Below are 434712 nucleotides of genomic sequence, written 5' to 3' on the forward strand. Positions count from 1 at the left end.
TCGTGGCAATGCCAAAGATGGCAATGATCCACATCCAGAACACCGCCCCAGGTCCGCCAACGGCAATGGCTCCAGCCACACCTGCAATGTTGCCGGTTCCGATGGTGGCTGAAAGCGAGGTCATCAACGCTTGAAAAGGAGTGATCTCTCCTTCGCTGCCATCCTTTGATGGGAGCAGAACCATCCGCACGCCGTAAACAAGGCGCTGCAGTGGCATGAACCGCAGACCGACCATCAAAAAGATGCCGGTTACGGCGATTAATCCAACCGTTGGCCAACCCCACACCAGACTGTTGACCGGAGCGTTGAAGGCTTCCAACGACGCATTGAAGTTCTCCATACCACCAAGCAATCTTGCGTGGATGGTGTCATAGCCGGCGGTTGCCGGCAATGAGATTAAAGAGCCTCGAGACCTTCAAAGCGAAAGGTTTGGCATCCGGCGGGTGTGTCGCCATGCGCTTCGGTTTCGATCACCCGCTCTTGCAGGACCCAAGGACCGCCATCGTTGAGGGGGGTGAAGGTGTCTTTAAAACTGCTTTTCCCGCCACGCAAGGCACCAGTAGCTGGATCGGAATATTGGCTTGTGTAGGTGTGGCTCAGATAGCCGGCACCGGTGTGGGTGACCTCGGTGGTGAAGATGGTGACAACGGTTCCATGGATGTGGCGATGAACCATCGTCACAACGTCGTCTTTGAGTCGGTAACGGTCTCCTTCACCTTTACCGCCCACGATCACTTCAGTGCCGACGGCGTCCGTTTCTCCAGCGGTAAATGTGTTGTCGCTGTGGGTTTGTTCGAAGCTTCTGCGGACGCGATGAATGGCGACTTCCCAGAGCTGTGAATGAACAGCTTTCAAAATCTCCTCGTTGTCGATGCCCTCCACCTTGGCCTTGAGGTCGGCACCAATTTCAAACGTGCCAGTCACGGTTTGATCGCCTTGAGTCCAAAGGCAGCGCCCGCGATATCCGGAAAAACCGGGTGTCCAGGTGTAGCGATTTTCGTAGGCTTTCCGGAAGGTGTCGCGTAGATCGGATCCTGGCTTGACGGAGGTAGAGCTGGCTGTCACATCTGTATTCCTGATTTCTTCACCCTACTGAGATCAGCTCAATTTGATCGAGCTAATGCCCCAACCTTCATGCGTTCAGCACGTCGCGTGAACGTCTTGCAGGGCATAGATGCTGAGAGTGGGTTCGCTTTGCATGGCAGCGATCGCTTCCACAGCGGCGCGGGCGCCAGCGAGGGTTGTCACGGTTGGTACGGCGTAATCAAGGGCTGCACGACGTAAGTATTTGTCGTCGTGAGCAGCTTGGCGACCGATCGGTGTGTTGATGACGAGCTGAACCTGATTGGAACGAATCAAATCTTCGATGTTTGGACGGCCTTCATGCACTTTGAGAACCGTTTGCACCCTTAGGGAGGCTTGTCCGAGGGTATGGGCTGTTCCAGCGGTTGCCATCAGTTCAAAACCCAGCTCGATCAAACGAGCGGCCACGGGTACAAGAGACGATTTGTCCCGGTCATGGGTCGACAGGAAGACTGTTCCTTGGGTGGGGAGGGCTTCGCCAGCCCCCAGCTCGGCTTTGGCATACGCCATTCCAAAACTTGTGGCTGAACCCATCACTTCACCGGTGGATCGCATTTCCGGTCCAAGCACCGTGTCGGCTCCAGGGAAGCGTCGGAAGGGAAGTACTGCTTCTTTTATGGCTTGCAGAGGCGGTTGGGGTTCCTCTGTTAGCCCCACATCCACAAGGGATTCGCCCGCCATTAACCGTGTAGCTAAACGAGCCAGGGGCTTCCCAGTGGCTTTCGCGACGAAAGGCACCGTGCGAGAGGCGCGGGGATTTGCTTCGATGATGAAGACAACTTCCTCACCGTCGCTGTCGCGCTGCACAGCGAATTGGAGGTTGATTAATCCCTTCACCTTGAGGGAGATAGCTAACGCTTTGCTCCATTCCCGAATCGTGTGCAGTGCGGATTCACCGAGCGAGACGGTTGGCAGGCAGCAGGCGGAGTCTCCGGAATGAATTCCCGCAGGCTCGATATGCTCCATCAAACCTCCAATCACGACGTTGCCGTCCTGATCCGATAACGCATCCACATCCACTTCAACAGCATTCTCGAGGTACTGGTCAATCAACACCGGATGATCCGGTTCGACCTGTACCGCTTCGCGCATGTAGCGATTGAGTTCTTGTTCGTCGAACACCACTTCCATGGCTCGTCCGCCGAGCACATAGGAGGGCCTCACCACAACGGGGTAACCCACAACAGTGGCAATCGATCGTGCTTCCTCTTCACTGCGGGCCAAACCATTGCGCGGTTGACGGATGTCCAGTTCTCGAAGGATTGCTTCAAATTGCTCACGATCTTCAGCGCGATCGATCGATTCAGGGGATGTACCCCAAATTTCTGTTCCGGTGACTTGTCCGTCCGGGCTGTTGAGCCAGCGCAGCAATGGAATGGCGAGTTTCAGCGGCGTTTGCCCGCCAAATTGCACAACAACGCCGTTCGGACGTTCCGCTTCAATTACGTTCAGCACGTCTTCAAGCGTGAGTGGCTCGAAATAAAGACTGTCGCTTGTGTCGTAATCGGTGGAAACCGTCTCGGGGTTGCTGTTCACCATCACGGTGGTGATGCCTTGTTCTTGGGCTGAGAAGGAGGCATGGCAGCAGCAGTAATCAAATTCAATGCCCTGACCGATGCGATTCGGACCCCCGCCCAGGATCATCATTTTTCGCTGGTCGCTATTGCGGCTAACTTCCGTCGCACTTGGCAGGGTGATCAGAGTTCCATCGGCTTGCAGTTTTTGGAGCGGCCGTTCGTACGTGGAGTAGTGATAGGGCGTGGTGGATGCAAATTCCGCTGCACAGGTATCCACGGTTTTAAACACGGCTCGCACATCAAGCTTGTGTCGATGAGAGCGCACGCTGAGTTCGTCGGTTCCCGTGCACCAGGCAATCTGACGATCGGAAAAACCAAGTTGCTTGATTTCTAAAAGGGTCGAGGCATCGAGCTCATCCAGCTGACGCCCCCGCATCAATGTTGATTCCGCGTCAACGATGCGACGGAGCTTCGCCAAGAACCAAGGGTCGATATTGCTGATCCGATGGATGTCGGCATCGCTTCGGCCGTTCACCATCGCTGTGCGAACCGTGAGGATGCGCTCCGGTGATGGTGTTCGTAGAAGGCGATCAATTTCGCTGTCGCTGAGATTTGGCTCGTCCCTGTCCCCTCCCCATCCTGAAAAGCCGGTTTCCAGCGATCGCATTGCTTTTTGGAACGATTCTTCGAAGCAGCGACCGATGGCCATGGCTTCACCGACCGATTTCATCGATGTGGTGAGAACCGCCGGACTGCCTTTGAACTTTTCAAAGGCAAAGCGAGGAATCTTTGTGACGACGTAATCGATCGTGGGTTCAAAGCAAGCCGGTGTTTGGCCTGTGATGTCGTTGAGAATTTCGTCGAGGGTGTATCCAACGGCAAGGCGAGCAGCAATTTTCGCGATGGGGAACCCTGTTGCTTTGCTGGCAAGTGCAGACGATCGACTCACCCTCGGGTTCATTTCGATCACCACCACATCGCCGTTGTCGGGGTTGATGGCGAACTGAATGTTGCTGCCTCCCGTAGCAACGCCGATTTCACGAATGATGGCGATGGATTGATCGCGAAGTCGCTGGTATTCCCGATCGGTGAGGGTTTGCGCTGGAGCAACAGTGATCGAATCCCCGGTATGTACCCCCATCGGGTCGAGGTTTTCGATGCTGCAGACGATCACGACGTTGTCCGCCAGATCACGCATCACCTCGAGTTCAAATTCTTTCCATCCGAGCAGTGATTGCTCAATCAATATTTGGGAAACAGGACTCGCTTCCAGCCCGCTTTTGCAAATGGCGGCAAATTCCTCCGGGTTGTAAGCAATGCCACCACCACTTCCCCCAAGGGTGAATGCCGGTCGAATGATGCGAGGAAAGCTGCTGATCTCTGCGCCAACGGCATCTGCTTCCTCCAGGGTGGAAGCGATGCCCGATGGGCACACACTTACCCCAATTCGTTCCATCGCTTGCTTAAACAGCAGCCGATCCTCGGCCTTCTGAATTGCCTGTAAGTCGGCACCGATGAGCTCCACCCCGAAACGATCCAACGTTCCGTTTTCGGCCAGGGTGACTGCGAGGTTGAGAGCTGTTTGCCCCCCCATCGTGGGCAAGAGGGCATCAGGACGTTCTTTCTCAATGACCTGCGTCACCACTTCAGGGGTGAGTGGTTCGATGTAGGTCCGATCCGCCATGCCGGGGTCGGTCATGATCGATGCGGGGTTGGAATTCACCAACACCACCTCAAAGCCTTCTGCCCTAAGGGCTTTGCAGGCCTGGGTTCCGGAGTAATCAAACTCACAGGCCTGGCCGATCACGATCGGACCAGATCCCACCAGGAGGATGCGACGCAGATCGGTCCGCCGTGGCATGAGCTGTCGCGTTCAGTCAAACCCAGTCAGCCTCTCACGCAGCAGAAACCTCGCCCCGAAATCCTGCTCTTGGCACTGGCCTCGCTACGGTATGGGGATGAGGGATTCACTGTGCAATGAGTGAGCTTCAGCGCCTCAAGGGGCTGCTGCCACCTGAAATGCAGAACTGGGTGTTCGTGGAATCGGCGGCGTCCGTCGATCCCCCGTTGATCACGCTTGAAGAAATTGGACGCGATGAGGTGGAAATCCAAGTGGATCTCGACCAATGGGATGGCTTGGCCTTAGACCATCGCAACCTTCTGTTCTGGCACGAGGTTGGTCGGATTCAAAACGACACAATCCCTCGGGATGGCTGGGAAATGGCGGCCCTAGCGATTGGCCTTGGTGGCGCCATCGGTGAGCTTTGGGTGCAGGACGGCCTTCTTTTAATGATGGCGTTAGGCCTATCCGGTTTTGCCGGCTATCGCCTGTACTTAAAGAACAACTCCGAAAAGCGTCTCCAGGACGCGATCACCGCGGATGAGCGTGCGATCGACCTGGCTTGTCGGTTTGGGTACAGCGTTCCAAATGCTTACCGCAGCCTTGGCGGTGCCCTGAAGGATCTTGTGGACAAAACCCGTAAAAAGCGTCGCCGTAGCTTTTACGAAGATCGCTTAGAGGCCTTGCGGAAAAGTGCCAGCAAAGCCCGCGCCGAGATGGCGCAGCAGGAAGGATCCCGTACATCAGTCACCAGTGAGAATGTTTATGGATAGTGAGCAGTTGGCAGAACTCGCAGCCGATGCATGCGATGACCGGAAAGCTGTTGATATTCGTTTAATCCGGGTGGATGAAGTGTCGAGCTTGGCCGATTGGATGGTGATTGCTGGTGGTCAATCAGACGTTCAGGTGCGAGCCATCGCGCAATCGGTCGAAGACCGCTTGGAAATCGATGCAGCTCGTTTGCCCCTCCGCAAGGAAGGCTTAAACGAGGGGTGTTGGGCGCTCTTGGATTACGGCGAACTGATTGTTCATGTGTTGATGCCAGAGCAGCGTCGCTACTACGACCTAGAGGCGTTTTGGAGTCACGGTGAAAGCCGTTCATTCCTAGCTTCGACGCCTGCAGAAAGCTGACGATATGGCTGAGGCAGTGTCATGCCCCGTTCCTCCTGAGCAGCGACCCCTCGAGGAATTTCAGCAGTTATCGACGTCTTGGTTTTTCTCTTGGCCGGTGGGCGACGAGCCTTTTCTGGCAAAGAGTCTGGCGATTAGCTGGATCATGGTTCTTCCGGTTTGTTTGTTGGTGGCCAGCGGAAGTTGGGCGTTAAAGCAGGACCCACCTCGATTAGTTGTTGCTGGCGCCGTGTCGGCTCTTGTTCTCCCTTTGTTTTTGCTGATGCGGCAATGGCTGGGTTGGACCTATGTGATGAAACGTTTGCTGAGCGAATCAGTTGATTACGAAGAATCGGGTTGGTACGACGGCCAAACTTGGGAAAAGCCCCTGTCTTGGCGTGAACAGGATCTTTTGGTGGCTCGCCATGAAGTGCGTCCGATTCTCGGGCGTTTGGGGCGTGCCATGGCAACCGCGGCAGCCTTGATGCTTGGCGGTGCCAGCCTCTGTCAGGCTCTTTGAACTGAACCGAACCACCCTTCAAGATGACCCTCTCATCGGGTTTCAGCTCTGCAGCGCGGTCCGGACAGGCCCCACTTCAGGTCACCCTTCGTCGGGGAACGATCAGTGAGTCAGTGCATCGGGTTCATGCCGTTGTTTGCGATGGTCAGGGACGCGTGCTCCTGTCGGCTGGAGACGCGGGCTTTGAAACGTTTATTCGCTCCGCACTCAAGCCATTTCAGGCTCTGCCGTTTTTGAGCAGCGGCGCAGCCGATCAGATGGATGTTGGTGAGCGGGGGATCGCGATTAGTTGTGCCTCCCACGCCGGCACCAATCTCCATGCGCGTGAAGCGTTCAAGCTGCTTTGGAAAGCTGAACTGGACCCCAGTCAGCTGCAGTGTCCTGTTCCCACCCATGGGGATAGCCCCTTGCAGCACAACTGTTCGGGAAAGCACGCTGCATTTCTGGCCACGAGCCGAAAGATGGCCTGGCCTTTGGATGACTATCTGCAGAGCGACCATCCAGTTCAGGTGGAGGTCAACCGTCGGGTGGCAGAGCTTTTGGGATTACCGGCGGATGAGCTTTTGGCAGCTCGCGATGATTGCGGAGCGCCGACGCTGCGCTTGCAACTCGCTCAAATGGCCCTGCTCTATGCCCACCTTGGGGCATCCCGACATGCCGAATTGGAACAGATCAGCAGAGCCATGCTGGCCCACCCTGATCTTGTTGCAGGGGAGGGACGTTTCGATACCGAATTGATGCGTCGCAGCCATGGTCAAGTGTTGAGCAAGGGGGGCGCCGAAGGGATTCAATGCCTCAGTCGGATCGGGGAAGGGTTAGGGGTCGCCATCAAAGTGGAAGATGGCTCGCGACGCGCCAAACAAGCAGTCGCCCTGTATTTACTCCGTGAGCTGGAATGGTTGACTCCCGTGAGGTTGCAGGAGTTGGAGGACGAGATGTTGGAGATCAGTCCGGGGGTCAAACTTGAGGTGAGCGGTGCGCTTCAGTTCAGGAACAGCTGAAGCAGCATCTCGGCTGAAATCAATGCTGGGAACACGCACCTGTATGATTATTTGGCTGCCGCGGGGTAGAGCAGTCTGGTAGCTCGTCGGGCTCATAACCCGAAGGTCGGGAGTTCAAATCTCCCCCCCGCCACCAAATCTGATTGAATTTGAGGTCCTCCAACGGAGGATCTTTTTTTTTGGCACTGAGTCTTGATGAGTAGCTCCAGCCAGATGGTCGAAGGTGTTTGGGACGCCATCGTTGTTGGCTCTGGAGCGAGTGGCGGCGTCGCCGCCATGACCTTGGCGGAAGGGGGGGCCAGGGTGTTGGTCATTGATGCGGGGCCGAACCTCAGCAGCAGCGAAGCACTGACCTCAGAGCCCGGCAATTTGATGCGTCGTTTGGCTGGTCTGATGAGTGGACAGCATCGACGTCAGGCCCAACACCCTGGGTACTGGAAAGCCAACCCCCGGTTATATGCCGATGAGCGGTTGCATCCCTACCACCATCCGCCCGATCGTCCGTTTCTCTGGACTCGTGGTTTGCAAGTGGGCGGTCGCAGCCTCACCTGGGGCGGCATCACCCTTCGACTGTCCGATGAGGATTTCACGGGTGTTCAACTCGAGGGTGAAGAGGTGTCGTGGCCGATCAGGAGCCAAGACCTAACAGCGCATTACTCCGCTCTAGAACAATTTCTGAAGGTGCATGGTGGATCCAACCACCTAACCCATCTTCCGGACGGAGCCACCGAGCCTGCTCTCCCCTCCACTGCCGCAGAACAACGCTTTATGGAAGCGGTAGCGGATCAGCTCGGCATCGATGTGATTCCATCGCGGGGATTTGGCCCCCACGACCCCAGCCGTGATGGCCCTTGGCCGCGTTCCAGCAGTTGTGGCAGCACCCTGCCCCGCGCAATGGCCACGGGAAGGGTCCAGCTGCTTTCCAATCACCTCGTCGAGCGCCTTGAGCTGACGTCTTCGGGTTCAAAAGCCACCGGAGTTGTCGCCGTTAACCAAGCCAATGGCAATCGCTATCTCATCCCTGGTGATCTGGTCGTGCTGGCCGCGTCCACCATTCAGTCGGTGTCGATCTTGTTGCGCTCGAGTGAGCAAGTTCAGCGGGGCGGTGTGGTCGATCCATCCGGGCGCCTTGGAACACGATTGATGGACCATGTGTCCACGAGTCAGTTTTTTGCGTTTCCAGGATCGAGCTCTGGGCCCCAGCCACCCCTCACTGGAGCCGGTAGCTTTTTTATTCCTTTTGGACGTCATCTCCATCAGCCTTCCGACCAGCCGACATTCCAGGGCGGTTATGGATTGTGGGGGGGGATCGGACGTTTTGACCCGCCGGCTGTCCTGAAGCGTCGGGCTAACACCACGACAGGATTTTTGATTGGTCATGGAGAAGTTCTTCCCCGGGCTGACAACAGGGTGACCCTGCAGGGACAAGTGGATCGTTGGGATGTGGCTGTTCCCCATATCAACTGCCAATGGAGCGCCAACGAATTGGCAATGGTGGATCACATGCGTGGACGGATTCAGGCTTGCATCTCTGCTGCAGGGGGGGAATCCTTGCCAATCAAAGACCTGTTTTACCTGCCTTTGGTCGAGCCCTTTTTAAAAGGCGCAGTGGCCCTAACCGAGGGGGCAGCTCCTCCTGGCTATTACATCCACGAAGTCGGAGGAGCGGCATTTGGTTGTGATGAACGCAGCAGCGTTCTCAACTCGAGCAATCAACTGTGGAGAGCACCAAATGTGCTTGTTGTGGATGGCGCTTGTTGGCCAACCTCCGCTTGGCAGTCTCCAACCCTCACGATGATGGCGATCAGTCGACGCGCTTGCCTCCTTGCCCTTAGGGATCGGACTGCATAAACAAATCGTCGAGATAGCGCTCGCTCACGGCCCGATTGTCGCTGCCGTTTTGGAAAAGAAAGTGGGCGAGCGCCGAACTCATCACCCGGTATTGATCCCAGCTGGGGTGATCTCCAATGAAATCCTTCATGCCGCGATACAGCACTTCAGGAATTTCTGCTTCGAGGCTGACGTAGGCATGGGTTTGCGCAGACGCACTCCTGATGAGGTGAGGCGTGCTTGTGGAAACAACAGCATCTGTTGCTCCCAAACCATGACATTTTTCCAAGTGGTTTCGATCCATTGAGTCTCGCTCTGACTCGTTGACGTCCATAAGAAAGCCACACAAACCCCGAATCCGTCAAAAGCACTGTTTTTTGCAAAATGCGTGGATGAGACCAGTCAAGAAATCAGTGTTTGCAACCGATATCAGCATTTCAGTTGGGCTGCTTATCCAGCCCGATGTCCGATCGAAGTGCCTGTCAAGACAGAATTTGGTTTTGATGCCGTCTTCACAGGCTCCAGGGGGGATGGGCGACTTGAGGAACTGCTTGTGGAAATCGGAACCAATGCTGTGGAAAAAGTGAGCAAGACAACCCCGATTTTTAAATGATTAACAAATCTGATATTTGGAAAATCTCGCCAGTCCTTGCTGAGATTGATGGCACCGCTGCTCTGAATTGCCTGGTTTTTCTTAAGACTTCTGAAGGGAATCCTTGGATGCTTTCAAGGTTTGGCTCAGCGTGACTGGACCCAGCGGATGTTCAGCGTGGGGATAGGGGGGGTGGTGATGCTCGTGATCCGGCTCGCCATGTTGATGGCTGTGTCCATGGCTATGAGCCCCAGGCGGGACTCCATCCGGTTGGCAGGCGCCTGTGCATTCGAGCTCGCAGAGCGTGCAGCTCTCAGCCAATCCCTCGACGTGATGGTGGTGACTTTCTTGGGCCCGTCCTACATCCTGTTCAAAGCCCAGCACCTGAGCTCTGTACTTGCAGAGGGAGCAATTCATTGCGGTATCTCCACGGAGCACCTCCTCCACCCGCTCTCTGAATGTGTCCACCACCATCGGGTGTTGGCCTAGGTAGCCGGCGGAGAGGAACTCCACATCGGGATAGTCGGCCGCCACTAGGTCGGTGTGCTGACGGATTCGACTCACGAGCACCCCAGAAAATAAAAAATAAGGAACCACAACGATGCGGCGGAACCCCAGTCGCACCACGTGTCGAAGGCCGGGATCCACGAGGGGGAACGTCACGCCGGAATAGACGGTTTCACCCCAGCCAAAGCCAAAACCCTCCACCAACATCCGCGTCACTTTCGCCACGTTTGAGTTGGCGTCGGGATCGGAGGATCCGCGCCCGACGACGACCAGCAATGTTTCGGAGACGGAGATGTCGTTGGATGCGCGCTCCAAAGCTTCTTGGACCCTGGACCCTGCTGCAGCCACCATCAATCGATCGACGCCCAACTCGCGGCCGTAGTCGATGGGCAGGCCCGTTTCCGCCGTGTAGGTATTCAGAACGGAGGGAATGTCGTTCTTGGCATGTCCTGCTGCAAACAACATGGCGGGGATGGCCAACACTTTGGTGACGCCCTGTTGGCGGAGTGATTCCAATCCTTCCCTCAGAATCGGTTGGGCAAACTCCAAGTAGCCGTGCTCTACAGGCATGGGAGCAAGCTTGGGTCGAAGTTTTTCGACCATTTGCGCAAATTCTTCAACGGCAAGCCTGTTGCGGCTGCCGTGGCCACAGATCAGAACCCCAAGGCGTTCAACGGATGGTTCTGCTTGGAAGTCGGCCAAGGCGTTCGTTTCGCTATACGAATGGCTAGACCCTATTCGGCGTGCAGCAATGGATCAGGCTCCCCTCGATCTATTCAATCCGCAGGCTCAAGATGCTGGCTCTCTGGAAGTCTTGTGCCCGTCTCAGGCTGAGTTGCCCGATTTGCTTCAAGGCTGGTCCGGGCCGCGGCCCTTGCGGGTCTGCAGTGGTGGGACAAGTTCAATGGCAGCAGCCCACAACCAATGCACGCTTGATCTACGACCGCAACTGAATCGGATCGCTTGGCAGAGCTCCGATCATTCCGTCTGGATTGGTGGTGGTTGTCGGATGGGGGATGTGCTTCAAGCCCTGCTTCCCCATGGTCAATCCATCGCAACCGGTTTGTCTGGTTTGCCCGGACTTGGCTATGTCTTGACAGGCGGAATGGGTCCCCGAAGCCGTGCGCTGGGTTTGGCCATTGATCACCTCCTTGAAATCCGTGGGGTGTGGGGAAATGGGGAGGAATTTTGGCTTCAGCGCCATCACGATGGCGATACACCTGAGTGGAGAGCTCTTTGTGGTGCTGCGCCGTTTCTGGCTGTCGTCACGGAGGTGCGTTTGCTCACCCATCCCCTGATTCCGCTTTGGGTTCAGCAGTGCCATGGTCCATCCGATGCACTCCCCGATTGGATCAAAGAGGCTGAAGCGTCGGATGCATCCATCAGCCTCCAGTGGCATTGGGGGGATGCCGATCGGGTGGACATCTTGCGGGTATACGACCAAGACCCTGGCCTTCCAGGACTTGAGCGCATCGACGGTTTGCATCAATTGCCCGCCTTGGTGGTTCCCCGTCCGGGAGCGGATCGTGTGCACTCTGAGGTGGTGGGTTTGTTGGGGCCTGCACGAGCCGCTGATTGGAACGATTGCATGCCTCTTCTTCTGGATTACATGCGTCGCCGTCCCCACCCTTCATGCAGCCTGTCGGGCCAGCAATTGGGCGGTGCTACCTCCCTGGTGCCCAGTGATCTCAGCTCGTTCCACCACCGTGACGCTGTTTGGAAGCCTTGGATGACGGCGGGTTGGGTCGCTGGTGATCTAGCGATGCGTCAACGCAGCCTGCAGTGGCTCGAGGAGCTTTGGCGTGTGTTGCAACCGCTCTGCCCAGGTGTTCATCTGGCGCAACTCCACGACCATCTTCCGTTTCATCAACGTGAACTTGAGCAAGCTTTTGGCGGTTGGCTGCCTGGCTTGAAAAGTCTTAAGCAGAAGTACGACCCCGCTGGCAACCTGCCGACGCTCTGATCTACGGTCGCGGCAGCCTACGGCGTTGGTCATGGCCAATCGATCCAGTTCAACTCTGGTGAATCAGTGGTTCTCTAATCCCAGTAAGGACCTGCTTTCAGGCCTGGTCGTCGCCTTCGCGATGATTCCAGAAGCGATTGCGTTCTCTGGAATTGCTGGGGTTGATCCCAAGGTCGGACTTTTTGGTGCCTTTTGTCTGTCCCTAACGATTGCGGTCGTCGGCGGACGGATGGCCATGATTACGTCCGCGACCGGATCAACAGCCTTGTTAATGACTGGCCTTGTGGCCAGTGGTGAAGGTATTGGCCCAGGTTTGGGGGTGAAATATTTGTTGGTGGCTGGTCTCGTAACCGGGGTCCTCCAGATTCTCTGGGGTTACATGCGATTGGCCGATCAGATGCGCTTTGTTCCCCAGGGGGTCCTCAGCGGATTTGTGAATGCCTTGGCTCTGCTGATTTTTCAAGCGCAGCTTCCCCAACTTGGTTTTGGCGGTGGGCATGGTGAGGGAGGTGACCATGCGGCGGGTTTGTTGTTGCCCCATGGCGGCCAGGTGCCGGTGGTGTGGGCTTTGGTGATGTTGGGGCTCGTGATCATTTATGGATTGCCACGGCTGACGCGGGCTGTTCCCTCTCAGCTGGTGGCGATCGTTGTTCTCACGGCCATCAGCATTGGGTTCCACTTCGACATCCCCACGGTCAGCAGCCTCGGCAACCTTCCAGATGGCTTGCCCAGCTTTGGCATTCCCTTCGGACAAGGCAGTGGAGGTGTGCCCTTCAACCTTGAAACCCTCGGTTTGGTCTTGCCCACTGCTTTGGCCATCTCCCTAGTGGGCTTGATGGAAAGCTTTCTCACACAAGACATTCTTGACGATAAAACCGATTCACCCTCCAACAAAAATGTTGAAGCCCGCGGTCAAGGCATCGCCAACATCGTGTCTTCGCTTTTTGGCGGTATGGCTGGCTGCGCCTTGGTTGGTCAATCGGTGATGAACATCGACAACGGCGGCAGAACCCGCCTTTCGACATTGTTCTCGGGCGTCAGTCTGTTGGCCATGATCCTTTTGGCAGGCTCCTGGCTGAAGCAGATTCCAATGGCTGCTTTGGTAGCCGTGATGATCAGCATCGCGGTGAGTACTGCCGACATCAATGGCCTGCGCAATGTGCGTCGGATTCCAAAGAGCGACACCTCCGTGATGCTGATGACGTTTGCCGTCACCATGCTCACGACGCCGCACAACTTGGCGCTTGGAGTGTTGGCCGGTGTTGCCTTGGCCGGCATTTTGTTCAGCCGCAAAGTTGCCAAGGTGATCCGGGTGGAATCGGATCAGATCAGTGCTCAAGAACGCCACTACCGGGTGATTGGTCAGTTGTTTTTTGTCAGCACGATCTATTTCGTCCAAGGATTTGATCTGCACGATCATCCCGAGCGGATCAGCATCGACCTCTCGCAGGCCCATATCTGGGATCAAAGTGGTGTAGCAGCCCTGGATCAAGTGATCCGCAAGTTACGCCTCGGTGGCTCAGAGGTCACCGTTGTGGGATTGAATCAAGAATCCCTTGATTTATTTGAACGGATTGGAGGGCAAGAGTCATCCCATGCTTAAGGTTTTAAGGCTGTTTTCTGCAGCATGGTGATGCACATGTTGAGGTCGTTATTCATCGCGACCAAGCGTTGATTGATTTGTTGACTATTCGGTGCTGTGTTCACATAATTCGCGGTGACGTCCGCACCAATACCGAGAAGTAAGCAAAGGGTTTCGATATCACCGTGATCCTGAGCGCGTTCCTTTGCTCCCTCCAGCAAGACGCCTAGAAGGGCCATTTTGTTGTTGTAATTGCTTCGATCTTCCTGTCCCCATGCATGGACTGGTGTTGTCAAGCCCAGTCCGATGAACCCAGCTAGCAGCCAGCAGCGCAGTTTCATGTGGGGGGCTGTCAGCCCCCAGAAGGTACCGGTGTTTTGGGTTGTTGCTTGAAGATCTGGGACAATCCGATCCGATCCGTCCCATCAACGATGTCCCGACCCATCTCTAGACGTCTGATTGGTGCCGTCGGCGGTTTAGTTGGTTTGATCAGTGGATGCGCCACCCTGAGTGATGGCACTAGTTCCAGGTTGGACTTAGTGCAGTCGAGGGGTGAGTTGTTGTGCGGCGTGAGTGGCAAGATCCCTGGCTTCAGTTTTTTAAGTCCTGAAGGGCGCTACGCCGGCTTCGATGTAGACATTTGCAAGGCGATGGCCGCGGCTTTTGTTGGCGATAGCGCCAAGGTTCAATACCGCCCCCTGACCGCGCCGGAGCGATTCACAGCATTGCGGTCTGGGGAGATCGATCTTCTCTCACGCAACACGACCCATACCCTCAGCCGTGACGCAGCCGGGGGGAATGGACTCAGCTTTGCCCCCACGGTGTTTCACGATGGGCAGGGATTGATGGTGTCGGTGGGGAGTGGCGTCCGTTCGATCGCTGATTTGAGTGGCAAAGCCATTTGCGTCGGATCGGGAACGACCACTGAACAGAACTTGAATGATGCGTTTGCAGCGCAGGGTCTTCCCTACACCCCGATCAAATACCAAGACTTAAACCAAGTGGTGGGAGGTTATTTGCAAGGTCGTTGTGCCGCGATGACCTCCGATCGTTCACAGCTGGCTTCCGCTCGTTCTGGATTTAAAGACCCTCAACAACACGTGATTTTGGAGGACCGGTTGAGTAAAGAACCCCTCGCTCCAGCCGTCGTTGGGGGTGATCAGCGGATGGCCGATGCGACCAATTGGGTGGTGTATGCCCTCATCGAAGCGGAGGAGCGTGGCATTACTCAAGCCAACCTTGACGATGTTTTGGAACGGGCAGTTGCGGATCCATCGCAGGCCGCGTTGCGTCGTTTCTTGGGGGTGGATGGAGGCCTCGGAGCGAAGCTCGGTTTGCCGGACGACTTCGTGGTGCAGGTGATTCGGGCGACTGGTAACTATGGCGAGATCTACAACCGTCATCTCGGCCCCGGAAGTGCCGTCACCATCCCCAGGGGTCCCAATCGTCTGGGTGTTGAAGGTGGTTTGATGATTGCTCCGCCGTTCACTTGATGCCCCAGATGTTTCGTCAAGGACGCTTCTGGGTTCAGCTTTGCGTTGTTGTTGCCTTGATCGCGTTTGCCGGTCTGTTGATTAACAACATCACCGTGAATTTGATTCGCACAGGTCTGGGACTTGATTTCGGTTGGCTATGGCGTCCGGCGGGTTTCGCCCTTGCAGAGACTGCGCTGCCCTATGCCCCAACCGACAGCTATGCCTGGGCCCTGACCATTGGTTGGTTGAACAGCCTCAAGGTGATTTTGGTGGGGTTGTTGCTGGCCACCACGCTTGGGGTGGCAGCTGGAGCTGCCCGGAGCAGTCGCAATCGCTTGTTGCGCAGTCTTTCTGGTGGCTATGTGGCGTTGATTCGCCAAGTGCCGCTGTTGCTGCAGTTGCTCTTTTGGTATTTCGTGGCCTTTTTGGGGTTGCCAGACACTCCCGTGGGTGGATTGATCCACTTCTCCAACCAGGGCATACGCCTTTTGGGGCTGAATCTCAGCGTGGAGTTTTGCTCGGTGCTTACGGGGTTGGTGGTGTTCACAGGAGCCTCGATCGCCGAAATCGTTCGAGGCGGAATTAATGCGGTGTCGCGTGGCCAGTGGGAAGCCTTTCGAAGTCTTGGTTTGTCGGAGGGTTTGGGTCTACGCCGGATCGTCTTGCCCCAGGCCTTGCCGGCGATTCTTCCGGCGCTCACCAGTCAATATCTCAACCTTGCGAAGAACAGCACGCTTGCCATTGCGGTGGGTTATGCCGATCTCTACGCCGTGAGTGATACAACCATCACTCAAACGGGCCGTGCCATTGAAGGTTTTCTGTTGTTGTTGCTCAGTTTCTTGTTGCTGAATTTGCTCCTCAGTGGCGGTATGGCCTTGATGAATCGGGTGGTGCTGGGTCGTCTGCAGAGGAGTCGCTGATGAACCGATGGTTGGATCGTTGGCTCACTTTGCTTCTGTTGGCGTTGATCGGTTGGGCGGGTTGGTCTTGCCTGCACTGGTTATGGAATGGGGCCGACTGGACGGTTGTGATGACCAACTTGCCGCTCTATGCGGTGGGCAGTTATCCGGAGGATGAACGTTGGCGGCCCTTGCTTTGCATCGTGGCTGTTGTTGTTCTGATCGTGATCACCTTGGTGGGTCCGCGTCAGGCCGGTTGGCGCCGAGCCATCCCACTGCTTTGGAGTGGGATGGCTCCCCTTGGCCTCTGGCTTCTCGCCGGGGGGCTTGGCCTTGCGCCTGTGGGAACGCAGAGTTGGGGTGGATTCAGCCTCACGCTGCTGCTCACGGCTGGAAGCGGCATGTTGGCGTTGCCGCTCGGGGTTTTATTAGCGCTGGGGCGTCGCAGTGATCTTCCTGTGCTGAGAGGGAGCAGCACGGCTTACATCGAGTTGATGCGGGCCGTACCTCTCATTGCGGTGTTGTTTTTTGGACAGCTATTGATTCCCCTGTTCCTGCCACCTGGGGTGGAGATCAACCGTGTGCTGCGGGCTGTGGTGGCCTTTGCCTTGTTTGCAGCGGCTTACATCGCTGAAGATGTGCGCGGCGGTCTTCAAGCGATTCCACCCACCCAGCGGGAGGCGGCGATGGTGCTCGGGCTTTCACCGCGACAAACCCTGCAGCTGGTGGTGTTGCCCCAAGCCTTTCGCGTTGCCTTGCCTTCTCTGACCAATCAAGCGGTGGGCTTACTTCAAAACACAAGCCTGATGGCGATTTTGGGATTGGTGGAACTGTTGGGGATCAGCCGCAGCCTGTTGGCGAATCCAGCCTTCATTGGTCGTTATCTCGAGGTGTACATCTGGCTTGCTGCGGTTTACTGGCTGGCGTGCACGGCGATGGCTCTGCTGGCCCGTCACCTTGAAATCCAGCTCGACCCAGTCCGTTCTGCCCGATGACGATCGCTATTCGTGCCACTGATCTGGTGAAGAGCTATTCCCCAGGGCTGCGGGCTCTTGATGGGGTTTCGCTGGACGTGACCAGTGGCGAGGTGTTGGTGGTGATGGGGCCTTCGGGCTCGGGTAAGAGCACCTTGATTCGCACCTTCAATGGATTGGAAACGCTGGATAGCGGCGAACTGGATGTGCTCGGTGTGCGGTTGGATGCCGCCCATGAGGAACGCCAAGTGCGGGCGATTCGCGAGCGGGTGGGGATGGTGTTTCAGCAGTTCAACCTGTTCCCCCACCTCTCGATTCTCGACAACATCACCTTGGCGCCAATCAAGGTGCAAAAGCGTGCCAAAGCCGCGGCGGAGCAGCGCGCGATTGAGCTGCTCGATCAGATGGGAATCCGCGAGCAAGCGCGCAAATATCCGGCCCAGCTCAGTGGTGGCCAGCAGCAGCGCGTTGCAATTGCGCGGGCCTTGGCGTTGGATCCAGAGGTGATGCTTTTTGATGAGCCCACCAGTGCGTTGGATCCAGAGCGGGTGAAGGAGGTGCTGGATGCGATGCGTCAGTTGGCGCAGGGCGGGATGACGATGGTTGTGGTGACCCATGAGCTTGGCTTTGCCCGCGAGGTGGCCGACCGGGTGATGTTCATGGATCAGGGCCAAGTGGTGGAAACGTCAGACCCGCAAACCTTTTTCAGCAATGCCCGGGAAGAACGCAGTCGACGTTTTCTCAGCCAGATGATGTGATCGTGTACTCGATTTTCTCGTCGTCCGAGCAGCAAAAATCTCTGTAATAACGCTCCAGTTCGTCGTAAGCCGCGTCGTAGCTCGCGAACGTGAGTGCCGTCAGCTTGTCGGAACGCCCATCACTTCGCACCAGTACGTAGGAGTTGTTGGGCCTTCGGGCCTCAGGCATCACACAGGGGAAGTTGTTGTAGTGCCCGTTCGACCGCGGTGATTTCGCGTTCTGTTTCCAGCCAGCTTTCGTTCTCGACGGGTAGCGATTCCACCTGCTCGGCGAGCACCGTCATCAGGTGTTCGAATCGTCGTTGGAGAGTTTTGCGAAGCATGCGTCTCTTGTGGACGATCGCCACCCTGGCACATCGCGGGGCGCCTCCTAAGTTTTTGAAGTGTTCCTGCGGCGGGCGTTCTGCGGTTCCTGCTTGAGCTGCTTCCGTGCTTGCTGATCGGTTTTTGGATCGGTGGGCAGCATCCGAATTTGGCTGGTCGCTTCGCTGTGCCGCTGGTGCGCTTCGGCGTTCCGATCAGCGTGATGGGGTTGCTGTTGAAAAGCGGCCTCCATGGTGATGTGTTGCAAGCCGCGGGCCTTGCCGTATTGGCGGTGTCCACGGTGTTGCTGGTGGGTGGGTGGCGATCCAAGGCGCTAGGGCTCGTCACCCCTTCGCTGTTGCTGGGGAGCTGTATTGGTAATACGGCCTACTTCGGTGTTCCATTGGCGTTGGCTTTTTTGCCGCCCGAAGCCCTCACGATCACCATTGGCTACGACCTGGGTGCAACATTGCTCACCTGGAGTGTTGGTCCCCAACTGCTTGGTGCCGCTGCCGCCAGTCGATGGCTCGCCCTGCGTCAGCTGCTCATCAGCATGGGCCGTAGTCCGGCGACGCGTGGCCTTATGGGGGCCTTGCTGATCCAGCTGACGCCCTGGAGAGCTGCCATCACGGAGGGCCTCTGGTGGCCATCCCGGATCGTGATTGTGCTGGCGTTAATGGTGGTCGGGATGCGTCTTGGCAGCCTGACGCGGCAAGGAAACCCCCCTTCCTTAATCGGGGCGGGCCTTGGCCCAGCTTTGGTGGTCAAGCTCTTGCTCTATCCCTTGCTGCTTTTGATGTTGGGTGTGTTGTTTGGCTTGGATCCCTTGATGGTTCAGGCACTCGCGCTTCAAGGGGCGGCACCAACAGCTATTTCAATTTTGCTGATTGCAGAGTCCGTTGGACGCGATCAGGAGCGGGCGGCTGCGCTGGTGTTTTGGAGCACCGTTCTTGCGGTTCTCACAGCCCCTGTTTGGGGCTTCATGTTGCAGGTTCTGGTTTGAGCTTTTTTGTTTGCAATTACCCCTATAGGAAATGGCGAAAGGTGAGGTTGATTCGCATCGTTTTCACTTTGCGGCGTTGGGGCACGCTGTGCATCCAATGCCCTTGGCAGCCGGGATGCATGATCAGCAAATCGCCGTCAGCCAGTGGGATCGCTGCTCGCTTGGGTTGATCACCGCGATGTCTGAACAGAAAGTCTCGCGTTGATCCCAGCGAGAGGGACGCAATTGGTTGTGTCTGGTCGATTTCCGGCTCGTCGTCGGCATGCCAGCCCATGCGGTCGTCGCCATCGCGGTAAAGATTGAGAAGGCAGCCGTTGAACTGAGCTTGAGCAATGTGGTTCACCTGCTCGACTAACGGATGGAACCATTCCGGCCATCCCTCCCCGACATGGATGGCACCGCTGTAGCGGTACTGCAGTCCCTGCTCGGCTAAAAAAACGGTCTTACGCGGCACGCGGTGGTACTTGCCAAACACCTGCACGAGCGGCTGCTCCCAGGAGATGTTGTGCTCCAGCAGCAGCTGCCATCGTTGGGCATCGTCTGTAGACAGCCAGCCGGGGAGGAGCGACCAATCGGTTGGTTCATCGGTGCTGATGATTGGGTCCATTCGTGACGTCGGATGACAAGCCCATTTTTTGACGGGAACCTTCCCATACATTCGTATCTATGGGAGCACGCATTAGCCAGGACGAATTTCTTAAACGAGCCGAGCAGCGTTTTGGCGATCAGTACAACTACGAAGGGATGAATTGGCGGAGTTATAAAAGCCCCGTCAAAATTCGCTGCACGCACCACCCTGTGCAGGACATCAACATCACCCCTGAGAAGCATTTGCAAACCCTGGGGGGATGCCGTCACTGTCTGAGAGAACGGCGGGTGGCGTCGTTGGAACGGGAGCTGAATCGCAAATCGGCGGAACGCCCCACTGACAATCAGATGGTCAAGCCGGTTGCCAAGATCTCATCGAAAACCGTGTCTAAAACCATTGGCAAAAACGCTTTGGTTGATTTGTCTTCATCCAGGTTGAGCACCCCGAAGCACTAGCCGCTTCTAAGGCGCCATCGACACGCGCTGATAGCAGAACCACAGCCACTGTTGAAACAGGAGATTGCGATGCGAACGCCAGAGTGTTTGCCTGTGGTCTGGATCAAAATTTTCTGGAGGAGGAACGTCGCCGCGCGCTTTGTCCCGTTCCATCTCGCCCATCATTCGGCCAACGTTGTATTCGGGGTGGCCGAGGTGCATCAGTTGCCGTTGATCGGGCGTTTCGAAAATTGTGTAGCCCACCTTTTCTCCATGGGCCAACAGGCGAAGACGGCCTTGGCGCTGCGCTGATTCCATCGCTGAATCCAGCAGACCTGCATGCCGGCTCTGCGGGCAAAGAAACTTGTCATCTTGGGTACCCATCAGTGGGTGTCCTGGAACCAGGCTGCGCATCGGATAAACCCCAAAGAGTTTCCTCTCGAACGAGATCTTGTCGACACCTGCCATATAGGCCAGGGCAAATCCCGCCCAGCACAATCCCAGGGTGCTTGCACAACTTTGACGAGCTTCTTCGATGAGTTTGGTGAGTTCTTTCCAGTAGCGCACGTGTTCAAACGGCAGATGCTCAACGGGGGCTCCGGTAATGATCAATCCATCCAAAGGCCCTTTGGATCGAGCTTCATCCCAAGAGACATACAGCTGATTGAGGTGATCCTGGTCCCAGCTTTTATAGGCATGGGAGTTCAAGCGAATCCAGATTGGTTCGATTTGGAGTACAGATAACCCCAAGGGATGTAGCAAATTAAATTCATACTGCTTCCCCAGGGGCATGATGTTGAGGATGCCAATGCGCAGCGGTCGGATGTCCTGAAGTTCCGCCTGTTTGGCTTCAATCCAGGAAATCCGGTTGCGTTCAATCGCCGATATTTTGTGATAACTCCGAGGAAGAATGAGCGCCATAGATCCTTAATCGACGCTCAATTCAGGCTCGCCAAGGCCTGTTCAAAATCGGCCTTGATGTCATCAATGTGCTCAATGCCAACCGACACCCGCACCATGGTGGGAGTCACACCCGCGGATGCTTGCTCGTCTTCGCTCAGTTGTTGGTGGGTGGTGGAGGCTGGATGGATGACGAGGGTTTTGGCATCCCCAACGTTGGCTAGATGGCTTGCGAGTTTGAGGCTGTTGATGAATCGCACCGCATCGTCGAAGCCCCCCTTCAGCGAGAACATCAACATGCAGCCCATGCCGCGACCGGTGAGGTATTTCTTCGCTGCTGCGTGATACGGGTCGCCGGGGAGACCGGGGTAACTCACATGGGCCACGTTGGGGTGACCATCGAGCCAGGTGGCCATTTCCATGGCGTTCTCTGTATGGCGCTCAACGCGCAGGCTCAGGGTTTCGAGACCTTGCAGCAGCATGAAACTGTTGAAAGGGCTGATCGCTGGACCCCAGTCACGAAGACACTCCACTCGGGCCCTCAAGGCAAAGGCGATGTTGCGCTCGTCTGGTAACCCCAGCATCTTGCAAATATCACTGCCGAAACCGAAGGCATCCCAGTGCACCAAGCCGTGATAGGCCGCGCTCGGCTCACTCATCAGTGGGAATTTTCCGTTGCCCCAGTTGAAGGTACCGGCATCAACGATGACTCCACCCAGGCTGGTGCCATGGCCACCAATCCACTTCGTGGCGCTTTCCACAACAACGTCGGCCCCATGTTCAATCGGCCGTAGCAAGGCACCTGCGGCGCCCAGGGTGTTGTCCACAATTAGTGGAATCCCCCGCTCTTTAGCGAGTGCCGACAAACCCTCGAAATCAGGGATGTTGAAACGGGGGTTACCCATCGCTTCGACATACAGCGCCTTGGTGTTGTCATCAATTTGCGCAGCGAAACTGGCCACGTCGTCACCGTCGGCAAAACGAACGTTGATGCCTAAACGGGGAAATTGAACTTTGAACTGGTTGTAGGTGCCGCCATACAAATAGGACGTGGAAACAAAGTTGTCTCCCGCTTGCATGCAGTTGGTAATGGCCAGGAATTGCGCCGATTGGCCTGATGCTGTGGCGACTGCCGCGACACCGCCTTCGAGGGCAGCCACTCGCTTCTCGAAGACATCCGTCGTGGGATTCATCAAACGGGTGTAGATATTCCCGAATTCCTTGAGCCCAAACAGGTTGGCTCCGTGTTCTGCGTCGTTGAAAACGTAAGAACTGGTTTGATAAATGGGCACTGCCCTGGAGTTGGTCGCACTATCAGGCGACTGGCCGGCGTGGAGCTGAAGGGTCTCAAAACGCTGGGACATCAGACCAGATCAATCAAGCTTTGATTTAGTTCTAGTCGTCTCTACGCATCTGGCAGCTCTGGTTTGTCCGTTTCTGCCAAAGAGGGGAATGTGGTTCGAATCAGGGTGTGGATTTCACGGTGCGCCTCGCGTCGGAATCCTTCGATTCCATCGGCGCTCAAGATTGGGTAAGTGCGATCGCTGGCGTCAACGTCGCGCAGATGTTTCCAGCGATTGCTTTCTTTTTCCTTCAGTGCCGTCAGCGCAGCTTGGAAGTCGTAGGCCTTTGTGGTTCCAAGGGCAGCTGCTTGAGAGGCCAGGGTTTCACGGACGGGACCAAGCGCTTTGGCCTTGAGGGTGTCCGGTAAACCAAGCACCGGCTCGTAGTGATCGAGGATGCGCAGCTCGGTCTCCAACAGCACAGGCCAGGCACCTTTGTCTCCATCGCTGAGTCCCATCTCCGCTTCAGCAGCAGCCATGGCATCGCATTGGAATCGGAGCCAGCTGTAATAGCTCTTGTCCTTCAAGGACTTTTTGGCTGCAGCCCGTCCAGACAAAATTTTAGGGAGTGCGTTTTCCGCTTTCCGGAGAAACAAGCGATCTTCCCGCTCGAGATTCATGGCTCCCCAGCGCTGGCGATATTCCCAGAGCTCGACATATCTGACAACCTCGGCCTCTGACCAGCCGAGGCCCTTCAGTTCATCGCCACGGTGAGAAGTTTCCTTGGGCACCCGTTGCACGCATCACGCCTTCAATCAGGGTAGGTGTTGATGCTCAATTTGCTGGAGGCCGACTGATCGGATGGGTTTTGAGGTAGTCCTTCACAGTGATCGGTTCGGCTTGGTTGTAGCCCACGGGCAGCCATAGGTCGCCATCGGCGGCGTTGAAGTGGATTTCCCAGTGATAGAGGCCGTTGTAGGCCTGTGGATCCTCCCGTATTAATGAGGCATACAGCAGAACAGCACGTCCGTAGTAGTCGCTGTTGTTGTACCCCCACAACCCTTGGCGGATATCCCTGAGCCCACCGCGTCTCACCAAATAACGGGCTGCAGCTTGAATTGCATCGTGCGGATCGCGAATGTTGCCTTGTCCGATCCCTGCTTCCGCCCAGGTGGTGGGTAAGAACTGCATGGGGCCTTGCGCATTGGCCACTGAAATGCCATCGATGCGCCCCATGCCGGTTTCAACCAAATTCACTGCGGCCAGAACCTCCCACTCAATGCCTGTGGCGGCCTCGGCTTTGCGGTAGTAGGAGAGCAGGTTTTCCGCCGGTTCTGGAGCAATGATTCGCCAGGCGGGTAAAACCGTTGGGCGGCGAGTCCGACCCATCCGTAAAAATTCCCCCCGAGCGGCCAAATGCCGCTCAGCCACACTGCGCCATTGAGCGGGGAGTGCCGCAACCACTTCTGAAGACAGGGTTGGGTTGGCGGAGAGAACCCGATAGATCACTTGTTGTTGATGCCCCAGATCGGGGAGGGATCCTTCAGGGGTTGTTGGGTCCCTTAAGGCGGTCTCAACCGTGTTGAGCAGTGCAGCAATCTTTTGGGGATGGGAGGGCACCTTCGGGTAGCTGCGAACCTTCGCGATCGTGGGTTGCTTGCCGATTGCGGCTGGACTCTCTGGCGAGCCGCCCAGCGAGGGAAGCGCAACTGTTTTGGGTTGTTTTATCCCCAACAATGCCAGCGTCGTGGCGGCAGCCACAAAGGCAATCAGAGCAGAACGTCTCCGCATCTCGTTGTCTATGGGCAGTGGCGTGACCCTACGGCCCACTCAGCCCTTAAGGAAGGTGCTTCGGTCGTGAAAATCAGCTTTTGCCTGGTGGCGATGGGCCCAGTGACTTAACCCTGCATCTCCATGGTCGATCACGGCAGAGAGGTTCACCTCGGGACACACCCCAGCAGACCACCATGGCGCTAAGGGAAGACGAACGTCCACGCGAAGGTGATGGTGCAAGCGTTGGATCCCAATCTCTGGGTCTTGCTTCAGCATCTGCGGTTGCTGGCCACTGCGATAGCTCTCGAAGCTGTAGACCGCCCAATCGCCATTGGGGGAAAGATTGATCTCCCAATAACGGCTTTGATTCGGCAAGGCCAAAAATGCTTCAAAACAGGTGGCTTTCCAGAGACCATCTCGACGGTTCCCCTCCTGGGGGCCGTCATCTAGGGGGGAGGGAAGCACCAGCGTCGAGAGACCGGGAGGCGCTAACGCAAGCAGTCCATAGCTGAGCTCTAGCCAACCATTGCTGTTCCAAACGAGCGATGCACTGACTTGAATATCACTGGGAATGGAACGCTCGAAGGGGGTCAAGCGCGCCACCTGACGCAGCATGACGGCGGGGCGAGGCATCTCTTTTAGTTCACGGGTCGATCGCTGAGGCGTTGGATGAGGCGTTGAAGCGCCGGCATCTGATTCTCGATGTCTTGCACAAGCTTGAACTGAACAGCGGCGCGTTGAAGATTGTGGCTTGGTCGATTTGTTTTGAAATAAACGTTCCCTTCAAGATGATCCGTAAGGAAGCGCAGTCCGAGTTCCAGGGGGATCAAACGAATGCAGTCTGGGAGGTAATGAAGATCCCATTCACTCAGAAAGCCGCGCGCAACCTTGATATACCCCTCCAGCATCGCTTCACAGAGGTTTAAGTCAAAACCAACGCTCTCTAGATCGGTGGTTTCCTCGCCCGCTGCGTTGCAACAGGAACGAATGCAATCGCCGATGTCGTAATGGATTAATCCTGGTTTAACCGTGTCGAGGTCAATCAGGCCGACGGCCTTGCCGCTGGTCTCATCGATCATCACGTTGTTGATTTTGGGATCTCCATGGATTGGCCGATGCTGCAACTCGCCGCGGGCCAGAGCAGCTTCGAGCACATCAACCCCTTCTCGACGCTTGTCGATGAAGGTGCAGGCCGCTTGTTCGGCGGGATCCAGCACAGAACAAGAATTGAGCACGGTATCGAAACGATTGAGATACTCTGGCGTTACGTGGAAGTTTTCAAGGGTGTCAGCCAGTTGGTGAATGGCTAGGTCGTGAATCAAGTTGTGGAACATGCCAAGCCCATACCCCAGCTCGTTCGCTTGGTTGCAATCCTGAATCTCGTTGCTGGTAGTTGCAGCGCTGATGTAAGTAATTGAGCGCCAAAACTCCCCGTTGTGCTCAACCCATGCGGAGTCTTCGTTTCGGCAGGGCACAATTCTCGGAAGTTCCCAGCGTCGCCCTTGAAGCTCCGGTGGTGGCGTGGCCATCCGCCGGTCCATGTGTGCACCCAGTGCTTGCAAGTTGCGCATCACTAAATCTGGACGTTCAAACACGGCTGTGTTCAGCCGCTGCATCACAAAACTCCCCCTCTTGTTTGCCCCTTCGTGGGTGACAAGAAAGGTTTCGTTCACGTTTCCCGAGCCGAGGGTCCGGATCGCCGTGATCTGTTCACGGGGATGGAAGCGATCGGCGATGGCTTCCAGGGCCTCGGTCATCGATAGTCGCACTGGTCTTATGCCAAAACCTTGCCGTTAACCGTTGGGAAGTCCTTCTCTCGGTGTGCGGAACAACAGGCGACTACGACTCAAGTGTCCATTTGCGATTCAATCAAGTCCATGAGCTGTAGGTGGGCGGCTACACCTGCTTCATTGGCTTCATCCAGGGTTACTTCGCCGCGCATGGCCTGCCGCGCGTTATCGGCGATCACAGCATTCACCAGGAGGTCGAGGGCCTCTGGAATTTCAAGGTTTTGCAGGGCCTCGCCATAGCGACGGCTATGGCTAGGTCGTACCGATTCCTGGCAGTAGCTGGATAGTTCCCGACTTTCCGTCATCACTTGATAGGCGGTTTCCTTCACACCAGGGCGTCCATAGATCGCCATGTACAACAAATTCACCATGGAGGCGTCATGCACTGGGATTGCATATTTGCGGGCAATTTGTGGCCAGTAGCGCAACGATTTCAGCCCTTCCAGCCCCCCTTTTCGCATCCCGGCTGCTTCACACCACTCTTCGAGTTCCTCCATGGAATGCGGGCAACGACCTTGTTCCTGCATGCGCATCGCGAGCACCTGGCCGGCTTGGAAATTCCGCGTAGGACTGCCAGAAACCGGCAACATCATGCTGCCGCGGACATCCGCCACCATGGCGGTGAGCTGGCTGAACGTGTGGTCGCGCACCTTTTCGAAATCCCCGTCTCGAACAAGCGTTGCCTCAATTCTGGGCACCGCATACCCCAGCTCTGTGAGGGGAATCGGTTGCCGGTGATAAAGCTTCTGGCGGTCTGGACGCGCCATCGACACCGTGGCGGCCTGGTCCATGCACTGATCAAGAAGCAGTGTCAGCAACGTGGGCAGCACCCCAGGGTTGTCTTGGTGAAAGGTGTACCCAAAACCAGCAAACACGGAGGCCATGTTTTTGGCCGCTTTGATGTATTGCCCTTCAACGTTATGAACTCCAGCTGCTACTTGAATGTTGGGGGAAAGTTGATCGAGTAATTGCGCTCCCAGCATTGCCGTAAGGGCGTTGGGATGGCAGAAATTGGCGGTGAAACTATCAAAAGGATTGCGAAGGGCCCCATGGCGATGAAACCCTGAGAAAAAGGCCAAGTTGGGCTCCTTTTCGCAGAGCACATAGGCGCTGTTACTGATTGGATCGTGGTTAAAGGAACCGGCTAGACAAGCCAAAACCACTTGATCACGTCCCAGCTCTTCTCGCAGGCGCGTGGCTTCCAGCAAATCCTCTTCAATGTGATTGCTGTTGGCGCTGAGCACCACGAGCTCACAGCGTCGAATTAGGTCTTCAAGGGTGTTGGGAGTTCGCTCAGTGCCCGTGCGGTGGGTTCCCATATCGAGCACGGTTTCCACGTGCCCGGGATCCATGTTTTTGATGGATTCCGCCGGGAAGGCTCCAAGCAGCTCACGACCAAGTCGAGGGGCAAGCAACAACCGTCCTGCCTCGTTCTGCATCGCGCAGTTGTAGGCCAGTGATGCGGGATAAAGCCCGACGCTGTAGAAGCCAACTTTTCCGGCCACAACTTCATGAATCCTGCGTCGGATCGACACGGCATCCAGGCTTTGGTCGAAAAAAGAATTGCGCATGGCTTCTAGCCTAAGCAGGGCCGTTCGAGAGCCTGAAAGCTCCGGGGTAATTCGATGACACTCACTCTGTATGGCGGTCCAAAAACGCGGGCCTCGATGCCGCGTTGGTACCTCGAAGAGCAGGGGATTGTTTACGACTTAGTGGAATTGGACTTGCGGGGGAACCAGCACCGACAAGCCGACTATCTCCAGGTCAACCCCTTCGGAAAATTGCCGGCCCTCGTTGATAGCAGTGTTCAAGCCATGGATGGAACACCGCTCAAGTTGTTTGAATCTGGAGCCATCCTTCTCCACTTGGCAGAACACCATGCTGGACAGATCAAGTCAGCTGCTGAACGCTCGTTAAGGGTTCAGTGGTTGCTCTTTGCGAATGCAACCTTGGCGATTGCACTGTTTGTACCCAGCAATCGGGAGCGAGAATTTCCGCGTCTCATGCAGGCGCTGAATCACCATTTGACCCCTGGCCGTCCCCTGGTCGGTGATCAGTGGGGTGCAGCCGATTGCGCTGTAACTGCTTATCTCGCCTACTTACCCATCTTTTTCCCCCAAGAGGATTTGTCGCCGTATCCAGCAATTCAGGCGTTGATCACGGCCACCCAGCAGCGTCCTGCTTATCGCAAAGTGATGGGCATGGATTGATTGGAGGCGGTGTAATGCACTGAAAGCCTGATTCCGATGTCGCCAACGTCCCGAGAATTGTTGTTGGCATATCGCTGGCCGGCTGCCGTGGTCGTATCGAGTTTTGTGTTGGCCACCACGGCGATTCAAATCCTCAGCAAGCCAATACCGATTCGGATTGAGGGTGGTTTGCAGGTCGACAAGCTCGTCTTACCCGCGAGTGTGACCATTCGATCGAATGAACCTTTGCCGGTTGCGGTTCGTGAGGATGTCGTGATTACAGGAACAACTCCCTTGGCGGTTCAAGGCCAAGTTCAGGTGGGTGGAGAGGTGAAGGCCAATGTTCGATCCATCGAGACTCCTGTTCAGGTGAATGCGGCTGTCACGGTGAACGAAACGGTGAACGTGAACGGAAAAGTCAACGTGGGAGGGAAAGTGATGGTTGAAGGAAATGTTGGAGCGAAAGTGAAACCCACCCTGCTGCCGTTGCCGTTGCCTTGATTAGGCCCGTCGGTTGCGGGGGGCTGCACCGTCTCCCCGAAGCAACCCTTTTTCCCATCGAGAAACTTGACGAAGGGTAAGTCCCGCCAGGGCTGCAACGACGACACCAACGGCACTCCATACCCCGCCTTGGCCTAACCCCACCAGAGCAGCAGCACCCCACAACACCGCCCATGCCCAAGGCCGGGCAGTGCGGATTCGTCTCAGAGCTGTGGAGCAACTGCGACACGATTGGGTATGGCTGTAAAAACGATCCATCAAGTCTGTGGTTCGCCGACGTTCGGGTAGGGATTCCCCCGCAAATGGCTCACCGCCGTTGTTGTTCAGCCAGCGATGGAGTGCGGCCACATAGACGTCGGCTCTATTAGGCATAAAGAAGGCTCGATCCGCAGCTGGACTGCCACCAGCTCGCTCCAAAACTCGTTCCTGCCAATGCAGAAAAACTTGATCGTCCTCCAGCACTTTGTGGTTGCCGATGTGCTGGAGCCATCGCGGTCGTAGGCCGATGAGGAGTTTTGGGGCGGCCGACTGAAATTGGAAGGGAAAACGGGCAAATAAGCGACATTCACCGCGTCGAATTGGTACGGCATAAACCACCGTGAGGATTCGGGCGAAGCCCTTCGCTGTGAGGTCATGCCACATCAACTGGGGGGCCTGAAAACGAGTGGTTTGGGAACCGAGCTTTCCCCGACGGGGACCCTCCTCCCAAAAAGCATCAAAGCCGTCCTCAGCCTCTCGGGTAATCGTGGCCAGCACTGGCGATGCATTGTTTCGATTGCCGACGGTCTTGTGGTGGGTGAAAGGCACATGGCTCACGTCGAGCACGTTCTCCAGCAGGGTCACGGCATCCATGGGGAGGTCGCGAAAGGTGTCCTGCAGCGTCCAGCTGGTGGGGTCCTCCTCCAGGGCTGGTACGAGGGGTAAGGGATGCTGATTGGCCGAATCCGGCTCTCCCGTCCAAACGAACAGAAGGCCCTGCCCTGTTGCTGTTGGGAGGCTGGAGCAGCGTGATCGGCGTGCCTCCGGTTTGGTGTTGTCGGTTGCTTGCGGAATTGAACGGCAATGGCCTTCCCCATCGAAACTCCAGCCGTGATATGGACATTCCAGGAGTCCCTCGTCATTGATCCGGCCCTCGCTGAGGGGCACAAGCCTGTGGGGGCAAACATCAGGGAACACGCGCCAGGAGTGTTGTTCAGCCTGTGCGTCCCACCAGATCACCAGGTCTCGCTCGAGCAGTGTGAAGCGGTTGGGTTGGCGGCGATCCAGGTCCTGGAGGTAAGCGATTGGCCACCACTGTTCTGTCCAAGTGGAATGCATCACAACGTCCTTCCAGGACCGACATGATCGCGCTCGCCTCGGCTTGTTGCGACTTGGCCTGGTGCGACAACCGTGGGAAGGTGACGGCTCGATGCCGCGAGTGCCGTGCAGCGCCTCAGCCCCGATCAACTGTTGCAGGAGCTCTGTGGTGTTGAGGATCTTTTGATCGTTCAAGACCTTGATGGGGTCTGTATGCAGCTGGTGAATGATCCACTCACACGGCAGATGGATGGGGCCTATGTGATGGCAGCGGGTCAGCTGGGGGATACCTTTGCAGTGCTCACCAATGGTGAGCACGAGGGGCGCCGGGGCGTGAATCGACTCGTGGAACAGGCCCTCAGTGCAGACCATGATCCGGCTCAAGCCGGGTTGTACTTGCGCGGACTCGCGGCCGGTGGTGTCCAATTTCAGGACCGTTATGGCCAGCTCAGTCATCCGGGGGTGAGTGAGGCCGAGATCGCGTTTTTGGCCGCGGCTCCCTTACGGATGGAAGCGTTGCTGAAAGACGGCTTGCCGGAGATCTTTCCCCTGCACTCGTTGGAGCAAATCGCTCAGCTTGCCCATGCAGCCGTCTTGGATACCCAGGTGTCTCCGACGGTGAATCTCAATGGAATCTTTGCTGCGATTCCAGAGGATGTCGAGAAGCAGCGGATGATGCAGACCCTGCTCCAGCGCTTGATGGAAACGCTGCTGGCCGATGCGGAGAAGCAGGGCCTTGAGGGTTCATTTTTTCTGCACGTAGCTCCCAACCTTGGACGCAATGCCGATGGTATGGAACGTCTTAAGCCTGCGGTGAAGGGTGATGTGGGCACCACTGATATTCAGTTCATGCTGAGTGGTTCGATCAAAGAGGCCGGCTTGTTGGTGCTGCTGAATCAATACATGGCCCGACGTTATGGGGAGGTGCCCTTTGGTGATGATTTCAATGTTCGCGTTGCTCCACAGACCCATGACGCGTTGTTGAAGCTTGTGCAGGATCGAATACCCGCGGAGCGGATGCCATTGCTTGTGGGGGTGGGTGACACGGTTACCTCCAATCCTTCTACCGACGGCGCCACCTGGTTGCGGGGTGGAAGCGATCGTGGGTTTTTAACCCTGCTCCAAGCGTTGGGATCCTGGAGCGGGAGAGAAAACCGCGTGGTTGTCGTTGACAGCAGTCATGGTGAAGTCGATCGCCCAAGCCTCTCTGACCCTGCCCTTAGGGGTATTTCAGATCCTGAAGACCCGCTAAGGCTCGATGTGTTGATGACGGCAGGGCCAAAGCAATACATCAACTGGTTCTGCCAATTGGCTGCTCAACGCTCGTCAAGTCCTGCCACGATCTAGATGACCAAGTCCATTGGAGTCGAACACCATTGACCGTCAGCCCTGCACTGTTTCCTCCACTGCAACGGGTTGCTTTGACCACACTCCAGGTCAACTTGGGCTATCGCTGCAATCAAAGCTGTGCCCATTGCCACGTCAATGCGGGGCCTACCCGCACCGAAATGATGGAGGCGGAGCTGTTAGAGCTCATCCCTTTGGTGCTTCGTCGGCATCGCATTGGCTGTTTAGACCTCACCGGCGGGGCTCCGGAATTACACCCTGGCTTTCGGAAGCTGGTGGCCGAGGTGCGCTCGGCTGGGATAGCGGTGATCGACCGCTGCAATCTCACGATCCTGAATGAACCCGGCCACGGAGACCTTGCTGAATTTTTGGCGGAGCAGGGTGTTGCCGTGACGGCATCTTTGCCCTGCTACACCGCAGACAACGTTGATCGTCAACGCGGTGATGGTGTCTTCGATCGGAGTCTTCAGGGCCTCCATCAACTCAATGCTCTGGGCTACGGCAGTGGCGATCCAGAACGGCAACTTGATTTGGTGTACAACCCGCTTGGCGCGGCACTCCCTCCACCCCAAGCCACTTTGGAAGCCGATTACAAGCGAGAGCTAGCCCGACTCGGCATTCGATTTGATCGACTACTCACGTTGGCCAACATGCCGATCCAGCGCTTTGCCCGACAACTGGAACTGAAGGGTGAATTGGATGACTATTGGCAAGTGCTCGAGCAGGCGCACAATCCCACCAACCTTGAGACGGTGATGTGTCGCCAGCTTGTGAGTGTTGATTGGGAGGGTTCGCTTTATGACTGCGACTTCAACCAACAGCTGTCATTGCCTCGCCCAGGCGTGATCCGTCACTTGCGTGACCTTCTTGAAGTTGAGGTTGACCTCAGTGGCGATTCAATTCACACCGGACGCCATTGTTTCGGCTGTACGGCTGGTGCCGGATCAAGCTGTGGCGGTGCTCTTCAAGCCTGACCAACGCAGCTGGGCATGATGGTTGATTGAAGAAGTCGTTCAACGCATGGTGTCTCTCCGACTGATGATCAGTGCCTGCGCTTTGGTGCTCCTCGGTGCAGCCGTGAATGCCCAGAACGATCAGCCCAAGCAGGCAATGTTTAAAACCGAAGCTGAGGCTCAAGCTGCCGCCCCAGGGTTTGGTTGTGAGGGTTCCCATCGCATGGGTGAGATGTGGATGGTTTGCGCGAATCACACCGATGCCAATTCACATCACGGACATTGATTCAATGAAAGGAGATGGTGATTGCGCTAGCAATCGAAAGCGCATTGCCATCGGTGTTGCACCGATGGGAACCATTGCCATTGGGATTGTGCCGATGGGCGTGATCTCGATCGGCGTGGTGCCGATGGGGGTGGTGTCGATTGGTGTGGTCGCCATGGGTGTGTTCAATGCCGCAATCGTGGGCATGGGGTTGATCGCGGTGGGGTTCAACACCATGGGCGTCTTAACCGCTGGACCCATGAGCATGGGCTTGATTCAAATCCGTTCCACTACAAATCCTCGCTATCTCGCTTACCCCTCACGGGAGCAGGCTGAAGAACAGGCCGCAAAACTCGGTTGCCACGGTGTTCATCGCATGGGTGACCGTTACTGGATGCCCTGCAACGAGCATCCTCAGTAATGAGTTGTTGTCAGGTCTGACAGTCAGTGCAGATGGCTCTGACATTCAGGCTTGATTCAATCAATTTGAAGTTCAATTTTTCTGCTGCTTCTGCCCCAGCGGCAAGAATTGACTCACTCTCAAATTCTTCGGTGCGTCCACAGCGGATACAAACCACGTGGTGGTGGTCTCTGTGGTCATCGTCGGCTAATTCAAATCGGCGTCCCCCCTCACTGAGTTCCAGCTCTTGCAGAAACCCCATGTCTGCGAGCAGACGGAGGGTTCGATACACCGTGGCTAGGGACACTTTGAGTTTGAGATTCACCAGTTGCTGATGCACCTCCTCAGCGCTGAGGTGGCAGCCGGCACCGCGCAGTTCAAAAAGTTCCAGCACCCTTTTGCGCTGGGGGGTGAGGCGCCGTCCGCCTTGATGCAAACCATCTTCGAGGGATCCGTCCTCAGGATTTTGTGCTGAAGACGGCGACACCCGGAGTTGAACAGTTGTTCTCAATAGTAACGACTAATGAGAGTTCTCACCATGAGCTAATCAACTCGTGTTGATGACGCCATGACTTCTGTGATCCGGATTTCAGGGGTAATTGATGCCCCCTTGAAACCGGTGATACGGTCCAGATGTTCGTTTGTTTTGGGCTGAATGGAAACCCATGTGCTCACATTCACCATCACGAAACCATTCAGCGAATGGGTGAAGACCTACGACGCATCAAGTCCGCTCCAAAAAATGGCTGGCATTTCATCGCTATATCGCGGGGTGAGTCCGGATGACCCCACCAAAATTTGTGCTGTGATGCAGGCCAAACCCGGTGTCATGGCCCAATTTATGGAAGATCACAAAGACACGATTGCCGCCTCGGGGCACGTCCTGGAGAGCACGGTTGATCAGGTTTTTGTGGATGCCTAATGGCGTGGGTTGCAGCGAAGGCTTGGACGAGCCAACGGGCCGTTGGGGGATATCGCCATTTTCAGCTCGTGACCCAAGGCGGCAAGGGGGATCAGCGCTGGGTCGAGCTATCGGCTGTTCTTGACCCTGCCCATCGGGAACGTGTTCTGTGGCGTGACCTCAACGATGCCAAGCACTGGTGCAGTGGTTGGCAGCAGATTGTTGAAAACGACGATGACGTTGTTAACCATCAACACGACGTTAAATCTGCTGAGGCTGTGGAGTGACGATGTTCAGTTCATGCGCTGTTGCGACTCTCGAAATGCTTCAAGTTTGTCGATATCTTTTTCCTCATCGATGGTGTAATCAGTGAGAATTAAGGCCTTCCCGATGGTGCCAAGCGCGTATTCGATTCGATCTAAATAAAGCCTTCCGTCTTTGTTTTGTCGTGCTGCTCGGATCACTTCAGGTTTTAGTTGAGTCGAGAGATGTTCGATGGTGTCAGCAATCTCGCGAGCTTCGATCAGGGGACTATTTGGATCCATTGATTCGACATTTTCACGCATTCATCTTGACAGAGTCCTTTAAAAACCCTGCACCATGGGTCGTTGATTGGACAAGGAGATATTTCCCGTGGCTTGTGGTCTTGGTGGACCAGGAATGGCTGTTGCATTGAAGGCCAAGGACCACCGTTCACCGTCTCCACGAAAAGGCATCACGGAATGAGGTTGCCAAGCAGGAAAGATATAAAACTCTCCAGGTACAGGGAGGACGTAATGGGCCATACCTGTACGGAACGACTGCAAATGCCACTCTTCAGGACCGTGAAAACACAGTTGTCCGTCAAAACTGTTGGCAGTGATCTGGGGGGGAGTTTTTAAGAAAATCACCCCCGAGAAGCTGCCGCCGTGGGTATGGGTGGGGTTGTAGTCCCCAGCAATTTGGCAATTCAACCAAAGATCAATGAGCTTTAGCTGGTAGTTCCCAGCACCCCATGGTCCACGACCTTGGGGTGGCTGACGGTCGATGACATGGCGGATCCAGCGCTCGCATCCGGGTAAAAGGTGATCTCCGATCAAGCTCCGCACACCTGGTTGCCCAGGTTTCAGCTCCCGCTGTTGCGTGAGCTGACCGGCCAGTTTCAAGGACGCATCAGGATTGCCCTCCGGGTTTTTCAACACCTGGGCCCCCAATGCCAAAAGCTCCTTCAGCAGGGGAGTTGGCAACTCACCCTTGAGAATGGAACGTGGGAAAAGATCAACAACTTCCATGGGTCCTTCTCGTGTTCTCAACGCATCGTGCCAGCGTTAGACGCGTCTTGATGTCCATGTTGATGGTCTCGATCCGTTCGGCATTCTTGCTGGCCGTTCTGTGTGTTGTTGGTTGCACGCCTTCAGCGGAAACGCGATCTCCGCAATTGGTCAAAGTTCCACAAGAGCAGAGCCTGAACGCAGTTGTTCTTCCTGGTCAAGCGGGGCCCACATCAGATCGGCCTAAGGGAGAAACCCTTCGCCTCACCATGCGGAGAACCAACGACGTCTTCCCTGATGGCAACAGTGTTTGGCTTGTGGAGTTGCATGGGGAGGGATCCCTATTGGCCCGTTGGAAAGCGGCAAGTGGGATTGCGCAACGTCAAACCGCTGATCGGTTGTGGAGTCCAGGAAATGCTTCACCGTTACCGGCTGGAACGTATCAACTTGGTACCCCTGAACCTTGGGGGGATGATATTTGGTTTGATCTTCAGCCTCATTTTGAAACCACGCGTAGCGCCTTAGGGGTTCACCGTTGCTATCCAGGTACCGGGTGTATCTGTATCCCCAATCGCACTGATATTGAGGCATTGGCGGCTTGGGTGAGGGCCTCAGGCTTGCGTGAAATTACGGTCAGCAATTGATACTCTGAGTTAATTGATAACCCTGGCTAGGACAAAAATATTTAGGTTATTTATAACTGGTGCTTAAATCTTGCCGGTTCTTGACGCATCTCTATCGTTTTGCTGAGATTTTTGATAATTAGAATTCCCTTGGATTTGATGGTGTATTGTCAAATTATATTTTGAATTTCAATCATCGTTATTTGTTGCAGCCTTAGCAATTTCCTGTCTTTATTGACAGGTTGAGGTATTCAATTAATCTTCGGGTATGCCCTTGGTGTTGCAAAAAGGTCTGCTTGCCATATGAGAAAAGCTTTGTTGACATCATCTGAGCTCAGATTTGCGCTTAAAAGCTTTGCGGTGAAAATATGTCTATTTTTTGTAATCGAGTTTTTGATATGTCAGTTTGATGATTCACGTTATGCCTGTCGGCTTGTTGCGCGTGGATTTCTCCCTTCACTTTTCGTGTTTGCGTTGATGGATCTGCTGGTGATTCCTCGGTTACGACGCCGTATTAGAGCCCACTGATCAAGCCAAGATGATGGCGGGTTTTCCCCCATACTTAAGACCTCATAAAGAAATCATGTTCCTGTAAAATAATTCTTTTAATGCGCTGTGAAAAAAATAATAGGTCCCATTCGTCGAGCTTCTATTTATGGATCTGTGAGTTATCTCGGTCTGGTATTAATTAATAACAGTAACCTTGATCTTCCAAGTTTGTGGATCGCTTATCTCCCAATGTTTATCGCTGTCTATGCCCTAACTCAATGGCTTGACCGTCGTTTTGGTTGATTGACACTTCAAGGACAATTCGCCCTGAATCAACCACTACTGCTGTGTTTGTTTGCTATTTTAAACTGAAGAGTTCTTATCCATGAAGAGAATACGCATTCGCCACTCCCCAAACAGCAAGTGCGGTAATCGTTGCAAAAACAACAGCTGTCCACGCCGCGAGCTCAGCCTGTTGCCCTTGGTTTTGCGAAGCCTGAAGACGACGTGCCATGGAGATTGATTTCAACTCTCCAGGTTTGGCTCAGGATGATGTCTCAATTCAAGGAATGTGATCAAATCAGAACGCTGTTGGAAGGTTGATCTTGATGGAATCGCTGTTTGCGCGGAGCACTTCCATCCTTTCATCCACGAACGAGAGAGATGATGGAGAGGGCATGCCAAAGCGTGGAATGGCTGATGACTTCAGTCGTGAGTCAGGCTTCCCGTCGGATGGGTATTGGCGCTATCGAGCTTCATAGGTCGTCGATAGATCCCATCTAAACAAGATGACGGCAGTGAAGACATTGCATACATGCCTAATGGATCGACTTGACGTTAGATAAGGGAGCTCAAAAAACTTGTTGATACTCAATATTAGGTTTAATACTGTTACAGTAAATCCAATGATTTTTGCAAATGTTATTTAATGAAAATCTTGAGTTATTTGCCAAGTCTTGTGCCTAATTGATCTTTTTAGTGCGATCTATGATTGATCTGTCTGTTCAGATTTTAATTTAGCAACAGCATCATTTTCGGCTCGCTCTTTCAATATTCTTTTGGAAATGCTCGCCACAGTGATGCCTTGTTCATTTCGTAAAATCACGGAATCAATGCCTGTCGTACTTTTTGATAAATCAATATCTGAGGCCGATTGAATTTTGCCAGTGCTTATGGCGAATTGAATGGCAGTGCTGAAAGGATTTGTGTCTGCCATAGCGGAGATTGACCTGTGGTGAATAACTCTAATTGATCAAAGCCGAGAGCGTCATTTTCGGTGCCGTTGTGTCTTGCCACTTCTATTGGTGCTGAACGTTTAATGCTGACGTTGGCTGGTGTGGTTTGAAGTTGAATGCTCTGCTAGATCAGCGGCAGCATTTGTAAATTCTCTGCCGATCTGGTGTTCGTGCAACTTCTTTGCATTCTTCTCGATTTGGATTGGTTGGAGAGATGACCGTGAAGCATTCTGCCGCTAAAGAGCCAGTTCCAGTGATTGCTAGCCCGGCTATGGCATAACTGATTAATTTGATCATTTTGTTTGAAAAATTGATTTCATATTAACAGCTATAGCCTGCGAGATTAGTTTCTTGTTGTGAGTTTGGTCCAAGTTTTTTGATTTGAATCACCCGCCCACTGCCCTTGGCTATTCGGTACTTTTTCAAGGGTAATCACTGCGCCTGCAAAAATAATAATGAGTGGAGCCAGCTTCCAGCCTTGATGACGATTTGTTTTTCGAAAAATGCAGCGTGACATTACCCGCTAGGACTTGTTTCCATAGCTTTAGGTAAAGATGCCAGGGCTGGACTATGCAGCAGCTGTGTAAATGCTTTGAATCGGCTGAGACTTAACGGGACGATTCAGGTTTTTCAATATCGCGGCGAATCAGTGCCAGTAGGTATGAGGGGGATTTGTAACGGGTCGGTAGGCAGCGATTCAGGGTTTCGAGATGACCCCAACACACTGTGCGTTCAATTTCTTTGGCTGATTTTCCCTGTTGTAGCAAGCGCCTTAATGCCTTGCAGTACATGGGATAGCCCGCCTCGAGTTCGCCGATGGTGAGTTTTGCCTGAGGCATCGGACCGTCTCATCCACCAAAACAACTTATGCGTTCGTCGTTCCAAGAAAGTGAAGCTGTTTTGCTTCTTGACGAGGGGGTGCAGGTCGTTGTTTGTCTATCTGCACCCCCACTGATTTGGTGTTTCAGTGGTCAACGTCGAGTGTCATCCCATCCATGCGACGCAATCGATTTCGACCCGTGCACCTTTCGGAAGCGCTGCAACTTGAACACAGGCTCGGGCTGGGCTAACTCCGTCACCAAACATCTCCGCATAGATGGCGTTGACCGTTCCAAAATCGGCGAGATCAGCCAGAAAGACGGTGGTGCGCACCACCTGTTCCGCAGACGCTCCAGCTTCGCTTAGTACGGCTTTTAAATTTTTTAAAACCTGATGGGTCTCGGCCGCAACATCGCCATCTCCCACCATGACCCCTGTGGCTGGGTCAAGAGGGATCTGTCCTGAGCAGTACAACCATCCTCCAGCTAAGACAGCTTGGTTGTAGGGGCCAACGGGCGCTGGAGCCGCTGTGGTGGTGATGGCTTGATTCGGCATGGCGGGACAGCAGAGCAGAATGGGGTTAAATCATCGCGTTCCACTGTTGGAAAGGGTCTCAGGACCGGTTGAAATCCGAGGCCTCTGGCATCGCTACAAGGAGTCGTCGAACGACTGGACCCTCCGTGGCATCAATCTCGAGCTCCAAGCAGGGGAGCTTGTGGGTTTGTTGGGACCCTCAGGTTGTGGAAAGACGACCCTTTTGCGATTAATCGCAGGCTTTGAACGGCCTGAGCAGGGATCCGTTCATCTTCAGCACCGCATCGTGGCGGGGGGACAGCACTGGGTTCCGCCTGAGCGCCGAGGCGTTGGCATGGTGTTTCAGGACTATGCCCTGTTCCCCCACCTCACGGCGTGGCAAAACGCTTGCTTTGGCTTGCGTCCAGGTCAAGACAACAGTCGCGCAATTTGGTTGCTTGATCTCTTGGGCCTCCAGGGGCTGGAGCAGCGCTATCCCCATCAATTATCGGGTGGGCAGCGTCAACGCTTGGCGTTGGCGCGTGCTTTGGCTCCAGCCCCTCAGGTCGTTCTTCTTGATGAGCCTTTTTCCAATCTCGATGTTGAAGTGCGCCTTCTTCTTCGCAGTGAATTGGCTTCGGTGTTACGAGTGTGTGGAGCCAGTGGACTTCTGGTGACCCATGACCCTGGTGAGGCCCTCGCGATTTGTGATCGTGTCGCTGTGATGCGGGATGGGGTGTTGCACCAGTGCGCCACTCCAAGGGATTTGGTTGATGATCCCGCGACCCCTTTTGTGGGGCGTTTTGTTCTCCAGGCGAATTTGATTCCTGTTTGGCCAGAGGCAGATAACCGTTTGCACTGTTGCCTTGGCAGCCTTCCTGTGCCGTCGAAGTTGTCGTTGAAGTCTTGGCCCGACGATGCAAGTCTGTTGGTGGATCCAGCAGCGATCGCCTTGGAGCCTGAGCCGGAGGCTGAAGCCTGTGTGATGGGCCGTGAATTTCAAGGCCATGCATGGCAACTCCGGGTTCAAGCGGCTGAACAACAGCTGCGTGTCACCCAGCCCCTTGAGCACGACTACAACCGCGGTACACGCTGTCGTCTTGGTTTTCGAAAGGGCGCCAAGGCCATGCTGTTCCCCCAGCGCATCAGCTTGAACGCCAATGATCCTTATGACTCCTGAGCTCGGCGAGTTGTTCGGCCGTTTCAGCCTGCATAAATAAGTTGGTGCGTTTTTCAGCACCAATGCTTGAGGGAAGACTGAGATCTCCGCGAGAACGCAGTGCCTTCACTGTCTGGTGGCGTGTTGTGATTTGAACGTCGTTAGGACGTTGCTCCGTAGCCCAGCGCAAATTGGCTTCGGTGTACTCATGGGCGCAGCACACAAGGGTTTCATCCGGCAATGCCGCGAAGCGTTGGAGTGCTCGATACATGTCCTGAGCGGAGCCTTCAAACAACCGCCCGCAGCCGCCTGCAAAAAGAGTGTCACCACAAAACGCCAGCGGTCCAAAGCTGGGGTCTTGGTCGTCGTCGTTCCGAATGATGAACGCGATATGGGCGGAGGTGTGGGCCGCCACATCGATCACCTCAAGGCGCCGTCCCAGAAGGTTGATCACATCGCCATCGGCAACGCCCCTGGTTTGCAACGGAATTCTGAGCCGATCGGCAGTGGCTGCGACGACCTCCGCCTGCGGCCATTCGCGCAACAGGTCTGGGGTCCCGCCGATGTGATCAGCGTGATGGTGGGTTTGCAGGATCGCCCTCAAGCACATCCCGTGAGCGTTCAACCACTGATTCACTGGCTCCGCTACTGCTGGATCCACGACGACGGCGTTCTTGCCTCTGGCCCAGATCCAAATCACGTTGTCTTGTAGGACTGGCAAGGCATGAAGTGTGGAGTGCATCGTTAAAGTCCTGCCTGGTTTCCTGGTCAACGCTGGACCCATGATTACTGTCGCGTTGGCTAAGGGTGCGCTTCTCAAGGACTCCGTGGCGCGTTTCGCTGCAGCGGGTCTCGACTTCTCAGCCGTGCTGGACAAAGACAACCGGCAGTTAATGGTTCCGACCCCGTGTGGTCGCGCGCGAGCACTGTTGGTTCGAAATGGAGATGTGCCCACCTATGTGTCTTATGGACAGGCTCAGCTCGGGGTTGTCGGATACGACGTCTTGAAGGAGCACCAGTTGCCAGTGGCACAGTTGGTGGACCTTGGTTTTGGCGGATGTCGGATGTCCGTTGCCGTGAAAGCCAGTAGCGGATATCAACGAGCCTTGGATTTGCCAGCCCACTGCCGCGTTGCCAGCAAATTCACGCACTGCGCCAGGGAATACTTCGATTCACTCGACCTTCCGGTCGAATTGGTTCATTTGAACGGCTCCGTTGAACTCGGTCCGATTACAGGAATGTCTGAAGCGATTGTTGATCTCGTTGCAACGGGCCGCACCTTGCGGGATAACGGCCTGGTTGAAATTGAGGAGTTGTTTCGCTCGTCGGCTCGATTGGTGGGACACCCCCTGTCCATGCGCCTCGATGACGGTGCGTTGACCGAAATCGTGACGGCGATTCGCGCCGTTGAACCATCGAAGGGAGAGGCTTGATGGGAGCCGGAGCTGATTGGAAACGGGTTCGGCGTCTTGGTCGCTATTTGGCTCGAGATCGCCGTCGTCTCTTCGTCACCCTTGCCTTGCTCGTGCCCGTTGCACTGGCTGGGTCGATCCAGCCATTGCTGGTTGGTCAGGCGATCAGCGTTCTGCGCCGCGAACCAAGCCTTCCATGGCTTTCGGGATTGTCGGTTCCTCAGGCGATTCAAACGATCGTGGGTCTCCTGTTGATCTCCGTGTTGTTGCGCCTAGCCCTTCAGGGAATTCAGTCGTTCAACATTCAGGCCGTTGGTCAACGGCTTACGGCTCGGATTCGAGACGATCTATTTCGCCACGCCCTTTCGCTGTCCCTTCGTTTTCACGACAGCATGCCGGTGGGCAAGTTGCTCACCAGGTTGACCAACGATGTTGATGCCTTAGCTGAGGTTTTTGGGAGCGGGGCTGTTGGGGTCCTCGGCGATTTGGTGAGCCTGACCGTGATTGCCACCACCATGCTGCTGATTGAGTGGCGCCTTGGTTTGTTGCTCCTTGTCACCCAAGTCCCTGTCACTTTGTTTGTTCTGTGGCTGCAGGGGCGTTACCGGAAAGCGAATTACATGGTGCGCGAAGAGCTGTCCCAGCTCAATGCTGATTTCCAGGAGAATCTTCAGGGGCTTGAGGTGGTTCAGATGTATCGCCGGGAGCAGGTCAATAGCCGCCGTTTCTCCCGCACCGGAGCCGCCTATCGCAGTGCGGTGAATGGAACGATTTTCTTTGACAGCAGCATCTCTGCGTTTCTCGAATGGGTGGGCCTCGGAGCCGTTGCTTTGGTGCTGGCCCTGGGCGGCTGGATGGTGACCAACGGGTCGATGGGGTTAGGCACACTCACCACATTCATTATTTATGCCCAGCGGTTGTTTGATCCCTTGCGACAGTTGGCGGAACGATTCACCCAGATTCAGGGGGGATTGACCGCGGTGGAACGGATTGGGGAGTTGATGGAAAAGCCCCTCGAGATTGTTGAAGCCCGTGACCCTCAGCCCTTAAACACCCTGGGTGCTGGTGAATTGATTTTTGAAAATGTCAGTTTTTCGTATCGCCCCGACGATCCGATTCTGCGGAACTTGTCCTTTCGGATTGCTCCTGGGGAGCACGTAGCCCTCGTGGGCCCCACAGGATCGGGAAAATCCACCGTGATTCGATTGCTGTGTCGCTTGTACGAACCCCAGGAGGGGCGAATCCTGCTCGATGGTCGCGATATCCGTTCGATTTCAACGGCGGATCTCCGTCGCCAGTTGGGAGTCGTGCTTCAGGACACCTTTTTGTTCAGTGGCAATGTTGCTGACAATCTGCGTCTTGATGCTGAGGTGAGTGATGAACAGCTTCAAAGAATCTGTTCAGACTTGGGACTGGATGAGCTGCTTCGACGGCTTCCTCAGGGGCTTGCAACAGAGCTGCGTGAACGGGGAGGCAACCTCTCCTCCGGAGAACGGCAGCTGTTGGCTGTGGCCAGGGTGGCGATTCGTAATCCAACGGTGTTGGTGATGGATGAAGCCACGGCCTTTATGGATCCCTCGACCGAAGCAACGTTGCAGCGTGATCTCGATCGGTTGCTGCAAAAGCGGACTGCTGTGGTGATTGCGCATCGCCTCGCCACCGTCGAGGCCTCAGATCGCATCCTTGTTTTAAAAGCTGGAGAGTTGATTGAGCAGGGCACCCACGTGGAGTTGCGAGCCAACGGTGGGTTGTATGCCCAGTTGGCTGACCTTCAAGAACGGGGGCTCGCCAAGCTGTGATGCCCTCGTTGCAAGTGCCTGCAGAGCCACTCCTGCAGCAATACGGCGAGGACGCAAGGTTGTGTACTTGTGCGAATGATCAGCTCACCCTGGTGTTTAGTCAGTCGCAACCCTTTGATCTCATCGAGCTTGAGCAGTTGCTCGAAGCTGTGGGATGGAGTCGCCGCCCTGCCCGTCGTGTGCGGAAAGCGTTGTCAAACAGCCTTCTCAAGGTGGGCTTATGGCGCCATGACCCCAGGGTTCCTCGGCTTGTTGGTTTCGCACGGTGCACGGGAGATGGCGTTTTTGAGGCCACCGTTTGGGATGTGGCTGTCCACCCCCTCTATCAAGGCAACGGCTTGGGCAAACAGATGATGATCTATATCCTCGAGACCCTGCATCAGATGGGCACGGAACGGGTGAGCCTGTTTGCTGATCCAGATGTAGTCAATTTCTATCAGCGTCAGGGGTGGGATCTTGAGCCTCAAGCTCATCGTTGTGCTTTCTGGTACTCCAATTAGGGATGGATCAACGTCGATAAATTTGAATTAATTGTTCGGCGTCCTCGCCGTTTTTCCAGCGTCGTCTTAGCTGAGCATTGCTCCAGGCTTGGTTCAAAACGCCGCGACGGGTCCAGCGTCGTGCGCTTGTGGTGAGGGCGCACCCCAGGGCACCAATTCGACTGATCTGTTGCAGCCTTTGGATGAGGTCGACATCTTCCATGAGAGCTAAGGATCGATAGCCCCCAACGCGTTCGTACAGGCTGCGGTGGATTAAGAGACCTTGGTCTCCATAGGGCATCTGGCCCCAGTGGCTGCGAATCGCCACACACCATTCCAGCAGCTTCAACAATGGCCGGCGTTGATCGACGCGGAAGTCAAAGGCCCAAGCCTGTTGATGTCCCCGCGCCATGCTGAGCACCCTTTGGACGTGATCCACCCAGTGCTGGCTCAGCCGACTATCGGCGTGCAACACCATCAACCAGCTGTGCTGAGACAACTGCAGACCCCGTTGGAGTTGTTGTCCTCGACCCTGCACAGGGCTTTGCACAACCTGGGCGCCTCCTTGGTGGGCCACCTGAATGGTTTTGTCCGTACTGCCTCCATCCACAACAATGATTTGGAGGGCATCGGGCCACCGCTGGAGATCTGCCAGGAGGAAGGGGAGGTGCCGCGCTTCATTGAGGGCGGGAACCACCACGGTTAACCCTGCCAAGGCCTGAGATCTGCCAGGTGATCGAGATCATTCCGCCGAGCGATCAGGGCAGTGGTGAGTTGGTTTTGTGCCGCTTGAGCTTTTGTTTGTTCGAGCACATTCGCCTTCCCCCAGGGAATTCCCCCTAGAGGCCAGTGTTGTGGGCGTGCAAGAAGTTTCCGACCGAAACCAATCAGCCAGTAGCCGCCATCCTCTGCGGGACCGAGCACAAGATCGTTGCCTTGAAGGCTGGTGATTGCCGCTTGCAGGTCGTTGCTGTTTAGGTCCGGAAGATCCGTGCCGATGAACAGGGTGCTGCGGTCCGTGCGTTGGCCCAAAAGGAGTTGGCGTTTCATCCTGCAGCCCAAGTTTCCGCCCCCTTGTAATTCCACGTGGGTTAGGCCGAGTTGCTCTCCCCAGCGCCGGGCGGCGCTGGGGCCAAGGCCGTCGATGGCCAACGTGGCTGTGATGGTTCGGGACGCTGCCATCGACGTCACCACGGAGGCCGTGTGACGCGTGAGTTGACGTTGGATACGCATGGCGCTTTCCCCCGCATTGAGCACCCCAGCGCAACCGCTCAGGTCGTGGTTGAGGCGTTGCTTGCACCGGTTGGCTGCCGGCCAGCGAGCCATCACCACGATCCGTGGCATCTCAATTTTGACGGGGTAATTCTTTGGGCAGCACTTCAACTGAGATTTCATCGCCATCGCGTCTCAGTTTGAGCTGCATGGGTTGCCCCACCTCGCCGCGGTCAACGGCAAGCTGAACTTCCGTGGGGTTTTGTACTGATTCGCCGTCCACATAAAGAATCAGATCGCATTGGCGAATGTCTGCCTCCGCAGCAGGTGTATTGGGTACAACCTCCACGACCAGAACCCCGTTGAGTTCTGGCACGTTGCAGCTGCTGCCGGTGGCATTGATCTCTCGGGCGAGTTGGGGGGTCAGGCTCCGCAGCTGAACTCCAATAAAGGGATGTGATGCCTCCCCCGTGCTCACAATCTGCTGGGCGATTCGCTTCGCCAGATTGACGGGAACGGCAAAGCTGAGTCCTCCCCCTGGGGCTGTTCTGATCGCCGTGTTGATGCCGATTACCTGGCCAGCAGCATTGATAAGCGGCCCACCGCTGTTGCCAGGATTCACGGCTGCATCCGTTTGGATATATGGAACGCGTTGGCCTTCTCCCACGGCGTTGGTTCGGTCGACGGCGCTGATAATCCCGGCCGTGACGGTGTTGTTCAGGCCAAAAGGATTACCGATGGCGATGGCCCATTCACCGGGCTTCAAGTCATCGGAGTTGCCGAGGGATGCCACTGGCAGGTTTTCGGCGACGACCTTCACCACTGCAACGTCGGTGAGGGGATCGCCCCCAAGCACCTTGCCTTTGAAGCTTCGCCCATCGGGAAGGGTGACGGCCACTTGGTCGGCCCCTCGAACGACATGTTCATTGGTGAAAATCAACCCATTGCTTCGCGTGATGAAGCCTGAGCCCTGTCCTTGCTGTCGCTGGGTCGAAGGGCCGATTCCAAAAATCCCGCCCAAAGGATTATTGACTTTTTTGACCACATCAATTCGCACCACGGCGGGCCCCACCCTGTCCACCGCTTTCACAATCACATTCTCGCGAGCCTGGAGTGGGGCACTGCGAGGTTGGTCATTGACAACGGGTGGAGCCAATTGAGGGGGTTTGGGACCCAACCCCAGTTGGGACTTGATCAAACCGCATGAGGACAGGCTTGTCCCGATCAGGGCCAGTCCGATCCAACGAATGAAAGTTGGCATCACGGTTTTTTCGATGCTGATGAACCTAAGAATGCCGCAGCCTCACAACATGCGTAGATTCAACCTCCAGGAGCGCGGCGATTTCGTGGAAACGGGAGACGAGCTCTGGACCAAGGTTCGAAAGGGGTTACAGGACAAGCTCTCCAAGCCCACCTTTGAGACGTTCATTCGGCCAACGGGCTGCAGCAGCTTCAGCAATGGTGAGTTGAAGTTGTTGGCTCCCAACCCCTTCACCAGCATTCGATTGCGGGAGCAGTTGCTGCCCACCATCGCTGAAATGGCAACCAGCATCAGCGGTCGATCGGTTCAAGTCACCGTTCTGGCTGAAACTGCATTGCCCAAGTCGGAGTTCGTTGCCGATGCGGCGGCAGTGGAACTTACAGATGTGTCTGAACCTCGTCGGGAGTCAGCCCCAGCCCGCCCTAGTGGACAGCGCCGCTATCTGCCAGCGCTGAATCCCCGCTACGTATTCGGCCGTTTTGTGGTGGGTCAAAACAGCCGCATGGCCCATGCGGCTGCGTTGGCTGTGGCAGAGGCCCCTGGACGGGAATTCAATCCACTGTTCATTTGTGGTGGCGTTGGCCTCGGCAAAACCCACCTGATGCAGGCCATTGGCCATTACCGCCTCGAGATCGACCCCGGGGCTCGGGTGGCATACGTCTCGACCGAAACGTTCACCAACGATTTGATTCAAGCGATTCGTAAGGACGGCATGCAGGCCTTCCGTGATCGTTATCGCGCGGCTGATTTGATCCTGGTTGACGACATCCAGTTCATTGAGGGGAAGGAATACACCCAAGAGGAGTTCTTCCATACGTTTAACGCTCTGCATGAAGCAGGACGTCAGGTGGTGATTGCCAGTGATCGTCCTCCCAGCCAGATCCCGCGTTTGCAGCAGCGGCTGATTTCTCGGTTTCAGATGGGTTTGATTGCGGATATCCAGTCCCCCGACCTGGAGACGCGAATGGCGATTCTTCAAAAGAAGGCGGAGCAAGAACGGATGGCCCTGCCTCGGGATTTGATCCAATACATCGCTGGTCGATTTACCTCCAATATTCGTGAGCTGGAAGGAGCTCTCACCCGAGCAGTGGCGTTTGCCTCGATTACAGGCCTGCCGATGACGGTGGAGTCGGTCGCCCCAATGCTTGATCCCACCGGACAAGGCGTGGCGGTGTCTCCTCAGCAGGTGATTGAAAAAGTGTCCGAGGTCTTTGATGTCACCGCGGAGGAGATGTGCAGCAGTACTCGCCGTCGAGCCGTGAGCCAGGCGCGTCAGGTGGGGATGTACTTAATGCGTCAGGGCACCGACCTAAGCCTTCCTCGCATTGGCGACACCTTTGGGGGGAAAGACCACACCACGGTGATGTACGCGATTGAACAAATCGAGAAAAAATTGGCGTCCGATCCGAAGCTGGCCGGTCAGGTTCAGAAGGTTCGCGACTTGCTGCAAATTGATTCACGAAGCAAGCGTTGACTCACGAGTCAGGCTGTTTTTCACCTTTCCATCCGGCCATATTGCGGGCGCTTTCTGAGCACACCAAGCGTCTGGCGGGGGCGAGTGCAGGCTCCAATTGACGCGAACTAAATGGCGGTAGTGGCCGTTGGCGGAGCCAGGCAGCCCAGCGAAATTCGTGATACGGAATATGGGCTTGAGGTTTGATCAACCCCTCTTGCTTGAGCTTCCAGACCAAGCTGCGATAAGGGTCGTCTTCCAACGTCAGCAGTGAACGTGGCAACTCACTGGGATGACGTGGACCCTGTCCACGACTGTCGTAGAGGTAAAGCCATCCTTGCGTCTGCAAATAAGTGATCGCCGCCGTTGGATTTTGATCATCAACCTCAGCAATCACATATCCCCATGTGGTGGCTTCAGGATCGATGCCGAGCAGAGATCTCAGCCTGTGATGCCGATCCACCATCCAGAGCGAGCCGGCTGCATTGCGCACCATTGGCACAGGCTTTTTGCGGAGATAGTCCAGGCGTGTTTGGCGACTGTCACTGGAAAAATCAACTTGCCGTGCCCAAACCTCGGCATAGCCAACGCACCACTGCGTGGGGCGTAAAGCTGCCACAGAAACTTCCACCAGCGGCGTGTCTGGCGTTGGCTTTGGAATGTTCTGGTAAACCGACAGTCGAAGCGACACGCCTCTGTTGCGACCCTTCTGACCACTATGGCCGAATCAAAAAAGCCCTGGGGTCTTGATCAAAACGATTTCGCAGCCCCAGCGGTTCCCCCTGTTGTGGGCCATCCATGGCTGCTGTTGCTTCTAGGGCTTGGCGGAGAAGACGCCCTGCGGGTAAGGGCATATCACGTGGAATTGAGATGCGGTCGCGTAGATAGCGCAGTGATGCGGCAGAACCTTTCGGTGGTTGGCACGCTGCTCCGGTAATGAGTCGGGTGAGTGCGCAACGCAATGGCAGGTCGAATCTTTGGCTGCCGGATGGATTGCGTTTTAGCAGCTGGTCGCGATGGCGTATCACTCGAGATAAGGCAAGGGCCGCTTGACCATGGAGTGTGTCGTCGGGCCAAATCGCTTCGTCGTCACCGAGTCCATCGCCACGGTCGATCTTGGCTGCAAGCTCGGTGGAAAGTTCCGAATTGTCCGACCAACAACCTCCCATTTGGGGTGGTAGATCATGGACATGGGTGTGCATATCGCTCTGGGTTCCGCGGTAGGTCTCCAGGGATTCAAGAGCACGAAACCAGCGATCGATGTTGGGGTGTTCCCGCCGCAATCGATAGCCCTTGTAGTACGCCAACGAGGCGTTCATTCGTTCCACGTACGGGACAAATAACAAATCAACGGTTTCGGGTTGATCGCTGCGCAGCCAGGGGCCAGGTGTCGTATTGAGCTCTTGTTCAAAGCGCTGGGCCACCGCTCTGAATTGCTCTTGGGCTTGGTGTTGCTGGCGAGACGTGAGCCCTGGACTACAGAGCCAGATGCACCAAGCACGAAACAAGAGCCGCTCTAAATGTCTAAGTTCCAAAGAATCTGAGTCGGTCATCGCACCGCCCAGGGGCCCAAACTGTTGCTCAAGAGCAAGCAAGATCACATCACTTTCTGTGATCAATTCTCCGTTGAGCTCCAAGGCAGGGAGCATTCCTGAGGGAATTTTTTTTAGAAACCAAGGCTCCTTCGGTCCATAGCAACGCATGGTCACCTTTTGGATTTTGTAGGGAATTCGCTTGAACTCCAACCAAAGCCAAATCTTTTGGCAGTAGGGACACCAGGCGTGATGATCCCTGAACAGCGTGACTTGCACACTGTTTGGGTCATTGCCGAATAAACGAAGGTCGGCTTGGGCGTTGGTGGGTCCTTGCACACGTTCCTGTTCGGCCATTGCGTGCAACGTCAGCTCGTCCCAGCTCAGGGGGGTTGTAGGGACTGATGTAGCTGTGGCTGATGAAACGGACATCACAAAAGTGCAAACAGCGCGTTGAATCCCTTGGTCCGTTGGTTCTCAGCCAATCGGCATGGAGGGCGTCACTCTGACGGGTTGTCTGCGCCGATGGCTGTCGATCGCATTGCGAGCGCGCCCACCAACGATTGACGAGAATGGCAGGAGTGTTCTTGCCCCATGGAATTGTCGTTTGATTTGGTTGTGCTCGGGGCTGGTTCAGGCGGGTTGGCAGCGGCTAAGCGGGCGGCAAGTTATGGCGCGCGTGTGGCGATTGTGGAGGGTGATCGCGTTGGTGGCACATGCGTGATCCGCGGTTGCGTGCCGAAGAAACTGCTTGTTTATGGCGCTCAAGCACGGCATCAACTGGCCGATGCACCTGCTTATGGCCTCAAGCTCGACTCCATCCAGTCCGATGTGCCGGAGCTGCTGCGTCGTGTGCGCGCTGAGGTGGACCGCCTCAACACGCTTCATTTGGGTTTTCTAGAGAAAGCTGGTGTGACGCTGATCTCTGGGTGGGGTCGGTTCACAGGACCAAACCGCATTGGTGTCTCTAAACAGCGCGGCGGAGCACTGGTCAGTGAGGTGTCTGGATCCCGCTTGCTTGTCGCCGTGGGTGGTCGGCCGGTGCGTCCGCAAATTCCGGGGATTGAGAAGACCTGGGTCAGTGATGACATGTTTGAGCTTGAAGATGTTCCCTCCTCGGTCGTGGTGGTAGGTGCCGGTTTCATTGCTTGCGAATTTGCTTGCATCTTGAGAGGACTTGGTGTTTCGGTAACGCAGGTGGTGCGTGGGCCAAGGCTGCTGAGGGGATTTGATGCCGAACTGTCCACTTCTGTGCTGGAAGGGATGCGGGATAGCGGGATTAATGTGGTGTTTGGTCAAACGGTCACCGCGGTCGAGGGCGAAACCGGTTCTCTCCTTGCCCAGTTGTCCGATGGAACCTCGAGAGCCTGTGGTGGTGTTCTCATGGCAACGGGGCGTCGCCCTTGGCTTCAAGATTTGGCCCTTGAAGAAGCAGGAATCAGCACTGAGGCTGGACGCATCAAAGTGGATTCCGATTCCTGCACATCGGTTCCTCATATCTATGCCGTTGGAGATGTCACAGATCGGGTGAATCTCACTCCGGTTGCGATCGACGAGGGACGGGCATTTGCCGATAGTGCCTTTGGTACGCGCCATCGTTGTGTAGACCATGATCTGGTCGCCAGTGCCGTTTTCAGTGACCCGGAGCTGGCGACGGTCGGTTTATCCGAAGAGGTCGCGGTTGAGCGGTTTGGCGCTGAGGGTGTTGTTGTGCACCGAGCCCGCTTTCGTTCAATGTCGCGTGCTTTGCCTGCTACGGGCCCTCGCTGTTTACTCAAACTTGTGCTGGAGAAGGAGAGTGATCGGGTGCTGGGATGTCACATGGTGGGTGAGCATGCGGCGGAAATTATTCAGATGGCGGCCATCGCTGTGGGAATGGGGGCAACCAAGGCCGACTTTGATCGCACCATGGCGTTGCATCCATCGGTGTCTGAGGAATTTGTGACGATGTAGGTGCGCAATGACGTACTTAAAAAGGTTTTATTGAATTCTTAAGTTGGAATCAAAGACGATTTGTTTTCATGCAGGAAGAGCTCAACGGCTCGTCCGCCAATACACGACGGCTTGCGTGATGATCGTGATCATCACGACCGGTAGAACCAAACAAAGCATCACCAATCTGAATTCATCAGACCAACTTGAGAGGTTTGTCCGGGGAAGAACGTTGTCAACGATGTAGAGGACATAAAGACTCAGCAACAAACCACCTTCCAATCGACTGATCCGCCCTCGAGTCCAGAAGATCGGGAGGCAAGCAAGGCTGGTGAGAAGCATCACTGGTAGGTCGTCATGAATCAGGTCGGGGGAGACGTTCAGTCCCTGACTTCCTGTGACCAATGCGGTGCCTCCTAGGACAAGCATCAGGTTGAGAAGACAGCTGCCAACAACGTTGCCGATGGCCAAATCGGTTCGACCGCGGAGGGCTGCAACGAGCGACGTAATCAGTTCCGGCATGGAGGTACCAGCCGACACGATCGTCAATCCGATGACGGCTTCACTGACGCCGAGGAGCGTTGCAGCGCTGGTGGCGCCACTCACCAAAACTTTGGATCCAACCGTGAGCACTGCGATGCCACCAATCAGCCGTAGAACAGCCAGGTGCCATCCACCTTCTGCGGCGTTTTCTTCGATTTCTGGTTCTGCACTTTCGCTGTCATCCGGCTGTTCCCGTGCGGTTCGGATCTCCCAGATGGTGTTGATGATCAGGCCCAGGAGAAGGGCAAGGCCTGCTTGCCAGGTCACGCGTCCTGCGGACGCCATCCCCCATACGGCGGCCGAAACGGCAATCATCAAAGGCACATCTCGGCGGACCAGCCGACTTTCAACGCGCAGGGGCAGCACCAACGCACTGCTCCCCAGCACCACCATCACATTGAAGATGTTGCTGCCCACCACGTTGCTTAGGGCAAGTGCATCGGACCCCTGAAATACGGAATTAAGGCTGACAAACAGCTCTGGTGCACTGGTTCCCAGCGACACCACGGTGAGTCCAATCACCAGCTGAGGAATCCCGAAAATCACAGCCAGGGCGATAGACCCCTGAACAAAAAGTTCACCACCGCCAAACAGCAGAGCGATGCCAAGGAGAACTTCGATCGTGGCCTGGAGAAATTCAGGCATGGGCAACCGAGAAGTTGGAGGGATTCTGCTTTGTCGAGAACCGATCTAAGGTCGTTAGCCACGGGGCAGAGTCACGATTTGTTGAATCGCATCAACGCCACGAACCTCCAAGGCGATGCCTTCGGCGGAGTTACCGCCGCTGTGATTGCTTTGCCGATGGCATTGGCTTTCGGTGTGGCTGCCACCGGTGACCCGGCTCCGGGGCTTTGGGGAGCCGTGATTATTGGGCTTGTGGCCGCGGTGTTCGGCGGCACGCCCACATTGATCTCGGAACCCACGGGTCCGATGACGGTGGTTTTTACCTCAGTGATCCTGAGTTTTACGGCCACTGCGCCGGATAAAGAAACGGCGATGGCGATGGCCTTCACCGTGGTGATCCTCGCTGGGATCTTCCAAATTCTTTTTGGTGTTTTCCGCCTTGGGCGTTACGTCACCCAGATGCCATACACGGTGATATCCGGCTTCATGTCGGGCATCGGCGCCATCTTGGTGATCCTTCAGCTGCCGGCATTTTTGGGTCAGAAAGCGGTGGGTGGGGTGATGGGAACCCTCTCCAATCTTCCTGGTTTGATCATGGGTGTGCAGCCCATGGAGCTAGCGCTTGCGGTGATCACTGTCGCGCTTTTGTGGTTTACCCCTGCCAGCGTCAAACGCTTTTGTCCGCCTCAGCTTCTCGCCCTAGTCCTCGGCACCCTGCTGTCGATGACGCTTTTTCAAAACGCAGGCTTAAAAACAATTCCGCCGTTTGAAGCAGCGTTGCCCACGCTGCATATGCCTACCTTCTCCGGTGGTCAGCTGCGCTTGATGTTTGTAGATGCTGCTGTTTTGGGCATGCTCGGCTGTATTGATGCGTTGCTCACCTCGGTGGTGGCAGACAGCCTCACCCGCACGGAGCACGATTCCAATAAGGAGCTTGTCGGTCAGGGCCTGGCCAATATTGCCTCCGGTGTATTCGGTGGTCTTCCTGGAGCTGGAGCCACGATGGGCACCGTTGTGAACATCCAAGCGGGGGGACGTACGGCGCTCTCTGGAATTATCCGAGCGTTGATTTTGATGGTGGTAGTGCTGGCGTTTGCCCCACTGGCCTCGACGATTCCGTTGGCAGTTTTGGCCGGAATCGCGCTGAAGGTGGGGATCGACATCATCGATTGGGACTTCCTGCAAAGGGCTCACCATCTCTCGGTGAAGGCGGCTGTGATCACCTATGGGGTGATTGCCCTGACGGTGCTCGTGGATTTGATCACGGCCGTTGGCATCGGAGTGTTCGTTGCCAACGTGCTCACGATTGATCGCATGAGTGCGCTTCAGTCGAGAAAAGTGAAGACCATCAGTACTGCCGACGACGACGTGGAGCTCACGCCCGAAGAGCAGGCTCTTTTAGATCAGGCTTCCGGCAAGGTGCTGTTGTTCCAGCTCGCTGGACCGATGATTTTCGGGGTCGCAAAGGCGATTTCCCGTGAGCACAATGCCATTGGTGCTTGTCAGGCCGTCGTGTTCGACCTTTCTGAGGTGTCTCACCTCGGCGTAACAGCTGCGATCGCCCTTGAAAATGCTGTGAAGGAGGCGATTGAGGTGGGGCGCCAAGTGTTCCTTGTGGGCGCTTCAGGCAGCACTGAAAATCGTCTTCAAAAACTCAAACTCACCGACCGTTTGCCGACTGAGAACATCACCTCGGATCGGATCACGGCATTGCGCCTGGCGGTGGCAGCGATTCCTGCTGATGTCTGATCAAATTCAACTCATTGCGCCGGATGATTGGCATGTCCATCTGCGTGATGGAGAGATGCTGAAGCAAGTGGTGCCATACACCGCTCAGATGTTTCGTCGGGCAATTGTGATGCCGAATCTCCGACCGCCTGTGGTGACGGTGGAAGCGGCCAAGGCCTATCGAGACCAGATTGTCGCGGCCTGTCATCCGAACTGGGGATTTACTCCGTTAATGACGGCTTATCTCACCGACGACATCGCCCCAGAAGAGATTGAACGGGGATTTCATGAGGGTGTTTTCACCGCAGCCAAGCTTTATCCCGCCAATGCCACCACAAATTCCGCAGCAGGAGTGACGGAGCTCAGACACATCCATGGTGTTCTGCTTGTGATGGAACGCATCGGTATGCCCCTGCTGATCCATGGGGAAGTCACCGATGTTGACGTGGATGTGTTTGATCGGGAGGCGGTTTTCATCGAGCGTTCTCTGAAGCCGATCCGCGACCGTTATCCCGGCCTCAAAGTGGTGTTGGAGCACATCACTACAGAACAGGCGGTGGATTTTGTGGGCTCTGCAGATCAAAACTTGGCGGCAACGATTACGCCCCACCATCTCCACATCAACCGCAATGCCATGTTTGCGGGCGGCCTTCGCAGTGATTTTTATTGCCTACCGGTGGCAAAACGCGAACGCCATCGCTTGGCCCTTCGACGGGCAGCAATGAGCGGTGATCGGCGCTTCTTTCTTGGCACTGACTCGGCTCCGCATGCCAGACCCGGCAAAGAGAGTTCCTGTGGTTGTGCTGGCATTTTCAATGCTCCCCATGCCTTGGAGAGCTATGCCATGGCGTTTGCCCAGGACGACAAGTTGGACAAACTTGAAGCCTTTGCGTCGTTGCATGGACCGGCGTTTTATGGCTTGCCGGTGAATGAAGGCATCGTCACATTGCAACGGGACGACAAATTGGTGCCAAATGTGGTGAATGGGCTCGTTCCCTTTCATGCTGGGGAGACGCTCCCTTGGAGGCTTCAACCATGCACGTGATCAAGTTCAGCTCTGAGGACTGCGGTACTTGCCATCGGATGAGTCATTACGACGCCAAGGTGGCCGAAGAACTTGGCTGCACCTTTGTGTCTGTAATGCTTCAAGACACTGAGGCGTATCGCAAATATCGCAAAATTCTCCTGAAGCAATACCCGAACAAGGAGGGAATGGGCTGGCCCACCTACCTATTGGTGACCGATCCTGAGGGCGATTTCACCATCCATGCTGAGCTGAAGGGCGGAATGCAGAAAGGCGAATTTCGCACCAAGCTTGCGGATTTACTTCCGTCTTGATCACTGGGATGGGGGCAGGGGGACTTGAACCCCCACAGCACTTGCGTGCCGACAGATTTTAAGTCTGGTGCGTCTACCGATTCCGCCATGCCCCCTCGCCAGACATCCTAGATTTAGGACACCTGTCCTTGCATCTTGGACTTTCAGGCCCTCCTAAGCCAACTCCCCCAGGAAACGCTGTTCGTGCTGCTGGCCTATGGGGCAGTGCTTGGCACCTATCTCATTGCCGTTCCTCTCGCGCTTTACGCCTGGATCAATCTGCGCTGGTACCGCATGAGCAAGTTTGAACGTTTAGGGGTTTACGGACTCGTGTTCCTGTTCTTCCCGGGAATGATCGTGTTTGCTCCTTTCATCAACCTCCGTCTGAGCGGCCAGGGAGAGGTTTGAGTTGACGCGAGGAAAAGTTCTGCTGATTGGCCTGGCTGTTCTGCTGATTGGTGGCATCGGCCAGGTGGGTTTTCAAGCCGCTGGTTTTGAAGGCTTCTCCGCCGGCATCGCCGCTCAGACCCTGCTGGTGCTGATCGTTGTGATTTGGACTGGGTCCTATCTCTTCCGAGTTGTCACCGGCAAGATGACCTACATGGAGCAGCGTCGTCGCTACCGCGGGGTGTACGACGAGATTGCCGCTGATGACATCCAAGCGCGCTTTGATGCCCTTCCTGTAGAGGAGCAGCAGGCCTTGCTGCGTCGGATTGGTGTTGAGGGAGACGACCCCACCTCTGCCGACCCATAGGCTTGGCAAGTGTTGTGCAGGTTGAGCCTTCCAGATGTCGAGTCAGCAGTCATCGTCCATAGCGCTGCGTTTTGAACAACTGAAGCGAGAAGGTCGCATGGCCCTCATGCCATTTCTGATGGCCGGTGATCCTGATTTATCCGTCACCGCGGAGGTGTTGCTCAGCCTCCAAGCCGCAGGTGCCGACATGGTGGAGCTTGGGATGCCCTACAGCGATCCGCTGGCGGATGGACCTGTGATCCAAGCTGCTGCTGCACGAGCATTAGCGGCTGGTACGACACCGAAAAAAGTTTTGGAGATGTTGTCGTCCCTCCGAGGTCAGCTGTCGATCCCCGTGATTTTGTTCACTTATTCCAATCCCCTTCTCAACGTGGGGATGGAGCGTTTTTGCGAGCAAGCAGCAGAAGCCGGCGCCTCCGGGTTAGTGGTTCCGGATCTTCCTTTGGAGGAAGCTGAACGGTTGTCTCCGATTGCGGAGCGGGAAGGGCTGGACCTTGTCCTTTTGGTGGCACCGACCACCCCAACAGAGCGGATGGGGCGGATCGCTCAAAGCAGTCGGGGATTCACCTATTTAGTCAGTGTGACTGGGGTGACTGGGGAACGCAGCACGATGGAGACTCGTGTCGAGGGGTTGGTTCAAGCTCTGAAGCAATCATCCCCTGTACCCGTTGCCGTCGGATTTGGGATTTCTGGAGTCGATCAGGTACGACAGGTGCGCAGTTGGGGTGCTGATGGAGCGATTGTGGGAAGTGCTTTGGTGAAACGAATGGCGTCCGCATCATTGGGTTCTGTGGCGGCGGAAGCAGGATTGTTTTGCTCTGAACTCCGCAAGGCGGCAGATTAAAAGCGATTGAACGACATTCGCTTGGGATCAATCGTCATCGTCTTCACTTCCACCAACCGGAACCAAACGAATTTGTTGGCGTCCAAGCTTGATTTCGAATTCGTCACCAACTTTCAGGTCGAGCAGGGCTGAATAGGCTTTGCCGATTAATAAGTTGCCATTGCCTTGAACCGTGGCGACATAGCTCAATTTGCGACCTGACTTACCATCCCCAGCGAAGCCATTCGTGCCAAGATTGACACCTTTAGCTTCTAAAAGCGCTTCATAGAACGAGGTGAAATTCAGCCTCTCTTCGCCGTTCTTTTTGATGCTTACATAGCCACAAGATCGGACAAGATCAGCCTTGCTGATGTCACCCAATTCTTTGACTTTGTTAAGCAGGTCACTCCCGGTGAGCATGGGTTGTCAATGAGTGCTTCTGTTCAAGATAGCGATGACATTGCTCCATATGCCATTCTTATTTCAGAAGATCTTGGGATCATCAATTTGTTATGGCACGTTTTGTTCTTTGGGGTACATATTGTTCAAATGCCCTTGAAAAGCGCACCCCATATCGTGAAGAGCACTTATCACGTTTGAAATCCCTTAAGCAGGATGGAATCCTGATCACTTTGGGGCCAACAGAAGGGAGCACCCATGTGTTCGGGATTTTTGAAGCCGAAACTCTCAGCGTTGTGCAGCAGCTTGTGGCTGAAGATGTGTACTGGAGGGAAGGGATCTGGACGGCTGTAAACGTTTACCCCTGGATCCAAGCATTTTGAGCCTGCTCCCAAATCCATTCCGCAACGAGTTGATCCCCACCAGGACCAAGAACATCGCCGTAGCCGCTCATCTGGCCGACGCCTTCCCTAGCAATTTGAGCGATTGCGTCCATTGACGCAATCCCTTGACGCTCTAATGCCTTCAGCTTGAGTGTTTTGCCTCGACGAATGATGTTGCCGCCATTGATATGGCAAGCAGCACAATGCTGCTGAAAAAGTGCTGCTCCTTCGCTCGATGCTGCAGCCTGTCCGAGCCCTGGCGCCATCAGCAGCATCAATAGAGCGGTCAACACTCCTTGGATCAACCTTTTCACGCCGTTTCACTCCGCTAAAAGACAGTTTGCTTTGGTGCTTGGTCGGTTGTCAGGATGAGAACAACAAGCGATGGGATCAGAAATGGCAGAGCATGATCTGATCCGTTTTCTGGACAAGGTTGGACAGTTGCAGGCGCTGGTGAAAAGCCTTGATGCCGATCCAGAGCGACGTGATCAGTTGGCAGCCTGTTCCTCCCACAATCAAGTTGTGGCTATTGCCAAAGGCTGGGGTTTTGATATTGGTCGACGTTGGGGAGAGTCGGCCTCAGGGACTAATCAGGCCGATAATTTATTTCATATAAAATGCCCCCCACCGGGGGAAGAAACCTCACGCGAGTTGGCGTCAGGTCAGGGATGGCACCTCAAAGTGATCTGCTCCAACGCATTTGGTTCACCCGAGCAGTCGTGGATGGATCAATCAGAGATGGAATGGGGCCTGGTGTTACGGGGTAGTGCTCAGCTGCGGTTTCAGGGAGATGAGGGAATGATGGACCTAAGCCCAGGCGACCATTTCTTCATTCCGCCGCATCGGCTCCATCGGGTTGAACGAAGCGATCCGGATCCTGGAACGCTTTGGCTGGCGTTGTATTGGCACGCTTAACCAGCCAATACGCGGCCGCCAATGCTGCGACAGCGATTCCCAGGCCAACCAGTAACTGCGGCTTGTCTTCTGCCCCCGAGGGCAGCACGATCACTTTTCGAGCAACTGCAGTGAGAGCTGTGACGAGAACGAGCTCAATTTGAACGACGTGTCGTCGTAAGTAGCTCGTGATGTTTTGAAGAACTTCAAGGGCGATGAGAACGGTGAGTAAGTCCCCAAGCACCTTGATTAAGTCGTCACCGAGCCAAGTCGCTTCCGAACCCGTTAGCAACTTGGAGCCAAGTGATAGCACCAGTTTCAGCAACGCTGAAATAATCACAACCCCGGTGATCAGGGCGAGAATCCTGGCCACGAGTCGTTCGCCGGTGTCGACCCAGCTCAAAAAAGACTGTCGTCCGCCGCGAGTGGGCTTTTGAAAAGAGCTCAATCGTTGAAGGGGTTGTAGTAAGGACGCGCCGGCGTGTTGCTGGCTGGATTGATGATTTTGGTGTCACAGCTGATGGATCCATCGCTGCCTTCCACGCAATTGGTCGGAACAACGGTGCTTGCCTTGCCAGCATTGACACCTGGGCCTTTCAACCAGCCTTCCGTTTGGGCAAGAACCGAAGTGGTTCCACCAAAGAGAGAGGCCAGTAGGAGCAAGCCAGCGCTAGCAACGTTGATCGGATTCATTGAATCAATGTCGAGGCCTCCAGTGTGCCGTTGATGGTGGTTACTCGGAACAATCTTCGCGAATTTCCTGCAAAAGCAGATCTAATTGACCAAATGGATCAGAAACACTCTTTGCTGCATTGGCATCGAGCGGACGCTCTTCACCGTGCCACTCGTTTTCCACTTGGCAAAGCCGAGTCGCAAGCCCTTGGATCCCTTGGGCTTTGTAGTCCCGCTCCAGCACCTCCAAGATTGAAGGCAGGCGTGTGGAGGCAGCACGAAGACTGCGTCGCAGGTCTGCTTGTGTTCTGCCCTGGCTTTTCAACCAATCCTTCAGCAGCTGCGTGAGGTCGTTTTCAAAATCAGGAGACCATCCAGACATCGATTAACAGGCTGATTAGCGCGAGGGAGGGAACCAGTGGTCGAGTCTGCGTTGAGCGCGACTGCGAATCTCTGGATTTACATGATGACTCCAAAGGCCAAGCAAGGCCGTGAGAGCCGCTAAATCATCGCTGAGTCCTGCTACGGGTAGAAAATCTGGGATGAGATCAGCGGGAAATAAGAGGTAAGTCAGTGCCGCAAGCATTGTGAGCCGCACTTGGACGGGGGTTTGATGGTCCAGCAGGAGTTCAAGGCCTTCCACGGCGGGGATCGCCAGTTGTCGACCACCGCGGCGCAGAAGATTCTTGAAGACCCCTTCATCAATCACTTCTCGTTCGAGCACGTCGGCTTCAATCACCGGCTCATCGAAGGGTCCGCTTGTATTTGTGGGAAAAAATGGCACTTGAAGCATGCACCGCCCAACGTTTCATCAGAGTGTGGATTCGACTAAGCCGCTCTGAATCCCTGTCTTGCGCAGTTTACGAAGTGCCCTCTGCACAACTTGACGGCAGTATTCCCGCGAGCAGTTCATGTGGCGAGCGACCTCTGCCAACGTCCGCCATTCATTGGTGCCGTCGAGTCCGAAGCGGAGTGTCACCACTTTGTGCTCCTTCGGTGTGAGGTTGGCTTTGCTGAGGAGGGCCCAAACGGATGCCGAACGCTCAGCAATTTCGGCCCGCTCCATGGGGGGGATCTCGTCGCTGGGCAAGATATCCACGAGTTCTGAGGGGTCCGACTTTGACTTCACGATTCCTTGAAGACTGACGGTGACACTGCGTAATTCACAGGCCAGTAGATCTTCCACTTCGGTTAGGGGAACATTCATAAATTCAGCCAACTGTTCCCCCGTCGCGGTAAGCCCATTGCGTTGCATGATCCGTGCCTTCGCTGCCCTGAGCTTTGTCAATTTTTCGTTCACATTGACGGGGATTCGGATTGTTCGACTTTGTGTCGATAGGGCACGATTAAGCCCTTGCCGTATCCACCAATAGGCGTACGTCGAAAAACGGTGTCCTCGAGTGGGGTCATACTTTTCTACGGCCCGTGTGAGTCCAAGTGTGCCTTCCTGAATGAGATCTAGAAGGTCAAGACCCTTGCCCTGGTAACGCTTTGCTAAATTCACCACCAATCGAAGATTGGCAGTAATCATTTGATTTTTTGCTCGTTCTCCACGACGAATAACAAATCGTTGATTGTCGTTATATTCGCAGGATGGTCCCGTCCCCCCCGCAATAAGACAGGGTTCGGTTATTGCAACCATTGCTTGTACTTTTCTCCCTAACATCAGTTCTTGCTCGGGAGTTAGCAGCTGATGCCGACCAATTTCACCGAGGAAGGCACTGAGGGAGCTCGACATCATGACTTCATCGCTTTAATGAAGCTAGAACCAAAGTGTATTGATTTAACGGGTGTAATAAAGAGTACCGAATTAATGTTTTGCGTAATATTCAATGGTTTCTTCCTATTGATAAAGCCAATCTTTTGATCCACAAGTTTTGCGGGCAGCTATCGTCGCGCTTCCTTTCGGTTTCGTGTGATGCACCTGGCGGTCGCCCTCACCACCGACGTCGCCAAGAGCGCCGGCGTTGCGTACGTTCACTACCTCAGCTTCATGTTGTGCTTCGCCGCGTTGGTGGTGGAGCGTCGCTTGATCAAAGCCAATCCAGATCGTCGAGAAGCCACCGCGATGGTGATTACCGACATTGTTTATGGCATCGCTGCTTTGGCCCTGCTGGTGAGCGGCATTCTCCGGGTCATTCACTTCGGCCAAGGAACTGAGTTTTATACCCAAAACCCCTTGTTCTGGTGGAAGGTTGGCCTGTACCTCTCAGTCGGAGGGTTGTCTCTCTACCCAACGGTGACCTACATCCTGTGGGCAATTCCCTTGAGGAAGGGGGAGCTGCCCAAGGTGAGCGAAGCATTAGCCACTCGCCTCGGCTGGATCATCAATATTGAGTTGGTCGGTTTTGCCAGCATTCCCTTCCTGGCAACCTTGATGGCCCGTGGAGTGGGCTTGCCAGCGGGTTGATGCCGCTTGATCCATGCCCGCCCGTTGAAGCGATGCAAGTGTTGGAGGTGAGCTTGGACCGCTCATCTGCGACATCGGCTCCTGGATACGGCTCTGTCCTGGCCACAACTTCCTTGGGTCCACCAGTGCTTCAGCGCTGGTGTGTGTGGCTCGAGCCCGCTGATCATCAGCCACCCGATCGATGGGAACAGCGTTGGACCCTTGCCCTTGAATCGGCCCTTTCTGTTTGGGAGGAGGTGTTGCCAATCACTCGGGTGAAGTCGCCGGCCCAAGCTCATATTCAAATCTTCCAGCAACGCCCTCCGCGCCGGCGCATTGGCTCCAAATGGCGAGCCAGTAATGGCCGGAGTCGTCTTCAGGTCGTAGAGGTTCAGCGTCGGGGTCAGTGGCGACTCGAACCTCACGTGGATGTGTTGGTCTCTCCAGAGTTGAGAGCCTCAGGGATAGAAGCCACCGCTGTTCATGAACTTGGTCACGCCTTTGGGATATGGGGTCATAGCCCGCAACCTGATGATGTGATGGCAGTTCACCAGAATCAAACACCTGTGTTGAATCTCAGCGAGCGCGATCAAGTTACGTTGAATTGGTTGTATCAAAAGGAAACTAATTTCGGCCAATTAATTCAAACAAGCCCGAAATAAGTGTTTTAAAAACACTACTGCATTTTCTATCTTCAAAACAGTTTGCTTCTGCAGGATTCCGTTGGAGTCGGCATCCTTTATTGAGATGGTTTTAAGTGATGGCTGCTGGTCGTGCTCTGGCTATGACGGCTTTGGTCGTGGGCCTATCTGGCTGTGGCCTGCTCTCAGGGGACGATGGAACGAGCAAGGCGATGGATCAAACCGATGCAATTCGGATTGTTCTCAATGCTGACCAACCTGATTTGAGTAAAGGTGTGCTCTACGACGCCCAGGCCCCCCTCCATTTCAACGTCGGCTTTGGTCGCCATGGCATCGCATGTGCCGGGAGCACATTTCAGGAAGGAATCACGCCGCTGGGGACGTTCAAGGTGAATGCGATTCTCAGCTCCACCAAGTTTGAGATGGATCCATCGCTGGTGACGAAGTCTGGAAAAAGTGAGGTCGAGTTACGCCAAAACTTGTTCCGCGATATGAATGCCATTGATTTCAAAGGTGATGGTGAAACCGGTGAGTACGGCGCGGGCTACATCAGCCTTGCGCCCGTAGAGAACACCGACCAACCGTTTCGTTTCAACACTTACGACGGAAAGTTTCGCTGGTACAGCTTTGCTATCCATGGCACCAACGACGACAGTCGTGTTGGGAAGGCGGTGACCGGTGGCTGTATCAATGTGAATCAAGCCGCTCTGAAAACGCTTCTGAATACGGTGGAGCTTGGCGACGAGGTGGTGATTAGCTCGGATTCTCCTTGCCTGAGTTAAGGGCGCCGAGGCGCACCGCGACGTGCAGCCAACACTTTCTGCACGTCGCGCCACGGCACACCGTGATGGGCCATGGCGACCTGCAAATGAAAAATGATGTCAGCGGCTTCGCCAGCAATCTCTTCGGCGTTGTCGTCTTTGCAGGCCATGACGAACTCGGCGCTTTCTTCGCCGACTTTTTTGAGAATTCGGTTGTCACCGCCTTCAAGCAGTTTGTTGGTGTAACTGCCTGCTTCCGGATGGTGTTGGCGATCCTCAATCGTCCTGAACAATTCGGTGCAGGCATCGCCCGGCGGGGGTAAGGCCTGCGTCCCACCGTTGCTGCGTTGATCCGTTTCCTCATAGAAACAGCTGCGAGCACCGGTATGGCAAGCAATGTCTCCGGTCTGCTCAATCGTGAGCAGCAAAACGTCGGCATCGCAGTCGTAGCGCAGACCCCGCAAGGTTTGGGTATGGCCGCTGGTGGCACCCTTGTGCCAAAGCTCCTGGCGGGATCGGCTCCAGTAATGCACTTCACCGGTCTGGAGAGTGTGTTCGATCGCGTCTTGATTCATCCACGCCACCATCAGTACCGCTCCATCGAGCCAATCCTGAGCAATGGCTGGAATTAACCCGGCTTCGTTAAAACGGAGTTGATTGATGAATGCTGGACTGAGGGGCTGCATCAGATTTCAGACTTGCAAGCGAAGCCCTGATCCTCCCGCAGCGTTCATCCCATTGCCTCCCCCCTCCGTGTTGTGACCATTCCCCCCACTCCCTTCAGCTGCAGCAAGTTGTTCGAGGGTTACTCCTGTTGCCATCGCCAGTGGTCCCACGAGGGGCATTGCCGTTTTGTGCACGGCTACAGCCGTAGCTTCACGCTTTGGTTTGGAGCCCAAGAGCTTGATCGTTGCGGATTTGTTGTGGATTTTTCCAGTCTTCGGCCGTTTGAACAACGCTTGCGGGGGCAATTTGATCACACGTTTCTTGCCAATGCCGATGATCCGTTGCTCACTGAATGGCGTCGTTTGGATGAACTTGGTGCCCTCGATCTGCGGGTGATGGAGAACGTAGGGATGGAGAACACCGCTGTGTTGGTGTGGGAGTGGGCTAATGAACTGCTCCAGCAGAGGGATCGCGGGCGCACCTGTTGTTGGGCTGTTGAGGCGCGTGAAAACCGTCGCAACGCTGCCACCTATACCAAGGTGCCCGACTGGTTCTGAGCCCTGTTTCTGCAAGGGCGTTGATGTTTCATCGGAACGCCAACGAGTTGGAGGCAACTTCCAAGGAGATGACATCTCCTTCGCTGTATTGACCCGCCAAAATTGCCTTGGCAATTGGTGTTTCAAGTTCGCGCTGAATCGCTCGCTTCAAAGGACGGGCGCCATAAACCGGATCGTATCCGGCATTGGCGAGCCAGTCGGAGGCCTCTGGACTGAGTTGCAGATCCAACTTGCGTGCTTCAAGCCTTTGTTGAAGCCTTGCGACTTGCAGGGTCACGATCTGCTTGAGCTCGTCCTTTCTGAGGCTATGGAAGATGATCTGATCGTCGAGTCGATTGAGGAATTCCGGTCGGAAGTGGGCTTTTAACGCCTCATTGACCCGGGCTTCCATGGCTTGGTGTTGATCCGGATCACCCGCCAATTCAAGGATGGATTGGCTGCCGATGTTGCTGGTCAGGATCAGCACGGTGTTGGTGAAATCCACCGTTCGCCCCTGGCCGTCGGTGACGCGTCCGTCATCGAGGATCTGCAGCATCACATTGAAAACATCGGGATGGGCTTTCTCCACCTCGTCGAACAGGATGACGGCATAGGGCCGACGACGAACAGCTTCCGTGAGCTGGCCACCGGCCTCGTAGCCCACGTAGCCAGGGGGTGCGCCAATCAAGCGGCTCACCGTGTGCTTCTCCATGTATTCCGACATGTCGATGCGCACCATGGCGTCATCGCTATCGAATAAACGGTTGGCGAGGGCCTTCGAGAGCTCGGTCTTGCCGACGCCCGTGGGGCCAAGAAATAGAAAGCTGGCAATTGGCCTGTTGGGATCGCTTAGCCCAGCCCTGGATCGCTGAATGGCGTCGGCAACAGCTGTAACAGCTTGGTCTTGGCCAATGACCCGTCGATGCAGGTCGGTTTCGAGTTGGAGCAGTTTCTCCATTTCACTTTGAACGAGTCGTGCCACGGGAATGCCGGTCCATTTGGCAATCACCTCGGCGATGTCGTCTTCGGTGACTTCTTCTCGCAGCAAGGTTTTATCGGACCCGTCTTCGGCGGCCAGTTCGACTTCTTTCTCCTGCAACTTGCTTTGCAGCGTGGCCAATGTGCCGTACTCCAACTCAGCTGCTTTGTTGAGGTCGTAACTGCGTTTGGCTTGGTCCACTTGAAGTTGGACACGTTCCATCTCCTCCTTCAGTGAAGAGATCTCGTCAATCGCTCCTTTTTCCTGTTGCCACTGGGCGTTCAGGTTGCTTTGCTGTTCACTCAGTTCCGACAACTCCCGTTCAATGCGTTGCAGCCGTTCTTGGCTGGCACTGTCTGACTCGCGGCCAAGTGAGAGTTTCTCCATCTCAAGCTGAAGAATTTTGCGATCGATTTCGTCGATCTGCTCCGGTTTGGAGGTGATTTCCATCTTGAGGCGAGCGGCTGATTCGTCCACTAAGTCGATGGCCTTGTCGGGGAGGAATCGATCGGCGATATAGCGACTGCTCAGCACTGCAGCTGCGACTAGTGCGCTGTCGGCAATGCGCACACCATGGTGCACTTCGTATCGCTCTTTTAAACCTCGCAAAATTGAAATGCTGTCTTCCACCGTCGGTTGATCAACCAGCACCTGCTGAAAGCGGCGTTCGAGGGCAGGATCCTTTTCGATGTGTTGGCGATGTTCATCCAGGGTTGTGGCACCGATGCAACGCAATTCACCTCGGGCCAGCATTGGCTTGAGCAAATTGCTCGCGTCCATGGCACCACCAGTGGCACCCGCACCAACCACGGTGTGGATTTCGTCGATAAACAGCACGATTTGACCATCCGACGCCGTCACCTCTTTCAAGACGGCTTTCAGGCGCTCTTCAAATTCCCCGCGGTACTTGGCCCCTGCAATAAGGGAGCCCATATCGAGGGCAATTAGCTGTCGGTTCTGGAGTGCTTGGGGTACATCACCATTAACGATGCGCTGGGCTAACCCTTCAACGATGGCCGTTTTGCCGACGCCGGGCTCGCCAATTAAGACAGGATTGTTTTTCGTCCGGCGACTAAGAATTTGAATGGTGCGACGAATTTCTTCGTCGCGCCCGATGACGGGATCGAGCTGACCTTCTTTGGCTGCGGCGGTGAGATCGCGTCCATATTTTTCCAGTGATTCATAGGTTCCTTCTGGGTTTTGATCACTCACCGTTTGATTTCCGCGCACCGCTGTGATGGCCTCTCGTAATTGGTTGATCGTGATGCCGGCTTGGCTAATCAGCTGCCGACCGCAGCGATCATCGCTAGCCAGGGCCAGCATGAGGTGCTCGATCGAGATGTAGCTGTCGCCAAAGCTGTTGCGTTCGTCTTCAGCCCGATCCAGCGTTGCATTAAATCCCCGCCCGAGAAACACCGATTCTGGCGGTGAGCCCATGTTGGGTTGACGCTTTAGGTGCGCTTCAACGGCGGTTTGGATGGTGGCTGGATCAACGCCGCATTTCTTCAAAATCCTTGCAGCTAGACCATTTTGCTGAAGCAATGCCAACAAAAGGTGTTCGGTTTCTAATTGCTGGTGTCGGGATGTCTGTGCGATCTGTTGAGCAGACACAATCGCCGACCAGCCCTTTTCGGTGAATTGTTCAGCAGTGGGTTGCATATCAAGGTCTCAAAGCTGGATCAACCGTATGGGGGGTGTTCAGAACAGGAGGGCGGCAAACCGAAGCGTGCTGTTGGGGGTCTACGACGAAGGCCGTGAAACCCGATCTTCTTTTTAGAGTTCCCCGACCAGTGGTGTTGTTATGCCAGAACAAGAGCTCGTTGATGCCTTGGTTCGTCAAGGGTTAGCGCTTTCCACGACTGCCGGGGGCGAGCTTGAGCGCAGTTGCTGGATGGTGGTTCATGAGCATCACCACGGCGTACGACCCTCTGAATACGACATCCGGGAGATTGATGAGGAGCTCTACTTAGCGGTGCTGGATGCAGCGCGTCAGCACAGCTAGCTGAAGCCCTGGGCTTTCGCCTGGGGTCTTAAGTCACGCAGCTGACCGTCGAGGAGGGCCATGCGTTCAGCTTCTGCCCCCACATGAGGAGCGATTGAGACACCTGCCTTTGTCATGGCTAAATACGCTGTTGTCTCGTCTTGCGACCCCGTTGCACTCTGCAAGTACCGCTCCACTGCAACGCTCGCCGTCTCGTCTGGTGCGAAGTAAATGGTTCCCGGTCCCCGGCGAATCGTTGTCAGGCCTTGTTTGCGTCTGCGCTGCTGAACTCCTGCCCAAAGTTTCCCCTGGCTTTGGGTCATGTAATCGTTCAAGTTGCCAAGATCCGTGTCCTCCACCAGGGCCATGCTGGTGCCGTCTACAAAATCACTCAACAGGGTGATCACAGCCATTAAGTCTTTGGCGGCTGAAAGGATGAGTTGATACGACTCACTTCAAACCATTGGGTCATCGCGCTATCGCGACTGTCTTGGTTGAGATCCCGTTGATTCACCGAAAAGCCCAGTTGGTTCGCAAGGGCGATGAGTTCATCATCACTGCGACAGGACGATGCAGCGTTCCTCACCTTCTGGCTGTGCTCGACGGCATGGAGGAAATCAGATACAGCTTCTCGGCTCATCGACTTACCAACCCATTTCTGCCTGCTGTTCGACGTAGGTCGCTACAGCAACGATTTCTGATTCGCTTAGTTTTCCGGCGTAGGAAGGCATGGCATTTTTGCCATCCTCAATTTGATGCTCAATCGCTTCGAGAGGATCCTGGGGATACTCAGTTAGGTGCGCATTGAGATCACGAATATTGAGGGTGCGGCTCGCTCGAATCACATTGCCACCTCCCATGTGGCATGCCGCACAATTTTGACTAAAAATCTGCTCACCCTGCTCAAGGGGACTATCAAAGGCCAGCACAGATTTCGGTGTAGTCATTGGACCGATGAGGGTCAATAACAACAGGATTAATCCGGCGATGCGAGCCATTGAAGAGCCATCGGTACCCAAGCCTATTCAGCTCCAAGCTCAAAAGAAAGATCCCCGAACCGTGAATGAAACAAACACGATTCGGGGATTGTTATTTGTTGATTTCAACAGGTGAGCGTTAGCTCATCACTCAACGATCACCTTGCCAACCATGCCGGCACCACGGTGGGGCTCGCAGTAGTAGTCGTATGTTCCGGCTTCGGAGAAGGTTTCCTCCCAGGATTCGCCGGGATTGAAGGCGAGATCAGAGTGGCTGAGCTCGTCATGGCCTTCGAAAACGGCGTTGTGAGGAGCCAATTTGTTGTTCACAAACTTGACGGTGTCGCCAGCGCTAATCGTGACGGAACTGGGCTCGAAAGCAAGCATTCCGGCATCGGTACCGAGCTTCACTTCGACGGTTGCTGCCTGAGCAGAACCGACGTTGAGGCCGATCAACATCAGGAGTGCACAGCATGCTGCTGCAAAGGAACGAATCACAGACCGCATTGGATTTATTTGAATCCACCGACTTTACGACTCCTTCTCGGTTTCCCGTGATTCGGAAGCCCTGAATCGATAAGAACTGTTTCCAGGTTTGGAGCATGACTCGTGCCACCGAATCGCTCCGGAGTGCTCGCTGGGGAGTGAATGAAGTGTCGTTGACGGATGCTGAACCGATCCCAATCGTTGATTTCAATCGGAAGGATTCGAATTAGGGCTTGGATGAGCCATGGCCACATCGGAACACCAGGGGTGCGACGCACTCCGCGCCAGCGGCAGAGAGTGTCCACGGTTTGATCCACCGAAATCGCTCGCTGACCCATGACGATGCGCCGAAGACGTCCTTGCCCAGGCTCCTTGTTGGGTTCATGGGGACCTAGTGCAAATTGCCCACAGATCCGTGCGATGTCCTCGGCATGGATGAAGTGGAAACTTGCGTCGGCCCGAAGCCATCGAGCTAACCACAGCCACCGACTGGCTTCTGCTAAGCCTTCCGTGAGGTAGCTGGTCGGGAACACACTGGTTCCATCGACTCTGCCGCCGAAGACCAACGTCGGAAAAACAGCGATGATCCGGTCAGCCAATTGATGCGTCTCAAGATCTTGGAGGCAGCGGGCCTTGGTTTGGATGTATTCAGTGCCATAGGCCAAGGCCTCTGGGAGCGGGTTGAGGTCGCGATCGAGAATGCTGGCCGTGGAGAAATAAATGATCTGTTCCACAACCTGCGGATTGAGTAACGCGAGCAATCGCTTCACCGCAACAACATTCACCTGTTCGGCTCGGACTGGATCCCCCCAAGCTGTCGCGGTGTGAATGACTCGGTTGACCGATGCCAAGTCGTCTGCAAAGCGATCCGTATCGCGTAGATCTCCGATGAGCAAACGAACGCGGGGGTGATCTGCTGAAACAGCTGTGAGTTTCGTTGGATCGCGCAGCCACAGCAAAAGGTCGGCATCGGAATTCTCGAGGAGCCAGTGGGAAACGTATTGACCAACGCATCCGCTAGCGCCAGTAATCAGGATCCGGTTCAAGCGAGGGTCCCAATCCGGTCCATCACGCTTTTGCCAGAACGGAAGAACGCCGCCCCATTCTCCTCAGGGGTGCCAGGAAGAATGCCGTGGCCGAGATTCAAAATGTGGCGGCGACCGCGGGCTTTTCGAACGGTGTCATCGATGCGGGCTTGGATCGCATCGGGTGTTCCAAATAACAATCCTGGATCCACATTTCCCTGCACACCGATGTGCTCAGGAAGGCGGGCGCAGGCCTCCGCCATATCCACCGTCCAGTCGAGCGAAATAATGTCAACTCCAGTGCGTGCCATGCGTTCAAGTACTCCGGCACTTCCAGAGATGTACAAAACAAAGGGGGTGTCTGGGTGGGTTTGCTTCACCAGATCAACCACCTTTTTCTGGTAGGGAGCGGCAAAGGTGTCGTAATCCGCGGGGCTGAGTTGACCCGCCCATGAATCGAACATCTGAACCACTTGTGCACCGGAATCGATTTGATATCGCAGGTAGTTGGCGATGGATTCAGCGAAATGATTCAGCAGCGTGTGCAGCAGTTCCGGCTCACGGAACGCCATGGCCTTAATCACGGCGTAATTTTTGCTGCTTTTCCCTTCCACCACATAGGCGGCCAGGGTCCATGGAGCACCAACAAAACCCAACACAGCTGCCTGATTGCCGACGGTTTTGCGAAGGCGACCCAACACTTCACCGACAAAAGGCATCGATTCGGCGGGGTTCAGGGGACGCAAGGCTTTCACCTGCTCCATCGACCGAATTGGATCGCCAATTTGCGGTCCTTTGCTCTCAATGATGTCGAAGTCGATTCCCATTCCTGGGAGCGGGGTCAGGATGTCGGAGAACAGGATGACTCCGTCGGGCTGGAATGCCTCGAACGGCTGCATCGAGATCTCGTAGGAGAGATCTGGGTTCTCTGAACGCTCACGGAAACTGGGGTATTTATCGCGGAGATCTCGATAGATCTTCATGTAACGACCGGCTTGTCGCATCATCCACACGGGGGGACGCTCTACCGATTCACCGCGTGCAGCGCGCAGTAGGAGTGGCAGGGTGTCGCTCATCTAGCCGGTTCAATTAAGCCGGAAACCTACCTGAAGCAATGCGATTGCTAGGGGGTTTCCGGCTAACTGTCACCGGCTTCGTCACATGGCAGTTGTGTTTGAGCCCGAGGCCCGGCGAATGCCTTAGTCGGATGGCGCGGAGGATTCGATCAGCGTGCGCTTTGGATCGTGCTGAAACACCACCAAGCTCAGTGGTGGCAGGCAGAGATCCAAGGAGTGCTCATAGCCGTGAATGCCGCAAGCGTCTGTGGGCTTGCCACCCATGTTCCCGAGGTTGCTGCCGCCGTATTTGGCAGCATCGGTATTGAAGATCTCTTCGTAGAAGCCCTCAAGCGGAACGCCGACGCGGTAGTTGGCATGGCTCTGTGGTGTGAAGTTGGCCACCACAACAAGCCAGGTTCCACTGGCGCTATCGCGTCTCATGAAGCTGATAACGGAGTGGCGATTGTCGTTGCAATCAATCCACTGGAAACCAAACTGATCAAAATCATCGCGCCATAGGGCTGGTTGGGCCTTGTACAGCACATTCAGATCATCAACCAGGCGTTGAATTCCCTTGTGCGGCTCGTAATTGAGCAGATCCCATTCGAGATCTCCCCAAACATTCCATTCAGCCCTTTGGCCAAATTCCATCCCCATGAAGATGGTTTTCTTGCCTGGATGTGTCCACATGTAGGCCAAAAGAGCCCTTGTGTTGGCGTACTTCTGCCAATCATCACCGGGCATCTTGTGAAGAAGATGACTCTTCCCATGGACAACTTCATCGTGACTCAGGGCCAACATGAAGTTCTCCGTATAGGTGTACCAAATAGAGAAGGTGATGTTGTTTTGGTGGAACTGACGGAACCAAGGGTCCAGCTCGAAATAGTCGAGCATGTCGTGCATCCAACCCATGTTCCATTTGAGGTTGAATCCAAGTCCGCCCATGTCAGTGGGTTGGGTCACCATCGGCCAGGTGGTCGATTCTTCTGCAATCGAAAGGGCACCTGGGTAGTGCTGGAACAGCACATGATTGGCTTGTTGGAGGAAACGAACAGCCTCAGTATTTTCGCGACCACCATTTTCATTTGGTAGCCATTCCCCATCGGGCCTCAAATAATCCCGGTAAAGCATGGAGGCAACAGCATCGACTCGAATTCCATCGATGTGAAACTGTTCAAACCAAAAAACGAGGTTGGCAACAAGAAAGTTGCGAACTTCATTTCGGCTGTAGTTGAAAATCAGTGTTCCCCACTCTTTGTGTTCACCGATGCGTGGATCACCATGCTCATAGAGATGGGTTCCATCAAAGAAGGCCAATCCATGGGCATCTTTGGGGAAGTGTCCAGGGACCCAATCGATGATCACGCCGATTCCTTCAGCGTGACAGCGATCGACAAAGGCACGGAATTCGTCAGGGGTGCCGTAACGGCTGGTGGGGGCATACCACCCGGTTACTTGGTAGCCCCAAGATCCATCAAAGGGATGCTCGGTGATCGGCATCAATTCGATGTGGGTGAAGCCTCGTTCTTTCACATAAGGGATAAGGCGATCCGATAACTCGGCGTAGGTCAGGAGTCGAGCGCCTGGCTTCATATCCGCCGCGGGAACGGGTGCCCGCGGTTGGCCATCCGGTTGGATCCAAGGCTCGTCAGCAGAAGCATGAATCCAGCTTCCGATGTGCATCTCATACACAGAGATCGGTTGGTCGAGAGCATTCCGACTGTCTCGATCCTGCATCCAGCTGGAGTCGGACCAGCTGTATCCCTCAAGCCGTGCCACAACGGAACTGTTGTCGGGACGAACCTCGTGTTGAAAACCGTAGGGATCAGCTTTTTGGTAGCAGTGCCCTTCCTGGGAGCGAATTTCGTATTTGTAGAGAGTTCCTGCGTCTAGTCCGGGGACGAACAATTCCCAGATTCCTCCGAGCCGTTTTTGCATCGGATGATGGCGACCATCCCAAGAGTTGAGATCGCCAAGGACGGAAGCAGTTAGAGCGTTCGGAGCCCAAAGGCAGAACATCACCCCACTAATGCCATCGATCTGGGTGAGATGTGCACCCATCCGCTGCCAGATGTGGTGATGATTCCCTTCTGCAAAAAGATGGCGATCCATCTCTCCCATCCATTCGTGGCGGAAGGCCCAAGGATCATGTTGTTCGGTGGTGATCCCTCCACGCTCAACCCTCAGCTTGTAGTTGCTGCCCGGGTCTGAGGGTGTCGAAGCCTCAAAAATCCATGGATGGTTTGGTGTGGATGTAACGATCTCCTGACTGCCCAGCAGGAGGGTTACCTTTTGAGCCTCGGGCATCCAAACCCGCACGGTCCATCCTTGGTCATCGGGCTGAGGTCCCAGCACCGCAAGGGGGTGGTCGTGACGGCAATTTTCTAGCCGTACGCCGTCCTGAACCATCCAGTCGAGGACCGCAGCGCCACCCATGTGTGAGATATGAAGTGGCGCGATGTTAAGCCGCTTTTCGTGATCGGTTCGTTGGGACTCAGACGAAATCTCTCGAGATGTCGACGTTGATGATTCGACCCTGATCATCGAAGATCACAAAAAGGTTGGAGGTCGCCTTCCCGAAAGCCACAGCCACCAGCACTAACTGCTGGTCTCCGCCTTGGCTAGCGATCACGGCATCCTTCACGCTGCGGAAGCCCCCGGAGACGCGATTGAGCTTGGACCATTTGCGTTCCAGATCTGCTGGAGAGAGCTCTTCTTGCAATTGAAGTGAGAGTTTGGTCCTGGCCAAGACCCAACGTTCCGCTGCCAGGTGTCGGACGAATTCAAGAGCTGTGGATTCAATTGGTTGAACCTGTTGGCTCCATTTCCAGGCCAATAATTTCCCGTCTTCATCAAGCACCATTAACAGTGGTTGATCGCCTTCGGCCGTGACCACAACGGCGTCAACCGTTGTGGTGTTGTACCCAGGAGCAACCCCCACGACGCGGGTGCGGCGAATGCTGGTGAGCTTGTTGAGACGCTCTTGAACCTTGTCTTTGCTCACGCTTGTGCGAACCGCTTCGGCTAGGGCCCCATGCAGTTCGTCACCGTCGCGTTCTTTTAAGGCTCCTAACGCCAGCTCGGCGGCGGCGGTGGCCTGGGCTGTAGAAAGTTCAGTCTTTGTGAGCTGCTCTCCATCCTGTGGAGCGGCCATACCCATTGGGGCTGAAAGAACGAGAGCCAGCAGGGCGGCGGACAGCTTCACGGAAGGACGGATTATGCGTTTTCTAGTTTGCCGGAGTTCATCGGGATGAGCTGCAGCTTGGAGTCAGTGAGATGCAATGTCAGTGTCACAACACGGTGTTCAGGGGAGGGTGAGCCCGATGGCGTGGTGTTGTCTCCAGGATTGACGCCAATGGCAGGCCATGCAGCCGCGGCGATGGAGAGCCGCAGTTGATCTCCTTCCTCCAGGGTGGCCAATAGGGGCTGTAGTTGAACGACATGCTCCAAAACCGTCTGTGCTCTGTCCCCCAGAACCCTCAGAACACCGGTGCTGAGTTGCTCGGCCGAATTGTCCCCTTTGGCGCAGCGGGAAAGACTGACGCAAAGATCAAAGCCGGGATGATCGGCTTGAGCCCTGAGCCTGAGTTGAGGGTGGCCGAAAAGCTCGTGTTCTCTTGTAAACGGCAGGGTGTTGAACGTTGCTACGTCAGTACGACGGTCGAGTGTGGCCCTATTCGCAGGGCCAGGGTTCGGGCTGAGATGTCCGCCGATGGCGGGCATGGGGCGCCAGGGATCGTGCACGATCCACTCCATTCCCATCCCAGAACCATCTGGTTGGAGTAATCCGTGGGTGGGATCGGTGCAGGCGAGCCCCGAACTTTGCAGTGACCACGTTTTGGTCGAAGAGGTGCATGCCTCTTGCCAGCGTGATTGTGTGATGTTCCAAAATTGCGACCCTCGAGTGGAGCCCGAGGTGTCCGCTGCCTTTAGGTGTTGGTTGAAGAAGCGCAGGAGTTGGGTTTGAACCCCTGGCCACCATTCCAAGTGTGTCGCTGGCCCCACCATGAGTTCCGGGGAACCACCAGCAGCGTTGCTGTGTTCCCAAAGCTTCAGGACCCCTGAAAGATGGGGATCCCACCATCCACCCAGCAACAACATGGGTTGCTTTAACCAGCTGGTTTGGACGGGATGGATTGGCCATTGGTCACGATCCCTGGGGTCGCGTTGGAGCCATGTCCACGCCATACCTTCCGGATCATGCTCCTTCAGCAGTTCCGGGCCGTCTCTGAGATAAGACCCGTCTTCAAGACTGCGTCGAATGTTGTACCAGGCTTGATCATCACCGCGTCGTTTGGCCTGAAGGGCGGCTAGCTGTAGGCCCCAGCCCAGCCCGAGATGCCACCAATGGGCTCCTCCTGTACAGCTCCAGTCGTCACGTTCATCGAGTCCTGCCATCGCTGGTGCGAAGCACTCCGGTGGCAGGGAATTGGCTGGAGCGAGAAGTTGTGTAAGGCCTTGATAGGAGAAGCCGTAGCAACCCAGCTTTCCATTGCATTCGGGGAGGGCACGCACCCACGCATGGGTTGCTGCAGTGTCGTTTGCTTCTTGGGAAAACCCACGAAAGACGCCAGTGGAATCGCCTTGACCGCGCACGTCCTGAACGACAACAAGAAATCCCTGCTGGGCCCACCAGGCGGGATGGGCATAGGTCACGGTTGACGCGATGTCTCTCCCGTAGGGCTGTCGCATCAACAACGCAGGCCAAGGCCCTCCACTTTCAGGAAACCAAAGCTTGGAGATCAGGCGAACGCCATCGGCAAGGATCAGCGCACCATCCCTCGATCGAACAGTTGGAGAATCAGCGAACATTCGGACAATGCATGCCCACGACGTAAGTCACTAAAACTTCAGCATCGTCCTCACTCAAATTGCGACTCTTGGCAATAGAGCGGATCGATTTTTTTGAATAAGCCGATTGGCCGTTCTCATTGAGCGTTATGAAATCCCTGCACATTGCTTTGGCTTGCTGCGGATTTCTCTTGACGTCTTTCAGCAGATCAGAGCCGGCGGAAACAGCGGTGGTTTGCAGGCCAATAAGGGCCAATCCAATCAAAACGTTGCGCATCAGACCCCTAAACGCTCTCCCTCAATAAACAGTTCTTTCTGTGGGTGGGGATGGCCTGGGGTCAGTTCATAAGTTGTTTGGCTCGTTGAATCCAGTCTCGAGCGACGTTCAGATCGACAACGGCTTGGCGACGTGTTCCCAGGCTTCGCTCAAGCCGTCCTGTTTGTCGCATTAAGCGTTCCGGAGTGCAACTGGCCAAGGCAGAAATCGAAGCGATCCCAGCGTGCATCAGAAGAGCTGCATCCTGGGGGGGAAGGTCGAGCGCACAAACCAACGTTGCGATGCCCCGCAATCGCTTGAGGTTGCGCGCTGATGCCAACCCACTCCGGGCAAGACGACTGAGTTGCAGCTCATCAATGGCTTGAACCTCAGGCCATGTTGTGATTCCTGCTCGCACGAGTTCTTGCTGTTCCCGTCGGAAGGACTGGGGCAGATCGTTGAAGGGCTGCGCTCTGGGCGATGTCATTCCGCTGAAGCGGTTTGGAAATCACGAATGGTTTCACCAAGAATCACAGGGCGTCCCAAGCCTTCTTCGACAGATTCGATTCCCCTTAATCGCACAACAACGGTGCGGCTACCTCGTCCAGATCCACGCAAATTGCCTGCGATTTGTTCAAGCGTTGGGGTGATTGTCGAAGGATCGATGTCGATTGGGATTTGCGCGACGACAAGGTCGCTGCCGTTATCAAAAACAATCGGAGCCCGCACAGCTCCCTCAATCACAACCGGCGGGGTGTAACTAACACCGAAGGCCCAGCTGCTGATGGCCAACAAAAAAGTAAAGCTGCTAATCCCCACAAGTCGGAAGCGAATGCCCCAACGAGCGAGAAATCCCACCACGGTGAGACCAGCGAGCCCGAGGCCTGTCCAGGCCAGCCATGGCGCTGCGGTGAGGAGCAGCTGATCAAGGGCCATCAAGTCTGGTGTCTTTTCGACAGTCTCCTTATATTGCGCCTGCTTTGGTGCCACTCGTCGCGTTTGATGCGGATAACGCGGCGAAACGTCCTACCGATAGCTGGTGGATTCCTCCTAATCGGTTCAGGGGTCGTGGCGCTGCATGCCATGGATCGATGGGCTGCAGCAGAAGTTGATCGATGGCGGCCAACCCTGGAGCGCTCCCTCGCTGGCCCCATCGGCCATCCGATCCGAATTGGTGAGTACCAAGGTCTTCGTCCATGGGGACTGGCTTTCGGTTCCAGCCGTATCTCCGCCTCCAAGCTTGATCGCTCGCAGATTCGCTTGGCTGGCTTCACGGTGAGGTTGGATCCCCTGGCCAGCTTGCGACGCTGGAAACCCGTTGTTGCTTTGCGATTTCGTGGATTAGAGGCACAGCTTCAACGCAACGAGGCTGGGCGCTATTGGACCTTTGGCGGCTCGAAAAGCAACGATCCACCCCCCAATGTTGAGCTTCGTTATTCCTTTGATGAGCCGGCGCGCTTCACCTTCCAGTCCGGTGGTGAACAACTAGCGCTTCAAAGTCGCGGAGCGATTCGACTCGATGACTCCAGTTTTCAGACGTCATCCAGCTTGAGTTGGCTTGGACAAGCGGGGACGTTGCGTTTGGACGGAAGCGGTCGTTGGGATCGGCCCCAGTTCAACGTTCGCAGTCGTGCCAAGTCAATCCAACTCAACAGGCTTGCGGCCTTCCTGCCTTTGGCGGCAGATGTTGCTGTTGGTGGGCAGCTGGATGGAGATCTGCGGTTGCGTTGGTCTGGGAACAAGCTGGGATGCCAAGGGGAGATGCATCTCAATGCTTTTCGGGTTCAGACGGCGGTCCTCCCCACCGAGCTTCGCTCGGGTCGGATTCGTTTGGACTGTCGACAGAATCGCGTTCAACTCACACCTGTGCAGATGTGGAGTGGCGATTTAACAGCCACGGCATCAGGGTTTGTTGAATTCCAAAGGCGGCTGCAGTTCAAGTTGGCCGTGCGTCGCCGATCCAATGATGATGCTCTGAACGTTCAGATCGCGGGGCCATGGGCGGCTCCCACCTGGCGTGTGGGGGGTCGATTCGTACCCAACGCCACATCAACGTTGCAGGGCCCGGTTTCTCTTCAAGGGGATGGCAGGGCCGTTCTTGATCCATCCGAGCAGCGTCGATTGGTGATTCGAAATCTGGGGTTTCAGGCACCAGGGTTGCGTTTGGCTGTCGCCGGCGAGTTGGGGCAACGCACGGAGCTTCGAAGCACTGAGTTTTTGATGCTCCCTGCGTTTTGGAAACAGGTTCCTTCCCTCCAGGCCGCGTTGGGGTCGGCGGCTCCGGTTGAAGGAGAGCTTGCGATCAACGGGTCTGTCAGCTCCCCCGCGCTGCAACTCAACCTTGCCCAAGCCAAGAATCCGTTACTGGACCGTTGGTCGTTGAAAGCTCAATGGTCTAAGGCGCGTTCGGTGCTGGGCCTTGATCAGTTCAGCAGTCCCTTGATGCGTGCCTCCGCGGCCCTGCCTCTTGCCTGGTCTGACGGAACGCTTCAGACCGGTGACTTGCAGGCCGGGATTGAGCTCCAATCCTTCGATCTTCAACGTCTCTCCGCTTTGGTTGGGACGCCGCTGGGGGGCACCTTGTCCGTGCGCGGTCGTTTGGCCGGACCGCTGGAGGCTTTGCAGCCGAACCTCGCCATCAGCCTCGATCAACCGCGGATGAGTTCGATTGCTTTATCGGAACTCTGGAGTGGACGTCTTGAGGGGGGTGTTGGTGAAGGAGCCCAATTGGAGATGGCCTCGGCGAGTTCCTTTGCTGATGGAGCACTCACTGCCGATTTTGCTGCCAATGGCTGGCCCTCTTCCCTCCGGCTCAAGCGCGGTGTGGGCTTTCTCCGCCTGAAGGGTGATCAGCGGGGATACCGCTGGGACGCTGCCGGATTAACGCTCGATGGAATCCAGGTTGCGATCCCAACCCAACAACGCTTTGAGTCCGTTGGGGGTGAGCTCAACGGTTCTGGTCAACTGGCTTTCGCGCCGTTGAGCTTGAACGGCAGGCTCACGGTCGAGGCACCACGCATCGGGGCTCTTGCAATGCAAAAAGCCGTATTGGAGGGGGGGCTTCAGAACAGCCGGTTTGAAGCAGATGCCGTCCTCTCGCCTCTTCTTGGATCGCTCACGATCAATGCCAAGGGGGTGGTGAATGGGGCGTTGAACAGTCGGGTGGATGCCAATGGACTCGACGTGAATTGGCTTCTGGGTTTATCCCGTCAACTGCGCGCTCCAGACCGTGTTGATGGAGTGCCTTTGGGTCGTGCTGATGATCTAGGAACTTTGGTGATTAATACGTTCGGTGGTTCGTTAGACGGCCAATTGAAGGCCCTCATCAAGGCACGTCAGGCGTTGAGGGTTTACGCCTCAGCTCACCCGGATCAAGGGCCGCAGTTGGAACGTCTTGAAGGACGGCTCGATGCAGTTGCCACCTTGAAAGGTCCGCACTTGAAGGAGCTTGTGGCTGATGTTCAAGCCAAAGCACATCTCTGGACAGATGGTGACGATCAAGCCCAAGCTCTGCAGCTGGAACCGGTTGTAGCAACCGTGAAGGGTCCTCTCTTTGGGGGGGTGGGGAATTTCAGCTTCTTGCATCTGCCCTTTTCCTTGCTGGCGCTGATTGCCCCTGTCCCACCAATGATGAAGGGGGCCTTGGGGGCCAAGGGGAGTTATGACCTCAGGGGTGAATCGCCGCTGATTCGTTCTTCCCTCACCTTGGAGTCAGCGACCCTTGGCGATCAGCCGCTTCGTTTTGAGCGTGATTCGCTGGTCGTCAAAGACCAAGCCCTTCGGCTGGATTTGGCCCTGAAGTGTGGTGAGAGCGATGAAGTGGTGGCGATCTATGGCGCTGTCCCGTTTGATCCTTCGTCTGAGCTCAATCTTCAGGTGGAAAGCCACGGAGATGCCTTGAACCACCTGGCGGCTTTATCGGGAGGCAGCATCAAAATTCAGGCAGGCAGTACAGATCTACGTCTGATTTTGCGGGGTTCGCTGACCCAGCCTGTGGCCAATGGCTTCGTGGTGGTGTCGGACGGCAACATCACGCTGGGACAGCAGAGCGTGAGCCGAATTAATGCCTCGATGCTCTTTGATTTTGATCGTGTTGAACTTCAGCGGCTCGAGGCTCGTGTGGGTTCCGACGGCACCCTGAGCGGAGCTGGATCCATTGGCTTATTGGAAGAGAAAGTGGTGGAAAGTCCACTCACCTTTGCGCTTACGACGGCCAAGATCCGTCAGGAAATTGCGCGCTATCAGGTCGATGGAACCCTGATTGTCAAAGGGGCCTTGGCACGGCCATCGATTGGCGGTGAGCTCACCTTGTCGGATGGATTGATCACGCCGCGATCGGGGGTGTTGGCTAAATCCCGACAAGGGAGCTTGAGACCAGGCCTCTTGCCGGCTAATCAGTTCGGTGCGTCGGACGACACACCCTCCGACGTGTCCATGATCAATCTTGTGGAGGAAAAGTGGGATTTCAAGGATCCCTTGGTGTTGATGGGTCCTGGTACACCGTTGCCTGCCTCGCAAGAGCGGCTGAAGAACTTGATGCCAAACCTGTCCGCCGTGCGCCTTGAAAATCTCAGGCTGGCCTTGGGTCCGAACTTAGAGGTGAAGATGCCCCCCTTCATCAGCTTTCGTGGCGGTGGACAACTCGTACTCAATGGACCGTTGGATCCGTCACTGCAAGCGCGTGGCTTGATTCGACTGGAATCAGGTCGCGTCAGCCTGTTCACAACGACGTTCATTTTGGATTCAAAGGCGTTGAATGTGGCGGTTTTTACCCCCTCACTGGGTCTCGTTCCCTACGTCGATGTCGCGATGAAAGCGCGTGTATCGGATGGCGTCAGCATCGGTGAGTCCGACCGAGCTACCACCTCCAATGTGTTTGAGACCAATGGACTTGGAGCACTATCAATCGGTGGTGGGCAATTGAATCTCGTTCGCATCACCGTGGAGGCAACTGGGCGGGCCGATCGCTTGTTGGGAGATCTCCAGCTGCGTAGTGCTCCCCCCATGGGTGAAGCTGAGCTCTTGGGTTTAATCGGTGGCAACTCCTTAACCGGTTTGGCAGGAGGAGGGGGCGCGGCCTTGGCCACGGTTGTGGGGCAGTCTTTGCTGTCGCCAGTGATTGGAACGCTCACCGATGCCTTTGGGCAACGCATGCAAATCGCTCTTTTCCCCACCTATGTCACCCCTGATGTGAAATCAGAAGAGGAACGCACCTCTGGCCGAGTCCCACCCACTTTCACCGTGGTGACTGAAATTGGTTTGGATGTCAGCGACCGTGTTGACCTGTCTGTGATCGCGGCACCGAACAACTCCGATGTCCCTCCTCAGGCAACGGTGAGCTACCAACTCACCCCAAATACGAATGTGACGGGTTCGATGGATACCAATGGCACCTGGCAAAGCCAATTCCAGGTGTTCTTCCGGTTCTAACGATGTCTTCTGATCAGGTGATCGGTATCGATCTGGGTGGTACGGCGATCAAGTTGGCGCGTTTCAATCGCGCTGGAGACGTCCTGGCAGAACTGCAGATTCCGACGCCCCAACCCCCAGTGCCTGGGGCGGTAACGATGGCCTTGTGCGAAGCGATCGAACAGCTGGATCCAGATCATCTCGCCGCTCTTGTCGGTGTTGGTTTGCCGGGTCCAATGGACGCGAAGGCACGGGTCGCGCGCGTTTGCATCAACCTTTCTGGCTGGGACGACGTCCCCCTAGCGGATTGGTTGGAACCTCGCTTGCAACGTCAAGTCACCCTCGCGAATGACGGAAACTGTGCCGTGGTTGGAGAAGCCTGGCTGGGGGCCGCTAAAGGGTTCGAGGATGTGGTGTTGCTCACCCTTGGTACGGGCGTTGGGGGAGGCGTGCTTTTGGGTGGTGCGTTATTCACGGGCCATAACGGTGCTGCGGCTGAGCCCGGTTTGATAGGTGTTCAGCCGGATGGCCCGCCTTGCAACAGTGGCAATCGGGGATCCTTGGAGCAGTTCGCCAGCATTGCCGCGTTGCGACGTCTTTGTGATGTCGATCCCGAGGTGTTGAGCACGAGAGCTGACGCGGGTGATCTTGAAGCAAAGGCCATCTGGCAGCAGTACGGAACCACCCTTGGCATTGGGATCGCGTCGTTGGTTTATGTGTTCACCCCTCAGCGCGTGCTTCTCGGCGGTGGTTTGGCAGCTGCGGCAACTCACTTCCTTCCTGCCGTTCGTCATGAGGTGGAGGCCCGTGTTCAGGCCGTGTCACGGGAAGGGCTATCCATTGAGCCCTGTGCTCTTGGCAATGGTGCTGGGCGTCTTGGCGCTGCTCGTTTGGCGTTGCAGCGTCTTGGTGGCTGAACTCAGTACGTGAGATGACTCAATCGCGCTCAATCTCCGCAGACGATGATGGGGAACGTGACGCATGAACGCGGCGATGAACACCGTTCCAGAGCCTTCAGCTGAATTGCTTGCTCGGGCGGGAGCTGTGCGATTGGCCGCTGTCGAGCTTGGCCAAACCAACAACGGGCAGAGATCTCGCGCCCTTCATGCGATGGCCGATGCTTTGCAGGAGCGATCGTCATTGATCGTGGCCGCCAATGTCCAGGATTTGGAGCGCTCAGAAGCAGAAGGGCTCGCTTCAGCTCTGATGGCTCGTTTGAAGCTGGATGCCACCAAACTGCAGGCAGCGATTGATGGCGTCCGCAAAGTCGCATCGCTGCCTGATCCCCTCGGCCTTCGCCAACTCCACCGGGAGCTCGATACTGATTTGGTGTTAGAGCGCATCACGGTGCCCCTTGGCGTTGTGGGTGTGATCTTTGAAGCACGGCCCGATGCGGTGGTTCAAATTGCATCTTTGGCCATCCGCTCTGGTAACGGTGCTCTGCTGAAAGGGGGGAGTGAGGCCCGTTGCACGAACGAGGCGGTGATGGATGCGCTTAGAGCAGGCTTAGCTCGAGAAGAGAGCGATGTTTCGCCCGACGCCCTCGCTCTGCTCACGACTCGAGAGGAAAGTTTGGGACTGTTGCGTCTCGATGGGCTTGTGGACCTAATTATTCCTCGGGGAAGCAATGAGCTGGTGCGCTTCATTCAAGACAACACCCGCATTCCCGTGCTGGGTCATGCCGATGGGGTTTGTCATTTGTATGTCGATGCTGCTGCTGATGTGATGAAGGCCACCCGCGTGGCAGTGGACAGCAAAACCCAATATCCAGCGGCGTGCAATGCCATCGAAACGCTGTTGGTGCATCGCAGCATCGCCACTGCTTTTCTGGCGGCAGCTGTCCCCGCATTTCAGGCTGCAGGGGTCACGCTCCGGGGAGATGCGGAGAGCCAATCCTTGGGGGTGAATGAGTCAGCACAGGAGGAGGACTGGTCAACGGAGTATCTCGACCTCACCCTGTCGGTGCGGGTGGTCGACGACCTGGCCTGTGCGACTGAACACATTCGCCGCTACGGCTCTCGCCATACCGAAGTCATCCTCACAGAGGACCTCGCCACGGCTGACCGATTCTTGGCTGCAGTGGATAGTGCTGGGGTATATCACAACTGTTCCAGCCGTTTTGCCGATGGTTTTCGCTATGGGTTTGGAGCTGAAGTTGGGATCAGCACGCAAACATTGCCGCCGCGGGGCCCTGTGGGGCTCGAGGGTTTGGTGACCTATCGCTACCGACTCCGAGGGAATGGTCACATTGCGGCTGATTATGCGGCTGGACGTCGGTCGTTTACCCATCAGGATCTGCCGCTCTGATGGATGCCATCCAAATCCGTGATTTAGAACTGTGGGCGCATGTGGGTGTGCTTGAGCAGGAACGTCGAGATGGCCAGTGGTTTCGCTTGGACATCCAATTTCAACTGGATCTCAGTGCAGCGGCAGTGGCAGATGATTTGAGCACAAGCTTGGATTACAGCTTGGCAATTCAGGCCTTGCAAAGGCTGGCGCGGGAGATTTGTTGTCTCACGATTGAGCATTTCAGTGAACAGGTGCTCGATCGGTTGCAGGAGCTCTATGGCCCCGTCCCGATTGGGTTGCGCCTCACAAAGTGTTCGGCGCCAGTGCCTGGATTTCATGGCCTCGTAGCCGTTGAACGCTCCCGCGCTGGTGGGATACCACCAGCGCCATGATTCCCCTCGTTTTGGTGCATGGTCTTTGGGACCGGCCGAGGGTGTTTCATCGATTGATTCAGGCCCTGGATCAACCGCAACGAGACTTGCTGGCGCCCCATCTGCCCCACGGTCTTGGTGATGTGCCCCTGCGTGAGTTAGCGCAGCGTTTGGACGAGCAGATCCGCCATCGATTTGGTGCCGTCACCAACGTGGATCTCTTGGGCTTTTCGATGGGCGGAATCATCGGCCGGATCTGGCTGCAGGACTTCGGAGGAGCGGCTCGAACCCGCCGATTTTTCAGTGTGGGAAGTCCCCATCAAGGCACGATGACCGCCCAAGCCATTCCGCGAGCTCTATTAGCAGGCGCCGCTGATATGAAAATTGGGAGTCAACTCCTGCATCATTTGCATCGCCGTTCAAATCAGTTGTCGCCTGTGGAGTGTCACAGTTTTTTTTGCCGGTGGGATTTGATGGTGTGTCCCGGATGGAAGGCTGTTCTTCCGCAAGGATCGATTCAAGACATCCCTGTGTGGATGCACCATCAATTGATGTCGCATCCGAATGCCTTGAAAATCATTAGCAAAGCGCTGAAACAGCCCTGATGAACGGTTGCTTTTAGGCGTTCACCAGGCCGGAATGTCGGATTAATGCATCGGTGCTTGCAGGGCGCCCGCGGAAGGCTTCGAACACCTCGGACGGTGAGCGGCTTCCACCCAGGCTGAGAACAGTGTCTCGGAAGAGAGCTCCAGTGGACTGAACCTTCTGTTCATCGTCGAGGCCAGCATCCTCAAAGGCCGCGAATGCATCGGCGCTTAAGACCTCAGCCCATTTGTAGGAGTAATACCCAGCGGAGTATCCACCGGCAAAAATGTGGCCAAAGGCGCAGAGAAATTGATCTTCCGGGATGGGTTCCATCACCGTTGTGGTGGTTGCAACGTCCCTGCGTAACGCATCAGGAGTGATGCCAAGTTCCGGAGTCCAGCGGCTGTGAAGGCGAAGATCGCTCAGGGCGAAATGCACTTGGCGAAGGGTTGCCAGCCCAGCGTTAAATGTGCGGCTTCTGCGCAGTTTTTGGAATTCTTCCTCCGGTAACGGTTCGTTGGTTTGCCAATGGCGTGCCATACCCATCAAGGTGGCGCGATCAAGGCACCAATTCTCCATGAACTGGCTTGGGAGCTCAACGGCATCCCATTCCACATTGCTGATGCCAGCTGCTTCAGGTTCATCAACCGTGGTGAGCATGTGCTGCAAACCATGGCCAAATTCATGGAAGAGCGTTTCCACTTCCTCGAAGCTCATCAAGCTCGGAGTGTCTCCAACTGGAGGGGTTTGATTGCAAATCAGGTAGGCAACCGGGAGCACTCGGCTGCCGTCGGGGTTCGTTCTCCGTCCAAGGCATTCATCCATCCAGGCCCCACCGCGTTTGCTGGCTGGTCGGCTGTAGGGATCGAGATAAAACGAGGCGAGTGGGGTGCCGTCTTGCCGTTGAACGCGGAAGTAACGAACGTCTTCATGCCAGATCGGAGCTTCCCCATCGGCGGCTTCGATCACCACATCAAACAGGCGGTTGCAGAGGCCAAAGAGGCCATCAAGAACCTGCGGCAATGGGAACCAGGGACGAAGCGCCTCTTGATCCAAATCAAAACGCTCTTGGCGTAATTTTTCGCTCCAGTACGGGAGATCCCAAGGGGCAAGTTCTTCTGCTTCGGCCGCACCGTGGCGTTGCGCTAAGGCCTTGAGATCGTCGAGCTCTCGTTCGGCAGCAGGAAAAGCAGCAACCCGCAATTCCTCAAGCAACCCCTCTACGGCATCAACATCCTTCGCCATTTTGCTGGCAAGACTCACGTCTGCCCAATGGGCATAGCCCAATCGAGTGGCTTGTTGCCCTCTTAGGGAGAGGATTTCCTCGATCAGTGCGCGGTTGTCGTGCTCGCCACTGCTGGCACGCCCCACATGCGCCCGATACGCCGTTTCGCGCACCGATCGGTTGTTGGCATGGGTCAGAAACGGAAGGTATCGGGGCATGTCGAGGCCAAGTAACCAGGGGCCTGCCTCGGCCGTAGCAGCGCTGTCGCCTGCTTCTTTTGCCGCGGATGCAAGGGCCTCAAGGGCCCGTTGAGGAAGCCCGGCGACCTCCTCTCTTGAGGTCAACTTCAGTGTCCATTGCTGGGTGGCATCCAACACATGATTCCCAAATTGTGTGGAGAGCGCTGCCAGTCGTTCACTGGCTTCGTTGAATTTGGCTTTGTCATCGCCGCAGAGTCCAACCCCACGGTGTTGCATCGACAGCAATTCAGAGCGAAGAATTCGTGATTGGGTGGGGGTTAGTGCAACGACGGGTGACTCTTGGAGACGGGTCAGGGCCGAATGCAGCACCTGGCTTTGTCCAAGGCGATTCCCAAGCCGCACCACCTCGGGTTGTTGTTCCGCATGGGCGGTGCGGAGTTCGGAAGAGTTGCAAACTCCATTCAGATGAGAAACCACACCCCAGCTCCAACGAAGACGCTCACCAAACTCCTGCAAGGGCCCCATCACGGTGGCCCAATCCAAGGCGGTTTGGCTGTTGAGGATGGCTTCAAGGCGACTCTCATAGGCCGTGAAGGCTTCATCCACTTGCCTCAGAATTACCGGAATGTCTTGCTTTACCTGGTCAGAGGTGATGGCGCCGAATTCGGGGAGACCTTGTCCTTGGAGAAGGGGTGAGGAGGTGTGTGCCATATCAATCAGCCAATGAGGAGGGGTAGGGCGATGGCATCGGTTGATGCTTCGTAGAGGTCCATAGCGATTCGGGGCCAAATACCAATCACGAGGGTGGGCACAAGCAGGCTCAATCCGATCACCAATTCCCGGGGACGCATGTCTTCAACACTCGCGAGAGCTGGAATTCGTGGGCCAAAGAAGATGCGACGGCACATGGAGAGCAGGTACATCGGTGTGAGGACCAAGCCAATCGCAGCGAGGAGGACTGTGATCGAGCGGAAGGTGGAGGTGAATGCTTCTTGGCTCGTAATTCCTAGGAAGACGGTGATTTCGCTGATGAATCCGCTCATGCCTGGAAGGGCAAGGGATGCCAAGGAGCTAGCCAGGAAAAAAGCAAAGGTGATGGGGAGGGCTTTGGCCAGGCCTCCCATGTTTGGAATGGAGAGGGTTTTGGTGCGTTCGTAGAACACCCCAGTGACGAAGAACATGGCGGCTGCAATAAGCCCATGACTCACCATTTGAAGCATCGCTCCACTGATGCCAAGCGCATCAACGGCGCCAATTCCCACCAAAACAAAGCCCATGTGGCTAACGGAGCTGCAGGCAATGCGCCGTTTCACGTTGTCTTGGGCAAAAGCGTTGAGTGCGCCGTAAACGATGTTCACGATCCCCAAAATCACCAGGGCTGGCGCAAGGGTTTGGTGCGCTTCGGGCAGCATTTGAACGTTGAAACGCAGAAGTGCATACCCCCCCATTTTCAGGAGTACACCAGCCAAGAGCATCGATACGGGAGCATTGGCTTCTCCGTGGGCATCCGGAAGCCAGGTATGAAGAGGGAACATCGGCAACTTCACGCCGAATCCCACCAAGAACCCGAGATAACAAAGCAACCCAAAACTGCCACCGGCAGAACGCGAAATCAGTTCACTCAGATTCAGGGTGAACACATCTCCAGAAAGCGCCAGTGCGAGGCCACTGATCAGGATCAGTAGGGAAGCAACGGCGGTGTAAAGGATGAATTTGGTCGCAGCGTATTGACGGTTCTGACCTCCCCAGATCGCAATTAATAGATAAACGGGCACCAGTTCCAGTTCCCAAGCCAAGAAAAATAGAAGGAAGTCTTGGGAGAGAAAAACAAGGCCTTGGGCTGAGGCTTGAACAAGGAGTAAGGCGAAATACAGCCGTGATTTGCGCTCAATCGTCCAGCTCGCCCACACCGAAAGCAGCGTGACAAGGCCACTCAGGACAACCAACGGCGCAGAGAGACCATCCACACCAAGGGACCATTCGAGCCCGATTGATGGCACCCAGCTAACCCGTTCAACCAGTTGAAGGCCGGACTGAGTCGGGTCAAATTGAGTGGCCAGGACTCCCATCATTAGGAGTAGGTCAGCAAGCAGAACGCCAAAAGCGACATTCCGAGGCCATGGGGAAGGTTTGTCGTCTTCCGCGGGTAGCAAGGGCAGGAGAAGAGCTGACGCAGCTGGCAACAGCACAATCAAAGACAGCCATGGAAAAGCTGTTCCCGTTTCGGCCATTGCAGCTATCCCATCACCCATGCCGTGTCCGCAATCTTTAACAAATCTAACAGGGGCGGGATTGTTTTCTGGGTAGTTCTACTCATCATCTGCTGGTTGCCAGTGGCTGCCCGTGGTCTGCACGTTCAGCACCGGTGCCCGACTGGCGACGCCTGCCGCTTCCCAGGCTCTCACCATCGCTCGACTGACTGCCATCCCCTTGTCTTCGGCGCAGAGGGCTAAGACGCTCGGACCGGCTCCGCTGATCGCACATCCCCAAGCTCCAGCATCCATGGCGGCTTGTTTCACCTGATCTCCACCCTTGATTAAGCGCCATCGGTAGGGCTCGTGGAGGCGATCGTGCATGCCATCGGATATCAGATCCCCATTGCCAGTGCGGAGTCCCTGCAGCAAAAGGGTGAGGGCGCCGAGATTCACCACCGCATCACTCACGGGGATGGCTTTCGGCATCGCGCGTCTTGCTTCGCTCGTGCTTAAGCGGATGGAGGGGATTGCCACCACAGCCTTCACGGTGCTGGTCCATTCGCACCGCACGACACGCCAGCGTTGGGAGGCTGCTTTTGCTGTCATGCAAAGCCCTCCCAGCAGGGACGGCACCACATTGTCGGGATGCCCTTCGATATCGATTGCCAGTTCTAGAAGTTTTTCCTTGCTGAGGGGTTCTCCCACCAGAGCATTGGCACCCATGAGTCCCGCAACGATTGCCGTCGCACTACTCCCTAATCCTCGAGCTGGCGGTACGGCGAGCCGGACGCGAGCTTCGAGGGCAACTGGTTCTAGGCCCGCCGCTTTCCAAACCCTCTGAGCGGCTCGATACACCAAGTTTTCGGGCCCGCCGCGGAGATGACTGCCTTCACTTCCTTCAATGATGAGCTCAAATCGTTCGCCGCCACCTTCAATTCTCCGCATGGCAAAGCGGTTGTTCAGATCAAGGGCAGCGCCAAGGCAGTCGAAGCCCGGACCCAGGTTTGCGGTCGTTGCTGGCACGTCCACAATTACTCTCTGGCCGATGCGCGGCTGCGCCATCGCTGATCCTCCACTCAGGACAGTGTCCCACTTGACTCAGCCAAGATTCTTGCCCGACACGCTGCACTGAAGAGACCTGCTTCAGGGTCGATGACCGCGGTGACCCTTAAACCTGCCAAGAACTCTTTAAAGCGACCCTTTTGACGCATGGCCTCGAGGAAGGTTGCTGACTGCAATCCTGCGATTTGTTTGGTCGCCGTTCCTCCACCGATCCAAAGCCCTCCTGTGCAGAGTTCCTGGAGTGCAAGGTCCCCCGCCGCTGACCCATAGGCAGACAACCAAATCGTTTGGGCCCGTTGCATTAATGGGTCACCTTGTTCTGCTGCCATGCCCACTTTGGCCGGCAAATCACAGGACTTATTGGTTCTCCATTCCTGGGCGACTGGTTGCAGGGGGTGTTGTTGGGTGTCGGGCTTCTGGAGCAACCACGTCGCGATATGTCCTAGTCCAGTTCCGCTAACGATGCGTTCCACCGACAAACGATCAATGGCTAGATCGTGTTTCAACCAGCAGGCCAATTGCCATTCCTCTTCGGTTCGTGGGGCGAATTCTCGATGCCCCCCTTCACTTGAAAGGGCGACCACTCCACCTTCAGTCCGGATTCCCCGAGCCATGCCTAAGCCCGTTCCAGCGCCAAGAATGGCAACCGGACCTGCCTGTGCTTCCCCGATTTGGAGGACAACTTGCTGGGTTTCGTCGAAGTGCGCTAGTCCATAAATCAAGACGCCGAAATCGTTAACGAGTTCGAGTTGGCGTATCGATGCTGCAACGGCCAGTTGGTCTTCGTTTAATTGCCAAGGAAGGTTTGTAATGCGAGCACTGCCGTTGTTCACCGGTCCGGCGACAGCAATACATCCGTGTTCAGGCGCTTCGATGTCGCTAGGTCGCTTGTTTAAAAAGAATTTCAGCATCGGTTCCAGCGACGTCCATTCGCTGGACATAAATCGCTGCTGGTAAAGCTGCGTGAGCCGACCGTCCTGGATTCCGTAAAGGGCCAGGAGAGTTTTGGTTCCTCCCATATCACCGGCCAACAGTGTTGAGAAGGCCATGCAAGAGGTCTGGAGGAATTCACTCCAGCCTGAATACATCTCTCAAGGGAGGCAACCAATCGCTTTGCGCGAAGCAATTAGCTGAAGAAATCCAGGGGTAATGGCCCCCATGTTGTGGCTGGCTGAGCGTCATCGTCCCCATGCCCACTGATCAAAATCCCTGAACCCAGACCCTGTTCGATCCTCACCCGAACAGTGCCGCCACGTTGATTCGCCTTCAGAAAGACAGGCCCTTCATCGGATGTGGTCTCAACAACCTCGAGTGATGTCCACCGTTGACTCGCCTCCAGGGATCGAAGACTTGATAACGCCTGATCGGCGGAGGGCGCCATCACGCCAATCGTGAACCAACTTGATTGGGCTAGTGCCAGCTGAAGCTCCTTGCGAAGTTGATCAGTAGTGCTTTGGTCGAGGGTTGGCGCCTCCCGCAGTCGACTCAAATCATTGAGGCACTGGATGCTTAGGGAGCTCATGGGTTGAGTCCGAGGCCTGGTTGACGTTCCGCGTTAGCGCGCTGTGCGGCTTTGAGTAATGCATCCACGGACGTGACGCCAAGATCTCCATCACGGCGGCTGCGCAGGCTGATGGCGTTTTGTTCGGCTTCTTTGGCACCGATCACTGCCAAAACGGGAATCTTCATCTGTTCCCCTGTGCGGATAATCTTGCCAAGGCGATCTCCGCTTTGATCGATTGTGGCGCGGATTCCAGCTGTTTTGAGCTGGTTGAGAACCTGCTCGGCATAGGGCTGAACGTCATCGGTGACGGGTAAAAGTCGGATCTGCTCGGGGGCAAGCCAGAAGGGAAAATCACCGGCATAGTTTTCGGTCATGATTCCGAAAAACCGTTCCAGCGATCCAAAGATCGCCCTGTGAATCATGATCGGCTGCTGTTTTGAGCCATCAGCGGCCACGTAATCCAAGCCGAAACGCTCGGGCAGGTTGAAGTCCAATTGGATGGTGGAGCACTGCCACATGCGGCCGATGGCATCCTCGATTTTTAAATCAATCTTGGGGCCATAAAAAGCACCGCCACCTTCATCAATTTTGAAGTTCCAACCTTTGCGCTCGAGTGCTTCGGTGAGCCCCTTCGTGGCTAGTTCCCAAACGGCTTCGCTACCAATTGATTTTTCTGGTCGGGTGGACAAGTTGATTTCGTAGTGATTGAAATCAAAAGTGGAGAGGATGCGTTCGGTGAGATCAAGGATTCGCAGAATCTCATCGCTGATTTGATCGGGCAAACAAAACACGTGGGCATCGTCTTGCGTAAACCCTCGAACCCGCATCAGGCCATGCATCACCCCAGGACGTTCGTAGCGGTAGACCGTCCCCAACTCAGCCCAACGAATCGGCAGTTCGCGGTAGCTCCTTAATTTGCTGGCATAGGTGAGCACATGAAACGGACAGTTCATCGGCTTCAGCTGATATTCCCGTTCATCCACCTGCATCGGCCCGAACATGCTTTCGGCATAAAAGTCGAGGTGGCCTGATGTTTTCCAGAGGCTGATGTCTGCCACATGTGGTGTGTACAGCAATTCATAGCCGCCCTCGAAATGGGCCTGCCGCCAAAAATCTTCGATGAGTAGGCGCATGCGTGCACCCCTTGGATGCCAGAACACCAGCCCTGCTCCAGCTTCGTCTTCGATGGAGAACAACTCGAGGTCTTTGCCGAGCCGCCGATGATCACGGCGAAGCGCTTCTACTTTGCGGCGCTTGTGTTCTGCAAGTTGTTCGGGCGTCTCCCAGGCTGTGCCGTAGATGCGCTGAAGCTGCGCTTTTGTTTCATCGCCACGCCAGTAAGCACCGGCGACACTTTCGAGTTCGAACGCCTTGGGGTGAAGTTCTTTGGTGTTTTCAACATGGGGGCCCGCACAAAGATCCCACCATTGATCCCCAAGTGTGTAGAGGGTGATCGGCTCTTGGAGCCGCTCCAAAATTTCGAGTTTGTAAGGCTCGTTTTGGGCTTTGATCCGTGTCTCTGCCTCATCTCTGCTCACCTCGATCCGCTCGAGGGGCAGCTTGCGGCCGATGATTTTGCCCATCTCCTTCTTGATGGCCTTCAGATCGTCTTCCGTAAAGGGTTCGGGGTTATCGAAGTCGTAATAGAAGCCAGTCTCCGTCCAAGGACCAATGGTGACCTGAGCATTGGGAAAGAGCTTCTGCACTGCCATCGCCATCACATGGCTCATGGAGTGACGAATTTTGAGAAGCTGCTCGCTCTCGCTGGTCTTCGGCAGAACCACGGGCGCGAGTGGGGCGGATGTGGTTGCTGCAGCGCTGCTCACCGGAACCGGAACAAGGCCCGCCATCCTATGGGCGTGGCTACAAGTTTCTTGCATGGATCCGTCGAATCAATCCGAGGCGGGCGTCCTTCTCGACCAACTCCTGGAATCACTGTTGGCTGATTTCGACCACTGGTTTCAGCGCGGTGATGAACTCCTGCGCTGCTGCCCAGATGACGTGATGGGGAAAACGGAGAGGGATCGTTTAGCGGCACGTCTTACGGAGGGCCAGAAGGCGATTGTGGCCACTCGATCTTTAGTGAAGGCCTCATCTCAGCCGATGGCCATTTCGATGGACGCCATGAGCCCTTGGCATGGACTGGTGACGGAGGTCTGGGGATTGGCGGCCAAAATTGCTGTTTATCGACGCGATCAGACGTTGACCTGACGTTTCAAGTTGCTCAAGTTTTTGCTGTAAAAGCTTGCGAGTTCTTGGTGGCTCTTCGCGGGTTGTCCGTAAGCCGACCGGCCCGTGTAGGTGGGGAAAGAGGCCCATTCAGGCGCCAGTTTTGCCATGGCGGCCTTTGTAAGACCCCGTTGATCAATCTCCTTGAGCGCTCCACGACGTTTGGCGAGATGTAGCGCTGCTTGGTCTTGATGTTGAGGTTCGAAACTTGCGAGTTTCAGTTCTCGGGCAACGCCTTTCCAGGTGCCAGGCAAAAATTGGTAGGCACCGGCAGCGGCGCTGGAATAGCTCTTCACCACAACCCGCTCTGGATGGCGTGAGAGGTCATCAAACATTCCACCGCCGTACATAACGGTGTATCCGTGGTCTTGTCCGTCTTTCCAGGTGCCTTCGGCGTAACGGATCGTGTTCAGCAGTGCTCGGCGTTCAGGAGTGAGTTCGTAAGGGCCCTGTTCAAATCCAGCAACCAATGAGGCCCGCGTGAGGCCATGGGTAGAAGCGTTGGATGTTTCCGTCGTTGCAGTTTGGACTGAAAAAGAGGAGCCACTGGCGCAGAGCAGCAAACCACTGAAGAGGGTGGATGCCACGAAAGTGCGAGTGGATTGGACTGCAACAGTTGGAAACAGCTGAAACACGCAGAGCGTTCAAAGTTTGTCCACCTTGAAGGGATGTTGCGTTCTGTAGAGCGTTCGGTCGATGTGGGGTTGACTTTCTGCCTGCAATATGTGTAGGCAGACAAAGAAACGTTAAGAGTCTCGCGAGACTCTCTGGCCTCACTGGATTTGTCTGCTGCTGATGTTGATAGTTGTCGGTAGTGCTCGAGATCGATCCGATTGATTAGCCCCGTTAATCAATCAAGTGGCAACCAATTAAGTCCTGCTGGCAAACCCTAGGGCTTGTCTGACGCGATTCAGCGTTGCGTTGGCCACGGCTTCAGCCTTTTGGCGACCTTGCTCGAGAACAAGATCCAACTCTTCGGGGTGATCGATTAGTTCCTTGTAGCGGCCTTGAATCGGCTCCAATGCAGCAACAGCGGCTTCTGCTAGTAGGGGTTTGAATTGTCCCCAGCCCATGTCAGCGCACTGAGCCGCAACGGAGTCGCGCCCTTGTCCACTCAGGATCGCGTAGAGGCCGAGGAGATTATCGGTTTCAGGACGGTCGGGGTTGCCGAATTCAAGGCCTCGCTCGGGGTCTGTCTTTGCTCTCTTGATCTTTTTGGTGATCAGCTCGGGAGGGTCTAACAACGTGATGCGACTGCCTTCATTCGGGTCGCTTTTGCTCATCTTGCTTCGGCCATCGGTCAGGCTCATCACCCGGGCTCCTTCTTTAAGAATGAGCGGCTTAGGAACATTCAGAACGGGATTTTCTTTGGAGCCGAACCGTGCATTGATGCGCTGCTGGGCAATATCTCGAGCTAATTCGAGGTGTTGCTTTTGGTCTTCTCCCACCGGCACCAAATCGGCGTCATATAGAAGGATGTCTGCCGCCATCAGTACGGGGTAATCCAGCAGGCCAACAGACACGTTGTCGCCCTGCTTCACCGACTTCTCTTTGAACTGGATCATCCGTTCCAGCCAATTCAGCGGTGTAACGCAGTTCAGGAGCCAACAAAGCTCACTGTGGGCTGCAACCTGACTTTGGATAAAAATTGAACAGCGTTTTGGATCCATTCCGCACGCCAGATACAGAGCGGCGGTCGAGCGGGTGTCCGCGGCAAGTTGGCTTGGATCATGGGGAACCGTGATCGCGTGCAAGTCCACGACGCAGACATACGTGTCGTGGGTTTCTTGCAGCTCAACCCAGTTGCGGATGGCCCCAAGCCAATTACCGAGATGCAGCGCTCCCGTCGGTTGAACACCGGAGAGGACCCTTGGCCGCGGCATCAATCAGGCCTCTGGGTCCGTTGTCGGCTTGCTCGTCTCCTCGGAGGACGAATCCGCTGAGGTGTTCTCTGTCGGAGCGGCGTCCTGCTCAGAAGTCGGATCAGACTGCGGCTCAGATTCTGGTGCTGTTTCTGGAGTTATTTCTGGCGCTGCTTCAGGCTCTGCCTTGGGTTTGCTGGGACGAGCGAACGGATCAGGCTTGGAACTACGGCTGCCTCGGTCGTCGTCGGAGCGACGGTTGCGGGAGTCGCGTCGTCCGCCACTAGGAGCTTGGCTCCGTTGTTGCTCGATGAGTTCTGTGAGTTTTCCGTCCGCGAGCATTTGACCCAACGTGCGGACGGCAAAGCCGAGGACGGCCACTGGGGAACGAAGGTTGAAGGCGTCTTGGAGAGCCTTGGCGGCACTCATTTCGTTATCACTTAAGCGAATGCGGAACCCGCCAGCGTCCCGGTTGCCTCCACGGGTACCGCGACCGCGCTGTCCCTCGCGGCGACCCTCGCCCTGTTGTCCACCCTGCTGCTGGGGATCGCTGTAGGAATCAGTCATGGCCCATGGCCTGTCGTTAGGCGCAAGTGTGACGCATCACCGGTGGGCTGCCAGTTAGCCAATGCAGTTGATGGGGTTCTGGACTGCCTTTGCGGGCCAACACCAGCATGGGAATTGTGTTGATGCCACGTTCAATGCAGTCCCGATAGAGGCTCACGAGGGTTCGATATCGCTGGGCAGTCCAGCCGTGGTTTGGACGTTCTTGGCTCGTCCAAAAGGTTTGAAGTGCCCGCTGACAATCATCAATTCCGAATTCATCCCAACACGTTTGTTGCGCCATTAAGGGGTCAACGCCCTCACGCAAAAGTGTTTGATAGTGCACAAGTTCAGGAGCCTCGGCGTGACCATCTGGGGGGAGTAATCGGTGCAGTTGATCAAGTTGGATTCGATTGAGTTGCATCCAACAGCGATTACGAAGCAGCACTGGGCGTTGCCATGACCATCCATCCCCTGCATTCACCTCCTGGAGAGCGGCCTCTAGCCCGAATCTCTGCATGTCGGTTAATCCCGATAGTGGATCTTGTCCCCACTTGGACTCATCCATGGGCTCCCGTGTAGGTGATGCCGTCTTCTACATAGTCCCTCGGTTCGAGGTGGATTGTGCAACGCACAGGGCCAAATTTTTGATCGAGCCTGGCTTCAACGCGTTCGGTGATCGTGTGGGCGGTGATCAGATCCTCCGCATCCACGATGAGATGCATATCGATAAACACTTGCTGACCGAGGACTCCACGGCTGGCGATGTCATGGCAGTTAAGGACTCCAGGCACTGCCATTGATTCAGCATGAATGGATTCAGGAGCAATGGCGATGTGATCGACCAACCATGGGAGCGTTTGGCGCAAGACTTGCCAGCAAACTTTGATCAGCAGCAAAGCCAACGGGATAGCGAGGGCAATGTCGAGCCAATTCACCTTGAAAATCATTGCTCCAGCCATCCCCACCAGAACAACAACAGTGGTCCAAACGTCACTTGCCGCATGTTGTGCATCGGCTTTTAGCAAACTGTTATTAAGACGTCGCCCCTCGCTATATTCATAACCGGCGAGTAAAAGATTGAAGCCTAAAACCAAGCCCAAGATCACTAATTCCTGAGTTGTTACTCGAATTTGTGGAAATCCTTCCAGCATTCGTTCACTCGATCGGAGCAGAATTTCAAGTGCTGTGAACAGAATGAAACCTGCAATTCCTAGGGCTCCAACGGCTTCATATTTATGGTGTCCGTAGGGATGGTCGCGATCTGGCCGTGGATCGGAAAGGCTGTTGGTGATCAGTCCTGTGAGACTCGACAATGCATCAGTCGCGCTATGCATTGCATCGGCAATGACAGCTAACGAGCCACTCAACACCCCTACTGACAGTTTCAGCAGGGACATGGCGATGTTCATGACCAAAGCAACGGCCAGAACCCGACGGACTTCTTGACGACGGTCAACGGTGGTCTTGCCCTGCAAGGCGCTCATGCATCACGTCAATGGATCTCCCCACGGTATGGAGAAGTCCGCCGTCTGACCGTTTTTCCTGGTCTGGAACCTTGAGTTGAGCTAGGAGAGGTTCTGCTTTCTTTTGCGTTGCGTTGAAACTTCCGGCTGCGCTACCGCAGATCCTCTCGGTTCCCAAGCCCTTCATCAGGCCTTTGGTACTGGCGGCTGGAGGTGTTATGGCCGGGCAATGGTTGTTGAGTGATGTGATGCATATCCCCGGCGGTGGGTTGGGTTTCTTGGTGGCTGGTGGGGTTGTGATGTGGCTTGGGCGCTCCTCTAAACCCCGCTTTATGTCCCCTACATCTGTGAATGGGTGGCTGGAACGGTGCAACACAGTTCTCGATCAGTTTGAGTCGTTCGAAGCTGATCAAAATGCCAACGCGAAACGGCGGGAATCGCTGCGGGATGTTGTTGAGCGTTCGGGGCCACAACGGATGGCTTTGGTGACTGTTGAACCATCAAGTGCACCGGATTCGTTGTTACTCCAAGAGGGTCTTTCGGGGGCAACGTCATTTCAACTTTCCTTTTGTCGGCCACTGGTTTGTACCGACGGCCATCGGCAGTGGCCTGATGCTTTGCAAAATCACGATGGAATCTTGTTCAGCTTGTCCAATCCAGTGATGGCTGCTGAGTTGTTGTGGCTTGAGCAAGTTCCATCCACTCAGCCCACGTGGTTGCTGGTGCACCCATCTCAGAACGAATCAGACGACACGACCATCGCCAACATCGCCACAGTTTTGCCGGAGCGTTGGCGCGACCGAGTGGTTCCGATCGGGGATTCAGGAGCTCTTCGAGCCTCTCTTACTCCGTTGAGAAGGTGTCTCTCGCAGGGGCTCCCAGATGCTCGGCAACGGCTGCTTGAAGCTTTGCATCGTGATTGGCAAGCGGATTTAGAACGTTTGCGGCGCAATCGTTTTCAGCAACTGCAGCAACGCACCCAATGGATCGTGGCCGGTTCTGTTTTGGTATCGCCTATCCCCAGCTTGGATCTTCTTGCCGTTGCTGTAGCAAACGGTTTGATGCTGAAGGAAATGGGAGATATTTGGGGTGCGGACGTGAAGTCGGATGTGCTTCGAGAGGCTGCATCTCACCTGGCTCGAGCTGCGTTGGCCCAAGGCGTTGTGGAGTGGACAAGCCAAACACTTTTGGGTTTGGCGAAGCTCGAGGCTGGCAGCTGGTTGGCTGCTGGAGTGATGCAATCCCTCAGCGCGGCCTATCTCACCCGGGTCGTTGGCCGTTCGATGGCCGACTGGTTAGCTGTGAATGCAGGCGTTTCAGAGCTTGATTTGGCATCCCTGAAGCGTGAGGCGCCGCTGCTGATTGCCCGTGCTGCTGAAGAAGAACGACTGGACTGGTCCAGCTTCCTACAGCAATCCCGACAATGGGCACTAAAGACAACTTCATGAAGGGTTCATGAAGTACTTAATGAACTTTTATTGAGAGCTAATTCGTAGTGTTGAGAATTGAAGACATCGGAGGCCCTGTTTATAAGATTTAAACGCCATTCTCCGATTTGGGGAACGGTCTTTCCGTCTTTATTTCTCCCATGTCCACCGCAATTCGCAGCGGACGCCAGAGCAACTGGGGATCCTTTTGTGATTGGGTCACCAACACCAACAACCGCATTTATGTGGGTTGGTTTGGAGTCTTGATGATTCCTTGCCTGCTGGCTGCCACCATTTGCTTCATCATCGCGTTTGTTGCCGCTCCTCCGGTTGACATCGATGGCATTCGCGAGCCTGTCGCTGGCTCCTTGATCTACGGCAACAACATCATTTCTGGTGCTGTTGTTCCTTCCAGCAACGCCATCGGCTTGCACTTCTATCCCATCTGGGAAGCAGCTTCACTCGACGAGTGGCTGTACAACGGCGGTCCTTTCCAGCTCGTCGTCTTCCACTTCCTCATCGGCATTTCCGCCTACATGGGTCGTCAGTGGGAACTCTCTTACCGCTTGGGCATGCGCCCTTGGATCTGTGTTGCCTACAGCGCCCCGCTGTCTGCAGCGTTTGCAGTCTTCCTCGTCTACCCCTTCGGTCAGGGTTCGTTCTCTGATGCAATGCCCCTGGGCATCTCTGGAACCTTCAACTACATGTTGGTGTTCCAGGCTGAGCACAACATCCTGATGCACCCCTTCCACATGCTGGGTGTTGCAGGCGTCTTCGGCGGCAGCTTGTTCTCCGCCATGCACGGCTCACTGGTGACCTCCTCCTTGGTGCGTGAAACCACCGAAAGCGAGTCCCAGAACTACGGCTACAAATTCGGTCAAGAAGAAGAGACGTACAACATCGTGGCTGCTCACGGCTACTTCGGTCGCCTGATCTTCCAATACGCCTCCTTCAACAACAGCCGTAGCCTCCACTTCTTCCTGGGTGCCTGGCCCGTTATCGGCATCTGGTTTACGTCCATGGGCATTTCAACCATGGCCTTCAACCTGAACGGCTTCAACTTCAACCAGTCCATCCTTGATGGTCAGGGCCGTGTCGTTAGTACTTGGGCCGACGTGTTGAACCGTGCAGGCCTCGGCATGGAAGTCATGCACGAGCGCAACGCTCACAACTTCCCCCTCGACCTGGCAGCTGCTGAGTCCACACCTGTGGCACTGCAAGCACCTGCAATCGGTTGATCTGGAATCAACCTGTTCCTTCTGGAACAGCAAAAACGATTCAGATCAACTGAATCGCAAAGCCCCCGCCTCACCGCGGGGGCTTTTTGTTGGCTCTTTGTGGAAGTCAGCCTTGAGCATCAAGGTTTTTAGAATCGGTTGAGGTCTCATTCATGCGATTTTATTGAAGTCGTTTCGTACTTAACAGGAAGACAAAATATTAATTAAATGCTGATTTTAGATCGTCAAATTTAGAGCAACATCAAAAATATGATTGAGCTCGAGAAATTATGTTTGATGAAGTTCTGCTCAGAAAGGCCTCGATGGTTCCGGATCGATCGAAGCGCGTCTTTTTCACAGCTGTCATCTCTCGAATGCTTGCCACCCACGTAGTCTGTGGTGTGGCTAGCGAAGCTAGCTGCATCTTCTCTGAAGGAGCATGGAGTGACGACAGACCCTGTACCAGCCCTTCAGTTTGAGTTGGACGTTGAGGCGATTCGCCTACTACATCGCTCCGTAAGTTTTCACTTGGAAAAATGGCCAGGTGGGCCTGATCCACGGGAGCAGCAGGCGCTCGTACGCATGAAGACTTTGCTTACGGCAGCACTATTGGAATGTTCCTTTGATCAAGACGGACAGCGTTAATACGTGCTGATTCTTTACGCCTCTTCATGCTTATGCAGACAATTGCAGCCCTTGGACTTAAAAAATTAGAGAGCAGACTTAATTAAGTCCATGGAGCACCAACAAGATCACGGCGACTGGGATTCTGTTGAAGCATTCATGGAGTGCGTCACGACTTGCTCAATCGATGATGGTGAATGTGTCACAACATGCGTTCGGACTCATCTAGGACCGGATCAGGAGCTTTGGCAGAGCAGTCTCTGCCTTTAGTAAGTCGATATGGGTTGGTTTGTTTTTCTCCTGATCTTGGTTGCGCTGTCTTGGTTGGGTTGGCGTTTGAATCAATTCGAAGTTGTATGGGCTGATTCGGGTCGTCTCCCATACGTCAAACGTCTTCGTCAGCGCAGTAAACGCCGCAAGCACCATCACTAGGAACCATGTTGGCGGTAGATGTGTCCATCTCTCCAACTCCAGATCCACGGCTCACAAGCGTAAGCATCCTGTAAATCGGTTCGATCCCGCAGGCTGACGGGATTGAACTCTGTTCGAAAATTGAAATCTTGGTCCCGAATGGATTGGTTTAGCACCATGCTTCCTTCATCGCCCGATACAGAGCGATGAAATGTGCCTGTCGGGATTTGAAGAGCACCCATCGCCCGAACGAGATAAACAACATGGTGCGGTTTATCCCAGAGGAGATTCAACAAGGTGAAGACACGTTGTCCTTCGAGCACCAGGTTGTGATCCACCTGGTGCTGGTGCACGTAAAACCGCTCAAACTCCTCGTCGTCAGGTGGTGATGTAGCTGCTCCGTGGTGAGCCACAACATCGGTGCCGTTGCTACCAGGTATTCCGGCATCAAAGAATGTGACGGAAGGTGTTTCCCTGAATACATGAATGGGCATGAAATGGAGTCTCATGCGCCGCCTCATCGGTTGTTGGGTTCTGATCTAACCCCTTTTCTCCCGAAAAAAACGTTCTCAGCTCCAGACCAGATCAATCGTTATCGATGGGTCCAGATTCCTCTTTACAGGACAGTCGTTGACGACATGTTTGAGCACTCTGCGTTGTGCGTCTGTGAGGCTCATTGGAAGGCTGATCACCACTTTTAAGTTTTGGATTTGTCGTGGTGCTTTGCTCGTCATTGTTTTTTCAACAACGGCATTGGCCTCGCCAATCTCCCAGCCTTGACGCTTAGCCGCAATTCCCATGATGGTGAGAACACATGTTCCGAGCGCTGTCGCAATCAGATCGGTGGGTGAAAAACTTTGACCTAAACCGTCATGGTCGGTGGGTGCATCCGTATGAAGTTGGGTCCCAGAGAGAACATGTGTTGCATTGCAATGGAGCTGCCCTGTGTAAGAACATTCAATCACTGTCAAAGGATGACCTCTTGATTTACAACGAGTCTGGACGCCTTGAGGGATCTAGATCGTTAAGTTTGTTGGTATTGTCGATTGACTGATTGTCTTGAGCAGTAATCCCTCATCTCTCGATCATCTTTGCTGAGAAGACCTATTGTTGAATGATCGAATTAAATTTAACGTCTAAGCCTGTTTAATCTTGTGCTCTTGATTCATACTCTTCTCTAGAGTCGTCACGATGGGGAAAACGACCATGGGTGGCGATAATTTGTCGATAATGCTTTGCAAGCGCAAATGTACGCGCGTCTGTCCAGCGCTCAAAAAGAGTTAGGGCATGGTTATGAACATCGAGCTGCTCGCTATGAAGCCGTGGCATTAACCAAAATTGACGTTTCACTTGTTCTGGTTCGTTCTGGATCCAGCCTTGCCTTTCACCCTCGAGACTAAGGCTGAGGGCTTGCGTGTCGCCTGAAAAGGCTTTGGCGTGCCCACGCCATAGATGTCTTGGAAATTGATCCAAGAGCAGAACCAGTGCAAGCGCTGATGGTGGCTTGTTTGACCAATTGATTAATCTCCCGTCCAAGGCTTGATCGACTAAACCTTGAAATTGATTGGTGATTTGTTGGTCGAGTTTTTGATTAACACGGAACCACTGTGCTGGCCTTAATTCGTGAAACCAGAAATTCACAACATCTTGGTGGGAAGGATGATCTGCCATGTTGATGTTGCGTATGCAATTCGTCGTAAAAATGGCAGGTCTATCCGCGCACCCGGCGACCCAATTGAATGCAGCCTTGATCGATTAATCGGCCCAGGCGTTGTGCTGCCGCCTCCTCAGTTCGGTTAAAAGTATTTTGCTTGGCTACAACCCAATTCATTTCGCTTCTGGTGATCACGCCCGTGGACAGGGCCTCAAGAAAGAGTGTTCCTAGGCCCATATTGGTTTAAAAGTTTCATCTACATTGATTAGATGCTTTCGTTGGTGCAGATTCTCTTACCTTTCTTCATGTGTTGCCCTTGCTAACTCAGGTGATGATCTGTCCTCTGGATCGTTTTTTGTAATCACTGGAACCTCATGGTTGACATCCCGCAAACCGTCTGGGGTATGACCTGGATTTGACCTTTGTCTTGCTTAGTCTTGGGAGACGTTGAGCTTGGCATGCTGAGCTGCAGTTTGAATTCATCCAGGCAACGGGGGATGGGTCACTGCTGATTGATGAATGTCATCATTTGTTTTTGCGCGACACGCCGCGCAATGTGAGATGGGAAATGGGTTGTTAATCCAATTTCCCGTTGTTAAGGCCTTGCCTACGCATAATCACGGTCTGAAGTCTTTATCTCACAAGAGCCTTTGTGCAAAAGATTTCTTTGAGTTGTTCAAAGATAACTGGCATTGATTTACCCTTCGCAGCACTCTATTTTAGCATTTAGGCTGACTAAAGAGTTTTAAATTTTTGGTATAATCTTATAAATGTGTTCTATAATTCTTCGTTCTGGTAGTAATTTAACTTCTTGGTTTTTGTGCTTGTGGAACTGGATCAGGCTACAAAGCGTTTGTAGAGCCAGCGAGTAAAATTCCCAAGGATTGGTACGGGTCCGAATGTTGGCCCTACGAAGTCAAAGTAATCACGATGTTCGATGATTTTCCTGTCGGTTCCGAAGGTCATTCTGGTTGCTCCTGGATAAATAAATTCAATGCCTTGAATTTTTAACCCCATCGTCCATTCGATGAAAGCCACGTTTTTGTTTAATGCTATGGAATGGGGTTCTAGGAAAACATCATCACATCGCTGGAGTAAGTTATTTTGAGCCAAAATATAGGCATCTATACCTCTGCGTTCCTGAGTTGGATCAATAAAATGAACATCGTTGGCGTAAATTGCCTTCCATTGATCAGGCGTAGGACCAGGTTGTCCATAGGCTTTGGTGAAGAGTTGTTTGATCTGCGCTTCGTTGGTTGACTCTTGCATGCTTTGGCTCATCAGAAATCAGCTCCTAATTGGATAGATGTTGAATTATTCAGTTCTGGAGTGCTCATGCTTTGGTAGGTTGATGTGTATTGAAAAGAGGTGAATAACTTCGAGTAGATTGATGGATAAAATTTAATTTTTGCAATCAAAGAATTTCCAGGCTTTAATTTAGGGGTTACGGCCGTTGAAAGAAGATTATTGAGTTCTAGCTTAAATCTTGGAGTTGGTTTCCAGGATAGATCGGTTGCAAATGCAGCCCCTGCATATGTATTTCCACAGTAAATGTCTTGCCCACATTGGCTCCCGCCATTGGTCCATTGCATGGAGGGCCCAATGGAGAGTGTAAATTCTGTGGTTTTGTTTTGAATGATGGATGTGCTAACTCCGAGACCAGTGAGAAGGCTATTCACTCCAGCATCATTTTTCCCGTCATAATTGTAATCCGTTAATGAATAAAAACTAAAGTCATCATTCAATCGGTAATCGTATCTAAATCCTGCTGATCCTTTTTGAGTTTTGATGTCCAATGGCTCACCCTTGTCTTGGCTTTGGTTGGTATTGAGTCCGGCCTTGAATACAAGAATATTCTTGTCGTTCTTATATTTGCTTTCGGCATTTAGGCTTGTCGATAATGAAGAATCACCATCTTTTTCATTGCCAATTAACCCAGCGGTAATGGATGTGCTCCATGCCGGTGGGTCTGATGTTGGTTTCAGTGAGCTTGCACGAATGGTGAGTCGTCCAAGCTGTGGATGATCCAAGATCTTTTCTTGATCATCGCTAAGCTCTTCGACAATTGTTCCTGTGATGCTGTCGCCATTTAGCAGTTCAAGGGTGACAGTTTCAGCTTGAGAGATTCCTGCTGTGAAAAACAGTGAAAATAGTAAGAGATGCTGTTTCACGACAACTATTAATTAAAGAAACCCTTTGATTGCAGCCAAATTCCAACTGCGAGCAGTGGACCTACTCCAGCGACTAGCAGCGTAATTTTTAATCGAAGTGGTGAAACCTGTTGACGGTTTTCGCGAAGGGACATAGAGGAAACGACCAGAGCTGGCTGACCTTAAGGGACCGGGTCAACAGTTTCGAAGGTCATTGCTGCGTTTAAAGCTCGTAGTCCTCCTCAAAATTTTTGATGAGCCCTTGGTAGAGGGCTAGAAGACCCTCGGTTTCTTCGCAAAATCCATCGGTCGTGTATTTGGCGATCAGGCTCACCACGGCTGATCGAATTTGTGTGAAGGCTCCGAGGTACTCGCCTTGGATGTCCTCATCGCGGATGTCATTGATGAGGGCACCGATCAACTCGATTTTTCGTTTTGCTGCGGCCATATCCGCTTCCATCTCCTTGCTGAGCTTGCGGCGCTTTTTCGGCATCATCCGTCCCTTGCATCCGTGAGATTACGGGAGCCGCCCCCCCTAGCCTTAGACCCGGCGCATCCTTCGGTATGAATTCAACAGTTCGAGGCATTGTTTACGTCTCTGTCTGTGTGGTGATCTGGGGAACGGTGGCCTCACTCATGGATTGGATGCTGTTGGTGGAAGAGGTTTACACCGAGGGAACGTCTGGCCAGCTGTTTACATTCATCGCCTATGGCGCCGCCACGGTTGTGTTGGCAACGCGCTTCTCGAGCCGGTTCTTGGGAGACATCAATGCAGAATCAGATCAGAAGGCCTCGGGCGAGGAGTGAAAAGCCCATGATGAGGGCCAAGATTTCGAAGGCTTGTTTCACGACCTTGTCGCCCTGTTTGATCGACCAATGCGCTCCGATATAGCCGCCGATCAGTGACCCAACGATGAGGGCGGGGAGCCACTGCCAGTGGATGTCACCCTTTAGGCCAAGGGTGAGGGCGCCTATACCGTTCCAACCCAGTCCGACGAGAATCAACGTGTGGGCAACAGCTCGGGTGTAACTCAACCCGAACCATCGCACCAACCAAAGCGTCACGAATAGGCCCGTTCCGGACGTCAGAGATCCGTTGATAATCCCAATGGTGAAAAGTCCAAAGGCACCTACCCAGAGTGTTGTGCCAGTGACCGCTCGACGATGTTCATCGTTGCCAAGCCGTGGTCGACGCGAGGAATACAGGCCCAAGCCCAGGGTGAGAAAAGCGAGGCAAATCGTCGCTGTGTTGTCGGGTATCGCCAGAACCAGGTTGGCTCCGATGACAACCCCTGGAAGCCCTGCGCAAAGCACGAGAGCCGATAAGCGTCGATCCAAGCTGCTGGCTCGCCAGTGGCGACCAGCGGCCCCGACGCCGAGGGCCACACTCGCCACTTTATGGGTGGCCAAAGCCGTCGAAAAGTCCAGTCCCAGCAGAATTAATGCTGGGAGCTGAACCAAGCCAGCACCACCACCAGCAAACGCCGATAGACCGTTGGAGATCAACGCCACCACAGCGAGGGCGAGTTGCACCGGCAGGTCTTCCGTGATCATTCGCTTGGATTGGTCAGGAAGGCGATTGGTACCGAAAACGTGACGATTCGATGGGGTTCCCCTGGAAGAATCGCGACGCAGGCCACTTCCCGATCAGCGTGGGCTTCCTTTGATTTCAAGACGAATGCCGTTGCATCTTCGACACTCCACATCGGTGCCTCGCCATTGCGTCGTTCCTCCCGATAAGCCTCCCAAACCTCGTTGAATGCATCGGCTTGCGCCCCTTGCTTCATCTCGGTGAGGGCTTCCTCGACGCCCACGTCTTCAAAACGAGCGAAGAACTGCAGCATCAACGGATGGCCGATCGTGGCTGATGCTCGCAATGTTGAGTTAATTGTCCCCACAGACGTCACCACCAGCTTTGGAGCATCACGTCTTGCATCGATGACTCCAATGGGCAAACTCAAGTCCCAACTCGATTTTCCACTCACAGCACAGGCCAGATCAAACAGACCTAATGCGCACTTCTTGATCAGAGCCTGAATAAGTTGTTTCTCCATCACGGTTCTATTGAGGACGGTGCCGAACGTCGATTGTGGAAAATTCTTGCCAGAGTTGCCGGGCTCTTCTGCTTTGGCGATGTCGCTCGTAAAAATTTATCTGGATGCTGTGACCCACCAAGTGATCACGAGCGAAGAATTAGCTTATTTGGTTGGGAACCAAGATTGTTTCGATGGATCTGAGCTCAAATTGTCTGCTCGACTTGAGAGTTTGATCAGTTCAGGGACCATCAGCGTTGGTTCACGCTGAACTGCGACTCGTACCAAACAACAATTTTTGAACGTTTTTAATAACCCAACGCATTGATTTTGACCTCAGGGTTTGACGACGAAAAATATCTCGCTCCATCATCATTTCCACCCTTAGATAGCCACCTGATAGTCAGGTTTTTAATATTCGTCAACCTTTTATGGCAGTGCTACAACACCAGACCAGCTTTGTAGGACGTCTGGCCCCCCCTGGATAAGCGACGCCATTGTGGTGAAGGAACCAATTCCCACACCCAAGACGAGGCCCATCGCGAAGAGGATGGCGCCCGTGAGTGCGATTCGATCAGTAAAGGGCATTGTTTAAAAGCTCGCCATCGAACTCTCCATGGGTTTCATCGTTTTGGCGATGAATGTGTCACAGCTCGTGATCTATTCCGATTGACCTTCGAAGTGATGTGTTCCTTTGGCCATAAAGGTAGAAATACTTGGTGAGTATTGGATTGCACTGCCGCTAAGAAATAGTCGACTTAAAGGTGAAGCTTGACCGATAAAAACAATGGATAAAATATCCAAAAGGTTGATAACGAATTACCGCAGGCTGTGTCCGAACACAATGATGGGAAGGTTCGGCTATCGAAAAAAAGAGACGCAGTGGCTTCACGCTCAACTCAATAAATGATCCAGCAACTCTCGCGACCTCCCTGTTTCGAGCTGTTTTGTCAGCAAAACCTCGATGAGCCTTTGTGGCTCGTTGACGACGACTGAATCAGAAAGTGATCTTCTAACTTTTGAGGAGTTGGGGTTGGGACATGGCACGGGTTGTCGCCGTTAGCGGTGCTTCAGGAAAAACCGGTTATCGAATTGCAGAAGAGTTGTTGGCCGCAGGGGTTCAACCGCGTCTATTGCTTCGTCGCGAATCTGCTGTTCCAGCATCTTTGTCGAATTGCGAGCAGGTGCGCCTGAGTATCGAGAATGATTGTGCGCTCGATCAAGCGTTGCTTGGGGCCGAGGCGCTGATCATTGCCACCGGTGCACGACCATCGATTGATCTCAGCGGCCCTATGCGTGTGGATGCATGGGGGGTTAAGCGCCAAATTGCAAGTTGCCAACGGGTCAACGTCAACCGCGTGGTGTTGGTGAGTTCGCTCTGTGCAGGACGTTGGCGGCATCCACTCAATCTTTTCGGACTGATTCTTGTGTGGAAAAGGATCGGTGAACGAGCGTTAGAGCGAAGTGGGTTGAATTGGACTGTTGTTCGTCCTGGAGGTTTGTCTGAAAGGGAGTCTGGTCTCGAGCAAGAGGGTATTCGTCTGACAGGCCCGGATCAGCAGGACAAGAATTCCATTCCACGGCGCCTTGTTGCTCAATGCTGTGTCGATGCACTTGAGACCCCCGGCTCGATCGGACGGATCTTGGAAATCACCAGTGATGAGAACGTTCCCCGGGTTGCCTTGGCCGAAGCTCTGCCCTCAGCAGCCCTCTGAGTAAAAATACTTATTTCGCGTCAATTATCCCGGGTTGCTCGCACAGCTTCACGAAAGTTTTTTAAGTTATGTTGATGTTGCCTTGGGTCATGATCCGCGCTGTTCTCACCCGTCCTCTGTTTGCCGACCTGGGCTTGCTCGTCCTTCGGGTTTTGACTGGTGCGCTACTCATCCATCACGGATATGAAAAATTAGCCAATATCGAAAATTTTGCTGACGCATTTGTTCGTCCGCTGCACCTTCCGTTTCCGATCGTTCTTTCGTACGTTGCCGCGTTTTCTGAGGTGATTGGCAGCTGGTTGTTGATCACCGGCTTGCTAACCCGAGTTGGCGCCGCAGCAATTGCAGGAACAATCACAGTGGCGATTTATCACGCCATCGTTACTGCTGGTTTCAATATCTACCTGCTCGAATTGCTTGGCCTTTATTTGGCGGCGGCAGGAACAGTTTTGGCTTGTGGTCCAGGCCTTTTCTCGATTGACGAATTGATCTCTCGTCTTGTCGAGCCGAATATTGAAATTGATTCAACCTCAGAATCTCTCGACGAACCCTCAGTCGTCTTAAGTGAGGCATCAGCAACTCGCTGATTTTTTCCACTCAGACTTAGGTGGTTTCTCCAACCCTTTTGATTTCCAAACCGGTTGAAGCAAAAGCCACCCTTGTACTCGCCCATGGAGCAGGTAGTGGCATAAGGGAATCAATGTTGGATTTCCTCTCAGATGGTTTAACTCATCAAGGCTGGAGAGTTGTCCGCTTTGAATTCCCGTACATGGCTCGGCAGTCATCAACAGGCCGCAGGACGTTCCCAGACAAGTTGTCAGTTCTACTGGACGCCTATCGATCTGTTGTTGAAGTTTTGAATAAGGACATTCAGCAACCACTCCTCATTGGTGGAAAATCAATGGGTGGACGAATTGCTTCGTTACTTGCCAATTCCTTGTACAACGATGATTTGATCCAAGGAGTTGTCTGCCTTGGTTATCCTTTCCATCCCTTAAAAAAGCCCGATCAATTAAGAACCGAACACCTCGGATCCTTCTCAGCTCCAATGTTGATCGTTCAAGGGGAGCGTGACCCGATGGGTGGACGAGAAGAAGTTGATAACTATGTGCTGTCCGATCAAATTCAGATTCGTTGGATCTCCGATGGAGATCACAGCTTTTCGCCAAGAAAGCGCTCTGGTTTCACTGTTAAGCAAAATCTCGACCAAGCCATTCGCTGCGTTGACGTGTTCATGAACGATGTTTGCAATCGTTGATACACGAACTGAACCGCATGACGCCAATGCTTGCGTCCACACGGCACAATTAGGGGGCACGTCCTATTCGCATGAAAGAAGTCAGTCTGCTGGAAATGATCGGCCGATCTTTTGCCAAGGTGGCGGCCGGCGCTGGAGTTGCAGCGCTCTTGATTTGGCTCACGTACGTGATGCTCGATATCGGAAATATGCAATCCGGCTTCACGTTGCCTCAGTCCACCTACTAACCAGTCATGGACTGGAGTTCTCCAACGCCCAGCTTGCTCATCACGGCGGGATTGTGTTGTCTCGTGCAGATTTTATGGATCGGTTTCTTGTTACGCCGTAATCGACGTCAAAGAGGAGCTTTCCCACTTAGTCGTGATGAGTTTCGTCGAGACCTCGACCGAATCCTTAGCCAAGATCTTTGACTGTTGGAGAGAAATGTTTTCTGAGCATCGACCAAGGCCAAACTTTCAAAGTCTCTGCCAGGTCTGACTGATGCGTCAGCTCCCAGGACGGATGAAGCCGCAATGGTTGCGAACGCTTGCGACGGTTGCCATCAGTGCGGTGGCAACCATTTGGTTTTTGGCTCTGCTCCCATGGCTGTTGCTCATGGCCTTACTGCTCGGTCTTGCCCTGATACCTGTATTGAGGCGTCTACGAAAGGAGGTGGATGCCACCACTGCATTTGATCTTGAGAAGCCCGTGGTTGACGTCACGCCTTGGCATCAGCAGGTGCGTAATGCTTGGCAACAACCTTTAGGCCGTCCTTGGGGCTCGGGCTGGGGATCAGCTGGAGATCGAGATCCTGATCGCCGGCAAGGCTGAGTTGAACCCGTTTCAGAAGTCCCACCACCATGAGGCGGATTTCAAGTTCAGCAAGGGCTTTCCCCAAGCAAACACGCTCACCGCCTCCAAAAGGCAACAGTGTTGGTTTGTTGGATCCATCAAGATGGCGTTGAGGACGAAATTCGTTTAGTTCGCTGCTTCCAGCACGATTGGAGGAAGCCAAAGCGACTTGCACCACATGACCTTTTGGAATGAGAATATTGGCGAGCTCAATCGGGCGGCAGGTGCGGCGAAAAAATCCCCCGACAGGTGGCGTCATGCGCATCACTTCAGTCACGACGGCTTGAAGTCTGGGAGCGCGGTTACCATCAAATGCAGTGGTTGCATCACCCTGAGGTGGCCACTCCAGGCCATCCAGTTCCTCACGCAGCCATGGCTCAACATGAGGCTCGATTAGACAAGCCCGCATCAAACAGCTCAATGACGACGCAGTTGTTTCATAACCAGCGAAGAGCAATAGAAGTAGTTGTTCGACGATGTCGTCTGCTGTGAGTGGTTGTCCTGCCTCATCGAGACCACCAGCGAGTAAATCCAGTCCGCCACGGTTTTGATCCGCTTGCTCAAGAACGTCTCTAAGCCTGTCGAGTAGGCGACGTCTTGCCGCTAACGCATTCGCAAAGGGCGTTCCTGGAATGGCGATGGGCACAGAGAACAAAGCTTGTGTCCAAATCTCAAAGTCATGAAAGAGGGCATCACGGTCTGAACCCTCTAAACCCAGAACTGTCGTTGCAATCACGCGAAAGGCAAATCGCCGCATGCGATCAGCAAGCCGTATTGGCTTTGTTTCTTCAAGCAACTCTTGGCTGAGCTCATCCACCAAGCCAATCATTCCAGGGGTGTAGCGCTTCAGTGCTGCACTGGAAAACAATTGACCCACGACTCTCCGACGCGCTTTGTGGTCGGAGCCATTTCGGTTCGCAAGGGATTGGCTGCCAAGGAGTTGGCGAACACTCTCGGGCCACCAACCTTCAACGGCGTCGCCTTGCGCCAGAAGATCGGCAATGGCTTTGTCGCCTCGGATGAAGACGAGTCGTTGACCGATGAGCGATGTTTCGAAAATATCGCCGAACTCGGTAAAGCGTCTGGTCGCGAAATCCGGGTCCCGAAAAAAATTAATGGCTTCAACAATGCCGGTAACTGCTCCTGTGCTGGGCAGAGGACGAGACATAAACCGATGGCTATGGGCTGATATGGGGGGAAACGAGGCCTAGTGAATCCATCCCTTTAGGTGGATTTGTTTTGCATGGCGGCATAGGTCACTGCTCCCCCAGCTACCACGGTGAGGATTCCTGTGCTGATCAGAAAGCTCACGAGTAAAAGGAAACCGATCAATGAGCCCAGAAGCGACATTTTGAAGCGGAGAAGCTGAGACTTCATCAGCATCACCAGCAAGAGCAGAACCGTTGCTTTCAGTCCAGCGATTTTTGCTGCACTGATTGGGCAAAGCGGGTTGATGAGGAACACGGACAACCACCAGAGTTATTCGAGTCTGGCGAAGCAAGGCCATTAAACGCGACATCGATCAACGCCTCCACGAGGTTCGTGACATTAAAAAACCCCCGATGGAGGGGGTAGGAAGCATCGCCTCAGCAGCAGATTAACGGCGGCGATTGCGTGAACGTTGCTTCAGTTTGCGCTTGTATTTTTCAACCGGAGTTTCGTGGTGACGGATGCGACGCAGGTCGGAAAAGATGCCGGCCTTGGCGACAGAGCGCTTGAAACGTCGTAGTGCGGATTCAATACCCTCATTTTCGCCGACTGTGACCTGGCTCATCCGTTCTCCGAAACAGAGCAAAAAAGGACTTTACCAGCCTCCGTATCCCCATTGACGTGAATGATCAGGAATGTCCTGACAAACCTCCAAACATTCGACTCAACAACGTGGAATCCCACCTCGGATGACATGGCCGCCCCGCATCAGGTAAAGGTCAAGAAATTCAACGCAGTTGTGCAGCAAGACCCAACTCCTGTGAATCTTGTGGCATGGGAATCACTCATTGCCCCATCTGCATCGGCTTGGCTGTGCTCTCAGCATGCCGTTTTATGGCCCATTGCGTGATGGCTTTTCAACTCGAGCGTGGCCACGCCGGACGCACAATGCATCCTGCAACGCTGCTAGGGGTTGTATTTGAGCTCTAGGCGTCAGTCCTTTGCTTTAAGGATCCTTCCGATTGATGAGGGCGAGGTAGCCCTCATCAATACAACGCATGGCTTCATCGTCTTCAGGGAAAGCGCAGCAATACAAAAGGTTGATGATGCGACCAAGGTCCATTTCACGACTGGCAACGTCTTGCCAAAGACGAGTCGTTAACTCCAAATCCCTCAGGACGAACTGGGCTTGCACCAGTTGCCGACTTAAGGCCACATAGCTCTGTCGGTCGTTGCGGAGACGACATTCATCGAAGCTCTGCACCCCAGAAGTCCGGAGTAGATCTCGAATCGACTGCGATGCAGCTTGAAGAATGGGGGGCATCGAAATCGCGCATCTAGGGTCAGTCTGTTCTGTCCGAAAGCCCTGACAACGGTGCTTAATGCCTAGAACTTCACGCCCTGCCACTGCACTGGCACGGCGATCATGATTTAGGAATTCAAGATGAGTATGTTTGCTCATCGAATGCAAGGCGTATCACCAACAACTGTTTGTAACGTCGTATGAACTAACTTTGCGCAACATTGCGATGGATTTATGGAAATTCTTGTAATTGCAGCTGTTGTCATCCCGTTCTCGGCTTTGGTTATGAACGCATTTGCAGGTGAAGACGACTTTGATTTTCTCTAAATGGAAACGAAATTGTTAGCGCTGATGGCTTTTGGAGCTGCAGTTACGACTCTGTGGGCTTGGTTGATTGCCAATCTCCCGCAGACGGAGTCTGCCCAGCGCAAGTAAGACAGCCACCATTAATCCTGTAAGGCGCCAGGTGACCTCTCAAACACTTTCGCCCTCTGAAAAATTGGGTTTGTCCTAGCTCTCGTGCATGGGCATCGGTCAATGGAAGTTTGAGCCATCGATCGGGCACCATGCCTACCAATTGTTTTCGATCGTGTTTGGCCTGCTTGCGACGCTCACGCTCTTCTCGATCGTGTTTGAAACAGACGGCTTCAATTTGATGCTCTCTTGAACACTCTTCGCAAGCTGTCACGGTCGGTTTCCTTCGAGCGACGTTGAGAGAGAGTTTGTCTCCAGCGACTTCTCGTTCTCTCCCACAGCTACATCTGCACCACCAATAGGCATTGCCCGACTTAGTGCGACGGTCAGACGGTGCAATAACTGTGAGCTGACCGTACACGTCTCCGACACGGTTGCGAGGAGTCGAAGGCATCGAGCAAGGTGTTGTATTTCATCATTATTTTGCCCGGACATCCACGAATAGATCGCTACGCGTACTCAAAATCAAAATGTTGCTAAGAAAGGGTGTTCGTCTGCTGTTCTCATGTCTCTTTCTTGGAAATCAAAGAGAGGTTTCGGATTTGTGATCGGGCTTGCCTTGTGGAGTCTTGGATCTGCTGCAGTAGCTCATACCAGTTCAGGTGAGGCTGCTACTGAGCAGATGGCAAGGGCGCAGGCCGTACGTCTTGCTCCGAAGGGAGCCACTATTACATCTGTGGATTGTAAGGAGAAAGATGTTGGTTTCTCATCACGATTTCGCTGCACCGCCCACTGGACTCAAGGAAGCTAATTATTCACAAGAAGTTATTGATCAGCGTCACTTTTATTTTTTAGCTCCATAAATTTGTCGCTCATCGTTGGATTGTTTCTTGTGAGTTTTTTTACGGTTACATCTTGTGCTTTGTCGTTTGCAAGGCGCAAATTACGGTCGGCTCCCATAAGAGCATCTTTCGTTTTTTGTAGGTGATCAATTGACTTGTCGATTTCATCAATTGCCGTTTGGAAACGCCGTGAAGCTAAATCATAGTTTCTACCAAAAGCACTTTTGAACGATTCAAGATCCTCCTCAAAATGAGTCACATCAATATTTTGTGCTTTGATTAAGGCGAGTTCGGCCTTGTACTCAATCGACTTAAGAGCAGCGTTTCGGAGGAGAGTGATAAACGGGATAAAAAATTGAGGCCTGATAACGTAGCTTTTTGCGAAACGATGAGATACATCTACGATCCCAGAGTTGTAAAGTTCACTCTCTGGTTCTAAAAGTGACACTAGCACTGAGTATTCGCAGTCTTTCTCGACCCGATCTTTGTTGAGTTCCTTAAAAAAGTCCTCATTTTTCTTCTTAGTTATTGTTGTATCAGTTTCGTTTTTCATTTCAAACATGATTGAAATAATTTCGTTACCGGATTCATCAAAGTCGCGGAAAATATAATCACCTTTGCTGCCAGAACTTGCATCGTTGTCTTTTTCGAAATATGCCCTTGGAAATGCCGCCGCTCGAAGACGATTGAATTCGGTCTCGCAATGTTGCTCTAATGTCTCTCCAACCATTTTCGTGGAGAGCCTTGCTTTCATGTCACGAAGTCGGACAATTGCCTCATCTCGATCATAAATTTGGGCTTCGTACCGATCTTTGAGTGATTTTGATTCTAATTGATGCTTCAGTTCAGATTCACTGAGCTGATTCCTGAGTGCATCCCTCTCCTTTTCAATGGTATTAACTGCTTCATTGATCGCGAGCTTTTTTTGAATACTGCTCGCGTCTAATTTGGACTGTAGATCGCGCAATTCTGCTTGCTTTTGCAATGTAAGAGTTTGAAATTCTTGGGCAAATTTTGATTCTGTAAATCGACGCTCTTGCTGTTGATTCTCTTGAATTTGTTGAAGTTCTTTGGCAATTAAATCACGTTGCTTTTCTGCCGACAGAACAGCATCTTTTATGGCAAGCTGCTGTTTTAAATCTCGATCTCTTAATTCACTCTCCAGCCTTTGGAGCTCGGAGGCTTTTTTAGCCATGGCAAGCTCAATGGCATTTTGCTTGTCCTTTTCAGCTAGATCTAAACGTTGCTTCAACTGCTGTTCAAAATCACGATCCCTGACTTGCTTCAAAATATCCGCGTATCCTGTTCCATCCACTTTGAATGCGGTATTGCAGTGTGGACAGATAATGTCGTTCATTTTGTAGTCGTGACAGTGTGATTTGGCGCGTTGTTTAGCTGTTATCTATTGAAAGTACTTTCAAATAGGTTAATGCCTAATTCTAATCCGTCCCATTGATCAGAGTTTTGAGTCTGTCTAGTCGCGCTGAATTCACACCAAGATCAGAATCGCCAAGACGTGAAATGGATCGTGCCTGAATCATGCCTGTATCTTGTTTGGCGAGCAACTCAAGGTCGTCTACAAAGCCAAACAAAGCACTGCTTGCTTCCGCATGGATGTAGCCATCTCTTTCTTCAACAATGATGGTACGAGGTGTTTCACGTACTGCAGCAATGATGGTTTCTAGATCTGATTGAAGATTGGCAGTTGACCAGTTCTGCCGTGAACAGTGTGCTGAACTTAAACACGGACTGAGCTCACCTCCGTGAGTTCCCAAATCAACTGGGATTGGTCCAACGAAATGGAACAACATGAAAAGTGGGACCAAGAGAGTTGAAACGATGAACATGGTGATGAGCTGAATTGAGTGCTTTGACTTCTATCGTCTCTTAACGTCGGACGATCGCCATGATTGCAGCGACCACGGTGATCAAAATGATCCCCGCGTTCCAAATCGTTGTTGAGCTTGGTCGCTGGGGGTGATTCATTGGCAAGATTCGAATTGTATCTTTAAGCGATGCATGAGCTATGGATTTCCACGTCTGATCGGAAAGATCGTCATTATGGAGTTCAGCGTTGTTTGGTGGATGGGAAATCCTGGCTGGTTTCTTCTTGCCTGGCTGGTTGTCGCCGCTGCAAGTGCATGGAAATTTTGGCGTTTAACCGGTTCATACCGTACAAAAATGCGATCATCCCAAAGCAGCTCTTTGCAGTTTCGGCTCAAGCTTGAAAAATCCTGGCAACAAGATGGTGGAAATAAAAATGATCTAAAGATGCGATGATCACCATTCAACCTTTCATTCTGATTTCCATACATAGTTACTAGCTATTAATCCGCGTTCTTTAAAAATGAACACTATTGTGAAGTCAGGGATTTTCACATGATGGACGGCTCTGGCCAATCTCTTGAACGTCGGTATCAACTCAATATCTGGGTTGAAACAGAATATTGGGTTCAAGACCGTTATTCAGCTCTTTTAGAAATGGATCGCAAAGTCGATGCTAATTGTGTCTTCTCAGAATTCAGGTTGAGTGCTCAACACTGAGCAGGTAAACCGTTAACTGATTTCTTCTCGTGCTGGTAGCGATACGGCAAGTAACAGTGCCAGAACGATATCTGCAGCCGCGATTATTAGTTCAACTTCGATTCCCATAACATTGCCAAAAGAGCATGACCGGCCACCGGTTGTCGATGACAGAATTGAAGACAGCTGAATCTCAACTGTCTTTGGATCTATCTTGGCACAAATGTAACGCTTTGTAAACCACGCTTAGTCTGAGCCGCCGCGGCGCTGGTCATGCAAAAGTTCGAGCTGTCCATGGACTTCGCGGAGCTGCTGAAGGATGTCTGTTGTTCCCTCGAGCTTGCCAAGACTTAAAAGCATCGTTTCGATTTGCTCTTTGCTAGTAATTAAAACTCGACATTCGCCCGAACCTGGTTCGTAAGACATCCAGTTGATACCAAGAAGATCCTTATGAAAGGTGGTATTGAGTTGTTTGACGAGCGAATGCCATGAGTTGCAACAAATTAAATCGCTGTTGAAGGCTCATCGAGGAGAAATTCACCCCTGCGATGGATTTCGCGTGCATAGTCTGTCCATGTTCCTTGGCCCCAGTAGCGGAAGCAACTGGTTTCACTGAGTAGTAAATGAACTAAGGCCTGTTGGTAATGCTCTGTTTGTGTTATCTCAGGGCTGTTAGAAACTTGCTCATCAAAGCGTTTATGGAATTGCGCACTTAATTGATTAATCGGCTCGAGAATATTTTCATAACCTTCTACCCAGCTTAAATTGTTCGTCCATGATGCTCCTTCAATATTGAACCCAGTATCGGAACTTTTGAGGGAGGCAATGGCTGAAGACAGTGCCTGACGTCCTAAATCATCGCCCATTGCATTCCAAATTCTGTGTTGATGTACACCTTGAATGGTTGGGAAATTTGATTCATGAATGCCAGCTGCGGCAATCATTTCGAGATATTCAGATCCATTCACGGCCATAACAGATTCACCATTGTCTCTATTTCGTCGATTCGCTTGTAAATAAGCTTCCGGAAATTCATTCATCATGACTCCGCCATTTTCACCATCTGCAATTTGAGATACGAGCGATGGGATCTTTATGTTATTAATTTCCTGCCGACCAAGACCCTGTGCCTCGTAAAAAGGTTGCATCTGCCCAACTAACTTTGTGTCTGATCCTTGGGTTTTTATTAAAGCGGTGATTTTTATAGTGTCTCCAAGTGAATTTTTAGCAATTAATTGATTTGGTATGTACTTTTGCTCATGATTTAGTGGTGTGCCATTTAGATTCTCGACACTATGTTCCTGAACTAATACCCATTTATATCCACACTCCTTTAAGGCTTTTATGAATTCGTACAGAGTATCGGGATGATTTGGAAGATGCATTTCCGGAGGGGAGAACCCTTTCACCCTCTGCAGTGCTTCAGTGCCGAATAAATGTGCAAATTGATGTTGCCATGCACTGATCTGTAGTTTCAGATCTGGAATAGGAGTGGATGGTGCCACTGCATGACTCCAGAAAGTACCAAGCCATTCAACATGATTCTGCATTTGAGAATCACAAGCAAGAAATTTAAGGGATTCAGTTATATCAGTCCTTCCCATTTGATTAACACCCCAGAGTAAGTTCCCGGAGTAATCAAGCATGATACGAGGATTACAACCTTCTTTAATTAAACCGGGAATTATGTCAGCAAGACGTTTATAACATTGTGCGAATGGCTCTGCATTGTGATTATCTCCCTCCTCTGAATGATTAAACATATGCTGAAGATGCGAAATTAACTCGCCTTCATTCCCGGCAGGTATTGTTGGTTGGTGCATATGTAATGCACATGCATAGCCAGATTTGAGTTGATCAAAATTGATATTGGTTGACTCTTTCCAATGGTCTGTGACCTGATTAACCTTTTTCAGTAATTCTGATTCCCGACCGCTGATCGCAGGACAACCATTGAGGATCGGTAAAGGTGCGGCGAAACCCAAATTGGTTAGAACATTGACATTGCTTTAATTTTGGCAAGCTTTTTCGGATCTAGTCCATTCAGCTCATCCAATGTGATCAATTGCTGTTTTAATAACTCCGCCAGTGTAAAGAGGATATTGCCGTAGTCGAATTCTGATCTTCCTTCAAATAGATGCCGTTCTGTGCTGAGGTAGTCATGCATGTTCCATACCGACTCATCAGTGTTCAACTCCTGGCATTTTGCCTGAAGCGTTGAAATTAATGACTCAATAGAACGATTCCTGCCATTATCAAATGCGTGGCGTGCCACTTGTTCTTCTTGGGATGACCAGTCAGCGGGCGTCATAAAAAGCTCTTGGGATTAGTGGGAATGTTTAATCTTGGCTTGTTCACGTTGTAGTGAAGCGACGCGCAGATTAGGCAGCTTGAACCAGGGTGTGCTTGGATTCAAATGATGTTCCAAATGGTAGCCAAAGTGATAGCAAGCTGCGAACGAAAGGAGCGGATGTAATGAAAGACTTCTAGGTCTTTGACGTCCTGCTTCCTTTCGCGTTATTTGGTGAGGGAGGCATGTGCCAACAAAAAAAAGTTGAATTGAACTGATGATTAATGGTATTGGGCAAAAAATGATAATATTCTCAGCAGCATTAGGATTTACACTGCTTGTGATTTGAAGCAGTAGCAACCAAACAATAGTCAAAATGCAAAACTGTTTGGCATCAAGATAGTTACTTAGAAATCTAAAGTACCAATTGATTGGCTTTGAATTTTGAATTGAATGGAAGTCTGGATCAGCTGCAGACTCAGGATAACGATGATGGAGACTATGGTTTTTGGAACAAGACTTGTAGGAAAGTCCCGCATACAAAAATAGGCATAGTCTTCCAATATTGTTATTCAGGTTCTCGTTGAGTGGAGCCAAGCTGTGATGCATGGCATCGTGAGCAACGATGAACAATCCAGTGTGTAGGAATGATCTCAGAAGAATAAAACCAAGAATCGCGGAGCTAGACCATACATTCACATTAATCAGCATGGATATCACGAATGTGATGATCCATGCTGAACCAATCAATGCCGCCAATATGAGACTTTGACGTTGGTGTCTAGCTTGCGCGGCTTTAGTTGCCACCAAGCTTGAGTAGTTCAGCGGGCGAAGCGAGTAAGTCGATCGCGACAAAATAGATTTTGTCGTTCTCATCCAACAGGAAACGCCAAGCGACGTTCATTCCCACTTCTTGACCAAACCAAGGAGTTTGAACTTTTCCCGTTACTTTAATTTGGTTGAAACCACTATCTGCTGGTTCTCCAAAACCACCCTGAGGCATCAATCTAAGATTTTGACAATCGCGTCGGAAGAATTTCAAGATGGCTTCGCGACCAACAATTGGACGTTGAAATGGTGGTTGCAAAGCACCGTCTTCAAGGAATAATTCGATTAATTGGTCAAAATCATTGGAGTTCAAAAGCTCCATGTAGCTCAAAATTGTCTGGTTGAGAACTCCGGGGATAAAGATCTTTTCCCGTTGCTCTACTGGTGTAGGGGCAACAATTGGCTCTGCAACCAGCTGATCATCAACAACGTCTGGATCGAATCCCATATCGGATACGAAATTGCGCAACAAACTGATTTGTTGACCCTGCTCTACTTTTTTAACCGCATCCAGCACAGATGACGCGTTGGCTGAGAGTTTGTAGCCAGGTGGGATGGGTGCCACTTTTCCTGCACGCATGAGCTCACCAAGCTCGTACCAAAAACCAAGCTTCACGTTGATCGACCAGAAGGCGTAGCGCGTCGAAATGGGTGCGTTGATTTTGCTTGCAAGGTCGCACATCACCTTTGTCTGCTCGTCGAAGTTCAAGGCGACGATTTCGTCGAGCGTTGGTTTGGCCAAAGCCATCCTCGCCGCTCCAGGGGCGGCAACAGTGATGGTTTGCCCCATTTCGAGATAGGCAAACCAGATCAGTGCCAACTGGTCCTCGGCGCTAAGCAGCTTGAAACGGGCTGTGATGGCGGGTACAGCGTCTGCCGTTTGCGTATCAGGGAAAATTTGTCGTGCTTTATCGATCGTGTACATCGCGTCCCGGTACGTGGTGTGATGAGACTATCACCATGTAAAAGCTTGTGTCTTATTTGGTGGAATTTCTGGCGTTTCTGCAGGAATTATGCTAAGGCGGCATTTTTCGGCTTTGGACCTTTTCGGGTTGCGGCCAGCGCGCCATCACCGTTGTAGACGTCCGATATTGATAGTGTTGTTCCGACGTAAAAATATGGCTGTCAAGGTTCTAATTTTAATCAATATCTATATCGTCTACTAATTTTTTTGACCCTCCAAATCTTAAGTTGTTACCAGCTCATTAATAAATAATTTGTTCTTGAATTCGAAGTGTTTCGTAGGCTTGCCAAAGTCCAACGACTTCGGCGCATTGCGATTGTTTGTTGCACACTCGATACCGACCATTACCCACGGCATCAATGGTTGAACCCTTAGAGGTGGCGCAGATTCGGCTGATGAAAGACATGAGACGTTGTGCTCTGTCTTTTGGTTTACTCCCAATGGGCGGTCACTTGCTAGAAAATGTTTTAGTTCGATATGACTACCATGAATAAATAAAAATTTTTATCGACTTTCCTGTTTTTGCTTGGGGTTGATTGGCTCAAGCCATCATTCGAGTTCTCGCCAAAACCAAAATGAGATTCTTTCCTGACTATCGCCTGTTCTCGTGTTTGAGTCATTGTCATGACTGATGCCTCTGGTCAGGAGCTCGGACGGTTTCTTCAGCTTTTGGGGCGTGATTCACGACTCCAGGTTCAAGTTCGTGCTTGCATCACAGCCGATGAGGTTGCTCTTATTGCGCAGGGCTATGGCTTTGCAGTCACGGGTGATCAACTCTTGTTGGCGTCGGGTCGACATGAGTATGGCGTCACTATCGAGCGAGTTGACCATCCAGGTGAATATCCTGGCCGTTATTACTAATTACCGAAAGCTTTTCTTGGGGTGCGTTTGATGTTGTATTCATTGGACCTCTAAATATCCTGTTTAGTTCACATCTCTGCAGCTATTTTTGTGTTTAATAGCTGAACATTGCTTCATTCTAACATGATGTAATGTGGATAAAAGTAAGCAAAGGCGATCAAAGCCTTGCAGTCGCCTTCGTGGCTGGTCTCGATGAAATTTATGTCTATAACAGTAACTATACTGACTAACCAATCCATATTTTTCGGCTAATAACTGGCAAGATTTTAAGGCTGCTATTTCCTTTTGTCTGCATATTGATTGTTCAATCGAACGGTTGTCTCAATTTGTTGGTGGTTGATTGGAAAGCGTTTCTGCAAATTCTCGTAGGGCTGTCGCAGCTATATCCGGAGTTGTTTTGTACTTGGTCGACCAATTGTCAATGAGCTGGTGAAGGTCTTGCCACATGTCAATCATCGAAAGCGGCTCAAATCCTCTCTCTGTTCCTGCTTCATCCTCTGATCTGGCCATGAATTCATTCCGATCTCTCCGTCCATGATCGCAAGACGTCGCCAGGAGAGGATATGGCGAGTTCGATCGATCAGTCATGGCAACGGTTCTCGTAACGGGTGCAAATCGCGGCATTGGATTGGAATACTGTCGACAACTCGCTGCTCGTGGCGATTATGTCATTGCTGTCTGCCGTAAAGCTGGTCGAGAACTCGACTCGTTAGGGGTACAAATCGAAGCCGGAATTGAACTTACTGATGCGTCAGCGATCGATGAACTGATGTCTCGTCTCAATCATCAGTCTCTGGATGGCGTCATCCTCAATGCCGGTATTTTGCACTTCAATGGTTTGCATGATTTGGATGTTGAGGCCATCCGTCAGCAGTTTGAGGTCAATGCTCTTGCACCTTTACGTCTTGCGAGCATCTTGACCTCCAATCTTTCTAGGGGGTCTTGGATTGCACTCACGACCAGTCGTATGGGATCCATTGCTGATAACACTTCCGGTGGATCCTATGGATATCGGATGTCTAAAGCTGCCTTAAATATTGCCGGTAAGTCATTGGCGATCGATCTCAAGCCGAAGGGCATTGCTGTCGCCATTCTTCACCCAGGCTTGGTGGCGACCCGGATGATCAATTTCAATCCCAATGGAACCAGCCCTCAACAGTCGGTTGAAGGTTTGCTGCAACGGATTGATGCTTTAACGCTTGAAACGTCTGGCTCGTTTTGGCATGCAAACGGCGATGCACTGCCTTGGTAGTTCATCTCAGCCTTAGATTCAGCGTTGTGGTGATTAAGGCAGCCCATGGGCTTTGATCCCCGGCAATGGTCGTCCGCTCCCCATCCCAGCCAACGCCAACGCGTCACCAGCAATGTTGAGTCTTTGCTGGTTGAAAACGATGCTCTCCGTCAAGAAGTGCGTCGGCTTCGGGCAGAGCTTGATCGCCTCCGTACACGTCAAGATCGACAACATCGCTATCAGTCATCACAAACGGTTGATGACACGACCGAAGTTTCAAGACTTACGGCCTCTCAAATTGCTGATTGGGGCCAAGTTCTGACTCAACAGGTTGGGTGGGGGGATCTTCGTCTTCGTTGCTTAACCGCCTTGATCGAGCGATTGAACCGCAGTAGTTTTCATCCCCAACTGAATCTCTATCAGCGTTTAGATCGTCTAATGCCAGGTTTTGGCACCGAGCTACTAGCCGCCACAACCGGTTCATTGTCCAAGAAACGTGCAGCGGTTTTGGCTGCTTTTGCTTTCTATGGTGTCCGTGCGAGTGAATGGCTGGATGAAGACCCACAACGCGTTGTCCACGAACTTTTAAGCCGTCAGGAGACCACGCGAGCGAGTCGAAGGACGAGGAGTGATCGACGTTCCTCCGATCGCAAGCGACCAGGATCATTGGATGCGCGATCGATTGCCTATGAAACTTTGGGGCTTGAGCCCGGTGCCTCGCTGCATGAGATCAAGCAGGCCCACCGTCGTCTTGTAAAGCAGCATCACCCGGATTTAGGGGGCTCCGCAGAATCCTTTTGTCAGATCAATGAGGCTTACCAGCTGTTAATGCGCTAGGACAAAGTGACTTATGAATATCCCGCGATATATACAAATCTGAATGCAATCCTGCTGTCATTTTATTGTTGAAAGCTAAATAGTTTTTGCGTTGTCAAAACTTTTAAAAGTGATCTCTAGATTAATTTTTGGTGTTATTTGTCTTTGTTTTGGGAGGGTAAGTCGGATGGTTGAATCAAGACGTAGACGACTGCGACGGTAAAGACGATTCCAACAACGACTAGGGCGATAATGGCTGAAGAATAATCTGTCATTGTTGTTTGATCTCAATTTAACTATTTTACCACCTTAAAAAAGCGACAATCAAGATGGTGATCAGTTGAAATCGTTCAATTCATCATGTTGAATAGAGATTAGCCTCTGACGCTCAAAAATGAGTTGACGTAATTTTTCAGCATTTTGCTTGTTTTCTCCTTCCGTCCAGTGATGCGGATGAGCTAACCGCGATTCGAGCTCAGCTATGTGGTTTTTAAGATTGCGCGCTTGGCCCTCGGAGCCTGAGACCATGCACAGTATGACTCTTTTTTGAATGGGATGGTGTTGCGAATCGTGTGAGAGGCAAAGGTGCTCAGTTCATAATGTGTTTGTCACAGAGTTGGGGAGCTTCGTCTGAGCAAAATCACAACTCAATAATCGTTGACTGCATGTTCCAGTCAGGGCGAATCAGTTTTGATGTTGTTTTGTGATCCAAATCAGCTGCAATAACGAAGTTGAAGCTTAGGCGTCTGGAAAGAAGGCCATGGTTGAGTCATGAGCATGAGCCTTGAACGAGTCGTCGCGCGCGGTACAGCACGCAGCCTGATTAATGGTTCGTCCGCACCGAGCTACGAGATGGTGATCAGTCTCTACAAACTGTTGATGCTTGAAGGTGATGCCGTTTTGGCTGCAGGTTTGTTGGACTTGGTCGCTTCCATGGATCTTTCTGAGGTTGAAAACAGCACCCACGTCTAGTTTCAATGGTTTCCACTGGTCGACTGAGGCTTTCATACGCCTGTTCAGAGATACAGTTCGCCCACGCTTATCTCACCTGCTACCGACTGAGTCTTATTGTGAGATCAATGCTTTTGTGAGGTGCTGCAATGGTCGTTCTTGCATGGGCTACCGCGATGTCGGTGATCCCCTCACTTCCAGGTGCGGATCTTGGATTGTTTCGGCAGTTGAACCAGGAGCTTGGGGCGTTATGTCAGGCTCCGCCTTCGCAGGCTGTGAAGGTTTGTCGTTTGCATGCTCGACTCGTTCGTCGTTAGCAAAATGTTTTTTAAGAATTCTTCCCATCGTCTTTTATTGTCTGCCACTCGGTATTTCAGTGAGACGTACGAGAGATAAACGACGGATCCGAGTTGCTGTTAAAGGGTTACGTTAGAAATTATTGTTAATTTGTGGGTCGAGCAACCATTCTCGCCATTCCTGCGTAAGCGCGTAGCTTTCCTCGAATTGCTCCAGATCATCGAGCTTAAGTATTTGCTTCCAGACGTCTCTTGTGAGTTGTTGTCTAAGCGCTATCTGCGAGGTTGTTCTTTTCATGTTGCGTGAAGCAAAGTGTAAAAATTAAATTCATTTTTATACGATTGAAAGAGATGCCTTTCATCTTTCCTGCTGGGTTGGATTTTTATGGGTTAACTTTTTTGGAATTAATTTCGCTTTGCATGATCTGCATGAGGCGTTCCGGCGATTTGTATTGTCTAGGAAGTGAGTGATGTAATTTTTCTAGCCGTTCCCAGCACACTGTCCTTCTAAGTCGCTCTGGCTTTTGACCATCTCGAAGTAGAAGCTTCATCGCTTTGCAATACAAAGGATACTTCGCTTCAAGTTCCCCGATTGTCAGTGTTGCTGATTGCATGCTTTAAACCTTTCATTTGTGTACTGTCTCCCAAACCTTGGATTGTCTCTCCTCCCAAAAGGGGACAGTTGACTTTCCCCTTCAGGGGATGAACGTATTTATCCTACATTGCTGTGATACCCACTGGTTTCTGGCTGGGGTTATTACAACTATCGTGCCCCTTTTTTTGAGGCCCTCATCGCTGTTTGAGCCACCTCATTGATCTAGGCACTTTTCAATCCCCTTAAATATGCCCTGCTTGTACGGACCAAAATCCTGCCGGAGGGACGAGTTTTTCAAGTATATATACTCAACATTTTTGGTCGCTTGATGTTTTGTTGTTCCTGCTGTTCCATCCTGTTTTCTCTATGACAACTAACAACGTCATCTCCATAACAGTCACAGTTGTTGTAAGGATGGTTGCTCGGCGTATTGAGACCCCATGGACCTCACGCCATACCTTCATGATCCACCGTCATCAGGTTTTGATGATGCACTGCTGTCTGTAGCTGTCAACGGCAAAATTGCATTGGCGATGCGAGGTCGTTTTTTTCTACGTTGCTTTTGTAAGAGTTTTAGTGAAAAATCTCATATTGGCTGCGCGGTAACGGATCAAGATCGATGTTTGGAGTACTTGCGTTCTGATGAGTTTGAATTGTTGATTTGTACAGATCAACTTGAGCGTGGAAATGGTTATGAACTTGTGAGGAGAGCCAAGGAACAACATTCAAATCTCAAGGTTGTTGTTCTTGCTTTGAACGATGAGATCCCAGTTGAATACGACAACGCTCCATGGCTCGAAGCTGTTGTTGCTGAAGCAGACATTGTTGAAGACCAAAAACCCCTCGAAGCCGCTGTCTTGGCTGTGATGGGGCACCATTCCTATCGCAGTCCATCGTTGCGTGGCAGGGAATTGCCCTATCTCAGTTGCCCGCGTCTTACCCCACGTGAGTATGAAGTTTTGGATCGCCTCGCCCGTGGCATGACTGATAAGGAAATTGCAGAGGCTTTGGTGGTTAGTGAGCAAACATCAAGGACTTACACCAAGCGTTTGCTCAAAACTCTTGAGGTGAATAACCGTGTGCAGGCTGTTTTGAAGGGAATGCGATGCGGCATGGTTCAGCTGTAATCGTTCATCGATGGATGAATGACAAACTGAATTCTTCAGGCTTTCCTTTGTGATCCCAGTTCCCGATGGGATTTGTCGTGTCAATTTTGGATGAAACGTGCGTTCGTTCTCTTCCATTGTTGTCTCATTCTTAGCCGCAAGCGAAGACGTCGCCTCCCTTTGGGCTCATCGATCTGCTCTCGACTTGACGTCTCCATCGCAGCCCCCAAAGCTGGTTTTGCTCTCTGCATTGCTTTGTTGATGTCCGCTCACCCTCACCAGAACATGTGCTTACTGCCAAAGCTTGTGGCGATGTGTGAAAATGGTGGTATCCCTTTTGGATTAATTTTTTGACGATTTTCATTGGTAATCTCTCCTGGGACGCAGAGAGAGAAGACCTCATCCACTTGTTCAGCCAGTACGGAGAAGTCAGCAAGTGCTCGATGCCCCTCGACCGTGAGACCGGTCGTAAGCGTGGTTTTGCCTTCGTTGACCTTGGTAATGCTGAGGAAGAAAAAAAAGCCATCGACGATCTCCAGGATGTCGAATTGATGGGACGCGCCATCTCCGTGCGTGTAGCTGAGCCGCGTCGCTGATCAGCGCAGGCCAAAGAACTGCGTTTGGGTTCTTGACTCTGAAATCTGTTCTTGCTTTTCAGAGCATTTCCCATACGCAGCTTCTGCGAAATTCATGTCATCGATTGATGGCGCCATTTATTTTGTGTAATCTCGGCTGCTCCTGAGCACGGTCGATGGATCTTGCAAAATAAAATTTTTCCATGCAGCTCGTACCTTCGTTTTGCGTTGAAGAAATACCCCATAAGGGGGTATTGGGATGATGTTTTGTTTGTCTTAATGGTTGTTGCCCGCCAGTTCGGCGATGTCAAGCATCACCTTCACCAACCAACCGTCTCTTGCTGAGTTGCAGCAGACACACGACGTTTACGTCAAAGCTCTCCGATTGCTTGTCGCTGATGGTGTCAAGGAGTCTGAAGCTCGCAAAAGTGTCTGTTGGAAAAGACTGTCGAGTTTGCACAACGCCCTGCCTAACGTCTATGGCACTCCCCAGTCAATGTTTTTAGCGCTACAAAGGCGTTGAAGTGACGTGTACCGAAGCCGTTCAGCCAAAAATTTTTAAATTGGTTGATTGATTATCGAAAAAGTTGTTCATAGTGGTGTTGTATAAATCATATGCTGCTTGTAAGAACAACTCGAGTATTTTGCTGGTTATTTAGCCTGTATTGATGCCTATCGATTACCTGATTCGTTGATAACTCAAATTTTATGCAGTTATTAATTGACGACACCGCAGGCCACACGCGCTCCTCCGCCTCCTAATGCTGGTGTATCGCTGTAGGTGTCACCCCCTGCATGAACGATTAAGGCGTGGCCCTTGAGATCGTTGGTTATCAGGCGAGGTGCAACGACGCTTGTTTTCGTTGATGCATCGGCATCAACGATTAATTTGCTGAGATCGCCTCGATGTCCGCTTGCAAAGGGACCAAGGTGCGTTCCGCTGTTGTCTGGATCCCAATGACCCCCTGCTGCTAGCCCGGCCACTGATTCTCCCTCTGAGTTGAGAGCTGCTTCACAACTTGGATTGCTGTGAAGATGAAAGCCATGGTCTCCAGTGGTCAGGTTGACTAAGTCAGGAAAAATAACAAGTCCTTGGTCGCTATCTTTCGCCGTGACTGATCCGATCACGTCCCCAACGCCCTCGGCACTGATGCTCCGCATCGTGATTTGAATTGGTTCCGCGTTGGCCATCGGTGCAGCGATGAGCCAACAGATCAAACATAAAATGGTGAGGAATGGCTGCATGGGGGGTTGGGCCAGGCGAATTCATTGTGGCGTCATCATCCAGATTCTGTTGTGTTGCCTCGACTATCGAAATGCCCACTGCATGGGAGAAAGCCTGATCCTGTTGATTTTTCTCACCTTGGCGGGCGCTCGGCAGCTGATTGAGTTGATGATCTGGGAGGATGCAGCTCAGATTGGCGTCCTTGATGCCCCCTTGTGCCATTCATGATGTGGGAATACACCCAATTGCGCTTTGTTCCAAGGGGTAAGTCTTGGACGGGTGAAATTGAGGAGCTATGGCTTGATGATCAACAACTGATTTCTAGAAGCCAACCTCAACGAGATGTCAGTTTGATTGGTCTCATGAATGAACTTGGGCAGCAGGGTTGGGAACTCGTGGCTTATGCCCAGCCATTTACGGGCTATCACGGTGGGTGCTACACATTTAAACGACAGAAGTAAACGTGTTTCTTCTTGTATTTGTCCTTTCTAAACCAACGTTATTGATCTATTAAACGCCGTTTTCTAGAAATTATCGACGGTTATGAGTGTTTTTGGCTTTTGCAGACCAACGGATGTCCAATCACCATTTCAATAAAAAGCTCGAGCGTGAGTTTGAAATGGCCAAAGACCAGGGCCGTTGGCTTAGCGATGATGAACAGAAAGTTCTTGATCAACGTAAGGAGATTCGCTCCAAATTAATTGTCCTTACTGGGGTTTGTTGTCTGTTGCCCCCTCTTTGGCCTTTCGCCTTTGGTTTAACACTTTACCTCCTTTTCCCGAAAACAATCTCCCGAGTTGGAGTTGTTGCAACTGTTTTTTTTCTCCTAAGTTCTTTGGTTGCAATGGGAATTCTTATCTTCTTGCTCTTGGGGCTGTTTAATACTTTCTTTTAGAGCGGTTTCGTTTTAACCAAGCTTTCGTGGATCGGATGAGATTGAAGTCGCCTCGCTTGAAATGCCCGATAGTAAACCGTTATCCATCGATGGGGAGCCAGACCGTTTGGCCAAGCAGTGTTCAAGCCCCTGTTTCGAACGGATAAAGCGCACATGACCCAACTCACATCACCGGTTGATGCGCAGTGTCTGGATCCTCTTCAATAGGCGTCCCTCAACGGGGCATCAATTTCGTTAAGTTGTGTGAAAGGCGGTTGCTTTCCTATGGCTGGTTCCTTCGGAGTTGTTGGCTGTGGTTACGTAGGAGCGGCTGCAGCTCAACATTTCGCCCAAATTGGCTTTGAAGTAACAGGGACAACAACATCGCCCTCGCGACTGCAAGAGCTCTGTTCGATCGTTGATCACCCTCGGATCTATCGGGCAGGAGCTCCTCACTCGGACACGAGCTTTTTGGATTCGCTCGATGGTCTCTTGGTTGCCATTGCACCCACGTCCGTGAGCATGGAAGAAGACCAATACCGCTCTGTTTATGGAGCTGGCGTTTCTGCGTTGGTTGAGGCCATTAAATCAAGGCAATCGTCCCGCCCTCTTCATGTGTCCTACTTGAGTAGTGCTGGTGTGTATGGCAATCAAGGGGGAGAGGTTTGTGATGAGTCAACCCCTGTGGACCGTTCCAATAGTGCCAACGCACTATTGGCTGATGCTGAAAGTGCTGTCCTCAGCTTGAACGACTTCGGCACGTCTTCCTGCGTGTTGCGATTGGGTGGTATCTATGGTCCCAATAAAGACATTGCGTCTTTCATCCGAAGCGCTTCTGGACAAATGGTTCCCAAAAATGGGAGTCATATCAACGCATGGGTTCATCTTCATGACATCGTTCATGGCATTAATTTTGCGTTCGATCAACGGCTGCAAGGTCTTTACAACTTGGTTGATGATCTACAGGTCTCCCGTAGAGATCTCTCGAACATGCTTTGTGATGAACATGGCTTAGCTCCGGTGATTTGGGACAATCACGACAGACCCGATTCGCGTATTTTTAATGCTCGCGTTAGCAATGGGAAGTTGAAGGGTTTGGGTTTCAATCCCTCTGTTTGCTCCATGCTGGACCCAGTTGCCGCTGTTTAGACCATTGAACCGGCCCAATTTTTGACGCAACGATTGACCTGTTGGTTCATTGTCGTTGGCTTGGCGGTTTTAACGCACTGCATGTCGACGACGCGAATTCGCGTTCGTTACCGGTTGGTGCCGTTCACCAACCCGCCTTCAGCACCAGATGTGCTCCCACCCAACAGAGATCAAACAGACGTTTTTTTAATTTGAGCCCCGTACAGCCGGGGGCATTTTCTTGCTTTGTATCATTACAAACATTTTACTTGCGTCAGTTGAGGCCTAATGGACTCAATCGGAATTCGGCGGCTGTGGATTTGGTGACCACCCCTGGTGATGTTTTAGGTCTTTACCGACTTCAAGCCCAGACAATTCATGGAGTGCTTTGGTTGCAAACGCACTTTCCTGCCTCTGAATGGGATGCGTTGTTGCATGATCAAGCTTGTTTTAGTGGTGATTGCCTCGACAACTTGTTGGCCGATGCTCTGAAAGCTGGTTTGTTGGTGAACCAGCCCGTCGCCGCATAGTCAGATCAAGAGCTAATTGTTCGTGATTTAACACTTCTTATATTGTGTTTTGAACACCAAGATTTTGCAGTTATAGACATGGATTTCGGCTTATTTCCTTTGAATCCTTCCCTTAATTCTTTTGGTTTGTAAACCCACGTTGCTGAAAGCCACGTTCATCGGGTTTGGTTGATTAGAACGAATGAGTTCCGCTGTGGAATTCTATGACGGAAGATTTTTGTATCGAGTTCGCCTCTTCATTGGCGATCATGTTGATTGAGTTGAATGCGGAATTAGAAGATTTTGCTGAGCAGATCGATCAATCCCCCTTGATTGAGCTTGAAGGTGTTGTCTAATCGGTTTCCATCTTGACCGGATTATTTGAGTCTCTGCGCCTTTGAGAGAGGTCTGTTTGGTGAGCTACTGATCTTAGTTTTTAGCGTTCTGCATATTTAAGTGCTTTCAAACCCATCGCCATATGGGTTCGAAAACTTCCAAGGGCCATCAGTTGCTTGGGTGACCTTGTGGTCCCTAGGGAATCACCCCTTTTTTCGATCCAATGAATCAATTCCTTGGTCTGGTCTGCCCAGGCACTCAACGCTGCACGGATTAACTCGTCTTCATCGATTCCAGGCCAGGCCAATGATTGATCGTCAATGGCAGCCTGCAGAAGGTCCTTGAGCTGGTCGTAGCTCAGGGCATCTGGAAAAGAGGGGTCGGTTTCGATAATTAAGGAAATCTGAAGACCTTCTTAGACCGTAGTCCTGGGCCTGGCCTTTTTGCCACCCCCTATTCGTCAGGGTCGACGTTGAGGCCGCGAATGTTCAGGGCAACACGTCGGGCCAAAAGCAAGGCTGGGTAAAGAATTTTTGATCTGGCGTCATCGCGGAACACCCCTTGGAGGAGTCCTAAAAGTTGATCACTTGGCTCCATACGGCGACACAATTCGGCAATCGCTTCACTGCCGTGCCATATCTTCTTGCCTTCAATTAGGACAGCTCCCTTGGCCAGGGGAAAACCCTGTTCTCTGAGTTGTTGCCTTTGGATGTGGTCGGCTCGACCATCAACGATTAGAAGTCCATGCACTCCACTACTTAATTCGCTCCGTGCCGCGAAATTGCTGCAAAACGGACAGCCGCCGTCGTAGAGGAGGGTGAGGGTCATTAATGAATTCTGCCGTGCGTTTACTTGTGGTGGTGGGCTTACTTCTTTTGATCAACCTTGCTGGGGCCACAACGGCCATGGCGTCTTGGCAGTGTGAGGGGGATTTGCTCACAGTTGAACGAATTTCAGGAGCTGTGGATCCCCGTGGCTTGGTTCAGGAGATGCCCAATCAACTGGAAGGAACCCTCCCTGGGGATGGGATTCTGCTCCGTTGGCGAGCGTTAACTCTGCAGCTGCCTCGCACCAATAACGCCGGAACGCCGAGCTATACAGATGGACGATGGTGGTGGCGTGAAGAGGATTCCCAGCATCCGGAATTTTTTGAACGGCGAGGTGAAATCAAGCGTTATGCCTGCGATCCTGCCTGACGCACCTTTTTGACCGTTTGTCCTGCTTCGATCGCGGTGACAATGCCAAGGATGCTTAAGCCGAGCAGACCGATCAGTTGTGTTTTTGGATCCATCTCGATGGTGTTCCCCTGGCTGAACAGGGCGCCTGCGGTCAGCCAAGCCCCGTTTGCGACCGCTGTGATCCAGTAAGCACGCCAGCGCCGTTGGTACAGGTAGCCAGTGCCAAGACCAGGCACAAAATTCAGCGCAACGGCCACCCACGCCGATGAAGCCGCCAAAATCTGTTCACGCGTCGGCGTTTTTGGATTCAACGAAGTCACTTACAACACCATGACGAATTGGATCGTATCGCTAATTTGCTTAGTCCTTACGGCGTCATCGTGCCTCGGACTGCTCATCCTTTGGGTTGGTTTAAAGCGCGTGTTTCAGGAGGCCCCACAGCTCAATCCATCTATTCCGTCCCTTCCAGTCGATGCTGAGGTTGTTGATGGTGAGGGCATCAGCCTCACCGTTGTGATTCCTGCGTTCAATGAATCGCTGAATATCAAACGCAGCCTTGGGAGTGTTTTTCAGTCGTTGCCTCCCTGTGGGAATTGGCACGTGGTGGTTGTCGACGACATGTCGACAGATTCAACGGTGGATATGGCTCAGGAGTGCGCCAAACAAATGGATCAGCTGAACCGATTCACCTTGATTCAGGCCGGTCCTCGTCCTGCTGATGAACGGTGGGTTGGTAAAAATTGGGCCTGCTCAAAAGCGATGGAACAGTTGAAGAGCTCTTGGGTTCTCTTCATCGATGCCGATGTGGAGTTACGGCCCACAGCCCTGCGTCGTGCCCTTGTTCAAGCCATTCATGAACGTGCTGATTTATTCAGCGTGGCTCCCCGCCTCGTCTGCACATGTCTTGCTGAATGGATGGTGCAGCCGATCATGGCCAGTTTGTTGGGTCTTGGATTCCCGATTGTTGAAGCCAACGATCCCAGCTCGGATGTTGCGTTTGCGGCTGGTCCGTTCATGTTGTTTCGCCGTTCTGCCTACGACGCCATTGGTGGTCATGCAGCCTTGGCAGGGGAGGTCGTGGAAGATCTTGCGTTAGCCCGAACGATCAAAACGTCAGGTTTTCGTCTTCGTTATGTCTTGGGGCTGGATGCTGTTGATCTTCAGATGTACCCAAATCTCTCTGCTCTTTGGGAGGGATGGACAAAAAATTGGTTTCTTGGCCTGGATCGCAACATCCCAAAGGCTTTAGCGGCTGGCGGAGTGGTGATGCTGATGTTTGCTTCTCCATGGATTCTGTTGCCCACCTGCGCTGTTTTAGCGGTGGTGTTATTGGGGCCAACGGTGATGATCGTTGCGTCGGCTCTGCTGGCAGCGATGGCTCTCGTTCTTCAAATCGTTCTTCGTTTTTGGATTCAAGATCGTTTTGGAGTGCCGATGAGGTTCTGGTGGCTGATGGGAGCTGGCGGGCTTTTGGTCGGTGCGATAGCTCCTGTTTCTGTGTGGAGAAGCATCACCGGACGTGGCTGGACTTGGAAGGGCAGATCGCTTGCCTGAACTAGCGCTTGTTCGGTTTTTTGCGTTGTCGTCGATTTGACTTTCGCGTTCCTCCGTAGCGATATCCAAGGTCTTGAGCCACTGAGGACCAGCAACTGGGGCAGACAAACAACCAACCTTTTTGTTTGTCACTCGTCACGCGGAAGTGAGTCTCGCCAGAGCAACGACAAACATCGCACTGGTGTCCTTGGTTTTCCACAGTTTTATGCCGATCTCCTCCGGCTGTTGGACCAGGATTGATGATCAAAGATAAGGCTCATGGGTCCCAAAAAAACACAACATGAGGCAAACGGCGCTGCACAGACTTGGCATTGTCCAGCTTTTAGAGATCACCCAATCCTGTTGCTGTCACTCAACTGTGACCAAAGATACAGACTTTGAATCTGGCTCGAGATGCTGATTTTTTTGATGTGTCACCGTGCCTCTTTTATCGGCTGCGGAGATCCCCGATGCCCCTGCGGGAGGCGAATGTTTTGCTTTGTGGAAAACCTGTGCAAAAGCACTGCCGTAATAGGGATTTAGTGATTTTTACTCACCACTCTCGTCGTTCTTTCGGTGCCTGGTGGAGGCCATAGCTTTTACCCAATCCACCAAAGCCAGGGGACCCCTTGTGGCTGCCTGTTCACCTATTCATCGGGTTGTGCACACATCTGACGAATCGGTTGTTCGAATAAGACCAAAGCCTGCATCACTCTGCATTCTGTGATTCAGACGAAAGCGATGGCTCCAAATTTGTAGGAGCCAAAACCCTGTTGCGAAAGCCACCGACGACGCCCACCGTCGATGGCCCCCTAACTCATTGCGTCTCCAATGCTCTGAGCTAAATCCACTCTGAGCAGCCCTCCGACCCGCTTCAGATCACAAACAACAGGCCGACGCATCGAATGAGACCAGAACCTCGATCACCAGCCATGAACGAATGGTTCGATGGCTCAAGCCAAGTCGTACGCCTGGAGAACTTGGAGGCGGATACCACCGAGTTTTACCCAAGCATTCACTGCTTCCTGCTTGGTTTTGTAAGGAGCCCAATCGTCTTCTCGGATTCGCCTCTCAATGTGGGAAGCAACTCTTTTGGCTACCGCCACATCGCTTTTAACGCTGATTTGAACTGACTTTCCATTGATCTGAAGATCCATCAACTAACCACCAACTGATCGATGGCTCCGAAAAAGAAGTCGTCCACTTGCAACTCGAGCATCTTCTGGTGGATGGCCACCACAATTAAACCCTGCACGCATTCTTTCTCCAAGTTTTTTCGGATCGACAGCTATTCGCTCATTTCAGCCGATGCAGCATCCATGGCGTGGGTCTGAGCGAAAGTTGTGACTGACAAGCGCACGCGTCGAGCATTTGTTTTTTAACAACAGCCCCAAACCCAACGGGGAAAACGAGCAAACGTTGTTCACACCTAAAAAGAAACCGAGTCCGAGGCGGCTACTCTCCCGTTATTGAGCTCTGAATATTCATAGCGATAAAACCTGGCGCTAGATCCAATGCCAAATACTTCTGCAGCGATCAGTAGATCCTCTCTATTGCAGGGCTTTTGAGGCTGCAAGAGCGGCCATCTCATGGGCGGTACGTCCGGGCTCAATGGAGTCTGGTTGATTCTCGAAATGGGCAAGCCAGCTCCGGTAGGCCTCTTGTTGGGATTGCTGTACCGAATGGTCTGCATCAGTAAAAAAGATCCCAACGTCCTCTTGGACGCCTTGGCTTGTTGCTAGCGCGCTCTCGACCTTGCTCAAACGCTGTTCAATTGCGGACAAGCGTTTGAGCAGATCTCCCTTTTGATTCGTGCTGTTGAGTGCCCGTCGTAGCGATTTGGACGGCTTGAGTTTGATGTGGTGCTTTTTTCCCATGATGAAAGTTGTTCCTCTGCCATGGTGGATTGGCTTAGCGGAGGTTTGCCATGGAAGGATTCCCCCCAGTGACTCCCATGACGGCCTTAATCGTGGATGACGATGGTCGTTTGACCTATGTGGGTGCCGATGGCTGTCGACGCGTGATCGTTGGGGACTCTGATCTGCTCCAACGCCTGCAACAGCTCCGCAAACTGCGGGGCGATGAGATGGAGGGGGGGTGCGGAATTTGAACTTGACGGACTAGTACAAGTGCACTAGAACAAGTGTATTAGTCGCTCCAGTGACATGTCGACCAGTTCTCCCTATGCGCCCTTTCAAGCTGATGCTTGGATGCGGCAGTCTCTGATTCGTCCTCGGAAGGTTTTTGCTGCTTCGGTCGCCTCGCAAAGTGTGCGCTCAAGAGGTGTGCCCCGCCATCGCCCTTCGCAAGTCGTGCAAGGAGAACTTTTTCTGTTTCCTGTTGTGCTTCCTTGCTGAAGAGTCTGCAACGAACGTTTGCAGACTGGTGCGAATGCCCTTGGATCTGCCAATGTGATCCATGGTTTTTCGCTGTCCCTCCATGCTGCTCTTCGCATCCCAGACGGCTCAGGGTGGTCCTTCTGTCATCCTCCCTGCTCTGTTAATCACAGGATTACTAATTGGCGCATCTCAACTGTTTGTTCCCAAAGGTGGTGATCAGGATTGATTTCTAAGGAGTCTTGTTTGGTTGAAGCTCCTTCTGAGGAGTGAGCGTTGACAAAATCGAGGCTCCAAATTTATTGGGATTGAAGCTGCTTCGTTTCGGAGTTTGTCCTAACCGGACAATCACTGTTTTGAAGCTGGGTACGACAAGGATGAGCTGTCCTTCATATCCTTCCGCTGAGTAACTGTTTCTTGGTAAGTCCGGCCTGCGGCGTTTAGAGCTCAGCCACCAATGAGCTCCGTATCTTTTTTTTGATCCTTTGGATGCAGTTACAGCATGCTGAACCCAGCTTTTAGGAATTATTTGTTGATCATTCCATGCCCCTTGATTAAGATATAGCAAGCCAAATCGAGCCCAGTCTCTGGCGCTAGCCCATCCAAGAGATGACGCTACGAAATTTCCTGACGCGTCTGTTTCTAGGTAAGCCGATTTCATTCCTATCGGTTTAAATAGTTCTTCGTAGGGATAGCTCCAGTAAATGGGATCATTGTTAATCGCTAAACGTAATCCTCGGCTAATAATGTTAGTTGTTCCTGATGAATACGACCAATCTCGCCCCATTCTTCCAGTTATTGGTTGTCCAGTCGCGAATGTTGCTGTGTTGGCTTCTTGAGTGAGCATTTGCACTACGTCTGAATCCAAGCTTCGTGTGCGTTCGTCAAAGTTCAAGCCGCTATTCATCCTTAAGAGATGATCCAATGTGATTTTTTGGCGCGCATCGTAGTCGTTGCTCCATTCCGGCAACGACAAGGGTGCATTAAGCCGCAATTGACCATTTTTAACGGCAATTCCAATCAGCGCATGGGTGATGCTTTTGGTCATCGACCAACCGATTAATGGCATAACCGGTGTGATGCCAGGCGCATAGCGCTCAGCAATGACCCAACCGTCTTGCACCACAACAATCGCGCGGGTTCGTTTTGGTGCCGAAGGTTGCGAGTCGTGGAAGGCCTCGCTGATGGCTGCTTCTAATTCTTTTCGGTTAATCCTGGGAGGTGTGTCTGATGCGTCGGGTGAAATTTTCCAGGGTGTTGGTATTGCTTTTGCTTTTGAAACTTGACTTCTTGTTTGATTGGGTAGTTTGACAACTTCGCTGTTGGTAATCGCTTGACTACAACCAAGATTTCCCTGCCGAACAGCTTTGCCTCGCACAAGTCCAAGGAAAGCCCAAGCGTGAACGACTCCACGAGTTGCATCGATTTGGGTTTGGATCAGGCCTTGCGCAAGGGCTAGTTCTTCTCTTTTGAGCCTGTTTTCATCCATTCCGGCCATCAAAACGCCAGAGCAGAGCATCTTTGCGCTGTAAGCCGTACCTGCCCGGGCCAAGTTGAACGTTTTGTGGGCGTAAGGCAGGGTCAAGCCCGCAGCAGCCAAAACAACGAAGAAGCCTCCAAGAGTTCTCCCGTGCATCGTTTGACCAAACAACCGTGGCAACATCGCCTCCGCACAAAAAAGGCGGGAGTTACCTCCCGCCTTCATCATCGTCTTGATCTAGATCTAGTAGACGCCGTAGCTCACTCCGCGGTAACGAAGATTGCGTCCGCCAGTGGCTTCTTGTTGTTGCCCAATTGCTTCGTAGGCAATGCCCCGATACCGCAATTGTGATTTGTTGGATCGGACTAATGGTGTGTGCTGGTTGTCGGTGTAATCAGCATTCCGAAAAGCACGGACCATTGCGGAACGTGCAAGGTCAACGGCCCGACTTTTCACGGCGCGGGCTTTGATCAGTTGAAGCGTGTTCATAAAACACTCCTTCATTGCCCACGCCCCCGTTGCTTGGCATGGGTCTGACTGCAGCTTCGATTGGAAGCTCAACGTGGACCAAGAATACCACTTCTGTATCAACTGCTACTGAACTTAATCTTTCATGACGTGCTCCGTTGGTCAGGCCTTCAGGTGGCTTTGAGAGGAGATCGGTTGCATGAAACCACGTTGTTGCGTTGTCCAGCTTCAGGGATCCGTCTGATCGATCACATCGCAGACCATCGACCGCTGTTAAAACGATCTCATCCGAAGTCTCAGCCCCATGCAGCACTACCTCATTGTCTGGAACTTCCCAACAGTGAAGGGGTCTTGGGAAGCCTGCCCTTCATTTGCTGGATACATCAATTCGGGAGGGCCCGGCGATCACTTCGAAGGTTTTGAACTGAAATACCGCGTTTGTGATCCAATCGGTGGAAAAGGAATGGCGATTGCGGTGGCTGCAGACATCGGCAAAGTGTGGGCCCATCTCGCACCTTGGATCGAAGGCTTTGGTATCCATTTCGATGTCACCCCGGTTGTGTCCGATGCAGAGTTCGCTGCCATGTGGCCTGGCGTGCAGGCATCTGCAGCGTCTGCCTGATCGTCTGAATAACATCCATTGGTTCACTGTTGAAGTCTGATGGCAACGATTGGAGACCAATCATGATTTTGAAGACAGTTGGAATTGCTTTTTCTGTGCTGTTGTGTTCAAGCCATGCTTTGGCAACACCACAGCCCATGATTGAGGAGCTTTTTACCGCAAGTCGAACTCCTGGCGGCCAGGTTGTTTCGTATCCAGAAGGCACCCCCGAAATGCGGGTGTATCGGATCACGATTCCTGTTGGTGCCAAAATTCCCTTGCACATTCATCCATCACCCGTGGTGGTTGTCGTTGAGAAGGGGCGTCTCAGCAACGTTCGCATCATTGATGGTGTTGAAGTCTCTGAAACCCTTGAGTCAGGTGAGGGTTTTCTGGAGGGCCATCCAGCAGAACCGCACTACGTCATCAATAGAGGTAAGAGGCCGGTTGTGAGCTTGGTCACCTTTGCGAGTGTCGAAGGCATGCCGAATCAAATTCAATTGAGGCCTTAGCCTTGGAGGAATCAGGGTTGTCTGGATAAGTTGTCGGATTATTCGCAGTTGATTAAAAGACAAGTACTGAACGTACTTGACTCGTTATTTCGATAATGATTAACATGGCGCTTCTCATTCACCAGTGCTCATCTAGCTTCTTATTGATAAAAGATTACTAAACCAAGTATGCAATAGTCTTTGGTGATCTGGATTGTATTAAAGTTAGAAATGATCAATACTGTGGTTTAATGATTCCTCCGGAGTTCTGTATATTTGAACTGATAGATCGATGTTTGCATGAATTAGCAATGTTAAATCGTTGTGAGATTCATAATGTCTGCTTATTTATGAATTCCCCGTCGTTACGCCGATTGGTAGCGAATGAGCCTGTTGCATTTTCTTGAGCTGTATATAACCAAGGAATGGAGACACCAACCTGGCTTTTTACAGTCGAGCTTGTCTATTCGGTTGTTGCCGTGATGGGCTTTGTCCAGCTTGCTGGTGTGTTATCTCGTCGCTCTAGGCGTGCCAAGTTTCGTAGGCGTAAGTCCTAATCGTTGACGCTAAGACGTTTGAATCCGTTTCTTTGGCGACGCTACAGAAAGATCTAATTCTCAATCATCAACTTTTAATTTCAACTTTTTTCTAAACACTCTTCTGATCAGGCGAGTATCCGGTATGCAGAAGCAGTAGCGATGCTAGAAATTGCCTGAAGAATTTGTAGATCTCTTGTTCTATTAAATGACCATTTGCCAAAGTATGGGTGATTATACTAAATCAACTTTATTGATTCATACTTACCATAATTCTTCTTCGCACTCTGTTTTTATCGTCAGATTTGAGGTTGCGTAAGCTACGCAGAGTAATGAATAGCCTTGCTCGATTTGATCATCATCCAAAAAGCTTTGATCGGATTGATCGACTGTACCTTCTAATATTTTTCCAACACATGAGCTACAAGCCCCAGCCCTGCATGAATATGCCATATCGAATCCCGCTTGTTCTGCAGCATCAAGGATATATTCATCATCCTGACATTCAAATATTTGCAATCCCTTTGGTGTGTGCATTGTGATCTTAAAAGCAGACATCATTAACTACAATCCACGTAATTATTGTTGCGCAATAATGATCTTGTGATAAGTATGCTACTCATTGCACGGTATTTTTATACGACTCTGAGTCGTATTCTTAATATTTAGCCGCCAAGACTAAGTGTATCGTTTGATGTATTATCTTGCTCTTTATTGGCGCTAGCTTGTATGAATTGGCCAGGCTTTCGGCTGGATCAAATTAATGTGTAAATAGATTAGAATTAGTTTTGACCATTTCAAATCCCATTTCGCATCACTTAGGTCCAATAAAGGGCTGGAGATACAAAAGACTGCACATAGCAGTCGCCTTGAGAAAGCAAGGCTGGTCATATACGAAAATAGCAGATTATTTATTTATGACACCCAAAACAATTATGCGAGATATAAAATGTCTTGCTATCCAGGCGCATTGCAGTAAAAAATACAAGTTTCACTCAAGGCTTGAGGCATGACTGAAACTCTGCCAAACACTTTTTAACTACAAAGAGTGATTCTCAAGTAATTGGGCGGTCAATCCGATCAATTCATATCCGTTATCTCACACGGTAATGACGTTGCACAAAGGAGGATGTAAAGAAATTCATCTGCAATTAAATGTATTTCTCAAGTCGACGCAATACAAACTAACTATTACTATTGGGAGTGCAGTGTTAATAGCTAAATGCAGTGACTTCCTAAAAAAAAGCGACCCAATTGATTGGGTCGCATACGATGAAAGATTGCAGATTGATTAGCTTGTTAAGCTTTCTTCAAATCAAAACCTAAATCAGGTTACTTCGAAGAGTGCGCTTTGAGTATCAGCCAGTGCTTTTCAGAGGAAACGCCTAGAAGTAGTTGTTCATGGCCTGAATCGATGCCCAAAGATAGTGACCAACCGTGTTGGCTCCCACCCCAAGTGCTGCGATGAAAGATCCAAAGAAAAAGAGTCGGTAATAGCCAGCACTGTTATCTGGTGCCCAAACGTCGGGATCCTGCATGTATTTACCCAAGTCCGATCTGATGCAGGATGCTTTGGCCAGTCAGCAGCTCAGTACCGAGGCCAATGATGAAACCCATCATTGCCAGACGGCCATTCCATTGTTCGGCAAAAGAGGAGAAACCAAATTTTGCGTCATCCATGATTTAGAAGCATTTTCAACAATGTAACGGATTATGTCGTATGCCTGCGATCTGCTGTGATATCCGATACCAAGAGGTTGAAAAATCTAATATTCACGGCACATGCTTTAGATCGCTAAAAATCATTGATCAGCTGGCATGAGACGTTAGATGCTTTTGTTCTACTCGGGTGTCCACAGCAACGAATACCAGGCAATCATCTCCCACCTGTATTTAATCTGTATCCGCGAGCTTTAAGCACATATGTAACGCTTGTTGCGAGCGTTTATCACTCTTACTAAGCCTGTGATCGACCATTGTTAAATGGTCGTTCTTAGACGGGATCGACAGGTCGCGAACACATCTCCCCCTGCTGGTGAATGTAGGGGTGGATGGGCCTGCAACGATGCAGATAGCTTTACAACAAACTTGATAACTCATTAATTTATAGGACAAATAGTTAATGATTTTGTGCTTTGGCTTGTATCTAAGTAAATTATAAATTTAATTTCTAATTCTAGGAAGCTGCTCCTTGTAAAGCAAACCTCAATTTTTATTTCTGCTGAATTCTGTGTGTTCTGATCTGTTGATACATTTGTAATGCTTAGGTTCAATAAATACCAATACTAGAAAAGAACCCCTTGCTGATAATAATTAGAACACAGATCGCCGTAAAGGCAATCAAATTTGCATTTACTAATCTGAAAACAATCGGACTTCGTTTGGCTTTGCGTCGATCTTCAATGCTTTGCTCTAGATTTTCCCAATATCCATAGACAACTACTTTTTGTGGGCTGAGATTCTTGTCAAATGAAATCGAATTATATCCATTTTTATCAATTTGACATTGTTGAAAATTGATCTTTTCTATCTCATTTAAAAATGTACCTGCAATCCAGGATGCATGCATTCTAATTCCTATCAAAACCCATATTGCAGCCGAGAATCCGATAATGACGTTTAGAAAGTCCATAAATTAAATATTTTTAAAATACTAGTTCCTTTGTCATTCAAAATCAGAATCTATGCTATTTATTTATTTGTCAAATGACACACTATTTCGCTCAATATCTACATCAAGTGCAATCAGAAGATACGCGTTTTTTGCTATCAAAACCGAGGCTGGAAAAGCGATATTTTGCAAGTGGTTTATTTATTCATTGAATAATCTCAAAGTAGGAATCAAGTAATTAATAAAACCAATTGCAAAAAGCAATGTAATTAGCCTAACCGCATCAGTATTGATCAGTAATTCTCAAACTGAACTCAAATCTAATTGGTTCTTTTTTTAAGGCTTAGATTCCGGTAAAGCTGTTATTTCATCTTTAGTATTTATCTTTGACTCAGCAGTCACTGGAGTATCTAAAGACTTCTTATTGTTAATGATCTTTTTCATAGTTGTGTTTTTTCTATAGTTGCAGATTGTGACTTTGCTCCGCCCTTTTTAGACTCTGATTCCTTTTCTGAATCGATACTATATTTAGATTTAGAAGTTTCTATTGTAGGATCAGCTTTTTTAGGCTGTGCAGCTTTTTTAGGTTTGAACTTCGAAGCGTCTAAATTCTTTTCTCCAAAAGTTTTGAAGCCTAGAAATATAAGACCTGCTGTAACAGGAATAGATGTGATTCCGCCTATAGCGATTTCGAAGCCGGTAAGTGCCATTGTTCTTTGTTGGATCATGGCAATTTACCATCTAGTATCGTTTCCAATGACAGAATTATATCGTCAAACATTTTGTATAAAATAACCAGTCTAACTGTATATATAGGCATTGTATCTTCTCGATCCTTCCTAAAAATTTTCCCACTTTGCCAGTTGTTTTAGTATAAAATAAGACTTTTCTATGTTCGCAACAGAAAGTGTAAGTGATATATATTCGCCTTTTATGATAAATATTGTCAGTCTCTCTCGCCTGGATGCGTAATCATAGGATATAGGTTGATGTGTAATTGTATGAAAAATCTTTCATCAAGTAAAAGATTAGATTTCGACTATTTAACTCAGAATTCTCGCGTAGAAACAATCTATCCTTTCAGTATTGATTCTCGAAGAGAGATATCTGAGAATTCATCTGCTGAACTAATTGAAAAATGTTATCGACAAATATTTTTTCATTCAATGAATTCCGACCGTGATCTCTTCCTTGAGTCGCAGTTTAAAAGCGGCAGTATTGAAATAAGAGATTTCATTAGAGGATTACTGCTATCAGATCGTTTTTATCGAGGTTATGTTGCCTGCAATAATAACGAACGACTTGTTGAACAGGTGATCGGTCGGGTTTTGGGGAGACCTATTTATAGCATTCGTGAAAGACTGTCTTGGTCTATTTTAATTGCAGATCGGGGATTTACTTATTTCGTAGATACCATTTTAGAGAGCAATGAGTACATGCAGAGATTTGGATACGATGAAGTGCCGAGACAAGTCAATAGAATTCTGCCTGGCAAAGAAATAGGAGAGATGCCTATCTATCAGAGATTACCAAGGTATGGCGAGAGTTGGAGAAATCGTTTAATTAAAGATAACATGATGATGTCTATTGATTCTTTTAATGTTGCTAATAGGCCACGTACCAAAATTGATGATTTGATTTATAAAGAGCCAAAGGGACGAGCATTACTAATCTGGCGAATATCACTAACCGTTGGCATTGTTTCAAGCGTCATAATTGTACTGTCCATCTTTAATGCTATGTTTAATTCTTAACGAGGAAACTATAGCAATTAAAATCTTGATTTCCCAAGATAACCGCCAAGACAAAATTGGAATTAAAAAAAATTAATCATCTAATCAAGATCCTACGCCAAGCAACACTAAAGCTACAGAGGATAAACTTGAAGACCATTGAATTGATTATTATTCATTTTCTAAAATAAGTAATAATCAATTATGTACGAAAATATGCATAGTGGGTATTATTTATCTTGGCGGGATAGCATGGTGATTAGCGATAAAAATCCTCCCTTTTTAGTGGAGTTTTCCTGTCATTATTGCGGATATAGAAGAATATTGTGCCAGCCACAACAGCGAGTGGTATTGCTGTCAGCAACATCAGTAAAATTGCCGTGTAATCTTGGTACATGATGATCCTAATTTGTTAAAGTTTAATCCTTGGAAATTTTTATTCGTAGCCATTGATTCATTTGAGCAGCCGAAAAGACTCGCTCTTTTAATTTTATTGTCTCAAGGTAGATAGCATTTGACGATTGGTTAGGTTTCATTATGAATGTAAGGCCATGAATGAGTGCATACATTTACGTTGTGATCTTTAATGAATAGTTCACATAATGATTCCTTGGATTGATTTATGTTCGAAAGTCATGTGTTATGGATTTATCTTAGGTATCATATTCTCCTTAATTGTTGATTATGAAATTGAGTAGCAGTTGAGGCTGTCCTTCACAGACTCGCTTTAGCTCTAGCAACACGACGGCCATCGAGAAAGGCTTCTAGGTCATGTTTCGCATTTCTCCAAGTTTTGAGACGTTCTAACGTTTGCTGTTCCATCCAATTTGCCTCTCCAGCAATCACACGAGCATAAAGTGCCCGCTCTGTTTTTGTTTCGAATCGAATCGTTCCACTGTCAAGTGGCTCATTAATGAAGTAATCCCAGTTCGGTTCAACCATCATGTTGAAAAGCTTCCTTCTCCATTTAACAAACTCTGGTGATTGGAGACTGTTGTATTACAAATGAGTCAGTGTTTTATATTTTACTGCTCAGCAGAAATTATTTTGCTGTACTGAATGCTGTCTAAATTTGAATCATATCTTCCCCATGAAGGAACCTCAAAATTGCTCTATCTGTAGCTACGGATAAGGTTTATCACTTTCGATTGGTGATACTGGTAAATCATCTCGGAGTCGTTGTTGGACTTTAGAATTCTTCTGGTTTTTGCTCCCATTTTTTTAGCCCTGGGCTGGGCTGGGTACAACATTGGCCGAGCCGCTCTAGGCCAAATTCAGCTAGCCATTCGCCAGTACAAGCAAAATACTTCAGACTGAAAAGAATACAATGAATTGGAAAGCATTTCTATTTTCGACTGCATACATTGTCATGTGTGTTGGTGTGTTGATTCTCGCTCGGCATGAATCTACGATTCAACCCGTTGGGCTCCTCATCGTAGCAATGGTCTTTACACCGCTCATCATTTCAATTGTTGGAGGACTTCGTCTAGACTCTTTGCCACTGATCAAGGCAAAAGAATCAAAGCTGGATTAGTGGTCATATTAGTCATTGTTCATTTTTAATCATATTGTCGAGCGTTTCTTCATCGACAAGTCTTGGTCTTAGCATTCGGTTTTTTTCTACAATAAAAAGCTCCTCTAGGTAACTAGAGGAGCTTTTGTCTTGCGAAAGCGCACACTAAATCTTGTATGGATTTTAGCTTACTTTGGCAGTATCCATTGTTTCTAATGCTTGAGATACACTTTTAAAGTTGAATCCCATACTGCGTAGTGCATGCCAAAAATGGCCTTGAAGGAAGAAGAATGCCAGATAGAAATGCGTATTGGCCAACCAGGCTCTTGCGGTGTGTCCATCGTTTAAGACTGCAGAAGTATCACTGAAGTATGGGGAGAATGCGAAATTGAGTTTCAAAGCCTCTCCATAAAACTCAACCGGATAGATCAGAGTGTTCTGTGCACACCAGATACTGGTCACAAATCCCATCAGTGCTATCCCTGCCAGTGAATAAGACAGGATTGCTTCACCGGAATAAATCAAAATCTTTTTGAATGGCCCAAATGGGCTTGAAATAATATGCCAAACCCCACCAATAGTGAGGATGAAAGCCAGAACGGCATGTCCTCCCATCACGTCCTCAAGGCTACTAATCGAGAGAAAATTCGTCTGATAGCCCCAGACCATGCCTAGATCAATGTTGGGCTCAACTTGGCGAACGGCACCGATTGCAGTGTCATAGATGCCATGGTGTTTGGCCCATTCAACAAATGCAATAACACCCAATCCAAGAAAGATCAGATGATGGCCAAGGATAAATGTGAGTTTCTTGGCGTCGTCCCATTCAAAGTGAAAGTTTTGTGCTCGTCCCTCTGCGACGGATAAGTCTTTCGGGGCTCTGAGCGTATGCCAAATACCTGCTGCTCCCAACACCGCGGAAGAGACCAAATGAAAGGCTGCAATTGCAATGTATGGCTCTGTATTGGCAATTGTTGCACTCGCGTCGAGGCCTAATCCTAAAGACGCCATATGAGGTAAAAGGATTAATCCTTGGTCTCCCATAGGCAATGCACTGTTGTAACGAGCCAACTCAAAGAGAGTGAATGCACCGGCCCAAAACATGATGAGGCCAGCATGGGCGGCATGCGCCGCAATAAACGAGCCAGATCGTTTGGCTACTCCTGAATTTCCTGCCCACCAGTCATAGCTGACTGATGAATTCCCATAGGATTGCATGTAAACAAACCATTGTGCTTCCACAGAGTACGAATTAGTAACCATTTAATTGACGGCTGTTTACACTACTTTTCCTCCCTGAATCATTGGTTCAGCATTTTTCGACAATTGATACATGTCGTGGCATCGAGTTTCACATTGGTTTTTTATCCTTTCTTTCGCTCTTTATCTGTAGGTGCTTTTTGGTACGTCTTGATATATCTATTCTTACAATTAACTTTGTTTTTTTATGCTGGTGAAGTCTTAGTTGTTTTCTTCATTGTTCCGTCCTTGCAGCTTGTTCGAGGTATTTCCTTGTTCCATTCACCACCAATCTCTTTTATGCTTCATGGTTTGCTGCTGGTATTCCTTTTATGCACTCATTTCGAGGTAGGTTGATTTTTAATTAACTATTAAATCCCGTCTCCCATTCCTTGAACAAAGCCCGTGCTTCTTTGGTCTTTGAGATGGAGGATAGGTGAGCAATTCGACAGCGCCACCATACTCCGTAGTTATCATATGCAAATTCTAAAAATGTAGGTTCATTCCATTTCTCGGGAAACGACTGCATGATTTTTAGTTTTTTCATTTCTACATTAGTTATCCATCTGCTCTTCGTTGCTGGCATTTGGTACTATTTATTTGCCATATATCACTATCTTGGTATCCAAATAACTCTTTTGCTTGTGATTTAATATTTTGCGTGATGTTTCTGGTTGCATCGCTTTCTTGCGACAATGATTCTTGTCGAGTTGTCAATGTCTTTATAATCTGGATTTCTATTGTTTCGGAGTTCTGCCCAAAACTGTGTGAAAAAGGCTCAAGCTTGAGTGGCTTCATTGCGGCTGAGGTTATTAATTGTTTTAGTCGTCAACAGTGATGTACCTCTTATTTCATGATCCTTAATGAGTCGATCAAATTGTCTGTTCAATCTTTGATACCCCCAGTTTAATCTCCGTTAAGAATGCCTTTCTGCGTCGCGGGCTTCCCTTGAGTTGCTGGCCCACTTTTTGGCGTTTTTTGGTCGTGATTTCTGCTTTAACCCGCTTGGCTGAGTAGAACGGAAAGAGGGCGGCAACTTTTGTTCGACTATTCCGCAATGAATGGCCTGATTGTTCGGGGGAACGCTGATAATTTGCCACCGCTCGTTTGTATTTGTGGCGGTTCGGCAACCGGTAAGACTCATTTTGCGAATGGTCTGGTGCGTCATCTTGAATCTCTTGGGCTTACGGCCCTTCCCTTGCACTGCGACAACTACTACCGAAGTCGGTACAAGCCTGATCCGATCGCTGGGTTTGACACCATCAATGCGATTGATACAGAGGCTCTTCTGGCCGATCTTCAAGCGGCAAGGAAGCGAACGCTCACCCGCTTACGTCGTTACGACATGGCCTCGCGCGTGGTCGATTACAAGCCCATTGATGAAAGTTTCCTCTCCGCTGGTTATGACCTGATTGTTGTGGAGGGTGCCTACGGACCTCAAGCCATCCTTCCTCGAATTTTGATCGATGTAGTGGTGTATCTCGAAACACCACTTTGGCGTCGTATTTGGCGACGACTTCGCCGTGATGTTCGTGAGCGTGGGCGTTCTCCGATCTCTGTGCTCCACCAAACGTTTTGGCAAATGCTTCCTGGGGAACGCCGCTTCATCGTTCCACTACGACAGCAGGCCCATGTTGTGGTGCGTGATCCTGTTAAAGGTTGCCGTGCGGTTTTGGCGCGGATCACCGGTCACGGCTAACAACGAGTCAGGTGGTTTTGATTATGGCCTCGTACACGATCAGCATCGAAGGTGGTAGTAGCTTCGATTGCGAAGACGACGTCTACATTCTCGATGCCGCTGATGCGGCGGGTGTCGACTTGCCATCCTCCTGTCGAGCCGGTGCCTGTTCAACGTGCGCTGGAAAAATTCTCACCGGGTCTGTCGACCAATCCGATCAAAGTTTTTTGGATGACGATCAGATGGGTCAGGGCTATGCCCTGTTGTGCGTGAGTTATCCAACGGCAAATTGCACCATTCAGTCGGATAGCCAAAACGACTTCAACTAATCACGCTTTCTGCGTGATTACTGCTTTTCGTCGCTTGGGGAAGAGTTCTTTGCAGAGAGGGCAAATCGTTCCATTACATCCCCGTGCTGAGCAGTACTCCCTGCCGTAAAAAATGATTTGCAGGTGAAGTCGATTCCAGTGGCTTTTGGGAAAGAGTCGTTTGAGGTCTTGTTCTGTGGTGGAAACGGACGAACCATTGCTCAACCCCCAGCGTTGGGCAAGGCGGTGGATGTGAGTATCGACGGGAAAGGCAGGGACACCAAAGGCCTGGGACATCACAACGCTCGCCGTTTTGTGCCCCACTCCTGGGAGTGCTTCGAGGGCCCTGAAGCTGTTGGGAACAGCCCCGTCATGCTCACTGATTAACAGTTCAGAGAGCCGGCGAACGTGTTTGGCCTTCGTTTTTGCCAAACCGAGTTGACGGATGAAGCTCAAAATTTCTGTTTCATCGAGAGCTGCCATCGCCTGTGGCGTTGGCCCTGCAGCAAAGAGTGCTGGTGTGACTTCATTCACCTTTTTGTCTGTGCACTGAGCACTCAGGAGAACTGCGATCAGAAGGGTGAACGGATCGGAGTGGTCTAGGGGGATGGGTGTTTCGGGGTAGTGCTGATTAAGTCGCTCCAAAACAAGCTGAGCCCGCTCTGCTTTGCGCAAGACAGTCCTGCATCACAAATGGCAACTTAGGCAGCCTGTGGCGTGGTGTGTTGGCACGATATCAACACAATATAGTATTAATTTTGAAACAATATTGTGTTTGCATGTGTTCGCTCCTGGTTGCGATGCCTCCGTTGCAGCCATGTGGCAGACATAGTGGGTCGTATGGCGATTCGTCTGATCTCAAGGGCTGCAGCTGTTGTGCTGGGTGTGGGTGTCATCGTTGCGGGTTGTGCTGATCGTTCCCGTGTATCTCGGGAAGATTCACGGCCACGGGTTCTCACCACATTCACCGTGCTCGCTGATTTGGCGCGCAATGTGGCTGGCGATCGCCTTCAGGTGCATTCGATTGTTAAGGAGGGAGCGGAAATTCATGGATATCAGCCCACGCCCAGTGATATCGAGCGGTCTGTTGGTGCAGATCTTTTAGTTGAGAATGGGTTGGGCCTCGAACTTTGGGCACGTCGTTTTACGGCTGCAGCAGGAGACATCCCCACCGTCACCTTGTCGGAAGGGATGGAGCCTCTTCTGATCCGCGAAGACGCTTATGCCGGAAAGCCCAACCCCCATGCCTGGATGTCGCCGAAGCGGGCTATGGACTATGTCGATCGTCTTCGGGAGGCCTTCACCAATTTGGACCCGGATGGTGCGGAGGACTACGCCAATAACGCTGACGCCTACAACAAAAAACTTCAAGCCTTAGATGGTGAATTGCGTGAAGTTCTTGCCACCATCCCACCACAACATCGAGTGTTGGTGAGCTGTGAAGGTGCTTTCACTTATCTCGCGACGGATTACGGACTCGAGGAAGCATTCCTATGGCCTGTTAATGCCGAAAGTGAGATCACTCCGAAACGAATGGCTCGATTGATCAATACCGTGCGTGAGCGTGCAGTCCCTGCGGTGTTCTGCGAAAGCACCGTTAGTGATAAGGCTCAACGAGAAGTCGCGGCCGCAGCTAATTCTCGGTTTGGGGGGACGTTTTTTGTGGATTCACTTTCGAAGCCTGATGGCCCGGCGCCCACCCTCTTGGAATTGCAGCGTCACAATGTGAAACTGATCCTTGATGGTTTAACAGACAGGGGGGAAGACGGTTGATGCGCATCGACGCCGATCAACTCTGTGTTGACTACAACGGCACGGTGGCGCTGTATGACGCCAGTCTCCATTTGCCCGCTGGTTGTATATGTGGTCTTGTCGGGATGAATGGGGCTGGTAAGTCCACCTTGTTTAAGGCCCTAACAGGCTTCGTCCGACCTTCTCGGGGCTTGATTCGCATCAATGGCCGCAGTGTCAAAGAAGCCCAGCGTGAGCAAGCCGTTGCCTACGTCCCACAGAGCGAGGGAATCGATTGTCAGTTTCCTGTCTCGGTTTGGGATGTGGTGATGATGGGTCGCTATGGCGCGATGAATTTCCTCAGGATTCCACGTGGGTCCGATCGTGTAGCCGTTCGACATGCCCTGGAACGAGTTGAGTTGTTGGAACTGCGCAACCGACCGATCGGCACCCTTTCCGGTGGTCAACGCAAGCGTGCATTTTTGGCTCGTGCCATTGCGCAGAGAGCAGATGTTCTTTTGTTGGATGAGCCTTTTAATGGAGTAGATGTAAGAACTGAGAAATTAATGGCCCAGTTATTTATTCAGTTTCGTGAAGAAGGTCGTACGATTTTGATTTCCACCCACGACCTCAGTCATGTGCGTGATTTCTGTGATTCAGTTGTCTTGATTAATAAAACTGTTCTTGCCTATGGTGAAACGTCTGAAGTCTTTACTCCTGAGAATCTTGCTATGACCTTCGGAGGATTTCCTCCCAATTTGTTAACGGGTCATAGTTCTCCGGGTGATTCTGTCGAACCCTTGAATTAACCGTCAAGCCGATCATTTCCTTGTTGATTCATATTCGTTAATCAAAGATTCTGTTCGGACTTGCTTTGGGAAGCGATGCTCAATCACCATTCATCAAGTGGTTGAGCGATTGTTGTAGGTCAGCCATGAATTGTTGTACGGCTTGGCGACGGTTGTGGCGATAGGACGGCAACCGCGGCAGGACTGCCATGGGTTCCCCCAAGCTCAATTCCACCCGTTGAGGCCCTAAGGACGGAGCGCTCTTCCATGGGCGATCCTCAATCCAACCAATCGTTTCTTCCACCAACAGAAGCATTTCTGCTAATCGGTCGAAATTAGCTTCATCGCTAATGGATTGGCCGGTCACGCAAATGAAGTGCTCCACCAGCCGCATGCGACTGAGTTGGAGGTCTGCTTCTCTGGCCTCCCAGTCGGCAATGCTGCGTTCAAGGGGGGGCAGTTGCTCAAGACCCTCGCGATAGATCCGATCCCAAGCCGCCTGTTCGATGCGTCGACAGCGCTCCTGCAACGTGCCCGCAGCTTTTAAACCGAAATGGGATTCGGCTTTGGATAATCCATGCAAGCGGTAGCTCGTGATGCGATTGACCAATGGCTGGTCTGGTTCATGCTGCAGCCGCTCCAAGTGTTCAAGGGTGTTGATCAGGGCGTCACCGATCCGCAGAAATCGCTGACGATGCACTTGGTGGGGGTCATCCCATGCCTCATTCAGTGGTTCTCCCTGAACCCCAAGATGGCGTTCAAGAGCCTGAAGACGAGCATCAAGAGCGGACCAGTTCTGCTGCCTCCAGCTGTAGATCAGGCTGACGGGGAGCACCTGAAGGTTGTGGGTCTGCCCACTTTTTTCGAGATCCTCGGCCGCCCAAAAGGCCAGTTGTGCAACCCCCGGTTCTAGGGGGGCCATTTCACTCGAGAGATTGTTGGTGGCGCCTTCAGGGGCAATCACGAGGGGGTAGCGACCCTGGGCTAGGACCTGACGCGCTTCGGCCAGAGCGGGACGGTCGAGTCGTCCTCTGTGAATGGCAATCCCGCCACAACGTTGCAGGAGCCAGCCAATCAAGGGTCCTGCCCAAATTGGAATCCCACGGTCGTACAAAAAACGAAGTTCCACAGGGCGAGCCAGTGGACTGTTGCGTTGGCGAGCTGTGTTGGCTGCCCGGTTCCAAAAAAGATCAGCCAGCACGAGTGGATCCCGAGTGCTGGGATGCCGAAAGGCGATCAAGAGGGTGGTTTCACCGGCTTGGTGCGCTTGAAATGCTTTGGCTAAGCCTTCGGCTGCATTCCCATTGCGGACCTCTAACCCTTGGACGCGAAAGACCAGAGGTAAAAGTCGACGGACAAGGCTCTGGACCGGACGACTGGACCGGGTGGGCAATCGTCTTAAGGCAGGACGAGCGAATTGGGTTGAGACGCGGGGCATCGTGCCTGCGGGTGACACGCCCATACTGATTCCATGAACCTTCTCTTGGAACCCCTGAGTCACGCCTTCATGGTGCGTGCACTGTTGGTGAGTGCTCTGGTTGGTGGGGTTTGTGGGTTGCTGTCCTGCTACATGACGCTCAAAGGCTGGGCGCTGATGGGCGACGCGGTATCCCATGCGGTGTTACCCGGTGTTGTGGTGGCCTATGCCCTTGGTCTGCCGTTTTCGCTTGGAGCGTTTGTGTTTGGGGTGGGTTCAGTCGCTGCCATTGGCTTTGTGAAGCAGAAGTCGCGCGTGAAGGAAGACACCGTGATCGGTTTGGTCTTCACCGGTTTTTTTGCCCTCGGTTTGGTGTTGGTGTCGAAAACGCGGAGCAATATTGATCTCACGCACATCCTGTTTGGAAATGTGCTCGGTATTAATGCGGCCGACATCATTCAAACCTTGCTGATTTCGCTCTTGGTTTTGGTGACGTTGTTGGTGTTTCGTCGGGATTTGATGCTGTTCTGCTTTGACCCCACCCATGCACGCTCGATTGGCATCAATACAGGGGTTTTGCATTACATGCTGCTCGGACTGTTGTCCCTCGCGGCTGTTGCAGGATTGCAAACCGTTGGAATCATTCTTGTGGTGGCCATGTTGGTCACTCCTGGTGCCACGGCTTACCTCTTGACCGATCGCTTTGATCGGATGACGTTGCTAGCAGTCACTAGCAGTGTCTTGTCGAGCTTGTTGGGGGTTTTCGTGAGCTATTGGACCGACAGCTCAACGGCTGGATGCATCGTGTTGGTGCAAACCGCCCAATTCCTCTTTGCTTTCTTGTTTGCTCCCCGGCATGGAGTGTTGCGGCGTTATGCAGTGATGCCGTCCCTCAGTGGTGACACCAACGATGAAGAGCGGCTTCGCTGATCCCTTAATCAGTGGAATCCATCTGGTGTGGGGACAAAGACATGCTGACGTTGGGGCTAAGCCATCTCCTCATCTGTTTCATCGTCGTCGTACACATCGTTAAACCTGGCTACGCCTGCTTCTCGGAAGAGAAATTCCTTGGCGTGACGGAGACGTTTCGACCCCTCATCGGCCCAGGCTTCGCGATAGTCGCTGTCATGGTCCATCCGATGTGCTTCCTTGTATGGATACATCCATCAAATAATGACCGCTGACAAGGAGCTGCTGAAGGAAGTGGCGTTGGAGCTTTGGAACACCACGAAGAAACTCCGTCCCGGGTTACCAAAAGCCCCTAGAGCTCAGCTCGTTCTAAAGGCCCTTTTGACCCTCGGAGATATCAGCGACCAGCTACAGGCCGCCATGATTCTTGGGGTGATCGAAGCTCAGGAGCCTGATGATGAGCCGATTGAAACGAAGGAGAGCGAAGAGACCGTCGAAGACAAGACCGCTGAGCTTGAAGAATCACGCTCAACTCCGCGTGTCGTTCGGAAGCGTTCAGGCGCCAGCTAGCCAGTTCAGGCGGCTGCTGTGCCTCGATTACGTCCCAGAGGTTCAATCCAATCGCTCAAAACGTGTTGATGGTGCGTCTGAGCGTTTGCTGTGTCGGAGTTGGCGATTCGGCAGCCCAAATTCACCTCTCCGTCGTCCATCAGACGACCAAGACGGATGGCAGCGGCTTCTTCAGCGCGGCTGAATAAATCTTGATGGGATGCAAGCCAACCCACTTCAGCCTCTGTGATCACACCGGTCGTTAAGGATTCGAGAACAACTTCTCCGACGGTCATGGGATGGATGTAACGAATTTGTTACATCCTGGCGCGTGGCTCAGGCCGCCGTGGAAACGCTCCCGAAAAAGGCTTGATTAAGCCGGCAAAACCTGTCGAAATCCATCGGCTTCCAGCACGGTTAATGGCGTGTCGTACAGAGCGCTCAGTTTCCTGGCTGTGAGCATTGCAGCGGGCGTTCCGTCTCCAACAATGCGACCTTTTTGAAGGAAGAGAACTCGCTGCATCTCCGGAATAATCGTGTCGATTCTGTGCGTGACTTGCATCAGGGTGGTGCCACGACGGCAGAGATCGCTCAGGGTATGCATCAGTTGGTGGCATCCCTTCAAATCCAATGCCCGGCTCGGTTCGTCCAGAACAAGAACGTCGGGTTCATGCACCAAGGCTCTCGCCATGAGCAGCCGACGCCGTTGGCCATCTGAAAGTTGGCCATAGGGCTGATCAGAAATCGCCTGAAGATCGAGCTGTTGCAGCACCTGTTCTGCTCGGATGCGTTGAATTGAAGTTGGATTTTGGTCGTGTCCTAAGCGTGTCGACCCAAAAAATCCAGCAAGAACAAGATCTAAGGCGGAGATCGATCCTGGGATGCGTTCCTCCATCGGAGTACTGACGACTCCAAGGCGTTGTCGCAATTGCCAAAGATTCACCGTCGAACGTCCGAACAGGTGCAGGTAGGCCTGGTCTTGAACAATTGGATGGAGCGAACGATCAATCAGTTTCACCAAACAACTCTTTCCGGCACCATTCGGGCCCAAAACAGTGGTCGACTCACCTAGCCGCAAGTCAAGGTTGATGTCGTGGAGCACAGGTGCTCCACCGAGCCAAGCTTCTCCATGACGGATCTCGAGCCAGGTGTTGGAGCCCAAATCAATCAATCAGCAAACGTTGAATCACTTGGTCGAGCCCCGGTGCAATGGGTCGGACTTCGCTGCGTCGATCACTCCAGACGCTTCCTTGACGAAGCTCCTGCTTGGACGTGAGCTTGAGGTCTTGTCCCTCTAGCAGCGTTAACTGTTCCACGGGCACGCTCAGCTCACCACGAAACACGTGGGCTATCCGAGGTCCATTTTGACTTGTGAACCAGTGCTCCAGGGGGAAGGCTGGTTTCCAATTGATTTCTTCGAGCAATTCACGATGCACGGCTTCAGAAGGCGTTTCATCAGCATCAAGATGGCCTCCAAACAGTCCCCAATGGCCTGGATAGAGAATCGATTCCAGGTCATCTCTGAGTTGTAGGAGCAATGCTCCGTTTCGTTCGAGAACGGCCAAAGCGACCTCGCGTTTCATTCGCTTCCTATCGAACGTTGGTTCCAAAGAGCTAAACCACCACCACGACCGCGAGCAATCAACAAACCCTGGCTTGGATCGAGATGAATCAGGGCAAAAAAGGGCTGGCGTTGCAACGACGGTGTGTCGATCGCTTTGCTGAACCAGACCTTTTTACCAATTTTTAGCTGGACGCGATTAAAGCTGAAAAACAGCAGTGGGCGATTTCCCTTGAGCTGAGCTGAGCCCTGAAAACTGAGCTGCAATCCGGAAACTTGAACTCGGTTCTCGATTTGAATGTGTTCGGGTTCAGGAGAGTCGTTTTCAGACGAGACAGTCAGAATTAAACACGCATTTAAGGCCCGAAGACAAACGTCCGTTCCCGGTGTTGAGGGGTCGCCCGAACGATTCCAGGTGGTTTGCAGGTGCCAGCATCCATTGAGATGATCTGCTTGGATACCACTGCCCTGGCGTCGAGCCTCGCGCTCGAGATTCAACAGTGAAGTTCTGTCGGGACTCGGTGCTGTTGTGATCATTGTGCGAAGCAATGCAGCCATCTTTCCGGAACGAAACCATGCAACCGGAACGCAGCCGAAAAGATGTATTGACTGGCTTCATCCTGAGAGGTTTCAGGATTGGAGCCAGCACGATTGCCATCCTCGAACTCTTGCGCAGTGATTGGACGAGTGCTGGCCTAGCCAGTTTGGCTTGGTTGATTTTTGTACAAGTTGAGAAGCGGCGAAACGCCCTCAAACCTCCGTCCTAAGAATCGAATCAATGCAATTGGGGTGAGCCCGAATGTAGGCATTGAATTCCATAGCCAACATGCGTGCTTCGAAAGCGTCGCTGGCATAGAAGCAAGATTCAAGTTTTTCGCCGTCTGATGTTTTATGCCGAACGGTGTAGGGGTTGCGGCCCTGATTCGAATTGGCCATGAAAGATGCCCCGTATGACTTCACCGTGGCATTTGGTGTGTACTTGGCGCCATAGCCATTGATTCATGTTTGCGTTTCAACGTTTCATGAAGTTATGGAACATGCCGATCAATGAGCAAAAAAATGATGGCTCAAGCGTTGAATGCAGGTTTTACTGGCGAACTAAAAAATCCACAATCAGATCACCATCGTCATTACGTGTGATGCGGAAATCAAACTCTTCCACCTTGCCTGTCCAAATTCCTTCGTCTGGATCGGCTTGATCACCTTTGATGGACTGAACGATGTGGCCGTAAAGCTCTTGAAAGACGTGAGCTGCCACCTTGGCTGCCATAACCTCATCCATGTCGTCTAACTCATGGGCAGCAACGCTGCAGCCCTCAAGCATTTCTGAATCGAGGACATTTCCCTTGCCGATATCTTCAACGAGGAAGAGCAGATCTGAATGGTCCATAAGCGGTTTAATCCTCAATTGAGTGTGTCAACACAAATCCCTGTTGTCAGCATCGCTGCATCTCAGAAAAAGAAAAAATCTAGATTTCGCTTGGTACACGTCGGCAGGATAAAATTGTCGGGAATACAAACGCGAGCGATCGGGCGAAGAAGCCAGTACTGAAAATGTGTTGATAGCTATTGTTTCAATAAAGAAGATATGAAAATCCATGAGCAGCAATTGCCGAGCCCATTAAGAACGGTTTGTCCCAGCTGAGGGGATGTTGGTCTTGCCCGATGTTGTTTGATGTATATGCGATGGTCCTTTTACCAGTTGAAAGTGATAAATATTTTTGTATGAATCAATAAATTGATAAATTTTTAATGTATTCGAAGTGTGTGGCAAATAATCGATCAATAAAGTCGTAGGGTTGTCTCATTTGAAATGGGTTATGCCGCATCCAACGGCTTCGATTATTGCCCAAGCCTCAACTGAGCAGTTAAAGGAATATTTGCTTGGCTTTACGGAAGAGGCTGCCATTCTGGCGGTCCGAGAATTGGTGAACCGTGGCGAACCCGCTGATCAAATCATTCAGGAGCTTGAGCATCAGCTTCAACCGAGCCTTGATAATGGAATGCCGATGCGTTCATGCCAGGCTTTGATCGCTGCACTGAAGTCTGAGTTCATTAAATAAGAGCTTTATACATTGTTGGTTCAACCATTGAACTTTATGCCTGTCTGGTTTTGAGCTATTTGTTGTGTTCTCGCCAGATCAGACTAGGCTAAAAGACCCGAAATTGAATGATGAATCCAGCTTCTATTCGACGATTTATATTGACTTTAATGACCGGTTACCTAGCTATATTTGGCGTAAGGCAGCTCCCTTATGAATTTGATAACGAATGGTTTGTTCTTATTCCAGTGCTTCTCGTCGTCTATGTTCTAACAACTTGGATTGATGGTCAGATATTTGGTGATAATGAAACTCAACTTTCGATACCTAAGAAGAAAAATCTAAGTCAAAATAAATCCGAAAAGAAAGGTTTTGGGGATGCTTAGTGATGTTTCTAGTTGATGTTCTAGACCCTTTTAAGACTGTCCAGAATGGTTCTTGATCTCTGTATATGGATTGCGAACTGGTTTCCAGTTTCCTTTGTAGTGCGGGTATAAAAAAGTCCAGTCTTCATCAACACGAATCCCATGTGCTTTGAGTAGGCGTTTAGATGAATCCGATGTGGTGAAACCAATAGCAAATTTTTTCCTCTTCCCACAGGTATGAGCGATTGCATCAAGAACTTCTGTTCGTCCTTTTTTATCTTCAAGAACAGCCCGCTTCCACTGCCCATAAGCTTTATCACCGTGGCTAGTAATGATGGCTTCACGAATTTGTTTGGGCCCAGTTTTGTAAAAGTCACCAACTAAAACCGAAAGACCCCATCGGGGATAGGTTTCTTCAATCCCTTCATTGTCTTCTAGCTCAAGGGACCCACACCAGAATCCGCTCATCCAACATAGTTGGGCACCATTTTTATATTTCTGTGCAAATAATCCCTTACCAGGTCTTCGAAGCAATAATTCAAGTTTAGCCGGAGCACGAACAACTTCAGTGCTCTTTTCGAGGAAACTATCGCGAGTACTTCCCTCTCTACCTTTCTCCTCTAAATGAGTTTTTAATTCTTCGATGGTTGGTTCGTGGAAGTGAGGTGGTTTATTAAAGTTTTGTTTGGTTAGCTTCCAGGATGTACCGTCTCCTCGTGTTGGCTCGTCAATGAAATTGGCCATGGGCGAGTCAACTCCTCTGTTTCTGGTTCCTGTGTAGGAACATCGTACAAGGTTATTCATTACTAGTCTGCTTGAAGTGGTATCAATATGCGTTATGTTCTAGTCGTGTATTTCAAGAGTTGACTGTCTGAAAATATTGGTTGGTTGGCTCTATTTTGGTTCTGTTGGGAAGAGTTTCCAATCACCTGTTGGAATATTTGGGGTTTGTTTCATGTTTTTTGGTTCTTTAAACAGTACGCGCCATTCAGGTACCCGACAAGGCACAAAGTCCGGGCTTTCAATTCGTATTCCACCAAGAACCGATGGGGCCCCGTAAAAGCCAGCTTTCCAGGAGCCGTCTTGTTTCAACGGATCGCCTTTGAACCAAACCCAACAGCGTTCATTCGCGCAGGTTGTGGATTTTGGCGCAGCCATCTTGAAAATTCGTTATTTCGTAGTTGTACTTGCCTACTTTACCAATAGCCCCCATCTGGGGAGTAGAGATCATAGATTCTAAATTTTGAGGCCTCCTATTTCTATGGAGGATGTCGTGAGAATACGATTTCTTGAGAGAAAAAAGATCAGATCATGTGGTTACTTTTCCACCCATTGAATTGGATATTGAGTCAGCTTATTGATTTCAAGGGTGGTCTTGTCTGATGGGTTGAATTGTGTTCGATGGCCAATGGTAAATTCCTTGAACATTTTTTTAGCAGTCTTTTCCCATAATTTTAAGAGCATCGGAGGTTCTAATTCTAATAAGATATTATCGACCGATTGAGTGATTGCAATATCCCATACGGTTCGTATTTAGTGAGAGATATCTACTCCTCGTCTGCATGTCCTTGGTTGTTGGCCTCTGCTGAGGTTTCAAAGCACGCCGTTTCCACTGTCGGAGGTTTTGCTTGAGAGGGCAATGCGCCTTAACACCGATGGCAAAGGAGCCGTACTGGGCAAAAGTATGGGCATCGAAATCGGAGGAGCCCATGACGGCCGAAACTCCACCTGAGCAAGCACTAGAAGCACGCTGACTTTTCTGGCCCCTGCTCCAACTTTCAACCCATCCGTGAACCGTTCGTCTGGCGCGACAAAGCAGAGCGTCAACCCAGTCGAGTTTCCTCCGCATCGTTGAGGTGCCCTTGAAGGAAACGAGGTTTCACACCTGGTAGCAATGGCCCCAGGGTTTGCCACCAAGCCAGTCGCTTCGCTCTTCTACTTTTATGTGTTGACCAACGACCTGATCTCTGCTTTTTGGAAGAGGAAGCAGTGGTGTCGGAAGCGAGGAATACGAGAAATCCCCCCATCTCTGTCGTCGGTGGGCTGATTTCTCAGCCAAGCTGTTGTACAGGTGAACGATGAACAAACGAGCGAGATAGGCCGTCTCTTCCATCCGGGAGGGGCGGCCTCCCCTTTGTTCAAGCTTCATCGTTATTCCAAGTCTTCTTTGAAAGCGTTACCCGTTCAACGATGATCAAAAAAAAAGCCCCGTCGGGGCTTTTGATCTGAATCAGTTGATGTAAGAAATACCGCTCTGAACGATATTCGTTTGTTCAAACTGACGCGTTGGCGCTTGATGGGCGGTGGTGTTAACACCGCGATAAGCGGTTTGGCGTAAATGTGCCATTTGAGCCTCATTGAGGCGATGCTTGCGCTTTTGAATGCGCTGAGCAAGGGCGAGAGGTGACATACATGTCTCCACAGCGACCAGGACCCCGTTGCGTGACCTGGCTCTAACTGCAACCGACGGCTGTCGGTTCAACGTGAGTCAATCATACAGAATTTAAATCCCAGATGGTTGCCAACGTTTTGGCGATTTGAAACCGACTTGTCCATCAATGTCGTCTTTGCTTGGTCAAAGTCAATTGAGTGCTGTGAGCTACAGAGTCCAGTCTGGAAGACGGATTTCGGGTCTTTTTACTAAGGCGAAAATTGTTCCAGCGTTGCCACGACAGATCCGTAAAGCATCATCCAGAACGGTGATATCAAGCCAAGCTGGGAAACTTTGCTCGATGGAGCGCAACAGCTGAAGTTTGCGTCCTGCAATGGTTGGTCCAGCCCAACCACCGCGTTTGAAGCTCACATTCACCCGTTGTTGACTAATAACGCTGATGTTTGCATCAACCTGGATGCCTGCAAGCTGTCCAAATGGACCACCCAATTGAAGAATGTTGCGTCCACGGCCTTGGTTGGGGTCGAGGATTTGTAGGTTGAGAAGCCCTGGTGATTGTTTCAACCATGGTTGACTCGAGCTACTCCATCGCAGCTCCCATGTTCCGGTCAACTCATTGAGTTGATTGGAGAGGTCGGCAGGATGTTCCGTTTCAAGTTGCTGGACAAGCTCGAAAATCTTCTCTGAACTTGGGTGGTCTCGCAGCAAATCGATCAAGCTGCTTCGTGTCTGTGTCAGCGTCTCTCAACCAGTCAGGTCTCTCATGTTGGCGTGTCGATCAATCGTTCTGTGTTGCTTGAGTGGGCTTGTCGCTCTGATCTCCTGCCCTGTTCGTGCCAACTGGCAGCCCGAGCCTGAACCCCTCGTGTGGAGCCGGTTGCGTAAGACGCATCTCCCTGGTGAGGGTTGGACGTTTGTCGATGCCATGTCGAGTCCAAAGCTGCAGGCGGCCGAATACTTGCGGTCACCGCGTGCCGCAATCACCGATTCGAGTGGCGTCGTTGTTGATATTGAAGCTGGTCTGTTGCTCCGACGTTCAGATCAGTCGGAGTGGACAGCCAAGGTGATTCCGATGCGAGTTGTCTGTGATGCAGGGCGGATGGATCGCCTGGATTCGAGCGGGAAATGGAGTGCATATCCCAGTCGACCGGATACGCCCGTTAAGGTCGCCTGGATGTGCTCGCTCCCATGACCCGTCAAGCCTTCAAGTATGAGACGCCAGAACGGTTCGGCGAATCCTTAACCACAGCTCGTCCGTGGAATCGTTCAGCCCTTGCCGAGGTTGAGCTTCTCAATGGGCGGGCGGCAATGCTGGGTTTCATGGCTGCAATTCTTGTTGAACGAGTAACGGGATATGGAATTGTTGGACAGCTCACTGGAGTTGTCCGCTGGTACCTCGACCTCGGTTGATCGATGACAGTTGTTCGGGTACTTGAAGAGTCTCAGCGGTTCAAACTTGATCGCAGTGATGATGCTCTTTTTTATAATGAACCGCGTTTTGTTCATCATTTAGACGCCCCTTTTAGAGAGCGTCTAACAACTCTTTATCGGCAGAAGCTCCCTCCCTGTGCCGTGGTTCTCGACCTGATGAGCAGTTGGGTCAGCCACCTTCCGGATGATGTGATCTATGACGAAGTCATTGGACATGGATTAAACGAAGAGGAGCTCAACGCCAACCCACGGCTCGATAGGAATTGGGTTCAAAACTTAAATAGAGATCAAATTCTACCGTTAGTAGATTCAAGTATTGATGCAACATTAATGGTGGCTGGATGGCAATATTTACAGCAGCCTGAGGCCATTGCTGCCGAGCTTCTGCGGATCACGCGGCCAATGGGTCAGGTGATTGTCGCTTTCTCCAACCGGATGTTTTTCACTAAGGCACCTCAAGTTTGGACTGATGGTGACAACGGTGACCATCTCACTTATGTGTCTTCTGTGTTGAAGGCCCAAGGTTGGATGAATCCTGAAATTATTGCTGAAGACACCCGATCGGATGGAGTGATGGGGCTGTTTGGTGGCAAAGGTGATCCATTTTTCGCGGTTATTGCAACGAAATCCAGGTAGTCGGCTTTTTGACCCCTCTGATGGGTTTTTTAGGCTGTGCATGCCAATGATTCGCTGGCATTGAGTTGTCGAGATATCATCAATCATTAATAATATGATTACCACTTCCAGAACTTTGTTGTCTTCCAAAAAGTCAAAAATCAAATCTAAATCTCAACCCAAAGATTTGAATCCCACTTCTCAATACTCCTCGCTAAGGCTCCAAATCGATCGAAACACATCCGAGAAGATTGCTGCTTTGCGCTATGACGCGCAACAACGTGGAGAAGATAATTTCAGTCTTTCTGCTGTTGTTGAAGATGCAATTGAAATGTATTGTGAATGTATTTTCGAGGGGCGAGAGATTCCAACTCCAGTTCAGTATTCAAATTTTCTAAAATCGATTTAATTATCTTGAAAGGGGGCTAATTGTACTGTGGGAATTACGATTCACCTTCTCCTAACTCGAGATTGAATTCGTCAGTCAATCTGTTGGAATCCATCGTATCTGTTGGTTGAAATCCTGGTGCATTATCGTCGGACTTTGGTTCGTATGTGGCGCACGCTCCAAGTCCTAGACAGAGAATAACTACGATGAGTAAAGATAATTTTGACCATTGGATTGATGTTTGAGAAGATTCCTGCGATCGTGGCTTACTCATGTTGGTGTATATCACTAGAACATTGAGCCTACCGATCTGCTGGCTGAGTGCTCAAAATTTGGCTGATTGCCATGGGATCTAGTGCTAGTTAGGATTAAACAATGAATTATGAAATCTATTCAGCGGCTCTTCGTATTCTGGAACTAGTGAATAGCGATTCACAGCTGTGCTCACAAGCTACAGAGTATGGTGACTGGTATGGCAATCTTTTAGAGCATGTCTGTGATTTTGAAGCCGAGAATCTTGAGATGTGCTTGCTTTTAAGAAATCTGCGCAAGCAGATGTCTGATCGCTCTTAGTTGATGTGTGCAATTCACGTTGGCTGATAGGTGTGGTGTGGCTTTGAGACGATGGTTCGAAAGATTCGAATTTAATTCTTGAATGGATTTTGCGTTTTTAAAACCCATGCGATAAAAGCCCAGGTCATGATCAGAAATAACTCCATCTTTCTCTTCTAATCAATCGAACGACTTGTCTGAATAGCACTTGGTGTACGGAGAACCGCATTCTCATCGCTCGTTGGGTGCCCATGCTTATCGTCTTCGGGCGGGTTCCACGGCGAATCACCAAGTGCTGATTGGCTTCAAGCTCATTAGAGTTTTGGTTATTGATCGATGTCAGGGATGATCGAAACCATCGACAACGTCTTAAATCAGCTTGTTTTATCAGGTGGAGTCAAAATTGACTGGATCGAAGGTGAAGATCGCAAATGCCCCAATGGAAGCTGGTGGGTTGACGATCCCGTAGACCATCAGTTGTTTGACGATCAGCTGCAGCCAACAGCCATGATTCAAATGCAACACCTTGCCATGGTGGTCGAACTCAGCGAGACATCAGATGCCCACCTCCATCTGTTGTTTGATCCCGAAACGCGGCGCATTGAAGCTGCTGAAGTGTCAGACCCGTCAACTGGCGGCACGTTGCTCACCCTCCTATTTTGGCCAGGCCTTGCATCGGCTCGAAAATTAGCCATTGCCACCATGACCCACTGGTTAGAAGCCATTGACGATGGTTGGCTCGACTCCCCGAGCGCGCTTGACAAACCCCATTAGCGATTCATGGTTTTGCTAGCTGACGAAGAGTGGGGCTTCGTTTCATTGAACCGCGGAAGACGAGATTACATTCTTTATCATTTCACCCTTTTTTGAGCTCACGGAACCTCTTATCCGTTAGCGATCATGAATCAATGAAGGATGAAATCAAACTCAGCATCGCTTTTTTGGCCCTGAACGCAGGGGTCATCGCTTTAGTCGTTTCGGGGTACGTCAAAGGTGGAATGAACTTTGGCTCTGTCATCGACTTTATTCTTCGCTGATTTTTTGTATTTAAATCAATTCTGGATGCTTTGGATCTCCCTTGAATGGACCATTGACCCAGCTTGTAATCCATCCGCCGTAAAATTCTCCTGGCTGGGGAACAACCTTTTCTCCCTCTAAATAACATCCGTCGACACATCTTGGGTAGACGCTAATCCAGTCTCTTAAGGATGAATATTTATTAGACGGTTTGGCGTAACTCCAGCCAGCTTTTTGTCGAATGCTCTCTCCATTGGATCTTGTCAGATCCCAGTATGTCGCAAGCCCTTTCCACTCACAAAATGATGGTCGCCCTGAGGTCTGATGCAAAGTGCCTTTCGTGAATGCTGAAGGTTTGATATAGATGCTTGGCGGATGATAAGTCTCACAAACTCTGATATATTCACAATCTCTAGCGATGATTTCGTCTTGAATATAAATCTCTAATGCACCTGAGATGAGTTCAATTCTTGGTGGCCTTGGATACTCAGCAACGTACTCGTTCATGATGCTAGTGATCTCGTTGTTGAAAATCAATTTTAGGCCTTTTAGGATAGGTGGTTTCTTTCGCTCTTGTTTTCCGACTCCAATGATACATATTTGTTTGGATCGTTTTATCCTTGTCTGTATTGAAGTTTTATCGCAGGGAATTTGAAAGTATTTATACTTAAGTATTCCAGGTTTTGGTTAAGTTACAGGTTTTTTATCGATGATTTTGAAGGATGGGATGGACTCCTTTGATTTATTTGGCAATGTGCATGTACAAGTGCGCTGCCAGTCCATGTCGTTCACACTTCCTGGTCTTCTTCCGTGGCATTTTCGAATTGTGCTAATCGGTCAGCATGTGGTGTTAGAAGCATTATCTGAGAGTCAGCATTTCAGTACGATTCTCGAGCCCACTAGCAGCCGTATTCGCCGGGGATATGAATTAATTCAATCACCACAATGTGCATTAATTCATGATTCTCGGGCTGGATGCCATTAAAAATCACAGTTGGATTCAATTATTTTTGCTTGGTTGTTCCTTCACACTTTAAAAATTTGACAAACCCAGCCTATGGCTTGGGCTGCATTGCATCGTTCTGCTACCTCTAGGTGAGGTTATGACCATTCCGCGGCGATGCCCTTGGCACTGCTTTGACCCACTCTGGTTTCTGCCCGACTCAGCAGTTTCCGACAATTGATGAAGACAGCTTGGTGGCCATTGCATTTGTCTTATCTGTGAGGCGCTCAGGCATTGTGAGGGGACATTGCAGTCTCATCAGTCGGTGACCAACAAACGTGTGATTAGCAGCGACAGTGGAGCGGGTGGGTTTGGCGCTGCAACCACCAAGCGGTCCAAAGCCTCAAAAGCGAGGCGTAAGCCGCGTAAATCGAACCATCGGAGGGAGCAGTGCCCGCTGGGTCGCGATCCCGACATTGATGCCATCAAGGCTCGTCAGAGTCTTGGTTTGCCGTTGACAGGTCGCTTAAGTGTGGCGGTGGTTAAACAAGCTCATAAATCGCTTGCTGTTCAACATCATCCCGATAAAGGCGGTGATCCCGAGATGATGACGCGCTTCAATCATGCCCGTGATGTACTGCTTGAGCCCGTTATGGACAGTATCGCTGCTGAATAGTCCTCGCTCACTACTTGGGTGACCGACCAAGTACTAACCAACAAATCAAAAGGACTCCTCCCAGGCTCATGACCGTATAGATCCAGTCGGCATAGGGGGTCCAAAATATTCCAGGGTATAAATGATTCACCGATCCCAAACCAATATGAGGACTGCCAACAGAGCACCAAATACCAAAAATGGTGTTGCGATGGTCAAAATCGATTGAGTGTCCATCGACGATATACGGTTATGAAAATTTTCTTCGAAATCACCCTCCGTTGTCAATTATTTGATATCGATTGATATATAATAGGCTTTAATCCAGGCCTTATATAGTCTGTTAGAGTTGTAAGTTGTCTTATTTCTATTGTCCTAGAGAGTTTGTCGCTCAGAATGGAATTTGTACTGTGCCTGTTTGATTGCTCTGTTACCGCAGAATATTTGCTTTGAAAAAACCAAAACCTAGGCCAAACGAATTTTTTTTGTCACGATGAAGTGTGATCGAGATGTCAAAATCTAGTAATCCGAATTCATGGATCTCATTGCTTGTAATGCCATGGGAGTTCTCGTTTTCAAACTGTTCAATAATCTTTTCTTTGTTTGTCTCAAGATTCCCTACAATCTGCTTTAATACATAATCTCGCCAGGCATTGATCGATTCTTGACTAATTGATTCAGTGTTCATGCTTGAGGCTAGAGTTTAAGATTTAGAGGGAAATATTATAGCTTAAGTTTACGTATGGGAGATAATATTGATAATAGCCTCGATGAACGATGACTGCCGGTGATCTCCTCTATATATAGAGATTGCGGCTTGGTTGACGGTTTCGTTGATAATAAATAGATCTTTGATACTAGTTTGATATTGGTTTTTGTAAGTGTGCGAAAGATGATGCCCGTGTTGTGGGCGGGCATGATTTGTGAGTGTTGTTCCATCGAATTGTGTCCAGATGTGACCGTCGATGGATAGCTCACGATCCGGCGCAGTCTGTTCCTAGATCAGCCAGTAGCCGGTCCAGTCTGGTGTCTCGGATACTGAGACCTCTGTTGTGCTGGGTGTTAATTGGATATGCCAGCGCCCATTGCCATTTATCGGTAAGAGATCATCAATAAGCGGATTTCCATTGATTTTGTGGAGATCGTCCTTGTGGATTTGAGTCATGCCCTTAAGCCAGCGTTTCTTGGCTGTGGCCTTTGCTGATTGAGCTGTTGATGCAACAACAATGCCAAATTCATGTTGCTCGGCCATGGATTGGCTTGAATATCCTCCAAGATTCACAAACCATAGGCGATATTCATCAGTAGGTTCATTCACGGTTGGTGAATGAACCACAGCTACGGACATTCCATCTACATGCAGAATTTTCCGGTAGCTATCAATATGGAGCCCTTTTTTGTCACCAAACCATTCACTCTTCAGTGTCTTAATTGTATCCTGAATTGATTCCCCCACCACCCACCTGACGTCATGGAGTTCGATATTGCAGCCCTTCATTCTCCCCCCCAACACCACAAGATATAAATGGACGGCCATGGAGGAAGATTAAAAGACTTTGATCCTTGGTTACACTATCTGATAATCTGAGTCACTAACGTTATGAGTTTTTCTCTTAAGATTCTTTGTGCAGAGCATCCTTTTGCATGCGCATGATTCGTTCGAGCACAGTCTCGTTTGACATGCGTGAATTGAGGCGCTCGACCAACAATGGAAAGGCTAGTGGTCCAGGGCGTGGTGTTTGGACATGCAGCCATTCTTGTTCAGCGGCCCGAGTAAGTGCATGTTCCAATCTGCTGAGCTCTAGTTGATCGTGCATCACTTCTTGATAAGCCTGTTGAAGTAATCGATTGCTTGGTTCATGTCTATTAAATACATCAAATAAAAGAGACGCACTAATTTGAAGTTGGCCGGTGCTTTTGGTTGATCCTGGAAAGCCACGATTCATTAGACCTGCGATTTGTGCAATGGCCCGAAAACGTCGTCGTTGCAGTTCTGAAAGGTTGAGTGCATTCTGTAAATCATTCTCGAGATTTTCTTTATTAAGTAGGAGCTCGGAATATTCTTCAACAATCTCTGCCATTGGGTAGCTCCTTGGTGCTAATAATTCAAATCCATAATCATTAACAGATACTGTAATTGTGCCGCGATTCAGCTTTGTGAGTCTTGATGCCCACAGAAATCCGATTCCCTCGTGAACAAATCGACCTTCAAATGGATATGCGAATAGATGGCTCCCCTCGCGTGTTTGACAGGTTTCGATTAACAGCTGATTCGTTTTTGGTAGAACAGATAAATCCTGCTGTCGATCAAATAATGGTTTTAATGCTTTTAATTCCGGTGTGTCTAGATCTTCTCGTCTGGCTCGATCTATTTCTTGTCGTAGGTGATGTGTCAGCAGGTCGGATAGTGCCATTTGACCTCCTGCCCATGCTGGTACTGTACGACTTTTTTTCGTGCTGACTTTGACGTAGGCTGTCATCTCTCTGAGTCGAATAAACTCGAGTTGTCGTCCCGAAAAAAAGAACACATCTTTGGGTTTTAGCTGGCTAATAAATGTTTCTTCAACATGGCCTAATACAGCTCCTCGAATGAATCGGACTGTGATCGATGGTGCTGCTGTAATCGTACCAATATTGAATCGATGCAGTCTGGCGATCATTTTTTCGCGGATATGATATTTCTTGCTTTCCTTATTCCATTCAAGCTTTTTGTATCTCGGGTATGCACCTAGGCATTCACCACCCTCTTTGAGAAATATGAGACACCAATCCCAGTCTTCCTGGCTCAGATGTTCATAGCATGCACTCGTTTTTACTGCTTTTAGGGTTTGTTCTGCGTTGAACCCTGGCCCACAAGCAAGGCTTGTAAGGTGTTGGAGTAATACATCAAGTGGAGCATTTGGTGGTTTTCGCTGCTCGACTAATCCTTCTTCTAAGCCTCGTCGAACTGCGCTTAGTTCTAGAAGCTCCAGTGCATTGGTTGGCATAAATAATACTTTAGAGGTCCCTCCTGGGATATGGGATGATCGACCTGCTCGCTGTAAAAGACGAGCTAAATTCTTTGGACTACCAATTTGTACAACCTGTTCTACTGGCTGAAAATCCACACCTAAATCTAGAGAACTGGTGCACACCACCCAACGAATATCTCCTGCTTTTACAGCTGATTCAATGGATTCTCGTTCTCCACGATCGATTGCACTGTGATGTAAAGCGAGTGCCCCTTCCATTTCAGGACAGGCGAAACGAAGACATTGATGCCAACGTTCTGATTGATTTCTTGTGTTAGTGAACAGCAGTGTGCTGATGTTCGGATTGAGAACAGCTACAAGCTCTTCATACATTCGTAGGCCGAGGTGACCCGCCCAAGGGAAGCCATCAATCTTTTCTGGAAATATGCTGTGGATATAAGTGGTCCTTGCCGGTGCGCCCCCAACCATTATGGGTTTGCCCTTCGTGCCCAGTGCGTGCAGTGCGGCCTGGTTCAAATTTCCAATCGTGGCACTGATCGCCCAGGTTTGTAGGCCTGGACGTTGTTGGCGAAGCCATGAAAGGCATAGCTCTGTTTGGCTACCACGCTTACTTCCCATCAATTCATGCCATTCATCCAAGATCACGGTGTCGAGGTTATTGAACAGCTCCTCTGCCTTCGGATTACTGAGCAATAGAGTTAGTGATTCTGGAGTGGTAACTAATATTTCCGGTGGTGATTTAAGTTGTTTCGTGCGTTCACTACTTTTGCTGTCTCCGTTACGGATGCCGACGCGCAATGGCCAATTCATCACTTCTATTGGATCTCGTATTGCTAGGGCTAGATCCCGACTCAGCGCTCGAAGTGGGGTGAGATATAGCAATCGTATCCCTTTACGATCTGCGGTATCTGTCAGCATTCGGGCGATGGGGCCCATCACTGCTGCATAGGTTTTTCCAGACCCTGTTGGTACTTGGATAAGGCCACTTTTGCCTTCTAAATATGCTTCCCAAGTTTTTCTCTGAAATGGAAGTGGCGTCCATCCCTGATGATAAAACCATTTATGAATTGGTTGTAGTTGATCGGTTGAATCCACTTCATGCGAACGTCCTGGCATTGTTAAGCCTCTCTCTGGTCGTTCATCAACTGTTTTGCATCGCTTAAGCAGTTTCCTTCTTGGGCAGTCTTATCCTTTCGCCAGCGCAAAATTCTCGGAAATCGTACGGCTACTCCAGCTTTGTGCCGTTTTGATGGGTGAATTCCTTCAAACCCCAGTTCAAAGACTTGCTCGGGCCGAACAGATCGCGTCGGGCCAAATCGTTGCAGTGTGTTCTTTCTGATCCAACGATCGAGCTCAAGGATTTCCGCGTTGTCAAGTCCGGAGTAAGCCTTTGCGAAGGTGACTAGTTCAGGTGTTTCTGAATTGTTCCAAAGGCCAAATGTGTAGTCGGTAAATAAATTCGCGCGCCGACCACGTCCTGCCTGCGCGTAGAGAAGAACGGCATCTAGGTTCATGGGATCAAGCTTGTATTTCCACCAGCTACCGCGTTTTCGACCAGCCAAATATGGGGATGTGCGTTGCTTGAGCATCAATCCCTCAGCATGTTTTTTTCTTGCTTCCTGTCGTTGCCGATCGAGCTCGTCCCATGTTTTTAGTGGCCAGTGCTGGCTTTGTTGTAATCGCCAGTGCTCTGGATGTTTCAGCGTCCTGATCACTTCAAGTAGCTTTTGCTGCCGTTGTGAAATTGGCTCTTGTCGGATGTCTTGTCCTTTGTGCTCTAACAGGTCGTAAGCGATAAAACGCACTGGGCATTCCCGTTTCAAAATGTTGCCCACCTGTTTTCGACCCAGGCGGCGTTGTAATTGGTCGAAACCTAGTGGTATTGAATCCTCTTCCTTCCAACAGATCACTTCTCCATCGAGAACGGTGCCATCCGGTAGAGCCTCCCCAATCGAGATAAGTTCCGGAAAACTATCGTTCACGAGTTCCTCTCCCCGACTCCACAGAAATGTGCCATGTCCTCGGTGAATTAATTGCCCACGAATGCCATCCCATTTCCATTCGACAAGCCAGTCATCAGGCTTGCTGTCTTGAAGTCGATGGAGATCGATGGGGCTAGCCAGAAAGAAAGGATACGGAGTGCCTTTCGATCGTTGTTCATCGTCGTTAGCAGGAAGGATGAGTTGTTGAAAATTGTCAGCCGTTGGCTCAAAGCCGCCCATTAACCGTTGGACAACCAGTTCGATGTCGAGATCAAAGGCCTCAGCAATTGCTCGACTGATCAACCCCGTTGATACACCGACCCGAAATCCTCCCGTGATCAGTTTATTAACCACAAAGTGTTGGTCGTTTGGCACTCTCTGCCATAGATCGAGAACAGCGTTTGCTTCGTTGTCGTCTTTGAAACCGCTAATCGTTGGAAGAAGGGTGTCCATCCACCAGTGCAGCGGTTGATCGACTGGAAGTGTCGGGAGATTTGATTCCACAAGGCCGATTTTGGTGCTCACGGCTGGCCAAAGCAGGGTGATTGTTTCGGCTGAATCGCCAACTTGACCGTGACACTCGGCAACTAGCCACTCTGGAATGCCACCCCGTTGCTCAAGGATCGTGCGAAGCCTTCGGCCAGTGATGAGCCGGCGTCTTCGTTTCCCCAACAGAAGAACAAGAGCCCAGGCGGCATCGGCTGCTGGTACAGAACGGAAATGTTCAACAAGCAAACCAACTTTGGCCCGTGTTCCTGTGACTTGGTCGAGCTGTTGGAATAGGGCCTGAAAGGCCTGCATGGGCTGTACAGCGCTTTCAATATCTTGTCGACCGACGCCGACTTCCGTGGGGATTCTGATCGAGACGTTTTGTGATCAACCAGTGCTGATTGCCAAGGTCTGTGTTCATCTAGTGATCACATATCTCGGTGGATAAATGGCACTTCTTTGGGAGAACCTGGCCCAGCAACTCTCAAGCGTTCGTGCATCAATGCCGATAGCTTCTCCTGACCTGACGATTGGAACTCAAGGCTCTGGCGATGATCCAAGCAACCGCCGTCGGCGTCTTGAAGCAGCACTCAAAGCAATTCAAGACAGCGGCAACACGATGATGATTGAATCGCTGAAGGCTGCGATTGAAGGCCGAGAAGCCAATTTGAACTTCCCCCCTCTGCCAACAGGAATTGGTCAGGGCGGCAACTGAATCCAGAAGTCTCAGTCTTGTTCACCTTCAAACAATGTCTCGAGCGGTTCGGCAGCAATCCCTTCGCATTCACGTAGGTATCTGGCGAGTACGTCACTTTGTCCATGGGTGACGTACACCTGTTTGGCTCCTGACTCCCGGACGGTTTGAATCAGACCTGGCCAGTCGGCGTGATCGCTGAGCACAAACCCCCGTTCATATCCACGTCGTTGCCGCGCGCCCCGCACAGTCATCCATCCTGAAGCAAAACCAGTTTGCGGTGCCTTGAAACGACGCATCCAACTGGAACGATGTGCAGATGGGGGGGCTAGAACCAATCGGCCATTCAGAGAATCTTTGCGTGGGTAGTCACTGACGGGCCGGCTCGGCGTCATCGGAACTTGAGCCTCGCGATAGTGCCGAGTGATGGTTTCCACCGCACCATGCAAAAGCACCTCTTCTTCGACACCGATTGCTTTTAATTCAGCCAGTAGACGTTGTGCTTTCCCAAAGGCGTAACAGAACAACAATGTGGGCCGGCTCCGATCAGCCTGCCACCAATCTCGAATTGATTTTGCGACTTCGGCTCCGCTGCTCCAGCGATAAATGGGCAACCCAAATGTGGCTTCTGTAATCAACACATCACAGGCGACGGTCTCAAACGGAGCGCAGCTGGGATCGTGGTCGCGCTTGTAGTCGCCACTCACGACCCAGACATTTCCATCCGACTCCAGTCGGATCTGCGCTGACCCAAGCACATGCCCTGCACTGTGGAAGGACACCTTGCATTGACCGAGCCAAAACTCTTTCCCGTAACGAACCGCGTGCAGATTGATGCTCTGGCCAAGACGCTGCCGCAAGACCGCTTCGCTTGAGTCAACAGCCCAATATTCGCCACATCCTGGTCTGGCATGGTCGGCATGGGCATGGGTAATCAAGGCTCTCGGAACCGGCCTCCATGGATCCACCCAGGCATCAGCAGCCCGGCAGTACAGGCCTGATTCGGTGCGTTCTATCAAGCCCAGTCCTCATCGCTGCATGGATTCTGCAAGTCACTAACGTGAAGCTGCGCATTTGATGTACGCCCAATGAAGCTTTTACTTGCTGCCCTGTCCGTTTGCGCTCTAAGCGTCCCCACTTCCGTTCTCGCCCAGAAAAAAATTCCTAAGGCAGCTGGGCATAACCAGTGCCCGATGGGGTATGTAAACACTTTAGGTACAACCTGTGTATCTCCGATTAACTACGAGATGCAGCCCACCAATGGTGAAGCTTGTGAATCAGGTTGGATGAATGTTGGCGCTGGTTATTGCCGTAAAAAATGATTAAATCGCTTTAGCGACTCATCTCCAGCATTTTTTTCATTGGAAGGAGAGCCTTCATTCTTAGGTTCTCCTCCATTTCAATGGCTGGTTCCAATGTGCTCAAACAGTCGTGTAGTTTTTGAAGTGTATTAAGGCGCATGTACGGGCAGGCATTGCAGCTGCATCCATCCAGGCCTGGTACTTCTAAAAGTGTCTTGTGTGGAACGCGTTGTTGCATCTGGTGAATGATGCCTGGCTCAGTTAAAACAATGAATGTTTGGGTAGCACTGATTTCGGTGTAATTCAGCAACTTGCTTGTTGAACCGATGAAGTTAGCGAGATCAAGGAGATTCTCCTGACACTCTGGGTGAGCAATCACTTCAGCGGTGGGATGTTCGAGTTTTAGTTGAAGTACTGCTTCTTCGCTAAACGTTTCATGAACAATGCAACGACCAGGCCAGAGGGTGAGATCACGACCACTTTGGCGTTGTACCCACCGCCCTAAGTTTTGATCAGGAGCAAAAAGGATGGGTTGATCTTCAGGCAATTGCTTGACCAGATCTACGGCATTACTGCTCGTGCAAATCAGATCGCTTTGCGCTTTTACTGCGGCGGTGCAATTGATGTAGCTCACGACAAAATGATCCGGATGTTGCTGACGAAATGCAGCGAAAGCGTCTGCTGGACAGTCATCAGCTAATGAGCAACCTGCATCAAGATCAGGAATAACAACTGTCTTCTCTGGGCTGAGAATTTTTGCTGTCTCCGCCATGAAGTGCACACCACAGAACACGATCACGTCTGCAGAGGTGTTGGCGGCTTTTCTTGATAACTCCAAGGAGTCGCCGATGAAATCGGCAATATCTTGGATGTCTGGGGACTGGTAATAGTGCGCAAGCACCACAGCATTCCGCTGTTGTTTGAGCAGCTCGATCGCCGCGACCAGGGCGTTGTCAACGCTCATTGGGACCCGGACGCGTCAGGATGGACCCCAGCCTAGGCAAGAGCTCTGAAAGATCTGCGCATTGCGATTGCCGGAGATCTTCACGGCGCTTGGAGCGACGCTGACGAACTGCTGTTGGAGCGGCTTCAACCCGACGCTGTTTTGTTCGTCGGTGACCTCAGCGATGGTGATCTGCGTTTGACACGTCGCATTGCCTCACTTCCTTATCGAGTGGCGGTCATCTTTGGGAATCACGACAGGGGATCTGACAAAACCGGTGGACTCCTGCGTCAGCAATTGGTTCTTCTGGGGGACCGTCACTGTGCTTGGGGTGTCCGTCGCTGGGAGGACCTTCCCTTAACAGTTGTTGGTGCACGGCCGTTCAGCGCCGGAGGTGGATTTCATCTCTCGAAGGCCGTGGAGGCCGTGTATGGCCCAGTCACCTTGGATCAGTCGGTGGATCGAATCTTGGCTGCTGCTGCCTCCGTTCCTTCCGAGGAACCTCTCTTGGTCTTGGCCCACTGCGGGCCTACAGGTTTGGGGTCTGATCCAGATAGCCCTTGCGGACGGGATTGGAAGAGTCCTGCCATCGATTGGGGAGATCAGGATTTATCGATTGCCCTGGATCGGATTGCTGTGACACGCCCCCCTGATCTTGTGGTGTTTGGTCATATGCACCATGCTCTTAAGCGAGGCTCGGGCTATCGACAAAGTCTTCTGCAAGATCGACGTGGCACGGCTTATCTGAATGCGGCCTGTGTGCCTCGCAGCGGTCTGGATGTCCAAGGACGAACATTGATTCATTTGTCCTGGGCTGAATTCAGTGGGTCGTCTCTGACCCATCTGAGTCATCGTTGGTACACGCCTGATGGTGGGCTTAGTCACCAAGAGTCGCTTCCCCTCGACAAACCTATGCAGTGCTGATTTACGTCTGTAGCAGCAGTCATGGGTTTGGACATGCGGCAAGGGATGCAGCCGTTTTGCAGCAATTGCGCTTGCGAAGGCCGGACTGGACGTTGGTGATGAGCTCCATGGTGGAACCTCGTTTTTTGCGGCTTCTATTAGGAGACGACAGCATCACCATTCGCGCCTGCCGTTGGGATGTCGGCATGGTTCAAGCCGATGCTCTCGGTGTTGATCGCAGCCAAACATTGGCGGCACTCAGCGCCTTGGAGACCGCACTTCCAGATCAGCTCATGGGGGAAGTGGAGTGGCTTCGTACTCAGGCCGACTCGGTTTTGATTTTCGGCGACATCCCACCAGCTGCTGCTGAGTTGGCAGATCGTGTCGATGCTCCCCTTGTGTGGATGAGCAATTTCGGCTGGGACGATATTTACCGCCCTTTAGGGGGGCGGTTTGAGCGCTGGGCCGATGCAGCCTTGGCTCAATACAAACGAGGACAGCTGCTGTTGCGGTGCCCCTTTGATTTGTCGATGAATTGGGGATTGCAGGAACTGGCCCTGGGTTTGGTCTGCACCCGTCCTCGGCCGCTTCCGTCTGATTGGGAGCGCGCCATACGTTCGCTCGATCAATCGCTGGTTTTGGTGGGATTCGGTGGTTTGGGCCTCCAGCTCGATCCCGAACTGTTTCTTCGTTGGCCACGCCATCACTTTTTAATGGCCTCTCCAGCGCAGGCCGTACAAGCGCTCGCTCTCCAACAAGTTCCAAATCTCACCCTTCTTCCAGGCTCCGTGCGGCCGATCGATGCCTTTCCGTTGTGCTCTCGACAGTTGGGTAAGCCTGGCTTCAGCACCTTCTGTGAGGCGTTGGATCAGGGAGTTGGCCTCCATGTGGTGGAGCGTCGTGATTTTGCGGAGGCGGCGGCTTTAATGACCGGTCTTCGACGGCATGGCGACCATCGAGTTCTGACAAGAGATCAGTTGGAACGTGGAGACTGGCAATTGAATCTCTCGCTCAACGCGCCGGAATCTGGCCCTTTGCCGCACGACGGTGCTCAACGCGCTGCAGAAGCTTTGATCGCGCTGGCAGAAGCTCGATAATATTTTTTACCCAAAAAATATTGTCTCCGTTGCTGCACTTTGGCTGGGTCACTTTTGTTTCAGCCACTCACTTTGTACGTTTTCATACATAGGTTCGATTAATCGACTGGCATATCTACCTATTGCATCCGATGATTTGTTCGACAAAGTCAGCCGGAAAGTTCCCCACTGTCGGGTTCTTTTGAGGTCTAGTCAATTACTGATGCGTTTTTTATGCATCGTTTGACCTTTATCCTTTGACACTTTTTTGTGGCTCTCTCAGGTGTGATTTGTCGCCACGGACTCGTATTGGCTGCGATGTCTGGAGTATTGGCCACATCTCTTCCGAGTGCTCCCGCCAGAGCGAGCTTTTTGCCCCCTGCGACGAGATCGCAGTTAGTGCATTTGCCTGATGTTCAGCCAACCCGAGCGATTCCTTACGTCATAACCCCCGAGCGTCGAGCGATGCTCAATACCATCCGTTTTGCTGAAGGCACGTGGAAGGGTGGCTTTGATGTGGGCTATCGAGTGATGTTTGGTGGTGGCTTGATGAGCTCCCTCAACCGGCATCCCAATCGGGTGATCTATAGCTCCCGCTATGCCAGTGCTGCTGCAGGGGCTTACCAATTCATGCCATTTACCTGGGATTTGGTTCGGCGAAGCTTGGGTGTGACCGGCTTCGGACCAGAGGTGCAGGATCAAGGAGCGCTGTTCTTGATTCAGCGTCGCAAGGCCCTCGGTCTCACAGACACAGGCAATCTTTCCCCGTATCTTGCAGCCAAATTGGCGCCGGAGTGGGCTTCATTCCCCACGCTTGCGGGTCGGAGTTTTTACGGGCAGCCCGTAAAAAAATACGATCGCCTTCTCTCGTTTTACAACGTCAATCTTGTGGAGTTACGGCGGATCCGCGACGAGCGTCGCCTTGAACTTTCTCAGGCGGCTAAGCCAGCCGTTTGCACAGGCTCTCGAATTGCCTGTGCAACGCAGCTCTGACCTTCGATTACTCGTCAGTTTCACTTTGAAGGCGTCGTCCCATCGTGACTTGGGCAATGAAGTAAGCGGCGACTCCCCCAGCTAAGAACCCAAACGTGTTTCGAATGAGTGGCAACCATTCCGAGGTGCGTGTGATCACTGGTGCAATGCCGAAGATGCCAAACAACATTCCCCACAGCGGTGAGAGCAGCAGTAGCCAGGCCCAAGCGACCGTTTCTCCTTCCTTACGCGGATAGGCGGCAAAACCTGCAATCAACCCTCCTAAAACCGATGTGGTGAGCGTCCAAAGCCACTGTTCCAAGGGCAAGCCAGGAACGACCTGACATCCGCCGCGATCCAAGCAGATTTCGACGGCGCCCAATGCATCCAATACGGCGCCATCTTCACCGTGATCTTTGACGTAATACTGATTGCCGAATCTGGTCTGTAGTTCGACCCAATAGGTTCTCGGCATCATTGCGAAGTACGCATCGCCGACGTTGAAGTTGAGCAGATTGCCTCCTCTGGGGTCTGCTACAAGCAACAGGCTTCGTTCGTCGAGTCCCCAGAATTCTCGGATCGCTAATCCTGGTGTTCGTTCGTACTGGGTGAGAACCCGCAATTTCCATCCTGTTCGTTCTTCCACCTCTCCAAGTGATTCCTCCAACCGTTCTCGTTGGGTTTCGCTGAAAACCCTTGCGAGATCGATCACCGGCGTGGGGTGGTCGGGAAGGAGTTCAGGGTTGTCGTAAGCCAGCGCAGGTGATGCTGCCCCCCAAAGGCCGATGACCATGGCCAAAAGGGCGCCCCACAGGATTCGAATGCGATGTGTTCCCATGGACCTGCTGAATTGACGGGCATTCTCTCCAATGGAATCGATGTCTGCGGCTTGCCCGTCATGGCTAGCAATGCATCTGAAACAGCTCGGCGGTGTGACCTCGTTCCGCCAGTACATGGATCTTGCGCTCAATGATCCCAATCACGGCTTTTATGGCTCTGGTCGCGCCCAAATATCCCGCGATGGCGATTTCGTAACGTCGACCGCCCTCGGGACTGATTTTGCCGGGCTCCTGGCCACCCAAGTGGAGCGATGGCTTGCTGAATTACCCGCAGATCTTCCAACACTTTCACTGATTGAGATCGGCCCTGGAGAAGGCGATCTACTGGCTGATTTGGTGGATGCTCTAACGGACTTATCACCCCAAATCTTGCACCGCCTCGAATTGGTTCTTGTCGAGGCCAATCCAGGAATGAAGCAACGGCAACAAGCACGCTTGCAACACCTCACCAACATTCCGATGCGTTGGTGTTCGCTAGACGAGCTCTTGGCTGCGCCGTTGCGGGGCTTGGTGTTGGCCCATGAATTGTTGGATGCACTTCCCGTTGATCGACTGACCTTCGACGACGGAGTGATGTGGCAACAACTGGTGGAGCTTGATGACGATGGTGCACTGGTGTTTTCAAAGGGGCACGTGCCGCCCCAGCTCGCAGCCGAAATTGAGCGGGTCTGCAAACGCTGTGAACTGGTTTTGCCACCGCCGGATGCTGAGCCGGGCTGGACGACGGAATGGCATAGCGGTTCATCGAATTGGTTCAAGCAGCTGAGTCAGGCCTTGGATCAAGGTGTGCTTCTGGTGGTGGACTACGCCTTAGAAATGCATCGTTATTACTCCGCTCGTCGTTCGGATGGCACGTTGATGGCGGTTCAGGCCCAACGGGCAGGTCTTTCTCCTCTCGATAAGCCTGGTTCGCAGGATTTGACCGCACACATCTGTATTGAAACCGTCGAAGATGCCGCCGTTCAAGCGGGATGGACCTGTATGGGGCAACTCAGGCAGGGCGAAGCTCTGCTCGCTCTCGGGCTCGCGGAACGTTTGTATGGCTTGCAATCGCTTCCGCCAGGAGACTTGCCTCAAGCCCTGCAACGACGAGAGGCAATGCTGCGGTTGGTGGATCCATCAGGACTCGGGGATTTTCGCTGGTTGTTGTTCGGCAAGGGGGTGAATCCAGCCAGCTTCAAGTTGCCAAGTGCTCCAGACAGTGCGTGATCTCGTCGCGGCTGATGTCGTTTTGAATCTCGACCGAACCGATCTCTGTCGGGATCACAAACCGAAGCTGACCGTCCCGGACTTTTTTGTCGCCTTGAAGTGTGTGCAACACAGCCTCCAGATTGAGTTCGGGCCAAGTTGTGGGTAAGCCTGCTTTGGCAATCAGCTGTTTTTGACGCTCTGCATCGCCCCGTGACCAGTTGCCCCGTTGGACGGCTAGCTCCCCAACAGCAACCATTCCGAGAGCAACAGCTTCGCCATGTAGCCAAGTTCCATAACCACACAGCGCCTCGACCACATGGCCAAAGGTATGGCCGTAGTTCAGGACGGCGCGGAGGCCTCCCTCCCGTTCGTCAGCCGCCACGATGCTGGCCTTGGCTGCCGCTGATCGTTGCAGGATCGATTCGAGTGTTGTTCGCCCTAATCCATTGGGGCTACTTGGATCTTTGCATGATTCAAGTTCTAGGAACAGGTCGGTATCCCCGAGAATTCCATACTTGATCACTTCGGCCATCCCAGCTCGGAATTCTCGAATTGGGAGGGTGTCCAAGGTTGTTGGATCGATCAAGACCAGATGCGGCTGATGAAAAGCGCCGATCAGATTTTTGCCGCCAGGGTGATTCACCCCTGTCTTCCCTCCGATGGAGGCATCCACCATCGCCAACAATGTTGTTGGAACTTGAACGACGCCGACACCTCGCAACCACGTTGCTGCGGCAAATCCGGTCATGTCTCCCACGACCCCACCGCCAAGGGCCAACAGCATCGAACTCCGTTCCAACTTGAACGCAAATGCTGCGTCGTGGATTTGCGAAACGGTGCGTAAGTGTTTTTGCTCTTCGCCCGCTTCGATCACGAGCAATTCAACGTTGAATCCCTTCTCTTTCAAGCTGTTGAGGCAGGCTTCGCCGTAGGGACCGGCAACGTCTGCGTTACTGACCACAAGGATTTTTTTTCCTGGCTTTGCCCCGAGTCGATGGAGTTCATCGCCCACTATTCCCAAGACACCGTCCCCTATGACGATGTCGTAGGGGTTGCGCTCGAGGGCGACGTTGATGCGGTGAGCGTGAATCGTCGTCGTCATGGAACTAGGGGAGCCCATCTACTCTCGCAGCAGAGAACCAAGCGTCGTGCGTAACAGTCTGACGGCATGGGCGTTTTTGTTGCCGGCACTCTTTTTAATCAGCCTGTCGGTTTTGATTCCAGCTCTGATGGCCTTGGTGATGAGTTTCACCGCCACTGGATTGGACGTCAGTGAGCCGCTTCGCTTTATTGGCTTCGCCAATTTTCAACGGCTTCTGGCTGATCCGATGGCGCGACAAGTCATGTTCACCACCTTTTTGTATCTGATTGGTGTCGTGCCACCGATTGTCTTGGGTGCACTGGCTTTGGCGGTGTTGGTGAATCAGAAGCTGCCTGGGCAGACGTTGTTGCGCGGCGCGTTCTACACCCCAGTTTTGGTGTCGATCGTTGTGGCAGCAATTGCCTTTCGTTGGCTCTATGCCGAAAACGGTCTGATCAATGGATGGTTTGCTGCTGTTTTTGGAGACACGTTCTCGCCCATTGGTTTTCTAACGGTTCCCCATCTGGCTCTTCCCGCCGTGATGCTCGTCACCCTGTGGAAGGGCTTGGGGTACTACATGGTGATTTTTTTGGCGGGTCTTCAGGGCATTCCAAAAGAGCTGTATGAAGCTGCCGAGCTCGATGGCAGTGAGGGTTGGCGTCAGCACCTAGATATCACGCTTCCCCTGATGCGCCCCTACGTCACCCTCGTCGCTGTGGTGTCGTCGATCGCTGCAACGAAGGTGTTTGAGGAAGTGTTTCTGATGACGCAAGGTGGGCCGGCTGATGCCACGCGAACCATCGTTTATTACGTCTACGACCAGGCTTTTTCTGAATTGGAAATCAGTTACGCCTGCACCTTGGGTTTGGCTCTCTTTTTCATGGTGATGTTGTTAACTCTGGTGCGGTTGGTGCTGGCAGGCGACCGATCCCTCATCTAAGGGTGCATTTCCCCAGTGGAGTGGCAAGCTTCCAAATGAGCAGTGCTGAGCCAGGGATGTCCTCTTCGGACACGATGATCGGTGTAGTGGGTGGCGGTCAGCTGGCGAGAATGCTGGTGCAAGCTGCTTCTGCGCGTTCGATACCGATCGCAGTCCAAACCATCTCCGCGAGTGACCCTGCTGCTGAGGCTGCGGCCCGCGTTGTGGAAGCTGATCCCCGTGATGTAGCAGGAACGCGCGAGTTGGTGGAGGGTTGCGAAGGCATCACTTTCGAAAATGAGTGGGTCAATATCGACGCGTTGATTCCCCTCGAACAGCAGGGCGTTCGCTTTCGTCCCTCTCTGGCGTCTCTTGCTCCACTGGTCGACAAGTTGTCTCAGCGAAAGTTGTTGGACGACTTAGCGATACCCAGTCCACCTTGGTGTCCCCTAAGCCTGATTTCTCCAGCGCAACCATCTCTACCTCCGGGATGGAATTTTCCGGTGATGGCGAAAGCGGCCCGCGGTGGATACGACGGAAAGGGAACGATTGTTCTGAAAAATATTGATGCTCTGGCTCAGTTGCTCCGATCCGTCGATATTTCCGATTGGCTTTTAGAAACGTGGGTGCATTACGAGCGTGAGCTGGCCCTTGTGGTGAGCCGAGATTCCCAGGGTCGTCTTCGGAGCTTCCCACTGGTGGAAACGCACCAACATGATCAAGTTTGCAACTGGGTTTTGGCACCAGCAGGAGTGGACCAGGATGTTGAAGCTCTCGCTTACAACGTTGCTGCTTCCTTGCTCACCAAATTGAATTACGTGGGTGTGTTGGCCCTTGAATTCTTTTATGGACCTGCCGGTTTACAGGTGAATGAGATTGCGCCTCGTACCCACAACTCTGGTCATTTCTCAATCGAAGCTTGTACCAGCAGCCAGTTTGATCAACAAGTGTGCATTGCAGCGGGTCTTCCCGTACCTACGCCAGAACTGAGGAGTGATGGCGCATTGATGGTGAATCTTTTGGGCCTTAATCCAACCCAAGCTGCCCCGCTCGAGCAGAGATTGACTGCGCTTCGTGAAATCCCCAATGCACATCTTCATTGGTATGGAAAATCACCTGAAACCCCAGGCCGCAAACTCGGCCACATCACTGTGTTGTTGAACGCCAGTGATGCAGAACATCGTGATCGGCAAGCGAAGGACGTTTTGACTGTTGTGCGAGGAATATGGCCCGAGTTTCCCTCAGTTCAGGACTAAACTTGTCCATGAACTGCTGTGTTGGTGAAGGCCTTTTCTAGTGCTCTGATCTGACTCTCTTTCGACTTGGGGAGGCTGTCGTGACGGTGACGTAAACCGGCCTTGTAGCCGGAAACGAAGCCCCACTTTGACTCCCCTTCTGGTTAACTCCAGGTCGACCACAATCGGTCACACGGCATGGTGGTTCACCCTCATAACTTGAACGCTTGATGCGTCGGCGTTTGCTCTTAGGGCCGATGGCGCTCCAGCGCACTTTGCAGTTGCGACGGTTCAAGATTGGTCACGATGAACACTTCTTGGACGCTGCTTCCTTTGCGAGCTACAAGCTTGTAACCTCCGCGGATTGTTGTAGACACTCGCAACTGAAGGGACTGACTTCGGCCCCTGACGCGATTGATGACGGCTGGGGTGATGGTTTGGATTCCTTTTTCGCCAGCAAGAGATTTCAGCCAAGGAATCAGGCCCTCGACATAGGTGCTGTGGGTGATGACGACCCGTCCCAAACCTGAATCAAAACCCAATGACTGGTGAAAGTTAGCGGGAATGGCTATGCCAAAGAGAGGTGTTCTCGGTCGTGATGCTGAAATCCGTCGATGCTGTGCACATCGCTGTTCATGGACCTCTGACCGAGGCCTGCGGCCCAAGGACACGAATGCTGACGGCGGAAGTTCACGGTCCTGAGGTTCGGGGCCTCGCGCTCTGTCCAGGGCGTGTCGTTCGGTATGTGTTCGATGCACGCAACGAACACTTCAAAACCGTGGATCTTCTCAGGCTCGCAACGTCGAGCCGTAAGCCTGCGGCGTGACTTAACAGCGATCTAAGGGAGCCATGGTGAGTCCCTCCGTTTGCAGTTGTAAGTGATAGAGCTCAGCCTGCTCAAGCGGGCCACGCCACACCTCGGCTGACCCTTGACCATCAATGCGATGGGCCAGCCCCCAGGCCTTCTCTTCATCCATACCGGGGATGATCTTTCGAAGACAATCCACCACGTGCTGAAACGTGTTGACGTCGTCGTCGAGAACGATGACTTTGGCTTCCGGATAGCGCTGAGTGGTTTTCTGCCGCTCCAGAAGCGTCGAAGAAGAAGGGCTGGAGCTGGTCATGACAGTAATTTTCAATGGTGCCGGAGCAAACGCAAACCTAGGTAGGATTTTTGAAACAGAGCTGTATTCAGTGTTATTCACCGTTGCCTGGGCATCTCTTGCCGCCATGTTCAGCTTCTCGATTGCGATGGTGGTTTGGGGTCGTAACGGTGACGGCACACTGAAATTCTGATCGCACGGTGCTTTCAGATTCACCGTTGTTAAGCCAATCCTTAGCAATAGCAGCAACGTTTTTGCTGGTTTTTGTCAGTGTTTCAGTGATTTATCTCTCCGCCGTTGAATGGCGGGATCGCCGTCGCAGGCAAGTCCCTTCTCGCTCTAGCCGTTGACGTTGATGGTCCCCCGTAGTTTTCGGGACCATCCGATTACAGCGTCTCTTATTGCTCTGTCGATCGCTGCGTCTGCAGCGGGATTCTTTGCATCGGGGCGTTGGCTGTCGCCCAGATTTTCCGATCAAGGAAGCCTGCTTTTTTTTCTAAGGGAATCGCGCTTAATCCAGAGTTTCAACGTGGATTCCGCGCAGTCTCCCCCAGATGTTTGGCAGCGACGCCTTGGTGCGACCGCTGCAAATCAACGATGGCAGTCATCGGTCGGACATCGCTGGTGGATGGTGTGGCTCCAAGATGGAGCACCGTTGATGGTGCTCCATCGAACAAAGGCCAGTGAGCCTTCAAGGGTTTCATCGTTGTTCCCAGATGTCGAACTCTTCTTCGCAGACGAGCTTCATCGAAAAAGCTTTTTCTCCAAACGTCCTTCTAGATCTCTAACGCCCTCCGGCCTTGAAAAAGAGTGCATTGATCAGCTGATCAGATCCCCTGCAGTTGCTTGGAATCCCTCGGGTTTATCCGCTATCGCAGGACCTCTTGCCTTTGCGTTGAATAGCGGTTCCCATGGCTGCCTAAAGCTCACGTTGGATCAAGGTCGACTGTTGCTCCTCGATGGATCGATCTCGTCAAGACCCCTGTCTTCAGCTCCACCGTCCTTAAGGCGTCCCCCTGGCATTGAATCCGCGTTTCAGACGTTCGTTGGTGACTCGCCGACGAACAATCGGCTTGCTCTTCATTGGCAAGGAGCTTCAACAAAGCCGCTCTTCTCCTCACTTCTTCAACGCCGATTGATTTCGGATGTAATTGAAAAAACCTACGGCCTCGCTCCAGATTTTCAGGCTGCATGGTCACGAGCGCCCATGGATTTACAGGCTCAACTCAAGAATGATGGTGGATTTAAGGCATCACTTCAGCTCACCTTGGCGTTCCATGCTCAACAAGCTGAAACCCTTCAATCGGGGTTGGCGTCCGTGGCCTCAAATCTTGAACAGCGAGGTTTTAGGCCTCAGGTGAGTCCGTCAGCTGCTGAAACGGACAATGGTCAATCAACCGCTGTGATCTGGAAAGGGGCAAACCAGAACGTTTTGGGACGTTGGTCCGTGGAGTCGCCCAGGCCAGATCAGATCTCGCTTCGACTATCCCTGGGTGGTCCGCTAGACACTGGTCTTCCACCTTTGAAACTGAAGCCCAAGTCGGGATTAAGCATTCGCTTTGATGCCAAGCAGCTGCGCGAAATGGGTTGGTTGAAGGCAACATGGCCTTTCTTGGTGCAACAAGCAGGCCAAGGCGAGCTTCTGATCAAGCCGATGCTGGGCAGCAGATCTGGCCAAGCAGACACCTGGTACTGGATCAAAGGTCAGCTTTCGCTGCGTTGAGCCTGTTCTGCCTGACGACGCTCTTTCTTACGACGTTCTGCTGCGATCGTTTCCTGGACGAGCTCGATAGCTGCGGACATGCGCTCACTGTTGGACGCAAACAGGCTGAGATCCTTTTCGACTCTCTCTGCAGGGAAGTTGAGGGCCGTCGAAAGCTCTTTACAGCGTTTGCGTAAATCAGCTTCATCTGGTTGATCAGCATCACCCTTGGCTTCCTCAAAGAGCCGGAGGACGCCAATGGCCATCAGCCTTGAGTAGTGACTTCCTTCACCAAGCTTTTGCCCAGCTAGGTGAGAGTCCATCGCGTCGACGGATTCAGTTTTGGCGGCATCAATGCAGCGTTTGGATTCTTTCCGAAAGGTGTTGGCGTCGTACCCGTTGCTGCTGCAGAGGGCGTCAAGAAGGCCGGTGATGTGCTCTTCAGGGCGATATCCCGCGGAGAACGTGTCGAAAACCGTGCACAAGCCCACAGCGAAAAGTGGGGTGGTCTTAAAGCTGCTCTGATGGCTCAGAAGGTGCAGCTCCACAAGCAATTCATCGGCCAGTCGCCGGTAGAGCGGTGCAATGACATGTGGGAAGGCCTGGTGAAACGCCCGCTTGCTGTCTGCGATGGTCTGACGTTCGCCCAACGGTCGCTTCCCGAATGAATGGCGAAACCCTAGCGTCGAAGCCGTCGCCGTTAGGATTATTGGGTTCGCTAATGGCCAAATGATCCCCATCGTGATCGAGGAGTCCGGCCGGGGGGAAAGGGCCTTTGACATTTACTCGCGACTCCTTCGCGAGCGAATTATTTTTTTGGGTGAAGCCGTCACGAGTGATTCGGCCAATCGCATCGTTGCTCAGATGCTGTTCCTCGAGGCAGAGGATCCCGAGAAAGACATTTATCTGTACATCAATTCCCCCGGTGGATCCGTTTACGACGGATTGGGAATTTTTGACACCATGCAACACATCAAACCTGATGTGCAAACGGTTTGTGTTGGTCTTGCCGCAAGTATGGGGGCCTTCCTGCTTTGTGCAGGCACCAAAGGGAAGCGCAGCAGCCTTCAGCACTCCAGGATCATGATTCACCAGCCGCTGGGTGGAGCGAGCGGACAAGCCAGTGACATTCGGATTCAGGCTGATGAAATCCTCTACTTAAAGGATCGCCTGAATACAGAGTTGTCTGACCGCACCGGTCAGCCCCTCGACCGCATTCAGGAAGATACTGACCGTGATTTCTTCATGTCCCCCGGTGAAGCCGTGAGTTACGGATTGATTGATTCCGTGATCGACAAACGTCCTGTACAAGCTGTGGCTTGAAAAATGGCTTGAGAAACACCCCACGTCCCTCCAAAATTTGTCCTGTTTGTCAGCGACCCTTCGAATGGCGAAAAGCATGGAAAAAATGTTGGGACGATGTGGTGTATTGCTCAGAGCGATGTAGACGTCGAAAAAATACAATCAAATCAATGGGTGGTTAGTAATATATTGATGCAGCAAACACAAAAATGGTTAGCCCGATCACATTGTTGATCGGGCTTTTATGTGGTTTCAATTTTAGTCAATAGTATCTGCTCTAGATATTTTTGATTGTCTTGATTGTCTCGAGTTTGTCATTGTTTATAAGGTATCGGGATGATTGCCCGTCAGGTGCTTGCCCGACCGTTCCTTTGGAGACGACATGATTTTCCATTAAAATTCCCCAGCTATTTCGCAACAGCTGGGGGAAGTAATGGATGGAAAATAATTCCTGGGAATCAGTTCAGAATTGGCACTGTGCGGTCCTTTTCAGGGACTGAAGTGAATTCAGCAACGATTGATTTGAATTCGTCGCCATCCATTGTCTCTTTCTCAATCAATATTTCAACCAATTGGTCCATTGCTTCTCGGTTGGCTGCAACGAGGGCAACAGTTTCTTCATAACAGCGCTTAACCATGCTGCGAACTTGTGTATCCACCTGTTGAGAAATCGATTCGGAAATTTCACTGCGAGACATCAAATCTCTACCAAGGAAGACTTCCTGACCACCGCCCTCAAGGGCAACAGGTCCAAGATCACTCATGCCAAGCCGCGTCACCATATTGCGGGCCATCGAGGCGACCTGTTGGATGTCGCTACCGGCACCGGTGGTGATTTCCTGGGAACCAAACACCACGTCTTCGGCAGCACGACCACCCAGGGCACCCATGATGCGTGCCTTGAGCTGGGCGCGGGTCACTAGGGTTTGCTCTTCGTCCGGAGAGAACCAGGTCAGGCCTTGGGCTTGGCCGCGGGGCACAAGGGTGACTTTTTGGACAGGGTCATGGGCTTTGACCAGAGTTCCGATAAGTGCATGACCCACTTCGTGATAAGCAATTAGCCGCTTGCTGCGTCCATCGGTGAGAGGACGACCTTCCATGCCAGCGATGATGCGGTCAACAGCATCATCAATTTCACTCAGACCAATTGATTCCTTTCTGCGGCGTGCCGTCAAGATTGCCGCCTCGTTCATCAAGTTGGCGAGATCTGCACCCGTGAAACCAGGAGTACGTCGAGCAATACTTTCAAGTGATAGTTCACCATCGAGTTTCTTATTTTTAGAGTGGACAGCAAGAATGGCAAGGCGACCTTTGATATCTGGTGCATCAACAGTGACTTGACGATCAAATCGACCTGGACGCAATAACGCCGAATCAAGAACATCAGGACGGTTTGTTGCCGCGATAATGATGATTCCATTATTTCCTTCGAAACCATCCATTTCTGTGAGGAGTTGGTTGAGAGTTTGTTCTCTCTCGTCGTTGCCACCGCCGACACCAGCGCCGCGTTGACGACCAACGGCATCAATCTCATCAATAAAAATCAAGCAAGGACTGTTTTCTTTGGCCTTTTTGAACAGATCGCGCACACGGCTGGCACCAACGCCAACAAACATTTCAACAAACTCAGAACCCGACAGGGCAAAGAACGGAACTCCAGCTTCTCCGGCAATGGCTTTGGCTAACAACGTTTTGCCAGTACCTGGAGGTCCGACAAGTAGGAGTCCCCGAGGGATTTGAGCTCCGACAGATGTGAAGCGTTCAGGCTGCTTCAGGAACGTGACAACCTCTTCGAGTTCTTGCTTGGCTTCTGTGACGCCAGCAACGTCGTCGAACATCACGCCGGTCTCGGCTTCCATCATGAACTTGGCCTTGCTCTTGCCAAATTGCATGGCCTGACCAGGGCCGCCGGGCATGTTGCTATTGCGGCGAGCCAAAAAGATCAGGGATCCGATCAGCAGCAATGGGAACAACAAATTGCCCAAAAGACCCAGCGCTGGCGGAGTGCTCTTGGGGGGGTGCACATCAAAGCTGATGCCTTCTTCCTTCAAGGTGTTGATCAACTCAGGGGCTAAACCTGGGAGATCGACGCGTAAACGCTGGACGCGGTTATCTAAATCTGGATCGACAGCTTCAACTACGGCATTACGACCACCGTCGTAGATATCAACAGCCGTGATGCGACCTGCTTCCACGTAATCCAGGAAACGGCCGTAGCTCATCCTCGCGACAGCGGCGTTACGCGGAGCAACCGTGGGGCTGTTGCCACCACCGTTGTTTTGGCTCATGCCATTCATCCCGCCGTTGCTAAGGACCTGCCAGCCGATCAGCAGCACAACGCCAATCGGCAAAAGCCATAGGGCAAGGAGGCGCCAGCGCTGATTCATGAGCCTGATTAAGAATGATTGAGTGTAAAGGGAATTAGTGGATTCCCGAGGGCGTCCCTAAAGGCTTCTCAGCGCAACGATTGGATCGAGGCGAGCTGCCCGTCGTGCAGGAACAACACCAAAAAACAAACCAATCGATCCCGATAGGCCAACTGTGATCAGAACCATGCCTGTGCCAATGCTCGCTGGGAGAGGGGTTACAGCTGCCACTAAACCAACGGCACCAAGACCGACGGCTGTTCCGATCACTCCACCAAGGCTGGAAAGAACCAACGACTCCACCAAAAATTGTTGGAGCACATCGCTGCTCCGAGCCCCAAGCGCTTTGCGTAAGCCGATTTCCTCGGTGCGTTCACTCACCGACACCAACATGATGTTCATGATGCCGATGCCTCCTACGAGCAGGGAAATCCCACCGATGGAGGCGAGCATCAACGTCAGTCCACCAGTAATGGTTCCGACAATCGTTAAGGCATCTTTTTGAGATCGAACAGCAAAGTCGTCGTCTCGAAGGATTCGATGGCGTTGACGCAAGAGATTCGTGATTTGAAATTTGGCAGCCCCGGTGCTTTTGTCGTTTTTGGCTTCAACGCTGATAAAACTCAAGCTGATGCCGTAGGTGGGATCCCGGCCGGTGAGGCGATTCACCATCGTGCTCAACGGGATGTAAGCGTTTTCGTCTTGATTGCTCCCGAATACGGCACCCTTGGGTGCCATTACTCCGATCACTTCAAACGCCTGGCTGCCAATTCGAACCTGTTGGCCGATGGCATCGCCGGTTGGAAAGAGCTTCGTCCTTAGGTCTGGACCAAGGGCCACCACAGCTCTCGCGGCTTGCTCGTCTTGGCTGTTGACAAACCGTCCGCTCGCGATTTCGAAGCTACGAACGGGTACAAAATCTGCGGTTACTCCTGAGATCGAACTGGTGGCACTTCGGGCGCCCGCTTGAACCACTTGGCTGCTTGTGATCTGTGGAGCGACGCGTTTGACGCTTGGCACCTGTTCTGCAATCGCTGTTGCGTCTTCCAGAACCAAGGTTTTAGGAAAAGCGACACCGCGCCGTCGGGTGTCGTTATTCCCAGGAACGACAAATAAAACGTTGGCCCCGAGGTTGCTGAGCTGCTCTTCGGCGAGCCCTTGAGCCCCTCGACCCACTCCCACCAGCGTGATGACAGACGCGTTGCCAATCACGATGCCCACCATCGTGAGCAAGCTGCGTAGGCGATTCGTCCGCAGCGTCGTCAACGCCATCCGAACGGTTTCCGTTGACTTCATCCGACGGACCATCGCTTATTGGGCCCTAGAAGAAACTGCAGTCGTCGGCCGAGGTCACGACACCGACCTTCACCAAATCGGTGGAACCCGAGACCCCGGAATGGGTTCCTGCCGTTTGGACCACCAAATCTCCTTCTTTCAAGAGCTTGAGGTCTTTGGCTTTTCGCATGGCGGTAATAAAAGTTGCTGTTGTATCAGGCTCTTCTGGCACAACAAGGGGTGTCACACCCCAAACGAGTTGCAATCGACACGCTACGGATTTATCGGGGGTGACCGCAAGAATCGGTGCTGCCGGCCTGAATTTGCTCACGTTGTGGGCCGTTGCTCCAGTTTTGGTGAGGGGAATGATGGCGGCCGCGTTGAGCTGACTGGCAATGGTGCTAACAGCACCGCTTAAGGCATTGGGGATCGTGGACGGGAGGTGGCTGTCAATCGACCGCTCTGGGTAATCCTTTTCGATTCGCCGGGCAATGGTGGCCATGGTCTGCACCGCTTCAACAGGGAAATCGCCAACCGCCGTTTCGTTGGAGAGCATGACCGCATCGGTGCCATCGAGGATCGCGTTAGCAACGTCGCTCACCTCAGCCCGCGTTGGCCGAGGACTCGATGCCATGGAATCGAGCATCTGCGTTGCGGTGATGATCGGAATCCCAAGACTGTTGGCCTTGCGAATCAGCTCTTTCTGCAAGAGGGGAACTTCTTCTGCGGGCATCTCAACGCCGAGATCGCCTCGGGCCACCATCACCCCATCACAGAGGGGAAGAATCGCATCGATCTGATCGATGGCTTCAAATTTTTCGATCTTGGCCACGACTGGGGTTTCGTGGCCGTGTTGGCGAATGAGACCACGAATTTCTTCCATGTCGGATGGGTTGCGCACGAAGCTCAGGGCAACCCAATCCACCCCTTGGCTCAACCCGAAAGCGAGATCTTCTTTGTCCTTATCCGTTAACGCGCGAACCGATAACTGAACATCGGGGAAATTGACCCCCTTGTTGTTGGAGAGAACCCCTCCCACCGTGACGCTGCAATGGAGTGTTTGCTGCGATTGATCGACGCTTTCGACCTTCATCTCCACTCGCCCGTCATCCAAAAGAATGCGGCTTCCAGCGGTGACTTCATCCGCCAGTTTTGGGTAGGTGACAGTAGCGATGCTCTGATCGCAACTCACAGGCCTGGACGTGAGCGTAAAAGGATCGCCGTTGGCCAAGGTGATGGGTCCATCGGCAAAACGACCCAGTCGAATCTTTGGACCTTGGAGATCTTGGAGGATTCCGATGGTTTGCCCAAGCTCCTCGGATACTTGGCGAATGGTTTTGATTCGTTCGGCGTGATCGGCGTGATCGCCGTGGGAAAAGTTCAGACGAAACGTTGTGGCCCCAGCCCTGACAAGCTCTTTGATCTGGTCCGGGCTTTCTGTGGCAGGACCGATCGTGGCCACGATTTTGGTTCGGCGGTTCAAATCGAACTGGCCCATATCGAGGCTGGAAATCCTTGCGGAAACTACCATCCGGGGCGATTCGACCACACCTTGATGGATCTGAACGCGTATCAATCAGCGGCTCGTCAAACCGCCAGCTATCCCGATGTGGGCCGGAATCCCATCTATCCAACCCTTGGTCTGACTGGGGAGGCTGGAGAAGTGGCCGACAAAGTGAAGAAGGTCTTGCGGGATCAAGACGGGGTATTTGACGAATCAGCCCGTGAGGCGATCAAGCTTGAACTGGGTGACGTGCTTTGGTACATCGCGCAACTCTCCATGGAACTGGGCTATGACCTTGAGGATGTTGCTGCAGCGAATCTCGCAAAATTGTCCAGTCGTGCGGCCCGTGGTCGCATCTCTGGCAGCGGCGACCAACGCTGATTTGAATTTGATGCTGCGCCGATCGATTCGTTACTTCGTTGTTCTGGCCTGTGTGTTCACGTTGGCAATGCCGGCGATGGCGGCTGAACTTCAGCTAACCGGAGTTCACCTCGACACTTGCAATGAACAGGAGGGCGGCCAACCCGACTTCAAGCGTCCAATGGGTGCAAGTTGTTATGTGCTTCGTGGGGATGTTGAAAACCCCGGTCGCAAAGCGATCATCGACACCGATGTATTCGCCAGAATTTTGGATGCCAGTGGTGAACCGGTTCTCCAAAATCGAACTCGGGTTGGTTCCATTGGAGATGTTGAGCCTGGATCCCAACCCTTTGCCTTGAGGCTCACCGTTCCTGCAGGTACTCCCGGCCCGTTTGTAGTGAAAAACGCCAAAGCTCGTGGTTTTTCAGCTCCTGTGAGAACACGAGTCGCCGATGACGAAGATGATCTCCTCCCCCTTGAACGCCAAGTGGCTGTTAATTGAACCGAGCCACCTCTACCAGCTGCTGCCCGACATGAAAAATGCGCTGATCGATTGGTTCACCAAGCTTTGAAGCAGATTCAGGGCAAGAAATGCCAATAGGGCTGATAGATCAATCCCACCCAAGGGGGGAATCAGTCCTCGGAATGCATTGAGGTAGGGATCGGTAATGGCGCTAACGCTGCTTAAAACAGGATTGCTCCAGTCCAAATTTGGGAACCAGCTCAGAAGAACCCTGACGATTAGTACGAGGGAATAAATCTGCAAGGTCTGCGCTAGCACCTGCAGCAACGAGACGGGGAGCATTTCCATGACGTGACCTGATCTACGACAACTTTATGCAGCCTCCGCCAGATCGGTTGCACCTAAGTCAGGAAGTACGGAGAAGGTGCGGTGGAATTTCTCCGTCAGAGTGATCCAATACGACCGGCCATCATTTTGTCGACGCCGCTCGATGAACTCTTGTGCCAGCAGTTCCTTGATGTGGTCATAGGCCCCAGATCCCCGCAGGTCGACCAGATCTGATTGAAGAATTCGCTTCTTTAAAGCAATCGTGGCGAGAGTCCGAAGCGTTGCCGTCGAGAGATTCACGGGCAAAAGGTCCTTCACCAAATCGCCAAGCCCCGCACGCAATTGAAGACCAAACCGACCGTTCTGATGAACGATTTCAAGTGCCGACTCTCGTTGGGCGTACGAGGTTGTCAGAGCAATAAGCGCCTCTTCAACCTCTTTTCGCTCCACCTGGGAAAGCTCAGCGAGTTCGCCCACGCTTACTGGACGACCCTTGAGATAAAGAATCGCCTCCAAACGAGTGGTTAGGGACGGGGACGTCATCTCAAGCTCTACCCCTTAATTCACTCAACGTACCGCTTAGTTCCTCACAGGAACAGGCTGTAAGCAGGGTTCTTACTTTCTTCCCAAAAGGCATAACCCAACGCACTTAGAAAGCTGGTCCAACCGTCCATTTCAGTCTTAGGAATCAAAACGCCCACCACGATTCGGCCGGTGTCGGCGCCGTGGTTTCGATAGTGAAAAATGCTGATGCTCCAACTGGGATGAAGCGACGTCACAAAATTCATCAGCGCACCGGGTCGTTCTGGAAACTCGAAGCGATAAAGCAATTCGCTGCAGTCCCCCGCGCAGGCCTCGCGAGCTGATTTCGGTAGTCGTCCACCCACCATGTGTCGCAAATGAACTTTCGCAAACTCGTTGTCGCTCAAATCAAGGCAGGGGAACCCGTTGTTGGACAGATGCTCGACGAGGGCGAAGCGGTCTTGCTGATTGTTGACCTGAACTCCAATGAAGATTTGGGCGCGCACTCCCTCCGTCATTCGATAACTGAATTCGGTGAGGCTGCGGTCGCTTAAACATCGACACAACGCACGAAGACTTCCTGTCGACTCGGGGATTTCCACGGCAAACATCGCTTCTCGCTCCTCACCGAGCTCAGCCCGCTCTGCGATGAAGCGCAATCGTTCGAAATTCATGTTGGCCCCGCAGGCCACCCCAACAAGACGCTTCCCTTCGAGGTTTCGATCAGCCACATCCTGTTTCAAACCAGCGATCGCAAGCGCTCCAGCTGGTTCAAGGATTGATCGTGTGTCCTCAAAGACGTCTTTGATGGCGGCACAAATGGCATCGGTGTCCACGGTCACCATGCGATCCACATAGCGACGAGCCAGATCAAAGGTGTGCTCACCAACCTTTCGAACGGCGACGCCATCGGCAAATAAACCCACTTTCTCCAACTCCACGCGATGTCCGCACCGCAGGGATTGGGTCATCGCATCGGCATCAATGGGTTCGACTCCGATCACTTCTGTTTCTGGCCAAAGCTGCTTCACGTAGGCCGAAATTCCGGCGATCAATCCCCCTCCACCAACGGCGACGTAAATCGCATCCGGTGGTTCTTTGCTTTGTCGCATGATTTCCATGCCAATCGTGCCTTGACCAGCGATGACCTCTGGGTCGTCGAAGGGGTGGATGTAGGTCAATCCTTCAGCTTCACAACGCTTTTGCGCTTCCGCCGAGCATTCGTCGTAGGTCTCGCCGTGCAAAACCACTTCGCCGCCTAAGGCACGGACGGCGCGGATTTTGACTTCGGGAGTTGTTTTGGGCATCACAATCACCGACCTGCAACCCAAACGGCGCGCACTGAGAGCCACTCCTTGGGCGTGGTTGCCTGCACTGGATGCGATCACGCCGCGTTGAAGATCCTCAACGGGGAGTTGCACCATGCGGTTGTAGGCGCCTCGAAGCTTGAACGAAAACACCGGCTGTAGGTCTTCTCGTTTCAACCAAATCTGATTGTTGAGCCGCTGGCTGAGGTTGGGAGCTGGATCAAGAGGGGTTTCCCTGGCCACGTCGTAAACACGTGCTCGGAGGATCTTTTGCAGGTAATCGGTCATCTCTCCATTCTTTCAACCTCTGGGTGCCCCTTTTGAAGGGAGGGAACCCGTAGATTGATCAATCAGGAGCGGGTTGTGCATGCATCTCGGAGATCTCAAGCATCCGAACGAATTGCACGGCCTCAGTCTTGCTGAGCTCGAAGATGTCGCTCGTCAGATTAGGGAACGCCATCTCGACGTGGTTTCAACGAGTGGTGGACACCTTGGACCGGGGCTTGGTGTCGTTGAACTCACCATTGCTCTGTATCAAACCCTCGATCTCGATCGGGACAAAGTGTGTTGGGACGTGGGGCACCAGGCCTATCCCCACAAGTTGCTCACTGGTCGCTTCAATTCCTTTGACTCCCTCCGGCAGCAACGCGGTGTAGCTGGTTATTTGAAGCGTTCTGAGAGCCGTTTTGATCACTTCGGTGCAGGCCATGCCAGCACGTCGATTTCTGCAGCACTGGGGATGGCGTTGGGCCGTGATAACCGCGGTGAAAATTTCAAATGTGTTGCGGTTATTGGGGATGGTGCCCTGACGGGGGGCATGGCCCTTGAAGCGATTAACCACGCCGGCCACCTTCCAAATACGCCCCTCTTGGTGGTGTTGAACGACAACGACATGTCGATCTCCCCGCCGGTGGGTGCTCTGTCGAGCGTTCTCAACCGGGCAAGACTCAGTCCTCCGATGCAATTCCTTTCCGGAAGTGTCGAGGAGAGTGTGCGTCACCTGCCTTTCATGGGTGGAGAGCTTCCTGCCGAGCTCAACCGCTTGAAGGGAAGCATGCGCCGCCTAGCGGTCCCAAAAGTTGGTGCTGTTTTTGAGGAGCTCGGCTTTACCTACATGGGGCCGATCGATGGACACGACATCGGCGAGATGACTCGCACCTTCCAAGCGGCCCATCGAGATGGTGGACCTGTTTTGGTTCATGTTGTTACGAAGAAAGGCAAGGGTTATCCCTATGCCGAGGCTGATCAAGTCGGCTACCACGCCCAGTCGGCCTTCGACTTGAGCACCGGCAAGGCCATTCCATCATCCAAGCCCAAGCCTCCTAGCTACAGCAAGGTGTTTGGCCAAACCTTGATCAAGCTCTGTGAGCAAAACAGTCGCGTTGTTGGGATCACCGCAGCGATGGCAACTGGCACCGGTCTCGATCTTCTTCAAAAGGCTGTTCCTAATCAATACGTTGACGTTGGAATTGCTGAGCAGCATGCGGTCACGCTGGCTGCTGGTATGGCCTGCGAAGGTTTACGCCCTGTTGTGGCGATTTACAGCACCTTCCTCCAGCGGGCTTACGACCAGCTGATTCATGACGTTGGCATTCAAAATCTGCCGGTGATGTTCGTTCTCGATCGGGCTGGCATCGTGGGCGCTGATGGTCCAACGCATCAGGGTCAGTACGACATCAGCTATTTGCGGGCTGTTCCCAATTTCACCGTGATGGCTCCGAAGGATGAGGCGGAGTTGCAGCAGATGATGGTCACCTGTCTCCAGCATGACGGCCCCACCGCGCTTCGAATTCCCCGTGGGTCTGGAGAAGGGGTCCTACTCATGGAAGAAGGCTGGGAAGCTCTTCCAATTGGCCGAGGCGAATTGCTGCGAGAGGGCAATGATTTGGTGATCGTTGCCTACGGATCGATGGTGGCTCCCGCCATGGAGACGGCTGCTTTGTTGGAGGCTTCTGGCTTGTCCGCCTCCGTGATCAATGCGCGTTTCTTAAGACCTCTCGACCAGGCCCTGATTCATCCTTTGGCCCGTCGGGTTCCCCGTGTCGTCACCATGGAAGAAGGAACCTTGTCGGGTGGTTTTGGTGCCGCAGTGTTGGAGTCCTTGAACGATCACGACATCAATGTTCCTGTTTTAAGGATCGGTATTCCTGATCAACTGGTGGACCATGCAACGCCACAGCAAAGCAAAGAAGCGTTGGGCCTGACTCCCAACCAAATGAGTTTGAAAATTCAGCAGCGCTTTGGTTTGGGCTCGGACGATGCAGCGAAATCCTCTCCGTTTCAAGCTGTTCAAGCTTGAGCCCTCTCCCATTGCGGGATGACCTTTCTCATCGCAGGCGCTGGCCCAGCGGGAGCTCGCCTGGCCACTGCTTTATCTGAAGCAGGGAAGGAGGTGGTCCTCGTCGACCGTCTGACTAACCCGCATCGGAATTCTTTTTCGAGTGCTGCCTTGTCTTGTGCTGAGGCTTCACGGCTCAATCTTCCTCAGTCAGCCTGGTCTGCGACCTGGAGCGGTTGGCAATTACTCGATCCCAGCGGACATGAGCATCAGTGGTGGGATGCCGATCCCCTTGGGGTGGTGTTGGATTTTGGTCGGCTGCGTTCAGCGATGTGGTCCCGTGCGCGCGCTGCCGGGGCGGAGGTCGTCAGTGGCTGCACTGTTCGGATTGAGGCGCTCCACAGCGATGGTGCCCACGTTCTTCTTCAACACGGTGACGGCCGTTGTCAGCACCGATCTGTGAAATGGGTCATTGACGCCACAGGTGCATCGCGTTGTCTGTTGCGAGAAGCGTCGGTGCCTCCGCCATCGACGCTTGATCCGTTGCTGGAGGGCGTTGGTGTGGAGTGGCTCATACAGGCAGATGATCGAGTTGCGTCCCGTTGGCTCGACCGCATCAGCTTTTTCCTCGGCACGCGCTGGATTCCCCATGGGTATGGATGGGTTTTTCCGATGGAAAACAATCGCCTCAAGGTGGGGGTTTGTTGTTTGGCACCAGTACAGATCAAGGGCTCTAGAAGCGATCTTTTGGCTCGACTTCAGGCATTGCTGCGCAACTGCAAACTTGAAGGGTGTTCCGTGTTGGATCGCCATGGCGGCGTGGTTTCCAGCTCAATAGCCAGGCGCGAATCGCTTGGTTCTGGCGCCCTATTGGCCGTAGGGGATGCTGCAAGTACAGCCAATCTCCTGGGAGGTGAGGGGATTCGTCATGCGATCGACAGTGCGGATCTTCTCGCTGAAACGCTTCTAAATGCCGAGGGTCTGAACCAAGTGGGTCTGAATCAAGTAGGTCTGAATCAAGTAGGTGCTGATCACGCCGATGTCGTCCGTCAAACCTATGAGAAGGCGCTTCATCAGTGGTTTGGCTGGCGCTGGCGTGCTGCGGGAAAATTGGCCCAACGCACCTGGTGGGGATTGGACTCTTCTTCTGCAGATCGACGAGTCGAACGGATCATTAACGGATTGTCCCGAACCTCGTCAGCTCGAGACCTATCCAATCTTTTATTCCACTACCGCTTTGAACGGTATGGACTTCGACTTTTACGCTATTTGATCTGAATTGGGAGACCAATATGTCTCCCCGATTCATTGAGGAAAAAACCTCAGAGCACGCCTCTAGCGGCCAAACCCTGGATTGCACCAATGCCAATGATGTGCCCAAGGCTTGTTGTGCCAAGGAGGGCTGCGTGGCTCATTCCGCCAAAGAACGAGGCATTTGGAAGTTGAGCACCAACGTTGGGGTACTTAATCGTGGCTTTACCAATGCCAATGGCGATGACGTTGCACACAATCATCACCAGAGCAACTTTCGGAGACCAGGTGAGAGTGGCAGGGGTGATTGCGAAGAGGTGGGTCAGCAACATTCGGGCCAATGTTCGATGCCCCATCATCTGAGCAGAACGACTCCAGAATCACGAGTCTTAAGAGTTGTTCACCCTTTTTTGTCGGTCTTGGACAAGTCCAACCACTAAAACCGTGTTGGCCAGAGTGAGAAAAGCCTCAGCTCCGCCGTGAAGCGCATCAATGTCTACAAGCTCTGCATCACAACATCGCAGCGCCACAATGGCCGCCACGATCGTGACACCGACGAACAGCAGGGTGAGCTGAAAGCCTCGTTGTGCCAAGACGGGTAACGCTTCGCTTTTGCGGAGCCAGTACAAAAAGCCGAGATAGGGAATCAGGGATAACGCGAACAGAGGAGCTGGATCGAACTCCATGGTTTAAGCCGTTTTTGGGGGTAAAAGTTTCCAGGCTGCAAAGGCCAGCGTGCAATTGCCGATCAATGTGAACCACGCTTGCAACGTCACCAAACCTCTTAGAGATTCAGCGTTATCGAACAAATGCCACGTACAAGCAGCCATGGCACTGACCAGGGCTGGAAGCATGGCAAGTGCCATTCCGTTCAGTCCACGACGCTGCATCAACACAATCGCTAGCGACCATTCGATGACTGATGCGACGTGGATCCACCAGGTTCCGAGAGACAAAGAGTGCATGGGTTCACTTTAGAAATCCGAAGCGACGGATAATGAGGGCAACGTTCGGGAAGACGCCGATGCCCCGATCTGGACCGGCTTCGTTATTGCTTTGTGGGTATTACGGCGAACACAACCTGGGGGATGACGCCCTTCTTCAGGTTCTTTTGCAGGGTCTGCCATGTTCTGCCCCATTGATGATCACCGCCCACGATCAAGCAGAGGTGCAGGGAATAGCGCCTGAGGCACGCATCATCAATCGTCGATCGCTCCGTTCCAGCTTGATCGCTGTGTTGCATGCGGATGTTCTGATCCTTGGGGGCGGCAGTCTTTTACAAGACAGCACCAGTTTTCGAAGCCTGATTTATTACTTGCTGCTCATCACGCTCGCGCGGTTGCGTCGTCGCCGCGTTGTGCTTTGGGGGCAAGGCTTAGGCCCATTACGCCGATCCATGAGTCGCTGGCTTGTGCGTTGTGCGCTCCCGTTTTGTACGGCCGCGAGTTGGAGGGATCAAGCCTCGCTTCGGCTGGCTCAATCCTGGGCACCGAACCTACCGATGTGCATGGCTGCCGACCCGGTGTGGCAGATGCAAACAAAACCCTGGGTTGGAGGAGGGAACATCGTGCTCAGTTGGCGACCGACTGATCTGTTGGATGCTCCCCGTTGGCAACGTCTTCTTCAAGCGCTGGATTCAGTGGCAGCAAGCCTTGATGTGTCTGTGTGTTGGATGGCTTTTCATCAGCATCAAGATGGCCCTTTGCTCGACGATCTTGTAGAGCAAAAGCTTGTGCCCGCAAAACTGTTGGCTCGAAGTAAAACCGTGATTCCACGCTCGTTGGACCAAGTTTTTGAACTGGTCTCCACAGCGCGGCTGGTGCTGCCGATGCGACTTCACGCACTGATTTTGGCCAGGCTTGTTGGTTGTCCGATGGCAGCATTGAGCTATGACCCAAAAGTGGATGCTGCTGCAGCAATGGCGCAGGTTCCCTGTGCTCGGCTGAATGCTTTGCCATCCACTGAGCAACTGTCTGCTGAGTGGATGGCTGAAGTTGATCAGGAAGCTGATCGGGCGGTGATTCAACGGATTCAGTCCGAAGCTTCAGCGCATGGGGAACTTCTCAGGCGTTGGATTTAATCCAAACGCTGTTGGTTAATCATCAATCCGTTGGCCAGTTTGATCATCGAAAAGGTGCTCAGACGTTTTGAGCCAACTCACGTGGGGATTCTCTCCAATCTGTTGGTCGCCAGGGCAAACCAAACGGAGCTGGCCTCGTGCGCAACGAATCAAGAGCATTTGACTCGCTCCATGCCATTCACGGCTCTCGACTTCGCAAGGGATTCCATTGGGATCGAAGCGAAGATCCTCTGGACGGATGCCCAACGTCTGACCTTGACCAGCGCTGAGCATGTTCATCTGGGGACGCCCGATGAATTGAGCCACAAAGCTGGTGGCGGGGTGGTGATACAACTCCCTGGGAGTGCCGATTTGTTCAATTCGTCCGTGGCGCATGACCGCAATTCGGTCGGCCAATGCCATGGCCTCTTGTTGGTCATGGGTGACATACACCACAGGTTGCGACCCGCCAAGCATCAAGCGTTTTAGTTCAGGCCTCAGTTCTTCGCGCAACTGGGCATCAAGGTTGCTCATGGGCTCATCTAGCAAGTACACCAGGGGATCACGGAGAAGTGCGCGAGCTAAGGCGACGCGTTGCCGCTGCCCCCCGGATAATTGCGCTGGCCTTTGATGAGCCTGATGGCTGAGTTGCAGAACTTCCAAAATCGTTGTGATGCGCTGATCACGCGCTGCTCCATGGCTGCCGCGCATCCGCAGGCCGAGCTCTAAATTTTCCCGAACACTGAGGTGGGGAAATAGGGCATAGCTCTGAAACACCATGCCGACCCTGCGGTCTTCCGCGGGGACGTTGTTCATCTCAGTGCCATCGATGCTGATCGAGCCGCTTTCCGGCTGATCAAGCCCGGCAATCAAGCGAAGAGCTGTGCTTTTGCCACAACCACTTGGTCCCAACAACGCGACGCATTCACCATCGCCAACGTTGAGATCGAGATTGTGGAGAATCGTTCGGCCGCCAAATTTTTTGGTGATCGCTTTGAGGCTGAGTGTCATCCCTTAATCGCTCCATTGGTGAGTCCACTCACGATTTGGCGCTGGAACAACAACACAAGCAACAAAAGTGGAATCGCTCCAATCACTGTGGCAGCCGCATAGGCCCCATAAGGAATGGAGTAAATCGATGACCCTGCGATCCGTGCCATCGCGACTGGAAGCGTGAGTAAATCACTGCGGCTGAGCCAGGTGAGTGCAATCGGGTATTCATTCCATGCGAAGAGAAAAACCAGGATCGCTGTGCTGGCGGAGGCCGGCGCGATCAGCGGCAACATCACCCATCGCAGTCTTTGCCCCAGGGTGAGGCCCTCAAGCCTGGCTGCATCATCAAGATCTTTGGGTAAACCTTCGAAGGCTGCTGTGAGCAAAAGAAGCGCGAGGGGCATGGCCAGCGCGCTGTACGGAAGAGCAAGAGCAAACAGGCTGTTGCCCAGATGAAAGTTGCGCGCCAATTCAAGAAGGGCCAAAAACAGCAACACATAAGGGAAAAGAGCAGCCGCGATCACGCCACTTCTGATGCTTCGCCGCCATCGCCGCGGAAGTTGGGCCAAAACGTAGGCCGCTGGCACAGCCAAAACCAGGGTTAGAACTGTTGAAGCACCAGCCACCACGGTGCTATTCAACAAATATCGCCAGAAGGGTGGATCGCTGGATAAGAGTTCGCGGTAATGAATCAACGTCCAGCGGTTCTGGAAGGGAATGGCTCCATTAACGAGGGCTTCCGAACTTGTAAAAGAGCTGATGAGTTGCCAAATCATCGGGGCCAGAGACCAGATCAGCAGCAACGTCACCAAGACGGCATGTCGACTGCTCACCCATGAACGTTTGCTGCTCATGGCTGCATCGCCCTCAGGGCGCCCGTCATCCGCAGCAGCAGTGCACCGAGCAAAATCAAAGCAGTCAGTAGTAAGAATCCACCGACCATGACGGTGGCGCTGTATCCAAAATCAAGAAAGCGCATCCCGTTCAGATAGGCATATAGAGCAAGGCTTTCCGTGCTTCCTGCTGGGCCTCCCCCGGTGAGCACTTGGATTAAATCGAAGACACCAAACGCCTGGGCCATTCTGAAAAGAAGGCTGAGCAGGATGTATGGCATTAACAGAGGAATGGTGACGCGCCTCAGGGCCTGGAATGCTGAGCCGCCTTCGAGACGAAAGGCGGCATACAGATCCTCTGGAATCGTTTGGAGACCGGCCAAGAGAATCAGCGTGATGAAGGGGGTTGTTTTCCAAACATCAGCAAGCACCGTCACGATCCAAGTCATGGCGGGGGTTGAAAGGAGATTGAGTGGCCCAAAACCAGCGGCTTCCGCTACTTGCTCGATGGGTCCATAGGGCGTGTTGAAAATCCAACGCCAGCCCAAGGCCATCATTGTTGTCGGAAGTGCCCAGGGCAAAAGCGAAAGAGCTCTTACGGCGCTGCGTCCTCGCCAGCGCTGGTCGAGGAGGAGAGCAATGGCGAGGGCCAGGATCAACTCCAGGCCAACGGAGACGATGGCAAATCTTGTGGTTTGACCTGCATCAAGCCAAAAGCGAGAGTCCGTGAGAAGACGCAACCAATTGGCACCCCCGTTGGGGACAGGTACTAAGCCTGTGAGGACGGAGTCGGCATGAAAACTCAGCCAGGCGTACCGAAGCATTGGCCAGCCAAAAACGACAGCCATTAACAACAACGCCGGGAAGGCAAGCAACACCGTCATGCTTCTGCCCCTGTCGCTTTAAGCAGCATGTCGCTTTTGGTTTGAACTCTGTTCATGGCAGCGGCTGAGGCGGCAGTTGCCGTGCCGACATCGCGATTGGTCTTCTCTGGTTCGGCAGTTAGCAGGCCATTCAGTTGGCGTTGAAGAAGATCACTGAGCTGGGCATAAAGCGGTGATGGTGGCCTTGAAACGGAGTACTCCAAAGCCTTCGCGATTTCAGGAAGGGCCGACGACACCGCGATGAGCTCTGGATCCCTAAACAAGCTTTTGCTGGTGGGGGTGTAGCCCTGGTTGAGGAACCGTTCACGCTGCGCAGCTTCAGAGGTGAGATATCGAATCGCTTCAACAGCGGCCTCTTGATGCGGTGACTGTTTGAGCAAGCTCAAACCCCAGCTGCCAACGGTGGCGGCAGGACTTTGATCGGGTTCCGCAACCATCAGTGCAATTCCAACGTTTCCCCGCACGTTGCTTTCGGGTTTTTGGAGCTCTGCCCAGGCATAGGGCCAGTTGCGCATGAATGCTGCATCCCCGGCTTTAAATGCCTGCAGCGATTCTGATTCCGAATAATTGATTACCGCTTTTGGACTGGCTCCAGTTGTGATCAGTGATTGCATCCAGGCGGCTGCACGAGCTGCCGACGTTGCGTCGAGTTCGAGTTGACCGGTGGCTGGGTTAAGCCACTGGCCTCCGAAGCCATGGAGCACTTCAACGAAGTTGCAACTCAATCCTTCGTATTGCCTTCCTTGCCAGACATAGCCATTGGTGACGCGCTTGGTTTGGACCAAATTGATGGCGATGTCGGACAGTTGCTCTGGAGTGGAGGGAGGCGAGTCCATCAGGTCGGTCCGCCAATACAAAACGCCAACATCAGCGCCAAGGGGCCATCGATAGAGCTGACCTTTGTGGTGATTGCCAAGGCGAGCGCCCAAGATCAATTGATCAAGAGCGGCTTGATCGAACCAGGGATCAAGGGGTTCGAGCCAACCTGCTTCGGCATATTTCGGCAGCCAGGTGACATCCATCAACAGGGCATCAAAGGGGGTGTCCCCCAGCAACAAACTGCTAATTGCGAGATCAGAAATCGACTCGGTTTCCAGGGGTCCACGGATGACCTCAAGGTGAATTGATCCGCGGTGCTCACGATTGAAGGCTTCGACCATTTGAGTACTTGCATCCGCATAGGGCGCAGGCATCAAAATTGAGACGGGTACAGGCTGTTTCTGGCCTGACCATGCCAGACAAGCCAGAACAAACAGCAGACCGATCAAGCCGCTGGCAATCCGGAAGCCTCGTCTCATTCGGGCGTCGTTGACGGCGGCTCGAAACCAGAAAGTTGTTCTTCAGCCCAGTCCTTCACGGTGTAATTCTCGACCGCAGTGCACATGCGCGTCATGCGATCGCGTTGTGCATCTGAATCCATGAACAGAGCCTTTTCAATGGCTTCATCCATCCGTTTGTTGGAATACGGGTTTGTGAGAACAGCGCCGTCGAGTACCACAGACGCTCCCGTGAATTCGGAAAGAACAAGAACTCCTCCACGGTTGCGTCGTGCTGCGGCGTATTCCTTAGCAACAAGATTGAGGCCGTCCCGTAAAGGGGTAATCCAACAAACATCGGCTTGACAGAACCAAGCCACCATTTCGTCGTAGGGAATTCTTCGCGTTGAAAAACGAATTGGAACCCAATCTATTTTGCTAAAACGACCATTAATTCGTCCTGCTATCTCTTCTATTGTGCGCTGAGTATCTTCGTAGATCTTCATCCCACTTGCTGCTGCAACGCAAGCCAACATCAGAACCACTTCGCCATGAAGGTCTTCACGACGTTCCAACAGCCTTTCAAAGGTAAGAAGAAGTGCTTCGTTGCCCTTGGTGTAGTCAACGCGACTGGCGGAGAGAATTAACTTGCGTCCTTTTTTTGTGTCTTGAACAATTAGTTCACCATGACTTTCAACAGAAGCACTCCAGCTGAGTTCTTGAATCACATCCGGTGAGGTGCCAACGGGTGAACTCAACAACTGAATGCGACGACCGTTGTGCTCCAGGTAACTCGTAACAGTCCCTTCAGAAAGTGCTGTCCCTACTGGAATGAACTTCGAATCAACCGGAACCTTTGGACCACGTTTTGCTCCCACGAGGGTGCTCGCTGCACGGGCAAAATTCTCGGTGTAACGCGGAATATGAAACCCGACAACATCGCAACAGAGCAAACTTTCTAAGATCTGTTCACGCCAGGGGAGAATCGCAAAAACATCATTGCTTGGGAATGGCGTGTGATGGAAAAAGGCTACTTTTAGATCAGGTCGACTACTTCTTATGTATCCAGGTACGAGCCAAAGGTTGTAATCGTGAACCCAAACAGTTGCTCCCTCTGCAGCTTCTTTGCAAGCGGCTTCAGCAAAACGACGATTAACTTCCTCAAAGATTCCCCAATCAGCATTGTTAACATTAAAATGCGTTGGAAAGGTATGAAGTATTGGCCAAAAACATTCCTTGGAAGTGATGTGATAAAAACTAGATATTTGATTGTCTTCTAAGGGAATCCTGCACAAAGTGAATGGCGCAGGATTCGTCATTTCAATACTTTCGTCCTCTGCATTGTCAACAGAATCAACGCGTCTCCAAGCAATCCATGTTCCATCTTCCTTGTTTCTAAATAAATTTCTAAGGGTTGGTATTATCCCGTTCGGACTTTTTTGATCGACCCAAGTTCTATTGCCTTCGCTATCTATTGATTCGTCAAAAGGTGTTCGGTGATAAAGGATTACGAAAGAACTACTGCCAATGCTCATTGATTATTTCTTGAATTAGTTTCACTACCCTTCATGATGGCCCTGGATTTGTCAAACAGAAGTCTTGTTTTGCAGATTCGTTAGAAAATCAAGGACTTCCTGGGCGTGGCCACTAGGACGCACGGCTACCCACCGTTGCTGCAGAACCCCATCAGGATCAATCAAAAACGTGTGTCGCAAAGAATAGGGAGCCATCCATGAGCCATAAGCCTTGCTGACTGTTCCGTCCGGATCCGACAGGAGGGGGAAACTAAGGCCTTCGCTTTCACAGAAGGACTCGTGATCATCCACGCTGTCGGCGCTGATCCCCACCACTTCTGCGTTTGCCGCTAAATAATCGGAGTGAAGAGTCTCGAATCCACGCGCTTCGATTGTGCAGCCGCCGGTGAAGTCTCTGGGGTAAAAATAAACAGCAACCCAACGGCCCTTGAAATCCTGTAGAGACCAGTTGCTCTGGTCGGGTTGTGAACGGCTGGAACCGGGCAAGCTGAAAGCTGGAGCTGTGTTGCCTGTTTCCAAAACAACACCCCCAAGAGCGGATGCTCTTGAGGGTTTAAGAGACCAAGCTGTAAGCAGTAGGCCGGTTTGAATCAGAAGTTCTCGCCGGTGCACGATCTACAGGGTCAGAGTTTGGCCAGGTTAATGCCCAAAGACTTGGCATAGGGACCCAATCCCTTTTTTTGAATCGTCTTCAAAGCACGGGTGGTGACGCGCAATTTGATCCAACGATTCCCTTCAGCCCACCAAAGGCGACGTTGCTGCAGATTGGCTTGCTGCAACTTCTTGGTGCGGATGTGGGAATGGCTCACGGCCATGCCGTTGTTGGCGCGAGTACCTGTGAGCTGACACACCCGAGACATGTATTTGTCCTACTGATTGAGTTGGTTGGATCTGTACAAACAGCTCCGGCCCCAATCTTACCAAAAGGTCCGTGACTAAAGGCCTCGTTGCATCAGGGTTCCCATCAGTTCAGCGCTTCGGGTTTGAAAGCCAGCAAGTTCGTTGGGCTCGAGTCCGCCCACGCCAAGACGTGCCATGTCATAAAGATGACGGGCGAGGTTTTCCGACAGGCTGAGGGTTGGAGAGCTCTCGCTGTTGCCCACCAAAACACTGCCCGATTGCAACTTGAGCAACCCTTCCACCAAAGGGTGTCGCCGATTCACCAGCAACACGTGATGATCGGGCAATCCAGGTAGCCGTTGTTCCATTAATGCGCCCATATCGTTGAGGCGGCGCATTTGCTCGGGAAGCAAAATCATCGCCGGTGGTGCTCCTTCCGCCTTAAGCGCTTGCACCTGCACGGTCACCTTCTCGTTGTTGAGCGCGTCTTTGATCAAGCTGCGCAGCCGTTCTGAGTCGGTGGTTCCGTCTTGATCAGCCAATTCAGGGTCTTCTTCCTTGAGGCTTTCATCCAGCTCTGCATCCACACGTTGGAACTTGAGTTCCTCATGGCGGTATTCCAGCCATGGGATGAACTGTGTATCAATCACCGTTTCGAGTTTCAGCACCTCTGCTCCCTGCGCTGTCCAAAGATTGAGTGCCCCTGCTTGGGAAACATCGTCTGTGCTGTAAAGAATTCGTTTGCTGTGTTCTTCGCTCAACCGGCTTCGGTATCCCTCCAGTGTGGTGAACGATTTGCCATTGGCTTCGATGGGGTCATCTCCGTCCTGCTCATTTGCATTCGTCGTTGTTCCGAATAGAATCAATTCAGACACTTGATCGGCAAACTTTTCATCTTCCATTGCACCGATTTTTACAAATGGTGCGAGCGAATCCCAGGCTTCGGCGTAAGCTTTGGGATCATCTTTTTTGAGTGACCGCAAGCGATCAGAAACTTTCTTGGCGACAAAATTTCCGATCGAGCGAACCCGCCGATCCGTTTGCAAGGCACTTCTGCTCACATTGAGAGGGATATCCGGAGAATCAATCACTCCCCTTAGCGGCAGAAGGTAGCGAGGTACGACCTCTTTGATTGAATCGCTAACAAACACTTGGTTGCAGTACAACTTGATTTCTCCCTTCTCCCAATCAGCCCGTCCTGTCTGTTTGGGAAAGAATAAAATACCTTGCAAATTATATGGGTAGTCGGTATTTAGATGTACCCAAAGGAGCGGATCGCCTTGGAATGGATACAGATAGTTATAAAGATCGATGTAATCTTGATCACTTAAATCTCTAGAGCTCTTCCGCCAAGGGGCTTCCATTTTGTTGATTGTTTCACCCTCCAGTTGCACTGGAACCGACATAAAGTCGCAGTAGGTGTTGATCAAGGTGCGAATCCTTGCGGGCTCAAGATATTCCATCTCTTCTTCCATGAGATGGAGAACAACATCGGTTCCAGGCTCGCTACGTTCACCCCCCGTTAAGTTGAAATTGGGCGACCCATCGCAGCTCCAACAAACAGGCTCCTGATCGGGTTTAGCCGACTGCGTGATCAACTCGACGCGGTCAGCCACCATGAAGCTTGAGTAAAAGCCAAGGCCGAAGTGGCCGATGATCGCGTCGTCCTCTTGCTTGTATTTCTCTAAAAAATCCTCAGCGCTGGAGAAGGCCACCTGGTTGATGTAGCGCTTCACCTCATCGGCGGTCATGCCGATGCCGTTGTCAGAAATGGTGAGGGTTTTGGCTTCGCGATCCACGTGAATCTTGATGGCTCCATCGTCTCCCTCTGAACAATCGCCAGCCATGGCAGCCATTCTTCGCTTGCTGATGGCATCAACACCATTGCTGACAAGTTCCCTGAGAAATACCTCATGGCCGGAGTAAACGGCCTTTTTAATGATCGGGAAGATGTTTTCGGTGTGGATCTGAATTTGACCCTGTTCGTCCAACACCGCCATGACAACAACGTGAAAACCTGACCATAGAGATGGGTGCTGTCCTAACTCAACGACGGTTGTAGGGGGGGTCTCCGAACCATCACCGGCTTGCCTAGAGCAACCTCATGCAAACTTGTGTTTTGGCTGATTGGCCGTGACATTGCAGGGTTGGCGGATTACGACCTTGGTGACTTGTCTCATTGTCGTTGGCTTGGTGATCAACTTTGGGCTGGCGGGGTGGAATGCACCGGCGATCACCCATGCGATCGATGCCACGGGGCGGAGTTCCCTCATCCTTTTTGCGATTGCTTTTACGGCCTCCAGCGTTGTAAGTGTTTGGCCGTCTTCTCTCTCTCGTTGGTCGCTGCGAAATCGGCGTTGGATCGGTCTCAGTTTCGCTTCATCCCATTTCATCCATCTCGGTCTGATCATCTCGATGACCGTTTTCTTTCCGGATCCATTTGTGCGTGATCAGTCCATGGCTCAGTGGGTGTTTGGTGGACTTGCCTATGGGTTTGTGTTGTTAATGGCACTTACCTCAACCGATCAGGCTCAGCGTTGGATGGGGATGAAGACCTGGAAACGTCTTCACTTTGTTGGAAGCCATTGGATCTGGACGCTCTTCTTGCTCACTTATTTGAAACATGTGAAGCAAGGCCCCATGTGGTTTTATCTGCCCTTCTTGGTGTTCACCTTGGCGTTGATTCCAATTCGATATGCGAAACACACACCTCCAAAAGCTCCCATCGGAGCATCGATGTGAGCGGCTCTCAGCCGGCTTTTTGAAGATCTGGCCGCTCTTCGGCCAGGATCGCGCCTTCAACGGGGCACACCTGTAGGCAGATCCCGCAATCGATACAGGTGTCGAAATTGATCACGTAAAAATCGGTGCCCTTGCTGTTTTTACCGCTGCCTTGGTCGATACAGGCCACTGGGCATGCATCAACGCAATCGGCGATGCCTTCGCACACCTCAGAAACGATGGTGTGGGCCATGGCAAAACAATCTCCGTTGGCTGAACTTTAAAGATCCACCCAGTCGAGCTGTAGGTCCCCGCGAGCCTGCGCAAGAGCCTGGGCTTCATCCATGGATCGGATCGGCTGCAGCTCGAGGACAGCACTGTGTCCTTTCGCATGCCATTGCTGCTGGTGATCGAGGGCCGTTTCCAAGTTTGAATTCGAGGAGTAGGCCACCAACACGTCCGTCGTGTCTGCTTTTGCCGATTCATCCTCCACTAGGAGCTCTCGAATCGGATCGATCGCCAAGCTGAAGCCCGCGCCAAATGCTTGGTTTTCAGGTGCTCCACACCGTTGAACCAGCTCGTCGTAACGACCGCCACGGGCAAGCACCACGGGTGCCGAACGGCCGTTGCAGACCAGCTGAAAGACCAACCCGGTGTACAGCTCAAATTGGGGTTGAAAGGTGGGGTCGAGTTGAAGAGCGATGTCTTGCTCAAGGGCTGTTTTGCTGAGGAGCGAGCAAAGGCGATCGAGATCCTCAAAGACGGGTTGTTGGCCAAACAAGTGTCGTAGCTGCTGGAGCACGTCTTTTGGCGTTCCACGACACTCCATCAGTGACAGCAGTGTTTTGCGTTCGTTGGGCAACAACTCCATCGTTTCGACGGCTAGACGGTCGAAATGGACCAGAGCCCAACGCACCGCATCCCGTTTTGGACCCTCGTATGGAGAAAGGATCAATTCCATGAGTTGGGTATGTCCCAACAGCAGTCGAGGTTGCGTCGATGGGCCCAGCTTCAAAGAGGCGATAGATGCCATCAACAGGCTGAGCAATTCCATCTCCGCCTCGATGGCGGCGACTCCAAATAGCTCCACTCCGCTCTGGAGGTTTTCTTCAATGCACTGACCACCCTCGTCTGCGGCCCTGGATCGAAACACGGTGCCTGATGCCCACAAACGCATGGGGCGTGGTCGTGTTGCCAGTCGCGTGCAGGCGGCTCGAGCAATCGATGCCGTCATTTCTGGTCGTAACCCCAATGGGTCGTCAGCGACAAGACGCACAATGTCGCGACTGGCGATGGCACCCCCCGCCATCAAAGTTTTCATCCGTTCCACACGGGGCGGAGAAACCTCGTCATAACCCCAAAGTCGAAACACACGAGCGAGTCGCTCCGTGATGTTCCGATTGGTTTCCACCTGGTGCGGATTCAGATCCCTTGCGCCAGCGGCTGGTTGCAGCGCCATTGTCGGAGTACTCGCCTCGTGATCAGGATCCCATGGCCGTGACCTCGGGCGCCCCGAAAGCTGATCCTTCCAAGGGCGTCACCTGGGCAAGTACATCGAGAATGGCTGGATGCAGCTGTGGTCCAGCGGCGACAACGCGTCCCGAGTTCAGCTGAAATGCCTCGCCTTGATATCCACTGATATGCCCTCCAGCGATATCCACCAAGGCGACACCCGCAGCAAGATCCCATGGAGATAAACCACGTTCCCAATAGCCGTCTTGACGCCCTGCGGCGACGAAGGCCAGGTCGACTGCCGCGGCACCACCTCGTCGAACTCCCCGGGTGCGATGGGTCAACCAGCAAAACTCTGCGTAGTTGTTGTCCAAGCGGGTGTGTCGGTCGTAGGCGAATCCAGTCACGAGCAGTGAATCCTCGAGTTGTTGACAGCTGCTCACGGTGATCGCCTGTTCGTTGCAGAACGCCCCTATCCCGGGTGCTCCCCAATACACCTCTCCAAGAAAAGGAACCGCAATGGCTCCAAGCACTGGTGTTTGACGAAACGTGAGACCAATGGAAGTGGCGAAGAATGGATAGCCATGGGCAAAATTCGTTGTCCCATCAAGCGGATCAACGCACCAACGCAGGCCGTCCTGTTCACCTGCTGCACCACTCTCTTCAGCTAAGACTGCGATATCTGGCGTTGCAGCTGCCAAACAATCCAACACAACCTTTTCTGCGGCGACATCGGCGTTCGTGACGAGATCACCGACGCGACCTTTGCTTTTTATGGAGGCCAGGCGTCCGTAGTGGCGCATCAACTCAGCTCCTCCGAGTTCAGCGGCTTCGCGAGCGATTTCAACCAGTCGTGTGAGTTCAGTCGTGGTTAAACCGGCCTCCGCTGCGGCCGTTGCCGTGAGTTGTTGGGCCATGGATTCACTCTTCTTCGATGGGGAGACCGGGACTGACTTTGCCTCGGCCGAAGTGTTGTCCAAATTGCAGTTCGTAAACCTCGTCTTCGTCTTGGGTCTCGGCTTCGAGAGGACCAATGGCTCTGGCGACGCACAACAGTCCGTATCCCTTTCGGCGTAGCTCATGGGACAAGCCCATGGCTTCCTTTTGATCTAGCTGGCCGCTTTGGACGCGGACAGCACAGCTCGTACAGCATCCATTTCGACAGGAAAAAGGAAGCGGATCCCCCTGCTCTTCAAAGCTCTGCAGGATGTAGTCGCCTTCTGCAACCTCGTGGGTGATGGTGCGGTTCTCTTGCCGCCAGTGAATGGTGATCTGGTGGCTAGGGCTCATGCCATCCATCTGGAAACGCCCTGCTACATTGGCATCTGCCCCATAAAAGCCGGTGGAGAGCTGGCCGAGTGGTCGAAGGCGCAGCACTGGAAATGCTGTATAGGGGCAACTCTATCGAGGGTTCGAATCCCTCGCTCTCCGTCACATAACACCCAAACCCCTTGCTTTGCAGGGGTTTTTTTATTGGAATTTCTAAAAAAAAGGGGGGAGATGTTCTTCTATGCGACTTTTAAAGACTTAAGGACTAATTTGCAGAGACTTCGTTGCTTAAGCTCATACAAGCAAGTCACGTTTTTGCCTAAATTCAAAAGTAGTTATGATCTTAAGAGTAAGATATGAGGCTTCAATGATCGAGCTTTGGATCCTGATTTAATGTCTCAATTCGAAGACGTTAGCTTGTACAGGACTGCTTCTCAGGGCATCTGATTGAGTATTTCTGGGGATTTTGGTGGTCATTGATCCAGTGGAATGGATGGATGCATCTCCGTTGGTGAATCACTTATGGGTCGCGCGCTACTGAGTGAATCATGCATGACAGGAAATGGTATATATACTTAGGCATTAATACGTAAAGTATTAATTGTGCTGGTTTACATGCATTGCCAGCATGATCTCAAACTCTTAATAGCCTGAAGATATGAATGGGTGCTTGATGACTTCCACTAACTCGTCAGACTTTTCATCCTTTGATTCTGTGTATACATCAGATGCTCATGATGAATATTTACTGGAGGTGTGGTTAAAGTCGCGGCTATTTTTTCTTCGACTTGCACATCCGGTTGATGATGTAGTTGCACTCATGGAAGAATTTGAGACAGGCGCTGCTCTCAAATCCGACTCATGGAAATAGAATGTATTTAGGCCAATGGTGGTTGATTGGAAAGTGCGAGACTACGTCAACTAAATTTTTTAGAGCCTCCTTGTTCTTACGTCGGGATCGTTGAAATCATTCGATTTTGCGTTGAAGCATCACTATCTCACCGTAGAAAATTGCCATTGCACCGACGGCAGCAGCTGAAATCGCAAAAACAGTGAGAATCATTCAATAACCCTTGATTGCGATGGTCTAAAGGGGTTATGCCCATTGGGCGTTATGGAGAACCGCCCTCCTATGGGCGGGTTAGTGCATGTCGGCTCGGGCGACTCTTGGTTTCTAGCCAGCAAGGCCGAGCGATCATGTATGTTAATGAATGTAAAGCAACGTGTACGAATATGAATGGCTGGTTCGCAGCGCTCTACTTCCTCTTCTTCGCAGTGATAGCAGGAGGTGCTTTTGCAATGATGTGGGGAAACATTCGCTACACCAGCTGGGATAAGCCAGCCAAGCGCCACCCCGAAGCACCCCAACCAGGCGAGGAAGTTCTCTACGCCAATCTCAGTCGTGAAAAGCTTGAGGAGCTTTATCAAAAATGATGAAATCTATTCTCTCTCTGATGTTTGCTGCACTGATGTGGGTTCAAGTTCCTCAATGGGATGCGGATTGGAGCAAGTGTGCCGTTGATGTTCCCGACACTGCCTGCCATTGGTACATCACTGCTCCAGATTCCACGATGGGTGAAGGCTTTAGTTGGGAAAACTCTCCTTGGTTCTCTGTTGAAGGCTTGAGAGATATTGGTGAACTAAGCAACACAGTTGAGTCTTTGCAAGCAACCTGAGCTTGTTTTCAATTGGTTTGAAGCTTAGAATTGCTGGGCTAATGTGTAAATCACTGATACTTTTGATTTAAGGAATATACAATCTTGGTATTCTAAATTGCTTTTTGAGCGCGCCATTGCCACAGCTTACATGATTTGGCTTTACAGATTTCTTGAAAAATAGAACACTCTTGTACGATATAAAATTAGCCACCTCGAGCCATATTTTTTATTGTTACCAGCTAAGACTTTAGCCTTGCTTTCCTAAGCTTTATAAATTGAAGCTAGCCAAATCGTCCAGACACATAGTCTTGTGTGGCTTGCTGTTGGGGAGAATTAAAAATAGATTGAGTATCATTGAATTCCACTAAATAACCAACTTTCCCGGATCGATTCTCGACTGTTTCTGCATTAAAAAAGGCCGTTTCATCACTCACCCGAACGGCCTGTTGCATATTGTGAGTCACAATTACAATGGTGAAGCTCTTCTTGAGCTCATGCATTGTTTCTTCGATCTTCAATGTAGAAATTGGGTCTAAGGCAGAGCAGGGTTCATCCATCAATATTACCTCCGGTTGGGTGGCAATCGTACGGGCAATACATAACCGTTGTTGTTGTCCACCAGATAAGGAGCAACCGCTGTCTTTTAGCTTGTCTTTGCATTCATCCCAAACAGCGGCCTGACGGAGAGAACGCTCCACCAATTCATCCATATTTCCTGTATATCCGTTGATACGGGCGCCGAACGCAACATTTTCATAGATGCTTTTTGGGAATGGGTTGGGTTGTTGAAACACCATTCCAATGCGTCGCCTAACTTCGACTGGGTCGACAGCAGCGTCGTATAAATCAACACCGTCAAAAAGTACGCGTCCTTTCAACGTGCAACCTTCGATTAAATCATTCATGCGATTAATCGATCGTAAAAGTGTTGATTTTCCACATCCTGAAGGCCCAATAAAAGCCGTTACTTTGCCGGTTGATATTTCACAAAAAACATCTTTAACTGCAGCAGATTTGCCATAGCTAATGGTCACGTTCTGCATTGAAACTGCAATATTTTCAGCGGTGCTCTGTTGTTTGTCTGCGGATTCCTTAGTCATGGCGCCCTGTGCTGAGTAAAAGGTAAAGGGAGTCGGCGAGGTCTCTGGATAAGTGCTGACACCGTGTCACCTTGATGCGAATCGTCCAAGCCAGCGAGCGAATAAATTGAGAGACAAAATTAGTGCTACAAGGACAAAAGATGCTGCCCAAGCTAATTCATTTTGAACCTCAAGGGGCATGATGGAAAAATTATAAATTAAGACTGATAATGTGGCAATCGACGAGAACAACCCATCCACTGATAAGAGGTTGGCCCAGTATGAAGAAAATAATGCAGTGAAGATTAGTGGGGCCGTTTCACCTGCTGCCCGTGCAACCGCTAGTACGACGCCTGTAGCAATGGGCGTGAAGGCCGTGGGCACCGTGATGCGCGTAATCGTGATGAATCGAGAGGCGCCGACGCCTAACGCTCCACGACGAAGGTCATCTGGTACCAATTTTAATCCCTCATCAGTTGTCTTAATGATGGTTGGAATCATTAAGATTGAAAGTGCTAGGCCACCAGCAACAGCACTGTAGGAATTTCCAAATAACAATTTAGTTGTTACTAATGTTCCATAGATAAATACACCAGCGATGATTGATGGTACTCCGGCAAGTACATTGGTGCCGAAACGAATGAATTGCGCAAACCAGTCTGATCTTGAATATTCTGCTAAATAAATTCCTCCACCTACCCCCACCGGAATTGCAAATAAAGCTGCAATTAAGGTAACTACCAATGTGCCGATAATTGCATTCCCGATTCCGCCTCCCTCTAGTCCTGGTGGTGGAGGTAATTGCGTAAAGAGGTCGATGCTGATTTTTGAAGCACCCTTAATCAATACGTAGCCCAATACAAGAATTAAGGGCAGAACAGCAATGGCTGAAAAAAGTCCAGCTAGCCCTGTCATCAATCGGTTGCCCAGATTACGTGTGATATTTGGTTTGTAGCTGAGCTCAGATTTTCTAGTGATTAAGCCAGAGTTATTCTTTTTCATATTAATACTTAAGGCTAAGCCTTTTAACAAGAAGCTGCGCGAAGATATTGACTGCAAGCGTCATAATAATGAGCACGAAAGCGGCATACATTAGTGAGGAAACCTGCGATCCATCAGCTTCGCCAAATTGGTTCGCCAGCATTGCGGAAATCGTATTGCCAGGTGCCAACAAGGAAAAGCTGAAGTTGTTTGAGTTTCCAATAATCATCGTTACTGCCATGGTCTCTCCCATTGCCCTTCCAAGGGCAAGCATCACCCCACCAACAATTCCAGAGATTGCTGCAGGTAAGGTCACGTTGATGATGGCGCCCCAACGTGTCGTGCCAATTCCATATGCAGCCTGAGTTAATTGTTGAGGAACTTGCTGGAGTGAATCACGTGTAATTGCTGTAATGATCGGTAGGATCATCACCACCAAGATTAAAACTGCTGGTAATGTGCCCGGTCCCATCGGTGAAGAGCTAAAGAGAGGAAACCATCCGAAATAGTTGTAAAGAAGTTCCAGCCCTGGCCGAATGAAAGGCTCCATCACAAAGATGGCCCATAAGCCGAGAACAACCGATGGAATTGCTGCCAATAACTCCACCATCAAGCCGATAAAGTTTCTTAGTTTTTCTGGAATAATGTTTTCTGTGATGAATATTGCCGTTCCAATACCCAATGGAACAGCGATGAAAAGTGACAAAATGGAGGTCACCAAGGTGCCGTAAATCGCGGCTCCAGCTCCGTATTCATCATCGACGGGGTTCCAATTGGATGTAATCAAGAATTCCCATCCGTACCGAAGCATGGACGGCAGCCCCCCCTGAAAAACCACGATCAGAATCGCGACCAAGATCAGGGCCACGACCGACGCCAGACTGAGCGCCAGGGTCTTAAAACCTGAGTCCACCAGCTTTTCGGACTGCGGTCGCTTGCGGAGTCGGTACCGATTGTCCATGGGGCTGGACATTCTCCGGGAGATCACACCGCTACAAAGTATGGGGGACATCGGTCCTGGATTCCTTGTGATGCCGAACACCCATCCATGCCCATGGGTTAGGGGCTTATTCGGAACCGGCCGTTAGCCTGGGGTCCCACTGATTGCGGGTATGGGTCGGATCGTCGGAATCGATCTAGGGACCACCAATTCGGTAGTCGCCGTTTTGGAGGCCGGGCGCCCCCATGTCATTGCCAATGCTGAAGGTGGGCGGACTACGCCATCCGTTGTCGGTTACAGCAAGGATCAAGAACTTTTAGTCGGTCAACTTGCCAGACGACAACTGGTGTTGAGCCCACGCAATACATTTTCCAATCTCAAGCGTTTTGTCGGCCGCGATTGGGACGAGTTGGACGACAGCAGTCTTTCTGTTCCCTACACCGTTCGGGCAAATGACCGTGGTCAGGTGCGCGTGCCCTGCCCTGTGACCGAGAGGGAATATGCACCGGAGGAGTTGGTCGCAAGCATCATTCGAAAGTTGGTCGACGATGCGTCGACTTACTTAGGTGAAACCGTTGAAGCCGCAGTGGTGACGGTTCCGGCCTATTTCAACGATGCGCAACGGCAGGCAACCCGTGATGCTGGTCGATTGGCTGGTATCTCCGTTGAGCGAATTCTGAATGAACCCACAGCCGCAGCCTTGGCTTACGGCTTTGATCGCAGTGCCGTCCGCCGGGTGCTCGTTTTCGATCTTGGTGGTGGCACCTTCGATGTGTCGTTGCTTCGGATTGCCAATGGTGTTTTTGATGTCAAATCAACAAATGGAGATACCCAGCTCGGTGGCAACGATTTCGACCAGCGCATCGTTGATTGGCTGGCAGATGCCTTTTTAAAAGAACACTCCATTGATCTGCGTCGCGACCGGCAGGCTTTGCAACGGCTCACCGAGGCTGCAGAAAAGGCAAAGCAAGAGCTTTCTGGCGTTTTAACGACTCCCATCTCTTTGCCGTTTATCGCGACGGGGACTGAGGGGCCACTTCATATCGAAACCAACCTGGACCGTCCAACATTTGAAGGCCTTTGTCCGGACCTCCTCGACCGGTTGCTGAATCCGGTTCAGGCTGCTTTGCGCGATTCCGGTTGGGCACCGGATGACATTGACGATGTGGTGCTTGTGGGGGGTGGTACCCGGATGCCGATGGTTCAACAACTGGTTCGGACCCTTGTTCCGATTGACCCTTGCCAGTCGGTCAACCCCGATGAAGTGGTGGCCATTGGTGCCGCGGTCCAGGCCGGGATCCTCACGGGGGAACTGCGAGATCTGCTGCTGAACGATGTGACACCGCTCTCCCTTGGTCTGGAAACGGTGGGCGGTTTGATGAAGGTTTTGATTCCACGCAATACCCCCATCCCCGTGCGCCAATCTGATGTATTCAGTACTTCGGAAGCGAATCAATCGTCCGTTGAAATTCATATCTGGCAAGGTGAGCGCCAGATGGCATCTGACAACAAGTCGTTAGGACGCTTCCGCCTCTCCGGAATTCCTCCAGCACCGCGTGGCGTTCCCCAGGTGCAAGTTGCTTTTGATATCGATGCCAATGGTTTGCTCCAGGTCAGTGCGACTGACCGGACTACGGGCCGCAAACAATCCGTGTCGATCCAAGGTGGATCGAATCTCAACGAAGAGGAGGTAACGGCTCTCCTGGCTGAGGCTGAGGCCAGAGCTGATGAAGATCGCCGCAAACGCAATCAAATCGAGCGGCGCAATCGAGCCCAAACCCTCCTCTCCCAGGCTGAGCGCCGATTGCGTGATGCGGCGCTGGAACTTGGCCCCTATGGAGCAGAACGTCAACAACGTTCGGTGGAAATGGCCATCCGTGATGTGCAGGACTGTTTGGCTGCGGACGACCTTCAAGAGATTGACCTCAGCGTGAGTGGATTGGAGGAGGCAATGTTTGGTTTGAATCGACGCCTCTCGGCAGAACGTCAATCCGATGGAAGTCCGCTTCAGGGCATCCGCAGCACCCTCGGTTCGCTGAAGGATGAGTTGTTTTCAGATGATTGGGATGACGACCCTTGGGGTGCTCCTAGTCGCCCGCCCGATCGCAGCCGTGGTTTGAACCGGCGTGATGCATCCGCTTGGGACGATGACATCTACCGCTAATCCTGATTATTGGTCCCTGCTTGGGATCCGTCCCGATAGTGATGCTGCGCAGCTCAAACGAGCCTTCCGTCGGGAAGCCCGTCGTTGGCATCCGGATCTCAATGGAAATGATCCCGTTGCCGAAGAGCGATTCAAGCTCGTGAATGAGGCATATGCGGTTCTCAATGACCCACGACGACGGGATGCATGGCAGCGGGGTACGGGTGTTGTAGAGGCCGATGATGACCCGTTCACAACAGGTTTTCCTGATTTTGAGGATTACCTCGATGTGATTTTTGGAAGGCGAGAACGTCGTGAAGACGCTGCTCCTGAACCTGCATCTGAACCAGAGGTCATGCCTTGGCAGACAGGTGACAGCCACGTGTCCTCAGAGCGGCCCGTGGCAGCACCCGCACCACCACCGCCTGTTCTGGCCGTTGAAGATCTTGAATCTGTTGTGGAGCTCACCCCAGACCAGGCTCTACTGGGTACCCAGGTGGAACTCACCCTTGGCGATGGAACGCTGATTCAGCTCGATACACCACCCTTTGCCGGAGATGGTTGGCGTTTGCGTCTTGAAGGTGTGGCTCCAGGGGGGCGTGATCATTTTTTACAGCTTCGCGTCATCACTGAAGACGGTCTGCGTGTTGATGGTTTGCGGGTGCACTACAAATTGGAACTCTTTCCCCCAGATGCGGCCCTGGGCTGTGCCGTTGATGTGCCCACCCTGGATGGGCCTGTCACCTTGCAGGTTCCCCCAGGCTCGTCGAGTGGTCGTCTGTTACGTCTGCGGGGTCGGGGACTCTCAATGGAAGATCAACTAGGGGATCAACTGGTTGAAGTGGTGGTGGTGATCCCTTCCGACTTAGGTGAAGACGAACGTGCTTTGTATCGACGTTTGCAGGAGCTAGCGCTCGAATCTGAGATCCAGTGAGGTAATTCGCACCTCTGAGGATGCATGCATTCGTGGGTCGGTGAGAGACTCCGATCCAGATCGGCTTGTTGGTTCAGGGATGCGCGTTCACGTGCTTTTGTTTGACGCTGGCACGGACAGCGAAGGGATTCATTCGCTTGAGATCGCTGGACGCACCGTGGTGTTGTTGTTTGAAAACCCAGAGGATGCCGAGCGATATGCAGGCTTGCTTGAGGCCCAGGATTTTCCTGTCCCAACCGTTGAGGGCTTGGATCGTGAGGACGTTGAATTGTTCTGTCGCGATGCTGGGTACGAGGCACGCCTGATCGAAGCGGGTTTTGTGCCTGGCACCGATGAAGAGCGTTTGTTCATGGCTCCCCCTGAATCCAACCGTGATGTCAGCCAATGGAAGGAAGATCAACTTGCGGCGGAAGAGACACCCCCCAATTCCGATGCATCTCTCGACGCGGAATCAAACCCTGAACTCGATGCGTTGAGACAACGTCTCGAAGGACTTCTTTAAAGCGATGGCTGGCTTTGATCCGACGCTTCAGCCCTCCGATGACCGCGGTCATCTCCTAACGGAGCAATCCAATCCCCGTAGTCGCCGATTGGATCAATTGGCGACGAATGATCTTGTGAATTTGTTTGTTGAGGAAGATCGACGTCCTCAAGAAGCGGTAGCGGAGGCATCTGAGGCAATAGCCGCCGCTGTGGATGCCATCTCAAAGCGCCTTTCCAGCGGTGGTCGGTTGTTTTATCTGGGGGCCGGGACCTCTGGCCGCCTTGGAGTTTTGGATGCCGCTGAGTGCCCGCCGACGTTTTGTAGTGATCCCGAACTTGTTCAAGGGGTGTTGGCTGGAGGAACCCCAGCCCTATTGCGTAGTTCAGAAGGTCTTGAGGATCTGGAACAGGCCGGTCGTGATGATCTGGATCGGCATGGATTCCGGCAGGGGGATTGTTTGGTGGGCATCGCGGCTGGAGGAACGACCCCCTATGTGCGTGGTGGTTTGTCCTACGCCTGCTCAATCGGAGCGCTTGCGATTGCGATGGCCTGTGTCCCCAAGGATCAAGCCCCTTTGCCCTGCGATATCGATATCCGTCTGTTGACCGGACCAGAGTTATTAACGGGATCGACGCGACTCAAAGCCGGCACTGCCACAAAAATGGCTCTCAATATTTTGTCCACCACCGTGATGGTCCGTCTCGGAAAGGTCTACGGCAATCGCATGGTGGATGTGGCAGCCAGCAATAGCAAATTGGTAGACCGTTCTCTCCGCATCCTCCGAGATCTCATTGGCGTCGAACGGGAGGAGGGTTTGGCCCTGTTGGCGTTGTCGGATGGTTCCGTCAAGCTGGCTCTTCTGATGAAGGCCGCGAACCTCTCAAAAGACCAGGCTCGAAGTGTTTTAGAGCGGCACGATCAACAGCTGCGCCCGTCGCTGGAGACCTGCGGCGCAACGTTGGCTCAACTTTGAGACCATGCTCCCCAGTAGGGCGCTGTAAAAAGATCAAGCTTTCGACGGGTCTCTTGGGGCACAACCTCTTTTGAAGTCACCAGTGCATTCGCTAGAGCCGTATGGGCGGGTGATGCTGGTCGCTCAGCGCTGATCCGTTGCATCAGCGTTCGAAGGATCGGTTCGGTGGCCATGGCATTGGCCCTCAGATTCCCCATCACCATCTCCACGGTGACGGCGTCATGGTCCTGATGCCAGCAATCAAAATCGGTCACCATGCTCAGGGAGGCATAGGCCAATTCGGCTTCTCGAGCTAACCGCGCTTCGGTGTGATTAGTCATGCCAATCACGGAACACCCCCAACTCCGGTAGAGCTCGCTCTCCGCACGGGTGGAAAAGGCTGGGCCCTCCATGCATAGATATGTGCCACCTCGATGTAAGGCCTGCCCTATGGGCAAGGACGCCTCGGCGGCTTCCGACACGAGCTTGCTGAGACGGGAACAAAAGGGATAGGCCAGGCTCACATGGGCCACACATCCTTCCCCGAAAAACGTCGGTGGACGTTGCTGAGTGCGGTCGATGAATTGATCGGGAACCACCATGTCCCTTGGTCGTATTGAGGCTTGTAGGGACCCAACAGCAGAGACGGATATCAACCAACGCACACCTAGTGAACGCATCGCCCAAAGATTTGCCCTGTAGGGCACTTCGCGGGGCAAAAATTGATGATGGCGTCCATGGCGCGCCAGAAAAACGGTGTCAACGCCCTCTAGTCGTCCAACGCGGAGTCGATCGGATGGAAGGCCAAAAGGCGTCTCAACGGCAAGCTCTTGTTCATCTTCGAGACCGGCGATCGCATACAGACCACTACCGCCAATGACTCCCACACGTGCGTTGGACAGATCTGGATTTTGGTGTTCCATTGCAATCCTTTCGCCGCCGACATCTTGCCTTGTTTCTAAACTGTCGGTTTGCTCGCGCCACCATGACCAAGGCCCTGATGGACACCGAAGCAGGCCAGATTGAGCTCGAGCTTTTCGAAGCTGATGCGCCAAAAACAGTCGCTAACTTCGTCAAATTGGCAAAAGACGGTTTCTACGACGGCCTCGCTTTTCACCGTGTGATTCCTGGATTCATGGCACAAGGTGGGTGCCCTAACAGTCGTGAAGGGTCGAAGGGAATGGCGGGCACCGGCGGCCCTGGCTATCAGATCGACTGTGAGATCAACTCGAAAAAGCACCAGGCTGGAACCCTTGCGATGGCCCACGCCGGTCGCAACACTGGAGGCTCACAGTTCTACATCTGCTACGAGGGACAGCCACACCTCGATGGTGTTCATACCGTTTTTGGTCTCACCGGAAATATGGACGTCGTTCTCAAGCTGAACAACGGCGCACGCATTAACAAAGTCACGATCCAAGACAGCTGATCGCCTGCCTGGCGTCATTGTTGTCCTTGACGCCAAAACAACAACACCGGGCTGGTCTGGATCAGGCCAGCCCTCTGATCCGACTCCAATTCTGAGAGGTCTCGATCGAGGCGTTCCAATGTTTGGGGTGGGTGAAGTGCCATCCGCTCGCTGGGAACGCGCATGAGGCCCAAGGCCTTCGTGCTCGATACCTTCGCCAACGCTTGGATTAACTGGTATGGATCCTGATCACCAGGCTTGATTTTCCAAACGAATTGCGGTCTGTCCCAAAGGGCGAGCAGCCTTGGTTCATGGAGCGCATCCATTTGAAATCCATGTTCGTGCGCCACTGACTCGACCTGTCGACGCACCTGTGGCCAGGTGTCAGGTTGCCCGTGAACCGCCATGGCCAACACGGTGCAAGGCGTATCTGCCTCAAGTAAGTGGCCAAGTTTGTCTCGCTTGGCAGCGAGATAATCGGCATTGTGGTCTCCTGCATCCATCACAAGGGGGACGCGTTCTTCCACCTGCAGTCCGTATCCACCCAATCCAGCAATTTTGCGTGGATTGTTGGTGAGTAGGCGCAACCTGTGGATTCCAAGGTCGGACAAAATTTGTGCTCCAACCCCGTAATTGCGCAGGTCGGCGGGAAAACCCAATCGCTCATTCGCTTCAACGGTGTCCAGTCCACCGTCCTGAAGGCTGTAGGCCCTCAGTTTGTTGATCAAGCCGATGCCGCGTCCCTCCTGTCGCAGATAAACCACGACGCCTTCTCCCTCGGCTTCGATCTGGCGAAGCGCCGCCTCGAGTTGGGGACGACAGTCGCAGCGCAGTGATCCGAAAGCATCACCGGTGAGGCATTCCGAGTGCATTCGCACCAGAACCGGTTCTTTCAAAGACGCTGGATCTCCTTTCACCAGGGCAACGTGTTCCGAACCATCGAGATCATTTTTGTAGCCGATCGCTTGAAATGCGCCGAACTGACTGGGGAGTTCGGCGTGCGCTAGCCGCTTGACGAAACGCTCGTTTTCAAGTCTGTAGCGAATCAGATCGGCAATGCTGATGAGTTTTAAGCCCCATTGGTCGGCATAGGCCCTGAGCTCTGGCAGCCGTGCCATGGAGCCGTCGGTGTTCTGAATTTCACAAATGACACCAGCTGGGCTCAGGCCAGCCAACAGGGATAAATCAACAGCCGACTCCGTATGACCTGCACGCTTTAGGACGCCCCCGGAGCGTGCACGGAGGGGGAAGATATGGCCTGGACGGCGGAGATCTGCAGGGCGTGTTGACGGGTTGAGAGCAACTTGAATGGTGCGAGCCCGATCGTCCGCTGAAATTCCAGTGGTGACGCCATGTTCAATACCAGCGTCGATGCTGACGGTGAAGGCTGTTTGATTGGCATCCGTATTGCGATCCACCATGAGTGGAAGGTCCAGTTCATCGAGCCGGTCTCCCTCCATAGCGAGACAGATCAATCCTCTGGCTTCCGTTGCCATGAAGTTGATCGCTTCTGGGGTGGCGAACTGGGCAGCACAAATTAGATCTCCTTCATTTTCACGTTGCTCGTCGTCCACGACGACCACGCAGGCTCCATTGCGAATGGCCACGAGTGCGTCCGCAATGCTGTCGAATTGAATCGGGTCGTCGGAAGAAGCGGGGGAGCTGGGGTTCAGGAGCCTGGAAAATCGGAACTGGCCCCCATTATTGATCTCTGTACGATCGATCGTTCAGTGAGCTCCCCGATGCCAAGCAGCACTCCGTCAACGATGGCTGAAATGGCGGCAACGTCTGGGGGGCGTGTCGCCGTCATTGGAGCCTCTGGATATGGCGGTCTTCAGACCATCCGCTTATTGCAGGGACACCCGTCTCTTTCCGTGACGTATCTGGGAGGTGAACGCAGTGCAGGGCGTCGTTGGAGTTCCATCTGCTCCTTTTTGCCACTGCCAGACGATCCCTACGTTGAATCCGTCGATCCAGTCCGAATCGCTGAGGTGGCGGACTACGCCGTTCTGAGCCTTCCCAATGGTCTTGCTTGTCAGTTAGCGCCGCAATTACTCGATCGCGGCGTTCGCGTTGTCGACCTGTCTGCAGACTTCCGATATCGCTCCTTAGATCAGTGGCTCGAGGTGTACGCCCAGGAAGCCAGCAACCTCAATCGGACCGATGCTGAACTTTGTCGTGAAGCGGTTTATGGGCTTCCGGAATGGAACGGACCAGCCATCGCTGAAGCCAAGCTTGTGGCGGCACCTGGCTGTTTCCCAACGGCAAGTTTGTTGCCGCTTCTTCCATTCCTCAAGCAGGGGTTAATCGATACCGACCGAATCATCATTGATGCCAAAACCGGGACCTCCGGTGGTGGGAGGGTTCCCAAAGAAGCCATGTTGCTGGCGGAAGCTTCCGAGTCGATTGCTCCCTACGGGGTGATTGGTCATCGCCACACGTCCGAGATTGAGCAAATGGCTCAAGACGTCGCCGGCCAAACCATCCAGCTTCAATTCACACCCCATCTGGTTCCGATGGTCCGTGGTCTTCTTTCAACGGTGTATGCCCGCTTAAGGGATCCAGGGCTAACAGCGGAAGATTGCACAACGGTGATCAACGCGGTGTACCGGCACCATCCCTGTGTCACCGTCCTTCCAGTTGGCACCTATCCCGCTACAAAATGGGTGCGGCATACGAATCGAGCGCTTCTTTCCGTTCAAGTTGACAATCGGACAGGGCAATTGGTGTTGATGAGTGCGATCGATAATTTGATCAAAGGGCAGGCGGGCCAAGGGGTGCAGTGTCTCAATCTGATGGCGGGCTTGGCGCCGGATACCGGTCTGCCTTTGCAACCTTTTTATCCTTGACGCCAGCGGTGAGCGTTTTGCTGCAAGGTTGCTGGCAGCAAAATGTGTTCTTGTTTCTGCACGCGTTCTGCGAGCGAAGCGTGGTTATCGCTGGAGAGCACTGGAACCGCTGCTTGAGAAAGGATCGGTCCAGCATCAAGGTCGGCGGTAACGATATGCACGGTGCAGCCACTAATAGATACCCCCGCGTGAAGGGCTTGTCCCACAGCATCAAGTCCACGGAAACTTGGTAGGAGTGACGGATGGATGTTCACCAGTTGTTCCGGAAAGGCATTCACCAAAACATCGGTCACGATCCGCATCCACCCGGCCATCACCACAACGTCCACTCGATGGGATTGAAAGAGGCCAACCAACTGTCGATCGAGGGCTTCTCGATTCGGGAAGTCACGATGATCCACCACTTCGACATGGATTCCGAAGCGATCAGCCCGCTGATGGGCGCCACAGTTTTTGTTGTTAACCACCAAAAGTGGAATGTCTGCCCCAAGTCGACCGGACTGAACGGCCTGGACGATGGCCTCGAAATTGCTGCCATTGCCGGAGGCCATCACTCCGATCCTTAGCGGGGGGATCAAGGAGGGCACTCCATCTGAATACGGATGTAAAAGGGCCTGGTCAGCCGGATTTTGCTGGCTAGGGTCAGTCAAAGCAGGTGATTGGTCAATGTCCCATCTCTCCATCCTGCCCACCGTTTACACGCGGCTCGATTATTTGGCTCGTGCCTTGGCCCAAGAGGGCTTCAAGGTTCAGTTCGGTGGGTGCCTTGATGATGTCGGTTCAGCCCCAGTGCCCGCAGACCTTGTGGCCTATTGCGGTGACTGCCGTCCCCTGGGTTGGTCACGTCAGGCCGATGGAAGTATTTGTCTTTGTGGCGACCTTCAACGCATCAGTTCGCACACTGGACTGGAAGCACGACTTCAGCGGGTGGCGCGTCGCTATGCCCTGCTGTTTGCCATCGATCAGATCACGATCGAGAGTGATCGCTTAACAACATCCGCTATTTCTCTCCTGCAGGACTGATGTGAGCGATTCGGTTCGGATTCGACTCGACTTAACCCAACCTTCTAGTCAGACGGTTTTGGTCCACATGGAGTGGACGCCCCAGTGGAATCGCCAAATTCTTCAGTTACCCGTTTGGACGCCAGGGTCCTACACCGTTCGAGATCACGCTCAACACCTTCACAGTCTTCGGCTGAGCAATGGTTCAACGGCTCAAAAGGTTCGTCGTTTGTCCCCGAGTCGTTGGGTGTGCGAGCTAACAACGCTTGAACCGCTCACTCTGACCTACGCGATTGAATCCCGGGACCTCACGGTGCGGACTGGCTTGTTGGACCCGGATTTTGCTTCCCTCAGTCTGGCTTCAGTGGCGATGGAGATCGAGGGCTTTCGTTGGATGCCCCATCACTTGGAGGTGTCAGCTCCTTCGCACTGGCAAGTGCATCTCCCCCTCGAATCGTCAGTTCTTGGTTGGCTTGCCAAGGATTTCGATGCCCTGATCGATACCCCGTTGCATGCCGGTCCGTTTGCGGTCAAACCGTTCACCGTTCATGGACATCGGCATGAACTTCTCTTAATTGGCGCTCCACCTTCGGGTTGGCCGGAGAGCTTCATGTCGGACATCGAGCGCGTTTGCCAGGCCACTTGCGATCTGATGGGGACGCCTCCCCCCGCCGGGGATCGCTACCAACTGGTTCTTCAACTTCTCGAAAAGGGTTACGGCGGTTTGGAGCACGACCACAGTGCCGTTCTGCAATTCAATTGGTCAGCCCTCGCCAGCAAAAAGGGATACCGGCAGTTGCTTCAGCTGATTGGCCATGAGTACCTGCACCAGTGGAATGTTCGGCGGCTTCGTCCCGTCGAGTTGCGCCCCTACGACTACTCACAACCAGTGATCTGCGAGGGGTTGTGGTTCGCTGAGGGCATCACGAGCTACTACGACCTCTTTCTTCCACTGAGGGCTGGATGTACAGATCAGTCCATGCTTTTGGAGGACTTCGGAGAGGAGCTGTCCAGTGTGCTGATGTCGCCTGGACGGTCGATTCAATCCCTAGCGATGAGTGCAGAAGAGGCCTGGGTGAAGCTGTACAAGGCCACACCAGCATCACGCGACACCCAAATCAGCTATTACCGCCTTGGGGCCGCGGTGGCTTTTTGTCTGGACGTCCGCCTACGAAGTTTCGGCACATCCCTTCCCGTGTTGCTTCGCCATCTGTGGAGCTCATTGGGCGAACACCATCGTGGGTTTTGCAGAGACGACCTCCACCAGTGGCTTGCATCAGTGGACAACGGACTACCCGCAGAACTGGACCACTGGCTTGATGACACAAACGCGGTTCCGCTGGAGAAATCTGCTGAGCTCATCGGTCTGCGCTTGGAGGCCGTTCCACAAAAGGCCCCCCATCATGGTTTGACCCTGAAAGCTTCAGCCGGCGATCTGGTGGTTCAGCGGGTCATGAAGAACAGCCCAGGCATGAAGGCCGATTTGGTTGTTGGAGACGAAATCTTGGCGATCAATGGTTTCCGTGTCCGTTGCATCGACTCCGTTGCTGATCTCATGCGTAACTCCTCTGAAGTTCAAGTGTCTTTTGTGCGTCGGGGCTTGATGAAGGAAACATTCCTGCAGCCTGAATCCGCCATTGAGACTTGGCGATTGGAAGTCGATCCTCAGGCGTCTTCTGATCAGCTGGCTTTACGAGAGCAATGGTTCAAAATTTTCTGAACCGTTGCCGAGAGCAACCTTTTTCGTTTTTGCGACGTCATCAAAAAACTGCTCTATCGGCAGTTGCCATCGGCTCAGTCGGTTTGGTCGGTCTGGGTTGGCTGCTGATTGATGGCCGGATGCTCTCGTTTGCTGGTGATCGCCCTTCGCTGTTGGAATTACTTGATCAGGTGGCTGAAGACAAGGGGGCTAGGAGCAAGCCATCTCCGCTTGGATCTGTTCCTGTCGCTCCCCTCTCCCGCTCGTGGCGTTCGCCGTTGGCTCGCCAATGTTCGAGCATCGACAAAGGCATTCGATCCCGCCTGCTCTCTCTCCAAAAGCGTTCGGGATCGTGGCGCACATTTGTGCCCATCGATCCAACCAACTTTGGCAAGCGTTTTACCGAAGACGCTTTTGGGCGACGCCTCGATGGCTCTCCACGGGTGATTGTGTTGCATGAAACCGTGTATTCCGTGAGTTCTGCGGTGAACACCTTTCAAACGCCGCACCCCATAGATGAAGACCAAGTGAGTTATCACACCCTTATCAGCCGCGATGGTCGTGTGCTCGATTTGGTGGACCCACTCATGCGCGCCTATGGAGCTGGTTATTCAGCCTTTCTTGGGGAATGGGCCATCACGAACAAACGGCTCAAAGGATCGGTCAATAATTTCGCTCTCCATCTGAGCCTTGAAACGCCATCCAATGGAGCCAACGGTCGTTCTGGCCATAGCGGCTATTCGTCTGAGCAATACGACGCCTTGGCCCTGGTGTTAGCCGGGTGGATGGATGCGTTCAATCTCCCACCAACGTCAGTGACAACCCACCGTCACGTGGACATTGGCGGTGAACGAGCCGATCCGCGCAGTTTCGATTGGTCGGCCCTCCAGGTTCGACTTGCTGCAATGGGCGATCTCTGTGTTCCGTGAGCTGGATCGTCAGTCTCACCGCCCCTAAATGAAATGTGCCCGAGCCGGAGCTCGCCGCGAATAGATCAGCCCATGCAATTCAGGATCCTGCATGTAACGCAAAACCCTTGCTGGGTAGTCGAGTTTGCCGTTGTGTAGATAGCTCAGGGTTGCAATTGCTTTGGCGTCTAAGTAGGAACGGCTTGCTTGAAGCACGCCATTGGGCGAGAGGCCTATTTCGCGCTTCAGCCGTTGAAGTTTTCCTGCCAAAAGCTGAACGTTTTGTTCTGGATTCAACAACTGATCCCGTGCCCAAGCAATTTCTTCCGCTGTGGGTTGTGGGGGCAGTTTCTTTTGATGAATCAGCTCACTAATGCCGATTTGAGCAGGACCATGGGTTCTAACCAAGCCCGAATGGGCAATAAACGGCAAACCCTCCCCAGGTTTGGAATGTTGTATCTCATCGAACAAAATCGCCGTCACCAACATCGGATTCACGCGATGCCGTGCCGATTCGCGAAGAATGGCCGGCTTGAGTGCTTGGAGGCGATCAAGGGTGCGCAACCGTAGGGGCTGCAGTTGATCCATTCCATCGGTGAAGAGCTGGGCCAGTGGTGTCTGGGGGCCGTGAACTCCGAATCTCCGTTGGAGGATTTGCAATTCTTCAACGCTGAAATCGGCAGGATTGGGATGCCCATCCAACGTCGATTGCACTTGGCCTTGTTGCATGTCGATGCCTGGCGTTGTGCGCAGGAATCCCAGTCCGATAACAACGGCGGCAAAGGCTCCTGCAGCGATAAAGCGCAGACGATCAGGCATTGAGGAGTCGAGCCAAATGCGAAGGAACTCGGATGAAACTACCCGGGGTGTCCAAGAAAGTGCGCATTTCGTCAGATCCTGGATAGCTTCAGCAGATATCAGCAGCAACTCCCCCGTGAGCTTTCCGGATTTCAGCGCTAGCGACGCTCAGATTCAATGGCAGCGGTTTTGTGATCTGCTCTGGTATCACGACGATCTTGGGTTGTGGCTAGACGTGAGCCGAATGCACCTCAATGCTTCTGAGCTTGAGGCGTTGCAACCAGCCATGGATCGTGCCTTCACCGCCATGCATGAGCTGGAGGCGGGCGCCATTGCCAATCCCGATGAAGAACGACAAGTCGGGCATTACTGGCTGCGGAATCCCCAACTGGCTCCGTCTGATGACCTACGGACCCATATCGCCCGCGAAGTCGATGACATCGAGGCTTTTGGTCGTGGCGTCGTTCATGGTGAGATCAAGGCACCCAGCGGAGTTCCGTTTACGGATGTGTTGTGGATTGGGATCGGAGGCAGTGGCCTTGGCCCGGCCTTGATGATTCGCGCGCTCAAGAACAACAACCAGGGGCTCCCCTTTCATTTCCTCGACAATGTTGATCCCAACGGGATGAGCAACGTTCTTGGCGGTCTGGCGGGTCGCTTCAAGACCACCTTGGTGGTGACGGTGAGTAAGTCCGGCGGAACTCCCGAGCCTCATATCGGCATGGAGCAAGCCCGCTTAAAGCTGGAGGCCGCCGGAGGTAAATGGGCTGGCCAAGCGGTTGCGATCACGATGTTGAACAGCCGGCTTGATCAACAGGCTCAACAGGAAGCCTGGCTCAAACGCTTCGACATGTTCGATTGGGTGGGTGGTCGCACAAGCATCACCAGTGCCGTTGGCTTGCTTCCTGGGGCACTGATTGGCTGCGATATCAGAGATTTCTTGGCAGGTGCGGCTCAGATGGATGAAGCCACGCGAGTGGCTGATTCCCGTCGGAATCCGGCTGCGCTGATGGCAGCGTCTTGGTACGTGGCAGGAGAAGGGAAAGGTCGTCGAGACATGGTGGTTCTCCCCTATCGCGATCGCCTGGAGGTTTTTAGTCGTTATCTCCAGCAACTTGTGATGGAGTCCCTCGGAAAGCGCCTTGATCGGGATGGCAATGTTGTTCATCAAGGTATTGCTGTTTACGGCAATAAAGGCTCGACCGATCAACATGCTTACGTTCAACAATTACGTGATGGCGTTGATAACTTCTTCGCTACATTTATTGAAGAGCTTGAAGACAGTGAAGACATTCCAGTCATCAAAAACGAGCGTCCGGGTGATTTTCTCGATGGCTTTTTGCAGGGCACACGTTCAGCGCTGACGGAAGGTGGACGTCAAAACATGACGATCACAATGCGGTGCTTCGATGAACGACGTCTGGGGGCTCTTGTTGCTTTGTTTGAGCGTGCAGTTGGACTTTATGGCGAGTTGGTGAATGTGAATGCTTACCACCAGCCTGGTGTCGAAGCTGGTAAGAAGGCCGCAGCCGCCATTCTCGATTTGCAGCAACGTGTTGAGGAGGTTCTACAGGATGGAGTGCCTCGCACCGTGTCTGAGATTCGGCAAGTCCTCGACGACGGTAGTGATGAATCTATTTTTTGGATTATGCGGCATCTCACTGGTAACAAGCGCCAGTACAACGCACAGGGTGACTGGTCGAGTCCAGCCGGTATGCGTTTCAGTAAGGATTAAAGGTTGTCTTACTAGAAGAACAATTTGTAATCCTTGGTTTGTAAGTTTTGATTGTTTGTAGTAGTTCTGGCTTTCATTTTGTGACCTGCTAGATGAATCAGGGCACAAGATTGACAAGTTTCCCAGGGACTACAATGACTCGCTTCGGGGTTGCTCCTTCAAGCCATTTGTTGGCCACATCGCTGGACAGTGCCATGGACTCCAGAGTCGCTTTGTCTGCATCAGCTGGCGCTTGGATGCTTCCACGAACTTTGCCCTTCACTTGAATCACGATGGAAATGGTGTCTTGGATTAATGCGCTGGGATCCACCGAGGGCCAGCTCTGTTGATGCACGCTGCCATCCCCACCGAGACGACTCCAGAACTCTTCTGCAATGTGCGGTGCAAACGGAGCTAGCAATCGAATCAGTCCAGATAATGCTTCCTGGAGGATTGGAGGACGAAGACGATCAGGTCCGGATGATGTGATCGTGTTCGACAACTTCATTAACTCGGAAATTGCTGTATTCAGCTGAATTTCACCGTTTAGATCATCACTCACTGCATCGATCGCTAAGTGAAGGGCTCGACGAACATCGGCTTCCTGATCCGTTAAATCTGCTGGACATCCAGTTGAATTTAGATCGGTCAGCGTTGACGAAGCATTTTCAACCAAACGCCAGAGTCGCTGCAGAAATCTGAATTGCCCCTCAACATCAGCGTCATCCCACTCGAGATCTTTCTCGGGGGGTGCCTTGAACAAGATGAACATGCGTGCGGTATCGGCGCCATATCGATCAATGACTGCTGCTGGATCAACGCCGTTGTATTTCGACTTCGACATTTTTTCAAACAACACCTCGAGTTTGTCGCCAGTGGTCGGATCGAGTGGATCGTTGGGATCACTTACATCAGCTGTTGCGATGTATTTGCCAGTGATCGGATTGCGATAAGTAATGGCCTGCACCATCCCCTGGGTTAGTAGACGCTCGAAGGGCTCGTCGATATCAATTAGGCCACGATCTCGGAGTGCCTTGGTGAAAAATCTCGAATACAGCAGATGGAGAATGGCATGTTCAATGCCTCCCACGTATTGCTTCACCGGTAACCAACGTCTAACCGCCTCCTTGCTGAAGGGTTGATCAGTGTTGTGGGGATCAGCAAAACGCAGGAAATACCAGGACGAACACATAAAGGTGTCCATGGTGTCGGTTTCACGCTTGGCGGCACCACCACAGCAAGGGCACGACACGTTGACCCAATCGCTCTGCTGGCTCAAGGGTGATCCGCCTTTTCCAGAAAGATCAATGCCTCGCGGCAATTCCACTGGCAAATCGTCCCGTGGAACGGGTACAACTCCGCAGGTTGGGCAATGAATTACGGGGATTGGGCAGCCCCAATACCGCTGCCTTGAAATCAACCAGTCACGCAGTCTGTAGGTCACTTTGCTCGTGGCCCATCCGGCCGTCTCTCCATGGGATGTGATGGATCCTTTGCCCTGGTTTGAGGGCTGGCCATCAAACACTCCGGAGTTGATCAACGTTCCTGCCTCTGTCCACGCCTTTCCTGCATCGATCGCTTCTTTGGCACCCTCGGCATCGATCACCTGACGGATCGGTAATGCATTGGCCTTTGCAAATTGGATGTCCCGTTGGTCGTGCGCCGGTACGCCCATCACCGCACCAGTTCCGTAGTCGGCTAGGACGTAATCGGCGATCCAGACCGGTAGTTGTTCGCCAGTGAGTGGATTGGTGACGCAGGCTCCAGTGGCAACCCCTTGCTTGGGCCTTTCGTCACTGGTGCGTTCAATCGTGCTGAGGCGAGCCACTTGTTTTCGAAACTGATCAACGGAAGCCAGGTGCTCTTCCGTTGTGAGCCCGTCTACCAATTGGTGTTCTGGGGCCAACACCACATAACTTGCCCCCGACAAGGTGTCGGGTCGGGTGGTGAACACCGTGATGGATTGTTGACTCGAGCCAGTCACTTGGAATGTGATTTCAGCCCCTTCTGAGCGCCCAATCCAGTTGGCTTGCATGGTGCGGACCCGTTCAGGCCAACCCTTCAGCTTGTCGAGGTCGTTCAGCAGGGCTTCGGCGTAATCGGTAATTCGGAGGAACCATTGGTTGAGTTGGCGTTGTTCGACCAGTGCTCCGGATCGCCAGGAACGTCCATCGGCATCCACCTGCTCATTCGCTAGCACCGTCTGATCAACCGGATCCCAGTTCACCGTTGCATTTTTTCTGTACGCCAGTCCGCCTTCGAGTAATTCGAGAAACAGCCACTGGGTCCAGCGGTAGTAATCGCTGTGGCACGTGGCTTGTTCGCGATCCCAATCGATGGACAGTCCGAGCCGATCCAGTTGATTTCGCATTTGGTCGATATTTCGATCCGTCCACTCCCCGGGGTCAATATTGCGTTCGATGGCAGCATTTTCTGCGGGCAATCCGAAGGCGTCCCAGCCCATGGGATGCAAAACGGAATCCCCGCGCATCCGCTGAACACGCGCGATGACATCAGTAATCACGTAGTTCCGCACGTGCCCCATGTGCAGGCTTCCTGATGGGTACGGAAACATCGAAAGGGCAAAGAAGCCCGGTTTGCTGGACTCGGTTTCTGTGGTGTCTAACCCTTGGTCTTTCCATCGGGCTCTCCAGCGCTGCTCAAGGGCCGAGGGGTCGTATCGGTTCTCCTGCGGGCTGTTGTTAGCTGAAGCTGAAGAAGAGGCAGCGTTCACGGGACCCGCATGTGGCTTGGCTGCGATCGTGCCATACACCTGTTGATCAATCGATGGATCGAATCAAGGTGATGTGCCGGCGAGCGATCAAAACAGGACGTGTAGAGCCGAGACGTTCAAGGGCCAGAAACTCAGGGTCTTGCCAAATCAGTCGGCCCTCGATGCGCTCCTGATCAAGAACAGCGATGCTGACTGCGAGGCCTTCGCGGATCCAGTTCTGCAGCATCCGCACACCCGGAAGACTTGGATCAAGGGGCGTGGTCTCCATAAAATTCAGAACACACGTAGGGGGAGCATGCTGCAGTTCAGCAAATATCAGGGTCTTGGCAACGACTTCCTGATTCTTGAGGGTCGTCAGGGTCAGCTGGATTTTGCTGTTGCAGAGCCAGACCCCAACTGGGTTCGTCGAATTTGTGATCGACGCTTTGGTGTGGGTGGTGACGGTGTGATTTTGGCTCTCCCGCCTCAGGCCGATGGTGATCTGCGGATGCGGATTTTTAATGCAGATGGCACGGAAGCTGAGATGTGTGGCAATGGCATTCGCTGCCTTGCCCGATATCTGGCTGACACGGATGGAGAGGCTCCAGGTTGCCGATGGGCGATTGAGACCCCAGCTGGAATGATTCGCCCTGAGTTGATGACGAATGGACAGTTGCGGGTGGATATGGGCGCGCCGTTTTTGGAGTCTGCGTCGATCCCCACCACCCTTGAACCTTTGGCTGGGCTACCAAGAGGGGCGCTCGAGATCGATGGAGTTCCTCTCAATGTTGCATCCGTCGGAATGGGCAATCCCCATGTGGTGGTTCCGGTCGAAGACCTAAGCCGAATTCCCTTTGAGGTGTGGGGGGCTGCCTTGGAAGTGCACCCCGTTTTTCCCGCCAAGACCAATGTTCATTTCCTCAAGGTCCATGCCCGTGACCGATTGGAAATACGTGTTTGGGAACGGGGGGCTGGCCCGACCCTCGCCTGTGGCACGGGTGCCTGCGCCACGCTGGTTGCAGCTGTTCTTCTCGACCTTGCTGACGAGCAGGCCGAAGTGATGCTTCCTGGAGGACCTCTGCTGATTTCTTGGCCTGGGCGTAGTGGATCTGTCTTGATGACTGGGCCCGCTGAAGCCGTGTTCGATGGGGTAATCACGCCGGAATTGGTGCCCGCCCCATCTCCTTCGGAATCGATGGTTCAAGTTCCCGACGTAAACACTCCTGTCGAGACCCCATCTCCTGCTTCGCTGGAGGATGAGGCGGCAGCACTGGCCAAGGTGCAAGCGTTTCTCAACGACACGTCATTGGACTCGATGTTGAACCTGGCCAGCGATTCTTTAGAGCAGCGCACACGCTCCCGCTTTGAACGTGGTGGAAGCTGAGATCTATTTGGATGCGGCTGCAACCACTCCGCCTCGGTCGGATGTGATTGAGGCCATTGTTGAGGCGCAGCGAAAGGCTTGGGGGAACCCCAGCAGTTTGCACAACACAGGTGTGAAGGCTGCTGAGTTGCTGGAGCGGTTGCGCTGGGAGCTCGCGCAACGTTTCGCGGTGGTGCCAGATCAGCTGATTTTTACCTCAGGCGCCACAGAGTCCGTCCATCTCGCCATTGTTGGTTCAGCGGCGAAGCTCACTCCCGGTCGAATCGTGGTGTCTGGGGTGGAACATCCGGCAGTTTTGGCCGCTGCAAATCAATTGAAAAACAAGGGCTGGACTGTTGCGTTCTGGCCTGTTGATGCGCTGGGTCTGATTCGTTTGGAGTGCCTGGAGGAGCTATTGGCCGAACCGACTCGCATGGTTTCGCTGATTGCTGCCCAGAGCGAGGTCGGTGCACTTCAGCCAACGGACGTGGTGGGACAGGCGTGCCGTGCCCGTGGCATCACGTTCCACAGCGATGCGACACAGCTGATTCCACAGGGCTGTCCTGAGTTCAATCATTTTCAGTCCGACTTGGTCAGCCTGTCGGCCCATAAGTTCCAAGGCCCTCGTGGGATTGGCCTTCTAATCCGACGTTCGAACCTTTCGTTGTCTCCGGTTCAAGGGGGAGGTGGGCAAGAGTTTGGCTTGCGCTCGGGAACGGAAGCCTTACCTCTGATTGCTGGGATGGCTCAGGCCCTATCCGTACTCCCTGCGTATCACCTGAGTGGCGATACGGTCCCACCAGGCTCTGGAGCTGATGTTCGGCGACAACGGGATGACCTACTCCAAGAGCTGTTAGAGATACAGGGTTTGTCGTTGTTGGGCCCGAATGTCACGCAGCGATCGCCAAATCACATCGCTGTTCTGGTCGGGTCTGCAGGGGGGCAGCCCCTTTCTGCGCGGGCGATGGTTCGAGAGTTGGCCCGTCGTGGCGTGGCTTGCAGTAGTGGAAGTGCTTGTCGTTCAGGACAGCGACAAGACAGTTCTGTCTTGACCGCAATGAATGTCCCTGAACCTTGGCGTCAGTCGGGTTTGCGCTTCACCCTCGGTCCTTGGTTGGATGACAAGGCTTTGAAACAAGTTCCTGAACGTGTGTTGGACGCTCAGCGCGCGCTCTCCTGAGATGCTTTTGTCATGACATCGTCCGAAGACACAACAAGCTCCCTGCCAGCTGATTTGTTGATGGCAGAAGCACAACTTCAGAATGCAGTGATAGCAGCACTCGCCTCGGGTGCTGCGCGTCGATGGTCGGCCAATCTCCGCTTCGAAAATTTGCGGGTTCTTCCTGTTGCACTCAGGCTTGCCCGCGCCCTGTTGGCGAAGGATTGTCCAGTTTTAGTTGTGTGGCCGGATGCGGGTGCTGCGGCCTTAGCGCGGCGCGATGCGGACGACCTCAGCGCCGTCACGATGGATTTCAATCAACTGAAGCGGAAGGAGTCGAGTACTCCTGATACCCGAGTTCTGTTGGCGATTGGTCCACAGCCTTCTGATTACGACGATTTTGAGGCGGTGTGTGATGGCCATGCCGGCCCGGTGGTGATGCTCAACGGCCGCTTGGAAGATGCCGCCGTGGGGATTGGCAGCGTGGCCCGGGAGCGACGAAAGGGTTTTGTTGCCACTTGGCTGCAGGCGTATTGGCTTCAACCGCTGGAGGGAGGCGCCCTACTCAGGTCTTATCCGGAGAACTGGCAGTTGTTTCGCTTGGATCCGGACGGATATCGCCCACTGTCGTCGTTCGAGACGCGACCAGATCCTGAAACGATTTCTGCTGTTTTGGCCGGTGAGGATCCAGATGGCTTGAAGCAGCAGCTCAAAAGCGTCGATCGCTTTCTCGATGGTCTACAAAATTGATCGGAATTCAGCTTGATTGCTGCTCCGACTGTCTATAGGGTTCGTGTCCCCGTGGGGATCTATGACTCGCCTCAATTGGCTTCGCAACCTGTCGCCTATCGATGGTGTAGCGGCAGTCATTGCATGCCTGGCTCTCGTCGGTGTGGTGTGGTCGCCAAAGCTGAATCAAGCCATCGCCAAGGCCTCAGGGGCGATGCAACCGGTTGGGGTGAGTGTGGATGTCCGGCAACTGCAATTGGCTCAGCCCGAGCTCTTGCTTCAGTCGATTCGTGAAGAAGGCCGAGTGAATATCGTCATTCGCAATCAACCGGCGGGACGTGTTGAACTCGTGGATGTGGTGAATGTCACCCAGCCGTTGATGGCTGTGCAACCAGACGGCCGAATTGTTGAAGCAGACATTGCCAATCAGTCCCAAGGGCTTCATGTTCGTTTTGTGTTGAAGGCCGACGCTGAAGCTGCTGCGTCAGGTGTTGTCTTTGGCGGCACCAAGCTCAAAATTGGCGTGCCGGTGGATCTGCAAGGACGGCTTTACAGCTTCCGTGGCGTGGTCAGCGGGATCACCCTTCCGTGATGCGACGCTTCACGGCCCTGGTTTTGTTGTCTTCGCTCAACGTCACTGGAGCTGTTGCCCAGCCGTTGTTAGCGCCTCCGCCCGTTCAACAACGTCAAGGTCGTGCTCTGCTTGGAATGGGACCGCTCTGCCCAGCCCTCCAAAGATCAGTGGAGGCTTCAGTGGGATCCGAAAGTCGGGCCTGGAGCATCAGTGTGCTCGACGACCGCGGTCAAGCTCTGGCTGATCTCAATGGAGGACTCGCGCGGATTCCAGCTTCAAACCAAAAGCTGGTCAGCACTGCTTTTGCCCTTGATCGTCTTGGTCCGGACTTTCGTTTACGCACCGAGCTTCTTCGCCATCCCAATGGCACCTTGGAGCTGGTCGGCGAAGGGGATCCCGATTTGAGCGTCGCTGAGGTGCAACGCATCGCGATGGTTGCCCTCGGTCAGGGTGGCTCCCGTCGACCATCGGTCTCAACGCAGCCGGTCAAGTTGGTCGTTCGCGAGGAACCTCGTCAGCGTTGGTGGCCCAGCGATTGGCATCCTGCCGATCGTTCTTATGCCTACGGGGCACCCATCACCCGGTTAGCGCTCACCAGTAACGCGCTTTACATGGCCGTGATGAACCCTGCAGCTCGATTGCAGCAGGTTCTGGATTTGGCGATTCGCCGCCAGGGGGGGCAAGTCCAGCTTGAGTTGCAGGATCACGACAGTGTCGAAGACAGTTTTGTTGAAGAAAGTTTTGTTGAGGAAAGTGTTGATGAGAAAAGTGTTGTTTTGCATCGCGAAGAGTCGGCTCCCATGCATGCCTTGCTCAGCCTGGCCAACACCGAAAGTCATAACTTCACGGCAGAAGTATTGATGCGGGAAGCAGCGAACAGCTGGGATCTTGGACAGGCTTCATTGATCACAACCCGTTGGCTTCAAGCCCAGGGTGTTCCGATGGGTGGCGTTCGCATCCGTGATGGGAGTGGGTTGTCCCGTGGCAATCGTCTGACCACTCGAGCCATTTCAACCCTGCTTTGGCGCATGGCACAGCATCCATTGGGTAGCTACTACCAAGCCTCGATGGCGATCGCAGGTCAACGAGGAACGCTCAGAAAACGATTTGGAAGCACAACGCTTTATGGACGTTTTTGGGGAAAAACAGGAACGTTGTCTGGGGTGAGATCGATCTCAGGGGTTCTTGAAACCAAGCATGGCCCCCGTTACGTGAGCATGATCTCGAACGGCGGTTCCGCCCCCTTCGCCGTGATGGGGGATGTGCTGTTAGCGAGTCAGCGGATTAGCCGTTGCCCTTCATGGAACGGAATCGAGAGGATGAACGGCGTCCGCGATTGATCGGTGCAGCGGCTTGAGCTGGATTCGACTGCTTGGATCCCAAGTCCGAACGAATTGATTGGATTTTGACCAATTCCTGGCGGCCACCAATGACGATCTGAGCCATATCTTTGAGTCGTGCTTCCAACTCTCCCAGGGTTTGTTCGGCATAACGGTTAGCGCCGTCTTGCACTCCAGCAGCTTCTTGACGGCTGCGATGAATCAGCGCTTCACACTGCTGTTGAGTTTGCTGCCGAAATTGCAGTGCATCGTTGTGGATGCGCTCGGCTTCATCACGACCTTCCTTTTGAAGACGCAATCCTTCATTGCGAATGGCTTCTAAATCTTTCTGCGCTTGAGCTCGATTGATGTCGTGTTGTTCCGCGGCCTGACGGCGTAATTCAACAACTTCCTGCTCTAGTTCTTGACGACGCTGCAGGGCCTCCTGTTCGAGCTGCTGCCGGCGGGCGGCATAGATCTGCTCCTGTTCAGCGATTTTGGCTTGAACCTCCTGCTCAAAACGGGCCCCTTGCTGGCGAGTTGTTTGAAGAAGCTGTTCGCACTGTTGACGGGTTTGATCGCGGAGGTCATTCACCTGACGCTCAGCCTCTTGCCGAATCGCTGCACTATTGACGAGCTGCTCCCGTTGATGTTGCGCCTGTTGAACGATTTCTTCGGCTTGCTGCCGCGCCGTATTGATGAAGTCATCCCGGCGTTCAATCAGTTTTCCAGCCCTCTCAATTTCCTTTGGAAGAGCTTCCCGTACGGCATCAAGAACCTCGACGGCATCCCCTTCGTTCACCAGTCGCCCACCAGTAAACGGGAGACGACTGCCTTCCAGTACGACCTCCTCGAGCTGATCAAGCTGATCGAGAACGGTGAGCCGCACGTCGTCCATCTCAGTGGGGTAAGAAAGCTGAATTAAAGAGCCTGTTGAGGTCGAGCGCCACCTCTTTGGGCACCATGTGGTCAATCGCGCCACCGAATCGCGCCACCTCTTTGACGACTGAACTGCTCAGGAAACTGTGTTGGGTGGACGTTGCCATAAAAACCGTCTCCAGAGTGTCGTCGAGGGAGCGGTTGGTATGCGCCAGTTGAAGTTCGTATTCAAAGTCGCTCATGGCCCGTAATCCCCGCAAAATCAGATCAGCGCTGTGCTCTTTGGCGCAGTTCACGGTGAGTCCATCGAAGCTGACCACTTCAACACCCTGGAGATGGGCCGTCGAAGAGCGGATTTGCCTGATCCGCTCTTCGACACTGAAGGCCGGTTTTTTACTTGGATTGCCCAGAACGGCAACGATCACGTCACCGAAAAGGACCGCAGCCCGTTCGATCAGGTCCATATGACCATTGGTGAGGGGGTCAAAGCTGCCGGGATAGAGCGCCCGCATTGGCACAGTTGACGGTGATCGAATCCTATGCAGCTGATCGCTGCCTAGATTTTTAAGAAAGCTTGGGTGCCATGAGCCTCGATACCGACGCCAAGAAAGTTCTGCTTCGCAAAATCCCCCATGGACTGTTTATTTGTGGCGTGCGGGATGGTGATGATGTGAATGGTTTTACAGCCAGTTGGGTCACCCAGGGTTCATTTGAGCCGCCTTTGGTCGTCATGGGTGTTCGGGCCGATAGCAGTAGCCACGCCATCATTGAGGCCACCAAACGCTTCTCGCTCAACGTCTTAAGGGCCGACCAAAAGGATTTGGCTGCGGTGTTCTTTAAGCCTCAGAAAGGCTTGGGCGGTCGTTTTGAAGCTGCACCTTTCACCGAAGGGGAACTCGGACTTCCGTTGCTGGACGATGCTGTTGGCGGCGTTGAATGTGAACTGGTTGGCTCGCTCAAGCACGGTGATCACACCGTTTTCGTGGGTGCGGTGAAGTCGGCCCGTTTGATTGCAGACGGTGAGGCCCTCAATTTGGCTTCAACGGGGTGGAACTACGGCGGCTGATCAACCCTTGGCTGACTCGATCTCAGGGACGCCTCTCCTCACTCAGCCGGAGCGTTTGGAACGACGCTTAAAAGATATTCCTGCTGAACCCGGTTGTTACCTCATGCGTGATGGTGATGACCGGATTTTGTATGTCGGCAAATCGAAAACATTGCGCAGTCGAGTGCGTAGTTATTTTCGTAGCCGTCACGATCTGTCGCCGCGCATTCGGCTGATGACTCGGCAGGTCTGTGAGATTGAATTCATCGTTACAGATAGCGAGGCAGAGGCTCTTGCCCTTGAATCTAATCTCATAAAAAATCATCAGCCTCATTTTAATGTATTACTAAAGGACGACAAAAAATATCCTTATTTATGCATTACTTGGAGTGAATCTTATCCGCGTATCTTTATTACTCGACGTCGACGTTTTAGGAGCCCATTAGATCGCTTCTATGGACCTTATGTTGATGTAGGACTGCTGCGCCGCACGCTTTTTCTTGTTAAGCGTGTCTTCCCATTGCGTCAAAGACCAAGGCCGTTGCATCAGGATCGTACTTGCTTGAATTACAGCATTGGCCGCTGCCCTGGGGTCTGTCAGGAAAAAATTAGCTCCGACGATTATCACCAAACTTTGCGCAAAGTGGCGATGGTATTTCAAGGTCGAAGTGATGAATTGCAGAACCTCTTGCAGGAACAAATGCATAAATATGCTGATCGTACGGATTACGAATCAGCGGCCCGTGTACGCGATCAACTTCAGGGGCTAGATCAACTCACAGCTGATCAGAAGATGAGCCTCCCCGACTCATCGGTCAGTCGTGATGTCCTTGCGTTGGCCTGTGATGAGCGGCTCGCTGCAGTTCAGTTGTTTCAGATGCGCGCCGGAAAACTTGTCGGACGGCTTGGCTACACAGCCGATGCGGCTGGTCTTTCTCCTGGACTGATCTTGCAACGCGTCATTGAGGAGCATTACAGCCAAGTCGATGCGGTGGAAGTTCCACCCCAGCTCCTTGTTCAGCACCCACTACCTCAACAATCATTGCTGGAGGAATGGCTCACTGAGCAACGTGAACGCAAAGTTCAAATTCATTGCCCCCAGCGCCGCCAAAAAGCCGACTTAATTGAACTGGTTCAGCGCAATGCTGAATTTGAGTTGCTTCGGGCCAAGCAAGGTCAAGAGCAACAAGCCTTGTCCACAGAAGACTTGGCTCAACTTCTTGACCTCCCACTTCCTCCTCGGAGAATTGAGGGATACGACATCAGCCATATCCAAGGCAGTGATGCTGTGGCCTCCCAGGTGGTGTTTATCGATGGTTTGCCGGCGAAACAGCATTACCGCAAATACAAAATCCAGAGCAGCAGCATCCGTGCAGGGCACAGCGATGACTTCATGGCCATGGCAGAAATTATGCGAAGGCGGTTTCGCCGCTGGGCACGAGCAAAAGCTGATGGGCTCGATCTGGGAGCTTTGCGTCAAAAGGGAGGTAGTGCCCTTCAAACGGATGGTCTGAACGATTGGCCCGATCTCGTGATGATTGATGGCGGCAAGGGTCAGCTTTCAGCTGTCATGGAGGCTCTCCGAGAACTGAATCTCCATGACGATTTAAATGTTTGCTCCCTCGCAAAGCAGAGGGAAGAGGTGTTCCTTCCTGGGGAAAGTCAACCGCTTGAGAGTGAAGCTGATCAGTTGGGAGTTGCGTTGCTTCGTCGACTCCGGGATGAGGCCCACCGTTTTGCCGTGAGTTTTCATCGGCAACAGCGAGGCGAACGGATGAAACGCTCTCGCTTGTCGGATATTCCTGGTTTGGGCGCGAAGCGTGTCAGGGATTTGTTGTCGCATTTTCATTCGATCGATGCCATTCAACTGGCCTCGGTCGACACACTCTCAAAAGCGCCTGGTGTTGGTCCAGTCCTTGCTCAGGATATTTTCAACTTCTTCCATCCCACCGACGAGAACGACGGTTTGCCCTCCTCTCAACTAGAAGGAGAACAACTGGAGCACTCCGCATGATTCGACTGTTGTGCTGCTGTGTTGCGCTCTGGCTTTGCTGGACTCCCCCCGCTTTGGCTTCTCCAGGGCTCTGCACTGGTCCAGTTTGTGCTGAGGGGATCACGCGAAGCGCCAAGAACCACTGGCAGTTGGTTCTCAAGATCAGTGACCAACAAGGTCACCGCGAAAAAGTCACCATGAATTGCAAAGCTGGAATGCTGAGTCCCCTTGATGGGCAGGTCGATCGTGCCTACGCCACATCCCTTGGACGGCGAGCTTGTCGATTGGCGGGAGAAGACGGATAACTGTGGAGATCACTCTTGTTTATCCGCATCAGCTGTTTGCGGAGCACCCAGCCATTCAATCCGGTCGTTGCGTAGCGCTGATCGAGGACCCGCTTTTTTTTGGAACCGATCCTTCGTGGCCGATCAAGGTTCATTGCCAACGGTTGTTGCTGCATCGTTTGTCGATGGCGGCCTATGCCGATGACCTCCGGAATAAGGGTTATTCAGTGCAGGTTCAGCGTCATGACAGTGCTGTTGATACGAATGGTCATCTAGGGCTTCTTCACGCTGCTGGTTATCGACGGTTTCACGTAGCGGATCCTGTTGATCACCTTCTGGAAAAACGTTTGAAAGCATTCATAGATGAAAATAATTGTCATCTAGAGGTCGTAGATACGCCTCTTCTTCTTACACCTCAGCTGGTTAGTGAGAAACATTTTGGCAACGGGAAAAAACCGTTAATGGCCAAATTTTATGAGATGCAGCGCAAACGGTTAAATATTTTGGTCGATGCTGATGGTGCACCCCATGGAGGGCAGTGGAGTTTTGATGCCGATAACCGTAAGAAATTGCCCAAGGGAATCACCGTTCCCCTTGAACCGGCGTCTCCTCAACAGATTGATGTTGCCTCGATATTGAAGCAGCTGAAACACGAACAGTTACCTCTTCTTGGAAATGGAGATCAATTCAATTATCCAGTTAATCATCAACAGGCTGCTCTTTGGTTGGATCAATTTCTGGATGATCGATTCAAGGATTTTGGAGCCTATGAAGATGCCATTAGTCGATACCACCGAGTGATGTGGCATGGAGTTTTGACACCCATGCTGAATATTGGCTTATTGACACCGCGTCAGATCCTCGACCGTACCTTGGAGTACTCTAAGAAAAATGATATTCCTCTGAATTCTTTAGAAGGATTTATTCGACAAATTATTGGTTGGCGAGAATTTATGGCCGTGATGTATCGCCGTCACGGGGTGGAAATGCGTAACAGTAATTTTTGGGAGTTTGAAGATCGCCCCATCCCTGATGCGTTCTATACAGGCAATACAGGATTGCCTCCAATTGATGACGCCATAAAGCACGCCTTGCAAACTGGTTATTGCCATCATATTGAGCGATTAATGCTCGTTGGAAACATAATGCAGCTTTGTGGTTTTCATCCGAATCGTGTTTATGTGTGGTTTATGGAGTTATTTGTTGATGCTTATGACTGGGTCATGGTTCCAAATGTTTATGGGATGAGTCAATTTGCGGATGGCGGTATTTTCACGACGAAACCCTATGTATCTGGGTCTAATTATGTCCGTAAAATGTCAGATTATCCCAAAGGCCCATGGTGTGAGATTTGGGATGGATTATTTTGGAGTTTCATCAAGAAACACGAGACATTTTTTCGAAGTCAATATCGATTAGCGATGATGACTCGTAATTTGGATCGGATGGCACCCGAAACGCTTGCCGCTCATCAGCATCGGGCCAACGATTTTCTTGAAGGATTGAACTGAGCACTTGCGTATGGTCGCTGGAGTGCGGTTGCGCCAATGACGCTTCCTCCTGAGGCTTACCTCTGGTTCAAAACACTCCACATCGTTGGTGTGGTGGTGTGGTTTGCAGGATTGTTCTATTTGGTTCGCCTGTTCATCTATCACGTTGAAACGGCAGAGCTAGAACCCTCTCTGCAACAGCCGTTTCGAGATCAGTACACGCTGATGGAAAAACGTCTGGCCAACATCATCACCACCCCTGGGATGGTCGTTGCAGTGACGATGGCCATTGGACTGCTGGTGGCCCAGCCGAGTTGGCTCCAGCAGACGTGGATGCACGCCAAGCTTGCCTTTGTGGCGGCCCTTTTGGGATATCACTTTTTCTGTTATCGCCTGATGGGACAGCTGCACGCCGGCAGCTGTCAATGGTCTGGAAAGCAGTTGCGTGCTCTGAATGAGCTCCCCACATTGCTGTTGGTGATTGTTGTGATGTTGGTGGTCTTTAAATCTCAGTTCCCAACGGGTGCTGCGACTTGGTTCATCGTTGCATTGGTGGTGTTTATGGCCGGTTCAATCCAGTTTTATGCCCGTTGGAGACGTCTGCGGGCTGAGGCAGCATCGGAGCTGTGAAATGAGTCACCCACTGCGCGAGGTGCTGGCTCAAGTGGCCTCTGATAGTTGTCCTGGCTCGTTCAATTTTCATTGCCACACCGTTTGTAGTGACGGAAGCCTCGAACCCGTTGGGTTGGTTCAACAGGCCACCAATTTGGGCTTAACCCATTTGGCTGTCACGGATCACCACAGCTCCCACGCCCATGCACCCATGCAGGCTTGGTTGGACCAGCGTCGATCCTTGGGCGAACGCGTGCCAACTCTTTGGAGTGGCATGGAGATCAGTTCACTGCTCAAGGGTTGCCTGGTTCATGTGCTGGCTCTTGGTTTTGAGCTCAATCACGACGCTTTAAAGCCCTACAACCACGGTGATTCCGTGGTTGGTGAGGCCCTGCGTGCTGAAGCTGTGGTGAATGCCATTCATCAGGCTGGTGGGCTAGCAGTTCTCGCCCATCCGGCTCGCTATCGACTGAGCCATGGGGTTTTGATTGAGGAAGCTGCACGACTTGGCTTTGATGGAGGCGAAGCGTGGTACGACTACGACATGAACCCGGCCTGGGCACCTAGCCCGTTGATCTGTGATTCCATCGACCGTCAGCTGGCCAACCTTGGCCTTTTGCGTACGTGTGGCACAGATAGTCATGGAATCGACCTCTGTGGCCGCTAAGTTCGACACACCACAGCTCTAGTCGGCATGGGCTTATTTGATCGTCTCCTGAAAAAAGATTCGCAGGACGCGGACTCCACGCTCAAGCCGCGTAAGCCCGCCAAGGACAAACCCGAGGAGTTTTTCCTTGATGCCGACTCATCGTCGTCGCTTGGCGATGTGAATTACATGCGCGAGTCGAAAACGATTCGTCGCACCTTCCCCGGCACGATCGACAGCCCTGGGACGAAGGAACAGATCATGGAAGTGGCCGCGGAAACCGAAAAACTCGAGAAACGAAGTGAGGGTCTTGGTGGTGAAGTGAAAGTCGAGAAGAGCATCGACCTCACCGCTGGCATTCCAAAACCGGTGAAGAAAACCTTTGCTGAACAGGTCAGCACGAAGGAAATGGATAAGCGCCTTAAGGGAAGTGCGATTACCGGTGTGAACACTCCAGCACCGGCTAATGCCAGCCCTGTGGGTCGTAAGGAAGAGCTGAAGCAAGTTGAAAAACCAGTGGCGAAAGTCGGTCAATCCGCCGAATCTCAAAAGCCAGGCTCAATTGATCCCTTCAGACAGATGGTTCGGGACTTGAACAAGTAGTTAATCCACCACGTTCAATCTGGGCCTCGCTACTGGAAATGAGGCCTTTCAATAACTGAATCTGCTGGTCGGCTGCTCCTTGCCAAAGTCCACGATTGGAAGCTTCGAGCAACCGTTCGGCCATATCGCGCAGCACCCAAGGGTTGCGACGTTCAAGGAATTCAACGATCTCTGGAGTGTTGAGCCATTGATCGCATAAGGCGCCATAACACCAGTCCGGCACACGATCTGTCGCTGCGTCATAGGCAAACAAATAATCAAGGCTTGCGCCCATCTCAAAGGCGCCTTTGTAGCCGTGCTGCTGCATTCCTTCAATCCAACGAGGATTGAGCAAACGGCTCCGCATAACTTTGTCGAGCTCACGCTCCAATCGGTGGAGCCGCGGCCTCTCGCGCCTCGAATGGTCGCCAAACCACAGCTCCGGGCGTTTCCCTGAACTCGCTTCTATCGCAGCGCTTAAACCCCCATGAAACTGGTAGTAGTCATCGGAATCCAGTAGGTCGTGCTCTCGATTGTCCTGGTTGTGCAACACCACCTGAACCCGTCCCAATGCTGATTCGAGCCCCGTTCGATCTTGGGATGGCTCCGATGATCCGCCGTAGCGCCATTGACTCCATTGCAGAAAAGCCTCACCCAAATCTGCACGGGAGTCCCATGCACCACTGTCGATCAGGGCTTGGAGTCCAGCCCCATAGGCCCCTGGCGCAGAGCCATAGATCCGTCCCTGGGGACCCTCTTGTTGGGTGAGTGCCGCGAGTGGGTTTTGATCGCTGGGTTCGTCGAGGGCTGCCACCATCACCATGGCCTGGTCCACCCACATCAGCAGCTGAGGAAAGGCGTCACGGAAGAGCCCTGAAATCCGTAAGACAACATCCACCCGTGGACGTCCCAGCAGTCGCAGAGGAATCACTTCTAAGTCCACCAACCGACGTGTTGGTCCATCCCATACCGGCCGGACACCAATCAGGGCCAGGAGCTGTGCAATGTCTTCTCCTCCATTTCGCATGGTGGCGGTGCCCCACACAGAGAGGGCAAGGTGTCTCAGACAGTCCCCTTCCTCCTGGAGGTGTAACTCCAGCAGTTGTTCCGCAGACCTTCGGCCGAGGTCCCATGCCGCTTCCGTTGGCAATCCTCTGAGATCAACCGAGTAAAAATTTCTGCCTGTGGGGAGAACGTCGGGCCGACCACGACTTGGAGCGCCTGAAGGCCCTGCTGGAATGCGACCCCCAGAGATGCCGTCGCAAAACGCCCTTTTTTCAGATGGCGCGCACTGAATCAATCGGGGCCAGAGATCTTGTGTGATTGCAGCCAAGGTCCCGTCGTCTTCCGTTGGTGACTGGATCCAGTCACGGAAGGGCTTCACCAAATCGGATCCATCGCCGTTACTCACAAGTGCCGAGACGACACCAAAGGCTTGGTCTTCCAACCATGCAACGCCATCCCCCACCCGTTGGCGACGCTCACACCCAAGTTGTTCGAGCAGTTGTTGATCCTTTTGATCCAACGGCTCGCCGTCCTCCTGCCCCCAAGGATCCAACGCCAAACCCACTTGACTCGCCATGGCTTGGGTGAGTCCTGGTCGTCCATGGGCCGGCGGTCGAGCCAAGGCTAGGAGCAGTTCCAATTCAGCCCGTTCGGACGGTCGCTGACCAAATCGATGCAGCCCCGTACGGATTTGAGCTTCCTTCAGTTCACAGAGATAGGTTTCCGCCGAATCCAAACATTCATTGATCAAGCTCGGATCACGTTTGAGATCGTCCTTGGTGGGAACCCCAGGCCAATTCAGTTCTTGCAACGTCACCAGAACGGCACGTTCAAGGGATTGACTGCGTTCGGCGCCGAGTTGACGTGCTTCAACGAGTTCGTCGAGCAGACCCTCTAACCGTTGCAATGGACCGTGTAATCCAGCACGCCCTAAGGGAGGCGTGAGGTGATCCAACACAACGGCATGCCCCCGTCGTTTCGCTTGTGAGCCCTCACCAGGATCATTCACGATGAATGGATAGAGATGGGGCAGAGCCCCCAGCGCGAGATGGGGACCACAACTGCTGCTTAGTCCAACCCCCTTACCTGGCAACCACTCCGCGCTGCCATGTTTACCCACGTGCACCATCACATGGGTCTGGTGAATCCTGTTGAGCCAGAGATACTGCGCCAGATAACGATGGGGGGGCGGTAAATCTGGGGAGTGGAGATCAGCGATTTGATCGGGGTCATAGCCACGATCTGGCTGAATCAACACCACAACATGGCCGTAGCGAAGACCGTGGATCGCAAAGCCATGGTTTCGATCGAGATCACAGGCATCACAGGGCTGACCCCAGCGCTGCTCGATTTTGGCTCGTGCGTCAGAGGGCACGCCGGCCCACCACTGTTCGTACACGTCCAAAGCCAAGTAATCCAGGGCTGGTCTGTGGAGCCCTTCAGGTGAATTGGTTCTGCCCTGCAGCAAGAATTGCATTAGCGCATCGCCATCGGAGGGCAGGGTCCCTGGGCCGAGGTTGTGGCCGGACTGCTTCAGCCAGTGCAACATTGCGACGCAACTCGCAGGCGTGTCTAGGCCGACACCATTGGCGACGCGTCCGTCTCTAACGGGGTAATTGGCCAGCACCATCCCCACTCGACGGTCGCTGTTTTTGGTCTGCCGAAGTCTGATCCAGCGTTGGCTGTGATCGATCAGCCAATCAATCCCTTCAAGATCAGGAACCTGGCTGGGTACAGCCGCCCCCATCTCGGGAGCCGTCATTTGCTGCTCGCGAAAGGCACACGGACGCGTGGTTAGCCGGCCATCCAACTCCGGCATCACCACCTGCAAAGACAAATCGAGTGGATCAAGTCCGCGGCTGCTGTTCCGCCAGCTTTCGCGACTTCGACTACTGCTCAGCATTTGCAAGACGGGAACGTTGATTTGTTCCCACAACGGACTACCGAGACCCGCCTCTGCCGTCTTGACGGACGCAAACGAGGTCCCTGCAACCACCAGCTCCACCTGTTGGCTTTGAAGAAGATCGATCACCCCCGCTTGCACCCCTGGATCACGAAGGCTGCTCACCCAAAGCAACCTGGGACAAAGACCGCGTTCACGGCAGGCCAGGCAGAGAGCTTCCGCTAGTGAAACGTCTCCTGCTTGAAGTTGAGCGCGATACAACACAACACCGATCCGGGGGCCTGCGTCATCCCGCCAATCCCATGGCGCGGGATCTGGCATCGGCAAAAGTTGCAGATTCGTTGGGTCGGGTTGTTGCTCCTGCAAGAGCAGTTCAAGTGCTCTGAGCACTTGGCCAAGATTGTCGACTCCTCCTTCGCGCAGTAGTTCGGCAAGACGATCCGCTAGGGCGAGGGAAATGGATCCCAATCCGTGAAGCTCGTTGTTTTGATCGTCGGTTCCCGCGAGGATCACGAGGTGGCGCCCTGCACCGCCGTCCTTCCAGCGTTGGAGCTGCTCGAGGCCATAGCTCCAGTGCCCCCGGCCACCGAGCAAACGCACCAGGACCAACTTGGCTTGATTCGCGGTGCTAGTGAGGTAGTGGTCGAGTTGGGCGGGATGGGACAAACAGTCCAGAGATAATCCGCGAATTTGGTTTCGCCAGTGCTCACCTCCAGCTGAAGCCAGATAGGCAGCCAAGGTGCTTAGGTCAGTGGCGGCACTGGAAAGAAACAACACATCCGCCGCTGGCTGTTCCACCAGAACCACGTCCTCGGGGGGGTCAACACCTGGACAGCTGGCTAATCGATGCATCGTTCCATTGTCCTGGTGAGCGGTGGTGAGAAGATTTCAAGAATCAGGTCGTCTTTGCGATGCATCAGTTCCTGCCATATGCCTGGTTCCAGAACCAATGCGTCCCCTTTGAGGAAGCCAAGATCTCTATCGCTACCCATGCGTTGCACTACGGCACAGGTGCCTTTGGCGGCATGCGAGCGATTCCCGATCCTCAACAAGCAGGCACGATGCTGCTTTTCCGTGCTGATCGTCATGCCCGTCGATTGAGTCAGAGCGCCCGCTTGTTGCTGACGGATTTGAGCGAAGAAACAATTTTGTCGTCTCTGACGGCCATGTTCCGGGCCAATCAACCGGATCAGCCGATCTATCTCAGACCTTTTGTGTATACGAGTGATCTGGGCATTGCTCCCCGGCTGCACGACATTGAAACCGACTTCTTGATTTATGGATTAGCTCTCGGCGATTACCTCTCCCCAGATGGGGTGAGTTGTCGCATCAGCAGCTGGACGCGCCAAGAGGATCGTTCCTTGCCCTTGAGAGGAAAAATCAGTGGGGCTTACATCACCAGTTCCTTGGCCAAAACGGAGGCGGTACAGAGCGGTTTTGACGAAGCGTTGCTTCTCAATAGTCGCGGCAAAATTAGTGAAGCCAGCGGCATGAACCTTTTTCTTGTCCGGGATGGTGCATTGATTACTCCTGGTGTCGACCAGGACATCCTTGAAGGAATTACGCGGGCGAGTGTGATCGAACTGGCAAAAGCCATGGGTATTCCCGTGGTGGAGCGTGCAGTCGACAAGACCGAGCTGTTCATCGCCGATGAAGTGTTTTTGACGGGTACCGCTGCGAAGATCACGCCGATCCGCCAGATCGAGTCGACCGTTCTTCGACAAAATCGGCCGATCATGCAAAGTCTGAAGAGCAAATTGGTGGCCATTACAGAGGGCCGCGACCCTGCCTATGAGCACTGGGTTACACGGATCGCTCTCAACTGATGTTCGGAGAGAGAGTTTCTTAGAATCATTGGATTCAAGGATGACCTCATGGTGGTGACACAAGCAAAAGCTCCTGTCACTGCCTCCCGCTTTCTCGATTACATCCACGGCCCAACCCGTCCGGTTTTGGTGTTTGACGGAGCAACAGGAACCAGCCTTCAGGATCAAGGCCTAACAGCAGAAGACTTTGGCGGCCTCGACTTGGAGGGTTGCAACGAGAACTTAGTGATTACTCGCCCAGATGCTGTTCAGGCGGTGCATCGGCAATTTTTAGACGTGGGCTGCGACGTGATCGAAACCGACACGTTTGGGGCAGCCTCCATCGTTCTTGCTGAATACGGTCTTGAAGATCAGGCCTTTGAACTCAACCGTCGTGCTGCGCAGCTGGCCCGCGACGTTGCTGATGAGTACAGCACGCCGGAAAAACCACGATTCGTGGCCGGATCCATGGGGCCAACAACCAAGTTGCCAACACTCGGCCACATCGAATTCGACACGATGCGTGATGGCTTCCGTGAGCAGGCGGAAGGACTTATTGCTGGAAACGTCGATCTGATCATTGTCGAGACCTGTCAGGACGTATTGCAAATCAAAGCTGCTTTGCAGGGTATTGAGGCCGCCTTTGAGTCCTGTGGCGAACGGCGTCCACTCATGGTGTCCGTCACCATGGAGACGACAGGAACCATGTTGGTGGGCTCTGATATTGCCGCTGTGGTGGCAATTTTAGAACCGTTTCCCATTGACATTTTGGGACTTAATTGTGCAACGGGTCCTGAGCAAATGAAGGAGCATATCCGCTACCTCTCGGAGAATTCTCCTTTCATTGTGAGCTGCATACCCAATGCAGGTCTTCCCGAAAATGTCGGTGGAGTTGCCCACTACAGACTCACGCCCACCGAATTGAAGATGCAAATGATGCACTTCGTTGAAGACCTTGGAGTGCAAGTCATTGGAGGTTGTTGCGGTACAACTCCAGCTCACATCGGCTCCTTGGTGGAGTTGGCCCTTGAACTCAAGCCTGCGGAGCGACTATCTCGATCTAAAGATCAGAAGGATGATGTTCGCCCAAGTTTTGATTATGAACCTTCGGCAGCCTCTATTTATGGTGTTACTCCTTACCATCAAGACAATTCGTTTTTAATTATTGGTGAGCGCTTGAATGCAAGCGGGAGTCGCAAAGTTCGCGAGCTCCTGGCTGAGGAAGATTGGGACGGCCTTGTGGGTGTTGCCCGTGGCCAGGTCAAAGAAAATGCCCATGTTCTCGATGTGAATGTGGATTATGTGGGCCGTGATGGCGAAAAAGATATGAATAATTTGGTGAGTCGTCTGGTCACCAATGTGAATCTTCCTTTGATGCTTGATTCCACTGAATGGCAGAAAATGGAAGCTGGCTTAAAAGTTGCCGGTGGTAAATGCATTCTCAACTCCACCAACTACGAAGATGGCAACGAACGTTTTTTCAAGGTTCTAGAGCTAGCCCGCCGTTATGGCGCTGGAGTTGTTGTGGGAACCATCGATGAAGATGGCATGGCGAGAACTGCCGAAAAGAAATTTGCGATTGCTCAGCGCGCCTATCGCGACGCATTGGAATTTGGGATACCCGCCCGTGAGATTTTCTATGACCCTTTAGCGCTTCCAATTTCGACGGGCATTGAGGAAGATCGATTAAACGCCAAGGCAACAGTTGATTCAATTCGGATGATCCGGGAGGGCCTTCCCGGAGTCCATGTTGTTCTAGGGGTGAGCAATGTGAGTTTCGGACTATCTCCTGCTGCACGGATTAATCTCAATTCTGTGTTTCTACACGACTGCTGCGAAGCAGGAATGGATGCTGCCATTGTTAGCCCTGCCAAGATTCTTCCCTTGGTCAAAATCAGTGATGAACACCAACAAGTCTGTCGCGATTTAATCAACGATAATCGTCGTTTTGAAGACAAAATTTGTGTTTACGATCCTCTCACTGAACTGACAAAATTATTCGAGGGCGTCTCCGCCAAAGAAGCTCGTGCTTCGGGCCCTTCGCTGTCCGATCTTCCGATTGAGAAGCGTTTAAAGCAGCACATTATTGATGGCGAACGGATTGGATTGGAGCCTGCTCTGGACCAGGCCATGAATGACTATGCCCCCCTTCACATCATCAACACTTTTTTGTTGGATGGAATGAAGGTGGTGGGCGAATTGTTTGGTAGCGGTCAGATGCAGCTTCCATTTGTTCTTCAGAGTGCTGAAACAATGAAATCTGCAGTGGCGCATCTTGAGCCTCATATGGAAACTTTAGAGGGTGAAAGTACAAGTAAAGGAAAATTCTTGATTGCTACAGTTAAAGGGGACGTTCACGATATTGGTAAGAACCTTGTCGATATTATTCTTACGAATAATGGTTATGAAGTTGTCAACCTTGGAATCAAGCAAAGCTGCGATGCCATCGTTGATGCGCAAAAAGAGCATCAGGCAGATTGTCTTGCCATGAGTGGTTTGTTGGTGAAATCAACTGCGTTCATGAAAGACAATTTATCGGCTTTCAATGAAGCAGGTATTGATGTTCCTGTGATTCTTGGCGGCGCTGCTCTAACACCCCGTTTCGTACAAAAGGATTGTCGTGATGTTTACAACGGAAAAGTGATTTATGGGCGAGATGCATTTGCGGACTTGAGATTTATGGATGCGTTGATGGATGCCAAAAAGAAAGATAATTGGAGCAATTTGTCTGGATTTTTGGCGGATGCCCCAGAGGGTGTCGGACTTGATGAGGCGACGCCTAACGACTCCGATCAGGCCTCCGCTCCGGCGGAGGCTTCTGAACCAGAGCAGCCACAAAGCCAACAGCCGGTTTCAACGGAACGTTCCAGCGCCGTGCCACCAGAGCCAATTCCTGTGGCTCCATTCCTTGGTTCAGCGGTTTTAACCGAAGCGGATTTGGATCTCCAAGAGGTGTTCACCTATCTCGACCGCAACGCTCTCTTTGCGGGCCAGTGGCAGTTCCGTAAGACCAAGGATCAGAGTCGAGACGACTACGACGCGATGCTCGCTGAAAAAGCTGAGCCCGTGCTGCAGCTTTGGATCGATCGCTGCCTGAATGAATCTCTCCTCGCTCCTGGAGCTGTTTATGGCTATTTCCCTGTGGGTCGGGATGGGAATGCTCTGAGAGTGTTCTCAGCCGATAAAACAACGGAACTCGGACGCTTTGATCTGCCACGCCAACGGTCCGGGAATCGCTATTGCATCGCTGATTTCTTTTCTGATGTGTCGGCTGATGGGGCACCCACCGATGTATTGCCAATGCAGGCGGTCACCATGGGCGAAAAGGCCAGCATCGTGGCTCAGGAGCTGTTTAAAGGCGACCAATACAGCGATTACCTCTACTTCCATGGTCTGGCGGTCCAGATGGCCGAGGCGCTGGCTGAGTGGGTTCACGCACGGATTCGCCAGGAACTGGGCTTTGCTGATCCGACTGGCATGCCTTTGCGTGATGTCTTGGCACAGCGATATCGAGGTAGTCGCTATTCCTTCGGATACCCAGCGTGTCCAAATGTCGCCGACTCTCGTCAGCAACTCCTCTGGCTGGATGCCGATCGCATTTGTCTCACGATGGATGCCAGCGACCAGTTGTCGCCAGAACAAAGCACGACAGCTCTGATTGCTCTCCACAGCAAAGCTCGCTACTTCAGTGCGTGAGTCCTGCGTTCTCCCATAGCCTTAAGCGCTGTAGGAGAACTAACCATGGCGATTGCAGGACCGGATGGCGTGGATGCAGCCATCAAGGCTGGAGTGGATTTGGACGGGAGTCCGATCCCAGAGGCGATGCTCAGTTTGTACGGCGAGGTGATGGACCTTGAGGGTCAACGGGCCAGGAGCGGAGTTTTGAAGTCGATGCGGAACCGAATCGTGAAGACAGGTGCCAAGCACTTCGATCAAGCAACGCTGAATGAACGACTTGTTTCCGCCGGCTGGGATGGCTTGAGGGATAAAGAAATCGCCTTCTTTTACAGCTAACTCAATTCAACCCATGGAGACGTTGGCAGGCCTTCAGTCTTGGCAGAACTTCTCCATGGTTTCGATCACTTCCTGCTGAAAGGAATCCAAGGCATTGGATTCACTCAGGTCAATTCCCTCTCCCGCAGCATTCTGCGCAAGATCTTGGAAATGGAACGCACCCTCCCCATTGGCTAGGAACTCGATCGCCGAGCTTTCTCCGCTCTCGCGAAAGGCATCGCAGAGCGCCAAAAAAGCGGCGTCTTCAGTGAACTCCCAATCCATCGAGTGGACATAACTGAAAGACCTTTAACGCCTGCCCCCAGGGGTTCGTCAACCACTTGAGGCCAAAATGTGCCACTCCGTCGTCAGACACCCCCCCTATTTTTCCCCCGATGTCCACTAACAGCCCTGTGGGTCCAGTGACTTTCAATGTTCTTGGTGAGCCTTTGTTGATTTGCGGATGTGAACCAAAAACTGGCTGGTATCGCAACGGCTTTTGCGAAACAGATCCATCCGACCACGGTCAACACAGCATCTGTTGCGTGATGACGGAAGCCTTTCTCCGTTACAGCAAAGCTTTGGGGAATGACCTCTCAACCCCCGTCCCTGCGTTTCAATTCCCCGGACTTCAACCTGGAGATCATTGGTGCGTCTGCGCCCCCCGCTGGAAGCAGGCATACGACGACGGAGTGGCACCTTTGGTTCGTCTGGAGGCCACGGAAGACACCGCGTTGTCTGTGGTGAGCCTGGAGCAGCTCAAGCAGCATGCTCACCAGTCGATCGACTGACCATCCCAGGCTAAAAATGCCCCGCTTTGCTCTGGGGTCTGCTTGAGCAGCAGCGCAACGAGTTGCTCCGCAGCCCTCTGTGGACTGAAAAGTTGTTCTGTTGGTACGAAGGATTGAAATGGTTTGGAGAGATCGGTGTCCGTCGTCCCAGGGTGAAGAAGCGTCACCGTGGCCATTGGCCATCGCCTAGCCCACTCGATGCTCAAGCAGCGCAACAGTTGATTCTGAGCCGCTTTTGCGGCTCGATACGCATACCAACCGCCGCTCCGGTTATCTCCAATACTTCCCACCCGTGCACTCAGGCTCGCGAAATGAAACGGTTGGTCTCGGCGTAAAAGCGGCTCGATCGCTTGAGCCAAAAGCACAGGGGCAATGGAATTGATCGAGAACTGTTCCAGGAGCTGACGACGCTCCACTTGTTTGAGACGTTTCTCTGGCTGCAAGTGCGGACCATGCAAACGTCCACTGCAGTTGATCACCAATCGGAGCGGTTTGTTCCTCGTCGAGAGTTCCTCACTGAGATGATTCAGGTCGTGGTCTGACTCCAAATCCAATAGCAAGTCATAGCCGTGTTGCTCCCCACGGCCCGCCGTCAGAACAGAGAGTTCGGGACATTGCTTCTTCAGCTCAGAGGCCATGGCCCTGCCGATGCCCCCTGCCCCACAAACAAGAGCAAGTCCACTCCATGCTTCCGGATTCTGAGGATGCATGTCCGCCGTATGTGCTTCTTGTCGTCTAAAGGATTTCGGGGATGATTGACGGGCGTTAAAACTGGTTCTTGGTGCGAGCAGTAGGGATCCTGCGATGGAGCGCCATGGGCTTGCTGGGTTCTGGAGTGATCTGTGGAACCTTGTTGGCTCTCGATCGCTTCGACGCGGATGCAAGATCCCGCGACACCGTGCAGCTCCTCGAGTTACTTGATGCCGCTCCAGTGCCTGGAGGACACACCAGGTCAATGTTCCCTCCTCAGAAGCCATTAGGCCTTCCTCCAAGCTCGTTCAAAGCATCAGAGTTGGTTTGCTGAGTCGCAGCCCAATTCAATCCCTTCGAGCCTCTCCAACAACAACGTGCCGACGCGCAGATGGTTCTTTCATTGCGGTGAATCAACTTCTCGGGGACTCCACTGAATCCTCAGACTCCTTTCGGTGTTGCAAGGGGGGAGTGATGGACATCAATGGTTATTCGTATGAGGGGTCGATTGAATTGGTGCGAAGCAATAACGCTTGGTTGGCAGTTAACGACTTGAGCCTGGAAAACTATGTGGCCTCGGTGGTGGGCGCTGAAATGCCGAGTCGTTGGCATGGAGAAGCGCTTAAGGCACAAGCGGTGGCGGCTCGCTCCTATGCCGTTACGCATCTGGTTCGTCCTGCATCAAAGACCTATCACCTCGGAGACACCACGCGATGGCAGGTGTTTTCAGGAACATCGAGCCTGAGTGAGCAATCCACCCGTGCAACCGATGAAACCCGGGGAATGGTGTTGAGCTATCGAGGGGGGCTTGTTGAAAGTTTGTATGCCTCCACCCAAGCGATCAGCGAGGAGGCCCATCGGCATCTCGGCGCGAGCATGAGCCAACACGGAGCGCAGCGCCTAGCGACGCAAGGCCTTCGTTTTGATGAGATTCTTGGGAAGTACTACCAAGGAGCGTCTCTCGCTCAACTTCGGCGTGATGGGTCGTGATCAGTTGTGGGAACGAGCTTTGTTGTGTACGGAACGCGCCTTGCAGTCTGGAGCCCTCGTTCCATTGGCTACAACGCTTGAGAACCTTCCTGGCGAAGACGCAACGACCTTTGAGCTTCGACACCTCGCCGGAGCGACGCCAAAACATCTTCGAGAGGCAGGGCCCAAGCCGAATCCCTTTCGACCATGGGATCAACGCCTGGAGGTCGATCAGATCGGAGATAACCACGTAGTGATTCTGAACAAGTTTCCTGTTCAGATCGGTCATATGTTGTTAATTACCCGTGATTGGGCACCTCAGAATGGATGGCTCAATGCATCAGATTGGTCTGCACTCATCTCGGTAGATCAGAGCACAACAGGGCTTTGGTTCTTTAATAGCAACCCCAAGGCTGGTGCCAGTCAACCTCATCGCCACCTGCAATTGTTGCCAAGACATGATGGGGAACGAGCCTGCCCAAGAGATGATTGGTTTTCTCAATTTTGTCCCAATAACAAAGATCAAAATCCTCTCCGAAAATTCATTCGTGTTGAACATTTAATTGAATTCAATCCATCTGTATTGCAGGCAACCTACCAACGACTTTGTGAAAGCTTGAGTCTTGGCACTCCAAACAATGATCCATTGCCCATCTTCGCTTACAACCTTTTATTGACTCGATCTTGGATGGCTGTGATTCGTCGAAGTCGTGAAGGGGTTCATGGATTTAGTGTGAATGCCTTGGGTTTCGCAGGATGCTTGTTAAGTACAGATGGTTCAAACTTGTCTTGGTTGAAGAAAGCAGGCCCTGATGAACTTCTCCGCGCTGTCATTGGTCCAGAGGATTAAAACGTTAAATCGGTGGAACCACGGATGCGATAAGTCCTGATTGATGTATTGCTGGTAAGAGAGGTCAATGTTTATCCTCTGGATTGATGCATGCCTAAAGTTCAGCAACAACAACGAAATCATCGGATTCAAAAGTATCTTTCACTGGTCCATCCGATCGCGAGGCGATACTCCTATCAAAGCGGATGTTATTGCGATGATTTGACGCAAGTTGGTTATTTAGGATTAATCCAAGCATCGCAACGCTTTAAACTAACGCATGGGAACTCATTTCCTGCCTTTGCTAAACCACATATTCGTGGTGCTATTCTCCACTATCTCAGGGACCATGTGAGTTTAGTTCGTTTACCACGTGGTGTTGAAGAACGAGCAATAAAAATAAGGGGCCATAATGAACGAACCCTCAACAATATTGATCAATTAATACTGCAAAACTATAAGTTCAATTCAAATTGGAAAGAGCTCAACGAAGATTGTGTAGGCGGTACGTGCAATGGATCAGATGATATGGAATTTAAGGAGCAAAATCGAAAAATAGAATTGGCTATGAAAAAGCTCGCCAAGAATGAACAAATCATCATTCAATTGGTCATCTTTGAAGGCAACAGTTTGAGGAAGGCTGGGAAAATTATCGACGTCTCCGCGATGACTGTGCAACGTCGACTCAAGCGAGCACGCGCTCAACTGCGAGACCTTTTAACTACGGATTAGTCAGGTTGATTCGAAGTTCTATTCATCTGCTGTTCCAACGTGTCAATCGCCGCATTCAAGGCGGAAAGTTGACGCTCAACGCCATCGCGCCACATCGAAAGCATGGCGTGCTTGCGTTGCTGATGCTGACGCTTCATTCCTGCCATGTCTGTGGAAGGGGTGCAGCAGAATGGAGGGAGCATTGAAATGTAAGAGCTAACCAAGCTTGACTGATTTTTTTCCCTGATGTGACCCTTGCTGAGGATTGGCGGTCGTGGATCTTGGCACTACGGTGGGAAATGAATGCAGACCTGCGCAGGTGCAGCCGCAAAGCAATCGAATGCGGCAACAGTGCTCATGAGTCGCATACAAGTCTCATTATTGGTCTTAGCTTGCGTCTCGATTGGAGCAGTTGAGCTAGCTTCTTCTCGCCGTGGGCATGCCTACGTTGCGATCCTGGCTGGCCAACGGGCGCGTCCCCTGAATGGCGACTTCAACAACGTTCCTGTTCTTCACTCCAATCAGCCCGAAATCGTCACGGGCCCAGGAATTTTGGTGAATACGGCACCGGGTGCTGCGATCGCTTCGGAAAATAATCGTCCATTGAACAATGCTACCTACACATTTAATGGAGAATTTGGTGTTCACATGCACCACAAATACTATCCAAGTGATGTATCAAAATTGGGGGGAAGTCGTTCCCGCGGACTGTTGACATTGGCTCTTATTGCTGCCAATCCAGGCCAAAAATCTGTGACCTTAAGATTTAAGCGAGGTTCGGTTAAAAATAGCTTTGAAGCTCCATACCATAGTAATAAATTAATGGGGGTTAAACCCCTTGGGAAACGTCCTTGGAATACGGGTCCGGGTGATGCCACCGCTGTTCAACTTTTACGAAATGAATTAGACCGAAAAGTCCCAGATTCTGTGACAATTCCCGCAGGTGGTCGGATTGTCGTCGTACGCACCATTTTGCCTGCTCGTGGCATTGCCAATGGCTTGTTGCAGGGTCAAAGCGATGGTTCATTCACCATGGCAGTTGTGGCTTCAGAGCAAACAAGCTCAGACCAAGATCTATTTACTGTATTGGATCGTGGTCGCCTGGCACCTGGTCGAATATATCTAAATCGAATTCGCGAAATCCAGTTGGGAAGGGTTTTCTCACGAGTAGCAGGGGTTGCACTAGGTGATGAATATCGCGCCTCAATCAATCACGACCTGTCCCAAGGAGCCTTACATGTCCCGCTGACGAGTACTTCAAGACATCATTTTGGAACACGAGATATTCAGGTTAATCCACTGGCTGTTCGGATGATTGATTCCGCTCTGAATAATATTGGAACCTATGGTGTTCGTTATAGTGTTACATTAAATCTTGTTGGCAATGGTAATTATCAACTAGTCATGAGCCATCCGGTTGTTTCTGGTAAACAACCTTTTACCGCGTTTCGTGGCTCGATGCAGATTGAACAAAAAAATACAATGCAGGAGATCCATGTGGGCTTGCGTTCTGGAGAAAGTTTGGCACTGACAGATATCAATCTTTTGGAGGATCAGAACACACCAGTCAAAGTCACACTCGTGTATCCAGCCGATGCCACACCTGGTCATCTCTTGAGTGTCGTGCCGGTGGATCAGTTAGCTGTTTTGCGTCGACGACAACTTCAGCAGCGAACGGCTCAACAGAACATCACCATCAAAAAAACAACCGCTGTTGCTCCAAAAACACCGCCTCCTCTTCCCGAAATTCAGCAGAAGGTTCCGATTAAACCTGTCTTAAGTCTGCAGCCATCCATCATGGTTCCAAAGTCTTCATCTCCCCCAACGAACGATCCTCGTTACACAGATGCAAACCGATCCCAGCAACAGTGGTTACGTCAGCTCCAGGGTCGATAGTCTTTCGGCAGCAAGGTTGAACTGGTGAGCGCCGAGGAGTCCAACCATCAGCAAAAAATTACCGTCACCCTGTCGAAACGGTTGGTGACGCTGATTGATCAACTCAAGCGTGAGTATGGCGTTCGCTCGAGGGGCCTCGTTCTGGAGTCAGTTCTCGAACAATTGATTCAGCCGGAGGATCAGTCGGATCTGTTGGATCCAACGTCCCCTGACACCGCTGTGGTCTCCCCTGAGGTGCCACCCCCAGAGGCAAGCAGTTTGGTGCTGATCCGCGCCACGGAAGCGGATACAACGTTTGATGAGCCTGAACCTCAGCTGCAACAACAAAGTTCTGTTGGTATTGATTTGCCAGGGTTCGTGAGCCGTCGAACGACGCAACTTCGCGACACGCTCGCCCAGCGTTCTGACAACGATCCATCGGACAAATCCGCGTCGGGCGATCCTCTGCTGTCTTCGGTGTCTCACGCTGATTTAATCGCTGCCACCGAAGCCGTTGATGAACATTGGCGTTCCCTTTATGGACAACCGCCTGGCGACACCGTTGTGGAAGCATCGATGCTTTGGCTGGCACGGGATGTTTGGTCGACGACAGATGCCAGTGATGGCAGACCATTTACATGGTCTGCTGCAAATTCCTCAATGAGGGAACTCTGTTCTGACTGGGAGCAAGGTGATCCTTCGCTCGGGCGCGTGATGGTGGTGGCTGGAACCCTGGAAGATCCTTTTGCAACGGCTTCTTTGGCCGACCGCATGCCGACGTTGATACGGCGATTTGTGAATCGCTTTCGTCGCAGCCGTCAGGTCACGTCCTTTGAAACACTTGAGTCCACCATGACCGTGCATGGTGCACTCAAGCTTTTGGGTTTATCGACTACCGCTGGAGCGAGTGTGACGTTGGCCTCCATTCGAGAGGCATTTAAGGCACGTGCACGCGATGTTCATCCTGATGCTGGAGGGTCTACCGATGCCATGCGTCGACTCAATGAGGCCTATCGACTGCTTCGAGAGTTGTACCGCAATCGCTAATCACTCGTCACGCCTGAGTCTCACCACTGGTCTTATTATGCGAAGCAAGTAAGACTGCTGACTCTTTTTCGCATTTTTGCTGATGTCTTGCATGGAACCGACTTGTTTCGCATAGCTCAGGCAAGTCGCGCTTTAAGACTCAAATTGCGTCCAATTCAAGATTAATGAGTAGATTTCAATATCGATTTTTTTGGAATTTTTATTTGTTGCGGACATGCATTCCTCATTGGCTCCAGGTGGCTGAAACGAACTCCGATCGTTTCAATTGGTTTGTTGAACAGTCAATGCTCCCGTCCATGGCCTGTCCACTGCAGAGCTATTCCGCAACAGGTCTGTCATAGCAATCATTGTTGATGGGGCGTACCTGCTGTAGACACAGGTACGCTTGATTTCCGGGTGATCGGTATCAGCACCCTGTCCCGCTAAAACGGCTAAAAATCTTGTCGAGCTTTAGTGTGTCTCATCGCAAGACCTGCCTTGCGACGCACTCGCGACTAGAGAGACATTGGCCAACTCACGACTATCTACTGCTTCTCATTTGAAAAGCGCAATGAGACCTGTGATGAGTCTCAGGTAAGGCAGACGCGATTAAATCTGCAATAAAAAACCGGGCCATTTCAGCCCGGTTTCTTCTTGGGTGACCTTGATGTTGTCGGGTCAAGTGGATGTCTGCATCCCCTGGATCAAAAAGTCGAAATAAGGGGAGGAGAGTTTGGCTTGTTGGTCGGAGAGCAAAGCCAGCGAAGCATCTTTCATCGTTTTCATCGCTTCGACCATGCCAGGCATTGGAACTCCAAGGCTGTTGTACATCTCCCGTGCCCCAACCAATCCAATGTCTTGAATCATCTCCGTGCTTCCCGCGAGAACGCCATAGGTCACAAGCCGTAGGTACCAGCTGTAATCACGAAGGCATTGAGCGCGTTGCCGCTGGCCGTAGGAATTCCCACCAGGGGCTACATATTCTGGCTTTCGACTAAAAAGTTGTTTCGCCGATTCGTCGACAATCTTCTTTTCGTTATCGGTCAAGACTTTGACGACCGAAACGCGCATCGCGCCTTGATCAAGAAATTCCACCATCGAACGGAGTTCGCCGCTGGTGGGGTACCGCAGATCATCATCGGCTTGAAGGATGAGATCCCGGACAACGCTCATGGAACTTGGCAGGCTTCATGGAGTTTAGTGGTCTTAAGTGAGGCTCCACGCCATTGCGGCCTCTGGTGTTACGCCTTTGCAATGGCTGGAGTTCAAGCATGGATGACCAAACGGTTGGAAACGAGCCCGCGCCAAGGCCTGGCTTGACGATCAACGTTGAATGTTCTGATCTCGATCGCAATGGAAAAGGCATTGCTCGATGGAACGGCTGGGTCGTTGTTATCGATGATTTATTGCCTGGCGAAAAGGCACAGGTGCAACTGCAGCAGCGTCAACGCTCACGCTGGCTAGCTCGACGGGGCGAGCTGCTTCAACCATCGGACGACCGTCGCCGACCACCCTGCATCCTTGCCGCGGACTGTGGTGGCTGCACCCTTCAATCCCTCAATGAATCCGCCCAAAACAGTTGGAAGGTTTCATCACTGCAGCAGACCATGCAACGTATCGGAGGGATTGATGACACACCACTGCCGCTCTTAGCGGATGAAAGCCGCGGCTTGGGCTACCGCAACCGTGCCCTGATTCCCTTAAATCGCGAAGGTGATGGCCGTTTACGTGCCGGGTATTACCGCCCGCGAAGCCACCGAATCGTCAATTTGAATCACTGTCCCGTTCTTGACCCTCGGCTCGATCAACTCATCGAACCCATTAAGCAGGATTTGGATTCAACGGGGTGGGCTGCTGACCATGATCTGATTCACGCCAAAGGTTTGCGTCATCTTGGTCTGCGTCTGGGGCACCACAGTGGAGAAGTGTTGATCACCTTGATCAGCTCCCATGATCGCTACCCCGGCTTATTGGAACTGGCCGAAGAGTGGATGGATCGTTGGCACATGGTGAAGGGTGTTTGCCTCAATCTCCAACCCAAGCCCAATAATTTGGTTCTAGGAGCTCAAACCTTCCTTGTTGCGGGCTCGGACACGATCGCGGAGGAGTTTTGTGGAATCCATCTTCAACTCAGTAGCACTACCTTTTTTCAGATCAACACCCCTCAGGCAGAGCGCATCGTTCATGTGCTTTGCGACTGGTTGAAAACCGAACTTGGTGAAGGCACTGTCGTCGATGCTTACTGCGGTATCGGCACCATCAGCCTTCCTCTTGCCGCCCAGGGGTTTGAGGTAATTGGCTTAGAACTTCATCAGGGGTCTGTCGACCAAGCTCTCCTGAATGCCATGCGAAATAACCTGTCAAAAGGGTGTCGTTTTCGGGCTGGAGACGTTGTGGATCTTTTGGAATCTGCCTTGTTTGGGGCAGATGCCTTGGTGCTTGATCCACCTAGACGTGGGCTTGATGCTCGCGTCATTCAAACCATTCTCGACAACCCACCCAAGCGTTTGGCCTACCTCAGTTGTGATCCTGCAACCCAGGCAAGAGACTTGAAATTGTTGATGCAGCCGGCTGGCCCTTATCGATTAAAGAAGCATCAACCCATTGATTTTTTCCCCCAAACCACCCACTTGGAGTCCCTCGCTCTGCTGGAACGCGTTAACTCCGAAGTTCGGCTTTGAATTGCTTCGACAGAGCTGCTCTGACTTTGTCGTGCACTGGCTGAATTTTGTCGTCTGTAAGGGTTTCATTTTGGCTGCGGTATCGCAATCGAAATGCTTGTGAAACCTTCTGATCCCCGAGTTGATCGCCTTCGAAACGGTCGATCAATTCGACGTGTTCCAGCAGAGGCTTCCCCGCTTTTCGGATGGCCTGAATCAGATCAGCTGCATTGCTGTTTCGATCGACGACAACAGCTAAATCTCTTTCGCTAGCGGGCACGGTGGGAAAGGATTTGTAGATCGGTGTCCAACGGTTGGTTCGGGTTGTTGCATCCAATAAACGCTCTAAATCCAGTTCAAATAAGTAGGTGGATTCCGGCAGGGATAGGTCATCGGCGAGGGCCGGATGCAGCTGGCCAAAACAACCGAGTGGTCGTCCTTCCATCACCAATGTTGCGGCTCTGCCTGGGTGCAGTCGCGCATCATCGGCAAGGGGGCGATCACTAAGTTCAAGATGCAGGGCTTCCATCACTCGCGAGAGAACACCGCGAGCCTCGTAATAGTTGGGTGCCTGGTATTTCCCACTGGTGCTCCAACGTTCCAGCCGACGGTCGCCACAGATCACTCCGGAGATAATCCCCGATTGCACAACCGACTCAGGAGTTCCGCTGTAGGTGTTCCCAACTTCAAAAATCGAACAACCAGCCATGGAGGCTTTGAGGTTGCGGACGCAAATTTGAAGATGTTCCTCCCACAGATTGGTACGTAAGTGGCTGGTTTCGGCCAAGAGCGGGTTACTGATCGCGATCCGAGCATCCCCATCGGAGCTACCAACCAAGGACAAGGTGGTGATTTCCTGGAGTCCGGTTGAGCAGAACAGCCGTCTTAATCGACGTTCAGCCTGTTGGCGAGATGTGAGTGAGCCAGGGGAAACGGGGTCAGGGAGGTGCGATCCAAACTTGTCAAAGCCAACAAGACGCGCCACTTCTTCGATTAAGTCGACTTCTCGATGCAGGTCTTGGCGGCGAGACGGTGGTGTCATGACTGCCCACCCCTCGTCTGTCGACTCCAGCTCACATCCAAGGGCGGTTAAGCACTGTTCGATGGTGTGATCGGCCAAATCCACCGGACCTGAATCGGTATCAATCGGCCCTAAAAGTTGATGCAGGGCGTCTCGACGTAATTGAAGTGGAACAGGCGTTCTAGGCCCCTCTCCACCCACCCAGCGTCCGTTCACACGGCAGGCAAATTGATCACTGAGTAATTCAATGGCTCGTTGAGAACAGGCCAAGGTGACTTCCGGTGGCAATCCCTTCTCAAAACGGCTGCTGGCATCCGTTCGTAATCCCACAGCCCTCGACGACTGGCGGACTCGGATGGGTGAAAACATGGCGGATTCCAACCAGATTTTCGTCGTGGAGTCGCTTACAGCGCTATCCCGGCTTCCCATCACACCTGCAATCGCAATGGCACGGTCATGGCAAGTAACGACCTGGACTCGGGGATCAAGGCAGAGAGACTGATCGTCGAGACCGATGAAGGTTTCTTGATCCTTTGCTGGCCGAACAGCGAAACTGGCAGCATCCACAGGCTTACCGGTAAGGGATTCCAGGGCTTCCGCATCGAAGGCGTGCAATGGTTGTCCCTGTTCGAGCATCACCAAATTGGTGATGTCCACAACGGCATTCACGGCATTAATTCCGGCACGGTTGAGCCGTTGCTGAATCCAAGGCGGTGATTCTTGCCCCCCTTGCACCCCCTCAACACAAGCGACGGCGTAATAACTGCCATCCAGTTCTGCTTGGAGCGGTTCTTGCTCCGGTGTGTGATTCAGCAATGGCAGAGACAGTTCAGCGTTTGTAAGGGCTGCCACTTCCCTAGCAATCCCCACCATCGACAATCCATCGGGGCGATTGGCGGTGATGGCTAACTCCAACACCGCGTCGTCTAAACCAAAAAGGGCAGCCACAGGTGTGCCAACCGCGGGGATCTCTTTGGTGGTGTCCTCAAGAATGGCGATTCCCGACGATTCGGCGGTTAGCCCCAATTCCGAAAGGGAACAAATCATTCCATTGCTGGCCACTCCCCGAAGTTCGCCAGCCTTGATCGTGAGATCCACAGCCGGCAATACGGCACCAACCGTGGCGACGGGAACATGGATCCCTGCCCGCACATTGGCGGCGCCACAGACAATTTGAACAGACTCCTTCGCGCCAATATCGACGGTACAAACACTGAGTTTGTCGGCATTGGGATGCTTGTCCCGGGTCAGAACATGGCCGACCACGACCCCCTGTGAGCGGGCACTGAGATCGTCGATGTTTTCCACCTCAAACCCTGCCATGGACAGGCGTTCGGCAAGGTCGTCTACCGAGTCATCCACCTGGACCAGATCTTTCAGCCAGGACAAGGACACCAGCATCGGAAGTCGACCGAATAGCTGGCGATCTTAGGAACAGCCGCTTCGCGAAAACGAGAAGGCAACAAGGTAAGATCTTTGTTTGTCATTCACTTCGCACCTGCGGTGCAACGTCCTTTATGGCTAAAAACAAGGGCGTCCGGATTGTGGTCACTCTCGAGTGCACAGAATGCCGGTCCGCTTCCGCTAGCGAAAAACGTTCACCAGGCGTTTCCCGCTACACGACCGAGAAGAACCGACGGAACACCACCGAGCGGCTGGAGATCATGAAGTTCTGTCCACAACTCAACAAAATGACTCTCCACAAAGAGATCAAGTGAGTCTGCAGACCTTCCAACCTTTCAACCGTTTTTAATTCATGTCGAGCTCCTTTTTCAAGAAGCGTCTTTCTCCGATTAAGCCAGGCGATCCCATCGATTACAAAGATGTGGACCTGCTCAAGAAATTCATTACAGAGAGGGGAAAAATCCTTCCCCGTCGTCTGACTGGCTTGACTGCAAAGCAGCAGCGCGATCTTACAAATGCAGTTAAACGAGCACGGATTGTTGCCCTGCTGCCCTTCGTTAATCCCGAGGGTTGATCCGTTTAGAAACGCAGCAACGTGGTGAAAGCCTCAGTTAAATCCAACGACATCGTTGCTGTTGTTTTAAAGGGTGTCCCCCTGATCGGCCGTCTTCTGTCTCTCAAGGGCAGCAAGGCGGTTGTTTCATTTGGGGGCCAACGCCGGGATCAGGACCTCCCCCTTCGAGAGCTTGTCGCTGTCGATCATGTTTCGGACCAACCTCTTCCAACGCCAGAAGAGGTATCGGAGGTGATGCCCGACAGCAAAACAGCAGCAGAGGCTTGGTGGATTTTGGCTGCTGATGCTGAGTCAATGCAGCAGAACCAAACTCTCACCGAGTTGACGGATCTCCTGAGAGCCAACGTTGATACTCCTGATATCGCAGCCACCTGGTCGTGGTTGCATGGCGATCAACCCTGGTTCCGCTGGCGACGGGATCAATCCATTTCAGTGGTGCCCCTAGACGAGATTCAACGCCAAAGGAAGCTTCAAAAACAACTTCGCCTCGCCGAAGAACACAGTCGGCGACAGATCGCAGTTCTTGCTCCCTCAACTCCACTCACTGCAGAGCAGTTAGAGAAGCTTGATTCTGAGTGGACTGAGCGATTGGATCGCTTGGTCGATCGTGCTCGTGATGATGCATCCAACTTGAAGGACGATCCGGATGTGGCCCTTTGGGCGAAAGAATTTTCACGAACTCTTGATCAGGGCTCCCTTCGGCAGTGGTGCATCCAGCGCGGGCTACTGGATCCGCATCAGCCCCGTGCTCTGCAAAGCAGTGTGTGGTCCAAAAAGTTTGCGATTGAGCTTGAGGACGAGGCCCAACAACTGATTTTGTCTGCGGCGCATCCGCAACCCGGAGACGACGACCGTCTTGATCTGTGTCATCTGGCGACTTACACCCTCGACGATGCCGGGACCCGCGAGATTGATGACGGTATTTCCCTCGACGATCAGAACGGTGAAGTTTGGATTTGGGTTCATATCGCTGATCCAGCACGCCTGATCCCCCCTGGTAGCCCCTTAGATCAAGAGGCCCGACGTCGGGCCACCAGCTTGTACCTTGCCGATGGCGTGCTTCCGATGCTTCCCCTCAGCCTTGCCGCAGGCCCCCTAAGTCTTCGTGCCGGGGAACGCACAGCGGCAGTGAGTGTTGCTGTGCGGTTGGACAGTGCTGGAGCGATCGCTGATCGTCGTATTGCGAGAAGTTGGGTGCGGCCGCGCTATGGCCTCACCTATGCGGATGGCGACGAGCTCATCGAATTAGCTCCTCCTGGTGACGAAACACTGGCGGATTTATCCCGGTTGATGCAGCTGCGAAGTCGATGGCGTCGTCAACAAGGGGCTCTGATGTTTGATCGAATGGAAGGACGCTTTCGGCGGCAAGAAGGTGAGTTATCCCTTCAGTTGGTCGAACCCAGCCCTGCTCGTTTGATGGTGAGTGAAGCGATGCTGTTGATGGGAGCAGTTGTTGCCGATTTTGGTTGTCAAAATACGTTGCCTTTGCCATTCCGTAGTCAGCCCCCAGCTGAACTTCCGTCGCAGGCTGAACTCGACCAATTGCCCGAAGGGCCAGCCCGCGATGCTGCGATCAAGCGATGTCTCAGTCGTGGGGTGCAGGGAACCCAACCCATGGCTCACTTCAGCCTTGGACTTGCTGCCTATGTGCAAGCAACTTCTCCGATTCGTCGTTATGCCGACCTGGCCTCCCACCGTCAAATCATTGCTCAGCTTGAGGGATCTACCCCGTTAAGTGAGCCTGAGGTGGGTGAATTAATCGACGATCTAGACGATCCACTCCGTCAGTCGATTCAAATCAGCCGTGAAGACCAGCGCCATTGGCAACAGGTGTGGTTTGCTCAACATCGAGATCAACGTTGGGATGCCGAGTTTCTTCGTTGGCTACGACCCCAAGACGGCTTAGCGCTTGTCCATCTTGCTGATCTAGCCATGGATGTTGTTGGTCGCGTGGATCAAGCCAATCCGAATCCAGGCGATCGGATGACGCTGACGGTGAAGCTGGCGGATCCAGACCGGGGCGAATTGCAGCTTCAGCTGACTTAATCAATCACCCCAATCAAACGAAGCCAGGGCCCCCAGGGATTTCGAACAACGCGAACACGAATCATCCCTGTGGAGCGATCTTGTTGAAGGAGCCATTGGTTGATGGCAGGCTCCAGCGTGATGAGGGGCCAATGCTCGTCATCAGAGCTGAATTGGAAGCCACCCTCCGCCGTGCTGCTCACTTTGCCCGTGAGGAGCTCTTCTTGGTGATCTGTTGGAGCTGAATTCAGGCCTGGCCGATCGAGATGGAGAGATTGAGATGGAGCCAAGAAACCAAGGGAGTCAATCTGATCTGGTGCTGCTAATCCCTTTTCCTGAGCTGTTGTCCAGTGGGGATGCCATGCCGGCCACTGCATAAGCGGCAACACTGCTGCCGGGGCCGTCGGTTCGTGGATGAGATGGGTTTGAAGCACATTCACTGGCACTTCAATGGGCAGGCAGGAGCGATGGACCGATAACGCTGCTGCTAAACCAGCGGCTTGGCCAAGATTGAGAATTAAGGGCTGCAACCTCGTCGCTCCATTCGCCATATGACTCACGCTGAAGCCTTTATCCGCCATCAAGAGGTTGGGCACCACTTCGCTGACTAATGCGCCGTAAGGAATGCAAAAGGGTGTACCAGTCCAACGTCCCCCCCATCGGCAACTTTTAGGAGCAAGGGGCCAGTCTTCGCCTGGATAGTGATGGTCGTTGGCGTAGGTGCCAACGGCAATACTTGTGCACTCACCGCTGGCGTCCAACGGAAACGACGCGCGATGGGCGTCGTTCGATAGGGGTAGCAAATCGTTTTCTGTGACAGTGGTCGTCCCGATGAGTCGACGACTTTCTCGCCAATAGGGCATCAGGGCAACACAGGGGTTGACTCCCGGGAAAGCCTTCCCTGGAGTCATCCAACCGTCCGAACATTGTTGAAGGGCAGATAAAAATGACGCGCTATGCGCTTTCATCTCATTGGCCAGTGCCGTTCTCTTCAGAGGATCAGAGCTCACTGCCCTGTGCAGTCCGTGATGCCAATCGTTGCCATGAAGTGGCCAATTGAGCATGACCAAGCCTCCGGGTAAGCGGCCGTAGGTGATCGTGCGCTCCAATCCAAAGGAAGCGGTGCTCAATTCAAAAGGGTGTTGAGGCGGAAGGGGGTTGGAAGGAGGGACAGATTCTTTCAGCTGTCCCATCACAACCCAAGTGGGGGATTGAACAGGTTGGTGTTTGAAGAACGCTTCGTTGTTCAGTCGTTGTTGGGTCGGAGCACTGGGTTCATCCCACTGTTCCTGTGCTTCCCATCCCCAGCGGTAGGGCACGTCCGTTAGGGCAAGTAGGTCCCCGAGATCACTGCCATCAATAAAAATATCTGCCTCAACAGAGAGGCTTTGTTGATCTGTTGTCCCCCCCTGTTGTACGTCGAGACGTCGGATCAGCCCGTCTTGCAGTGAAAGATTTCGCAGTTCACACACACCACACCACTGCAACAACGGCTCGTTATGGACCCAGCGCTGAAGGATGTCCTCGGCCTGTTGGGGGCGGTAGCCAAAACAACTCACCCAGTTTTGATCGAGTCCAGAAGGTTCACGTCGATGGAGCTCCCGCAAGAACGCACCCCACATGCCCGTCTGCCAGCAACTCAACTCGTGACCATCCGGTGCACACACTCCTGCGGCACTCACCATTCCTCCGAGCCATGGCCCAGGCGTTAGCAAAATGGTGGATGCACCGCTGCGTGCCGCTTGCAGAGCAGCGGAAACGCCTCCGGTACCACCGCCCCAAACCAGCACGTCTTTGCGAATCATGGGGGCTGTGTGAATGGGGGTATGGATCACCTTTAAAGAAACAGACCCAAGGGGGGGCCTTGTCGAGAGACATGGTCGTTAAACTCTGGCGTCGCTGCGGTGCAGCGGAGTTTTATTCCCGACGATGTCTTACACCCTTACGACTCCGCTGTACTACGTCAACGACAAGCCGCATCTCGGCAGTGCGTATACAACTCTGGCCTGTGATGCCCTTGCACGCTTTAAGCGACTGACCCAAGGCGACGTGGTGTTCATCACCGGTGTTGATGAACACGGTCAAAAGATTCAACGTACGGCGGAACTAAATAACATCAGCCCAATTGTTCATTGCGACAAGATCAGCGAGCGTTATCAAGACCTGTGGTCACGATGGAACATCAGTCAGGATCGTTTTGTTCGTACTACAAATCCTCGACACCTTCAACTTGTCGAACAGTTTTACGAGCGCGTGAAAGCCTCTGGCGACATCGTGACTGGCCGACAAACGGGGTGGTATTGCGTTGGGTGTGAGGAATACAAAGATGATCCTGATGATTCAGTTGATCCCCAATGCCCAATTCATCAAAAGACCCTTGAATGGCGAGATGAGGAGAACCTCTTTTTCCGCTTATCTCGTTATCAACGAGACATTGAAGAGTTAATTGCAAATGACGACTTCATTGCACCTGCAAGTCGACGCCAGGAAGTTCGTAATTTTGTCGCACGAGGACTTCGAGATTTTTCAATTTCACGGGTCAATGTCTCTTGGGGTTTACCCGTTCCAGGACATTCAGGACATACTTTTTATGTGTGGTTTGATGCACTGCTCGGTTACCTAACTGCACTATTAGATGATGGCGGTTCCGTTGATCTTGAGCGATTAGCCGATTGCGGGTGGCCAGCTTCAGTGCACGTTATCGGCAAAGATATTTTGAGATTTCATGCTGTCTTCTGGCCAGCAATGTTGATATCTGCTGGACTTCCTGTTCCCAAGCGTGTTTTTGGTCATGGTTTTTTAACCCGTGAAGGACAAAAAATGGGTAAGTCGTTGGGAAATGTTCTAGACCCGGAATTGTTATTGGAAAAGTGTGGTGCTGATGCTGTGCGATGGTATTTGCTAAGGGATATTCAGTTTGGTGATGATGGCGATTTTCAACAACAACGTTTTTCCGACTTAGTCAACAATGACTTGGCTAACACCATCGGGAATCTTTTGAATCGCACTTCATCAATGGCACGAAAATGGTTCGATAATTCAGTTCCACCGCACACAATCGATAGTCATAAAAATCATCCCTTAGCGCTTAAAGCGCAAGCCACAGTTGAAATCGTTATGAGTTCTATGCCAGAACTTGGCTTTAAGTCAGCATCTGAAGCCATTTTACAATTAGCGATTGCTGCTAATGGTCACCTCAATGACACTGCTCCTTGGAGTCGGATGAAGCAGCCAGGGGAAGAGCATTCCGTAGCCAATGATCTCTATGTCGTACTTGAGTCGACTCGTATCGTGGGATTACTGCTGGCGCCTTTACTTCCCGATTTAAGTTCTCGCATCTTGGATCAACTTGATTGTTCTTTAGATCCTGAACATTGGATGGATCAGCTTCAATGGGGTGGGTTGACGTCTGGATCTGAGTTGCCGAAACCTGTGCCGGTGATGGCACGTCTCGAATTGGATGAAGATCTTTGATATGAAGCGAACAAAATACTCAAAATTGAGATGGATTGCCACAATCATTTCTAGTAGTTGTTTATTATCGTCCTGCGCTTCAAAGCCTGCATCTCAAAATCAGAATCAGTCTTCAACCCCATTTGTTTTCCGATCGTTAGATCTGAAACAACGCCGACCAGATGGTGTTCGAGACTGGGAGCTTACAAGTCCTGAGGCTCGTTACAACACAGCTGCACGAACAGTTAGGGCAAGGATTCCAAAGGGGATTCTTTATTTTGAAGATAAGCCTTCATTCATGATCAGTGCAGAGCATGCAACCGTGCTCAACGATGGCGAGCTTGTCGTTTTAGAAGGCACTGTCCGCTTGAAACGCTTAGGAGTCGAGCCACTTCTCATACAGGGAGACCGATTGATATGGAGGCCAGCTCTTTCAACAATGGTGATCAACCAAAGGCCAGCAGCTCTAAACCGAAATTCAAGAATCATTTCTAATTCACTTATTTTTCAGCAAGAAAGTGGTCAACTTCTCTTTCGCGGTCAGACCAAACTTTCACGATGGGAGAAGAACTACAGTGCGACTCTCGACCCGCAAACGGTAATCACAGCTGGGAATAGTCGTTGGAATTTGAATACTGGGATCATTGCTGCCGTTGGTCCCATTCTTGCTAACCAAGACAATGGTCGTGAGCTAACGGCTGCTTCGATTCAAGGTAATACAAAGAAAAATTTTCTTGATTTAAAAGCTCCAGTTCAATTCAAGCTTGAACAGGATGATGCCATTGTGAATGCAGGTGAAACTCGATGGAACTTTGAACGAGATCAACTTTCATCAAAAGCTCCGGTTTCAGCATCGCTACCCAAGGGAGATGTAAGTGGTATCGGATTTATTATCGATATACAAAGCAACCTCTTAACCATTTCCAGTTCGTGTGAGGTTGCACAACCAGATAAAAATTTGCGTGCAAAAAGATGTACATGGGACTGGGGCAAGGATCTTCTCACTGCTGCTGGCAATGTAAACCTCATAGAATCAAAAACAGGACAATTACGACGCGCAGAACAAATGGATGGCGCCCTTACTCAAGATGGTTCAATACGATTTTCACCCGCAACAGATCGGGTAAAAACACAGATTAAATTAAATACAGGAAAAACCAATGGTTCTAATCAGGACGATTCTTCTCAAGTGACGTTTTAAGTCTCTCGGTCCAGCCCTCTAACCAACGTTCATCGGATTGGCTGAAACAACGTTTCGACCAACCACCCACAACGACAACACCATTTTTTCCTAGGGGACAGATCACAACTGCTGGAAGATTTTGCAAAACCGAGTCGAATTCGCTTCGTCCTGGGAATAGCTCCGTGTTCACGAGCGAGATGGTTGTTTCCCGTTCCATGACTCGATTGCAAATGTCTGCTGGTTCAAATGCGGCAGCTCGAATCAAGCCGCGACGAAGGATGACGTGTCCTCTCCAGTACACCAGCACTGTTGCCGCTGGTGTAGCGGTCAGCAGCATGTGACTCCCCCACCCCAACTCCTCCCGAAGTTCAGATGAATTCTGTTCGTCCATGACGAGCCCCTGCTCCCCTTGGAGATCGACCTGGTCCGCTGATCGAGGATTGGCCCTCGTCCACAGCACAGCAACCAACATCAGCCCCACCGCCGCCAAACCGGCCAAAACCTCTGCCCGTTGAAGATCTGGTGTGATCTGATCAGCTGTGGATGCATTCGTCACTGCCAACACCAGGACGAGCAGCCCACTGAACAAAACAACCCGAGCCGGTGTTGGCATCGATGCGGACTGCTGCAGGAACGTGATCATTTTGCTCAAATGTGGGCATTCGTGTTGAGCTCATGAACGGTGCAGAGGCCTTTGCTGCGGTAGCCCTAGCGGCGGTGGCTTGTGATGGAGTGTTGGGCCGAGATGAAGCCCATGCTCTTCGCCTCCAGTTGGAGTACCGATCCCTGTACAGCAGCAGCAGCGAGGCGGCGATGGGTGTGCTATTCGACCAGCTGTTAAAGGTGCTGAGAGAGCAAGGTGTCACGGGACTTGTCGACGAAGCGTTGCCCGTACTGAGTCGTCGTCAACAACAATCCGCGCTGGCCCTCGCCGCACATCTTGTCCATGCCGATAAGAAGGTGACCAGCGAAGAGCAAGATTTTCTCAATCAACTGGTGTCCAAGGTGGACCTTCCAGAAAACGAAGCGAAAATGATTGTTGTGGCTATTGAGGCTTTAAATCGAGACATGCTCGACAGCTAGGGGCAGACTGCAGGGAGTTCCGCTTGAGGTGATGCCGCTGTTCCCCCGCCGTTTTGTTGCCGCGCTTCTGGCAATCAGCCTCTGCTTGTTCGTCTGCGTACCCGCAGGGCTAGCAATTTCGCCTTCCGAGCTGGGTGCGTCTCCTCCAGAGGAGCTCATTCTCGACGACGCTGATGTTTTTAGTCGCGCCAGTCGGAATGAGTTGGATTCGAAGCTGAAGGGCTTGGAAGATCAACGCGTCAATGCACGTTTAATTACTTTGCGGCGCCTTGATTACGGTTACAGCTTGAAGAGCTTCGGTGAAGAACTGATGGCATCTTGGTCTGGGAAGAGCGAGATCCCCCTACTCCTGATCCTGATCGAAACACAAAACAAGCGCGCTGCACTTCTCGCCGACTCAGCTTTGCAAAGTCAATTGCCCGAGTCGTTACTCACGAGTACGGCGCGAACAACGATGACTCTTCCCCTTCGTGACGGTGATCGCTACCGACAGTCATCGATCGACGGTATTTCCCGTTTGTCAACTGTTCTTGCCGGTGGAGAAGACCCAGGTCCTCCTGAGGTGGTTGAGCGGGTGGCGCTTCCTACCAACATTCCAACGAAGGCGGAAACCGAAGAAAGTGATGCAACTACTTGGATCATTGTTTTACTTGTGTTGGGCACGATTATTCCGATGGCCACCTGGTGGGTCTTTTCCCGCTAAGTCAGCGCTGTCATGAGTCGCCGAAACTGGGTCAACTTTTTTTCGCGTGGGCAGGGATTCGATCTCACCAACGACCTTGAGCGTGGTTACGAATCTGCGCTGTTGATCCAGAATTTGGAACTCGAGTTCTATGGCGATCGACTGGTCAGATCCGACGTTGAGCTAGGCGTACCAAAGTCGGTTCAGGCCAGCATCCTGAGGCGGTTTCGGGCCGCCTTGTTGATCTGCCGAACCACCCTGGAGTCGGTCGAGCGCAATCGAGGGCAATTTGATCTTCAAGAACTGAGGCAGCTACAGCTGATTGAGGCTGTGGTGAGTCGTTATGGATATCAACTGCCAAGTGGAGGATCTCCTGCAATCAGTCGTGCTCCAGAGGCTTTGCCGAGATCATTGCTCGGATTTTTCGATACTGTTCGCCGTCAACTTGATCCTGCGTCTGAGGAAACAGTCGTTGCAGGTTTTCGCCGACGTCGCAACAGCACTCTGATCTCGTTGCGCATTCTGTTGCTTTTAATTTTGGTGCCGTTGTTGATTCAACAGGTTGCCGGTGCATACATTATTTCCCCTGCTGTTGATCGATTATCTCCAGAGTTGCCATTTTTAAGTTATCCAAAACCAAAGCTTGAAGAACAGGCTGTTGAGAAATTGCGCGTCTATAAGCAAGAACTTGAATTTGACGCTTTACTCAATTCAGATCAACCACTGGAGGCAGATCAGCTGCGTCAAAAACTAGCCGAAAAGGCTATTGAACTCAAGGATGAGGCTGATGGTCTAAGTGTTCAAGCAGTTAAAAATGTTTTTTCTGATTTAAGTGCTCTTATAGCATTCACGGTTGTTTGTTTTGCTAGTCGAGATGATTTACGCGTGATGCGTGGTTTCTTTGATGAGGCTGTGTATGGGTTAAGTGATTCTGCTAAGGCATTTGCAATTATTTTATTCACCGATATATTCGTCGGCTTTCATAGTCCTGAGGGATGGACTGTTCTGCTTAATGGGATCGCAAAACATTTGGGTTTACCCTCTCAAGAAAACTTTGTGATGTTATTTATCGCCACTTTCCCAGTTATATTGGCAACAATATTTAAGTATTGGATTTTCCGTTATCTCAACCGAGTTTCGCCATCCTCTGTGGCCACACTCAAAGGAATGAATGGTTCTGGTTGATACCCAAGTGCACAAATCGGAGTTAATCCTTGTCAGTGGTCCATCCCGTGGCGGCAAAAGTCGATGGGCTGAATCTCTTCTGGCAGAAGATCCTTGTGTGATCTACATCGCAACGGGTACGAAACGCGATGATGATCCAGCTTGGGTGGAACGGTTGCGCATTCACCGAGAACGGCGGCCGTCGCACTGGCGTTTGCTCGAACCTGGCCCAGATCTGACTCAGTCGCTCAAAAGCATTGATGCAACGCAATCTGTCTTGGTCGACTCATTGGGTGGATTCGTTGCCGCACGCCTGGATTTGGACAGTGCGGCTTGGACCGAATATTGCGAAGATCTGATCGTCACCCTGCGTCATCTCACCTTTAAGTGCGTTTTGGTGATCGAAGAAACTGGATGGGGTGTCGTTCCTTCGACCCAAATTGGCGGCTTGTTCCGAGATCGACTGGGTCAATTGGCACAACAGTTGGATCAAATAGCGGATGTGAGTTGGCTTGTCTTGCAGGGGCGAGCTGTTGATCTTCGCTCCATCAGTCACCCCGTTCCATGAGCATCGTGAACCCTGAAGCCCCATTGCGGGTTGCCTTATTTGAACCTCGAATCCCTCCCAATACAGGGAACATCGCGCGAACTTGTGCGGCATTTCAGCTACCCCTATCGCTGATCGAACCACTGGGGTTTCAAATTGACGACCGCAGCGTCCGTCGAGCTGGTCTCGATTATTGGCCCCATGTGCAGTTGTCGACGCATGGCAGCTTCGAGGCCATGAAACAGGTTTTACTCCCGCAAAGCCGGATTATTGGTTGCAGCCGTCGTGGAGGCAGTTGCCTGAGCGACTTCGAATTTCAACACGGAGATGTGTTGCTATTTGGTCGTGAAGACACTGGCCTTCCTGATGATGTGCGCGATCAGTGCCACACCATTGTCACGATTCCAATGCCAGGGGCAGCGGATTCCAGCGGTCAAGGGGGCGTAAGAAGCCTCAATTTGTCGGTTGCCTGTGCCCTTGTGACCTATGTGGCAGGCCATCAGTTGCAATTGTGGTGATCAGAGGACTGCGCTAACCCCCCTTGCACCGACTGCATCGGCTCGTTAAGTTCAGCCGATCTTCTTAGGTTGTATGCGGGCACTGCTCCTATTGGCAAGTGCAACTACTCCTTTCTTGGCCCTCTCGGTTTGGAGTGGCTTACCTGGGCATGCAGATAACAATGTTTTCAACTTGGCGGAGCTCCCTCCCCTCCCTGTAGAAGTTTCACAACGTCAGACACCTCTATCTGCAACGGAGTTTTCTTCGTCTTCAGACGAGTCAGCATCATCAGCCCCCTCCCTCTGGTTCCAGCTCACCCGATCGATTTCGCTCACTCAGCTTGCAAAGGCTCTTGATCTACCCCCAGATCAACTAGCTGAGCTGAATGGTCGCTCTACCACCCATCGTTTTTCAACTAAAAGTTGGGCTGTCGTTCCTGCGTCTCTAGGTGATCGAGCTGAATTGATCATTGGTCTTGATAAGAGGTCGCGTCGCGATTCGGCTCCACTTTCATCTCCCCCGCCCGTATCTGAAGTTGCTGCTGTTCAAAAAGGAGATTCCCTGGCTTCGTTTTTGGCCCGCAATGGCGTTTCTCGCGCTGAACTAAAAACCTTTAACCCCGGTTTACAGCTCAACGAATTAACAGTTGGCCGCGAATTGCGAGTAGCCCAAGCTTCACCGGGTCAATCGATGCTTGCTATTCGTCCAACATTGAGTGGTGGTGCTGCTTGGCCCATGCGACCTTCCTTCAACCCTGGACGCACCCCAGCAGAACGCCTGAAATTTGGTCGAGATTATCTATGGCCAACAAAGGGGGTTTTCACCTCCGGCTTTGGCTGGCGTTGGGGGCGCATGCACAAGGGTATTGATATTGCCAACAACACTGGAACGCCGATTTTCGCTTCCCGTGATGGCGTAGTGGCTTTTGCAGGGTGGAGTGGTGCCTATGGCTATTTGGTTGAGATTGCCCATGCGGATGGTGACTCAACCCGCTATGCCCACAACAGCCGCATCTTGGTCAGAAAAGGTCAGATCATTCCCCAGGGTTCCCGGATATCTTTGATGGGGAGTACAGGACGAAGTACAGGTCCCCATCTCCACTTCGAAATACGCCGCGCAGGTGGTGCAGCACTCAATCCTTTGAGCAAACTTCCCGCACGTAAGGCATGAAACGGCGGTAACCGATCGTTCTTGTCGTTAACTAATCACTAAAAAGCAAAATCGATCATTAAAGATCAAGCGATTTTGCTTTTCGTTTAAATGTCAGAGGGGAGACTTGAACTCCCGACCTCAGGGTTATGAATCCTGTGCTCTAACCAGCTGAGCTACTCTGACAAATGGCCTTTAGGCCAGTGTGCATCATACATCTCAGGGTTCAACAATCAGCGCATTTGTATCGCATTCAGCCGGTCTCGGAATGATTGAGGACTTTCGGATTGGACCACATCCACCGTTTCACTCACGATTTGGGTTGATATCTTGCGTTGCACTGCACCACGTCGAGTTGTGTTGCTTCTTGAACCAGTACCAGGACGACGTAGGCCTCCTGTTCGCTGGTCTCGCTCGAGGGGCTTTTTCTTCAAATCTCCCCTCAACTGATTGAGAAGCCTGAAATGCCCCGTTGCACTGAATTTGCGGAGAAGGGAGGGGTCCCAACGGGATGTCTGTTCAGTCATTGGCTGAGTGGTGGGCGTGACAAGTACGAAGACGTGATAATTTGATACGTAAGACTGGAAGTCGTTTCGACTACGGGTTAGTCCCTCTCGGCTTCCGGTTAATCCTCACTGTATGACGATCATGACCGATAACGGTTGCCTGCGCGTGGGCCAAAAGGCCCCTGATTTCACTGCTACTGCTGTGGTGGATCAGGAATTCAAGGAGATTTCCTTATCTCAGTACAAAGGGAAGTACGTGGTGTTGTTCTTCTATCCGTTGGACTTCACTTTTGTTTGCCCTACGGAGATCACCGCGTTTAGCGATCGCTATTCAGATTTCTCCAGCAAGAACACTGAAGTTCTTGGCGTCTCCGTAGACAGCCAATTCAGTCATCTGTCGTGGATTCAAACAGCTCGCAACCAGGGCGGCCTTGGCGACATCAACTATCCCTTGGTGTCTGACCTGAAGAAAGAAATTGCGACCGCTTACAACGTTCTTGATGACGCAGAGGGTGTTGCCTTGCGTGGCTTGTTCATCATCGATCCTGATGGTGTAATCATGCATTCCACGATCAACAACCTGCCCGTTGGTCGCAATGTTGATGAGACCCTTCGTGTGTTGCAGGCCTTCCAGTACGTCCAGGCTAATCCTGACGAAGTGTGCCCCGCAAACTGGACTCCTGGTGAAAAAACAATGAAGCCAGACCCAGAAGGTAGCAAAGAATATTTTTCCGCAATTAGCTAATTGATCGTTTTCTCGATTCGTCGAGTCGATCAGTTGAAACCCCTTCGGTTATGCCGTAAGGGGTTTTTTTTATGAGTCGGTCAATCGCCGCCGACAGATTTACATCCATGGCGATACCTCGGCCATCGCTTACGACGATACGAACCAACGATGGAAGACCACCCTTTGTGGCCTTTAGATAAACAGGCTCTACGTAAAGAAGGCTTGTCCCTACTGGTAAAACCAACAAATTACCTTGGACAAGTTCTGAACCACCACCATCCCAAAGACTAAACACCTTGCTCACTTCAGGATCTTGATTGATGAGAGCTTGGATTTGTTCAGGTCCAAGAATTGGTCTGTCTTTTGGAAAATCGATCAACAACAATTCCCCATAATGTTCAGCATCATTCCGTGCTGCTAACCAAGCAGTTAAATTTGGCCTTGCCAGAGGTGTAAGAGGTTGAAGCAACAAAAACTCTGAACTATTATTTCCTTCTATTTGTGCAGTTATATGATACGGTTCAACGGATATCTGTTCTCCTCCATATACCTCTAAGGGCACTTGCCACACATCATCGCCGCTATAAAAAATCCGGGGATCTTCAACATGATATCTCTGGAGTTGACTCACCTGTACTTTGAAGAAATCTTCCGGGACTAATAGATGTGCTTTGAGAATATTTGGCATGCTTTCAATTGATTCGAAAAGCTGTGGAAACAATTTTTGCCACGACTTAATGATCGGATCATCAGGTTCACTCACAAATAGACGCATACTGCCGTTGTATGCATCTACTACCACCTTGACTGAGTTTCGTAAATATCGATCAGAGTCTGTTTTACTAACTGCAGCACTGTACGCATAAGTAGCACTATGTGTATAACCCTCGGCAATCCAGAATTGGTGCTGGATTCTGTTTCCGCTGGTTCCTAATTCAAGATTGTCGCCAGGCACAGAAACCAAATAGGGATCTCCTCGTAGATCTAGGAATGGAGCGATGGCTCGAATGCGTTGCCTCACTTCACGGCGTAAAAGAACCCTTGAATCCTTCTGAATTGCTTTGGTTGTGAGAAGTCTGGGTTCCGCCAAATAAATCGAAGCGCACAACCTTTGTATCAACGAACCAATTGGCACGCCAGCAGATCCCGCGTAGTGAGAATAAACATTGAGATCTCCATCTGGATAATCGAATTCATCGACTTCAGTTGGCACAACTGCATAGGGTGAAGGCAGCATGCCGAAGTAAAGCGCTGCATTTTGTGCAGGTATGGCAGCTTCTACATCTTTACGCTTGATGCCAAGGTCACGATTGCCTTCGATCCGTGTATTCGAACCCAAATCACTGATCACATAGGACGGAAGTCCATCAGTACCTCGTGTATTCACAGGACTGACAGTAAATCCATTCCCGTGGGTGAAAACAAAGTGTCTATTTTGCCAAGTTTTTGAACGTCGAGGTAGTGCTGATTGATCGAGTTCCCGCGCTGAGATAATCACCTGCTGCGATGTATCACTATCTGGAATTAATGGATAACGATCAACAGCAGCATTGGAAAAGCGGTAATAAACCCTTAGCTGTTGAAGCTGGCGGTTCGTTTCCAATAGAGGGCCGCTATCCCATAGGCGAACATTGCGCAGAGTGCTTGCTCCAGACTCCAAATCTTCTTCAGTGAGATCAACATTGGGTTCAGTTCTCCGCCGTTGGATGCGATCCAACTGAAAACCATGCCGTGTTGAACGAATCGCGGTTTCAAGGTACGGCGCTTGAAGAGCCAATTCTTGTGGTCGCACCACCAGCCAGCGCGTCAGTGGCGTCAGGGTGCTTTCAATGATCACAATTGCGGCCACACACAGGAGGAGCAGACGTTGTAGGTGTCCTATCCCTCTGACGATGCAGCTCACGCCTAACACCAACAGAACAAAGGCGAGCAGGCTTCGGAATGGAAGGGTGAGGTGTTGTTGAAGCCAGCCGGCCCCTGCAACCAAGCCGTGCTGATGCCAAAGCAACTGATGTCGCGATAACCAAACCAGACCTGCCACACCAAGCAAATTTGTGCCGACCCCAATCGACAGCCATCGGTAGGAGCGGTTGCCAAGAGCCGGCATCGACCAATCCGACAGGTGCGGAGAGACCGTTACTCGTCCCCAAACAGCATGGGCTGTGGTGAACGTTCCAGAAAGAACAAGCAGCTCTAGGCCTAACTGGATTGCAGAAAATCGGCCGAGACCAAAACTGAGATCCGTACCAAGCAATGGCTCGCGGAGTCCTTCATCAGGGATCAACCAAGCCAGGCTCCACACTCCCCAGGCCCGAGACACCACCAACACCAGTGCAAACCCCATGGCAACAGCAACCCAGCGCCTCAATTGAGGTCGACACAACGACACTCCCGCTATGGCCAATTGAATTGGGAGCAGAGCCTTCCACTCCGAAGCCATCGAGTGTCCTGTGGATTGCCAGTGACTCAGGCTGAAGGGTTGTTTCCAAGCCAGGATCGCTAGATCACTCAGCACAACGCTGCAAGCAAGAAATGCCAAACCACTCACCATCAACACGAGGCTGAATCGCATCCCATCAATGGGGCGCTTCTGCTGACGCGGTGGATCGTCGATCCGATCAAAGGCTCGAAGCCAAAGCACCGCAAGAAAAACTGGTATGGAGCCAGCCCCTGCAAACAGCAGTTGAAGCATCCAGCGTTGAAACAGAACCGACTGCCAGTTGAATTGGGCAAACCAAACCCACTCCACATGCATTCGTGCCACCACAACTAAAACCGGTGGCAACAGAATCCAGAGGAAGCGTTTCATGTCAGTTCAGTTCAGCCAGGCTCCGAAACCGCTCCCCGCTCAATGTTTCCTCTTCGATCAACGCTTCTACGAGCTGATCCATCAACTCACGCTTTGATTCCAACAACGACACAGCATGAGCCAAGGCGTTTTTGGCCAAAGTTCGAATTTGTCCATCGATTGCTTGACCAGTTGTTTCGGCATAACCGGGCCGTTGACTGAACCAATCACGTCCCAAGAACACCTCTGATCCAGCTCCTTCTAGCGCTAGTGGGCCGAGGCTAGAGAAGCCAAACCGAGTGACCATTTCTCGGGAGAGTTGGGCCACCATTTGTAAATCGCCACTGGCACCTTGGGTCACTTCCAACGGGCCGAACACCACCTGTTCTGCAGCTCGGCCGCCAAGGGCCACCACTAAGTCGGCCATGCAAGACGATCGGGTCACTAAACCCGAATCCAATTGTTCTTCATCGGGCATAAATCGGGTGTATCCGCCGGCTCCACCACGCGGGAGAAGGGTCACTTTGTCCACGTCATTGGCAGCCGGAAGAAGCGTTGCCACGAGGGCATGACCGATCTCGTGGTAGGCAATTAATCGCTTTTTGGCGTTGTCTTGCAAGGGACGATTGCTCAATCCCATGGTGATGCGTTCGAGAGCGCCCTCTAGGCAGCTGTCGTCAATTTCAGTGCTGTTGTGCCGGGCGGCGAGAATGGCCGCTTCGTTCAACAAATTGGCTAAGTCGGCACCTGAAAAGCCAGGGGTGCGACTCGCCCATTCCTCCAAATTCACCGCCAGGGCAAGGGGGCGACTTCTGGCATGCACAGCAAGAATGGCCGCGCGTCCCCGTCGATCTGGGAGACCCACATCGATCCTTCGATCAAATCGACCAGGCCGCGTTAGAGCAGCATCCAGGACATCAGCACGGTTGGTTGCAGCTAAAAGAATGACCCCCGAGTTTTCCTCGAAGCCATCCATCTCCGTTAGGAGTTGGTTCAAGGTTTGTTCCCGTTCATCGTTTCCTCCACCGATTCCGGCTCCCCGTTGACGACCAACGGCGTCGATCTCATCAATAAAAACAATGCATGGAGCCTTCTCTTTGGCCTGACGGAATAAATCGCGAACCCGACTGGCACCGACACCTACGAACATCTCAACAAATTCAGAGGCTGCCATCGAGAAAAACGGAACCCCAGCCTCACAGGCGATGGCTTTGGCCAATAACGTTTTGCCAGTGCCCGGTGGACCGACCAACAACACTCCCCGGGGAATCTTTGCCCCTAGCCGAATAAATGTTTCTGGTTGCTTGAGGAAGGTCACCACTTCCTCTAATTCTTGACGGGCATCATTGATGCCTTCCACGTCTTCGAAACGAACTTGCAGGTCTTCCTGCGGTTTTAACCGTGGTTTGCTGCGACCAAACCCAAGGGCGCGGTTTGCCATTTGGGCTGAACGACGCAGCAATAACGACAAACCGATCACCACAAGCAGCACCACCAACAGGGTGCCGGCGAGATCTTTATTCGCCTGTTCGCGCCGACCATCCACCACCGTTAAGGGTGTATCAGAGCTTTCAGCGGCACGCAGGATGCGGTCGTCATTCGGAAAAATCGGAACGCTCACTTTGCGTCCGTCGTCGTACACAACTCGAACTTCCCGTCGCGCTGGGACGAGATCTAATTGCTTAATTTTTTTGTTGTCGATATCCCTGAGCAGCGTCGAATAGCTGACGCCTTCCTCTTTCTTCCATAATTTTTGGAAGAACGGTTGTGTCACCTGCTGGTTCGCGGGTGAATCCGATGACTGCGTCGAACCTGGAGCCACAACAACACAATGCTGAAATGAGCCTAGCGATTTGACGCAAGGCCTCTTCAAGCGAGAGAATCATTTTTTGACGATCTCCAAGCCGCGATGGCCGTTCCGAAGAAGAAAACATCGAAAGCCAAGCGCAATCAGCGCAGTGCCACTTGGAAAGGGAAAGCTGCGATAGCCGCAAAGCGCGCCATGTCGATCGGTAAGTCGGTTCTAAGCGGCCGTGCTCAAGGATTTGTGTACCCCGTTAGCGATACAGACGAAGCCGAGGCCTAAGAGGCACGATTCAGACGGATTCGAGTCAGATCACGATTCGGATCCACGTCGAAAACAACATCAGCAGGAATGTTTTGGATGGTTCCTGAGGGGATCGCACTCAAAATCATTCTGATGAAGCCATCCAGAGCGCTCCCGTTAAGGGAGCTGCCTCGAGCCATCCGCATGGCATCTTCTTGTTGCCGTTTCCAAAGCTGAGGTGATTGATGGTCAGTGGCACGAAGTTGCCAAAGCTGATCAAGTTGATGCCAGATGGGTTGATAGCGCTGCAGGATCTCCTCAATCTTTTTCCGGTAGGCCATTTCACTCCGGGTGAGAGGTGGATTCAGCCCCTCCTCCTGGATGGTGGGGTCGTATCCCGCTGGGCAGCCCACAAACCAGCCTTCGAGAACAAGGAGATCTGCATCGCAAGCACGCCAACCCGAGCGATCCCCCCGTCCATTCCGCAAGGCCTTGTCAAAACGAGGACATTCGACAGGGAACCCGTTTCGCCAATCTTCAAGGGTGCGTTGCAGCAGTATCAAGTCGTGACTCCCAGGCAAAGCACGCGGCACACCCCAAGGATTGCCTTGCATCGAACGTTCAAGTTGTTCGGCAGGAAAATAAAAGTCGTCAATTGAGACCACCTGCAGAGATAAACCCAATTTGTGCGCAGCAGCTTCAAGCCAATGACCCAAACTCGACTTCCCGCAACCTGGAAGCGCACTCAAGCCAACTAATTTCTTGCGGCCCTGATACTTACGGGCCAGGCTCAACATCGGAATTCCAAGGGACCACAGCCAGTCAGAACTGCTGTTTGGATGCCAGGCCTCAAGCTCGAGATTGAGGTGTTGGCTAATCCAGGACTGCCGCCACTGATGAGGATCCTCAATTCCCAGAAAACGGAGCAATTTGCCCTGATCTTCCGCAGAAATGAGCTGACAACCTTCAGGATCCAACCTTGAAGGCCTCCAATACAACGGCGTAAATGAATCCCAATCTGAGGTAATCCAACCAGGGAGATCGTCGACGCATTAAGACGAGCAACTCACAAGCGAGTAAGGCAAAAAATGCACTAAACGTGCGAGCTCCTGTGGCGTTATCGAGGTGAACCGTGAGATTGCTACCGATAAAGAAGCCAGCGAGTAACAACAGAATTCGAGAACTTCGTCTCCACCAAGGTCCGCCAAAACTGGCTTTGAGCTGTTGGCCAACAGTGCGTTGAAGTGCCGCCAAACGAGTGCGCTGCAGCGTGCTCATGGACGTGAGTGAGGCAACAACGACTCCATGTAGTTCAGCGTCACCATTCCATCCAGGCAAGGGGGGCCCTGCTGAAGCAGGGATGGATTGTTTTGGTCTCCAAGGTGGTTCAGAACGGCAGTGGCGAGATCACAACTGTCCGAAAGGTCCAGATCCCAAGGAGACGGGGTCAACACACATGGCAGGCCAGCAGTTGTTGCTGCCTTAAGACCTACAGCTGAATCTTCGATTGCTATCCCACAGCTCGAGTCAACCCCACTGCGCTTGAGTGCCAAACAGTAACCATCTGAACTGGGTTTTCCTCTGGCTACATCGTCAGATGTCACCACGCCATCGAAATCCGGGAGGACTCCTTTGGCTTGATGAAGCAGTGCCTGAACAGATGGCCCTCCACTGGAGGTCACGATCCATTGCTGGACATCGTGATCGTGCAATTCGTTCACAAGACGAACGACGCCTGTTCGCCACCGCACATGGCCTTCACGAACACGGGAAAAATAATGCTCGCGTTTCACATCTCGTAAGCGGTTCAGCTGGTGTTCTGTGAGGCTGATCCCCTGATCCTTCGCATAGATCGATACACGAGGAATGCCTCCCGCAATGGATAGCAGTTCGGAATACAGCTCCTTGTTCCAGTGAAATGGCAGCCCCAAATCACGAAAAGCCTGATTAAAAGCTGGACGATGTCCCTCCATCTCCGTGTCAGCAAGGGTGCCGTCTACATCCCAGAACACAGCTCTTAGAGCAGTCATCGATCGCTAAGCCGAGGGCACAATGCAGCAATCATCCTGCTCAAGGTCACCGCACCGTTGCCAGTAGATCCCCCGAATTGGTGCTGGTCCCTACCAGCGGTGGTCGATCCAGACCCATTGCCAGGGCTTGAACTCCCGCTACCACTTCGTGCCCTATTGCGACGTCGTGGATTTCGTTCGGTCGAAGAAGCCAAACAATTTCTGATCCCAACATCACTGCCGGAGGCAGAACTTCATTTTCCCGATCTAAAAAAAGCAACAAATCGCTTGGTCGAAGCGTGTCAGAACAACGAAACCGTGGCGATCTGCGGCGACTATGACGCCGATGGAATGACCAGTACTGCGTTGCTGTTGCGTGCCCTAGGGCCCTTAGGAGCTGCTCCTAGGGCAGCGATCCCCTCTCGTATGGAAGAGGGCTATGGACTCAATCCGTCCATGGTTGATCGACAGCACCGCGATGGCGTCAAAATTCTCGTCACCGTGGACAACGGAGTTGCCGCGTCTGCTGCACTCCGGCGCGCCGCAGATTTGGGAATGGAAGTGATCGTGACGGACCATCACACCATTCCGGACAAACCAGCGCCGATGACAGCCCTGATCCACCCGGCAACAACACCTGATGGGTCTCCCTATCGAGGCTTGGCAGGTGTGGGGTTGGCCTACGTGTTGGCGCGAGCCGTTGCTGAACAACTGAATCAACCTGAAGCCATCTGTTCAGCCCGAGATCTCTTCTGCGTTGGCACCGTCGCCGATATGGCTCCACTCATCGGTGCCAACCGTGCGTGGTTGCTAGAGGGACTCAATCAACTTCATCGCACTGAATGCTTCGGCTTACAAGCACTTCAACGGCTTGCCGGTTTGGGGGAACACCCACTCACTGCAGACGACATTGGTTTTCAGCTCGCCCCACGCATAAACGCAGTTGGGCGCTTGGGTGAACCTCGTCTCGTTGTGGAGTTGTTAACCGCCGAAGAACCAACAACAGCCATGGCGTTGGCCCGACGTTGTGATGATTTCAACCGTCAACGACGTGATCTTTGCGATGCCATAGAGGCAGAGGCTGTTGCTTTGGTCGAAGCCGATTCTTCCGATCAGTTGCCCTCATTTCTTCTCTTGGCCCAGAGTCACTGGCACCACGGCGTGATCGGCATTGTTGCTGCTCGTTTGGTGGAGAGGTACCACCGACCAGCTGCCCTGCTTGCCGGCGATGGAGAGGGACTGATGCGCGCCTCGGTGCGATCGCCCCGCGGCTTTGCCGTTGATCAAGCGTTGAATCACTGCGCCACGCTTTTAGAACGATTTGGTGGTCATCCAGCAGCAGGAGGTTTCACTGTCCGAGCCGAGAATGTTCATGCCCTCCATGAACTGCTGTGTGATCAAGCTGATTCGTGGTTAAAGCAACAAGGCCAGGGTTTACCCATCCAACCCGACGCGCTGCTCCGGTTGGATGAAGTGAATTGGGATCTCTGGAAATCTCTTCAATCACTGGCCCCCTTTGGAATCGGCCATGAAGTTCCCCTGTTCTGGTCCAGGGATTGCACTGTTGAAGAGAGGCGTGACCTAAAAGGTGGGCACCTGGCACTCAGATTGCGTCAAGCCAAAACAGAGCGCAGGGCGATTGCCTGGCGATGGGATCCCGCTAGCCATGTTCCAGATCAGTGTGATGTGGCTTACCGCATCAGTGTGAATCGCTGGCAGGGCGAGCAAAGGCTCCAGTTGGAACTCAAGGCCATCCGAACGCACAGCGACTCTGTGATGCTCCAACGGGGTCTGAGAAATTATGTGGCGAAGCAGATTTCAAGCTCAACATTCACCCTCACCAACAGTGATGGGCAATCATTGCAAGCTGCAATCGACGACAACCTATCGCTCGTTAGCAATGATGAGCTTGCTAAGGATTCAAGGGTGAGTCAGTTGCTTGAAGAGGCTGTTTTAGGCCTAGGACTTCGTCCTTAACCTCCCCTTGTTCAGAGCGCTCCTCGGCGGTAGAAGAGGATGAAGACAACCGCCGGACCTGCAAGAGCGATGAGGGCGAGGGCGGCGAAGTTGGCGATCAGGTGGAAATCGAAGCCCATGGCGAATGCGTGCGTTCCAACGACAGGTGTAGCACCAGGCTACGGGGCATTCGACCGAAGCCGGACACTCTTTCATTTTGACTGTGATGGCTTGTCACAGCCACACCCATGAACAAGCAATCCCCATCGTGGCGCTGCATCCATCATTGCGGAGCCTGCTGCAGGCTTTGCCCCGAAGAACGAGGTGAAGCACTCGCGGCTCTCAGCGAAGAACAGCGAGTGACTTATCTATCCATGGTTGGGGATGATGGATGGTGCATCCATTACGACAGTGGGGGACAACGCTGCACCATTTATGCCGAACGTCCTGATTTTTGTCGCGTCAGTGAGTTGGGAACATTGTTTGACGTCCCCCCAGATGAATTGGATTCATTTGCTATTTCCTGTTGCAGACAACAGATTCGCGCCACCTATGGCGGACGGAGTGGCGTAATGCGTAGGTTTGATCGTGCCCAACGAACGGAAGTTGACCGACATGACTGAGCCAGGTGAAATAACTTCTGGACGCCCTGGCTTCGTCGCTGTTTTATTCAGCACCTTCACTACTGTTTTTCTTGCCGAGCTTGGAGACAAAACACAGCTCGCCACGCTTTTGTTGTCGGCTCAGTCCGGTTCGCCTGGCCTTGTTTTTCTCGGAGCAGCGCTGGCGTTGATCTGCTCAAGCCTTGTTGGTGTCTTGGTTGGTCAATGGCTCGCCAAAACTCTGCCCCCAGAACGCCTTGAATTGATGGCCGGCGTGCTCATGGTTTGCCTTGGTCTGTGGCTTGGACTCCAAGCCAGCCGATCACTTCTTGTTATCGGATCCCAGGCTTAAGCCATGGACTTTGCTCTCCTCCTTTCCACATTCGTCACCGTTTTTCTCGCGGAACTGGGTGACAAAACCCAGCTAGCAACGGTCGCGATCAGTGGCACATCCGATCGTCCACTCGCGGTTTTTCTTGGATCGTCTTCCGCTCTTGTTTTGGCGAGTTTGTTGGGAGCGCTTGCTGGTGGTTCTGTCGCCACTGTGATTCCCAGTGACCTACTGCAACTCGTAGCGTCACTTGGCTTTTTAGTGATCGGATCACGTCTTCTTTGGCCGTTACTGCGAGGTCAAGCGAAAGAGTCAGACGAAACCGATCAGTCGAACTCTTAAACTATCTGTCAGGTGGGGTTCTCTGCAGGCTTGACGGATTTGTCAGCCGCTCCATCTTCCCCCCGGTTCTGTTAACCGGTTTCTGCCTCTATATCGATGAAATTCACGGTCGCCGATCTACTCGACCAGTTGTCCTCCAGTGATTCGGTTGAGACAGCTGTCGTTGCCAAAATACTGAAGCTGACGAATCAATCAGATAAGAAATCTTTGGACATAGCGATTGATGCCCTCTCAAAAATGGGTGTTCTGACTCGCCGCGATGGAGATGTTGTTGCACTTTCTCGAAACGATGAATTGATTGATGCCCGACTTCGATGTAGCAGTAAGGGATTTTGTTTTGCGATTCGAGACGATGGCGGCGACGATATTTATATCCGAGATCATCAACTCAACCATGCCTGGAACGGCGATCGAGTTCTTGTAAGGATTACGCGGGAAGGGGGTCGTCGTCGTTCTCCGGAAGGAGGTGTGCAGTGCATTTTGGAGCGTTCCACTACTTCACTTCTTGGACAGGTTGAACGTCGAGACGATCAATTGTTTGCTGTTCCACTCGACGATCGGATGCTCACCACCATCCGACTGCCGGATACAGCGATGGAACATTTGTCGAGTGAAGAGCCCACTGCAGTCGTTGAGGTTCTTGTCGATCGCTATCCAATTGCTCAACATCCGGCCATGGGGCAAGTGGTTCGTCCGCTTCCTCTGAATGGTGGACCAGCCGCAGATCGCGATCTTCTTTTAACCAAAGCAGGACTTCACCAACGTCCCTCGCCACCCCGTGGCTCTGGCAAGGCTCCTGCAGCGAAAGGTCGTGTCGACTTCACAGATCAACCCGCTTTGTTGTTGAGAAGTTGGACTGATTCGAGCGCACCTGGGCTTCCCGCTGTTCATGTGGAAGCGCGTGATGGAGGTTGTCGGCTTTGGTTGCATGCTCCTGCTGTTGCAGAGCGCATCATCGGGAGCAATGCTCTGGACCTCTGGTTGAGAGAACGGATGGAAGCCCTTTGTCTCGGAGAAAATTGGCAACCATTGCTCCAACCTTCGCTCAACGCCATAACCAACTTCGTACCTGGTGAAGAAGCTGAAGCCGTAACCGTTCGCATGGATATATCCCAAGAGGGTGAACTAACTGATTGGGAATTCAGTCTTTCAACTATCAAGCCGGCGGCTTTCATTGGGGTTGCACAACTGAAAGCCCTTGATGAACGCAAACCCAAGTCGCGAAGCATTCCGGCAGCGCTCAAAGGGATCAAAGATCATTTAGGTCAACTTGAGACACTGCGCTTTTGTGAAAGTTGCTTGAGGAAGAATGAGCAGGCTCAAGGTTTCGTTCAGTTGGACCTATGTCCACCGCAATTAGAAAGCTTGGCTGATCTGCGTTGGGCAGATCCGATTAGCTTGCGCCATCGCTGGATTGACGCACCAGTTTCTTCAGATCCTCATTCTCTCCTTCAGCCCTTGATTCGCGCTGCAGATCGTGCCTGGCAACTGCATCGTGAAGCACTGAAACTTCCAGGCATCACTACACACACAGGAGATCCAGATCCATCCCCCCTCACTGATGTAGCCAAAAGTGCAATTGCACTTGAATTGCCCTTGGAATTGGATGAGGAAGGGAGCCCTTCTGCGCAGGAGTTAATCGGAGTGTTTAGTGAGTCACCGCATCGAAGGGTGCTCGAACAACAACTCAGCCATGCCTTGCCAGCAATCAATTTTGTGGCTGTTGTACCAACGTTTGCACCCCTTGATGCAGAGCAAACTTTGCCTGAAGATTCCTTAGGGGATCCTGGTCATGCGCCTGTTGAAATCCTCCAAAAAGTCTCTTCAACGCCATGGTGTTGCGCCACGATGAGTTATGCGCATCTGGTGAATCAACAAATCTTGGTGTCATTGCTCCAAGACGGTAAAGATCGACCAACAGTGCGCCAAAAAGAGAGATTGATTCTTGGCCGTCAAGGTTGCGAACAAGATCTCAGCTGGGCTTTATTCACCGGAAGTCAAAACGAAAAACTCAAGTCTTTGGTTAGCGATCGTTTAGTCCAACGGCTGAATGGTCGCCGGCGGCAAGTCTTGGAGCTTGAAAAAGATCTGTTATCCATGGTTCAGGCCCGCGCTGCTCAGCCTTTGGTGGGATTAACGACTGATGGTCGAATCAGTGGAGTTCAAAGCTATGGATTTTTTGTCGAAGTTGGTGAAAGTCGTGTGGAAGGTTTGGTGCACGTCAGCTCACTAAACGATGATTGGTATGAATATCGTTCACGACAAAATCGTCTCGTTGGTCGGAAAAACAAACGCGTCTATCAACTTGGAGATACGGTTCAAGTCCGTGTAATCAAGGTGGATGTTTTACGCAACCAAATTGATCTTGAGGTGGATCCTGTGTTCTTTGACAAACCAACGGATCAAGGAGAAATTCCTCAATCTGCATCGATCCCATTCGACAATCAATAATCCATGCATCCTTATGTTCTCGCTGTTACTGGTGCATCAGCACAACCCTTGGCTGAACGAGCGCTTCAGCTCCTCTTGGCGAATGATCGGAAAGTTCATTTAGTGCTAAGTCGCGGAGCGCATGAAGTATTTCGCGCTGAGCAAGGACTTTCGATCCCAGTCGATCCAGAACAACAAATTCCTTTTTGGAGAGAACGTCTAAAGGTTGAGGATGGCGAGCTCATTTGCCATCGATGGAATGATCAAAGTTCGTCGATCGCCAGTGGAAGTTACCGAACGAAAGCCATGGTGATTGTTCCTTGCAGCATGGGAACTGTTGGACGAATTAATGCTGGCATTGCCACAGACTTGATTGAACGATGTGCCGATGTTCATCTCAAAGAACGGCGTCCCCTTGTGATTGCTCCAAGAGAAACTCCTTGGAATTTGATTCACCTACGCAATCTCACTGCCTTAGCGGAGGCCGGAGCCACGATTGCCCCGCCAACCCCTGCTTGGTACACCCAACCAAAATCGTTGGACGACATGGTGGACTTTCTGGTCGTTCGTTTATTTGATGGCCTAGACGAAGACCTGGCTCCACTTCAGCGCTGGACTGGGCCGATTCAATGAAGCTTCTCCAGCGAGTTCTGCTGATCCCGAGTTTGCTGCCCCTTTTGGTTGTTCTGGTGCTGTCGGCTCTTCACCGTGGTGAACCAACCCGTCTGCATTTATTGGGTTGGTCATCTCCAGAAGCCCCACTTGGCGTTTGGACTGCTCTTGCTGCAACCGGTTCAGCAGCTCTTGCAGCCTCAAGTGCACTGTTTTTGATGCCATCACAGCAGCCGTTGCGACGACGTCTGCATCGGTCTTATGAGCCTCCTGCCCCGTCTAATTGGCAAGAGGATGGCGTTGATCAACAGAATTCCGTTCCCGCTCCGCCCCAACGCGATCTGCGCGATCCAGCTCCAACAGTGGCCGTGACCTATCGCATCATCAAACGTGGGGCTCCCCACAAGAAATCTCGAGATTCAGCCGATACGGAATCAGTTCAAGCCGTTAGAGGGCCTGTTCCCCGAGCTGTTTCCGCCCCACCTGTCCCAGAGTCCTCAGGGAGTGAAGCGTCTGATTGGGGAGACGATCCAAATCGCGGCTGGTAGACAGTCAGTGGATCTGCGTACAGTTACCGAAGTGATTGCGATCCGGTGAGCGAAGCGCCAGCAAACAAACCAGCTGCCAAGCCAAAACCACCGAAACCGGAGGACAAACCTTTTCCGGAGTTCATCGACACGTTGTTTTTGCCTGCGGTGGCAAAACAGCTTTTAGAAAATGGCATCACTGCTGATCGTCTCGAACGCGTTGAAGGTGATCGACCTGTTGTTGGCGGTCGTTGCCCGATGGTTGTGGGCGACCTCCCTGGTGGGCGCAGATTTTGGCTTTGTTTTGCCAAGGAAGACATCAACAGTGGCAAGGTGATTGCCTTGGCCGATCCAGGCAGTGATCCCACCTTGTTGGAGAGCTTCCTAATCGACGAGAAGCGGATGTCGCTGCCCTTGCTTGTCTCCCGCCTGTTGCAGCGATTAAACGGGCAGAAATGGTTGGGGAGTAATTAAGCCACAAGTCATGTGCACCCCCTTCATGCGCTGACACGCCTACATTGGAGAGATCGCGTTATTGGAGCCGATGGTCCCTCCCACCGCAGTGGCTAACCAGACGGCTGAAAGTGCCGTTTCAACAAAGGATCCTGTCAAGGACACGATCCTGACGCCACGCTTTTACACGACAGATTTCGAGGCCATGGCGGCCATGGACCTGCGTCCCAACGAAGCGGAATTGGAAGCTATATGTGAAGAATTTCGGAAAGATTACAACCGACACCATTTTGTCCGGAATGAGGAATTTGATGGGGCTGCGGACAAACTTGACCCTGAAACGCGAAAAGTATTTGTTGAATTCCTTGAGCAAAGTTGCACATCTGAGTTCTCTGGGTTCTTGCTCTACAAAGAATTAAGCCGTCGAATCAAAACAACCAATCCACTGCTGGCTGAATGTTTTGGTCACATGGCCCGTGATGAAGCCCGCCATGCAGGATTTTTAAATAAATCGATGAGCGATTTTGGAATGCAGCTCGACCTTGGATTCCTAACCGCAAGCAAGAATTACACCTTCTTTAAACCTAAATTTATCTTTTACGCTACCTATCTATCTGAGAAGATTGGATATTGGCGTTATATCGCTATTTTCCGTCATCTCGAGAAAAACCCGGATAGCAAAATTTTCCCTATCTTTAATTTCTTCGAAAACTGGTGCCAAGACGAAAATCGTCATGGAGATTTCTTCGATGCCCTGATGAAGGCTCAACCCGATACTGTTCGTGGCCCCGTTGCCAAGTTGTGGTGCAGATTTTTCTTATTGGCCGTCTTCGCCACGATGTACGTCAGGGACGTTGCACGAAAGGAGTTTTATGAGTCACTTGGCTTAGACGCAAGGACTTACGACAAAATGGTGATCGAAAAAACGAACGACACATCAGCAAGAGTGTTCCCAGTGGTTCTTGACGTGAATAACAAGAAGTTTTGGATTCGTCTCGAGCGGTTAGTGAATAACAATGCAGCACTGAATGCTGCCGATGCAAGTGATTCACCAGCACCGATCAAATTGATTCGTAAACTCCCCTATTGGGTTGCCAATGGTGCTGAGATGGCAAAGCTCTTCTTGATGCCGGCCATTGATAGTTCCAAATATCAGCCTGCAGTGCGCTGATCTCCACCGTTATTAGGCACCATTACTTCGATCAATTGACTGACGTTTTTTCAAACCACTGGAAGGATCTTCTTGAGACCCTTCTCAACCGCGGTGCTGGAGCTGGAGCTGATCTCGTTGAAGTGTTTCTTGAACGAACAAATCATGTCGGTGTTTTAGCCGAACAGGATCAAATTACCAGTGTGAATCCCTCATTCGCCAAGGGTGCAGGATTACGCGTTTTTCGTGGTGGGAGAGATGGATTTGTCAGCACAAATGATTTAACTCAGGACGGATTAACCCGCGCACTCGATCAAGCCCTTGCCATGCTTGGTCTAGATGTGAACTCCCTCTCCAGCAGTGATGACCGTTTCAATGGTTTGGATTCACTGATCGATCATGGTGTTACCAAAAACGATTGGCTGAGTCGGTGCCCCACTCTTGTGAGTGCCAGTCAGCGACTCTTAGAAGGAACAAGCGAGCTCGAACGAATCGGGCAACATCTTCAGGTTCGACGCGGCAGCTACTCGCGGGATTGGCAAGAGGTCTTGGTCGCTGCTTCAGATGGCACGTTTGCTCGTGACATACGACTTCATCAATCCACGGGCCTGTCAGTATTAGCGGCTGATGGTGATCATCGTTCGAGCGTTGGTCGTCGATACGGCAGCACAGATCGACCCGATGATCTTTTGCAATGGAATGTCGAAACGAGTGCGGCGGAAGTTTGTGAAAGTGCAGGAACAATGCTGCGCGCTGATTATGTCGACGCTGGGCAAATGCCAGTTGTGTTAGCCAATCGTTTTGGAGGTGTAATTTTCCATGAAGCTTGTGGGCACTTACTCGAAACCACCCAAATTGAACGGGGCACAACACCGTTTGCTGATCAAGTTGGATCGCTGATCGCACACCCATCTGTCACAGCTGTCGACGAGGGCCTGAGCGGAGGAGCATTCGGATCGTTATCGATGGATGACGAAGGCATGGAACCTCAACGCACGGTTTTGATCAAGGATGGGATTCTTCAGCGATTCATCAGTGATCGGGCTGGCGAACTTCGCACCGGTCATCAACGAACAGGCAGTGGACGTCGACAAAGCCATGCATTTGCAGCTGCAAGTCGGATGAGAAACACATTTATTGCCGCTGGTCCTCACAAACCAAAAGATCTGCTTGCTTCTGTCGATCGTGGTTTGTATTGCAAGGCGATGGGCGGCGGAAGTGTTGGCCCAACAGGTCAATTTAATTTTTCAGTTGAGGAAGGATATCTCATTGAAAATGGCGAACTCACGAAACCTGTGAAAGGAGCAACTCTTATTGGTGATGCCAAAGAGGTCATGCCGAGAATTTCGATGTGTGCCGATGATCTTGAGTTAGCCGCTGGATTTTGCGGATCTGTAAGCGGAAGTATTTTCGTCACCGTTGGTCAGCCCCACATCAAAGTGGACTCAATTACTGTTGGAGGACGTTGATCATGGCAACAAATAACGGTCTTAATGCCTCTGCTCTGCGCGACTCATTGCAAAAATTAGCGACTCGTGAAGGGATCAGTTCTTGGGATCTTGGTGCCGCATGTAGTGATGACTGTTCTGTCCAAGTTGATCGCGGTGAAGCGAAACAACTCAAGGCATCCCAACGATCTTCCATCACCGTGCGTGTATGGAACAACGATGGCCTTGTCGGCATAACCAGTACGACAGATTTGTCTGATGCGGGTCTTGAACAGGCATTGATCGGAGCCCATGAGGCAAGCCGCTTCGGAAACCCCGATGACATCCCTCATTTTTCACCCCTCGCGAAAGCACCTCTTCCCGAATTAAATCGTCCTCTTCAAGAGCGACGTGGAATCCTTCCACTTCTCGAGACGCTTCGAGAAGCGGAAGCTGATTTGCTTAGTCGTCATCCGTCGATTCAAACCGTTCCTTACAACGGTTTGGCTGAATCACTGTCTCAGAGTCTTTATCTGAATAGTGATGGAGCTCTTCGCGAGATGGAGCGCACCCAGGCCAGTTTGTACCTCTATGCAAGAGCTGAAGAAGCAGGGCGCAAACCTCGTAGCGGGGGGGCGTTACGTGTTGGATTAGGGAGTGCAGGTTTGGATATCGCTGGCTGTATTGATGAAGCTGTTGATCGGACGGTTAGTCACCTTGCCTACCAGCCCATCGAGACAGGGACCTACAACGTTTGCTTTACGCCGGAGGCATTTCTATCTCTAATAGGTGCCTTCAGCAGCATTTTTAATGCGCGATCGGTTCTCGATGGTGTGAGCTTAAGTAAACGAGAGTCGATTGGAGAAACTCTCGCGGTGCCGTTCTTATCCTTGCATGATGATGGCCTTCATCCAGGTCATATCAGTGCTGCACCATTTGATGGTGAAGGGACGCCAACAAAGAATCTTTGCTTGATTAATCGTGGCATTTTGAAGAGCTTTCTTCACTCTGAAGCGACGGCACGAGCCTTTCATGTTCAACCCACTGGACATGCTGGCCTCGGTGCGAAAGTATCTGTGGGCCCCGATTGGTTTGTTCTAGGTACCAGCGAAGGATGTTCCAGTGGTAATACGCTTGATCAATCGACTGAGAAAGATACGTTTGTGTTGATTGAGGATCTTTCGGCATTGCATGCAGGGGTCAAGGCCACGCAAGGCTCCTTCTCACTCCCATTTGATGGTTGGTTAGTCAAGGGTGGAGAACGCATCTCAGTTGAAGCTGCCACTGTTGCAGGTGACATTCGTACCGTTTTAAATTCAATCCTTCACCTTGAATCGAACTGCGAAGTAACTCATCGAGGTATCTCACCTCATGTTTGGGTCGAAGGATTATCAATCACTGGCGAAGCGTAAGATCAACTTTGACTAACAATGAAGATCCTTTATTGGGGTACACCTGAATATGCCGTTCCAACATTACTTGCACTACATGCCGCGGGGCATGAAATTGTTGGCGTTGTAACCCAGCCAGATCGAAGACGGGGACGTGGAAAACAATTAATGCCTTCAGCAATCAAAGTCTGTGCACAATCTCTCGGACTTGCTGTCTTTACCCCAGAAAGAATCAAGACTGACGTTGGCTGTCAAAAAGAACTTGCCGATCTCAATGCAGACGTATCAGTTGTTGTGGCATTTGGACAAATCCTTCCGAAATCAGTCCTTGAACAACCACCACTCGGTTGCTGGAATGGCCATGGCTCACTTCTGCCACGTTGGAGAGGTGCCGGTCCAATTCAGTGGGCCTTGTTGGAGGGGGATTCTGAAACAGGAGTAGGAATTATGGCAATGGAAGAAGGATTGGATACAGGACCGGTCCTACTCGAGCAAAGACTTCCAATTTCCCTGGATCAAAACTCTCATGATCTAGGAGAGAAATTAAGCCAGCTCACAGCGACACTCATGGTGGAGGCGGTGGATTTAATACTTAAGGCTGGTGTTGGCACTGAGCCTGAACGTTTAGAACGCTTAAATGTCAGATATCAAGGACAAGAAATGAGTTATGCAAGGATGCTCAAAAAAGAAGATTTTCAAATCAAATGGGGCGATCCAGCTCTCCGTACGCACAGAAGAGTGATGGGTTTATACCCAAGCGCAATGACAGGTTGGCGTAATAAACGGTTAAAAGTTCTTGAGACTGAGCCGTTGATTGAACGGCTCAGTGATGAGATCTCAGAGGAGGCCCGTGCTCTGCTGGGACGTTGGCGAACAGGAGAAGATCATCCTGGCACTGTTTTGGGTTGTATTAATAATGTTGGTATTGTTGTGAGCACAAGTGGTTGTCCAATTCTGATTCGAGAGGCACAGCTGGAAGGCAAAGGACGATGCCGAGCGCAAGGATTAGTACAACAGTTGGCAGCATCAGTCGGTGATCGATTCCAGTCGTTCTGACTCTTTAATTTTTAGGTTTCTGTATAGAGAGTCTTGGCCTGATTCCATACATAGTCAAGATCCTTATTTGGGAGAATAAGAAACTCTGGATTGGTCTTACTTAGCCATTCCCGTATTCCAAGATGGGATGAGTTGGCAAAAAAATGATCGGGAGAAGCCAAAACTCTAAATTTTAAAAACTCAAGGAGCTTGGCCCGCAATCGAGCGCCATCAATTAATTGCAGACATCCCTCGCTTGCTTTGACTTGAAGAGGACTCCCCTCACCCAAATTTGTCATGCGTGGTGCAAGGATTTCCAAGACAGAGGATGACTGCCAGTGTCTAGCTTTCGTTTCAGGATGTGGATAGTAAATCAATCCTGTAATATTATGATTATCAATAGTGCGTAGTTTAATATTCCAAAACGAAAACGTTTCCGGAGGATGTAGATCGGTCCAATACATATTCTCAAAGGTAATATCTGGATTCCTTAAAACAATTTCTAGCGGCTTAAAACTGAGATTGATTGTGCCCTGCCAATAGCAAGAAAGATCCAATCCAAGAGCTTTGAAGAATGGTGTTTGAATTGAAATCGAGCCTTTCGGATATGGGGATTCAGAATTCGCTCCAGACGCCACACCGTGGCCGTGTTGAAGTACACCCTCAATCCATCCTGGCATCACTTCAACCGTGCCTCGAAATGGCTGCATTGATCACAGGGACCATCGGGCCAAACAACACAACGCAATAGAGGACTTAGCGCATTGAAACGACATGCCGGATCACCAATTACCCAGCCATGACGCCATGCTATGGCATCCAAAGGACGTGATTGAGGCTTAACAATTAGCGCAATAGAGGAAAGTTGATACATCCCTCCTTTTAGAGAATATCGATGCTGGCGCTGCATGATCAAGTAAGACGATCCATCCAACTCAAGCCATGAACCTGGATGGGGAGGCTCATCCAACTGAATGCGGTTAACCAGGATTCCGCTTGCTGCGTCTCTGAGCTCAACCAGCATGGGGTGGATCGATCATCGTTTCAGTTTTTTTAATGGATAAACCCCAGCTAAAGAATACTAAGACAACAATTAATGTCAACCAGTCTGGTTGATTGAGGAAAGGAAGAACAACATGTAAAATAAGTCTTAAGGCAACAAAAGCAACAGCAAGAAAACCAGCAGTCTCCAACCTTGGGTATTCATCAAGCCATCTTATAAATAGACCTGAGGTAAAGCGTAGAGCTACAATTCCAATGATGGCTCCGGTTACAATCAAAATTACCTGGTCGCTTATGGCCACAGCTGCAGCGACACTGTCGATCGAAAAAGCTAGATCAGTAAAGGCAAGTAAAACTACGGTTTTAACAAGACCTCGCGGCATTTTTTTTATATCTTGATCATCCGATTCAATCTCAGCTTCCTTGTGATTACGTTGCCAAAAGTGGTCAAAAACAAGCCACATCAAATAAACTGCAGCAACAAGTTGAACCCAAGGATGTTGTAATACCCATTGTGCAACAACAATGAGACCAATTCTTAAGACCAGTGCCAAAGTTATGCCAATATTGAGCGATAAGCGCTCTCGCTCTGGGGCATTTCCACTTCGAGCGATCGCAGCCAAAGCCACAGCATTGTCGGCGGAAAGCACAACCTCTAATAAAACCAACACTGGCAATAGAGAAAGCACCTCCCGCCATTGGTCAGCCCCCTCATAAAAGTCCGATAGGGAAGGAAGCGCTGTGATATCCATCCCGCCAGCCTAGAAAGAGCTTGCGATGATCCATGGGGATGAATATCCGGGTTGAACTGTGTCACGTCGACACCCTGCGTTGCGTTGTCCGCGTTGAAGCGTGGAACGATTCACAGTTGATTGGATCATCACTTGGAGAAGCCGCGACGGCTGAAGAAGCAGAGGATCGTGCATGGCAACGGCTCAGTCACCGTCTCGAGATCCAGAAGCCTGAGCCACAGCAGCACGAAGCAACAGCAAAGGCTTCAGCATCGACATCTCGAAGTTCCACTCCAGAGCTGATACGAAAGGAATCTCCAAATCCTCAGCAATCCAGTCCAGCGCCACTCCCCGAGCAACCCACAAAAGCGTTGACCTCTCCATCGGGTGCAGGTTCTGTTGTTCAACAGGTCGAGGGAGACGTACGGACGTTGACCGAGACACCATCTGAATCACCCACCGATCCAGACGACTGGAGTGAAGAACTGACTGCCATTGACTTTGAGTTAAAGCGCATTGGCTGGACCAGAGAGCAGGAACGTCAATATCTCGAACGCGCCTTTGGGCACGGCAGTCGTCATCGTTTAACCCGATATGCCGACCTAGTGGCGTTTCTTCGACAACTACGACAGATCCAACCGGGTGACACCCCCGATCAATCAGCGGTTCCGATCCGTCGAAGTGATTTGATTACGCAAGGAGATCAAATGTTGTCGAATCTTGGTTGGACAGGCGAACAGGCGAGATCTTTCCTTCAGCAAAATCTAAATTCGACAAGTCGGCAACAGTTAAGTGACGAGCAGTTATTACAATTCAATATGCTTCTTGAAGAACAAGCACTCAAGAAATAATGATGAATATTCCATTATATATCTAAATATGTACTCAATTCTTGGACCGCAGCAAGATGTGAACTGAATTCTTGGGGCATTCAAGACCAACGCACTACAGCTCCAATATTTTGCATTACTTGCATAAAGGTTATTGCGAACAGTGTCGTGACGGATAGTCAACGAAAGTGTTCTTGCCGGAGGGAGCGATCTTCGGCATAAGTGGCTCAGCATCTACGTTTAACTGTAGATGCAGGGCCCTTTCTTTATTTTTAGCGAAAGAAGAAGTTACCGATTGTTCAATGGTGCTTAATTTATCAATTACACAAGATTATTATTGCTGAATAATAATTTCGTACTTATGCTTTTGTTGATTTACTTCATCGCTTATTTTAGCAAAGCTATTTTATCTACACTTGAACCGATGCATTGAACTAAAAATCGCTGCATCCCATCTTGGTTGGTATCAGGTACGAGCTTCAGAAGATAGCCATTGACCCAAGCGGTTTCTTCATTATTTTCTTCATGCCCCCGATCGTGGAAGTTCTCTTTTTGATTCATTATATAGAGCAATATTTGTAAAGCATGTTTTTTGGACAAGCTTTCTGGATCAATAGTGGGAAGGTATTCCCGGACATCCATGAATAATATTTGGCCTGAGTAATCAAAATCATTTTCCATTGATGCACCTTTGTTTAATTCCTTTAAAAGCCAAGAATAGAAGTAAAAACTAAATGCTTCAATCCTTTTGATAATCCTAACACCCTAACACTTGTTCTACTTCTCCATGGCATCCATGATTCATCTTAATTTCTCAGTCATGAGGAAGCACAGTGGTTTTCAGATGCAGCTAGAGATTGCAATTTAGTGAAATTAAAATTTAAATTGATGGCTTCCTAAAGCAATATCTCAAATTAATTTTTTCATTTATGGGTTAGAAGCACAAGAATGATCTAAACGATCAGATGTGCCTAATGCTTTACATGCTCGTTCGATATTGTCCAACTAAATTTTTTACCTCGAGTTGCCTGCCTAGGTGATTTGCCTTGAACGCCTCAACGGTGGTTGAGGATTCGGGTCGAATAGCAGTGGGATTGAGGATGCAACCAGCACACTCCCCACAGCGAGAAGTACCAAAAGCGGAATCGCCTTCACAACAGGCTGTTTCTCTAATGGTGTTCGACAGCTTGCACAGATCGGAATCGCCCCTTTCGGAGGGTGCAAAACGAGAGCTGAACCGCAGCAGCAGGAAGGGCAGCGGTATCGAGGCATTCACTCAACAAAATCGTTAAACATGATCTTAAATGAATTCTTCAAGTTCAGCAGACGTTCAACTCCTCCAAACGCCCAAAGAATTGATAGAGAAAAACAAGAATATTTAAGATATTACAAATTCAAACCTAAAATTCTAAACCAGTAAATAGCTCTCTATGAACAGCAAAAGTATGATACAGCGCTGTACCTGAAACAGGAGAAATCTCTTCACCATCGCAATTATAGACGATACTACAAACCAGATTTCCATCCCAGGCTATTGCATCTGTACTTCGAGATTTCGACCATGAGCGTATGTTTAAAAAATACTCAGGAATCTTTTCTCCGATTTTCTCGCATGCAGTTGCTAACAACCACAGTGCTGGTGGTTTAGAGGGAAGTGAAAGGTCTTTCCTCATTTTAAGTTCATCAAAAACCCCCGTATATCGAATATAATCTATGATTGATTCTTCCTCATTCGTTAGCAATGCTTCTGCCAACGCCATATTAAATCTGGACACTTCTATCAAAGGCCTTTTGAGCGGTGATAAGTTAGTCATTCTATATTTGACGAGTCGAACAATAAATTCTAACAATCCATGCTCACGTCCTAAATGACGAGTTTCAGAATTAGAAGTTTTCTGATAAACGTGATATGTGTTTTACTCAAATTCACCAAGCAATGAAGTCGCTGTCGGTCCCTGCCATGCCGCATGGCGCGATGTGCATTGCTTGCAGACACTGAAATCCGGCGTTACGTCTTTGTGCCTGAGTCAACCGTTGCGGGGCTACGTTCTTTGTGTGCACGTATTAGTGTAGTTATCAACACGAAATTAACACTACAACTCTCAAAATGCGTTGACATTCCCCATTGTCAACAGTCAATGCTCGCCCGTTGCGAAGATCAATCAACTTCGTTGTGAGCCCATGCCTCTTCGTTCCCTGGTGCGTCAGCTGAGGGACGGGGCGCTAACGGGCGAATTGTTAGAGCGCAGCCGACGATCAGAACGGCTCTTGATGCGGGGTGCAGGTCGTAATTGCCGCGCACTCATCGCCAGCGCTATGGCGCAACGCGATGGATCTCCCTTGCTTGTAGTGGTTCCAACTCTGGAAGAAGCCGGGCGTTGGACAGCTCTGCTCGAGCTAATGGGCTGGTCACTCGCCAGTCTTTACCCAACAAGTGAAGGGTCTCCCTATGAGCCATTTGACCCCACTAGTGAAATTATCTGGGGCCAGTTACAGGTTCTCAGCGACCTCCTGAATGACCCTGAATCCAGTGGACGCGCCATTGTTGCGACTGAACGTTGCCTGCAACCTCACCTACCACCACCGGACGCTTTAAAGGCGACCTGTCGTGTATTGACTCGCGGCGATGAGGTTGAGCTGGAGTCACTTGCTGAAACACTTGCGAAACTCGGATATGAGCGCGTATCGACGATTGATCAGGAGGGTACTTGGAGTCGTCGGGGGGACATTGTTGATATTTTTTCGGTCAGTAGTGAGTTGCCAGTTCGTCTTGAATTTTTTGGTGAAGAGCTTGTCAAGCTACGTGAGTTCGATCCGTCAACGCAACGATCTCTTGATCCTATTGATCAACTAAGGCTTACACCTACTGGCTTTAATCCACTCATTGCTGACCAACTTCGCGCCACAATGCCAGATGGGCTGTCTTCCTTACTTGGAGAGCAAGCCACCGATGAACTCTTAGAGGGTGGCACCCCTGAGGGGATGCGTCGCCTGATGGGATTGGCCTGGAATGAGCCCGCTTCCCTGTTGGATTATCTCCCCGATGTCACCACCGTTGTGATCGACGAACGGCGCCAGGGTCTTGCCCATGGGCAGCTTTGGTTGGATCACGCGATTGAGCACCATAAAGAAATGGCCATCGAGGTTGGTCTATCTGAGCAGGATCGTGATTTGCTTTGGCCCGGAGTTCTTCATCGCGACGTTGTTGCTGCCTATGGCTTAGCAGAAGTGTTTGATGGGTTCGATCTTGCAGAACTTCTCGAGGAGGACAACCACCCAAACTCCTTCGATTTCGCCAGTCGACCCGTTCCTGCTTACCCAAATCAATTCGGCAAACTCGGTGAATTAATCAAGGGGTTTCAGAGAGATCGCATGTCTGTCTGGCTGATTTCGGCTCAGCCAAGTCGTGCCGTCGCCCTTCTTGAAGAACATGACTGCATCAGTCGATTTATTCCCAACGCAGGTGATCTTCCTGCCATTGAACGACTCATCGAACAAAACACTCCAGTTGCCCTCAAAGCGAAAGGCAACGCAGAACTTGAAGGAGTGCTCTTGCCCGCTTGGCGCGTCGCCCTGGTTACAGATCGAGAGTTTTTTGGCCAGCAAACTCTTACTTCCACGGGGTATGTCCGACGTCGACGCAAAGCCGCAAGTCGCACGGTCGATCCCAACAAGATGCGACCAGGTGATTTTGTTGTTCATCGCAACCATGGAATTGGTCGCTTCAAAGCCATGGACAAACTCGCTCTTTCCGGTGATGTCCGCGACTATCTGGTCGTCCAATACGCCGATGGAATTCTCCGAGTTGCGGCAGATCAATTAGGCAGCCTGGGTCGTTACCGGGCGACGAGTGAATCACCGCCTCAACTCAGTCGCATGGGTGGAGCAGCTTGGACGAAGGCCAAAGACCGGGCCAAGAAGGCCGTTCGAAAGGTGGCTCTTGATCTTGTGAAGCTCTATGCCGAACGCCAACAGTCGAATGGATTTGCATTTCCACCTGATGGCCCCTGGCAGACCGAACTGGAGGAGTCATTTCCCTACGAGCCAACCCCAGACCAGTTGAAATCCACCACGGACGTCAAGCGCGATATGGAGAGGGCCGAACCCATGGATCGTCTGGTGTGTGGAGATGTCGGCTTCGGCAAAACTGAAGTGGCGATTCGAGCCATTTTTAAAGCCATTACCGCCGGAAAGCAGGTGGCCATGTTGGCGCCCACAACAGTTTTGGCCCAACAACATTGGCGGACCCTTTCCGAACGATTTGCCCCCTATCCGATCAAAGTGGCACTCCTGAATCGCTTTCGTACAACGACGGAACGTAAAAGCATTCTTGAGGGGTTAAAACAGGGAACCATTGATGCGGTAGTTGGCACTCACCAACTTTTAAGTAAAAGTACAAGCTTTCAACAGCTCGGACTCCTAGTTGTTGACGAAGAACAGCGTTTTGGAGTTAATCAGAAAGAAAAAATCAAAGTTCTCCGTAAGGATGTTGATGTTTTAACTCTCTCAGCAACACCCATTCCCCGCACCCTTTATATGAGTTTGTCGGGTGTTCGGGAGATGAGCTTAATCACAACACCTCCCCCTCTTCGTCGACCGATTAAAACGCATTTAGCCTCCCTCGACCCAGAGGCGGTGCGAAGTGCAATCCGTCAGGAATTGGATCGTGGTGGACAAGTGTTTTATGTGGTTCCACGGGTGGAAGGGATTGAAGATGTTGCTAATGGCCTTAGAACCATGCTTCCTGGACTCAAACTTCTTGTTGCCCATGGTCAAATGGCCGAAGGAGAGTTGGAAAGTGCCATGGTGGCCTTCAACGCTGGTGAAGCAGATGTGATGCTTTGCACCACAATTGTTGAAAGTGGTCTTGATATACCGCGTGTTAATACGATTTTGATTGAAGATGCGCATCGATTTGGATTAGCGCAGCTGTATCAACTTCGTGGTCGCGTAGGTCGCAGTGGTATTCAGGCTCATGCATGGCTATTTTATCCAGGAAATGCGTCACTTAGTGATAACGCAAGGCAACGACTGCGTGCTATTCAGGAATTTGCACAACTTGGTAGTGGTTATCAACTAGCGATGCGAGATATGGAGATTCGCGGTGTCGGCAATCTTCTAGGTGTTGAACAAAGTGGTCAGATGGAAACGATCGGATTTGACCTCTATATGGAGATGTTGCAAGAGTCCCTAGCCGAGATCCAGGGTCAAGACATCCCATCGGTTGATGACACCCAGGTTGATTTGCCAGTCACTGCTTTTGTACCTGCCGACTGGATTACTGATCCCGATGAAAAAATAGCGGCCTACAGGGCAGCAGCCGACTGCACATCCTCCGAAGCGCTGGTGGAGTTGGCGGCCGGCTGGGCCGATCGTTTTGGAGCCATTCCCGCGGCTGTTCAGTCGCTGTTGCAACTTATGGAACTGAAGATGCTGGCGAAGCGGTGTGGTTTCTCCAGGATCAAGCCGGAGAAACCCAACATCGTGCTGGAAACCCCAATGGAAGAGCCAGCCTTCCGGCTTCTGCGGCAAGGACTCCCTCAGCATCTCCACGGGCGCTTTGTGTACCAACCCGGCAGTGGTCTTCAGCACAAAGCATTGGCGCGTGGCCTTGGGGTGTTGCCGATGGAGAAACAATTGGAGCAACTGATGGATTGGCTGAAGCTGATGGCAGCACAAATCCCTGACACAGACGGGCTTACGGCCGACCAGCGGGACCGCCAAAAAGCTGAGAAAAACGATTCCGTCATCAGGGTGTAGGGCGATGGCCCATCGCGTTTCTGAGAAAAACTTCACAGACCCGCAATTCTTCGTTACATTGGCGTCAGGTTCAGTTTTTCCATGGGCGAATTCATTGAAATCGGGGTCAATGGGGCGTCAATGCAGGTTGTTAGCGGTGTGTTCTGCGCAGCAGCCTTAGGCATTTATGCCTTGATGCAACCCGACGCATCCGACGACGATGATTCCAACGGCGGTGGCGGCGGTGGATTAATGCAGCCAATTTCGTAATTTTTTAGTAACGAAGATTTCTTCTTCATTGCAAATAATATTTCAAAGTTGCAATTAGTTTTTAATTTATTTTTTTAATCAGTTCGTTTTTTGCGTCAATATATTGAGAGTCTTGACTTGTACCTAACTTTTCAATCGTAAAACCTTTTAACTGCTTTTCACTCATCTCAGACTTGATATCTGGTTCGATACCGTTTTTGTGAATATCCGTTCCCTTCGGAGTGAGATATTTAGCGATTGTCACCGTCAAACCAGAGCCGTCAGATAATCCACGCACAGCCTGTACTAACCCTTTGCCAAACGTTTTCTGACCAACCAATTGAGCTCGACCATTGTCTTGCAATGAGCCAGACAGGATTTCACTAGCACTGGCTGAGCCTTGGTCAATTAAAACAACCAAGGGCTTATCTGTGATGGCACTACCTGTAGCGCGTCGGACATCACGAATACCTTCTCTCGTTCGTGTACTCACAATGATTCCTTCGTTCAACCATTGGCGAGCTATATCAATACTTGCTTCTAATAATCCTCCGGGATTGCCCCGCAAATCCAGTACGTAACCATCAACATCTTGCGCCTCAAGCGCCTTTGCTGCTTCGCGCATTTCCTTTGCTGCATTTGCATTAAATTGCTTGAGGCGAATATATCCAACTTTATGTTGATCTCGCGTAGTATTTAGCTTGTAGGAAACAGCATTAATCTCTATTCTGGCACGCGTCAAAGGAACATCTATTAGTTCATCACCACGGCGAAGACCTAAAATTACTGCTGACCCTTCCGGCCCACGAATTAACTTAACAGCATCCTCAGTGTTCATTCCTTCTGTGGACTTGCCATCGATAGAAACAATCACATCCTTAGAAAGAACCCCTGCTCGTGATGCAGGAGTTCCTTCAATTGGAGATACAACAACTAATTTTTTAGTTGCTTTGTCAAGACTCAATTGAATGCCTACTCCCATCAGTTCACCGGACGTATCAATTCGCATTTCCTTGAATTGTTTTGGATCAAGGAAACGGGTATATGGATCATTCAAGCTTGCAAGCATTCCACGAATTGCTTCGTAGGACTCAGCGCTTCCGGCGAAAGATTTTTTTAGGAGATCGCGACGTAATTGTCGCCATGACGATTCATCATAGTCACCACTTGAATCAAGGTAATCCCGATAGACGATCTGCCAAACCTGATCGATCACCTCTTTAGGGCTATCGCTAATCGATCCACCGCTAGCACTCGGAAGGGTGAACCCTGGCGCGCCCAGAGTGATAGCAGTGGTGACGCCACCTAAACCGAGAATTAGCAGTAGAGGTGTTGTGCGAAGAAACGATCGCCACTTCACTGACTTAGCCATATCCGTCTTGTCTTCAGTCTGTGCGTTCAGATTACCGAGTTTCATCAGGATCGACCCAGAGACCATCCTCCTGAATCAATTGGATCAGGGCTTGAACACCTTCTTTTTCTGGAACTTTACGAATTTCTTCTCGACCTCGGTACAAAGCAATGATTCCAGGTCCTTTACCCACATAGCCATAGTCGGCATCGGCCATCTCGCCTGGACCATTCACAATGCATCCCATCACTGCAATGTCGAGACCTTTTAGATGAGATGTAGCGTTGCGAACTTTATGGAGGACATCCTCCAGGTTGAACAACGTGCGGCCACAACTTGGACAGGCAATATATTCAACCATTGTCTTTCGTAAGCCGAGAGACTGAAGAATTGAATAACAAACAGGGATCTCTTTTTCGGGCGCTTCAGTAAGTGAAACTCGGATGGTATCACCCAAACCCTCTGCTAAGAGTGTGGCAATTCCGGCCGTACTTTTAATCCGTCCATAATCGCCATCCCCAGCCTCAGTTACCCCAAGGTGAAGCGGATAATTGAATCCTTCTTGATCCATGGTATCGGCCATTAATCGATAGGCCGAAAGCATCACTGGTGCCCGTGAAGCTTTCATCGATATCACGATGTTATGAAAATCTAGATCGTCGCAAATGCGAACGAATTCCATCGCCGACTCCACCATTCCCTTCGGTGTATCTCCATATGTAAACAGCATGCGTTCAGCCAATGAGCCATGGTTAACACCAATACGCAACGCTTTATTTTGCTCTCGCAAGAGTTTTACTAAAGGCTCAAATGTCTCTCTAATACGTGTTCCGATTTCAGCAAATTCAGATTCTGTAAATTCCTGACGATTTGGATCAGGCTTATCGAATACAAATAGTCCAGGATTGATACGGACTTTGTCGACGTGCTGAGCGACCTCTAAGGCAATCTTTGTTCCGTTGTGGTGAACATCAGCCACTAAGGGAACATTGCATCCCTTAGCCGAGAGTTCCGCTTTAATTTTTCCCATGGCCTTGGCATGACCAATCGACGGGGTCGTCACTCGAACGATCTCACATCCAGCATCGACAAGACGGATGATTCCAGCGACTGATCCATCGATATCGAGGGTGTCCTCGTTAATCATCGACTGCACCGCAATCGGGTGCTCGCTGCCGATCGGGACACTTCCCACCATCACGGTCCGTGTGACTCGACGATGGATCTGGGTGTCGTAGCGCCGATCTAGGGCGGTCATGTGTAGCCGTTCCAGATGCACGTCAACGTTCGCACAGCTTGGTACGCACAGCGGAAAGATCTTGGCGTGTGAGTTCAACTGGTCCGCCTTCCTTTGCCGACGCGTGACGGAGCAGATAAGCCGGATGAAAGATGGGCATCACCGAACGACCTTGCCAGGTCTGCCACTTCCCTCGTAACTCTGTCATTGCAGTTTTCAGTTCCAAGAGAGCCTGAACCGCAGTTGCGCCAGTCAGCACGATCACAGCAGGATTCACTTCGGCAATTTGCTTGTCAAGCCAGGGACGACATGCCGTGAGCTCAGTTTTTTTTGGGCGGCGATTGTTCGGCGGCCGGCATTTCACCGCATTGCAGATGTAGAGGTCCTTCTCGATGTTGAAACCCGCCTCGATCAGCAAACGATCGAGGGCTTGTCCGGATCGGCCCTTAAACGGCAGACCGGTTTGATCTTCCTGCGCACCGGGAGCTTCTCCGATCAACATCAGTGGTGCTTTTGGATTGCCCCGATAGACCACCACCTTTTGGCGCGTTGTGGCTAACTCACAGGCTGAGCAGCGCAAACATGCATCCAAATCGAAGGACGTCATGCACTCCCTTCCGATCGTGCAATGGGAATCAGCAATAAAAAAGCATTGCCTTCTGGATCATTCATCCAACATTCAGCACCGAAAGGTTCCAACCGAGCCGGCTCCACAACAGAGCCTCCCAAACTGAGCGCATGGCTGACGTGGTGCTCCAATTCAACCAAAGGAGTGGGGTGGGCAGGACGCTTTAGACAGACCGACAACGCACGACCTGCCACCGGGAATGGGCGATGTTGTGATGGCCGATAAATCTCAAGCCTTAAGCCATTGCCAAGGTCAAGAATCTTGTGGTGGTCTGCTTTTCCAGCACAAATGGTCGCGTTAAAAAGAGCTGCATAAAAATGGCTTAAGGCTTTGGGGTTATGTGCCGCGAGAACCAAGCTGATTTGCAAGGGATTCATGGCCTGCGTGAACAAAGGGTTGTTTGGGTCACTGCTTGAGGCAGGATGAGATTTTTAAACGCACCCCGGGGAGGTGCGTTGATGATCTTGCGCCCCCCAGAACTCTCCCATCGGGCGATTGCCCTTAAGCCCTCGCTGACCCTCGAGATCAGCGCCAAAGCCAAAGCGCTTAAGGCCGAAGGCCGAGATATTTGCAGCCTTAGTGCTGGGGAGCCTGATTTCAATACCCCAGGGTTCATCGTCGAGGCGGCAAGGGAGGCTCTATCCCAGGGCATCACCCGTTACGGCCCAGCGGCGGGTGATCCTGAGTTACGAGCGGCTCTCGCCGACAAACTCACCCATGAAAACGATATTGCGACAAAGCCTGAGCAGGTTCTGATCTGCAACGGCGGTAAACAAGCGATTTACAACCTTTTCCAGGTGGTGCTGAACCCCGGCGATGAAGTTTTACTCCCTTCGCCCTATTGGTTGAGTTATCCAGAAATGGCTGCCCTGGCTGGTGCCAGCACGGTGTTGATTCCATCTTCAGCTTCTGATGGATTCAGACTCGATCTCGATGCTTTGGAAGCAAGGATCACCCCCAAAAGCCGACTTTTGGTGATCAACAGTCCAGGGAATCCCACGGGTCGCGTCATGCAGCGACAAGAACTCGAGGCTCTGGCTGAGCTGGTTGCTCGACACCCCAATCTCTTGGTGATGAGTGACGAAATCTATGAATATCTTTTGGCTGAGGGAGAGCAACACATCAGTTTTGCCTCCGTATCGGAAGCGATCAAGGATCGTTGCTTCACGGTGAATGGCTTCGCCAAGGGTTGGGCCATGACTGGGTGGCGCCTGGGCTACCTCGCTGGCAACGCGACGGTGATCAAAGCGGCTTCAGCACTACAAAGCCAAAGCACCAGCAATGTTTGCAGTTTTGCCCAAAAAGGAGCGCTCGCTGCCATTCGTGGATCGCGGGAGTGTGTTGCAGATATGGCCTGCAGCTACAACTTGCGGAGAAATTTTCTGATCGAAGGACTGCAATCCATTCCAGGCATCACCTTGATTCCTCCGAAAGGTGCGTTCTATGCCTTTCCGCAGCTGCCGGAGGGCATTACCGATTCGATGGAATTTTGTCGTCGTGCTTTAGAAGACGAAGGCCTTGCCGTTGTGCCAGGTATTGCCTTCGGAGACGACCGCTGCATTCGTCTGTCGTGTGCCGTCTCGCATGAGAGCATCACAAATGGTTTGGAACGACTGCAGCGGATGCTCAGCAAGTTCTGACTGACCGAAAGACGTCACATCAATGCCTACTCAAAAACTTCAGCTCTCTTTGGCTGCACGTCTTCTGACTGGCATCGTCGTTGCGACCGCCGTGGCGAGCTGTGGTTCAGGTCCTTTAGGCACAGAGTCACCAGTCCTTCACATCGGGGCAATTCCGGATCAGAACCCGGAGAAGCTCAACCGTCTTTACAGCTCACTTTCAGCCGAACTCAGTGATCAGCTGAAGGTTCCGGTGGAGTACGTACCTGTGAGCAACTACCCCGCTGCGGTGACTGCGTTTCGAACCGGCAGCCTCGACTTGGTTTGGTTCGGTGGCCTCACGGGCGTACAGGCCCGGTTACAAACCCCTGGAGCCAAGGTTTTGGCGCAACGCGATATCGACGCCAAGTTCACAAGCGTCTTCATTGCCAATGGCGCCAGCGGACTTCGCCCATTCAGCACTGGTGATCAGCTCACAAATCTGAAAGGACGACGCCTTTCTTTTGGATCAGAGAGCTCAACATCAGGTCGGCTGATGCCTCAATACTTCATGAGCCAAAACGGTGTTGGCACCGATGAGCTCGCCGGTGGTGCTCCTGGGTTCAGCGGAAGCCATGACGCCACAATCGCCGTGGTGCAGAGCGGTGCCTACGAGGTCGGAGCCTTGAACGAACAGGTTTGGAAAAGCAATGTTGAAGATGGTCGCGCTGACCCCAACAAGGTCTCAGTCATTTGGAGAACGCCTCCATACGTCGACTACCACTGGGTGGCTCGTCCCGATCTCGATGAACGATTCGGTAATGGCTTTACCAACAAGGTCCAAACCGCTCTGCTAGCGATCACTGCGGATACGCCTCGAGGTGAAACCATCCTCGAACTGTTTGGTGCCGCTGAGTTCATTCCTGCTCAGAATTCCGATTACGACAAAATCGAAGCGGTGGGTCGTCAACTCGGCAAGATCCGTTGACAGCGCTCCTGGAGTTGAACCAGGTGAGCCTGGACCAACGACTCCAAACGACCAGTCTCACCATCAGGGCTGATGAACGGGTGGTTTTACTTGGAGCCAGTGGCGCAGGAAAAACCACCCTCATCAAACTCTGCAACGGGAGCCTGCAACCCTCGCGGGGCGCCCTCCAATGGCGTGGTCAACCGCTCAAGAGATTGCCGCGTCATGAACGGCGATCAATTGGCACGTTTTGGCAGGACTTACGACTGGTTGAGGAGCTGAGCGTGGTCCAAAACATCAATAGCGGTGCCCTTGGGCGTCATGGCTTGATGTGGGCCTTGAGAAATCTGCTTGGTGCCCTGGAAAAGGACGCGTGTCTCGCGGTAATGCAAGAGGTCCACCTAGAGCCTTCACTGCTCAAACGAGCCGTGACCGAACTCTCAGGAGGTCAGCGACAACGCGTTGCTTTGGCTCGATTGCTGCGCCAAAGGCCTGAACTAGTGCTCGCGGATGAACCTTTGTCGGCCCTGGATCCTGTCATCGCCAGGGATGTCTTGGACACACTGCTTTCACTTCCAGGGTGTCTGATCAGCTTGCATCGCCCTGATCTCATCCATCGATTTGAACGCGTCCTGGGTCTACGTAACGGAGCCCTTGTTCTTGACGCGGCACCAGACATGATCAGCAAGACGCAATTGGAATGGTTGTACGGACGTTCGTAAAACCAGCTTTACCGCTGCTCACTCTGCTACCGGGACTTTGTCTGATTCCTGTGGTGGCCATCCTCGTTCGAGATGGCCATGGCGGTGGGCTCCCGTTGTTAATCCAGTTTGCTCAAGGTGCTGTTCAGCCTTCCTTCGATCCGACTCTTCTCAAGAGCCTTTGGCAAGGACTTCAGATCACCTTCGTGACAGCGGTTCTCTCCTGGGCCATTAGTAGTGGTCTGGGATTGATCTTCGGCTTTTTGGGTTCACGCACCCTTTGGCGAACCCTCTTGGGAACTGCATGGCCAGCACTGCTTGTTCGGCGACTGTTGTCCCCCTTCCGAGCCATTCATGAGTTGATTTGGGGGTTGCTCTTACTTCAGGTTTATGGACTCAACGGTTGGGTTGCTATCGCGGCGATTGTTATCCCGTACAGCGCCTTGATGGCAAGGGTGCTTGCTGATCAAATTGATTGCCATGATTCGCCAGCCCTACCGGTCCTTCAAGGCAGCGGAGGGCCGGCGATGGCAGTGCTTCTGACGGCTGTCTTTCCAGCAGTGTTTGCCTCGATCAAACATCACATTGGCCATCGCCTCGATTGCGCTCTTCGATCAGCTTTGATCCTGGGCGTGTTTGGGCTTGGGGGGCTAGGAACCGATTTGATGTTGAGCCTTCAATCCCTCCAATTCAGAGATATGTGGAGTGGGTTGTGGTTGTTAGCCATAGCCATGGTGTTACTTGATTTCATCCTTCAGACCATTCCGCGCAGGCCACGGCATGGTTTTGTCGTGGGGATTGCGCTGGTGTTGTTAGTGGTTTGGAGTGCCTCTCTGAATTTGGATCTTTCTTGGCCGAGCGAAAGCTTTGGTCCTGTGTTCAGTGGGTTAGTGGCTGACCGCAACGCAGCAACTGCGGCACTGTTTGAGATCAATTGGGGAGCTGCGATCGGCTCAACACTTCTCATCACCCTGATGGCCAGCTGCATCGCTACGGCAGTTCCTCCACTACTTCTCTTGCTTTCGCCGAGCCAAAGCAGCCTTCGGCTTCAAAGCCTGATCTGGGGCGCATTGCGCTTAGTGCCAACTCCTTTGACTGCACTGTTACTCCTGGTGATGGCTAAGCCGAGCCTGCCCCTCGCAGCTCTGGCCCTAGGGCTCCATCACAGCGGGGTGATGGGTCGTGTGCTGATGAAAGACATCCGCGAAACAGGTTTAGGTTCGGCACAGATCTTGGAACGGTCTGGAGCGACTGTTCGAATGAGCTGGCTTTACGGCCCATTGGCCGAAGTCAGTCGGAGTTATCTCGCCTATGCGTCGTACCGGTGCGACGTCATCCTCAGAGACACTGTGGTTGTAGGGATTGTGGGAAGTGCGGGATTGGGCTGGCAATTAATCGACGCTTTGTCGTCCTTTCACTGGTGGCTCGTTGCTTGGTTGGTCCTGGCATTCATTGTTTTGACACTCTGCGGAGAAACCATCACGGAACAGTTGCAACAACGCTTGAACTGCAAGGCTGTAGGCCTGTGAAGGCAGTGTCTTGTGAAAGAAGAAGTGGTCTTGTGAAAGAAGTGGTCTTGTGATGGCGGCAACCATGGGACCGAGACAACTCGTGGTTTTGGGTGATAGCGGCGTTCTTGGCTGGGGGGATCGGGACGGTGGTGGTTGGTGCCAGCGATTACGGATGGATTGGATGCAACTTCCTTCCGCACCGGTGATCTATCCACTCGGTGTTCGAGGCGATGGAATTGAACGGATTGCAGCGCGATGGCGGCATGAATGGTTGTGTCGCGGGGAACTTCGGCGACAACACCCCGACGGTTTGCTGCTGAGTGTTGGCCTCAATGACACAGCCCGAATCGGTCGCAGTGATGGCCGCCCCCAACTAGAGCCAGACGCCTTCGCCTTTGGCATCAGCCAACTTCTGATGGAGATGAGATCCGTAACGAACGTTTTCGTTCTTGGGCTCACTCCAGTGGATGAACATGTGATGCCCTTTGCGGAGTGCCTTTGGTACAGCAACAAGGCAATTGCCGCGACGGAAGCAGCTCTAGCGGAACAGTGTCGTGAGGCCAATGTGCCGTTCTATGCCCTTCATGCCGAAATCCAGGCACAAACCGATTGGTTGCAGTGGATCGAGCCCGACGGGATTCACCTCAATACGAACGGCCATTCCTGGATCTACAACGCACTCCAGCACTGGCCACCGCTGTTGAATTGGGCAGGACTTTCACCACTGAACACACCCACCCCGATCAATGGGTAAGGCACCCGAGCCCCAGCTAGTGTGTGAATTCGCTAACAAGTGGGATCAGCATGGAGCTCAATACTTCTCTTCAGTTCACCAACAAAAAGCCACCCGCTCAACGCAAAACCACGCTGAAGTGGGATGACAATGGTGACCTCACAGCGGTTGATATGGCACGCATCATTGATCGGCTAACGACACCTGAGCTGAATCGCTGTGAATTGGATCAGTCCTGAATCGCTCTATTTCGGCGCCATGCTCGCCTTGGCTTCGCGATAAAAGTCAAGACATACATCCGCTCGGCCAGCTTCCATGGCCATCGATTCGACGCGGCGTCGCACCGCAGGGCGGACAAAAAATGGCACATCTTTTTTGAGCGCTGTTAGTGCTTCTGGTTGCCAATCCATTCGTAAACCACAGGTCCAACTCATCATCGAGCACATTTGTGCCGGATTGAGGTCCTGCGGTGGGCAGGCTTTCACGGATTGCCTGGCAACCGTGAAAGCAGTTGTTTTGATTGCATGGTTCTCAATGCCCGTCAACGCCATGAAGAGCGGCGCTGCTTACCGCCTGGCACCAATCAGCGAAATCAAAAGGTTCTTCAGCACTTGGGGTTGGCCCATTGCGTGGCGATGCGTCAACGTCATCGTGGACCGGAAGAACGGGACGATCTCCTTCAAGAAGCCTGCCTTGGCTTGATTCAAGGTCTGCAAAAGTTTGACCCGTCCCGTGGCTTGCGCCCCAGCAGCTACTTGATGAGCCGAGCGAACGGCCAGGTTTTGCACTACCGGCGAGACCGATCGCGCATGGTGCGCATTCCTTGGCGACTCCAAGACCTTTATGTCTCCGGTCAACGCCTGCAACAAGAACGGACGCAAAAGGGTCACCTCCTCTGAGCGATCGATCCATTGCGGTGCGCTTAAAAGTGAGTCCCCAACGATGGCTGGATGCCTGTGCAGCGGAAGTCAGTAAAAAAATGATGGGGATTGAGGATTTGGACTTACAAGCCCCTAGTGGCCGCAATCCAGATCCTCAAGCGGAGTGGCTTCATGGTGTTCTACCTAAGCTCGCCCCAATCCATCAGACATTGCTGAAGCAACATTGGATTGAAGGGGTTCGTCTTCGGGAACTAGCCCAATCCCATCGGATCAGCCAACGACGCTTGAAGCAGATGCTGGAAGATGCGATTACAACCCTGCGATTGTTGGCAGCACAAGATGGCTTGCTAGTGCCGTCCAGCCCATTGCCAAACCAGCTGCCAGAAGCGTTTGCAGCGCATTAATCAGCTCATTGCTCAGCCACCCCACGCGGTTTTGAACAACGGCTCCCATGACACTTTCAGCAAGGGTGGCCAGTAGACCCACCACCATCACCACTCCAGCTGCCATGGCGTTGGGGATCAGGGGGAGTTGAGACGAACTGAGCCCCCAAAGCGCAAAGGTCATCACCACACTGCCAGCAGCGCTCGCCATGGTTCCTTCCAGACTGATCGCACCATCGGTTCCAGGTGCGACCGGCCTGAGTGTGGTGATCAACAGGGTCGTACGACCCCAACGCTTGCCAATTTCACTGCCAAAAGTATCGGCCAGTTTGGCGGCAAAACTTGCCGAAAATCCAATCAACACAACCTGGCGCCAAAGACTGGCGTCTTCCGGTGAAGCCGCAAGAACGAGAGCCAGACCCGCACCGACCGCTGCTGAGCCCCAGACGTTTTCAGGGCCTCGTCGTCCCTCACGGGCTTCGGCCAACCCACGGCGTTGCTTGTTCTTGAAGCCAATGCGCGTCACCAAGCTTCCTACAACCAAATACACAACAACGGCCAACCAACCACGCCAACCGAGGCTCCCCCACAAGATCGTTCCAAGGGCTGCCGCGTGGATCCATCCTTGTGTTGTGAGAAGCGGGGTGCGCTGGGCAAAGCTGATAAGAACACCATTCACGACCAGGGCTTCAATCCACATCCAGAGCATCACGCGTGTTGCAGTGCTCTAAGCATCTCTTGTGAACGACAAATAGAGGAGGAGAATCATCCAGTCTTCAATGGATGGGTCGAGCGGATGGTGTTTAACAACGACAAGAGTTTCTTCCTGACTCTTGATGGCGAAGCTGCACCGGCCAAGATCGATCTGCCCACAGAGCCGATGGAGACCGAGGAGAGCCAAGACACACCACAAGCAGCATCAGCCCCAACGCTGCTCGTCGCACCGTCTAATCAAGGTGATGGTGCTGCCTCCTCCGCCTCGGTAACAGTTTCAACGGCGATATCGACGGACCGTTCTGCCGTTCAAAACAATCAGAACGCAACCGTCCAGGCCTCAGAGCCCAAGAGCACAGAGCCAGTCGTTACACCCAAGAGCGATGGCCTCACCACAGCAGAAGCCATCGCCGCGGATCTTGCAGTCGCCGAAGCTGCTCGGCCTGAAATGACCTACAGCACGTATGCCCCTGACAATCTCACGCCAGGCTCAGTTTTGAATCAGCGCAGGCGGGCACCTGGTGCTGCAGTGAAAAACTTCCGCAACATGGCAGAAGATCTGTTCAGGAGTTGAGTTGATGCTCACGCCAACGAATTAGTTCAACGGCCCCAGCCACTGCGGCGGTGGACGTTCGCAGAATTGAAGGTCCCAAATGGATCGGGACGACTGAATGATCGTTCAGTGCTTCGAGTTCAGCCACCGTCCAGCCTCCTTCGGGACCAACAATCAACCATGTGGTTTGACCTGGAGCGGCCTTCTGCTGAAACCAATCCTTCAGTGGGCCAACGTTGGGCGTCCGCGTTACACCAACAGCTTTCTGGCCAGAACAGGAATTCAGCCACGAATCAAGGGAGTTGAGCTCCAAAACGGTTGGTTTCCAAAGGCGCTCACACTGTTCGACCGCTTCACGAACAATCGTGTTCCAGCGATCTGGACGGTGCTCAGCCTGCGGAACAGTCCGTTCACATCGAAGCGGTTGAATCGCATCGATGCCGAGTTCACAGGCCATCCTCACCACATCGTCAAAACCACGACGGATGATCGACACAGCAAGTCCCAATCTTGGATGAGGTTGAACGACCTGTTCGCATGGATGGGGTTGGGTCTTCACTGTGTATTCATCGACCAGTTCTGCCTGCCAGAGCTGGCCACAGCCATCGGAAATCGCCAGGGGATCACCAATCCGCAAGCGAAGCACACGTCGGAGGTAGTGGGATTCATCGTTCTGGAGCGTTAACAGCTCCGATCCAACGAATCGGTCAGGCTGAATCAACAGACGTCTGAGTTCACGCACCGGCAGGGAAGACGCTGTCGGGATGATCTTCAACAGGCCAATCTTCATTCACTCCACCTACCACCATCTCGACAAGTTGAACCACATCAGCATCGAGTTGACGTAATGCATTAATCAAAATATCGAGCGATACGCCATCACTTGTACCCAGGTCAATCCAACACCTCGCCCATTCTTCTTGGTATTCCATTTGCCCCATGTTGTGCATCAGCGCCGGCATCACCGAATCGGCTTCCTCGTTGTTGTATCCCATCCAACTCATATCAGCGCCTTCGTCATGCACCTGCAGATTCTCAGCGTTAAAACCCCCGAGACGACCGATCACGTACCAGCTGTCAAAAATTCCATCCACATAATTTCGTTCCCCTTGACTCGGAACGTCTGCAAAACGCAGCCAAACCCAACAATTAAAAGGATCCACTTCACGGAATCGAACGTCCATAGACCCAAGGCATACACCTCATCATCGTTCAAGCTGAGCTGATGCTTCAACTGTCTGATGTCACCTACGCACCCGCGACGGTTGCGTCGCCCGTGCTTCGGGGTGCCAGTTTCCATGCTGAGCGAGGAAAACCGCTTTTGATTGCAGGAGCCAGTGGGTCTGGAAAGACATCTTTACTAGAGGTGATCAGTGGCTTATCAGCCCCGCGATCTGGTTCGATTTCCTGGGAAGGAAAGGTGATGAACCGGCGACAAAGAAGGGGGCTTTGCGGAATGGTGTTTCAGTTCCCTGAACGCCATTTTCTTGGATTGAATGTGAGCCAAGAACTGCGTTTAGGGCACCGGCGCTTGGGAAGCGATCGCCAAGATCAGGTGCTTCATCGGGTTGGGTTGCAGAAGATCTCGCGTATGACGCCTCCGGAACAACTGAGCGGAGGACAACAACGCCGCTTGGCTTTGGCTGTTCAACTGTTGCGCGGTGCTGAAGTTTTACTCCTTGATGAACCCACTGCTGGCTTGGATTGGTCGGTCCGCTCCGAGGTGTTGAAGCTTTTGTCAGACCTCGCGCAAGAGCAAGTTTTGATCGTGGTGACCCATGAGCCTGAATTATTCAATCGATGGGATTCGGATCGATTACGACTGGAGAACGGCCAGCTGACTTCGATGACTACATTGATTTGAGCTTGGTAAACGTTATGGCTGACCGGCTGGTGAGAGCAACAGCCGCCGGAGGTGGCATACGGCTTGTTGCAGTCTCCACCACCGAAACACTGCGAGAAGCACAAGCCCGACATGGGTTGTCCTTGCTCACCGCAGTGATGTTGGGTCGGGCCATGAGCGCGGGATTGATGCTGGCCAGTTCAATGAAAGTGCGTCACGGCCGAGTGAACCTACGGCTTGGATCGGATGGACCGATCAAAGGATTGATGGTGGATGCGGGTCGTGACGGAACTGTTCGGGGCTACGTCGGGGAGCCAGCCTTAGAACTCGACCCCATTTCCGATGAAAAAGGAAACTATGGATTTAATTTCAAAGCCGCTGCAGGCACAGGATATTTACATGTGATGCGCGATGACGGCAAAGGTGAGCCGTTCAACAGCACCGTGGAACTCGTTGGGGGTGCCATTGGTGAAGATGTGGCCTCCTACCTGCTTCATTCCGAACAGACGCCGTCTGGTGTGTTTGTTGGTGAAAAAATCAATCGTGATGGGATTTTATGCAGCGGGGGGTTACTCGTACAGATTCTTCCCAAGGCAGCAGAAGAACCGGCACTCGTTGAGCTGATTGAACAACGATGTCGTGAAATCGAGGGGTTCAGCGAGCGCCTTGCCGCTTGCAACAACAATCTTGAAGATCTACTGATTGATGTATTTCCCGACCTTGACCCACAACCTTTAACAGATACTGAGGCCACTCAGGATGTCCGATTTAAATGCCGTTGCACACGAGAGCGGAGTATCGGGGCACTGTTATTGCTCGGTCGAAAAGAATTATCTGAAATGCTGGAGGCTGACGGACAAGCTGAACTGACATGCCACTTCTGCAACAACCGTTATGTGGTTGAGCGTGAGGAATTAATAGGGATTATTGAAGGACTACCCGCAGCTGTTTAAGCCAAAAACAGTGCAGCAAGCCAAAGCAAAGCCGCTGCAGGCAATGCCTGAATTTGTGCGGGAGTGATCGACAACTGCTGAAGAGCTGTCGGAGACAATGCAATCGTGAACAACGATCCCACCACGAGCCCCACCAGCAGGGCGAGAAGGGTCCATCCCAATGACGCCAAAGGGCGTCGTCCGCGTCTGACTTGGCTCAGGAAAACCCCAATGCAGGCCAACGCCAGGACCAGTTGAACACTGGCAACGGAGACGACGAGCAAGCCAAGCCCAGCAATGCCGGCGATGACTCGAACAAGCCGACCTTGGCCTTCCACCAACGACCACTGAGGTGTCAAAGAGGCCAACGATTGGCTTGGATCTGGGAGATTGGTGCGTAATTTCTGCAGAACACTGGTGCCCGGGAAGGAAGGACCCGTTAAGGAAGCAGAGCCAACACCTTCTTCACGTTGAGACGCGGTGGCCGCAGCTGGGCTGACCTGACCTTGCTGACGTCCTCGCAACCGGGCCATCAGAACAGCGTCGTAGGCAGCTTCAACACGGGCACGGGCTTGATCGTCACCGTCAACATCAGCGATACAACGGGCTTTAGCCGCTTGAACCTGCTCAAAGGTGGCGTCTTGGCTAAGGCCAAGCCGGATATATGGATCTTCCGAACCGGACTCTGAACCTGATTCGCCCACCGCGGCCATGGCCTAAATCAACTCACTATCAAAACAATATCGAGGATTGCTCAAAAAAGAGGTGCTCCATGTCGATATCCCTCACTTCGTTCGAGGCGTCTTCGACAAGATTGCGCATCGGCACGGTTTAACCACTTCCGACGTTTGATAAAAGGCATCTGTGGGGGCAAGTGATAGCCCTCCAACATTTCCACAGGTTCATCACCCCCTCGGAAAAGCACGTAATCGGTACCACCGTCGGTGCTGCGACGCAGTAGCCAGAGGGAATCCACAACCGATCGCTGAACTTTGATCAGTCTGGCGATCTCAGAGCGTCGCTGTGGACCGCTCTTGAAGATCCGCAGATGCACTTTCGGCAGTGAAGTTGCTACAGGCTGATGGGCTCAACACCACTCACGACAGGAGCAACGTTGCTCAATTCAAACTCGGGATGATCTTGATTCAGCTGATTGAGGTTCCACTCATTTTTAAATAAAAGCACTGGCCGATTCCACGCATCGCGAACTGTTTTGCAATTAAAAATGCGCCCCAAACGATCGAGTTCTGGCCAGCCCCCTGTTACCCAACGAGCCACTTGATATCCAAGCGGTTCTAATCGTGTTTCAACGCCATACTCATTTTCAAGTCGGTGCTGCACAACTTCGAGTTGTAGTTGACCCACAGCAGCAAGTATTGGATCCCGCTTACTTTCATCAGTGTCGTAGAGAATTTGTACAGCACCCTCCTCACGCAGTTCATTAACCCCCTTTCGAAAATTCTTAAAAGCGGAGGGGTTCGGATTACGAAGCCAGCTGAAGATTTCTGGGCTGAAGCAAGGAATTCCCTCAAATTCCACCTTTGACCCCACATAAAGGGTGTCGCCGATTGCGAACATTCCCGGATTGTTCAAACCAATCACATCCCCGGGGTAAGCATCTTCAACGACTTCACGATCCTGTCCAAAAAGTTTTTGGGGACGCGATAAGCGAATCGCTTTACCGCTTCGAGCGTGTTTCACCGTCATATCGCGGGCAAAACGACCACTGCAAACACGAACAAAAGCGACGCGATCGCGATGGCGCGGATCCATGTTGGCCTGCAACTTAAAGACAAATCCCGAGAAATCTTCTCGAAGCGGATCAATCATTCCGTCGCTGCTTGAACGACCAATCGGTCGTTGAGCGAGCTCCAAAAATGCGTCGAGGAAGGGACGAACACCAAAGTTGGTCATGGCCGAACCAAAAAAGACCGGTGTCAAATCGCCTGAATGCACCGCCTCTAAATCCAAATCGGCACCTGCAGCCTCCAGCAGCTCAAGTTCTTCAATGGCTAGATCGAGAAGGTCCTCCTCGACCAGTTCACGTAGGGCCGGATCATTCAGCGACAACTTTCGTTCCGTGGCCTGTTGACCTCGACCGGCACGACTAAACAAGATCACCTCGCGGGTGCGGCGATCGATGACACCTCGGAATTGTTCACCGCTACCGATGGGCCAGTTCACAGCCCAAGGAATCAGGCCAAGTTCAGATTCAATTTCATCAAGCAAACTCAGCGGATCGCGGCAGGGGCGATCCATTTTGTTGATGAACGTGAAAATCGGGATCTGTCGCATTCGACAAACCTCAAACAACTTGCGCGTTTGCGGTTCAAGCCCCTTCGCAGCGTCCTCCAACATCACAGCGTTATCTGCAGCCGCCAAGGTCCGGTAGGTGTCTTCGGAGAAATCTTGGTGTCCAGGCGTATCGAGCAGATTGATCGTTGTTGTGCCGTAGTCGAATTGGAGAACAGTGGAGGTAATCGAGATTCCCCTCTGCTTTTCAAGTTCCATCCAGTCGGACGTCACCTTGCGTTGCTCCCCCCGCGCCTTCACGGCACCGGCTTGCTGAATGGCACCGCCATACAACAGAAGCTTCTCGGTGAGTGTTGTTTTACCAGCATCGGGGTGGGAGATGATCGCGAAATTGCGACGTCGATCCACGGCATCAGCCAATTGCTTGGCCAAATCAATATCTAGGGGTGCTTGGCTGCTACTCATCGGATCTCTTCAACCCACTAAGCCTGACACCACCAGATATCGATCGTCCTCAGACCATGCCTTGGCGCATTTCATCTCAGCACGACGCAATTGCTGATCGACCTCATCCGTGGTGTATGCGGCCACGAGAGACGCGGTGAAGTCCTGAATCAAAACCGACGGTGCTTTAGGCAAGTGTTGCTGCTGCAGGCGATGCACCTCAGCCAGACTCGTTGGACGTCGCAAATCTCGGTGCAAGACGCGGCAACCAGGCTTGGCAATCGATTGCGTTACAGACCAAAGCAGATCGGGCTTCTTGAGGTGGTGCAACAAGCTGTTACTCACCACCAAATCTGCCAAATCCTTGAGTTCAACTTCGATTTCGTGCAGTTGAAGGCGGATGAACTTCAAGTTGTTTGAAGTACGAATGGAACGTCGCTTGGCCACCGCAAGCATCGGCTCGGAACCATCAATCCCAATCACCTGGGCGTTTGGCAACAACTCGGCCAAACGAATGGTGATGTTCCCTGGGCCACAGCCGAGGTCGACAATCAGAGGATCCTTTGGCAGCGGACCTGTCTCATCCAGCAATTGTTCAATTAAGGCAACCGTTCTGGAATCACCACTGCTGAAATCAGCATCCGCGTAAGCATCCACCTGTTCGTGGGCAGTCATGAGCTCCGGCTCAGGTATGCGCTGCATCAATGGCTGCCAATTCTGAAATCAGTTTGAACTGGACACTGCAGATGGTGGTAAAGAGAACTTGCTCCCCCCATCTATGGCGTTAGGGTTCGACCATTAGTTGTGCCCCTTACCGCACGTGACCCTGACCCCCAATCGTGTGGAGCCCACCGCAGAACAGTGCCTCAGCTTCGGGGACTTTCCAGCAACGGCTCCAGCAGCAAACCCTGTTTTTTATCGGACTTACAGCCGACGAACCCCCAACGGACGGGAAAGCTGGAGCCAAGTTGGCTCCAGAAACCTCGATGGCCTTCAGAAGCTTGGCAATCTCACGGAGGCCGAGCTCACGTTGATGGCCCGCATGCAGGCCGAAAAGAAGGCCTTGCCTTCTGGTCGTTGGCTATGGATCGGCGGAACTCCGTGGATTGAAAAGCCCGAGAACTTTTCTGGCTCCTACAACTGCACCTCCACCAACCTTGTGGATTGGGAAGCCTTTGGTCTGATGATGGACCTGGCGATGATGGGTTGCGGCACTGGAGCAATCATCGAGCCGCGGCTGATTGATCAACTTCCGATCGTCCAGAACACGCTGAGCGTTGTTTCAGTGAGCGACATCGGCATTACTCCAGCCGAGTCTCGCCAAGACGCCTGCACGCACAGCATTAACGGCAATAAAGTCCAAATCAAGGTCGGTGACACTCGGCGGGGCTGGGTCGATAGTTATCAGCTTCTCCTCGAATTGAGCAGCGACCCCCAATTCAACGGCGGCACTGTTGAGATTACGGTTGATCTGAATGATGTACGTCCCGTCGGCGAAACCCTGAAGGGCTTCGGTGGGATGGCCAATCCCGTCAAACTCAAGGATCTCTACGGGCGCGTCGCAAGACTTCTGAATAAAGCGATTGGACGGCGTCTGTCTTCAGTCGAGTGTTGTTTGCTGATCGATGAAGCCGCCGTCACGATTGTGGCGGGCAACATCCGCCGCAGCGCAGGAATGCGCCAGTTTGCCGCTGACGACCACGCTGCTGCATCAGCGAAGGACAATCTTTGGCAGCAGGATGGTGAGGGGAATTGGCGAATCGACCCCGAGCGGGATTCGCTTCGCATGGCAAACCACACCCGCGTTTACCACACTCGCCCAACTAAAGAGGTTGTTCACGCCGCCGTCACCAAGCAATTTATGTCTGGGGAAGGGGCTATTCAATTCGCCCCTGAAGCGATCGCACGCTCGAACGCCGATCTCCTCAAGACGCCTGAATTGCGTCAAGAATTTATCGAGATTTATTGCGATCAAGGCCGGGACGAAGCGGGCCGTTGGCTCTGCACGAACCACGGTGAAATGAGTGATGCTGAGCTCGATCATCGATTGAGTCGTTATGGACTCAATCCCTGTGGCGAAATTCTTGGGGCCGACTTCCACTGCAACCTTGCGGAAGTTCACCTCAATCAAATCGACCCCAGCGATGAAAAGGGTCAAGCGGATGCGTTCCGTGCCGGTGCTCTCTCCGTGGCGTGCTTGCTGAACCATCGCTTCGAAGTGGAGCGCTACCGCCAGAGCCGGGAGTGGGATCCCATCGTGGGAGTGAGCTTCACCGGGTTATTCGACTTCTTTGTGCATGCCTTCGGCACCGAATGGCTGAACTGGTGGGAAGCCGGCCGTCCGGATACCGATCAAGGGCTTGCTTTTAAATCCCAGGAAGCTGCTTATCTGGCTCGCTGGAAAGCCATCGTTAATGAAACCGTTTGGGAATACTGCGATCGCGAAGGTCTTCGCCGTCCTAATCGCTGCACAACTGTTCAGCCAGCTGGAACGAAAAGCCTGCTGACCGGTGCCGCACCTGGCTGGCACCCTCCCAAAGCACAGCGCTTCATTCGTCGGATCACGTTCAGAAAAGATGATCCCGTCGCAATGGCCTGTATGGATTACGGCTACACCATCGTTCCTTCCCAATCCGACAAAGATGACGAGGGTCGTTTGCTCAACGATCCCTTTGACCCCCGTTGCACTGAATGGCTGGTTGAAATTCCAACTGAAGTGAGCTGGGCCAACCTCCCCGGTGCTGATGCCGTTGATATCAATGGCTTCTCAGCAATGGCGCAATTTGACTTCTACATGCAAGTTCAACGTCATTACACCGCTCACAACACCTCAGCCACGATCGAATTTCGTGAGAACGAAATTGAACCGATTTCTGAGGCACTCTTCAAAGCGATGAACAACGGAGAGGGGTACATCTCTGCTGCACTGCTGGCGCGTTTCGACGCCAACGCGACGTTCCCACGGCTTCCATTCGAACCGATCGACGCTGAAACCTATGAAAAGCTTCAGTCTGAGGTTGTAGAACGGCGCGTGAGCAGCAACTTCTTTGACGCTTTACAGCGCTACGACCAAGGGGAACTCACCGAGGCTGGCCCAGCCGGATGTGATTCAGATAAATGTCTGCTTCCACTGGCCAAACCGAACTAGCTGCCAAAGGGTGTCCGAATACAATGGTCGTGCAATGCCTTGTGTTGCACGACCCCTTTGGAGAGGTGGTCGAGTGGTTTATGGCTCTGGTCTTGAAAACCAGCGTGGGTGCAAGCCCACCGTCGGTTCGAATCCGACCCTCTCCGCTTTTTAGCCCAGTCGATGACTGGGCTTTTTTTATGCCAGACAGGATTCTCAGGGCAGCTGCACTGCTTCAAATCGGAGCATGTTGTGGCCAGAATGTGTCGATGCCACCCCGAGATACTCGCAACTTCCGTTGTGACTAATGCCATTGATGCTGTGTTAGCTGAGTTGGATGCTCGCTGCAGACTGATCAGCCTTGCGGGGCTCGAAATGGATGGGTTCTTTTCAGAAGACTTCGATCAAGAATTGGTGGATCGCTGAGTGATCGCGGCCCTGGTTTCATTCGATGCACCGATTCGTCGAATGTGATCCAAAGCGGGGCGAGGGTTTGATCAAAGTTGGTTCAGTTCATCGATTCCAGGCGATGAACTTGATCCATCGCGATATGTAGGAGTCTCTGCGGTGGATCAGTTGGAGGCCGTAGCCCCTACCTTCTCGGGGGCTACACCTCGCCGCGCAAGCGTGATCGTTGCAAGTACATAGGAGCTAAGCGACCTGAACTTGTCGGTTGGTCATTCATCCATTCGGGCGCCTGGTATCAAATGTCAAAAGAAGAGGGCAGTCCTGCATTAGCTGTATGAGATTAGAGAGGCAAACTCAATGGATGCATCCAACAAGCTCCAACGCGTAGAACTACTGAATTACACAAAAGCTAGTGGTGAGGAGCTTGTTGGTCTCGCCGTTGAATTAATAGAAGACGTTAATGGGGGTGTTCAGGTTCAAGTCCTGATGGATTCAAATGTTGTCAGTGGTGTGAATGTTGTTGCCTTGCAGCAAGGTGGCTGTTGCGAATAATTAGCAAGGCCGCAAAGGGAGATCAAAATCAGCCATCACCCCTTCGGCGGACATCGCTTCCACCCATTGGGCACGGGCTGACGGCATCTTATTTGCTATCCGCCAGACCTTGCTTAATGGAGGTTCCTCAGCCGACCGAGGGCATGCTGCAGCGCATGTAGATCAACAAGTAGGTGGTTCTTATTCGGCATGACTCAACGATGGCAAGAGGAATAACTCGTAGACGATTAATGCCGCCCAGCGGCTCTTTTCGGGACACTGTTCTCAGCAGGGGATAACAAGATTCAGTCGCAACAGACAGACGTTCTATTGGAATCGCCAGAATGGTGAAACTACAAATAAAGAAATGAGATTCGTAATTACCGCTCTGCTTTCACTAGTGGCACTCACTATTGTTCTGCTGACTAGCACTAAGGACAACTACACAATCCATATCGGCTCAAGGACGCCCCCTGTAGAGGCTGGTTGTCGCCAGATCAGTCAGCAAAGAACCGATGAAGGAAAAGCGCTTGGCATCTATTCCTGTCCTGCATAGCCAACTCTCTCGGTTGACTCTTCTTTTTGCTCAGGCCACAACGAAACTGGCGACAGGTACGACCAAGCGGCCCAGGTCGCTCCCTCAGCAGCAAAAGACGTTGTAGGCAGTTGGTTGGGGGTGCTGCACACGAGAACGATGGTTGAGCAGCTAACTCAAAATGCGTTGAAAGGAGACCGCTCCACAGCATCTAAGTTTTTCCACGTTCATCACGAGGCGAGCTGGCAAAGAGCAGCACTGGAGGGAGATGGCGCAAGCCGCCATCGCACCGGGCGGTGGCTGGAATGAGGTAGGAACCAAAAGCCTGGAAGCGGGATTTTTCAACCACTCCTTACCCCTGTTGGGCCAGAAGGTGCTGCCTTTTGTATCTGGGAAGTCCGCTAGAGAGTATTGCGGAGGAATTTAAAGAGTCCATCGACGGTCCTAACGGCATGAACTTCGGGCTGGGAGCCTGGATGAAACCGGCAAGGAGATCAACCATGAACTGGCAAGGAATACGCCATACGCCAGAAAGTTATGAAGCGACTTAAGAGCTTGATGCATGGCTTTCGAATTCGTTCCTCATCCATAAGAGTTAGAGGCTCAAGCCTGAGTGCAACTGCACAAGCCTGTTCGACTTTCCCTCAACAACCAGTGGACTTATTCTGACCTCCATCAGCTCAATTAATACAGCTCTTTGACGTTCTTTAAGACCAAAAATGAGCCAACATTAAAGGCAATCGGCATCCTTTGATTCAGAAGGAGAAGAAATTACATCATCTCACCATGTGAAAATACTACATCCATTGAATCAATCTTTGTGCTTACTATTTTGACTGCCTCAATGTCATCACTTTCATCGGCTAATTCAATTTGATGAATTTCTTTTAAAGTATTTAAATATGTAAGACAATGCTGACGTATCTCCATAAGTTCTGCGAAACAATTTTTTGCAGCAGCATTAGCTCGCAAGTCAGAATCAGGCTTGATTACAGACTCAGTGAATAGTTCAAGGGCCTGCTGATAAGAGCCGGAAGAAGAAGACATCTTTGTTAACTTTTAGCCAATGTAAATCGAGGACTAGACCAATTGCAGTATAAACGCTTACATATATTGACCAGAATAAATACTTATATTTGTGATTTGATGTTGGTTCTGGACGTTATTTATTTAAGAACAAACATCACCAGTCTTACTTCTCACCACATCTCCTATTTGGGAGATACCGCACTCTACCTTCTCCCGCTGGGATAATTAAGGCTATTTTAATCAGAACTCTTGAATACTGGTCTTTCCATGAAAGATGACTAGGATATTTGAAGGCTGTCCTTTGTCATGAGTAACCTCTTCACAGTGGTAATGGACGATGGCGATGAAGCCAATGAACTAGAATCGTTCCCTACCCATAATGAGGCATTAGCTTATCTAAAGCAGCAGGTTAATGATTGGAACCATACAGATAAATGGGATAAAACAAAAAAAAGACTGGCAATGGTTATTGCTGAAAATGGCTTAGAGTTAGAAGTAATCGAAGAAACACCATCATCTGATTACGAATATCATGAGACTTGGAATTCAATACACGGCTGGAGTGGTGACAGTCAATAGGTAAATCTCAATTAAACCGATGTCGATGTTGAAAATATTAAGAGCCAGCGGATACTACTTTATCTATGACATCGATTGCAGAACAAAAACACCATCAAGCGTCGTAGTGTTATTTATTTTGCCTCAGGTATTGTATTGAAGCGTGATCAGTCACTAAAAACCCCGCCTTGCGACGGGGTGAACTGTGTGAGGTTAGGGAATTAATATTAAAAAATTTTACCCAGCGCCGTCTCTATGGCTTTGCCATAACCACAGTTTCAAGACCTTCAGCGGCTACCGCATTAACAAGCATTACTGCATATCCCTCCCCCACATTCTCCATGGTGTGAGCGGGGGTTTGGTCAGCGATAACAAATGATTCACCAGACAGGAAGACATATTTTTTGCCACCTGGCTTCACTAGAGCAATTTTTCCTTGCTGGATGTATCCAGTCAGAGGCATTGGATGGGTATGGAGCGGGAATCCAGTGCCAGGCGGGAATGAAACACGATAGAGACGTAATTCAGAAACACCTTCTGGATAAGAAAAAGAATCACCCTCAAGTGTTTTAGATGTGCCCATAATCTGCTTAACTTCAACGGCAGGACCATCTGCGGTCGTTCCATGCCCATCAGCCATTGCAGCTGGAACTGCAATAATCAATCCAGAAATGGAAGCAATTAACGCCTTGAAAAACATTAAAAAAGAAAAGGTTGATCCCATTAACCATAGCTATTTAAATCAGTACAGAGAAATATGTTACGTGCCGTATGTATCAAACGACACTTAATTCCATGCACCAGCTGGCGTGCTTGCCTTCTTTGATTCGCCATGACTCAGCTCGGTCACTGGACAGAAAGGAAGAACTAGTAATGGGGTCTCGTCAAAGAAGAACAGCATCTGCTCTGTTAATAGCTGTTTTGCCAATACAACCCCGCCCAGAGAACGGTTGATGTTGATTTAGTGCAAGATCTGGCGACCTGTCGAATGTCTTCCTGCTTTCTGTGACTGATACCTTGTGATCGGTACTAAGTGATGAAGGCAGTGGTTGCATTCGATGCTGCGCCCTGTTGCTTGTGATGCGAGATAAGTCGGAGCGTTCATCAGAGTTCATTCAGTTCATCGATTCCAGACGATGAATAGGGTCTATTGGTGCGTGGCTGCCTCAATAGATTTCGCATTGGAGGTTATGGCTCTTACTCCAGAGGGGGAGTCATAGCTTTCGTGTGAGTCAAGGAATGCTGAATGATCGAGGCTTTGGTTTCATCCGATGCACCAATCCGTCGGTTCTGATGTGGGGAGGGTCCGGGACCTGATCAGAGTTGATGTAGTTCATCGTTCTCCGCTGCGATGGATAGATTCCACCGAGGTTTGGAGATCACCGGTGGATTCGCAACAGGGTCGTGTGCCTCCCCTGCACGGGAGGCCGCACCTTGCTTCACAGGAATGAACGCATCCCGTGCATCAGCTTCATGAAGCCTGGCGTTGTCAGTTGATCACGCAGCGCCAGTTGATGAAAGAAGAGGGAAAATCTAATTTCAGTTGTATAACTATTGCCATGAAACTAAAGCAACAAATATTGGTAACCGAGTATGGCACTGAGGCGTGAGCCACATCAGATGGATCAACACAAAGGCTCCCATTTCAACAAGGGCGCCATTTCTCCATGAAATCCGCCATATTGCGCGTCGTTCCAATTGAAATGATGAGCGAACTCAACTTAGAGCCAAAACCACTCCTTCTCAAGATATGGAAAATCATCACTTGGCGTTGGAGATTGCAAATTGCCATTAATGCTCCTTTTGGGATTTTGTGGCTTGCAGACAAAACGAACCCTGCTGTTCATGAGTTCGATATTGCTCTGCTTACAGCAATACATGCGGAATGGATGGCACCAATGATTGGCATTAGCTAGGGACGACTCTGACTGATCAGGATTGCGAGAGTAGTGTTCAATTTCGACGTCGACGAAACGTTCCAAACTTGGAACGGCGAATCGTCACACTCTTAAGTTGAATATATCTCGTAGTAACAAGGGTGATGAACGCTATTTCAACTGTATAAAGCCAAGTTGGAATTTCCATTTCTAGGTTCTATCAAGGGCTGGAGGCTGGCTTGCCTTAATTGCTACAGGAAAGAGCTTCAGATGAAACCGATTCAACAAACGCTCAGTGCCGACCACTGCTGAAGTTTGGCAAATTTATCTATTTCCCTACTCAGTTCGCAGGCTCATGAATAAATCCATGCCTTAGTGAAGCATCAAATGTGGTAAGAGTGAAAATTTTAGTTATCTACTCGTATCTCGTTCTAATGCCAGTTAATCAGCGGCTATGGGTAAATATGTCACCCGTACAACAAACGTTTGTCACTCAGATCCCCACGCGAACAGTCAATATTGAGCAGTCGTCCTTGGACGGGATCGACAGGTCAAACAAACATCCATCTCTGTTGGTGAATGCAGGGGTGGATGGACCTTTCATGGATTTGTAGCAATCGTACTCACAATTCACACTGACCACCTATTACAAGTTATAAGTAGTTATCCCGTCCAAGGACACGTGGAAAGCCCCAGCATTGACTGGGGCTTTCTGCTGGCAATGTCTGAGCAAGATTTCTGACATTCATTTTAAATACTGAACCAAGTCGTCCGTCATGAGGAAGAGAGAGGCAGTTAAAGATCGTTAACTGCCATCCTCTTGCGAAGTTGTCGGTGCATATTGGCCCGCACCTGGCAGTTAGGCCAATCGACTACTTCCACTTCAGTATGTGTACTCGACATGGAGCTTCTAGTAACTTCAGCTGCAAATCGCAGTATCAAAACTGTGTTGATGCCATGAACATGGACAGGGCTGATCACTTTATTCGTTTCCAAGCGGAGTCACATCGGATGCATCGATCGGTCAGTTCTGATCCAAAGAAGATCGTTGGACTAATCAGAGTTCATTCAGTTCATCGTTTGGCCAATGCGATGAGTTAGGGGGCCATCGGCAACGGTGGCTTTCGCAACAGGGCCGCAGCTCCCCAAACGGCTTCGGCGGGGCTGCTCCTTGCTGCACAACCTGAACGCTGCTAGTCGATCAAATCAGTGGAGGAATGCCAAACCCCAACGGTTGATCTCGCTGAGTTAAGTCTGTAACGACATGAACATCAGAAGGGTTGACGGATGCGCTATCAAAGGTCTGTAGCAACAGCTACAAACGTTCACCTTGCATCCGCAAGGCGCAGTCAAGCCAGGCCACGGAACGGGGACCTGGATTTCTTCGAGGAACTCGACATGACAGCTCTTCTCTACAGAGGTCAAACCTACGGCGCCAGCCAGCCTGCTTCACCCAAGAAGTGCGTTGAGCTCACCTACCGCCACGAGCACTACAACACATGCCGTGATCATGTCTCTCGAGACATGCATCCAACACTTCAGTATCGCGGTGTTGCCTACACCAAGTAATACATTTCTCATGATCTGAGAAGCCCTGCCTCGGTGGGGCTTTTTTTATGGCCGAAATCAGCCTCTCTCCAAAAGTAAATAGGAACATCGACGAGTCGAGACTGATGCAGCGAGTGTGGCTGCGTCGCAAATTATCTACTTACTTAGATATCATCATATAAAGATTGGGAAATTTTGACTTATTCTTCTTTGCATACTTTTTAAATTCATAGAAGCAGGACTGACCCGTGTATCCAATGGAATTTTTCATTGAATCAAGAACAATCTCCCACGACTCACCGTTATTCAGCATCTCCTCGAAGTCTCCCGAATAAAGATACGGATCACATGCCAGTACTGGTGATAGCGACAGAATTTGCAATGTGATGATCGATGAGGCCGCAATTATGGATCTGACCATCACTAAAGCTCTGAATCTATTGATCACGACGATCCTAGCAATGAATGCTTCATAACTACTCGCAAACTTAGAGTATGAAATATTCCCAGGAAAATACATCTTTCAGCCATCTCGCTAACAACCATAGGTACGATTCAATGCTGGCTCATTGATCTCATATTTAATCTATTAGCAGATAATTTAATTATAAAGGCCATGGGATAATTTTTATGCGAATGGATATTTTGAAATCAAATCAGTTCGCATCGATAAGGAATCAACGGCAGCTCATGATTGGCACAGTGCCACTTATTCCGAGTTTAGGATTCATTCAGGCTATCCACTGCTAAAAATAGGGGGTTGTTCTCCTCACACAAGAGATCAACACCTCACACACCCAATGCCACTCGTTGAGTGGCATTTTTTATGGGTTTGGAACCCGGCTGCTAACCGAGCAGTCCCTTTCGTTCGGACGAAGGTGACCGAACCACTCTCGAGTGATTAGCGAAAACGGTCATTCCGGTAGACGTGAAGACGTAGGGTCGGTCCCTCGCTAGCCAGGGCATCGATACCACTAGGAATCAGTCTGGTGGCCCATTGGTAGATGCCCTCATCTGGGTTAAAACTTCGAAAGACGATATTGACCTGGTCACCGGGGGGAACCGGAGGAATGAGATTGATCGTCAGCTCACTTCCTACCGTTGAAAACGACGATGTAGCAAGACCTGCGCTGACGCCACCTCGCAGTGCATAGCGGCCTTTATAAACCTGAGGTGGATGCTTCCCCCAATACCACTGATCAGGATTAGGAAGTTGAGACAACACAACTGTTTCAAGTTCTGCCCCAGCATCAGAGGGAACACGAATACAGATTGTGGTGCGGTTTCTCTCACCTTGGAGCGAGGATGGATTATGGATCGATAGCTGAACAGGTGGTCGGCGGAAAAACGATTGCGCCTTTGTCCATGGCCCGAACCAAAGCAAGCTCGAAAGAATGATCAGCTGCAAGGCGAACCGGCTCAAAAGTGTTCCAGCCAATTACCTAGCCTAAACACATTCACCTCATCCGCAAAAGAATCATATGCATGGATAATTCGCCAAATGAGGATAATAAGAATAAGGATTGGACCCCGCTTCAAATCGTGCAATGGTACAAATCGAACAGTCTTGATTGCACGGTTGAACTGATCGGATCAAACTTTAAAAAAAGAAATCTTGAAACTCTCCGTTCTCGCTGCATCGTCCGCTTGCGTTTTGTCCCTTGGGCTCGGTGCCTGTGGTCCTTCAAAACAAGACGTGGCCTTGGCGGAGGCAAAAGCTGCCATGGTTCAAGCCTGTGAAGACTCAGAGACAGCAATCAAAATCGCAGGAAAAGGCTATGAAAATGGATTAAACGATGTTCTCGCTTTGAAAGCCGAGCTGCTCGAGAACATCCAAGGAGATAACCCAACTGACTGGCGGAAGAAATACTCAGATTTTTCATCACAACTTGTCGCGGTTAGGCAGGATTTTGTCGTGAATTATGGTGATTTACGAGAAACATATGGGAGCGAATGCACCGACGCTTCACGTAGAGCTGAGTTCAATGACGCATACGTCATTCCATTCAACAAACGGCTCGTTGTATTGGCCAACAAACTCCATAGCTAGATCTTTCACCACGAGAGGACCCTTAAGGGCTCGATTCCCAGTCAGCCTGCCCCTACTCGAGACCATTGGAGTGGAGAGATTGCGCCAACAAATGTCACGCCTATAAGCATAAATACTTAATAATTGACTCAAGGGGTTGATGAAGCTGTAGTCCTGTATCTGAATTAGAGAGCCCAACTCGCGTTGTATGTCAGAGGCACGAATCGCTCAACTCCTTCAGGAGGCAGAGGAACATCTTCGTCAACGCAATTGCAGACAGAGATACGAAAGAGCCGTGGAGCGTCTTCCCGACAGCCGACGTGGCATTTGGTACGGCGACGACAAACGCGCTGCTTAGCTCAATTCGATTGCGGTACCGAGTCTCACTGCTTCGACCCAACTTGATTCCCCACCAGGCCTTCTGCAGGGCCTGGTTTTTTTAGGCCCCGTTGCTGCATGGCACCAGAATTAGGCTAGCAACCCCGAAGCAACCCCAGAGATACTGCGGGGATACCCTGAAGTTGCTTTAAGCAGAAAAGCACGTTAAGTTAACCCAAAAGGCGTGTGCCATGGTCAAAACGACCACTCGGGAAAATCAAGTGAAGCTGACGGTCTCTGTGCCGCCCAGCCTTCATGTTTTATTGCGCAGTTGGGCCATATGCGAAGGCCGTGAACTCACGAGTGTGGTGCTCCAGTGCGTTGAGTATTCAGTGCGGCAGCTCAAAAGCAATGGATCAATACCAGGGGCTGCGATCCGTCATTACGAGTCGTCCTGCGACGAACGCCTTGCCATTGGTGGGCCATGACTGTTGAATTAGCCCTGATTGAGCATGCACTACAGGGTTTAACCATGGACGTGGTCATCAACCTGACGGAACATGTTCAGACACTGGAGCTGAGGCCCAACGGACAACTTTTTACAGCATATCGGGATATTGATCAAACACTTTTGATTGGATACAGCGACGACTTGGCAGCAGAAAAATTAAGTCTTAGCCAACGACATTTTTATACAACGGGTACACGTCGCGGCACTAAAAGAGAACATCGATTACTTTTACATACCCTTAAAGATTTGAATATTCGAGGAACATATAATGAAAGTTGTTTTCCAGTAAATAACGATCTAATTAAAAATCTTATCAATTTAAACTGGCCTGTTGGTGAGATCAAAACAAGAACTACACAATCATTACATGAAAAAAATTATGAATAATGAGAAATTGTCCCCTTGATTTCTCGAGCCTTGACAACAAACTTGTTGAGTTGATCGGGCAAGACTGGGGGAAATTTACCAGAATCAACAGATCGATAATGATCGGCGATGGACCAAGCTTTTGTTGCTGGATTAGAAATCAATCGAGGGATCAGATGAAGATGCAAGTGCTGTGCCCCTTCACCAAAAGCAATTGTATAAATCCGATCGCACTGGGTTAGTTGTTTTATCAAAGTGCAAGCATCACGAACAGCTATTCCCCAATTTGATGACTCATTGGCCGAAAAATCAATGGGGCCCGAACAATGTCGCAAGGAATCCAAAAGCAGCCAGCCAACAAGTGGAGCTGGTGCTGGGTGATGACGCAAGACCCAAAGATCATCCCTATAAATCTCATATTTTTTCTGTTGATCAATATCGCGATGCAGATTACAGATTGGGCAACTTAGAGTCATAGCAGAAATCCAAACAGATCAGCAATGATGGATTTACAAATTATTTTTATCGCTTAGCTATCCCTCTACCATTTCCCAATAAACCAAGATCAATAATTACGCCAAAAGCCACAATTAGTATTCCACTAAACGAAGATAGACCGCCAAAGGATGCTGTTGCCCAACAGAAACCCAATGTAGTTGTTGGGAGAAAGACCAAGCCCGCAATCGGAAGCACGGGGTTTGGAACTCCAAATCCCTCAAATGGCTGAAGTACGAAGACACTGTTGAAAAACCACATCAAAACAAGAATCAAACGGGGCGCCAGCAGACCAACAGCAGCAAAAAGGCACATGGGGAGACGTTGAACCAATTCATGCTTAGCCACATTTGCTGCCAATTAGCCAAAGTCGAAACGGCTCAGAACATCTCAGCTCAAGGGCATCGCTCAATATTCCAAAGCGCAATTCAATGCCACTTCAAAAGGGATTGCTGCATTGGGCAGTGCCAAAAGTTGGCTGGAAAGAGCCGCAAGGTCAGAGGGTTGCGTCATCTCCGCGGCGGAAACACGACTAACTTCATGGGCCATATCTGTATTGACCCAACTCGGACAAAAAGCCGTTACACGTATTCCTTGATCCCAGCCCGTGTTTCGCATGCTTTGACAGAGACCCATCAGGGCAAACTTGCTTACGGGATAGCCGGCCATCTGACCTTTGACCCTCTTTCCACTCATCGATACCAAAACTTGAATTCGACCTTCACCAGAACGACACAACTCAGACCAAGCCGCCTTCGTTAGCCACCAAGGTCCCATCACATTTACGTTCCATAGGTCATCAAGATCGTCTTCTTCCCCATCGCGAAATAGAAGTGGTGTAGTGCGAAGAATGCCAGCGCAATGAATGAGTCCGTCGAGCCTCCCCCATGCCTTAACTGTCGCGTTGACCCAAGCCGATGCACTGTCAGGATCCTGTGCGTCATAGGGGTGGCAGAGCACTTGGTCACAATCGAAGCAGGTTCCATTCAGGGCCTCGGGATTTCGAACTCCCAAGCTGAGTTGATAGCCGTCAGAGAGCAAACGCTCCGCAATCGAGCGACCGATTCCACGGCTAGAACCGCTAACAAGAATTGTTTTAGTCATTACTTTGCTGCATCATCAAAGCGAGCAGATCTTCAGGTGTTGCAGCTTGAAGCAACAAATTGCGATTGGCCGTCGACAAAAACTCTTGATTTGTGGCTTGATCCAGGAACGACAACAATGGGTCGTAGTAGCCGTTGACATTGAGAACGGCACAAGGCTTTTGATGCAACTTCAATTGACACCAGGCCAGAGCTTCAAATAGCTCTTCCAAGGTGCCAAAGCCTCCCGGTAAGGCCATCAAACCATCACCTAACTCCAGCATCCTGGACTTGCGTTGTTGGATCGAATCCACAACTTCTAAGCGCGTGAGTCCTTGATGAACAAGGTTGGCTTGATTGAGTGGTTTGGGAATGATTCCAACGACATCACCGCCTGCTCCGAGAACAGAATCGGCCAATGCTCCCATCAGTCCAATTTGAGCCCCCCCGTAGACAAGGGTGATCTTCCGTTCAGCAAGGCAGGTGCCAAGCCGTTGGGCCGCTTCTACATAACACCGATGATTTCCTGAATAGGAGCCGCAGTAAACAGTGAGTGCTTGCATGCATCCTTCCTATGACATGGTTCGTTCATTCTGCCCCCGCGAGCAACTAAACTTGTTACAAACATAGTCCATAATATTTAGTTATTACTGCGGTATTTAATTTGACTCGCAAGCTACAGCTCGAACTTCTTGAGCACCATCCAATCAGAGATACAGCAAGCGGTCTGAATGAACCATCAGGCCTCGCACTCGATCGACAAGGAACAAGCTTTTATACCGTTAGTGATGATACAAAGATTATTTTTAATTTAGACCTCCAGGGGAGGATTATCCCTGATTCATCATTTCTTATCAACATCAAAGATTTAGAGGGGGTCGCTGTTACAGCAGACGACAAAATGATCCTAGCGGTTCAAGAGGAATCAAATTCAATCGTTCAATTTGACATTATCAGCAGGAAAGAAATCCAACAAATTCCGCTTAGAACTCTGAAGAACTACGATCAAATTGCGGTGTACTTTAATCATAAGAATCAAAACAAAGGCCTAGAGGGGATCACTATTAATTTCAACAACAATCATATATTTGTCGTCAAGGAGGGGGAGCCCGGCCTACTCATCGAACTAGATTCAAAACGCGAAACGATCATCAACCATTGCAAGCTTAATGAAAAACATGGTTTCAAACATCCAAGAATTAAATCTGAAAAGCTCGATTTTTCAGGCCTAAGTTATGATTATACCAGCGATACAATTTGGATTACCAGTGACAAAGGAGAATGCCTCTTTCATTTCAACTTTGTTGACAAGAAAGTTTTAAACCGCTTGGATCTACCCCGTGAGTCAGACACTCAATCCAAACGCGTTGCCAAATCGGAAGGAATTGCTTTTGATCCCAACAATCGGCGTCTTTACATTGTGAGTGAACGGGACTGCGAGCTCTACATTTATCAACTACATGACCACAACGAAGCCGCTACGAATTTTGATGACGGGTGCCAATAGTGGCATCGGTGAAGCTGCGGCACGCCACCTCCAGGAAAGCGGACATGCCCTGACTGTCGTCTGCAGAAGTCGTGAACGCGCTGAACAGAGCTTGGATTGGCTTCAAGACCCGAGCAAAATCCTGATTGCAGATCTCGCAGATCTGATCGCTGTGAAAAAAATGGCTCATCAGCTTGGTCTCGATGGCCAGCAGTTTGATGTTCTTGTTTTGAATGCAGGTCTTCAATACGCCGGGGTCGATACACCCCGTTGGAGCCAACAGGGATTTGAACTCACCTGGGCTGTCAATCACCTAGCGCACCAGTGCCTCCTTCAGCTGGTCCTACCCCTCTTGCAAGACAGTCCGTCGCCGCGTGTGGTGATTACAGCGTCGGAAGTGCATAACCCCACGACGGGAGGTGGTCGGGTCGGACAGCCTGCTGGTCTTGGCACCCTGGCAGGACTGAATCAAGGAAAAGGTGCATCCATGGTTGATGGCACCAGCCCCTTCAGTGCTGACAAGGCCTACAAAGACAGCAAATTATGCAATCTATTGATGGGACTTGAACTCTCCCATCGACAACCACAACTACCCGTTTTGTGCTGGAGTCCTGGCCTCGTTATTCCTCGAAGCAAGGATGGTTTTTTCCGCGAGAGTCGGAAAGCAAACCCCTGGGGCCAAGCTGTATTCGGCTTCATCGCAAGAGATCTCTTTCGGCTCACAGAACAACCAGAACGGGCTGGGAACCTTCTTGTTTCCCTGGTAATGGGTCATCACGATGCAACGGGCATGCGCTACTTGAGCAATCACGTTGTAGCTCCTGGAAAACACATTTTTGAATCGACTGAACCCTCGCCAGAAGCAACGGACATGGATTTAGCCCGCACGCTTTGGCAACTCAGCGAAAACCTGATCAAAACCAGTTTGCAAACCCCAGCCTGAGGGGTCTTAGCCCTTGTTTATTGGACATCAAGCTGCACTGGCCGCAGCCATGGCATGGACCACAGCCAGTGCCCTTTGGCGCTCCCTATCTCAATTCGGGACGGCCATCGAACTCAACGGCCTGAAGAACGGGCTAGCGCTCCTGTTCTTTCTGCCCTTTTTATTCACCCTTCCTTGGACCGATCAAACCGGCGCCATCGTCGTGCTTCTGCTGAGCGGAGTGATTGGGATTGCTGCAGGGGATAGTTTTTATCTAGGTGGATTACGACGGCTGGGTACGCAGCGGGCTCTCACCGTTGAGGCCATTGGTCCTGTTTTGGCCAGCATGGGAGGCGTGTTGATGATGGGAGACACGGTTCGACCAGCGGCCTGGGCGGGGGCTTTGCTGGTGAGTTGTGCCGTTGTTTTGGTGGCACAGCAGTCCAAAGCGTCGTCAGCCACCAACGGAACAGCTTTTGGTCTTCTGCTGTGCGTGCTGGCGGTGATGTGTGGCCTAAGCGGTGCATTTCTGTCACGGCATGTTCTGATCACGAGCTCGCTCAGCCCAATGCAAACGGCTGCCGTTCGCCTGTTGGGGGGATGGCTTGGATTGCTCCCACTGCTTCGCGGACGTCTTAGTCCCAAACATTTGCCAAAGGGTGTAGTGGCAAAGGTCGTCCTTGCGACCCTTTTGGGCACCAACCTCGGCATCGTTCTTCAGCAGATTGTCTTTCAAAGCCTTCCCGTTGGCCAGGGAATCACCTTGATGAGTACGGCACCGGTGATGGCCCTTTTTCTCCATCGTCTGGAGGGGGAATCACTTCAATGGCAGGGGGTCGTTGCCGGGCTCTTAGCCGTATCGGGCGTTGCATTAAGCAGCCTTTGAAGCCCTGATTCCAGGGCTGAACTCGCCGCATCATTCAAGGCAAGAACAACCAAATCAACGCCTGTGCCGGAGGTTGGACGCCAAGCGTCCTTGGGAGCTGCTTCAAACCAGCTGTTCAAGCGAGGGCCCACCATTTGCAGCTGAAGCGGGAGGGGCTTACCCGCGAGCCACACACGCCCCTTCAGGCGAATCACCTGGTGTTGACGCACCAGCTCGGGGAGGATTGATTCAAGCGCTTTTCGATCCCAATCCCCTTCCATTCGCACGCCTTGGCCGATGACCTCGACATGGCTGTGGTCATGGTGGTGGTGGTCGTCATCGTGATGATGATCATGATCGTCGTGGGCATGGGCCACGGAGTGGTGCTCAATGCCCAACACGACGGAGGAATCCAGAGCACCGTTCGACACCGGTAACAGGGTGGTTCCCGGCCTGACCTTCGGTGCGATGGCCGCCTGCACGGACTCGAGTTTCGCCGCAGACAACGTGTCAGCACGGCTGATCAGCACCAAATCTGCCGCTTGCAATTGATCCCGAAACAATTCATCAATGGCCGTGATGTGATCGAGGCTTGGATCCTCCGCCCGTTGTCGTTCCAGCGCTTCTCGATCTGCCACAGGACTCCCTTCAGAGAGGGCTTCGCCATCCACCAAGGTGACGACACCATTGACGTGAACCCGACTGCGAATCTCGGGCCAATCCAACGCTTGCAGCAGGGGGCGTGGCAAGGCCAAACCACTCGTTTCCACAACGATTCCGTCCAGCCGATCAGAACGCTCGAGCAACTTCTCCATGGTGGGGAGAAAGTCGTCCTGAACCGTGCAGCAAAGGCAGCCGTTGTTGAGTTCAACTAAGCGGTTTTCAACCTCCTCGTCCGGACAGAAACCACAACTCCGAATCAGATCACCATCCAAACCAACGCTGCCGAACTCATTCACCATCACCGCCAAGCGTTGGCCGCTGTTGGTTAACAGGTGGCGCAGAACAGTGGTTTTACCAGCACCAAGAAACCCTGTGATGACCGTGACAGGAAGTCGATTCGCCATGACCAATTACTCAAGGACGACACCCGAGACTTTCACGGGTAGAGACCCCACTCTGAGGGTTCACACCATCGGCAGAGCTACACAGAGCCCTTTGTTGGGGGAGGTCGATCACTGCATCGGTGAAATCAGCACCCTCAATTTGTGCATCCGTAAAACGACTTTGCATCAACATTGCATTGGTTAAAACAGCCCCACGCAGATCGGCACCGTCAAATCGACTTGCAAAACCCACCACATCAGAAAGATTGGCATCTCGCAAATCAGCACCTTGTAATTGAGTGGTGTTGATCACGGCACCCCGAAGATCAGCACCGCTGAGGTTCACATCGCGAAGGTTGGCCTTGAGGAACTCCTTCTCTTTAAGATCCATTCCATGCATGTCTTCTGTAATCCCCTGATAAGAGCTGCTGCCGCGCAACTCAGGAGCCGTAATCGCGGCGACAGAATCAGTCCAGAACAGTGTGGTGAAAACAATCAACACAGCCGCCAGAATTGAGACTGGGCGGAAGAAAGCTTGCATCTGGACGGGTAGCTTGATCGCTCACGTTATGGCAGTTCCCAACTGAGCGTCGCTTATGGCCATGAGCCTTCGGGTGGTGGTGCCCCCGCATCCACTGATCGGTCACTGGCTCACGATGCTGCGGCACCGCGAGACCCCGCCAGCGTTGTACGCAACTGCGATGCAAGAGCTGGGTCGCTGGCTCACCTATGAGGCGCTTCGTGATTGGTTGCCGCATCGTCGCGAACCCATTCCCACAGCCAATGGAGACACCGAAGGACTCGTGGTGGAGTCGAGAGCTCCCCTCTTAGCCATGCCTGTAATGCCTGGGGGTTTGGAGTTATGGCAAGGAGGACGACAGGTCCTCCCCGAGGCATCCCTTTGCCTAAACGGCGTTCCTGACAGCATCGAAACCAACGCAGGGTTGGTGATCTTTATCGATCAAATCACCGATGGACATGCGGTACTACAGCTGCTGCAAGACCTGCAGCAACAAGGGGTAAGTGGCAATCGGATTCGCTTGGTTACGGCTCTCTGTGCCAACCCTGGATTGAAAACCCTGGGAGAAGCCGTTCCGGACCTCACGATTTACACCACTTGCATCGATGAGGGGCTCGACGCATCCGGACTCGCAATTCCAGGAATTGGTGACCCTCTGCAAAGGCTCAACCTCAGGTTGAAGGGCCGTGTCTAGATTTAAAAAATAGTTTTTCAAACCAATTGTTTCGGCCATGGTGCAGAACCACGACAGCGGCTCAGGCACATTCACATCGTTGGTTACAGGAGCCGTCATCGGTGCAGCGGGTCTTGCCTGGTGGTTACTGAACGAAGCCGATCGTCGTCGTCGTATCGGTGGACAAAAAGCAATGCTCTACGTCCCCCGAATGCAAGACGGATCAGAGGTTTATGAAAGCTCCGATAATGGTCATCTCGAAGAACGGGTTGAAAAACTCAACGCCGAAATCGCCCGCGTTCGCGCTCAACTTGAGGGTCTCGGGACTAACGACTGAGTCGTCAGTAGGTTGGCGAGAAAGCTGAAGGCCCAGTTCGCGCCATGCTCAGATCCGACGCCGTTACCAAAGGGATTCAGCGATCCCCCAACCGCGCCATGCTCCGGGCCGTTGGTTTTGGTGATGCTGATTTCGGCAAACCGATCCTGGGAATCGCCAACGGCTACAGCACGATTACGCCCTGCAACATCGGGCTTGATGTTTTAGCGAAACGTGCCGAAGAAGCAGCACGTCTGGCTGGAGGTATGCCGCAAATGTTTGGCACCATCACGGTGAGTGATGGAATCTCGATGGGGACTGAAGGGATGAAATATTCCCTTGTCAGCCGCGAAGTCATCGCCGATGCCATCGAAACGGCCTGTAACGGTCAGAGCATGGATGGGGTCTTGGCCGTTGGTGGCTGCGACAAAAATATGCCTGGTGCGATGTTGGCCATGGCACGGATGAATATCCCCTCCGTGTTTGTTTATGGGGGAACGATCAAGCCGGGAAAACTTGGCGGCTGTGATCTCACTGTGGTGAGTGCCTTTGAAGCCGTGGGTCAAATCACCAGCGGCAAAATCGATGAAGAACAACTCACAGCGGTAGAAAAGAACGCCTGCCCTGGTGCTGGTAGTTGCGGCGGCATGTTTACCGCCAACACGATGAGTGCCGCCATCGAAACAATGGGGTTAAGCCTCCCCTACAGCTCCACCATGGCAGCGGAGGACCAGGAAAAAGCGGATAGCGCTGCTCGATCAGCAGAGGTGTTAGTCGATGCCGTGAAAGCCAACATCAGACCATTAGATCTCCTCACAACAGAAGCATTCGAAAATGCCATCAGCGTGATCATGGCGGTTGGTGGCTCAACCAATGCTGTTTTGCACTTACTGGCGATTGCTCGCACTGCTGGGGTTGATTTGAGCATCGACGACTTTGAACGCATTCGTCAGCGCGTTCCAGTGATTTGCGATCTCAAACCAAGCGGTCGTTTCGTCACCGTTGATCTCCACAACGCCGGAGGAATCCCTCAAGTGATGAAGTTGCTTCTTGATGCCGGATTGCTCCACGGCGATTGTCAAACAGTGGAAGGGAAAAGCCTCAACGAATTGTTGGCAGATGTGCCGTCAGAGCCGCCTGCAGATCAGGAGGTGATCCGACCTTTAACAAATCCGATGTACAGCAAGGGACACCTCGCCATCCTCAAAGGGAACTTGGCCATCGAGGGGAGTGTGGCCAAGATCAGCGGTGTTAAAACCCCTGTGCTGACAGGTCCGGCTCGGGTTTTTGAAAGTGAGGAAGACTGTTTGGCTTCCATCCTCGAGAAAAAGATCAACGCGGGAGACGTCGTTGTGATCCGCTACGAAGGGCCTGTCGGTGGACCGGGCATGCGCGAAATGTTGGCACCCACCTCAGCCATCGTCGGCCAGGGACTCGGCGACAAAGTGGCGTTAATCACCGATGGACGATTCAGCGGCGGCACCTACGGACTCGTGGTGGGTCACGTTGCTCCAGAAGCTGCTGTTGGTGGAACGATTGGCCTTGTGCAAGAGGGAGACAGCATCACCGTGGATGCCAATCAACTCCTGCTGCAGCTCAACGTTGACGAAACCGAGTTAGCCAAACGGCGAGCAGCATGGTCGAAACCGAAACCTCGCTATACCACTGGCATTTTGGGTAAATATGCCCGACTCGTTTCCACATCCAGCAAAGGGGCTGTCACCGATCAACCGGATTAATTAACTGGGTTGCAGAAGGGAATGCAAACGGCGTCCAAGCGCTTCGAGGGGGCCTGCGTCCTGGGGTGCTGAGAGCCGTTGGCCATTTTCGCCATGCATCCAAACGGGATGACGGCCCTGCCAAAGCATCGGCCGTTCCGGCTGGTCCCACCAACTCAGCATCAAATTGATATCGACTCCGCTGCGATAGATCTCTAGCTCTAAGTCTCGTTCAGGGCAGCGCTCTCCCTGGGGATCGCGGCACTCAATCCGCACATTCAGCTCATCCAGAACAGCGGGAGCGGAGGGGTCGATGGGCACAACCGCATGGACCCACGGCTTGAGGCACACATCTGCCGACTTCGCAATCAGCATCAAAAGATCCATGGCGTTAAGGCAGCGCTCGGATCGAACGAATTAAGAGGCGAATCTCCCCTGGCCTGAAACCAGGATTGAGCGCACCAGCATCGCCAAACTTGGAGTGGAGCACCTGCAAACGCGTAATGCCGCCGGTATCAAATTTCAGTGGCAGCCCTACAGGTTTGGCACGGATGGTGGGACGTAAATTAGAAAAGGGAATCGTGAGGCGGGTTGTTCCTTCAGCTTGCGTTGGAACATCAATCACCCAACGCACACCACCAGGGATTAATTCGGTGAGTCCCATGGCACCATCTCTGCAACCAAGGGCAATTTTGAGAGTGCGACCTTCACCATCGACATCAATCTGAAGGGCAGAGTATGGGGAGAGGTCGAGGGGAGGCTGCAAGCGCGGTGATCGGCAACTGACGAAACCACCCCCCGCTTCGACGAGCTGGCCTTCAAGCAGAAGACCATCGGTAGTGCTTCGACACCCCGCCCGGGAATTTCCTCCCATGATGGTGTCGTTCAAACTTGCCCATTCAGCGAAATCGCTGCCTTGGAATAAAACGTGTTCAGAGGCCGGCGGTTGCATCCTGATCCGCAATGATCAGCACATCACTAGCAGGTTGAACCAGTCGAGCGGGAGTGCGCTCTGAAGATTCCGTTGAATCCAAGAGTCGTCGAAGCGCTTCTTGTTTGTTGGCACCACTCACCAGGAAGATCACTTGGCGTGCAGCGCTGAGCACTGGTGCGGTGAGGGTGATGCGGTCAAGACCCTTGCCCCGTCCGACGGTTGCCCAATGGTCGGTCACGCCTGGGGCTTCCGTACCTGGAAAGAGGGAAGCGGTGTGGCCATCATCGCCAAGGCCCAACAACATCACATCAAAGATGGGCGGGTTAGCCGGACACAGTCGCGACACCAAATCGGCCATGGCCACGGCACTGGCCTCAGCATTTTCGAGCTCCACAGTGGGCACCGGATGGAAGGCCGCCACAGAGGCAGGCCCCTCCGCCAGCAATGTTCTTCGAAGCATGCGGGCATTGCTGGAGTCGTCGTTGGCTGAAACCCAACGTTCATCTCCAAGAACAACATCAACCCTGTCCCAAGGCAGATGTTCTTGCCCGAGCAACGCATACGCTTTGCTCGGGGTTGATCCACCCGATAGAGCAATCTGACAACGATCCCGTTGATCGAGAGTCAGAGAAATCTGAGCAGCAATGGTCTGAGAGGCCTGACGAGCCAGGTCCTGGGAATCACTGGCTCGAACAACGCGGTAGTTCGTCATCGATGAACCGCTCAATCCAACCACTCGGTGTGGAAGCTCCCCTCTTCATCAACCCTCTTGTAGGTATGGGAGCCAAAGCAGTCGCGCATGGCCTGCACAAGGTTTTGGGGCAACCGACCTGTGCGGTAGCTGTTGATGTAGTCGAGGGTGCTGCTGAAACAAGGCACAGGGATACCCGCTTCAGCAGCACCAGCCACAACCTGCGCTAAACCAGGCAACCGACGGTTGACTTGATCGGCAAACCAAGGATCCACCATCAAATTCTCAAGCTGGGGGTCGGCGCTAAACGCGTTTTGGATGCGCTTCAACAGGCGCGAGCGAATGATGCAACCACCTTTCCAAATCTGAGCGATGGACGGCATATCCAAGCCGTAATCAAGATCGTTGGAAGCAATGCGCAAAAGCTCCATACCTTGGGCATAGCTGGCCACACAGCTCAAAACAACGGCATCCATCAATGGAGACATTGCATCGGACGGCTGGCCAAGATCAAAATCTTTGACCGACGGACCCTTCAGCACCTCCTCAGCCTTCACGCGTTGGGGCTTCATTGAACTCATCACCCGTCCATTTAAGGAGGCATAAATCGTGGGGACCGAAGCGCCCATCTGCAAGGCAGTCACCACAGTCCAAAGACCGGTGCCTTTTTGTCCGGCCTGATCCATGATCTTTTCAACCAAGTCGCCGCCATCCTTGGGATCTTTGGTGCGCAAGCAAACCTCGGTGATTTCCACCAAGTACGACGCCAGCTCTTCTGTGGAATTCCACTGGCCAAGAACATCAGCCATTTGGTCGCCATTCATTCCTTTGACCCGCTTCATCAGGTCGTAGGCCTCGGCCAAAATCTGTTCAATTCCGTACTCAATGCCGTTGTGAACGGTTTTCACCAAGTGACCTGAACCGCCAGGGCCGATGTAGGTGACGCACGGCCCATCTTCAACCTGAGCGGCCATTTTGGTCACAAGGCTCTCAATCGCGTCGTAGGACGCTTTTGTTCCACCTGGCATCATGCTGGGTCCTTCGAGGGCCCCCTTGGCACCGCCGGAAACACCCATACCGATGAAGCCAAAGCTCTTGCTTTCCAGCTGCTTCACACGGCGTTCGGTGTCTTGATAATCGGAGTTGCCACCATCAATTAAGAGGTCACCCTCATCCAACAAAGGGGAAAGCTGGTCAACAACGGCGTCTACAGCAGGACCCGCCTTCACCATCATCAAAATTCGACGTGGACGTTCAAGTTTTTCGACGAAATCTTGAAGATCAGTCGCGCCTTGAATGTTTTTACCGGCGCCTTGGCCCTTTAAAAAATCCTCGGTTTTGGAATACGTGCGGTTGTATACAACGCTTGAAAAACCATTGCGCTCAGCATTAAGGACGAGATTTTCGCCCATAACACCGAGACCGATTAAACCGAAGTGGGACTTGGTCATGCTCTGAGAGCCGTCGACGACTGATGCCAGTGTGAGCATCTAGACGGCGGTCCGCTGCACATTCAGAGGGTTGTGTCAGGGATGGAGGATGGATGTCCTTCAGCTCCAGATCACAACATCGGGATCAAATCACGGTTCCATCCTGGATCGTGGCGTTCTTCTGAACAACGACAATTCCATTACGGATGTAGAAGCCGAGGTCGGACCGATCAGCCTCCTCCACATGATCTTTGTTGATGATCGAAACGTTTGAACCGATACGCGTGTTTTTGTCGAGAATTGCCCGCTTTACAGTTGTGCCAGGGCCCACACCAACAGGAATTCCCCCCTGCTGACGGATAGTTTCACGTTCCTCATTCGATTCAAAGAAATCAGCGCCCATCACCAGAGTGTCTTGCAACACAACGTCGGTTTCAACACGGCTCCGGACCCCTAATACACAGTGATTAATGCTGCATGATTTGAGGATAGAACCTTCACCAATAATAGAATTAACGATTTGAGCATCAACTAACTTACTAGGGGGTAAATAGCGTGGACGGGTATAAATAGGAAACTTTTCGTCGTAAAAACTAAATGGTGGGGTGGGTTGCTGAGTTAAGGCAAGATTGGCCTCATAGAAAGCACCAATGGTTCCAATATCTTCCCAGTAATCATCAAAGACATAACTTTGAAGCTTGTCCCCACGCTTCAGCGCCTCGGGAATAATTTCTTTTCCAAAATCTTTGTGGCCTGGATGCTTGTCAAGCAGGTCAAATAGGGTGTCGCGACTGAACACGTAAATCCCCATTGATGCCAAATAGGGACGCTCCTGAGCAGATTCGGGAGTCAAGCCAAATCGGGATGTATCGACAGCCATCTCCCGCAGGGAGTCCCCTTTGGGCTTCTCACGGAACTCTTGAATATTTCCATCACTATCCGTGCGCATTAATCCAAACGATTCAGCCTGCTTCGCATCAACGGGAAGAGCGGCAACGGTGAGATTGGCACCTGTGCGTCTGTGATGTTCAAGGAACAAGCTGTAATCCATCCGGTACAGCTGATCACCGGACAGGATTAAATACTCGTCAACATCCCATTCCTGAAAAAGCCACTGATATTTACGAACAGCATCGGCAGTTCCCTCGAACCAAGAAGGGCTATCGGGAGTTTGTTGAGCGGCAAGCACTTCAACAAAACCTCCACCGAAGGAATTAGAGAGATTAAATGTTTGGCTTAAATGACGATTCAGCGATGCGCTGTTGAACTGCGTCATCACGTACATCTTGTGGATGTCGGAGTTGATGCAGTTACTAATGGGGATATCGATCAGTCGATATTTACCTGCCAGAGGAACTGCAGGCTTCGCCCGCATCTTGGTAAGGGGATAGAGGCGGGTACCAGCACCGCCGCCAAGAATAATCGCCAGAACTCTCTTCATGCCGCTACCCAAATCGGCGTTGCCGCAAGAACTTACCGGAGAATTCCTTCTGAAAACCAACCTGGAGCACGAATCGGACGAGATTGCTGGGAATCAACTCTGGACAGCCCCAGTTCATGAGTCAGGAAGGGTCTAGATCAAAGAGTCGCTCGACGGCACGAAGCGCCTGTTGGCGCTCGCTACGGGCTTGTGAAGCCCTCAATTTGGTCACAGGGGTGTGGAGAATTTTGTTGATGATGCCTTTGCTTAAAGCCTCAACAACCTTGCGCTCACGCGCTGAAAAGTCTGGTCCCATACGGCTCAGTGCTTTTTGCAATTCCTCAGTGCGAATCGTTTCCATCGACGACCGCAATTGATTGATGGTGGGAACCGCCTCAAGGCTGTCCCACCAGTCGAGGAACTGTTGAGCTTCATCCTGGAGCAGATGCTCAGCCTCACGGGCGATGGCCTGCCGCGCTTCCTGGTTGCGTGCAACAACCTCTTCGAGATCATCAACATCGTGGGATTCAACGCCATCAACGGTCGCTGCATCGGCAGCAACGTTGCGGGGCACACCAATATCAATTAAGCGAAGCTGACTGCGTCGATTGAGGGGCTTGAGTCGCGATGCATCAATAATTGGATCTTCAGCAGCCGTGCTGGTGAAGACAAGAGAGGATGTGCTGAGAAAGGTGTTGAGGTCAGTTAGGGGCCTGCACTCAACAGATAAATCCGGGAAATCGTTGGCGAGACGCTCAGCAGTTTCAACGGTTCGATTAACAAGAACAACGCCTGATGCGCCCTTCGCTTGAAGGTGCTGCAAAAGTAGTCGACTCATCCGACCTGCCCCCACAACAGCGATCTGCTCACTTTCAAGGCTGACCAAGTCGTCAACGCCGCGAGACTGACCCAACTTGAGTTGTGCGAGTTCAACGGCCGCCGAACTGATGGATACGGCACCAGTTCCTAAATTCGTTTCGCTGCGAACTTTTTTTCCAGTCGTAACCGCTTGTGTGAGCAATCGATTCAAGATCGGGCCCAGGGATTTATGTTCCTGCCCAAGCCGCATCATCTTTTTAACCTGGGAAAGGATTTGACCTTCTCCCAGAACAAGACTGTCTAAACCGGCAGCAACTCGTAGCAAATGATCAACCGCATCTTGATGATGAAAGTTGAATAAATGAGGAGACAATTCTCCAGTTTGCAAACCAGAGTGGTTGCTCAAAAATTCATTGACAGCTCCCACACCAAGTTCAGGGTGGCGAACCAAGGTATAGATCTCAAGACGATTGCAGGTGCTGAGGATTGACGCCTCAAGCACCTGGTCGTTTCCCCGAAGGGTTTTGAGAGACATTTCCATGCTCTGCTCAGGAATACTGAGCCTTTCCCGGATTTCCACCGGAGCCGTGCGATGACTGAGGCCGACGACGGCTATATGCATGGAAATGATCCTCTCAACCGTGTTGGACGATTAGTTCAAAGCGATGCTTTGAGCTCCATCCTTCATGTGGATGGTGGTGGTGAAACTGCAGGTGTTGTTCATGTTGCTGATGACCAAGCTGCTCGTGCGTGTGCAATCGGCTTCGAACTTGACGCCGTTGAAGAGAAGCCCGTCAGTGATGCCACTGCCAGCAAAAACAACATGTTCGCCGCAAGCGAGCTCCGAGGCTTCGTACACCTTATCTGGGTCAGTGATGCCCATTTCAGCAAGACGCTGCAAGTTGCCTTCCTTCGTCATGTCTGCCCACTCAGAGGTTTGAGCAATGGCAGGGTCATACACCAGCTGTCCTTGGAAGTGACCACCCAACGCGCGCATGGCAGCAGCGGAAATCACACCTTCGGGGGCGGCTCCAATACCCATCAAGCAATGGGTACCTGTACCAGCAAAACCACAGGCAATCGCCGCTTGAACGTCTCCATCGGAGATCGGCTGAATCCGAGCACCGGTGGCACGAATTTCAGCAATCAAATCCTTATGACGGGCGCGATCCATCACAACGATGGTGAGCTCATCAGGAGCAAGACCTAAGCACTCGCTAAGGATTTTGATGTTTTCGGTGGCTGATTTACGGATATCAACCTTTCCCTTCGCAGCCGGAGGTGCTGCGAGTTTCTTCATGTAGAAGTCGGGTGCATTGAACAGACCACCACGGTCGGAAGCAGCCAAAACTGCCATCGAGCCACGTTGGCTGTAGGCACAAAGGTTGGTGCCTTCGCAGGGATCCACTGCGAAATCAACGCCAGGGCCGTTGCCCGTTCCAACTTCTTCTCCGATGTAAAGCATGGGAGCTTCGTCGCGCTCACCCTCGCCAATCACGATCTTGCCTTGCATGTTGATCTGATTCATGCGCTTACGCATGGCATCAACTGCAAGAGCATCAGCCTCGTCTTTCAGGCCTTTGCCGGAGAGCGTGGCGGAAGCAATGGCGGCCTGCTCGACGATCTCGAGAATTTCCTGAATAAGCGACTGATCCACGGGACTCCGGATAATGAGGTTAATTGGGCTAGCGAGGCGTGCTGACAGGGCAGTTGGCCCATGCCGCAGTCGATCTCGGCTTAGAAGCGCGGCTCACTGTATCAGCGATACCCCAGTCTCAGCAGAGAGGAGAAGCCTCAAAAAAAAACTCAACGCACTTTTGCCTTGCGAGTGAAACGAATAGCGAGTCAGCAGGCCACCCCCGGGGAGAGATTTAAAAGAATTGGAGAGATCCCAGGGTGATTCCAATCTCCACAAGAAATTCGACAATGACTTGCAATATTGACCAAAGAAATCAAGCTAAAAAGAGCACACAAAGCCAGGTTAATCGCCCTAAAAGACATTAAAAACAATCACACACAAATCAATAGACCGATCAGCTTGATAGCGCAAAAGATTGCAGACCTTCCCCAAACGAAAGCATCAGGCAAATCAAGCTTATTAAATTTTAATCCCTATATATTAAGGCTTAGAACATAATCAAAGAGCAAAATATATCCATGCAGGTAATGCAAAAGGCATGAATAGTTTTCGTCAAAAAGAGAAGTCAGCAATCAGAATCTGATCCTGATGCATAAACAAATGAGGATATAAACACAATAAAGTCATAAGAACCACGGCTGAATGATCGTCTCAAAACGACGAGCAAACCAACCTCACCCATCGTGGTTTGATCGAAAACAGACCTTATCGCAGCAGGGGCAAGACGGCGACAGCAAGCCAGAAACATGCCTTAGTAATCGATGTAACATTGCTGGGTCAAACCGTTAGCGCTGCGATGTCCGCCAAAAGTCTTGTCGTCTCTCCATCAATTCTCTCAGCCGATTTTTCGAAACTCGGTGCTGAGGTGGAGGCCGTCGACAAGGCAGGTGCTGACTGGATTCACGTTGATGTGATGGATGGTCGCTTTGTGCCCAACATCACCATCGGTCCATTGATCGTTGAGGCTCTTCGCCCTGTGACACAGAAGCCCCTCGATGTTCACTTGATGATTGTGGAGCCTGAAAAATACGTACCGGATTTTGCCAAGGCTGGAGCAGACATTATTTCTGTTCAGGTCGAGGCATGTCCTCACCTTCATCGCAACCTGGGCCAGATCAAAGATCTTGGCAAGAAAGCCGGTGCCGTACTGAACCCTGGAACCCCACTCGACACACTGGACTATTGCCTGGAGCTTTGTGATTTGGTGCTCATCATGAGCGTCAACCCAGGTTTTGGCGGACAAAGTTTTATCGAGAATCAGGTGCAGAAAATCAGCGATCTACGCAAGATGTGCGATGCACGGGGATTAGATCCTTGGATTGAAGTCGACGGCGGCATCAAAGGATCGAATGCATGGAAAGTAATCGAAGCTGGTGCCAATGCAATTGTTTCTGGCTCCGGTGTATTCAACCAACCCGATTACGCCAAGGCGATCGAGGGCATTCGTACGAGCAAGCGTTAATCGCAGCACTCACCCTAAAGAGAACACATTCGTTCTGCCCTATTGATCTAGGGCAGAACGACACATCTTTCGACGAATGCCCATACGGTTTGAAAGAGATATTGCCGAAATCCAACAATCGACTTGGCTAGGACTGCACAGAGCCTTGGTCGAGCAAGTCAATCAAACTTTTCAATTCGATCACTTAAAGCCACTTCTCGTTCTTCTGGATACCAATACACGAAAAAGATTCAGCTCAACTTAAAAGAATCGAATCAAACTTAGTATCTATTGTTTATCAATTCCATGCATGGCTCCGGAGCTTGAGCCACAAAATTGCATATAAATCTTTGACCATTAGCCATACTTTTCCATGAATGCATCGAGAGTATAATATTCTGAATCTGTTGATGTTTCCTTGATCAGCTCAGGCAAAGTTTTGCTCAACATGGCATTACGATAGTCGACATAATTCAAATCAGATGCTGGATCAAAAGTTTCCTGGGTAAATAGAGCTTTATATTCATTGCACAATGCTTCAATTATTTGCTCCTTCGCGTAGATCATTTCACTTTAAATTACCACAGCATAGTTCAAGTCTATAGTGAAAACAAATTATCTTCAACATTGCTTAGCCAACAGTTTAATGCTCGGGAATTATTCAGCTAGAAATTATAGTAGCTCGCGCAAGTATCGCGCAGGTTGACACAATAAAATCGAAACCCACAAAACCTGGCATCAGCTCGTAACAAAGTGCATCGAGAAACACACAAGTAAGGATTTAGAATAGGTTTTTTTCACCCCACTAATGCAGTCAGAACATTCAGTCAGAGAATTTTAATTGTAGAAAACATAAATATACTGACAATATAGATAACTCCAAAATACCATATTAAAAGGATTAAGCTGCTCGATCAATTATTAAAAGAACCATCCATAACTATGTAAACCAATACCTAGCAAATTAACGCCGATATAGCAAACGGCAATCACTATCAAGCCAACCACTGCCACAAGCGCAGGCCGTCGACCCTGCCAGCCGCGACTCAAACGGGTATGCAAATAAGCGGCATAGACCAACCAACAAATCAAAGCCCAAGTTTCCTTTGGATCCCAACTCCAATAACTACCCCAGGCTTCATTTGCCCAAACAGCACCACTAATGATTCCAACAGTGAGCATTAAAAAGCCAACCGTTATTGTGCGATAACTCAAGCTATCTAGCTGCTCATTGGTGCTGATCTCGAGAGATTGAAGCTCCAAGAAACCTGAATCAGGAGTTGTGACTGCTTGGCGAAATCCACCGCTTCCAATCGAACTACTTCGAAGCTGCAAAGCTTCGCCTCGATCCATCACCAAGACGGCCAAGGACAGCAACGATCCCACTAACAGTGCGGCATAGCTCACCATGATCACGCTGACATGCATGACCAACCAACTCGAGCGCAAAGCGGGCACCAATGGGGCCGCCGACTGCAATTGATCAGGCAGTGCAAAGCTCGCAAAAGCGATGCAACCCAATCCCATCGGCGTAGCGGCAGCAGCAACGATGGGTGATGGCCAGGCACGCTCAACAAGCAACTGAGTGAGGGTGCATGCCCAGGCAAGGAAACAGAGCGATTCGTACAGGTTGCTGATAGGGAAATGACCCGACTGCCACCAGCGGAGTACAAGTTGAGCCGTGAGCAAAAGGTTCGCGACCGCAACCAACAAGCGAACAACACCGGGCCTGGAGTCGCTGGATACCGACCAGAAGGCAATCGGCAGGGCAATCAACAGAAGAACAAAAGCCGCAAACCCAAGGCTCGTTACTAGTTCAAACGGAGCGTTCAACAAACCAAATCAAGGGGTGATAGGGAGTCTGGCGCGGAGCGCTAACGACTGGCCTGGCGCAAAAGCAAGCCACCAGCTCCAAGGGAGATCAGAACCGGAAGCCAAGCGGCCAAAAACGGTGGAAGAATTCCACTCACGCCTAATGAACTAAAACTAACGCTCAGAGCGTAATAACCAAGAATCAGAAGGATACTGACACCAAATCCCTGACTTCGACTGGTGCGAGATCCAGGCCGTGCACCAAGACTGCTGCCAATCAAACCAAAGACGATGCATGCCATTGGAAATGAGAATTTTTCTTGGATGCGGACTCTTAACTTTCGGGCCGCTTTAATATTTCCTGCATTCGATTCAACTTTTTCTGCCGATATTGCTTGAGATAAAGTCATATCATTGGCATCATCTGGCAATTCTGCGACTTGAAGAGGGCCGGAGCTTAGAGGATAAAAGTTTTCATCGAATGCTAACCGGGTCGTACTTCCGTTTGGATTCAGAGTTAGAACCTGCCCATTAAAGAATTCCCACATAGCCTTCGATTCGTTATAAACAGCACGCTCAGCAATCCACATCTGGCGATAATCAGCGCGTGAAAAGTCGAGAAGTGTAACATCCAACATCTCTCCACCTTCGTAACGTCTTGCATAAAATAGTTGACGCAAACCAGTTGAACTTGTTTGAGTTTTTGGATCGTAAATTTTGCCAAAACTATTGAAGGTAATATCTTTTCCTCTTTCAGTAGCAAGGGCTCGGCCAAGACCTCGCTGCAACGTTATTTCAGCCTGGGTATTGGCCCTTGGAACAATGACATCATTAAAAACAAAAGTAAGACCTGTTAAAAGTATCGATAGAGCAAGCGCGGGAACAACCAAGCGTATTGTTGATACACCAAGGCTACGAAGTGCCGTGAGCTCACTGTTCGATGACAACTTGCTGTAAGCAAGCAGTGTTGCAAACAAGGTCGCCATCGGTAGTGAGAGGACTAAAAAACTTGGAATATTGAGCAGAAGCAGCTGTAACGCCACCAAGATCGGCAAACCATCAACAAGACGTCTTGCAAGCTCAAACATCACTCCAATGGAGAGCCCCAACACCGTAAAAGCAGCAACGGCAAACAGAAGGGGGGCAGCGATCTCAGCAAGCAACCATCGGTCCAGGAGAGATAGTTTGTGAATCCAACGGCTAAAGGTTCTAATCACAACTGAAAGTCCTCGCCAAGGTAATAGCGACGTACCAACGGATCTTTAGAGACATGCTCAGCCCGACCTGACGCCAAAATTGCACCATCATTGAGGATTGTTGCTCGATCAGTGATCGCCAGCGTTTCCCTCACGTTGTGATCCGTGATCAAAATTCCCATGCCCCGTTGCCGCAACGATTGAATCAAGATCTGCAGATCAGCAACAGCCAAAGGATCAACACCGGCAAAAGGTTCGTCTAGAAGAAGATATTGAGGACCATCACGGCCAACTGCTAATGCCCTTGCGACTTCGCAGCGTCGGCGTTCACCACCGGATAGTTGGAAACCACGACGATCAATGAACTCACTCAGGTGAAACTCATCAATGAGTTGGTTGCGTCGATCACGACGATCTTTAGTCGTTAAGTCTGTTTGATCAAGGGCAAGATCAAGATTTTGACGAACAGTGAGTTGTCGAAAAACACTCGCCTCCTGTGGCAAATAACCGATACCGCATCTCGCGCGTTCGGGCATGGATAGCTCAGTGACATCCTGTCCATCCAACAGAACCTGACCAACGTCGGGACGAAGCAATCCAATAACAAGATTGAACGTGGTTGTTTTACCAGCCCCATTCGGACCAAGCAGACCAACAACCTCTCCCGGAGAGAGGTCGATGTTGACGGACTTAACCAGCTGCCGTCCACCCAAAGAGATGGAGATATTTTGGAGCTCCAGACTCATGGAATTACAGGGGTGGAATCATCATCATTACCACCAAAACTCCATTGACTGAACACCTGTTGATCCTCAGATGGCGTCGCCAGTGCTCGTTCGTCGGCTAAGGAATAAACAATCTTATCGGCTTGAAGTAAGTCGCCATTCTTTTGCACTATATCGACATCTCCACTCAAGACAATTCGCTCCTCTTTCATAAAATATTGAGCCTGACGACCTGTGGCGACAATGCCACGATCAACATGGACAAGCCGAACATTTCCTTGAGCTGTTACAACGCCAATCGAATTGTCTGCGGTTTGCTGATCCGATTCAATCGTAATCAGTCCAGTCTCAGTTAATTGTTGAGCATTAACAATCACAGAACAAAGTGATAACAAAGCCATAAGGCTAAGTGAATAAATATTTTTTAATCGGAGCGGCCCTAAAGCGATCACGCCACATGCAGCAAGTTATCTGATTTTAACCTTCTTTCAGTCGACAACCCGCAAAACAGGGACAGTGCACAACTCGGGATCTTCATCGCATTGAAGTGAGCGAAGCCGCTGCTCAACAGAGGTACACAGACTTTTAATATCAAGACCCAAATCAGGGGTTCCTGGACGCTTTAAACGGCCGAGAGCTTCGCCAAAAAGGATCGTTGCTCCACGTCGATTGTCACGCTGCAAATGCAGTTGAGCCACAGCGACCTGAAGCACACCTTGCAAGCTTCGTCGATGGGGATCGGCCGTTTCATGCCAAAGCTCTTCAAAGACATCATGAGCGTCGTACCACTCACCATCATTGAAGAGTTCAACAGCTTTCTGAAAGCGGGGATCTGCCTGAGGCTCCTCGGCCATCAACGTTTTGCCATCTTTTTGGCAGGCAATTTGCGTAAACGAATCGACTCTGGAGTGACTTCAAGCATTTCATCGGGTCCGATGTATTCCAGTGCACGCTCCAGGGTCATCTGAATTGGAGATTGGAGAGTATCCAAGACATCGGCACCTGCGGAGCGGATATTCGTAACTTGCTTTGCCTTAGAAATATTGATTTCCATATCTTGCGGACGGGTATTTTCACCAATAATCATTCCTTTGTAGACCTTTGTGCCAGGTGTGATAAAGAACTGTCCGCGATCTTCGGCATTCTTCAATGCATAGAACGTTGCTGTTCCTTCTTCAAATGCAATCAAAACACCATTTCTACGAGTATCAAATTCGCCACACATTGGCCGATACTCAAAGAAGGAATGGCTCATAATTCCCTCACCTCTTGTGGCACGAATAAATTCGCCACGGAAACCAATTAATCCCCGTGAAGGAACAACAAACTCCAGTTGGGTTCGACCATCAGTTCCTGTTTCCATATTTTGCATTTCTGCCTTACGGGTTCCAAGCTTTTCGATACAGGATCCAACCGCAGCCTCAGGCACATCCATGACGAGGGTTTCAACTGGCTCGCACGGTGTTCCATCGATTGTGCGAAAGATCACCTGAGGTTGGGACACTTGAAACTCGAAGCCCTCCCGGCGCATCGTTTCAATCAAAATTCCCAGGTGGAGTTCTCCCCGTCCGCTGACAGCGAAGCTGTCTGGAGAGTCCGTATCTTCAACCCTTAGCGCAACGTTCGTGAGTAATTCTCGCTGCAGGCGGTCTCGGATCTGACGGCTCGTAACGAACTTTCCTTCTTTTCCAGCAAAAGGGGAATCGTTGACGACGAATGTCATCTGAAGGGTAGGTTCATCCACCTTGATCAGAGGCAAAGCCTTCGGTTCATCAGGGCAGGCGATCGTTTCGCCGATGTTGACATCATCAAAGCCAGCAACCGCAACAAGATCACCAGCGGAGGCCTCATCAATATCAACCCGTTGAAGGCCCTCAAAGCCTAATAATTTGCTAATTCTTCCCTTTTTAAGACTTCCGTCGTCCTTGATCAAGGACGCATTTTGCCCTTTGCGAATCACACCATTATGAACTCGACCAATGATGATTCGACCCAGAAAGTCTGAATAATCGAGAGTTGTAATTTGAAGCTGGAGTGGCTTGGTTACATCGCCAACTGGGGGCGGGACATGACGGAGAATCGCATCAAAGAGAGGACGCATATTCTCGCTCTCTGTTTTCATATCTGGCTTGGCAAAACCACCAAGACCGCTACCAAATAAATAGGGGAAATCACACTGGTCATCATCCGCACCCAGCTCGATAAACAGATCGAGCACCTTGTCGACGGCGGTTTCGGGATCAACCCGGGGCCGATCAATCTTGTTCACAAAGATGATCGGTCTTAAGCCCTGCTCCAGGGCTTTCTTGAGCACAAAGCGGGTTTGGGGCATCGGGCCCTCGTTGGCATCAACGATGAGCAAGCACCCGTCAACCATGCCGAGAACCCGCTCCACCTCACCACCAAAATCAGCGTGGCCAGGGGTATCAACAATGTTGATCCGCGTGTCGTTGTAAGTAACAGCTGCATTCTTCGAAAGAATGGTGATGCCGCGCTCACGCTCCAAATCGTTGGAGTCCAAAACGCACGTCGGAACAGCTTCGTTGTCGCGGAAGATTCCGGATTGCGCCAGCAGGGCGTCGACCAAGGTCGTTTTGCCATGATCAACGTGGGCGATGATCGCGATATTGCGAATCGCCTTTTGCTGGGCGCTCATACGGGATATTCGTCAGGAATTGTGAAGAACGCCACGACGGCGCTGCGAAAGGTTATCTCAACGTGAGACGCGACTGGTCTTTTCCGGCCCCTTCACCAACAGGCTCCCTCGCGTGACGCCAAGTTGGTTGTGGATCCGTTCCTGGCGCCAAACGTCTTTAGAAGCGAGTCGACCCGCCAACGCATCGGCATAAAGATGCACACGCCTCAGCGTCGACTCAGCATCCTCATCCAATAACTCGAGACGAAAAGAGGTCACACCTGCTTTTCTTAAGACGGGGAGAGACTCAACCCCTGTCTGGGCCGTGCCGTTAAACAGGGTGTTGCGGCATCCCAAATCAGCGCGAAGCGGATGTTCAACGCCGCTGCGATCCCTCAATGTCACCGTGTGCGTCTCGCAGGGACGACCGCAATCTGTGTGGTCATGTCCATCGGAAAGGAAGGCGCAAAACAAGCAGTGCTCCATGTGGAACAAGGGCATGTGCTGGTGGAGCGTGATTTCCAGCGCCGATGCATCGACATGGGAGGTCAAATCAAGCAATTGCTGCAAATTGAGGTCGTAACTCGCTGTCAGGCGTTTCAGACCCCAATGCTCGCGATACCAAGACATCGCCAGGGGATTGGCGACGTTCAAAGAGAAATCACCGATACAAGGTGCTAGTGGACACAAGGTTTCCAGTTGATCGGCATTGCGAACCAGAAAGCCATCGGGTCGGGCTCGAATTAAGGGTTCCAAAGTCCACCGTTCATTGGGGCGTGTGACACGGGAACCGGCGAGCCAAATCCCTTCTGGCCAATGCCCACGTGCGATGGCAACGGCTTCACGCAAATCACGCGGATGCTCAAGGTCTGCAACCACCGATCGAATGGGAGCCACTGACGTAGGCAAGTCCTTAAGGGCCTTGAGCTGCTGAAGACTGCGCACGAGCACCACCAAACCTGGCGCCTGTAGATCCACAGGGTTAACAGGGGTGGAAGAGCCCGCCAGGGAGCTGAGCATCGGGACGAGGACGTCATGCACATTCAGCCCACTGTCCAAAGGCACCGCAGGATCTGCCGTTGGGGCCTCCTCAGCTTCTGCGAGAGTTTCAAGCGAATCCAGCAGTTGACGACGCATCCGATTCAGTTCAGCTACGGGCAAGAAGAGATCCCCTTCCAGATGAAGCTCAAGGCGCTCTAACCGCCAAGCCGTGCCCCCAAGCCGTCCCAGTTGCTCAGTCAGTCGCTGGTGATCCAGTGGCCGTTGGCTTGCGACTTGAAGAGGCATCGCGCTTTTCACGCTGAGTCCTGCGGTGCTCGGTTGCAGGACCTCAATCGTTAGGGGCTGATCCACCGCACCAACCACCGCAACCACCAAAGGGGTGGATACGGGCTCGACAACGCGACGGGAGGCTCGTTGCCACTGGGCTTGCCAAGCCGGATCGCTTGTTAGCCATACCGATGCGCCAGCCCTCAGCGCTTCGGTCTCAAGACGGTGCGGTCCTAAACGAAGTTTCAAGCGCTCTCGACCGATCTGCTCACAGGCCATCACACGGCCTCCAATCTCACGGGGTGGAGTTAACGGATCAGACGACAGCACCTCCAAAACAACGCCTTGGCCTGGCCGAATCCGCTCACGACTTCGAATTTGAAGCCATCCCCCCCGCTCAACGCCCAAAAGTTGCCCCACCAACGGCCCTCGCTTCTTGCTCCAACGCCCATGCACCAATTGACGGTGGTTAACCCCCCTCAACCATCCGGTGGACAAACCGCGGGAAAAGGCAAGCTCCAATTGTCTTCGCACCTCGGAAGGGTCGTCTTCCTGCTGATCCAGCCGGTTGCGGTAAGCCTCCGTCACTGCCGCGACATAAGTTGCGTCTTTTAAGCGACCCTCAATCTTGAGACTGGCGATTCCAATGCGCTGCAAATCAGGAAGCAGTTCCCAGGCGGCAAGATCCTGTGGGGACAGCAAATAACGCTGATCTTCAAGGGAATGAGACGTGCCATCCACGACCATTTCATAGGGAAGGCGGCAGGCTTGGGCGCATTCACCACGGTTGGCACTGCGTTGCCCCAACGATTCACTCGTGAGGCACTGGCCCGAGTAGGCCACACACAACGCGCCATGCACAAACACTTCCAAAGGGATTTGCAAATGCCTCTGGGTGAGCTGATTTTGAAGCCGCTCAAGATCCTGCAAAGACAGCTCACGAGCCAAGACAACCCGTTCACAACCCAAAGCAGCGGCTTGGGCCACTCCCGCGGCACTGGTGATCGACATCTGCGTCGAACCATGCAGGGTTAATCGCGGCACCAACCGTTGGGCTAATCGGCAAAGGCCAACGTCTTGAACAATCACCGCATCAACACCGGCTTGATCTGCGGCAAGGAGCAACTGGGCCGCCGACTCCAGCTCATCGCTAAACACCAGCACGTTGAAGGTGAGGAAGCCCCGCACACCGCGCTGATGCAGCCAATGCATTATTTGCGGCAGTTCTTCCAAACGAAAGTTTTCGGCGCGCTGTCTTGCGTTGAAGGCATCAACGCCGAAGTAGACCGCGTCGGCGCCGGATGCAACAGCCGCTTTAAGAGCAGCCCAGTCGCCAGCTGGAGACAACAGCTCAGGAGAATTCACGGGCGAGGACGGGAGTAGCGACGAGCAGCTTCAAATTGACGCAGGGCGTCTGCGGAGCCTTCATATCGCCAATGCCACGGCTCATACATCACCCCTTGATCGTTTCCATCGGGAAACGAGAGAACGAAGTGATAACGAGCAGCGTGATCTTGAAGCCATCGGAAAGCTTGGGTGTTTTGGAATTGCGTGGACAAGTTGGTTTCTTGAGCCTCCCCATCGCCGAGATCGATCGCATAACCAGTGCTGTGTTCGGAATACCCAGGGGGAGCTGAAACCTGCGCACGCTCTTCAGGCGTTTGATTGCGTTCCGATGCCACATCGAAAAAGATTGATTCCTGAAGTGCTTGAGAGCGATATCCGCTGAGCAAACGAAGATCAATGCCATCAGAAATGGCGGCATTCATCATCGAATTCAATGCCGCTGCCGTATCAACATGCAATTCCACGCCGGGTTGAAAAACAATCAGCTCTTCAATTAACGCCTCGCGGTAAGGGAAGTGACCAAGCAACCGACCATCTGCATCGGGCCGTTCACGGAATCCACGAATTTCAAACGGTTCACTTGGGGCCATACCCATCAACAACTGTGGAGCCACCATCACGGCCAGAACACTCCCACCGCCAACGAAAAGACACCCCATCAAGAGACCAAGCCCGCTGTTTTGTTTGCGTTGACGGGGCGGTCGAGAGCGTTGTGCAACGGGAATGTCATCGCGCTCAGAGCGTCGCGCAGAGGATGGCCGAACCACAGCGCTGATGCATGTTGTTTCGATCGTAAGGGTGTAAGCCCGTGCTACCAAGACAAGTTGATTTCTCGGTAGTAGCTTTAAAAAACAGACCAGCGGAGTTTTGCTGAGATGTTGAGAGTCGCAGTGATTGGCGGAGGACCAAGTGGTTCTTGCGCGGCGGAAATTCTCGCGAAGGCTGGGATCGAAACTTGGTTGTTCGAGCGAAAACTGGACAACGCCAAACCCTGTGGTGGTGCCATTCCGCTTTGCATGGTTGAGGAATTCAACCTCCCTGATTCGATCATCGATCGAAAGGTGAGGAACATGAAAATGATTTCCCCCTCCAATCGAGAGGTGGATATTCAGCTCGATCCCCTCGGTTACGACGAAAATGCCTACATCGGTATGTGCCGAAGGGAGGTGTTTGATGCCTTCTTACGGAACCGCGCGGCGGACCTTGGCACCACGTTGATCAATGGCCTGGTGCAAAAAATCGACACCGGCAAAAATCGTCAAGGGCCGTACTGCATCCATTACGCCGACTACAGCGGTGGCGGTCCGACAGGCGAACCTAAAACCCTCGATGTAGATCTGATCGTCGGTGCCGATGGAGCCAACTCACGGGTAGCGAAGGCGATGGACGCCGGTGATTACAACGTGGCGATTGCTTTCCAGGAACGGATCAAACTTCCGCCTGAGGAGATGACCTATTACGAGGATCTCGCCGAGATGTACGTCGGCACAGACGTGTCGCCAGACTTCTATGCCTGGGTGTTCCCGAAATACGACCACGTGGCGGTTGGTACCGGCACGATGCAACAAAACCAAAGCCTGATTAAGGGTTTGCAAAAGGGCATCCGTGAACGCGCCACCAAACGGCTCTTCAAAGGTGAAGTGATCAAGGTTGAAGCTCACCCAATCCCAGAGCATCCACGGCCTCGCCGCGTCGTCGGACGCATGGCTCTTGTGGGTGATGCCGCTGGATACGTCACCAAAAGTTCTGGAGAAGGGATCTACTTCGCTGCCAAAAGTGGCCGGATGTGCGCGGAAGCGATTGTTGAAATCTCCAACAACGGTGCAAACGTCCCAACGGAGAAGCAAATCAAATCCACCTATCTCAAGCGTTGGGATCGAAAATACGGCGCTACTTATGCAGTTCTCGATATCTTGCAGCGCATTTTTTATCGGAACGATGCAGCGCGGGAAGCCTTTGTCGAAATGTGCGACGACAAAGATGTACAACGCCTCACCTTTGACAGCTACCTCTACAAGCGGGTGGTGCTGATGAATCCATGGCAACAGGTGAAACTCACGCTGCGCACCCTGGGAAGTTTGCTCCGTGGAGAAGCGCTTGCTCCTCCGGTTTACAAGCCAGTGCCTTCAGCAGTGGGTCGCTCTGATGGTGATTTTCTCGCAGAGGAAGCCTCCCAACAGATCAAAGCCCAAGCCAAAGAACAAGAGAGTAAAGAAAAAGCCGGAGTGAATTAATTCCAGCTTTCCTCCAACCTCACTGGCGAGGGTCCATCGCTTGATCCGCGGCATCCTTCAGCCGTTCGATTCCCTGCTCCAGGTTCTTGCCTGGGGCAGTTTCTTTTTGGGTGGTTGACCACACATTGATGGCGTAAATCGCCGCACCGGCAATGATCAATGCCGCCACAATGGATCCCAATCCATTTCCACCCTGACGAATCACGACCGGAGCTTGTTGCTGAGAGCCCGTTCCTGATGCGCTCTCTTGATCGGTAATGTCGAAAAAAAATGCAGCAGCTCCTCGTTAGCCTTCCGAAACGCCGCTGCCAACGAAAGCGTCAGCTTTGAATCAACTCGAATTGAGCAAAGACAGCTGCTTGATTGCGTAACACACCGAGCAAATTGAGTCGGTTCATTCGAAGGGCCGGATCATCGGCCATCACCATCACACTCTGGTCACCATCAAAGAACGCCTCAAGTGCCGGTGTGGATTCCACAAGAACGTCACAGAGTTCTTGATAGGCACCACGTTCAGCGAGGGGGTTCAATCGTTCGGTGGCATCGAACAGCCCCTTCTCACTGGCCGACTCAAACCGCGAAGGGTCCACCACTTCAGTGCTGGACAACACATCCAGAGGTAGGTCACCCTTTTCAGCCAACCGAGAAGCACGCTGAACCACCGCTTGCACTGCCGTTAATCGACCCTGATCTCTCAATCCGTGCAGCAGTTGAATACGAACCCGCACATCCAGGGGATCGTGCAACAGACGCGTCGTCGAAACGGTGTCGCCAGCCACCGCCTGAACCAAATCGGCGGCATAACCATCGTCTTCGAGTTGCGATGTAATGCGCTGTCGCAACAAGGCTGAAAGATCGCTGGTCAGTTGGGCTGTGTCCACCGCAAAAGCTGGAAAAAGCTCTCTCCAGGCTTCAACGGCCTTGGCAAGAAAGACATTGAGATCGAGTTTCCAGCCTTGATTCCAAAGAATGAGCAGCACACCGTTGCCCGCCCGACGTAGGGCGTAGGGATCGGATGAGCCAGTGGGGCGTTCCCCTTTAGCGAAAATGCTGAGTAACAGCTCAAATCGCTCAGCCAGGGCCACAACGGCACCAGCATCAGTGCTCGGCAATTCGTCCCCTGCACCCCGGGGTAAGTAGTGCTCCACAACCGCCAGCGCCACATCGCGCGATTCGCCTTCCTCCAGTAGGTATTTGCCTCCCATCAACCCCTGAAGTTCAGGGAATTCACCCACCATCTGACTAACAAGATCGTGCTTGCACAGATGTGCCGCACGACGAGACGCCATAGCAACCGAATCCGACAGCGCAAGGTCTGTTAAGAGCTGGTTTGTGAGGCGCTCAATCCGATCACAACGATCACGAAGACTGCCAAGCCCCTCGGCAAACGTGACGCGGCTTAGAGCCTCACGACGCGTTGCACTGGCCTGACGTCGATCAACCTCGAGGAAAAACTCAGCATCGGCAAGACGGGCCCCTAAGACCCGCTCATTCCCCCGGGTAATCAACGCCGAGGCCTGCTCAAGGCCATTCGCCACCAACAAAAACTCAGGGCGCAGGACCGCCTCGGCCGTTAATCGCAACGGGTCTGGGTCGAGTCCTGGAATCTCCAACGGCACATAGCGCTGATGCGCTTGCATCACGGTGGAAATCACCTCAGGGGGTAATTGCAGAAATCGCTCCGCAATTTGCCCCTGCAAAACCCGGGGATCTTCAACAAGATCAACGAGTTCTTCAAAAAGTCGGTCCGGGCAGTTGGCCTCCCCCTCTGCGGCTTCAGCCCCTTGATCAATCGACGCTCGGATTAGACGAGATCGTTCGTCGCGATCCACCAAAACGCCAGCCTTTTGAAGGGTTTTGACGTACTGATCCGCCGACGCAATACACAACTGTTGGTTGCCATAGAGACGATGGCCGCGGCTGTAGCGGTCGCTTCGAACCACGGGGTCTGCCCCAGGCATCTCCACATTGATCACATCGTCGCCATGGAGCGCTACCAACCAACGAATTGGTCGACTGAAGCGCTGGGTCCCCGTTCCCCATCGCATAAAGCGACGGCCCTGCAGTGCATCAATCCACGTTGGGATTAGCTCGCGAAGCAAGGACACACCGTCGCGCCCTGCCGTCAACACAGTGGCGAAGACACACGGACCTTTGGGTGTATCGCGTTGCTCGAGCTGTGATGCATCGATGCCGCAGCGTTTGGCAAAGCCAATCGCTGCAGGGCCTGGAACACCATCTTTGAAAGCCTGAGCAACCGGAGGACCTTTTCGCTCTTCACGGAGATCGGGTTGACGGTCGTCCAAGTCGGGGATCGACACCACCAATCGGCGTGGGGTTCCAAAGATCGAAATCGATCCATGGCTCAACCGTGCTTCAGCAAGGTCGTGCGGAACCCGTTCTCGGAGTTGGTCGAGCGCTTGACGCGCAAAATCCGCCGGCAATTCTTCAGTGCCGATTTCAAGAAGAAACGTTGTTGTCACGACACGGACATGAGCCAAGCCGACTGTATTGGAAGCCGTTTCGCTACGGTCAGTTAGTAACTCCTGATCTGAGCAAGAGAAGGCTCTGTGGACGTGGCGGAACCTCAAACCAACAGCCTCTCAAAAGCGGAACAGCGCAAGCTCGACAGCGACCATCTGCGCGAGCCGTTGTTGACGGAACTAGGCAACGATGAGGTGCGCTTCAGCGAAGACGCTGTTCAGCTCCTGAAGTTTCATGGCAGCTATCAGCAGCACCACCGAGAACTCAGAAAAACCGACAAGATCCGCAGTTGGCAAATGATGCTGCGGCTTCGCAGCCCTGGTGGTCGAATCCCTGCCCAATTGTTTTTGGCCCTCGATGAGCTCTCCAACCGAATTGGAGATGGAACCCTTCGGGCCACAACCCGTCAGGCCTTCCAGATGCACGGGATTCCTAAAGCCGATCTGAAAGAGGTAATCGGCACCATCGTGCGCAACTTGGGATCCACCCTTGCTGCCTGTGGCGACATCAACAGAAATGTGATGGCTCCCCCTGCCCCCTATGAAAAAGGTGGTTATCCAGCTGCCCGGCAGTTAGCTGACGAGATTGCCGACCTGCTGAGCCCAGAAGCAGCTGAAGGGTCGTATCTCGACCTTTGGGTGGATGGCGACCTCAGCTATCGCTTCAAACCATCCAAGGCGGTCAACCAGGCGCGACAACGCCAATCGGAAGGCGGGGTCTACTCCGGAAGTGAGGCTGAACCTCTCTACGGCGACACCTACCTGCCAAGAAAATTCAAAGTTGGCGTCACAGTGCCCGGCGACAACTCCATCGATCTCCTCACGCAAGACATCGGATTGGTGGTCTTCACCCATCCGTCTGGAGAATTAAAAGGTTGCAATGTTTATGTGGGCGGTGGCATGGGTCGCACCCACAACAAGGAAGAAACGTTCGCTCGCATCGCTGATCCCCTCGGATACGTTGCAGCAGAACACGTCTTAGACGTGGTTCAGTCGATCCTCGCGCTACAGCGAGACCATGGCGACCGGGTCATCCGACCCCACGCTCGGATGAAATATTTGCTGCACGACAAAGGAATTCAATGGTTCCGCCAGACGTTGCAGCGGGATTATTTCAAGGGTGAGCTCACAGGACTCCGCAATGAACCCAAACCCAAACTCCTTGACTATTTGGGTTGGCACCGTCAGCGGGCTGGGCTCTGGTTTGTAGGACTACCTCTGCTATGCGGTCGGTTGGAAGGGAAGCTCAAGCAAGGGCTACGGCAGCTCGTTGAGACATATCAACTGGAAATCAGGCTCACGGCAAACCAAGATCTGTTGCTCTGCAACATCGGAACCGCACAACGCGCTGGGATTCGATCGGCTTTGGCTGAGCTTGGCTTTGATGTACCCGAGTCGCCGGCACCCTTGGCCCGTCATGCGATTGCCTGTCCAGCACTGCCGACATGCGGTTTAGCTATTACCGAATCCGAGCGGATTCTTCCCGATGTGTTGGATCGACTCGATGCCCAGCTCAGACGTCTGGAGATTGAAAAATCCGTGCTGGTGCGGATGACTGGCTGCCCCAATGGTTGTGCACGCCCATATATGGCTGAGCTTGCTTTGGTGGGAAATGGGGTGAATCAATACCAGCTCTGGCTGGGCGGCACCCCGAATTTGCAAAATCTGGCGCGCCCTTACGTGGAGAAGCTTCCACTCAAGGATCTAGAGCAAACCATTGAGCCACTGTTGCTGAGCTGGAAAGCAGCTGGTGGGAGACGGAGCTTTGGAGATCACATCAACAAACTTGGCGATCAGGGGGTTGCTGAATTGCTTCCTGCTTCCGAATAGATCGCTGCTTCGGCGCCACTCCGCCAAGCCCACAATTGGTCTCCATAGGAATAGTGCCACCATTCATTTGGGTGTTGAGCAAACCCGGCAGACGCCATCACCGTGCGCAAAAGTTCTCGCCGTTGATGAAACAGCTGCTCCGCTGGATCGGATGTATTGGCGAAGTAATCAGGTTCTGAAACAACTCCAATGGCATCAATCGGTGAGCCCATCGCCAGCAGCTCGCCAGCATCGGTTGCAAGGGTGAGATCCACAGCAGCGCCCGTGCTGTGGGGGGGAGGGGTCTGAGGATTTCGACTCGGTGGAGCCCAAAAGCGCCCAACTTCAGATTCCACAGTCTGCAAGTCAGCTTCTTGACGAGGATCCTCGCGATCGACACCCCGTTCTCGGCATAGCTGATCGATGGTGTAGTTCACCATGAAGGCCTGAACGCTGATCGGTCTCCATGCATCGAAGATTGCGAAACAGAGCTCAGGGGCACGTTGACGCAATAGATCCTGCGCCTTAAGTAAGCGCCTGACGACACCGGATCGCAAACGAAACGGGTCCTTCCCTTGGCCATAGGGAGCTCCGACAGACGCATAGGGATGCGGTTCAATCCGAAGCAATTGCGGCGGTAGATATTCCAATGATTCCAAGCAATCTTGGATCGGACGATCACTCCAAGGACGCATTGGCTGAAGATTTGGGGATTGGGATGTCCAAGGTTGAGTAAAACCAGTGAACGATATTTAATTCAATGGTGTGCCACCACTGAGGCGACGTTGTTGATCATCGAGCAAGGCTCGAAGTTTGGGGCAACGTTCAAGATTTGGATCATCGCGGAGTAGATCCTGGGCTGCAGTCCGAGCATCCTCCAAAACCGCCGCATCATCGGCGAGGCTCGCCAAGGCCAAATCTGGCAAACCGGATTGGCGCGTTCCCAGTACCTGTCCAGGACCACGCAACCTCAGATCCATTTCAGCAATTTCAAATCCATCGGTGGATCGCACCAAAACATCGAGCCGTTGACGGGCCAAAGGATTGGAACTGCCATTGATCAATAGGCAGTGGGAGGCAGCCGCCCCACGACCCACCCGTCCACGCAACTGGTGGAGTTGCGCCAGACCAAACCGCTCCGCGTGGTCGATCATCATCACGCTCGCCTCAGGAACATCCACCCCCACTTCCACGACCGTTGTTGACACCAGCACCTGACAGGCACCCGACGAGAACGAAGAGAGCACTTCTTGTTTTTCCACACTGCTTAACCGACCGTGCAGTAACCCAACCTGCAGATCTGGGAACACCTCCGACACCAACTCGGCATGCACTTCAACCGCTGAACGCAATTCCAATTTCTCGGATTCCTCCACCAGTGGCAGCACCACATAGGCGCGCTGACCTTTCGACACTTCGTCCCGGATCAAGGCATAGGCCTTCTCCCGTTGTCCGGCGGACAGCATTGCCGTTTTGATCGGCGTTCGTCCTGGCGGTAATTCATCAATTTGGCTCACATCTAAATCACCATGGACAGACAGTGCCAAGGTTCTGGGAATTGGAGTCGCCGTCATCGTGAGCAGATGCGGCTGCAGACCTTTGTTCAACAATCGGTCCCGTTGATGAACGCCAAAGCGATGTTGCTCATCAACCACCACAAGTCCCAAGCGTTCAAACACCACGGGATCCTCCAAAAGAGCGTGGGTGCCCACCAATAATTTCAACGAGCCACTGGCCAGGTCGTCGAGGAGCTGACGCCGACGCGGACGTGGCGTTGAGCCCGTGAGCAGTTCAACCGTGATGTGAAGTTGAGGAAACCAGTGACACAGATTGCGATGGTGCTGCTCGGCCAAGACTTCGGTAGGTGCCATCAAGGCGCCCTGCCACCCAGACGCGATGGTGCTGAGTAGGGCCGCAATCGCAACGACCGTTTTTCCAGAGCCCACATCGCCTTGGACCAGACGTGCCATGGGTTTCGACTGGGCCAAATCAGCTTCGATTTCGCGCAACACCCGCTGTTGGGCATCAGTGAACTGGAACGACAGCAAATCCTTGAAATCCTGCACAAGTCCCTGACTGGAGGGGAGAAGGCCAAGCTCAGGACCAGGGCGTGAGCGCAACGCCTGGCGGCGCCTCAACAAACCCAGTTGCAACAGCAGAAACTCATCAAAGACCAAACGATGACGACCACGGTCCAGCGTGGTCCGATCCTTTGGAGCATGGAGCGCCTTCAATGCCTCTGAAACCGACAAAAGACCAAACGTCTTCCGTAGTGGCTCAGGCAGAGGTTCGATCCATTGCTCTGTAAGGGGCAACACCTGCTCAATCAGGCTTCTAAAGCGATCGGCCCCCACGCCCTCCGTAAGGGCATACACCGGAAGCAGGCGTCCAATGCTTGCCGACTTGACCGGTGAGGTGGGGTTCTCGAGAACCTCAATCAACGGATCCTGAAACGACAGCCCATAGGCACCGTCTTTGACAAGACCGCTCACAGCCACGCTGGCTCCAGCTGGATACAGGCGTTGTTGGCCTTTGAGGTAGGCCTGCGAACTAAAACGTTTCCCCGCGAGAAAACGCGTCACCTTCAGCCGTCCTGTCGGGTCCTGCAACTGGAGTTCAAGAATGGCGAGGTTGGGATTGCGCGGGCTCACAAAGCCATTACAACGGCGAATCGTGGCCACGATGGTTGCTGTTTCCCCTGCCACTAAGGCCTCAATTCGTCGCATCGCCGAGTAATCGACATGGTCGCGGGGGTAATGACGCAACAGATCTTTCACCAGCAACAAATTGAGTGAGGCCAAGCGACTGGCCAACTTCGGTCCCACCCCTTTGATGCGAGTGATCGGACTCTCAAGATCAAGGCTGGGACCTTCTCTTGAATGTGACCCGGAAGCGGTTGGCAGTTTTAAGCGCGGTGGTGCCATCGGAGCCGATGGTTCCAAGCGATGGCGTAACTCGTACAACCACTGACGGGCGTCACTGACGAGCCGACGACGGGCGGCATCTGTGAGCTGCGGATACTTATCAAAGGAGTCGCGCAACCGGTCCATCCGTTCCACAGCGCCACGGGGCATCGGTATCGACGGAGGTGCCGACAACTGTTGCGATAAGAACTCGTGAAATCGCTGTTGTCGTCCTTGGAGATTTTGAAAACCGCGATCCACCTCCAAACCCAACGACTGCTGCAGTGGTCGCAGCCAGCCAAGGAACAGAGCTAGCTGAGCGCTCGTCAGTCCCCGGTCGGCATTGATCTCGAGTCGCGTGCCGTCGAATCGAGTGGAGTCGAATCGGGTGGAGTCTGCCAATGGGTCCGGGCCTCGCGATCCAGGGAGCGACGCTCCCAGTGACGTTGCTGTCCGACCATTTTGGTCAAATCGTGATGGTGTTGGCGTAAACGGTTGCGGCAACGGCGCAACCGATGACTATCAAATTCCAACTCACTCGTGCGAATCAAAATCGAAAACACATCCATTCCTGGCTCAAGCTCACCCATGGCCAATGGCATCCGAATGCGTAAAACATTGCTAGCCGTTGGCTGGGTTTCCATTTGTCCGCGCTGAACGGCCTCCAACAGGGTGATGGGCAGAAGGGCTTGCGCTAGCCCCGCTCTCAACATTTGAACATTGACGGCGTGGGACAAATTGCGCAGACGCCGAGAGAGGGCCAAATCCATGGATTGCATCCAATGGAGCAAGGCATCAGGACGTGTCGGGAGCAAATGATCGTCCCCTTCCGACGATGGACTGCTCGGTGCATCAAGCATCCAATCCTCAACATGCCCTGACGGTTGCATGACATCACCAGCCAGCTGGAATAACGATTGCAAGACGTCGAGATCAGAACTCTGCTGTTGGTCGTCCTCGTCCCCAGGCATGACGGCCTCTGACTCATCGCTGGCTTCGCTCTGAGGTTGATCAGAAGGGTTCATCGGTGCCACAGGAGGAGAGCCCAGTGGAGACGCCAAACTCAAATGAACGGATCCTGCAGGATCGGCTCGATTCAACCGCGGCGGGTCAGTTTGATCCTGTTGTGTAGCTGTTTTGGTCTCCTGAATATTTTTGGAGAGTCCTTGCAACATCTCACGACTGGCATGCGCCTGTTGACGACGCTGTTCATCGTTCATCTGGGTGACGAGATGCATAAGTTGCTCCACCGTGAGTAAAACGGAGCACCGCTTGGTTAAGTCCTGCACCGCCGCGTGAAAACGGCTCCGTTCGATGCCACTTAGGCGACTAAACCTTGCCGGATCAACCTCACTCAACAAACTAAATAGCGCCTGGCGTGTGGCAGCTTGCACTTCGTCGCGCAACACCTGCAGATAAAGCGCTTGATCCCGATAGATGGCAACCGATCTGAGCCGGCACTGCCGTTGAAGGCGTGCCAGCTGTTCTGATGGGTCGTAGGCGGACTTGATGTCCGGAACAGACACCGGGATCAGCCGGCGTTCTGCATGGACGCCACTTCCGCGGCGAAGTCGTTGTCTTCGACTTCAATACCCTCGCCGAGGGTGTAACGGGTGAATCGACGCACTTTGACGTTCTCACCAATCTTGCCGGCGGCCTGCTTGACCAATTCAGCGACGGTGATGGAACTGTCTTTAATGAAAGGCTGCTCCATCAGAGCCAGCTCTTTTAAGCGCTTGGCAATACGACCCTCAACGATCTTTTCCTTCATCTTCTCGGGCTTGCCTTCTAGGTCGTCCCGACCCATTTCAATCGCTTTCTCGCGCTCGCTGATCTCCGGTGGGATCTCATCGGTGGTGACGTATTCCACGTTTGGACATGCTGCGACTTGCATCGACACATCCCGAAGCAGCTCTTGGAACATGTCGCCACGGGCGACAAAGTCTGTTTCGCAGTTGATTTCGATCAACACTCCCACACGAGCACCGGTGTGGATGTAGCTCCCGATCGATCCCTCTGCGGCGGTCCTTCCAGATTTCTTCTCAGCGCTGGCAATGCCCTTTTGGCGCAGCCACTCGACAGCCTTGTCGGTATCACCGTCTGTTGCTGCAAGAGCCTTCTTGCAGTCCATCATTCCCGCGCCTGTCTTGTCGCGCAGTTCTTTGACAAGCTTTGCGGTTACGGCAGCCATCGGATTTAAGGGAGATAAAAAGGAAACATGAATCGCCACCAATCTGCAAGGCAGATCGGCGGCGAGAACTTAGCGGACGAAAGGCTTAACCCTCGTAATCGTCTCCGCCTCTTTGCTCATTAGAGCCATGGCGGCCTTCATTGATCGCATCAGCCAAGCGACCAAGAACGAGTTGAACAGATCGGACTGCATCGTCGTTGCAAGGGATCGGCACCTCACAGAGATCGGGATCGCAATTGGTATCCAACATCGACACCAACGGGATGTCCAGTTTGCGGGCTTCGAGCACGGCGTTGGATTCCCGACGCTGGTCAACCAAAACAACAACGTCAGGAAGACGACGCATGGTCTTCAGACCACCGAGGTATTTCTGAAGACGCTCAAGTTCCCGACGGAGAACAGCTCCCTCTTTTTTAGGGCGCATCGCAATGGCACCACTGGATTCCATGCGTTCGAGGTCTTTCAGACGATCGATACGCGCTTTCATCGTGGTCCAGTTGGTGAGCATGCCGCCCAACCAACGCTGGTTGACATAGGCCGCGCCACAACGGGCAGCTTCCAAAGCAACCACCTCAGAGGCCTGCTTTTTGGTACCAACGAACAGAAAACGTTTGCCGCTACGCGCTGCAGAGCGGGTCCACTTGTATGCATTGTTCATGCATACGGCGGTTTTAACCAAATCAATGATGTGGACACCATTGCGCGCGCAATAGATGTAGCGCGACATCTTGGGGTTCCAACGACGGGTTTGGTGCCCAAAGTGGGCACCCGCCTCCATCATTTCGGAGAGAGTGACAACAGCCATGGTTTAAGGGTTTCGGGTTCGCCTCCACCTGCCAGGGACTGAACAATCACGACCAGGGCCGAAAACCATTCAAGTACACCCGAAACGGGCAAGTGTGCGGAATAGGGGACCCTCTGACGGTACCAAATCGATTGCTTTCAATGCAGTCCTTCCGCCTCTGCCACTTGAAAAAGAGTACGCACGCCAATCCTGTTCAAAGGAAGACGCAGCAGCTCCATCGCTGTGCCCGGATAACCGTTGTGAATCAACCAACGCAGCGTCGGTCGAAGACTGTGCTGATTCACCAAACCCCCAAGCGTTAAAACCTCCCAGAGCAGTCGATGCAACCAAGTGAACTGAATGATGAAGCGCACACGACGGGTGGGGTGCTTCCGGAAGAAGACAAGTCCCATTCGAGCCCGTTCACCCTCCACACGAATCAAATTGGGAATTTGATCAAGCGTGAGCGCTGGATGCCAGTGATAACCGACGGCCTCTGGACATTTGATCAAGCCAACCCCCATCCGCCGTAGACGTTCCCCCAATTCCAAGTCTTCCCATCCATACAAACGAAACGAACAATCAAACAAGCCTGAGCGCTCCAAAACTCCACGGTCGATCGCCACATTGCCTGTCGCGAAGTAGGCCCATGAGAGATCTCGAAGCTTGTGGCGTTCTGATGTGGGGTCTTCAAAATTCGCTGTGTTCACCACAGCCCCGTAGGTGAAGCAAAGCCGATTGCCACGCTGATCCCAACTCCGTTGCAAGGCTTTGGCATGACAGGCCAAAAACGACTCTGTTACCACCAGATCACTATCGATAAAGACGATCACATCACCCTTGGCGTGATCCACGCCTCGATTACGCCCCTCCGCAGGACCACCGTGCTGCTGTTCCACCAACCGAACATGGGGGAAACGATCCACATGCCCGCGTAGCCAGGCGGGGGTGCCATCGGTGGATCCGTCATCGACGACGACCACCTCGTACTGATCAAGGGGGCCCGCTACGTGCTGCCGCTCCAATGCATCGAGACACTTCTCGAGAATCGGCCTGCGGTTGTAGGTCGGAATAACGACGCTTACGAACATCGCGACAGCCGAAGCAACAAGACCACCAGCCTACGGACACAAAAAAGGGGGTCCAACGACCCCCTTTTTCAAATTTGATCGTGAACGATCCATGGAACCGATCAATCGGCGGCGCCGCCGTTGTTAGCAGTACCGGTAACGCCGTTGCCAGCACCTTCGCCACGGCCGTCATTACGCATCTTGCGCTTTTTGAACTTGCGCGCATAAGCGCGGTTGCGCTCCTGTTTCTCTTTCTTCAGGTTTCTGCGCTTGGCCATCCGTCGATGTCACTTTCAATTTCAACCATCTTACTGAACAGCAGGCAATAAACAGCCATCTTCCATTTCGAGAAGTCGGTCGGCCACATCCAAAATGCGCGGATCATGGGTCACCATCAACACTGCACACGCTTGCTCCCGAGCCAGTTTCTTGAGCAGATCCACCACTTCTCGTCCGGTTCTGCTGTCCAATGCTGCGGTGGGCTCATCAGCCAAAAGCAAACGTGGATGGGCTGCGAGGGCACGGGCAATCGCTACACGTTGTTTTTGACCACCGGACAAATCATGGGGCAACTGACCCATTTGCTGATCATCTAAACCAACCGCCCTTAGCCAGGTACGGGCTTCGTTCCTTCGCGCTCGATAGGTGAGATCTGGCAACAGGTCCGCACCCATTTGCACGTTCTGTTCTGCCGTAAGGCACCGCAACAGGTTGTGGCCCTGGAAAATCATGCCAATGCGACGGCGCACTTGTTGGCGGCTGCGACGTCCGGCGCCGTCTAAGCGTTGACCGAGCACATTCACCGACCCCTGTTGCACCGTGCGTAAGGCACCAATCAAGGTGAGCAGGGTTGTTTTGCCGCATCCCGAGGGTCCTGTTAGCAACACAACCTCTCCGGGATTGATCCGTAGGGAAATGTTCTCGAGAACCTGACGGCGCATCGAACCCTGACCGAAGGAATGGCTCAAGGTGTCAATCGACACCGCCGGCGGCGCCGAATCAAAGTTGAGAGCAACAGACATATCAGAAGATCTCCGCAGGATCGGCATCGATCAAACGGCGCATCGCCAACAGCGACGACAGCATGCACATCACAAGAATCATCACCAGAACGGTGATCGCGCGGGCAGGATCCATGCCTACCGGGAGTTTTGTCGCGTCACGAACGAACCAATACAGCCCTTGTCCGGCGAGATAGGCGGGCACATAACCAAGCGCCGCTAGATAAAAACCTTCTCGCATCACAACACCAAGCAAGTGACTCATGCGATACCCCATGGCCATCAAGGTGGCGTATTCGGGCAGATGATCACTCACATCGGTGTACAGCACCTGATACACAATCACGCAACCCACCACGAAGCCCATGGCAGCCCCGAGGGTGAAAATGAAGCCAATGGACGTGCTGCTTTTCCAGTAGTTCTGCTCGAAATCAATAAAACCTTGTTTCGTCAACACCGTCACATCGTCGGGTAAGCGCTGTTGAAGACGCTCAACAGCGAGGTCGGGATCGGTTCCAGGCTGCAACCGAATCAAGCCAACCTCAATCCCACCGGGGGATTTCTGAGGCATCAAATCCAAAAATGTTTCGGTACTCGTGAGCAAATTGCCATCGGCTCCAAAACTGGTGCCCAAGCTCACCAACCCTTCAACACGGACCCGATTGCCGGCTATTTCTGTTTCCACCACCTTTCCGTCGTTGTACCAGTCGGCAATCGGACCAAATTCGGGACGCGACAACCGATCGAACAAAATTCGGCCTTTCTGCTTCAAGACCCCGGTTTGTTCTGCTAATCCAGGGTCTATAAAGAAAGGATCATCAGGATTGAAGCCCAGCGCCAGGATGGCCCGATTGCGACGGGTTTCAGGATTGCGCCACAACATCAAACCCCAATGAACGGGGGTGACTCCTTCAACCGATGGATCAGCCAAGGTTTGAATCAGGCGCCGACGGGGAAATCCCGCCATTCGCACCGAGCTGGCTGAACGGGGACTAATCAGCACCAAGTCGGCATCAAAGAGCCGGTGAACCGTGACGCTCGCATCAAATAAGCCATCACGAAAACCGAGCTGCATGAACATCAGGATTCCGGCGAAACTGATGCCAGCGAGAGCCACTAACAACCGCACTGGTTGTCGGGTGAGCAACATCCAAGAGAGTGGAATTCGACGTCCCTGCCAAGGCGAGGTCATGGGTTCGACTGGAAACGGGCGATCACTTTCAAACCAGCCAAGCGCATGACCTTTTTGGCATCGGCGGGATCCAAGGCAACGTCCACTTGCACCACCCGAGCATCCGCATCGCCGGTGGGGTCTGTCGACAGCACAGCGCGCTGCTCAACCTGGGGGCTTATCCGAATCACTTGTCCATTCAGATTCCCTTTAAAGCCACCGTTCTCACTTGTTAAACGCACGATCTGGCCAAGCTGGATCCTCGCAACATCCGACTCATAAACCTCAATTTTTGCTTCCATCTTTTGACTTGCCCCAACGTCCATCACGCCATCACTGCCTGGGCGTTCTCCCTCACGGGAATGAATTTCAAGAACCAAGCCATCGATGGGTGAGATGAGTTGGCTCAAGGCAAGATCTGTTTGCAATCCCTTTCGGCTGGCCAGAGCCTCTGAGCGCTGGCCCTGCATCCGAATCAGTTCTTCCCGTTTGTTGTCCACCAAAACACGTTCAGCAGCCCCCCACTCAGCCGCTTTTTGAAACCGACTGACCTCAACCGTTTGGAGAGCAATTTGCTGCTCAAGGCTTCGTAATTTTGCGTTGATTTCTTCGAGATCGGCCAAGAGCCCCTGGCGGTGATCAAAGGTGGCCAACACCTCGCCGCGTTGAATCACCGCACCTTCTTTCACGTGCAAGGCTGAGATCCGAGGCGTTCCCGCAATTCCTGCGGTGGGTGCCGCAAGACTACGAATATCGCCAGCGGGCATCAGTTGACCAAGGGCCGCCACCGCTTCCGCTTTGACTGGTGACGCCTGTTCCGGCACAACTGGCGAGCTTTGAAGCTCTGATGGCTTTGGACGCAATACCAACCAACCGCCAGCCGCAACAACGACTGCAGTGGCTGCGATCAGAGGACGAGGAATCTTCGGCATTAAGGAGTTGGCGGGTTATCAAACAGCAGAAGCTCGATATACCGATCGGCCCACTCTGGATCGAACGCTTTCTCGAGCACCCGGCGGGTTTTGTCGTTGCGCTTCTGTTGAAGGCAGTAGTTCAGTTGGCCTTCATACCGGTTGATCGTAGAAACGGTTGTTGGTGATTCGGGATTTGCGCGCGAGGCACAATCGGAAAGAACCTCGAGATAGTCGATTACGACCTGATTAAAAAGAGCCTCTTCGTCGGCTCCATCTGGCCGAATGAAACAAACCTTGCTTGAAAAAATTGTCCCCCATCCAGGCAGGTCTCGCACCTGACGAAATGCTGGCCTTTCAATCGCCTCAAGGCCTTTAAACACTGGATCTGGTAACTCGCCCGATGTCGGCGATAGGTCAACAATCGCCGCTGATATCCCCGCAGGACCCGCAACGATATCGGCACCAAAAATCGGTAAGTCGTATTGAGGATCAGGAAACCAAACGCAGTGAAGAATCTGCAAGCCGTTGCCGAGTCTTGCTATTTCCAGGTGAATTTTGCGAAAACCTCGGCACTGATACAGCTCGTTGCCAATAAAAAGCGTTTCACCGTCGAGTTCTCCATGAATCGCCTTGAGGTCGTCAGCGGTGCATAACGGTGCAAGTTCTGGAAGTTTTTGCCAAGACGAACGGATGGACGCTGCGAGCGTCGACACCAGAGGATGCAGTTCCTGACAGGGATCCTTCGACTGAGGCTGCATCAAGGCCGGCAGGCACAGAATAGAACTTTGCCACGCAGTTCTGAACCGTTCGTTCTTCGGTCCCAAGTTGGACAACTGGACTTTGCCCAACGGCACCCGTTGCGTGGCGGCAGCGATGCCCGATGCACCGCTCACCTGCCTTGATTTTTGGTGCCAAGCCGGCAGCAGCAGTGAGCAGCCTGGTGAGGAAGGCATCGCACATTTTCTTGAACACATGGTGTTTAAGGGAAGTCATCGCTTAGCCGCTGGGGCATTCGATGAAGCCATCGAAGCGCTTGGAGGCAGCAGCAATGCAGCCACTGGATTCGACGACGTGCACTTTCACGTTTTGATCCCACCAGATCGAGCAGCGGAGGCTTTGGATTTACTGCTCGAACTTGTGCTGCAACCGGCCCTCGACCCGCAGGGCTTTTCAACAGAAAGAGATGTGGTGCTCGAAGAGATTGCCCAATATGCCGACCAACCCACTGAGCAAGTGCTGCAAAGCATCTTGAGTTTGGGTTGCGGAGACCATTCCTACGGCCGACCCATTCTCGGCAAGGTTGCAACGCTCAACGCCATGGAGCCCAGCCTGATGCGGCGGTTTCACCAACGGCGTTACCTCGGGCCAAATTGCACCCTGGCCCTGGCTGGCCCTGCCCCAGAAACGCTCAAACCAACCATCGCAGCATCGGCCTTGGCGGACCTTCCAGGAGATCGAAACGAGCCCAGCTCGCATCAACCCTTGCCACTGATGCTTCACGCCGGCCGCCACACGCAACGGGTCGACCGTTTGGAATCGGCGCGAATTTTGATGCTTTGGACGACAGCGCCTGCCCACAACCAGGAGGCCGTTATGGGAGCAGATCTCGCGACAACACTGTTAGGTGAGGGAAGAAGAAGTCGTCTGGTGGAGCGTTTACGGGAGGAGCTTCAATTGGTTGAAAGTATCTCGATGGACCTCACAGCCTTGGAGGAGGGGAGCCTCATCACCCTGGAAGTGATCTGCCCAGAAGATGCATTATCCGCAGTTGAACAAGAGATCAATGCAGTGCTGCATCAAGTGGCAGACGAAGCCGTTTCAGAACAAGAGTTACGGCGTGGGTACCAGCTGGTGAGCAATAGCCTCCGCTACTCGTTGGAATCTGTCGGACATGTGACCGGTCTTTGTGCCAGCCACGTGCTTTGGCATCGCAACCAAGACTTGTTATCTCCCTTAAACCATCTGAACCATTGGAGTGCCGAACGACTGCAGACCGAACTATTCCCTGCGCTTCTGCCTGAAAAGGCCTGTGTGTTGATTGCTCGCCCTGGAGCCAACCAGTGAGTTCAGCACTGGATGTTTTGGTCGAACCTCTCGCTTCACCGGGCGTGATGGCCGCAAAGCTTTGGCTGCCATTTGGCAGTGCTTGCGATGCCAGAGATCAGCGCGGTGCCCACGACCTATTGGCGTCGCTTCTGAGCCGGGGCTGCGGCCCCTACAACCCAAAGGAACTCGCCGATGTTGTCGAGGGATGTGGAGCAGGGCTGCGCTGCGATGCGCAAGAGGATGGGTTGTTACTGAGTCTTCGCAGCACCCTGGAGGATGCGGAGCAGCTTCTTCCTTTATTGGGGTGGATGGTCCTAGAACCGCATCTCGCACCGGACCAAGTCGCCCTCGAAAAAAACCTCACCCTGCAGATGTTGCAGCGGCAGCGGGAGGACCCATTCCACATGGCAGCCGTCGCATGGCGTGGACTCGCCTTTAACAACGGCGGCTACGGCCATGATCCGATGGGAGTGGAACAGGACCTCCAAAACATCGAGCGCCAGCAGATTCTGCCCCTGGCACAGCAACTCCCAAGCGGGCAAAGCGTTTTGAGCCTGGCGGGCTCCCTACCCGAAGACATCGAGCACCGCATTCGTGCCATGGATGGTTTCCGTGGCTGGCCACAAGCATCAGCTGAATGGAACGCTGGTCGTCTGAATTACGGAACGCCTGCAGGCGAAAGGATTCACCTTGAATCGATGGACACAGAACAGGTGGTTCTGATGCTTGGACAAGCAACGGTCCCCCACGGACATCCCGATGATCTGGTGTTGCGCTTGCTCCAATGTCATCTCGGGGTTGGGATGTCGAGCCTTCTGTTTCGACGGCTTCGGGAGGAACACGGTGTTGCCTATGAAGTTGCAGTGCACTATCCACAATTGATGGGACCAGCCCCATTTGTGCTTCTGGCTGCTACGGGGATGGAACGGGCAGAACTCAGCCTGCAACTCCTTCTTCAAAGCTGGGACGAGCTTTGCCAAACCACTCTGAGTCAAGCCGATCTAACCCTTGCCCGCGCCAAATTCATCGGTCAGATGGCCCAGGGACGGCAAACCTGCTCTCAACGCGCTGAGCGGAGGGTTCAACTTCGCGCCATGGCACTGCGCGATGACCATGACCAGAGCTGTATGGAAGCCATTGCGTCGATCACGGTTGATCGCATCCAAGAGACCTGCCAACGCTGGTTCCAGAAACCTCAGCTCAGCCTCTGTGGTCCGCCTGAATCATTAGAGACTCTGGAGCGGGTTTGGGCTAATCGACATCCATAACGCGATCACTCCACTGAGTCATCGACATCATCTTCAGCGACATCTTTTTGAGCGACATCATCTTGAGCGTCATCGCCTGTGGCGGCAGCCTCGAGTTGATCGAGGGAGATTAAATAGGTGCCGCGACGAAACCGAACAGCGACGGTGTCGAGCGGATGTAGCGCAACGACTTCCCCCACTTCATCCAGGCTGACAAGGTCCGATGGGCGCAACATCGGCATGGGATCGGCGGTCTTCAGATAAGGAAGTTGTTGCTTCAGTCGCAACCTGTCACCAATGGAGGCCGTCATGATCTCTAGGCAGGACGTTCATTCTCGAGCAGGATGGTCCCAGTTGTTTGTGGAACGTGAGGGCTCTCGCTACCTGGAGCGGTGCCCTAGCGGGGCTGATGGCCATTTTGATTGGCAGCCTTGTGCCTGCGGCACTGCTCCTACCAACTCCGCAGCTCGCGGTGGTTGATCTCCCCGCAACCTGGCAAGTCTCCGCATTGTTGGTCTGCGCCATGGTCAGTGGCCCACGCGCTGGCGTCATTGCGGCGGTGGCCTACTTGAGCATGGGCTTCATCAACCTCCCGGTGTTCCACGGCGGTGGTGGGTTGAATTACCTGCTTGAGCCTGGCTTTGGATACTTGGCGGGCTTTGTTCCAGCAGCCTGGTTGACCGGCCGACTGGCGCATCAAACGGGAATGCAGGACCTACCAAAGCAGTGCTTCGCTGCTGGAGCTGGTCTCTTGGTTTTGCAGTTGTGTGGCCTACTCAACCTCGGATTGGGTGCGCTATTCGGACGGTGGAGTTCACCGGTGTTGAGCCTGATCATGCAGTACTCGATTAACCCACTTCCGGCTCAAATTTTCCTTTGCATCGCATCGGGCTTACTCGCTGTGATTTTGCGTCGCCTACTAATCGTTGAATCATGAGCAGGGTGCTGCAACGATCCACAACCTTGTCGATTGCTGCAGCCATCGTGCTGATCGATCAGCTGAGTAAGGCCGGACTGTCGGAGATCTTGGTTGATGGAAGATCGATTCCCGCCATCCCAGGGATCCTCTCTCTGCAACTGGTTCACAACAGCGGCGCTGCCTTCAGCCTGTTCAGCGGATCCACAGAATTCCTAGGGCTGCTCAGCCTATTGGTGAGTTTGGGAATCTTGGTCTGGATTGGGCGACAGCGTGCGATACCTCTTTGGCAAGGCCTAGCGACGGCATGCCTGTTGGGCGGAACGCTTGGCAATGGCTTAGACCGCTGGCGCCTTGGCTACGTGGTGGACTTTCTCGCGCTCGTGCCGATCAACTTCCCCATTTTCAACGGCGCCGATATCGCGATCAATCTTGCGGTGCTGTGCTTCGTTTTGGATCTCTGGCTCAACCGCCATGACGGGGAGCATGGTTAATCCCACATTGCTGATTCAACAGCTGAATCAGCGCGAACGAAGCATCGAACTCCACGGCGAGAGTTACCGGCTGGGGCGCGACAAAAACGCTGACATCCCTCTCATTCATCCAGCGATCAGCAGGTTTCACGCACGATTGGTCCGTCGTGGTCGGCGCTGGTTACTGATCGACGAACAATCAACCAATGGCTTGTGGTGGCAGGGAAAACGGATTCAAGAACTTGAACTCCGCGACGGAGATCAGATCGCTCTGGCGCCAGCCTCAGAGCCCGATGCACCTCAACTGAACTTCAGATATTCGTCGGATCGAAACCAGCAGAAATGGGCAAATCGGATTGGCCTGGTGATCGCCGCAGCGCTGACAGCGGGCTCAGGTCTACTAGTAGTTGCCAACCTCAGCGTGCCCGTGCGGGGTCGTTTGGCACGAGTACAAGGTCCAATCGCTCTTTACGACCGAAACGATTTGCCGATCAGTTCACTGGATTCCGAGCGGCACAACGAGTTGCAACGCTTGGATGCCTTCTCCCCAAAACTGATCAGTGCCGTCATTGCCAGTGAGGACAGTCGTTTCTGGTGGCACCCTGGCATTGACGCGATCGGAACCCTGCGCGCCCTGGTCACGAATGTGCAGGGACGGGAGGTGCTGGAGGGAGGCAGCAGTCTCACGCAGCAACTCGCTCGTAGCCTCTATCCCGATCAAGTGGGACAAGGAGACACCCTGGAACGGAAATGGAGGGAGTTACTCGTTGCCCTTCAGCTGGAAACCCGGTTCAGCAAATCAGACCTGTTATTGAGCTATCTCAATCGCGTTTATCTCGGCGTGGGCTATGGCTTTGAGGATGCTGCCCAGGCCTATTTCGACACCTCAGCTGCAACACTTCGCCTCGACCAAGCGGCACTCCTGGTGGGTTTACTGCCGTCTCCCAATGGGCATGATCCATGCCGCCACCCCGCAAGGGCCCTACAAGCCCGCAATCTTGTTCTGAACAAAATGGCCGACCAAGGGAAAATTTCCCTCGACACGGCCCGTTTGACTCGACGTCGCCCGATACAACTCGCGCCAGAGGCCTGTAGCCGTCGTCATGCAGACGCAGCGCCGTTTTACAGCGACCAAGTTCAACGTGATCTCGCCGCATTGGTTGGTGCTGACGTTGCCGAAGAAGGAAATTTTTTAATCGAGACGTATTACGAGCCGCACCTTCAAGCGGTCATGCAGCGACAGCTGCGTCGAGCTCTGCGGGTGAATAGAGGACGTGGGATTGACCAGGGTGCGGCTGTCTTGATCGACAGCCGCAGCGGTGGTGTTCTCGCGATCAGTGGTGGCCGCGACTTCCGAGCCAGTCAGTTCAATCGCGCCTCGATGGCACTCCGACAACCAGGAAGCACCTTCAAGCTTTTTGCTTACCTCGGTGCCCTCGAACAAAACATGCCTCCGAGTCAAGCCATTGACTGTGGGCCGTTGCGATGGGGAGGACAAGAGTTCGCGAGCGACTGTGCTGGACAACGCACCCTGATTCAAGCCTTTGCATTGAGCGACAACACAGTTGCCTTAAGGCTTGCGCAACGCATCGGCGTTGATCAGGTGGTTCGCCAAGCGCGTGCGCTCGGGATCACGACTCCCCTTTCCCCTGTTCCCGGACTCGCGTTGGGGCAAAGCGAGGTGCGCTTGATCGAACTCACCAGTGCCTATGCCGCCGTCGAAAATGGAGGCCTTTGGTACCCGCCAACCACCATTCGACGCCTCGTTGATGCCGAAACCTGTGCGTCCGAAACAACGGATCGTTGCCGCAGCCGCAGCACACCCGTCTCAACCCCACGGCAAGCCATTCGTCCTGCCACTGCGTTGAAGATGCAAGGAATGCTCCGTACCGTTGTTCGCAAGGGCACCGGCCAAGCCGCAGCCCTCGGTGGGCAAGAAGGCGGGAAAACGGGAACAACCAATGAAGGCCGTGATTTGTTGTTCATTGGCTATGAACCTGCCAATCACTGGGTTCTGGGAATTTGGTTGGGCAATGACGACAACAGCCCAACCACTGGATCAAGTGCCATTGCGGCTGGTTTATGGGCTGACATGATCCGAGCCGCTAGAAGCGGTGGACACCAAGCCAAACCATGAAAGGTCGCACACGGCTTCTGCTGGGACTCGCCTGCGCCCTCCTGGCCCTGGTGGTCGTGGGAGTCGTCTTACAGGCCGTCCGAACCCTGCTGTGGGATCTCAGTTATTTCCTACCCCCTTGGCTTCTTACGCCAATCTTGCTGCTGGGACTCACTCTCTTGGCGACCGCCGTTGTCCAGGTCGGGCTGCCTTGGTGGAGGAAACAACAAGCAACGGCACGACGCCGCCCCACGCAACCTTTGCAGGCGCCAACCAATCGTCGCGATGCCGCTGACCAAAGCCTGAGCAATATCGACCGTTTAATCGAAAGACTTGAAAGTGACATCGCCCGCGAAAGCCTTCAGGCTGAACGGGATCGGGTGAACGAGGAACTGCAACGTGGGGACCTGGTGGTCGTCGTCTTCGGCACCGGCTCCAGCGGCAAAACATCGCTAATTAGAGCCCTCCTGCAAAAAATGGTGGGAGACGTGGGTGCTCCGATGGGGCTCACCAAGGAAACGCGCAGTTACAGGTTGCGCCTCAAAGGGTTGAATCGGGGTCTACAACTCGTGGATACCCCGGGGATTCTTGAAGCAGGCGACGACGGTCTGAGTCGAGAAGATCAAGCACGACGTCGCGCCATTCGAGCCGACTTGCTCTTGGTGGTGGTGGATGGCGATCTCCGAGCGTCGGAACTGGCTGTGGTGCGCTCAATTGCTGATCTTGGAAAACGACTCCTCCTTGTTCTCAACAAACGCGATTTACGCGGCGTGGATGAAGAGAAACAGCTGCTGCAGGTGTTGCGATCCCGCTGCACAGGGCTGTTGTCGAACGCAGATGTTTTGGCGTGTAGTGCCGCCCCTCAATCCATTCCACAACCGGGTCGGCGACCACTACAACCCAAGCCCGACGTCATGGACCTGATGCAGCGATTGGCGGTTGTGTTGCAGGCCGAGGGGGAAGAACTCATTGCAGACAACATTCTTCTCCAGTGCCGCAACCTTGATTCCCGCGGTCGAGATCTATTGAACCAACAACGCATCCGCGATGCGAAGCGTTGCGTCGACCGCTACTGCTGGATCGGAGCCGGGGTCGTAGCGGCCACTCCACTGCCGGGTATCGACCTCCTCAGTACAGCTGCGGTCAATGCCCAAATGGTGGTGGAAATGGCGGGCATCTACGGCATTGAAATGTCGAAAGAACGAGCCAAGGAACTCGCCGTTTCGGTGGGACGCACCCTGGCAACCCTTGGCATGGTGAAAGGTGCCATGAGCTTGCTGGGCACAGCGCTCACCCTGAATTTGCCGACCCTATTGGTGGGTCGTGCGATCCAGGGAGTTACTGCGGCATGGCTCACCCGAGTCGCGGGTAGCAGCTTCATTCGGTTTTTTGAACAAGACCAAGATTGGGGAGATGGCGGCATGCAAGACGCCGTCCAAGAAGCGTTTCAGCTCAATCGGCGGGAAACGTCTTTGCAGCGCTTTTTAGAAACCGCGATGCGTCAGGTGGTGGAGCCACTTCAGCGATCGGCGAAGCGACAACTACCGCCCCGGCCAGGGCCTCGGGAGGAGGGGGGAGCAGCGGACCGCGGGCATCAAGAGCAGTGATCATCAATAGATAGAGCAGCCCAATCGCCACAGAGATGGCACCGGTCACGATGGCGATCCAGCGAGGTCGCTGCGACTGTTCCGGCATGGCCTGTCCAAGGAGTGGGTCGATTGTGGTCGATGGGATCAACGCACCGAGCCATTGATCAGTTCTGCCAGTTCTGTCAAATGTTCTGGCGTGGTGTGGGGGTTACCAAAAACCCCCTTCAAGCAGAAGTGATCCCCATAGAACGGCCGCGAAAGCATGTATCCCGCTGACAACAGCTGCTGACGAAGATGCTCGCTCCAGACATCACCGCTCGTTGAATCGCTTTGGTTGAGACGAAAAGCCTGGATATGCAAATCACCTGGCAACAAGTTGAGGCGAGTGATGTCCAATTGACTGGCAAATGCCGCCCGTCGTTCCAGGGCATTGGACAAGATCGATTCAATGCCCACCTCACCGAGCTGGCGCAGACCAAGCCAAAGCTTGAGAACTTCAGCTGGCCGCGTTCCCTGAAGCCCCACCTCGCCGCCATGGTGCTCACCCGTCGGTCGTTCCATGTATGGAAGTCCGGTTCCGAACGTCGTGCTGAGTTGATGCCCATCGCGAAGCAGGAGCAGCGATGAGGCCTTGGTAATACCAAGCAGCTTTTGGGGATTCAGCGTGATCGAATCCGCCTGATCCAGACCACGCATCAAGGACGCATGCTCGGCACTCAGGGCAAAGACGCCACCGATGGCAGCGTCAACATGCAGCCAAACATTGTGTTGTCGACAAAGATCAGCCAGCTGAGGCAAGGGATCAATCGCCCCGCGAACCGTGGTTCCCGCGGTGGCCACCACCGCCATACAGGGACTCTGAAGACGACGCAATTGATTGAGCTTTTGCTCAACCGCAGCAAGACAAAGTCGTCCAGAATCGTCCGTGGGCAGCAAGACAAGGGCGTCATCCGACAAGCCCATCACACGTGTTGCCTTGACCAACGACACATGGGAATCGCGACTACACAGGATCACCCCATCGCGAGGGCCTTGCCCACAGGCACGCGCCGTGACCAATGCCATCAAGTTGCTGAGAGTGCCACCGCTCGCCAAGACACCACCAGCCCCTTTTGGAAGCCCAAGTCGCTGACAAAACCAGCCGCACAATTCCTGTTCCAAACTGGAGAGACCTGGTGACAACTCATCAGCCAGCAGGTTGTTATTGAGCCCAGCACAAACCAGTTCCGCAGCAATCGATGCCGTAAGGGGTGGTGGATCGAGATGGGCGAGTGAGCCCGGATGGGATGGCTGGAAGGCCCCATCCATCACCACCTGAAGGTCGTGGAGAAGAGCATCTAGGTCCGCCGCCTCAGCATTCGGTGCGATCGACGGCTGCGGTCGCATTAGAGGCAAAGGGCTGTGCTGCTCAGCCGATCCGATCCAGGCACAAAGCAGATCCGCTGTTCTGTGCAGAAAATCCTGCAGGACAGGATCCGTTGCATAGGGAGCCGCAAACGGTGCCAATCGTGCCGTTGAAGGGTTTGGATCGGAACCGGCGTGCAAGAGCGAGGGCTGAACTGACCTAATCCTCGCCCCTCGTGGGATGGTGCTCACAGCCGCGCCTGCGATTCGGAGTGGATCAAACCGGTCGATTGCACGAGTGGATGAAGGTGCTGTTGCAGCGTGCCCAGGTCAACGGCCTCAGCGGGGAGGTGCCTGTTGCAGCAGTGGTACTGGATGCCAATGGTCGAGCGATCGGCCATGGCCGCAATCGACGAGAAACCAAACAAGATCCCCTTGGCCATGCGGAATTGGTCGCGCTTCAACAAGCCGCGTTGGTTCTTGGTGATTGGCGCTTCAACCAATGTTGCTTAATCGTGACGCTGGAACCGTGTCCGATGTGCGCCGGAGCTTTAGTCCAGGCACGGATGGGGACCGTTGTTTTTGGAGCCCATGATCGAAAAAGGGGAGGCCTAGGAGGAACGATGAACCTTGCGACCCACACCAGCGCCCACCACAAAATGACAGTGATCGGCGGAGTGATGGAGGCCGAAGCCTCCACACAACTGGAGCAATGGTTCAAGCAGCGGAGGCAACAGAACTGCTGAATTTCGGCAGCTCGGTTTCAAACAAGTTGAGCAGGTGGTTCACATTCGCTGGATTGGAGTTGTACCCCATCAATCCGATACGCCAAATCTTGCCGGCCAAAGATCCCAAACCACCGCCAATTTCGATGCCGTGTTCGTTCAGTAAGTGCTGACTGAAGGCCTTACCGTCCACACCATCGGGAATTCGAACCGTCGTGAGGGTAGGAAGCCGACGATCGGCTGGAACATGCATCGAAAGCCCAAGGCTTTCCAATCCATTCCATAACGCCTCAGCGTTCTGGCGATGGCGCGCCCAAGATTGCTCGACGCCCTCTTCTGCTAAAAGCCGGAGCGCCTCCCGCATGCCGAAGTTCATGTTGACGGGGGCCGTGTGGTGATAAACCCGATCGCTGCCCCAGTACTTGTTGAGCAGAGATACGTCGAGATACCAGTTCGGAACTTTGCCCGTACGAGCTTCCATCTTGGCTTCAGCCCTTGGCCCCATGGTGAAGGGACCCAATCCGGGAGGACAGCTCAGTCCCTTTTGACTGCAGCTGTAGGCCAGATCCACCTTCCATTCATCGATATAGAGGGGCACCCCACCTAACGACGTCACCGTGTCCAAGAGCAGAAGGCAGTCGTGCTTCCGGCAAAGATCACCCACCCCTTCCATGGGCTGGCAAACACCCGTTGAGGTTTCAGCGTGAACGATGGCCAGCATTGCTGGCTTGTGTTCAATCAGGGCTGCTTCGAGCTCATCAAGGGAAAACCACTCGCCCCAGGGCTTTTCAATGGTTTTGACATTGGCCCGATAACGACCGGCCATATCGACGAGACGAAGACCGAAATACCCCTTGACTGCAACCAGAACTGTGTCGCCGGGTTCAACAGTGTTAGCAATCGTGGCTTCCATGGCCGCACTGCCCGTGCCGCTCATTGGAAGGGTGAGACGGTTATCGGTTTGCCAGGCATAGCGAAGGAGTTCCTGAACTTCACCCATCAACTCCACATAAAGCGGGTCGAGGTGACCGATCGGCGTCCGCGCTAATGCCTGGAGAACAGTTGGATGGGCGTTCGACGGACCCGGACCCAACAGCAATCGGTCGGGAGTTGCGATCGGAGCAAATGACTTGCGATGACGATCGTCAACATGGAGAAGAGATTGCGACGTCGCCAAAGCCTTGAACGTTATTTCTGAGCACAGAGCCTACGCAGTCATCGTTCCAATTCGGCACCCAAACGGGGCGATTGCAATCCTGCTGAAACCTTGAATCAGCGCTGACGAACGTTGGTTTCCCCCAACCCACGGGCTAAATGATCAAAGGGTTGCATCACAGAACCGAGCTTGTCGGCAGGAACACCCTGTTGGAGAAGGCTCTCGGCAACCACTTCGCCCAGCAAAACAATGCTCCGAACCGTTGGACCGGTCGGAACACCAAGACTTTTATAGGTATCGTCCAATCCATTCAGAACACGTTCGTTGAGGATCGTGCTGTCTCCGGCCACGAGCGCGTAGCTCGCATACCGCAAGAAGTAATCCATATCCCGCAAACACGCCGCAAGACGCCGCGTTGTGTAGGCGTTCCCGCCGGGCAAAAGCAGGTCTGGTTCATCTTGAAAAAGGCGCTGGCTGGCTTCGCGCACAATTTCAGCCGCGTCGGCATTGATCAACTCAACAGCCCTGATACGCAGCTCAGATTCATCGAGGTAAGACTCAATACTGTCGATCGCCGATCTGTCGAAATAGCGGCCCAGCTGGTCGTAGCGACCGATCAGACCACCAATGGCATCGCGCATGTCTGGAACTCAGGACTACCCCAATTTGGACGCTAACACCGCTTTACAGCTGAGAAACCCTGGCAGGCCTGAGATCCCGTCTTTTTGACAGAAACGGTTACGCGATCCACATTCAGAAGCCGGAATGTCCCTCTTGATACAAAATGGAGCCATCGAGATCTTTACGGTCTCTCTAAATCCGTCTTTGGCGTCCGTTTTACATGGCCAAAACCCCTCAGGAGGTCCTTCGTCAAATCAAGGACGAAGGCATAGAGCTGATTGATCTCAAATTCACTGACCTTCACGGCAAGTGGCAGCACCTGACGGTGTGCACTGACTTACTGGAGGAAGAGTCGTTCACCGAAGGACTGGCCTTCGATGGATCCTCCATTCGTGGATGGAAGGCCATTAACGCCTCGGATATGGCGATGGTGCCTGATCCAAGTTCCGCCTGGATCGATCCGTTTTACCGCCATAAAACCTTGAGCATGATTTGCTCAATTCAGGACCCTCGCACCGGTCAGGATTACGACCGTTGTCCTCGAGCACTGGCGCAACGCGCTCTCAACCATCTCAACAACACCGGACTTGCCGACACGGCGTTTTTCGGCCCAGAGCCTGAGTTTTTCATCTTCGACGACGTTCGCTACAACTCGTCGGAAGGTGGATCCTTCTACAGCGTTGACACAATTGAGGCCGGCTGGAACACAGGCCGCATCGAAGAAGGCGGCAACCTCGCGTACAAAATCCAAACCAAAGAGGGCTACTTCCCGGTTGCTCCAAATGACACAGCTCAGGACATTCGTTCCGAAATGCTGCTGCTCATGGCCCAACTTGGAATTCCCATTGAGAAGCACCATCACGAAGTTGCCGGTGCGGGTCAACACGAACTGGGCATGAAGTTCGCGCAGCTGATTGAAGCTGCCGACAACGTCATGACCTACAAGTACGTCGTACGGAACGTTGCCAAGAAATACGGCAAAACAGCCACCTTTATGCCGAAGCCGGTGTTTAACGACAACGGCACAGGCATGCACGTTCACCAAAGCCTGTGGAAGGGTGGTGAACCTTTGTTTTTCGGTGAAGGCACCTACGCCAACCTGTCCCAGACAGCGCGTTGGTACATCGGTGGCATTTTGAAGCATGCGCCGGCATTCCTCGCCTTTACCAACCCAACCACCAACAGCTACAAGCGCCTGGTTCCAGGTTTCGAAGCTCCGGTGAATTTGGTGTATTCCGAGGGCAACCGCTCTGCTGCTGTTCGCATTCCCCTGACAGGTCCAAGCCCGAAAGCCAAACGCTTGGAGTTCCGCTCAGGTGATGCCCTCGCCAATCCCTACTTGGCCTTCAGCGCGATGATGATGGCCGGTTTAGACGGCATCAAAAATCAAATCGATCCCGGCGATGGCGAAGATCGTGACTTGTTCGAGCTAAGTGCTGAAGAACTGCAGAAGATCTCAACGGTGCCACCTTCTTTAAATGGTGCACTAGAGGCCCTAAGTGCTGATCGCGCCTTCTTGACTGAAGGTGGCGTCTTCACCGACGACTTCATCGACAACTGGATCGACCTCAAATACGAGGAAGTTCAGCAACTGCGCCAGCGCCCACACCCGCACGAATTCACCATGTACTACGACGCCTGATTCAGGTTGTTGAAGTCTCCATGGCCCGCCTCAAAAGAGGCGGGCTTTTTAGTGCCTACTCAAAGCCGCATTTTTCTTTCGCATTCGTTGGAATGGTGCTCTTGTGCGATGTCTCGATGGCGACCACGCCCTTCAGCAAATTGGCTTACCAGACCCTTCAACAGGGCAAGAGCATCGCTGGACTGGCCCATAAAGAGCTGAGTACAAAATTGATGGAGCTGGTGGCTCCAGAAGCCATGCCGACGACAGAGTCGGTGTCATCTGACATTTTGCAAACGTTGCGCAATGCCATGGCACAGCTCGAGGAGCGCGATTGGCAAGAAGCTGAACAGGGCGTCTACCCAACCTCACTCCTTTTTGATGCACCCTGGCTGGACTGGGCTAGTCGGTACCCCCAGGTTTGGCTTGACCTGCCATCGATCTGGAACCGGAGAAAAGAACGCAACGTGCGGGATCTCCCCAAAGACACCGACCCCAGCCTTTTTCCTGAGTATTACCTTCAAAATTTTCATCACCAAACCGACGGTTATCTCAGTGATCATTCGGCTGGTTTGTACGACCTACAGGTGGAAATCCTGTTCAACGGCACCGCTGATGCAATGCGCCGCCGCGTGATCGCACCGTTGAAGCGTGGTCTTAAGCACTTCTCAGATCGCAGCCCCGCCTCTTTACGCATCCTCGATGTGGCGACAGGAACAGGTCGAACCCTTCACCAAATAAGGGCCGCTCTTCCCCACGCTGAACTCATCGGAACAGATTTATCCGATGCCTATTTAAGACAAGCCAATCGTTGGCTCAATAAAGCCCAAACGTCCCTTGTCCAACTGATTCGCAGCAACGGAGAATCTCTCCCGTTGGCAAATGGATGCTTGCAGGGTGTGACCTGCGTGTTCTTGCTGCATGAGCTTCCAGGCGAAGCACGTCAGAACGTCATCAACGAAGCCTGGAGGGTGCTGGAACCTGGTGGCGTGCTGGTGTTGGCCGATTCGATTCAGTTAGCAGACACACCGGAATTCAGCGTGGTGATGGAAAACTTCCGCAAGTTCTTCCACGAGCCCTATTACCGGGACTACATCGGTGATGACATTGAGGCTCGACTCCTCACGGCTGGGTTTGAAGGCGTTACGGCTGAGTCCCACTTCATGACGAGGATTTGGTCTGCTCGAAAACCTGTCTCGAGTCACACCTGAACGGATTCGCTGACATGCCCTGTGCTGACAAGGCTGGCCGCCATAGGGTAAAAACAATCCCAAAGGGTATTCATGACAAATCCCTTTCGGTTGCGTTGGTTAGAAGGTTGGACCTTTCAAGTGGTCCTGATGGAAGGCCACGTTCAAGTTGAAGCTCAAGGGTTTGGCATCACCCTCCGCACACCCGTGCTGCCTCAGGAAACACCCCAGGCGGCAGCTGATCGTCTGGTCCTCGACGAAGATCGGCGACGTAGATCATTGCGACAGGCCTGGCTCAGGGGCCAAGATTCCATCTCCACTAATCAGGAGATGCGTTACTCAAACGGGATTTCGAAGGAAGGTCTTCCTACATCCCTCGTGGTTGTTGGTGAAGGACATCGCCAATTGGTGGCTTGATCGGGTTTTAAAGGTGGGCTGCAACCCAAGCCAAAACAAACCCTGCGCCTCCCCAGCGAAGTCCTCTCCAAAAACGTGATCCAGACCGCTCAGGATGAAGCCATCCATTGAAATTGCGGTCGAGCAATTGCTGAGCGAACAAGCGCCGTTGCTGCCAACGACGTCCCTGCACGCTCGAACCTGACTGGTGTTGACATTCACCCTGTTGGATCAATCGGGACACGCCATGCAGCCACTTCAACTGTCGCTGTTCACGACGACGTGTGTTTGGTGGCATCCGCTCGCCTCCTTCAACTCCGAAACTAGATCCACTGCATTGCATTGCCATGGCTAAACCGGATTCGATCTGGCCGGAGCAAACCCAAGCCAAATCGGCTGAGCTCCATAGCCTCTTAAAAATTGGTGATCGTGATTGGCACCGGTTGAAATCACAATCGAACCGCCGCGCCGCCGAATTACTTGCCGCTGCCTTGGTTCAGTTGACTCAAGAAGGCAGCCCTGAGGATGTGGCAGCCCTCACCAACCAAGCGCTTGGATGGATCAAAGGAGACCTCAAGGATCCCGGTTGTCCGCGCCACTAAGCGGGACGGCGACAGGCGAGTTGAAGCCGATTTCCACGACGGCTCCAACGAACATCATCAAAACATTGATGAATCAGAAACAAGCCACGTCCATGCTGGGCATCCACAGACAAAGGAAGCTCAGAGGCTCGAGCCGTTGGTGGCAATCCACAGCCCTCATCTTGCACCTGCCAAATCAACCAATTGGGCGTAAGGATTCGTCGAACGCGGAGTTGTTTTTGGGGATTTTCGGAATTTCCATGACGCACAGCATTGACCAATGCTTCGTGTAAGCCAAGTTCAACCTTCTGACTAGTCGTTTCACAGCCGACAGGTTCAACCAGAAGCTCCAAGAGGGGAGCCAGCTGGAGAGTGGACGGCAAAACAAAGTCTGCCCAGCGGAATCGATGAAACGGCACGATTCGCCCAGTGGCAACGACCTCTTTTGAACCTACCTGGTTCAGTCCCCAATAACAGGAGCTCTCAGGCCCGACGAGCCATTAAGGCCGGGTGCTTCAGAACTGCATCCATCAAACGCACACCTCGCAATTGATTGATCAAAGGCATGTGCCCTTCTGGTGCCTCTAACGACCAGGTGAATGAACCTGGATATCGGGTCCATACTCCCTCGCATTTCCAGCCAATACGCGGCCAAAGTTGGTCAAAACGACCACTCACAGTCGTTAACAACCGTGCCTGGCTTGTAAAGCCAAACCGTCCCTGGGAATACACCGTCCAAAGACGGTCGATGCTGACGAGATCGACACCCTGCATGGCGGGCACTTCACTGAAGTAGACGTAACCACGCTGAACCGCTGCATCTCCCGCGAGCTCACGCAACATGCTGCTCGTCAGACGATCTGCCGCCTCAAAGTCTTGATTCAAAAGATCGCGTTGTAACGCAACAAAATCGAGACCGATTGCCGATTCAACGCTTAACCAGCCAGCGGTGGAACCCTTCAGCAGTTCCGTTAAGGCGGCGGGGTGATGGCGCTGGATGACCTGAAGGATCCAACCAGGAGCCCAATCGTCACCCTTGGGATCAAAAGGCAACAATTCGGATGCACCCAGCGTCACCAGGTCATCGACCCGAGATTCAATCGTCTTGATCAGCGGGCGGCGCTGACGGGGATTACCAGCAGCGAAGCGCTCAATGAGCATTTCAACGCTGAGGGATGTGGTGGGGGAAGAACCGGAAAGCATTTTTCGCAACCGGCTTTGTCGAGCACGGCGTTATCCCACTATGTCAGGCATGGGAGAAGACCATTCCACTTCAATCGAACAGCTGCGGCAACTCCGTGGCCCCCTGATCGATGTCAGAAGTCCCTCGGAATTCGACAAGGGGCACTGGCCAGGGGCTGTGAACCTCCCGTTATTTAGCGACGACGAACGCGCAGCCATCGGTACCAGCTACAAGCAAGACGGGCGACTGAAAGCCATTCATCTTGGCCTGAGCGTTACTGGACCGAAAATGGCGGCCCTAGCCGAACAACTCGACCAATACAGGGGGACTGAGCAGCTGAGGCTGTATTGCTGGAGAGGCGGGATGCGCTCAGCCAGCATGGCTTGGCTTGCACAGCAAATTGACCTCAACCCTCTGCTACTTGAAGGGGGATACAAGGCCTATCGCCATTGGGCTCAGTCACGTTTCGATCAAGAATGGCCCTTAAGGATCATGGGTGGTCGCACCGGTACGGGAAAAACCGATCTGCTGTTGGCTCTGCAGAACAAAGGCGTTGCCGTTTTAGATCTTGAGGGCCTTGCCAACCATCGAGGTAGCAGTTTCGGAGGTCTTGGACTGCCAGCTCAACCCAGTACTGAGCACTACGAAAATCTTCTCGCTGAGGTGCTGGATCAGCATCGACAACAGGGTGCCGGCTCCATCTGGCTCGAGGCGGAAAGCATTCAAGTGGGACGCTGCCGCATCCCAAAAAGCCTTTTTGACCAAATGCAAACAGCACCTGTTCTCGAAATCCAGCGAAGCCTCGAAGAACGCGTTGACCAGCTAGTGGAGGTGTATGGACAACAGGGCGCCGAAGGGTTGGCGGAAGCCACCAACAGAATTAGTCGTCGATTGGGTCCCCAACGCACACAGCAAGCTTTGGAGGCAATCGAAAAACAAGACTGGGCAACAGCCTGTCGAGCCACACTCGATTATTACGACCGCTGCTACGACCATGAACTGGCACGCTGCCCCGACCGAAACAGCATTGATTTGACCGGACAAACGGCGAAAGTGGCCGCAGAGACGCTGCTTAAAGCCAAACTTGTGGAACTTTCCGCCTAAGATCCCCCTTCAAGAAAGGGGAGCCTATGGCCGAGGCAAAAGGAACGGCATCGATTCAATTTTTCCGAGGCGTCGATGAGCCCGTCGTCCCTGATATTCGTCTCACCCGCAGCCGTGATGGGAGAACTGGCCAAGCCACATTCGTGTTTGAGCAACCTCAAGCCTTAGCCCCAGAAACCTTCGGGAACATCGGAGGCATGTGGATGGTGGATGAAGAAGGGGAGATGGTCACCCGTGAAGTGAACGGAAAATTCGTCAACGGCATCCCTAGCGCCCTCGAAGCCACCTATACCTGGAAAACGGAAGAGGATTTTGAACGGTTTATGCGCTTTGCCCAGCGCTACGCCGATTCCAACGGCCTTGGCTACTCACAGAATCAAAAGTCTGATCAAACAGACGCAGCCACCGAAGAACAAGCTTGAGATTGCCTCACTGGCTGTCCTTCGCAGCCTTGATTGCAGCGGCTGTTTTGCTTTGGTCTCTGCGTGAGGTCTTGCTTCTTCTGTTTGCTGCAGTCGTGTTGGCGATGGCCCTCTGCACGTTGGTGGGCATTTTGCGGGAACGTCGTCCCATGGATCGTTCCCTCGCACTCCTGCTTTGCTTGGGCGGTCTTCTAACGATTTTCACCGTCATCCTCACGGTGGTGATCCCTCCCTTTTTGGAGGAGTTCGCTGTACTTTTGCAGCAACTTCCCAAAGCAGCACAAACGCTGTTGGGGCTGTTGATGGATTGGATCGATGGCATTAGCCAGGCGATCTACGGGGTTGATTCCCCCTCCAATCTTGATGAGATTGGCGTCTCTGACCCCAGCAAATTGGTGCCAAATGGCCAATCCATTGCTGTGGGTCTGGGCAGCGGTGCTCTGGGTCTGCTTGGGCTGGCCGGAAACTTAGGCAATGCTTTGTTGCGCCTGCTTTTCGTGATTGCTGTGGCACTGATGGTGAGTGTGCAGCCCCAGGCCTACCGGGGAGTGGGCCTGCAATTAATTCCGTCGTTTTATCGACGTCGGGCTGCAGAGGTCTTGGATTTGTGTGGACAAGCTCTCAGCAGTTGGATGGTGGGTGTCTTGATCAGTTCACTCGCTGTTTCAGCACTTTGCGGCATCGCCTTATCACTCTTGGGTGTGAAGTTAGTGCTGGCTAACGCCCTATTGGCTGGACTGTTGAACATCATTCCCAATGTGGGACCGACGATGAGCACTGTGTTCCCAATGGCGGTTGCAGTGCTCGATGCTCCCTGGAAATCGATCGCAGTTCTCGGAGCGTATGTGGTGATCCAAAACATGGAAAGTTATGTGATTACCCCATCGGTGATGCATCACCAAGTGAAATTGCTCCCCGGCTTGACCTTGGCCGCACAGTTTGTTTTCACATTGATATTCGGACCGCTGGGATTGCTATTGGCATTGCCCTTAGCCGTTGTCTTTCAAGTCGTGATTCGTGAGGTCTTGATCCACGATGTTTTGGATCACTGGAACAACTCCGGAGCAACAACATGACGGCCAGAAGCGTTTTGGTCGCCCTCAGCCTTGTAGTGCTGACCTTGTTGACATGGCACTTGCGTTGGGTGTTGTTGGTGTTGTTTGGCGCCGTTGTGGTGGCAGTAGCCCTGGATGTATTGATCCAAAGCCTTCAACAACGCACAAAGCTGGAGCGTCCAGCGGCGCTGGCTGTTGTGCTGGGCCTTTTGCTTCTTGCGGGAGCGTTCCTTGGTCAGCTTCTCCTACCCGAATTGCTTGATCAATTCCGGCAATTGGGACGAGACCTTCCCCAATTGGTTGGCAAGTTGTCAGATCTGCTCAGCAGCGACCCTCGATTAGAGCAATTTGACGAGGCGATTGGCTCAGCCATCAACCTCAAGGGACTTCAACCCCTACTGGGCTTTGCTGGCGGGGCTGCCAACACGTTGATCCAGCTCTTCCTCATGGTTCTGCTGGCGATTCTTCTTGCGCTGGATCCCAGTGCCCATCGACGCATGCTGCTTGCGGCTTGCCCGCGGCCAGCCAGGGAACAGTTGGATCAACTCCTGGATGAATGCAGACATGCCCTAGGCGGTTGGCTTAGCGGGATGACCTTGTCAGCCACGATTGTTTTTCTGCTGACATGGGGAGGGTTACTCGTTCTCAAAGCACCGCTTGCACTCTTGAGTGCACTGGTTTGTGGACTCCTCACCTTTGTACCCACTATCGGGCCAACGGCCGCCACTCTCCTGCCAACCGGCCTAGCGCTTCTCCAATCACCACAACTGATGGTGTCTGTGTTGGTGTTCCGTCTCATTCTTCAAAACCTCGAAGCCTTTTTGCTCACACCGCTATTGCTTCGGAAAACGGTCAATCTGCTCCCCACCGTGGCCTTGATGGCGCAATTCAGTCTGGGCGCTCTGCTTGGGTTACCGGGTGTGCTTTTGGCTCTTCCACTGGTCGTTGTGCTGCAAGTGCTAATGCAACGGGTTGTTGTGCAGCAAATCATGGATCGATGGGCCTAGGCCCGACGGTCCCATACGGTGGATTGCGATCTCCTTCATACGATTCAGTTGGACGTCATTTTTAATTTTGCCCGTTATGAGGAGCTGCGCGAAGCGGTGCAGCAACTCCAGCGCGACAACTTTGATCCCGACCTTCTTCACGAAGAAGCCCATGACCTCTTCGAATCATGGTGGTCATCCAACAACAGTTTGGGGGAGTGGAATGAAGCGGTCAAAGAACGCACCTGGAATTCACTCTGGAACGAATTTGGTCGCAAAGACCTTCAGCGATAACGTCGCCATAAAGAGACCGAACTGAGCAAAACGAGGATCGCGAGTTGATGATCTCGGATCGCATAGGTCAACCCCGTCAGCGTGAAATGATCGGCCAAGAGGATGAGCTCCGTCCGCAAATCTCCAAACGCCAGCACAACCAGCAGGAGAGGTAACCATCGAGCCGATCGGCGCTGCAGCAAGGATCGTCCGGAGTGCATCGGCTTGTTAGTCACCCTGTGGTTGCCACAACGTGAGCAATGAAGGAGCGAGGGCGATACTCGACCAGCTCCCCACCACCACGCCGAGGGCAAGGGCAATCGCGAACCAATACAAGGTTGAACCACCGAAGAACACCAAGGCCAGCAAGGGCATCAAGGTGGTTCCACTGGTGTAAAGCGTGCGAGTCAGGGTCGCTGAAACGGCCTGATCCACCTGAAGCTTCAGAGGTAAATCAGACCCTTGCTGAGTGCGTTCACGGATCCGATCGAACACCACAACCGTGTCGTTCACGGAATAGCCGGCAATGGTAAGCAGTGCCACCGCAAAGAGGCTGTCGACTTCCAGCTGAAAGAACAAGCCGAGCCAAGCAAAGAAGCCGCACACAATGACAACGTCATGGGCCAAGGCGACCAAAGCCAAGAAGGCATACCGCCGGTCGTATCGGAAGGAGATATAAACAGCAATCCCCGCAAACGCCACCAGCAACGACACCAAACTGCTTTGGAGCAACTGACGACCCAGGCTCGGCCCAATGGTGTCAACCGATTGACCACCATCCTTGAACGGACCTGCGACCGGTTCAACCGCCTGAATGACCGCTTGGCCTTGGGCGGCAGACAGCGTAGGGAGACGCAACAACAGCGATTGGCCAGCATCGAGCAATTGCACCCGAGGTGCATTGAGTTGGGGCAGCGGCGCATTGCCCTCTTTGGGAAGAGCCAATTCACGGATGACATTCGAAACCGCAATGGCTTTGAGATCGGCGCAGGCCGGATCACATTGACGCTCCAACTGGATTTGGGTGCCGCCCGTGAAATCAAGGCCAGGCCGCAGCGGGGCACGGATCGTTGGATCCAGCCAACTCGAAACCAAACCAATCAGGCTCACCACAACAACCGCTGCTGAAATCAGCCACACGCGTTGTCGCATGGCACTCAAAGACCAGCGCAACTGACGGACATCGGCCGTCGCGGGGGAAGACGCGTCAACCATGGATCAGGCGGAGGGGGTAGGGAGCTGACTGTTGGGCAAGAAATTATTCGGAGAACGAAGGCCCGAATAACCCATCAGGAATCGCAACAACGTGCGGGTACACGTGAGTGCCGTAAATAGGCTGAGCAAAACGCCAATCCCCAACGTTGCAGCGAAACCCTTCACTAAGCCCGTACCGAGGAAGAACAAGGCTGCGCAGCTGATCAGCGTGGTGAGATGGCCATCAACAATGGATGAAAACGCCTCAGAAAAGCCTGTATCGATCGAACGAATCAGCGTGTTGCCACGCCGCAATTCATCTTTAATCCGCTCAAAGATCAACACGTTGGCATCCACCGCCATGCCAATACTGAGAATGAAACCTGCAATCCCAGGGAGCGTGAGGGTCACAGGAATTAAGGCGTACATGGCCAAGTTGAAGAGGGCGTACAAGCTCAAAGCAACAACCGCCACAGCCCCAGGGAGCCTGTAGGCCACGACCATAAAGACCGCCACAAAAGCCAGCCCAGACAAGGCGGCCACCAAGCTTCGACGGATGTTTTCGGCACCAAGGGTTGGACCAATGGTGCGAACTTCAATGATTTCTACGGGCAGGGGAAGCGATCCACCGCGGAGCTGTACCTCCAACTCTCGAGCTTCTTCAGCGGTGAAGTTTCCACTGATGCTGGCCGAACCACCGGAGATGCCAGCGGCTTGGAATTGTGGGCCAACACTGGCTTCACTGATCGCCTGACCATCAAGAACGATGCCGAGAAGCCTGTCGGTGCCTGCAATGGATTTCGTGAGCTCAGCAAACGCCTCAGCCCCATCGCTGTTGAACGACAGGGTGACCTCCCAACTGTTGGGATTGTTTTGCAACGGCTGACGGCCTGCCGTAACCAAATCCTTACCTGTTAGAGCAGCGGGCTCGAACTGTTGAACGATTTCCCCATTCACTTTCTCAAGCAGCTGTTGCAACTGATCGATTTCGCTGGTGGACTCACCATCGAGACCAAAGAGCTTCTGCGCCTCCGCTAACTGGTCGAAATCGATCCCGTCGCTGTTGTCTGGATCGCCATTGCGAGCTTGGTCTTCGCGCAACCGCAAAATGGCCCGGACTTGGGATCGCAACTGACGCAAACTTCTGAGATCTCCCTCCGCACCAGGCTTTTGTGCACGGAACTCCAACATCGCCGTACTGCCAAGCACCCGTGCAGCTCGCGTTGGATCTTGCTCGCCTGGGAGCTGAAGCACCAACTGGGTATCACCCACGGTTTGAAGAGTCGACTCGGCCACACCAAGACCATTGACACGGCGCTCGAGCACGGCTTTCACCGCCTCCATTTCCTCGGAACCCACACGGGTAATGTCCCCTGCCGGCTGCACCTGCACGGTGAGCTGACTGCCCCCGCGTAAATCAAGACCCAATTCCAACGGGGTCCGAAGCAAGAACATCCCAGCCGCAATGGCCAAGGCAAGAACAAACGCAAACCAACCCTGATAACGCGCCATCAACGTCAGAGACCCTTTGTGACCATCTCTTTCGCCGCCTCAACAATTTGATGGGGCTGAATGATGGTCAGATTTTCGAGGGAGCCGTTGTAGGGCGTTGGAATGTCTTGGCTCGACAGCCGAATCGGACGGGCATCGAGGTCGTCGAAACAGTGCTCGGTAATCAGCGCAAGGAGCTCAGCGCCAATTCCGCCAGTTTTCATACACTCTTCCACCACAATCACGCGGTGAGTCTTCCGAATCGAGCGACCAATGGTGTCCATATCCAGAGGCTTCAAGCTGATCAGATCAATCAGCTCAACACTCACGCCTTCGGCCTCTAACTGCTCAACTGCCTTCAGGCAGTGATACCGCATTCTCGAGTAGGTGATGATCGTGATGTCACTCCCCTCCTGCACGAGATCAGCTTGATCGAGGGCACAGGTGTAGTCGCCTTCGGGCAGCTCTTCTGTGAGGTTGTAAAGCAGCACATGTTCAAAGAAGAGAACGGGGTTGTTATCTCGAATCGCTGCCTTCATCAGGCCTTTGGCATTCGTGGGAGTACTGCAAGCCACGATTTTGATCCCGGGCACGGCATGGAAGTAAGCCTCAAGCCTTTGGCTGTGCTCAGCACCCAGTTGTCGGCCCACACCACCCGGACCGCGCACCACTGTCGGAATCGTGAAATTACCTCCACTCGTGTACCTCAACATCCCCATGTTGTTGGAGATTTGGTTGAAGGCGAGCAGCAAAAAGCCCATATTCATCCCTTCCACAATCGGCCGTAAGCCGGTCATGGCAGCACCCACAGCCATGCCGGTGAAACCGTTCTCAGCGATGGGTGTATCGAGAACCCGTAGTTCACCGTATTTCTCATAAAGGTCTTTGGTGACCTTGTAACTGCCGCCGTATTGGCCGACGTCTTCCCCCATCACGCAGACGTAGGGATCGCGGGCCATCTCCTCATCGATGGCTTCGCGCAGAGCGTTGAAGAGAAGTGTTCCTGCCACGGCTTCACTGTGATCCCGGCTAATCCGGGGAATGAAGCCAAGCTATCTCAGCCTGAGCAAGCTCAACCGCCCGCAGCGAAGGTAAAGAGCAACAAAACAGACAACAACATGGCTGGCGACAACAGCAGCACCAGTTGACCGAGGTCATGGGGCGTCATCCAACCATCGCGAGATAAATCGACGCTAGGCAGGGTTCTGATCCTTGATCGTAAAAAGACTGCGAAGGAACACCAACGTCAAACCAAGGGCCACAAAGCTTGTGCTGAAGGTGGCGATGAACGACAACCCCACAAGCAGCGTCTTCAAGGTGACAGCAATGTTTTGGGCAATCGGTGAGCTGTAGTGCGGGGGATGAACAGCGAAATACACCACCATCCGTCGACTTAAACCCAGGGCTAGCCAAGCCAGGAAACCTGCCGTAAGTGCTCCAGACAAAAAGCTCAGAGGGCCTTTTCTCGGATCCCGCGGTTCTTCGACTGAATCGGACGGGGTTGGGTCAGTCATGACGCAATCCTCACGCCATCGCTTCGTAATGAGCAAGCCCAAGCTTTTAACCCTGCTGCCTTGAGCTTTGGAGAGAGGTCAGCAGCAGCCTGATCGCACTGGTCTTGATCGCCAAACAGGGCAAAACAACTGGGTCCCGAGCCGCTCATGGCAACCGCGAGGGGCGTGGGGAGCGTCTGGAGCAATTGAAGCGACACCTGAACCGCCTGCGTTTCCGCTGCCACCACCACCTGCAAATCATTCCGAAGAGGCGGAGGGCACCCAGCCCGCAGTGGCTGAAGCCATGGGGCCTCCCGCAGGTCGCGTCGGCGCTGCTCAAACGCCACCTCCCCCTCGAGGTAATTCTTTCCTTTGAGCTCCTTACAACGTTGATAGGCCCATGGAGTGGACACACTCACTAAGGGATCTTTCACCAACAGCACGGCCAATCCCTCGGCTGTGGGAGGCACGGGTTCCAACAGCTCACCACGTCCAAAACAAAGCTGCGTGCCACCAGCCACGCAAAACGGCATATCCGAGCCGAGTTCAGCCGCCATCGACTCGAGAGCCTCTGCGGTGTAACCGAGACCCCACAACGCATTCAGTCCCACCAGGGCCGCTGCACCGTCACTAGAGCCGCCCGCCAATCCCGCTCCGATCGGAATTCGTTTCTCCAGATACATCGAGACCCCAAGCTCGTTAAAGCCCGACCGAGCCCGCAGCAGCTCAGCTGCCTTCAGCACCAAGTTGTCGGCACCAGTGCTCAGGCTGGAATCATCACAACGAAGGGTGATTTGTGCGTCAGCCGTGTTGGTGAACTGGAGGGAATCGGCCAGGTCGATGCTTTGCATCACCATCGCCAATTCATGAAATCCATCAGACCGCAGTCCCAGCACCTCCAAGTGCAAATTCACCTTGGCCGGTGCCGTCACAGTGAGCATGGCGATCGGAAGGCGACTCAAACGTCTTGATTCAAACCCCTAGCGAGGGCAACCCAGGCCTCAGCAGCCACCTCTTGGGGACGCTGTTGCAGGCTGATTCCCACCGAGGCAGCCAACGGTTCCAAAACCTGAGGGTCGATTACACCGGCCAGGGTGTTGCGCAACATCTTCCGCCTCGCCTGAAAGGCCTGCTTCAGCAATGCTTCGACGCGACTCGCAAGGTCGATGGGCAGGCGCCTCTCTGGGGGAAATGGCTTGAGCAGGATGACTTCCGACTGCACCTTCGGTGGTGGTTGAAAACACCGGGGCGGCACGGGGCAGACCAAGGAACAATCCGCCAAAAGCTGCATGCGAACACTCAAAGCACTGAAGCTGCTCCGCCCGGGCTTGGCGCGAATCCGTTCGGCCACTTCTTTTTGTAGAAGCAGCACCAGACAGTCATAGGTGGGCTCGACTGGACGATCGAGGCGGCCGATCAGTCGCGCCAGCAATGGACCCGTGATGTTGTACGGAATATTGGCAACAACTTTGTTGGCAAATCCGCCATCGACCAGGTGGAGCGGCGCCTCCAAGACATCGCCCTCGCGAAGGCTGAACCTGCTCTCGGATCCAAAACGATCGTGCAAACCCCGCACCAAGTCGCGGTCCAATTCGATCGCATGGATTTGGGCCGCCGGTGAGGCCAGTAAACGCTCCGTCAAAGCACCACGACCGGGACCGACCTCCAACACGCAGTCGTCTTGCTGCAGACGGGCGGCCTCAACGATCTGATCCAGCACCCGCGCATCACGCAGCCAGTGCTGACCAAAACGCTTACGGGCGGTATGGCCTGAAAAGGACATCTCGGTTTCGGGATTCCCTAACTGGATTGCTTCACTGTGCCCGAAGCCGGGACGAGCCGGTGAACCAACACAACGGCAGCGGTCAACTCAATTGATGAATGGCCAACCAGCGCACGCGTGTTGCGGAGCCGGACAGGTTGACGAGGGCCAACACCACCTGAAGGAGCTGATGACCAGCATCTGGATGGTGGGATCGCCAACAGTTAATCGCCCGCGCCAAGCGTCGTCGCTTATGGCTGTGAAAGGCATCCAAACCGCCTCGGTCATGCCGTTGAGCCGTCCGACCTTTCACCTCCACAACCAACAAGCGTTGATCTTTCTGCAGCACCAGATCCAATTCCCCCCAACGGCAGGACCAGTTCCGATCGAGCAACACCCAGCCCTTGCGTTGCAAAAGCTGGAAAGCGATCTCTTCGGCTCGATCCCCCTGAATCTGTTGCTTGGTCAAACCCTGATGCCCTACACGTCTATCTGAATTCCCAGGACGTCCCATCGCGGCGCGATCCGAGCCAGTCCCATCAAAGTCGCTGTCTTCGGAGTCGCTGTCTTCAGAGTCGCCCTAGGGTTATGTCATCACGGGATGGAATCAATGCGTCGCCGACCGCTGGCTTTGTTAGCTGCATTGCTTCTTCTACTAACGCCTCTCCTTTACGCCGCAGCGCCAGTACGCGCGGCGGTGGATGTTGCGAAGCAAGTGCTGATTGGTGCTGATTACGCCAACAAAGATCTCGTCGGGGCCACCTTCAACCTCAGCAATCTTCGCGAAGCCGATCTCTCCGGCTCCGATCTCCGTGGAGCCAGTTTGTACGGGGCCAAGCTCCAGGATGCCGACCTCAGCGACACCGACCTGCGTGAAGCCACCTTGGATTCAGCGGTCATGACCGGAACCAACCTCAGCAATGCAGTGATGGAAGGTGCCTTTGCTTTCAACACCCGTTTCAAAGATGTTGTGATTACCGGGGCTGACTTCACCGATGTCCCCATGCGCCCTGATCAGCTGAAAAGTCTTTGCAGCGTGGCTGACGGCACTAACCCCGTTACCGGCCGGAGCACCCGCGAAAGCCTTGGCTGCAGCTGAGCGATGAGTTTCGATTCCCGCAGCTTGGATCGCTTGCGTGAACTCGGCAGAAGCTTGCCCAAACGGCTGCCTGAGCCCGAGTCCGCGGTGACGCCCAAGGCCCGTCAAGTGCGCCACAAAGTTGAAACCGAGCAAGATCCCGACGTCCTCTTTCGGGAGTTGATGCAAGTGAGCCCTGATGGTCAAGTGCCTGAGCACTTAATGGCCCGCCTCAAGCAACTCGAAGAGCAGCGCTCTCCGCAAAGGCGTAGCCCTAGCGATGCCGCCAACCTCCCTCCCCTTCCCAAAACACAGACCGGACAAGGCAAAACAACCCGTCCCCAGCGCCCCAATGTTCCCGCCGGCAGCGAAGAAGAAACCCTCTATGTGGCCTTCAGCCAATTGCTGCTCGAGGACGACGAGAGCAGCGATTGAATCCCTCACGCTGTCGGATTTTGGCGGTGGGCAAAGTTCGCCGCGATTGGATTCAAAAGGGAATTGAGTTGTATCTGAAGCGCCTCCCAGGCCTCACCGTGACGGAACTACGGGACAGTTCCCCCGAAAAAGAAGCCGACAGCATTCGTGCCGCCCTACGTCCTGATGAGACCTTGATTGCCCTGATGGAACAAGGGGAGTGCTTGGGATCGATTCCCTTTGCCAGGCGGTTGAAGCAGTTCGAGAACGAACGACTTGTTTTTGTGATTGGTGGTGCCGATGGACTCACCGCTGAGCTCAAGTTGCAGGCGCAATGGCAACTGAGCTTGTCGCCACTGACCTTTCCCCATGAACTGGCTCGACTGATGCTGGTTGAGCAACTGTTTCGTGCCCAGTCCATCGTGCAAGGACGTCCCTACCACCGCGCTTAATGATGAGATCACCCCGGATGGCTCTCTAGGGTTCCGCCATGACTTGCGATGCCCACAGCTCATCCATGCGCCTCGCACTGCTTTCGCCAGTGCACGGGACTTCGATTGAGCACATTGCCCGACAGTTAGACAATTATCGGGTTTTTCTAGCTCCCTTTGAGTTACGCCACTACCTGCATGTCTCATTCGGAAGTAATGAGAATTTTGAAACAGACCTTACAGCTTTCGCTGCTCGGGAAGGTCACGACATCGTCTTTACCAAACGCAGAAGGTTAACTTGGCGTTATTGCACCGCTAATGCTTTATCAGAACTCATCAATACCGCACAATCTCATCCATGCGATCATGATGCTGTCCTGATCCACACTGATGCCGATCTGATCTTCTCAAAAGACATCAAACAATCTATTCTGTCAGGCTTGATTCACTGTGGAGATAAACAGTTCAGAATTCGAACCAAATGGAAATGGATCGAACGTTCTCTCTCAGATCCCAGACTTCAGAGATTCGCAAATTTATATTTTGAAGGCGATTTCAAAAAGCTTAGAAGAGGTCGCATTTGCGGATGCTCAATGCCATGGAACATCTTTGAAAAATTCAGCAAAATCTATCTTTCCGAATTCAATGATACTTACTTCGAATCTACAATTGATACACAATGGCCCTTAACAGAGGTCTCGATTCCTTCCATACTCAAAATCGTTATGGGAGAGGACTACCAATTCATGCCTCCTCTGATTTCAGCACCAAAGAAGAAACATATAACCATTCGGGATATATCAAGCGCTCTCAAAAAAGGTACCAGCTTCGGCCTCAAAAAAATTGCAAGAGACACTAACAGCGAGGCCTTTCAATACCTGATGCAGCTACAGGAACAAGCCGCACAAGAGAACTGAACATGCTGCAAGTAGTAGACAACTTATTACCGCCGATCGCCCTGCAGGAGTTGCGCGACCTCTGCAACATTCATGAGCGCCTCAAACAACAGCATCCCAGCGACGCCTTATTTAGTTGGCGGCCTGATTCCGGCAGGGCACGGTCGTCCCATGCACCGGAGCAACAAGCCGCAATGGACACCTACCTGCACCAACACTTGCGTCCTCTTGTTTCCCCTTGGTGCCCCCAAGCCACCGGCGCGGAATGGTGGTGCAACACCAATAACCACCTCGACTGGCATATCGACAAAGACGAGGTGAGCTACCGCGAGAACGGCCGCTACTCCCTACCCCTTCTTTCCACCGTTTTTTATCCGCACGTGAGTTGCGCAGGTGGTGAGCTTCTTGTGGCCGACAACCCACCCGTCACCCAAGAACAAACCGGGCCACCGCCACATTTCCGCTCCGTCATCTCCGTCCCCCCCGTCCTGAACCGACTGGTGATTTTTTCCCCCGGGATCCTGCACAGAATCAACCCCCTAGAAGGAGAGCGCTACTCAGTGGCCGTCAATCTTTGGAGCCATGAACCCCTCACCACGCAGGAGTCAGCGCCACCGGCTTGAACTTCTCCACAGCCATCGTCCAAGCACGTGACGACATGGCTTGTAGAGCCGCCTTCAACGCTTCTGTATCACCCGTCCTCAGCCAAGCCGCCTTGACCGCCGGCAGATCTTCCGGCAAGCACTCGATCGGCAGCTCCACCAGCAGGAGGCTGTGCAACCCAGCAGCCCGCTGCAGCGCACCCTCATCACTGCGCTGCCACACCCGAAGCAACAGCTCAAGCGCCAACGCGTGGCCAAGCACCTGGGGGACCTCGCCCTCAGGCGCCACCTCCGCCTGCGACCGCCCCGCCAAGGGCAACGCCCGTCGCCCTTGCTGATCAAACAACGCCAATGCAATCAGATACGGGGTATCGGCCACCGCAAACCACACAAGAACCTCCATCCTCACCGGCAAGGGAGTCAAAATAAAAGTACATTTGTACTATTCAGGAATCCGTTGGTCTTGGCCTTGAACTTCCAGCGCATCCCGCGACCGCTACACGCCAGCCGGCCGCAGCAGATCCTCCCTTTGGTGAGCGAGCGCGTTCCAGCCGGGTTCCCGTCCCCGGCCGACGATTACGTGGAGATGGGCATTGACCTCAATGAGCAATTAATCCGCCATCCCGGCAGCACCTTTTTCTTGAAAGTGAGCGGCGAATCGATGACGGAAGCCGGCATCCATGACGGCGACTTGCTGGTCGTCGACCGCAGCCTCGACCCACGGCCCGGACGCGTCGTCGTAGCCGTGCTGGACGGGGCCTTCACGCTGAAACGCTTGGCCCGTCATCACGGGCGTCTCCGACTGGAAGCGGCCCATCCGGACTACCCACCTTTGGAACTCCAACACTGCAGTGATGTGCAGATCTGGGGCATCGCCATTTATGTCATCCATCCCCTCTGAGCGGCATGGCTCAGGTCACCGCCCTCATTGACGGGAACAATTTCTATGCCTCCTGCGAACAGAGCCTGGACCCAGCCCTGATTGGTCGGCCGGTGGTGGTGCTTTCCAATAACGACGGTTGCATCGTGGCTCGAAGTGCCGAAGCGCGGGAACTTGGCATCGCCATGGGGACCCCATATTTCAAAGCCAGGCGCGAGCTAGCCCGCCAAAACGTTGTGGTGCGGAGCTCGAACTATGCGCTCTACGCCGATATGAGCCAACGGATGATGAGCCTGCTGGAAGCCCATTGCGACGACGTTGAGATCTATTCCATCGATGAAGCCTTTGGACGCCTAAGGCGGCCCAACAATGGAGAGCTCATTCCCTGGGCGCGCCAGCTTCGCGCACGGGTACGCCAAAACCTGGGACTCCCCATTGCGATCGGATTGGGCGCGAGCAAAAGTCAAGCCAAACTGGCCAACCGCCTGGCAAAAGCGGTCCCCAATCATGCGGGGGTCTTCGATTTCGGGACTTGCCACAACCCAGATCAATGGCTGGAAACGATTGCGATCGAAGACGTTTGGGGGATCGGCCGGCAATTGGCGGCGTGGTGCCAGCGGAGAGGAATCAGCAACGCACGCCAACTGAGGGATATGCCCCAAGGAGAGCTCAAAGCGAAATGTGGCGTGGTGGGATTACGACTGCAATGGGAACTGCGGGGATATGCCTGCCTGCCCATGGATTTGGCACCCGCAGCCAAACAAGAAACATGCGTGAGCCGTAGCTTCAGCCAACCGGTGACCACCCGCGAAGAGCTGCGCCAGTCGATCGCGACGTATGTGGTGCGCGCAGCCGAAAAATTGCGTAAGCAACAGCAACGCACATCGGCCCTCACGATCTACACCCGCACAAGTCCCTTCAAGCCCAACTTTTACAGCCGTGCTGCCAGTCGCCAATTGGATGTACCCAGCAACGACACCGCCGTTCTGCTCCAAGCGGCGCTGCCCCTGGTCGACCACATCTTTCGTCCGCACCGTCCCCTCGCCAAAGCGGGGGTGTTGATGCAACACCTCCAGGGCATCGACACCCTTCAATCCCACTTGTTGGTACCGATGAGTGCCGAGCAACAAGACAAACGGGAGAGCCTGATGCAAACCATCGACCAACTCAACCGACGCTATGGGCGAGGCTCCGTGCACTGGGCCGCCTGTGGGCTGGAACCTGGATGGGCCATGCGTCGCGACCAATTGAGTCGTGCCGCGACAACCCGTTTGAGGGATATTCCTGTGGTCCGGGCTTAAGCGTGCTGCAACAGCTGGATCGCCTGATCCTGCGTACTCAGAAGAAGCACCATCCGCTCGCCATGGGCGTTTAAGCCGGTTTGCTCACGGACGAGATCGGTGCTCGCCAAAGCCAAACCACAGGTCTCAGTGACGAGTACAGGCAAGGTGCTGCCATGCCCACGCATCCGTTGTAAATCCAACGCCTGAAGGACGGCGCGCTGGGCCCGTTCCATGCCAAGCCGCTCCACAAAAGTTGGCCAGAGATCATTCACCGGCGAAAGCGCAGCGAAGTCGAGCGATGAATCAGCCATTCGCGATCGTGGGGATCACCACAATTGTGCCCAGGCTTGGGGTGTATGCATCCCAGAAAAGAGATTGGAAAAGCAGAAAACCCCACAAAGAAGCGGTTGAAATCCTCCTGGAGGACAACATTTAGAAGCGCCGCAATCACAACAAGACGAACAAATTAGTTCTTAGAGATCAGACAAGGCGTCAACAATCATTTGAGCCTGAACAGGAATGGTTTCTAAAGCGTCTTTGTTATCGAGATATGCATCAAACGAGGCAAAGCGTTCCACATGGGGCAGGGCACCGTCAGCAGCACAAGCCGCAACCCAATCACCATCGTCGGGCTTCACCGCAACAAACGATTGGAGTGCTTCCTCAAGGTCGCCACCATCACCAATCCCTTCACCATGCCAAATCGCTTCAAAAAATTCAGACATCGTCAAGACACAAAACAACCATTTCTGAGAGCACTAATAGCTAATGCAAGTATATTTTACAGGAGGAAAAGAAAGAGAACAATAAACAAGGTTCCCATAAGAATAAATCTATCTTTGCTATCATTCAGATCATTCATTTAAGCATTCTATATAGATGATGTCATCGTAGTTCACAAAGTCTCCAGCCGTGAGCAAACTTGAACCATCAATTATTCAATAGACGCGATCGCAGAGGGCCAGCAAAAAGACCGTGTGCACAGAGATAAAGATTGTTCCTGAAGAATGGTGGGTTGTGGGTTGGGCTATTCCAAGCACGACTGGCCCAGCGTCGGGATCAGCGAGCCAAGGATGAAATGGCATTGCATCTCTATGATGTTGAAGTGAAAGGGAGACCAATCAGGCGTGGTTGCTTGCTTTGGTGGGTGGGGTCACGCCTACTGCCTCTTTCACACACATTTGACTGATGCAAACACGACATAGTCCAGGCAAAGGATGACAGCCATTCTGATTTTTGATTGAGTGATGGCGAGTCGGGGGTGAATGTTGCTCTCAGTTCACCGACCTCTATCACTCTCTGACCGATCAAACTGAAGACCGCTTCGATCGACCAAAAAAAACGCCCCCGTGTGAAAGGTGGGGCGTCGGGGTACGCCTTTCCAAGCGCCCAATCAATTTCTATCCCTGATAGTCACTACTAGGTGTGCCAGTTTTTACCGAACGCCTTATGGACTGACATCAAGCCAGGACAGCCAAAACACCATCCCATCACTGGTCTTGGCCCCTTAGTTAAAAGCTTGTTTCAGCCACAAAAGCATTCTTTTCGATCCCTAAAACTCAGTTATAGCAATCACATTTCAGGTTAGATCGATCAAATTTGATCAGGCCGGCAGCTGCTCACCCGCGGAGTAGCCCGCACAACGCTGCTCATCCAGATGAGAAATATGCTTACGCTCGGTGTAATAAAGCTCTTGATAACGCAGAGCATCACGATTCAAATCATCGAATAACGCCTGGATTCGCATCTCCATATCCGTCGTGTCGTGGGGTTCTGTGGTCTGCTGAATCTGATCGATCAGCACAGCGATACAAGACTCCAACGTTTGCAGCCGCTGCCCACCCCATGCCTCCAAGAGATGGCGGCAGCGCTTCAAACTTTTCTGACGCTCCAACAGCGCTGCTGTGCCACGCAAGAGCTCCAGCGGCTCGGCTAACGACACCCGTTGGAGCTCTCCCGGTTCCAGCAAGGGTGTGAGACGCGAGACCAAAGCACTGTTTTCCAGCAGGAGTTGATCGGTCAACAAACGGGGTAGATCCAGGTCATCCAAACCATCTCCGGCATCATCACGACGGCTAATCGCCTCCAATCGACCCACCCCCAGATTCGTTTCCTCGAGTTCCGTAATGGCAGCCCAAAGATGGCGATGGTGCTGGATGGCGAAATCCTCCAGCTCCCGCTGACGCAACTCCTGACGAATCACAGCCCGATGGCGAGGGCAGTGCAGGTACAACCGCAGAAGATCGGCTTCGGACCGCTCCCGCTGGCTGATCTCACCGGGCTGCTCATGACGACTGGATCGACCATGCCAACGCTGACCCTTCACTTGTTGACGCAGGTCTTCCTCGAGCTGCAAGGCAAGGCGTCCCTGACCTCCGCTCAGCCGCTCAGCCACCCGCTGGAGGTAATGCGTGCGCACAGCCGACTGAGGCAGTTTCCCCAACAACGCCACCAGCGAACTGACCGCTTGCTGAAATTGATCAGCACGACTCAGATCGCGATCAGCCAGGGCCTGCTCGATCTGCCAGTCGAGCCAGAGCGGTGCCTGATCCAACAGCGCCCGGTAATCGCCAGCGCCGTGGTCTTTGAGGAACTCATCAGGATCCTTACCCGTGGGCAAGTGGAGAACCCGCAGCTCCAATTGGCCCTGAAGCGAGAGTTGCTCCACCTCACCGATCGCTCGATTCGCCGCACGAACCCCAGCACCATCAGCATCGAAATTGAGCACGATGCGCTTGCTGTCGGTAACGCGACACAGCTGGGTGATTTGTTGACTGCTGAGGGCCGTCCCGAGAGACGCCACCGCATTGGTGATTCCGGCAGCGTGAAGGGCGATGACATCGAAATACCCTTCAACAACTACGGCGCGGTCATCCTTTCGGATGGCATTGGATGCCTTATCAAGGCCAAAGAGGTGTTTTCCCTTCTCAAACACCTCTGTTTCTGGGGAGTTGAGATACTTCGGCTCGCTGCCATCGAGGCTGCGACCGCCAAAACCGATCACACGCCCCTGACGGTCGTGAATCGGCACGATGACGCGATGACGAAAACGGTCATAGAACCCATTACCTCCCTTACGAGGAACCACCAATCCAGCAGATTCGAGCAATTCCGGAGCCAGTCCCTCCACCTGCTGCAGATGCTTCAGCAGGCCATCCCATTGATCAGGGGCGTAACCCAGCTCGAACGCGTCCTGAACGGCCGGACTCAGTCCACGTTGTTCGGTGAGGTAGTTGAGCGCCTCCTGACCAGCCGGACTCCGCAACTGACTACGAAACCAGCCAGAGGCGAGGGCCAAAGCGCGTTGGAGCTTGTCGCGACGCGAGAGCTGTTGGCGTAATCGCTCCTGCTGCGGGCCATCAACCGTCTCAATCGGTAGCTGGTAGCGGCGCGCCAGATCCAGCACCACATCGCTGAAGCTCTGACGCTGAAACTCCATCAAAAACTTGATGGAGTTACCCCCGGCCCCGCAGGAGAAGCAGTAGTAGAACTGTTTAGCGGGAGACACCGTCATCGACGGTTTGCTGTCGTCATGGAAAGGGCAGATGCCGACGAACTCGCGTCCCTTTTTCTTCAGAACAACGTGCTCACCAACCACGTCAACGATGTCGGCCCGCTCCTTCACGGCCTCGATCGTTCGTGGATGTAAGCGGGCGTTGACCATCACACCATTCTGCGAAGTCGCAGGACACCGTCTACCCCGCGATTCTGAAACCGATGCCTGACCACCAGACGGCCTCCCCTTGGTGGGCCAGTGAGCAGGCAAAAGGCAGCCGCTCCCTGATTCTCAGTTCGCTTGCCTTCAGTCTGATGACCGTCTGCGTCAAGCAACTGAATGGCCGAATCCCCGTCACTGAAATCGTGCTCGTTCGCGCGATCGTCAGCCTGGCTCTCACCGGGATGGGCTTGCGATTGGCGGGGGTTAAGCCATGGGGCACAGCCAAAGCCCGAGGGCTGCTCTTCGCAAGAGGGATCGCAGGGAGCATTGCGTTGCTGTGCTTTTTTCAGGCCATCGAAAAACTGCCCCTCGCCGCTGCAACGGTGTTGCAATACACCTACCCAACGTTCACCGCCCTCGCCGCCCTGTTTTTGCTCGGCGAATCCCTGCGCAAAAGGATTGTTCTTGCGGTGTTGATGGGCTGGGTTGGCATCACGTTTGTGGTTCAACCGGACTGGTTGACCGGTGACGTTCAAGCGTTGCCGCTGATACCAGCTCTCATCGGCATTTTGGGTGCGCTATTCACAGCCTTGGCTTATGTGAGTGTGCGCCGGTTATCGGCCACCGAACACCCCCTGGTGATCATTTTGTATTTCCCACTCATTTCTGTTCCGATCACCCTCCCCTGGGTAATCGGAACAGGGGTTTGGCCAATGGGAATGGAGTGGATATGGCTTCTGGGCATTGGCGTGTTCACGCAGTTAGGCCAAATCTGGGTGACGGATGGGCTGCGTCGCCTCCCCGCAGCAAGGGCCACATCGATCAACTACATCCAGGTAGTTTTTGCCGCGAGCTGGGGTTGGTTGTGGTTTTCTGAATCGATCAGCCTTTGGCAAATTGGCGGGGGAGGACTCGTTTTAATCGCAACAATGATCAGCCTATCTGCAAAAAATAATCAACCAACTTGAAGGCTTGTATCAAGGGCAATATCGAAGATTGTCCTTTCAGATATTTGTAGACCTCACAACTTGAGAATTGCAGGATGAAGGATCGACGTATCCAGACCAATAAATAAATCAAACAAAAAATGCTTGATCAATCAGATGATCGAGCAATCCGGGTCGATCTCAACCAAAGAGCGAAACACAGCTCGATTCAAAGCAGCCAACATTGAATCGATGGGCGCTACGCCTTGCTCTGACCTAGCGGATACAGCAACCAAGACTGTTGATCCTGGTCTGGTCCATTCGGTCGTGCCAGCCGCCAGCTCTCACCACGCTCACCTCGCTGCAGGTAAACCTCAAACGGACTATCCACCTGCACGCGATCGCCTGGCAGCTGCCAATCAAACCGGCCAGACACCCGAAGCCCCTTCTGCTCCCCAAGATTGAGGGCTTCTTGCTCCTCAACGCGCACACGGCTGACATTGGGGGCCAGCGAAATTGACGGAAGATTCAAAGATTTTGAAATTGCCGTTTGGGTGAGTTGAATCTGTAAGGAGAGCGCTTCATTCAATAAAGCCCTGGGGGGCTGAGATCCGCTGCAAGCCGTCAACGTCAAAAGCAGCACAAGCACGCACAGCCCATGGGCGAAGAAGCGCCAAAGGCCATTGCCAAGATGGGTTCGAGACGGGACAGACGGAGACAGCTGCGGCAACATGACGCGGTTGATTCGTTTCTCCATGATCGGCTGGCTGCAAGGACGGCACATGGAGTGCTGGACCCAGGGGAATCGCAGCGGAGTGCTGCTGGTGTGTGCGGGGGTGGGCTATGAGGTGCAACTCACCTCACGCCATCAAAAACAACTCCAGCCTGACAGTGAACTCACCCTTTGGATCCACCAAGTGCAACGGGAGGATGGCAGCAGTTTATTTGGCTTCCCCTCTCGCCAAGAACGGGACCTGTTTCGCCTTCTGATCGGCGTCAATGGCGTTGGGCCCCAAGCCGGTTTAGCCCTTCTCCATGAATGCAAGCCACAAGAATTGGTCGCAGCGATTAGCGGTGGAGACCTCAAACGGCTTTGCCAAGCCCAGGGCATCGGCAAACGCACGGCCGAGCGTCTCGCCGTCGACCTGCGCACCCCGATCGCGGCATTCGGCGGACTCGAGCCCCAACCATCCCTCGTGGAGGGACTGGCATCCGAGCAAATCCCCGAAGCGGGAGAGGACGTTGAGGCAACGCTGATCAGCCTGGGCTACGACGAACTCGAAATTCGCCGCGCCATACGCGCTATTGCCGATGGAGCCAGTGGTGTGCCGCCCTCAGGCACCGATCAAGACGGTTGGCTACGGAGCTGTCTTCAATGGCTGAGCAGGGAATCCGCTTAATCGGGGACTTCGCGACGAAAAGGGGGCCATCAGTCGGTAGGATGCATTTTTGTAATGACAGGGCCGCCCCCCGCGCATGTCGCTTGATACCACCGAAAAGCAACAGCTGATCAACACCCATCAGACCCACGGCACCGACACCGGCTCCGCTGAGGTTCAGGTGGCCATGTTGAGTGAGCGCATTAATCGCCTCAGCGGCCATCTTCAGAACAACATCCACGACTTCTCATCCCGTCAGGGACTGCTGAAGATGATTGGACGCCGCAAGCGTCTGCTCAACTACATGCGCAGCAAGAGCGAGCAGCGCTACAGCGAGACCATTTCCAAGCTGGGCATCCGCGGCTGATCGGGATTCCTCATGGCTGAGCAACGCAGCCCGCTTCCCTTTGAGCCAAAAGGCTCAGGGAAAGCGGCAAAAGAACCCGCTGGGACGAAGCAAGAAGCCATTCCCCGTTACGTCGCAGACCGCATGGCCCGTCGCGTCGCCGTGTTCACAGGATTGCCGTCCCTTGCGGGTATGGGCGTCTTTGTTGCCAGCTATTTCGTTGTGACACGAGATCTTGCCGAGATACCGCCCGGAGCAACGTTGGTTGGATCAGGTTTTTTCTTTGTTCTTGGTTTGGTTGGCTTGAGCGTGGGGGTTCTAACGGCCAGCTGGGACAAGGAACCTGGAACTCTTCTGGGATTCGAAAATTTCAAGCCAAACGTTCAACGCATGCGTGAATCGATTCGGGCGCAAAAGCAAACAAAGGCAAACTCAAAAGATCAATAAAGCGACGAAATCAGAGGGGGGAAAGTCTCTGCCGAACCGCACAAATCGATTATCGCAAGAACAGTTCAATACACAATTCCAAAAGATTTAATTTTAACTACCCCCAGCAATGGTTAAAAAATACTATTTTTGCAGGGATATTTCGCTTGCAGCAAACTTAGCTCGTAACGTTAGCAATCAGCCCAACACAAGCCGATCACTACAACGCGCTGTAAACGACTGATCATTCAACGCTTGCACAGCAGCGATGGGATCTCGAACACAGAATTGTGCACCAAGCCGCACATAACGGACCGAGTCTCCAAGACAAACCTCAGCCACTACTGGAACTTTCACGCCTAACTCATCGCGCTCAGGACGATGTTGCGTCAAACATTCACGTAATTTGTGTTGGATAGCGATGTCATTGGCCTGATCAGAGGGAAGCTGAACAAGGAGCAATGTGAGGTCATCAATGGCGCGACAGTCGTCAATGATCAACTGAACGCGTTCATCGCGTCGATCGACGCCAGCCCACACGAGCAAGCGAGCTTCTGCCATCAGATGGTCGGCCAATCGGGCATAACTCTTGGGGAACACAACCGCTTCACAGCTACCGGTGAGATCTTCAAGTTGCAAAATGGCCATTCGATCGCCTTTTCGCGTGGTTACTTGACGCAATTCAGTGATCATCGTGATCGCACTAACCTTGGCTTTATCCGGCTGCTCCTCTAAGGAACCCAAGCCAATGGGTGCCAACAAACGCGATGAAGGAGTGAGCTGTTTCAGTGGATGATCTGAAAGATAAAAACCAACAAGATCTTTCTCCAATCTGAGCTTTTCAGAGGGGGGGTAGTCCGGAACTGGCGCCGCCTTCGGAGCCATGCTGAGATCCGTCGGACCATCGTCCTCCGCAGGGGCAGCCATAAGGTCGAAGAGATTTCCCTGGCCACTATCTCGATCCTTTGCTCGAGAGGAGGCCCAATCCAAAAGCAGATCAAGATCTGCCATCAACTGCGCCCGGTTGGCATTCGGATCCATGGCATCCATTGCTCCGCAATGGATTAAGGATTCCAAGCCACGGCGATTCAAGACGCTGGATGGCAGGCGATCACACAGATCTGCCAAGGAGCGGAACGGACCATCATTTTCACGGGATTCGATCAAACGCCGGATCGCACCATCCCCAAGATTTCGAACCGCCGACAAGCCGAACAAAATTCGATCGCCATTGGGAGTGAAGTCGATAAGTGAGGCATTCAAATCTGGAGGCATCACCTCAATCCCCATGGCATTGCAATTGGAGATGTAGCGCTGCACCTTGTCGGCAGCGCCAGCATTCACCGTGAGCAGAGCCGCCATGTAGGCCACTGGGTAGTGGGCCTTGAGGTATGCCGTTTGATAGGTCACCGCGCCATAGGCAGTGGAATGGCTCTTGTTGAAGCAGTACTCAGCAAAGAGAACCATCTGATCAAAGAGTTCATCGGAAACTTTCACATCGACGCCACGCTTCTTCGCACCCTCGACAAATATGCCGCGGTGTTTTTGCATCTCCGATACCTTCTTTTTACCCATCGCCCGACGCAGAAGATCAGCTTGACCTAAGGAATAACCCGCTAGATCCTGCGCGATCCGCATGATCTGTTCCTGATAAACCATGATTCCGTAGGTTTCACTCAGAATCGGCTCAAGGATCTCGTGGGCGAAATCAATCGCCTCGCGGCCATGCTTTCGATTAATAAATTTTGGAATCAAACCGGCATCGAGTGGGCCAGGCCGATAGAGGGCCAAAATCGATGAAATATCCTCAAGGGAGGAGGGCTTCAGATCTCGAACGATCTGACGCATGCCACTCGATTCAAGTTGAAAAATTCCCTCTAAATCACCACGAGCGAGCAACGCAAATGTATCGGCATCCTGGGGCGGAAGCTTGTCGGGGTCGATGCGTGTACCACTACTAACTTCAACAAGTTCCAGAGTCTTGTCGATCATTGTGAGGTTTTTCAGCCCAAGAAAATCCATCTTGAGCAAACCCATCGACTCAACATCTTCCATGAAGTATTGAGTAATGACCTGACCATCGTTGTTGCGCTGGAGGGGCACGAGTTGATCAAGGGGATCAGCAGCAATCACAACACCGGCCGCATGAACACCAAAGGTTTTGTTGGTGCCTTCGATCCGCATGGCCATATCAACCCAGCGTTTCACCACAGGGTCGCCCTGGTATTTCTCACGGAACTCGGGATTGGGTGACTCATCTCCGATCATGGCCTTCAATTTGGCCGGTTTACCCCGCACAACAGGGATCAACTTGGCGAGGCGGTCGGCATCTCCATAGGGAATATCAAGCACGCGGGCCACATCCTTGAGGACGGCCTTGGATGTCATCCGGTTGAACGTGATGATCTGGGCAACTTTGTCGTCCCCGTAGCGTTCAGTGACGTAATCGATGACTTCACAGCGACGCTCGATACAAAAATCGGTGTCGATGTCAGGCATCGACTTCCGTTCTGGATTGAGGAATCGTTCAAACAGCAAGCCATTGCTCACCGGGTCGATGTTGGTGATCCCTAGGGCGTAGGCCACCAAGGAGCCCGCCGCAGACCCCCGACCAGGCCCCACTGGGATGTTCTGCTCTCGCGCAAAACGGATGTAATCCCAAACCACGAGGAAGTAGGTGGGGAAGCCCATCTGTTCCATGATTTCAAGCTCATGGCTCATCCGGTCGGCATAGTTTTCAGCGATTGGATCGTCGGACTTGAGCTCCAGTCGGTCACGCAACCCCTGCAGCGTCACCTCACGGAGATAGGTCACTGCCGTGTGCCCATCGGGAATGGGGAAGCGAGGCATTTGGTACTTACCGAGGATGTCGTAGTCCTCAACTTTCTCCGCCACCTTGGCGGTGTTCGTTATGGCCTTTTGGACAACATCAGGGTCTAGATGATCCGTAAATAAACGGCCCATCTCTTCTTCTGTCTTGATATATTCCGTACCGGTGTAGCGAAGCCGTTTTTCATCGCTAATTAACTTTCCGGTTAGTACGCATAGGAGCGCATCGTGCGCCTCCACATCCTGTTTCGTGAGGTAGTGGGCATCATTTGTCGCCACCAATTGAATATCGAGTTCCTCGGCAATCTTGACGATTTCGGAATTGACAATTCGGTCTTCAGGAGATCCGTGGTCTTGGATTTCTAGATAAAAATCTTCTCCGAAAACGTCTTGATACCAGCGGGCAACATCGCGGGCAACTTCAGGACGACCTCTCAAAATCGCTTGGGGAATCTCTCCTCCGAGACAAGCCGTGGCAATGATGAGGCCTTCGCTGTGACGCTGGAGTAAATCTTTATCGACACATGCCCGGGAAAAGATTCCACGGCCCCGCATGCCACGCAGATGACTAATGCTGGTGAGCTTCACCAGATTGCGATACCCGATGGCATTCTTTGCCAACACAACGAGGTGATATCGCTTCTCTTTTTTCGGCTGAGGATCATCAATCGAACCATTGATGACATACATCTCGTTGCCAATAATTGGCTTTAGGTCGGTTCCCTTACAAAGCTTGAGCAGCTCGATCGCGCCATACATCACACCGTGATCGGTGAGCGCAATAGCGGGCATGCCCAGCTCCTTCGCCCTTTCCACCATCGACGGCAACTGCGAGGCCCCGTCAAGCAGGCTGTAATCGCTGTGGTTGTGGAGGGGAACAAATGCCATGGACCCAGATTAGAGCCCAACGCAAGATCAAGCGTATCGCTGCACTACCAACCACCACATCTGGCGCTTTTTAAGGCACCAATGGTGCCTTCGGGCGTTGGGACAACACATCAGCCGCTTGTTCGTATTGGTGGGCAACCTGGAGCAAACGCGCCTCATCGAGCACATTGCCAATCAACTGCACACCGATGGGCAGCCCCGTTTGACTAAAACCGCAGGGAACACTGATCGCAGGCAAACCAGCCAAATTGACTGGGATCGTTAGGAGATCCGCCAGATACATCGCCAAAGGATCATCTTTGTGGGCCCCAGCCTTGAAGGCGGGAGAGGGCGCCGTAGGGGTGAGCAGCACATCAACCGATTGGAACGCGGCATCAAAATCGCGGCGGATCAACGTGCGCACCTGCTGGGCTTTCTTGTAGTACGCATCGACATATCCAGCGGACAGGGCATAGGTACCGATCAAGATCCGCCGTTGGACCTCTTCACCAAAGCCTTCAGCCCGACTGCTCGACGTCATCGTTGCCAAACTCTCCGCATCCGCAGCCCGGAAGCCGTACTTCACGCCGTCGTAACGAGCCAAATTGGCCGATGCCTCTGAAGGAGCGATCACGTAATACGTGGCGATGCCGTCGTTAAACCGAGGGCAACTCACCTCAACCAATTCAGCGCCAAGGGCCTCAAGCTGCGCGGCTGCGGCCCGCACAGATGCGTTGACTTCGCCATCCAGCCCCTTGGCGTCAAAGCATTCCTTGATCACCCCTACCTTCAGCCCCTTGATCGACTGGTTCAGACCGGCTGAATAGTCGGGAACCTCAACGTTCAGACAGGTTGAATCGCGCGGATCGGGCCCAGCAATCACCTGTAACAGCTCAGCCGCATCGGCCACGGAGGTTGCAAAAGGACCCACTTGATCGAGGGAGCTCGCAAACGCCACCAGGCCCCAACGACTCACCCGGCCATAGGTGGGTTTCAAGCCAACAACACCGCAGAAGGACGCTGGCTGACGGATCGATCCGCCGGTATCAGAACCCAGCGATGCAATACAACTGCCGGAGGCAACCGCCGCCGCACTGCCACCAGAGCTACCGCCTGGGACGTGGTCGAGATTCCAAGGGTTGTGCGTTGCACCAAACGCCGAGGTTTCAGTCGAGCCACCCATCGCGAATTCATCGAGGTTGGTTTTACCAACCAGAACCCCTCCGGCCTGCCACAGACGCTCCGTAGCGGTGGACTCATAGGGCGGAACGAAATGTTCAAGCATTCGGCTTGAACAGGTGGTTCGCACACCTCGCGTGCAGAGGTTGTCCTTGATCGCCAGCGGCAAGCCGGCTAGTGGACCCAGCGATTCACCGGCAGCACGGGCAGCATCGATGCGATCCGCATCGGCCCGAGCTCGCTCAACCGTGATCTCGTTGTAAACACTGAGGGACGGTTCAGCAGTTTCCAGCCTTTCGATGTGCTGATCAACAAGCTCACGGGATGAAATATCACCGTTCTGCAGTTGCTGACGCCACGCGCTGATCGTCATGGTCTTGCGATCCATTGCAGGGCCGACGCTATCAGCCGTCTGTCACCCCTCACTGGTGATGGTTAAGGGTTCACCCCTTCGCGTGCGCAGCAACGAATGGCTGATGGACTGGGGATGCTCGGAATTGATGTCGTCCAAGAAGGTGGATAACTGTGACTCCAAGCCTGATTTGGTGATGAATGGACCGAACCAGTAGGTGACATCTGGCCCAGATGTTTGGATCCGTGCCCACCAAGCAACACCGAGGCCATTGGCGAGGCTTCGCAGTGGCCGGATCAGTGGGCTCATTGGGGCAAAGGTGAGTAAGGCCATTTTGACCTGTGAAGAGGCCAATGAGCTCATCAGTTATGGGGAAAGCTTGATGCTCTGATCGAACTGAAGGTCTGGTTCAGGTTTAGAGCCAGATAATTCAAGCTCAATCGTGGGTGCAGGGGGGCTGGAATCCGCTTGAGGAGACTCCGTTTTCATCAAATCTGACTGGTCAGAACCCGGCGAATCAGACAGCTGTTGATGGAGCGATGCGTTGTCTTCGCTTGCGTGGTCAGATGCTGATACTTCCGTGTTCGATGAATCAGTGTTCGACGGATCAGTGTTCGACGTTTCACCCACAGGCGGTTCAGACAGAGGAGGGGCTGGGGGAGACACCTCTTGCGTTTTCATCTGGGGACGCACAATCGGCGGTGATGGAGCCTGACCATGAATGTCTTTCATCCAGTTGCGGCGAGCCACCTCGTAGACACACAGTGCGGTTGCCACTGAGGCATTCAGGCTGGGGGTGATGCCACGCAGGGGAATTCGCACCAATTGGTCGCAGTGGCGCCGCGTCAGCAACGACAGACCCTGGTCTTCCGAACCCGTCACCAACACGAGCGGACCCTCTAGATCCACATCCATAAGCGTGACGTCGCCCTCGGCGGCGAGGCCGATCACCCTGTAGCCCGAATCCTTGAGCTTCTCGAGGGAGCGATTGAGATTGACGACACGCGCAACAGGTAGGTGCTCCATCGCACCCGCAGCCACTTTGGCGGCAGAGCCCGTTAAGCCTGCACTCCGACGTTGTGGCAAAACAAGACCATGGGCCCCCATCGCCTCGGCAGACCGGACGACGGCACCAAGGTTGTGGGGGTCCGTAATCCCATCGAGGGCAAGCAATAAGGGGGGCTCACCAAGCTCGGAGCAACCCTCGATGAGGGCACTGAGATCCAAGGTGTCTGCAGCGGCGGTCTGGAGCGCAATGCCCTGGTGAACAGAGCCACCTGTGACTTGCGCAAGACGTGCCCAGGTGACCTCTTCCACCAGGACACCCGAGGTTTTGGCTTCACGAAGCAATTGAAGAAATTTCGGAGCACTGCGCATCTCTGGCGTGCACCAGATCCTGTGGATCGGGCGGCCTGATTCCAGGGCGGCCTGGGAAGCGTGGCGCCCCCAAATCAAATCATCTGCGGGCGGCGTCGAGGCTTCAGCCTCGGGCTGCAAATTGGGACGCTGGGAGCGGGGACCCGAGTCGCCAAAGCGGGGCCTTGGGGACGACTGGCGACGCTCATCACCGGAACGGTATCGATCTGGTGATCGTTCAGAGCGATCTCGGAAGCGTCCTTGGGCCGGGCGATCCGAACGGAACCGATTTGGAGCTGAAGAACGCGTGCCCTGGTCATCACGGCGCTCATAGGAACGCTTGCCATCGTCATCAGGGCGTCCTGAAAAGCGCGGAGCACGATCATCGCGACGGTCATCGCGGCGGTCATCTCTGCGGTCATCGCGGCGTGCATAGGGACGCGATCCCTCCTGCCCTCTCTGGCCATAGGAACGCGATGCAGAGCCATCCCGGCGTCCATAAGGACGGTCGCCTGATGGACCGTTACTAGAGGGTCGCTCTCTCGGGAAACGATTGCTGGGCGAACGGTTACTGGAGAAGCGATCCTTCGAAAACCGATCACCCGATGAGCGGTTTGCTGAGTAGCGATCAGTTGAAGAGCGGTCACTCGATGCGCGGTCGCTGAAGGACCGATCAGAGGAGCCGCGATCGCGAGAAAAACGGTCGTTCGTAAACCGCTCATTCGATGAACGGCTGGCGGATGGTCGATTCCCGTATGGGCGATCACCGCTCGGGCGCTCCCTCGACGGTCGGCGATCGTCATATCCCCGCGGCGATCTGCTGTCGGAATCCCGGTTGGAATAACCAGATGACGGCGGGCGTCCTCCTGACGAAGGCGGGCGTCCTCCAGACGAGCGACCACCGTTAGCCCCTCCCTGGCGACCATCGCGGGAGGGGCCGCCGGAACGACGTTCAAAGCGAGGGCTCATGGAGTTGGGGGCGGGGTTATCGAATTGGATCCGGCCATCTCCAGTTGATCGAGGAGCTCAGCCAGCCGGACTGGATTGTTCAGAAACAGCCAGCCCACCATTGTCTCAAACCCTGTGGCCCTTGCATACACAGCCGCATCAGCTCGCCGAGGACCGCGCCCGGCACTGTTGCGACCCCGTCGGACCAGATCGAGCTCCTCCGCGTGGAGCAAACCTTGCTGTTCAAGCCACGCCAAAAGGTTCGACTGCGCATCAGCACGAACCTCTGCCACGACAGCCTTATGCAGCGCATCGGATCGTCCTGGACGTGCCCCCAGACGAAGACGCTGGTGAAGCTCCCAAACCGCATCACCGATCCAAGCCAACTGAAGCGGCCCCAACTTGTCGGCACCACCACGGCCAACCTGGGCTCGAATCCAATCGTTCAAGCCGACAAGTTACTGAGAGCTGTCGGCACGTCATTCACCAGGTGTAAAAACTCCTCGAGTCGCACCAATTTGATGGTTTGCGCTACCCGCGTATTGCCCACAAGCTGAAAGGCCCGCTTGGCATCGGTGCACTGCTTTGCAAGCTGAACAAGGGCACCCAAGCCAGACGAATCGACAAAGTCGATCTTGCTCAGATCGAACAACGCCGGAAGTTTGTTGGCTTTCAACACATCGGATGCGTATTCGGAAAACTGTTTTTCGGAATACGCATCAAGTTGCCCAGTGAAATGAAACACCAGACATCGATCCTTTTGTTCAAACCCGCCTCGCAGTGAAACGGTGAGTCGTTGAAGCTCGCTGATGGGTTCAGGCCCCTCGGGCATTCGGCACGAATTGTAGGGATGGTTTCAGTGATCAACCACCCACCGTGCGCCGTTCAGTCATCAAGGCCACGAAACGGGAAAAGTGATGGTCCGCATCGTGGGGACCAGGACTTGCCTCTGGGTGGTACTGAACACCAAAGATGGGTTTCTCACGGTGGGCGATGGCCGCAACGGTTCGATCGTTGAGATTGAAATGGGTGACCTCGATCTGATCTGATGCAAGGGAATTCGCGTCCAAAGCGAATCCGTGGTTTTGGCTTGTGATCTCCACCTGTCCAGTGGTCCCGCAGGGATGATTCAAGCCGCGATGGCCATAGGCGAGCTTGAAGGTGGACCCCCCCAAGGCCAAACCAAGAATCTGGTGCCCAAGGCAGATTCCAAACAGCGGAAGATTTTGTTCCTGAAGAAGATCCTTGGCCAATGCAATGCCCTGGGTTACAGCGGCCGGATCACCAGGACCATTGGAGAGAAAAACACCATCAGGCTGATGGGAGCGAACCGTGGTGAGATCGCTATCCACCGGCAGAACCGTGACCTCACAACCATGGGCCACAAGACGATCCAAAATGGCGCGCTTGATTCCAAAGTCGATCGCCACCACGTGGAACGGTCGACTGGGGTTGTTGTGTAGGCGCTGATCAAAGTCGACGCGACAAGCATTGGTCCAGCGATAGGACTCTTTCGTCGAAACACGACTTGCCAGATTCAATCCCTCCATCGAAGGAGCGGTCCGCAGCTCTTCGAGCAGAGCAGCCGGACTGCGGCCATCACTACAAATCACACCGTTCATCGCACCGCAATCACGGAGATGGCGAACGAGGGCGCGCGTATCGACGCCGCAAATGCCCACCAATTGATGGGCATCCATCCAAGATTCAAGGGAATCCTGGCTGCGCCAATTGCTGAATTTGGGTGCCAACTGCCGAGCGATGACCCCACGAGCATGGGGAGAGTCAGCCTCCTGATCATCGGCATTCACACCGGTATTCCCAAGCTCGGGATAGGTGAAAGTCACTAACTGACCTTCATAGGAGGGATCGGTCAAGACCTCCTGATAGCCAGTCATCCCTGTATTAAAAACAACCTCTCCAACCGCTGTACCGCGGTGTCCAAAACCCACACCGCTCAGGACAGTGCCATCGGCGAGTACGAGGTGCGCTTCGCCGGATGGGGAATCAGGCATTTGGACCGCAGACAAACTCATCTGCCATTCATTGTCCATTTCCATGGGACAAGGCCCGTTGCAGGTCCTGAAGTTTTTGCCAAGGCAGACCGTCGCGGAGTGTGTCTGACGCCCGTCGAGCGGCTGCTTTCAGATCGAGTTCCACACCAGCCACCCAGAGAACCAAGGCCGTGTTGAAAGCCACAACATCAATCTGGGCAGGAGTTGCCTCACCCTTTAAGACGTTTTCAAGAATCCGCTGGTTGTCTGCCAAATCGCCACCCCGTAATGCCTCGAGCGGTGCAGCAGCCAGCCCTAAGTCGTCTGGAGAGACAAAGCGTGTCGCAATCGGTTTTCCTGCTTCGACCATGCGTAATTCGTTCGCTCCTGCCAGGGAGGCTTCGTCCAAACCGCCAGCGCCATGCACGACTACGGCGCGGTCTAACCCCAGTTGGTCGAGGGCTCCAGCCATCGGATCGAGCAAATCAGCTCGGGCTACCCCAAGCACCTGGGCCTGAGGTTGAAGAGGATTCACCAGAGGGCCCAGCAGGTTGAACACAGTGCGAACGCCAAGACTGCGACGCAAGGGAGCCAGGTTCACCAGAGCTGGATGCCATGCCGGAGCAAATAAAAAGGTGACTCCCGTTGTGGAGATGGCCTCCACAACGGAGGCAAGCGGGGCTTTGAGGTTGAGGCCTAAGCCTTCCAACACATCTGCAGAGCCCACCTTGCCGCTCGCACTGCGATTGCCATGTTTGGCCACATTCACCCCGAGGGCGGCAGCGGTGAAAGCCACGGCTGTGGAAATGTTGAAGGTGTCAGCCCCGTCTCCTCCCGTGCCACAGGTATCCACCATTGCCAAATTTGGGCGATCACAGGGCAGCGGACAAGCCCCACGCAGCACTGAGGCCATCGCGGCCAGTTCATCAGCCACCATCCCTTTGGCACGCAACCCGGCAAGGAAGGCACCCGTTTGAACAGGAGACAACTCCTCCGCCAGCCACGCTTGCATCAAAGACGATGCTTCAGAGGCCGAAAGATCCTGCCCCTGCAATAGCTGCTCGAGACGTTGGGGCCAAGAAATCGTGGAGGGCACTGCAGCCATGACAGCCAGAAAAAAACCCGGGTGCGATGCACGCCGGGCCAGGTGATGGGGACTTCTCCACTATTACCAATCCACCAGGGGCTTGCCAGGGTTGCTTGGGCAAATGCCTAGGTTGATCAACCAAACGGACCTACGCATGGCCGCATTCCGTCTTGATCTGATCGGCCGTTATTTACGTCCCCATCGAAAAACGGTGGTGATCGGAGCCATCGCGCTGGTTCTCGTCAATTTCCTCAGGGTCACCATTCCGCTTGAGGTTCGAAATGTCGTCGACGAGTTACAGCAAGGGTTTTCATACACAGGGATCCTCCGGCAAGCGGGCTGGATCGTGGTGCTCACCACGACGATGGCGGTGATTCGCTTGATCTCACGCCAGCTGGTGTTTGGGATCGGACGCCAGGTGGAAGTGGATCTACGACAACGTTTGTTTCAACACATGTTGCGGCAGGAGCCGAACTGGGTTCAAACCACCGGTAGCGGTGAAGTGATCAGCCGGGCCACTAGCGATGTGGAAAATATCCGCCGCTTGCTGGGGTTCGCGATTCTCAGCCTCACCAACACGCTGCTGGCTTACGCCATGACCTTGCCGGCGATGCTGGCGATTGATCCAAAACTCACCCTGGCAGCTGTTGGGCTTTACCCCCTGATGCTGGGCACGGTGCGGTTGTTTGGTGGTCGAATGATGCGCCAACAGCGGGCTCAACAAGAGGAACTCGCAGGGTTAAGCAACCTGATTCAGGAGGATTTGTCCGGGATCGGTGCGATCAAAATTTATGGACAAGAAGCATCCGAACAGGATGCTTTTTCAGGGCGAAACCGGCGCTATCGCGACAGTGCGATCCGCCTCGCACGAACCCGCAGCACGCTGTTTCCTCTTTTAGAGGGAATTTCTTCGATTTCGCTGCTGCTACTCCTCGCCATCGGTAGCGGCCAACTCGAAGCAGGAACGCTCAGCATCGGCGGACTGGTTGCTCTGATTATTTACGTCGAGCAATTGGTCTTCCCCACGGCGCTGTTGGGATTCACGCTCAACACCTTTCAAACCGGTCAAGTGAGTCTTGAGCGTGTGGAAGAACTTCTCCAACGCGAACCAGCCATCCAGGACCGACCCTCCACAACCTCCATTACCAAGCAGGAGCATCAGCCCCGCGGACGGTTCGAAGCTCACAATCTCAAAGTTCGCTACGAGGGGGCTGATCGCGACACCCTCAACGGACTGACGTTCACGATCGAACCAGGCGAGTTGGTGGCCGTTGTTGGCGCCGTTGGCTGTGGGAAGACAACCCTGGCCAGGGCCTTCGGACGGATGGTGCCTGTGGCGGAAGGAGAACTCTTCCTCGATGGAGTCGACATCACCGATCTCGCCCTACAGGAGCTTCGCCACGACGTGGGCATCGTTCCCCAGGAGGGATTTCTGTTCACGAGCACCCTGGCGGACAACCTCCGTTACGGGGAGCCGGAGGCCGACACGACTCAAGTGGAAACGGCAGCAACCCAAGCCCGATTAGCCGACGACATCAAAGGCTTCCCCGATGGTTACGAGACGATCGTGGGAGAACGGGGAATCACGTTGAGTGGAGGGCAACGCCAGCGCACGGCCCTCGGTCGCGCGCTCCTGGTGGATGCCCCAGTTCTGGTGCTGGATGATGCCCTCGCCAGCGTGGATAACAACACGGCCGCAGCGATTCTCGACTCCATACGTGCGCAAGATGGGCGAACGATTGTGATGATCAGCCACCAACTCTCAGCAGCTGCTGCTTGCGATCGGATTCTGGTGATGGACAACGGTCAAATCGTTCAACAAGGGCATCACAATCAACTGATTCAGGTTGCTGGCGTTTATCGCCGTCTGTGGGAACGAGAGCAAGCGGTGGAAGAGCTCGACGCGATGGCTTCTTAAAGAAGTAGGACACGGGCCGGCCAAATACGCCGTTCGGGGCTTAGCTAATGAAAGGCGACTGAATGTGATGACAGCCGGATCCCCCCTCGCGATGCGCTGCACGCTCTCCTTCGGAGATATCTACGGCCAAGTTTTGGCATGGATGGTGGTGATCTTTGTCAGCCTTGCTGCTGGATTGGCGCTAATGGGGTCATCACGTCCCCTATTTGCCCTGGTGGGCGTTGGTTTGATCCTTGTGCTCAGCCTTCCTTTTTTACTGTTTGCCTTTGTGACCACCCTGCTGAACCACATTCAGCTGGAGCCAGTCACCGAAAAAGAAGAGGCTGCTTAGGCTCGGGTCCACAACCGATTCACCATGCTTCCTTCCTGGCTGTCTCCCGGCGGCAGTGACGAGCAAAAAAATGCTTCGGTCCATGCCGTGTTGGGGACACCTCTTCGGGCTCCACTGTTGGACGACCAAGAGGAAGCGGTGTTTGCCTGCGGATGTTTTTGGGGCGCCGAAAAGGGTTTTTGGCGCTTACCAGGTGTGGTTAGTACGGCTGTGGGCTATGCCGGCGGAAACGTTGAAAATCCCTCCTACAACCAGGTGTGTTCAGGACGCACTGGCCACACGGAAGTTGTTCGGGTGGTTTGGAGCAGCCCAGCGATCGATTTCAGCGATCTCCTGAAATTGTTTTGGGAATGCCATGACCCAACCCAAGGGAATCGCCAAGGCAATGACACAGGCAGCCAATACCGCTCAGCGATCTACACCACAACTGAGCAGCAATTGCTCCTCGCCAATGCGAGTAAAGAGGCCTACCAAGTTGAATTGAACCAGCGCGGTTTCGGAGCGATCACCACCGAAATCTTGGCGGATCAACAGTTTTTCTTTGCCGAGGAATACCACCAGCAGTACCTCGCCAAGCCTGGCAGCCGCCCCTACTGCTCAGCGATGCCGACGCAGGCATTGCTGGCGGATTTTTCTGGCGCTGCCTACAAACTCCCAAACAAGGTGTGGGACAACTACGACTGGAGCATTCAGCACTGCGTTCTTCGCGGCGACAACAGCCCAATTTCGCTCCATTGACAGAACACTTGCCAAATCAATTGTCCGATCGTCAAACTTTGGCTGCCATTGCACTCACCTTGGTTGTGGTGATTGGTTTGGTTCTACTGACTGTGAAGCCAGAACAAGAGCGAGAGCCTGGTTTGCTCTGGCGAGACCAACCCGACCAACCGACAAAGTCGTTGGCCATCTGAATCAATCGGGGGGCAAATTGATGCAGCGATGCCATCGTGGAATAACTAGAGCGCCTCGAACAACCCAGTGAGTGCGCAACGACCTGATCATTCAGAGCAACGGCGCCTGCATCCACTTCCGAGGGGATTGGTTGAGCTGTACGGACTCATTGCTGTTCTGGTTGTGCTGATTCCTGAGTGGATCGCCGACGGGACCATCAACTTTGGGCAAATCAATGGGGTCGATTCGCTACCGATGCGAGCTCGGGCCTGGCGGACGTTGCCTGAACTTCGATTGGCTTCAATGAACCTCAGCGAGATGCGCAACTTGGCGCGCGAGATGCGTCTTCTGCACTACGCCATGGACACCCGCACTCGACTGAACTCACGGCTCCTGCGCAGACTCAGACGCCGGAATGCACTGTG

General features: G+C 52.7%; 497 protein-coding genes, 5 tRNA genes and 1 other RNA gene (2 of these 503 only partly in view). 242 read left to right on the plus strand and 261 right to left on the minus strand.

Annotation, left to right across the window (positions count from 1 at the left end):
- The 3 genes from SYNCC9902_RS04200 to carB all read right to left on the minus strand — a co-directional run.
- A protein-coding gene (locus SYNCC9902_RS04200; RefSeq protein WP_011359639.1) for an alanine/glycine:cation symporter family protein crosses the window boundary here: on the minus strand, positions 1-340 show its beginning. The gene continues 1031 nt to the left of window position 1, outside the view; the window shows 340 of its 1371 coding nt (coding positions 1-340); the start codon lies at positions 338-340; its stop codon lies off the left edge, out of view.
- Between the two features lie 56 nt (positions 341-396).
- Positions 397-1065: a DUF3386 domain-containing protein gene (locus tag SYNCC9902_RS04205; RefSeq protein WP_011359640.1), complete on the minus strand. Its 669-nt coding sequence runs from the start codon at positions 1063-1065 to the stop codon at positions 397-399.
- Positions 1066-1140: 75 nt separating this feature from the next.
- Positions 1141-4461: a carbamoyl-phosphate synthase large subunit gene (carB, locus tag SYNCC9902_RS04210; RefSeq protein WP_011359641.1), complete on the minus strand. Its 3321-nt coding sequence runs from the start codon at positions 4459-4461 to the stop codon at positions 1141-1143.
- A gap of 116 nt (positions 4462-4577) precedes the next feature.
- On the opposite strand from carB, the gene SYNCC9902_RS04215 reads away from it, so the two are divergent.
- The 6 genes from SYNCC9902_RS04215 to SYNCC9902_RS04240 all read left to right on the plus strand — a co-directional run bounded on the left by SYNCC9902_RS04215 (position 4578) and on the right by SYNCC9902_RS04240 (position 8922).
- Positions 4578-5213, plus strand: a complete 636-nt coding sequence (locus tag SYNCC9902_RS04215; protein WP_009790133.1) for a DUF3318 domain-containing protein — start codon at positions 4578-4580, stop codon at positions 5211-5213.
- The gene (rsfS, locus tag SYNCC9902_RS04220; RefSeq protein WP_011359642.1) at positions 5206-5571 is read left to right on the plus strand and encodes a ribosome silencing factor; all 366 of its coding nucleotides are present in this window, start codon (positions 5206-5208) and stop codon (positions 5569-5571) included. Before SYNCC9902_RS04215 ends, rsfS begins: the two co-directional genes overlap by 8 nt.
- Positions 5572-5575: 4 nt before the next feature.
- Positions 5576-6070 (plus strand): CGLD27 family protein, encoded by a 495-nt coding sequence (locus SYNCC9902_RS04225; protein WP_011359643.1) that lies wholly within the window; start codon positions 5576-5578, stop codon positions 6068-6070.
- A gap of 23 nt (positions 6071-6093) precedes the next feature.
- Complete coding sequence (locus tag SYNCC9902_RS04230) at positions 6094-7071, plus strand: asparaginase (protein ID WP_011359644.1); 978 nt, start codon at positions 6094-6096, stop codon at positions 7069-7071.
- A gap of 59 nt (positions 7072-7130) precedes the next feature.
- Positions 7131-7207, plus strand: a tRNA-Met gene (locus SYNCC9902_RS04235).
- A 59-nt stretch (positions 7208-7266) separates the two neighbouring features.
- A complete protein-coding gene (locus tag SYNCC9902_RS04240) occupies positions 7267-8922 on the plus strand; it encodes a GMC oxidoreductase (RefSeq protein ID WP_011359645.1) in 1656 nt (551 codons plus the stop codon).
- Here the strand turns inward: SYNCC9902_RS04240 and SYNCC9902_RS04245 are convergent.
- On the minus strand, positions 8903-9205 hold the full coding sequence (locus SYNCC9902_RS04245) for a DUF2811 domain-containing protein (RefSeq protein ID WP_041424893.1): 303 nt from the start codon (positions 9203-9205) through the stop codon (positions 8903-8905). The two genes, SYNCC9902_RS04240 and SYNCC9902_RS04245, sit on opposite strands and share 20 nt — an antisense overlap.
- 84 nt (positions 9206-9289) lie before the next feature.
- Between SYNCC9902_RS04245 and SYNCC9902_RS04250 the strand changes: the two genes are divergently transcribed.
- On the plus strand, positions 9290-9514 hold the full coding sequence (locus tag SYNCC9902_RS04250; protein ID WP_041424895.1) for a hypothetical protein: 225 nt from the start codon (positions 9290-9292) through the stop codon (positions 9512-9514).
- 81 nt (positions 9515-9595) lie between these two features.
- Here SYNCC9902_RS04250 and SYNCC9902_RS04255 read toward each other — a convergent pair whose 3' ends face one another.
- Positions 9596-10702, minus strand: coding sequence for a sirohydrochlorin chelatase (locus SYNCC9902_RS04255; RefSeq protein ID WP_011359647.1), 1107 nt, complete (start codon positions 10700-10702; stop codon positions 9596-9598).
- Positions 10703-10751: 49 nt separating this feature from the next.
- Between SYNCC9902_RS04255 and SYNCC9902_RS04260 the strand changes: the two genes are divergently transcribed.
- Together SYNCC9902_RS04260 and SYNCC9902_RS04265 are read left to right on the plus strand one after the other, a co-directional pair.
- Positions 10752-11963: an FAD-binding oxidoreductase gene (locus SYNCC9902_RS04260; RefSeq protein ID WP_011359648.1), complete on the plus strand. Its 1212-nt coding sequence runs from the start codon at positions 10752-10754 to the stop codon at positions 11961-11963.
- A 31-nt stretch (positions 11964-11994) separates the two neighbouring features.
- The gene (locus SYNCC9902_RS04265) at positions 11995-13566 is read left to right on the plus strand and encodes a SulP family inorganic anion transporter (protein ID WP_011359649.1); all 1572 of its coding nucleotides are present in this window, start codon (positions 11995-11997) and stop codon (positions 13564-13566) included.
- Here SYNCC9902_RS04265 and SYNCC9902_RS04270 read toward each other — a convergent pair.
- Positions 13563-13886, minus strand: a complete 324-nt coding sequence (locus SYNCC9902_RS04270; protein ID WP_011359650.1) for a hypothetical protein — start codon at positions 13884-13886, stop codon at positions 13563-13565. The two genes, SYNCC9902_RS04265 and SYNCC9902_RS04270, sit on opposite strands and share 4 nt — an antisense overlap.
- A gap of 90 nt (positions 13887-13976) precedes the next feature.
- Here SYNCC9902_RS04270 and SYNCC9902_RS04275 point away from each other — a divergent pair, with 90 nt between their 5' ends.
- From SYNCC9902_RS04275 to SYNCC9902_RS04290, 4 genes are read left to right on the plus strand one after another with little or no spacing between them, the layout of a single operon-like run.
- Complete coding sequence (locus SYNCC9902_RS04275; RefSeq protein ID WP_041425342.1) at positions 13977-15038, plus strand: amino acid ABC transporter substrate-binding protein; 1062 nt, start codon at positions 13977-13979, stop codon at positions 15036-15038.
- Positions 15039-15046: 8 nt separating this feature from the next.
- Positions 15047-15940 (plus strand): ABC transporter permease subunit, encoded by an 894-nt coding sequence (locus SYNCC9902_RS04280; protein ID WP_041425344.1) that lies wholly within the window; start codon positions 15047-15049, stop codon positions 15938-15940.
- Positions 15940-16914, plus strand: a complete 975-nt coding sequence (locus SYNCC9902_RS04285) for an amino acid ABC transporter permease (protein WP_011359653.1) — start codon at positions 15940-15942, stop codon at positions 16912-16914. The genes SYNCC9902_RS04280 and SYNCC9902_RS04285 overlap by 1 nt, the downstream gene beginning before the upstream one ends.
- Positions 16911-17651 carry an amino acid ABC transporter ATP-binding protein gene (locus SYNCC9902_RS04290; RefSeq protein ID WP_011359654.1) on the plus strand — a complete coding sequence of 247 codons (741 nt, stop codon included), beginning with the start codon at positions 16911-16913 and terminating at the stop codon, positions 17649-17651. Before SYNCC9902_RS04285 ends, SYNCC9902_RS04290 begins: the two co-directional genes overlap by 4 nt.
- Here SYNCC9902_RS04290 and SYNCC9902_RS11990 read toward each other — a convergent pair.
- Together SYNCC9902_RS11990 and SYNCC9902_RS12670 are read right to left on the minus strand one after the other, a co-directional pair.
- Entirely contained in the window at positions 17635-17820 is a 186-nt protein-coding gene (locus SYNCC9902_RS11990; protein ID WP_071818400.1) for a hypothetical protein, read from the minus strand. The genes SYNCC9902_RS04290 and SYNCC9902_RS11990 overlap by 17 nt on opposite strands.
- Positions 17813-17974 carry a hypothetical protein gene (locus tag SYNCC9902_RS12670; protein ID WP_198001752.1) on the minus strand — a complete coding sequence of 54 codons (162 nt, stop codon included), beginning with the start codon at positions 17972-17974 and terminating at the stop codon, positions 17813-17815. The genes SYNCC9902_RS11990 and SYNCC9902_RS12670 overlap by 8 nt, the downstream gene beginning before the upstream one ends.
- A gap of 110 nt (positions 17975-18084) precedes the next feature.
- On the opposite strand from SYNCC9902_RS12670, the gene SYNCC9902_RS04295 reads away from it, so the two are divergent.
- Positions 18085-18957, plus strand: a complete 873-nt coding sequence (locus tag SYNCC9902_RS04295; RefSeq protein WP_011359656.1) for an AEC family transporter — start codon at positions 18085-18087, stop codon at positions 18955-18957.
- 22 nt (positions 18958-18979) lie between these two features.
- Here SYNCC9902_RS04295 and SYNCC9902_RS04300 read toward each other — a convergent pair whose 3' ends face one another.
- Complete coding sequence (locus tag SYNCC9902_RS04300) at positions 18980-19564, minus strand: alpha-ketoglutarate-dependent dioxygenase AlkB family protein (protein ID WP_041424900.1); 585 nt, start codon at positions 19562-19564, stop codon at positions 18980-18982.
- Positions 19565-19623: 59 nt separating this feature from the next.
- Between SYNCC9902_RS04300 and SYNCC9902_RS04305 the strand changes: the two genes are divergently transcribed.
- Positions 19624-20001, plus strand: a complete 378-nt coding sequence (locus SYNCC9902_RS04305) for a hypothetical protein (protein ID WP_011359658.1) — start codon at positions 19624-19626, stop codon at positions 19999-20001.
- Between the two features lie 6 nt (positions 20002-20007).
- On the opposite strand, the gene SYNCC9902_RS04310 is transcribed toward SYNCC9902_RS04305, so the two are convergent.
- From SYNCC9902_RS04310 to SYNCC9902_RS04340, 7 genes are all read right to left on the minus strand, one after another.
- Complete coding sequence (locus SYNCC9902_RS04310) at positions 20008-20901, minus strand: homoserine O-succinyltransferase (protein ID WP_011359659.1); 894 nt, start codon at positions 20899-20901, stop codon at positions 20008-20010.
- Positions 20902-20918: 17 nt separating this feature from the next.
- Positions 20919-22244 (minus strand): O-acetylhomoserine aminocarboxypropyltransferase/cysteine synthase family protein, encoded by a 1326-nt coding sequence (locus SYNCC9902_RS04315; protein WP_011359660.1) that lies wholly within the window; start codon positions 22242-22244, stop codon positions 20919-20921.
- Between the two features lie 41 nt (positions 22245-22285).
- On the minus strand, positions 22286-22954 hold the full coding sequence (locus SYNCC9902_RS04320; protein WP_011359661.1) for a hypothetical protein: 669 nt from the start codon (positions 22952-22954) through the stop codon (positions 22286-22288).
- Positions 22955-22997: 43 nt separating this feature from the next.
- Positions 22998-23954 carry a lytic transglycosylase domain-containing protein gene (locus tag SYNCC9902_RS04325; protein ID WP_041424903.1) on the minus strand — a complete coding sequence of 319 codons (957 nt, stop codon included), beginning with the start codon at positions 23952-23954 and terminating at the stop codon, positions 22998-23000.
- Between the two features lie 39 nt (positions 23955-23993).
- The gene (locus tag SYNCC9902_RS04330; protein ID WP_011359663.1) at positions 23994-24569 is read right to left on the minus strand and encodes a DOMON-like domain-containing protein; all 576 of its coding nucleotides are present in this window, start codon (positions 24567-24569) and stop codon (positions 23994-23996) included.
- 5 nt (positions 24570-24574) lie between these two features.
- Positions 24575-25693: a phosphotransferase enzyme family protein gene (locus SYNCC9902_RS04335; RefSeq protein WP_011359664.1), complete on the minus strand. Its 1119-nt coding sequence runs from the start codon at positions 25691-25693 to the stop codon at positions 24575-24577.
- 89 nt (positions 25694-25782) lie between these two features.
- Positions 25783-27297, minus strand: coding sequence for a hypothetical protein (locus SYNCC9902_RS04340; protein WP_011359665.1), 1515 nt, complete (start codon positions 27295-27297; stop codon positions 25783-25785).
- A 54-nt stretch (positions 27298-27351) separates the two neighbouring features.
- Between SYNCC9902_RS04340 and SYNCC9902_RS04345 the strand changes: the two genes are divergently transcribed.
- Together SYNCC9902_RS04345 and SYNCC9902_RS04350 are read left to right on the plus strand one after the other, a co-directional pair.
- Positions 27352-27936: a glutathione S-transferase family protein gene (locus SYNCC9902_RS04345; RefSeq protein ID WP_011359666.1), complete on the plus strand. Its 585-nt coding sequence runs from the start codon at positions 27352-27354 to the stop codon at positions 27934-27936.
- Positions 27937-27972: 36 nt separating this feature from the next.
- Positions 27973-28416 carry a hypothetical protein gene (locus tag SYNCC9902_RS04350; RefSeq protein ID WP_011359667.1) on the plus strand — a complete coding sequence of 148 codons (444 nt, stop codon included), beginning with the start codon at positions 27973-27975 and terminating at the stop codon, positions 28414-28416.
- Here the strand turns inward: SYNCC9902_RS04350 and SYNCC9902_RS04355 are convergent, their stop codons facing one another.
- Positions 28417-29733 carry a Rieske 2Fe-2S domain-containing protein gene (locus tag SYNCC9902_RS04355; RefSeq protein WP_011359668.1) on the minus strand — a complete coding sequence of 439 codons (1317 nt, stop codon included), beginning with the start codon at positions 29731-29733 and terminating at the stop codon, positions 28417-28419.
- A 105-nt stretch (positions 29734-29838) separates the two neighbouring features.
- Between SYNCC9902_RS04355 and stpA the strand changes: the two genes are divergently transcribed.
- From stpA to SYNCC9902_RS04375, 4 genes are read left to right on the plus strand one after another with little or no spacing between them, the layout of a single operon-like run.
- Positions 29839-31059, plus strand: a complete 1221-nt coding sequence (gene stpA, locus SYNCC9902_RS04360) for a glucosylglycerol 3-phosphatase (RefSeq protein ID WP_011359669.1) — start codon at positions 29839-29841, stop codon at positions 31057-31059.
- Between the two features lie 29 nt (positions 31060-31088).
- Positions 31089-32033, plus strand: coding sequence for an arsenosugar biosynthesis radical SAM (seleno)protein ArsS (gene arsS / locus SYNCC9902_RS04365; protein WP_011359670.1), 945 nt, complete (start codon positions 31089-31091; stop codon positions 32031-32033).
- A gap of 46 nt (positions 32034-32079) precedes the next feature.
- Positions 32080-32298, plus strand: a complete 219-nt coding sequence (locus SYNCC9902_RS04370) for a DUF3721 domain-containing protein (protein WP_232179266.1) — start codon at positions 32080-32082, stop codon at positions 32296-32298.
- Positions 32299-32302: 4 nt separating this feature from the next.
- A complete protein-coding gene (locus SYNCC9902_RS04375; RefSeq protein WP_011359672.1) occupies positions 32303-32698 on the plus strand; it encodes a hypothetical protein in 396 nt (131 codons plus the stop codon).
- Between the two features lie 10 nt (positions 32699-32708).
- On the opposite strand, the gene SYNCC9902_RS04380 is transcribed toward SYNCC9902_RS04375, so the two are convergent.
- Positions 32709-33164 carry a Fur family transcriptional regulator gene (locus SYNCC9902_RS04380; protein WP_011359673.1) on the minus strand — a complete coding sequence of 152 codons (456 nt, stop codon included), beginning with the start codon at positions 33162-33164 and terminating at the stop codon, positions 32709-32711.
- A gap of 168 nt (positions 33165-33332) precedes the next feature.
- Between SYNCC9902_RS04380 and SYNCC9902_RS04385 the strand changes: the two genes are divergently transcribed.
- Together SYNCC9902_RS04385 and SYNCC9902_RS04390 are read left to right on the plus strand one after the other, a co-directional pair.
- Complete coding sequence (locus SYNCC9902_RS04385) at positions 33333-33599, plus strand: DUF3764 family protein (RefSeq protein ID WP_011359674.1); 267 nt, start codon at positions 33333-33335, stop codon at positions 33597-33599.
- On the plus strand, positions 33599-33865 hold the full coding sequence (locus tag SYNCC9902_RS04390) for a TIGR02450 family Trp-rich protein (protein ID WP_011359675.1): 267 nt from the start codon (positions 33599-33601) through the stop codon (positions 33863-33865). Before SYNCC9902_RS04385 ends, SYNCC9902_RS04390 begins: the two co-directional genes overlap by 1 nt.
- 6 nt (positions 33866-33871) lie before the next feature.
- Here SYNCC9902_RS04390 and SYNCC9902_RS04395 read toward each other — a convergent pair whose 3' ends face one another.
- Together SYNCC9902_RS04395 and SYNCC9902_RS04400 are read right to left on the minus strand one after the other, a co-directional pair.
- Complete coding sequence (locus SYNCC9902_RS04395) at positions 33872-34123, minus strand: hypothetical protein (RefSeq protein WP_041425346.1); 252 nt, start codon at positions 34121-34123, stop codon at positions 33872-33874.
- A 39-nt stretch (positions 34124-34162) separates the two neighbouring features.
- A complete protein-coding gene (locus SYNCC9902_RS04400; protein WP_011359677.1) occupies positions 34163-34849 on the minus strand; it encodes a putative 2OG-Fe(II) oxygenase in 687 nt (228 codons plus the stop codon).
- A gap of 50 nt (positions 34850-34899) precedes the next feature.
- On the opposite strand from SYNCC9902_RS04400, the gene SYNCC9902_RS04405 reads away from it, so the two are divergent.
- Positions 34900-35472 carry a hypothetical protein gene (locus SYNCC9902_RS04405; protein ID WP_071818401.1) on the plus strand — a complete coding sequence of 191 codons (573 nt, stop codon included), beginning with the start codon at positions 34900-34902 and terminating at the stop codon, positions 35470-35472.
- A gap of 847 nt (positions 35473-36319) precedes the next feature.
- On the opposite strand, the gene SYNCC9902_RS12930 is transcribed toward SYNCC9902_RS04405, so the two are convergent.
- The 4 genes from SYNCC9902_RS12930 to SYNCC9902_RS04420 all read right to left on the minus strand — a co-directional run bounded on the left by SYNCC9902_RS12930 (position 36320) and on the right by SYNCC9902_RS04420 (position 38549).
- On the minus strand, positions 36320-36454 hold the full coding sequence (locus tag SYNCC9902_RS12930) for a hypothetical protein (protein WP_255346183.1): 135 nt from the start codon (positions 36452-36454) through the stop codon (positions 36320-36322).
- 471 nt (positions 36455-36925) lie between these two features.
- Complete coding sequence (locus tag SYNCC9902_RS04410) at positions 36926-37156, minus strand: hypothetical protein (RefSeq protein WP_041424906.1); 231 nt, start codon at positions 37154-37156, stop codon at positions 36926-36928.
- A gap of 627 nt (positions 37157-37783) precedes the next feature.
- Positions 37784-38014: a DUF3136 domain-containing protein gene (locus tag SYNCC9902_RS04415; RefSeq protein ID WP_009790089.1), complete on the minus strand. Its 231-nt coding sequence runs from the start codon at positions 38012-38014 to the stop codon at positions 37784-37786.
- A 145-nt stretch (positions 38015-38159) separates the two neighbouring features.
- The gene (locus SYNCC9902_RS04420) at positions 38160-38549 is read right to left on the minus strand and encodes a RidA family protein (RefSeq protein ID WP_011359680.1); all 390 of its coding nucleotides are present in this window, start codon (positions 38547-38549) and stop codon (positions 38160-38162) included.
- Between SYNCC9902_RS04420 and SYNCC9902_RS04425 the strand changes: the two genes are divergently transcribed.
- A complete protein-coding gene (locus SYNCC9902_RS04425) occupies positions 38548-39687 on the plus strand; it encodes an ABC transporter ATP-binding protein (RefSeq protein WP_041424908.1) in 1140 nt (379 codons plus the stop codon). The genes SYNCC9902_RS04420 and SYNCC9902_RS04425 overlap by 2 nt on opposite strands.
- Here SYNCC9902_RS04425 and gloB read toward each other — a convergent pair.
- The gene (gloB, locus tag SYNCC9902_RS04430) at positions 39653-40408 is read right to left on the minus strand and encodes a hydroxyacylglutathione hydrolase (protein WP_011359682.1); all 756 of its coding nucleotides are present in this window, start codon (positions 40406-40408) and stop codon (positions 39653-39655) included. The two genes, SYNCC9902_RS04425 and gloB, sit on opposite strands and share 35 nt — an antisense overlap.
- A gap of 40 nt (positions 40409-40448) precedes the next feature.
- Here gloB and hisG point away from each other — a divergent pair, with 40 nt between their 5' ends.
- The 3 genes from hisG to SYNCC9902_RS04445 are packed head-to-tail and all read left to right on the plus strand — an operon-like array spanning position 40449 to position 43377.
- The gene (gene hisG, locus SYNCC9902_RS04435) at positions 40449-41099 is read left to right on the plus strand and encodes an ATP phosphoribosyltransferase (RefSeq protein ID WP_011359683.1); all 651 of its coding nucleotides are present in this window, start codon (positions 40449-40451) and stop codon (positions 41097-41099) included.
- Complete coding sequence (locus SYNCC9902_RS04440) at positions 41099-42877, plus strand: ABC transporter ATP-binding protein (RefSeq protein ID WP_011359684.1); 1779 nt, start codon at positions 41099-41101, stop codon at positions 42875-42877. Before hisG ends, SYNCC9902_RS04440 begins: the two co-directional genes overlap by 1 nt.
- Positions 42877-43377 (plus strand): GNAT family N-acetyltransferase, encoded by a 501-nt coding sequence (locus SYNCC9902_RS04445; protein WP_049749423.1) that lies wholly within the window; start codon positions 42877-42879, stop codon positions 43375-43377. Before SYNCC9902_RS04440 ends, SYNCC9902_RS04445 begins: the two co-directional genes overlap by 1 nt.
- A gap of 7 nt (positions 43378-43384) precedes the next feature.
- On the opposite strand, the gene SYNCC9902_RS04450 is transcribed toward SYNCC9902_RS04445, so the two are convergent.
- From SYNCC9902_RS04450 to SYNCC9902_RS04460, 3 genes are read right to left on the minus strand one after another with little or no spacing between them, the layout of a single operon-like run.
- Positions 43385-44056 (minus strand): TIGR04283 family arsenosugar biosynthesis glycosyltransferase, encoded by a 672-nt coding sequence (locus tag SYNCC9902_RS04450; RefSeq protein WP_232179267.1) that lies wholly within the window; start codon positions 44054-44056, stop codon positions 43385-43387.
- A gap of 2 nt (positions 44057-44058) precedes the next feature.
- A complete protein-coding gene (locus SYNCC9902_RS04455) occupies positions 44059-44700 on the minus strand; it encodes a TIGR04282 family arsenosugar biosynthesis glycosyltransferase (protein ID WP_011359687.1) in 642 nt (213 codons plus the stop codon).
- Between the two features lies 1 nt (position 44701).
- Positions 44702-45829 (minus strand): trypsin-like peptidase domain-containing protein, encoded by a 1128-nt coding sequence (locus tag SYNCC9902_RS04460; protein WP_011359688.1) that lies wholly within the window; start codon positions 45827-45829, stop codon positions 44702-44704.
- 49 nt (positions 45830-45878) lie between these two features.
- Between SYNCC9902_RS04460 and dnaA the strand changes: the two genes are divergently transcribed.
- Positions 45879-47303 carry a chromosomal replication initiator protein DnaA gene (dnaA, locus tag SYNCC9902_RS04465; protein WP_049749480.1) on the plus strand — a complete coding sequence of 475 codons (1425 nt, stop codon included), beginning with the start codon at positions 45879-45881 and terminating at the stop codon, positions 47301-47303.
- A 1-nt stretch (position 47304) separates the two neighbouring features.
- Here the strand turns inward: dnaA and SYNCC9902_RS04470 are convergent, their stop codons facing one another.
- Both SYNCC9902_RS04470 and SYNCC9902_RS04475 read right to left on the minus strand, forming a co-directional pair.
- Complete coding sequence (locus SYNCC9902_RS04470) at positions 47305-47973, minus strand: ParB/Srx family N-terminal domain-containing protein (protein WP_011359690.1); 669 nt, start codon at positions 47971-47973, stop codon at positions 47305-47307.
- A gap of 25 nt (positions 47974-47998) precedes the next feature.
- Positions 47999-49246 carry a glutathione S-transferase family protein gene (locus SYNCC9902_RS04475; protein ID WP_011359691.1) on the minus strand — a complete coding sequence of 416 codons (1248 nt, stop codon included), beginning with the start codon at positions 49244-49246 and terminating at the stop codon, positions 47999-48001.
- A gap of 162 nt (positions 49247-49408) precedes the next feature.
- Here SYNCC9902_RS04475 and gorA point away from each other — a divergent pair, with 162 nt between their 5' ends.
- Positions 49409-50767: a glutathione-disulfide reductase gene (gorA, locus tag SYNCC9902_RS04480; protein WP_011359692.1), complete on the plus strand. Its 1359-nt coding sequence runs from the start codon at positions 49409-49411 to the stop codon at positions 50765-50767.
- Positions 50768-50848: 81 nt separating this feature from the next.
- Here the strand turns inward: gorA and SYNCC9902_RS04485 are convergent, their stop codons facing one another.
- Positions 50849-51934: a calcium/sodium antiporter gene (locus SYNCC9902_RS04485; protein ID WP_011359693.1), complete on the minus strand. Its 1086-nt coding sequence runs from the start codon at positions 51932-51934 to the stop codon at positions 50849-50851.
- Positions 51935-52012: 78 nt separating this feature from the next.
- Here SYNCC9902_RS04485 and SYNCC9902_RS04490 point away from each other — a divergent pair, with 78 nt between their 5' ends.
- From SYNCC9902_RS04490 to SYNCC9902_RS04500, 3 genes are read left to right on the plus strand one after another with little or no spacing between them, the layout of a single operon-like run.
- A complete protein-coding gene (locus SYNCC9902_RS04490) occupies positions 52013-53662 on the plus strand; it encodes a SulP family inorganic anion transporter (RefSeq protein ID WP_041424910.1) in 1650 nt (549 codons plus the stop codon).
- The gene (gene pyrC, locus SYNCC9902_RS04495; RefSeq protein ID WP_011359695.1) at positions 53655-54686 is read left to right on the plus strand and encodes a dihydroorotase; all 1032 of its coding nucleotides are present in this window, start codon (positions 53655-53657) and stop codon (positions 54684-54686) included. Before SYNCC9902_RS04490 ends, pyrC begins: the two co-directional genes overlap by 8 nt.
- Positions 54677-54979 carry a TlpA family protein disulfide reductase gene (locus SYNCC9902_RS04500; RefSeq protein WP_009790072.1) on the plus strand — a complete coding sequence of 101 codons (303 nt, stop codon included), beginning with the start codon at positions 54677-54679 and terminating at the stop codon, positions 54977-54979. Before pyrC ends, SYNCC9902_RS04500 begins: the two co-directional genes overlap by 10 nt.
- Before the next feature lie 9 nt (positions 54980-54988).
- On the opposite strand, the gene SYNCC9902_RS04505 is transcribed toward SYNCC9902_RS04500, so the two are convergent.
- Positions 54989-55074, minus strand: a tRNA-Leu gene (locus SYNCC9902_RS04505).
- A 40-nt stretch (positions 55075-55114) separates the two neighbouring features.
- Between SYNCC9902_RS04505 and SYNCC9902_RS04510 the strand changes: the two genes are divergently transcribed.
- Genes SYNCC9902_RS04510 through trpA form a run of 3 tightly spaced genes read left to right on the plus strand, consistent with a single transcriptional unit; the run spans position 55115 to position 56556 of the window.
- Positions 55115-55366 (plus strand): NAD(P)H-quinone oxidoreductase subunit L, encoded by a 252-nt coding sequence (locus SYNCC9902_RS04510; protein ID WP_011359696.1) that lies wholly within the window; start codon positions 55115-55117, stop codon positions 55364-55366.
- Between the two features lies 1 nt (position 55367).
- The gene (locus tag SYNCC9902_RS04515) at positions 55368-55712 is read left to right on the plus strand and encodes a DUF3007 family protein (protein WP_011359697.1); all 345 of its coding nucleotides are present in this window, start codon (positions 55368-55370) and stop codon (positions 55710-55712) included.
- A gap of 34 nt (positions 55713-55746) precedes the next feature.
- Positions 55747-56556, plus strand: a complete 810-nt coding sequence (gene trpA / locus SYNCC9902_RS04520; protein ID WP_011359698.1) for a tryptophan synthase subunit alpha — start codon at positions 55747-55749, stop codon at positions 56554-56556.
- Positions 56557-56583: 27 nt separating this feature from the next.
- Here trpA and SYNCC9902_RS04525 read toward each other — a convergent pair whose 3' ends face one another.
- Positions 56584-56955 carry an AbrB family transcriptional regulator gene (locus tag SYNCC9902_RS04525; RefSeq protein ID WP_011359699.1) on the minus strand — a complete coding sequence of 124 codons (372 nt, stop codon included), beginning with the start codon at positions 56953-56955 and terminating at the stop codon, positions 56584-56586.
- Positions 56956-57047: 92 nt separating this feature from the next.
- On the opposite strand from SYNCC9902_RS04525, the gene SYNCC9902_RS04530 reads away from it, so the two are divergent.
- Entirely contained in the window at positions 57048-57317 is a 270-nt protein-coding gene (locus SYNCC9902_RS04530; RefSeq protein WP_011359700.1) for a YciI family protein, read from the plus strand.
- Here the strand turns inward: SYNCC9902_RS04530 and SYNCC9902_RS04535 are convergent.
- Positions 57293-57631, minus strand: coding sequence for a c-type cytochrome (locus tag SYNCC9902_RS04535; protein ID WP_011359701.1), 339 nt, complete (start codon positions 57629-57631; stop codon positions 57293-57295). The two genes, SYNCC9902_RS04530 and SYNCC9902_RS04535, sit on opposite strands and share 25 nt — an antisense overlap.
- 82 nt (positions 57632-57713) lie before the next feature.
- Between SYNCC9902_RS04535 and SYNCC9902_RS04540 the strand changes: the two genes are divergently transcribed.
- Entirely contained in the window at positions 57714-58232 is a 519-nt protein-coding gene (locus SYNCC9902_RS04540; protein ID WP_011359702.1) for a Nif11 domain/cupin domain-containing protein, read from the plus strand.
- Here SYNCC9902_RS04540 and SYNCC9902_RS04545 read toward each other — a convergent pair.
- From SYNCC9902_RS04545 to SYNCC9902_RS04565, 5 genes are read right to left on the minus strand one after another with little or no spacing between them, the layout of a single operon-like run.
- A complete protein-coding gene (locus tag SYNCC9902_RS04545; RefSeq protein ID WP_011359703.1) occupies positions 58147-58659 on the minus strand; it encodes a phosphate-starvation-inducible PsiE family protein in 513 nt (170 codons plus the stop codon). The genes SYNCC9902_RS04540 and SYNCC9902_RS04545 overlap by 86 nt on opposite strands.
- Complete coding sequence (locus SYNCC9902_RS04550) at positions 58656-58904, minus strand: hypothetical protein (protein WP_011359704.1); 249 nt, start codon at positions 58902-58904, stop codon at positions 58656-58658. The genes SYNCC9902_RS04545 and SYNCC9902_RS04550 overlap by 4 nt, the downstream gene beginning before the upstream one ends.
- 40 nt (positions 58905-58944) lie before the next feature.
- On the minus strand, positions 58945-59265 hold the full coding sequence (locus SYNCC9902_RS04555; protein ID WP_011359705.1) for a hypothetical protein: 321 nt from the start codon (positions 59263-59265) through the stop codon (positions 58945-58947).
- 15 nt (positions 59266-59280) lie between these two features.
- Entirely contained in the window at positions 59281-59676 is a 396-nt protein-coding gene (locus SYNCC9902_RS04560) for a YkvA family protein (protein WP_011359706.1), read from the minus strand.
- A gap of 18 nt (positions 59677-59694) precedes the next feature.
- Positions 59695-60621 (minus strand): sigma-70 family RNA polymerase sigma factor, encoded by a 927-nt coding sequence (locus SYNCC9902_RS04565; RefSeq protein ID WP_041424914.1) that lies wholly within the window; start codon positions 60619-60621, stop codon positions 59695-59697.
- Positions 60622-60801: 180 nt separating this feature from the next.
- Here SYNCC9902_RS04565 and SYNCC9902_RS04570 point away from each other — a divergent pair, with 180 nt between their 5' ends.
- The 3 genes from SYNCC9902_RS04570 (at position 60802) to SYNCC9902_RS04580 (ending at position 62695) form a co-directional block, all read left to right on the plus strand.
- Complete coding sequence (locus SYNCC9902_RS04570; protein WP_011359708.1) at positions 60802-61293, plus strand: DUF2214 family protein; 492 nt, start codon at positions 60802-60804, stop codon at positions 61291-61293.
- Positions 61293-61934 carry a matrixin family metalloprotease gene (locus SYNCC9902_RS04575; protein ID WP_011359709.1) on the plus strand — a complete coding sequence of 214 codons (642 nt, stop codon included), beginning with the start codon at positions 61293-61295 and terminating at the stop codon, positions 61932-61934. The genes SYNCC9902_RS04570 and SYNCC9902_RS04575 overlap by 1 nt, the downstream gene beginning before the upstream one ends.
- Positions 61935-62032: 98 nt before the next feature.
- On the plus strand, positions 62033-62695 hold the full coding sequence (locus tag SYNCC9902_RS04580) for a L,D-transpeptidase (RefSeq protein WP_011359710.1): 663 nt from the start codon (positions 62033-62035) through the stop codon (positions 62693-62695).
- Here the strand turns inward: SYNCC9902_RS04580 and hisIE are convergent.
- The gene (hisIE, locus tag SYNCC9902_RS04585) at positions 62692-63360 is read right to left on the minus strand and encodes a bifunctional phosphoribosyl-AMP cyclohydrolase/phosphoribosyl-ATP diphosphatase HisIE (protein ID WP_011359711.1); all 669 of its coding nucleotides are present in this window, start codon (positions 63358-63360) and stop codon (positions 62692-62694) included. The two genes, SYNCC9902_RS04580 and hisIE, sit on opposite strands and share 4 nt — an antisense overlap.
- A 72-nt stretch (positions 63361-63432) precedes the next feature.
- Between hisIE and SYNCC9902_RS04590 the strand changes: the two genes are divergently transcribed.
- Positions 63433-63897, plus strand: a complete 465-nt coding sequence (locus SYNCC9902_RS04590; protein ID WP_011359712.1) for a 6-carboxytetrahydropterin synthase — start codon at positions 63433-63435, stop codon at positions 63895-63897.
- Between the two features lie 28 nt (positions 63898-63925).
- On the opposite strand, the gene clpB is transcribed toward SYNCC9902_RS04590, so the two are convergent.
- Positions 63926-66514 carry an ATP-dependent chaperone ClpB gene (clpB, locus tag SYNCC9902_RS04595; RefSeq protein ID WP_011359713.1) on the minus strand — a complete coding sequence of 863 codons (2589 nt, stop codon included), beginning with the start codon at positions 66512-66514 and terminating at the stop codon, positions 63926-63928.
- Between the two features lie 142 nt (positions 66515-66656).
- On the opposite strand from clpB, the gene SYNCC9902_RS04600 reads away from it, so the two are divergent.
- Positions 66657-66857: a hypothetical protein gene (locus SYNCC9902_RS04600; protein ID WP_011359714.1), complete on the plus strand. Its 201-nt coding sequence runs from the start codon at positions 66657-66659 to the stop codon at positions 66855-66857.
- Here the strand turns inward: SYNCC9902_RS04600 and SYNCC9902_RS04605 are convergent.
- The 12 genes from SYNCC9902_RS04605 to SYNCC9902_RS04660 form a co-directional block, all read right to left on the minus strand.
- Complete coding sequence (locus SYNCC9902_RS04605; RefSeq protein ID WP_011359715.1) at positions 66854-67249, minus strand: hypothetical protein; 396 nt, start codon at positions 67247-67249, stop codon at positions 66854-66856. The genes SYNCC9902_RS04600 and SYNCC9902_RS04605 overlap by 4 nt on opposite strands.
- Positions 67249-67476, minus strand: coding sequence for a Nif11-like leader peptide family natural product precursor (locus SYNCC9902_RS04610; protein ID WP_011359716.1), 228 nt, complete (start codon positions 67474-67476; stop codon positions 67249-67251). The genes SYNCC9902_RS04605 and SYNCC9902_RS04610 overlap by 1 nt, the downstream gene beginning before the upstream one ends.
- Before the next feature lie 4 nt (positions 67477-67480).
- Positions 67481-67834, minus strand: a complete 354-nt coding sequence (locus SYNCC9902_RS04615) for a c-type cytochrome (protein ID WP_041424916.1) — start codon at positions 67832-67834, stop codon at positions 67481-67483.
- Positions 67835-67960: 126 nt separating this feature from the next.
- Positions 67961-68320, minus strand: coding sequence for a plastocyanin (gene petE, locus SYNCC9902_RS04620; RefSeq protein WP_011359718.1), 360 nt, complete (start codon positions 68318-68320; stop codon positions 67961-67963).
- Positions 68321-68325: 5 nt separating this feature from the next.
- On the minus strand, positions 68326-69345 hold the full coding sequence (locus tag SYNCC9902_RS04625) for an NAD-dependent epimerase/dehydratase family protein (protein ID WP_011359719.1): 1020 nt from the start codon (positions 69343-69345) through the stop codon (positions 68326-68328).
- Positions 69342-70400 carry a uroporphyrinogen decarboxylase gene (gene hemE, locus SYNCC9902_RS04630; protein ID WP_011359720.1) on the minus strand — a complete coding sequence of 353 codons (1059 nt, stop codon included), beginning with the start codon at positions 70398-70400 and terminating at the stop codon, positions 69342-69344. Before hemE ends, SYNCC9902_RS04625 begins: the two co-directional genes overlap by 4 nt.
- A gap of 123 nt (positions 70401-70523) precedes the next feature.
- Entirely contained in the window at positions 70524-72818 is a 2295-nt protein-coding gene (gene glgB, locus SYNCC9902_RS04635; RefSeq protein WP_011359721.1) for a 1,4-alpha-glucan branching protein GlgB, read from the minus strand.
- A 58-nt stretch (positions 72819-72876) separates the two neighbouring features.
- Entirely contained in the window at positions 72877-73587 is a 711-nt protein-coding gene (locus SYNCC9902_RS04640; protein ID WP_011359722.1) for a DUF3887 domain-containing protein, read from the minus strand.
- Between the two features lie 11 nt (positions 73588-73598).
- Positions 73599-75194 (minus strand): CocE/NonD family hydrolase, encoded by a 1596-nt coding sequence (locus tag SYNCC9902_RS04645; protein ID WP_011359723.1) that lies wholly within the window; start codon positions 75192-75194, stop codon positions 73599-73601.
- Positions 75184-75450, minus strand: coding sequence for a hypothetical protein (locus SYNCC9902_RS04650; protein ID WP_011359724.1), 267 nt, complete (start codon positions 75448-75450; stop codon positions 75184-75186). The genes SYNCC9902_RS04645 and SYNCC9902_RS04650 overlap by 11 nt, the downstream gene beginning before the upstream one ends.
- A 61-nt stretch (positions 75451-75511) precedes the next feature.
- The gene (locus SYNCC9902_RS04655; RefSeq protein ID WP_011359725.1) at positions 75512-75916 is read right to left on the minus strand and encodes a DUF4332 domain-containing protein; all 405 of its coding nucleotides are present in this window, start codon (positions 75914-75916) and stop codon (positions 75512-75514) included.
- Positions 75913-76365, minus strand: a complete 453-nt coding sequence (locus SYNCC9902_RS04660; protein ID WP_011359726.1) for a Ycf51 family protein — start codon at positions 76363-76365, stop codon at positions 75913-75915. The genes SYNCC9902_RS04655 and SYNCC9902_RS04660 overlap by 4 nt, the downstream gene beginning before the upstream one ends.
- A 66-nt stretch (positions 76366-76431) precedes the next feature.
- Here SYNCC9902_RS04660 and SYNCC9902_RS04665 point away from each other — a divergent pair, with 66 nt between their 5' ends.
- From SYNCC9902_RS04665 to SYNCC9902_RS04685, 5 genes are all read left to right on the plus strand, one after another.
- Positions 76432-80859, plus strand: a complete 4428-nt coding sequence (locus SYNCC9902_RS04665) for a translocation/assembly module TamB domain-containing protein (RefSeq protein WP_011359727.1) — start codon at positions 76432-76434, stop codon at positions 80857-80859.
- A 2-nt stretch (positions 80860-80861) separates the two neighbouring features.
- Positions 80862-81755 carry an ROK family protein gene (locus SYNCC9902_RS04670; protein ID WP_011359728.1) on the plus strand — a complete coding sequence of 298 codons (894 nt, stop codon included), beginning with the start codon at positions 80862-80864 and terminating at the stop codon, positions 81753-81755.
- A gap of 76 nt (positions 81756-81831) precedes the next feature.
- Positions 81832-83145 (plus strand): glutamate-5-semialdehyde dehydrogenase, encoded by a 1314-nt coding sequence (locus tag SYNCC9902_RS04675; protein ID WP_198001753.1) that lies wholly within the window; start codon positions 81832-81834, stop codon positions 83143-83145.
- A complete protein-coding gene (gene folB, locus SYNCC9902_RS04680; RefSeq protein ID WP_011359730.1) occupies positions 83145-83519 on the plus strand; it encodes a dihydroneopterin aldolase in 375 nt (124 codons plus the stop codon). Before SYNCC9902_RS04675 ends, folB begins: the two co-directional genes overlap by 1 nt.
- Complete coding sequence (locus SYNCC9902_RS04685) at positions 83516-84103, plus strand: esterase/lipase family protein (RefSeq protein WP_011359731.1); 588 nt, start codon at positions 83516-83518, stop codon at positions 84101-84103. The genes folB and SYNCC9902_RS04685 overlap by 4 nt, the downstream gene beginning before the upstream one ends.
- 13 nt (positions 84104-84116) lie before the next feature.
- Here the strand turns inward: SYNCC9902_RS04685 and SYNCC9902_RS04690 are convergent, their stop codons facing one another.
- The 6 genes from SYNCC9902_RS04690 to thrS form a co-directional block, all read right to left on the minus strand.
- Positions 84117-86219, minus strand: coding sequence for a M3 family metallopeptidase (locus SYNCC9902_RS04690; RefSeq protein ID WP_011359732.1), 2103 nt, complete (start codon positions 86217-86219; stop codon positions 84117-84119).
- Positions 86220-86224: 5 nt separating this feature from the next.
- The gene (locus SYNCC9902_RS04695) at positions 86225-87760 is read right to left on the minus strand and encodes an NAD(P)H-quinone oxidoreductase subunit 4 (RefSeq protein ID WP_041424918.1); all 1536 of its coding nucleotides are present in this window, start codon (positions 87758-87760) and stop codon (positions 86225-86227) included.
- A 57-nt stretch (positions 87761-87817) separates the two neighbouring features.
- Positions 87818-88765: a homoserine kinase gene (gene thrB / locus SYNCC9902_RS04700; RefSeq protein ID WP_011359734.1), complete on the minus strand. Its 948-nt coding sequence runs from the start codon at positions 88763-88765 to the stop codon at positions 87818-87820.
- Between the two features lie 14 nt (positions 88766-88779).
- Positions 88780-89814, minus strand: a complete 1035-nt coding sequence (glk, locus tag SYNCC9902_RS04705) for a glucokinase (RefSeq protein ID WP_041424920.1) — start codon at positions 89812-89814, stop codon at positions 88780-88782.
- 77 nt (positions 89815-89891) lie between these two features.
- Complete coding sequence (locus SYNCC9902_RS04710) at positions 89892-90287, minus strand: DUF1824 family protein (protein ID WP_011359736.1); 396 nt, start codon at positions 90285-90287, stop codon at positions 89892-89894.
- Complete coding sequence (gene thrS, locus SYNCC9902_RS04715) at positions 90284-92119, minus strand: threonine--tRNA ligase (protein WP_011359737.1); 1836 nt, start codon at positions 92117-92119, stop codon at positions 90284-90286. The genes SYNCC9902_RS04710 and thrS overlap by 4 nt, the downstream gene beginning before the upstream one ends.
- Before the next feature lie 28 nt (positions 92120-92147).
- Between thrS and SYNCC9902_RS04720 the strand changes: the two genes are divergently transcribed.
- A complete protein-coding gene (locus SYNCC9902_RS04720; protein WP_011359738.1) occupies positions 92148-92480 on the plus strand; it encodes a DUF2605 family protein in 333 nt (110 codons plus the stop codon).
- Here the strand turns inward: SYNCC9902_RS04720 and SYNCC9902_RS04725 are convergent.
- The 6 genes from SYNCC9902_RS04725 to SYNCC9902_RS12675 all read right to left on the minus strand — a co-directional run bounded on the left by SYNCC9902_RS04725 (position 92465) and on the right by SYNCC9902_RS12675 (position 96556).
- Positions 92465-93133 carry a glycoside hydrolase family 24 protein gene (locus SYNCC9902_RS04725; RefSeq protein ID WP_011359739.1) on the minus strand — a complete coding sequence of 223 codons (669 nt, stop codon included), beginning with the start codon at positions 93131-93133 and terminating at the stop codon, positions 92465-92467. The two genes, SYNCC9902_RS04720 and SYNCC9902_RS04725, sit on opposite strands and share 16 nt — an antisense overlap.
- A 234-nt stretch (positions 93134-93367) precedes the next feature.
- A complete protein-coding gene (gene trpS / locus SYNCC9902_RS04730; protein ID WP_011359740.1) occupies positions 93368-94381 on the minus strand; it encodes a tryptophan--tRNA ligase in 1014 nt (337 codons plus the stop codon).
- Positions 94382-94384: 3 nt separating this feature from the next.
- On the minus strand, positions 94385-94927 hold the full coding sequence (locus tag SYNCC9902_RS04735) for a hypothetical protein (protein ID WP_011359741.1): 543 nt from the start codon (positions 94925-94927) through the stop codon (positions 94385-94387).
- A gap of 16 nt (positions 94928-94943) precedes the next feature.
- Positions 94944-95471, minus strand: coding sequence for a hypothetical protein (locus SYNCC9902_RS04740; protein ID WP_041424922.1), 528 nt, complete (start codon positions 95469-95471; stop codon positions 94944-94946).
- Positions 95464-96390, minus strand: coding sequence for a cation diffusion facilitator family transporter (locus tag SYNCC9902_RS04745; protein ID WP_011359743.1), 927 nt, complete (start codon positions 96388-96390; stop codon positions 95464-95466). The genes SYNCC9902_RS04740 and SYNCC9902_RS04745 overlap by 8 nt, the downstream gene beginning before the upstream one ends.
- Positions 96359-96556, minus strand: a complete 198-nt coding sequence (locus SYNCC9902_RS12675; RefSeq protein ID WP_198001754.1) for a hypothetical protein — start codon at positions 96554-96556, stop codon at positions 96359-96361. The genes SYNCC9902_RS04745 and SYNCC9902_RS12675 overlap by 32 nt, the downstream gene beginning before the upstream one ends.
- 31 nt (positions 96557-96587) lie before the next feature.
- Here SYNCC9902_RS12675 and SYNCC9902_RS04750 point away from each other — a divergent pair, with 31 nt between their 5' ends.
- The 3 genes from SYNCC9902_RS04750 (at position 96588) to SYNCC9902_RS12000 (ending at position 99658) form a co-directional block, all read left to right on the plus strand.
- Entirely contained in the window at positions 96588-97817 is a 1230-nt protein-coding gene (locus SYNCC9902_RS04750; RefSeq protein WP_011359744.1) for a YcjF family protein, read from the plus strand.
- Between the two features lie 140 nt (positions 97818-97957).
- The gene (gene psbA / locus SYNCC9902_RS04755) at positions 97958-99034 is read left to right on the plus strand and encodes a photosystem II q(b) protein (RefSeq protein WP_011359745.1); all 1077 of its coding nucleotides are present in this window, start codon (positions 97958-97960) and stop codon (positions 99032-99034) included.
- 423 nt (positions 99035-99457) lie between these two features.
- Positions 99458-99658, plus strand: a complete 201-nt coding sequence (locus SYNCC9902_RS12000) for a hypothetical protein (RefSeq protein ID WP_011359746.1) — start codon at positions 99458-99460, stop codon at positions 99656-99658.
- Between the two features lie 407 nt (positions 99659-100065).
- On the opposite strand, the gene SYNCC9902_RS04770 is transcribed toward SYNCC9902_RS12000, so the two are convergent.
- From SYNCC9902_RS04770 to SYNCC9902_RS04800, 6 genes are all read right to left on the minus strand, one after another.
- Positions 100066-100557, minus strand: coding sequence for a hypothetical protein (locus SYNCC9902_RS04770; protein ID WP_011359747.1), 492 nt, complete (start codon positions 100555-100557; stop codon positions 100066-100068).
- Between the two features lie 60 nt (positions 100558-100617).
- Entirely contained in the window at positions 100618-101013 is a 396-nt protein-coding gene (locus tag SYNCC9902_RS04775) for an OsmC family protein (protein WP_011359748.1), read from the minus strand.
- A gap of 181 nt (positions 101014-101194) precedes the next feature.
- Positions 101195-101719 carry a DUF924 family protein gene (locus tag SYNCC9902_RS04780; RefSeq protein ID WP_011359749.1) on the minus strand — a complete coding sequence of 175 codons (525 nt, stop codon included), beginning with the start codon at positions 101717-101719 and terminating at the stop codon, positions 101195-101197.
- 820 nt (positions 101720-102539) lie between these two features.
- Entirely contained in the window at positions 102540-102983 is a 444-nt protein-coding gene (locus tag SYNCC9902_RS04790) for a nuclear transport factor 2 family protein (RefSeq protein ID WP_011359751.1), read from the minus strand.
- Positions 102983-103873 (minus strand): DUF481 domain-containing protein, encoded by an 891-nt coding sequence (locus SYNCC9902_RS04795; RefSeq protein WP_011359752.1) that lies wholly within the window; start codon positions 103871-103873, stop codon positions 102983-102985. The genes SYNCC9902_RS04790 and SYNCC9902_RS04795 overlap by 1 nt, the downstream gene beginning before the upstream one ends.
- A 202-nt stretch (positions 103874-104075) precedes the next feature.
- The gene (locus SYNCC9902_RS04800) at positions 104076-104345 is read right to left on the minus strand and encodes a hypothetical protein (protein ID WP_041425352.1); all 270 of its coding nucleotides are present in this window, start codon (positions 104343-104345) and stop codon (positions 104076-104078) included.
- A 71-nt stretch (positions 104346-104416) separates the two neighbouring features.
- Between SYNCC9902_RS04800 and SYNCC9902_RS04805 the strand changes: the two genes are divergently transcribed.
- Complete coding sequence (locus SYNCC9902_RS04805; RefSeq protein ID WP_011359754.1) at positions 104417-104659, plus strand: hypothetical protein; 243 nt, start codon at positions 104417-104419, stop codon at positions 104657-104659.
- On the opposite strand, the gene SYNCC9902_RS04810 is transcribed toward SYNCC9902_RS04805, so the two are convergent.
- The 3 genes from SYNCC9902_RS04810 to SYNCC9902_RS12420 form a co-directional block, all read right to left on the minus strand.
- A complete protein-coding gene (locus tag SYNCC9902_RS04810) occupies positions 104630-105406 on the minus strand; it encodes a sulfite exporter TauE/SafE family protein (RefSeq protein ID WP_011359755.1) in 777 nt (258 codons plus the stop codon). The genes SYNCC9902_RS04805 and SYNCC9902_RS04810 overlap by 30 nt on opposite strands.
- Positions 105403-105906 carry a hypothetical protein gene (locus SYNCC9902_RS04815; RefSeq protein WP_011359756.1) on the minus strand — a complete coding sequence of 168 codons (504 nt, stop codon included), beginning with the start codon at positions 105904-105906 and terminating at the stop codon, positions 105403-105405. The genes SYNCC9902_RS04810 and SYNCC9902_RS04815 overlap by 4 nt, the downstream gene beginning before the upstream one ends.
- Before the next feature lie 408 nt (positions 105907-106314).
- Positions 106315-106473: a hypothetical protein gene (locus tag SYNCC9902_RS12420; RefSeq protein ID WP_156771067.1), complete on the minus strand. Its 159-nt coding sequence runs from the start codon at positions 106471-106473 to the stop codon at positions 106315-106317.
- Between the two features lie 452 nt (positions 106474-106925).
- Between SYNCC9902_RS12420 and SYNCC9902_RS04825 the strand changes: the two genes are divergently transcribed.
- From SYNCC9902_RS04825 to SYNCC9902_RS12680, 4 genes are all read left to right on the plus strand, one after another.
- Positions 106926-107600 carry an NAD(P)H-binding protein gene (locus SYNCC9902_RS04825; protein WP_011359758.1) on the plus strand — a complete coding sequence of 225 codons (675 nt, stop codon included), beginning with the start codon at positions 106926-106928 and terminating at the stop codon, positions 107598-107600.
- A gap of 89 nt (positions 107601-107689) precedes the next feature.
- A complete protein-coding gene (locus SYNCC9902_RS04830; RefSeq protein WP_041425355.1) occupies positions 107690-108187 on the plus strand; it encodes a DoxX family protein in 498 nt (165 codons plus the stop codon).
- Positions 108188-108207: 20 nt separating this feature from the next.
- Positions 108208-108858, plus strand: a complete 651-nt coding sequence (locus SYNCC9902_RS04835) for an alpha/beta fold hydrolase (protein WP_041424932.1) — start codon at positions 108208-108210, stop codon at positions 108856-108858.
- 71 nt (positions 108859-108929) lie between these two features.
- Positions 108930-109085: a hypothetical protein gene (locus SYNCC9902_RS12680; RefSeq protein WP_009790006.1), complete on the plus strand. Its 156-nt coding sequence runs from the start codon at positions 108930-108932 to the stop codon at positions 109083-109085.
- Between the two features lie 470 nt (positions 109086-109555).
- On the opposite strand, the gene SYNCC9902_RS04840 is transcribed toward SYNCC9902_RS12680, so the two are convergent.
- The 3 genes from SYNCC9902_RS04840 to rpsU form a co-directional block, all read right to left on the minus strand.
- Complete coding sequence (locus SYNCC9902_RS04840) at positions 109556-110857, minus strand: cytochrome P450 (protein ID WP_011359762.1); 1302 nt, start codon at positions 110855-110857, stop codon at positions 109556-109558.
- 56 nt (positions 110858-110913) lie between these two features.
- On the minus strand, positions 110914-111153 hold the full coding sequence (locus tag SYNCC9902_RS04845; RefSeq protein ID WP_011359763.1) for a hypothetical protein: 240 nt from the start codon (positions 111151-111153) through the stop codon (positions 110914-110916).
- Between the two features lie 133 nt (positions 111154-111286).
- Positions 111287-111463 (minus strand): 30S ribosomal protein S21, encoded by a 177-nt coding sequence (gene rpsU / locus SYNCC9902_RS04850; RefSeq protein ID WP_009790002.1) that lies wholly within the window; start codon positions 111461-111463, stop codon positions 111287-111289.
- 209 nt (positions 111464-111672) lie between these two features.
- Here rpsU and SYNCC9902_RS12685 point away from each other — a divergent pair, with 209 nt between their 5' ends.
- A complete protein-coding gene (locus SYNCC9902_RS12685; protein WP_198001755.1) occupies positions 111673-111828 on the plus strand; it encodes a hypothetical protein in 156 nt (51 codons plus the stop codon).
- A gap of 16 nt (positions 111829-111844) precedes the next feature.
- Here the strand turns inward: SYNCC9902_RS12685 and SYNCC9902_RS04855 are convergent, their stop codons facing one another.
- From SYNCC9902_RS04855 to SYNCC9902_RS04865, 4 genes are all read right to left on the minus strand, one after another.
- Positions 111845-112162: a hypothetical protein gene (locus tag SYNCC9902_RS04855; protein WP_011359764.1), complete on the minus strand. Its 318-nt coding sequence runs from the start codon at positions 112160-112162 to the stop codon at positions 111845-111847.
- A 349-nt stretch (positions 112163-112511) separates the two neighbouring features.
- Positions 112512-113009, minus strand: a complete 498-nt coding sequence (locus SYNCC9902_RS12875) for a hypothetical protein (RefSeq protein ID WP_011359765.1) — start codon at positions 113007-113009, stop codon at positions 112512-112514.
- Positions 113010-113380: 371 nt separating this feature from the next.
- Positions 113381-114754 (minus strand): DUF2130 domain-containing protein, encoded by a 1374-nt coding sequence (locus SYNCC9902_RS04860; RefSeq protein WP_011359766.1) that lies wholly within the window; start codon positions 114752-114754, stop codon positions 113381-113383.
- Positions 114755-114836: 82 nt separating this feature from the next.
- Positions 114837-115244, minus strand: a complete 408-nt coding sequence (locus SYNCC9902_RS04865; RefSeq protein WP_011359767.1) for a DUF1499 domain-containing protein — start codon at positions 115242-115244, stop codon at positions 114837-114839.
- 172 nt (positions 115245-115416) lie between these two features.
- Here SYNCC9902_RS04865 and SYNCC9902_RS04870 point away from each other — a divergent pair, with 172 nt between their 5' ends.
- Entirely contained in the window at positions 115417-115677 is a 261-nt protein-coding gene (locus SYNCC9902_RS04870; protein ID WP_049749429.1) for a hypothetical protein, read from the plus strand.
- Between the two features lie 489 nt (positions 115678-116166).
- Here the strand turns inward: SYNCC9902_RS04870 and SYNCC9902_RS04875 are convergent, their stop codons facing one another.
- From SYNCC9902_RS04875 to SYNCC9902_RS04890, 5 genes are all read right to left on the minus strand, one after another.
- Positions 116167-116346 (minus strand): hypothetical protein, encoded by a 180-nt coding sequence (locus tag SYNCC9902_RS04875; protein ID WP_011359769.1) that lies wholly within the window; start codon positions 116344-116346, stop codon positions 116167-116169.
- A 77-nt stretch (positions 116347-116423) separates the two neighbouring features.
- Positions 116424-117905, minus strand: a complete 1482-nt coding sequence (locus SYNCC9902_RS04880) for a hypothetical protein (protein ID WP_011359770.1) — start codon at positions 117903-117905, stop codon at positions 116424-116426.
- A gap of 5 nt (positions 117906-117910) precedes the next feature.
- Entirely contained in the window at positions 117911-118231 is a 321-nt protein-coding gene (locus SYNCC9902_RS04885) for a hypothetical protein (RefSeq protein ID WP_011359771.1), read from the minus strand.
- Positions 118232-118246: 15 nt separating this feature from the next.
- Complete coding sequence (locus SYNCC9902_RS12015; RefSeq protein WP_369776179.1) at positions 118247-119086, minus strand: fatty acid desaturase; 840 nt, start codon at positions 119084-119086, stop codon at positions 118247-118249.
- A complete protein-coding gene (locus SYNCC9902_RS04890; RefSeq protein WP_011359773.1) occupies positions 119007-119963 on the minus strand; it encodes an orange carotenoid protein N-terminal domain-containing protein in 957 nt (318 codons plus the stop codon). Before SYNCC9902_RS04890 ends, SYNCC9902_RS12015 begins: the two co-directional genes overlap by 80 nt.
- A 663-nt stretch (positions 119964-120626) precedes the next feature.
- On the opposite strand from SYNCC9902_RS04890, the gene SYNCC9902_RS04895 reads away from it, so the two are divergent.
- A complete protein-coding gene (locus SYNCC9902_RS04895) occupies positions 120627-120863 on the plus strand; it encodes a Nif11-like leader peptide family natural product precursor (RefSeq protein WP_011359774.1) in 237 nt (78 codons plus the stop codon).
- A gap of 321 nt (positions 120864-121184) precedes the next feature.
- Here the strand turns inward: SYNCC9902_RS04895 and SYNCC9902_RS12430 are convergent, their stop codons facing one another.
- Positions 121185-121373 carry a hypothetical protein gene (locus SYNCC9902_RS12430; RefSeq protein WP_156771071.1) on the minus strand — a complete coding sequence of 63 codons (189 nt, stop codon included), beginning with the start codon at positions 121371-121373 and terminating at the stop codon, positions 121185-121187.
- 76 nt (positions 121374-121449) lie between these two features.
- Here SYNCC9902_RS12430 and SYNCC9902_RS04900 point away from each other — a divergent pair, with 76 nt between their 5' ends.
- The 4 genes from SYNCC9902_RS04900 to SYNCC9902_RS12435 all read left to right on the plus strand — a co-directional run bounded on the left by SYNCC9902_RS04900 (position 121450) and on the right by SYNCC9902_RS12435 (position 124178).
- Positions 121450-122115 (plus strand): SDR family oxidoreductase, encoded by a 666-nt coding sequence (locus SYNCC9902_RS04900; protein WP_011359775.1) that lies wholly within the window; start codon positions 121450-121452, stop codon positions 122113-122115.
- A 45-nt stretch (positions 122116-122160) separates the two neighbouring features.
- Positions 122161-122931 carry a J domain-containing protein gene (locus SYNCC9902_RS04905; protein WP_011359776.1) on the plus strand — a complete coding sequence of 257 codons (771 nt, stop codon included), beginning with the start codon at positions 122161-122163 and terminating at the stop codon, positions 122929-122931.
- A gap of 750 nt (positions 122932-123681) precedes the next feature.
- Positions 123682-123882 (plus strand): hypothetical protein, encoded by a 201-nt coding sequence (locus SYNCC9902_RS04915; protein ID WP_011359777.1) that lies wholly within the window; start codon positions 123682-123684, stop codon positions 123880-123882.
- A 128-nt stretch (positions 123883-124010) separates the two neighbouring features.
- Complete coding sequence (locus SYNCC9902_RS12435; RefSeq protein ID WP_232179269.1) at positions 124011-124178, plus strand: hypothetical protein; 168 nt, start codon at positions 124011-124013, stop codon at positions 124176-124178.
- A gap of 362 nt (positions 124179-124540) precedes the next feature.
- Here SYNCC9902_RS12435 and SYNCC9902_RS12020 read toward each other — a convergent pair whose 3' ends face one another.
- On the minus strand, positions 124541-124771 hold the full coding sequence (locus SYNCC9902_RS12020; RefSeq protein WP_011359778.1) for a DUF3136 domain-containing protein: 231 nt from the start codon (positions 124769-124771) through the stop codon (positions 124541-124543).
- 421 nt (positions 124772-125192) lie between these two features.
- On the opposite strand from SYNCC9902_RS12020, the gene SYNCC9902_RS04920 reads away from it, so the two are divergent.
- The 3 genes from SYNCC9902_RS04920 to SYNCC9902_RS12025 all read left to right on the plus strand — a co-directional run bounded on the left by SYNCC9902_RS04920 (position 125193) and on the right by SYNCC9902_RS12025 (position 126956).
- Positions 125193-125879, plus strand: a complete 687-nt coding sequence (locus SYNCC9902_RS04920; protein WP_011359779.1) for a helix-turn-helix transcriptional regulator — start codon at positions 125193-125195, stop codon at positions 125877-125879.
- 329 nt (positions 125880-126208) lie between these two features.
- Positions 126209-126454, plus strand: coding sequence for an RNA recognition motif domain-containing protein (locus SYNCC9902_RS04925; protein ID WP_011359780.1), 246 nt, complete (start codon positions 126209-126211; stop codon positions 126452-126454).
- A gap of 283 nt (positions 126455-126737) precedes the next feature.
- A complete protein-coding gene (locus SYNCC9902_RS12025; RefSeq protein WP_071818404.1) occupies positions 126738-126956 on the plus strand; it encodes a DUF3136 domain-containing protein in 219 nt (72 codons plus the stop codon).
- 194 nt (positions 126957-127150) lie between these two features.
- Here SYNCC9902_RS12025 and SYNCC9902_RS04930 read toward each other — a convergent pair whose 3' ends face one another.
- Positions 127151-127624 carry a superoxide dismutase family protein gene (locus tag SYNCC9902_RS04930; RefSeq protein ID WP_232179270.1) on the minus strand — a complete coding sequence of 158 codons (474 nt, stop codon included), beginning with the start codon at positions 127622-127624 and terminating at the stop codon, positions 127151-127153.
- A gap of 258 nt (positions 127625-127882) precedes the next feature.
- On the opposite strand from SYNCC9902_RS04930, the gene SYNCC9902_RS04940 reads away from it, so the two are divergent.
- The 5 genes from SYNCC9902_RS04940 (at position 127883) to SYNCC9902_RS12935 (ending at position 130525) form a co-directional block, all read left to right on the plus strand.
- Positions 127883-128119 (plus strand): hypothetical protein, encoded by a 237-nt coding sequence (locus SYNCC9902_RS04940; protein ID WP_011359783.1) that lies wholly within the window; start codon positions 127883-127885, stop codon positions 128117-128119.
- A 113-nt stretch (positions 128120-128232) separates the two neighbouring features.
- Positions 128233-128553, plus strand: coding sequence for a hypothetical protein (locus tag SYNCC9902_RS04945; RefSeq protein ID WP_041425363.1), 321 nt, complete (start codon positions 128233-128235; stop codon positions 128551-128553).
- A gap of 264 nt (positions 128554-128817) precedes the next feature.
- Positions 128818-129681, plus strand: coding sequence for an SDR family oxidoreductase (locus tag SYNCC9902_RS04950; RefSeq protein WP_011359785.1), 864 nt, complete (start codon positions 128818-128820; stop codon positions 129679-129681).
- 302 nt (positions 129682-129983) lie between these two features.
- Positions 129984-130190, plus strand: a complete 207-nt coding sequence (locus SYNCC9902_RS04955; RefSeq protein WP_232179271.1) for a hypothetical protein — start codon at positions 129984-129986, stop codon at positions 130188-130190.
- Between the two features lie 203 nt (positions 130191-130393).
- Entirely contained in the window at positions 130394-130525 is a 132-nt protein-coding gene (locus SYNCC9902_RS12935; RefSeq protein WP_255346184.1) for a hypothetical protein, read from the plus strand.
- A gap of 80 nt (positions 130526-130605) precedes the next feature.
- On the opposite strand, the gene SYNCC9902_RS04960 is transcribed toward SYNCC9902_RS12935, so the two are convergent.
- Together SYNCC9902_RS04960 and SYNCC9902_RS04965 are read right to left on the minus strand one after the other, a co-directional pair.
- The gene (locus SYNCC9902_RS04960; protein WP_011359787.1) at positions 130606-130812 is read right to left on the minus strand and encodes a hypothetical protein; all 207 of its coding nucleotides are present in this window, start codon (positions 130810-130812) and stop codon (positions 130606-130608) included.
- A 146-nt stretch (positions 130813-130958) separates the two neighbouring features.
- Positions 130959-131333, minus strand: coding sequence for a DCC1-like thiol-disulfide oxidoreductase family protein (locus SYNCC9902_RS04965; RefSeq protein ID WP_011359788.1), 375 nt, complete (start codon positions 131331-131333; stop codon positions 130959-130961).
- A gap of 2 nt (positions 131334-131335) precedes the next feature.
- On the opposite strand from SYNCC9902_RS04965, the gene SYNCC9902_RS04970 reads away from it, so the two are divergent.
- Positions 131336-131701 (plus strand): hypothetical protein, encoded by a 366-nt coding sequence (locus SYNCC9902_RS04970; RefSeq protein WP_011359789.1) that lies wholly within the window; start codon positions 131336-131338, stop codon positions 131699-131701.
- Here SYNCC9902_RS04970 and SYNCC9902_RS04975 read toward each other — a convergent pair.
- Positions 131680-132003, minus strand: coding sequence for a hypothetical protein (locus tag SYNCC9902_RS04975; protein WP_011359790.1), 324 nt, complete (start codon positions 132001-132003; stop codon positions 131680-131682). The two genes, SYNCC9902_RS04970 and SYNCC9902_RS04975, sit on opposite strands and share 22 nt — an antisense overlap.
- Before the next feature lie 10 nt (positions 132004-132013).
- Between SYNCC9902_RS04975 and SYNCC9902_RS04980 the strand changes: the two genes are divergently transcribed.
- Positions 132014-133237 (plus strand): glycosyltransferase, encoded by a 1224-nt coding sequence (locus tag SYNCC9902_RS04980; protein ID WP_011359791.1) that lies wholly within the window; start codon positions 132014-132016, stop codon positions 133235-133237.
- Positions 133238-134169: 932 nt separating this feature from the next.
- On the opposite strand, the gene SYNCC9902_RS04990 is transcribed toward SYNCC9902_RS04980, so the two are convergent.
- Positions 134170-134373, minus strand: coding sequence for a hypothetical protein (locus SYNCC9902_RS04990; RefSeq protein WP_041424941.1), 204 nt, complete (start codon positions 134371-134373; stop codon positions 134170-134172).
- A 393-nt stretch (positions 134374-134766) separates the two neighbouring features.
- Positions 134767-135093, minus strand: coding sequence for a hypothetical protein (locus tag SYNCC9902_RS04995; protein WP_011359793.1), 327 nt, complete (start codon positions 135091-135093; stop codon positions 134767-134769).
- 50 nt (positions 135094-135143) lie between these two features.
- Between SYNCC9902_RS04995 and SYNCC9902_RS05000 the strand changes: the two genes are divergently transcribed.
- Together SYNCC9902_RS05000 and SYNCC9902_RS12940 are read left to right on the plus strand one after the other, a co-directional pair.
- Positions 135144-135326, plus strand: coding sequence for a hypothetical protein (locus SYNCC9902_RS05000; RefSeq protein ID WP_011359794.1), 183 nt, complete (start codon positions 135144-135146; stop codon positions 135324-135326).
- Positions 135327-135655: 329 nt separating this feature from the next.
- Entirely contained in the window at positions 135656-135781 is a 126-nt protein-coding gene (locus tag SYNCC9902_RS12940; protein ID WP_255344621.1) for a hypothetical protein, read from the plus strand.
- Positions 135782-135784: 3 nt separating this feature from the next.
- Here SYNCC9902_RS12940 and SYNCC9902_RS05005 read toward each other — a convergent pair whose 3' ends face one another.
- Positions 135785-137215: a serine hydrolase domain-containing protein gene (locus SYNCC9902_RS05005; RefSeq protein WP_232179272.1), complete on the minus strand. Its 1431-nt coding sequence runs from the start codon at positions 137213-137215 to the stop codon at positions 135785-135787.
- Between the two features lie 60 nt (positions 137216-137275).
- The gene (locus SYNCC9902_RS05010) at positions 137276-137536 is read right to left on the minus strand and encodes a DUF4278 domain-containing protein (RefSeq protein ID WP_232179273.1); all 261 of its coding nucleotides are present in this window, start codon (positions 137534-137536) and stop codon (positions 137276-137278) included.
- Between the two features lie 268 nt (positions 137537-137804).
- Here SYNCC9902_RS05010 and SYNCC9902_RS05015 point away from each other — a divergent pair, with 268 nt between their 5' ends.
- Both SYNCC9902_RS05015 and SYNCC9902_RS05020 read left to right on the plus strand, forming a co-directional pair.
- Entirely contained in the window at positions 137805-138122 is a 318-nt protein-coding gene (locus tag SYNCC9902_RS05015) for a DUF3303 domain-containing protein (RefSeq protein WP_011359797.1), read from the plus strand.
- A 137-nt stretch (positions 138123-138259) separates the two neighbouring features.
- Positions 138260-138613: a cupin domain-containing protein gene (locus SYNCC9902_RS05020; protein WP_232179274.1), complete on the plus strand. Its 354-nt coding sequence runs from the start codon at positions 138260-138262 to the stop codon at positions 138611-138613.
- A 779-nt stretch (positions 138614-139392) separates the two neighbouring features.
- Here the strand turns inward: SYNCC9902_RS05020 and SYNCC9902_RS12030 are convergent.
- The 5 genes from SYNCC9902_RS12030 to SYNCC9902_RS05040 form a co-directional block, all read right to left on the minus strand.
- On the minus strand, positions 139393-139686 hold the full coding sequence (locus SYNCC9902_RS12030) for a 2Fe-2S iron-sulfur cluster-binding protein (protein WP_071818429.1): 294 nt from the start codon (positions 139684-139686) through the stop codon (positions 139393-139395).
- Positions 139687-140513: 827 nt separating this feature from the next.
- Positions 140514-140678, minus strand: coding sequence for a hypothetical protein (locus tag SYNCC9902_RS12440; RefSeq protein ID WP_156771072.1), 165 nt, complete (start codon positions 140676-140678; stop codon positions 140514-140516).
- The gene (locus SYNCC9902_RS12880) at positions 140671-140808 is read right to left on the minus strand and encodes a high light inducible protein (protein ID WP_009789958.1); all 138 of its coding nucleotides are present in this window, start codon (positions 140806-140808) and stop codon (positions 140671-140673) included. The genes SYNCC9902_RS12440 and SYNCC9902_RS12880 overlap by 8 nt, the downstream gene beginning before the upstream one ends.
- Before the next feature lie 589 nt (positions 140809-141397).
- Complete coding sequence (locus SYNCC9902_RS05035; protein WP_041424947.1) at positions 141398-141760, minus strand: hypothetical protein; 363 nt, start codon at positions 141758-141760, stop codon at positions 141398-141400.
- A 419-nt stretch (positions 141761-142179) separates the two neighbouring features.
- A complete protein-coding gene (locus tag SYNCC9902_RS05040) occupies positions 142180-142449 on the minus strand; it encodes a hypothetical protein (protein WP_198001786.1) in 270 nt (89 codons plus the stop codon).
- Between the two features lie 291 nt (positions 142450-142740).
- Here SYNCC9902_RS05040 and SYNCC9902_RS05045 point away from each other — a divergent pair, with 291 nt between their 5' ends.
- Positions 142741-143493, plus strand: a complete 753-nt coding sequence (locus SYNCC9902_RS05045; protein ID WP_156771073.1) for a phycobilisome rod-core linker polypeptide — start codon at positions 142741-142743, stop codon at positions 143491-143493.
- Positions 143494-144186: 693 nt separating this feature from the next.
- Here SYNCC9902_RS05045 and SYNCC9902_RS05050 read toward each other — a convergent pair.
- A complete protein-coding gene (locus SYNCC9902_RS05050) occupies positions 144187-144417 on the minus strand; it encodes a hypothetical protein (protein ID WP_041424950.1) in 231 nt (76 codons plus the stop codon).
- Between the two features lie 237 nt (positions 144418-144654).
- Between SYNCC9902_RS05050 and SYNCC9902_RS12035 the strand changes: the two genes are divergently transcribed.
- Positions 144655-144789 (plus strand): photosystem II protein Y, encoded by a 135-nt coding sequence (locus tag SYNCC9902_RS12035; protein WP_071818430.1) that lies wholly within the window; start codon positions 144655-144657, stop codon positions 144787-144789.
- Positions 144790-145168: 379 nt separating this feature from the next.
- Here the strand turns inward: SYNCC9902_RS12035 and SYNCC9902_RS05055 are convergent, their stop codons facing one another.
- Positions 145169-146203, minus strand: a complete 1035-nt coding sequence (locus SYNCC9902_RS05055) for a chlorophyll a/b binding light-harvesting protein (RefSeq protein WP_041425368.1) — start codon at positions 146201-146203, stop codon at positions 145169-145171.
- A 579-nt stretch (positions 146204-146782) separates the two neighbouring features.
- The gene (locus tag SYNCC9902_RS12445; protein WP_011359803.1) at positions 146783-147022 is read right to left on the minus strand and encodes a hypothetical protein; all 240 of its coding nucleotides are present in this window, start codon (positions 147020-147022) and stop codon (positions 146783-146785) included.
- 259 nt (positions 147023-147281) lie between these two features.
- On the opposite strand from SYNCC9902_RS12445, the gene SYNCC9902_RS05060 reads away from it, so the two are divergent.
- Together SYNCC9902_RS05060 and SYNCC9902_RS05065 are read left to right on the plus strand one after the other, a co-directional pair.
- Positions 147282-147923, plus strand: coding sequence for a uridine kinase family protein (locus SYNCC9902_RS05060; protein WP_071818405.1), 642 nt, complete (start codon positions 147282-147284; stop codon positions 147921-147923).
- Positions 147924-147946: 23 nt separating this feature from the next.
- Entirely contained in the window at positions 147947-148231 is a 285-nt protein-coding gene (locus SYNCC9902_RS05065) for a 2Fe-2S iron-sulfur cluster-binding protein (protein ID WP_011359805.1), read from the plus strand.
- Here SYNCC9902_RS05065 and nth read toward each other — a convergent pair whose 3' ends face one another.
- Complete coding sequence (gene nth, locus SYNCC9902_RS05070) at positions 148232-148885, minus strand: endonuclease III (RefSeq protein ID WP_011359806.1); 654 nt, start codon at positions 148883-148885, stop codon at positions 148232-148234.
- A gap of 165 nt (positions 148886-149050) precedes the next feature.
- Between nth and SYNCC9902_RS05075 the strand changes: the two genes are divergently transcribed.
- Both SYNCC9902_RS05075 and SYNCC9902_RS05080 read left to right on the plus strand, forming a co-directional pair.
- On the plus strand, positions 149051-149983 hold the full coding sequence (locus SYNCC9902_RS05075) for a metal ABC transporter substrate-binding protein (RefSeq protein ID WP_011359807.1): 933 nt from the start codon (positions 149051-149053) through the stop codon (positions 149981-149983).
- Complete coding sequence (locus SYNCC9902_RS05080) at positions 149983-150750, plus strand: metal ABC transporter ATP-binding protein (RefSeq protein ID WP_011359808.1); 768 nt, start codon at positions 149983-149985, stop codon at positions 150748-150750. Before SYNCC9902_RS05075 ends, SYNCC9902_RS05080 begins: the two co-directional genes overlap by 1 nt.
- Before the next feature lie 79 nt (positions 150751-150829).
- Here SYNCC9902_RS05080 and SYNCC9902_RS05085 read toward each other — a convergent pair whose 3' ends face one another.
- Positions 150830-152167, minus strand: a complete 1338-nt coding sequence (locus SYNCC9902_RS05085) for a lysophospholipid acyltransferase family protein (protein WP_011359809.1) — start codon at positions 152165-152167, stop codon at positions 150830-150832.
- 33 nt (positions 152168-152200) lie between these two features.
- On the opposite strand from SYNCC9902_RS05085, the gene SYNCC9902_RS05090 reads away from it, so the two are divergent.
- Complete coding sequence (locus SYNCC9902_RS05090; protein ID WP_011359810.1) at positions 152201-153076, plus strand: metal ABC transporter permease; 876 nt, start codon at positions 152201-152203, stop codon at positions 153074-153076.
- 56 nt (positions 153077-153132) lie between these two features.
- On the opposite strand, the gene SYNCC9902_RS12450 is transcribed toward SYNCC9902_RS05090, so the two are convergent.
- A complete protein-coding gene (locus tag SYNCC9902_RS12450) occupies positions 153133-153309 on the minus strand; it encodes a hypothetical protein (RefSeq protein ID WP_156771075.1) in 177 nt (58 codons plus the stop codon).
- A 10-nt stretch (positions 153310-153319) separates the two neighbouring features.
- On the opposite strand from SYNCC9902_RS12450, the gene SYNCC9902_RS05095 reads away from it, so the two are divergent.
- Positions 153320-153625, plus strand: coding sequence for a TIGR03894 family protein (locus SYNCC9902_RS05095; protein WP_011359811.1), 306 nt, complete (start codon positions 153320-153322; stop codon positions 153623-153625).
- Between the two features lie 5 nt (positions 153626-153630).
- Here SYNCC9902_RS05095 and SYNCC9902_RS05100 read toward each other — a convergent pair whose 3' ends face one another.
- The 4 genes from SYNCC9902_RS05100 to SYNCC9902_RS05115 all read right to left on the minus strand — a co-directional run bounded on the left by SYNCC9902_RS05100 (position 153631) and on the right by SYNCC9902_RS05115 (position 155723).
- Positions 153631-153900 carry a hypothetical protein gene (locus SYNCC9902_RS05100; protein WP_011359812.1) on the minus strand — a complete coding sequence of 90 codons (270 nt, stop codon included), beginning with the start codon at positions 153898-153900 and terminating at the stop codon, positions 153631-153633.
- A gap of 77 nt (positions 153901-153977) precedes the next feature.
- Complete coding sequence (locus SYNCC9902_RS05105; RefSeq protein ID WP_011359813.1) at positions 153978-154775, minus strand: ABC transporter ATP-binding protein; 798 nt, start codon at positions 154773-154775, stop codon at positions 153978-153980.
- Positions 154768-155187 carry an NUDIX hydrolase gene (locus tag SYNCC9902_RS05110; RefSeq protein ID WP_011359814.1) on the minus strand — a complete coding sequence of 140 codons (420 nt, stop codon included), beginning with the start codon at positions 155185-155187 and terminating at the stop codon, positions 154768-154770. Before SYNCC9902_RS05110 ends, SYNCC9902_RS05105 begins: the two co-directional genes overlap by 8 nt.
- Complete coding sequence (locus tag SYNCC9902_RS05115) at positions 155184-155723, minus strand: hypothetical protein (RefSeq protein WP_011359815.1); 540 nt, start codon at positions 155721-155723, stop codon at positions 155184-155186. Before SYNCC9902_RS05115 ends, SYNCC9902_RS05110 begins: the two co-directional genes overlap by 4 nt.
- A 17-nt stretch (positions 155724-155740) precedes the next feature.
- Between SYNCC9902_RS05115 and SYNCC9902_RS05120 the strand changes: the two genes are divergently transcribed.
- Positions 155741-155932 carry a hypothetical protein gene (locus SYNCC9902_RS05120; protein ID WP_041424952.1) on the plus strand — a complete coding sequence of 64 codons (192 nt, stop codon included), beginning with the start codon at positions 155741-155743 and terminating at the stop codon, positions 155930-155932.
- Here the strand turns inward: SYNCC9902_RS05120 and SYNCC9902_RS12885 are convergent.
- Positions 155916-156101: a hypothetical protein gene (locus SYNCC9902_RS12885; RefSeq protein WP_011359817.1), complete on the minus strand. Its 186-nt coding sequence runs from the start codon at positions 156099-156101 to the stop codon at positions 155916-155918. The genes SYNCC9902_RS05120 and SYNCC9902_RS12885 overlap by 17 nt on opposite strands.
- A 151-nt stretch (positions 156102-156252) precedes the next feature.
- Positions 156253-156555: a hypothetical protein gene (locus SYNCC9902_RS05130; RefSeq protein ID WP_011359818.1), complete on the minus strand. Its 303-nt coding sequence runs from the start codon at positions 156553-156555 to the stop codon at positions 156253-156255.
- Between the two features lie 430 nt (positions 156556-156985).
- On the opposite strand from SYNCC9902_RS05130, the gene SYNCC9902_RS05135 reads away from it, so the two are divergent.
- Complete coding sequence (locus SYNCC9902_RS05135) at positions 156986-157228, plus strand: hypothetical protein (protein ID WP_011359819.1); 243 nt, start codon at positions 156986-156988, stop codon at positions 157226-157228.
- A 149-nt stretch (positions 157229-157377) separates the two neighbouring features.
- On the plus strand, positions 157378-157593 hold the full coding sequence (locus SYNCC9902_RS05140; protein WP_232179276.1) for a hypothetical protein: 216 nt from the start codon (positions 157378-157380) through the stop codon (positions 157591-157593).
- Positions 157594-157623: 30 nt separating this feature from the next.
- On the opposite strand, the gene SYNCC9902_RS12040 is transcribed toward SYNCC9902_RS05140, so the two are convergent.
- The 5 genes from SYNCC9902_RS12040 to SYNCC9902_RS05170 form a co-directional block, all read right to left on the minus strand.
- Complete coding sequence (locus SYNCC9902_RS12040; RefSeq protein WP_156771076.1) at positions 157624-158316, minus strand: hypothetical protein; 693 nt, start codon at positions 158314-158316, stop codon at positions 157624-157626.
- Between the two features lie 849 nt (positions 158317-159165).
- Positions 159166-159399: a hypothetical protein gene (locus SYNCC9902_RS12455; protein WP_041424958.1), complete on the minus strand. Its 234-nt coding sequence runs from the start codon at positions 159397-159399 to the stop codon at positions 159166-159168.
- 52 nt (positions 159400-159451) lie between these two features.
- Entirely contained in the window at positions 159452-159685 is a 234-nt protein-coding gene (locus SYNCC9902_RS05160) for a hypothetical protein (RefSeq protein ID WP_156771077.1), read from the minus strand.
- A 117-nt stretch (positions 159686-159802) separates the two neighbouring features.
- Positions 159803-159982, minus strand: a complete 180-nt coding sequence (locus SYNCC9902_RS05165) for a hypothetical protein (RefSeq protein ID WP_156771078.1) — start codon at positions 159980-159982, stop codon at positions 159803-159805.
- A 189-nt stretch (positions 159983-160171) separates the two neighbouring features.
- Entirely contained in the window at positions 160172-160681 is a 510-nt protein-coding gene (locus tag SYNCC9902_RS05170) for a PAP/fibrillin family protein (RefSeq protein WP_011359825.1), read from the minus strand.
- 79 nt (positions 160682-160760) lie between these two features.
- Here SYNCC9902_RS05170 and SYNCC9902_RS05175 point away from each other — a divergent pair, with 79 nt between their 5' ends.
- From SYNCC9902_RS05175 to SYNCC9902_RS12945, 6 genes are all read left to right on the plus strand, one after another.
- Entirely contained in the window at positions 160761-161156 is a 396-nt protein-coding gene (locus SYNCC9902_RS05175) for a hypothetical protein (RefSeq protein ID WP_232179277.1), read from the plus strand.
- On the plus strand, positions 161153-161374 hold the full coding sequence (locus tag SYNCC9902_RS05180) for a chlorophyll a/b-binding protein (RefSeq protein ID WP_041424962.1): 222 nt from the start codon (positions 161153-161155) through the stop codon (positions 161372-161374). The genes SYNCC9902_RS05175 and SYNCC9902_RS05180 overlap by 4 nt, the downstream gene beginning before the upstream one ends.
- A 3-nt stretch (positions 161375-161377) precedes the next feature.
- The gene (locus SYNCC9902_RS05185; protein ID WP_011359828.1) at positions 161378-162031 is read left to right on the plus strand and encodes a methyltransferase domain-containing protein; all 654 of its coding nucleotides are present in this window, start codon (positions 161378-161380) and stop codon (positions 162029-162031) included.
- Positions 162032-162125: 94 nt separating this feature from the next.
- The gene (locus tag SYNCC9902_RS12460) at positions 162126-162419 is read left to right on the plus strand and encodes a hypothetical protein (RefSeq protein WP_011359829.1); all 294 of its coding nucleotides are present in this window, start codon (positions 162126-162128) and stop codon (positions 162417-162419) included.
- A gap of 876 nt (positions 162420-163295) precedes the next feature.
- Positions 163296-163724: a hypothetical protein gene (locus SYNCC9902_RS05190; RefSeq protein WP_156771169.1), complete on the plus strand. Its 429-nt coding sequence runs from the start codon at positions 163296-163298 to the stop codon at positions 163722-163724.
- Between the two features lie 134 nt (positions 163725-163858).
- A complete protein-coding gene (locus SYNCC9902_RS12945) occupies positions 163859-163987 on the plus strand; it encodes a hypothetical protein (protein ID WP_255346185.1) in 129 nt (42 codons plus the stop codon).
- Positions 163988-163997: 10 nt separating this feature from the next.
- Here the strand turns inward: SYNCC9902_RS12945 and SYNCC9902_RS12045 are convergent, their stop codons facing one another.
- Positions 163998-164474: a DUF427 domain-containing protein gene (locus SYNCC9902_RS12045; protein ID WP_011359831.1), complete on the minus strand. Its 477-nt coding sequence runs from the start codon at positions 164472-164474 to the stop codon at positions 163998-164000.
- Between the two features lie 761 nt (positions 164475-165235).
- On the opposite strand from SYNCC9902_RS12045, the gene SYNCC9902_RS05195 reads away from it, so the two are divergent.
- Entirely contained in the window at positions 165236-165586 is a 351-nt protein-coding gene (locus tag SYNCC9902_RS05195) for a molecular chaperone DnaJ (RefSeq protein WP_049749433.1), read from the plus strand.
- A 409-nt stretch (positions 165587-165995) separates the two neighbouring features.
- On the opposite strand, the gene SYNCC9902_RS05200 is transcribed toward SYNCC9902_RS05195, so the two are convergent.
- The 4 genes from SYNCC9902_RS05200 to SYNCC9902_RS05215 all read right to left on the minus strand — a co-directional run bounded on the left by SYNCC9902_RS05200 (position 165996) and on the right by SYNCC9902_RS05215 (position 171320).
- Positions 165996-166253: a hypothetical protein gene (locus SYNCC9902_RS05200; protein ID WP_011359834.1), complete on the minus strand. Its 258-nt coding sequence runs from the start codon at positions 166251-166253 to the stop codon at positions 165996-165998.
- Between the two features lie 309 nt (positions 166254-166562).
- Positions 166563-167102: a DUF1543 domain-containing protein gene (locus SYNCC9902_RS05205; protein WP_011359835.1), complete on the minus strand. Its 540-nt coding sequence runs from the start codon at positions 167100-167102 to the stop codon at positions 166563-166565.
- Between the two features lie 76 nt (positions 167103-167178).
- Positions 167179-169653 (minus strand): ligase-associated DNA damage response DEXH box helicase, encoded by a 2475-nt coding sequence (locus SYNCC9902_RS05210; RefSeq protein ID WP_011359836.1) that lies wholly within the window; start codon positions 169651-169653, stop codon positions 167179-167181.
- A gap of 2 nt (positions 169654-169655) precedes the next feature.
- Positions 169656-171320, minus strand: a complete 1665-nt coding sequence (locus tag SYNCC9902_RS05215) for an ATP-dependent DNA ligase (RefSeq protein WP_011359837.1) — start codon at positions 171318-171320, stop codon at positions 169656-169658.
- A gap of 190 nt (positions 171321-171510) precedes the next feature.
- Here SYNCC9902_RS05215 and SYNCC9902_RS05220 point away from each other — a divergent pair, with 190 nt between their 5' ends.
- On the plus strand, positions 171511-171723 hold the full coding sequence (locus SYNCC9902_RS05220) for a hypothetical protein (protein WP_232179279.1): 213 nt from the start codon (positions 171511-171513) through the stop codon (positions 171721-171723).
- 11 nt (positions 171724-171734) lie between these two features.
- Here SYNCC9902_RS05220 and SYNCC9902_RS05225 read toward each other — a convergent pair whose 3' ends face one another.
- Positions 171735-172721 (minus strand): ligase-associated DNA damage response exonuclease, encoded by a 987-nt coding sequence (locus SYNCC9902_RS05225; RefSeq protein ID WP_011359839.1) that lies wholly within the window; start codon positions 172719-172721, stop codon positions 171735-171737.
- 69 nt (positions 172722-172790) lie between these two features.
- Here SYNCC9902_RS05225 and SYNCC9902_RS12060 point away from each other — a divergent pair, with 69 nt between their 5' ends.
- Complete coding sequence (locus SYNCC9902_RS12060) at positions 172791-173024, plus strand: hypothetical protein (RefSeq protein WP_011359840.1); 234 nt, start codon at positions 172791-172793, stop codon at positions 173022-173024.
- A 10-nt stretch (positions 173025-173034) separates the two neighbouring features.
- Here SYNCC9902_RS12060 and nadA read toward each other — a convergent pair whose 3' ends face one another.
- Positions 173035-173967, minus strand: coding sequence for a quinolinate synthase NadA (gene nadA, locus SYNCC9902_RS05230; protein WP_011359841.1), 933 nt, complete (start codon positions 173965-173967; stop codon positions 173035-173037).
- 54 nt (positions 173968-174021) lie between these two features.
- Here nadA and SYNCC9902_RS05235 point away from each other — a divergent pair, with 54 nt between their 5' ends.
- The 3 genes from SYNCC9902_RS05235 to SYNCC9902_RS05245 all read left to right on the plus strand — a co-directional run bounded on the left by SYNCC9902_RS05235 (position 174022) and on the right by SYNCC9902_RS05245 (position 176918).
- The gene (locus SYNCC9902_RS05235; RefSeq protein ID WP_071818406.1) at positions 174022-174870 is read left to right on the plus strand and encodes a TIGR04168 family protein; all 849 of its coding nucleotides are present in this window, start codon (positions 174022-174024) and stop codon (positions 174868-174870) included.
- The gene (locus SYNCC9902_RS05240; RefSeq protein WP_011359843.1) at positions 174864-175946 is read left to right on the plus strand and encodes a hypothetical protein; all 1083 of its coding nucleotides are present in this window, start codon (positions 174864-174866) and stop codon (positions 175944-175946) included. Before SYNCC9902_RS05235 ends, SYNCC9902_RS05240 begins: the two co-directional genes overlap by 7 nt.
- A 297-nt stretch (positions 175947-176243) precedes the next feature.
- Positions 176244-176918 carry a glycoside hydrolase family 24 protein gene (locus tag SYNCC9902_RS05245; RefSeq protein ID WP_011359844.1) on the plus strand — a complete coding sequence of 225 codons (675 nt, stop codon included), beginning with the start codon at positions 176244-176246 and terminating at the stop codon, positions 176916-176918.
- Positions 176919-176925: 7 nt separating this feature from the next.
- On the opposite strand, the gene SYNCC9902_RS05250 is transcribed toward SYNCC9902_RS05245, so the two are convergent.
- Positions 176926-177735, minus strand: a complete 810-nt coding sequence (locus SYNCC9902_RS05250) for a TPM domain-containing protein (RefSeq protein ID WP_011359845.1) — start codon at positions 177733-177735, stop codon at positions 176926-176928.
- A gap of 31 nt (positions 177736-177766) precedes the next feature.
- Here SYNCC9902_RS05250 and SYNCC9902_RS05255 point away from each other — a divergent pair, with 31 nt between their 5' ends.
- Positions 177767-178945 carry a class I SAM-dependent methyltransferase gene (locus tag SYNCC9902_RS05255; protein ID WP_011359846.1) on the plus strand — a complete coding sequence of 393 codons (1179 nt, stop codon included), beginning with the start codon at positions 177767-177769 and terminating at the stop codon, positions 178943-178945.
- Here the strand turns inward: SYNCC9902_RS05255 and aroB are convergent.
- Complete coding sequence (aroB, locus tag SYNCC9902_RS05260; protein ID WP_041424966.1) at positions 178914-180029, minus strand: 3-dehydroquinate synthase; 1116 nt, start codon at positions 180027-180029, stop codon at positions 178914-178916. The genes SYNCC9902_RS05255 and aroB overlap by 32 nt on opposite strands.
- Between aroB and SYNCC9902_RS05265 the strand changes: the two genes are divergently transcribed.
- The 3 genes from SYNCC9902_RS05265 (at position 180028) to ssrS (ending at position 182374) form a co-directional block, all read left to right on the plus strand.
- The gene (locus SYNCC9902_RS05265) at positions 180028-180948 is read left to right on the plus strand and encodes a carbohydrate ABC transporter permease (protein WP_011359848.1); all 921 of its coding nucleotides are present in this window, start codon (positions 180028-180030) and stop codon (positions 180946-180948) included. The two genes, aroB and SYNCC9902_RS05265, sit on opposite strands and share 2 nt — an antisense overlap.
- A gap of 56 nt (positions 180949-181004) precedes the next feature.
- Positions 181005-182183, plus strand: coding sequence for a 5-(carboxyamino)imidazole ribonucleotide synthase (locus SYNCC9902_RS05270; RefSeq protein ID WP_232179280.1), 1179 nt, complete (start codon positions 181005-181007; stop codon positions 182181-182183).
- A 7-nt stretch (positions 182184-182190) separates the two neighbouring features.
- A non-coding RNA gene (ssrS, locus tag SYNCC9902_RS12065) (6S RNA) lies at positions 182191-182374 on the plus strand.
- A gap of 36 nt (positions 182375-182410) precedes the next feature.
- Here ssrS and SYNCC9902_RS05275 read toward each other — a convergent pair.
- Positions 182411-182686: a DUF2103 domain-containing protein gene (locus SYNCC9902_RS05275; protein ID WP_011359850.1), complete on the minus strand. Its 276-nt coding sequence runs from the start codon at positions 182684-182686 to the stop codon at positions 182411-182413.
- Between the two features lie 74 nt (positions 182687-182760).
- Here SYNCC9902_RS05275 and SYNCC9902_RS05280 point away from each other — a divergent pair, with 74 nt between their 5' ends.
- On the plus strand, positions 182761-182988 hold the full coding sequence (locus tag SYNCC9902_RS05280) for a hypothetical protein (protein WP_041425373.1): 228 nt from the start codon (positions 182761-182763) through the stop codon (positions 182986-182988).
- Position 182989: 1 nt separating this feature from the next.
- On the opposite strand, the gene clpS is transcribed toward SYNCC9902_RS05280, so the two are convergent.
- A complete protein-coding gene (clpS, locus tag SYNCC9902_RS05285) occupies positions 182990-183286 on the minus strand; it encodes an ATP-dependent Clp protease adapter ClpS (RefSeq protein ID WP_011359852.1) in 297 nt (98 codons plus the stop codon).
- 70 nt (positions 183287-183356) lie between these two features.
- On the opposite strand from clpS, the gene petN reads away from it, so the two are divergent.
- Positions 183357-183458 (plus strand): cytochrome b6-f complex subunit PetN, encoded by a 102-nt coding sequence (gene petN / locus SYNCC9902_RS05290; protein WP_009789707.1) that lies wholly within the window; start codon positions 183357-183359, stop codon positions 183456-183458.
- Positions 183459-183794: 336 nt separating this feature from the next.
- Entirely contained in the window at positions 183795-184988 is a 1194-nt protein-coding gene (locus tag SYNCC9902_RS05295) for a hypothetical protein (RefSeq protein WP_198001757.1), read from the plus strand.
- Here SYNCC9902_RS05295 and psb29 read toward each other — a convergent pair.
- Entirely contained in the window at positions 184970-185617 is a 648-nt protein-coding gene (gene psb29, locus SYNCC9902_RS05300; RefSeq protein WP_011359855.1) for a photosystem II biogenesis protein Psp29, read from the minus strand. The two genes, SYNCC9902_RS05295 and psb29, sit on opposite strands and share 19 nt — an antisense overlap.
- A gap of 79 nt (positions 185618-185696) precedes the next feature.
- Between psb29 and clpP the strand changes: the two genes are divergently transcribed.
- Positions 185697-186290, plus strand: coding sequence for an ATP-dependent Clp endopeptidase proteolytic subunit ClpP (gene clpP, locus SYNCC9902_RS05305; RefSeq protein ID WP_011359856.1), 594 nt, complete (start codon positions 185697-185699; stop codon positions 186288-186290).
- Complete coding sequence (locus SYNCC9902_RS12070; RefSeq protein ID WP_011359857.1) at positions 186287-186451, plus strand: DUF2256 domain-containing protein; 165 nt, start codon at positions 186287-186289, stop codon at positions 186449-186451. The genes clpP and SYNCC9902_RS12070 overlap by 4 nt, the downstream gene beginning before the upstream one ends.
- Before the next feature lie 276 nt (positions 186452-186727).
- On the opposite strand, the gene ftsH (SYNCC9902_RS05310) is transcribed toward SYNCC9902_RS12070, so the two are convergent.
- Genes ftsH (SYNCC9902_RS05310) through pyk form a run of 3 tightly spaced genes read right to left on the minus strand, consistent with a single transcriptional unit; the run spans position 186728 to position 191408 of the window.
- Complete coding sequence (gene ftsH / locus SYNCC9902_RS05310; protein ID WP_011359858.1) at positions 186728-188656, minus strand: ATP-dependent zinc metalloprotease FtsH; 1929 nt, start codon at positions 188654-188656, stop codon at positions 186728-186730.
- Positions 188657-188713: 57 nt separating this feature from the next.
- Entirely contained in the window at positions 188714-189943 is a 1230-nt protein-coding gene (locus SYNCC9902_RS05315) for an ABC transporter permease (RefSeq protein ID WP_011359859.1), read from the minus strand.
- A gap of 13 nt (positions 189944-189956) precedes the next feature.
- Positions 189957-191408: a pyruvate kinase gene (gene pyk / locus SYNCC9902_RS05320; RefSeq protein ID WP_011359860.1), complete on the minus strand. Its 1452-nt coding sequence runs from the start codon at positions 191406-191408 to the stop codon at positions 189957-189959.
- Positions 191409-191465: 57 nt separating this feature from the next.
- Between pyk and SYNCC9902_RS05325 the strand changes: the two genes are divergently transcribed.
- Both SYNCC9902_RS05325 and SYNCC9902_RS05330 read left to right on the plus strand, forming a co-directional pair.
- The gene (locus tag SYNCC9902_RS05325; protein WP_011359861.1) at positions 191466-191795 is read left to right on the plus strand and encodes a nucleoside triphosphate pyrophosphohydrolase family protein; all 330 of its coding nucleotides are present in this window, start codon (positions 191466-191468) and stop codon (positions 191793-191795) included.
- 10 nt (positions 191796-191805) lie between these two features.
- Complete coding sequence (locus tag SYNCC9902_RS05330; protein ID WP_011359862.1) at positions 191806-192276, plus strand: hypothetical protein; 471 nt, start codon at positions 191806-191808, stop codon at positions 192274-192276.
- Positions 192277-192288: 12 nt separating this feature from the next.
- On the opposite strand, the gene SYNCC9902_RS05335 is transcribed toward SYNCC9902_RS05330, so the two are convergent.
- From SYNCC9902_RS05335 to ilvA, 3 genes are read right to left on the minus strand one after another with little or no spacing between them, the layout of a single operon-like run.
- Positions 192289-192585, minus strand: coding sequence for a YggT family protein (locus SYNCC9902_RS05335; protein WP_009789718.1), 297 nt, complete (start codon positions 192583-192585; stop codon positions 192289-192291).
- A 24-nt stretch (positions 192586-192609) separates the two neighbouring features.
- Complete coding sequence (scpB, locus tag SYNCC9902_RS05340; RefSeq protein ID WP_011359863.1) at positions 192610-193107, minus strand: SMC-Scp complex subunit ScpB; 498 nt, start codon at positions 193105-193107, stop codon at positions 192610-192612.
- Positions 193108-193151: 44 nt separating this feature from the next.
- Positions 193152-194681, minus strand: a complete 1530-nt coding sequence (ilvA, locus tag SYNCC9902_RS05345; RefSeq protein ID WP_011359864.1) for a threonine ammonia-lyase, biosynthetic — start codon at positions 194679-194681, stop codon at positions 193152-193154.
- A 79-nt stretch (positions 194682-194760) separates the two neighbouring features.
- Here ilvA and dxs point away from each other — a divergent pair, with 79 nt between their 5' ends.
- Together dxs and SYNCC9902_RS05355 are read left to right on the plus strand one after the other, a co-directional pair.
- Positions 194761-196692, plus strand: a complete 1932-nt coding sequence (dxs, locus tag SYNCC9902_RS05350) for a 1-deoxy-D-xylulose-5-phosphate synthase (RefSeq protein WP_011359865.1) — start codon at positions 194761-194763, stop codon at positions 196690-196692.
- A gap of 18 nt (positions 196693-196710) precedes the next feature.
- Entirely contained in the window at positions 196711-197949 is a 1239-nt protein-coding gene (locus tag SYNCC9902_RS05355) for an NAD(P)/FAD-dependent oxidoreductase (RefSeq protein WP_041424969.1), read from the plus strand.
- 44 nt (positions 197950-197993) lie between these two features.
- Here SYNCC9902_RS05355 and psaK read toward each other — a convergent pair whose 3' ends face one another.
- From psaK to SYNCC9902_RS12265, 3 genes are read right to left on the minus strand one after another with little or no spacing between them, the layout of a single operon-like run.
- Positions 197994-198254, minus strand: a complete 261-nt coding sequence (psaK, locus tag SYNCC9902_RS05360; protein ID WP_369776180.1) for a photosystem I reaction center subunit PsaK — start codon at positions 198252-198254, stop codon at positions 197994-197996.
- A 57-nt stretch (positions 198255-198311) separates the two neighbouring features.
- Positions 198312-198608, minus strand: coding sequence for a DUF3593 domain-containing protein (locus tag SYNCC9902_RS12260; RefSeq protein WP_011359868.1), 297 nt, complete (start codon positions 198606-198608; stop codon positions 198312-198314).
- Positions 198609-198611: 3 nt separating this feature from the next.
- Complete coding sequence (locus tag SYNCC9902_RS12265) at positions 198612-198887, minus strand: DUF2499 domain-containing protein (protein ID WP_009789725.1); 276 nt, start codon at positions 198885-198887, stop codon at positions 198612-198614.
- A 59-nt stretch (positions 198888-198946) separates the two neighbouring features.
- Between SYNCC9902_RS12265 and csaB the strand changes: the two genes are divergently transcribed.
- The gene (csaB, locus tag SYNCC9902_RS05375) at positions 198947-200002 is read left to right on the plus strand and encodes a polysaccharide pyruvyl transferase CsaB (protein ID WP_011359869.1); all 1056 of its coding nucleotides are present in this window, start codon (positions 198947-198949) and stop codon (positions 200000-200002) included.
- A gap of 15 nt (positions 200003-200017) precedes the next feature.
- On the opposite strand, the gene SYNCC9902_RS05380 is transcribed toward csaB, so the two are convergent.
- The 8 genes from SYNCC9902_RS05380 to htpG all read right to left on the minus strand — a co-directional run bounded on the left by SYNCC9902_RS05380 (position 200018) and on the right by htpG (position 208322).
- A complete protein-coding gene (locus SYNCC9902_RS05380; RefSeq protein ID WP_011359870.1) occupies positions 200018-200992 on the minus strand; it encodes an ABC transporter ATP-binding protein in 975 nt (324 codons plus the stop codon).
- Complete coding sequence (locus tag SYNCC9902_RS05385; RefSeq protein ID WP_011359871.1) at positions 200989-201828, minus strand: carbohydrate ABC transporter permease; 840 nt, start codon at positions 201826-201828, stop codon at positions 200989-200991. The genes SYNCC9902_RS05380 and SYNCC9902_RS05385 overlap by 4 nt, the downstream gene beginning before the upstream one ends.
- Entirely contained in the window at positions 201825-202691 is an 867-nt protein-coding gene (locus tag SYNCC9902_RS05390; RefSeq protein WP_011359872.1) for a carbohydrate ABC transporter permease, read from the minus strand. The genes SYNCC9902_RS05385 and SYNCC9902_RS05390 overlap by 4 nt, the downstream gene beginning before the upstream one ends.
- The gene (locus SYNCC9902_RS05395; protein ID WP_011359873.1) at positions 202688-203989 is read right to left on the minus strand and encodes an ABC transporter substrate-binding protein; all 1302 of its coding nucleotides are present in this window, start codon (positions 203987-203989) and stop codon (positions 202688-202690) included. The genes SYNCC9902_RS05390 and SYNCC9902_RS05395 overlap by 4 nt, the downstream gene beginning before the upstream one ends.
- The gene (gene ggpS, locus SYNCC9902_RS05400) at positions 203986-205482 is read right to left on the minus strand and encodes a glucosylglycerol-phosphate synthase (RefSeq protein ID WP_011359874.1); all 1497 of its coding nucleotides are present in this window, start codon (positions 205480-205482) and stop codon (positions 203986-203988) included. Before ggpS ends, SYNCC9902_RS05395 begins: the two co-directional genes overlap by 4 nt.
- Positions 205483-205533: 51 nt before the next feature.
- Positions 205534-206094 carry a peroxiredoxin gene (locus tag SYNCC9902_RS05405; RefSeq protein ID WP_011359875.1) on the minus strand — a complete coding sequence of 187 codons (561 nt, stop codon included), beginning with the start codon at positions 206092-206094 and terminating at the stop codon, positions 205534-205536.
- An 11-nt stretch (positions 206095-206105) separates the two neighbouring features.
- The gene (rpmB, locus tag SYNCC9902_RS05410) at positions 206106-206342 is read right to left on the minus strand and encodes a 50S ribosomal protein L28 (protein ID WP_009789734.1); all 237 of its coding nucleotides are present in this window, start codon (positions 206340-206342) and stop codon (positions 206106-206108) included.
- Between the two features lie 75 nt (positions 206343-206417).
- The gene (gene htpG, locus SYNCC9902_RS05415) at positions 206418-208322 is read right to left on the minus strand and encodes a molecular chaperone HtpG (protein ID WP_011359876.1); all 1905 of its coding nucleotides are present in this window, start codon (positions 208320-208322) and stop codon (positions 206418-206420) included.
- Between the two features lie 133 nt (positions 208323-208455).
- Here htpG and SYNCC9902_RS05420 point away from each other — a divergent pair, with 133 nt between their 5' ends.
- Entirely contained in the window at positions 208456-209064 is a 609-nt protein-coding gene (locus SYNCC9902_RS05420; protein WP_011359877.1) for a ferric reductase-like transmembrane domain-containing protein, read from the plus strand.
- Positions 209065-209071: 7 nt separating this feature from the next.
- Here SYNCC9902_RS05420 and SYNCC9902_RS05425 read toward each other — a convergent pair whose 3' ends face one another.
- Genes SYNCC9902_RS05425 through SYNCC9902_RS05440 form a run of 4 tightly spaced genes read right to left on the minus strand, consistent with a single transcriptional unit; the run spans position 209072 to position 211785 of the window.
- Positions 209072-209296, minus strand: coding sequence for an indolepyruvate ferredoxin oxidoreductase subunit alpha (locus SYNCC9902_RS05425; protein ID WP_011359878.1), 225 nt, complete (start codon positions 209294-209296; stop codon positions 209072-209074).
- A gap of 27 nt (positions 209297-209323) precedes the next feature.
- Complete coding sequence (locus SYNCC9902_RS05430; protein ID WP_011359879.1) at positions 209324-210502, minus strand: ATP phosphoribosyltransferase regulatory subunit; 1179 nt, start codon at positions 210500-210502, stop codon at positions 209324-209326.
- A gap of 22 nt (positions 210503-210524) precedes the next feature.
- Positions 210525-211412: an inositol monophosphatase family protein gene (locus SYNCC9902_RS05435; protein ID WP_011359880.1), complete on the minus strand. Its 888-nt coding sequence runs from the start codon at positions 211410-211412 to the stop codon at positions 210525-210527.
- Between the two features lie 4 nt (positions 211413-211416).
- On the minus strand, positions 211417-211785 hold the full coding sequence (locus tag SYNCC9902_RS05440) for a 2Fe-2S iron-sulfur cluster-binding protein (protein WP_041425380.1): 369 nt from the start codon (positions 211783-211785) through the stop codon (positions 211417-211419).
- A gap of 54 nt (positions 211786-211839) precedes the next feature.
- On the opposite strand from SYNCC9902_RS05440, the gene SYNCC9902_RS05445 reads away from it, so the two are divergent.
- From SYNCC9902_RS05445 to SYNCC9902_RS05455, 3 genes are all read left to right on the plus strand, one after another.
- Positions 211840-211926, plus strand: a tRNA-Ser gene (locus tag SYNCC9902_RS05445).
- Positions 211927-212997: 1071 nt separating this feature from the next.
- Positions 212998-213198, plus strand: a complete 201-nt coding sequence (locus SYNCC9902_RS05450) for a hypothetical protein (RefSeq protein WP_041424971.1) — start codon at positions 212998-213000, stop codon at positions 213196-213198.
- On the plus strand, positions 213195-213440 hold the full coding sequence (locus SYNCC9902_RS05455) for a hypothetical protein (protein ID WP_011359882.1): 246 nt from the start codon (positions 213195-213197) through the stop codon (positions 213438-213440). The genes SYNCC9902_RS05450 and SYNCC9902_RS05455 overlap by 4 nt, the downstream gene beginning before the upstream one ends.
- A 263-nt stretch (positions 213441-213703) precedes the next feature.
- On the opposite strand, the gene pstB is transcribed toward SYNCC9902_RS05455, so the two are convergent.
- The 3 genes from pstB to pstC all read right to left on the minus strand — a co-directional run bounded on the left by pstB (position 213704) and on the right by pstC (position 216455).
- Positions 213704-214522: a phosphate ABC transporter ATP-binding protein PstB gene (gene pstB, locus SYNCC9902_RS05460; RefSeq protein WP_011359883.1), complete on the minus strand. Its 819-nt coding sequence runs from the start codon at positions 214520-214522 to the stop codon at positions 213704-213706.
- Positions 214523-214588: 66 nt separating this feature from the next.
- Entirely contained in the window at positions 214589-215503 is a 915-nt protein-coding gene (pstA, locus tag SYNCC9902_RS05465) for a phosphate ABC transporter permease PstA (protein ID WP_011359884.1), read from the minus strand.
- Position 215504: 1 nt separating this feature from the next.
- Complete coding sequence (pstC, locus tag SYNCC9902_RS05470; RefSeq protein ID WP_041424974.1) at positions 215505-216455, minus strand: phosphate ABC transporter permease subunit PstC; 951 nt, start codon at positions 216453-216455, stop codon at positions 215505-215507.
- 139 nt (positions 216456-216594) lie between these two features.
- Between pstC and dnaK the strand changes: the two genes are divergently transcribed.
- The 4 genes from dnaK (at position 216595) to murQ (ending at position 220956) form a co-directional block, all read left to right on the plus strand.
- On the plus strand, positions 216595-218586 hold the full coding sequence (dnaK, locus tag SYNCC9902_RS05475; protein ID WP_011359886.1) for a molecular chaperone DnaK: 1992 nt from the start codon (positions 216595-216597) through the stop codon (positions 218584-218586).
- Positions 218570-219499 carry a DnaJ C-terminal domain-containing protein gene (locus SYNCC9902_RS05480; RefSeq protein WP_011359887.1) on the plus strand — a complete coding sequence of 310 codons (930 nt, stop codon included), beginning with the start codon at positions 218570-218572 and terminating at the stop codon, positions 219497-219499. Before dnaK ends, SYNCC9902_RS05480 begins: the two co-directional genes overlap by 17 nt.
- Positions 219500-219578: 79 nt before the next feature.
- Positions 219579-220001: a DUF3110 domain-containing protein gene (locus SYNCC9902_RS05485; protein WP_011359888.1), complete on the plus strand. Its 423-nt coding sequence runs from the start codon at positions 219579-219581 to the stop codon at positions 219999-220001.
- Positions 220002-220005: 4 nt separating this feature from the next.
- Complete coding sequence (murQ, locus tag SYNCC9902_RS05490; RefSeq protein WP_011359889.1) at positions 220006-220956, plus strand: N-acetylmuramic acid 6-phosphate etherase; 951 nt, start codon at positions 220006-220008, stop codon at positions 220954-220956.
- Here the strand turns inward: murQ and mtnP are convergent.
- Positions 220947-221858, minus strand: a complete 912-nt coding sequence (gene mtnP, locus SYNCC9902_RS05495; RefSeq protein WP_011359890.1) for an S-methyl-5'-thioadenosine phosphorylase — start codon at positions 221856-221858, stop codon at positions 220947-220949. The two genes, murQ and mtnP, sit on opposite strands and share 10 nt — an antisense overlap.
- Positions 221859-221920: 62 nt before the next feature.
- Between mtnP and SYNCC9902_RS05500 the strand changes: the two genes are divergently transcribed.
- Positions 221921-222364 (plus strand): peptidylprolyl isomerase, encoded by a 444-nt coding sequence (locus SYNCC9902_RS05500; RefSeq protein ID WP_011359891.1) that lies wholly within the window; start codon positions 221921-221923, stop codon positions 222362-222364.
- A 14-nt stretch (positions 222365-222378) separates the two neighbouring features.
- Here SYNCC9902_RS05500 and ribBA read toward each other — a convergent pair whose 3' ends face one another.
- Positions 222379-223980 carry a bifunctional 3,4-dihydroxy-2-butanone-4-phosphate synthase/GTP cyclohydrolase II gene (gene ribBA / locus SYNCC9902_RS05505; protein WP_198001772.1) on the minus strand — a complete coding sequence of 534 codons (1602 nt, stop codon included), beginning with the start codon at positions 223978-223980 and terminating at the stop codon, positions 222379-222381.
- Between the two features lie 138 nt (positions 223981-224118).
- Here ribBA and argC point away from each other — a divergent pair, with 138 nt between their 5' ends.
- Positions 224119-225192, plus strand: coding sequence for an N-acetyl-gamma-glutamyl-phosphate reductase (gene argC / locus SYNCC9902_RS05510; protein WP_011359893.1), 1074 nt, complete (start codon positions 224119-224121; stop codon positions 225190-225192).
- On the opposite strand, the gene purN is transcribed toward argC, so the two are convergent.
- Complete coding sequence (gene purN, locus SYNCC9902_RS05515) at positions 225183-225743, minus strand: phosphoribosylglycinamide formyltransferase (RefSeq protein WP_041424976.1); 561 nt, start codon at positions 225741-225743, stop codon at positions 225183-225185. The genes argC and purN overlap by 10 nt on opposite strands.
- Positions 225744-225858: 115 nt before the next feature.
- Between purN and SYNCC9902_RS05520 the strand changes: the two genes are divergently transcribed.
- The 3 genes from SYNCC9902_RS05520 to SYNCC9902_RS05530 are packed head-to-tail and all read left to right on the plus strand — an operon-like array spanning position 225859 to position 228822.
- Positions 225859-226215 carry a hypothetical protein gene (locus SYNCC9902_RS05520; protein WP_011359895.1) on the plus strand — a complete coding sequence of 119 codons (357 nt, stop codon included), beginning with the start codon at positions 225859-225861 and terminating at the stop codon, positions 226213-226215.
- Between the two features lies 1 nt (position 226216).
- Entirely contained in the window at positions 226217-227914 is a 1698-nt protein-coding gene (locus SYNCC9902_RS05525) for a PDZ domain-containing protein (protein WP_011359896.1), read from the plus strand.
- Positions 227896-228822: an N-acetylmuramoyl-L-alanine amidase gene (locus tag SYNCC9902_RS05530; protein ID WP_011359897.1), complete on the plus strand. Its 927-nt coding sequence runs from the start codon at positions 227896-227898 to the stop codon at positions 228820-228822. Before SYNCC9902_RS05525 ends, SYNCC9902_RS05530 begins: the two co-directional genes overlap by 19 nt.
- A 24-nt stretch (positions 228823-228846) precedes the next feature.
- On the opposite strand, the gene SYNCC9902_RS05535 is transcribed toward SYNCC9902_RS05530, so the two are convergent.
- On the minus strand, positions 228847-229620 hold the full coding sequence (locus SYNCC9902_RS05535; protein ID WP_011359898.1) for a hypothetical protein: 774 nt from the start codon (positions 229618-229620) through the stop codon (positions 228847-228849).
- Between the two features lie 115 nt (positions 229621-229735).
- Between SYNCC9902_RS05535 and SYNCC9902_RS05540 the strand changes: the two genes are divergently transcribed.
- Positions 229736-231334, plus strand: coding sequence for a glucose-6-phosphate isomerase (locus tag SYNCC9902_RS05540; RefSeq protein WP_011359899.1), 1599 nt, complete (start codon positions 229736-229738; stop codon positions 231332-231334).
- Between the two features lie 97 nt (positions 231335-231431).
- On the opposite strand, the gene leuS is transcribed toward SYNCC9902_RS05540, so the two are convergent.
- Both leuS and SYNCC9902_RS05550 read right to left on the minus strand, forming a co-directional pair.
- Entirely contained in the window at positions 231432-234047 is a 2616-nt protein-coding gene (leuS, locus tag SYNCC9902_RS05545) for a leucine--tRNA ligase (protein ID WP_041425385.1), read from the minus strand.
- A 46-nt stretch (positions 234048-234093) separates the two neighbouring features.
- Positions 234094-234315, minus strand: a complete 222-nt coding sequence (locus SYNCC9902_RS05550; protein WP_041424978.1) for an Hfq-related RNA-binding protein — start codon at positions 234313-234315, stop codon at positions 234094-234096.
- A 27-nt stretch (positions 234316-234342) separates the two neighbouring features.
- Here SYNCC9902_RS05550 and dapF point away from each other — a divergent pair, with 27 nt between their 5' ends.
- From dapF to dacB, 5 genes are all read left to right on the plus strand, one after another.
- A complete protein-coding gene (gene dapF / locus SYNCC9902_RS05555; protein WP_011359901.1) occupies positions 234343-235410 on the plus strand; it encodes a diaminopimelate epimerase in 1068 nt (355 codons plus the stop codon).
- Positions 235397-236569, plus strand: coding sequence for a cysteine desulfurase family protein (locus SYNCC9902_RS05560; RefSeq protein WP_041424980.1), 1173 nt, complete (start codon positions 235397-235399; stop codon positions 236567-236569). Before dapF ends, SYNCC9902_RS05560 begins: the two co-directional genes overlap by 14 nt.
- 12 nt (positions 236570-236581) lie before the next feature.
- Positions 236582-237298, plus strand: coding sequence for a DUF1995 family protein (locus tag SYNCC9902_RS05565; protein ID WP_011359903.1), 717 nt, complete (start codon positions 236582-236584; stop codon positions 237296-237298).
- 61 nt (positions 237299-237359) lie between these two features.
- Entirely contained in the window at positions 237360-237869 is a 510-nt protein-coding gene (locus tag SYNCC9902_RS05570; protein WP_011359904.1) for a DUF4330 domain-containing protein, read from the plus strand.
- Entirely contained in the window at positions 237869-239191 is a 1323-nt protein-coding gene (gene dacB / locus SYNCC9902_RS05575; RefSeq protein WP_041424982.1) for a D-alanyl-D-alanine carboxypeptidase/D-alanyl-D-alanine endopeptidase, read from the plus strand. Before SYNCC9902_RS05570 ends, dacB begins: the two co-directional genes overlap by 1 nt.
- Here dacB and SYNCC9902_RS05580 read toward each other — a convergent pair.
- A complete protein-coding gene (locus tag SYNCC9902_RS05580) occupies positions 239136-240068 on the minus strand; it encodes a hypothetical protein (protein ID WP_011359906.1) in 933 nt (310 codons plus the stop codon). The two genes, dacB and SYNCC9902_RS05580, sit on opposite strands and share 56 nt — an antisense overlap.
- 1 nt (position 240069) lies before the next feature.
- On the minus strand, positions 240070-240561 hold the full coding sequence (gene coaD / locus SYNCC9902_RS05585; protein ID WP_011359907.1) for a pantetheine-phosphate adenylyltransferase: 492 nt from the start codon (positions 240559-240561) through the stop codon (positions 240070-240072).
- A gap of 71 nt (positions 240562-240632) precedes the next feature.
- On the opposite strand from coaD, the gene SYNCC9902_RS05590 reads away from it, so the two are divergent.
- The 7 genes from SYNCC9902_RS05590 to SYNCC9902_RS05620 are packed head-to-tail and all read left to right on the plus strand — an operon-like array spanning position 240633 to position 246722.
- Positions 240633-241115, plus strand: coding sequence for a flavin reductase family protein (locus tag SYNCC9902_RS05590; protein WP_011359908.1), 483 nt, complete (start codon positions 240633-240635; stop codon positions 241113-241115).
- On the plus strand, positions 241069-243108 hold the full coding sequence (gene uvrC / locus SYNCC9902_RS05595; RefSeq protein ID WP_011359909.1) for an excinuclease ABC subunit UvrC: 2040 nt from the start codon (positions 241069-241071) through the stop codon (positions 243106-243108). The genes SYNCC9902_RS05590 and uvrC overlap by 47 nt, the downstream gene beginning before the upstream one ends.
- Positions 243105-243392, plus strand: coding sequence for a hypothetical protein (locus SYNCC9902_RS05600; RefSeq protein ID WP_011359910.1), 288 nt, complete (start codon positions 243105-243107; stop codon positions 243390-243392). Before uvrC ends, SYNCC9902_RS05600 begins: the two co-directional genes overlap by 4 nt.
- A 2-nt stretch (positions 243393-243394) precedes the next feature.
- Entirely contained in the window at positions 243395-244882 is a 1488-nt protein-coding gene (locus SYNCC9902_RS05605) for a cryptochrome/photolyase family protein (RefSeq protein WP_041424986.1), read from the plus strand.
- Positions 244883-244918: 36 nt separating this feature from the next.
- On the plus strand, positions 244919-245491 hold the full coding sequence (hemJ, locus tag SYNCC9902_RS05610) for a protoporphyrinogen oxidase HemJ (protein ID WP_011359912.1): 573 nt from the start codon (positions 244919-244921) through the stop codon (positions 245489-245491).
- 1 nt (position 245492) lies between these two features.
- Positions 245493-246140, plus strand: a complete 648-nt coding sequence (locus SYNCC9902_RS05615) for a PHP domain-containing protein (RefSeq protein WP_011359913.1) — start codon at positions 245493-245495, stop codon at positions 246138-246140.
- Positions 246141-246167: 27 nt separating this feature from the next.
- Positions 246168-246722: a hypothetical protein gene (locus SYNCC9902_RS05620; protein WP_011359914.1), complete on the plus strand. Its 555-nt coding sequence runs from the start codon at positions 246168-246170 to the stop codon at positions 246720-246722.
- Here SYNCC9902_RS05620 and cobN read toward each other — a convergent pair.
- Positions 246691-250461 carry a cobaltochelatase subunit CobN gene (cobN, locus tag SYNCC9902_RS05625; RefSeq protein ID WP_011359915.1) on the minus strand — a complete coding sequence of 1257 codons (3771 nt, stop codon included), beginning with the start codon at positions 250459-250461 and terminating at the stop codon, positions 246691-246693. The two genes, SYNCC9902_RS05620 and cobN, sit on opposite strands and share 32 nt — an antisense overlap.
- Before the next feature lie 59 nt (positions 250462-250520).
- On the opposite strand from cobN, the gene SYNCC9902_RS05630 reads away from it, so the two are divergent.
- From SYNCC9902_RS05630 to SYNCC9902_RS05640, 3 genes are read left to right on the plus strand one after another with little or no spacing between them, the layout of a single operon-like run.
- A complete protein-coding gene (locus SYNCC9902_RS05630) occupies positions 250521-251435 on the plus strand; it encodes a branched-chain amino acid transaminase (protein WP_011359916.1) in 915 nt (304 codons plus the stop codon).
- 48 nt (positions 251436-251483) lie between these two features.
- Positions 251484-255110: a methionine synthase gene (gene metH, locus SYNCC9902_RS05635; RefSeq protein WP_011359917.1), complete on the plus strand. Its 3627-nt coding sequence runs from the start codon at positions 251484-251486 to the stop codon at positions 255108-255110.
- 45 nt (positions 255111-255155) lie between these two features.
- Entirely contained in the window at positions 255156-255428 is a 273-nt protein-coding gene (locus tag SYNCC9902_RS05640; RefSeq protein WP_011359918.1) for a small RNA NsiR4-regulated ssr1528 family protein, read from the plus strand.
- Positions 255429-255461: 33 nt separating this feature from the next.
- Here the strand turns inward: SYNCC9902_RS05640 and SYNCC9902_RS05645 are convergent, their stop codons facing one another.
- On the minus strand, positions 255462-255692 hold the full coding sequence (locus SYNCC9902_RS05645) for a hypothetical protein (RefSeq protein ID WP_009789777.1): 231 nt from the start codon (positions 255690-255692) through the stop codon (positions 255462-255464).
- A gap of 110 nt (positions 255693-255802) precedes the next feature.
- On the opposite strand from SYNCC9902_RS05645, the gene SYNCC9902_RS05650 reads away from it, so the two are divergent.
- Complete coding sequence (locus SYNCC9902_RS05650) at positions 255803-256198, plus strand: DUF2237 family protein (protein WP_041424988.1); 396 nt, start codon at positions 255803-255805, stop codon at positions 256196-256198.
- Here the strand turns inward: SYNCC9902_RS05650 and SYNCC9902_RS05655 are convergent.
- A complete protein-coding gene (locus tag SYNCC9902_RS05655; protein WP_011359920.1) occupies positions 256180-256908 on the minus strand; it encodes an SDR family NAD(P)-dependent oxidoreductase in 729 nt (242 codons plus the stop codon). The two genes, SYNCC9902_RS05650 and SYNCC9902_RS05655, sit on opposite strands and share 19 nt — an antisense overlap.
- Before the next feature lie 68 nt (positions 256909-256976).
- Here SYNCC9902_RS05655 and SYNCC9902_RS05660 point away from each other — a divergent pair, with 68 nt between their 5' ends.
- The 4 genes from SYNCC9902_RS05660 (at position 256977) to SYNCC9902_RS05675 (ending at position 259418) form a co-directional block, all read left to right on the plus strand.
- Positions 256977-257222: a hypothetical protein gene (locus SYNCC9902_RS05660; protein ID WP_156771080.1), complete on the plus strand. Its 246-nt coding sequence runs from the start codon at positions 256977-256979 to the stop codon at positions 257220-257222.
- A 74-nt stretch (positions 257223-257296) separates the two neighbouring features.
- Positions 257297-257878, plus strand: coding sequence for a SpoIID/LytB domain-containing protein (locus tag SYNCC9902_RS05665; protein ID WP_232179282.1), 582 nt, complete (start codon positions 257297-257299; stop codon positions 257876-257878).
- On the plus strand, positions 257868-258707 hold the full coding sequence (locus tag SYNCC9902_RS05670) for an ATP adenylyltransferase (protein ID WP_011359922.1): 840 nt from the start codon (positions 257868-257870) through the stop codon (positions 258705-258707). Before SYNCC9902_RS05665 ends, SYNCC9902_RS05670 begins: the two co-directional genes overlap by 11 nt.
- A 90-nt stretch (positions 258708-258797) precedes the next feature.
- A complete protein-coding gene (locus SYNCC9902_RS05675) occupies positions 258798-259418 on the plus strand; it encodes a sigma-70 family RNA polymerase sigma factor (protein ID WP_011359923.1) in 621 nt (206 codons plus the stop codon).
- On the opposite strand, the gene SYNCC9902_RS12465 is transcribed toward SYNCC9902_RS05675, so the two are convergent.
- Positions 259415-259600: a hypothetical protein gene (locus SYNCC9902_RS12465; protein ID WP_041424994.1), complete on the minus strand. Its 186-nt coding sequence runs from the start codon at positions 259598-259600 to the stop codon at positions 259415-259417. The two genes, SYNCC9902_RS05675 and SYNCC9902_RS12465, sit on opposite strands and share 4 nt — an antisense overlap.
- A gap of 154 nt (positions 259601-259754) precedes the next feature.
- On the opposite strand from SYNCC9902_RS12465, the gene SYNCC9902_RS05685 reads away from it, so the two are divergent.
- Together SYNCC9902_RS05685 and SYNCC9902_RS05690 are read left to right on the plus strand one after the other, a co-directional pair.
- On the plus strand, positions 259755-261293 hold the full coding sequence (locus tag SYNCC9902_RS05685; RefSeq protein ID WP_232179283.1) for a DUF3370 family protein: 1539 nt from the start codon (positions 259755-259757) through the stop codon (positions 261291-261293).
- Positions 261294-261317: 24 nt separating this feature from the next.
- Positions 261318-262319 (plus strand): molecular chaperone DnaJ, encoded by a 1002-nt coding sequence (locus tag SYNCC9902_RS05690; protein ID WP_011359925.1) that lies wholly within the window; start codon positions 261318-261320, stop codon positions 262317-262319.
- Between the two features lie 657 nt (positions 262320-262976).
- Here the strand turns inward: SYNCC9902_RS05690 and SYNCC9902_RS05695 are convergent.
- On the minus strand, positions 262977-263471 hold the full coding sequence (locus tag SYNCC9902_RS05695; RefSeq protein WP_011359926.1) for an allophycocyanin subunit alpha-B: 495 nt from the start codon (positions 263469-263471) through the stop codon (positions 262977-262979).
- Positions 263472-263569: 98 nt separating this feature from the next.
- Here SYNCC9902_RS05695 and rlmD point away from each other — a divergent pair, with 98 nt between their 5' ends.
- The gene (gene rlmD, locus SYNCC9902_RS05700; protein WP_011359927.1) at positions 263570-264979 is read left to right on the plus strand and encodes a 23S rRNA (uracil(1939)-C(5))-methyltransferase RlmD; all 1410 of its coding nucleotides are present in this window, start codon (positions 263570-263572) and stop codon (positions 264977-264979) included.
- Here the strand turns inward: rlmD and pheT are convergent.
- Positions 264957-267380, minus strand: a complete 2424-nt coding sequence (gene pheT, locus SYNCC9902_RS05705) for a phenylalanine--tRNA ligase subunit beta (RefSeq protein ID WP_011359928.1) — start codon at positions 267378-267380, stop codon at positions 264957-264959. The genes rlmD and pheT overlap by 23 nt on opposite strands.
- 116 nt (positions 267381-267496) lie before the next feature.
- On the opposite strand from pheT, the gene rpmG reads away from it, so the two are divergent.
- Genes rpmG through SYNCC9902_RS05720 form a run of 3 tightly spaced genes read left to right on the plus strand, consistent with a single transcriptional unit; the run spans position 267497 to position 270003 of the window.
- On the plus strand, positions 267497-267697 hold the full coding sequence (gene rpmG / locus SYNCC9902_RS05710; RefSeq protein ID WP_009789789.1) for a 50S ribosomal protein L33: 201 nt from the start codon (positions 267497-267499) through the stop codon (positions 267695-267697).
- A gap of 38 nt (positions 267698-267735) precedes the next feature.
- Positions 267736-267957 carry a 30S ribosomal protein S18 gene (gene rpsR / locus SYNCC9902_RS05715; protein ID WP_006041316.1) on the plus strand — a complete coding sequence of 74 codons (222 nt, stop codon included), beginning with the start codon at positions 267736-267738 and terminating at the stop codon, positions 267955-267957.
- A gap of 24 nt (positions 267958-267981) precedes the next feature.
- Complete coding sequence (locus SYNCC9902_RS05720; RefSeq protein WP_232179284.1) at positions 267982-270003, plus strand: ribonuclease catalytic domain-containing protein; 2022 nt, start codon at positions 267982-267984, stop codon at positions 270001-270003.
- Here SYNCC9902_RS05720 and SYNCC9902_RS05725 read toward each other — a convergent pair.
- A complete protein-coding gene (locus SYNCC9902_RS05725; RefSeq protein WP_011359930.1) occupies positions 270000-271787 on the minus strand; it encodes an FAD-dependent oxidoreductase in 1788 nt (595 codons plus the stop codon). The two genes, SYNCC9902_RS05720 and SYNCC9902_RS05725, sit on opposite strands and share 4 nt — an antisense overlap.
- Positions 271788-271911: 124 nt before the next feature.
- On the opposite strand from SYNCC9902_RS05725, the gene metG reads away from it, so the two are divergent.
- Together metG and lptC are read left to right on the plus strand one after the other, a co-directional pair.
- Positions 271912-273456, plus strand: coding sequence for a methionine--tRNA ligase (gene metG, locus SYNCC9902_RS05730; RefSeq protein ID WP_011359931.1), 1545 nt, complete (start codon positions 271912-271914; stop codon positions 273454-273456).
- Positions 273443-274636 (plus strand): LPS export ABC transporter periplasmic protein LptC, encoded by a 1194-nt coding sequence (lptC, locus tag SYNCC9902_RS05735; RefSeq protein WP_011359932.1) that lies wholly within the window; start codon positions 273443-273445, stop codon positions 274634-274636. The genes metG and lptC overlap by 14 nt, the downstream gene beginning before the upstream one ends.
- Here the strand turns inward: lptC and SYNCC9902_RS05740 are convergent.
- Positions 274602-275261: a cofactor assembly of complex C subunit B gene (locus SYNCC9902_RS05740; RefSeq protein WP_011359933.1), complete on the minus strand. Its 660-nt coding sequence runs from the start codon at positions 275259-275261 to the stop codon at positions 274602-274604. The genes lptC and SYNCC9902_RS05740 overlap by 35 nt on opposite strands.
- 32 nt (positions 275262-275293) lie before the next feature.
- On the opposite strand from SYNCC9902_RS05740, the gene SYNCC9902_RS05745 reads away from it, so the two are divergent.
- The 6 genes from SYNCC9902_RS05745 (at position 275294) to SYNCC9902_RS05770 (ending at position 279762) form a co-directional block, all read left to right on the plus strand.
- Positions 275294-275701 (plus strand): tellurite resistance TerB family protein, encoded by a 408-nt coding sequence (locus SYNCC9902_RS05745; protein WP_011359934.1) that lies wholly within the window; start codon positions 275294-275296, stop codon positions 275699-275701.
- Positions 275702-275732: 31 nt separating this feature from the next.
- The gene (gene psb32 / locus SYNCC9902_RS05750) at positions 275733-276404 is read left to right on the plus strand and encodes a photosystem II repair protein Psb32 (RefSeq protein WP_041424999.1); all 672 of its coding nucleotides are present in this window, start codon (positions 275733-275735) and stop codon (positions 276402-276404) included.
- A gap of 12 nt (positions 276405-276416) precedes the next feature.
- The gene (pxcA, locus tag SYNCC9902_RS05755) at positions 276417-277568 is read left to right on the plus strand and encodes a proton extrusion protein PcxA (protein ID WP_011359936.1); all 1152 of its coding nucleotides are present in this window, start codon (positions 276417-276419) and stop codon (positions 277566-277568) included.
- Positions 277555-278115 (plus strand): bifunctional adenosylcobinamide kinase/adenosylcobinamide-phosphate guanylyltransferase, encoded by a 561-nt coding sequence (locus SYNCC9902_RS05760; RefSeq protein ID WP_011359937.1) that lies wholly within the window; start codon positions 277555-277557, stop codon positions 278113-278115. Before pxcA ends, SYNCC9902_RS05760 begins: the two co-directional genes overlap by 14 nt.
- A complete protein-coding gene (locus tag SYNCC9902_RS05765) occupies positions 278112-278612 on the plus strand; it encodes a tRNA (cytidine(34)-2'-O)-methyltransferase (RefSeq protein ID WP_011359938.1) in 501 nt (166 codons plus the stop codon). The genes SYNCC9902_RS05760 and SYNCC9902_RS05765 overlap by 4 nt, the downstream gene beginning before the upstream one ends.
- 73 nt (positions 278613-278685) lie before the next feature.
- Complete coding sequence (locus SYNCC9902_RS05770; protein ID WP_011359939.1) at positions 278686-279762, plus strand: peptidoglycan DD-metalloendopeptidase family protein; 1077 nt, start codon at positions 278686-278688, stop codon at positions 279760-279762.
- Between the two features lie 91 nt (positions 279763-279853).
- Here the strand turns inward: SYNCC9902_RS05770 and SYNCC9902_RS05775 are convergent.
- Positions 279854-279927: transfer RNA gene (locus tag SYNCC9902_RS05775), tRNA-Met, on the minus strand.
- A 47-nt stretch (positions 279928-279974) separates the two neighbouring features.
- The gene (locus SYNCC9902_RS12080) at positions 279975-280268 is read right to left on the minus strand and encodes a hypothetical protein (RefSeq protein ID WP_011359940.1); all 294 of its coding nucleotides are present in this window, start codon (positions 280266-280268) and stop codon (positions 279975-279977) included.
- A gap of 121 nt (positions 280269-280389) precedes the next feature.
- Here SYNCC9902_RS12080 and SYNCC9902_RS05780 point away from each other — a divergent pair, with 121 nt between their 5' ends.
- Positions 280390-280992: a peroxiredoxin gene (locus SYNCC9902_RS05780; protein WP_009789803.1), complete on the plus strand. Its 603-nt coding sequence runs from the start codon at positions 280390-280392 to the stop codon at positions 280990-280992.
- Here the strand turns inward: SYNCC9902_RS05780 and SYNCC9902_RS05785 are convergent.
- Together SYNCC9902_RS05785 and ftsH (SYNCC9902_RS05790) are read right to left on the minus strand one after the other, a co-directional pair.
- A complete protein-coding gene (locus SYNCC9902_RS05785; protein ID WP_011359942.1) occupies positions 280985-283783 on the minus strand; it encodes a UPF0182 family protein in 2799 nt (932 codons plus the stop codon). The two genes, SYNCC9902_RS05780 and SYNCC9902_RS05785, sit on opposite strands and share 8 nt — an antisense overlap.
- 1 nt (position 283784) lies before the next feature.
- On the minus strand, positions 283785-285584 hold the full coding sequence (gene ftsH / locus SYNCC9902_RS05790) for an ATP-dependent zinc metalloprotease FtsH (RefSeq protein WP_011359943.1): 1800 nt from the start codon (positions 285582-285584) through the stop codon (positions 283785-283787).
- An 87-nt stretch (positions 285585-285671) separates the two neighbouring features.
- On the opposite strand from ftsH (SYNCC9902_RS05790), the gene SYNCC9902_RS05795 reads away from it, so the two are divergent.
- Positions 285672-285848 carry a 50S ribosomal protein L32 gene (locus SYNCC9902_RS05795; RefSeq protein WP_011359944.1) on the plus strand — a complete coding sequence of 59 codons (177 nt, stop codon included), beginning with the start codon at positions 285672-285674 and terminating at the stop codon, positions 285846-285848.
- Here the strand turns inward: SYNCC9902_RS05795 and SYNCC9902_RS05800 are convergent.
- From SYNCC9902_RS05800 to SYNCC9902_RS05810, 3 genes are read right to left on the minus strand one after another with little or no spacing between them, the layout of a single operon-like run.
- A complete protein-coding gene (locus tag SYNCC9902_RS05800) occupies positions 285845-286786 on the minus strand; it encodes a phosphoribulokinase (RefSeq protein ID WP_011359945.1) in 942 nt (313 codons plus the stop codon). The two genes, SYNCC9902_RS05795 and SYNCC9902_RS05800, sit on opposite strands and share 4 nt — an antisense overlap.
- Complete coding sequence (locus SYNCC9902_RS05805) at positions 286776-287087, minus strand: DUF565 domain-containing protein (protein WP_011359946.1); 312 nt, start codon at positions 287085-287087, stop codon at positions 286776-286778. Before SYNCC9902_RS05805 ends, SYNCC9902_RS05800 begins: the two co-directional genes overlap by 11 nt.
- Positions 287084-287839: an HAD-IA family hydrolase gene (locus SYNCC9902_RS05810; RefSeq protein WP_011359947.1), complete on the minus strand. Its 756-nt coding sequence runs from the start codon at positions 287837-287839 to the stop codon at positions 287084-287086. The genes SYNCC9902_RS05805 and SYNCC9902_RS05810 overlap by 4 nt, the downstream gene beginning before the upstream one ends.
- Before the next feature lie 57 nt (positions 287840-287896).
- On the opposite strand from SYNCC9902_RS05810, the gene recJ reads away from it, so the two are divergent.
- Complete coding sequence (gene recJ / locus SYNCC9902_RS05815) at positions 287897-289795, plus strand: single-stranded-DNA-specific exonuclease RecJ (RefSeq protein WP_011359948.1); 1899 nt, start codon at positions 287897-287899, stop codon at positions 289793-289795.
- Positions 289796-289806: 11 nt separating this feature from the next.
- Here recJ and psb30 read toward each other — a convergent pair whose 3' ends face one another.
- Entirely contained in the window at positions 289807-289914 is a 108-nt protein-coding gene (psb30, locus tag SYNCC9902_RS05820) for a photosystem II reaction center protein Ycf12/Psb30 (RefSeq protein WP_009789811.1), read from the minus strand.
- Between the two features lie 108 nt (positions 289915-290022).
- On the opposite strand from psb30, the gene SYNCC9902_RS05825 reads away from it, so the two are divergent.
- From SYNCC9902_RS05825 to fmt, 11 genes are all read left to right on the plus strand, one after another.
- Positions 290023-290397, plus strand: coding sequence for a YkgJ family cysteine cluster protein (locus SYNCC9902_RS05825; protein ID WP_011359949.1), 375 nt, complete (start codon positions 290023-290025; stop codon positions 290395-290397).
- Positions 290390-290728 carry a TMEM165/GDT1 family protein gene (locus tag SYNCC9902_RS05830; protein WP_011359950.1) on the plus strand — a complete coding sequence of 113 codons (339 nt, stop codon included), beginning with the start codon at positions 290390-290392 and terminating at the stop codon, positions 290726-290728. Before SYNCC9902_RS05825 ends, SYNCC9902_RS05830 begins: the two co-directional genes overlap by 8 nt.
- 3 nt (positions 290729-290731) lie before the next feature.
- A complete protein-coding gene (locus SYNCC9902_RS05835) occupies positions 290732-291049 on the plus strand; it encodes a TMEM165/GDT1 family protein (protein ID WP_011359951.1) in 318 nt (105 codons plus the stop codon).
- 96 nt (positions 291050-291145) lie between these two features.
- The gene (locus SYNCC9902_RS05840) at positions 291146-293500 is read left to right on the plus strand and encodes an RNB domain-containing ribonuclease (protein ID WP_011359952.1); all 2355 of its coding nucleotides are present in this window, start codon (positions 291146-291148) and stop codon (positions 293498-293500) included.
- Positions 293501-293503: 3 nt separating this feature from the next.
- Complete coding sequence (locus tag SYNCC9902_RS05845; protein WP_011359953.1) at positions 293504-294112, plus strand: flavin prenyltransferase UbiX; 609 nt, start codon at positions 293504-293506, stop codon at positions 294110-294112.
- Positions 294109-294639, plus strand: coding sequence for a hypothetical protein (locus SYNCC9902_RS05850; protein WP_011359954.1), 531 nt, complete (start codon positions 294109-294111; stop codon positions 294637-294639). The genes SYNCC9902_RS05845 and SYNCC9902_RS05850 overlap by 4 nt, the downstream gene beginning before the upstream one ends.
- Positions 294640-294684: 45 nt before the next feature.
- Positions 294685-295092, plus strand: a complete 408-nt coding sequence (locus SYNCC9902_RS05855; RefSeq protein WP_011359955.1) for a DUF2996 domain-containing protein — start codon at positions 294685-294687, stop codon at positions 295090-295092.
- Between the two features lie 70 nt (positions 295093-295162).
- Positions 295163-296242, plus strand: coding sequence for a magnesium-protoporphyrin IX monomethyl ester (oxidative) cyclase (acsF, locus tag SYNCC9902_RS05860; RefSeq protein ID WP_041425390.1), 1080 nt, complete (start codon positions 295163-295165; stop codon positions 296240-296242).
- Positions 296243-296277: 35 nt separating this feature from the next.
- Complete coding sequence (locus SYNCC9902_RS05865) at positions 296278-297690, plus strand: TldD/PmbA family protein (RefSeq protein WP_011359957.1); 1413 nt, start codon at positions 296278-296280, stop codon at positions 297688-297690.
- Positions 297691-297692: 2 nt separating this feature from the next.
- Entirely contained in the window at positions 297693-299060 is a 1368-nt protein-coding gene (locus SYNCC9902_RS05870; RefSeq protein ID WP_011359958.1) for a TldD/PmbA family protein, read from the plus strand.
- 18 nt (positions 299061-299078) lie between these two features.
- Positions 299079-300095 carry a methionyl-tRNA formyltransferase gene (gene fmt, locus SYNCC9902_RS05875; protein WP_011359959.1) on the plus strand — a complete coding sequence of 339 codons (1017 nt, stop codon included), beginning with the start codon at positions 299079-299081 and terminating at the stop codon, positions 300093-300095.
- Between the two features lie 11 nt (positions 300096-300106).
- Here fmt and SYNCC9902_RS05880 read toward each other — a convergent pair whose 3' ends face one another.
- Genes SYNCC9902_RS05880 through SYNCC9902_RS05890 form a run of 3 tightly spaced genes read right to left on the minus strand, consistent with a single transcriptional unit; the run spans position 300107 to position 301828 of the window.
- On the minus strand, positions 300107-300754 hold the full coding sequence (locus SYNCC9902_RS05880) for a hypothetical protein (protein WP_011359960.1): 648 nt from the start codon (positions 300752-300754) through the stop codon (positions 300107-300109).
- Positions 300754-301098: a DUF6464 family protein gene (locus SYNCC9902_RS05885; RefSeq protein ID WP_011359961.1), complete on the minus strand. Its 345-nt coding sequence runs from the start codon at positions 301096-301098 to the stop codon at positions 300754-300756. The genes SYNCC9902_RS05880 and SYNCC9902_RS05885 overlap by 1 nt, the downstream gene beginning before the upstream one ends.
- Positions 301088-301828: a DUF475 domain-containing protein gene (locus SYNCC9902_RS05890; protein ID WP_011359962.1), complete on the minus strand. Its 741-nt coding sequence runs from the start codon at positions 301826-301828 to the stop codon at positions 301088-301090. The genes SYNCC9902_RS05885 and SYNCC9902_RS05890 overlap by 11 nt, the downstream gene beginning before the upstream one ends.
- A 32-nt stretch (positions 301829-301860) precedes the next feature.
- On the opposite strand from SYNCC9902_RS05890, the gene SYNCC9902_RS05895 reads away from it, so the two are divergent.
- On the plus strand, positions 301861-302658 hold the full coding sequence (locus SYNCC9902_RS05895; RefSeq protein ID WP_011359963.1) for a hypothetical protein: 798 nt from the start codon (positions 301861-301863) through the stop codon (positions 302656-302658).
- A 366-nt stretch (positions 302659-303024) separates the two neighbouring features.
- On the opposite strand, the gene SYNCC9902_RS05900 is transcribed toward SYNCC9902_RS05895, so the two are convergent.
- Both SYNCC9902_RS05900 and SYNCC9902_RS12090 read right to left on the minus strand, forming a co-directional pair.
- Positions 303025-303318 (minus strand): hypothetical protein, encoded by a 294-nt coding sequence (locus tag SYNCC9902_RS05900; protein WP_011359964.1) that lies wholly within the window; start codon positions 303316-303318, stop codon positions 303025-303027.
- A 719-nt stretch (positions 303319-304037) separates the two neighbouring features.
- Positions 304038-304397 carry a hypothetical protein gene (locus tag SYNCC9902_RS12090; RefSeq protein WP_156771081.1) on the minus strand — a complete coding sequence of 120 codons (360 nt, stop codon included), beginning with the start codon at positions 304395-304397 and terminating at the stop codon, positions 304038-304040.
- Between the two features lie 421 nt (positions 304398-304818).
- Here SYNCC9902_RS12090 and mfd point away from each other — a divergent pair, with 421 nt between their 5' ends.
- Together mfd and SYNCC9902_RS12695 are read left to right on the plus strand one after the other, a co-directional pair.
- Positions 304819-308397, plus strand: coding sequence for a transcription-repair coupling factor (gene mfd, locus SYNCC9902_RS05905; protein ID WP_011359967.1), 3579 nt, complete (start codon positions 304819-304821; stop codon positions 308395-308397).
- A gap of 81 nt (positions 308398-308478) precedes the next feature.
- Positions 308479-308646: a hypothetical protein gene (locus tag SYNCC9902_RS12695; protein ID WP_011359968.1), complete on the plus strand. Its 168-nt coding sequence runs from the start codon at positions 308479-308481 to the stop codon at positions 308644-308646.
- Between the two features lie 61 nt (positions 308647-308707).
- Here the strand turns inward: SYNCC9902_RS12695 and SYNCC9902_RS05910 are convergent, their stop codons facing one another.
- Genes SYNCC9902_RS05910 through SYNCC9902_RS05925 form a run of 4 tightly spaced genes read right to left on the minus strand, consistent with a single transcriptional unit; the run spans position 308708 to position 312218 of the window.
- Entirely contained in the window at positions 308708-309997 is a 1290-nt protein-coding gene (locus SYNCC9902_RS05910) for a S41 family peptidase (protein WP_049749483.1), read from the minus strand.
- A 31-nt stretch (positions 309998-310028) separates the two neighbouring features.
- Entirely contained in the window at positions 310029-311234 is a 1206-nt protein-coding gene (gene ispG, locus SYNCC9902_RS05915) for a (E)-4-hydroxy-3-methylbut-2-enyl-diphosphate synthase (protein WP_011359970.1), read from the minus strand.
- 22 nt (positions 311235-311256) lie between these two features.
- On the minus strand, positions 311257-311820 hold the full coding sequence (locus SYNCC9902_RS05920) for a uracil-DNA glycosylase (RefSeq protein ID WP_011359971.1): 564 nt from the start codon (positions 311818-311820) through the stop codon (positions 311257-311259).
- Complete coding sequence (locus tag SYNCC9902_RS05925) at positions 311817-312218, minus strand: VOC family protein (protein ID WP_011359972.1); 402 nt, start codon at positions 312216-312218, stop codon at positions 311817-311819. The genes SYNCC9902_RS05920 and SYNCC9902_RS05925 overlap by 4 nt, the downstream gene beginning before the upstream one ends.
- Positions 312219-312299: 81 nt before the next feature.
- Here SYNCC9902_RS05925 and SYNCC9902_RS05930 point away from each other — a divergent pair, with 81 nt between their 5' ends.
- The 6 genes from SYNCC9902_RS05930 to SYNCC9902_RS12700 are packed head-to-tail and all read left to right on the plus strand — an operon-like array spanning position 312300 to position 317590.
- On the plus strand, positions 312300-313481 hold the full coding sequence (locus SYNCC9902_RS05930; RefSeq protein ID WP_011359973.1) for a pyridoxal phosphate-dependent aminotransferase: 1182 nt from the start codon (positions 312300-312302) through the stop codon (positions 313479-313481).
- Positions 313482-313503: 22 nt separating this feature from the next.
- Entirely contained in the window at positions 313504-314427 is a 924-nt protein-coding gene (locus tag SYNCC9902_RS05935) for a putative selenate ABC transporter substrate-binding protein (RefSeq protein WP_011359974.1), read from the plus strand.
- Positions 314424-315128 carry a phosphonate ABC transporter ATP-binding protein gene (locus tag SYNCC9902_RS05940; protein ID WP_041425003.1) on the plus strand — a complete coding sequence of 235 codons (705 nt, stop codon included), beginning with the start codon at positions 314424-314426 and terminating at the stop codon, positions 315126-315128. The genes SYNCC9902_RS05935 and SYNCC9902_RS05940 overlap by 4 nt, the downstream gene beginning before the upstream one ends.
- Entirely contained in the window at positions 315107-316636 is a 1530-nt protein-coding gene (locus SYNCC9902_RS05945; protein WP_011359976.1) for a phosphonate ABC transporter, read from the plus strand. Before SYNCC9902_RS05940 ends, SYNCC9902_RS05945 begins: the two co-directional genes overlap by 22 nt.
- 52 nt (positions 316637-316688) lie before the next feature.
- Positions 316689-317372, plus strand: coding sequence for a GDSL-type esterase/lipase family protein (locus SYNCC9902_RS05950; protein WP_041425005.1), 684 nt, complete (start codon positions 316689-316691; stop codon positions 317370-317372).
- Between the two features lie 50 nt (positions 317373-317422).
- Positions 317423-317590: a hypothetical protein gene (locus tag SYNCC9902_RS12700; RefSeq protein WP_011359978.1), complete on the plus strand. Its 168-nt coding sequence runs from the start codon at positions 317423-317425 to the stop codon at positions 317588-317590.
- 6 nt (positions 317591-317596) lie between these two features.
- Here the strand turns inward: SYNCC9902_RS12700 and SYNCC9902_RS05955 are convergent, their stop codons facing one another.
- Positions 317597-317836 carry a PCP reductase family protein gene (locus SYNCC9902_RS05955; RefSeq protein WP_369776082.1) on the minus strand — a complete coding sequence of 80 codons (240 nt, stop codon included), beginning with the start codon at positions 317834-317836 and terminating at the stop codon, positions 317597-317599.
- A 39-nt stretch (positions 317837-317875) separates the two neighbouring features.
- Between SYNCC9902_RS05955 and SYNCC9902_RS05960 the strand changes: the two genes are divergently transcribed.
- Positions 317876-318250 (plus strand): sigma-70 family RNA polymerase sigma factor, encoded by a 375-nt coding sequence (locus SYNCC9902_RS05960; RefSeq protein ID WP_011359980.1) that lies wholly within the window; start codon positions 317876-317878, stop codon positions 318248-318250.
- A gap of 291 nt (positions 318251-318541) precedes the next feature.
- Here SYNCC9902_RS05960 and SYNCC9902_RS05965 read toward each other — a convergent pair whose 3' ends face one another.
- On the minus strand, positions 318542-319315 hold the full coding sequence (locus SYNCC9902_RS05965; protein ID WP_011359981.1) for a DUF92 domain-containing protein: 774 nt from the start codon (positions 319313-319315) through the stop codon (positions 318542-318544).
- A gap of 96 nt (positions 319316-319411) precedes the next feature.
- Between SYNCC9902_RS05965 and SYNCC9902_RS05970 the strand changes: the two genes are divergently transcribed.
- Positions 319412-319903: a hypothetical protein gene (locus SYNCC9902_RS05970; RefSeq protein ID WP_011359982.1), complete on the plus strand. Its 492-nt coding sequence runs from the start codon at positions 319412-319414 to the stop codon at positions 319901-319903.
- On the opposite strand, the gene SYNCC9902_RS05975 is transcribed toward SYNCC9902_RS05970, so the two are convergent.
- Both SYNCC9902_RS05975 and SYNCC9902_RS05980 read right to left on the minus strand, forming a co-directional pair.
- Positions 319893-320657 carry a 16S rRNA (uracil(1498)-N(3))-methyltransferase gene (locus SYNCC9902_RS05975; protein WP_232179183.1) on the minus strand — a complete coding sequence of 255 codons (765 nt, stop codon included), beginning with the start codon at positions 320655-320657 and terminating at the stop codon, positions 319893-319895. The two genes, SYNCC9902_RS05970 and SYNCC9902_RS05975, sit on opposite strands and share 11 nt — an antisense overlap.
- Entirely contained in the window at positions 320617-321066 is a 450-nt protein-coding gene (locus SYNCC9902_RS05980) for a DUF3531 family protein (RefSeq protein WP_011359984.1), read from the minus strand. Before SYNCC9902_RS05980 ends, SYNCC9902_RS05975 begins: the two co-directional genes overlap by 41 nt.
- 41 nt (positions 321067-321107) lie before the next feature.
- Between SYNCC9902_RS05980 and SYNCC9902_RS05985 the strand changes: the two genes are divergently transcribed.
- On the plus strand, positions 321108-321746 hold the full coding sequence (locus SYNCC9902_RS05985) for an ABC transporter ATP-binding protein (protein ID WP_011359985.1): 639 nt from the start codon (positions 321108-321110) through the stop codon (positions 321744-321746).
- Between the two features lie 14 nt (positions 321747-321760).
- Positions 321761-322678, plus strand: coding sequence for an Hsp33 family molecular chaperone HslO (hslO, locus tag SYNCC9902_RS05990; RefSeq protein WP_011359986.1), 918 nt, complete (start codon positions 321761-321763; stop codon positions 322676-322678).
- Here hslO and SYNCC9902_RS05995 read toward each other — a convergent pair.
- The 4 genes from SYNCC9902_RS05995 to SYNCC9902_RS06010 form a co-directional block, all read right to left on the minus strand.
- A complete protein-coding gene (locus tag SYNCC9902_RS05995; RefSeq protein WP_011359987.1) occupies positions 322675-323370 on the minus strand; it encodes a CPP1-like family protein in 696 nt (231 codons plus the stop codon). The genes hslO and SYNCC9902_RS05995 overlap by 4 nt on opposite strands.
- A 41-nt stretch (positions 323371-323411) precedes the next feature.
- On the minus strand, positions 323412-323633 hold the full coding sequence (locus tag SYNCC9902_RS06000; RefSeq protein WP_041425401.1) for a hypothetical protein: 222 nt from the start codon (positions 323631-323633) through the stop codon (positions 323412-323414).
- A 95-nt stretch (positions 323634-323728) separates the two neighbouring features.
- Positions 323729-325375, minus strand: coding sequence for a peptide chain release factor 3 (locus SYNCC9902_RS06005; RefSeq protein WP_011359989.1), 1647 nt, complete (start codon positions 325373-325375; stop codon positions 323729-323731).
- A 9-nt stretch (positions 325376-325384) separates the two neighbouring features.
- A complete protein-coding gene (locus tag SYNCC9902_RS06010) occupies positions 325385-326056 on the minus strand; it encodes a class I SAM-dependent methyltransferase (protein ID WP_011359990.1) in 672 nt (223 codons plus the stop codon).
- Between the two features lie 118 nt (positions 326057-326174).
- Here SYNCC9902_RS06010 and nrdJ point away from each other — a divergent pair, with 118 nt between their 5' ends.
- From nrdJ to SYNCC9902_RS06025, 4 genes are all read left to right on the plus strand, one after another.
- The gene (nrdJ, locus tag SYNCC9902_RS06015; protein ID WP_041425010.1) at positions 326175-328502 is read left to right on the plus strand and encodes a ribonucleoside-triphosphate reductase, adenosylcobalamin-dependent; all 2328 of its coding nucleotides are present in this window, start codon (positions 326175-326177) and stop codon (positions 328500-328502) included.
- Between the two features lie 59 nt (positions 328503-328561).
- Positions 328562-328648, plus strand: a tRNA-Ser gene (locus SYNCC9902_RS06020).
- A 133-nt stretch (positions 328649-328781) separates the two neighbouring features.
- Positions 328782-328907: a hypothetical protein gene (locus SYNCC9902_RS12950; RefSeq protein WP_255346173.1), complete on the plus strand. Its 126-nt coding sequence runs from the start codon at positions 328782-328784 to the stop codon at positions 328905-328907.
- A 339-nt stretch (positions 328908-329246) separates the two neighbouring features.
- The gene (locus SYNCC9902_RS06025) at positions 329247-329441 is read left to right on the plus strand and encodes a hypothetical protein (protein ID WP_041425012.1); all 195 of its coding nucleotides are present in this window, start codon (positions 329247-329249) and stop codon (positions 329439-329441) included.
- 1285 nt (positions 329442-330726) lie between these two features.
- Here the strand turns inward: SYNCC9902_RS06025 and SYNCC9902_RS06030 are convergent.
- The gene (locus tag SYNCC9902_RS06030) at positions 330727-331002 is read right to left on the minus strand and encodes a hypothetical protein (protein ID WP_011359993.1); all 276 of its coding nucleotides are present in this window, start codon (positions 331000-331002) and stop codon (positions 330727-330729) included.
- Positions 331003-331290: 288 nt separating this feature from the next.
- Between SYNCC9902_RS06030 and SYNCC9902_RS06035 the strand changes: the two genes are divergently transcribed.
- Positions 331291-331563 carry a hypothetical protein gene (locus SYNCC9902_RS06035; protein ID WP_011359994.1) on the plus strand — a complete coding sequence of 91 codons (273 nt, stop codon included), beginning with the start codon at positions 331291-331293 and terminating at the stop codon, positions 331561-331563.
- Between the two features lie 232 nt (positions 331564-331795).
- Here the strand turns inward: SYNCC9902_RS06035 and SYNCC9902_RS06040 are convergent, their stop codons facing one another.
- Positions 331796-332266, minus strand: a complete 471-nt coding sequence (locus SYNCC9902_RS06040; protein ID WP_011359995.1) for a cupin domain-containing protein — start codon at positions 332264-332266, stop codon at positions 331796-331798.
- A gap of 943 nt (positions 332267-333209) precedes the next feature.
- Here SYNCC9902_RS06040 and SYNCC9902_RS06045 point away from each other — a divergent pair.
- Together SYNCC9902_RS06045 and SYNCC9902_RS12100 are read left to right on the plus strand one after the other, a co-directional pair.
- Entirely contained in the window at positions 333210-333458 is a 249-nt protein-coding gene (locus tag SYNCC9902_RS06045; protein ID WP_156771083.1) for a hypothetical protein, read from the plus strand.
- A gap of 1359 nt (positions 333459-334817) precedes the next feature.
- Positions 334818-334988, plus strand: coding sequence for a DUF4278 domain-containing protein (locus tag SYNCC9902_RS12100; RefSeq protein ID WP_071818435.1), 171 nt, complete (start codon positions 334818-334820; stop codon positions 334986-334988).
- A gap of 880 nt (positions 334989-335868) precedes the next feature.
- Here SYNCC9902_RS12100 and SYNCC9902_RS06055 read toward each other — a convergent pair.
- Positions 335869-336375: a DUF2808 domain-containing protein gene (locus tag SYNCC9902_RS06055; RefSeq protein ID WP_232179184.1), complete on the minus strand. Its 507-nt coding sequence runs from the start codon at positions 336373-336375 to the stop codon at positions 335869-335871.
- Positions 336376-336621: 246 nt separating this feature from the next.
- Between SYNCC9902_RS06055 and SYNCC9902_RS06060 the strand changes: the two genes are divergently transcribed.
- The 4 genes from SYNCC9902_RS06060 to SYNCC9902_RS12105 all read left to right on the plus strand — a co-directional run bounded on the left by SYNCC9902_RS06060 (position 336622) and on the right by SYNCC9902_RS12105 (position 338212).
- Positions 336622-337017 carry a hypothetical protein gene (locus tag SYNCC9902_RS06060; protein WP_156771084.1) on the plus strand — a complete coding sequence of 132 codons (396 nt, stop codon included), beginning with the start codon at positions 336622-336624 and terminating at the stop codon, positions 337015-337017.
- A 187-nt stretch (positions 337018-337204) separates the two neighbouring features.
- Positions 337205-337354, plus strand: a complete 150-nt coding sequence (locus SYNCC9902_RS12470) for a hypothetical protein (protein ID WP_156771085.1) — start codon at positions 337205-337207, stop codon at positions 337352-337354.
- Between the two features lie 211 nt (positions 337355-337565).
- The gene (locus tag SYNCC9902_RS06065) at positions 337566-337802 is read left to right on the plus strand and encodes a hypothetical protein (protein WP_011360000.1); all 237 of its coding nucleotides are present in this window, start codon (positions 337566-337568) and stop codon (positions 337800-337802) included.
- The gene (locus SYNCC9902_RS12105) at positions 337799-338212 is read left to right on the plus strand and encodes a hypothetical protein (RefSeq protein ID WP_011360001.1); all 414 of its coding nucleotides are present in this window, start codon (positions 337799-337801) and stop codon (positions 338210-338212) included. Before SYNCC9902_RS06065 ends, SYNCC9902_RS12105 begins: the two co-directional genes overlap by 4 nt.
- Here the strand turns inward: SYNCC9902_RS12105 and SYNCC9902_RS06070 are convergent.
- The 4 genes from SYNCC9902_RS06070 to SYNCC9902_RS06085 all read right to left on the minus strand — a co-directional run bounded on the left by SYNCC9902_RS06070 (position 338203) and on the right by SYNCC9902_RS06085 (position 340331).
- Positions 338203-338667 carry an HIT family protein gene (locus SYNCC9902_RS06070; protein ID WP_011360002.1) on the minus strand — a complete coding sequence of 155 codons (465 nt, stop codon included), beginning with the start codon at positions 338665-338667 and terminating at the stop codon, positions 338203-338205. The two genes, SYNCC9902_RS12105 and SYNCC9902_RS06070, sit on opposite strands and share 10 nt — an antisense overlap.
- Positions 338668-338713: 46 nt before the next feature.
- On the minus strand, positions 338714-339001 hold the full coding sequence (locus SYNCC9902_RS12890; protein ID WP_041425407.1) for a hypothetical protein: 288 nt from the start codon (positions 338999-339001) through the stop codon (positions 338714-338716).
- Between the two features lie 93 nt (positions 339002-339094).
- Complete coding sequence (locus tag SYNCC9902_RS06080) at positions 339095-339790, minus strand: SDR family NAD(P)-dependent oxidoreductase (RefSeq protein ID WP_011360004.1); 696 nt, start codon at positions 339788-339790, stop codon at positions 339095-339097.
- Complete coding sequence (locus tag SYNCC9902_RS06085; protein ID WP_011360005.1) at positions 339783-340331, minus strand: TIGR00730 family Rossman fold protein; 549 nt, start codon at positions 340329-340331, stop codon at positions 339783-339785. The genes SYNCC9902_RS06080 and SYNCC9902_RS06085 overlap by 8 nt, the downstream gene beginning before the upstream one ends.
- Positions 340332-340432: 101 nt before the next feature.
- Here SYNCC9902_RS06085 and SYNCC9902_RS06090 point away from each other — a divergent pair, with 101 nt between their 5' ends.
- From SYNCC9902_RS06090 to SYNCC9902_RS06100, 3 genes are read left to right on the plus strand one after another with little or no spacing between them, the layout of a single operon-like run.
- The gene (locus SYNCC9902_RS06090; RefSeq protein ID WP_011360006.1) at positions 340433-341275 is read left to right on the plus strand and encodes an SdiA-regulated domain-containing protein; all 843 of its coding nucleotides are present in this window, start codon (positions 340433-340435) and stop codon (positions 341273-341275) included.
- Positions 341229-342197, plus strand: a complete 969-nt coding sequence (locus SYNCC9902_RS06095; protein WP_011360007.1) for an SDR family NAD(P)-dependent oxidoreductase — start codon at positions 341229-341231, stop codon at positions 342195-342197. Before SYNCC9902_RS06090 ends, SYNCC9902_RS06095 begins: the two co-directional genes overlap by 47 nt.
- Positions 342198-342210: 13 nt before the next feature.
- The gene (locus SYNCC9902_RS06100; protein WP_011360008.1) at positions 342211-343062 is read left to right on the plus strand and encodes an EamA family transporter; all 852 of its coding nucleotides are present in this window, start codon (positions 342211-342213) and stop codon (positions 343060-343062) included.
- Here SYNCC9902_RS06100 and cobW read toward each other — a convergent pair.
- Together cobW and SYNCC9902_RS06110 are read right to left on the minus strand one after the other, a co-directional pair.
- Positions 342999-344108 (minus strand): cobalamin biosynthesis protein CobW, encoded by a 1110-nt coding sequence (cobW, locus tag SYNCC9902_RS06105; RefSeq protein WP_011360009.1) that lies wholly within the window; start codon positions 344106-344108, stop codon positions 342999-343001. The two genes, SYNCC9902_RS06100 and cobW, sit on opposite strands and share 64 nt — an antisense overlap.
- A 10-nt stretch (positions 344109-344118) precedes the next feature.
- Entirely contained in the window at positions 344119-344628 is a 510-nt protein-coding gene (locus SYNCC9902_RS06110; protein ID WP_011360010.1) for a pentapeptide repeat-containing protein, read from the minus strand.
- Positions 344629-344683: 55 nt separating this feature from the next.
- Between SYNCC9902_RS06110 and SYNCC9902_RS06115 the strand changes: the two genes are divergently transcribed.
- The 3 genes from SYNCC9902_RS06115 to ilvD are packed head-to-tail and all read left to right on the plus strand — an operon-like array spanning position 344684 to position 347335.
- Entirely contained in the window at positions 344684-345301 is a 618-nt protein-coding gene (locus SYNCC9902_RS06115; protein WP_011360011.1) for a uracil phosphoribosyltransferase, read from the plus strand.
- Between the two features lie 37 nt (positions 345302-345338).
- Positions 345339-345617 carry a hypothetical protein gene (locus tag SYNCC9902_RS06120; protein WP_011360012.1) on the plus strand — a complete coding sequence of 93 codons (279 nt, stop codon included), beginning with the start codon at positions 345339-345341 and terminating at the stop codon, positions 345615-345617.
- A gap of 44 nt (positions 345618-345661) precedes the next feature.
- Entirely contained in the window at positions 345662-347335 is a 1674-nt protein-coding gene (ilvD, locus tag SYNCC9902_RS06125) for a dihydroxy-acid dehydratase (RefSeq protein ID WP_011360013.1), read from the plus strand.
- Here the strand turns inward: ilvD and SYNCC9902_RS06130 are convergent, their stop codons facing one another.
- The 7 genes from SYNCC9902_RS06130 to glpX form a co-directional block, all read right to left on the minus strand.
- A complete protein-coding gene (locus tag SYNCC9902_RS06130) occupies positions 347336-347701 on the minus strand; it encodes a hypothetical protein (RefSeq protein ID WP_011360014.1) in 366 nt (121 codons plus the stop codon). It lies immediately after the preceding gene.
- Between the two features lie 4 nt (positions 347702-347705).
- A complete protein-coding gene (locus SYNCC9902_RS06135) occupies positions 347706-348266 on the minus strand; it encodes a CIA30 family protein (protein ID WP_011360015.1) in 561 nt (186 codons plus the stop codon).
- Positions 348247-348960, minus strand: coding sequence for a 6-phosphogluconolactonase (pgl, locus tag SYNCC9902_RS06140; protein ID WP_041425019.1), 714 nt, complete (start codon positions 348958-348960; stop codon positions 348247-348249). The genes SYNCC9902_RS06135 and pgl overlap by 20 nt, the downstream gene beginning before the upstream one ends.
- An 11-nt stretch (positions 348961-348971) precedes the next feature.
- Positions 348972-350390, minus strand: a complete 1419-nt coding sequence (gene gndA, locus SYNCC9902_RS06145) for an NADP-dependent phosphogluconate dehydrogenase (protein WP_041425409.1) — start codon at positions 350388-350390, stop codon at positions 348972-348974.
- Between the two features lie 124 nt (positions 350391-350514).
- On the minus strand, positions 350515-351810 hold the full coding sequence (locus SYNCC9902_RS06150; RefSeq protein ID WP_011360018.1) for a glucose-1-phosphate adenylyltransferase: 1296 nt from the start codon (positions 351808-351810) through the stop codon (positions 350515-350517).
- Positions 351811-351931: 121 nt separating this feature from the next.
- On the minus strand, positions 351932-353230 hold the full coding sequence (locus SYNCC9902_RS06155) for a glutamyl-tRNA reductase (protein ID WP_011360019.1): 1299 nt from the start codon (positions 353228-353230) through the stop codon (positions 351932-351934).
- A gap of 30 nt (positions 353231-353260) precedes the next feature.
- Positions 353261-354265: a class II fructose-bisphosphatase gene (gene glpX, locus SYNCC9902_RS06160; RefSeq protein WP_011360020.1), complete on the minus strand. Its 1005-nt coding sequence runs from the start codon at positions 354263-354265 to the stop codon at positions 353261-353263.
- 778 nt (positions 354266-355043) lie between these two features.
- Here glpX and rpe point away from each other — a divergent pair.
- Positions 355044-355709 carry a ribulose-phosphate 3-epimerase gene (rpe, locus tag SYNCC9902_RS06165; RefSeq protein WP_011360021.1) on the plus strand — a complete coding sequence of 222 codons (666 nt, stop codon included), beginning with the start codon at positions 355044-355046 and terminating at the stop codon, positions 355707-355709.
- 900 nt (positions 355710-356609) lie between these two features.
- Here rpe and ccsB read toward each other — a convergent pair.
- From ccsB to SYNCC9902_RS06210, 8 genes are read right to left on the minus strand one after another with little or no spacing between them, the layout of a single operon-like run.
- Positions 356610-357524, minus strand: a complete 915-nt coding sequence (gene ccsB, locus SYNCC9902_RS06175) for a c-type cytochrome biogenesis protein CcsB (RefSeq protein ID WP_011360022.1) — start codon at positions 357522-357524, stop codon at positions 356610-356612.
- A 38-nt stretch (positions 357525-357562) separates the two neighbouring features.
- On the minus strand, positions 357563-358717 hold the full coding sequence (locus SYNCC9902_RS06180; RefSeq protein WP_011360023.1) for an LptF/LptG family permease: 1155 nt from the start codon (positions 358715-358717) through the stop codon (positions 357563-357565).
- Positions 358714-359442 carry an LPS export ABC transporter ATP-binding protein gene (lptB, locus tag SYNCC9902_RS06185; protein WP_011360024.1) on the minus strand — a complete coding sequence of 243 codons (729 nt, stop codon included), beginning with the start codon at positions 359440-359442 and terminating at the stop codon, positions 358714-358716. The genes SYNCC9902_RS06180 and lptB overlap by 4 nt, the downstream gene beginning before the upstream one ends.
- Complete coding sequence (locus tag SYNCC9902_RS06190) at positions 359439-359873, minus strand: LptA/OstA family protein (RefSeq protein WP_369776087.1); 435 nt, start codon at positions 359871-359873, stop codon at positions 359439-359441. Before SYNCC9902_RS06190 ends, lptB begins: the two co-directional genes overlap by 4 nt.
- 36 nt (positions 359874-359909) lie before the next feature.
- Complete coding sequence (locus SYNCC9902_RS06195) at positions 359910-360275, minus strand: DUF309 domain-containing protein (RefSeq protein WP_011360026.1); 366 nt, start codon at positions 360273-360275, stop codon at positions 359910-359912.
- A complete protein-coding gene (gene typA, locus SYNCC9902_RS06200; protein ID WP_011360027.1) occupies positions 360275-362077 on the minus strand; it encodes a translational GTPase TypA in 1803 nt (600 codons plus the stop codon). Before typA ends, SYNCC9902_RS06195 begins: the two co-directional genes overlap by 1 nt.
- 57 nt (positions 362078-362134) lie before the next feature.
- A complete protein-coding gene (locus SYNCC9902_RS06205; protein ID WP_011360028.1) occupies positions 362135-364690 on the minus strand; it encodes a peptidase U32 family protein in 2556 nt (851 codons plus the stop codon).
- Entirely contained in the window at positions 364687-365439 is a 753-nt protein-coding gene (locus tag SYNCC9902_RS06210; protein ID WP_041425412.1) for a M15 family metallopeptidase, read from the minus strand. The genes SYNCC9902_RS06205 and SYNCC9902_RS06210 overlap by 4 nt, the downstream gene beginning before the upstream one ends.
- A 108-nt stretch (positions 365440-365547) precedes the next feature.
- On the opposite strand from SYNCC9902_RS06210, the gene chlP reads away from it, so the two are divergent.
- Positions 365548-366906, plus strand: a complete 1359-nt coding sequence (gene chlP / locus SYNCC9902_RS06215) for a geranylgeranyl reductase (RefSeq protein WP_011360030.1) — start codon at positions 365548-365550, stop codon at positions 366904-366906.
- A gap of 19 nt (positions 366907-366925) precedes the next feature.
- On the opposite strand, the gene SYNCC9902_RS06220 is transcribed toward chlP, so the two are convergent.
- Entirely contained in the window at positions 366926-367111 is a 186-nt protein-coding gene (locus tag SYNCC9902_RS06220; protein ID WP_011360031.1) for a hypothetical protein, read from the minus strand.
- A 115-nt stretch (positions 367112-367226) separates the two neighbouring features.
- Positions 367227-369389, minus strand: coding sequence for a glycine--tRNA ligase subunit beta (glyS, locus tag SYNCC9902_RS06225; RefSeq protein ID WP_011360032.1), 2163 nt, complete (start codon positions 369387-369389; stop codon positions 367227-367229).
- An 87-nt stretch (positions 369390-369476) separates the two neighbouring features.
- Here glyS and SYNCC9902_RS06230 point away from each other — a divergent pair, with 87 nt between their 5' ends.
- Positions 369477-371219 carry an NADPH-dependent assimilatory sulfite reductase hemoprotein subunit gene (locus SYNCC9902_RS06230; RefSeq protein ID WP_011360033.1) on the plus strand — a complete coding sequence of 581 codons (1743 nt, stop codon included), beginning with the start codon at positions 369477-369479 and terminating at the stop codon, positions 371217-371219.
- Here the strand turns inward: SYNCC9902_RS06230 and SYNCC9902_RS06235 are convergent.
- The 11 genes from SYNCC9902_RS06235 to SYNCC9902_RS06280 form a co-directional block, all read right to left on the minus strand.
- Positions 371183-371893 (minus strand): M15 family metallopeptidase, encoded by a 711-nt coding sequence (locus SYNCC9902_RS06235; protein ID WP_011360034.1) that lies wholly within the window; start codon positions 371891-371893, stop codon positions 371183-371185. The genes SYNCC9902_RS06230 and SYNCC9902_RS06235 overlap by 37 nt on opposite strands.
- A gap of 57 nt (positions 371894-371950) precedes the next feature.
- Complete coding sequence (gene recG, locus SYNCC9902_RS06240) at positions 371951-374449, minus strand: ATP-dependent DNA helicase RecG (protein ID WP_049749484.1); 2499 nt, start codon at positions 374447-374449, stop codon at positions 371951-371953.
- Positions 374428-375627 carry a hypothetical protein gene (locus SYNCC9902_RS06245; RefSeq protein ID WP_011360036.1) on the minus strand — a complete coding sequence of 400 codons (1200 nt, stop codon included), beginning with the start codon at positions 375625-375627 and terminating at the stop codon, positions 374428-374430. The genes recG and SYNCC9902_RS06245 overlap by 22 nt, the downstream gene beginning before the upstream one ends.
- Before the next feature lie 5 nt (positions 375628-375632).
- The gene (tsf, locus tag SYNCC9902_RS06250; RefSeq protein ID WP_011360037.1) at positions 375633-376292 is read right to left on the minus strand and encodes a translation elongation factor Ts; all 660 of its coding nucleotides are present in this window, start codon (positions 376290-376292) and stop codon (positions 375633-375635) included.
- A gap of 85 nt (positions 376293-376377) precedes the next feature.
- Positions 376378-377097, minus strand: coding sequence for a 30S ribosomal protein S2 (rpsB, locus tag SYNCC9902_RS06255; protein WP_009789902.1), 720 nt, complete (start codon positions 377095-377097; stop codon positions 376378-376380).
- 137 nt (positions 377098-377234) lie between these two features.
- Entirely contained in the window at positions 377235-378167 is a 933-nt protein-coding gene (locus tag SYNCC9902_RS06260; protein WP_011360038.1) for a glycosyltransferase family 2 protein, read from the minus strand.
- A gap of 101 nt (positions 378168-378268) precedes the next feature.
- The gene (locus SYNCC9902_RS12475) at positions 378269-378424 is read right to left on the minus strand and encodes a hypothetical protein (protein WP_006850288.1); all 156 of its coding nucleotides are present in this window, start codon (positions 378422-378424) and stop codon (positions 378269-378271) included.
- 30 nt (positions 378425-378454) lie between these two features.
- Positions 378455-379168, minus strand: a complete 714-nt coding sequence (locus SYNCC9902_RS06265) for a DevA family ABC transporter ATP-binding protein (protein WP_011360039.1) — start codon at positions 379166-379168, stop codon at positions 378455-378457.
- Position 379169: 1 nt separating this feature from the next.
- Positions 379170-380339, minus strand: coding sequence for an ABC transporter permease DevC (devC, locus tag SYNCC9902_RS06270; RefSeq protein ID WP_011360040.1), 1170 nt, complete (start codon positions 380337-380339; stop codon positions 379170-379172).
- Positions 380336-381250: an HlyD family efflux transporter periplasmic adaptor subunit gene (locus SYNCC9902_RS06275; protein WP_011360041.1), complete on the minus strand. Its 915-nt coding sequence runs from the start codon at positions 381248-381250 to the stop codon at positions 380336-380338. The genes devC and SYNCC9902_RS06275 overlap by 4 nt, the downstream gene beginning before the upstream one ends.
- Complete coding sequence (locus SYNCC9902_RS06280) at positions 381250-381990, minus strand: phycocyanobilin:ferredoxin oxidoreductase (protein ID WP_011360042.1); 741 nt, start codon at positions 381988-381990, stop codon at positions 381250-381252. Before SYNCC9902_RS06280 ends, SYNCC9902_RS06275 begins: the two co-directional genes overlap by 1 nt.
- 67 nt (positions 381991-382057) lie before the next feature.
- Here SYNCC9902_RS06280 and SYNCC9902_RS06285 point away from each other — a divergent pair, with 67 nt between their 5' ends.
- Positions 382058-383296 (plus strand): M16 family metallopeptidase, encoded by a 1239-nt coding sequence (locus SYNCC9902_RS06285; protein WP_011360043.1) that lies wholly within the window; start codon positions 382058-382060, stop codon positions 383294-383296.
- Positions 383293-384546 (plus strand): M16 family metallopeptidase, encoded by a 1254-nt coding sequence (locus SYNCC9902_RS06290; protein WP_011360044.1) that lies wholly within the window; start codon positions 383293-383295, stop codon positions 384544-384546. The genes SYNCC9902_RS06285 and SYNCC9902_RS06290 overlap by 4 nt, the downstream gene beginning before the upstream one ends.
- Before the next feature lie 5 nt (positions 384547-384551).
- Here SYNCC9902_RS06290 and SYNCC9902_RS06295 read toward each other — a convergent pair whose 3' ends face one another.
- Positions 384552-384836 carry a DUF3148 domain-containing protein gene (locus tag SYNCC9902_RS06295; RefSeq protein ID WP_011360045.1) on the minus strand — a complete coding sequence of 95 codons (285 nt, stop codon included), beginning with the start codon at positions 384834-384836 and terminating at the stop codon, positions 384552-384554.
- Positions 384837-384892: 56 nt separating this feature from the next.
- Between SYNCC9902_RS06295 and SYNCC9902_RS06300 the strand changes: the two genes are divergently transcribed.
- From SYNCC9902_RS06300 to SYNCC9902_RS06315, 4 genes are read left to right on the plus strand one after another with little or no spacing between them, the layout of a single operon-like run.
- Positions 384893-385462, plus strand: a complete 570-nt coding sequence (locus tag SYNCC9902_RS06300) for a biotin transporter BioY (protein ID WP_011360046.1) — start codon at positions 384893-384895, stop codon at positions 385460-385462.
- A complete protein-coding gene (gene lspA / locus SYNCC9902_RS06305; protein ID WP_011360047.1) occupies positions 385459-385935 on the plus strand; it encodes a signal peptidase II in 477 nt (158 codons plus the stop codon). The genes SYNCC9902_RS06300 and lspA overlap by 4 nt, the downstream gene beginning before the upstream one ends.
- A complete protein-coding gene (locus tag SYNCC9902_RS06310) occupies positions 385916-388051 on the plus strand; it encodes a transglycosylase domain-containing protein (RefSeq protein ID WP_156771086.1) in 2136 nt (711 codons plus the stop codon). Before lspA ends, SYNCC9902_RS06310 begins: the two co-directional genes overlap by 20 nt.
- Positions 388048-389637, plus strand: coding sequence for a YcjF family protein (locus SYNCC9902_RS06315; RefSeq protein ID WP_011360049.1), 1590 nt, complete (start codon positions 388048-388050; stop codon positions 389635-389637). The genes SYNCC9902_RS06310 and SYNCC9902_RS06315 overlap by 4 nt, the downstream gene beginning before the upstream one ends.
- Here the strand turns inward: SYNCC9902_RS06315 and SYNCC9902_RS12480 are convergent.
- Both SYNCC9902_RS12480 and SYNCC9902_RS06320 read right to left on the minus strand, forming a co-directional pair.
- Positions 389625-389780: a hypothetical protein gene (locus SYNCC9902_RS12480; RefSeq protein WP_156771087.1), complete on the minus strand. Its 156-nt coding sequence runs from the start codon at positions 389778-389780 to the stop codon at positions 389625-389627. The two genes, SYNCC9902_RS06315 and SYNCC9902_RS12480, sit on opposite strands and share 13 nt — an antisense overlap.
- A complete protein-coding gene (locus SYNCC9902_RS06320) occupies positions 389764-391164 on the minus strand; it encodes a pyridoxal phosphate-dependent decarboxylase family protein (protein ID WP_041425028.1) in 1401 nt (466 codons plus the stop codon). The genes SYNCC9902_RS12480 and SYNCC9902_RS06320 overlap by 17 nt, the downstream gene beginning before the upstream one ends.
- Positions 391165-391265: 101 nt before the next feature.
- Here SYNCC9902_RS06320 and SYNCC9902_RS06325 point away from each other — a divergent pair, with 101 nt between their 5' ends.
- Entirely contained in the window at positions 391266-391709 is a 444-nt protein-coding gene (locus SYNCC9902_RS06325) for a nucleoside deaminase (RefSeq protein ID WP_011360051.1), read from the plus strand.
- Here the strand turns inward: SYNCC9902_RS06325 and SYNCC9902_RS06330 are convergent.
- Together SYNCC9902_RS06330 and SYNCC9902_RS06335 are read right to left on the minus strand one after the other, a co-directional pair.
- Complete coding sequence (locus tag SYNCC9902_RS06330; RefSeq protein ID WP_011360052.1) at positions 391681-392865, minus strand: pyridoxal-phosphate-dependent aminotransferase family protein; 1185 nt, start codon at positions 392863-392865, stop codon at positions 391681-391683. The two genes, SYNCC9902_RS06325 and SYNCC9902_RS06330, sit on opposite strands and share 29 nt — an antisense overlap.
- Positions 392866-392960: 95 nt before the next feature.
- Positions 392961-393485, minus strand: coding sequence for an allophycocyanin subunit beta (locus SYNCC9902_RS06335; RefSeq protein ID WP_011360053.1), 525 nt, complete (start codon positions 393483-393485; stop codon positions 392961-392963).
- A 200-nt stretch (positions 393486-393685) separates the two neighbouring features.
- Here SYNCC9902_RS06335 and glnA point away from each other — a divergent pair, with 200 nt between their 5' ends.
- The 3 genes from glnA to SYNCC9902_RS06350 all read left to right on the plus strand — a co-directional run bounded on the left by glnA (position 393686) and on the right by SYNCC9902_RS06350 (position 396693).
- Entirely contained in the window at positions 393686-395107 is a 1422-nt protein-coding gene (gene glnA / locus SYNCC9902_RS06340) for a type I glutamate--ammonia ligase (protein WP_011360054.1), read from the plus strand.
- A 116-nt stretch (positions 395108-395223) separates the two neighbouring features.
- Positions 395224-396297 (plus strand): class I SAM-dependent methyltransferase, encoded by a 1074-nt coding sequence (locus SYNCC9902_RS06345; RefSeq protein ID WP_011360055.1) that lies wholly within the window; start codon positions 395224-395226, stop codon positions 396295-396297.
- Between the two features lie 72 nt (positions 396298-396369).
- Positions 396370-396693: a hypothetical protein gene (locus tag SYNCC9902_RS06350; RefSeq protein ID WP_011360056.1), complete on the plus strand. Its 324-nt coding sequence runs from the start codon at positions 396370-396372 to the stop codon at positions 396691-396693.
- 7 nt (positions 396694-396700) lie between these two features.
- Here SYNCC9902_RS06350 and SYNCC9902_RS06355 read toward each other — a convergent pair whose 3' ends face one another.
- Positions 396701-396970, minus strand: a complete 270-nt coding sequence (locus tag SYNCC9902_RS06355; RefSeq protein WP_041425032.1) for a hypothetical protein — start codon at positions 396968-396970, stop codon at positions 396701-396703.
- A 49-nt stretch (positions 396971-397019) separates the two neighbouring features.
- On the opposite strand from SYNCC9902_RS06355, the gene SYNCC9902_RS06360 reads away from it, so the two are divergent.
- Positions 397020-397274, plus strand: coding sequence for a DUF6439 family protein (locus SYNCC9902_RS06360; protein WP_011360058.1), 255 nt, complete (start codon positions 397020-397022; stop codon positions 397272-397274).
- On the opposite strand, the gene SYNCC9902_RS06365 is transcribed toward SYNCC9902_RS06360, so the two are convergent.
- Together SYNCC9902_RS06365 and SYNCC9902_RS06370 are read right to left on the minus strand one after the other, a co-directional pair.
- Entirely contained in the window at positions 397271-397672 is a 402-nt protein-coding gene (locus SYNCC9902_RS06365; protein WP_011360059.1) for an ATP-binding protein, read from the minus strand. The two genes, SYNCC9902_RS06360 and SYNCC9902_RS06365, sit on opposite strands and share 4 nt — an antisense overlap.
- 64 nt (positions 397673-397736) lie before the next feature.
- The gene (locus SYNCC9902_RS06370) at positions 397737-398456 is read right to left on the minus strand and encodes a GUN4 domain-containing protein (RefSeq protein WP_011360060.1); all 720 of its coding nucleotides are present in this window, start codon (positions 398454-398456) and stop codon (positions 397737-397739) included.
- A 40-nt stretch (positions 398457-398496) separates the two neighbouring features.
- Here SYNCC9902_RS06370 and mnmH point away from each other — a divergent pair, with 40 nt between their 5' ends.
- The 5 genes from mnmH to SYNCC9902_RS06395 are packed head-to-tail and all read left to right on the plus strand — an operon-like array spanning position 398497 to position 402297.
- On the plus strand, positions 398497-399540 hold the full coding sequence (gene mnmH, locus SYNCC9902_RS06375; protein ID WP_011360061.1) for a tRNA 2-selenouridine(34) synthase MnmH: 1044 nt from the start codon (positions 398497-398499) through the stop codon (positions 399538-399540).
- 26 nt (positions 399541-399566) lie between these two features.
- The gene (gene psb28 / locus SYNCC9902_RS06380) at positions 399567-399962 is read left to right on the plus strand and encodes a photosystem II reaction center protein Psb28 (RefSeq protein ID WP_011360062.1); all 396 of its coding nucleotides are present in this window, start codon (positions 399567-399569) and stop codon (positions 399960-399962) included.
- Positions 399959-401038, plus strand: coding sequence for an AI-2E family transporter (locus SYNCC9902_RS06385; protein WP_011360063.1), 1080 nt, complete (start codon positions 399959-399961; stop codon positions 401036-401038). Before psb28 ends, SYNCC9902_RS06385 begins: the two co-directional genes overlap by 4 nt.
- Entirely contained in the window at positions 401035-402024 is a 990-nt protein-coding gene (locus SYNCC9902_RS06390; RefSeq protein WP_011360064.1) for an AI-2E family transporter, read from the plus strand. Before SYNCC9902_RS06385 ends, SYNCC9902_RS06390 begins: the two co-directional genes overlap by 4 nt.
- Positions 402025-402072: 48 nt before the next feature.
- On the plus strand, positions 402073-402297 hold the full coding sequence (locus SYNCC9902_RS06395) for a hypothetical protein (RefSeq protein WP_232179185.1): 225 nt from the start codon (positions 402073-402075) through the stop codon (positions 402295-402297).
- Here SYNCC9902_RS06395 and SYNCC9902_RS06400 read toward each other — a convergent pair.
- From SYNCC9902_RS06400 to SYNCC9902_RS06435, 8 genes are all read right to left on the minus strand, one after another.
- Complete coding sequence (locus SYNCC9902_RS06400) at positions 402288-402512, minus strand: hypothetical protein (RefSeq protein ID WP_011360066.1); 225 nt, start codon at positions 402510-402512, stop codon at positions 402288-402290. The two genes, SYNCC9902_RS06395 and SYNCC9902_RS06400, sit on opposite strands and share 10 nt — an antisense overlap.
- Positions 402505-403491: a protein translocase subunit SecF gene (gene secF / locus SYNCC9902_RS06405; RefSeq protein WP_011360067.1), complete on the minus strand. Its 987-nt coding sequence runs from the start codon at positions 403489-403491 to the stop codon at positions 402505-402507. Before secF ends, SYNCC9902_RS06400 begins: the two co-directional genes overlap by 8 nt.
- 3 nt (positions 403492-403494) lie before the next feature.
- Positions 403495-404982 (minus strand): protein translocase subunit SecD, encoded by a 1488-nt coding sequence (gene secD / locus SYNCC9902_RS06410; RefSeq protein ID WP_011360068.1) that lies wholly within the window; start codon positions 404980-404982, stop codon positions 403495-403497.
- Positions 404983-404987: 5 nt separating this feature from the next.
- Positions 404988-405971 carry a pyruvate dehydrogenase complex E1 component subunit beta gene (locus tag SYNCC9902_RS06415; protein WP_011360069.1) on the minus strand — a complete coding sequence of 328 codons (984 nt, stop codon included), beginning with the start codon at positions 405969-405971 and terminating at the stop codon, positions 404988-404990.
- Positions 405972-406154: 183 nt separating this feature from the next.
- Positions 406155-406475 (minus strand): DUF3082 domain-containing protein, encoded by a 321-nt coding sequence (locus SYNCC9902_RS06420; RefSeq protein WP_011360070.1) that lies wholly within the window; start codon positions 406473-406475, stop codon positions 406155-406157.
- Positions 406472-407395, minus strand: coding sequence for a 4-(cytidine 5'-diphospho)-2-C-methyl-D-erythritol kinase (ispE, locus tag SYNCC9902_RS06425; RefSeq protein ID WP_011360071.1), 924 nt, complete (start codon positions 407393-407395; stop codon positions 406472-406474). The genes SYNCC9902_RS06420 and ispE overlap by 4 nt, the downstream gene beginning before the upstream one ends.
- Before the next feature lie 17 nt (positions 407396-407412).
- The gene (gene rsmA / locus SYNCC9902_RS06430; RefSeq protein ID WP_011360072.1) at positions 407413-408237 is read right to left on the minus strand and encodes a 16S rRNA (adenine(1518)-N(6)/adenine(1519)-N(6))-dimethyltransferase RsmA; all 825 of its coding nucleotides are present in this window, start codon (positions 408235-408237) and stop codon (positions 407413-407415) included.
- 82 nt (positions 408238-408319) lie between these two features.
- Positions 408320-408730, minus strand: a complete 411-nt coding sequence (locus SYNCC9902_RS06435; RefSeq protein ID WP_369776089.1) for a YraN family protein — start codon at positions 408728-408730, stop codon at positions 408320-408322.
- A gap of 96 nt (positions 408731-408826) precedes the next feature.
- Here SYNCC9902_RS06435 and SYNCC9902_RS06440 point away from each other — a divergent pair, with 96 nt between their 5' ends.
- The 5 genes from SYNCC9902_RS06440 (at position 408827) to SYNCC9902_RS06460 (ending at position 411658) form a co-directional block, all read left to right on the plus strand.
- Positions 408827-409315 (plus strand): pentapeptide repeat-containing protein, encoded by a 489-nt coding sequence (locus SYNCC9902_RS06440; RefSeq protein ID WP_011360074.1) that lies wholly within the window; start codon positions 408827-408829, stop codon positions 409313-409315.
- Between the two features lie 3 nt (positions 409316-409318).
- Positions 409319-409729, plus strand: a complete 411-nt coding sequence (locus tag SYNCC9902_RS06445; RefSeq protein WP_011360075.1) for a hypothetical protein — start codon at positions 409319-409321, stop codon at positions 409727-409729.
- Positions 409726-410160, plus strand: a complete 435-nt coding sequence (locus SYNCC9902_RS06450) for a 23S rRNA (pseudouridine(1915)-N(3))-methyltransferase RlmH (protein WP_011360076.1) — start codon at positions 409726-409728, stop codon at positions 410158-410160. The genes SYNCC9902_RS06445 and SYNCC9902_RS06450 overlap by 4 nt, the downstream gene beginning before the upstream one ends.
- Positions 410161-410225: 65 nt before the next feature.
- Positions 410226-411056: a hypothetical protein gene (locus SYNCC9902_RS06455; protein ID WP_156771091.1), complete on the plus strand. Its 831-nt coding sequence runs from the start codon at positions 410226-410228 to the stop codon at positions 411054-411056.
- A 2-nt stretch (positions 411057-411058) separates the two neighbouring features.
- Positions 411059-411658 carry a 2OG-Fe(II) oxygenase gene (locus tag SYNCC9902_RS06460; protein WP_011360078.1) on the plus strand — a complete coding sequence of 200 codons (600 nt, stop codon included), beginning with the start codon at positions 411059-411061 and terminating at the stop codon, positions 411656-411658.
- On the opposite strand, the gene SYNCC9902_RS06465 is transcribed toward SYNCC9902_RS06460, so the two are convergent.
- Positions 411627-412040: a hypothetical protein gene (locus SYNCC9902_RS06465; protein WP_011360079.1), complete on the minus strand. Its 414-nt coding sequence runs from the start codon at positions 412038-412040 to the stop codon at positions 411627-411629. The two genes, SYNCC9902_RS06460 and SYNCC9902_RS06465, sit on opposite strands and share 32 nt — an antisense overlap.
- A 54-nt stretch (positions 412041-412094) precedes the next feature.
- Here SYNCC9902_RS06465 and SYNCC9902_RS06470 point away from each other — a divergent pair, with 54 nt between their 5' ends.
- Positions 412095-412538: a LexA family protein gene (locus SYNCC9902_RS06470; protein WP_011360080.1), complete on the plus strand. Its 444-nt coding sequence runs from the start codon at positions 412095-412097 to the stop codon at positions 412536-412538.
- A gap of 5 nt (positions 412539-412543) precedes the next feature.
- The gene (locus SYNCC9902_RS06475; RefSeq protein WP_011360081.1) at positions 412544-413818 is read left to right on the plus strand and encodes a Y-family DNA polymerase; all 1275 of its coding nucleotides are present in this window, start codon (positions 412544-412546) and stop codon (positions 413816-413818) included.
- Here SYNCC9902_RS06475 and SYNCC9902_RS06480 read toward each other — a convergent pair.
- The 3 genes from SYNCC9902_RS06480 to dnaG form a co-directional block, all read right to left on the minus strand.
- The gene (locus SYNCC9902_RS06480) at positions 413815-414111 is read right to left on the minus strand and encodes a hypothetical protein (protein ID WP_011360082.1); all 297 of its coding nucleotides are present in this window, start codon (positions 414109-414111) and stop codon (positions 413815-413817) included. The two genes, SYNCC9902_RS06475 and SYNCC9902_RS06480, sit on opposite strands and share 4 nt — an antisense overlap.
- 162 nt (positions 414112-414273) lie before the next feature.
- Positions 414274-414525 (minus strand): hypothetical protein, encoded by a 252-nt coding sequence (locus tag SYNCC9902_RS06485; protein WP_011360083.1) that lies wholly within the window; start codon positions 414523-414525, stop codon positions 414274-414276.
- Positions 414526-415403: 878 nt separating this feature from the next.
- Positions 415404-417464 (minus strand): DNA primase, encoded by a 2061-nt coding sequence (gene dnaG / locus SYNCC9902_RS06490; RefSeq protein ID WP_011360084.1) that lies wholly within the window; start codon positions 417462-417464, stop codon positions 415404-415406.
- A 53-nt stretch (positions 417465-417517) separates the two neighbouring features.
- Between dnaG and SYNCC9902_RS06495 the strand changes: the two genes are divergently transcribed.
- A complete protein-coding gene (locus tag SYNCC9902_RS06495; protein WP_011360085.1) occupies positions 417518-418426 on the plus strand; it encodes a DMT family transporter in 909 nt (302 codons plus the stop codon).
- A 217-nt stretch (positions 418427-418643) separates the two neighbouring features.
- Here the strand turns inward: SYNCC9902_RS06495 and SYNCC9902_RS06500 are convergent, their stop codons facing one another.
- Positions 418644-419168 carry a hypothetical protein gene (locus SYNCC9902_RS06500; protein WP_011360086.1) on the minus strand — a complete coding sequence of 175 codons (525 nt, stop codon included), beginning with the start codon at positions 419166-419168 and terminating at the stop codon, positions 418644-418646.
- Here SYNCC9902_RS06500 and ruvA point away from each other — a divergent pair.
- The 3 genes from ruvA (at position 419140) to SYNCC9902_RS06515 (ending at position 420556) form a co-directional block, all read left to right on the plus strand.
- Complete coding sequence (gene ruvA / locus SYNCC9902_RS06505; protein WP_011360087.1) at positions 419140-419784, plus strand: Holliday junction branch migration protein RuvA; 645 nt, start codon at positions 419140-419142, stop codon at positions 419782-419784. The two genes, SYNCC9902_RS06500 and ruvA, sit on opposite strands and share 29 nt — an antisense overlap.
- A 76-nt stretch (positions 419785-419860) precedes the next feature.
- Complete coding sequence (rpsO, locus tag SYNCC9902_RS06510) at positions 419861-420130, plus strand: 30S ribosomal protein S15 (RefSeq protein WP_011360088.1); 270 nt, start codon at positions 419861-419863, stop codon at positions 420128-420130.
- A 12-nt stretch (positions 420131-420142) separates the two neighbouring features.
- Positions 420143-420556 (plus strand): PAM68 family protein, encoded by a 414-nt coding sequence (locus SYNCC9902_RS06515; RefSeq protein ID WP_011360089.1) that lies wholly within the window; start codon positions 420143-420145, stop codon positions 420554-420556.
- Positions 420557-420733: 177 nt separating this feature from the next.
- Here the strand turns inward: SYNCC9902_RS06515 and SYNCC9902_RS06520 are convergent, their stop codons facing one another.
- The 8 genes from SYNCC9902_RS06520 to trpD form a co-directional block, all read right to left on the minus strand.
- The gene (locus SYNCC9902_RS06520) at positions 420734-424252 is read right to left on the minus strand and encodes a DNA polymerase III subunit alpha (protein WP_011360090.1); all 3519 of its coding nucleotides are present in this window, start codon (positions 424250-424252) and stop codon (positions 420734-420736) included.
- A gap of 70 nt (positions 424253-424322) precedes the next feature.
- Positions 424323-425798: an Asp-tRNA(Asn)/Glu-tRNA(Gln) amidotransferase subunit GatA gene (gene gatA, locus SYNCC9902_RS06525; protein ID WP_011360091.1), complete on the minus strand. Its 1476-nt coding sequence runs from the start codon at positions 425796-425798 to the stop codon at positions 424323-424325.
- Between the two features lie 27 nt (positions 425799-425825).
- The gene (locus tag SYNCC9902_RS06530; RefSeq protein WP_041425422.1) at positions 425826-426071 is read right to left on the minus strand and encodes a DUF1816 domain-containing protein; all 246 of its coding nucleotides are present in this window, start codon (positions 426069-426071) and stop codon (positions 425826-425828) included.
- Between the two features lie 57 nt (positions 426072-426128).
- The gene (gene rlmB, locus SYNCC9902_RS12895; RefSeq protein ID WP_011360093.1) at positions 426129-428087 is read right to left on the minus strand and encodes a 23S rRNA (guanosine(2251)-2'-O)-methyltransferase RlmB; all 1959 of its coding nucleotides are present in this window, start codon (positions 428085-428087) and stop codon (positions 426129-426131) included.
- Positions 428084-428515: a Mini-ribonuclease 3 gene (locus tag SYNCC9902_RS06545; protein WP_011360094.1), complete on the minus strand. Its 432-nt coding sequence runs from the start codon at positions 428513-428515 to the stop codon at positions 428084-428086. The genes rlmB and SYNCC9902_RS06545 overlap by 4 nt, the downstream gene beginning before the upstream one ends.
- Positions 428512-428898: an STAS domain-containing protein gene (locus tag SYNCC9902_RS06550; RefSeq protein ID WP_011360095.1), complete on the minus strand. Its 387-nt coding sequence runs from the start codon at positions 428896-428898 to the stop codon at positions 428512-428514. Before SYNCC9902_RS06550 ends, SYNCC9902_RS06545 begins: the two co-directional genes overlap by 4 nt.
- A 31-nt stretch (positions 428899-428929) precedes the next feature.
- The gene (gene carA, locus SYNCC9902_RS06555) at positions 428930-430081 is read right to left on the minus strand and encodes a glutamine-hydrolyzing carbamoyl-phosphate synthase small subunit (protein WP_041425426.1); all 1152 of its coding nucleotides are present in this window, start codon (positions 430079-430081) and stop codon (positions 428930-428932) included.
- Positions 430082-430109: 28 nt separating this feature from the next.
- Entirely contained in the window at positions 430110-431165 is a 1056-nt protein-coding gene (gene trpD, locus SYNCC9902_RS06560) for an anthranilate phosphoribosyltransferase (protein ID WP_011360097.1), read from the minus strand.
- Positions 431166-431301: 136 nt separating this feature from the next.
- On the opposite strand from trpD, the gene SYNCC9902_RS06565 reads away from it, so the two are divergent.
- The 5 genes from SYNCC9902_RS06565 to SYNCC9902_RS06580 all read left to right on the plus strand — a co-directional run.
- On the plus strand, positions 431302-433065 hold the full coding sequence (locus SYNCC9902_RS06565; protein WP_041425035.1) for an ABC transporter ATP-binding protein: 1764 nt from the start codon (positions 431302-431304) through the stop codon (positions 433063-433065).
- Positions 433066-433132: 67 nt separating this feature from the next.
- Positions 433133-433396, plus strand: a complete 264-nt coding sequence (locus tag SYNCC9902_RS06570; protein WP_011360099.1) for a hypothetical protein — start codon at positions 433133-433135, stop codon at positions 433394-433396.
- Between the two features lie 24 nt (positions 433397-433420).
- Positions 433421-434134: a peptide-methionine (S)-S-oxide reductase MsrA gene (msrA, locus tag SYNCC9902_RS06575; protein ID WP_011360100.1), complete on the plus strand. Its 714-nt coding sequence runs from the start codon at positions 433421-433423 to the stop codon at positions 434132-434134.
- The gene (locus SYNCC9902_RS12485; RefSeq protein ID WP_156771092.1) at positions 434131-434307 is read left to right on the plus strand and encodes a hypothetical protein; all 177 of its coding nucleotides are present in this window, start codon (positions 434131-434133) and stop codon (positions 434305-434307) included. Before msrA ends, SYNCC9902_RS12485 begins: the two co-directional genes overlap by 4 nt.
- Before the next feature lie 67 nt (positions 434308-434374).
- Positions 434375-434712: the 5' portion of a hypothetical protein gene (locus SYNCC9902_RS06580; protein WP_011360101.1), read on the plus strand. It continues 1 nt past the right edge of the window; 338 of the gene's 339 nt are visible here — the first part of the coding sequence; its start codon is at positions 434375-434377; only part of the stop codon is in view: it crosses the right edge, with 2 bases visible at positions 434711-434712.

It is taken from the genome of Synechococcus sp. CC9902 (assembly GCF_000012505.1).
In the GTDB taxonomy this organism is placed as follows: domain Bacteria; phylum Cyanobacteriota; class Cyanobacteriia; order PCC-6307; family Cyanobiaceae; genus Parasynechococcus.

What these genes read in the sequence shown, in the direction of transcription:
- SYNCC9902_RS12030 (WP_071818429.1), bottom strand. Translation starts at nt 139,686, where the DNA reads ATGTCTGCTTTTAAGATCACAATGCACACACCAAAGGGATTGCAAATA.
- carA (WP_041425426.1), bottom strand. Translation starts at nt 430,081, where the DNA reads ATGCCTGATTCCCCATCCGGCGAAGCGCACCTCGTACTCGCCGATGGC.
- SYNCC9902_RS06550 (WP_011360095.1), bottom strand. Translation starts at nt 428,898, where the DNA reads ATGCCCGAGGGGCCTGAACCCATCAGCGAGCTTCAACGACTCACCGTT.
- SYNCC9902_RS12670 (WP_198001752.1), bottom strand. Translation starts at nt 17,974, where the DNA reads ATGCTTCGCAAAACTCTCCAACGACGATTCGAACACCTGATGACGGTG.
- SYNCC9902_RS06360 (WP_011360058.1), top strand. Translation starts at nt 397,020, where the DNA reads ATGGCTAAACCGGATTCGATCTGGCCGGAGCAAACCCAAGCCAAATCG.
- SYNCC9902_RS12040 (WP_156771076.1), bottom strand. Translation starts at nt 158,316, where the DNA reads ATGGCCAATTTCATTGACGAGCCAACACGAGGAGACGGTACATCCTGG.
- SYNCC9902_RS05325 (WP_011359861.1), top strand. Translation starts at nt 191,466, where the DNA reads ATGGATCTGAACGCGTATCAATCAGCGGCTCGTCAAACCGCCAGCTAT.
- SYNCC9902_RS05870 (WP_011359958.1), top strand. Translation starts at nt 297,693, where the DNA reads ATGGCAACAAATAACGGTCTTAATGCCTCTGCTCTGCGCGACTCATTG.
- pyrC (WP_011359695.1), top strand. Translation starts at nt 53,655, where the DNA reads ATGTCTGATCAAATTCAACTCATTGCGCCGGATGATTGGCATGTCCAT.
- SYNCC9902_RS05095 (WP_011359811.1), top strand. Translation starts at nt 153,320, where the DNA reads ATGACCGCTGACAAGGAGCTGCTGAAGGAAGTGGCGTTGGAGCTTTGG.
- SYNCC9902_RS12450 (WP_156771075.1), bottom strand. Translation starts at nt 153,309, where the DNA reads ATGTATCCATACAAGGAAGCACATCGGATGGACCATGACAGCGACTAT.
- SYNCC9902_RS12045 (WP_011359831.1), bottom strand. Translation starts at nt 164,474, where the DNA reads ATGAACGAGTACGTTGCTGAGTATCCAAGGCCACCAAGAATTGAACTC.
- pstA (WP_011359884.1), bottom strand. Translation starts at nt 215,503, where the DNA reads ATGAAAAAGAATAACTCTGGCTTAATCACTAGAAAATCTGAGCTCAGC.
- SYNCC9902_RS06260 (WP_011360038.1), bottom strand. Translation starts at nt 378,167, where the DNA reads ATGTTCGTAAGCGTCGTTATTCCGACCTACAACCGCAGGCCGATTCTC.
- SYNCC9902_RS05435 (WP_011359880.1), bottom strand. Translation starts at nt 211,412, where the DNA reads ATGGCCCAACAACTCACGGCAACGGCCGCAGCGGAGGCCGGTTTAACC.
- ilvD (WP_011360013.1), top strand. Translation starts at nt 345,662, where the DNA reads ATGCTCAGATCCGACGCCGTTACCAAAGGGATTCAGCGATCCCCCAAC.
- SYNCC9902_RS05590 (WP_011359908.1), top strand. Translation starts at nt 240,633, where the DNA reads ATGAGCCTCGATACCGACGCCAAGAAAGTTCTGCTTCGCAAAATCCCC.
- SYNCC9902_RS12700 (WP_011359978.1), top strand. Translation starts at nt 317,423, where the DNA reads ATGGAGCTCAATACTTCTCTTCAGTTCACCAACAAAAAGCCACCCGCT.
- SYNCC9902_RS04225 (WP_011359643.1), top strand. Translation starts at nt 5,576, where the DNA reads ATGGCTGAGGCAGTGTCATGCCCCGTTCCTCCTGAGCAGCGACCCCTC.
- rsmA (WP_011360072.1), bottom strand. Translation starts at nt 408,237, where the DNA reads ATGTCCTTTTCAGGCCATACCGCCCGTAAGCGTTTTGGTCAGCACTGG.
- ggpS (WP_011359874.1), bottom strand. Translation starts at nt 205,482, where the DNA reads ATGAGCATTGGCAGTAGTTCTTTCGTAATCCTTTATCACCGAACACCT.
- SYNCC9902_RS05100 (WP_011359812.1), bottom strand. Translation starts at nt 153,900, where the DNA reads ATGACCGTCGGAGAAGTTGTTCTCGAATCCTTAACGACCGGTGTGATC.
- SYNCC9902_RS04990 (WP_041424941.1), bottom strand. Translation starts at nt 134,373, where the DNA reads ATGGATCTTCAGATCAATGGAAAGTCAGTTCAAATCAGCGTTAAAAGC.
- SYNCC9902_RS12265 (WP_009789725.1), bottom strand. Translation starts at nt 198,887, where the DNA reads ATGCACTCTTTGTCTCTCGGAACCTGGTGGATCCACGTCGCATCAGTC.
- SYNCC9902_RS06335 (WP_011360053.1), bottom strand. Translation starts at nt 393,485, where the DNA reads ATGCGCGATGCCATTGGTGGTCTGATCGGTCGCTACGACCAGCTGGGC.
- SYNCC9902_RS05850 (WP_011359954.1), top strand. Translation starts at nt 294,109, where the DNA reads ATGAAGCTTCTCCAGCGAGTTCTGCTGATCCCGAGTTTGCTGCCCCTT.
- nadA (WP_011359841.1), bottom strand. Translation starts at nt 173,967, where the DNA reads ATGAGCGTTGACAACGCCCTGGTCGCGGCGATCGAGCTGCTCAAACAA.
- SYNCC9902_RS05245 (WP_011359844.1), top strand. Translation starts at nt 176,244, where the DNA reads ATGTCTGGAGTATTGGCCACATCTCTTCCGAGTGCTCCCGCCAGAGCG.
- devC (WP_011360040.1), bottom strand. Translation starts at nt 380,339, where the DNA reads ATGACCTCGCCTTGGCAGGGACGTCGAATTCCACTCTCTTGGATGTTG.
- SYNCC9902_RS05250 (WP_011359845.1), bottom strand. Translation starts at nt 177,735, where the DNA reads ATGGGAACACATCGCATTCGAATCCTGTGGGGCGCCCTTTTGGCCATG.
- SYNCC9902_RS05685 (WP_232179283.1), top strand. Translation starts at nt 259,755, where the DNA reads ATGAGTCGCATACAAGTCTCATTATTGGTCTTAGCTTGCGTCTCGATT.
- SYNCC9902_RS12460 (WP_011359829.1), top strand. Translation starts at nt 162,126, where the DNA reads ATGATTACCACTTCCAGAACTTTGTTGTCTTCCAAAAAGTCAAAAATC.
- SYNCC9902_RS06025 (WP_041425012.1), top strand. Translation starts at nt 329,247, where the DNA reads ATGGATGCATCCAACAAGCTCCAACGCGTAGAACTACTGAATTACACA.
- secF (WP_011360067.1), bottom strand. Translation starts at nt 403,491, where the DNA reads ATGGTTGACGCGTCTTCCCCCGCGACGGCCGATGTCCGTCAGTTGCGC.
- trpS (WP_011359740.1), bottom strand. Translation starts at nt 94,381, where the DNA reads ATGCCGCGGCCAAGGGTCCTCTCCGGTGTTCAACCGACGGGAGCGCTG.
- SYNCC9902_RS06495 (WP_011360085.1), top strand. Translation starts at nt 417,518, where the DNA reads ATGCCTGACCACCAGACGGCCTCCCCTTGGTGGGCCAGTGAGCAGGCA.
- SYNCC9902_RS06005 (WP_011359989.1), bottom strand. Translation starts at nt 325,375, where the DNA reads ATGAGTAGCAGCCAAGCACCCCTAGATATTGATTTGGCCAAGCAATTG.
- SYNCC9902_RS04305 (WP_011359658.1), top strand. Translation starts at nt 19,624, where the DNA reads ATGGGAGCACGCATTAGCCAGGACGAATTTCTTAAACGAGCCGAGCAG.
- SYNCC9902_RS12025 (WP_071818404.1), top strand. Translation starts at nt 126,738, where the DNA reads ATGTCAAGCATCACCTTCACCAACCAACCGTCTCTTGCTGAGTTGCAG.
- SYNCC9902_RS05980 (WP_011359984.1), bottom strand. Translation starts at nt 321,066, where the DNA reads ATGGACGTTCGATTCCGTGAAGTGGATCCTTTTAATTGTTGGGTTTGG.
- dnaK (WP_011359886.1), top strand. Translation starts at nt 216,595, where the DNA reads ATGGGTCGGATCGTCGGAATCGATCTAGGGACCACCAATTCGGTAGTC.
- purN (WP_041424976.1), bottom strand. Translation starts at nt 225,743, where the DNA reads ATGGCCTCCGGCAATGGCAGCAATTTCGAGGCCATCGTCCAGGCCGTT.
- SYNCC9902_RS04995 (WP_011359793.1), bottom strand. Translation starts at nt 135,093, where the DNA reads ATGGGAAAAAAGCACCACATCAAACTCAAGCCGTCCAAATCGCTACGA.
- SYNCC9902_RS04685 (WP_011359731.1), top strand. Translation starts at nt 83,516, where the DNA reads ATGATTCCCCTCGTTTTGGTGCATGGTCTTTGGGACCGGCCGAGGGTG.
- SYNCC9902_RS04415 (WP_009790089.1), bottom strand. Translation starts at nt 38,014, where the DNA reads ATGCCTCAGGCAAAACTCACCATCGGCGAACTCGAGGCGGGCTATCCC.
- SYNCC9902_RS12430 (WP_156771071.1), bottom strand. Translation starts at nt 121,373, where the DNA reads ATGGCCAGATCAGAGGATGAAGCAGGAACAGAGAGAGGATTTGAGCCG.
- gloB (WP_011359682.1), bottom strand. Translation starts at nt 40,408, where the DNA reads ATGCACTCCACACTTCATGCCTTGCCAGTCCTACAAGACAACGTGATT.
- glnA (WP_011360054.1), top strand. Translation starts at nt 393,686, where the DNA reads ATGGCCAAAACCCCTCAGGAGGTCCTTCGTCAAATCAAGGACGAAGGC.
- SYNCC9902_RS04530 (WP_011359700.1), top strand. Translation starts at nt 57,048, where the DNA reads ATGGCACGTTTTGTTCTTTGGGGTACATATTGTTCAAATGCCCTTGAA.
- SYNCC9902_RS06475 (WP_011360081.1), top strand. Translation starts at nt 412,544, where the DNA reads ATGGCTCAGGTCACCGCCCTCATTGACGGGAACAATTTCTATGCCTCC.
- SYNCC9902_RS04860 (WP_011359766.1), bottom strand. Translation starts at nt 114,754, where the DNA reads ATGAACGACATTATCTGTCCACACTGCAATACCGCATTCAAAGTGGAT.
- SYNCC9902_RS06065 (WP_011360000.1), top strand. Translation starts at nt 337,566, where the DNA reads ATGGTCAAAACGACCACTCGGGAAAATCAAGTGAAGCTGACGGTCTCT.
- SYNCC9902_RS04215 (WP_009790133.1), top strand. Translation starts at nt 4,578, where the DNA reads ATGAGTGAGCTTCAGCGCCTCAAGGGGCTGCTGCCACCTGAAATGCAG.
- SYNCC9902_RS04675 (WP_198001753.1), top strand. Translation starts at nt 81,832, where the DNA reads ATGAACACCGTTCCAGAGCCTTCAGCTGAATTGCTTGCTCGGGCGGGA.
- SYNCC9902_RS11990 (WP_071818400.1), bottom strand. Translation starts at nt 17,820, where the DNA reads ATGCCTGAGGCCCGAAGGCCCAACAACTCCTACGTACTGGTGCGAAGT.
- clpS (WP_011359852.1), bottom strand. Translation starts at nt 183,286, where the DNA reads ATGACCAGCTCCAGCCCTTCTTCTTCGACGCTTCTGGAGCGGCAGAAA.
- mtnP (WP_011359890.1), bottom strand. Translation starts at nt 221,858, where the DNA reads ATGGAACACCAAAATCCAGATCTGTCCAACGCACGTGTGGGAGTCATT.
- SYNCC9902_RS06355 (WP_041425032.1), bottom strand. Translation starts at nt 396,970, where the DNA reads ATGCCACCAAACACACGTCGTCGTGAACAGCGACAGTTGAAGTGGCTG.
- htpG (WP_011359876.1), bottom strand. Translation starts at nt 208,322, where the DNA reads ATGGCGGTGTTGGACGAACAGGGTCAAATTCAGATCCACACCGAAAAC.
- SYNCC9902_RS04395 (WP_041425346.1), bottom strand. Translation starts at nt 34,123, where the DNA reads ATGGATCCAAATAGTCCCCTGATCGAAGCTCGCGAGATTGCTGACACC.
- SYNCC9902_RS05440 (WP_041425380.1), bottom strand. Translation starts at nt 211,785, where the DNA reads ATGAGCCCTAGCCACCAGATCACCATTCACTGGCGGCAAGAGAACCGC.
- SYNCC9902_RS05965 (WP_011359981.1), bottom strand. Translation starts at nt 319,315, where the DNA reads ATGTGGATTGAAGCCCTGGTCGTGAATGGTGTTCTTATCAGCTTTGCC.
- SYNCC9902_RS05810 (WP_011359947.1), bottom strand. Translation starts at nt 287,839, where the DNA reads ATGACTGCTCTAAGAGCTGTGTTCTGGGATGTAGACGGCACCCTTGCT.
- SYNCC9902_RS05600 (WP_011359910.1), top strand. Translation starts at nt 243,105, where the DNA reads ATGATTCGACTGTTGTGCTGCTGTGTTGCGCTCTGGCTTTGCTGGACT.
- rpmB (WP_009789734.1), bottom strand. Translation starts at nt 206,342, where the DNA reads ATGTCTCGGGTGTGTCAGCTCACAGGTACTCGCGCCAACAACGGCATG.
- SYNCC9902_RS05935 (WP_011359974.1), top strand. Translation starts at nt 313,504, where the DNA reads ATGCCTACTCAAAAACTTCAGCTCTCTTTGGCTGCACGTCTTCTGACT.
- SYNCC9902_RS04615 (WP_041424916.1), bottom strand. Translation starts at nt 67,834, where the DNA reads ATGGCTCGCATCGCCGGATTAATCCTGTTGTTATTGACCCTCATCGGT.
- SYNCC9902_RS05500 (WP_011359891.1), top strand. Translation starts at nt 221,921, where the DNA reads ATGACCAAGGCCCTGATGGACACCGAAGCAGGCCAGATTGAGCTCGAG.
- rpmG (WP_009789789.1), top strand. Translation starts at nt 267,497, where the DNA reads ATGGCTAAAAACAAGGGCGTCCGGATTGTGGTCACTCTCGAGTGCACA.
- folB (WP_011359730.1), top strand. Translation starts at nt 83,145, where the DNA reads ATGGATGCCATCCAAATCCGTGATTTAGAACTGTGGGCGCATGTGGGT.
- SYNCC9902_RS04780 (WP_011359749.1), bottom strand. Translation starts at nt 101,719, where the DNA reads ATGGCAGATCATCCTTCCCACCAAGATGTTGTGAATTTCTGGTTTCAC.
- SYNCC9902_RS05925 (WP_011359972.1), bottom strand. Translation starts at nt 312,218, where the DNA reads ATGAATCCCTTGCAAATCAGCTTGGTTCTCGCGGCACATAACCCCAAA.
- cobW (WP_011360009.1), bottom strand. Translation starts at nt 344,108, where the DNA reads ATGGCGAATCGACTTCCTGTCACGGTCATCACAGGGTTTCTTGGTGCT.
- SYNCC9902_RS06565 (WP_041425035.1), top strand. Translation starts at nt 431,302, where the DNA reads ATGGCCGCATTCCGTCTTGATCTGATCGGCCGTTATTTACGTCCCCAT.
- SYNCC9902_RS05085 (WP_011359809.1), bottom strand. Translation starts at nt 152,167, where the DNA reads ATGCCCCGCGTCTCAACCCAATTCGCTCGTCCTGCCTTAAGACGATTG.
- SYNCC9902_RS04810 (WP_011359755.1), bottom strand. Translation starts at nt 105,406, where the DNA reads ATGATCACGGAAGACCTGCCGGTGCAACTCGCCCTCGCTGTGGTGGCG.
- lptC (WP_011359932.1), top strand. Translation starts at nt 273,443, where the DNA reads ATGAAGATCTTTGATATGAAGCGAACAAAATACTCAAAATTGAGATGG.
- SYNCC9902_RS04875 (WP_011359769.1), bottom strand. Translation starts at nt 116,346, where the DNA reads ATGTCTTACGAACCAGGTTCGGGCGAATGTCGAGTTTTAATTACTAGC.
- ilvA (WP_011359864.1), bottom strand. Translation starts at nt 194,681, where the DNA reads ATGACCGATTACCTGCAAAAGATCCTCCGAGCACGTGTTTACGACGTG.
- SYNCC9902_RS04870 (WP_049749429.1), top strand. Translation starts at nt 115,417, where the DNA reads ATGAGCTATGGATTTCCACGTCTGATCGGAAAGATCGTCATTATGGAG.
- SYNCC9902_RS06445 (WP_011360075.1), top strand. Translation starts at nt 409,319, where the DNA reads ATGAGTTTCGATTCCCGCAGCTTGGATCGCTTGCGTGAACTCGGCAGA.
- SYNCC9902_RS04230 (WP_011359644.1), top strand. Translation starts at nt 6,094, where the DNA reads ATGACCCTCTCATCGGGTTTCAGCTCTGCAGCGCGGTCCGGACAGGCC.
- SYNCC9902_RS04400 (WP_011359677.1), bottom strand. Translation starts at nt 34,849, where the DNA reads ATGGAAGTTGTTGATCTTTTCCCACGTTCCATTCTCAAGGGTGAGTTG.
- SYNCC9902_RS04790 (WP_011359751.1), bottom strand. Translation starts at nt 102,983, where the DNA reads ATGAGCCAAAGCATGCAAGAGTCAACCAACGAAGCGCAGATCAAACAA.
- SYNCC9902_RS06080 (WP_011360004.1), bottom strand. Translation starts at nt 339,790, where the DNA reads ATGACTAAAACAATTCTTGTTAGCGGTTCTAGCCGTGGAATCGGTCGC.
- SYNCC9902_RS06135 (WP_011360015.1), bottom strand. Translation starts at nt 348,266, where the DNA reads ATGCAACCGCCGGCCTCTGAACACGTTTTATTCCAAGGCAGCGATTTC.
- SYNCC9902_RS04330 (WP_011359663.1), bottom strand. Translation starts at nt 24,569, where the DNA reads ATGCCTCGCCCCGCCGTCATGCTGCGTCAGGTGGCGCGCTTGACCCCC.
- SYNCC9902_RS05000 (WP_011359794.1), top strand. Translation starts at nt 135,144, where the DNA reads ATGGAAGGATTCCCCCCAGTGACTCCCATGACGGCCTTAATCGTGGAT.
- SYNCC9902_RS06280 (WP_011360042.1), bottom strand. Translation starts at nt 381,990, where the DNA reads ATGCAGCCTCAGTCGAAGGATCCCTGTCAGGAACTGCATCCTCTGGTG.
- SYNCC9902_RS05780 (WP_009789803.1), top strand. Translation starts at nt 280,390, where the DNA reads ATGACCGATAACGGTTGCCTGCGCGTGGGCCAAAAGGCCCCTGATTTC.
- SYNCC9902_RS04865 (WP_011359767.1), bottom strand. Translation starts at nt 115,244, where the DNA reads ATGTTCATCGTTTCAACTCTCTTGGTCCCACTTTTCATGTTGTTCCAT.
- SYNCC9902_RS05055 (WP_041425368.1), bottom strand. Translation starts at nt 146,203, where the DNA reads ATGCAATCCTATGGGAATTCATCAGTCAGCTATGACTGGTGGGCAGGA.
- pyk (WP_011359860.1), bottom strand. Translation starts at nt 191,408, where the DNA reads ATGGGCCAGTTCGATTTGAACCGCCGAACCAAAATCGTGGCCACGATC.
- SYNCC9902_RS05050 (WP_041424950.1), bottom strand. Translation starts at nt 144,417, where the DNA reads ATGATGGTTGAACCGAACTGGGATTACTTCATTAATGAGCCACTTGAC.
- SYNCC9902_RS05650 (WP_041424988.1), top strand. Translation starts at nt 255,803, where the DNA reads ATGTCCACTAACAGCCCTGTGGGTCCAGTGACTTTCAATGTTCTTGGT.
- SYNCC9902_RS04335 (WP_011359664.1), bottom strand. Translation starts at nt 25,693, where the DNA reads ATGACCGAGGCCCTGGAAGCCATCGCCGATCGCTTCCATCCCCGTGAA.
- SYNCC9902_RS05970 (WP_011359982.1), top strand. Translation starts at nt 319,412, where the DNA reads ATGGTGTTTAACAACGACAAGAGTTTCTTCCTGACTCTTGATGGCGAA.
- SYNCC9902_RS05945 (WP_011359976.1), top strand. Translation starts at nt 315,107, where the DNA reads ATGGTTGTACGGACGTTCGTAAAACCAGCTTTACCGCTGCTCACTCTG.
- tsf (WP_011360037.1), bottom strand. Translation starts at nt 376,292, where the DNA reads ATGGCTGCCGTAACCGCAAAGCTTGTCAAAGAACTGCGCGACAAGACA.
- SYNCC9902_RS05180 (WP_041424962.1), top strand. Translation starts at nt 161,153, where the DNA reads ATGACCCGTCAAGCCTTCAAGTATGAGACGCCAGAACGGTTCGGCGAA.
- SYNCC9902_RS05785 (WP_011359942.1), bottom strand. Translation starts at nt 283,783, where the DNA reads ATGAAACGCTTCCTCTGGATTCTGTTGCCACCGGTTTTAGTTGTGGTG.
- SYNCC9902_RS05390 (WP_011359872.1), bottom strand. Translation starts at nt 202,691, where the DNA reads ATGACGGTGTTGCTTGCCTTCCCGGCGTTGTTGTTAATGGCTGTCGTT.
- SYNCC9902_RS05530 (WP_011359897.1), top strand. Translation starts at nt 227,896, where the DNA reads ATGGTTCAAAATTTTCTGAACCGTTGCCGAGAGCAACCTTTTTCGTTT.
- SYNCC9902_RS05565 (WP_011359903.1), top strand. Translation starts at nt 236,582, where the DNA reads ATGACATCGTCCGAAGACACAACAAGCTCCCTGCCAGCTGATTTGTTG.
- SYNCC9902_RS06520 (WP_011360090.1), bottom strand. Translation starts at nt 424,252, where the DNA reads ATGGCATTTGTTCCCCTCCACAACCACAGCGATTACAGCCTGCTTGAC.
- SYNCC9902_RS05695 (WP_011359926.1), bottom strand. Translation starts at nt 263,471, where the DNA reads ATGAGCGTTGTCCGGGATCTCATCCTTCAAGCCGATGATGATCTGCGG.
- coaD (WP_011359907.1), bottom strand. Translation starts at nt 240,561, where the DNA reads ATGCGGGCGCTCTATCCCGGCAGCTTTGACCCCCTCACCAATGGTCAT.
- psbA (WP_011359745.1), top strand. Translation starts at nt 97,958, where the DNA reads ATGTCCACCGCAATTCGCAGCGGACGCCAGAGCAACTGGGGATCCTTT.
- SYNCC9902_RS05315 (WP_011359859.1), bottom strand. Translation starts at nt 189,943, where the DNA reads ATGGTCCGTCGGATGAAGTCAACGGAAACCGTTCGGATGGCGTTGACG.
- dnaG (WP_011360084.1), bottom strand. Translation starts at nt 417,464, where the DNA reads ATGGTCAACGCCCGCTTACATCCACGAACGATCGAGGCCGTGAAGGAG.
- SYNCC9902_RS05910 (WP_049749483.1), bottom strand. Translation starts at nt 309,997, where the DNA reads ATGGCTAAGTCAGTGAAGTGGCGATCGTTTCTTCGCACAACACCTCTA.
- SYNCC9902_RS12890 (WP_041425407.1), bottom strand. Translation starts at nt 339,001, where the DNA reads ATGTGCCTTTTTGCTGCTGTTGGTCTGCTGGCGCCCCGTTTGATTCTT.
- SYNCC9902_RS05845 (WP_011359953.1), top strand. Translation starts at nt 293,504, where the DNA reads ATGCATCCTTATGTTCTCGCTGTTACTGGTGCATCAGCACAACCCTTG.
- SYNCC9902_RS05090 (WP_011359810.1), top strand. Translation starts at nt 152,201, where the DNA reads ATGAACCTTCTCTTGGAACCCCTGAGTCACGCCTTCATGGTGCGTGCA.
- aroB (WP_041424966.1), bottom strand. Translation starts at nt 180,029, where the DNA reads ATGACGACGACGATTCACGCTCACCGCATCAACGTCGCCCTCGAGCGC.
- SYNCC9902_RS05890 (WP_011359962.1), bottom strand. Translation starts at nt 301,828, where the DNA reads ATGGATATCACAGCGCTTCCTTCCCTATCGGACTTTTATGAGGGGGCT.
- SYNCC9902_RS06110 (WP_011360010.1), bottom strand. Translation starts at nt 344,628, where the DNA reads ATGCAAGCTTTCTTCCGCCCAGTCTCAATTCTGGCGGCTGTGTTGATT.
- clpB (WP_011359713.1), bottom strand. Translation starts at nt 66,514, where the DNA reads ATGCAACCCACTGCTGAACAATTCACCGAAAAGGGCTGGTCGGCGATT.
- gatA (WP_011360091.1), bottom strand. Translation starts at nt 425,798, where the DNA reads ATGGATCGCAAGACCATGACGATCAGCGCGTGGCGTCAGCAACTGCAG.
- SYNCC9902_RS04420 (WP_011359680.1), bottom strand. Translation starts at nt 38,549, where the DNA reads ATGCCGAATCAAGCCATCACCACCACAGCGGCTCCAGCGCCCGTTGGC.
- SYNCC9902_RS05430 (WP_011359879.1), bottom strand. Translation starts at nt 210,502, where the DNA reads ATGGCGCTGCAACCAGCCGCTGGCGCAAGGGATCTGAATCCGCACCAG.
- murQ (WP_011359889.1), top strand. Translation starts at nt 220,006, where the DNA reads ATGGCTGGCTTTGATCCGACGCTTCAGCCCTCCGATGACCGCGGTCAT.
- SYNCC9902_RS06120 (WP_011360012.1), top strand. Translation starts at nt 345,339, where the DNA reads ATGGTGCAGAACCACGACAGCGGCTCAGGCACATTCACATCGTTGGTT.
- psb28 (WP_011360062.1), top strand. Translation starts at nt 399,567, where the DNA reads ATGGCCGAGGCAAAAGGAACGGCATCGATTCAATTTTTCCGAGGCGTC.
- SYNCC9902_RS04905 (WP_011359776.1), top strand. Translation starts at nt 122,161, where the DNA reads ATGGGCTTTGATCCCCGGCAATGGTCGTCCGCTCCCCATCCCAGCCAA.
- SYNCC9902_RS05355 (WP_041424969.1), top strand. Translation starts at nt 196,711, where the DNA reads ATGACCTTTCTCATCGCAGGCGCTGGCCCAGCGGGAGCTCGCCTGGCC.
- SYNCC9902_RS12060 (WP_011359840.1), top strand. Translation starts at nt 172,791, where the DNA reads ATGAAGCTTTTACTTGCTGCCCTGTCCGTTTGCGCTCTAAGCGTCCCC.
- SYNCC9902_RS12090 (WP_156771081.1), bottom strand. Translation starts at nt 304,397, where the DNA reads ATGGCGTTGGCAGAAGCATTGCTAACGAATGAGGAAGAATCAATCATA.
- ispG (WP_011359970.1), bottom strand. Translation starts at nt 311,234, where the DNA reads ATGACCGCCCTAGATCGGCGCTACGACACCCAGATCCATCGTCGAGTC.
- SYNCC9902_RS05335 (WP_009789718.1), bottom strand. Translation starts at nt 192,585, where the DNA reads ATGGAAATGCTCCCCGTCTCGTTGCTGCAGGTGCTAGCGCAGACCTTG.
- SYNCC9902_RS04885 (WP_011359771.1), bottom strand. Translation starts at nt 118,231, where the DNA reads ATGACGCCCGCTGACTGGTCATCCCAAGAAGAACAAGTGGCACGCCAC.
- SYNCC9902_RS06095 (WP_011360007.1), top strand. Translation starts at nt 341,229, where the DNA reads ATGACCACAACGAAGCCGCTACGAATTTTGATGACGGGTGCCAATAGT.
- SYNCC9902_RS04260 (WP_011359648.1), top strand. Translation starts at nt 10,752, where the DNA reads ATGGATCAGGCTCCCCTCGATCTATTCAATCCGCAGGCTCAAGATGCT.
- pstC (WP_041424974.1), bottom strand. Translation starts at nt 216,455, where the DNA reads ATGTCCAGCCCCATGGACAATCGGTACCGACTCCGCAAGCGACCGCAG.
- SYNCC9902_RS04665 (WP_011359727.1), top strand. Translation starts at nt 76,432, where the DNA reads ATGCGGATAACGCGGCGAAACGTCCTACCGATAGCTGGTGGATTCCTC.
- rsfS (WP_011359642.1), top strand. Translation starts at nt 5,206, where the DNA reads ATGGATAGTGAGCAGTTGGCAGAACTCGCAGCCGATGCATGCGATGAC.
- SYNCC9902_RS05040 (WP_198001786.1), bottom strand. Translation starts at nt 142,449, where the DNA reads ATGGCACTTACCGGCTTCGAAATCGCTATAGGCGGAATCACATCTATT.
- SYNCC9902_RS04710 (WP_011359736.1), bottom strand. Translation starts at nt 90,287, where the DNA reads ATGAGCTCCCTAAGCATCCAGTGCCTCAATGATTTGAGTCGACTGCGG.
- SYNCC9902_RS04385 (WP_011359674.1), top strand. Translation starts at nt 33,333, where the DNA reads ATGGAAACCCATGTGCTCACATTCACCATCACGAAACCATTCAGCGAA.
- SYNCC9902_RS05740 (WP_011359933.1), bottom strand. Translation starts at nt 275,261, where the DNA reads ATGATCACGTTCCTGCAGCAGTCCGCATCGATGCCAACACCGGCTCGG.
- SYNCC9902_RS05960 (WP_011359980.1), top strand. Translation starts at nt 317,876, where the DNA reads ATGGTTCTCAATGCCCGTCAACGCCATGAAGAGCGGCGCTGCTTACCG.
- ispE (WP_011360071.1), bottom strand. Translation starts at nt 407,395, where the DNA reads ATGCTCACTGTGACGGCACCGGCCAAGGTGAATTTGCACTTGGAGGTG.
- SYNCC9902_RS04445 (WP_049749423.1), top strand. Translation starts at nt 42,877, where the DNA reads ATGCCCTCGTTGCAAGTGCCTGCAGAGCCACTCCTGCAGCAATACGGC.
- csaB (WP_011359869.1), top strand. Translation starts at nt 198,947, where the DNA reads ATGCCCCGATCTGGACCGGCTTCGTTATTGCTTTGTGGGTATTACGGC.
- SYNCC9902_RS04720 (WP_011359738.1), top strand. Translation starts at nt 92,148, where the DNA reads ATGGATCCGTCGAATCAATCCGAGGCGGGCGTCCTTCTCGACCAACTC.
- SYNCC9902_RS04290 (WP_011359654.1), top strand. Translation starts at nt 16,911, where the DNA reads ATGACGATCGCTATTCGTGCCACTGATCTGGTGAAGAGCTATTCCCCA.
- SYNCC9902_RS05805 (WP_011359946.1), bottom strand. Translation starts at nt 287,087, where the DNA reads ATGAGCACGCTGCAGCGCACTCGTTTGGCGGCACTTCAACGCACTGTT.
- SYNCC9902_RS04970 (WP_011359789.1), top strand. Translation starts at nt 131,336, where the DNA reads ATGAATTCTGCCGTGCGTTTACTTGTGGTGGTGGGCTTACTTCTTTTG.
- SYNCC9902_RS05035 (WP_041424947.1), bottom strand. Translation starts at nt 141,760, where the DNA reads ATGGACTTTCTAAACGTCATTATCGGATTCTCGGCTGCAATATGGGTT.
- SYNCC9902_RS06040 (WP_011359995.1), bottom strand. Translation starts at nt 332,266, where the DNA reads ATGGGATCAACCTTTTCTTTTTTAATGTTTTTCAAGGCGTTAATTGCT.
- SYNCC9902_RS12935 (WP_255346184.1), top strand. Translation starts at nt 130,394, where the DNA reads ATGACGGAAGATTTTTGTATCGAGTTCGCCTCTTCATTGGCGATCATG.
- SYNCC9902_RS05770 (WP_011359939.1), top strand. Translation starts at nt 278,686, where the DNA reads ATGCGGGCACTGCTCCTATTGGCAAGTGCAACTACTCCTTTCTTGGCC.
- SYNCC9902_RS04750 (WP_011359744.1), top strand. Translation starts at nt 96,588, where the DNA reads ATGGCCGGGCAATGGTTGTTGAGTGATGTGATGCATATCCCCGGCGGT.
- SYNCC9902_RS04605 (WP_011359715.1), bottom strand. Translation starts at nt 67,249, where the DNA reads ATGGCTGTGATCACCCTGTTGAGTGATTTTGTAGACGGCACCAGCATG.
- SYNCC9902_RS04340 (WP_011359665.1), bottom strand. Translation starts at nt 27,297, where the DNA reads ATGCGCAATTCTTTTTTCGACCAAAGCCTGGATGCCGTGTCGATCCGA.
- SYNCC9902_RS04940 (WP_011359783.1), top strand. Translation starts at nt 127,883, where the DNA reads ATGATGTGGGAATACACCCAATTGCGCTTTGTTCCAAGGGGTAAGTCT.
- psaK (WP_369776180.1), bottom strand. Translation starts at nt 198,254, where the DNA reads ATGTTGCTGACCCACCTCTTCGCAATCACCCCTGCCACTCTCACCTGG.
- SYNCC9902_RS05930 (WP_011359973.1), top strand. Translation starts at nt 312,300, where the DNA reads ATGATCTTGCGCCCCCCAGAACTCTCCCATCGGGCGATTGCCCTTAAG.
- SYNCC9902_RS04735 (WP_011359741.1), bottom strand. Translation starts at nt 94,927, where the DNA reads ATGACTGATTCCTACAGCGATCCCCAGCAGCAGGGTGGACAACAGGGC.
- SYNCC9902_RS05900 (WP_011359964.1), bottom strand. Translation starts at nt 303,318, where the DNA reads ATGGAAAATGATTTTGATTACTCAGGCCAAATATTATTCATGGATGTC.
- hslO (WP_011359986.1), top strand. Translation starts at nt 321,761, where the DNA reads ATGGCTGACCGGCTGGTGAGAGCAACAGCCGCCGGAGGTGGCATACGG.
- SYNCC9902_RS12695 (WP_011359968.1), top strand. Translation starts at nt 308,479, where the DNA reads ATGGGCGAATTCATTGAAATCGGGGTCAATGGGGCGTCAATGCAGGTT.
- SYNCC9902_RS04900 (WP_011359775.1), top strand. Translation starts at nt 121,450, where the DNA reads ATGGCAACGGTTCTCGTAACGGGTGCAAATCGCGGCATTGGATTGGAA.
- SYNCC9902_RS05480 (WP_011359887.1), top strand. Translation starts at nt 218,570, where the DNA reads ATGACATCTACCGCTAATCCTGATTATTGGTCCCTGCTTGGGATCCGT.
- SYNCC9902_RS12480 (WP_156771087.1), bottom strand. Translation starts at nt 389,780, where the DNA reads ATGGCTCGGTGCGTTGATCCCATCGACCACAATCGACCCACTCCTTGG.
- SYNCC9902_RS12445 (WP_011359803.1), bottom strand. Translation starts at nt 147,022, where the DNA reads ATGAAGCCACTCAAGCTTGAGCCTTTTTCACACAGTTTTGGGCAGAAC.
- SYNCC9902_RS05385 (WP_011359871.1), bottom strand. Translation starts at nt 201,828, where the DNA reads ATGAGCAGCAAACGTTCATGGGTGAGCAGTCGACATGCCGTCTTGGTG.
- SYNCC9902_RS06515 (WP_011360089.1), top strand. Translation starts at nt 420,143, where the DNA reads ATGGCTGAGCAACGCAGCCCGCTTCCCTTTGAGCCAAAAGGCTCAGGG.
- SYNCC9902_RS04740 (WP_041424922.1), bottom strand. Translation starts at nt 95,471, where the DNA reads ATGGATGAGTCCAAGTGGGGACAAGATCCACTATCGGGATTAACCGAC.
- SYNCC9902_RS05215 (WP_011359837.1), bottom strand. Translation starts at nt 171,320, where the DNA reads ATGCAGGCCTTTCAGGCCCTATTCCAACAGCTCGACCAAGTCACAGGA.
- SYNCC9902_RS04560 (WP_011359706.1), bottom strand. Translation starts at nt 59,676, where the DNA reads ATGCTTCAAGTGCCATTTTTTCCCACAAATACAAGCGGACCCTTCGAT.
- SYNCC9902_RS05185 (WP_011359828.1), top strand. Translation starts at nt 161,378, where the DNA reads ATGACAGTTGTTCGGGTACTTGAAGAGTCTCAGCGGTTCAAACTTGAT.
- SYNCC9902_RS06115 (WP_011360011.1), top strand. Translation starts at nt 344,684, where the DNA reads ATGGCCATGAGCCTTCGGGTGGTGGTGCCCCCGCATCCACTGATCGGT.
- trpD (WP_011360097.1), bottom strand. Translation starts at nt 431,165, where the DNA reads ATGGCTGCAGTGCCCTCCACGATTTCTTGGCCCCAACGTCTCGAGCAG.
- SYNCC9902_RS05160 (WP_156771077.1), bottom strand. Translation starts at nt 159,685, where the DNA reads ATGGAAGAGACGGCCTATCTCGCTCGTTTGTTCATCGTTCACCTGTAC.
- SYNCC9902_RS04270 (WP_011359650.1), bottom strand. Translation starts at nt 13,886, where the DNA reads ATGAAACTGCGCTGCTGGCTGCTAGCTGGGTTCATCGGACTGGGCTTG.
- SYNCC9902_RS05840 (WP_011359952.1), top strand. Translation starts at nt 291,146, where the DNA reads ATGAAATTCACGGTCGCCGATCTACTCGACCAGTTGTCCTCCAGTGAT.
- dapF (WP_011359901.1), top strand. Translation starts at nt 234,343, where the DNA reads ATGCTGCAGTTCAGCAAATATCAGGGTCTTGGCAACGACTTCCTGATT.
- SYNCC9902_RS06370 (WP_011360060.1), bottom strand. Translation starts at nt 398,456, where the DNA reads ATGCTTTCCGGTTCTTCCCCCACCACATCCCTCAGCGTTGAAATGCTC.
- secD (WP_011360068.1), bottom strand. Translation starts at nt 404,982, where the DNA reads ATGGCGCGTTATCAGGGTTGGTTTGCGTTTGTTCTTGCCTTGGCCATT.
- SYNCC9902_RS04570 (WP_011359708.1), top strand. Translation starts at nt 60,802, where the DNA reads ATGCACCTGGCGGTCGCCCTCACCACCGACGTCGCCAAGAGCGCCGGC.
- SYNCC9902_RS04930 (WP_232179270.1), bottom strand. Translation starts at nt 127,624, where the DNA reads ATGGCCAACGCGGAACCAATTCAAATCACGATGCGGAGCATCAGTGCC.
- SYNCC9902_RS05265 (WP_011359848.1), top strand. Translation starts at nt 180,028, where the DNA reads ATGGAACTAGGGGAGCCCATCTACTCTCGCAGCAGAGAACCAAGCGTC.
- SYNCC9902_RS12015 (WP_369776179.1), bottom strand. Translation starts at nt 119,086, where the DNA reads ATGAGAACGACAAAATCTATTTTGTCGCGATCGACTTACTCGCTTCGC.
- SYNCC9902_RS04950 (WP_011359785.1), top strand. Translation starts at nt 128,818, where the DNA reads ATGGCTGGTTCCTTCGGAGTTGTTGGCTGTGGTTACGTAGGAGCGGCT.
- SYNCC9902_RS05060 (WP_071818405.1), top strand. Translation starts at nt 147,282, where the DNA reads ATGAATGGCCTGATTGTTCGGGGGAACGCTGATAATTTGCCACCGCTC.
- SYNCC9902_RS04815 (WP_011359756.1), bottom strand. Translation starts at nt 105,906, where the DNA reads ATGGAGAAACAACTTATTCAGGCTCTGATCAAGAAGTGCGCATTAGGT.
- SYNCC9902_RS05425 (WP_011359878.1), bottom strand. Translation starts at nt 209,296, where the DNA reads ATGGCCCACACCATCGTTTCTGAGGTGTGCGAAGGCATCGCCGATTGC.
- SYNCC9902_RS04565 (WP_041424914.1), bottom strand. Translation starts at nt 60,621, where the DNA reads ATGTCGAGCTCCCTCAGTGCCTTCCTCGGTGAAATTGGTCGGCATCAG.
- SYNCC9902_RS12420 (WP_156771067.1), bottom strand. Translation starts at nt 106,473, where the DNA reads ATGCCCTTTACTGATCGAATCGCACTCACGGGCGCCATCCTCTTCGCG.
- SYNCC9902_RS04840 (WP_011359762.1), bottom strand. Translation starts at nt 110,857, where the DNA reads ATGTCTCGTCCTCTGCCCAGCACAGGAGCAGTTACCGGCATTGTTGAA.
- dxs (WP_011359865.1), top strand. Translation starts at nt 194,761, where the DNA reads ATGCATCTCGGAGATCTCAAGCATCCGAACGAATTGCACGGCCTCAGT.
- typA (WP_011360027.1), bottom strand. Translation starts at nt 362,077, where the DNA reads ATGAGCGCCCAGCAAAAGGCGATTCGCAATATCGCGATCATCGCCCAC.
- SYNCC9902_RS04555 (WP_011359705.1), bottom strand. Translation starts at nt 59,265, where the DNA reads ATGTCTGGATGGTCTCCTGATTTTGAAAACGACCTCACGCAGCTGCTG.
- dacB (WP_041424982.1), top strand. Translation starts at nt 237,869, where the DNA reads ATGCGACGCTTCACGGCCCTGGTTTTGTTGTCTTCGCTCAACGTCACT.
- SYNCC9902_RS04600 (WP_011359714.1), top strand. Translation starts at nt 66,657, where the DNA reads ATGCCAGAACAAGAGCTCGTTGATGCCTTGGTTCGTCAAGGGTTAGCG.
- psb30 (WP_009789811.1), bottom strand. Translation starts at nt 289,914, where the DNA reads ATGGGCTTCGATTTCCACCTGATCGCCAACTTCGCCGCCCTCGCCCTC.
- SYNCC9902_RS05200 (WP_011359834.1), bottom strand. Translation starts at nt 166,253, where the DNA reads ATGAACACTGAATCAATTAGTCAAGAATCGATCAATGCCTGGCGAGAT.
- SYNCC9902_RS06070 (WP_011360002.1), bottom strand. Translation starts at nt 338,667, where the DNA reads ATGACTCTAAGTTGCCCAATCTGTAATCTGCATCGCGATATTGATCAA.
- carB (WP_011359641.1), bottom strand. Translation starts at nt 4,461, where the DNA reads ATGCCACGGCGGACCGATCTGCGTCGCATCCTCCTGGTGGGATCTGGT.
- hisIE (WP_011359711.1), bottom strand. Translation starts at nt 63,360, where the DNA reads ATGCAGCCCCTCAGTCCAGCATTCATCAATCAACTCCGTTTTAACGAA.
- scpB (WP_011359863.1), bottom strand. Translation starts at nt 193,107, where the DNA reads ATGACGTCCCCGTCCCTAACCACTCGTTTGGAGGCGATTCTTTATCTC.
- SYNCC9902_RS06195 (WP_011360026.1), bottom strand. Translation starts at nt 360,275, where the DNA reads ATGGCCGAGGAGCCTCAGGCAGATCCCCGCTTTCAGAAAGCTGTTGAA.
- SYNCC9902_RS12080 (WP_011359940.1), bottom strand. Translation starts at nt 280,268, where the DNA reads ATGACTGAACAGACATCCCGTTGGGACCCCTCCCTTCTCCGCAAATTC.
- SYNCC9902_RS05330 (WP_011359862.1), top strand. Translation starts at nt 191,806, where the DNA reads ATGCTGCGCCGATCGATTCGTTACTTCGTTGTTCTGGCCTGTGTGTTC.
- thrS (WP_011359737.1), bottom strand. Translation starts at nt 92,119, where the DNA reads ATGGCGGGCCTTGTTCCGGTTCCGGTGAGCAGCGCTGCAGCAACCACA.
- SYNCC9902_RS05015 (WP_011359797.1), top strand. Translation starts at nt 137,805, where the DNA reads ATGCAGCACTACCTCATTGTCTGGAACTTCCCAACAGTGAAGGGGTCT.
- SYNCC9902_RS05675 (WP_011359923.1), top strand. Translation starts at nt 258,798, where the DNA reads ATGCCTAAAGTTCAGCAACAACAACGAAATCATCGGATTCAAAAGTAT.
- cobN (WP_011359915.1), bottom strand. Translation starts at nt 250,461, where the DNA reads ATGCATCGATTAGCCAGCTGTCCAGGTGTTGACCCCCCCGAGGACGTG.
- SYNCC9902_RS06530 (WP_041425422.1), bottom strand. Translation starts at nt 426,071, where the DNA reads ATGAGCCCACTGATCCGGCCACTGCGAAGCCTCGCCAATGGCCTCGGT.
- SYNCC9902_RS12885 (WP_011359817.1), bottom strand. Translation starts at nt 156,101, where the DNA reads ATGGCCAATTCGAATCAGGGCCGCAACCCCTACACCGTTCGGCATAAA.
- SYNCC9902_RS04370 (WP_232179266.1), top strand. Translation starts at nt 32,080, where the DNA reads ATGGTGTCTCTCCGACTGATGATCAGTGCCTGCGCTTTGGTGCTCCTC.
- SYNCC9902_RS06440 (WP_011360074.1), top strand. Translation starts at nt 408,827, where the DNA reads ATGCGTCGCCGACCGCTGGCTTTGTTAGCTGCATTGCTTCTTCTACTA.
- SYNCC9902_RS05270 (WP_232179280.1), top strand. Translation starts at nt 181,005, where the DNA reads ATGTCCTCTTCGGACACGATGATCGGTGTAGTGGGTGGCGGTCAGCTG.
- SYNCC9902_RS05920 (WP_011359971.1), bottom strand. Translation starts at nt 311,820, where the DNA reads ATGACGTCCTTCGATTTGGATGCATGTTTGCGCTGCTCAGCCTGTGAG.
- SYNCC9902_RS12880 (WP_009789958.1), bottom strand. Translation starts at nt 140,808, where the DNA reads ATGGATGACGCAAAATTTGGTTTCTCCTCTTTTGCCGAACAATGGAAT.
- SYNCC9902_RS05075 (WP_011359807.1), top strand. Translation starts at nt 149,051, where the DNA reads ATGGCGATTCGTCTGATCTCAAGGGCTGCAGCTGTTGTGCTGGGTGTG.
- SYNCC9902_RS04355 (WP_011359668.1), bottom strand. Translation starts at nt 29,733, where the DNA reads ATGCATTCCACTTGGACAGAACAGTGGTGGCCAATCGCTTACCTCCAG.
- SYNCC9902_RS05280 (WP_041425373.1), top strand. Translation starts at nt 182,761, where the DNA reads ATGCTGAAATCCGTCGATGCTGTGCACATCGCTGTTCATGGACCTCTG.
- SYNCC9902_RS04660 (WP_011359726.1), bottom strand. Translation starts at nt 76,365, where the DNA reads ATGGCCCTTGATCAGCTGCTCCTCACCGCAGCGCCATGGCTGGCCTGG.
- gorA (WP_011359692.1), top strand. Translation starts at nt 49,409, where the DNA reads ATGGAATTGTCGTTTGATTTGGTTGTGCTCGGGGCTGGTTCAGGCGGG.
- SYNCC9902_RS05825 (WP_011359949.1), top strand. Translation starts at nt 290,023, where the DNA reads ATGAACAAGCAATCCCCATCGTGGCGCTGCATCCATCATTGCGGAGCC.
- SYNCC9902_RS06435 (WP_369776089.1), bottom strand. Translation starts at nt 408,730, where the DNA reads ATGGGACGTCCTGGGAATTCAGATAGACGTGTAGGGCATCAGGGTTTG.
- SYNCC9902_RS05895 (WP_011359963.1), top strand. Translation starts at nt 301,861, where the DNA reads ATGGGGATGAATATCCGGGTTGAACTGTGTCACGTCGACACCCTGCGT.
- SYNCC9902_RS04745 (WP_011359743.1), bottom strand. Translation starts at nt 96,390, where the DNA reads ATGAGCGCCTTGCAGGGCAAGACCACCGTTGACCGTCGTCAAGAAGTC.
- SYNCC9902_RS04800 (WP_041425352.1), bottom strand. Translation starts at nt 104,345, where the DNA reads ATGCCGAAAAAGCGCCGCAAGCTCAGCAAGGAGATGGAAGCGGATATG.
- SYNCC9902_RS12260 (WP_011359868.1), bottom strand. Translation starts at nt 198,608, where the DNA reads ATGGAGTTCGATCCAGCTCCTCTGTTCGCGTTATCCCTGATTCCCTAT.
- SYNCC9902_RS04525 (WP_011359699.1), bottom strand. Translation starts at nt 56,955, where the DNA reads ATGCTCACCGGGAGTGACCTGCTTAACAAAGTCAAAGAATTGGGTGAC.
- SYNCC9902_RS06150 (WP_011360018.1), bottom strand. Translation starts at nt 351,810, where the DNA reads ATGAAGAGAGTTCTGGCGATTATTCTTGGCGGCGGTGCTGGTACCCGC.
- SYNCC9902_RS04275 (WP_041425342.1), top strand. Translation starts at nt 13,977, where the DNA reads ATGTCCCGACCCATCTCTAGACGTCTGATTGGTGCCGTCGGCGGTTTA.
- SYNCC9902_RS05830 (WP_011359950.1), top strand. Translation starts at nt 290,390, where the DNA reads ATGACTGAGCCAGGTGAAATAACTTCTGGACGCCCTGGCTTCGTCGCT.
- SYNCC9902_RS05645 (WP_009789777.1), bottom strand. Translation starts at nt 255,692, where the DNA reads ATGGATTGGGAGTTCACTGAAGACGCCGCTTTTTTGGCGCTCTGCGAT.
- chlP (WP_011360030.1), top strand. Translation starts at nt 365,548, where the DNA reads ATGTTGAGAGTCGCAGTGATTGGCGGAGGACCAAGTGGTTCTTGCGCG.
- SYNCC9902_RS04895 (WP_011359774.1), top strand. Translation starts at nt 120,627, where the DNA reads ATGACTGATGCCTCTGGTCAGGAGCTCGGACGGTTTCTTCAGCTTTTG.
- SYNCC9902_RS05450 (WP_041424971.1), top strand. Translation starts at nt 212,998, where the DNA reads ATGAATGGCTGGTTCGCAGCGCTCTACTTCCTCTTCTTCGCAGTGATA.
- lptB (WP_011360024.1), bottom strand. Translation starts at nt 359,442, where the DNA reads ATGAGTCTGGAGCTCCAAAATATCTCCATCTCTTTGGGTGGACGGCAG.
- hemE (WP_011359720.1), bottom strand. Translation starts at nt 70,400, where the DNA reads ATGAGCGACACCCTGCCACTCCTACTGCGCGCTGCACGCGGTGAATCG.
- SYNCC9902_RS12685 (WP_198001755.1), top strand. Translation starts at nt 111,673, where the DNA reads ATGGGAATCACTCATTGCCCCATCTGCATCGGCTTGGCTGTGCTCTCA.
- SYNCC9902_RS05985 (WP_011359985.1), top strand. Translation starts at nt 321,108, where the DNA reads ATGCTTCAACTGTCTGATGTCACCTACGCACCCGCGACGGTTGCGTCG.
- argC (WP_011359893.1), top strand. Translation starts at nt 224,119, where the DNA reads ATGGCGGCAACGTCTGGGGGGCGTGTCGCCGTCATTGGAGCCTCTGGA.
- SYNCC9902_RS05065 (WP_011359805.1), top strand. Translation starts at nt 147,947, where the DNA reads ATGGCCTCGTACACGATCAGCATCGAAGGTGGTAGTAGCTTCGATTGC.
- SYNCC9902_RS04405 (WP_071818401.1), top strand. Translation starts at nt 34,900, where the DNA reads ATGTCCATGTTGATGGTCTCGATCCGTTCGGCATTCTTGCTGGCCGTT.
- SYNCC9902_RS04945 (WP_041425363.1), top strand. Translation starts at nt 128,233, where the DNA reads ATGTCCAATCACCATTTCAATAAAAAGCTCGAGCGTGAGTTTGAAATG.
- SYNCC9902_RS05655 (WP_011359920.1), bottom strand. Translation starts at nt 256,908, where the DNA reads ATGCATCCTCAGAATCCGGAAGCATGGAGTGGACTTGCTCTTGTTTGT.
- SYNCC9902_RS05115 (WP_011359815.1), bottom strand. Translation starts at nt 155,723, where the DNA reads ATGGCTGCATTGCTTCGCACAATGATCACAACAGCACCGAGTCCCGAC.
- SYNCC9902_RS05255 (WP_011359846.1), top strand. Translation starts at nt 177,767, where the DNA reads ATGGAATCGATGTCTGCGGCTTGCCCGTCATGGCTAGCAATGCATCTG.
- SYNCC9902_RS04980 (WP_011359791.1), top strand. Translation starts at nt 132,014, where the DNA reads ATGACGAATTGGATCGTATCGCTAATTTGCTTAGTCCTTACGGCGTCA.
- SYNCC9902_RS05835 (WP_011359951.1), top strand. Translation starts at nt 290,732, where the DNA reads ATGGACTTTGCTCTCCTCCTTTCCACATTCGTCACCGTTTTTCTCGCG.
- SYNCC9902_RS06265 (WP_011360039.1), bottom strand. Translation starts at nt 379,168, where the DNA reads ATGTCTGTTGCTCTCAACTTTGATTCGGCGCCGCCGGCGGTGTCGATT.
- hemJ (WP_011359912.1), top strand. Translation starts at nt 244,919, where the DNA reads ATGACGCTTCCTCCTGAGGCTTACCTCTGGTTCAAAACACTCCACATC.
- SYNCC9902_RS12470 (WP_156771085.1), top strand. Translation starts at nt 337,205, where the DNA reads ATGTCAGAGGCACGAATCGCTCAACTCCTTCAGGAGGCAGAGGAACAT.
- petE (WP_011359718.1), bottom strand. Translation starts at nt 68,320, where the DNA reads ATGCGGTCTGTGATTCGTTCCTTTGCAGCAGCATGCTGTGCACTCCTG.
- SYNCC9902_RS06485 (WP_011360083.1), bottom strand. Translation starts at nt 414,525, where the DNA reads ATGTCTGAATTTTTTGAAGCGATTTGGCATGGTGAAGGGATTGGTGAT.
- SYNCC9902_RS04485 (WP_011359693.1), bottom strand. Translation starts at nt 51,934, where the DNA reads ATGCCTGAATTTCTCCAGGCCACGATCGAAGTTCTCCTTGGCATCGCT.
- SYNCC9902_RS06030 (WP_011359993.1), bottom strand. Translation starts at nt 331,002, where the DNA reads ATGTCTTCTTCTTCCGGCTCTTATCAGCAGGCCCTTGAACTATTCACT.
- pxcA (WP_011359936.1), top strand. Translation starts at nt 276,417, where the DNA reads ATGAGTCGCCGAAACTGGGTCAACTTTTTTTCGCGTGGGCAGGGATTC.
- mnmH (WP_011360061.1), top strand. Translation starts at nt 398,497, where the DNA reads ATGTCAGGCATGGGAGAAGACCATTCCACTTCAATCGAACAGCTGCGG.
- SYNCC9902_RS04460 (WP_011359688.1), bottom strand. Translation starts at nt 45,829, where the DNA reads ATGCCAACTTTCATTCGTTGGATCGGACTGGCCCTGATCGGGACAAGC.
- SYNCC9902_RS05455 (WP_011359882.1), top strand. Translation starts at nt 213,195, where the DNA reads ATGATGAAATCTATTCTCTCTCTGATGTTTGCTGCACTGATGTGGGTT.
- SYNCC9902_RS06570 (WP_011360099.1), top strand. Translation starts at nt 433,133, where the DNA reads ATGACAGCCGGATCCCCCCTCGCGATGCGCTGCACGCTCTCCTTCGGA.
- SYNCC9902_RS06155 (WP_011360019.1), bottom strand. Translation starts at nt 353,230, where the DNA reads ATGCATATAGCCGTCGTCGGCCTCAGTCATCGCACGGCTCCGGTGGAA.
- SYNCC9902_RS05110 (WP_011359814.1), bottom strand. Translation starts at nt 155,187, where the DNA reads ATGAAACGCGAGGTCGCTTTGGCCGTTCTCGAACGAAACGGAGCATTG.
- glk (WP_041424920.1), bottom strand. Translation starts at nt 89,814, where the DNA reads ATGGCCTTCTCAACACTGTTGGCCGGTGATATGGGAGGAACCAAAACT.
- SYNCC9902_RS04805 (WP_011359754.1), top strand. Translation starts at nt 104,417, where the DNA reads ATGAATTCAACAGTTCGAGGCATTGTTTACGTCTCTGTCTGTGTGGTG.
- SYNCC9902_RS04425 (WP_041424908.1), top strand. Translation starts at nt 38,548, where the DNA reads ATGGCGGGACAGCAGAGCAGAATGGGGTTAAATCATCGCGTTCCACTG.
- SYNCC9902_RS04575 (WP_011359709.1), top strand. Translation starts at nt 61,293, where the DNA reads ATGCCGCTTGATCCATGCCCGCCCGTTGAAGCGATGCAAGTGTTGGAG.
- SYNCC9902_RS05380 (WP_011359870.1), bottom strand. Translation starts at nt 200,992, where the DNA reads ATGACACTCAGCCTCAAAGCGATCACCAAAAAATTTGGCGGCCGAACG.
- SYNCC9902_RS06035 (WP_011359994.1), top strand. Translation starts at nt 331,291, where the DNA reads ATGAGTAACCTCTTCACAGTGGTAATGGACGATGGCGATGAAGCCAAT.
- SYNCC9902_RS05535 (WP_011359898.1), bottom strand. Translation starts at nt 229,620, where the DNA reads ATGCCTGATCGTCTGCGCTTTATCGCTGCAGGAGCCTTTGCCGCCGTT.
- pgl (WP_041425019.1), bottom strand. Translation starts at nt 348,960, where the DNA reads ATGACGAACTACCGCGTTGTTCGAGCCAGTGATTCCCAGGACCTGGCT.
- SYNCC9902_RS05550 (WP_041424978.1), bottom strand. Translation starts at nt 234,315, where the DNA reads ATGGAGACCACGCCCCTTGATCCAAGTCTTCCGGGTGTGCGGATGCTG.
- hisG (WP_011359683.1), top strand. Translation starts at nt 40,449, where the DNA reads ATGATTACTGTCGCGTTGGCTAAGGGTGCGCTTCTCAAGGACTCCGTG.
- SYNCC9902_RS04825 (WP_011359758.1), top strand. Translation starts at nt 106,926, where the DNA reads ATGGCACGGGTTGTCGCCGTTAGCGGTGCTTCAGGAAAAACCGGTTAT.
- SYNCC9902_RS05745 (WP_011359934.1), top strand. Translation starts at nt 275,294, where the DNA reads ATGAACGGTGCAGAGGCCTTTGCTGCGGTAGCCCTAGCGGCGGTGGCT.
- rlmB (WP_011360093.1), bottom strand. Translation starts at nt 428,087, where the DNA reads ATGAGCCCTCGCTTTGAACGTCGTTCCGGCGGCCCCTCCCGCGATGGT.
- pstB (WP_011359883.1), bottom strand. Translation starts at nt 214,522, where the DNA reads ATGACTAAGGAATCCGCAGACAAACAACAGAGCACCGCTGAAAATATT.
- SYNCC9902_RS05670 (WP_011359922.1), top strand. Translation starts at nt 257,868, where the DNA reads ATGGGTCGTGATCAGTTGTGGGAACGAGCTTTGTTGTGTACGGAACGC.
- SYNCC9902_RS04440 (WP_011359684.1), top strand. Translation starts at nt 41,099, where the DNA reads ATGGGAGCCGGAGCTGATTGGAAACGGGTTCGGCGTCTTGGTCGCTAT.
- SYNCC9902_RS04500 (WP_009790072.1), top strand. Translation starts at nt 54,677, where the DNA reads ATGCACGTGATCAAGTTCAGCTCTGAGGACTGCGGTACTTGCCATCGG.
- msrA (WP_011360100.1), top strand. Translation starts at nt 433,421, where the DNA reads ATGCTTCCTTCCTGGCTGTCTCCCGGCGGCAGTGACGAGCAAAAAAAT.
- SYNCC9902_RS04830 (WP_041425355.1), top strand. Translation starts at nt 107,690, where the DNA reads ATGATCCGCGCTGTTCTCACCCGTCCTCTGTTTGCCGACCTGGGCTTG.
- SYNCC9902_RS05140 (WP_232179276.1), top strand. Translation starts at nt 157,378, where the DNA reads ATGACCGGTTACCTAGCTATATTTGGCGTAAGGCAGCTCCCTTATGAA.
- SYNCC9902_RS05640 (WP_011359918.1), top strand. Translation starts at nt 255,156, where the DNA reads ATGGCGATTGCAGGACCGGATGGCGTGGATGCAGCCATCAAGGCTGGA.
- SYNCC9902_RS05765 (WP_011359938.1), top strand. Translation starts at nt 278,112, where the DNA reads ATGAGCATCGTGAACCCTGAAGCCCCATTGCGGGTTGCCTTATTTGAA.
- SYNCC9902_RS04965 (WP_011359788.1), bottom strand. Translation starts at nt 131,333, where the DNA reads ATGACCCTCACCCTCCTCTACGACGGCGGCTGTCCGTTTTGCAGCAAT.
- SYNCC9902_RS05880 (WP_011359960.1), bottom strand. Translation starts at nt 300,754, where the DNA reads ATGCCAGGATGGATTGAGGGTGTACTTCAACACGGCCACGGTGTGGCG.
- SYNCC9902_RS12680 (WP_009790006.1), top strand. Translation starts at nt 108,930, where the DNA reads ATGAAAGAAGTCAGTCTGCTGGAAATGATCGGCCGATCTTTTGCCAAG.
- SYNCC9902_RS04890 (WP_011359773.1), bottom strand. Translation starts at nt 119,963, where the DNA reads ATGTACACGATCGATAAAGCACGACAAATTTTCCCTGATACGCAAACG.
- SYNCC9902_RS05795 (WP_011359944.1), top strand. Translation starts at nt 285,672, where the DNA reads ATGGCCGTTCCGAAGAAGAAAACATCGAAAGCCAAGCGCAATCAGCGC.
- metH (WP_011359917.1), top strand. Translation starts at nt 251,484, where the DNA reads ATGGTGGTGACACAAGCAAAAGCTCCTGTCACTGCCTCCCGCTTTCTC.
- SYNCC9902_RS12435 (WP_232179269.1), top strand. Translation starts at nt 124,011, where the DNA reads ATGGTCGTTCTTGCATGGGCTACCGCGATGTCGGTGATCCCCTCACTT.
- SYNCC9902_RS06315 (WP_011360049.1), top strand. Translation starts at nt 388,048, where the DNA reads ATGAAAGGTCGCACACGGCTTCTGCTGGGACTCGCCTGCGCCCTCCTG.
- SYNCC9902_RS06465 (WP_011360079.1), bottom strand. Translation starts at nt 412,040, where the DNA reads ATGGAGGTTCTTGTGTGGTTTGCGGTGGCCGATACCCCGTATCTGATT.
- SYNCC9902_RS05760 (WP_011359937.1), top strand. Translation starts at nt 277,555, where the DNA reads ATGGTTCTGGTTGATACCCAAGTGCACAAATCGGAGTTAATCCTTGTC.
- pheT (WP_011359928.1), bottom strand. Translation starts at nt 267,380, where the DNA reads ATGCTGGTGTCCTTGTCCTGGCTGAAAGATCTGGTCCAGGTGGATGAC.
- rlmD (WP_011359927.1), top strand. Translation starts at nt 263,570, where the DNA reads ATGGATGACCAAACGGTTGGAAACGAGCCCGCGCCAAGGCCTGGCTTG.
- SYNCC9902_RS05005 (WP_232179272.1), bottom strand. Translation starts at nt 137,215, where the DNA reads ATGTTGCCACGGTTGTTTGGTCAAACGATGCACGGGAGAACTCTTGGA.
- rpe (WP_011360021.1), top strand. Translation starts at nt 355,044, where the DNA reads ATGTCCGCCAAAAGTCTTGTCGTCTCTCCATCAATTCTCTCAGCCGAT.
- SYNCC9902_RS06310 (WP_156771086.1), top strand. Translation starts at nt 385,916, where the DNA reads ATGACGGGGAGCATGGTTAATCCCACATTGCTGATTCAACAGCTGAAT.
- SYNCC9902_RS06010 (WP_011359990.1), bottom strand. Translation starts at nt 326,056, where the DNA reads ATGCAGCGCATACCTGAGCCGGAGCTCATGACTGCCCACGAACAGGTG.
- fmt (WP_011359959.1), top strand. Translation starts at nt 299,079, where the DNA reads ATGAAGATCCTTTATTGGGGTACACCTGAATATGCCGTTCCAACATTA.
- dnaA (WP_049749480.1), top strand. Translation starts at nt 45,879, where the DNA reads ATGCGTAGATTCAACCTCCAGGAGCGCGGCGATTTCGTGGAAACGGGA.
- SYNCC9902_RS05205 (WP_011359835.1), bottom strand. Translation starts at nt 167,102, where the DNA reads ATGGCCGTCCATTTATATCTTGTGGTGTTGGGGGGGAGAATGAAGGGC.
- SYNCC9902_RS12100 (WP_071818435.1), top strand. Translation starts at nt 334,818, where the DNA reads ATGACAGCTCTTCTCTACAGAGGTCAAACCTACGGCGCCAGCCAGCCT.
- SYNCC9902_RS06045 (WP_156771083.1), top strand. Translation starts at nt 333,210, where the DNA reads ATGAAATCCGCCATATTGCGCGTCGTTCCAATTGAAATGATGAGCGAA.
- SYNCC9902_RS05120 (WP_041424952.1), top strand. Translation starts at nt 155,741, where the DNA reads ATGCAACCGGAACGCAGCCGAAAAGATGTATTGACTGGCTTCATCCTG.
- SYNCC9902_RS06295 (WP_011360045.1), bottom strand. Translation starts at nt 384,836, where the DNA reads ATGACGGCCTCCATTGGTGACAGGTTGCGACTGAAGCAACAACTTCCT.
- SYNCC9902_RS05485 (WP_011359888.1), top strand. Translation starts at nt 219,579, where the DNA reads ATGCGCGTTCACGTGCTTTTGTTTGACGCTGGCACGGACAGCGAAGGG.
- SYNCC9902_RS04240 (WP_011359645.1), top strand. Translation starts at nt 7,267, where the DNA reads ATGAGTAGCTCCAGCCAGATGGTCGAAGGTGTTTGGGACGCCATCGTT.
- SYNCC9902_RS12940 (WP_255344621.1), top strand. Translation starts at nt 135,656, where the DNA reads ATGCTGCTCTTCGCATCCCAGACGGCTCAGGGTGGTCCTTCTGTCATC.
- rpsO (WP_011360088.1), top strand. Translation starts at nt 419,861, where the DNA reads ATGTCGCTTGATACCACCGAAAAGCAACAGCTGATCAACACCCATCAG.
- SYNCC9902_RS05630 (WP_011359916.1), top strand. Translation starts at nt 250,521, where the DNA reads ATGCATCAGTTCCTGCCATATGCCTGGTTCCAGAACCAATGCGTCCCC.
- SYNCC9902_RS12875 (WP_011359765.1), bottom strand. Translation starts at nt 113,009, where the DNA reads ATGCCTTCGACTCCTCGCAACCGTGTCGGAGACGTGTACGGTCAGCTC.
- SYNCC9902_RS05165 (WP_156771078.1), bottom strand. Translation starts at nt 159,982, where the DNA reads ATGTCACCTCTCGCCCTTGCTCAGCGCATTCAAAAGCGCAAGCATCGC.
- rpsR (WP_006041316.1), top strand. Translation starts at nt 267,736, where the DNA reads ATGTCGAGCTCCTTTTTCAAGAAGCGTCTTTCTCCGATTAAGCCAGGC.
- SYNCC9902_RS04580 (WP_011359710.1), top strand. Translation starts at nt 62,033, where the DNA reads ATGGCTGCTGGTCGTGCTCTGGCTATGACGGCTTTGGTCGTGGGCCTA.
- ruvA (WP_011360087.1), top strand. Translation starts at nt 419,140, where the DNA reads ATGATCGGCTGGCTGCAAGGACGGCACATGGAGTGCTGGACCCAGGGG.
- SYNCC9902_RS12465 (WP_041424994.1), bottom strand. Translation starts at nt 259,600, where the DNA reads ATGCTCCCTCCATTCTGCTGCACCCCTTCCACAGACATGGCAGGAATG.
- SYNCC9902_RS04770 (WP_011359747.1), bottom strand. Translation starts at nt 100,557, where the DNA reads ATGAGACTCCATTTCATGCCCATTCATGTATTCAGGGAAACACCTTCC.
- SYNCC9902_RS04670 (WP_011359728.1), top strand. Translation starts at nt 80,862, where the DNA reads ATGTCTTCTGATCAGGTGATCGGTATCGATCTGGGTGGTACGGCGATC.
- SYNCC9902_RS05950 (WP_041425005.1), top strand. Translation starts at nt 316,689, where the DNA reads ATGGCGGCAACCATGGGACCGAGACAACTCGTGGTTTTGGGTGATAGC.
- SYNCC9902_RS05020 (WP_232179274.1), top strand. Translation starts at nt 138,260, where the DNA reads ATGATTGAGGAGCTTTTTACCGCAAGTCGAACTCCTGGCGGCCAGGTT.
- SYNCC9902_RS12105 (WP_011360001.1), top strand. Translation starts at nt 337,799, where the DNA reads ATGACTGTTGAATTAGCCCTGATTGAGCATGCACTACAGGGTTTAACC.
- SYNCC9902_RS05570 (WP_011359904.1), top strand. Translation starts at nt 237,360, where the DNA reads ATGACTCGCCTCAATTGGCTTCGCAACCTGTCGCCTATCGATGGTGTA.
- SYNCC9902_RS05130 (WP_011359818.1), bottom strand. Translation starts at nt 156,555, where the DNA reads ATGGACCATTCAGATCTGCTCTTCCTCGTTGAAGATATCGGCAAGGGA.
- SYNCC9902_RS04915 (WP_011359777.1), top strand. Translation starts at nt 123,682, where the DNA reads ATGAGCATGAGCCTTGAACGAGTCGTCGCGCGCGGTACAGCACGCAGC.
- SYNCC9902_RS04650 (WP_011359724.1), bottom strand. Translation starts at nt 75,450, where the DNA reads ATGCGCAACGTTTTGATTGGATTGGCCCTTATTGGCCTGCAAACCACC.
- ftsH (WP_011359858.1), bottom strand. Translation starts at nt 188,656, where the DNA reads ATGAATCAGCGCTGGCGCCTCCTTGCCCTATGGCTTTTGCCGATTGGC.
- SYNCC9902_RS05580 (WP_011359906.1), bottom strand. Translation starts at nt 240,068, where the DNA reads ATGGACGACGTGCGGCTCACCGTTCTCGATCAGCTTGATCAGCTCGAG.
- SYNCC9902_RS06420 (WP_011360070.1), bottom strand. Translation starts at nt 406,475, where the DNA reads ATGACTGACCCAACCCCGTCCGATTCAGTCGAAGAACCGCGGGATCCG.
- SYNCC9902_RS05210 (WP_011359836.1), bottom strand. Translation starts at nt 169,653, where the DNA reads ATGCCAGGACGTTCGCATGAAGTGGATTCAACCGATCAACTACAACCA.
- SYNCC9902_RS12020 (WP_011359778.1), bottom strand. Translation starts at nt 124,771, where the DNA reads ATGCAATCAGCAACACTGACAATCGGGGAACTTGAAGCGAAGTATCCT.
- SYNCC9902_RS04920 (WP_011359779.1), top strand. Translation starts at nt 125,193, where the DNA reads ATGGACCTCACGCCATACCTTCATGATCCACCGTCATCAGGTTTTGAT.
- SYNCC9902_RS04455 (WP_011359687.1), bottom strand. Translation starts at nt 44,700, where the DNA reads ATGCCACGGATCGTGGTGATGGCTCGCTGGCCGGCAGCCAACCGGTGC.
- SYNCC9902_RS05045 (WP_156771073.1), top strand. Translation starts at nt 142,741, where the DNA reads ATGAAAAATCTTTCATCAAGTAAAAGATTAGATTTCGACTATTTAACT.
- SYNCC9902_RS06455 (WP_156771091.1), top strand. Translation starts at nt 410,226, where the DNA reads ATGCGCCTCGCACTGCTTTCGCCAGTGCACGGGACTTCGATTGAGCAC.
- rpsB (WP_009789902.1), bottom strand. Translation starts at nt 377,097, where the DNA reads ATGGCTGTTGTCACTCTCTCCGAAATGATGGAGGCGGGTGCCCACTTT.
- SYNCC9902_RS04285 (WP_011359653.1), top strand. Translation starts at nt 15,940, where the DNA reads ATGAACCGATGGTTGGATCGTTGGCTCACTTTGCTTCTGTTGGCGTTG.
- SYNCC9902_RS04390 (WP_011359675.1), top strand. Translation starts at nt 33,599, where the DNA reads ATGGCGTGGGTTGCAGCGAAGGCTTGGACGAGCCAACGGGCCGTTGGG.
- SYNCC9902_RS04310 (WP_011359659.1), bottom strand. Translation starts at nt 20,901, where the DNA reads ATGGCGCTCATTCTTCCTCGGAGTTATCACAAAATATCGGCGATTGAA.
- SYNCC9902_RS05220 (WP_232179279.1), top strand. Translation starts at nt 171,511, where the DNA reads ATGCCGATAGCTTCTCCTGACCTGACGATTGGAACTCAAGGCTCTGGC.
- SYNCC9902_RS04655 (WP_011359725.1), bottom strand. Translation starts at nt 75,916, where the DNA reads ATGACATCGCCCAGAGCGCAGCCCTTCAACGATCTGCCCCAGTCCTTC.
- SYNCC9902_RS04695 (WP_041424918.1), bottom strand. Translation starts at nt 87,760, where the DNA reads ATGGGTGATGGGATAGCTGCAATGGCCGAAACGGGAACAGCTTTTCCA.
- SYNCC9902_RS05135 (WP_011359819.1), top strand. Translation starts at nt 156,986, where the DNA reads ATGCCGCATCCAACGGCTTCGATTATTGCCCAAGCCTCAACTGAGCAG.
- SYNCC9902_RS04315 (WP_011359660.1), bottom strand. Translation starts at nt 22,244, where the DNA reads ATGTCCCAGCGTTTTGAGACCCTTCAGCTCCACGCCGGCCAGTCGCCT.
- gndA (WP_041425409.1), bottom strand. Translation starts at nt 350,390, where the DNA reads ATGACCAAGTCCCACTTCGGTTTAATCGGTCTCGGTGTTATGGGCGAA.
- SYNCC9902_RS05010 (WP_232179273.1), bottom strand. Translation starts at nt 137,536, where the DNA reads ATGAAGGAGTGTTTTATGAACACGCTTCAACTGATCAAAGCCCGCGCC.
- rpsU (WP_009790002.1), bottom strand. Translation starts at nt 111,463, where the DNA reads ATGAGCCAGGTCACAGTCGGCGAAAATGAGGGTATTGAATCCGCACTA.
- SYNCC9902_RS05725 (WP_011359930.1), bottom strand. Translation starts at nt 271,787, where the DNA reads ATGATTCGCAAAGACGTGCTGGTTTGGGGCGGTGGTACCGGAGGCGTT.
- SYNCC9902_RS04550 (WP_011359704.1), bottom strand. Translation starts at nt 58,904, where the DNA reads ATGAATCCGATCAACGTTGCTAGCGCTGGCTTGCTCCTACTGGCCTCT.
- SYNCC9902_RS06500 (WP_011360086.1), bottom strand. Translation starts at nt 419,168, where the DNA reads ATGTGCCGTCCTTGCAGCCAGCCGATCATGGAGAAACGAATCAACCGC.
- SYNCC9902_RS12945 (WP_255346185.1), top strand. Translation starts at nt 163,859, where the DNA reads ATGAAGGATGAAATCAAACTCAGCATCGCTTTTTTGGCCCTGAACGCA.
- SYNCC9902_RS06350 (WP_011360056.1), top strand. Translation starts at nt 396,370, where the DNA reads ATGACAAATCCCTTTCGGTTGCGTTGGTTAGAAGGTTGGACCTTTCAA.
- SYNCC9902_RS04280 (WP_041425344.1), top strand. Translation starts at nt 15,047, where the DNA reads ATGTTTCGTCAAGGACGCTTCTGGGTTCAGCTTTGCGTTGTTGTTGCC.
- lspA (WP_011360047.1), top strand. Translation starts at nt 385,459, where the DNA reads ATGAGCAGGGTGCTGCAACGATCCACAACCTTGTCGATTGCTGCAGCC.
- SYNCC9902_RS04300 (WP_041424900.1), bottom strand. Translation starts at nt 19,564, where the DNA reads ATGGACCCAATCATCAGCACCGATGAACCAACCGATTGGTCGCTCCTC.
- SYNCC9902_RS05995 (WP_011359987.1), bottom strand. Translation starts at nt 323,370, where the DNA reads ATGGCCGCGGTGGGCGAATCAGGTTCAGAGTCCGGTTCGGAAGATCCA.
- SYNCC9902_RS06345 (WP_011360055.1), top strand. Translation starts at nt 395,224, where the DNA reads ATGGCGACCACGCCCTTCAGCAAATTGGCTTACCAGACCCTTCAACAG.
- thrB (WP_011359734.1), bottom strand. Translation starts at nt 88,765, where the DNA reads ATGGCGCAGCCGCGCATCGGCCAGAGAGTAATTGTGGACGTGCCAGCA.
- SYNCC9902_RS04375 (WP_011359672.1), top strand. Translation starts at nt 32,303, where the DNA reads ATGAAAGGAGATGGTGATTGCGCTAGCAATCGAAAGCGCATTGCCATC.
- clpP (WP_011359856.1), top strand. Translation starts at nt 185,697, where the DNA reads ATGATCCCCATCGTGATCGAGGAGTCCGGCCGGGGGGAAAGGGCCTTT.
- SYNCC9902_RS05520 (WP_011359895.1), top strand. Translation starts at nt 225,859, where the DNA reads ATGTCCCATCTCTCCATCCTGCCCACCGTTTACACGCGGCTCGATTAT.
- SYNCC9902_RS04350 (WP_011359667.1), top strand. Translation starts at nt 27,973, where the DNA reads ATGTCGCCAACGTCCCGAGAATTGTTGTTGGCATATCGCTGGCCGGCT.
- SYNCC9902_RS04265 (WP_011359649.1), top strand. Translation starts at nt 11,995, where the DNA reads ATGGCCAATCGATCCAGTTCAACTCTGGTGAATCAGTGGTTCTCTAAT.
- SYNCC9902_RS05885 (WP_011359961.1), bottom strand. Translation starts at nt 301,098, where the DNA reads ATGCTGGTTGAGCTCAGAGACGCAGCAAGCGGAATCCTGGTTAACCGC.
- SYNCC9902_RS06130 (WP_011360014.1), bottom strand. Translation starts at nt 347,701, where the DNA reads ATGGATCTTTTGATGCTGATTGCGAAGTCGGCAGATGTGTGCCTCAAG.
- SYNCC9902_RS04855 (WP_011359764.1), bottom strand. Translation starts at nt 112,162, where the DNA reads ATGCCCCCCATTCTTCAAGCTGCATCGCAGTCGATTCGAGATCTACTC.
- trpA (WP_011359698.1), top strand. Translation starts at nt 55,747, where the DNA reads ATGTCGAGTCAGCAGTCATCGTCCATAGCGCTGCGTTTTGAACAACTG.
- SYNCC9902_RS04540 (WP_011359702.1), top strand. Translation starts at nt 57,714, where the DNA reads ATGGCAGAGCATGATCTGATCCGTTTTCTGGACAAGGTTGGACAGTTG.
- SYNCC9902_RS05190 (WP_156771169.1), top strand. Translation starts at nt 163,296, where the DNA reads ATGATCGAAACCATCGACAACGTCTTAAATCAGCTTGTTTTATCAGGT.
- SYNCC9902_RS04345 (WP_011359666.1), top strand. Translation starts at nt 27,352, where the DNA reads ATGACACTCACTCTGTATGGCGGTCCAAAAACGCGGGCCTCGATGCCG.
- SYNCC9902_RS06390 (WP_011360064.1), top strand. Translation starts at nt 401,035, where the DNA reads ATGACGGCCAGAAGCGTTTTGGTCGCCCTCAGCCTTGTAGTGCTGACC.
- SYNCC9902_RS06480 (WP_011360082.1), bottom strand. Translation starts at nt 414,111, where the DNA reads ATGGCTGATTCATCGCTCGACTTCGCTGCGCTTTCGCCGGTGAATGAT.
- metG (WP_011359931.1), top strand. Translation starts at nt 271,912, where the DNA reads ATGTCTTACACCCTTACGACTCCGCTGTACTACGTCAACGACAAGCCG.
- psb32 (WP_041424999.1), top strand. Translation starts at nt 275,733, where the DNA reads ATGCCGCTGTTCCCCCGCCGTTTTGTTGCCGCGCTTCTGGCAATCAGC.
- glgB (WP_011359721.1), bottom strand. Translation starts at nt 72,818, where the DNA reads ATGGGTGGCGCTGCGGTCCTCGACTGGATGGTTCAGGACGGCGTACGG.
- SYNCC9902_RS05395 (WP_011359873.1), bottom strand. Translation starts at nt 203,989, where the DNA reads ATGAGACGAGGCTTCCGGATTGCCAGCGGCTTGATCGGTCTGCTGTTT.
- SYNCC9902_RS05620 (WP_011359914.1), top strand. Translation starts at nt 246,168, where the DNA reads ATGGGCTTATTTGATCGTCTCCTGAAAAAAGATTCGCAGGACGCGGAC.
- SYNCC9902_RS12675 (WP_198001754.1), bottom strand. Translation starts at nt 96,556, where the DNA reads ATGAAGGGCTTGGGAACCGAGAGGATCTGCGGTAGCGCAGCCGGAAGT.
- SYNCC9902_RS05615 (WP_011359913.1), top strand. Translation starts at nt 245,493, where the DNA reads ATGAGTCACCCACTGCGCGAGGTGCTGGCTCAAGTGGCCTCTGATAGT.
- SYNCC9902_RS12930 (WP_255346183.1), bottom strand. Translation starts at nt 36,454, where the DNA reads ATGGCACGTCGTCTTCAGGCTTCGCAAAACCAAGGGCAACAGGCTGAG.
- SYNCC9902_RS06235 (WP_011360034.1), bottom strand. Translation starts at nt 371,893, where the DNA reads ATGCGTCCTTGGAGTGATCGTCCGATCCAAGATTGCTTGGAATCATTG.
- SYNCC9902_RS05080 (WP_011359808.1), top strand. Translation starts at nt 149,983, where the DNA reads ATGCGCATCGACGCCGATCAACTCTGTGTTGACTACAACGGCACGGTG.
- acsF (WP_041425390.1), top strand. Translation starts at nt 295,163, where the DNA reads ATGGTCCCTCCCACCGCAGTGGCTAACCAGACGGCTGAAAGTGCCGTT.
- SYNCC9902_RS04610 (WP_011359716.1), bottom strand. Translation starts at nt 67,476, where the DNA reads ATGAGCCGAGAAGCTGTATCTGATTTCCTCCATGCCGTCGAGCACAGC.
- SYNCC9902_RS04645 (WP_011359723.1), bottom strand. Translation starts at nt 75,194, where the DNA reads ATGTTCGCTGATTCTCCAACTGTTCGATCGAGGGATGGTGCGCTGATC.
- SYNCC9902_RS06085 (WP_011360005.1), bottom strand. Translation starts at nt 340,331, where the DNA reads ATGCAAGCACTCACTGTTTACTGCGGCTCCTATTCAGGAAATCATCGG.
- SYNCC9902_RS06275 (WP_011360041.1), bottom strand. Translation starts at nt 381,250, where the DNA reads ATGCCGAAGATTCCTCGTCCTCTGATCGCAGCCACTGCAGTCGTTGTT.
- SYNCC9902_RS04690 (WP_011359732.1), bottom strand. Translation starts at nt 86,219, where the DNA reads ATGGCACACACCTCCTCACCCCTTCTCCAAGGACAAGGTCTCCCCGAA.
- SYNCC9902_RS12475 (WP_006850288.1), bottom strand. Translation starts at nt 378,424, where the DNA reads ATGGCCAAGCGCAGAAACCTGAAGAAAGAGAAACAGGAGCGCAACCGC.
- SYNCC9902_RS04410 (WP_041424906.1), bottom strand. Translation starts at nt 37,156, where the DNA reads ATGGCAGACACAAATCCTTTCAGCACTGCCATTCAATTCGCCATAAGC.
- SYNCC9902_RS06460 (WP_011360078.1), top strand. Translation starts at nt 411,059, where the DNA reads ATGCTGCAAGTAGTAGACAACTTATTACCGCCGATCGCCCTGCAGGAG.
- SYNCC9902_RS04325 (WP_041424903.1), bottom strand. Translation starts at nt 23,954, where the DNA reads ATGCGGAGACGTTCTGCTCTGATTGCCTTTGTGGCTGCCGCCACGACG.
- mfd (WP_011359967.1), top strand. Translation starts at nt 304,819, where the DNA reads ATGCCTCTTCGTTCCCTGGTGCGTCAGCTGAGGGACGGGGCGCTAACG.
- SYNCC9902_RS04245 (WP_041424893.1), bottom strand. Translation starts at nt 9,205, where the DNA reads ATGGATCGAAACCACTTGGAAAAATGTCATGGTTTGGGAGCAACAGAT.
- SYNCC9902_RS04475 (WP_011359691.1), bottom strand. Translation starts at nt 49,246, where the DNA reads ATGTCCGTTTCATCAGCCACAGCTACATCAGTCCCTACAACCCCCCTG.
- SYNCC9902_RS06325 (WP_011360051.1), top strand. Translation starts at nt 391,266, where the DNA reads ATGAAGGTGCTGTTGCAGCGTGCCCAGGTCAACGGCCTCAGCGGGGAG.